Here is a 418,314-nt window from a genome sequence, read left to right as displayed (position 1 = left end):
GCCAACCATGCCGACTTCAATCTCGTCGCAGAACAGACGCGCCGCTTCACCGTCACGGGTGAAGATGCAGGTGCCGTTGCCGTATTCGTGATCGTTGATCAGTTGCATTGCCTCTTCCAGGCTGTTCACGCGAACGATGCACAGTACCGGGCCGAAGATCTCTTCTTTATAGATACGCATCTCTGGGGTGACGTTGTCGAACAGGCAGCCACCGAGAAAGAAGCCTTCTTCATGACCGGCCACGCTGAAACCACGACCGTCGACCACCAGGGTCGCGCCCGCCGCCACGCCGTCGTCAACGTAACCGCTGACTTTGTCGCGCGCCTGACCGGTCACCAGTGGCCCCATGTCCAGACCGCACGAAGTGCCGGCACCGATTTTCAGCGCTTGGATCTGTGGAACCAGTTTGGCCACCAGTGCATCCGCCACCTGGTCACCCACACACACGGCCACCGAAATCGCCATGCAGCGCTCACCGCACGAACCATAAGCCGCGCCCATCAGTGCGCTGACCGCGTTGTCCAGATCGGCATCCGGCATCAGCACGGCATGGTTCTTCGCGCCGCCCAGTGCCTGGACGCGCTTGCCGCGCTTGGTGCCTTCGGCGTAGATGTATTCAGCAATCGGCGTCGAACCAACGAAGCTCAGCGCTTTGACTTCCGGCGCTTCGATCAGCGCGTCCACCGCAGTCTTGTCACCATGCACCACGCTCATCACGCCTTTCGGCAGACCGGCCTCCAGCAGCAGCTGAGCGATCAGCAGTGTCGAGCTCGGGTCACGCTCGGACGGTTTGAGGATGAAGCAGTTGCCGCAGACGATCGCCAGTGGATACATCCACAGCGGCACCATGGCCGGGAAGTTGAACGGGGTGATACCGGCAACAATGCCCAGCGGCTGGAAGTCCGACCACGCGTCGATGTTCGGGCCGACGTTTCGGCTGTACTCGCCCTTGAGGATTTCCGGGGCAGCGCAAGCGAACTCGACGTTCTCGATACCACGCTTCAGTTCACCGGCGGCGTCTTCGAGGGTCTTGCCGTGTTCTTCGCTGATCAGTTGCGAGATGCGCGCTTCGTTCTGCTCCAGCAGTTGCTTGAAGCGGAACATCACCTGCGCACGTTTGGCCGGTGGCGTGTTGCGCCAGGCCGGGAACGCAGCCTTGGCGGCATCGATGGCTTTCTGAATGGTGGCCTGGCTGGCCAATGGCAGCTTGTGGATAGCCTGACCAGTGGACGGATTGAACACATCAACCGCGCGACCGTTCTCGGTCACCAGTTCGCCATTGATCAAATGCGGGATAACGCTCATCGAAAACTCCTGAATTCTTGTCCACGGGCACACGTTAAGGAGTGCCCGTTTTTGTAGGTATATATAGAAGGAAAAATCAGTCGAGCTTGTTCAGCACTTCGCCGACCGCGTCGAACAGACGATCGAGGTCTTGTGGCTTGCTGTTGAAAGTCGGGCCGAACTGCAAGGTGTCGCCGCCGAAGCGTACGTAGAACCCGGCCTTCCACAGGGCCATGCCGGCTTCGAACGGACGCACGATGGCGTCACCGTCACGCGGGGCAATCTGAATGGCACCGGCCAGACCGAAATTACGGATGTCGATAACGTTCTTCGACCCTTTCAGCCCGTGCAGCGCGTTTTCAAAATGCGGGGCGACGTCTGCAACGCTCTGTACCAGGTTTTCCTTTTGCAGCAGGTCGAGAGCCGCCAGGCCAGCGGCACAAGCCACCGGGTGTGCCGAGTAGGTGTAGCCGTGTGGAAATTCCACGGCGTATTCCGGGGTCGGCTGGTTCATGAAGGTCTGGTAGATCTCGGAGCTGGCAATCACCGCGCCCATCGGGATCGCGCCGTTGGTGACTTGCTTGGCGATGCACATCAGATCCGGGGTCACGCCAAAGGTGTCGGCGCCGAACATATTGCCGGTGCGGCCGAAACCGGTGATCACTTCGTCGAACACCAGCAGGATGCTGTGCTGATCGCAGATTTCGCGAAGACGTTTCAGGTAACCCTGTGGCGGAACCAGTACACCAGCGGAACCGGCCATAGGCTCAACGAATACTGCGGCGATATTCGAAGCATCGTGCAGCTCAATCAGTTTCAGCAGTTCATCGGCCAAAGCAATACCGCCCTGCTCCGGCATGCCACGGGAGAAGGCATTGCTCGCCAGCAGCGTGTGCGGCAGGTGATCGACATCCATCATCGCCTGACCGAACAGCTTACGGTTGCCGTTGACGCCGCCGAGGCTGGTGCCGGCGATGTTCACGCCGTGGTAGCCACGGGCACGGCCGATCATTTTGGTTTTGGTCGCCTGACCTTTCAGGCGCCAGTAGGCACGAACCATTTTCACGGCGGTATCGGCGCACTCGGAACCGGAGTCGGTGAAGAACACGTGGTTGAGGTTGCCCGGGGTCAGCTCAGTGATCTTCTCGGCCAGCTGGAACGACAGCGGATGACCGTACTGGAAGCCCGGCGAGTAATCGAGGGTGCCCAATTGCTTGGAAACCGCTTCCTGAATTTCCTTGCGGGTGTGGCCGGCGCCGCAGGTCCACAGCCCGGACAGCGAGTCGTATACCCGGCGGCCTTTGTCGTCGATCAGCCAACTGCCTTCAGCACCAACGATCAGTCGCGGGTCGCGCTGGAAGTTACGGTTGGCGGTGTACGGCATCCAGTGCGCGTCCAGCTTCAGTTGGCTGGCCAGTGGCGACGGCGCGTTTTCAGGCATGTTCATCGGGCAAAACCTCGCAGGGCATAAGCGTCAGGGAGATAAAAAGCGTTGTTGCAGCTAAATTGCCACGCGGATAAAGTCGGTGAAATCCAACTCTTCTAACCTTCAGTTAGAACTTTGCTAAACAATGAGAACAATAAGATGAGCAGCCGTCGCCCCGATCCGCTGGCCCAGGTCAGTGACTTTGATATCCGCTTGCTGCGGATTTTTCGCAGTGTGGTGGAGTGCGGCGGCTTCTCGGCAGCGGAAACCGTGCTCGGCATCGGTCGCTCGGCGATCAGCCAACAGATGAGCGATCTGGAGCAGCGCCTCGGTTTGCGTCTGTGCCAGCGTGGTCGAGCCGGGTTTTCGCTGACCGAGGAAGGTCGCGAGGTGTATCAGTCGGCACTGCAACTGTTAAGTGCGCTGGAAAGCTTTCGCACCGAAGTCAACGGCCTGCACCAGCATCTGCGGGGTGAGTTGATCATTGGCCTGACCGACAACCTCGTCACCCTGCCCCACATGCGCATCACCCACGCCCTCGCCCAATTGAAAGAACGCGGGCCGGATGTGCAGATCCAGATCCGCATGATTGCGCCGAATGAAGTCGAGCAAGGCGTGCTCGATGGGCGTCTGCATGTCGGCGTGGTACCGCAGGCCAGTGCGTTGTCGGGCCTCGAATATCAGCCGTTGTACAGCGAGCGTTCACTGCTTTATTGCGCTGTTGGTCACCCGCTGTTTTATGTCGATGACAAGCAACTCGATGACGAGCGCCTGAATAGTCAGGACGCGATTGCACCGACTTTTCGTTTGCCGGCGGAGATTCAGGCGCATTACCAGGCACTCAATTGCACCGCCAGCGCCTCCGACCGTGAAGGGATGGCGTTTTTGATTTTGACCGGACGCTACATCGGTTACCTGCCGGATCACTACGCCAGCCTCTGGGTGCAGCAAGGTCGTTTGCGTGCGCTGAAATCGCAAACACGTTTCTACGACCTGAGCCTCGCATCGGTCACGCGCAAGGGGCGGCGCCCTCATTTGGTGCTGGAAAGCTTTTTGGAGAGTCTGGCGGCAACGCGTTGAAAATCCGCCGAGGCCCGCCAGTGTTGGGCCCTGGCGACAAATCCGGCAAATAACCTGAGCAAGTGGACAGCTTTTTGCAGTGCTGGATCAACCCCGATCCTTCAACAAGAAGCCTTAAGCCATGCAGCCAGATTCCGCACCGTCCAGCGACCTGATCTACGGCCTCAACGACCGCCCCAAACCCGCCGCTGCAATTCTTGCCGCGCTGCAGCACGTGCTCGCCAGTTTCGTTGGCATCATCACCCCACCATTAGTGATCGGCTCGGCCCTCGGGCTGACTGCGCATTTGCCTTATCTGATCAGCATGGCCTTGATGGTCTCGGGCGTCGGCACGTTTATTCAGGCGCGGCGACCATTCGGGATCGGCGCGGGAATGATCTGTCTGCAAGGCACCAGTTTCGCCTTTCTCGGTGCGGTGCTCTCCGCTGGTTTTCTGGTCAAGCAGCGCGGCGGCAGCCCGGAAGACATTCTGGCGATGATTTTCGGTGTGTGCTTTTTCGGCGCAATCGTGCAGATCGTTCTCAGCCGCTTCATCGGTCAACTGCGTCGCGTGGTTACGCCGCTGGTGACCGGGATCGTTATCACCCTCATCGGTATCAGCCTGATCAAGGTCGGCATCACCGACCTGGGCGGTGGCTTCAATGCGCCGGACTTCGGTGCGCCGGGCAATCTGGCGCTGGGCGTGTTTGTGTTGCTGACGATCATCCTGCTTAACCGCTCGAACACGCCATGGGTACGCTTGTCGGCAATCATCATCGGTTTGCTGCTCGGCAGCCTGGCCGCGTGGTTCAGTGGGAAACTGGTACCGCAGCCATTGCCTGACTTGCCGCTGGTGAGTTTTCCTACGCCGTTCAAGTTTGGCTTCAACTTCGACTGGACGGCTTTCCTGCCGGTCGCGCTGATTTATCTGATCAGCACCATCGAAACCGTCGGCGACCTCACTGCCAACTGCATGCTCGCTCGCCAACCGATCAGCGGCCCTTCTTATATAAGCCGCCTGCGCGGTGGCGTACTCGGCGATGGCGTCAGCTGCATGATCGCCGCGACCTTCAGCGCCTTCCCCAACACCACGTTCGCGCAGAACAACGGCGTGATTCAGTTGACCGGCGTCGCCAGCCGCTACGTCGGGCTGTACATCGGCGCGATTCTGTTTTGCCTCGGCTTGTTCCCGATGATCGGCGCGGTGCTGCAACAGATTCCGAAACCGGTGCTCGGCGGCGCGACCCTGGTGATGTTCGGCGCGGTGGCGGCTGCCGGTGTGCGAATCCTCGCGCAGTCGCCGCTGGATCGACGCAGCATGTTGATCATCGCCACGTCGTTCGGCGTCGGCCTGGGCATCGCCGCACAACCGACCCTGCTACACCTGCTGCCGAAGCTGGTGCAGAACCTGTTTGATTCGGCGATCACCAGCGGCGGCCTGACCGCAATCATCCTGTGCCTGCTGCTGCCGGAGTCGAAAACCGAGGCCGCTGAAGCGCACGCGCCGCTGAACAAGATCGAACAGGCGTAACGGTTTTTCGCGCAAGGACTTGTCGGATGCCTGTGGGTGCGCTATCAACGCAACTGGTTGCACCCACAGACAAACCCGGAAGTGCCTATGACCTTTGAAGTCCCTGCCCATGGCGGCAAACCCGCCAGCCGCATTCGTCAGAAGAACGAAGAGACCATCCTCAAAGCCGCCGAAGACGAGTTCGCTCGTCACGGGTACAAAGGCACCAGCATGAACACCATCGCGCAGAATGCCGGGTTGCCCAAGGCGAACCTGCATTACTACTTCACCAACAAGCTTGGGTTGTACGTGGCGGTGCTGAGCAACATCATCGAGTTGTGGGACAGCACCTTCAACACCCTCACCGCCGAGGACGATCCGGCCGAAGCACTGACTCGTTATATTCGCGCCAAGATGGAATTCTCTCGCCGCCAGCCACAGGCCTCGCGGATCTTTGCGATGGAAGTGATCAGCGGCGGCGAATGCCTCAGCGAATATTTCAATCAGGATTATCGCGCCTGGTTCACTGGCCGCGCGGCGGTATTTCAAGCGTGGATCGATGCGGGCAAAATGGACCCGGTCGATCCGGTGCACTTGATCTTCCTGTTGTGGGGCAGCACTCAGCATTATGCCGACTTCGCCACGCAGATCTGCCGCGTCAGTGGTCGCAGCAAGTTGACCAAGCAGGACATGGAAGACGCCGGCAACAACCTGATCCGCATCATTCTCAAAGGCTGCGGCCTCACTCCTCCTCTATAAGACGTTTATGCCTTTCACCCTCAGCGGTTTTTGCGAGTACCGCGAAGAGATTCGCAAAAGCCGCTTTAACACCTTCGCCACGCCGATCGGCAGCCCTGCCGACGCGCAGGCGTTTTTCGAGCAGTACAGCGATCTGAACGCCTCGCACAATTGCTGGGCGTGGAAACTCGGCGATCAATACCGCAGCAATGACGACGGCGAACCGGGCGGCACGGCCGGGCGCCCGATTCTGGCGGCGATTGAAGCGCAGGATTGTGACCAGGTCGCAGTGCTGGTGATTCGTTGGTACGGCGGCATTCAACTCGGCACGGGCGGTTTGGCCCGGGCGTATGGCGGTGGCGCGAACAAGTGCCTGCAGACCGCGGCCAAAATCGAATTGATCAGCCGGGTGCCGTTGAGCTGTGCTTGCGGGTTTGCCGAGTTGGCGCTGGTGAAGTTGCGGCTGGCCGATCTGGGTGGATTGGTTGTCGAAGAAAACTTCACGGCAAACGGCGTTGAGTTGAAGTTGGCGGTGGGTGAGGCGCAGATCGATGTCTTGCAAACCCAGCTAGCTGATTTGAGCCGTGGGCGGATTTTGCTTCAACGATAAAAGATCAAAAGATCGTCCGATCGCGGCCCGAGCGTTCAGCAGCTCCTACATTTGAAATGCGCTCCCCTGTTGGAGCTGCCGAAGGCTGCGATCTTTTGGGGCGATCCCGAATTTCCTTATTCCACAGAGTTGCCCACATCGGCTGTGCACCCGACTGTGGATAACCTGAGCACATTCCGCTGTAACCCTTCTGTCACGTGGCTTTGCGCGGTTTGTTCACTTTTCGTTCAATTCATCCGACGAAACGAAATTTTCAAACATAAACAGTCAGTTAGCGCGGTTTATCACCATTAGAAGAAAGCACCGCAGTGCTTATGCCCGGGTTTGCAGCTTGCGCACAATAACTGTGGAACAAGCTGTGGATAACCCGTTCATGGCTGGCGCAGTCGCTGGATCCATCTAGCCCCCAAGGGATTGCTCGTTTTTTGATCATATCGCGACGGGCAAAACTGGCGCCCGAGCAACGGCTTTGCTCTGAATTGGTGCCATCGTCGTACGTGATTCGGCCTTCAATGCTCTATACCGAGTGCTGCCCCACGCGGCCCGCTCGCGTTCCTGACTCAATGGCCAGGAAATTGCTTTATCCACAGGCACAACTCCAAGCAAGTCGAGCCTGTCATGCCAATTGCTTCCAACACCCCGCGCCTGCAACTGCGCCACATCAGCAAACGCTACCCCGGTTGTCTGGCCAACGATGCCATCGACCTGAGCATCACGCCCGGTGAAATTCACGCCCTGCTCGGTGAAAACGGTGCGGGCAAAAGTACGTTGATGAAGATCATCTACGGCGTCACCCAGGCCGACACCGGCGAGATGCTTTGGCAAGGTCAGCCGGTGAATATCCGCAACCCGGCGCAGGCGCGGCAGTTGGGGATTGGCATGGTATTCCAGCATTTCTCACTGTTCGAAACCCTCAGCGTGGCGCAAAACATTGCTTTGGCGATGGGCGCAGCAGCCGGCACGCCGAAACAACTGGAACCGAAAATTCGTGAAGTGTCGCGCCGTTATGGCATGGCGCTGGAGCCGGAGCGACTTGTCCACAGCCTGTCGATCGGCGAGCGGCAACGGGTGGAGATCATTCGTTGCCTGATGCAGGACATTCGCCTGCTGATTCTCGACGAGCCGACCTCGGTGCTGACGCCGCAAGAGGCCGACGAATTGTTTATCACCCTGCGCCGCCTCGCCGCCGAAGGCTGCAGCATTCTGTTTATCAGCCACAAACTCGCTGAAGTGCGCGCGTTGTGCCACAGCGCGACGGTTCTGCGCGGTGGGCGCGTGGCCGGACATTGCCTGCCAGCGGAGTGCTCGGATCAGCAATTGGCGCAGATGATGGTCGGCGAAGCGGCGGCGTTGATTGGCGACTATCCGAAGGTCAGCGGCGGCGCGGCGTTTTTGCAGGTGAAGGGCTTGAGTTGGCACAACCCGGATCCGTTCGGCTGCTCGCTGACTGACATTGATGTGCAAGTGCGCAGCGGCGAAATTGTCGGCATCGCCGGGGTCGCTGGTAATGGCCAGGATGAGTTGCTGGCACTGCTCAGCGGCGAGCAAACCTTGCCTCGGGCGCAAGCCGCGACCATTCGATTCGCCGAGCAACACGTCGCCGATTTGCGCCCGGATGCCCGCCGCAAACTGGGCCTGGCTTTCGTCCCCGCCGAACGCCTCGGGCATGGCGCGGTGCCGGAATTGAGTCTGGCGGACAACGCCCTGCTGACGGCTTTCCAACAAGGCTTGGTCAGCAACGGGCTAATCCAGCGCGGTAAAGTCGAAGCCCTCGCCCAACAGATCATTCAGCGCTTCGGTGTAAAAACCCCGGACACACAAACCGCCGCGCGCAGTCTGTCCGGCGGCAATCTGCAGAAATTCATCCTCGGCCGGGAAATCCTCCAGCAACCGAAACTGCTGATCGCCGCGCACCCGACCTGGGGCGTCGACGTTGGCGCCGCCGCGACCATTCACCGTGCGCTGATCGCGCTGCGCGATGCCGGCGCGGCGATTCTGGTGATCTCCGAAGACCTCGACGAATTGTTCCAGATCAGCGACCGCCTCGGCGCGCTGTGCGGTGGACGTTTGTCGGCACTGCAAGACACCAGCAAGACACAACTCAGCGACGTCGGCGGCTGGATGGCCGGCCAGTTCGACCACGCCCCTTCAGCCGCCACGGTTTAACGGAGTTATACACATGCTGCTTTCCCTCGAACCCCGTGGCCAGCAATCGCGCCTGATGCTGTGGTGCTCGCCGTTACTGGCGGCGGCGCTGACGCTCGGTTGCGGCTCGCTGCTGTTTATCGCCCTTGGTCATGATCCGCTGCAAACCTTGCACACGCTGCTGATCGCACCGGTCAGCGATTTGTATGGTGTCTCTGAATTGTTGGTCAAGGCGCTGCCGATTCTGCTCTGCGCACTGGGCTTGGCAGTGGCCTATCAGGCGCGAATCTGGAACATCGGCGCCGAAGGTCAATTGCTCCTCGGCGCACTCGCCGGCAGTGCCTTGGCGGTGAACATCATCGACCTGCAAAGCCGCTGGGCGCTGGTGTTGATTCTGCTCACCGGCACCCTCGCCGGCGCGGCATGGGCCGGGCTGACTGCGTGGTTGCGCACACGCTTCAACGCCAACGAAATCCTCACCAGCATCATGCTCAATTACATCGCGCTGAATCTGCTGCTGTTCTGCGTGCACGGGCCGCTGAAGGATCCCGCCGGGTTCAACTTTCCCGAATCGGCGATGTTCGGCGATGCCAGCCGTTTGCCGTTGTTGATGGAGGATGGCCGCGTGCACGCCGGGGTGTATTTCGCCTTGCTCGCACTGGTCGCGGTGTGGGTGTTGTTGCAGAAAAGCTTTGTCGGTTTCCAGATCAAAGTACTCGGGCTGGACAAGCGCGCGGCGGGGTTCGTCGGCTTTCGCGAGAAGCGGCTGATCTGGCTGGCGCTGTTGATCAGTGGCGGCTTGGCCGGGCTCGCGGGTGTCTGCGAGGTCACCGGACCGATTGGCCAATTGGTGCCGCAGGTGTCGCCGGGATACGGCTACGCGGCAATCACCGTGGCGTTTCTCGGACGCCTCAATCCGATCGGGATTCTGTTTTCCAGCCTGTTGATGGCGCTGCTGTATATCGGCGGCGAGAGCGCGCAAATGACCCTGAATCTGCCGCAGGCGATCACCCAGTTGTTTCAGGGAATGATGCTGTTTTTCCTGCTCGCCAGTGACGTGCTGATTCTCTATCGGCCACGCCTGAACCTGCGTTGGGTGAAGCGCACTTCGACCACTGCCGTAACCGCCGGAGCGCTGTGATGGATATCGATCTGTTGAGCAATATTTTCTACGCCATGGTGCGTTGCGGCACGCCGTTGTTGCTGGTGGCGCTGGGGGAATTGATCTGCGAGAAGAGCGGCGTGCTCAACCTCGGGCAGGAAGGGATGATGCTGTTTGGCGCGGTGATCGGTTTTATCGTCGCGCTCAACAGCGGCAACCTGTGGCTCGGCGTGTTGCTGGCGATGCTGGCCGGGATGTTGTTGTCGTCGCTGTTTGCGCTAGTGGCGTTGGTGTTCAACGCCAATCAGGTGGCGACCGGGTTGGCGCTGACGATTTTTGGTGTCGGGCTGTCGACCTTTGTCGGCGCAGCTTGGGTCGGTAAACCACTGGCCGGTTTTGAGCCGTTGGCGATTCCTTATCTGAGTGAGATTCCGCTGATCGGGCGGATGCTGTTTGCTCAGGATTTGCTGGTGTACCTGTCGTTCGTGCTGTTTGCGCTGGTGGCGTGGGTGATCATCAAAAGTCGTGTCGGGTTGATCATTCAAGCGGTCGGCGAGAATCCGGATGCGGCCAGTGCGATGGGCTTGCCGGTGTTGACCGTGCGCACGTTGGCGGTGCTGTTTGGCGGGGCGATGGCCGGGCTGGCCGGAGCGTATTTGTCGCTGGCGTACACGCCAATGTGGGCGGAAAACATGACCGCCGGGCGTGGCTGGATCGCCCTGGCGCTGGTGGTGTTTGCCAGTTGGCGGGTGTGGCGGTTGTTGCTCGGGGCTTATTTGTTCGGCCTCGCCAGCATCCTGCACTTGGTGGCGCAGGGGTTGGGGCTGGCGATTCCGTCGAGTCTGCTGGCGATGCTGCCGTATGTGGCGACGATTGTGGTGCTGGTGCTGTTGTCGCGGGATGCGTTGCGGACGCGGTTGTATGCGCCGGTTTCGCTTGGGCAGCCTTGGCAGTCAGGGCATTAAGAGGTGAATTCACTGCCCTCTTCGCGAGCAAGCTCGCTCCCACAGTTGACCGAGTTCACTCAGATCCCCTGTGGGAGCGAGCTTGCTCGCGAAGGCGTCCGCACAGGCAACACCTGAGCAACGCCCCACGCCAGTTCGAAGACCAGGAAAATAATCAGGATCGAACTGGCGCCATGGGCCAAGGCATATGCTTGCCAAGTCGCAAACAAAAACCGCCCCACCGCGTCATACCGTCCATAAAGCGCCTGCGGATCACGAATCCGCAGCACCGCCCACACGCACACCACCGAGCCCAGCAAATTCGCCATCAACAGGTGCACAGGCGCAAACGCCGGCAGTTCACCGGGCAAATTCAGCGCGGTCAAAAACCCATGCAAAGCGGCAAAACTCCACGGCGTGGCAAATGCCACCGTGACGATCAGGTCATACCAGGCACTGCCAAGCACCACATTGCGATACTGCGTTGAAGTCCACATCATCCATGCTCCGCAAAATTCAGGGAGCAAGCACGGTAAAGCCTGGAGTATGCTCCAGGGTCAATAGCCTTTTTGAGAGCCCGCATGCGCATCGGTGAATTAGCCCAGGCCTGCGCCGTCAGCCGTGACACTCTGCGCTTCTACGAGCAGCGTGGGCTGATAGCCGCGCAACGCCGTGCCAACGGTTACCGCGACTATCCGCCAGACATGGTGCAACTGGTGCTCTATATCAAAACCGCGCAACGCCTGGGATTTACCCTCGGCGAGATCAGTGAAAGCGTTGCCGCGCTGTGGAACGCCCCCAACCCGGACAACGCCGTGGCGCAGTTGCTGCGCGACAAACTGCAACTGATCGAAACCCGTATGCGCGAACTCGACACGCTGCGGCAAGAGTTGCAACTTCGCCTCGGTCAGGCCTGTCCATTGAATCCATGATCCTCATTCATCAAGGAAGCCCATCATGTCTGCAAAAAACGCACTGATCATCGGCGCCTCCCGGGGCCTTGGCCTCGGTCTGGTGAAAACCCTGCTGGCCGACGGCTGGCAAGTCACCGCCACCGTGCGCAATCCGCAAAACGTCGAGGCGCTGCAAGCGCTGGGCAAGGTGCGGATCGAGAAGCTCGACATGGATGACCAGCAAGCGGTGATCGCCCTGAGTCAGCAGCTCAAAGGCGAAACGTTTGACCTGCTGTTCGTCAACGCCGGGGTCAAAGGCCCGGCGGACCAGACCCCGGGCGGCGCGACACTGGCCGAAGTCGGTCAGCTGTTTTTCACCAACGCGGTGGCACCGATCAATCTGGCCCAGCGGTTTGTCGGGCAGATCCGCGATGGCAGCGGCGTGCTGGCGTTCATGAGTTCCGGGTTGGGTAGCGTGACGGTGCCGGACGCGCCGGAGTTGGCGCTGTACAAAGCGAGCAAGGCTGCGCTGAATTCGATGACCAACAGTTTTGTCACGCAACTCGGTGAGCAGAAGATGACAGTGTTGTCGCTGCATCCGGGTTGGGTGAAGACGGACATGGGTGGCGAAGGGGCTGACCTTGACGTGGATACCAGCACCCGTGGGCTGGTTGATCAGGTGAATGCGTATACCGGCAAGGGCGGGCATCACTTCATCAACTACAAGGGTGAAACGATTCCCTGGTAAGCATACAAATCCCCTGTAGGAGTGAGCCTGCTCGCGATAGCGGTGTGTCGTTCAGCAAAAGTATTGCCTGATACACCGCTATCGCGAGCAGGCTCACTCCTACAAGGGACCGTGTTGTCCTGTCGGGTCGGGCTTGCCCGATGCAGCGATTTGTTTGAAACTGCGCACCTCGTCCTCGCGGCGACCCTGGATCAGCAGACAGGGCATCACTGAGCTGGCAACCCTGAACCCCATTTTCAGAGGAGCCGGCAACATGCCCGCGACCCGTACCTGGTTAAAAAATCCCCTCGCCATTTTCACCTCCAACTCGCTCGATGCCCGTGGCGGTCTTGTTGTGCAAGACGGTGTCATTGTCGAAGTCCTCGCCGCTGGCCAACAGCCGTCGGCGCCGTGCAATGCAGTGTTCGACGCCCGTGAACATGTGATCCTGCCGGGCCTGATCAACACCCACCATCACTTCTATCAAACCCTGACTCGCGCCTGGGCGCCGGTGGTCAATCAGCCGTTGTTCCCGTGGCTGAAAACCCTGTACCCGGTCTGGGCGCGCCTGACGCCGGAAAAACTCGCGCTCGCCACCAAAGTCGCTTTGGCCGAACTGCTGCTGTCGGGCTGCACCACTGCGGCCGATCACCACTACCTGTTCCCGGATGGCTTGGAGAATGCCATCGACGTGCAAGTCGAAAGCGTTTGCGAACTGGGCATGCGCGCCATGCTCACTCGCGGTTCGATGAGCCTCGGCGAGAAGGACGGCGGCCTGCCGCCGCAGCAGACAGTGCAGGAAGGTCAGGTGATTCTCGACGACAGTCAGCGCCTGATTCACGAGTACCACGAACGTGGCGACGGCGCGCAGATCCAAATCGCTCTGGCACCGTGCTCGCCGTTCTCGGTGACCCCGGAAATCATGTCGGCCAGTGCTGAACTGGCGAACAAGCTCGACGTGCGTCTGCACACGCACTTGGCTGAAACCCTCGATGAAGAAGATTTCTGCCTGCAGCGTTTCGGCCTGCGCACCGTCGACTATCTCGACAGCGTCGGCTGGCTCGGTCCGCGCACCTGGCTGGCCCACGGCATTCACTTCAACCCGGACGAAATCGCCCGCCTCGGTCAGGCCGGTACCGGTATCTGCCATTGCCCGAGTTCGAACATGCGTCTGGCCTCCGGCATTTGCCCGAGTATCGATCTGACTGATGCCGGCGCGCTGTTTGGTCTGGGCGTCGATGGTTCGGCGTCCAACGATGCGTCGAACATGATTCTCGAAGCGCGTCAGGCGCTGTACATCCAGCGTCTGCGTTACGGCGCCGAGAAGATCACCCCGGAACGCGTGCTGGGCTGGGCGACCAAAGGTTCGGCGAGCTTGTTGGGCCGTACTGACATTGGTGAGATTGCCATGGGCAAGCAGGCGGATCTGGCGTTGTTCAAGCTCGATGAGCTGCGCTTCTCGGGTAGTCATGATCCGATTTCGGCGTTGCTGTTGTGCGGTGCTGATCGTGCGGATCGGGTGATGATTGGTGGCAAGTGGCGCGTGGTCGATGGCCAGGTTGAGGGTCTTGATCTGAAAGGCCTGATCGCCGATCACAGTCAGGCGGCGCGCCAGTTGATTGCCGGTACCTGATCCGATCACCAATCCCTGTGGGAGCGAGCTTGCTCGCGAAGGCGTCGTGTCAGTCAATATTTGAGTTGACTGATACTCCGCTTTCGCGAGCAAGCTCGCTCCCATAGTTGTTTTGTGTCGGGGCTAGAGACCGAGCAGGGACAACATGATGAACGTCGCGAACAGCACGAAGTGCGTCATGCCTTCGATGGCATTGGTCTCACCGTCATTGAGGTTGATCGCGCTGACGATCAGCGTGATGAAGATCATCACCGTCTGCACCGGCGTCATCGCCATCTGAAACGGCTGGCCGGTATACAGCGCCATCGCTTCCATCACCGGCACCGTCAAAATCACCGTCGACAGCGACGCGCCCATCGCAATGTTCACCACCGACTGCATGCGGTTGGCCAACGCTGCGCGCAACGCGGTCAAAATCTCCGGCGCTGCTGAAATCGCCGCCACCAGAATCGCCGTGATCACCGGCGGCGCGCCCGTGCCTTCCAGGCCCAGATCGAGGGTCTTCGACATCACTTCGGCCAGTGCGCCGATCACCACAATGCCAAACACCAGAATGCCGATCGACAGGCCGATGCTCGGCGCATTCGTCTGCGCGTCCTGCGGTTCTTTCTTGCGGCGTTTGTCCGGATAGCTGTAGCTGAAAAAGTAACTGTGCGGGCCGACCTGCATGCGCAGAAACAGCGCGTAAAGCACCACCATCGCGCCGATGGTGAACGCCGAATAAATCTTCCAGTTGGCCTCGGGAATAAACTCCGGCACCACCATCGACACCCCCATGGCGGTGAGGATCATCACGCTGTAGCTGCGCGCGGAATCGTCGTTATAGGACTGCTCGCCATGTTTGATCCCGCCCATCAGTGCGGCGAGGCCGAGGATGCCGTTGATGTCGAGCATCACGGCGGAATAGATCGTGTCGCGCACCAACGTGGGCGACGCTTCGTTGCTCATCATGATCGCGAGAATCACCACTTCCACCAGCACGGCCGCAAGCGTGAGGATCATCGTGCCGTAAGGATCGCCAACCTTTTCCGCGAGCAATTCGGCGTGATGGGCGACGCGCATCGAGGCGGCGACGATGAAGGCGATCAGCACCAGACCGCCGAGCAGCGCGACGATCTGGCCGCTGTGCAGCAGCCAGTGTTCCAGCGGATAGGCAACGCACGCAGCGATGACTGCCAGCAGCAGAAAGCTTTCTTGTTTGAGGATTGTGAGCATGGCGGGCCTTTTGCCGAAAGAGAGCGAATGAGCTACTGACTGCGGGGCGGCGCTAACGTTTCGTTACACCTTAGCGCACCAAGCGATGGCAGCTAGTTTCAGGCATGCACTTTTATCGGCCCTTCCGGCCCCTTCGCGAGCAAGCTCGCTCCCACATTGAAATGCGTTCACCTGTGGGAGCGAGCTTGCTCGCGAAGGTCACACTGCGGTTTCGAAGGAGTTTGTTGTCCTGTTGGTCAGCAATTTGCATTGGCCCTGACCACACACAACAAAATGGAGTTCGAGTTCATGCAAATACGTCCGCTGCACAAACTGCTGTGCGCCGCCCTCGGTCTGGGAATCAGTCTGAGCGCCAGCGCTGCCGATCCGCTCAAGGTCGGTTTCGTCTATATCGGCCCGATCGGTGACCACGGCTGGACGTATCAGCATGAGCAGGGGCGCAAGGCCCTCGCGGAAAAATTCGGCAATCAGATCACCACCAACTATGTGGAGAACGTCGCCGAGGGCGCCGACGCCGAGCGGGTGATCCGCAACATGGCCAAGGATAAATACGACCTGATCTTCACCACTTCCTTCGGCTACATGAACCCCACCGTCAAAGTCGCCAAGCAGTTTCCCAAGGTGACCTTCGAACACGCCACCGGCTACAAACAGGACAAAAACCTCGGCACCTATCTGGCGCGTACGTACGAGGGTCGCTACGTCGGTGGTTTCCTCGCGGCGAAGATGACCAAGACCAAGAAGATCGGTTACGTCGCTTCGTTCCCGATCCCGGAAGTGATCCGCGACATCAACGCCATCCAGCTGGCGCTGAACAAGTACAACCCCGGCACCGAGATCAAAGTGGTGTGGGTCAACTCCTGGTTCGACCCGGGCAAGGAAGCCGATGCGGCCAACGCGCTGATCGATCAAGGCGTCGACGTGGTGTTCCAGCACACCGACAGCCCGGCGCCGATTCAGGCCGCCGAACGTCGTGGTGTGTATGCGGTGGGGTATGCCTCGGACATGGCCCACTTCGGGCCGAAAGCGGTGCTGACTTCGATCGTCAACGACTGGGCGCCGCATTACATTCAGGCGACGCAGAGCGTGATCGATCACAGCTGGAAACCTCAGGATTACTGGGGTGGGTTGAAGGAAGGCACGGTTGAACTGCCGATCAGCGACCTGGTACCGGCACCGGTGAAAGCCGAGGCCGAGCAGATCATTGCCGACATCAAGAGCGGCGCGTTGCAGCCGTTTACCGGGCCGATCAAGGATCAGGCCGGCGTCGAGAAAATCCCCGCAGGCGTAAGCGCGACGAATGCGCAACTGGCGTCGATGAATTATTACGTTGAAGGCATGAAGGCCGAGATGCCGAAGTAATCCCCCTGACCCCGATCGTTCCCACGCTCTGCGTGGGAATGCCGCCCGGGACGCTCCGCGTCCCTGCCAAAAGCGGACGCAGAGCGTCCATTGAGGCATTCCCACGCGGAGCGTGGGAACGATCACAATAGAGAATGCGAAATGGATCAGCTTCCGATCATTGATATCAGCCCGCTCTATAGCGACGACGAAAACGCCTGGCCCGCCGTGGCCGGGCAAATCGACCAAGCCTGCCGCGACTGGGGCTTCTTCTACATCAAGGGTCATCCGATTTCAGCGCAGCGCATCGACGCGGTGTTCGATCAGACTCAGCGTTTTTTTGCCCTGCCCGCAGCAGAAAAACTCAAGATCGACATCACCCAGACCCGCCACCATCGTGGCTACGGCGCCATCGCCACCGAGCAACTCGACCCGAGCAAACCCAGCGACCTCAAAGAAACCTTCGACATGGGCCTGCACCTGCCGGCCAACCATCCCGATGTGCTCGCCGAAAAACCGTTGCGCGGTCCTAACCGGCATCCATCGCAAACGGGTTGGGAAACCTTGATGGAGCAGCATTACCTCGACATGCAGGCACTCGCGCAAACCCTGCTGCGCGCGATGACCATCGCCCTGAACATCGAACGCGATTTCTTCGACAGCCGTTTCAACGACCCCGTCAGCGTGCTGCGCATGATCCATTACCCACCGCGCCACACTGCCAGCTCCGCCGAGCAGCAAGGTGCCGGCGCGCACACTGATTACGGCTGCATCACCCTGCTCTATCAGGACAGTGCCGGCGGCTTGCAAGTGAAAAACGTCAAAGGCGAATGGATCGATGCACCGCCCATCGACGGCACCTTCGTGGTCAACCTCGGCGACATGATGGCGCGCTGGAGCAACGACCGTTATCGCTCGACCCCGCACCGGGTGATCAGCCCGCTCGGCGTGGATCGCTACTCGATGCCGTTCTTCGCCGAGCCGCATCCGGACACCCGCATCGAATGCCTGCCGGGTTGTCAGGACGCAGAGCATCCGGCGAAATATCCGACGACCACCTGCGCCGAATTCCTGCTGTCACGCTTCGCCGATACCTACGCCTATCGCCGCGAGCAAGAAGCCGTGTGATGGATCGCTTGGTCAGGTTTTGCCAATTGTTTCGGCGAGCATCTGTAGAATGCCGTCATTGCACCTGATGAGAAAAGAATATGTACGACTGGCTCAACGCCTTGCCCAAGGCTGAACTGCACCTGCATCTGGAAGGCTCGCTGGAGCCTGAGCTGCTGTTCGCCCTGGCCGAGCGCAACAAGATCGCCCTGCCGTGGAACGACGTGGAAACTCTGCGCAAGGCTTACGCCTTCAACAACCTGCAGGAATTCCTCGACCTGTATTACCAGGGCGCCGACGTATTGCGCACCTCGCAGGACTTCTACGACCTGACTTGGGCCTACCTATTGCGTTGCAAAGCGCAGAACGTGATTCACACCGAACCGTTCTTCGACCCGCAGACCCACACCGACCGGGGTATCCCGTTCGAAGTGGTGCTCAACGGCATCGCCGCGGCACTCAAGGATGGCGAGCAGCAACTGGGCATCACCAGCGGTTTGATCCTCAGCTTCCTGCGCCACCTCAGCGAAGAAGAAGCCGAGAAAACTCTCGACCAGGCACTGCCATTCCGTGACGCGTTTGTCGCGGTCGGCCTCGACAGCTCCGAGATGGGCCACCCGCCGAGCAAGTTCCAGCGCGTTTTCGACCGTGCCCGCCACGAAGGCTTCCTGACCGTTGCCCACGCTGGCGAAGAAGGCCCGCCGGAGTACATCTGGGAAGCCATCGACCTGCTGAAGATCCAGCGTATCGACCATGGCGTGCGCGCCATCGAAGACGAGCGCCTGATGCAGCGGATCATCGACGAGCAGATTCCGCTGACCGTGTGCCCGCTGTCGAACACCAAACTCTGCGTGTTCGATCACATGTCGCAGCACAACATCCTCGACATGCTCGAGCGTGGCGTGAAGGTCACGGTGAACTCCGATGATCCGGCGTACTTCGGTGGTTACGTGACTGAAAACTTCTACGCGCTGCATGAACACTTGGGCATGACCCAGGATCAGGCCAAGCGTTTGGCGCAGAACAGCCTGGATGCGCGACTGGTAAAACCCTAAGCAACACCGAATAACCTTTGTAGGAGTGAGCCTGCTCGCGATAGCGGAGTGTCAGACACCGATGTGTTACCTGACAGACCGCTATCGCGAGCAGGCTCACTCCTACATTGGATCGGTGTTAGCCGATGGATTGGGTTTCAGTCAGCTCTTCCAGAGTTTTCCCTCGCGTCTCCATCCCGAACAGCCACACCACCCCCGCCGCAATCGCAAAGCACGCCGCGCCCAGCGCAAACACCCCGCCCTGCCCGGTAATCGGGAACACCAGTCCGGTCACCAACGGCCCGAGCAGCGAACCGACGCGGCCAATCGCCGAGGCGAAGCCCGAGCCGGTCGCCCGCGCCGACGTCGGATAAAGCTCCGGCGTATAGGTGTAGAGCACCGCCCACATGCCGAACAGGAAAAACTGCATCAGCAACCCGGTGCCGATCAGCAGCGCCACGTTACCGCCAAACACCGCGCTCTGCCCATACAGGAACGCCATTACACCTCCGCCGAGCAACGTCACGATGCATACCGGTTTGCGCCCCCAGCGCTCAACCAGCCATGCGGCCATGAGAAACCCGGGAATCCCGCCCAGGGAAATCAGCACCGTGTAATACACCGACTGCGTCACCGCGAAACCCGACTGTTGCAACAGCGCACTGAGCCACGACGTCAGCCCGTAAAAGCCGAGCAGCGCAAAGAACCACAGACTCCAGAGCATCGTCGTGCGCTGGCGATACTGCGGCGACCAGATCTGTTTCAGCGCCGCAAAGAAGTTGCCCGGCGGCGTCACGGTACGCGGCAATCGAATCGGTTCCGGCAACGCGGCACCGCCGAGCGACGAACGCACCCGCGCCTCGATGCCGTTCAACACCTTATCCGCAGCGTCATCGCGCCCGGCCTGCTCCAGCCAGCGCGGTGACTCGGGAATGAAAAACCTGATCGCCAGTACGAACACCGCCGGCACCGCCAAGACCAGAAAGATGTCGCGCCAGCCAATCAGCGGCAGCAGAAAGTAGGACAGCACGCCGGCAGCAACGAAGCCGAGAGGCCAGAAGCCGTCCATCAACGCGATGTAACGTCCGCGGCGCTGCGCTGGAATCAGCTCGGACAGCATCGACTGGGCGATCGGAAACTCCATGCCCATACCGATCCCCAACAGGATGCGGAACAGCGTCAGCGTCTCGACCGTTTGCGCTGTCGAGCACAGATAACTGGCCACGCCCCACAGCACGATGCTCCACTGAAACACCGGTTTGCGCCCGAAGCGATCGGCGAGCATGCCGGACAGCGACGCCCCCAGCACCATGCCGAAAAAACTCGAGCTGGCGAGCAACCCCGCTTGCGCACTGCTCAGACCGAACTCGGCTTTGATCGAGCCGAGCAGGAAGGTCATCATCGCCAGATCCATGGAATCGAAGAAAAACGCCAAGGCGATGATGATGAAAATGATCCGGTGATAACCGCTGATCGGCAGTCGTTCCAGACGTTCTGCCGCGCTGTAGCCGTGAGTCTCCATGCCACCTCCCCCATCCGAAAAATATCCCCGGATCGAGTGTGCTTGATCGCGAAACGGCGTTCGTGCTGGATACGACCTGTTCGCAGTCGCGGGCGACGCCAGAAGCGCTTACGCAGTTCCGGCCGTCGATTGCGAGTGCTCTACAACGCCATTTCCAGCTCGGTCTCCTTGGCGAAACGGTGAAGTTCCCGTTGGCCGGTGGCGGTCAATTGCAAAGCTCTCGAGTCGTTGGGCAGGGTCAGCCAGCCGGACTGCATGAACAACTGCAATAACGCGGCGCCGAGTGATCCCCCCATGTGCGGACGACGTTCGCTCCAGTCTGGACAAGCACACGCCACCTGCACGTTGCGATGGGCCAGCGCCTGAATGAACACGCCACGTCCAGCCAACAGTTTCGAACCCTTGTGGGTCACCACGACGCGTTGTTCAAGCTGTTCGATCCAGCCGGCATCGAGCAAGCGCTGATACAGGTCCGCCGCCAGCGTACCGCCGAGGTGGTCATCGCAAAAACGCGCGCGCAACAATGAGGACGGCGCGGTTTGCGGTTTGGCCATGGGGGTGGTGCGTTTGAAGACCTCGGGAATTTCCCGTGGAGCACTGGCAATGGTGGCGCTGGCCAATGCTTCTATCGCAGCACCGACCTCCGGTGCCGAGAGACGGAAAAAGCGTTTGCGACCACGGACTTCGACCTTCAACAGACCACCCGTGGATAGCCGCGCCAGATGCGCACTGGCCGACGATGGCGACAGCCCTGCCAGTAGCGCAAGCTCCTCGGTTTGCCGGGCCGAGCCATCCATCAACGCCCACATCATCGCGCTGCGCTTGGGGTCGGCCAGCAACGTGGCGATCTGGCTGATGCAAGGTGCATGTTCCATGTGTTCACTCCCTGTTGAATCGTATCGTCTACTGCTCGGAGACATCTTGGCCGGTAATGAGTCATCGGCCAAGACGCGAAAATCGCCATGAACCGGGGCGAGGCAAGCCGCTGACGCAGCCTGCTCCGGCACAGAACCCGCAGCAGTTGCGCGACCGTCACTCGAAGACTGGCGACGCGGTGCGAGGGTCTCCGGGCCGGGGTGTCGGTGCTGGCATGAGGCGGGCGCTAGTATAAGCGGGTTAGCCCGCGCGTCCTGCGCCGGGGCCTGCGCAGGTGGTGATTGTTCCTGACAGAAATTTCTCTATTTACCTGCGACTAATGATCAACTTCCGAAAAAGCGGGAAATTGACTACTCACTTCAGCGCATCGGCTGGCGAGCATTTCCCTCAGAAGGTTCACCGGCTTACTCAATTGGGCGCGATGGGCGCACAACAAATTCAGCGGTGCGCGCTCACAAAGCAGCTCTGGCAGCAGCACTTTGAGCCGCCCGGCGAGCACATCGGCGCCCACGTCCAGCCACGACTTGTAGGCAATTCCGGCGCCGGCCACCGCCCACAGACGCACAACGTCGGCGTCATCGCTGAAACGGTCACCACTGACGGTCAGACCAACTTCACGTTTACCGTCATGAAAACTCCAATGGTCATGCACCCGGCTGCCGAGCATGTACAGCAGGCAGTTGTGCTGAGCCAGTTGTTCGAGCTGGCGCGGTTCGCCGTGTCGGGCCAGATACGCCGGGGAGGCGCACAGCACACGGCGGTTGTGCGGGGCGATAGGCAAAGCAACCAGACTCGAGTCCTCCGGCTCGCCGTAACGCAAAGCGATGTCCACGGGTTGGCGGAACAGGTCGGCGATGCGATCGCCGAGCAGCAAGCGCACGGTCAGCTTCGGATGCTCGCGCTGGAACTCGTCGAGCCACGGCAGCAACAGGTTGCGGCCGAAGTCCGAAGGCGCCGACAACTGCAGGACACCACTGACCTGATCTTGTCCGCTGGCCAGCAAGCGCCGGCCTTCATCAAGGTTGCTCAGCGCCGCCCGCGCGTATTCGAGAAAGCCGTCGCCCTCGGCTGTCAGGCGCAGACTGCGGGTCGAGCGCGCGAGCAAGCGCACACCGAGCTGCTGTTCGATCCGTTTCAACGCCGCACTCGCCACGGCAGCGGACATGTCCATCACCCGCGCGGCTGCCGACAGACTGCCCAGATCCGCCGCCCGGACAAACAACTGCAAGTCGTCAAAACGCAGCATGCTCAGCCTCGATTATCAAAAAAATATTGAAAGAGACTGCTCTTTTAGCCGGTTTTATCTCGCAGAGAAATAGCCAATCATCTCTCCATCGCATTCATCCCGCTTCTCTGGAGCCGAGCATGTCCCAGCCCTTCACCGCTATCGCCACCCTGACCGCCAAACCCGGCCAACAGGATCTTCTCGAACAAGGCCTGCGCGCCCTGGTTGAACCGAGCCGCGCCGAAGACGGTTGCAGCCAGTACGACTTGCACCGCGACCTCGCTGATCCGCAGGTGTTTTATGTGATCGAACACTGGGCCAGCGAAGCGATTCTTGAGGCGCACAACGCCAGCGCGCATTTCCAGCATTTCCAGGCCAGCGCCGGCCACGCCATCGAGCACTTCCAGCTCAAGCGCCTCGGCGCGATTGTCTGATCCCTTCTTCTATTACCCGTACGGAGCCACTCATGAAAGCCATCGCCTATTACGCTTCCCTGCCGATCAACGACGCCAAGTCCCTGCAAGACATCGAACTGCCAGAACCGGTCGCCGGCCCGCGCGACGTGCTGGTGGAAGTCAAAGCCATTTCGGTCAACCCGGTCGACACCAAAGTGCGGCAGAACGCGGCACCGGAAAACGGCGCGGCGAAAGTGCTGGGTTGGGACGTTGCCGGTGTGGTCAAGGCTGTCGGCAGCGAAGTGACGTTGTTCAAGGCCGGCGACAAGGTTTTCTACGCCGGCTCCATCGCCCGTGCCGGCGGCAACAGTGAACTGCACGTGGTGGATGAGCGCATCGTCGGCCATATGCCGAAATCCCTCGGTTTTGCCGAAGCCGCCGCACTGCCGCTGACCGCGATCACCGCATGGGAGTTGTTGTTCGAGCGCCTGCAAATCCGCGAAGGCAATACCGATGAAGGCCAGAGCCTGCTGATCGTCGGTGCCGCCGGCGGGGTTGGCTCGATCCTGACGCAATTGGCCGGGCAACTGACCGGCCTGAAGGTGATCGGCACCGCGTCCCGCGAGCAAACCCGCGATTGGGTCAAAGAACTGGGCACCGACCTGGTCATCGATCACAGCCAGCCGCTGAGCGAAGAACTCAAGCGCGCCGGGATCGACAGCGTGACCCACGTCGCCAGCCTGACCCAGACCGACCAGCACCTGGATCAACTGGTCGAAGCGCTGGCGCCGCAAGGCAAACTGGCGTTGATCGACGATCCGAAGTCGCTGGACGTGAGCAAGCTCAAGCGCAAGAGCCTGTCGCTGCACTGGGAGTTCATGTACACCCGCTCGCTGTTCGAGACGCCAGACATGATCGAGCAGCACAAACTGCTCAACCGCGTGGCGGATCTGATTGATGCCGGGACGTTGAAGACCACGGTGGGCGAGCATTTCGGCACGATCAACGCAGCGAACCTGCGTCGCGCCCATGAGCTGCTGGAAAGTGGCAAAGCCAAGGGCAAAATTGTTTTAGAAGGTTTCTAAAAAACCGCACAGCGCAGCTTTCGCCGAACCTAGAGCGGTCGGCGGGGCTGCGCTGTTTTTTGCCGTCAGTCCGATGCTTGACCCTTGTCACAATTGCGATCGTATTCAGGTCTACAATCGAAGCCTCTGCGATACATCTTTTACGCAAGGGAGGTCAGCAATGAAGATCCTGATAAAAGAAGTGGCAAAGTCTCAATGGCAGGTTCGTCTGGACCAACACGCCGTGACATTCCGCAGTGAAGCCGAAGCACTGGCCTTCACCCGCACCCTCGAAGCGCGACTGTGCGCACCCCATCAGATTCCCGACCGCAGCCAGCAGCGCGCCGCCGGCTGAGGTATTTATGCCTCGGCCTGAGCTTGCGCCAGTGCCCGGGCATTCTGCAGACGGCGGGTGAGCAGCGCCACGCACACCACCAGCAAACCGCACAGGCTGATGACCATGGCCATCGGCACGGCGGTGCCGTCGTGCAACACCCCCACCAGTGCCGAAGCGCCGGCGGCGACACTGAATTGCATGCAACCGAGCAACGCCGAAGCACTGCCGGCCCGTGCGCCCTGCCCGTTCATCGCGCAAGCGGCGGCGTTCGGGCTGATGCAACCCAGGCTCGACACGCAGATGAACAGTGGAATCAGCAGCGGCCACAAGGACTCTGTGTGCATTGCGCTGACCGCGAGCAGCGTCAGCCCAGCGGCGAAGTAAACCCATACCGCCCGCGACAGCAGGAATGCCGGGCCGCGCTTGGCCAACATCCGCGCGTTGACCTGCGCGACCAAAATGAACCCCGCCGCGTTGGTGCCGAACAGCCAGCCGAAATGCTCGGCCGGCACGCCATACAGTTTAATGAAGATAAACGGCGAACCGGCGATGTAGGCAAACATCCCGGCGATGGCGATGCCGCCGGTCAGGGCGTGGCCGAGGTAAACCCGGTCCTTGAGCAAGCGCCCGTACTGACGCAGCGCGCCGGACAACGGCTGACGCGGCATGTGCGCCGGCATACTTTCCGGCAGCCCCAGCGCCACGGCCAACCCGGCCAATGCGCTGAAGCCGGTCAGCACCAGGAAAATCGACTGCCAACCCGTGGTGTTGACCAGCAGACCGCCGAGCATCGGCGCCAGAATCGGCGCCAGGCCCATCACCAGCATCAATTGCGAAAAGACTTTCGCCGAACCGACTGCGTCGCACTTGTCGCTGACTACCGCCCGGGAGATCACCATCCCCGCGCAACCGCCCAACGCCTGGACAAAACGCGCACCGATCAACCATTCCAGGTTCGGCGCGTAAGCACAGGCCAGCGACGCCAGAGTGAACAGCGTCAGACCAACGAGCAACGGAATACGTCGGCCGAAGCGATCCGCCACCGGGCCGTAAGCCAGTTGGCCGATGGACAACCCGGCGAAATACGCCGCCAGCGTCATCTGCACGTGTTTCTCGTCGGTGCCGAACGCCAGCGCCATCGAGGGAAAGGCAGGTAAATAGAAGTCGATCGCCAAGGGCCCGAAGGCGGTCAAGGCACCGAGAATCAGAATGGTACGGAAGTTCATCAGGCATCCAGGTTGGCAAGTCGGCAGCCCGACAGTCTAGCCGCGCCCGAACGCCTTGAACATTCCGATAGCTCGCTAACGATCAAATTCAGACGAGCTTCACCTCATATCCTTCCTCGCGGATCGCTTCGATGACCTGATCAGCACTCATGGCGCTTTCGACGCCGACCTCTTTAGCCGCCAGATCAACCCGCACACTGGCCGCTGGATCCTTGGCCTGCACGGCGTTGGTGATGGCTTTGACGCAGTGACCGCAGGACATGCCTTGAACGTTGAACACTTGCATGGAATGACTCCTTTGAGTGAGGTTGCCGGCAGTCTCGAGCTTGCCACGATGGCAAGGTCAAGTTCTTCAATAAACTGCCGGGCTGGCAATCGGCGTCGCGCTCGGCCAAGCTGCGTACATCAATGACTCGATTCAGGAGATTCAGCCATGCGCTGGTCAGCTTTCAGCCTGTTTGGCTTTCTCAGCCTCTTTGCCGCCGTCCCTCAAGTGCAAGCTGCTGGCGAGGATTATGCGGTGCTGATTATTTCCCGCGAGCGCCTGGAAGTGTCGACTTCTTGCGAGATCGGCGTGTACATCCAGGATCAGCTTTCGGCGCGGCTGCTGCAGGAGCAAAGCATTTCCTTCAACTTGCCGCCGGGCACTGTTTCGCTGCGCTTGAAGTTGCTGCCGGGACAGGTCGCCGGTTGTAACCCGGGGATGCTCGCGCCGGGGTCGCAGGAGATCAAATTGCATGCCGGTGATGTGTTGAAGTATCGGTTGGCGATGAATTCGGAAGGCGTCTACTTGAAGCGCGCCGATCTCGAATACTAAGTAAATCCCAATTGTGGGAGCGAGCCTGCTCGCGAATACGGTGTGTCATTCAGCGATGATGTTGACTGACCCGCCGCTTTCGCGAGCAGGCTCGCTCCCACAGCTTGTTTTGCGGCGCGTCAAAGATTGGCGCTTGACCTTGCCCGCATGGCAAGGTTGATCCTTGTAGGCATCTACTACAGGGAGTACGACCGATGTCCGATTCCATCACGTTCGATCTGCCGATTGCCGGCATGACCTGCGCCAGTTGTGCCGGGCGTGTCGAGCGGGCCTTGAGCAAAGTCAGCGGTGCCAGTGCCGTCAGCGTCAACCTCGCCACCGAGCAGGCCCGCGTACAGGCGCCCGGCGACAGTCTGCCGGCCTTGATGGCAGCAGTTGAGCGCGCCGGTTACAGCGTGCCGCAGCAGACTATCGAATTGAATATCGAAGGCATGACCTGCGCCTCCTGCGTCGGCCGCGTCGAGCGAGCGCTGAACAAAGTGCCGGGCGTCAAAAGCGTCAGCGTCAACCTGGCCAACGAACGCGCACACCTCGAATTGCTCGGTCAGGTCGACCCGCAAACGCTGCTTGAGGCCGTGAGCAAGGCCGGTTATTCGGCCAGCGTCTGGCAAGCCGAACACCCGCAAACCGATAACCAGCAACAGCGCCTCAAGCATGAACGCTGGGCGCTGATCTGCACGATTGCCCTCGCCCTGCCGCTGGTGGCGCCGATGTTGCTGCAACCGTTCGGCATCCACTGGATGCTCCCGGCCCGGGCGCAATTCGCCCTCGCCACACCGGTGCAGTTCATTTTCGGTGCACGTTTTTATGTCGCCGCGTGGAAAGCCGTGCGTGCCGGAGCGGGCAACATGGACTTGCTGGTGGCCCTCGGCACCAGCGCCGGCTACGGCTTGAGTCTTTACGAGTGGGCGACCGCCGCCGGGCGCATGCCGCATCTGTATTTCGAAGCGTCGGCGGTGGTCATTGCCTTGGTGCTGCTCGGCAAATACCTGGAGAGCCGCGCCAAACGCCAGACCGCCAGCGCCATCCGCGCGCTGGAAGCATTGCGTCCGGAACGGGCGATTCAAGTCATCGACGGTCGCGAGCAGGATGTCGCCATCAGCGCCTTGCGCCTGAACGATCTGGTGCTGGTCAAACCCGGCGAGCGTTTCCCGGTCGACGGCGAAGTCATCGAAGGCCAGAGCCACGCCGATGAAGCACTGATCAGCGGCGAAAGCCTGCCGGTACCGAAACAACCCGGAGACAAAGTCACCGGCGGCGCGATCAACGGTGAAGGCCGCTTGCTGGTGCGCACCCTGGCGCTCGGCGCAGAAACCGTGCTGGCGCGGATCATTCGTCTGGTTGAGGACGCTCAAGCCGCGAAAGCACCGATCCAGAAACTGGTGGATAAAGTCAGCCAGATCTTCGTGCCAACGGTGTTGCTGATCGCGTTGGTGACACTGATCGGCTGGTGGCTCTACGGCGCCCCCATGGAGACCGCGTTGATCAACGCCGTCGCGGTGCTGGTCATCGCCTGCCCTTGTGCGCTGGGCCTTGCCACGCCGACGGCGATCATGGCCGGCACCGGCGTGGCCGCGCGTCACGGCATTCTGATCAAGGACGCCGAAGCGCTGGAACGCGCCCATGAAGTCAGCAGTGTGGTGTTCGACAAAACCGGCACGCTGACCTCCGGCACGCCGCGCATTGCCCATTTCAGTGCAGTGGATGGTGATGAAGACACGCTGCTGAAACTGGCCGGCGCGCTGCAACGCGGCAGCGAACATCCGTTGGCCAAAGCGGTACTCGATGCCGCAGCGGAACGAGGCCTGAACGTGCCGGATGTCAGCGACAGTCAATCGCTGACCGGTCGCGGCATTGCCGGCAATCTTGAAGGCCGGCGTCTGGCGCTGGGCAATCGGCGGATGCTCGAAGAAAGTGCTTTGAACGCGGGCAACCTGAGCGAATCTGCCCAGACTTGGGAAGCCGAGGGCCGCACCCTGTCGTGGTTAATCGAGCAAAGCCCGGAACCGAAAGTGCTCGGCTTGTTCGCCTTCGGTGACACCCTGAAACCCGGTGCACTGGAAGCCGTGCAGCAGCTCGCCGCCCGCGATATCCACAGCCATCTGCTGACCGGCGACAACCGTGGCAGTGCGCGCGTGGTCGCCGAGGCCCTCGGTATCAGCAATGTCCACGCCGAAGTGCTGCCAGCGGACAAAGCCGCGACCGTCAGCGAGCTGAAAAAAACCGGCGTGGTCGCCATGGTCGGTGACGGCATCAACGACGCCTCGGCCCTCGCCGCTGCCGACATCGGTATCGCCATGGGTGGCGGCACCGACGTCGCCATGCACGCGGCGGGCATTACCCTGATGCGCGGCGATCCACGGTTGGTGCCGGCGGCACTGGAGATCAGTCGCAAGACTTATGCGAAGATCCGCCAGAACCTGTTCTGGGCCTTCGTCTATAACCTGATCGGCATTCCGCTGGCGGCGTTCGGCTTCCTCAATCCGGTGCTGGCCGGCGCGGCGATGGCGCTGTCGAGCGTCAGCGTGGTGAGCAATGCGCTACTGTTGAAAACCTGGAAACCCAAGGACCTGGAGGAACACCGATGAACATCGGCCAAGCGGCCAGACACAGTGGCCTGAGCGCGAAAATGATCCGCTATTACGAGTCGATCGGCCTGCTCAAAGCGGCGCATCGCACCGACAGCGGTTACCGGGTCTATGGCGACGATGATCTGCACACGCTGGCGTTTATCAAGCGCTCGCGGGATCTGGGCTTTTCGCTGGAGGAAGTCGGCAAACTGCTGACCCTTTGGCAGGATCGCCAACGGGCCAGCGCCGATGTGAAAGCATTGGCGCGCCAGCACATCGACGAGTTGAACCAGAAGATTCGCGAGCTCGGCGAATTACGCGACACCCTGCAAGACCTCGTCGAGCACTGCAACGGCGACCACCGCCCCGATTGCCCGATCCTCAAGGAACTGGCGTCGGGCTGCTGCGCACAATCCGCCCGCGCTTGAGCGCCAGAACTTTCACCAGCAGCAACGTACTGAGCGGAATGCCGTGGAACAGCATGACCACGGCACCCGGCGTCCACCAGGCGTAGAACGGCGCGGCGATCAGCATGCCGATACCGAACCCGGTCATTTGCAGCAAAGTCAGTACGCTAAAGATCGGCAGGCGCAATTGCTCGGGTTCACGTTGCAGACGCGACATCAGCCCGACCTCGGAAAAACCGTCACCCAACCCTGCCGGCAAGGAAAACAGCAACAGGGCATAGAGGCTGTGTTGCTGGAACATCAGGATAAAGCCGCAGGACATCAGCGCCACGCCAAAGAAAAACCGCCGTTCCAGATGGATGTTGTCCGAGCCTTTGAGACGGCTGGCGATTCGCGCACCGAGGAGCTTGCCGCTGGCCCAAACTGCGAGCATCAGCCCCAGCGTGGTACTCGCCGACTCCGGCGTGAGCAGTCTGGAGATGATCGGAAAGCCGACGTTGTGCGCGGCGCTGCCCAAAGTGTCGGCCATGGTGACCGCGAGCATCGCGGCAATCACCGGCGCAGAACGCAGGCCTTGCTTGAGCGCTGTCCATTCGCCGCGTTCCGGTGCGTCGTTGACGGTTGCGGGTGCGAACCGCAGCGGCACAATCAATAACGCGGCCAGCAAATAGGTCAGCGCATTCAGTGCGAACACCGTTTCAAAACCAAACCCCGCGACCAGCAAACCTGAAACCAGGCTGCCGCCGACCATCGCAGCGGATGAGGCCGAAGTGATCCAGGCGTTGGCCTTGAGCAGTTGATCAGCGGGGACCAGACGCGGCAACTGGCTGTTGAGGCCGATGGCAAACATCGAATTGCCCAGGCCCAGACCGAAGGCGATCACCGGCAACAGCAAGGCCTGTTGGCTGACGGGCACGATCAACAACAGACCGAGCACGCTGGCGCGCAGCAGGTCGAAGGCGATCAGCGGTGCGCGTCCGCTGCAACGACGGTAAAACGCGGTGCCGATCAGACTGGCAAAAATCCCCCCGCCGACGCGACTGGCGAGAAAGATCCCGACGCTTATTGCGCTGTTGCTCAGCAGGTAGACGTAGGTGGCCAGCGCGACCATGTTGAGGAAGGCGCCGAAATCGGAGATCAGTCGAGCGGTGACGATCAGGTGGGTGTTGCTCGGGGTGGTCACATTCAGTCCTTGAGTGTGGTTGGCGCGGTGGACAGTAGACTTGAATTTGCGGGGATCCGAAAGAGCCCTCACCCTAACCCTCTCCCATGGGGAGAGGGGACTGATTGGGGGATATTTGGGAGGTACACCGACCTGAACGTTTTTCGTTGAATCCATAATCGACTCGTTTTTTCAGGTCGATGTATGACGCAAGACACCTCGGTCGGCCCCCTCTCCCTCTGGGAGAGGGCTGGGCGGGCGGCGTTCCGATGAGGGGCTTCTGGGTTCCAAGGCTTCTGATTCAAACAAAAAACCCGGCCGAAGCCGGGTTTCTCATCAAGCAATCACTGCATCCACGGTGGTGGCGGTGGTTCGTCGGACTTGCCTTTCGGCTCGTCGTCCGCAGCACGGATGGCCTGCTTGCGTTCCTCGTCGAGGCGCGCCGCTTCGATCTCGCGCAACACCCCGCCGACGTCGGCCAGGTCTTCCGGATCATCGAACTCACCGGTCAGCACACTGTTCGGGTGCAGGGTGCCGGCTTCGTACAACGCCCACATTTCCTTGGCGTATTTGGTCAGCTTCAACTCCGGGGCAAAGCGTCCGAAGTAGGAAGCCATGTTGCCAACGTCGCGCTCCAGCATGCTGAACGCGTGGTTGTTGCCGGCAGCGTCGACAGCTTGCGGCAGGTCGATGATGACCGGGCCGGTCGGCGTCAGCAGCACGTTGAACTCCGAGAGGTCACCGTGCACCAGACCGGTACACAACATCAGCACGATCTGCGAAATCAGGAACGCGTGATACTCGCGCGCCTGATCCGGCTCCAGCACCACGTCATTGAGACGCGGCGCGGCATCGCCGAACTCGTCGGCCACCAGTTCCATCAACAGCACGCCGTCGAGGAAGTCGTAGGGTTTGGGCACCCGCACACCGGCGCCGGCCAGACGGAACAGCGCCGCCACTTCGGCGTTCTGCCAGGCATCTTCGGTCTCTTTGCGACCGAACTTGGAGCCTTTTGCCATTGCGCGAGCCTGTCGGCTGTTGCGCACCTTGCGGCCTTCCTGATACTCGGCCGCCTGGCGGAAACTGCGTTTGTTCGCCTCCTTGTAGACCTTTGCGCAACGTAACTGATTGCCGCAGCGCACCACATAAACAGCTGCTTCTTTGCCACTCATCAGTGGGCGCAGCACCTCGTCGACCAGACCGTCCTCGATCAGGGGTTCAATGCGTTTTGGAGTCTTCATCAGCTTTTATTGTGGGTCCTTTATTACCAAACACGCGAATGTCACTCGTTATACGGCAATCCTCGCATCACGGGGAGGGGTTGCCGACCTGTGAACGTTGAGAATGCACACACTGTGCCGGATTAAACAGGGCCAACTCTGCGCTCGCGCATCGACCGTGGGGAATCATAGCCGAGGCTGTTGTACTTGTTGGTACATGTCTTCAAGGGCATTTGCGACAGAATCTGACATCCGGCTGATGCCCCTTCGGCAGATTTTTGCAAAGTCGCCTCAATTTCCCTGTTTTGCAGCCGAAGCCCTCAATGACAGAGGGATTTGTCCGGCAATCGTTCCACAACAATCAGCGATGCCGCGCTCGGGGATACGAGTGATCCACAACGTTTTCGGCTGCCAATAAACCACAAGTCATCTGCACTGCGTGGGCCTACAAGAAAATCTGGAGCGCGGATGAACATCAAACAGAAATTGACGTGGGCGTTTGCAATCATCGCCTGCTTGCCGGTGGTGCTGGTCGCAACGCTGGTGGTGATGAACTTGCGCAGCGATGCCCGGGACAGTTTTGTCGACAGCAGCGGTCGCGAAATCCGTCAGGTCAGCAATGCCATGCAGCTGTTTTTTGATGGCATCAGCCAGAACGTCGATTACCTGGCGTCGCAGCCGCTGATCAAAAACACCGACGACAGCCTCAAGACCTACATGAGCGCCAACGCCGAATCCATCCCGCAGGGCGAGATGGACAAAAAGGTCTTCGCGTTCCTCCAGGACCTGGGCAACGCCCACCCGGCTTACGCCTACGCCATCGTTGGCACCGCCGCCGGTGGTTATGTGTCATGGCCGGACGATCCCAAACTCAACAATTACGACCCGCGTCAGCGGCCGTGGTACAAGGCTGCCCAGGCCAAACCGGGCAAACCGTTGCGGACCGCCGCTTACTACTGGGCGCAGGACGATGCGACCTACGTCAGCACCGTGCGCACCATCGACAACAAACTCGGCAGCAACGGCGGCGTGGTCAGCATCGACGTGACGCTCAAGCAGCTCACCGAGATCGTCAAACAGATCAAGCTGGGCGAAACCGGCTACCTGATGCTCCTGGAAAACAGCGGCACGGTGCTGGTCGATCCGAAACAGCCGGAACACAACTTCAAGCCGCTGGACAGCCTCGGCGAAGGCTATGCGCAGCTGGCCAAGGCCGGCAAAGGCCTGGTCGAAGTCGAGCTTAACGGTGAGCGCTACATGGCCAACGTCTGGCCGTCGGAGCAATTGGGCTGGACCTTCGTCGGCCTGATCAAGCAGAGCGATGTGATGAGCTCAGCCACGCAACTGACCTGGCTGATCGCGATCATCGCCGCCGTGCTGGCCGTGCTGTTCGCCGTGGTTGGCGCCAGTTTCGCCACCCTCATCGTGCGGCCGATCCGCAGCGTCGCCAGTGGCCTGGAAGGCATTGCGCAGGGCGAAGGCGACCTGACCAAAAACCTCGACATCCGGGGCAACGACGAAACCGCGCAACTGGCCAACTGGTTCAATCAGTTCCTCACCGCGATCCGCAGCCTGATCCAGCACATCGGCGGCGCCGCCGGGAAAATCCTCGCGACCTCGCAGAGTTCGACCCGCGTCTCAAGCGACATGGCCGAAGCCGCCGGGCGTCAGCGTGAAGCGGTCGACATGGTCTCGACCGCGTTCCACGAAATGGTCGCCACCGCTAACGAAGTCGCGCGCTCGTGCAGTCAGGCAGCGGACTCCGCCGACAGCGGCCAGCGTCAGGCCCGCCAAGGCCAGCAACAGATTGATGCGGCGGTGCACAGCGTCGATCAACTGAGCCAGGAGCTGGAGCAATCGGCGCAGTCAATGCAACAACTGGAGCGCGACAGCAACGATATCCAGTCGATCCTCGGCACCATCCGCTCCATCGCCGAACAGACCAACCTGCTGGCGCTCAACGCCGCCATCGAAGCAGCCCGCGCCGGTGAACAGGGGCGCGGTTTTGCCGTGGTGGCGGATGAGGTGCGCGCACTGGCCAAACGCACGGCGGATTCGACGGCAGAGATCGATGGTCTGCTCGGCAATCTGGCCAAGCGCACCAGTCAGGTCACACAACAGATGCACGCCAGCCTGCAGGTCTCGCAGCAGTCGGTGACGCGTATCGGCGAGGCGCGCGAAAGCTTCGGGCAGATCCGCGAATCGGTGGACGTGATTCGTGACATGAACACGCAAATCGCTACCGCTGCTGAAGAACAGCATCAGGTGGCTGAGGACATCAACCGGCACATCAGCCAGATTCACGGGGATGCGCAGTTGGTGGCAGAACTGGCCAACTCGGCGCGTCTGGATTCGCAGAGTCTGGCGGGGTTGTCGAATGAGTTGGATGGGTTGGTCAGACGGTTTCGTACCTGAACCCAAAAGCCCCTCATCGGAACGCCGCCCGCCCAGCCCTCTCCCTGAGGGAGAGGGGGCTGACCGAGGTGTCTGGCGTTATGCATCGACCTGAAATACCGCGTCGATTATGGATTCTATAAAGCAAGATCAGGTCGGCGCACCTCTGAAGCATCCCCCAATCGGTCCCCTCTCCCTCTGGGCGGTCCGACGTTTCGGGAGGGCTAGGGCGAGGGGCTCTTTCAGCGTCAGCGTTCGATGATGGCGGTGACGCCCTGCCCACCCGCCGCGCAAATCGATATCAACCCCCTGCCCTTCCCCGCTGCGTCCAGCAACTTCGCCAGGTTCGCGACGATGCGCCCACCGGTCGCCGCAAACGGATGCCCGGCCGCCAGCGAACTGCCCTTCACGTTCAGCCGGCTACGATCAATCGAACCCAACGGCGCATCAAGGCCCAAACGGGTTTTGCAGTATTCGGGATCCTCCCAGGCCTTCAGCGTGCACAGCACTTGCGCCGCGAACGCTTCATGAATTTCGTAGTAGTCAAAATCCTGCAAGGTCAGCCCGTTGCGTGCCAGCAACCGTGGCACGGCATACACCGGCGCCATCAGCAGCCCTTCGGCGCCGTTGACGAAATCCACTGCCGCCGCTTCGCCATCGCGCAGGTACGCGAGGATCGGCAAGCCGCGTTCCTTCGCCCACTCTTCACTGCCGAGCAGCACCACAGACGCGCCATCGGTCAGCGGCGTGGAGTTGCCTGCCGTCAACGTGCCTTTCGCGCTTTTTTCGAAGGCGGGTTTCAGCGTCGCGAGTTTTTCCAGGGTCAGGTCCGGGCGCAGATTGTTGTCGCGGGTCAGACCAAGGAACGGTGTCATCAGGTCGTTGTGCCAACCCTCGCTATAGGACGCAGCGAGTTTGTGGTGGCTTTCGAGGGCCAGTTGATCCTGATCTTCACGCGGGATGTTCCAGGTCTGCGCCATCAGTTCGCAGTGCTGCCCCATCGACAGGCCGGTGCGCGGTTCACCGTTACGCGGAAATTCCGGGATCAGGTGTTGCGGCCGCAACTGCAGTAAGGTTTTCAGCTTGTCGCCGGTGGTCTTGGCGCGGTTGGCTTGCAAGAGGATTCTGCGCAGGCCTTCGCTGACACTGATCGGCGCGTCCGAGGTGGTGTCGACGCCACCGGCGATGCCGCTCTCGATCTGGCCGAGGGCGATCTTGTTCGCCACCAGGATCGCCGCTTCCAGGCCAGTGCCGCAGGCTTGCTGAATGTCGTAGGCGGGCGTCGCCGGGGACAGACGCGAGCCGAGCACACATTCACGGGTCAGATTCATATCTCGTGACAATTTCAGCACTGCGCCCGCCACCACTTCGCCAATGCGCTGGCCGTGCAGGTTGTAGCGTTCGATCAGGCCTTCGAGGGCGGCGGTGAGCATCGCCTGATTACTCGCCGTGGCGTACGGCCCGTTGGAACGGGCGAAGGGAATGCGGTTACCGCCGATGATCGCGACGCGGCGCAGCTGACTCATGAATAACTCCTTTTCCGAAGGTTTGAATTCACGCCGATCCCCTGTAGGAGTGAGCCTGCTCGCGATAGCGGTGGGTCAGATAAACATTTCTTGACTGATACACCGCTATCGCGAGCAGGCTCACTCCTACAGGGGTCAGCTGTGTTTCTGACTGTGGGTTCGGCAACACAAACGCCGGGGGCAAACTACTCTGCTGTTCTAGCGTAGGCCTTATTGCGTGGATCGAACGATTGATTGCCATCGGTAGTCCACACTTTGAACCCCAACTTCTGGAGAGCGTTCCATGTCTGACCGCTATATCGACTTCGCCAACTCGTCCATCGGCCATCGCCTGGTCGGGGCGCTGGGCCTGCCGTCGCCGGTGCGACTGGAACGCTGGCAGGCCGGGCGCCTGCGGCCGGTGGAAGGGGCGCTGCTGATCGGCGGCGGGCCACTGGCGGAGCGCGTCAGTGCCTTCGCCAACCGTTTGACCGACGGCATCTACCGTTACGGCGAACAACCGGCAACCGCTACCGAATGGATTCCCGGCCACGGCCCGAAACTCAAAGCCGTGGTGTTCGACGCCAGCGAGTTGCTGCATACCGACCAGCTCAAGCAACTGCGCGAATTCTTCCAGCCGTTGATGAAGAATCTTGAGCACAGCGCCCATCTGGTGATCCTTGGCCGTGCCCCGGAAACCCTCAGAGATCCGTTTGCTGCCAGTGCGCAACGAGCGCTGGAAGGGTTTTCCCGTTCGCTGGCCAAGGAATTGCGCAGCGGCGGCACGCTGCAATTGATCTACGTCGGTGAGGGCGCCGAAGATCAACTGGAAGGCCCGCTGCGGTTTTTCCTCTCGCCGAAAAGTGCGTTCGTGTCCGGGCAGGTGATTCGCCTGACAGCTTGTGCGACGCCAGTGACTGACTGGACCCGGCCGCTGGCCGGACGCAAGGCGCTGGTCACTGGTGCGGCTCGCGGTATCGGCGCATCGATTGCCGAAACCCTGGCGCGCGACGGCGCCGAGGTGATCCTGCTCGACGTGCCGCCGGCGAAGACCGATCTGGAAGCCCTTGCCGCCCGCCTCGGCGGCCGCGCGATTACCCTGGATATCTGCGCCGCCGACGCCGCCACGCAATTGATCGAACAACTGCCTGACGGCCTCGATATTCTGGTGCACAACGCCGGCATCACCCGCGACAAAACCCTGGCCAATATGACCCCGGAATTCTGGGACGCGGTGCTGGCGGTCAACCTCAACGCACCGCAAGTGCTGACCCAGGCCCTGCTCGACAGCGGCACGCTGCGCGACAACGCGCGGGTGATTCTGCTGGCCTCGATCAGCGGCATTGCCGGCAATCGCGGGCAAACCAACTACGCCGCGAGCAAGGCCGGGCTGATTGGTCTTGCGCAGGCCTGGGCGCCTACGCTGCTGGAACGTGGGATCAGCATCAATGCCGTCGCCCCCGGTTTTATCGAGACGCAAATGACTGCACACATTCCGTTTGGCCTGCGTGAGGCGGGCCGGCGCATGAGTTCGCTCGGTCAGGGCGGTTTACCGCAAGACGTCGCCGAAGCCGTCGCGTGGCTGGCGCAACCGGGCACCGGAGCATTCACCGGGCAGGCGCTGCGGGTCTGCGGACAAAGCGTTCTGGGGGCTTAGGCATGAGCATCGAATGGCATACGCTGGATCGCGAACCGAGCCTGCCCGGGCTCTACGCACGAGCGGCGACGCGACGAAAAATCACCGGCACCCAATTACCCGACAGCGGCCTGCGCTGTTGGGTCGATGTCGATGGCCAACGCCTGGCGGGCTATCGCAAGGTCTGCGGATTCGTCGATGACGGTCTGTTGCCGCCGACCTATCCGCACATCCTCGCCTTTGCATTGCAGATGCAATTGCTCACCGCCAAAGCCTTTCCGTTCCCGCTGCTGGGGCTGATTCATCTGAGCAACCGCATTCGCGTGTTGCGCCCGATGGGCGGGATCGGTCGGGCGCAGGTCAGCGTGCGCGTGACGAATCTGCAAGCGCATCCCAAAGGTGCGACGTTCGATCTGCTGACCACCCTGGATGATCAGCTCGGGCCGCTGTGGGAAGCGGAAAGCCAGATGCTCTGTCGCGGTGTGAAACTTGAGGGCGAGCCGGCCGAGCAGACTTGGGAGCCGTCGCAATCGCTGGTGGAGGTGGCGCGCTGGAAAGCCCCGGCCGATATCGGTCGGCAATACGCCAAAGTGTCCGGAGACTACAACCCGATTCACCTGAGTGCGGCCAGTGCCAGGTTGTTTGGCTTTCCAACAGCGATCGCCCATGGTTTGTGGAACAAGGCGCGGACCCTCGCGGCGCTGAACGATCATTTGCCCAAGGCCAACCTTGAGATCGCCGTGCACTTTCGCAAACCGGTGCGCCTGCCCAGTGAGGTGACCCTGCTGGCGAGTGCGGCGGGGTCCAGTGGTGAGTTGCGGCTGATCGGTGCGCAAGACCTGGAGCATATGGTCGGGCAGTGGCAACCGATTGCCTGAGCACGCGGGATACCGTTAATTGTGTGTATATAACTTAAGTTTTCGCCGTCCTTCCGCCTTCCGCTGAAAAAACCATGGCCTTGATTATCAAGGCCTTTTTTTGTCCGGCTATATCCTGGGTATTAGTCCTTAGGCGCTGAACTTCACCTTATATATAAAGGCGTTAATACCAACTTGAGAATGGCCTGAAACCTGCCTCTGGACTGAGATTGAGCACAACGGGCGAAGGCATCACCGACAACAGATCGGCGAGCCATCGAAGACAACGAACGTTGTGACAGGTGCAAGGAATCTCAATCATGAAAACTCAAGATGTGTGGTGCAAATCGGCAATCGCTCTGGCATTGATTCTCTCCCTCGGCCTCGCCGGCTGCAGCAGCGGCGGTGGCGGCCATCACAGCAGCTCCGGCAGTTCTGCGGCGGACGGCACCTCGGGTACTGGCGGTACGGGCGGCAGCGGTGATACTGCAGGCACAGGCGGAACTGGCGGGACCGGGAACACAGGTGGTACTGGCGGAACCGGTGGCACCGATCCGACCAATCCAACCAACCCGACAGACCCAACGGATCCGACCAACCCGACCAATCCGACCACCACACCGCTGGTGACCACCACCCTGGTGCAGGATGTCGGTAAGACCGTCGCTGGCGTCGGCGATGGCGTTGGCCAGATCGGCGACTCGCTGGGTACCGTACCGGTGGTCGGTGGTGTGGTGCAGAGTGCGGCCAACACCGCAGGCAATGTTGTCAGCACCTTGGGTGATGGCGTCGCCAATGGCGTAGGCAAACTGGCCACCGACCCTAATGGCCTGACCACCACCGTTGCTTCGGTTGGCGGTGTAGTGACGGATGTTGGCAACGGCGTCTCCGACCTCAGCGCCAAGCTGTCCACTGCGACGGGCAGCGTACCGGTGGTGGGCGGTGTGGTGACCAAAGTCGCGCCGCTGCTTGATGGTGTCGGCGAGAAAGTCACCATGCTCGGCAATACCCTCGACACCACACTGACCAGCGGCCCAACCAGCCAACTGACGAACAAACTCGGCGGTAGTCTGGTGCCAGTGATTGCGATGGTTGAAAGCACCACGGACAAACTCGGCGCGACCACAGGTCTTGGCGATCCACTCAAAGGCGTGGTTGCGCAAGTCGGTGGTGCGGTGAACACACTGGGCGGCAATGTTACCGATGCGGGTAACGGCAACGCCTTGACCAACACACTCGGCGGCGCGTTGAGCGATACCGGCACCGCAGTCGCCAAGGCTGGTGGTCTGGTGTCCAACGGCACTGGTTCGGGTACTGGTGGAGTGGGCGGTGGCCTCGGTGGTACTGGCCTGCTGCAAACCGTTGGCGGCGCGGTGGTCAATGTCGGCTCAGGTCTGGCGGCAGGCAACGGCACTCTCGCAGCGCCTGGCAACGTCCTGGCAGCGGCCGGCAACACAGTGGCTTCGCTCAACACCGTACTCGGCGGTTCGGGCACCCCGATCACCGCAACCACCTCACCTCTGGCCACGGTTGGCGGAACCTTGGGCGCAGGCCTGAACCCGGTCACCAGTGGCGTTACCAACGTGACTCAGCAACTCGGCGCCGCTACCGGTATCGGCTCACCTGTTGCAGGTCTTACCGGCCAGGTGGGCGGCGCGGTCAGCAGTATCGGCGGCAGCATTGCTGCGACCAACAACCCGGTCACCACCGCAGTCGGTGGTCTGGTCAGCAACGTCGGCGGCACCGTCGCCGCCGTCGGTGGCCTGGTCAACGGCGGTACCAGCGGGGGTACCACCAGTGGCGGTCTGGGCGGTGTACTCGGTGCTCTGACTGGCACTCTGGGAGGCAACACACGCTAAATTGCACCTGGCCGATTCGACGGCCTCACCTACAGCGCCTACGCTTGGTTGAGGGCGGAAGATTCCCACGAGTCTTCCGCTTTTTTCTTAGGAAAATTCAGCCCAGTGCCGTGATCTGACCATGGAGTGTCCTATGCGCGTAATGGCATCCCTGCTGTTCCTCAGTCTCAGTTCCGCCGCCCTCGCCGACACCCTGCCCAGCTTTCTCAACAGCAACGAAACCATCCGCAATCTGCCGGTGCCGAACCTGCCGGCCGATGCCTATCGCCCAAGCGCCACGCCGGTGCAAGTGCCGGACGCTGGTGCCGCCGCTGCGCAACCGCTGTTGATGGACACCAAGATCAAACTGCAAACCGTGCAGATCGAAGGCGGCACCCTCTACCCGCTCAACGAACTCGCCGAAATCTATAAGCCCCTGATCGGCCGGCAAGCCACGCTCGCCGAGCTGATCGAAGCCACGCGCAACATCACCCGACGCTATCAGCAGGACGGTTACCTGCTGTCCTACGCGTTCTTGCCGCAGCAAAATTTCAATGACGGCGTAGCGCGCGTGGTGCTGGTGGAAGGCTACGTCCGCGATATCCAGATCCAGGGCGATGTCGGCCGGGTCAAAGCGCTACTCGACAAACTGGCGGCGAAGATTCAGACCGAGCGGCCGCTGACCCGCAAGACGTTCGAGCGCTACACCACGCTGATGACGCGCATTCCCGGGGTGACGATCCAGGCCCAGGTGCCACCGCCCGGCACCACCGACGGCGCCACAACGCTGGTGGCCCAGGCCAGTCGAAAACCCTTCACCAGCACGCTGAGCACCACCGAAGACAACCGCAACGGCACCCAGGCCCTGCTCGGTGTCAGCAGCAATTCGCAAACCGCGATGGGCGAGCAACTGACCCTCAGCGGCCTGTTTCCACCGGGTGACGATCACGAACATTACTACCGGCTCGACTACAACCAGTTCCTCAATGACGAGGGCGCACAACTGGCGCTGTCGGCTTCACGCTACCGTGCTGACCCCGGCACCAATGTCCTGCTCGACAATGGCCTGCAACTCAAACCGCACCGCGAAAACGACCGCTACTCGATCGGTTTCACCCTGCCGCTGATTGCCGCTTCCAACGAACTGCTGACGGCCGGTTCAAGGCTTTACGCGGTCAACGACAAGACCCGCTACAAGGTGATCGGCTTCCCGCTGAGTGTCGAAGAACGCACCGACATCCGCGCCCTCGCCTTCGAGAGCGACTGGCGCAAGGCCGATGCCCGCCAGTTGCGGATCCTCAGCGGCGGCGTGTACCAGGGCCTCGACAGCATGGGCGCGAAAACCAACAACAACGCCATCGACCTCGACTTCTTTCGCCTGCGCCTGTCTGGCGTACAGAGCGACAAGTTCCTCGACAATTGGCAAGGGGTGCTGTCTGCCGCACTGTACTGGAGCGACGACACCCTGCCCGACAGTGAGCGCGCGGTGTTCGGCGGGCAGAACTTCGGTCGTGGTTATCCCGACGATCAAGCGTCCGGCGACAAGGGCTGGGGCGTGGCGTACGAGGTCAACTACAGCTTCAACCGCGACGGCAACTGGGTGCGCATCCTGCAACCGTATGTCGTACTCGATCGCTCGCGCAGTTGGTTCAATGAATTGCCGGTGCGGGCCAACAATCTGTCATCGGCGGCGATCGGGCTACGGTTTGGCGATGCCAAGTACTACAACATTGCGCTGGAAGCGGCGAAGGCAATGTCGGATGAAGCGCTGGACACGTTCAATCGCAAGCCCAGGTACAGCATCAGTTTCAGTTACCAGTTGTAAGCTGAAACACCAAGAGGCTTCGGCAGCGGCGGGTGGAGTGTACAAACGGCAGAACTGGGTCGGATTGCAGGCAGCCTTCGCGAGCAGGCTCACTCCTACAATTGGATTGAGTGCATTCAGTTAGAAATTGGCCGGCTGTCAGGCCGCCATCGCGAGCAGGCTCATTCCTACAGTTGGATTGAGTGCATTCAGTTAGAAACTGGCCGGCTGTCAGGCCGCTTTCGCAGGAACGCCGTCCGCAGCAAACTCGCCCCCACAGAAAAGCCAAAGCAAAACAGCGCACACCGCGCACACCGCACACCGCGCACCGCTACCGCTCCTCACCACTCAACAGGATGAGCGTTAGCTCGGCTGCAGCTCTTGATCTTGATTCACCGGCCGCGTCGGCAGGCTGAGTGGAGGGATTGATCCGGGAGTGGGAGCGCAGCGACCGTTTGGCGAAGCCAAACACAGCGAGAGGAGGTGCAGCGAAGCAAACCGTAGGCGCTGCGCCCGGATCGATCCCGGAGCGAAGGAACCCCGAGCCTCAGCGAGTGGGCCGAACGTTGCGGCAAGCCTTTTTGGGTACTTTTTCGGCGTCTGGAAAAAGTGCCTCGCCGTAAGGGCGAAACCGCCAGCTGCAACACCCAAAAAAACGGATATTCACCCAAAACACCCAAAGCACGGTCGGCCCAGAGGCCGCCGAGCTCAACCTCAGCCAACCTGAACCTTAGGCTTGGGAAGCAAATTATCCAAAGTCTCCAACAACCTGACGTAATAAATCGGCTTGCGAAACAGATCCACCACCTGCAACCGCAATAGGTCACTGACATCTTCCATATCCGCATGCCCCGACATCACAATCACCGGCAAATGCTGCCGAGAAGTATGCTCACGCAAGCGCTTGATCAACGACATCCCGGACTCCTCCGGCATACGCAAATCAGTAATCACCAGCGCGATATCGGGATGGCGAGTCAGATGATGCAACGCCAGCTTCACCGACGTCGCCGTATGACAGACAAACCCCTCCCCCTCGAGCAACTCCGCCAGCTCCAGCAACGCGTCCTCTTCATCGTCAACCAAAAGCAACTGTTGGCGGTGCGGCGAAGACGCGTTCATAGGCAATACCTGAAAGCTGAATGGAAAATCCATTGTAGTGCGATATCAGCCAGGTGCAGCGTTCCCATGACTCAAGGCGTCGGCCGTGTCACAGCCGTACCATCAAGAGACGTCAAAATATTATTGAAGATCGCCAGCACCCTATCGCCAAGAGGGGTTACGAATGCCACAACCACGACGGCGACCATCGCCACCACAATGGCGTACTCGATCGCCGAAGCCCCTTCTTCATTCTTGATGAACACCCGGGCTCTGGACATTAGATAGTCGAAAGTCATGCGAAACATAGGACTGCTCCTTTGCGCCTCTGGCGCTGATGTCACTACAACGGCAAAGACCCACCGTGCCATTTGAGCATTGTCAACAAACCCCCACCCAACAACTGTAAGAACGAATTAACCGGAAAGTATTAATCCAATCGTGTTTTTGCCATCGGCTGCTGTTAATTGGCCAAGACTCATACTTTCGTGAGTTATTTTCCTGTCAGTAATGGCGTTTTGGCTTGGATCAGCTAGCGTGGAAATAGCGAAATAGTTGCATGTTCATAGCTGCCGGATTGGGAACTTCTCTCGTTAGCAATAGCAGTGGGTAGTGCAGCAGGAAAGGGAGAGCCGTCATGAACAGTCGCGTCACCATGGGCCTTGCAGCCATCCTGTTATTGGGAGCCATTTTTGTCGGTTACTGGGGACTGGTACTCAGTCGTCAACCAGCGCCCGTCGCCGTCGCCCCCGTCGCCCCAACTGTCACTGTTGAAAAAACTGTCGCGATCGCCGAAGACCAGACCCGCCAACCCGTGGTGGTGCTGCTGCACGATGTGCCACCCTTCACTGCGCTGACCGCCGCCGATGTAGCGGTGGAAAAACTGCGCAGTGCACCGGCGGGCAGCTTGAGCACTGTCGATCAGGCCATTGGCCGCACACCTTGGCGGCACCTCAGCGCCGGCACCTGGCTGAACGATGAAAGCTTCACCGCCGGCGGTTCACTGGCACGCATGATTCACAGTGACGAACGCGCGCTCACCGTGGCTGTTGACGAAGTGATCGGTGCCGCCGGGCAACTGATTCCCGGCGATTACGTCGATGTCTTGCTCTACTTGCGCCAGGATTCCAGCAACCTCGAACAGTCGGCGCAGATCGTTTTACCGGCCATGCGTGTGCTGGGTGTCGGCGATCAATACGGCCTGACCAACGACGGCCAACCCGCCTCGCCGGCCCTGAGCGCCGAGGAAAAACTCAAACAGGATCAACGCCGCGTCGCCGCGCGCACCGTGGTGCTGGCGGTGCCGGAGCAACTGCTCAGTCGCCTGATGCTCGCCACCCAGGCCGGCACCTTGCGCCTGGCCGTACGCAGCAGTGAAGAGCAGCGCCTGGCCAAATACTGGGCCGGCGAAAACCAGTCCACGGCCCATCTCGACACCGCCAACCGACAACTCTTCCAGTTCAACCAACTGGCCATGGGCACCGCACCGAAAGCACCGTCCAGTGGTGGTTCCGGTGGCGCCGCACGGCCTGCCGTGGAAATCATTCGCGGCAACCAGATCACCCAACAAAACCCATGACTGCGCAAGGATCCAAGGGCATGCAGAGTCGTTTCAGGCCGACATTCAAACCCATGCTGCGCGCCCTGTTACTGATGGGCCTGTCGATGGACGCTGCGTTCGCGGCAGTCGGCAATTGTTCGGCACTGGGGCGCATGCCGCCAGTGATCGAAATCGGCGAAGGGTTTCAGCAGGACGTGCAGTCCCCCGTGGCGATCACGCGTCTGGCGATTGGCGACCCGAAAATCGCCGATGTCCACGCCAACGGCAGCTCGTCCTTTCTGCTCACCGGTGTTGCACCCGGCGCCACCAGCCTGATGGTCTGGACGTCGTGTTCGAGCGAGCCGCGCCAGAGCATGGTCTTTGTTCAGGGCGCCGCCACTGCCGCGCTGAACAGCAGTCTGCCGTCGGATGATCCGAACCTGCCGTCGCAAGTGCAGACCGATATTCGGTTCGTCGAAGTCAGCCGCACCAAACTCAAGCAAGCCACCGCCTCGCTAATCGGCACTCGCGGCAACTTCCTGTTCGGTTCGCCCGGCACCCTTCCGCCGATTGACGGGGTGCCGCAGCCACGCCTGCCGGTGGACAACTCGCTGTTCAACTTCTCGTGGATCGGCGGCAAGACCATGGCAATCATCAACGCGCTGGAAACCAGCGGCTTCGCCTACACCCTCGCGCGGCCGAGCCTGGTCGCGCTGAACGGGCAAAGCGCAAGCTTTCTGGCCGGCGGTGAAATTCCGATTCCGGTGCCCAGTTCCGGCAGCGACAGCGTGTCGATCGAGTACAAGGAATTCGGCATCCGCCTGACCCTGACGCCGACCATCATCGGTCGCGACCGCATCGCGTTGAAGGTCGCCCCGGAAGTCAGCGAACTGGACTTCAGTAACGCCGTACAGATCGCCGGCACCACTGTGCCGGCGCTGACTATCCGCCGCACCGACACCAGCGTGTCGCTTGGCGACGGCGAGAGTTTCGTCATCAGTGGCTTGATCAGCACCACCAACAGCTCGCAGGTGAACAAGTTTCCCGGCCTCGGTGACATCCCGGTACTCGGCGCATTTTTCAAAGGCTCGCAGATCAAGCGCGAAGAGCGCGAACTGTTGATGATCGTGACGCCGCATCTGGTGCAGCCATTGGCCGCCGATGCCCAGTTGCCGTCGTTACCCGGGGAAAAACTGCGCAATTACGACCCGAATTTCTACCGCATGTTCTTCTTGGAAAACGGCAATTTCGACAAGCGCAGCGGGTTATCGCAATGAGCCAGAACCTGAGCCAGACCTTTCTCGCCATCACCCGCAACAGCACCGATCTGGAGTGGCTGCAGGGCGCGCTCGCGCCGCTCGGCCAAGTGGTCAGCGCCGGTGGCGGCAGCCTGGATGAGCTGCTGGCGTTGGTCGACGTCACCTTTGCCAGTCTGGTGTTCGTCGGCCTGGATCGCGAGCACGTGGTCGCCCAGAGCGCGTTGATCGAAGGCGCGCTGGAGGCCAAACCGATGCTGGCAATCGTGGCCCTCGGCGACGGCATGGACAATCAGCTGGTGCTCAATGCGATGCGTGCCGGGGCCGGGGATTTTGTCGCCTACGGTTCGCGCTCCAGTGAAGTCGCCGGGCTGGTGCGGCGCTTGAGTAAACGCCTGCCGCCCGTGGCACCGAACACGCAACTGGGCGGCCTTACGGTCATGTATGGCGTGCAGAGCAGTTCCGATGGCGCGCTGTTGGCCAACCACATGGCGCTGGTGGTGCAAAAGAGCGGTCAGCAAACCTTGCTGCTCGATCTCGGTCTGCCGCGCGGTGACAGCCTCGCCCTGCTCGGGCTGGAAAGTTCGTTTCACTTTGGCGATGCCCTGCGTCACTTGCGCCGGCTCGACGCCACGCTGATCGACAGCGCCTTCACCAGCGCCGAAGCCGGCCTGCGCATTCTCGCCTACGCCAGCAACGATGAGCCGTTGGAAAACACCAGCGCCGCCGAGCTGTACATGTTGCTCAGCGCCTTGCGCCAGCACTTCCAGCACATCGTCGTGAACCTCACCGGGCAGACCGACAGTGAAGCCTTGCGCACCTTTGTCAGCCACTGCGACAAGTTGCTCTGGTACACCGACCAGAACGTGCTCAACTGCCGGCGCAACCTCGCCGTGCTCAATCTGTGGCGGGAAAAAGGCATGAAGCTCGACCACGGGCGGCTGCTGATCGACCGCTACCTGAGCAGCGTCGCGCCCAATTCGGAAACCCTCGGCAAGACCTTCAATCTGGAAGTGATCGCCACGCTGGCCCTCACTCCAGAAGTGCGCCTGAACGCGAAAAACCAGGGCGTCAGCCTGTTCGAACTGGCCCCGCGCGAAAAACTTACCCAGAGCCTGCGCACCCTCGGTGAGCGCCTGGCCAAACGTTCCGAGGGTCTGGCCAAGCCCAAAGTCACCTGGTTCGACCGCTTGCGAGGCACCTCATGAGCGCAGAAAAACTCTTCGGCGCTGCGCCCCGCAGCAGCGGCGGCAACAGCGATCACGAAGGCCTGAAACTGGTCCTGCATCGGTACATCATCGACGCCCTCGAAGAGTCGGGAAAAAACCTGCTGGAAGGTTCTCGTCAGCAACTCGCACAGTTCGTCACCGACAAGGTCGCCGAGTACATCGCCCGTTTGCACTTGGCGATTTCCCGCTACGAAATGGAGCGCCTGGCCGAGGAGATCGTCGACGAACTCACCGGTTTCGGTCCGCTGGAGGTGTTGCTGCGCGATCATTCGGTGACCGAGATTCTGGTCAACGGCCCGCACCGGGTATTCATCGAACGCGACGGTGTGCTGCACCAGAGTGACCTGCGGTTTATCGATGCGCATCACGTCGAACGCGTGATGCAGCGCATCCTTGCACCACTCGGACGGCGCCTCGACGAGTCCTCACCGATGGTCGACGCACGCCTGCCCGATGGCAGCCGGGTCAATGCGATCATTCCGCCGATTGCCCTCGACGGCCCCTGCCTGTCGATCCGCAAATTCCGCAAGGACATGCTTAAAAGCAGCGACCTGATCGCCATGCAAACCGTCGACCTGTCGATCTTCGAGTTTTTCCAGGATGCCGTCGGCAAGCGCTGCAACATCCTGATCAGCGGCGGCACCGGCACCGGCAAGACCACGCTGCTGAATATTCTCAGCCAGTTGATCAACCCGCACGAACGTCTGGTGACCATCGAAGACGTCGCCGAATTGCAGCTCGGCCACCCCCACGTGGTGCGCCCGGAAACCCGTCCGCCGAATGCCGAAGGCCACGGTGAAGTGAAGGCCAGCGACCTGATCCGCAATGCCCTGCGGATGCGCCCCGACCGGATCATCCTCGGCGAGATTCGTGGTGTCGAAGTGGTCGATGTGCTCACGGCGATGAACACCGGCCACGACGGTTCGATGAGCACCGTGCACGCCAACAACGCCCAGGATGCCCTGCTGCGCCTGGAAACGCTGGTCGGCCTGACGGGTCGCTCCATCGCCGAGCGCACCCTGCGCCAGATGATCTGCGCCGCCCTCGACGTGATCATCCAGCTGACGCGCATGCCTGACGGGCGCCGTTGCGTCAGCGAGGTCGTGGAAGTGGTCGGCATTCGCGAAGACGTCTACGTCACCAACACGCTGTTCCGCCTCGACCGCCGCAGCGGTTTCGGTTTCCTGCGCGAAGCCGTCAATCCGGCCGGCGACAAGCTGCGCCACGAGACACATCTGGGCTGACGGCAAGGAGCATCGAGCATGCTGGGAGCGATCATTCTCATTGTTATCTGCCTGACGCTGCTGGGGCTGTCGATTCGCCTGTTTTTGCAGGGTCTGCGCAAGACCGCCACGGAAAAAGTGCTCAACCGTCTCGCCGCCGGACAACCGCAACTGGCGCCGGAAAAACCTGTGTGGGTCGGACTGGAGCGGATGTTTCTGCGTGCCGGACTGGGCCGCCCGACCGAGCGTTTCGGCCTGTGGCTGAGTCTGTGGGCGCTGGCGATAGCGCTGGGGTATTTTCTTGCCGACTGGATCGGCCTGCTACTGATGATCGTCATACCGCCACTGCTGTTGCGGCTATACATCGCCATTCTTTACCAACGCCGGATCAAACGCATGATCGAGCAACTGCCGCAGTTGCTTGATCACACCGTGCGTAGCCTGAAGTCCGGGCGCACCCTGAGTGACGCGGTCATGGGCGGCATTGAAGCCAGCGAAGATCCGCTGAAAAAAGCCATGGGCCGGGTCCAGCGCAACGTGCAACTGGGGGTGAACCTGCCCGATGCAGTCAGTGATTTTGCCGAGCTGTATGAACAGGATGAACTGCGCATGTTCGCCCTCGGCCTGAAGGTCAATCATCGCTACGGCGGCAACGCAAGCGAGCTGCTGGAGAACCTGATCAAACTGATCCGCGAACGCGACCAGGGCGCCCGCCAACTGCGCGCCCTCACCGGCGAAACGCGCATGACCGCGTGGGTGCTCGGCTCATTGCCGCTGCTGCTGGTGAGTTACTTCATGCTGACCAACCCCGGCTACATGCTCGGGATGTGGAACGACGCCAGTGGTCAGCACATGTTGATCAGCGCCGCCGTGCTGCAAGTGGTCGGCAGCCTGGCGCTGTGGCGCATGTTGAGGAGCGTCTGACATGGTCTGGCTCGCGGCACTGATGTTGCTGCTCGGCGCCTTGATGCTGGTGATCAATCACCTGCTGATGGAGCGGCGCCGGGTGCGTCAGATCAATCAGCGCCTGCAAGGACAACTGGTGCGCGAGAATCGCTTCGGCAACTGGTTGCGCGCATTGGGCAGCAGTAAGTTCGGGCAACGCTCGGTGAGCATCGACAGCGAAACCCAGACCCTGCTCAACCGCATCGGCTGGCGCCGCGCCAACGAACGGGCGCTGTATGCGGCATGCCAGGTGGGTACGCCGTTATTGACGCTGGGCCTGGCGATCTTTCTCCAAGAAGTGTTCTTCCCCCAGGCCGACAACCGCTGGCTGGTGCCAATGCTCGCCACCGGTGGCGGTTACCTGCTGCCCAAACGCCTGCTGGCCTACGCCGCAGCACGGCGGCAGAAAACCATCTCAGTGGAGGTTTCGACGTTTATTCCGCTGCTGCGCATCCTGTTCGAATCCGGCATGGCAGTGGAACAAGCCCTGCGTGTACTCAGCATCGAAGCGCAAAAACTGCTGCCGGAACTGACCAGCGAACTGCGTCTGATCCTGACCCGTGTCGACTCTGGCCTGGAACTCGGCCAGGAGTTGAACAAAGCGGCGGTGATGCTTGCCGTGGACGAATTCAGCGACACCTGCGTAATCCTCCAGCAACTGATTCAACAGGGCGGCGGCGCGATGAAATCGCTGCTGGCGCTCAAGCAACTGCTGGATGACCGGCGCCTGACGCGCTTGCAGGAATACATCTCGAAAATGTCGGCGAAGATGTCTGTAGTGATGATGCTGTTTCTGTTTCCGGCACTGCTGATCGTCCTCGCTGGCCCCGGCTTCACCGCGATAGCCCGGGCGTTCGCAAACTGACCTTGCTCATGGAGAGCGTTTGATGAAAGTACTGATAGTCATGGCAAGTCTGTTGCTACTCGGCGGTTGCGCCACCGACGGCCAGGCCCCCTGGACAGCGCTGCTGGCACCGAGCAGTTGCAGCAAGATGACCCAGGAGCAGGAGCTGGCCCTGAACCTCGCGGACGATCTGGCCAACGACGGCAAACTGCACGCCAGCCTGGCTAACCTGCAAAGCCTGCCGGACAACATCAGCGAAGTGCGCCTGCGCAAAGCCAAGGTCTATCGTCTGCTCGGCCGTAGCGAAGCCGAGCCGCTGTACCGCGGCCTGCTCGGCGGCTGCCTGACCGCCGAAGCCGAACACGGCCTCGGTCAGCTCTACGCTGCTCGCGGCGACAACGGCCAGGCCCAGGCCCACCTGCAACGCGCCGCGCGCCTGGCCCCCACCGACGAAAAAATCCGCAACGACCTGGGCGTGGTCTACCTCAACCAACTGCGCCTCAACGACGCGCGCTTCGAGTTCCTCACCGCCATCGAACTCAAGCAGAACAACCAATTGGCGACCCTGAACATGGTCACCCTGCTGCTGTACCAGAACGATTGGCCACAGGCCGCCGAAATCGTCAGCCGCGCCAAACTGACCCCGCAACAATTCACCGAAGCCCAGGAACGCGCAGAAAAACTCAAAGCCCCGGTCAAGGCCAAACCGGCCACGAGCAATCAAGTGGCCGCCGTCGCTGACCCGTTGCCGTCATCGCTCAAATAAGGAGACAGCCATGAACCCCTTCAAAGGCCTGTGCTACCTGACCCTGCTCAGCCTGCCCCTCAGCGCCGCCGCCATCGACGCCGGCCCCGCCTCGGCGCAACAACAGGAAACCGAAGGCTGGCTGGTCCTGCAAAGCCGCAACAAAGCCGCCTCCCCCAAACCCCAAACGGCGACTGCGACCGAACGGGATTTGGCAATGCAGCGCTGGCTGAAGAAGTACAAATACGAGATTCCGGATTTTTATGATCCGGATGCGGGAGGGAAGATCGAGAGCAAGAATTAGTGATGGGGTGACCTTGCGAGCGCTTTCGCGAGCAGGCTCGCTCCCACCTTTTGAAATGCACTCCACCTGTAGGAGCGAGCCTGCTCGCGAAGAACGATGACGCGGTGTGCCTGGCGGGTAAGGTCTGTGGGTCCACCCGATCCAGTGCCCGGTTTACCGCCAGCTCGGCCAGCGTGATGATCTGCTGAATCGCCAGCGCGGCATTGCGCTCCGGCCGACCCAACTGATCGGCAAAGTTACCCGCCAGCGTATTGGCCGAAGCCGGGGATTCGCAGGCATGGGCGAGCAGGCTTTCGGTATCGATTTTCGGATGGATGAGAAACATCGTGCTCGGTTGGTGGGGTTTCGCGGGTTCGGGGCAGAGGTAGAAATCGAGGGCGCGTTTGATGGCCTCGCGGTTTTTGACGAGGTCGTCGGCGCGGATGGCTTCTTCGAGCGGGGTGATGGGTTCGTGGGGTGGGTCGGGGATCAGTTTGTCCATTGAAACAATTCCAAAGTCTTTGCCGCCACCCACTGCCATTCTCACGGGGCAAAAGGTGGCAGCCGTATGCGGGGTGAGAATACCGGTTATGGACACCCGGCCAGACCGAAGTCTGCCCGCACACAGCCGCCATGACACATTGCAGACAGCAGACAAGCTGGCGGCGATTATGCGTGCACAGAAACTGGATGACCATAAATTGCCGGGTTCTCACACCCGATCGCTGAGTGTTCAGCGACAGTCAGAGACTAGAGAGCGCACGTCTGACGGACAACCTGAAAACCGTGTGGGAAGGTTCCGGTTATCTCCCACAAATTTAAACAGCCAAAAGCCAACCCTCACCCTAGCCCTCTCCCGGAGGGAGAGGGGACTGACCGAGTTGGCTGGGGGAGCTACGCCGACGTGAAAGACCGAGTCGAATTCAGACTCTGAAACAGATCAAAAGCCCCTCACCCGCTCCTAACCACTCAACAGGATGAGCGTTAGCTCGGCTGCAGCTTTTGATCTGCTGGCCCCTTCGGCAGGCTGAGCGGAGGGATTTATCCGGGGGTGGGAGCGCAGCGACCGTTTGGCGAAGCCAAACACATCGAGAGGAGGTGCAGCGAAGCAAACCGTAGACGATGCCCCCGGATAGATCCCGGAACGAAGGAACCCCGAGCCCTAGCGAGGGGCCGAACGCCGGGGCCCAGCCTTTTGGTTACTTTTTGGCGTCTGAAAAAGTGACCCGCTGTAAGAGCGGAACCGCCAGCAGCAACACCCGCAGCAACGGATATTCACCCAAAACCCCAAGAACCTGGTCGGCCCACAGGCCGCCAAGTCAATGCGCCGTAACCCGCTGCCGCAAAGCAGAAGCACTAGGCGACAAGGCCAAAGCCAACTGCGTCCGATTATGCATATGCGTCAACCGCAACACCTGCGAAACATAAAGCTTCACCGTGTTCTCGGTAATCCCCAACTCACAGGCAATCTGATAATTGGTCTGCCCCTTGCCCACCAACCGCGCCACATCCAATTGCCGCGGCGACAACTGATTGAAAATCTCCGGCATCTCCTGAGCCTCCGCCTCGGCAGGCTCACCGCCCAACACATCACGAACCACCGCCGAAGGACTACGACGCACCTTGTCCAGATCCTGATAAAGGTCATCAATCGACTCAGACAGATACTGCAACTTCTGATTCAAATGCCCCAATTGCAGATTCTTCTGCCGCTCCTGCAGCGCCGCCTCCTGACGCCGCACCCCGTCGAGCAACTCATCCAGATCAATCGGCTTCTGATAATAATCGGCAATCCCGGCACGCAATGCCTTGATCACATCCTGCTTGTCGGCACGCCCAGTGAGCATGATCGCCTCAAACACCCGACGCTTGCCCGCCAAACGCTGCAACGCCTGAATCAGTTGAATGCCATCCATGTCCGGCATGTGCAGATCACTCAGCACCAGACCGATTTCCGCGTCCTCACTGAAACGCTCGATAGCCTGCAGACTGGATTCGCATGGCACACAGCGATAACCGTTGCTTTCAAGAAACTCGCACAGCTCCTCCACGATCAACGGCTGATCGTCGACCACGAGGACTTTTACCGCAGACGTAAGCTTGTTCACGTGCTACTCCATGTCCCAGGCCAAAGCTGACCATTCCTGTACTGCCAGCCTTTGGCTGTATAACCAGTTCATTTGAAAGTAGACGTACTTTCCGACTATGTACATAGAACTAGTGGCGCTTGGCGACTAGTGGATCCAAAGCATAACGAGCACTGCACCGACCAGCACGAACGGTGCAAATGGCAGCTTTTTTGACATGCCCGGGGCCAGATATCGCAGACGTTCTCTAAGCCCTTGACTCATATGGAGCCAGACTCTTGGCGCCAGCAGCATCCAGATCAGGCTGGCGACGCCCGCCCCCATAAATACGCCAAGAATAAACAGACCGTCCGTCGCAAGACCGAGGGCTGTCATTAATTTCACATCGCCGGCGCCCATGCGCCCCATGAAAAAACCCGGCAGGGTCAGCGCCAGCGCGATCAGGCAGGCCCAACCGCCCTGCCCCGCCTCAGCGCCCAGCCAAGTGCTGCCGGTCCACAACAGCCAGATCAGCGCCAGCGCCGCCGCACCGAGCGTCAGCCCATTGGCAATGCGTCGCTGGCGGGCATCTTGCGCCGCGCACAGGCCCAGCCAGATCAGAAGGAGAAAACTGTACATCCGGTAAAAACCGTCCATTTTTGCGGAATGATTCTATGCTGAGACTACGCAGTGACAGTCAGGGTAGACGCACTCATGAAAACCGGCTTTCGCAAGTCGCAAAAAGGTGCGGTGGCGATTGAGTTCGCCTTGGTGTTCATCATCTTTTTCGCCGTGTTTTACGGCCTGGTCAGTTACAGCCTGCCCTTGGTGATGATGCAATCGTTCAATCAGGCCACGTCCGAAGCCGTGCGCCGCAGTGTCGCGGTCGATCCCAACACACCCAACTATTCAACCGTGGTGATCAACACCGCGAATGCCACGCTGACCCAGCAATTGTCCTGGATCCGTCCGATCTTCAACCTGGTGGTCGGCGTTGACACCAGTGTCGAATACAGCGCGACGGGCCTGCTGACAGTGCAAGTGAATTACCCGGTCAGCAAGCTCAATCAGGTCATGCCGTTTCTGGTTCTGCCGGGCATCGGCACGGTACCCAGCCTGCCCACCTACCTGACCGCCAAGTCGAGTCTGCAATTTTGACGTCGGGAGACAAACTTTTCGGGCGTTTGCTCAAACGCACACCGCCCGCCGCCCATGAGTTGCCCGACCCACTCGGTTCACCCGCAACAGGCTTGCACCTGTACCTGAACGACGACGGTGACGTGCTGCAAATGGCCGGGCCGCTGCGGCATCTGCTGGCGCAGTTCAAGACTCACGATCGACCCTTACCGCTGAGCGCCTATCTACTGCCGCACAGCACACTGACCATCGAAGGTCGACCAAGGGAGTGGCAGGGGCTTTTGCTTGATCTCGACTTCTTCGGTCTGGGCGAGCAGACCGTGCACGTGCGTGGCTGGGTTCAACCGCTGGGCGAGGGCTGGCTGATGCAGTTGATCGATATCGCCGACTTGTTGCTCGAACGCCAACAATCGCGCCAGCGTGATGCCTGCCAATTGCTCGCCGGGCAGATCAGCGAACAGTTGCGCGCATGCAGCCAGGCGCGGTTGCCGACGATCGTCAGCGAACAATTGCAAATGATCGCCCAGCGCTGGCACATCCCTTGTCTGGCGCTGGCCTTGCTCGATGATGAGCAGCAGGGCTGGCAGATCTATCGTCAGCATCGCGCCCACGATGCGCCGAACCTGTGGCACGACCAGCAACGTCTGGGCACGCCGCTGGACAGCCTGAACGGTGCCGCGCCGCAACGTGTCGGCGCGCATCAGGGCCTGGATGAACATTCGCGAGTGCAGGTTCTGTTCGGCAGTGCCGAAGGTTTCGCGGTGCCGTATAGCGATGAACACGGTGTGGTGGCCTGGCTGCTCTGTGGGTTTTATCCCGTGGACAGCGCCGCACCATACCTGACCGAGCGTGACTGGATGGCACTGCTCGGCGCGCTGGCCGGGCCGTTGCTGGGGCGCCTGCGCGAACAGCAGCATCACTTGCAACTGGAGCGCATCGAAGCGCTGCAAACCCTGTTGGGTGCAGGCTGGTGGGAGATTTTGGCAGGCGACAAGCACATTCAACTGGCACCCGCGCTGGCGGCGGTCTTGAACGTGAACCCTGGCGGATTACCGCTGGAAGACTGGCTGACGCAAATCCATCCCGCCGACCGCGACGAGTTGCGCAGCCGTCTGCACGCTTTGCAACAACACGGTGAAGCCCTGACGCTGTCGGTGCGTCTGCACGACGGCAATCCCGCGCAAGCGCCCACGTGGTATCGCGTACAGGGCCAACTGATTGGCAGCGGCGAGCACCGCAGGCTGGTCGGTTTCATGCTCGACATCAGCGACATCCAGAACCAGCAACAACGGGCCGCCGCCGCGCATGCGCGGCTGGACAACCTGATTGCCAGCTCGCCCGCGGTGATTTACGTCCAGCACTACCAGGAAGGCGCGCTGATCCCGGCGTTCTTCAGTGCCAGCCTGCAACCCTTGCTGGGCTGGAACCTTGAGGACTGCAGCGACGGTGCTCTGGTCGAGATGATCCATCCCGAGGATCGCGAGGTGTATTTCGCCCGCAGCCGCCAGTTGCTGCGCGAAGGTTCGGTGCGCAGCCGTTATCGACTGCGCGACCGTCGCGGCGAGTATCACTGGTTGCTCGATGAAGCCCGTCTGCTGCGCAATGACCTCGGCCTGCCGGTGGAAGCGGTCGGTTTGTGGCTGGACGTCACCGAGGCGACCCTGGCAGCCGAACAGGTGAAAAAGAGTGAAGAGCGCTATCGGATTCTGGTGGAAGACTCGCCGGCAATGATCTGTCGCTATCGCCCGGATCTGATTCTGACCTTTGGCAACCGGCCGTTGGCGAAGTATCTGGAATGCACGCCGGAGGAACTGCCAGGGGTCGATTTGGGCAGCTGGATGTCCGAGGAACAACGTACTGCGTTCGTCCAGCGTCTCGCTGCACTGACCGTGGAGCAACCGGTGAGCACCGCGGAAATCAGCCTGCAACTGCCCGGCAGAGAACATGCCTGGTGGGTGTGGTCCGATCGCGGCGTGTTCGATGAGCACGGCCAGTTGATCGAAGTGCAAGCGGTAGGCCGCGACAACACCGAGGTGCGCCGCTCGCAGCAGCAACTCACACAAAGCGCGAAAATGGCCACCCTTGGCGAAATGGCCACCGGCCTCGCCCATGAAATCAATCAGCCGCTGAACGTGATGCGCATGGCCATCGTCAACGTGCTCAAGCGCCTGGGCAACGGCGATGTGCAGGTCGATTACCTGACCGACAAGCTCAATCGCATCGATGCGCAGGTACAGCGTGCAGCGAAAGTCGTCGATCACATGCGCGTATTCGGCCGACGTTCGGAGATCGAGCAGCAACTGTTCAACCCGGCCTCGGCCATTGAAGGCACGCTGTCGCTGCTGGCCGAGGGCATGCGCGGCAAAGGCGTGGATTTGCGCATCAGCGAGACCGGGTTCGAGGTGCAAGTGCGCGGCTACGTCGATCAGCTTGAACAGGTGTTGATCAATCTGATGGTCAACGCGCGGGATGCGTTACTGAGCAAACGCGAGAAGGACTCAAGCTTCAAACCGTGGATCTCAATCTACGCTGAACGTGATGAGCAGCATGTGCGACTGTGGGTCGAGGACAACGGGGGCGGTATCGATCCGCGTTTGCTGGAGCGGATTTTCGAGCCGTTTTTCACCACCAAACCCATCGGCGTCGGCACCGGGCTGGGGCTGTCGGTGAGCTACGGCATCATCGACAACATGGGCGGCGAGTTGAGCGTGCGCAACTCGGTGGAGGGCGCGCGGTTCTGCATTGAGTTGCCGGTTGCCGTGGACGCCTAGATCACCAGATAGGCCTTGCCGGTCTGGCCGCAGGTCATGTTGGCACCGACGTCGACATCCATCAGGTTAATGCCCAGGCCTTTGAGCAGGTTGTTCAGCAGCGGGTCGAGCAACGGGCTGACCAGGTTGGTCACGACTGGCAGCAGTTTGCTGGTGACATCACTGATCAACGAGGCAACGCCGGTAACAACGGCACCCAATGGATTGCTGCCCTGGGGTTTGTAGACGATCAGGTTGATCCCCGCGAGGGTGTTCGACAGGCTGCCGACGATGTTGCTGGTGGGTGCGGCTGACTGAATGCTTGGGGGTAATTTGAGGTTGGCCGGGGTGGCGAATGGCGTAGCGCTGGAGAACACCAGATCCTGAGTGTTTTGCGCAACGCTGGTGTCGAGCATGATCGCAATGCCGCCAGCGCCGTATTGAATATGGGTGGAGGGGTCGCAAGTCCCGATGCCCAGAATCTTGTGGCAGGTGACGATTCCCAGGTCAACCAACGGTAATGGCGTGACAGTCGGTTCAGCGGCCGAGGAAAAGGCGTTGCCAGGGTCGATCTTGCCGAGTTTGAGGTCGGCAATGGATGTGATGGTGTGGGCAGTCAGGCTTTTCGTGCCTGTTGTCCCGGTTGGGCAGCTGTAATCGGTGACATAGCTTTTCGCGCCACCAGCATCCAGGCTGATGTCAATTTCGGGGGATGGCAAAAGGAGTGGGTCAAGTTGCTGGCAACCGGCGCAGGCGACCGAACTCAGGACTGCTACCAGATTCAGACTCAGGACTGCATTGAGCGTCGGCGTCAGTCCCGCGACCAATCCCAACACCGCATTGGTCAGTCCCGTGACCCCGGACAGCACCGGCAGATTCACTGAGACCAGCGTGCGCACCTGCGCCGTACGCACATAAATCCGGTCCGGCCCGGTCGGATTGACCTTGGCCCGCGCCGGATCGCCAATGGCGGAAAACTGCGGCGGCTCGATCACTTTCACCCGCACCGTGACATTCGCCAGCCCGAGCACGCTGATCGGCAACGTCGCCGCCACCGCACTCTTGCTGTTGGCCAGTTGCACCACGCCTTGAATCAGTTGCAGCAGTTGCAGATTGGCGTCCAGCCCCGCCGAAGTGGTACCGGTCTGCAATTGCAGAATGTCACCCAGTTTGACCGGCGCCGCGTTGACCGCCGCCACCTGCAATTGGCCCAGCGCAGTGATCACTTGGGCGGTCGCACCATTGAGTTGCACCACCGTCGCGGCGGCCTGAATCAGTTGCGTCACCGTGGCCTGAGTGTTGAGTAATTGCGTGTAGTTGCCGGCCGCGACGTTGAGATTGATCGCCAGCTGATCAAGGTATTTCAGCAAGTTGATATCGGTGTTCAGCAGGCCGTCCCAGCCTAACGCGGTGAGGTTGACGTTACCGCCGAGCAGCCCGGAAAACAGCGGATTGAGGATGTTCGACTGGGCCGTATCGATGCTCGCCAGCGTGCTGCGAATATTCAGCTGGGCGACCGTTGGCTGCGGTTTGGCGGCCACCGCCGAGGCATTCAGCGTGGTATTGAGACTGACCGGTGTACCGCTGAACAAGGCTTGTACGCCGCCGGCAAAACTGGTGATCACCGTGCGACTGGCGACGACTTTGACCGCAGCCATTTGCGTGGCATCCACGGCGAACGTGCGTAAACCGCTGGCGGCAGTCACCAGGGTGCCGCACGTGGTGGCGAGGGTGTTGCTGGCGTCGACAACGTAGCCGTTGCGCACGGCGCTTTGCCCGGCGTAACTGGCAGCGCTCAGCCCCGGCAGGCAATTGCCGCCACGACTGACGGCTTCGAGGGCGGCGTTGTCCACCACCCGCTGCAATTTGCGTTGTTCCATGTACAAGCGGCCGGTGTCGACCACCAACAGCAGCATCACCACCGCCAGACTGAGGGTGGCCGCCGCCATCAAGCCAATCGCCCCGCGCTGCCGGGCCGGGCTGGTGAATCGCGAACGAGGCGACATGGCGCACTCCTTTGCCGCAAGCTCCATTGGTGCAACTGAGTGTAGACGCGCCTAATGGCAACGCACCATTTCGAACAGACAAACATCCCTGCTCGCGAAGGCGTCGTGTCGGATAAATAACAGTTGAATGACACCCGGCTTTCGCGAGCAGGCTCGCTCCCACATCAGAATTTAGGGTGGAACAAAAAATGGGAGCTCAACAGCTCCCACTTTTTAACGGATTCAGCGCGGTGGATAGTTGGCCAGAATCCGCCCGACAGTCTCGCGAATGGCATTGCTGCGATCTTCGGGATTCGGCTTGCCGGACAGCATCTGCTCATCGCTGCCGCGCCACACCAGTTTGCCGTCCTTGCCGTCGAGCAGGTCGATCTGGATGGTCGCGACCTTGTAAGTGATGTTGCGCGTTTCGTTGTACATCGGCGCGCCCCAATAACCGTTCCACGGGCCACCCCAACCGCCGCCATAGTTGGTCGTCACTTGCTGCTGACGATCCTCGACGATCAGATAAGTCTGCACATTCAAGTCACCCTTGGCCCCCGCCGCCGCAGGACGCAAACCGCGCTGGTCGAGCTGATCGGCGACGGCCTGGCGGATGCGCTGTTCGGTCAGGTCGCTTTTGATTCGTGGATCATCGGGGCGATATTGCAGGGCGGGGTCTTTCCAGCTCCAGCTGCGATAGGCGGCAAAGTCGCGGCTGGCATCGAAGTCGTGGTTGACCTGGTTGGCGGCGCAGGCGCTGAGCAGCGCGGCCATGGCCAGTAGAGCGAGACGGCGGAACATGGTTTTTCTCCGGTGGAAGACATGAACCTGCGGCAGCTTCCCGTTGGCAGAAAGCTAACTCGGAGGATACGCCGACATGGCCTTTTCCACAGCTTCGCGGATCGAATCGGTGCGATCGATTTCGCTGCCCTTGTTCGCGGTTTCGGCACTGGCGCTCCAGACCGGTTGCCCGCTGCCGGCGTCGAACAGATTGACCTGCACCACCACGACCTGCTCCGAATACGTGCGCACGATCGGCACCGTGTTGTACATGCCATAACCGCGACCATATCGATCGTAGCCGCCGTATCCGCCGCCGTAGTAGCCGTAGTCGTCCTGGACCTGCCGCAAACGGGTTTCCAGCCGCAGATCGGCGCTGACCAACAGGTCGGCCGGGCGGTTGTCGTGCAACGGGCGCAAACCGCGCTGATCGAGGGCATTGCTCACCGCTTCGGCCACTTGCGCCGAGTCCGCCCACGCCGTACCCGGCGGCAACTGCCCGTTGAGCCAGGCCCAACTGCGATAGCGTCCGTAGTCACGCGGCGGCGCCGGGTAAGCGCTACGGTCGAAGGTGGTGGCGGCTTGCGCCGGCGCCGGCGGCAAGGGCCGCGACTGCGCCACGTACGGGTTGCTGCCCTGGCAGGCAGCCAACCCCAGACAGATCAGCAATAACCCGGATTGAGCTTTCATGTCGCGCTCCGATCAGATCGGCCGGCAGATCCAGTGCAAGTAGCGCCCAAGCCCGGCGAAGCTTGGGTGACGGCGGTGAGCGAGCTCCATCTCGAGCAAATCCGCGAGTTCGGCGCGGGCCTCGGAATTCCACCGGCATGTAGTCGTGAAAAACCCGGATCCCGCTCTGGGTTTCGACCTGCCACAGGCCTTCGAGTTGCGTTGCCAATTCCCGTGGGTCGAGAGGCTGCTGCGGGGTCAGGCTCTGCTTTTCCCCAGCCATGCTGTTTTTGCGCATTTTCTTGAAATGGCCTTTGAGCAGGTTGCGGTAGATCAGCGCATCGCGGTTGTAGAACGCCAGCGACAACCAGCCGCCGGGCTTGGTGAGTTGGTGCAGCACCGGCAGGATCGCGTGGGGTTCGGCGAGCCATTCGAGCACGGCGTGGCAGATCACCAGATCGTACGGCTCAGTGAGTTGGCCGAGCAGTTCCTGCCACGGCGCCTGGATGAATGTTGCGGTTTGCCCGGCTTCAGCAAAACGCTGGCGCGCGCCTTCGAGCATCGGTGCGGCGGGCTCGGTGAAGGTTACGTCATGGCCGCGCTCGGCCAGCCACAGCGACATGTGGCCAAGACCACCACCGATGTCGAGAACGCGCAACGGACGATCCGGCAGTGCCTCGATTAGGTCGGCCTGCAACACCGCGAGGCGAATCGCGCCTTTCGCGCCGCCATAGATTTTTTCGGCGAACCGCGTCGCCAACTGATCGAAATGCCGGTCGCTCATCAGCTGAACCGCCGTTCGCTGTCGGCAAGCTTGACGCGCACCACTTCATTCATGTCCAGGCCCAACTCGCTGCACAGCAGCAACAGGTACAACACGATATCGCCGACTTCCTGCCCGGCGTGGGCGAGTTTGTCGGCGGGCAACTGGCGCGACTGGTCTTCCGTCAGCCACTGGAAGATTTCCACCAGTTCAGACATTTCGACACTGGCTGCCATGGCGAGGTTTTTCGGGCTGTGAAATTGCCGCCAGTCATTACGGTCGCGAATGGCGTGCAGGCGTTCGGTCAGTTCAACAAGGTTCATCGGGTTCTCCTGAAGGCGTATAGCTTCGGGGGGATACCCACCAAAGGCAAGCGGCGCAGGTGATCTAATGTGGGAGCGAGCCTGCTCGCGAAAGCGCTGTGTCATTCAACCCATCAGTTAACTGATCCACCGTATTCGCGAGCAGGCTCGCTCCCACACAGAATGGGTGCAAACCTTCTATCATGCAGGGAACTCGGCCACCCGCGTTGTGGCCCAAGGCTCAGCTCTTTCATCAGGATGCACACATGCAGGTAGAAAGCTTTTTCGAATGGCTCGGGCAGGCGCTCGGTTCAGTCATCCGCTTTATCGTCGATGGCCTCAGTGGTTTGTTCAACATTCTGAGCAATGCCGGTGGCAACTTTGTCGACGGCCTGGCCAAAACCCTGGGCATGGACACCTCGATCATCAGCATCATCGCCCTGATCGTCGGGTTGATGCTGTTGTGGTCGGCGATTCGGGCGTTCATGAATGCGTCGATTATTGCCGGGATCATCTGGTTGTTGCTGGGGTTGTGGCTGCTTAGCTGGATTATTCATTAACCGCTTGAAGAGCCCCTCATCGGAACGCCGCCCGCCTAGCCCTCTCCCGGAGGGAGAGGGGACTGAATGGGGGATATTCAAGAGCTACACCGACTTGAGCGAGCTTCAGCGAATCCATAATCGGCACATTCTCTCAGGTCGATGGATGACGCCAGACACCTCGGTCGGCCCCCTCTCCCTCTGGGAGAGGGGCTGGGGTGAGGGGGTTGTTTCTGTCAGACACAGCAAATCCTCCATGAATCGTTACAATCCCCGCTCCCCCAAGGAGCCCGCATGTCTACTCTGATCGCCGACTGGCGCGACCGCCCGACGCACCGCAAGGTCTGGGCACTCGCCGCGCCCATGATTCTGTCCAATATTTCCGTACCGTTGGTGGCGCTGGTCGACAGCACCGTTATCGGCCACTTGCCCCACGCCCATCAATTAGGCGCGGTGGCGGTCGGTGCCAGCCTGTACACCTTTCTCGCCTGGGCCATGGGCTTTCTGCGCATGGGCACCACCGGGTTTGCCGCTCAAGCCGCCGGGCGCAGCGACGGTGCCGCGTTGCGGCAGATTCTGTTGCAGGGCTTGCTGCTGGCGATGGGACTGGCACTGGTGCTTGGCACTTTGGGTGTGCCGCTGAGTAGTGTTGCGTTGCACTTCATGCAACCGTCGGCGGAGCTGGATCAGCTCACTCGGGACTTCTTCCACACGCGGCTGTTCGGCCTGCCAGCGGCGCTGGCCAGTTATGCGCTGGTCGGCTGGTTCCTCGGTACGCAAAATGCCCGGGCGCCACTGGCGATTCTGCTGACCACCAACCTGATCAACATCGTCCTCAATCTGTGGTTCGTCATCGGCCTGGATTGGGGCGTGGTCGGTTCGGCGCGGGCCTCGGTGATCGCCGAATGGAGCGGCGCCCTGCTCGGCCTGCTGCTGACCCGCAAGGCGCTGCGCGCGTACCCGGGGCACATCGCCTGGGCGGCGCTGAAAGTCTGGCAGAGCTGGCGTCCGTTACTGGCGGTCAACCGCGATATCTTCATCCGCAGCCTGGCGCTGCAATCGGTGTTTTTCCTGATCACCGTACAAGGCGCGCGACTGGGTGATTCGACGGTGGCCGCCAACGCGCTGCTGCTCAATGGCTTGCTGCTGACGGCGCATGCGCTGGATGGTCTGGCCCACGCCGTCGAAGCCTTGTGCGGACACGCCATCGGCGCCCGTGATCGTCTGGCCCTGCGTCGCTCGCTGGTGGTGGCAGGCGGCTGGTCACTGATCGCCAGCCTCGGCTTCGCCATGCTGTTCCTGCTGGCCGGGCACTTGTTCATCGAGATGCAGACTGACATCCAGAGCGTGCGCGACACCGCGTTCGTCTACCTGCCCTACCTCGCCGTGCTGCCGCTGATTGCAGTCTGGAGCTACCTGCTCGACGGTTTGTTCATCGGCGCCACCCGCGCGCGGGAAATGCGCAACGGCATGCTGATCACCGTGGTGCTGTTATTGCCGTTCGCTTGGGCGCTGCAAGGTCTGGGCAATCACGGGCTGTGGATATCTTTTCTGCTGTTCATGGTGTTGCGCAGCCTGACCCTCGGTGCGCAAGCCTGGTGGCTCAAGCGCAACGATGGCTGGTTCAGTGGCGGCGTTCACTGACTCGGCGTGTGGGCGATAAACCCGACCACCTGATCGAGCACCGGCGCCAGACGCCGCAACGGCCGCGACAGGGTCGCCACCAAGGTTATGTGGCTGGGCCGCGAGTAATACAAATCCTGCGCCGGCACACCGGCCTCGCGCAGCTTGCTCGCAAGGCCACCGGTGTTGCGCGTCGGGTTGACCAGATCATCCCGGCTTGCCGCAATCAACAGCGCAGGCGGTGCGCCGCGACTGACATGGTTGATCGGCTGCGACTGCGGCGGTGAATCCGGCCAGAAGAACACCGGGCGCACCTCGGGATTCTTGATCGGCAGAAAATCATACGGCCCGGCCAGACCGATCCAGCCTCGTACATCCCTGGGCGACATGCCCACCGCCGCGAGCCATTCGCTGTCCAGCGCGAGCATCGCCGCGTTGTACCCGCCCGAGCTGTGGCCCATCAGATACAAGCGCTGCGGGTTGCCGGAAAACTCGTGGATATGCGCTTTGGTCCATGCCACCGCACGCGCCCCGTCTTGCAGGAACAGCGGATAGCGCACCTGTGGATACAAACGGTAATCCGCCACCACGGCAACAATCCCTCGGGACGCCAGCGCTTCGCCGACAAAGCGGTAGTCGACGCGCGAACCGCTGTTCCAGCTGCCGCCATAGAAAAACACCACCACCGGCGCGCCGGGCATCGGCTGATGCGGCACATACACGTCGAGCTTCTGCCGCGGATCGTCGCCATAGGCGATGCCCACGGTTTTGGCGTATGTGCTGTCCGGAGTCAACGCATTGAGCAACTGCACCGGCGAACAACCGCCCAGCACCAGCAGCAACACGATCCCCAACCCTTGCCGGAATAAACCTGCCATACGCGCCGAACCTCGCCTCAGGACTGATCGCTGCGCCACTGGCGCCGCACATGGTCAAGCCGCTGCTGTTGGGTCAGCCCCACCGGCGGTGGCACCAGCACGGCTCGCGGATGCAGCAAGCGTAGCCATAACCAGCCATCGAGCACGGTGCGGTCGCTGAATCCCAGCGTCAGGCCTTGATGCACATGGGAGGCCATCGTCGCGTAATCGGTTCCCAGCGATTGGCACCAGCGCCAGATATGCTGCTCCAGCAAGCAGGTTTGCAGGCGTTCGCGCTGGCGCCGGGTCAGGCTTTCTTCGATACTCAGCGGCTCGACGGCTAGCCCCGGGTTGCGCAACTGCTGCCAGCCCAGACTGCCAATGGCCCGGTCGGCCCAAGTGCCACCGAACCAGCGCAGCTGACGAATCGGCCCGAGCCAGCGGCTCAGCTCAGCGGCATCGCAGGCATCGAAAAAATAGCTCGCGGTCTGCCGGTTGTAATAGCTGAGCAAAGCCCGGTGGTTCAATCCAAACGACACCGTGAGCATGCGCTGCAAGTGACTCAGCAGTTGTTGCGCCGCAACCTCACTGCTCAGCAACAGCCCGCGCCAGGTGTTCGGGTCGCTGTGACACAACGCGGCCAATGCCGGGCAGTCACGCAGCTCGATCAACACCGGGCCGTGCTCGCTGACCGGTTCGAACTCAGTGCCTTCGAACAGGCTGAAACACTGCACACCGGCAAAAGCCCGGTGCAGGGTCAGCAAGGCCTGCGGTGCATCCGGGCCATCGAGCAACAGCCACTGCGCCATGGGCTCAAGCGCCGCGCCATTCATGTTGCGCCGCTCTGTTCAAGCGCGGTGACCAGTCGGCAACTGCACACCGATTGAGCGCAATGGTTGAAACTGCCGCCGCCGGGGATCAGGCACAACAGCAGCAACGGTTCACCGCAAGTCAGCAGTTGCTGCAAGCCGTCACTCACCAGGCTGTCGGGCAGAGGCAACGGCAGGTCATCATCGGTGTCGGCAACGGCGGATGGCGGCTGCAGCACGCCGCTGATCATCGGCTGATCCGGATCCCCCTCGAAGAAACTCACCACCACCTCGACACCCTCGCTCAGCGCCGCCATGGACACCTGCGTCAGGGACGGCGCAAGCGGTAGCCAACAATGACTCGGAGCGGCCCCTTCGCCCTGGTAGAGCCAGTCGAATTGCACCGCCACCGGACGCATCCGGTCAGGCTGCGGCTCATCGACCGCCACCACCCAGGCCCGTTGCAGGCTGTGCATGCGCAGGCGCGATGACGCTGTAGCCGATGTGTACGGCACTTGCACCGTGCCGAACAGGCGGTTGACGTAGGGAGGTTCACGGGATGGATCGGCGCGATGTTCAATGCGTGTGAGCAACCACGGCCGATTGCATTCAGCGAAGGGATGACCGGCCAACCGCAGCCAGTGACCGCTGCGCAACGCTGGCAGTTCACTCTGGCCTTCAGCCCGTTGCACACCCGATAAACTGCTCCCGATTGCACTTTGCAATTGCCATTGCCGCAACGCGGGTGACCTATCTTGCCCGTCGTCCCCGCGTGGATACTGCGCGGTACCGGCCACGGGTAACTGCGCCGGATCATCGGCGAACACCAGGCAATGCCGGTCGCGATCGTGTTCAAAGTAGTAGTGAATCCGCGCCTGCGCACACAAGCGCTGGAGCAGTTGCAAATCGGACTCGCGGTACTGCGTGCAGAACGTCCGGGCCGGGTAGCCGCCGGACAGATCGAAGCGGCGCTGGGCACCAACAATCCCGTGCTCCCTGAGCACTTGTTCGATGATCTGCGGCACCGAACGGCCACTGAAGATGCGCTGGCTGAAGCGCAGCGCGAGGCAACCGAGTTTCGGCCCCAGACGGATCCGGCTCAATCTCGAACCCTCTGCGTGTTCATGCTGGACAAGGCTCTGCAATTGCCCGTGCACGCCCTCCCCCGACGGCCCGAAACAGAGGAACGCCGAACGGTATAGCAGGCCGGCGAGATCCAGGTGCGGATCGTCGATCAACACATCGATCTCGAACGCAAAGGATTCGCTGAGGGCTTCGCTACCGGTAAAGGCCAGGACTTCGAAAGGGTCGGACAGGCCCGCTACATCGAGACGAAAGGACGACTCGTTGACTGGTTCGAACATGGGCGGATCTCTACAGGAGGGGCGGTCGGGGATTCTCGCCGAGAGCCATGGCCGAGTAGAGAGCTGAAGTACAACTTAGGAAATGACCTACGCGAAAAGCAGACCGGATGACTTTGCTGGCCGGGAATGCCATGGATTTCGCGAAGATTTTGGGAGATATCCCACCGGATCATCCGAATTTTCCGCCACGCTCAGGAAAAATTCAGACAACCCGGCAAGATCGCCACCTGGCCTCAGGAAGACAGGTAGGAGGAGCGGGTCAGGCCCAGACGCAAGGCATCGAGAAATTGCGTGCGCTCGCTGGCACTGATGCGGGCACTGGCGCACTTGTCGCGGTAGTGAGTCATCAGTTCTTCCGGCGACAAGTGCACGTAACGCAGCATGTCTTCGATGGTGTCGTGGGTCTCGATACCGGCGTGGTACACGCTGCCATCGGCGTTCTGGTAGATGTTCACCGAGTCGGTGTCACCGAACAGGTTGTGCATGTCGCCGAGGATTTCCTGATAGGCGCCAACCAGGAACACGCCCAGCAGGTAGTCTTCGCCTTCATTCAAACCGTGTACCGGCAGGCTGGTCTCGATGCTCTGCTCGTCGACGTACTGGTTGATCTTGCCGTCGGAGTCGCAGGTCAGGTCTTGCAGCACCGCGCGACGCAGCGGCTCTTCATCGAGACGGTGCAGCGGAATGATCGGCAGGACCTGATCGATTGCCCAGGTGTCCGGCAGGCTCTGGAATACCGAGAAGTTGCAGATGTACTTGTCGGCCAGCTTGTCGTTGAGTTCGTCGAGCACTTGGCGGTGCGAACGCTGACGTGCTTTCAGCGAGTTGTGCAGGCGACGGCACACGGCGAAGTAGCACTGCTCGGCCAGGGCTTTTTCCGCCAGGGTCAGTTTGCCGTCGGCGTACTGCGCGGCTACATCGCTCATGTAGTGGGTGGCGCGCCAGTAGGTTTCTGTGACCATTTCGATGTCGGTCGGGCCGAGCAGGTCAACCAGCCACTGCACGGTTTCCGGCAGGTTTTCCTTGTTTTCGATCAGCGGGATTTCGTCGTTATGCTTCTCGACGTCGGTTACCTGCACCACCAGCATGGCGTGGTGCGCGGTCAGCGAGCGGCCGCTTTCGGAGAAAATGTGCGGATGCGGCAGGCTCTGCGCGTCGCAGAATTCCTTGAGCATGCCAACCACGACACCGGCGTAATCGTCCATGTCGTAGTTGATCGAGCTGGCGTTGCGCGAGTGCGTGCCGTCGTAGTCGACGCCCAGACCGCCGCCGACGTCGATGTGATCGACCGGCAGACCGAGATTGCGCAGCTCGCCGTAGTAACGGATCGCTTCCTTGAAGCCGTGCTGGTAATCAGCGAGGTTGGCGATCTGCGAGCCCATGTGGAAGTGCAGCAGGCGAATGCCCTGATCCAGGCCTGCCGCGCGGAAACGCTCGACCACCGACAGCAGTTGTGCTGCCGACAGACCGAATTTGGATTTCTCGCCACCGGTGTCCGCCCACTTCGACGACGCCAGCGACGACAGACGCACGCGCAGGCCGACCTGTGGCTTGACCTTGAGCGAGGCGGCTTCTTCGATCACCAGACCGACTTCGGATTCTTTCTCGATGACGATGAAGACGTTGTGGCCAAGCTTCTGGCCCATCAGCGCCAGACGGATGAACTCGCGGTCCTTGTAACCGTTGCAGACGATGGTGCCGCCCTTCGGCGCCAGCGCCAGCACGGCCAGCAGCTCAGGCTTGGAGCCGGCTTCCAGACCGATGGAGACGTCCTGGGTGGCGATGATGTTCTCGATCACCGCTTCTTGCTGGTTGACCTTGATCGGGTACAGCGCGGTGTATTTGCTCTGGTACTCCAGGCGCTCGATGTTCGAATCGAAGGCACCGGTCAGTTGGCGAACACGGTCTTGCAGAATGTCGGGGAAGCGAACCAGCAACGGCAAGGACAAACCGCTTTTGCGCAGTTGGTCGACTTGTTCGAACAGGTCGATAGGCGAGCTGCTCGGACCGTTCGGACGAACTTCGACGCGACCGGCGTCATTGATCGCGAAATACCCGGCCCCCCAATGGCGAATCCCGTAAACACTGCGGCTGTCCGCAACTGTCCATTGGCTGCCATCGTCTTTGCGTGTGCGTCGTACGGACATCGAAGTCCCCTATAAAGAAGTCATAGTGCGTCGCCTGATCTCAGGCCGGCGCATTCTAAAGAATGAAAATGACGGTTTGTCAGCGCGGCGGTAGACCGCACTGACTGCGTGGAGTTTAGAAACCGGTCATGAACAGGCTCTGTGAAAACCATGGAGACGACGCCGGATCTGAAGTGTTTCAGCGCCGGATCAAGCCGCAGGTGGTTTTCACAGAGGCTGCTAGCCGCCGGACTTCTTCGCTTTGAAACCGTGCTTGATCAGCTCAGCCAAGAGTAGCTCGACATGATCGCCCTGGATTTCGATGATTCCGTCTTTCAACGCGCCGCCGGTGCCGCAACGTTTCTTCAACGTTGTCGCCAGCTCCTTGAGCGCGTCTTCGGCCAGTGGCACGCCGGTGATGGTAGTCACCGTTTTGCCGCCACGGCCCTTGCTCTCGCGTCGCACGCGGGCAATGCCGTCGCCAGCCGGGATCACGGTTTGTTTGCAGATACAGGCGTCCACCGGCTTACTGCATTCCGGGCAATGACGACCTGCGTCGGTGGAAAATACCAGGCCGCCCAGGGCGGCGAAGGATGCGGCTTTTTTGGCCACCGGCAATCCTCTCGGGAGGACAAAGACTGATCGCGACCTTGGGCAAGGTCATCGACCGCGAAGCCCCACTCAGGCAGGGGCAGCGCTACTGCACCGATAAAGCGCCAAATGCAGGAGCTGTCGAGTGAAACGAGGCTGCGATCTTTTGATTTCGACGCCAAAACAAAAAATCAAAAGATCGCAGCCTGCGGCAGCTTCTACAAAAAGCACTCGCGGTGCAGCTTGAAAAGGTCGCGCAGTGTAACGGCAAAAATCCCGATTGCTAAGTGCCAATCGGCGCCAATTTATGTGTTCTTTGCGACGTCGCTTTGCTGCGCCTTCAGATAGCGCTTCAATGCGGCCAGAGAGTCCGGGCAATAAGGCTTCTGCTGGATTTCCTGCAGCACCTGTTCGACCGGAATAAAGCGCGCTTCCAGCACCTCTTCCGGTTGCAGTTTCAATGGGCCGTCCCACACGGCAGAAAACGCCGAACACCACAGGCGATTGCCGGTGTCCTCAAAATAGAAATGGTCATGAGCCGTCAGCTCGACGCCGCTGACGCCCAATTCTTCTTCCAGTTCACGGGCCGCCGACTCGGCGTAGGTCTCGTCTGCCTGGACCATGCCGCCCGCCGCGACGTCCCAGTAGCCGGGATAAATCGCCTTGCTCAAGGTGCGCCGGTGCACGCACAGCTCACCGGCAGAATTGAACAACATGATGTAGGTGCCACGGCCAATCAACCCGCGCTCGCGCAAATCGGCGCGCACGAGCGCGCCGAGCAGGTTGTCCTGCTCGTCGACCCAGGCGATCTGTTCGGCATCCGAGGCGGCGCGATGGGCCGCCTCTTTGGCGTTCTGGCTCATGAATCAGCCCTGATTGAGCAGTTGACGCAAATCGATCACCGCCGCGTTGGCCCGGGAAATATAGTTGGCCATGACCAGCGAGTGGTTGGCCAGCACGCCGAAGCCGCTGCCGTTAAGAATCATAGGACTCCAGACCGGCTCCTGCGAGGCTTCCAGTTCACGGATGATCTGGCGCACGCTGACGGTGGCGTTCTTCTTCGCCAGCACATCGGCGAAATCGACTTCAATGGCGCGCAGCAGGTGCGACAGCGCCCAGGCCTGACCGCGGGCTTCGTAGAACACGTTGTCGATCTGCATCCACGGGGTCTCGACGACTTCTTCGTCAACCTGCGGCACTTCGCCGATCGCCGGCACTTCGGTTTTCAGCGCGGTATTGAGTTTGACTCGGCCTACGCTGGCCGACAGGCGTTGCGACAGCGAACCGAGACGGGTGCCGACATCGCCCAGCCAGTTGTTCAGGTTGTCGGCGCGAGCATAGAACAGCGCGTTTTTCTGGGTTGGATCGGACAGGCGCGCCTGATAACGACTCAGCGAGTTGATGCCCTCCTGATATTCCGACTCACTCGACGGCAGGATCCAGCTTTTGTTGTCGAAGTTGAAACGCGGCTCGGCCTTGGCCAGATCGGCATCCTCCGCCGACTGCGACTGCGAACGGGCAAAGTCTTTACGCAGGGCACGGGTCAGGTCACGCACCTGCACCAGCACGCCGTATTCCCAGCTTGGTGTGTTGTCCATCCACAGGCCCGGCGGGAAGCGGTCGTTGGAAATGTAGCCGCCCGGCTTGTTGAGCAAGGTGCCGGCAACGGTCTTCAGGGTTTCGACGGTGGTGTAGCCGATCACCATCTGCTTGCCTTCTTTCTCGGCCGCCACTTGCGCGTTTTGTGCGACCGGAAACAGCGCCGGCTCCTGGCTCCAGTACCAGCCAAGGCCAATGGTCACCAGCAGGTAGATGCCGATCAGCGTGGCCAATGCACGGCTGAACAGTAATCCGCCAACATAGCTGCGGGTGGCCGACTTGGGTTCGGCGGCACGTTCAGGCGCGCTGCCCGCGCGGTTTTTCCAGTCCAGCATGGCGATATCCTTTCAATCACTTGGGTTCAACGGTTCGACCACAACCATACAACAACGTGCCGGGGCCGGGCACCCGCGCGTAAAGATAAGCCGCAATTCGTATGGGCGAATGACGCTTCGACGATGACTAAGGGAATCCCCGATGCCCATGCTTCAGCCCATCGGATTGAAAACCATCGCAAAGGTCATTCACTGCACGGATAAAAGCACGACTGCGCCGTCATCCTGATCACCCAGCTTAGTCAGTGAGTGCCCGGCCTACGGGGACTTGTCAGACACTCAGGTCAAAAACAAAACCGCCCGGTCAGAAACTGAATGGTGACGCACTGCAGATTATTGACGTACGACACTCGTGTAAGGGAAAAGAGGTGCTAGCATAGAGCCACCAGTCGATCTCAGCATGCAGCCTAACTAGTAGTCAGGATATGACCGAGCCAGAAGACCCCAGCCGTGAGCGTCTCAAGCACCACTTTGCCCAGCGGGTAATTCATCAGGCACGTCAGATTCTTGAGATATGGCAGCGCCTGCAACGCACTGAGTGGTCCAATGTCGATCTCGCCGAACTGAGCGAGGCCAACCTGCGCCTGCTGCGTTTTGCCGAGCGCTTCGAACAGCCCGAACACACGCAGCTTGCGCGCCATATCAGCCAATCGCTGGAAGCGGTGGACGCCAATCGCGGTCGCCTGAGCAGTGGCTTGATCACCGACCTCAATCGCTTGATGCAGCGCTTGTCACGCACCGGCCTGCGCCATGGCGATCAACTCGACCAGACTTTCCTGCCACCGCTGCGCAAACCGATCTATGTGATGCTGCAAGATCACGACCGCGCCGAACGCCTGGCCAAACAACTGGAATTCTTCGGTCTGAGCGCGCAGGCGCTGGACAGTGTGTCGGCGTTTCGCTCCTCGATGGTCGAGCGCCTGCCCGCGGCGATCGTCATGGACGTCGATTTCAGCGGCGCCGGCATCGGCCTGAAACTCGCCGCGGAGGCCCAGGTCGGTTTGGAAGAACCGCTGCCGCTGCTGTTCTTCAGCCTGCACGAAACCGACACGCCAACCCGTCTCGCCGCCGTGCGCGCCGGCGGCCAGGAGTTCCTCACCGGCACCCTCGAAGCGTCGAGCCTGCTGGAAAAGATAGAAGTCCTCACCTGCGTCGCCCAGTACGAACCTTATAAAGTGCTGATCATCGACGACTCGCGTGCACAGGCCTTGCACACCGAGCGCCTGCTCAACAGCGCCGGCATCGTCACGCGGACCTTGATCGAACCGATTCAGGCGATGGCGGAACTGGCCGATTTCCAGCCCGACCTGATCATCCTCGACATGTACATGCCAGCCTGCACTGGCACCGAACTGGCCAAAGTGATTCGCCACAACGATCGCTATGTCAGCGTGCCGATCATTTACCTGTCGGCCGAGGACGATCTGGACAAGCAGCTCGACGCCATGAGCGAGGGCGGCGATGACTTCCTGACCAAACCGATCAAGCCGCGCCACCTGATCACCACCGTGCGCAACCGCGCCGCCCGCGCGCGCAATCTCAAAGCACGGATGGTCCGCGACAGCCTCACCGGTCTGTATAACCACACGCACATTCTGCAATTGCTCGAAGACTGCTCGTTCCGCGCGCGCCGCGAGAACAAGCCATTGAGCTTTGCCATGCTCGACATCGACCATTTCAAACGGGTCAACGACAGCCACGGCCACCCGATGGGCGACCGGGTGATCAAGAGCCTCGCGCTGTTTCTCAAGCAGCGTTTGCGCAAAACCGATTTCATTGGCCGATACGGCGGCGAAGAATTCGCCATCGTCATGCCCGACACCGATATAGAGGCCGCGCACAAAGTGCTCGACGAGATCCGCCAGCGCTTCGCTGAAATCCACTACCCGGCGCAGCCGCAGGATTTGTGGTGCACCTTCAGCGCCGGCGTGGTGGAAATGCACGATGACTGCGACAGCCTGATGATGGCCAGTCAGGCCGATGAGGCGCTGTACCGCGCCAAGGGCGCCGGACGCAATCGCGTGCAGACCGCGCGCGACTCAAAGCAAAGTGCCACTTTTTCATCGGATTCCACTGATTCGGTCATAACCCTGTAACAGAACCGCAATAAATTCAGGCGCTTACCATTTCTGCCGTTGGTAGCCGTCATGCGCCTGAAGTTGCTCACCAATCTCAATACCCTGCTGTTGGTCGCCGTGTGTCTCGCACTCGGCGCGACGCTGTGGTGGTCGCAAAAAGCCCTTGAGCGCCCGTATCTGTTGATGGAGCGTTATCTGGGGCTGTCGCAGCAATTTCAGAACGAGGTGGCACGCAACGTCGAGGATTACCTCGCCAGCGGCGACGCCTTGCGCCTGAGCAGTGCCAGTCAGGCCATCGACAATTTGCAGAAAGAACTCGGCGAATTGCCGCCAGCGCTGGCCGACACCCTGCGCCCGAGCCTGTCGGGCCTTGATGAATTCAGCAAGACCGACCTGCTCGCTGCCGGCAAACTGGCGGGCGACCCGCAGGCCTTGCTGTTGCAGGCAGAGCGCGAACTGAGCGCCAGCTTCGATCAGCTCAGCACTTACGCCAACGGCAATGCGGCTTATCTGACGCCGTTGCTCGTCGCTTCGCAGCACTTGGGCAAGCTGTCACTGGCGCGGGACAAACTGGTCAGCAGCGGGCGCAGTGAACTGGCCGCCGATGTTGAGCGCGAAGTCACCAATATCCGCTCGCAAGCTCAAGTGATTGATGCCCTGCCCTTGCTCGGCGTCGTCGCCAACAATGAATCGGGCAGCGACGATTTCGCCGCGCTGATGGGCATCGAGAGCAGCGAAAAAGCCGTTGCCGAAGACGCCGGTGTCGGGCTCAAACGTGAGCTCAACAGCTTGCTCGGACGCTATCCGGCGGAGCTTGCACGCACACGGGACCAGATCCAGAAACGCACCGACCTCAGCACCGCCACCCACCAGAAAATCGCCGCCGTGCAGCAGGCCATCGCCGGACTTGAGCCGGTCGTGCGCGCGCAGCACGGGCAAATTCAAGGCGAAGTGCGGCTGATGCAAGGCGTGATGATCGGCTTGATTCTGCTGATTGCGTTGCTCATCGACACCTTGCAGCGGCGGCTGGCCCGCACGCTGACCAATCTCGCTCCGGCGCTGTCGAACTGGGCCGAAGGCGATTTCAGCCGCGGCATTCATTTGGGCAAAACCAACCGTGAACTGCACGACATCGAGGCCTCGCTCAATCGCTTGCGTGCCTACCTGGTGGATTTGGTCGGGACAATTCGCGGCAATGCCGAACAAGTCGCAGGCAGCAGTCGCACACTCGCCGAACTAAGCAACGACTTGCACAACGGCGCCGAACATCAGGCCGGTGACACCGCGCTGATCCGCGATTCACTCGGCGAGTTGGAGGCGACGATTCAGCAGGTCGCTGGCGATGCGCAGCAGGCGGCGGATGCCAGCCGTCATGCCGGATTGGCGGTCGAGCATGGCCAGACCGTGATTGGCCAAAGCCTGACCGGCCTGCACGCGCTGGTCGGTGAGGTTCAGGGCAACGCGCAAATGATCGAGCATCTGGCCGAGGAGTCAGCGACCATTGGTGGCGTATTGACGGTGATTCGCTCGATTGCCGATCAAACCAACCTGCTGGCGCTTAACGCGGCGATCGAAGCGGCGCGTGCCGGGGAAATGGGTCGAGGATTTGCCGTGGTGGCTGAAGAAGTGCGCTCGCTGGCACAACGTACAGCCGGCGCAACTGCCGAGATTCAAACCCTGATCGCCGGCCTGCAAACCGCTGCTCGTCAATCGGTCGAAGGCATGCGCACGCAGGTCGAGCACGCCGAAGCCACGGCCAATCAGGCGCAAGCGGCAGATGGCGCGCTGGATAAAATCGTCGGCGCGATCCAAACCATTTCCGACACGGCGATCCGCATTGCCGACGTCACGGCGCAGCAGAGCGGCGCGGTCAGCGAGATTCGCGATCACAGTGAGCGGATTCATCAGTTGGGTGGGGATAATCTGGTGCGTATCGGCCGCGGGCGTGAGCAGGGTGAGAATCTGCTGATATTGGGCGGCCAATTGCACACAGCCGTTCAGGCATTTCGCGTCTGACAAATTGCCTTCGCGAGCAAGCTCACTCCCACATTGGAATGCATACCCTGTGGGAGCGAGCTTGCTCGCGAAGGCGTCAGTCCAGACACCACAAATGACCGGATCAAACCACTTGGTCACATATTTCGCGCAAACATCGGCCATCGTGCTGGCTATTGCATAGAACTGGACAGTCACAAAGTCTTTGCGGCATAGTCGCCGGGTTCTGACGATTGCTCATTCATAACAAGGACTACGCAGATGGCGACCCTCCTGGTGCTGCACGGCCCCAACCTGAACCTGCTCGGCACCCGCGAACCCGGCACTTACGGTTCAACGACCCTGGCGCAGATCAATCAGGATCTGGAGCGCCGCGCCCGTGAAGCCGGCCATCATCTGCTGTATCTGCAAAGCAATGCCGAGTACGAATTGATCGACCGCATCCACGCCGCGCGTGGCGAAGGGGTCGATTTCATTCTGATCAATCCAGCAGCTTTTACGCACACAAGTGTCGCATTACGTGACGCGTTGCTGGGAGTGAGCATCCCATTCATCGAAGTGCATTTGTCCAACGTGCACAAACGCGAACCTTTCCGCCATCACTCTTACTTCTCCGACGTAGCGGTGGGAGTGATCTGCGGCCTTGGCGCCAGCGGTTACCGACTGGCCCTGGAGGCTGCGCTAGAACAGCTTGAAACACAGGCAACGGCTTGAACTACAAGCGTTAAACGCCCCTGACCGACCCTTGGGAGTTGATGATTCATGGATATCCGTAAAGTTAAGAAACTGATCGAATTGCTGGAAGAGTCCGGCATCGACGAGCTCGAGATCAAGGAAGGCGAAGAGTCCGTACGCATCAGCCGTCACAGCAAGACCCCGGCTCAGCAGTACTACGCGCCGGCTCCGATGCACGCTCCGGCTGCCGCACCTGCCGCCGCCGCTGCTCCGGTTGCTGCCGCAGCCCCGGCTGCCGCTGCTGCACCAGCGCTGAACGGCACTGTTGCCCGTTCGCCGATGGTCGGCACCTTCTATCGCAAATCTTCGCCAACCTCGCCGTCCTTCGTTGAAGTCGGCCAGACCGTGAAGAAAGGCGACACTCTGTGCATCGTCGAAGCCATGAAGATGATGAACCACATCGAAGCTGAAACCAGCGGTGTGATCGAGTCCATCCTCGTCGAAGACGGCCAGCCGGTTGAGTACGACCAACCGCTGTTCACCATCGTTTGAACTGCGGAGAGCCTTTGATGACTGCGAAGTTGGAAAAAGTTCTGATCGCTAACCGCGGTGAGATCGCCCTGCGGATTCTGCGTGCCTGCAAAGAGATGGGCATCAAGACCGTCGCCGTTTACTCCAAGGCCGACAAAGAGCTGATGCACCTGGGTCTGGCAGACGAATCCGTCTGCATCGGCCCGGCTTCTGCAGCTCAGTCCTACCTGCACATCCCGGCCATCATCGCTGCCGCTGAAGTGACTGGCGCTACCGCCATTCACCCAGGCTACGGTTTCCTCGCGGAAAACGCCGATTTTGCCGAGCAGGTCGAGAACTCCGGCTTCGCGTTCATCGGCCCGAAAGCCGACACCATTCGCCTGATGGGTGACAAGGTCTCGGCCAAGCACGCGATGATCGAAGCAGGCGTGCCAACCGTTCCAGGTTCCGATGGCCCGCTGCCGGAAGACGAAGAAACGGCATTGCGCATCGGTCGTGAAGTCGGCTACCCGGTGATCATCAAAGCCGCTGGTGGCGGTGGTGGTCGCGGCATGCGCGTGGTGCACAAGGAAGAAGACCTGATCGCCTCGGCGAAACTGACCCGCTCCGAAGCAGGCGCGGCGTTCGGCAACCCGATGGTCTATCTGGAAAAATTCCTGACCAATCCGCGTCACGTCGAAGTGCAGGTCCTGTCCGACGGCCAGGGCCACGCCATCCATCTGGGCGACCGCGATTGCTCGCTGCAACGCCGCCACCAGAAGGTTCTCGAAGAAGCGCCGGCACCGGGCATCGACGAGAAGGCTCGCGAAGAAGTGTTGGCTCGTTGCGTCAAGGCGTGCATCGACATCGGTTACCGTGGCGCCGGCACCTTCGAGTTCCTCTACGAAAACGGTCGCTTCTACTTCATCGAAATGAACACCCGTGTTCAGGTGGAGCACCCGGTTTCGGAAATGGTTACCGGTATCGACATCGTCAAGGAGATGCTCAGCATCGCCGCTGGCAACAAGCTGTCGTTCACTCAGGATGACGTGGTTATTCGTGGCCACTCGCTGGAATGCCGGATCAACGCTGAAGACCCGAAAACCTTCATGCCGAGCCCGGGCACGGTCAAGCATTTCCACGCACCAGGCGGCAACGGCGTTCGCGTCGATTCGCACCTGTACAGCGGTTATGCGGTTCCACCGAACTACGACTCGCTGATCGGCAAGCTGATCACTTACGGCGCGACCCGCGACGAAGCCATGGCCCGCATGCGCAATGCCCTGGACGAAATCGTGGTTGACGGGATCAAGACCAACATCCCGCTGCACCGTGACCTGGTTCGTGACGAAGGCTTCTGCAAAGGTGGCGTGAACATTCACTACCTCGAGCACAAGCTGGCCAAGCAGTCGTAAGACTGACCTGGCGTGGAAAAACCCGATCCCTGTGGATCGGGTTTTTTTATGCCTGCAACCAGCGCATCAGTTCATCGACACCAAGGTAAAAGCTTGCCCCTGAATCATTTCAGGGGTTGCCCGGCGCCCGTTCTGGTCGACTACAGCGCCAGAGGCATCTTGGTGCAATGGCTTTCGACGAAACCGCTCCATGAATACCTGTGCGCGTTTCGACACCGGATCGCTGGCATATCTGGCCCGCTGCAAAACCGGTGAATACAAGCGTTCAAACTGGCTGGCGGAAGTCTTGAACACCGTCGAAACACCGTTGTTCAGATTCAACGAAACAGCATAGGTATTACCCAGACAGGAAGAATACGACCAGTAATCCCATGTCGGCCTCAGCCCCTGTTGACGCAATACACTCCTGACCGGTCCACCGATGTCGGTGCCGGTCAGCCAGTCACCGCCCACCAGCGTGACCCGAACATCTTTGGGCGAGCCTCCCAGACGCGTCATCGCATCCTTGACGGTGTGGTTGATCAGCGAGCGAATGTTGTGATCGAAATGAATGACTGCGCCGACCTTTGTCGCCGGGTTGTACATCGAGGCAATCACGCAGGTCTGCGCATTCAGCGAAAACAGATAATTGTCCATAGACCCGGCGACAAACTTCGCCACCACAGCCTCGCCCTGCAACGCACCACGGTTCAGCACTGGCTCGACCCGGCCGGGAAACGCATTGCGCAGATTGTTCACTCGACCAAGATTACGTACCTGATCATTGCCGCCGCGCAGCCCGACCCGGTCATGCGTCCATTTGCCACTCGCGGTCAGACGTACGGGGCGCTGATAAATGGCTTCGGGGCGCCGGGCATCGATCAGGCTGAGTCCCCCGAAATGCGGGTTTTCCCTGACCTGGAAGTACTTGCCTCTGTTGCGGATGTAATAGGTCGGTTGGGGCTGCGCAGCACTGGGCGGACTGCGCCATGTGCCAAAAAAGACACCTTCTTCAGTGACCTGCTGCAAATTATCCGGCTTGTTGCTGACGGCCTGTCTGGCGTGAAAACGCACCTTGCGAACCGCCGGCAGCGCTTCCTTGCGAATCGGAGCCACCGTGCTCAAGCGTTCGGTGAGCAATGAGACCGGCCGCGTCGTGTGCTTCAGATTTCTGACCGTGCGCCCGAGTAACTTGACCGTACTGCCGGCGCCAACCATGGCAAACAGCGCGCCCCACGACGCCTCAAGCCAATGGCCGAGCGCGCCATCGACATCGCCCTCCAGATGCGCCGCGACGGCATCACCGGCACTGACGGCAATGAACACCACGTCCAGCAGCAAGGCGAAGGGCGGAAACACCATGCAGAACGGCGCGGCGGCGAACATCAGTCCCTTGACCACCTGTCTTTCGATCATTTCCGCGCGGCTGGTCGTGATGTCGTGCACATCCGTAACCGTGCGCTCGATGTAAGCGTTGAACTCAACCCGCGCGTCGCTCACTCGCTGCGCTTCGTACAGCGTATCGACGCGCTGATTTTTTACCGCTATCGCATGCAAGGAGAGCGAAACGGTTTTGCGTGCAGCAACCGCCGTGCGCGCCATCAAGTAGTCATGCAGCTCGCCGGCGATGTCGCCAAACAGTGAATGGTACGGGCGCACCGCAAGGCCGTCAGGAGCATCCGGGGTATACAACCACCAAGACGGCTCGGGATCGAAAGCAGTAAAAACATAAACCCCGAGTACGACATGACCACGCACAGTAAATCTGAATACGCCGTCAGTCGTGACCCTGTTGGCGCCCGGCAAATGGCCCCCTGACGTTGGCAATTGACTCAACAGCGAGACCTGGCGGACGAGCGCTGTATACACCGTGTCGCTTAGCCGTGCCTGACTTCGCGCAACCCGCAAGTCACGATCCATTGTCGACAGCAGCACATTGCGCCAGGCAAACCGGCGCGGCTCGTAGTCCGCATGGCGAGCGTCGAGATATTTGCCTCGGATTTCGCTGGCGTACTTCTCACCCAGCCAGGCCCCGCGCAGATACAACGCCAGATCGGCGCTGCGCACCTCGCTCAGATCCTGGCCAACGGATGAGCGCACGCCCTTTTTCGGATTGTCGATACCAGCGTTGTCGTCATAGCCGTAGATCGCCAGATCGAGCAGGCTGGCTACCGACTGTTTCCTGCGATCGGCGATGCCGGCGTTGTAATCGATCAACACGGTGGCCGGATCAACCGGTTCCAGCACCTGTTTGCTGCGCATATAAGGTGCGATCTCTGCGGCCACCGTGCGTCTGGCAAAATCGACAAAGACTTCGAAACCGCCCAGCAATTCATTGAAGACCTGCTGATGAACAACCAGCTCCTGATTCAGACTACTGAGGCGTCGACGCGCATCCAGGGTCAGCGTTGAGTTCCAGCGCAGTAAGTTGTCCTCTTCGACCTGCTGCAGGTTTTTGGCCAGGCCCATTTTTACAGCCGCTTCGACGCACTGAGCGAACGGCAGGGGCGCACGCCGAATATCACTGCTCATACCCCAACGGCCAGGGTCGGCAGCCACGGCGACAAGATACTCCCGCGCTCGCCGATGGGCAGTGGGAGAAAGCTGCTGCAAAAGATATTCGCGACCGGACTCGCTCTGCGTCCAGCCCCAGACTTCTCCGGTCAATGCCGCCAGCGAAGGCAGGCGCACCCACTCCTGGCCGTCTGGCTTGTTTGGCGCGTACAGCAGCAGATCGCTCACCGCTGGTGCAGGCTCTTGCCGGTAAAACACCAGAAAGTCGGCACACTGCATGCCGTTGGGTAAAGCCAGTGCGGCGACGCGCAAAGATTCGCCCATGGCTTCCCCTGCCCACATCGATTCGAGACGATCATGATCGTCCACCGCCAGATGCCCCGCACAACGCGCAACGAACGCGCTTTGCTTGAGTCGCGCGACAAACCAGTCGATCAAGGCCTTTTGTACGTCCTCGCGCTCATACTGCCCGGCGAGGGCTCGCAGGTACCCGACCGGATAATCCTGGCCGGCCAGCATGTCGGCGATGAATGCCGGCTCCAGCGGCTGATTGCGTCGCGAAGAACCACTGGTGACTTCCAGAACGGCAGCGAAATCCGTACCGATCGGCCCCGCCGCGAGCAACTGGCTCAAACTGCGGTTCTGCGTCGGCTCGCCGACCGCTGAAAGCCACCTCAGGCGGACATCGATCCGGTCCGGTTCCACCTCCATGTCGAGTTTGAGCTGGATATAGTCAATCGCCTGTTGCCGGGCATAGGCGCGCAACGAGCCGTAGCCTTCCAGCAGATCATCGAGCGCTGCCTGGGCCTGCGACGTCTGTTCTTGATAACGGCGCAGCCTGGCACGCTCCGGTTCGTTCAGCACCCGCAGCCAATGCGGCAATTGCGCGTATGACAGCGCTTCGAGCCTCTTCTTTTCCGCACCCGTTGCCAGTGCGGTCAACCGATAGCGGCGAGCGCCTCGCTCCTGAACCTTTTCGATTTGCCTGCGCAATCGATCCGGCGTCAGTCGCACGAGCCGGTCAGTCTGGAACAGCGCGTCGATGTCATCGATATAACGCTGCAATTTGCGCAAAACCAACTGATCGAACGCAGGCTCCTGCCCTTTGGTTTCCCAATGTGTTCGCAGGTAGTTTTTGTATTGATCAAGGAAATGCTCAGAAACGCTCTCCACAGTCTGGATGACCGCTTGACGATGGCCGAGCGGAAATCCCCGGTCAGCAGCACCCGGCCAGCGGTACGGAGCGTCCTGAATCGCCAGGTACATCATCGGCTTGCCGTCGATGATTTTCTGCAGAATCGAATCGAGCAAAGCCAGCACAAAACCCGGATCGATATTGCCGTGCGGGTAATGATTGCGCAGCTCGGTCAACGCGAAAGCTTCCATGGCCTCCAACAAGGTCAGCTGACTGCTCAGGCGCTTGTCGATGAGTACCTGCCAACGCGTGATCCGCAGCAGAATCTCCTGGGCCGTCCCTGTGGGCGCAGCGGCTTCCGGTGGTTTTTCTTCTACAATCCCTTGTTCACTCGCCATATCGTCCAGCCCGCTTGCGTAGAAATGAGCTTTCACTCTATTTGCCGGCAACCGCGCTCCGGGGATACATATGTATATCGCGCCGGCGAATGTGTAACAGCCAAGAGGCGTGTCCACTTTGCCGGCGACCTGGCGTAAACTGCGCGCTTTTGCAGCTTCGGGCTGCCCCACAGATTTTCAAAGGTGCCCGCCATGCCTTGGCTGCAAGTCCGTCTCGCCATCACCCCCGAACAAGCCGAAACCTACGAGGACGCATTCCTCGAAGTCGGCGCCGTGTCGGTGACCTTCATGGACGCCGAAGACCAGCCGATCTTCGAACCGGAACTCAACACCACCCCATTGTGGTCGCACACCCACTTGCTGGCGCTGTTCGAAGGCGGCACCGAACCAGCCCCGGTACTGGCCCATCTGGAACTGCTGACCGGCAGCCCGCTGCCCGAACACCACAGCGAAGTCATCGAAGATCAGGACTGGGAACGCAGCTGGATGGACGGTTTCCAGCCGATGCGTTTCGGCCAGCGCCTGTGGATCGTGCCGAGCTGGCACGCCGCGCCGGAACCTGATGCGGTCAACCTGCTGCTGGATCCGGGCCTGGCGTTCGGCACCGGCACTCACCCGACCACCGCTTTGTGCCTGGAATGGCTCGACGGCCAGGACCTGAAAGACTGCGACGTGCTCGACTTCGGTTGCGGTTCGGGAATTCTGGCGATCGCCGCCCTGTTGCTCGGTGCGAAAGAAGCCGTTGGTACCGACATCGACGTGCAGGCGCTGGAAGCCTCGCGCGACAACGCCGGTCGCAACAATATTGCCGACGAACTGTTCCCGCTGTACCTGCCGCAAGACTTGCCGCAGGTTCAAGCTGACGTGCTGGTTGCCAACATTCTTGCCGGTCCGCTGGTTTCGCTGGCGCCGCAACTGTCTGGCCTGGTCAAATCCGGCGGTCGTCTGGCCCTGTCGGGCATCCTCGCTGAACAAGGTGATGAAGTCGCTGCCGCTTATGCACAGGACTTCGATCTCGACCCGATCGCCAATCGCGATGGCTGGGTGCGCATCACCGGCCGTCGGCGCTAATATGTCCGCCTGCATAATCCGGATCGCCGCATGACTGACAGTTTCGTCACCCAGTGCCCGCATTGCCAAACCAGTTTCCGTGTCAGCCATGCTCAATTGAGCGTGGCCCGCGGGGTGGTTCGCTGCGGCTCCTGCCTGCAAGTGTTCAATGCCGCCAAACAGCTGCTGGAACAACACGCTGGCAAGGACGCGGTGACGCCGCTCGCGCCGTCGCTTGCCGAGCCACTGCCGATTGCGGAGCCACCGCCGATTGTCGAGTCGACGCCAGCCGTCGAACCCGTAGCCATCGTCGAACCCGTAGCCATCGTCGAGCCGCCGGCACCGCGCGCCATCAGCCAAAAGCAGTGGAGCGCCTCGGAGCTGGATCTCGACAGCCTCGATCTGGACCAGGAACTTGCCCGCCTCGAGCAACGGGAAATCCAGCCGACCACCGAATTCGGTCGTCCCCGCGAAGATTCCCTGAGCGCCCGGCGCGACATGCCTGAGCCGGACGAAACCGTCTGGCGCGACAGCCTGTTCAGCGAACATGCCGATGAGCACACGATCGAGCCCGACGACGAGGCGGAAGTCTCGGAGATCGAACCGGCCAAAGCCGCGCGCACCGAGCCTTCGCTGACTTTGGAACCGGTAGATCTCGACGACGAGCCGGCGATCCCGCAACTGCGCCTTCACGACCCGATCGATCCGAATGCCCGTCGTGAACGATTTTCTGCCAGCGACGATATCGATGACGGCGACGAGTTGCCATCGATCGAGCCGCTGCGCAAAAAGCGCGAGCGCGCCGAACCCGGTGTACGTGCTGAAGTTCTGCAAGACCTGACTGACGACCCGCTGCAACTGGACTGGCAGAAACGCCGCTCGCCGTGGGGACGCCGCTTGCTCTGGTTGTTGTTGGTGCTGCTGGCGGCGGGCGGACTTGCTGCCCAATACATCGCCTATCATTTCGACGAACTGGCCCGCCAGGATCAATACCGTCCGTGGTTCCAGCAAATCTGCCCGCAGATCGGCTGCACGGTGCCGTCCAAGGTCGACATCGCCCGGATCAAGAGCAGCAACCTGGTGGTGCGCAGTCATCCAGAGTTCAACGGCGCATTGGTGGTCGACGCGATCATTTATAACCGCGCGACGTTTTCTCAGCCCTTTCCATTACTGGAACTGCGTTTCGCCGACCTCAATGGCCACTTGATCGCCAGTCGTCGCTTCAAACCCGGCGAGTACCTCAGAGGGGACCTCGAAGGTCTGGCGGAAATGCCGCCGCAAACGCCGATCCACATTGCGCTGGATATCCTCGACCCAGGCCCGAAAGCAGTGAATTACAGCCTGAGTTTCCACTCGCCCGAGTGAATCCCTGCGGCGGTTTGCAATTGACGGCGGTTTTCTGACTTTGCCACCCACAACCAAACCTGTGGCGATAACGGAATAACTGTTCAGATTTTGTTCAATTCAGCCTTTATCCAGTCATCGAGAGCGGGTATCATGCCAACCCTTTTTCGAACTCTCATGATCCGGCCCCACCTCAGGGAAGTCCTATGTCGGCGGTACGCATCGGCCCATACACATTGCAGAACGGCTTGATTCTCGCCCCGATGGCGGGCGTCACCGACCAGCCCTTTCGTCAGCTGTGCAAGCGTTTGGGCGCAGGGCTTGTAGTCTCGGAAATGGTCACCAGTGACATGAGCCTGTGGAACACCCGCAAGTCGCGCATGCGCATGATCCACGAAGGCGATCCCGAGCCCCGCTCGGTGCAGATTGCCGGTGGTGACGCGCAGATGCTGGCGGATGCGGCCCGGGCCAACGTCGAATTGGGCGCGCAGATTATTGATATCAACATGGGTTGCCCGGCAAAGAAGGTCTGCAACAAGGCCGCCGGTTCCGCGTTGTTGAAGGACGAAGCACTGGTGACCGAGATCCTGCAGGCCGTTGTGGCTGCGGTTGATGTGCCGGTCACCTTGAAGATCCGCACCGGATGGGATCGCGACAACAAGAACGGCCTGACCGTGGCGAAGATCGCCGAGCAGGCCGGGATCACCGCGCTGGCAGTGCATGGCCGCACTCGCGCCGATCTGTACACCGGTGAAGCCGAGTACGACACGATTGCCGCGATCAAGCAGGCGGTGTCGATGCCGGTGTTTGCCAATGGCGATATCGATTCGCCGGAAAAGGCCCGTTACGTGCTCGACGCGACCGGTGCCGATGGCCTGTTGGTAGGCCGCGCCGCCCAAGGGCGGCCATGGATTTTTCGCGAGATCGAACACTTCCTGCGTACCGGCGAGAAATTGCCGGCACCGGAGCTGATCGAAGTGGAACACATTCTGCTGGAGCATCTGGCCGCCCTTCACACTTTCTATGGGGATGTGATGGGCGTGCGCATTGCGCGCAAGCATGTGGGCTGGTATCTCGCAACCTTGCCGGGCGCCAGGGAGTTTCGCGCCCACTTCAATCGTTTGGATGGTACGGAAACACAATGCGCCAACGTTCGGGAGTTTTTCGCCGAGCGTTACAAGAGCCTGACAGGGGACGAAGAAGGGGTGGCCGCATGACGATGATGACCGAGACTTTAGTGAGTGGAACAGCACCCGTGAGCGACAACGTGAATTTGAAACAGCACCTCAATACCCCGAGCGAAGAAGGCCAGACCCTTCGCGGGAGTGTCGAGAAGGCGCTGCACAATTATTTCGCCCACCTTGAGGGCGCGTCCGTCACGGATGTGTACAACCTGGTGCTCTCCGAAGTCGAGGCTCCCCTGCTCGAAAGCGTGATGAACTACGTCAAGGGCAACCAGACCAAGGCCAGTGAGCTGCTCGGACTTAACCGCGGCACGCTGCGCAAGAAACTCAAGCAGTACGATCTGCTGTAAGCATTCAATCAAACCAGAAAGGCGCCCGCGTAAAAAACGGTCGCCTTTTTTGCTGACTTCCTTTGCTTTTGATGGAAATTGAGATGACCGACCAGACTACCCGCCTGCCGATCCGCCGCGCCTTGATCAGCGTTTCCGACAAGACCGGGATCCTCGAATTCGCCAAGGAGCTTGAAGCTCTGGGCGTCGAGATCCTCTCCACCGGCGGAACGTTCAAGCTGCTGCGCGACAACGGTGTTGCCGCAGTGGAAGTCGCGGATTACACCGGTTTCGCCGAAATGATGGACGGTCGGGTGAAAACCCTGCACCCGAAAATCCACGGTGGCATCCTCGGTCGTCGCGGTATCGACGACGCAATCATGAGCGAGCACGGCATCAAGCCGATCGATCTGGTGGCGGTCAACCTGTATCCGTTCGAAGCCACCATCAACAAGCCAGGCTGCGACCTGCCGACCGCCATCGAGAACATCGACATCGGCGGCCCGACCATGGTCCGTTCGGCAGCGAAAAACCATAAAGACGTAGCGATCGTGGTGAATGCCAGCGATTACGCCAGCGTCTTGGAAGGCCTGAAAGCCGGTGGCCTGACCTACGCGCAGCGTTTCGACCTGATGCTCAAGGCCTTCGAACACACGGCTGCCTACGACGGCATGATCGCCAACTACATGGGCACCGTGAATCAAGCGGCTGAAACCCTGAGCACTGAAGGCCGCAGCGAATTCCCGCGCACCTTCAACAGCCAGTTCATCAAGGCCCAGGAAATGCGCTACGGCGAGAACCCGCACCAGAGCGCGGCGTTCTACGTGGAAGCCAAGCCTGCCGAAGTCGGCATCGCTACCGCGACCCAACTGCAAGGCAAAGAACTGTCGTACAACAACGTGGCCGACACCGACGCCGCGCTGGAGTGTGTGAAGAGCTTCGTCAAGCCAGCCTGCGTGATCGTCAAGCACGCCAACCCGTGCGGCGTGGCCGTCAGCCCGGACGCTGAAGGCGGCATCCGTCAGGCTTACGAACTGGCTTACGCGACTGACACCGAATCGGCATTCGGCGGCATCATCGCCTTCAACCGTGAACTGGATGCCGAGACCGCCAAAGCGATCGTCGAGCGTCAGTTCGTTGAAGTGATCATCGCCCCGAGCGTCAGCGAAGAGGCTCGCGCCATCGTTGCAGCCAAAGCCAACGTGCGCCTGCTGGCCTGCGGCGAGTGGTCGGCAGACCGCGCAGCCGCGTGGGACTACAAACGCGTCAACGGCGGTCTGCTGGTACAGAGCCGCGACATTGGCATGATCAGCGCCGATGACCTGAAAGTCGTGACCAAACGCGCGCCGACCGAACAGGAAATCCATGACCTGATCTTCGCCTGGAAAGTGGCCAAGTACGTCAAGTCCAATGCCATCGTCTACGCCAAGAACCGTCAGACCATCGGTGTCGGCGCGGGCCAGATGAGCCGCGTAAACTCGGCGCGTATCGCCGCGATCAAGGCTGAGCACGCGGGCCTGCAAGTTGCCGGTTCGGTGATGGCATCGGACGCGTTCTTCCCGTTCCGCGACGGCCTCGACAACGCGGCCAAGGTCGGCATCACTGCGGTGATCCAGCCGGGCGGCTCGATGCGTGATGCTGAAGTGATTGCTGCTGCCGATGAGGCTGGCATCGCGATGGTGTTCACAGGAATGCGCCACTTCCGTCACTGATTATTGCTTGATCGTACCCACGCTCTGCGTGGGCACGCAGCCCGGGACGCTCCGCGTCCCTTGGACGCAGAGCGTCCGTAGAGGCATTCCCACGCAGAGCGTGGGAACGATCAGCCCCCACAGAATTAGCGTCATCCGAGGTTTTTGAAATGAATGTTTTGATCATTGGCAGCGGTGGCCGTGAACACGCCCTGGCCTGGAAAGTGGCTCAGGATCCGCGCGTGCAGAAAGTTTTCGTCGCACCGGGCAACGCTGGCACCGCCATTGAAGCCAAGTGCGAGAACGTCGCCATCGACGTGCTGGCCCTTGAGCAACTGGCCGACTTTGCCGAGAAAAACGTTTCCCTGACCATCGTCGGCCCGGAAGTGCCGCTGGTCGCTGGCGTTGTTGATCTGTTCCGCTCCCGTGGCCTGGACTGCTTCGGTCCGACCGCCGGCGCTGCGCAGCTGGAAGGTTCGAAGGCCTTCACCAAGGACTTCCTGGCTCGCCACAAGATCCCGACCGCCGACTACCAGAACTTCACCGAAATCGAGCCGGCCCTGGCGTATCTGCGTGAAAAAGGCGCACCGATCGTGATCAAGGCCGATGGCCTGGCGGCCGGTAAAGGCGTGATCGTCGCCATGACCCTGGCCGAAGCCGAAGACGCCGTGCGCGACATGCTTGCTGGCAATGCCTTCGGTGACGCAGGTTCGCGCGTGGTAATTGAAGAATTCCTCGACGGCGAAGAAGCCTCGTTCATCGTCATGGTCGATGGCAAAAACGTCCTGCCGATGGCCACCAGCCAGGACCACAAACGTGTTGGCGACGGCGACAGCGGCCCGAACACTGGCGGCATGGGTGCCTACTCCCCTGCCCCGGTGGTCACTGCCGACGTGCACCAGCGCGTGATGGATCTGGTGATCTGGCCGACCGTGCGTGGCATGGCTGACGAAGGCAATGTCTACACCGGTTTCCTCTACGCCGGCCTGATGATCGACAAGGCTGGTAATCCAAAGGTTATCGAGTTCAACTGCCGCTTCGGCGACCCGGAAACCCAACCGGTGATGCTGCGTCTGCAATCGAGCCTGGTGCTGTTGGTTGAAGCCGCTCTGGCGCAAGCTCTGGACAAGGTTGAAGCACAGTGGGATCCACGCCCGAGCGTCGGCATCGTGCTGGCCGCTGGCGGCTACCCGGGCGACTACGCCAAGGGTGCGGCGATCAACGGTCTGGACGCAGCGGCCAGCCTGGAAGGCAAAGTCTTCCACGCCGGTACCGCGCTGAAGGATGGTCAGGTCGTCACTGTCGGTGGTCGCGTACTCTGCGCCACCGCAATGGGCGCTAGCGTCGGTGAAGCCCAGCAGCAAGCCTACAAGCTGGCCGAGGCCATCGACTGGGAAGGTTGCTTCTACCGCAAGGACATTGGCTACCGCGCCATTGCCCGTGAACGTGGCGAAACCCAGGAATAAGCTGTTCATCAAGTCCGGCGGGGGATACCGTTCCTCGCCGGACTGTTCCGCCGCGGCGCATCGTTATATTCTGGCATCAACCTACGAAGGGATTTCGCCGTGCGCTGGCTCAGGATTGCCATAAGCTTCACCGTCACGTTGCTGACCTTGCTCTGCATGCTCCCGGCCCAGGCCGCGCAAGGCAGTGGCTGGTCGGTATTGCTTGACGATCAGGGCAATCTGCAACTGAGCGATATCCGCTCCGCTCGCTACACCAATCAATTCAGCCCCATCGACCTCGACCGCCTCACTGCGGCCGAGCCCGATGGCGCCCTGTGGTTGCGCTTCAAACTGGCGCCGGGCAAGCACGAACAAGTGCTGCGCATCTTTGCCCCCGACCTGTCACAGCTCAATCTCTACGTACTCGACGGTGACAAGCTGATCGAGCAACGCAACACCGGCACCGACCAGCCACAGGCCGAAAGGCCGTTGCCGAGCAGCGACTTCATGCTGCCGTTGCCCCAGACCGACAAACCGCTCGATGTTTATCTGCGCCTGGTCTCCGATCACCAGTTGCGCCCGCACGTCACCCTGCAATCGGCGGTGATGAGCGCGGCCAACCACAATCAGACGCTGATCTTCGGCTTGCTGTTCGGCTGTCTCGCCATGCTGCTGTTGCACAACCTTGTGCGCTACGCCTACTCCCGCTCGCGCAGCAGCCTGTGGCTGGCGGTCTGCGAGGGCCTGCTGGGCCTCAGTCTGTTGCTGCTGCTCAACCTCGCCGGTCCCTGGCTGCCGAACTGGCACGCGGTGCAGACCCCGGGCGCCTATCTGGCATTGCTGCTGACCGCTCCAGCAGGGTTGATGTTCGCCTATCGCTTCTTCGCGCCGCTCGGCCCGCACCCGCTGAACAAACTGTTGATTGGCGACATCCTGTTTATCGTCACCTGCAGTCTGTTGCTGCTGTTCGTCAACACCCTGCCGCTGAACATCATCACCTATGCCCTGGTGGCCCTGGCCGGCCTGAGCATGTTGTTTGTCGCCTTCTATCACTGGCAGAAGGGTTACCGCCCGGCGCGCCTGTTCGTCGCCGCAATGGTGGTGTTCAACATCGGCACCTTGATCATTCTTCCCGCGTTGCTGGGGCTGACACTGGTCTCGCCGCAGGGTCTGATCATGACCCTGATGGCATTCATCTGTATCAGCGGGCTGCTGATGAGCATTGCCCTCGGCGAGCGTCAGCGCAGCATCACCGAAAGTCGTTTCAGCGTCAGCCGCGACCTCGCCGCGAGCAATGCCGAGATCAACGCCAAAGCCGAGTTCCTTGCCAAGATCAGCCACGAAATCCGCACGCCGATGAACGGCGTGCTGGGCATGACCGAACTGCTGCTGGGCACGCCTCTGTCGGTCAAGCAACGCGACTACGTGCAGACCATCCACAGCGCCGGCAACGAATTGCTGACGTTGATCAACGAGATTCTCGACATCTCCAAGCTCGAGTCCGGGCAGATCGAACTGGACGATGTGCAGTTCGACCTCAATGCCTTGATCGACGACTGCCTGAGCATCTACCGGGCCAAGGCCGAACAGCAGAACGTCGAACTGATCAGCTTTATCCAGCCGCAAGTACCGCGGGTGATCAGCGGCGACCCGACCCGCCTGCGCCAGACTCTGCTGAGCCTGCTGGAAAACGCCCTGAAGAAAACCGATGAAGGTGAAGTGCTGATCGTCGTCGCCCTCGACGAGCGCAGCAACAAACCGCGTCTGCGCATCGCCGTGCAGGACAGCGGTGAACCGATGGAGCAGGAAGAACGCGACGCACTGATGCACGCCGAACTGCACAGCAAGCACTTCCTTTCGGCCAATCGTCTGGGTGGCAACCTGGGGCTGGTGATCGCGCGACAACTGATCCGCTTGATGCATGGCGAGTTCGGCATCAAGAGCGGCGCCAATCAGGGCAGCACGTTATGGCTGACTTTGCCGCTGGACCCCGACCGCCTCGAACACCCGACCTCCGATCTCGACAGTCCGCTGCAGGGCGCGCGGGTCCTGGTGGTCGACGACAACGACACCTGCCGCAAAGTGCTGGTCCAGCAATGCAGTGCGTGGGGGCTGAATGTCAGCGCCGTACCTTCAGGCAAGGAAGCGTTGGCTCTCCTGCGGACCAAGGCGCACCTGCGTGATTACTTTGATGTGGTGTTGCTCGATCAGAACATGCCCGGCATGACCGGCATGCAGCTCGCGGCCAAGATCAAGGAAGACCCGAGTCTGAACCACGACATCCTGCTGATCATGCTCACCGGCATCAGCAATGCACCGAGCAAGATCATCGCGCGCAACTCGGGGATCAAACGCATCCTCGCCAAACCGGTGGCCGGCTACACCCTCAAGACCACCCTGGCCGACGAGCTCAACCAGCGCAACAAAGGTCAGGTGGTGTTCCAGCCGCAAGTGGTCACCCCGGCCACGGCGGCGAAAGTGCCGAGCGATTTCCGCATCCTCGTCGCCGAAGACAACACGATTTCGACCAAAGTGATTCGCGGCATGCTCGGCAAGCTCAACCTGCAACCGGACACCGCCGCCAACGGCGAAGAAGCCCTGCAAGCGATGAAAGCCCAGCGTTACGATCTGGTGCTGATGGACTGCGAAATGCCGATCCTCGATGGCTTCTCGGCGACCCAGCAATTGCGCGCCTGGGAAGTCAGCAATCAACGCATTCGCACGCCGATCGTGGCGTTGACGGCGCATATTCTCGCCGAACACAAGGAGCGCGCGCGTCAGGCCGGGATGGATGGGCACATGTCCAAGCCGGTCGAGTTGTCACAATTGCGCGAGCTGATCGAGCACTGGGTAGCCGAGCGTGATCAGCAGAACCGTGCCACGACGCCCACCTCCTGAGCCGACAGACCCCGTAGCGCCTGATAGACTCCCCCACGAATTCCCTCGCCAGTGAGCTTGCACCATGCTCCATGTGTTGTTCAGCGTTTACCTGAAGATGCTGGTGCTCTACAGCCCGTTCTTCGTGCTGTCGTGCTTTATCAGCCTGACCCGCGGTTATTCGCGCAAGGAACAACGGCGGCTGGCCTGGAAAGTCGCCGTGGCCACGCTGGTCTCCAGCGTTTTACTGTATTTGTTCGGGCGGGTGATTTTCGATGTGTTCGGCATCACCGTGGATGCCTTTCGCATCGGCGCCGGCAGTGTGCTGTTCATTTCGGCACTGGGGATGGCGCAGGGCAAACCGGCGGTACAGGCCGACAATGTGCAGCAGGACGTCACCATCGTGCCGCTGACCATCCCGCTGACGGTCGGCCCGGGCACCATCGGTGCCTTGCTGGTAATGGGCGTCAGCCAGCCGCACTGGGACGACAAACTCACCGCGATCATGAGTATTGCCCTGGCCAGTTTCACCGTCGGCGTGGTGCTGTATCTGTCGAATCGTATCGAGCGGATTCTGGGCGATCAGGGCTTGCAGATCGTCAGTCGTTTGATGGGATTGTTTGTTTGCGCCTTGGCGGCGCAGATCATTTTTACAGGGGTCAAAGGCTATTTGGTGCCCTGAACAAGCGCATCGAATACGTCCGTACACTTCTTGCAAAGGGCCGTGAATTTACTCTTCACGGCCCTTTTACTTTCTACATCGGTCGTTGACTCAAAGCGCTGCCTCGATCAGCTCGTTCAGACTGACCACGGCATTAGCGCCCTGTACCTGCGCAAAACGCTGCAACCAATCAGCGAGAGTAAACGTGCAGTGGACCCGCTCATCGAGCCGGACTGTTATTTCCATTGGCGTGTTTTCCTCGCCGCCCTGCGGCTCGACATTGCGCACAATCAGCGTGCTTGCACTGTCCGGGTCGGCAATCACCAGATGCCCTTCAACCCGCGACATCAAAAGGCGCGCGCAGTCAGCCATGTCGAGGAACAGCAGGTTCGTGCCCGGACCATCGTCGTCCGCTGCCAGCCGCGTATCGACCACGATGCAGTCCAGACGCTGCCAGGTTTCGTCGGTGATGCGATACCCGGTCTCCCGGGAACCGAAGGCCAGAATCAGTGTGTCGATGCCATCGGGCAATAATGCGCAGATATCGGTCACCTCATCGCTCAAGGACAGGGACAACACCTCGCCTTCGCGGTGCGCGTGGCAGCCCGGAATCCAGACAGGATCAGGATCGACCGGGCCTGTGCTGAAGACAAGTCCGTCAACTGCGTCGAATAGCAGCGCAGCGGTGTTTTGGCGCGTGCCAAGAAACGTCGGCCACTGTCGCGCATGGCGCCCGGCGACCTCAAACAAGCGATCCGTTGCAGGCAGGTAATATGTGTAGCGCGTGCCGGTATGTTCGACCGGCAGGACCTGCGCGTGGACCTGCCCCGCGAGCAGTGCTTTCAAGCGCGTACGCCACTGCTCGGCCGTCTGCCCCTGCACGTGCGACCAGCGATTTTCCACGCTGATGATCCGCGCTGGCTGCTGATCGTGCAGTTCGACATTGACCCCGTCGCGGGTTTGCCCGAGCAGACCTTGTCCATGCCTCAGCACGTGAACAAATGACCACTGCGGCCAGATCTTTTCTGCCATGGGCAACTGCCCGGGGCTCACGCGCTGCGGCCCAGCAGCAAACGCGACGCGCAATGCCTCGATGGCAATCGTCGGCTGGCGATAAAGCCGCCCGGTCGAACCCTCCAGCAACCATGCGGCCTGTTTGTCCGGCGTCAGTCCCAACGGCGTCAACTGCACTTCAGGTCCGATGTTCGACACGACGAATTGCTCCTCGATGCACCACGCCGGCAGAAATGCATGACCCGCCCCATTGCCCAATCCGATGAGCGGAAAAGGTTCGGCTTTGTAGACTTTTGCCAGCGCCGGCAAGGCGTCCAGCCAGTCGGAGTTGAGCTGTAGCCAGCGCTGGCCGAGGCCGGCAAATTTCAGAATGTTCGGCGTGGGAATGCCGTCCGTCCACTGCTCATCTTTGATGCTGGTGTCGACCTCGAAGAGGCGGCCGTCGGCCTTGGTGGCAATGTAGCTTCCGTACGTTTGGGTGACGTCGACAATATCGCGCTCGATGACCCGATTGATAAATTGCCCCACCCTCGGCTCCACCCCTTGACTGATGGTCTGCGCTTGCTTGCTGTAGAACAGCAGCGCACCGCTCTGCGGATCGGCCGGCATCAACATGACCATGTCCGCCTCACTGCCCAACCCCGCCGAAAAATAGTGGCCCGTGCGTTTGTTGACCCAGGCACGCCGGCGCAATCCTTCGAAGTAGTAGGTGCGCGCGTAAACGAACGCTGCATATACCCAGGTGCTGATGGCATTGGCCATGCCCGGGGTTTCATCGTTATACGCGCCGAAGGTCGTGAAGTGATGCAAGTCGCCCTGCCCGGGACGCGCGGTGGGTTTCTCGATAAACGATGACTTGATGCCCGTCAGGACCACGGCCGCATCGCTGAGGCGATACTCCAGTGTGGTTTCGGTTTCAGTTATCCGGGCGTCGATCAGCAAGCGTTGCAACACTCGCAAACTGCCATCGGCGTCCTGGACACAACCCATGATGTGCGACCCGCTCGCGGGGTTCATCAAGCGGTAGCGATGCACGACCGTGCCGGTGATCGCGTCGACACGCCAGACCGTCGCCCGTTGCGGATGGTAGAACCAGGCATGGCGGGCACTGGCGCCGCCCAACAGCAGCCCCTCGTTCACCGCGCTCGGCAGATTGCGTGCGTACAACAGACGGTCACTGGTCGCGTCATACCAGGCGGTGGTCACCACCATGGTGGCGGCGGGCATGCGGAATTTGTACAGCGCCACAGCATTTGCGACCAATTGGCCTTCGCGGGCGTGCTGGCGCAGCATCGCCAGTATTTGCGGCAGGCGGCTTTGCTCATCAAGGGTGACCGACTGTAAGCGAAGGCAGCGCTCCCACCCATCGACCCGGAACAGGCCCTCGGCCAGTTCGATCAAGCCATCGAAAACCGACAGCAACGTGCCGTCAACCATCAGTTGGACTTCATCATCATTTTCCCGATTCGGGGCGGCAAATCTGACCTGTTCCAGGCAAGCCCAGGTCGCCTGCACGATCCACTTGGCTGGGCCATGAAATCTGACCGCCACAATGCCGGGTACCAGACGCACCTGATAGTGCCCAGCAGGAGCGGTGATCGCGTAGGAAATTTTGTTCTGCACTGGCGCTTCCAGCGTCGGCACCACCAACTGGCGTACCTGACTGTCCAGCACCACGCTGATGTCTGTCGGTTGATAGACCGGATGCAGCGTGTACAGAATGTGCGGCAGCGACGGGTTGCTGGTGAGATAAAAGCGCCGGTTTCCATGTTGGTCATACTCCAGCGTGTCCGCCATGCGATCCGTCACTTGCGGGTAGCGGGTTTCAGCAGGGATATCGCCAGCGTCCCCGACCTCGCCGGGAAGGGGGTCGTAGGTGTACCCGCCCAGCCCCTTCAACTGATACTCGTAACCGTAATGGCAGATCGGCGTGCACGGCAGCACCAGCGTCTCGAGCCTGTCGGTTTCGTCGCGGTAAAGATGAACGACCTCGGGCAGCCCCAGTGCCTGGCGGATATCGAGGGACAGGTGAATAGCCTGCGGGTCATCGTTGTACTGCGGCAGCTCCAGTGGCCCGCCCGTCCAGGGGTAAAACTTCTGGCTGTCGAAGCGCACGTCATTGGTTTGCAGGTTCAGACTGACGATGACCGCCTCTGCGGGAAATTGCAGCACGCCATCCTTCAAGGTGTAGGCACCGCGCCGGTAAGCATGACCGATCGCCCGCAGATGATTGCCCACCGCCGTCGCCTTGTCCCTGATCTGTCCCAGGTTGCTGGCAATCGCCGTCACCCCAATGCCGACACCCAGCAGCGGCACCGAGAGAACGGCCGCTGCCGTGCCCACCGCCCCGCCAGCCGCCAAAGCAACAACATCCAGCCCCAATGCCGCAACGTTGAATACCAGTGAGGTGGAGAACCGCGAGCGTTGCTCGTGGTTCTCGGCCACCGACAGGTTGTGGAGATCGAAGCCGATGTTGGCGAGCGAAAATACCAATCCGCCTGCCGTGGTGGCACGCCCCAGCACACGCCCGGATAACGACGACTGACCAAGCGTCAATGCCCGTTCGCTGGCCGCCACCTGACGCACCAGATTGATCGTCTGGGCCGTGTCGCTCAATACGCCGAAACCCAACTGCGCATAGTTGAAATAGACCTGCACTTGCAGGGCTATCGACAGAACCGGCGCCCGCTCGCCATCAGCCTGATAGTCACGATGGCGCATTTCAGTGACCAACGCCTGGATCGCGAAGGCGAAACTCAGACGACTGCCGCCGTCGGCTTCGACCACGGCACTCGGCTTGCCCGTCAATGCGATAACCAAACGTTGAAGATGTTTTTTAAGCCTGTCGAACCGCGCATCGGCGGTGCCGACCGTCAGTGATCTGGCCGGGTTTTGCACATCCACCAGCGTCAGCGAATAACCCGCGTCCGGGTTTGCCTTGAGCGTTTCCAGCAGCGGCAGATAGTCGCGACCCAATGTGTGTTCAGCGCGTAATTGCCGGGTCGCCTGATCAAATTCCTGCGCCCAGTAACGCGCGTCCAACTGCGCGAGGCTAGCCCCCAGCCGCGCGTTTTCACTGAGTGAGCGCGTGCGTGCGACAGCTTGCCTGGCCCAGATCGAAGCCGCCTGAGGATCGGCGAGCGCTGCGGTTTGCAAAAAACTCTCGACGCGCAACCCGGACGACAATGTCCGCTCGGCGAGCGCTACGGTGTCCAGTTCGATTACATCGAATTGCGCAGTGCCGATGTCAGTCAGGCCGTACAACTTCGCCAAAGTGTTGCCGTCGTCACTTAAATAGCGTGCCACGCCCTGCTTCATTTCTGCGCTGGCGGCAAATCCATAAATCGCAAAATTGGGATCATAAAAGCGATAGAACGTTTGCTCATCCACTTGCACTTTGGCTACCAGCAAAGCGTGATTGCCTGTATCGAGCAGCAGGACGCCGGGGGCGGTTTTCGCTTCCAGTGTCTGCATCACGCTGTCGAGGTTTTGCCGGCCACGAGCCTGTCCGATCGCACGCCCGGAGACCTCGCCCAGCTCATCCAGCGCACTGAGCAACGCCCGCGAATCTACGTCTTGCGGCCTCAGGCTGGCATTGGCCACACGTCCGATCAGTGCACGCTCGGCCAACCCGCCAGCACCCACGGCGGCGGCCATCAACAACGCCAGCGGATAGCAACGGCGTCCCGGGTCGCCCGTGCTGCGCCTCAACAAATCCTGCGGCAGTTGCCTGACGGACACGGCGCCGGACTGGAACAACGCCTCCCGCACCTGGCCACCCCGCTTGAAAATGTGCCGGTGGTATTCACGCTGCGCCGTGCGATTGATCTGTCCGATGCGCTCGCCCCACTGTTTCAGCGTCAGCGGTTCGCTCATCGCCAACGCCTTGAGTTCGCGCGCCGTGTGCGTGCTGTGGATGCTCGCGCCGGCAAGCCCCGCCTCGAAGCTCGGCGATGCCTGCTGAATCAGGGCCTTTTCGATCGCGTGGTAACGGGCGAACAAACCGCCCTCAGCGGTTTCCCGAGCGATGTCCATAACGCTCTGCCAGACCGGGGCAAACCCGGCGGCATCCAGGCTGTTTGCCCCCAACATCCCGCCAAGGATGACGCGTTGCAACGGGCTGAGTTGCTCAACCGCCAGCGAGCCATGGGCAACGAGGGTGAACAACTCATTGAGATTGCGGGTAGGCTCCGCGCCATGGGAAAGCGGAATCGCACGGACTGTTTGCGCGCGAATCTGCTCACGGCTGTCGAAACCGATGGAGATCGCTGAATTGAACGTCATGTCGCCGCTCAACTTCTCCTGCATCGCGCGCAGGAAGGGCTCGCCCAGATCGTCCATCAGTGGCTGCAATACCGAGGTCAACATCACCGGTTGGCCTTCGATGACCGGCCAGCCCTGCTTGAAGGTTAGCGTGTGCGCTTTCAGCAGATCCGCCAGTTGGCCGACGTAGCGCGATTTCAGTTTGCCGTTCTGCCACTTTTCCCGCTCCTCAAGCAACCATTGCTCGGCCTTACCATCGACGGTCCAGCCGGAGATCATCTCCTCCTCGGTGTGGGTGTTGTAGCCTTCGAGCAACTTCAGGCGCTCACGGATCTGCACATGTCGATCGGGTTGCAGGTGCTGCTCTATGTATTTGAGCAGCGCGGCCGCGGCGGCCCCCGGGCCGGTCAGGGTGATGGTGCCGCGGGCTTCAAGGCGAATGCCATCGCGGTAATAGGTAAAAATCGCGTCGATCAATCTGGAGCGGAACACCTCGCCTTGCGCTTCAGGCAGTTTGCCCTGCGCCTGAGCTTCGTTGACCACATTCTCGACCACATCAAACATCCGTGCCTGATCCGGCGCGTCGATGCCGGCGAGCGCCGCACGCCGCTCCACTTCCAGCAGACAGTCATAATTGAGGCGGATCATCTGCATGTACGCCAGGGTCATGGCACTGCCGGGATGGGCCAGCATGTGCGCATTCATTTCCGCCCAGTCCGGCAAGCCATAGGCCGTGCCCAAACGCATCGAGTCCTGCGGCACCGCGTGATCTTGCGGTGCGACAAAGATCTCGCTTAGCCGGTGTTGCTCACGGGCAAACGCCGTCAATGCCTCGAGGTGTTCGGGCGGGATTTTGTCAGTGCGGTCGAGATACCGCTGGCGGTCGCGTCCCGGCATCAACGCTTCATTGTGGTTCAACAGCAACTGCAAAATGCCGATTCGGCCTTCTTCGCCGACGCTGAGAATATCGACGCCGGCCAGCGTGTCCGCCAGTGGCGGCAAGTAATCCATGTCACTGTAACGGCCACCTTCGAGGTATTCGGCCTGCAGGCGCACGACATCGCTCGCTGCGGCAAAATTGCCGCGCATGGCCACCTCGCGCTGATAGACATCCTGCAAAAAGTGCCCAGCAAATTCGTCGCCGACATCGCGCAATTGCAGGTCCGCTCCGAGCATCGCCTGATGCGTCTGCAGGCAGCGCTGGCGAAAGGCTTCAAGCGTCGCCCGATCCTTGCCGTAGGCACGCACCATCAAGTCGATCCGCGCTTCGTCGGCTCGCCCCCGCCACTGGGCTTGCTGAAGGTGGGCGAACATCTGCTGCTTCAACACCCGCGCACGGTCTTCGATCATCTGCGACAACTGAAAAGCCTTGCTGACCTTGTCACCGCCCGACTCCAGCGCATCCACTCTGGCGCTGTCGAGGATCACCCGGTTCATTTCAAAGGCCAGCAACGCATCACTGTCGTACCAGAGGTTGAAGCGGTAACCCTGCGGCTCCAGCACCTGGCGCCAGATGTTCATGTAGTCGCGCTGATTGGCCCCGACTTCACTGCCGCCGACCCAGACAAAGTGCATGATTTTCGCCACGGGCCTGGCCACGCCATGGAGCATGGCGTGTGTGTCCTCCAGCCTGGCGACAGACTTGACCAGATCCGATCTGATCTGGCTGATGGCTTCGGAAAGGGGCTGAGTCCTGCGTTGGAGCAACGACTCCAGCGCCTGCTGAAACAGCTTGATCAACAGCAGTCGCTGCGGGTCATCAGCGGCTTGTCTGGCCAGTTCATAGTGCGACAGCAACACCTTGTATTCAGCGCTGCCGGCAAACTCGCTCAGCGCCCGCTGCAGTTGCGAGAAATCTTTGGCGGAAAGGATTTCGTACGGCTTGTTGGTTTTCATCGTGGCACTTCTTCAATAACGGCTTCGTTCGCCACGAAACTATTGAACTGGAGTACCACGCTCAAACCCGAACAAACTCAAACGATGTCCAGTGAAACAGCCAATAACACTCGGGGTTTGCGCTTGAACCATGTGGCAATGAATTGCCTGGTTTCTTACCGGCGCACAAACGCACAAGGCCGCCAATCCAGAAGATTGGCGGCCTTGTGTTCGAGCGGAATGATTCAATCAGAAGCGTTAACCGGATATCACGTCTCACGCAGTTGCTTACAACTGCGCTGGACGCTCAACACGACTTTCTCACGCCCCGGGTTTTTCACCGTACCAGCGCGGGGTGTAAACCCAGACGCCGCCGTCACCGCGCGGGAAGGTGCAGGTGGTCGAAGAACCAATCAACACCATGGTGCGCATATCCACTTGCTCGGGGGTTAAGGCGCCGAGTGTCGTGGTGCGCAGGGTCTGGCCCGGACGGCCGATGTCGCGGCCCAACACCACGGGTGTTTGCGGCGTGCGATGCTGCGCGACAATCTCCAGCGCCCGGCCCAGTTGCCACGGACGCGCCCGGGAGATCGGGTTGTAGAACGCCAACGCCAGATCCGCTTCAGCGGCCAGATCCAGACGTTTTTCGATGATCGACCAAGGCTTGAGATTGTCCGACAGCGACATCACGCAGAAGTCATGGCCCAGTGGCGCACCGGCCTGTGCCGCTGTGGCCAGCGAAGCGGAAACACCCGGGAGCATTTCCAGATCGACGCTGTGCCACGCCGGGTCCGTCGACTCGTGCAAGGCTTCGAGCACCGCCGCCGCCATGGCGAACACGCCGGGATCACCCGATGACACGACAATCACCGAGCGCCCCTCGGCGGCCAGCCTGAAGGCGTGACGGGCGCGCTGCATCTCTTCGCGGTTGTCGGTGCAGTGCTGCACTTGATCGTCGCGAAACGGCCCGGCCATGCGTACGTAGGTTTCGTAGCCGAGCACATCGGTGGCGCGGGCCAGTTCGGCTTTGACTGCCGGCACCATCAGTTCGGCAGCGCCGGGGCCGAGGCCGATCACGGCGAGACGGCCGCGTGGCCGGCCAATGCTGGAAACCTCCAAAGGCTGTTCGGCGACCGCGATTGCCATGCCGTGGCTGACCACAACTTTAGCCTCAGGCACTGCGGCACGTGCCAGAGTTTCGATGTCGCTTTGCGCCGCAACGAAGCGCAGCGGCACACCCAGCTCAAGCGCCGCTTCACGCAAAACTGGCGCAGCCATTTGCGTCTCGCTGGCCAACAGACAGGCCAGCGACTGCACGGCGATTTGCGCCTGCTGCAACGCCAGGCGAACGGCATTCGCCAGATCAGCTGTTTCGGCACTCACCGCCAGCGCCACGCTGCGTGGATAGATCAGTAACTCATTGGCACTCGCTTCACGCGCGACACTGCCGACATGAATCGAACGCTGCGCCTGCGGATCTTCCGGCAATTGCGCCTGATCCAGCCACGGCGCCGCGCCTTCGATGCGCACGCTGTGACCGGCCAACAGGTCGGAGACAAAACGCTTGCCCAGTTCCAGATCGCCCAGGGCGTAACCGCTCGGAGGGTTGAGCAGGCACGTGCCAAAACGCAACTCGCCGCTGGTGGTGATCGCGGCTGTGACTTGCAGCCCGGCAGCGATGTCGCGCGCCATGACATTCACTCCGCCGAGGCCACCCAACAGCGGCACCACGGCGCTGCCGTCTTCGGCCACGGCGAGTACCGCAGGCTCGGCGCCCTTTTCCAGCAACAGCGGCGCCAGCGTACGGATGACGATGCCGGCCGCGCACAGGGCAATGATCGGCGTGTCCTGCTGATACAGCGCGCGCAGGGTCGCGCCGAACTCCTGATAGGTGCAATCGGCGCCTTCGACGCGCCCGGCGAGGCCGTGGATCTGCGCTGCCGGATAGACCTGTTGAATGCGCCGCGCGGTGGCCAGGCTACCCTGACCGAGAATGACGATGGCTGGCGTGGATTGAGTCATCAGCCTTGCCACCGTTCGCCCGGCACGATGATCAGCGAGAAGTACGGCGACGACATCGGCTCGACCTGATCCATCGGCACGATTTTCTGATTGGCCATGGTCGCGCGCTCGACATAAAGCGCGCGTTCGGCCAGACCGAGTTCTTCGAGGACCTGACGCACTTTGGGGAAATTGCGCCCCAGCTTCATGATCACCGCCGCGTCGGCATCGGCCAGACGCCGCTTCAACTCTTCATGGGGCAACACGCCCGAGAGCACCGACAGGCTCTGATTGCGATACACCAGCGGCGCGCCGAGCACCGAAGCGCCGCCCAGCATCGAGCACACGCCCGGCACCACTTGGGCTTCATAACGAGTGGCGAGGCGATCGTGCAGGTACATGTAGGAGCCGTAGAAGAACGGATCACCTTCACAAATCACCGCCACATCGCGACCGGCATCCAGGTGTGCGGCGAGCGTCTCGGCGGCTTCGTCGTAGAAATCGCTGATGACCTGCTCATAGGACAGCGGCGCCGGCAGCGCTTCGGTGGTCACCGGGTAGACCAACGGCAACAGGTTCTGCGCCTGTTGCAGATGCGCTTCGATGATGCCGAACGCGTTGCCCTTTTTGCCTTTGGCAACGAAGTACGCCACCACCGGCGATTCGCGCAGCAGGCGCAGGGCTTTGACGGTAATCAGCTCCGGATCCCCCGGGCCGACGCCCAGGCCAAGCAAACGTCCTTTGGCCTGCATCATTCGATCTCCGTGGCGAGGGCATTGACGGCGGCGGCGGCCATGGCGCTGCCACCGAGGCGGCCTTGCATGATCACGAACGGCACGCCACGGCTGTCGGCGGCCAGGGCGGCTTTCGACTCGGCGGCACCGACGAAGCCGACCGGGAAGCCGAGGATCAGCGCCGGTTTCGGTGCGCCGGCGTCAAGCATTTCCAGCAGATAAAACAGTGCGGTCGGCGCGTTGCCGATTACCACTACGCTGCCTTCCAGATGCGGACGCCACAGCTCCAGTGCGGCGGCGGAACGGGTGTTGCCCAGCTCGCGCGCCAACTCCGGCACGCTCTCGTCACGCAAGGTGCAGATCACTTCGTTGTTGGCCGGCAGGCGCGCACGGGTCACACCTTCGGAGACCATCCGCGCATCGCAGAGGATCGGCGCACCGGCGGCGAGCGCATCGCGCCCGGCCTTGCCCGCACCTTCGGAGAACTGCAGACCGTCAATGGCCTCGACCATGCCGCAGGCGTGAATCACCCGCACCGCGAGTTTTTCCAGATCGGCCGGGATGCGCGCCAGATTGGCCTCGCGGCGAATGATCGCGAAGGAGTTGCGATAAATCTCCTGACCATCGCGGATGTAATCAAGCATCAAAGGGGCTCCGAGAGCGGGCGGCGAGCAGGGTCGCGGCCGCTTCAATAGTAAGGTTGCGTGCGTGCAGCGCGCCGAAACCCGGCTGCGTTGCATCGCGAAAATAGAGGTCGTAATGACCGGCACTGACGGCCAGCAACGTCGCCGGGGCACAGTGGGCGGCAGCGCAAGAACGCGTGCAGCCACTGAGGTGGACGTTGAGGGCCGTGGGCAGCAACGTCGCCAGATGGCGGGCGTCCTGCTTGGTGTCGGCCAGGCCTTTGCCGCAGCCACTGGCACCGGTGCAAGCGATCAGGCGTGAGAGGGGCTCGGTAGCGCGGGTCAACAGGTTCAGGTGCTCAAGGCCTTCCAGCACCTGAGCCGCATCACTTGCTTTGACGTCCGGCACCAGCAGGCTTTGCCAAGGCGTAAAACGCAGGCTGCCATTGCCGAACTGGCGGGCCAGTTGCGCAGCCCCGCGCAGCATCGCCGGATCGAGACGGCCCAGCGCCGGCACCGCACCGATATACACCTGACCCGCAGTGTTTTGCGGATGAACACCGATGTGCAGATCGTCCGCCTCGGCGGTGCGCTGCCAATCGCTGATCGGCTTGATCGGCAAACGTGCGCTCAGTTGTTGCAGAAACGCCGGCATCGGCAATTCATCGAGCAAATGACGCATGCGCGTCTGCTCGGGACGCGCCAACGCCAGGAACAACTCCAGCACCGCCACCACCAACGCATGGCCGTGCTCCAGCGCCACCGCGCCGACCGCGCGATCCGTCGGGCATCCGGCCAGGCCGAACGCCAGCCAGGTTTTGCCGTCACGCGCGAACGCCGATAACCACAGGTCATGGGGATGTTCGAGCATCGCCAGCGCTTCACCGCCATCCAGTTGCACAGCGAATTTGGCGCTCAGCTCGTGGAACTGTGGATGGCTTTGCAAGGTGTCGAGGATCTGCCCGGCGAGTCTGCGCGTGTCGATCTGCATCTGCCGATCAATGCCAGCAGCGGGGCTGAGCATCAGGTTGCGCACATCGTCACCGGCCGCCGTGCGCGGGCCAAGGCCGGCGGCGAGCAGACGCTCGATCAGCGCTGCGGATTGCTCACCGATCCCGCGAATCTGCAGATTGGCACGGTTGGTCGCCTCGATCGCCGCGCCGAACTGTTCGGCAGCATCGGCCACCGCGTCGGCCTGATCGGCGCTGATCGAACCGCCATTGAGCTTGATCCGGCAGATGCCGCCGTCCAGTGCCTGGACGATACGCAGCAACCCCGGGCAGGCCGAGGGGCGTAAGGCGGTGGACATCGGGCGTTCGTTCAAGGGGCTGACCGGCTGCGTGGGAAAGGCGCTTCGCGGGCGAAGGCGCGGTATTATGCCTGCTTTGTCCGCTGGCATGAAAAGACTGCCCGTCGGAACGGCGTGTTTAGAGGAATATAGATGTCACCCTGGCTGACGGTAGTGGGAATCGGTGAAGACGGCTTCAAGGGCTTGGGCAAAAACGCCCGGCGTGCCCTGCTGGGCGCCTCGCGGATCGTCGGAGGCCAGCGTCAACTGGATTTGCTGCCGGTGTGTATTCGCGGCGAACGCCAGTTGTGGCCGAGCCCGTTCTCCCTCGCACCGGTGCTGGAACAGCGTGGCGAAGCAGTTTGCGTATTGGCCAGCGGTGACCCGATGTTCTACGGCGTCGGTGCCAGCCTCGCCCGCCAGCTGCCAAGCGAAGAGATGCTGATCCTGCCCGCCCCGTCGTCCTGCGCGCTGGCCGCCGCCCGTCTCGGCTGGCCATTGCAGGAGGTGGTGACGCTGTCGCTGGTGGCCCGACCGCTGGCGGCGCTCAATGCGCAATTGTTCAGCGGCGTGCGCCTGTTGTTGCTGAGCAACGATGGCCAGAGCCCGGCAGCGGTCGCGCAATTGCTCGGCGAGCGCGGCTTCGGTTCGAGTCGCATGAGCGTGCTTGAGCATCTTGGCGGTGACGCCGAACGGCGCATCGACAGCACCGCCAATGCCTGGAATGCCGCGTCCGTGGCCGACCTCAATGTCATCGCCATCGAATGTCTGGCCGACGCACAGGCCCCGCGCCTTTCGCGTCTCGCCGGACTGCCGGATTCGGCCTTCCAGCATGACGGCCAGTTGACCAAACGCGACGTGCGCGCCATCACCCTCGCCCGCCTCGCCCCGACCCCCGGCGAATTGCTTTGGGATGTCGGCGCCGGCAGCGGCTCGATCGGTATCGAGTGGATGCGTACGCACCCGAGTTGCCGCGCCTTGGCCATCGAAGCCGATGATGGCCGTCAGCAATTGATCGAGTACAACCGCGATGCGCTGGGGGTGCCTGGTCTGCAATTGATTCGCGGCAAGGCGCCGCAGGCATTGGCCGGGCTAGAACGCCCGGATGCAATTTTCATTGGCGGCGGCGTCACCCGTGAGGGCGTCTTCGAAACCTGTTGGGAACAGCTGAAGCCCGGTGGCCGTCTGGTCGCCAACGCAGTGACGCTGCAAAGCGAAGTGGCCCTGATGAACTGGCGCGAGCGCTTCGGCGGCGAACTGACGCGTATCCATGTCGCCCAAGCGCAGCCGCTCGGCGAGTTCGACACCTGGCGCCAGGCGCTGCCGATCACCCTGCTCGATCTGGTCAAACCCCTCGATGCGTGACGAAACCGCCGAACAACCCGCGCCCCTGCGCAGCGGCCTGACCACCGGCAGCTGCGCCACCGCGACCAGCCTGGCCGCCGCGCGCCTGTTGCTCAGCGGACTGGCGGCCGATGCGGTGCAGATCGTCTTGCCCAAAGGCAAACAGGTGCAGATGCGTCTGGAGTTCTGCCGCTTGACCGATGATGGCGCCGAGGCCGGCACGATCAAGGATGCTGGCGACGACCCCGACGTGACTCACGGCGCGTTGCTCTATTCGCGCGTGCGGCTGCTGAGTGAACCGGGGATTCGTTTCAATGCCGGCGCCGGCGTGGGCACCGTAACGCGGCCGGGACTGGTGCTGGGTGTCGGCGAGCCGGCAATCAACCCGGTGCCACGCAAGATGATCAGTGATCACCTGACACTGCTTGCCACCGAAACCGGTTATGCCGGCGGCTTCGACGTCACGGTCAACGTCGAGGGCGGCGAAGCGCTGGCGCTGAAAACCATGAATCCACGGCTGGGCATTCTTGGCGGTTTGTCGATCCTCGGCACCAGCGGCATCGTCCGGCCATTTTCCTGCGCGGCTTACATCGCCTCGATCCATCAAGGCATCGATGTGGCGAAAACCAATGGTTATCTGCACATCGCCGCGTGCACCGGCAATGCCAGCGAAGACACCATGCGCCGGGTCTACAACCTGCCGGAAATCGCCCTGATCGAAATGGGCGACTTCGTCGGCGCGGTGCTCAAGCATCTGCGCAAAGTGCCTGTGGATAAACTCAGCCTGTGCGGCGGCTTCGGCAAGATCAGCAAACTGGCGGCCGGACACATGGATCTGCACTCGCGGCATTCAAGTATCGACTTGCCGCAACTGGCTGAGTGGGCCGCGGCGATTGGTGCCGAAGAGGCGTTGCAGCAAAGCATTCGTGAGGCCAATACCAGCCAGCAGGCATTGGCCATGGCCAGTGCGGCGGGGATCGCCCTCGGTGATGAGATCTGCCGCCATGCGTTGAATTTCGCCCGCAGCGTGGTGCCGCCGCAGGTGCAGGTCGAGGTATTTGCGATTGATCGTCAGGGCGGCATTGTCGGGCATGCCGGAGGTTTTGCATGAAGCGGATTTTGCTGCTCGGCGGCGTCACTGAGGCACTGGCGATTGCCCGCACGCTTGGGCCAGAACATATCTACAGCCTCGCCGGTGTTGGCCGGGTGCCGACGGATCTGACCTGTCAGGTGCGCGTCGGTGGTTACGGTGGCGCTGAGGGTCTGGCGCAATTCATTCGTGACGAAGGCATCGAACTGTTGCTCGACGCCACGCATCCCTATGCCGCACAGATCAGCCAGAACGCCGCGACCGCCGCGCGACTGACCGACATCCCCTGCTGGGCGCTGCGCCGTCCGGCCTGGCAGCCGCAGCCCGGTGATGACTGGCGCGAAGTCAGCGACTGGGCCGAGTTGATCACTGCCCTCAAGCCGTTTCGCCGACCGCTGTTCACCCTCGGCCGCGAACCGCTGCAGCACCTCAATGAAATCCCTCAGGACCAGTTCTGGACTCTGCGCGCCCTCGACGTCTACCCGGGCAATGAACGCTGCGAAGTGATCGGTGCGCGTGGGCCGTTTCTGCTTGAAGATGAGCGAGCGCTGTTTGAGCGGCGGCAGATCGATGTGTTGATCAGCAAGAACAGCGGCAGCACCGCCACCGAGCCGAAGCTGGAAGTGGCGCGCGAGCGTGGGCTGCCGGTGATTGTGTTGAAGCGACCGGGGTTGCCGGGGGTTGATCGGGAGTTTGCCTCGGTCGACGCAATCCTCATGGCCCTTGCGCCCCTTAACCTTATCTAAAAACAAGCGCAGTTCTCACGGACGCCTTCGCGGGCAAGTCGAATCGTCGCACCGCCGCTTCCACAAGGTTCGCGACGTACACAGACTACGTGTTCGCCACCGACCACTGTGGGAGCGAGCCTGCTCGCGAAGACGTCGGCAAAGTCTGCACATCATTGCCTGACCCACCGCTTTCGCGAGCAGGCTCGCTCCCACAATGTCACGGGCTCGGCCGGATATCTGACCTGAATCCTACAAACGCAACGGACACTGCCCACAACAACTTAACGAATCACTGACTATCGGCAGTCAGCGTCCACCTCTACGCTCAACGTCTTTGACTCCAAGGGCGCACACATCCAATGTCAGAAGAATTCGCCCGTTTTGACGCCGTCGAGTACCTCAAGACTCCCGAGGATATGGCGGCATATCTGGATGCCTGTTTTGACGACGATGAAGGCGATGGCGTTCTGATTCGTGCAGCACTCAATGACATCGCCCGAGCTCAAGGCATGACACAAGTGGCGCGGGATGCAGGTTTGGGTCGCGAAAGTCTTTATAAAGCGCTCAGTAGCACTGGCAATCCCGAATTCGCAACTATCATGAAAGTCATGAAGGCTCTGGGTTTGCGATTGCATGCCGTAACACTGTGAAGGCGCTGCGACACCAAACCGCACGACGCTTTTTTACTTATCGGCCCTGATCAGGCTAAATAGCCGCGCCTGATCGCCCACCCAATGGATCTGTCCCATGAACCGACACCGGCTAGCAATTGCCTGGATCGCCTGCTTTGCAGTGCTGTTCAACATGCTCGCCATGCCGATGACGGGAGCGATGGCGCAGGCGGCCAATTCACCGGCCGAACAGTTGCTCTGGAGCAGTTTCTGCACCGGCAGCGGGACGAAGATGGTTGCGATCAACATCGGCACCACCGATCAAAAGGCCCCGAGCAACGACAATCATTCGAACATGCAGCATTGCTGGTGTTGCTCAGGCTCGGCGCCACTGGTGGCGTTGCCGGGGCATTCGCCGCAGCTGTATTTCGCCCGCTACGAAAGCAACCGCAGCGTGGCGCCAGCCTCTCTGCAAACACCCACGCCGCGCCAGCAATGGCCGAGTCTCAATCCCCGCGCTTCCCCTCTGGTTTGATTTGTTCGCGCAATTGACCTGCGTTTCAAATCGTTCTGGAGAACTGCCATGTTGAACAAACTCATCATCGTCGCTGCGCTGCTGTTGCCGGCGTGCTTTGCCCATGCTCACGAATACAAAGTTGGGGAACTTGAGATCGCCCATCCGTGGTCGCAAGAGTTGCCGCCGAATGCACCGACAGTCGCCGCCTATTTCATCATTCACAACGCTGGCAAGACTGACGATCGTTTGCTCAGCGTCGATTCGCCCATCGCTCCGGAAGCGCAACTGCACGAACACGTCATGCAGGGCGATCTGATGAAGATGCAACAAGTGCCGAGCGTGGCCATTCCGGCCGGCGGCAACGTGACGTTTGCGCCAATGGCCTATCACGTGATGCTGCTCAACCCGAAAGACCGCAGCCTGCTCAGCGACGGCAAGCGCTTCCCGCTGACGCTGCATTTCGACAAGGCCGGTGACGTCACCGTCGAAGTCTCGGTGCAGAAGAAACCGCCGGAAACCACACAGGCCCACGCGCACGCCCAGTAAGCCTTCCGGCAGACTCCGCCCATGCGCCCGCTGAGCGCCAGGCCCTCCCGACAACGCCGTCAGACTCAACACCTGACTCGCGGCAGCTGGATCGCCCTGTTCGCCATGTTGATGATTTTCATCGGCCCACTGATTTCTCAGTCGATGCCGATGGATCAGCACGCCTCGACATCGATGCCGATGAGCATGGACATGTCGATGGACATGCCGGGCATGGATCACGCGGGCCATGATGCAAAACCGAGCGCCGAACACTGCCCACCGCAATCCTCGCACCACGTGCTGTGGGAAAAGTGCGGCTACTGCAGCCTGCTGTTCAACTGCCCGGCGCTGACTGGGGGCGGTGATTTCGTCGCCTTCAACATCCCGCCGCTGAACACCTTCACCCCGCCCTCCCCGCGCCTGGGCCACGCCCGGCAACCCTTCTTCCCCGGCGCCCGCACCCGCGCCCCGCCCATCGCAGCGTAAACACGCACCTTTGATTGCACACGGTTGAGAAGACAGCTTCAGGCTGCCGGCCGTGTCGTTTACGACTGTTTGATGGAAATTGTCATGTCCAGGTTTGCTGCTGTTCCACGCTCGGGCGTTGCCCCGGCGTCCTTCGCTCTGAACGAATCGCGGGTTCGTTTCAGGCACGCTACCGCCGTCCTTTGCGGCGTCCTGCTGTCACCGCTGGTACTGGCCGATGATCACGCCGGCCACCAGGAAGAACTGAGCCCTACGGTGATTACCGCGATCGCCCCGAGCTCACCGCTGACCATCTTCACCAACCCCAAAGACCCGCGCCAACCGGTGCCGGCCAGTGATGGCGGCGATTATCTGAAGACCATTCCGGGCTTTGCGCTGGTGCGCAATGGCGGCACCAACGGCGATCCGGTGCTGCGCGGCATGTTCGGTTCGCGCCTGAACATCCTCACCAACGGCAGCATGATGCTCGGCGCCTGCCCCGGCCGAATGGACGCGCCGACTTCGTATATCTCGCCGGAAACCTACGACAAACTCACCGTGATCAAAGGCCCGCAAACGGTGCTTTACGGCCCCGGCGCGTCGGCGGGTACGGTGCTGTTCGATCGTGAGCCAGAGAGCTTCGGCGAACTCGGCACCCGCGTGAACGCAAGCATTCTGGCCGGCTCCCACGGACGTTTTGACAAGGTTGTCGACGCCGCTGCCGGCGGCCCGTTGGGCTACGTGCGCGTGATCGGCAACACCGCGCATTCCGACGATTACCGCGATGGCAACAACGACATCGTCGCCTCACGCTACGACAAGTGGAACGGCGACATCGCAGTAGGCTGGACCCCGGACGCCGACACCCTGATCGAGCTCACCGCCGGCAAGGGCGACGGCGAAGCGCGCTATGCCGGACGCGGCATGGACGGCTCGCAATTCCTGCGCGAAAGCCTCGGCCTGCGTTTCGAAAAATCCAACATCACTGACGTGCTGGAGAAACTCGAAGCGCAGGTCTACTACAACTACGCCGACCACGTGATGGACAACTACACCCTGCGCACGCCGTCCGGCACCGGGATGATGGCGGGCCCAATGGCGTCCAATGTCGACCGCCGCACCCTCGGCGCGCGGATCAAAGCCACCTGGCGCTGGGCTGATATTCAGCTGATCACCGGCCTCGACGCGCAGACCAACGAACACCGCCAGCGCAGCGGCATGGGCATCGATACCTACAAGGATCAGCCGTACAGCAAGGACGCCGATTTCCATAACTATGGCGTGTTCAGCGAAATGACCTGGTACGCCGCCGACCGTGATCGGCTGATCAGCGGCGCCCGCGTCGACCGCGCTTCAGCCAAGGATTACCGGCAAACCACCGGCTCGGGAATGATGTCCCGCCCCAACCCGACCGCCGACGATACCCGCGCCGACACCCTGCCCAGCGGGTTCATCCGCTACGAGCATGACCTCGCCGACAGTCCGACCACGCTCTATGCGGGCCTCGGTCACGCGCAACGCTTCCCGGATTACTGGGAGCTGTTTTCGCCCAAATCCGGCCCGGCAGGATCGGTCAACGCGTTCGATTCGATCAAACCGGAAAAGACCACTCAGTTCGACTTTGGCGTGAACTACAAGAGCGCCGAACTTGAAGCCTGGGCCTCGGGTTATATCGGCGTGGTGCGCGATTACATCCTCTTTGATTACACCCCGGGAATGATGGGCATGAGCACCTCGCGCGCCGAGAACATTGACGCGCGAATCATGGGCGGTGAACTCGGTGCCGCGTACAGACTCACCGACCACTGGAAAGCCGATGCGACCCTGGCCTACGCCTGGGGCAAGAACAGCAGTGACGGCAAGGCTCTGCCACAGATGCCGCCGCTGGATGCACGCTTCGGTCTGACCTATAGCGAAGACAACTGGAGCGCCGGTGCACTTTGGAGGGTGGTTGCCGCGCAAAATCGTATCGATCAGAACAAGGGCAACGTGGTCGGCAAGGATTACGACAAGAGTTCGGGCTTCGGCGTGTTCTCACTCAACGGTGCCTACCGGATCAACAAGAACTGGAAGGTCAGCAGCGGCGTCGACAACCTGTTCGGCAAGGCTTACGCCGAACACCTGAACCTGGCGGGCAACGCCGGATTCGGCTACCCGGCCAATGACCCGCAAGCGATCAATGAGCCGGGGCGCACGCTCTGGACCAAGGTCGACATGAGTTTCTAACAGCATCGCCAGCAGGCTGGCTCCCACTGTAGGAGTGAGCCTGCTCGCGATCGGTTGCGCAGCAACCGCCAATGACAACTAGAAGATCCAAGCCAAGCGGAGCACACGTGATGAAACAGCCCAAACCGAATTTCTACAACCTGGCCTGGCGTTGGCATTTTTACGCCGGTCTTTTCGTCGCCCCGTTCATGGTGATGCTGGCCCTGACCGGCATCATTTATCTGTTCAAACCGCAGCTCGATTCGGTGATGTACAGCAGCCTGCTCAATGTCCCCGCCGGCCATCACACTGTCCCGGCCGATGACCTGCTGCAGCGGGTGAAAAGCGCTTATCCACAAGGCCAGGTCACCCAATACCTGCCACCGGTCAACGCCGAGCGCAGCGCACAGTTTGTGGTGAAGAACGCCGGCCACGAACTCAACGTATTCGTCGATCCATACCACGGTGACATCCTTGGCGAGCAGGATGCCAAGCAGAATCTGCAAGCCATCGCCCGCGCCATCCACGGTGAGTTGATGATCGGCACCGTCGGTGACCGCCTCATCGAAATGGCCGCCGGCTGGGGCGTGGTGCTAGTGGTGTCGGGACTTTTCCTGTGGTGGCCACGTGGTCAGGCCGCGGGCATTCTGTGGCCACGGCTGAACAGTCGCGGCCGCGTGCTGTGGCGTGATCTGCACGCGGTCACCGGGTTCTGGGGCGCCACACTGTTGCTGGTAATGTTGCTCAGTGGCATGACCTGGACCGGTTTCTGGGGCAAGCAATACGCCCAGGTGTGGAACGTCTTTCCAGCGGCGATGTGGGACAACGTGCCGACCTCCGATGTCGAGGCGCGCAGCCTTAACAGCGCCACCCGCCAGACCGTGCCATGGGCGATGGAAAACACGCCGATGCCAATGTCCGGCGACCACGCCGAACACATGAACCACGGCGCCAGCAACGCCGGCCCCGCAGCACCCGCCATCCGCCTGCAAGACGTGCAAAACATTGCAACCCAACGCAAGGTCGAGCCGGGCTACAGCATCACCCTGCCGACCACCGCCACCGGTGTGTTCACCATCGCTGTGTTCGCCGATGACCCGCGCAACGATGCGACCCTGCATGTCGATCAGTACACCGGCAAGGTCCTCGCCGATGTGCGTTTCGAACATTACGGCACTGTGGCACGGGCCACGGAAATCGGCGTGATGCTCCACGAAGGCAAGATGTTCGGCACCTTCAACCAGATCGTCGTGCTGCTGATCTGCCTGATGATTCTGCTCAGTGCCGTCAGTGGTGTGGTGATCTGGTGGAAGCGTAGGCCACAGGGCAAATTCGGCGTACCGCCGCTGCGTCATGACTTGCCGAAATGGAAAACCGGCGTGGTAATCATGTTGGCGCTGGCGGTGGTGTTCCCGTTGGTGGGGGCTTCGCTGGTGGTCGTCTGGTTGCTGGATCGATTGCTGCTATCGCTCATTGACCGGCAACCTGAGTCTGCCTCGACGTAAATCCGACTCAATGTGGAGTGGCCGCCGACGGCGGCACACTCCTGCCGTGTAGCCACTGGATCGAACGTTACAACTCGTCCCTGACTCGCGCACCACCCTCCGTTACAGGCTGCTGGCGACGCACTCTCCAGCCGGCGCCCATTCGTCCGGTCTGACGCCAGTAATGCCCGGCGAGCAGCACCCTGAATTCACCCAGCTCCATGAGTTGTGAAACAAACTCGCCCGGACTCAGCCGGCTGACCCAGCGCCCCGCTTCGAAATCCACAGGCCGGGCCAGCAGCAAATCCCTCTCGGCCTGCGAGTAAACGGGTGTGTACCTGATCAACACGTGGTTCGGCGTTGAGTAGTAATAATCCTCAATGTCGAAACCCTGGTTCTTCAGTTCATGCGTATGCGCATGCACACGCGCAGGCGAAGCGAAATTTGCTCTGACATCATCAGTGTCCGGTGCGAGCGTGGTATTGCCCGACAGATGGAACTGGTGGCTGGCCACGAGTGTGTAGCCATTGGGGTAACGCGCCGCCGGATTGCGCCAACTGATCGTCGGATCACTCGACGAGCGAAATATCCGCAGGACAGGGTCCTCGGCATGGGCAGACCAGACTATTGGCTCGAGCGGGACAAATCGACTGCTGGCCGACCGCGCCAGGATCGCGCCTTCGTAGCCGGTTTCACTGTGACCGGAATCGTCCGTGCGTTGTTGCGCATAGCGGGCGGCATCGTCAGGGTGATGAAAAATCGGTCCCAGCGCCGGCACCGGGTTATCTCGCCATCGCTGCTCGTTGGAAGTATCGGCCATACGCGGTTGCCAATGCTCATCCACTTGACCCTGCCGCGACCAGTAGTCGCTGGTTTCTATCACGTCGAGCCGGCCGGCCTTGGCCATCCGGTGCACGTAGTCTGTAAATCTGAATCGGCCACTGGCAATGTCACGTTCATCGATCGCTGCCTGTTCACGCGATACAAACGCATTGGGGCGCAACTCAACCTGCCCGAAAGCGTCGTAGAACACGCCGGGTTCAAACGCATGCAATTGCAGCTTCAACAACGCGTCATCGGCACAGGAGATATAGATCGGTCTGTACCCCCGCGGCGTACTGGCCTGTCGGCAGGCTTGCTGAACATCGTTGGGAAGTACAAAGACATTTCGCATATCGTCAGGCCGTGCGCCGAGCGGAGGCAGCGCTGCGCGCAGATAAATCGAATCCTGCTCAAACCCTGAAGGCAGTCTTGCCTGTTCGAATACTCGATCCACAGCCAGGCCAGAGCGTTGCACTTCAACGGGCAGGCTGGCGAGGAACAAGCCATCCCGAGAGCGCAGTATGAATCCGAACGTCTGGGTGTCCCTGCTCACCGAGACTTCATGAACATACCGGGCAACAGCATCTGCTTGAACGAACACTGGGCTGCAAAGTGGTGCGCTCGCGGCTCTGGTGTAATCCATTAGAGGCTGCAGATCAGCAAAGAAAGGAACCCAGCGACTGATCTGGCGGGGCAAACCCCAGATTTCACTGCCGATGACAATTTGCAAGTAACCGGCCTTTGCCAAGGCGTCGACCCATTCACTCGGTTTCAGCTTGGCGCTACGTATGTTCTGTTTTATCGCATCGCCATCAAGGGACGCAGGAAGCGTTTTGTAATCCGTCAGAGCTGCCAAGAGATCTGCGCGCAGACGATCCCATATTCCTGGCTGATAGCGGATCAACGAACCGTCGGGGCCGAACAGGTATTCATCCCATGCCACTCTTGGTAGCCGCTGGAAGGATGAGTACACGGTGTCGACGGACAGCATGTTCAGATAGATCTGCTTCTCAATACGAGAAAAAATGACCGACAGCTCCCTGGCCACTCTGGATCGATAACGCGCCGTGATAATACAGCCATCAGGAAATACCCCGGCGCCCTTGCTTTCATCCGGAAAAATCTCGGTGATGTCGAAATCCTCCCGCGACACCTTGATGGGCGCAGAGGCTACGTAAAGGCCGTCGGGGCGTTTCAGAATGACGCCGCCAAAAGGTTTGTCCGTGACCAGCGGCAAGCTCGATCTGGCAAACGCTGCGGCATCGTCAGCACTCTGAAAAACCGGGCCGAGCCAGCGCCGCTGCAGATTCGCGTAGGGCTGCCACGTTGGCCTGACCATTCCTGACCGATCCCAGCACGCGCTTGTTCGCAACACCGAGAGTTCGCCGCTTTCAGCGACCGTATGGACGAAATCCGTCGGCAGCCACTCGCCGGACGCGAGCCCTCGCTTGATCGAGTCGAGTGTTGTCTCAGACGTGTCGTCATGGAACAACTTGCTTGCCTGACTCCTCGCATACTTGAGCAGAGCACCGTCCCGAGTGGCAAGATAAAACGCGGCGGGGCTTGAAGCGATTACAGGCCGACGGCGACCGTAGTACATGGCTGTTGTCAGGATGTCTGGCGAAACAAAATACTGCGCCAGCCAGTCTTCAGGGCTGCTCGAAGATGCTTCTACTTTCTGATGCGCATAAAAGCTCCCATACATGTCGAAGCCTTCCGGGTATTGATGCCACGGCGCCGACCGTCGAGAGGCGAACACCAACGCCTGCCGAAAAAGATTGCTGTCTTGACCGCTGACTGGAAACAGTTCCGTGCCGATGTATTCCTCCCGATCCTTGTGCTTGAGGATGAATCCGAACCAGGCACGGTTCTCATCGTGCAAACGCCTGTCGCCAGCAAACAGATACTGTGCCGCATCGTCCGCCGAAGAACAGACAGGACCGTACATGACGAACTCAGGCCGCTTCCATGGCAAAGGCCGAGGAGAAGATGGCCGGGGCGAAGACGACGAAGGATACGGGGGCAGCGACGGCTGAGGCAGGGACGGCGTAGGGAGTGCAGGTATGGGTGACGTCGGTTCTGCGGAGGTTGACCCGGCGGATTCTGACATGCTCCAGCCCGGTAATATTTGGCCGCGATGGCCCCACAACTCGTTGTCCGTCAGGTTGAACAGCCAGCCGGCGGCGGCCTGCTCCCTGATGAAGTCTTGCGGTCGCTTGCTGCCCTTGTCCAGACCTAGAGCCAATGGACCGGGATGCACGCGTGTTCCCAGGCGTCGCGCCAGATCCTTCGAAGCCGGGGTTGCGTAAGGTGCAAACCTGACCAGACTGTTCATGGCAGCAGAGCAATACAGAACGGTGTTATCGAGCAATACCTGCCGCACCTCTTCTACACTCAACATTTGCAGGCTTAGTAACGCCTCCTGGAGCGTCCACTTCCGGGAACTGATATTGACCGGCTCAAGCTGCGTGAGCGCGACGTGGGAGACATATCGGGCATGCACCACGTGGTCGTCAGGGAAAACCGGACGCCCTCGATTATCCCGAGGATAAAGTCGCCCCTGGTCCAGCACATCGATATCCCCTTCCAACGGCTCGGTGACCACAAAGCGTGTGTCGCTGCGCTGAAATACATAGCCTGCGTACTGGCGGTCACGGCGAATGCCGACTTGTTCGTGGGCATACCGAACGGCGTCATCGGCGGATAAAAACGCCTGACTCAATGGCGGCCAAGGGAAGTTCGCGAAGGGTATCCATTCCAGGCCCACCCTCCCCAAACGTGCCCAGAGCGCGCTGCCCCGCAACACCTCAAGCCGGCCCGCCAGTATCAGCATCGAGACAAATTCCCGTGGCGACAATGCTCCAGTCAGCAACCTGGATTGCACCCCGGCGTCGGTGATCGACCCGTCGGAATGCTCGACGCTCAGTGCCGCTTCTATCTCGCTGCCACTGAAGCTGTACTTCAACATGGACGCATCGTTGGCCTGCATGTACAGCGACAAAGGTCGACCGGCCACAGCCAATTGCTGACTCCTCTTGTGACACGAAATGGCCAGAGCAATGTCCTGTGGCGTGAAGAAATTCTCGTAGAGCCACGGCTGAGCAGGAGTGAGCCGCGAAGGGTCAGGACGGGAGGCGTAGTAAAAACCTTCCAGCCTATAGCCTTCAGGCAACCGTAATTGACCGTCATCACCCGCCGCAAAGATCTTCGCTGGATCCCATGACGCGAGCCCGAACGGGCGTGCATGGGTCGCGACATACTCATTGCCAGCAGTCTTCTTCAGCAGTAACCCCGAGTCCTGTGCACCTCTTGATTTCAGTGCAGCGAGTACCGCCCGCTCGACAGTGGAGCAAATGCGGGTCATCAAAGGTAATTCGGTCACCCTGCCCGTTGAAAAACCCTGGCCTGGTTGCCAGTCCGGCGGTACGACACCCACCGAATGCCCCCAGTCTGCACTTGAAACGAGGACTTTCAGTTCACCGACAGATGCAAGCTTATTGATGATGCTCATCACGTCACGAGTCCACGGCTCACGCCCTGGTCGTGCACCTGCCTCGTGCCAACGGTAGTAATCGAGTTCCGCTTTCGAACCACTGGGCGAATACTTGAGCAATGTTCCATCGGGGCCGGAGAGGTATGAACTACGAAAATAGGCGCGCCCATCCACATCCCCCATGAAATCGCTACTGGAGAAGAAGTTGATGAAGAGTCGCAGGTTCATTTCATCCAGTTCTGGATAGGCCTCACCTACGACATCGTGAAGAGCGGCATGGCTGTGAATGTTTGCAGCAAACCGATACCCCTTGGGCGGCTCCAGCTCTCCCAGCACATCGAAGTCGATGATGGTGCTCAAATCAAAGGTGGTGGCCTCTCCGGGTATCGGTGAAGTGGCCACGAATTTCCCATCCGGCCGCAGCAAAATCACGCTGCCATATTCCATTTCCGCCTTGGGCGGTATGCGCGTATGAACCCAATACGCAGCATCCTCCTCTGACAGAAACGGCGGACTCAGGGGAGGTAGCCTGGATTTTCGGGACTCGGTTGCGGCACGTCTGGATCGGACTGAACTATTACTCATGATAGAAACCTGCGAAGAACAATCGGGATAACGATCAAATGAGTGTGTTGCTGCACGCGCCGTGAGCCGAGGTACATGTTTATCGTTTATGTATCTTCATCTTCCCGCTCAGTAGTGCGCCCCAATCTGGCGCGCCCGGACGCACCAGCGCCCGTCAGATGTCCTCTACTGGTGCGCGCCCCCACCTTACAACCGCTCTGACACGACATTTTCCTGCCCGATCCCGACCGGGCACAGCCCTTGCAAAACACACCTTCAGTCGTCCGCATCTGCCAACCAGAAAAATTAAATGTTCATGGAGATCGCACAATGAAGCGTCGCAGTTTGATCAAGGCTTTCACACTCACGGCATCCATTGCCGCGATGGGCATGACCTGGACTGTCCAGGCCGCCGAGACCATCAAGGTGGGGATTCTGCATTCGTTGTCCGGCACCATGGCGATCTCCGAAACGTCGCTCAAAGACATGGCGCTGATGACCATCGACGAAATCAACGCCAAGGGCGGTGTGAACGGCAAGATGCTTGAGCCAGTGGTGGTTGACCCTGCATCCAACTGGCCGCTGTTCGCCGAAAAGGGCCGACAGTTGCTGACCCAGGACAAGGTCGCCGTGGTGTTCGGCTGCTGGACTTCGGTGTCGCGTAAATCGGTGTTGCCGGTGTTCGAAGAGCTCAACGGCCTGCTGTTCTACCCGGTGCAATACGAAGGCGAAGAGATGTCGCCGAACGTCTTCTACACCGGCGCCGCGCCGAACCAGCAAGCGATCCCGGCGGTTGAATATTTGATGAGCGAAGAAGGCGGCAGCGCCAAGCGCTACTTCCTGCTCGGCACCGACTACGTCTACCCGCGCACCACCAACAAGATCCTGCGCTCGTTCCTGCACTCCAAAGGCGTGGCCGACAAGGACATCGAAGAGGTCTACACGCCGTTCGGTCACAGCGACTATCAAACCATCGTCGCCAACATCAAAAAATTCTCCGCCGGTGGCAAGACTGCGGTCATCTCGACGGTCAACGGCGACTCCAACGTGCCGTTCTATAAAGAACTGGCCAACCAGGGTCTGAAAGCTACTGACGTGCCGGTTGTAGCGTTCTCGGTCGGTGAAGAAGAACTGCGCGGCATCGACACCAAACCACTGGTGGGCAACCTCGCGGCGTGGAACTACTTCGAGTCCGTAGAGAATCCGGTGAACAAGAAGTTCGTCGATGACTGGAAGGCTTACGCGAAGAAACACAACCTGCCGGGTGCCGACAAAGCCGTGACCAACGACCCGATGGAAGCCACTTACGTCGGCATCCACATGTGGGCGCAGGCGGTCGAGAAAGCCAAATCCACTGACGTCGACAAAGTCCGCGAAGCCCTCGCCGGCCAGACTTTCGCCGCGCCGTCCGGCTACACGCTGACCATGGACAAGACCAACCACCATTTGCACAAACCGGTGATGATCGGCGAGATCCAGAGCGACGGTCAGTTCAACGTCGTGTGGCAGACCGAAGGACCGATCCGCGCGCAACCGTGGAGCCCGTTCATTCAGGGCAACGACAAGAAGCCGGATTATGCGGTGAAGAGCAACTGAGGCGGATTCAGTTTTTGAGGTGGGCTTTAGATTTCCCCCCTCACCCCAGCCCTCTCCCTCAGGGAGAGGGGGAAAGGGAGCCGATCTTCATGCTTTTCAAAGCCTGAGTTCGACTCGAATTCGCAGGTCGCAGCACATCGTCCAAACACCTCGGTCAGTCCCCTCTCCCTCCGGGAGAGGGTTAGGGTGAGGGGGCGGTTGAACAGGACACCACTAATGCCCACTGCCATATTCCGCTTGTTTCTGGCCATCGCACTGCTGTTGCCGATGACTGCCTTTGCTGGCGATGCCGAAGACTTCGTCGCGGCCAATCCCGTGCAACAAGCCAAACTGTTGGAAACCTGGGCCGCGCAGCCCGATCCGGCCCGTATCGAATTGATCAACGCCCTGCAACAAGGCGAACTGACCATCGATGGCCAGCCAAAAACCCTGCGCCTGAACAATCGCCTGCGAGGTCTGATCGACACCGCCATGGCCAGCCACCAATTGCTCGCCGCCGACGCCAAAATCCGTCTGACTGCCGCGCAGCAATTGCAGAAAAGCGCGAAACCCGCGCAGCTGAAATTCCTCGACCAGCAACTCGCTGGCGAAAAAGACGAAAGCGTCCATGCCGCTCTGAGCCTGGCGCTGGCCAATCTGCAACTGGTCGATAGCGACCCGGCGGTGCGCCTCGCCGCCGTACGCCTGCTCGGCGAAACCGGCGACCCACTGGCGCGAACACGCCTTGAAGGTTTGCTTGAACCCGGCGTCGAGAGCGATGCCGGCGTACGCACCGCCGCCGAAACCAGCCTCGCGCAAGTCAAACGCAAACTGCTGATCGGCGAGATCCTCGGCCAGGCGTTCAGCGGCATGTCGCTCGGCTCAATCCTGCTGTTGGCCGCACTCGGTCTGGCGATCACGTTCGGCCTGCTCGGCGTGATCAACATGGCCCACGGCGAAATGCTGATGCTCGGCGCCTACTCGACGTACGTGGTGCAGTTGATGTTCCAGCGCTACGCACCGCAAGCCATCGAGTTCTACCCGCTAATCGCCCTGCCGGTAGCGTTTTTTGTCACGGCGGCAATCGGCATGGCCCTGGAGCGCACGGTAATTCGCCACCTCTACGGCCGGCCACTGGAAACCCTGCTCGCCACCTGGGGCATCAGCCTGATGCTGATTCAGCTTGTGCGTTTGTTGTTCGGCGCGCAGAACGTTGAAGTCGCCAACCCGGCGTGGCTGTCCGGTGGCATTCAAGTGCTGCCGAATCTGGTGCTGCCGTACAACCGCATCGTCATCATTGCGTTCGCACTGTTCGTCGTCGTGCTGACCTGGCTGCTGCTGAACAAGACCCGCCTCGGCCTCAACGTTCGCGCCGTCACCCAGAACCGCAACATGGCCGCCTGCTGCGGCGTGCCGACCGGGCGCGTCGATATGCTCGCCTTCGGCCTCGGTTCGGGCATCGCCGGCCTCGGCGGCGTAGCGCTGAGCCAGATCGGCAACGTCGGCCCGGACCTCGGCCAGAGCTACATCATTGACTCGTTCCTGGTGGTGGTGCTCGGCGGCGTCGGCCAGTTGGCCGGTAGCGTGTTCGCGGCGTTCGGCCTCGGTATCGCCAACAAGATTCTCGAACCGCAGATCGGTGCGGTGCTCGGCAAGATCCTGATCCTCGCGCTGATCATTCTGTTTATCCAGAAACGTCCGCAAGGCCTCTTCGCACTGAAAGGACGGGTGATCGACTGATGAACCAGCCTCTGTTAGTCACGGCCACACAAAAGGCCGGACCGAAAGTCACGATCGCGGTCGGCACGGTGATCCTCGCCCTGCTGATTGCCTTGCCGCTGCTGTCGTTGTTGCCGGCGGAAAATGCTCTGTCGGTCTCGGCGTACACGCTGACGCTGGTCGGCAAAATCCTCTGCTACGCCATCGTCGCGTTAGCGCTGGATCTGGTTTGGGGTTACGCCGGGTTGCTGTCGCTGGGCCACGGTCTGTTCTTCGCCCTCGGCGGTTATGCGATGGGCATGTACCTGATGCGTCAGGCCGCCGGTGATGGTCTGCCGGCGTTCATGACCTTTCTGTCGTGGAGCGAACTGCCGTGGTACTGGACCGGCACCAGCAACTTCCTCTGGGCGATGTGTCTGGTGGTGCTGGCGCCGGGATTGCTGGCGCTGGTGTTCGGTTTCTTCGCCTTCCGTTCGCGAATCAAGGGCGTGTATTTCTCGATCATGACCCAGGCCCTGACCTTCGCCGGCATGCTCCTGTTTTTCCGCAACGAGACCGGGTTTGGCGGTAACAACGGCTTCACCAATTTCCGCACGATTCTCGGTTTCGGCATCACCGAACCGGGCACCCGTGCAGTGTTGTTTCTGGCCACGGTGTTGCTGCTGGTGGCGAGCCTGTTCATCGGCTGGCGCCTGGCGCAGAGCAAATTCGGCCGGGTGCTGACCGCATTGCGCGATGCAGAAAACCGCTTGATGTTCTGCGGCTACGATCCGCGCGGTTTCAAGTTGTTCGTGTGGGTGTTGAGTGCGGTGTTGTGTGGCCTGGCCGGGGCGTTGTATGTGCCGCAAGTCGGGATCATCAATCCGAGCGAAATGTCGCCGACCAACTCCATCGAAGCGGCCGTGTGGGTGGCTCTCGGGGGTCGCGGCACGCTGATCGGCCCGCTGCTCGGCGCCGGTGTGGTCAACGGCATGAAGAGCTGGTTCACCGTAGCGTTCCCGGAATACTGGCTGTTCTTCCTCGGCGCGTTGTTCATCGTCGTGACGCTGTACTTGCCCAAAGGCGTGATCGGTCTGCTGAAGAAACGAGGTGAACAATGAGAGTCACGGCGAGCGCTGAATTCATGTTGGAACCGGCCTTTTTTCCCGTCGAACCGAACAAGGACGAGGGCACCAGTCGCGACTCGATCGGCCTCGGCCAGCGCGTCGGCCCGGGTCTGGATACCCGTCACGGCACGATCCTGACCCTGGAAGACATCAGCGTCAGCTTCGATGGCTTTCGCGCACTGAACAATCTGAATCTGTACATCGGCGTCGGTGAGTTGCGCTGCATCATCGGCCCCAACGGCGCGGGCAAGACCACGCTGATGGACGTGATCACCGGCAAGACTCGCCCCAGTCACGGCAAGGCCTGGTTCGGTGAAACCCTCGACCTGACGCAGATGAGCGAAGTGCAAATCGCTCAGGCCGGCATCGGCCGCAAGTTCCAGAAGCCGACCGTTTTCGAGGCGCTGAGCGTATTTGAAAACCTGGAACTGGCGCAGAAGACCGACAAGTCGGTGTGGGCCAGTCTGCGTGCGCGCCTCAGTGGCGAGCAGAAGGACCGGATCAGCGAAGTGCTGGAGACGATTCGCCTGACCACCTCGGTCAATCGCCCGGCCGGATTGCTCTCTCATGGTCAGAAGCAGTTTCTCGAGATCGGCATGTTGCTGATGCAGGACCCGCAATTGCTCCTGCTCGATGAGCCGGTGGCGGGCATGACCGATGCAGAAACCGAGTTCACCGCTGAACTGTTCAAGTCGCTGGCGGGCAAGCATTCGCTGATGGTGGTGGAGCATGACATGGGCTTTGTCGGCTCGATTGCCGATCACGTCACCGTGCTGCATCAGGGCAGCGTGTTGGCGGAAGGTTCGCTGGAACAGGTGCAGGAAAACGAGCGCGTGATCGAGGTCTACCTCGGCCGCTAAGGTTTGCGAATACAAAACCTGTGGGAGCGAGCCTGCTCGCGAAAGCGGTGCATCAGGCGATGAAGATGTTGAATGTCAGTCCGCATTCGCGAGCAGGCTCGCTCCCACAGGGTTCTGTGTGTAACAGAAGGAATTTGAACATGCTGCAAGTCGACAAGCTGCACCAGTACTACGGCGGTAGCCACATCCTCCGGGGCCTGTCTTTCGACGTGAAGGTCGGCGAAGTCACCTGCCTGCTTGGCCGTAACGGCGTGGGCAAGACCACCCTGCTCAAATGCCTGATGGGCCTGCTGCCGGCCAAGGAAGGTGCGGTGAACTGGGAAGGCAAACCGATCACCGCGTTCAAGCCGCACCAGCGTGTCCACGCCGGCATCGCTTATGTGCCGCAAGGCCGGGAAATCTTCGGACGGCTGACCGTGGAAGAAAACCTGTTGATGGGTTTGTCGCGGTTTCCCGGCAGTGAAGCCAAAGAAGTCCCGGGTTTCATCTACGAACTGTTTCCGGTGCTGCTACAAATGAAGCAGCGTCGCGGCGGTGACCTCTCTGGCGGTCAGCAACAGCAGTTAGCGATCGGGCGAGCATTGGCCAGCCGCCCACGTTTACTGATCCTCGACGAACCCACCGAAGGCATTCAACCCTCGGTGATCAAAGAGATCGGCGCGGTCATCAAGAAACTTGCGGCGCGCGGTGACATGGCGATTTTGCTGGTGGAGCAGTTCTACGATTTCGCCGCAGAACTGGCCGATCAGTACCTGGTGATGTCCCGGGGCGAGATCGTCCAGCAAGGTCGCGGTGAAAATATGGAGGCCGAAGGTGTACGCGGGCTGGTAACGATCTAGTACAACGAACTAATCTGTAGCTTCCTAACGATAATTACAAACCATGAATTCGACTGTTTCACCTGCCCTGTTTACCCCGAGCTGGCACGCCGAGCTGGAACTCGCTTACGCCCGTTTCGGTGACTGCACGCGTCCGGTCATGCGCCGGCACCTCGGTCCGCTGCGGGTGCAAAAGCACCTGTACGCCGAAGGCCCCGAGGTCTGCCAGCACATCATCGTCCACCCGCCAGGCGGGATTGCCGGCGGTGATCGCCTCGATATCAGCGCACGTGTCGAGCAACACGCCTGGGCGCAGATCACCAGCCCCGGCGCGGCCAAGTGGTACCGCGCGGGTGGGCCGGCGTATCAAAAGCTCGACTTGAAAGTGGCGGCCGGGGCGACGCTGGAATGGCTGCCGCAGGAGACCATCGTCTACAGCGCCGCGCAGGCTGAGCTGAGTACTTCGATTGATCTTGAAGGCGATGCGCGGCTGTTTTATTGGGACGTGGTGGCGTTGGGTCGCCCGGCCAGTGGCGAGCGTTTTGACCGTGGGCATTTTCAGGCGCATCTGGATATTCGCCGCGATGGCCGATTGCTCTGGCATGAACGCCAGCGCATTGTCGGTGACGACGGTTTGCTTGATTCGCCGATCGGGCTGGATGGTCATCCGGTGTTTGCGACGTTGTTGGTCACTGGTGAGATTGATGCTGAGTTGCTGGAGCGCTGCCGCTCGCTGGGCCACGAAGTGCGTGGGGATCTGACGCAGTTGCCGGGGCTTTTGGTGGCTCGTTGTCTGGCCAGTGAGGCGCTGCTCGCCCGCGCCTGGCTAATCGATTTATGGCGTTTGCTCAGACCCGCCCTGCTGGGTCGCGACGCGGTATCCCCAAGAATATGGAGCACCTGAAAAGCGACCCTCACCCCCCGCCCTCTCCCGGAGGGAGAGGGAGCCTGACCGAGTCGTTTGAAATGAATGTAACTGCCTGAGCGAATACTGCTGACTGAACCGGCCACTGAAAACAACCGAGATCAGTCCCCTCTCCCTCGAAGGAGAGAACCTGACCGAGTCGTTTGAAATGAATTTAACTGCCTGAACGAATACTGCTGACTGAACCGGCCACTGAAAACAACCGAGATCAGTCCCCTCTCCCTCGGGAGAGGGCTAGGGTGAGGGGTTGCTCCAACGGGCACCCCGCGCCCGCAAGAACCTCACAAATCTGCCCTGATGGAACCCCACAATGGACCTGACTCCACGCGAAAAAGACAAGCTGCTGATCTTCACCGCCGGCCTCGTCGCCGAGCGGCGTCTGGCCCGCGGCGTAAAACTCAATTACCCGGAAGCCATGGCCTACATCTCCGCCGCGCTGCTCGAAGGCGCGCGTGACGGCCAGACCGTGGCCGAGCTGATGCACTTCGGCACCACCCTGCTCAGCCGCGAACAAGTGATGGAAGGCATCCCGGAAATGATCCCGGAGATCCAGGTTGAAGCGACGTTTCCCGACGGCACCAAACTGGTCACCGTCCACCAGCCGATCGTCTGAGGCCGCGCCATGACTTACACCATTCGCGATGCGCTGCACGCCGACCTGCCGGCGATCCGTGACATCTACAACGACGCCGTGCTCAACACCACGGCGATCTGGAATGAACAAGCCGTCGATCTCGGCAACCGCCAGGCGTGGTTCAGCGCGCGTCAGGCCCAGGCTTATCCGATTCTGCTGATCGTCGACGCCGACAACAGCGTGCTCGGCTACGCTTCCTTCGGTGACTGGCGACCGTTCGACGGCTTTCGCCACACCGTCGAGCACTCGGTTTATGTGCGCAGCGACCAGCGTGGCAATGGCCTCGGCCCGCAATTGATGGCAGCGCTGATCGAGCGCGCCAGAACCTGCGGCAAACACGTGATGGTCGCCGCCATAGAAAGCGGCAACGCTGCCTCGATTCGTCTGCATGAGCGCGCCGGTTTCAACATTACCGGGCAGATGCCGCAAGTCGGCACCAAATTCGGCCGCTGGCTCGACCTGACCTTCATGCAGCTGACCCTCAACCCTGGCGCGGAACCGCCTGACGCCAACAAGGAGTGACACCGATGAACGCCGCCCAACTGCGCCGCGTCAATGCTGAAAGTTTTGCGCATTACCGTCAGGGCCTGATTGATCTGCTGCTCGATGCCGTGGGTTACGGCGCCAGCGTCGGCTTCATGGCCGACCTCGATGCGGCGCAGGCGCGCGCGTATTTCGATGACGTGCAGGACAACGTCAACAAGGGCAGCGTGCTGCTTTGGGTGGTGGTCAAGGACGAGCAGGTACTGGCCAGTGTGCAACTGGGCCTGTGCCAGAAGGCCAACGGCCTCAATCGTGCCGAGGTGCAGAAACTGCTAGTGCGGGAACACGCACGACGTCGCGGCCTCGGCCAGCAACTGATGAGTGCGTTGGAACTCGAAGCGCCGAAACACAAGCGCGGCATGCTTTACCTCGACACCGAGGCCGGCTCGCCCGCCGAAGATTTCTACAAGGCGTTGGGCTACAGCCGCGCAGGCGAAATCCCTGATTACGCCTGCGATCCGAACGGCACCTATCGGCCGACCGCCCTCTATTACAAGATTCTGCAAGGAGCCCAGTGATGATTCCTGGCGAGTACCAGATCCAGCCCGGCGACATCGAACTCAACGTCGGCCGCCGCACTATCAGCCTGAAAGTTGCCAACAGTGGCGACCGGCCAATTCAGGTCGGTTCGCACTATCACTTTTTTGAAACCAACGACGCACTGACCTTCGATCGCGCCGCCAGCCGTGGCATGCGCCTGAATATTCCGGCGGGCACGGCGGTGCGCTTTGAGCCGGGGCAGAGCCGTGAGGTTGAGCTGGTCGATTACGCCGGGCATCGGCGGGTGTTCGGATTTGCCGGACGAATAATGGGTGACCTCTGACATCTGCGTGCACCGCTGCCCCTCACCCCAGCCCTCTCCCGAGGGAGAGGGAGCCGATCACCGATAACCGCCCCACCGCGACCAGTCCCCTCTGCGGCGCCGATCACCGATAGCCGGCCCACCGCGTACAGTCCCCTCTCCCTCTGGGAGAGGGCTAGGGTGAGGGTCGATGGCTCACCACTATTTTCCTGAAGGACGCTGCATGAAAATTTCCCGTCAAGCCTACGCCGACATGTTCGGCCCCACCGTCGGCGACAAGGTGCGCCTGGCCGACACCGAGCTGTGGATCGAAGTCGAACAAGACTTCACCACCTACGGCGAAGAAGTGAAATTCGGTGGCGGCAAAGTCATCCGCGACGGCCAGGGCCAAAGCCAGTTGCTGGCTGCCGAAGTGGTCGACACGCTGATCACCAACGCGCTGATCATCGACCACTGGGGCATCGTCAAAGCCGACGTCGGCCTCAAGGACGGGCGCATCGCCGCGATCGGCAAGGCCGGCAACCCCGACGTGCAGCCCAACGTGACCATCGCCATTGGCGCCGGCACCGAAGTAATCGCCGGCGAAGGCATGATCCTCACCGCGGGTGGCATCGACACACACATCCATTTCATCTGCCCGCAGCAGATCGAAGAAGCACTGATGAGCGGCGTCACCACCATGATCGGCGGCGGCACCGGCCCAGCCACTGGCACCAACGCCACCACTTGCACCTCCGGCCCGTGGCACTTGGCGCGCATGCTTCAGGCCGCTGACGCGTTCCCGATGAACATCGGCCTCACCGGCAAAGGCAACGCCAGCCTGCCGGAACCGCTGATCGAGCAGGTCAAGGCCGGCGCCATCGGCCTCAAGTTGCACGAAGACTGGGGCACCACGCCAGCAAGCATCGATAACTGCCTGAGCGTCGCCGATCAGTTCGACGTGCAGGTGGCGATCCACACCGACACCCTCAACGAATCCGGTTTCGTCGAAACCACCCTCGGCGCGTTCAAGGGCCGCACCATTCACACCTATCACACCGAAGGTGCCGGTGGCGGTCACGCACCGGACATCATCAAGGCTTGCGGCTTCCCTAACGTGCTGCCGAGCTCGACCAACCCGACCCGACCGTTCACGCGCAACACCATCGACGAACATCTCGACATGCTGATGGTCTGCCACCATCTCGACCCGAGCATTGCCGAAGACGTCGCCTTCGCCGAAAGCCGGATCCGCCGCGAAACGATTGCCGCCGAAGACATCCTTCACGACCTCGGCGCGTTCTCGATGATCAGCTCCGACAGCCAGGCCATGGGCCGTGTCGGCGAAGTCATCACGCGCACCTGGCAGACCGCCGACAAGATGAAAAAGCAGCGCGGCCCGCTGCCGCAGGACGGCGCAGGCAACGACAACTTCCGCGCCAAGCGCTACATCGCCAAGTACACGATCAACCCGGCGATCACCCATGGCATCAGCCATGAAGTCGGCTCGATCGAAGTCGGCAAGTGGGCCGATCTGGTGCTGTGGCGTCCGGCATTCTTCGGCGTGAAACCGACGTTGATCCTCAAGGGCGGTGCGATTGCCGCGAGCCTGATGGGCGATGCCAACGCCTCGATCCCGACGCCGCAACCGGTGCACTACCGCCCGATGTTCGCCAGCTACGGCGGCTCGCTGCATGCCACCAGCCTGACCTTTATCAGTCAGGCGGCGCAGGAAGCCGGGCTGCCTGAAACATTGGGTTTGAAGAAGAAAATCGGCGTGGTCAAAGGCTGCCGTGATGTGCAGAAAACCGACCTGATCCACAACGACTATCTGCCGAATATCGATGTCGATCCACAGACCTATCAGGTCAAGGCGGATGGCGTTCTGCTGTGGTGTGAACCGGCAGAAACCCTGCCAATGGCCCAGCGGTATTTCCTGTTCTGACGCAGCCGCCACGCTGTAGAAAGGCCTCGGGACCGCGCCTTGCGCACAGTCTCGGGGCCTTTTTCGTGCCGGTATGAAACCACCAAGCAAACAGTCGTGTAATTCTCGCCAAAGGAACTACTATTCGATTCGCTCCACCTCTTTTCAGGAACTGCCCATGCGTCTATCCGAGTTCATCCTGGCGAATATCGAGCCTATCGTCGATGAGTGGGAACAGTTCGCCGCAACGATCACGCCAGCCGCCGACTACCTGGATTCCGCGGCTCTGCGCGATCACGCCAGCGCCATTCTGCGGGCCGCGGCCCGCGACATGAGCAAGCCGCAGAGCCCTGCCGAACAGGCCGCCAAAGCCAAGGGCGAAGGCCCGGAAAAAACCCCGAGTCTGGACGAGGCCGGCGCCAGTCATGGCGAGTTGCGCCACACCGTGGGTTTTGACCTGGTGCAGATGACCTCCGAGTTCCGTCATCTGCGCGCTTGCGTGATCCGCCTGTGGGTCGACAGCCTCAAAGCCCCGGACATGGCCTATTTTCAGGACATGATCCGCTTCAACGAAGCCATCGACGAAGCACTGGCCGAATCGACTGCGGCCTACGCCGAACAGGTCAATCGCTCGCGAGACATCTTCCTCGCCATTCTCGGCCATGACCTGCGTGCGCCGCTGCAAGCGGTGAGCATGTCCATCGAGTTGCTGCTGCGCAAATCCAGCCTCGAGGGCGATGCGCTGGCCTGCGCCCTGCACATCAAGCGTGGCGCACGGCACATGGCGGCGATGGTCAGCGACTTGCTGGAACTGGTGCGCAGTCGACTGGGCAGAAGCCTGCCGATCGAACCAACGCCAATGGACCTGGCCGATGCCGCACGGGCGGCGATTGCCGAGGCGTGCGCCGGCAATCCGGAGTGCGATCCGAAGCTCAATGTTAACGGCGACCCGCGCGGTACCTGGGATGCCGGCCGAATCGACCAGTTACTGCAGAACCTGATTGGCAATGCCTTGCAGCACGGAGCCAAAAAGCGCGATGTCACTCTCGATATCGATGGCGCGGGCGAAAACGTCTGCCTGTCGGTGCACAACTACGGCACACCGATTCCCGAAGAGGCACTCGGCACGATTTTCGACCCGCTGGTGCGCAGCGCCGACGAAGAACTCGGACAGCCGTCAACCAGCCTCGGGTTGGGCCTGTTTATCGTCAAGGAAGTGGTGAGTGCCCATGGCGGCACCATCGAAGTCAGCTCGAACGATACTGACGGGACGCGGTTCAACGTGGTGTTGCCCAGAACGGTTTAAGCAGGATCACCGCGTTATCGTTCTTCGCGAGCAAGCTCGCTCCCACAGGAGACCGTGCTCACATGTGGGAGCGGGATTGCTCGCGAAGAGGCGCGATCAAGCAACTGATAAACATCAGGCAGACTACTCGACCACCAGCCGCCCCAAACGCTGGCGCAACATGCGGTTCTCGGCCCGCAGCTCCTGCACTTCTTCAAGCAGATCGAGTGCCAGCGCGACGCCCTCCCACTCAAGCTCCAGATCACGCCGCAGCTTCGCGGCGCGTTTGGCCAGACTCAGCTCGTAGTCGGTGAAACGCCACTCCCGGGGCTGCGCACCCTGAGGTTCGAGGATGCCGTGTTCGACGATTTCGATCACGTAGACGTCCGACAGATCGGCCGCCTCACAGAATTCTGCCAGGTCCAGTTGAACGATCAGGGGGCTGCTCATGATGGGCTACTCCGTCGTCGGGTTCAGAAGTTCTCGCGCGGGTTGAAGGCGGCTTTCTTCGCCAGTTCCTGCCACAGTGCCTTGACCTCGTCGTCAGCAGCTTTCGGCATCACGGCTTTGAGCTGGACGAACAGGTAACCGCGTTCGCCGGCCTTGTTTTTCAGACCATGACCCTTGGCGCGCATGCGTTGGCCGTTCTGGCTGCCGGCCGGGACCTTGAGGTTGATCTTGCCGGTCAGGGTCGGCACGGCCACTTCGGTGCCCAGCGCCAGCTCCCACGGGGCCAGCGGCAAGGTGATGATGAGGTTTTCGCCTTCAACATCGAATTTCGGGTGTGGCGCAAAACGAATGGTCAGGTACAGATCGCCATTCGCCCCGCCACCAACGCCCGGTGCGCCTGGCCCTTGAGGCGGATGCGCTCGCCGTCGGTCACGCCCGCCGGGATCTTCACGTTCAGGCTCTTGCTGGTGTTACTGACGTGCTGGCCGTTGGCGTTGTACTGCGGCACCTGGAAGGTGACTTTCTTCGACTCGTTCGACAGCGTCTCCTCGAGGAAGATCGGCAGTTCCATTTCCACGTCTTGCCCTCGGCGCCCGGTACTGCGTTGTTGTCGACCTTCGCCGCCACCGAAACCGGGGCCGCGATTGCCGAAGATCGAACTGAAGAAGTCCGAGAAGTCACCGGTGTCGCCACCGCCGCCGCCAAAGCCGCCACGGCTCTGCCAGCCCGGTGGTCCCTGGAACGGCTGACCGTGCTGACCATAACGGCGCAGCTCGTCGTATTCGGCGCGTTTGTCGGCGCTTTTCAGCGCTTCATAGGCTTCCGAGGCGTCTTTGAACTTGGCCTCGGCGTCTTTTTCCTTGCTGACATCGGGGTGGTATTTGCGCGCCAGCTTGCGATAGGCAGCCTTGATTGCCTTGTCGTCTGCTGTCGGCTCCACGCCGAGTATCTTGTAATAGTCTTTGAAGTCCATCGAAGGAGTCACCGTCCGTTATCGATTTCGCGCCGATGCCAGCATGCGCCGATTCGCGCGTGCCAGGTTGACCGATCTCAAAGTTGTGACCGGGTGGCGCAGCAGAAGTTTATCGGCAGTGGACGGCGGTTCTTGCGACCGCCGGTGGTTCTGCCGGCCCATGCCAGCAAGTTTGGGGCAAAGCTTGAGGTTTCAAGGCAGTTTAGTCGTGAAATAGCAGATGACCGGCCTTCGAATCTGGCGCGCACTGACATACACTGCGCGGCCGTTTTTTTGACCGGAACCGAAAGACATGAAAGACGCCTCTCCAGCCCGTGCCTGCGGCATCGACTTCGGCACGTCCAACTCCACCGTCGGCTGGCTGCGCCCCGGGATGGAAACGATGATCGCGCTGGAAGACGACAAGATCACCCTGCCGTCGGTGGTCTTCTTCAACATCGAGGAACGCCGTCCGGTGTATGGTCGTCTGGCGCTGCACGAGTACCTGGAAGGCTACGAAGGCCGGCTGATGCGCTCGCTGAAAAGCCTGCTCGGTTCCAAGCTGATCAAGCACGACACCAGCGTGCTCGGCACGGCGATGCCGTTCAAGGACTTGCTCGGCCTGTTCATCGGCCAGTTGAAGAACCGCGCCGAAACCGCCGCCGGTCGGGAATTCGAGCAGGTGGTGCTTGGCCGTCCGGTGTTCTTCGTCGATGACGATCCACTGGCTGACCAGGAAGCCGAAGACACCCTGGTCGAAGTGGCGCGCAAGATCGGCTTCAAAGAGGTCTCGTTCCAGTACGAACCGATTGCGGCGGCCTTCGACTACGAGTCGACCATCGAGAAAGAAGAGCTGGTGCTGATTGTCGACATCGGCGGTGGTACCTCTGACTTCTCGCTGGTGCGCCTGTCGCCCGAGCGTCGTGGCCTGGATAACCGTCACGATGACATCCTCGCCACCGGCGGTGTGCACATCGGCGGGACCGATTTCGACAAACAGCTGAGCCTGCAAGGTCTGATGCCGCTGTTCGGCTACGGCAGCCGCATGAAGAGCGGCGCCTACATGCCGACCAGCCACCACATGAACCTGGCGACCTGGCACACCATCAACTCGGTGTACTCGCAAAAATCCAGCCTGGCGCTGGGCAGCATGCGCTACGACATCGAAGACACTGGCGGCATCGATCGCTTGTTCAAGCTGATCGAACAGCGCGCCGGGCACTGGCTGGCGATGGAAGTCGAAGAAACCAAGATCCAGCTGACCCACAGCGACAGCCGCCATGTGCCGCTGGACCGGATCGAAGCCGGGCTGAGTGTGGAACTGACGCGCGTACTGTTCGAATCAGCGATCGATGCGTTGCTGGAGCGGGTACGCGGCAGTGTTACGCAGTTGTTGAACGATGCCGGTGTGGCGGTGGAACAGGTCGACACGGTGTTCTTCACCGGTGGTTCGAGCGGCATTCCGGCACTGCGCAACAGCGTCTCGGCGATGCTGCCGAATGCGCGGCATGTCGAAGGGAATATTTTTGGCAGCATTGGTAGCGGTTTGGCGATTGACGCGATGAAACGCTATGGCGCCATGAACTGACCTGAAATCGGCGTCGCGCCTTTCGCGAGCAAGCTCGCTCCCACATTTGACCGCATTTCTTCAGTTGAAATGCAATTCAGTGTGGGAGCGAGCTTGCTCGCGAAGGCGCCAGATCAGGCGACACAGATTCATCGGTTAGACCATCCCGCCCAGCTTCAACTCACTCTTCAGGTACGCATAATAAATCGGCCCCGCCACCACCCCCGGCAGGCCGAACGCGGCCTCGAACACCAGCATCGCCAGCAGCAACTCCCACGACTTGGCACTGATCTGCCCGCCGACAATCCGCGCGTTGAGGAAGTACTCGAGCTTGTGGATAAAAATCAGATAGCCCAGCGCGGCAATCGCCACCCAGATCGATAGCGACAGGCCGACGATGGTGATCAGCGTGTTCGACATCAGGTTGCCGATCACCGGCAGCAGGCCGAGCAGGAAGGTCAGCACGATCAGGGTTTTGGTCAGCGGCAACTTGATGCCGAACATCGGCAGGATCACCGCGAGGAAGATCCCGGTGAAGAAAGTGTTGAGCAGGGAAATCTTGATTTGCGCGAAGACGATGTTGCGGAAGGCCTGCACCAGCAAGTGCAAGCGATCAAACAGGGCCGCCGCCAGCGGTTTGCGCTTGGTGACGTCGGGGATGCGCTGCAAGGCGATGATCGCACCGAGCACCATGCCGATCAGCAGCGTCACAAACATATGTGCCGCGTCTTTGCCGACCAGTTGCAGGTCGGACAGGTGCTTGCCCATCCACTCGCCAATCGCTACGCGAAATTCCGCAGCACTGGCCGGCAGATAGGCGTCGATGAACGGCGGCAATTGCCCCCGCGCGCGGTCGACCACGCCCATGAACTTGTCCAGTGAGGCGCCGGGATTTTCCGCTTCATGCAATAAGAAGCTGATGGCGCCGGCAAAGATCAACGCCAGCACACTCACCACTAACGTGCCCAGCAACGCCACCGCCAGCCAACGCGCGCGGCGGCCTTCGATCAGCCGTTGCAGTTGCGGGGTGAGCATGTTGACCAGTTCAAATACCAGCAGCCCGGCCAGCAGGCTCGGCAACAAGCGCAGCGGCAGCACCAGCAGCAAACCGCCGAAAATGATGATGCAACTGACCCAGAACACTACATGACGCTCAGAAAACGTTGGCATACAGCCTCAAAACGAACGGCGTAAAAGGATTGGCAGTCTGCCAGCGTTCCGGGGTGAGCACTAGAAATATGCGGTGCTTCAGGTCCCCTCACCCTAGCCCTCTCCCAGGGGGAGAGGGAACCGATTGGGGGATGCTCTGGATATCCAGTGACCTGAGACAGCGCCATGGAATCCATAATCGACCGGTTTTTTTCAGGTCGACGAGTTTCTTGAGACACCGCGGTCAGTCCCCTCTCCCTCCGGGAGAGGGTTAGGGTGAGGGCAAATTTCAAGCGGACGCGTCGACCCTGACACTCCACAGAACCGGATTATTTTTTCTTCAGGCAATCACTCATGAACGTCTTGCGCGCATCGCCGGTCAGGGCTTTGGTTTTCGCGTCGGCGTTACAGGTTTTCATTTTCTCCTGCTGCGGGGTCAGGGCCTTGGCATCGTTGGCCGCTGGCGCTGCCTTAAGGCAGGTGCTCATGAAGGTTTTGCGCTCATCGCCTTTCAGACTCTTGGCGGTCGCATCAGCATTGCAGGTGGTCATCTTGTTCTGTTGCGCCGTGGCGGCAAAACCTTGGGAACACAGGAGCAAACCAATCATCAACAAAGGGACACGCAACATCTTCATGGAGTTTTCTCCTTGTCGCCGCACCGATGGGAACGGCCTCTGCTGGAGTGTAGCCAAATCTTGTTACACCTTCCTGCCTTCCAGATGGCTACGGCGATACTGCTCTGGCGTACACCCGGCCTGCCGCGCGAACATGGCGATAAACGCCGAGCCACTGCTGTAGCCGAGATCGAAGGCGATTTCCTGCACGCTGCGCGAAGTTTCCAGCGCCTCGATTGCCGCGAGATAGCGCAGACGCTGGCGCCACTCGCCGAAACTCATCCCCAGCTCCCGAACGAATTGCCGGGCCAGCGTGCGTTCGCTGACGTGCACCTGCAGCGCCCAATGCGCCAGCGGCTGATTGTTGCCCGGCTCGGCCTGCAAGGTTTCGAGAATCGCCAGCAACCCCGGACTGCTCGCGTACGGCAGATAGCATTCGTGCACTGGCGCCTGTTGCAGTTGATCGACGAGAACCTGAGCCAGACGCTGATCGGCATCGAGCTCAGGAATCTTCACGTCGCGGGCGGCGAAGTCTTTGAGAATCGCCTTGAGAATGTCGCTGATCGCCAGGGTACAGGCGCGCTTGGGCAGTTCGGCGCAGACTTTGGGGTCAAGGCACACCGCGCGATAGTTGACCGGTTGACGGCTGTAGAAACTGTGCTCGACCTGCGGCGGCACCCACACCGCGTACTGCGGCGGCGACATGAAACGGCTGCCGTCGACGTCCATGTGCAGCACGCCATGAGCGGCGTACTCAAGCGTGCCCCACGGATGCCGATGCGGGGCGGCGAATTCGTGGGCATTGAAGTCGGCGTAGCGGAAGTACACCGCTGACGGCAGTTCGCTGAAATCCAGCAGATCGATGTGTTTGCTGTTCATGCTGTCCGGTTTCAAAGGCAGGTTGTCTGGTTCGCAGTATAGGCCTGCATCCAGACAAGGGATAATTGCCCTTCATCAACGTACTGGTTTCGACTCATGCAATACGCGTTTCCGCTGCTGGCGATTTTTATCTGGGCCGGCAATACCGTGATCAACAAACTCGCAGTCGGGGCGATTTTCCCCGCCGAGATCGGTTTCTACCGCTGGCTGCTCGCCGGTTTGCTGTTCACCCCATTCATGCTCAAAGCCGTCATCGCGCACTGGCCGCAAATCCGTCCAAACCTGGGCAGGATTTTCATCCTCGGCGTACTCGGCATGGCGGTCTATCAGAGCCTCGCCTACTTCGCCGCAACCCTGACCACCGCGACCAACATGGGCATCATCCTCTCGCTGATGCCGTTGATGTCGCTGGCCATGGCGATCATCAGTCTCGGCCAACGCCTGACCGCCGGTGCGCTGGTCGGTGCGGTTCTGTCGTTTGCCGGCGTATTGGTCGTGGTCTCGTCCGGCAGCCTCGGCGCGTTGCTGCAGCACGGCGTGAACATGGGTGATGCGATGATGCTGATCGCCACCCTGGCCTATGCGATCTACAGCACTTTGCTGAAAAAATGGCAGCTGCGCCTGCCGCCGCTGGTGTTGCTGTATTTGCAGGTGCTGGTGGCGATTGTCGTGTTGTTTCCTTTGTATGCCGCCTCGCCAAAAACCGGTTTGACCCTGCAGAACATTCCGCTGGTGTTGTATGCATGCCTGCTGGCGTCGATGCTTGCGCCACTGGCGTGGATGCAAGCTGTGCAGCGGTTGGGGCCGAGTCGCACGACGTTGTTCTTTAACTTGCTGCCGTTGATTACCGCGCTGATTGCAGCAGTGGTGTTGAAGGAGCAGTTGGCGATGTATCACCTGGTCGGTGGGTTGCTGACCTTGGGTGGGGTGATTTTGTCTGAGCGCTGGACCACCGTGTTGGGCCGCCGGATCAGCGTTGCCTGACCCGACCTCTTCGCGAGCAAGCTCGCTCCCACAGGGAAATGCATTCGAATGTGGGAGCGAGCTTGCTCGCGAAGAACGATGACTAGGTCTTGCGGTTAAACGCCGGCAGCCTTTAGCCGCGCCGCATGCTCAACAAACAGCCGAACCGGATCCGCGCCCTTGCCAACCAGACCCAGCGACTGGTTAACAATGTCGAAGTGATCCAGCGGATAGTCATCGCCAATCACCGTGCCCAGATGCGAGCTGTACCGCCCGACCATGCCGTCGCACTGCCCCGGCTCACGCACGAAGGTTTTCGCAAACAAGCGACAGCTACGATTGGTGCCGTCGAACAGATTACCGCCACGATCAGTCTTGCCCGGCTGCAACGTTCCTGACCATGAGTAATAACGCACACCATTGACCTCCTCCGGCCCGTGCCCACCCCAGGTTTCAGGCAACCCCTGTGGATAACGCTGATTGAACAGCGCCACACCCTCAGTCGTCAGCGATTGGTGCGAGGCGTGAATATCCACCGGCAGTTTCGGCCCGTGGTAACCGGTCTCCAGCAGTGCCATCAGCCAGCCGACAAAACGCAGCAATGCTTCAAGCAGACGGCCCTTGGCGCTGTCCGCCGGGTAGTGTTTTTGCAGATAGTCGGCCAGTTCAGAGCCATGATTCGGTCCGGCGACCGACGTCACCGAGGCCACCAGATCCGGCCGTTTCGCCGCCGCATAGCGCGCCGTCAGCGAACCCTGACTGTGGCCGAACAGGTTGACCTTGTGCGCCCCGGTCTCGCGCAAAATCTCATCAATCCGCGCCAGCAACTGCTCGCCGCGCACCTCCGTCGAATGCAGCGGCGACACCTGTACAGCAATCACCGTCGCCCCACCACGGCGCAGCGCCTTGATGATGCCGTACCAGTACGGATAGAGAGCCAGCCGGATAAACCCGAGCATGCCGGGCACCAGCACCAGTGGATAACGCGTTGACATGGGCAAACATCCTTGTGGTCGGTGAGTGGATGCCAGGCGTGCAAAACGCCCGCCAAGCATCCTCCGTGATGATGACAACTCGACGACCAGCCTACTTCAGGCCCACCACCCCCGCCACAATCAGCCCGACTGACAGCAGTTTGACCAGCGTCAGGCTCTCGCCCAACAGGGCGAAACCGAGGAACACCGTGCCGAGTGAGCCAATCGCGGTCCAGATCGGGTAGGCGATGCTCACCGGCAACTCGCGCATTGCCAGTGTCAGGAAGTAGATCCCGCCGATCGCCGCAATCACCGTGATCAACGACGGCCAGAGCCGGGTGAAGCCTTCGGCGTATTTCATGCCCATGGCGAACGTCACTTCAAATCCGGCGGCGATCAGCAGGAACAGCCAGGCCACCTAGAACTCCCGGGCAAGGCTGAGCAAACGCTGCTCGGCCTCGGCCAACGACACCGCGAAGGTGCGTTCGGCGGACTCTTCGCCCTCGGCAGCGACCACGCTGACGTCGTTGATGCCGATGAACCCCAGCGCCGCGCGCAACCACGGATCGGCGTGGTTCAAGGCTTCCAGCTCGCCGCCCGGGCCGAAGCCAAAACCACCGCGACTGGTGACGATCAGCGCCTTCTTGCCCTGCAACAGCGGCGTGTACTGGGCGACGCCGTTGTCCAGCGTGTGATCGAAGGTCAGGCCCAGCCGCACGATCTGATCGACCCAGGCCTTAAGGCCGCTGGGTACGCTGAAGTTGTACATCGGCGTGGAAATCAGCAGCAGGTCGTGGTCGAACAACTCGCCAACCAGTTGATCGCTCAATGCCAGATCAGCCTGCATCGACAATGGGCGCGCTTCAGGCTCCGGATAAAACGCGGCAGCGACAAAGGCCTCGTTGACCGCCGGAATCAACGCTCGGCCGACTTCACGCCGGGTCACCTGCGCCTGTGGATGACGCACCTGCCAGGCGCTGAGAAAAGCTTCCGCCAACCGCCGCGAGTGCGAACGGTCACCACGTGGGCTGGCATGTATCGCAAGAATCTTGCTCATCTGAAACTCCTTGAGGCTAGACTTTGATTGCTGTGTCGCTGCAGATTGCAGGCAGCAGACCGTTGCCTCAAATGAGCAAAAATCAGTCGGGATGAATTGATTTCATCCATGGAGTTTTCCAATGTTTGCCTCGTTACCGCTGACCGCCCTGCGCGCCTTTGAATCGGCATCACGATTGCTGAGCTTCAAGGCTGCCGCCGAAGAGCTTTCGGTCACGCCGACCGCGATTTCTCATCAGATCCGTTCGCTGGAAGACTGGCTCGGTGTCGCGTTGTTTGAACGTCTGCCACGCCAGGTGCGCCTGACCGAGGGCGGCGAGCGCCTGTTTCGCAGCCTGCACGGCGCGCTGCTGGAAGTGGCGCAAAGCGTCGACACCCTGCGCCCGCAACGCAACGCCAGCACGCTGACGCTGTCGACCACCGCCGCATTCGCGGCGCTGTGGCTGGTGCCGCGTCTCGGGCGCTTTTACGCGCAGCATCCGAACATCAACGTGCGCCTCGATACGCACTGCGAAGTCATCGATCTGCATCAGGACGCCAGTGTCGATCTGGTCCTGCGCTACAGCCTCGACGATTACCCGAACCTGTATGGCCTGTGCCTGTTCGATGAGTCGTTCGGCGTTTACGGCTCGCCCGAGCAAGTGGCGCTGGCCGCGCGGCGCACGCCAACGTTGATCAGCGTGCGCTGGCACAATTCCAAGCTGTATGCCCATGGCTGGGAAGCGTGGTGCGCCAAGGCAGGCGAAAACTGGTTACACGCGCAACCGGCCATCCGCGAATACGATGAAGAGCATTACGCCCTGCAAGCGGCGATCGCCGGGCAAGGGCTGGTGCTGGCGAGCAATATTCTGGTGTCGGAGAGTGTCGCCAGCGGTTTGCTGGTGCCGTTCATGGGCCAGGTTCAGGTCGATGGCGCCGGGTACAGCGCGTTGTGCGTGCCGGGGCGCGAGCGGCATCCGCCGGTGCGGGCTTTTTTTGCCTGGCTGCGCGAGGAGGCAGTTTTGTCCGGGCTGGCGCCAAGATCGCAGCTTTCGGCAGCTCCTACAGGGGTTGCGTAAACCGATAAAACTTTTTGCAACGCTCACGACTCACAGCTTAGGTAGCGACCGCGTCCGCAGAACGTGGCGACAATCGGATTAGCCTCCAGGAGATCGAAATGACCGACGACCTGCATCTGTCAGATGTTCAAACCTTGCGCGAACGTGCGCGCCAACACGTCGAGAACGGCGCCGTCACCGAGGGCTACAGCGCCGACCGTGAAGAGGTGCTGCGCTTGCTCAATGAATCGCTGGCCACTGAACTGGTCTGCGTGCTGCGCTACAAGCGCCACTACTTCATGGCCAATGGCGTGAAAGCCCATGTGGCCGCCGAAGAGTTTCTCGAACACGCCACCCAGGAAGCCCAGCACGCTGACCGTCTGGCCGAGCGCATTGTGCAATTGGGTGGCGAGCCCGAGTTCAACCCCGACATGCTGTCGAAGATGTCCCACGCGCAATACGTGGCCGGCAACACCCTCAAAGAGATGGTCTACGAAGACCTCGTTGCCGAGCGGATCGCCATCGACAGCTATCGCGAAATCATCCAGTACATCGGCGAGAAAGACCCGACTACGCGACGTATCTTCGAAGATATCCTGGCGCAGGAAGAAGAGCACGCCGATGACATGGCTGACATCCTGAACGACCTCTAACCCTTCAAAACCGCCTTCGCGAGCAGGCTCGCTCCCACATTGGAATGCATTTCAAATGTGGGAGCGAGCCTGCTCGCGAAGGGGCCATTTTGGGCACCGACTATTTAGTGGGTTTGACGGTAACCGGCGCCTTGCCCGCCTTCATCTGCTCCAGCAACGGCGCACACTGATTCGGCTCACCGCCACTCGGTGCCACCAGCGCCAACAGCCCCGCCGCCGGCGCGGCGATCACACCCAGCGCAACCATCCCCGCCCCGCGCAACATCAGCGGCACAGCCTTCACACCCGCGTCCGGCTTGATGAACTTGCCGCGCACGTAAAGCGGTGAACGCAGGGAAATCAAACGCCAGCCCTTGGATTCCGGGGTCACCGTCAGATCCAGTTGCTCGGTGGCCATGTTCGCCGTGCCGTCGATATAGATGATCGCGTTCTCGGTATCGAAGACAAACAGCTGCGTGGTCGCCAGACCGGTCTTGATGTCGAAGTCTGCCGCCGCGCAGTTGATCTTCACTTCCTTGTCGCCAAAGATCTTGCCGACCACATAGTTGCCGACGTTGAGCCCGGCCAGTTCCATCAGTTCGCGGCTGATCGCGCCGTCGTTGATCAACATCTTCAACTTGCCGTTGGCGCCGCCCAGTAGCTTGGCCACCGAGTTGCCGCGACCAGTGATATCGGCGTCGCCGTTGAGCTCACCGAAACTGGTCTTCATCGGCTCGAACGTCGGGAACAGCTCCTTGAGCTTGAACTTGCGCGCGGTCAATTTCGCGCGGCCCTCAAGCGGTTCGGTACGACCGTTGAGGCGGATCTGTGCATCAAGATTGCCGCCCGCCACGCCAAAGCGCAGTGGCTCCAGGCTGAGCTCGCCATCGTTAAGTTTCAGGTGGGTATAGAGGTCGTTGAATGGCAGTTTCTCGCTGTGGACGATGCGCTTGCCGGTGAACTCGACGTCGGCATCCATCGCGCGCCAGCGGTCGGTCTTGAACTCTTCCACCGGCAGCACTTTATCGGCCGGCTGTTTGCTCTCGCCGCCGCGCGCCTTCTGCTTGTCATTGGAGTCAGCGCCGATCAGCGGTGCGAGGTCAGCGAACAACAGTTGATTGGAAAGCAACGCGCCGCTGAGTTTCGGCCGTGGCTGGCTGGCGACGTAGGTAAGGTCGCCATGGATGTCGCTGCTGCCGATCTTGCCGTTGAACTGCTCGTAGGTAAATTTCGCCCCGGCCTCATCGTGCAGTTTGGCGATCAAGTGACCGTCAGTGGAATACGGAGGGGTGTCCGGCAGGGTCACGCCAGTCAGCGGATAAAGATTGCCGAGGCTGGCGCCGGCCAGTTTCAGGCGCAGATCGAGGGCGCCGAGGTTGAGCGGATCCGTCAGCGTGCCGGCCAGTTCGATGCGAGTGTCGCCGATCTTCGCCTGGGCCTGCAGCGGGAATGGCTTGCGCGCATCCTGCAAGGCGAGCAGCCCACCGATCTTGCCTTGGCCGGTTAGGTTTTGACCGTGGTATTGGCCTTTGACCTTCAAGGCAAACGCGTAATCCTGCGGCGCACCGCCCTTGTCCTGCGCAGTCTTCGCTGCTTTGTCACCGACGATATCGCTGTAGGGGATGGGTTTGCCCAGCGGATCGATCAGCACATCCAGATTGGTTTTGAGCGTTTGATCGTCGAGGGTGACATGGCCCTTGTCAAAACCGATGGCGCCGATGTCGACCACCCAGCTCGAGGGTTCAGCGTTCGGATCTTTCGGGTCGAACTTGAATGTCCAGTTGGCGCGGCCATCGGCCAGACGCTGCAACTCGGCATTGGGTTCGGTCAGATCGATGCGCGGAATCACCACGCGTTGCGCCAGCAATGCCAGCGGCGAGATACGCAGCTCAACGCGTTTGAGCGTGACCATCTGCTGCTTTTTCGACCAGTCCGGGTTGCCCAGGCTCAAATCCTCAGCGACCACGTGCGGCCACGGCACCCAGGCGCGCCAGCCACCCTCGTCCGGCTCGCGCTGCCAGATCACCGCGAGGTTGCCATTGATGGCAAACGGTCGGTGCAGTTCTTCCGAGACTTTGGCGTTGAGCGGCGGTTTGATCCGGTTCCAGTCGAAGAACACGATGATCAACACCAGCACGGCCAGTAGCAGCACGAGGATGGCGAAGGTCCAGCTGAAGATTTTTCCAGTGCGCGTCATGCACAAAGCTCCTGATCACGACCGCACGCAAAGACTGCGGCGTACGGCTGAAACGGCGGGCCAAAGCGGCCCTCATGAAATCTACGACTGGCAAACCAGCCGCAGGTTTAATCGAAAGGCCGATTACCGCGCAAAAAGTTGCGCGAAATCTGACCGATCAGTCGAACAGTGTTACCGCGACCCGCACTTTTGCGAGGCGCGAGTGAGTCGGAAATACCCACCCCGGTGCAAAACCGTCGCCCGGAAAGCCGCGATCTAGAGCCTCCCGGCAGAACAATCAATTCTGTTGATTATTACCATTGCGTTTATGAACTTTTATATCGACTTATCGAGAGTAGCATTGCCCTCGTACCCACTTTATCGCCCTCCCAAGGAGCAACCCATCATGAAACGCCAATTACTGCTCAGCCTTACCCTGTCGATGCTAGCCAGCACTGCTTTCGCCCTGCCCGCTGCCGACCAGGCTACCCCGCAAGTGAAATCCAGCCACTCGGTATTCAGCCAGACCGTAGCAGCTGATGGTTCGGACCGTACCCCACAAGGCCAGACCCTGGCTGAAGGCGGCCGTGATCGCCTGGAAGAGAAAGGCCTGGTTCAGGACGGCTACGACAAGACCCCACAAGGTCAGACCCTGGCTTCCGACGGCAGCGACCGCACCCCACAAGGCCAGACTCTGGCTTCCGACGGTAGCGACCGCACTCCACAAGGCCAGACTCTGGCTTCCGATGGTAGCGACCGTACTCCACAAGGCCAGACCCTGGCTTCCGATGGCGGCGACCGCACTCCACAAGGTCAAACCCTTGCCGAAGGTGGTGGTGACCGTGTGATCGAACGCAACAGTGCCTTGAGCTAAGCCCATGGCGGCCGCGAAAAAAAGCCCAATCACCGGATTGGGCTTTTGACTTTTCTGGCCGGTGAAATCTTCTGCACCATGTCCTCTCGTTCGACGCCGACAAAGCCGATTTGCTAGAGTGCGGCGCTTGTCCTGCCAAAGAACACACCCTGCGATGCTGCCCCGCGCCGAACAGAAACAACAGACCCGCAACGCCTTGATGGACGCTGCCCGCCACCTCATGGAAAGCGGCCGAGGATTCGGCAGCCTGAGCCTGCGCGAAGTGACCAAAACCGCCGGGATTGTGCCCACCGGTTTCTACCGGCATTTTGCCGATATGGATGAGCTCGGCCTGGTGCTGGTCAGTGAAGTCGGCCAGACCTTCCGTGAAACCATCCGCTTGGTGCGCCACAACGAATTCGTCATGGGCGGCATCATCGATGCCTCGGTGCGGATCTTCCTCGACGTGGTCAGCGCCAATCGCTCGCAATTCCTGTTTCTCGCCCGTGAGCAGTACGGTGGCTCGCTGCCGGTGCGTCAGGCAATCGGCCGGTTGCGCGAGAACATCAGCTCCGACCTGGCGGCCGACCTGACGATGATGCCCAAGCTTCAGCACCTGGATGCCGCCGGTTTGAGCGTGATGGCTGACCTGATCGTCAAATCGGTTTTCGCTACCCTCCCCGACATCATCGATCCGCCGGCCGAAGCCTTGCCGGAACATCTGACGCCGCAGGCGAAGATCACCCAGCAACTGCGCTTTATCTTTATTGGGCTCAAGCACTGGCAGGGGCTGGGCAGTACCGAATAACCTTCCTTTATTTCAGCCCAGACCAAATCCCCTGTGGGAGCGAGCTTGCTCGCGAAGGCGTCGTGTCAGCCAACTTCTAAATCACTGACCCACCGCTTTCGCGAGCAAGCTCGCTCCCACATTTGGTTCGGCCCATCGGCCTCCATTTGGTGCATAAAAAAATCTTCACGCACCAAAACATTCCAAAATTACGCAACATCTTGAAACATCCACTACGCTCCGACAGGGATTTCCTACATCTCGTTCGATTGGCAAGGCCCTTGCTCTAGCCCGAGTATTGTCCATAGCTGGAAGCTTTCCGATGCTGGTGATTCACCGCAGAATCGACCCTCAACCCGTCTGGGCCGCCGAGTTGCACCTGACCTTCGAAGCGCGGAGCAAAAGCCGTTTGCGCTGTTTCAGTGCCGAGGGCGAAGACGTCGGGTTGTTTTTGGAGCGCGGACAGCCGCCGCTGTATGACGGCGAATGCCTACAAGCTGAAGACGGCCGCATCGTCCGCGTCTGCGCCCGCCCCGAGCAATTGCTGCACGTCACCTGCGCCAACGCCTTCGAACTGACCCGCGCTGCCTATCACCTGGGTAACCGCCACGTCGCCTTGCAGGTTGGCGATGGCTGGCTGCGCCTGCTCGACGATTACGTGCTCAAGGCGATGCTCGAACAGCTTGGTGCGCAGGTAGAAGCGATCGAAGCGCCATTCCAGCCCGAGCACGGTGCCTATGGCGGCGGCCATCACCATTCACGCCACGGCGACGAAGACTTCAACTACGCGCCGAAACTCCATCAGTTCGGCGTACGCCTGTGAATCCGGCCTGGGCGCTGCTGCGCCTGGCCAGTCCGCAATTGCCGATTGGCGGCTACAGCTATTCGCAAGGCCTGGAAATGGCGGTGGATAACGGCCGTGTGAACAACCCGGACAGTGCCCGGCGCTGGATCAGCGATCAGTTACTGCTCAACCTCGCCCGCTTCGAAGCGCCGCTGCTGCTCGCGCATTGTCAGGCGGCGGCGGATGGCCGATGGGCCGAGCTGCTGAGCCTCTGCGAAAGCCATCGCGCCAGTCGCGAGACGCGCGAGTTGCATCTGGAGAGCCGGCAGATGGGCTATTCGTTGCAGCAGTTGCTCAATGGTTTGCCGGAACTCGACACGCACGCCCGCGACTTTCTCGATCAGTGCCCCGAACCGCATCTGGCCCTGTGCTGGGCGCTGGCCGCGCGTGCCTGGAGCATCAACCCGCAGGACGCGCTCGCCGCGTGGTTGTGGAGCTGGCTGGAAAACCAGCTCGCCGTACTGATGAAAACCCTGCCGCTGGGCCAGCAAGCCGCGCAACGCCTGACCAGCGAACTGCTGCCGCTGCTGCAACAGGCGCAGCAGGACGCCAGCCGAATCAATCCCGACCACATGGGCAGCGCCGCGTTTGGTCTGTCTCTGGCGTGCATGGCCCACGAGCGCCAGTACAGCCGCCTCTTCCGCTCTTAGGAGAAACAACCATGAACACACAACCTCTGCGCGTCGGCATCGGCGGCCCGGTCGGTTCCGGTAAAACCGCGTTGACCCTGGCCCTGTGCCTGGCCCTGCGCGAGCGCTACAACCTCGCCGTGGTCACCAACGATATCTACACCCGCGAAGACGCCGATTTTCTCGTGCGCAACGAAGCCCTCGCGCCCGAGCGGATCATCGGCGTGGAAACCGGTGGCTGTCCGCACACCGCGATCCGCGAAGACGCCTCGATCAACCTGGAAGCGGTCGATCAACTGAACCGCCGTTTTCCGGGGCTGGATCTGATTCTGGTGGAATCCGGCGGCGACAACCTGTCGGCGACTTTCAGCCCGGAGCTGTCCGACCTGACCATCTACGTGATCGACGTTTCGGCCGGCGACAAATTGCCGCGCAAGGGCGGGCCGGGGATCTGCAAATCCGATCTGCTGGTGATCAACAAGATCGACCTGGCGCCGCTGGTGGGTGCCTCGCTGGAAATGATGGACAGCGACACAAAACGCATGCGCAACGGCAAGCCGTTCGTCTTCAGCAACCAGAAAACCGGTCAGGGCCTTGAGCAAATCATCGCCTTCATCGAACGCCAGGGCCTGCTGACCGCAGCCTGATTCACTGCTCAACAAGGAAGCTTATCCATGACACTCAAACGTATTCTTGGCGCTGCGGCGCTGCTGCTGACGCCAGCGCTGGCCTTCGCTCACCCGGGGCATGGCGACAGCGGCCTGGGCGCCGGTATCAGCCACCCGATTGGCGGCCTCGACCATTTGCTGGCGATGCTGGCTGTCGGTTTGTGGGCCGCGCAGCAGCAGGGCGCCGCGCGCTGGGCGCTGCCGTGCACGTTTGTCGGCACCATGCTGATCGGCGGCATGCTCGGTTTTGAAGGGCTGGAATTGCCAGCGCTGGAAAGCGGAATTGCCGCATCGGTGCTGGCGCTGGGTCTGGCAGTGGCCTTGGCGGTGCGGCCGCCGTTGGTCATGGCAGTAGCGGCGACGGCGCTGTTTGCGTTGTTCCATGGCGTGGCGCATGGTCTGGAACTGCCAGACATGAGCAGTCCTAGGGCGTATGCGGCGGGTTTCGTTGTGGCGACCGCCGCTTTGCATGCCGTCGGTTATGGCGTGGTTCGCGTGTTGCCGCAGGCAGCGGCGCCGCTGGTGCGGTTGGCGGGTGCGGCTTCGGCGGTGACTGGGGCTTGGTTGCTAGCAGGCTAGTTTTTATTGTCTGAACTGGCCTTTTCGCGAGCAAGCTCGCTCCCACATTGGATTGGTGGCGAACACAAAACCTGTGGGAGCGAGCTTGCTCGCGAAGGCGGCCGATCAGACGCCGCATCGCTGATGTCAGTCTCTCTGCTACCATGTCGCGCAATCGCCCCAGCCGTGACGACGTCCGCCCATGCCCCACGCTTCTCGCTCCACCTCCCTGCCCGAATTGACCGCCCTGTTCGGCGCTGTGCAACAGCACTTCGTCAACGTGATCGTGCCGCTCTGGCAAGGCCCGGGCTGGAACGCCGACATGGCGCTGCCCTATGAGGCGCTGGACGCCACGCATCAACCACTGCCGCCGCAGCGCTATCGGGCGATGGCCTGTGCGCGGCAGCTGTATCTGTTTTCCAGTCTGATCGGGGTTGTGGATAACGCTGAAGTGCGTGCGGCGGCGCTGTTCCGCTCCTTGCAACGGCACTTTCATGATGCGGAGCATGGCGGCTGGTTCTACAGCGTCGATGCCCAGGGCAAACCGCTGGATCAGCGCAAGGATCTCTACACCCACGCTTTTATCCTGTTTGCCTGCGCGCATTACTGGGCAAAATCCGGCGATCCGCTGGTCGAGTCGACGTTGAATGCGGCGCTGGAAATCATCGGCCGGCGTTTCGCTACCGGCGATGGCTTGTACGAAGCCTGCCTGGAACGGGACTGGATCACCCTGCAAACCGGTCCACTGCAAAACCCGCTGATGCACCTGGCCGAAGCGTTCCTCGCCACCCTTGCCGTGCGCGAAGATGCCCAAACGCAGACAGCGTTGCTGGCGTTATGCACAGCCATGCACAAGCAGTTCGTCGATCCGCAATATGGCGTGTTGATGGAGAAGCCGCTCGGGGCTGTGGATAACTGGTATGAGCCGGGGCATCAGTTCGAATGGTATTTCCTGCTCGAATCGTCGCCGTTATTACGTGGTTCGAAACTGCATGCGGCGCTGGATCGGGCATTTGCGTTCACCGAGCAATACGGTGTGGTGCAGTCATCCGGCGCGGTGCGGGCGATGCTCGATCTGGAAACGGACGGACGCCCGCGAGACTCGACTCAACGGATCTGGGCTCAGGCGGAATATCTGCGGGCGCTGACCTTGCGTCAGGGTAGTGAAGCGGTGGTGCTGCGCCAGTTGCAGGCATTGCAGCAGCGGTTTTTGCATGCTGATGGCTGGCATGAGTGCCGGGATGAGTTGGGCGAGGTGAGTCGCAAGGACATGCCTTCGACTACGCCGTATCACTTGGCGACTTGCTATAGCGGCCTGGCTGAATATCTTCGCTGACTTATAGATCGCTTTCGCGAGCAAGCTCGCTCCCACAGTTGATTTGTGCTGCTCACAAATAGTGTGTTCGGCGCAATTCCAATGTGGGAGCGAGCCTGCTCCGGGCGGCGATCCGACGATTAGCCGTTATGCGGTCTCTAGGCGATCCACTTCTTGTCCCCGGTAAAGCTGATGGTCAGCCAGCGCGCTGCATCCGGCTTGCCCAGCTTCGCCGAGATCTCTTCGCGCAACGCATCCAGCTGTCCGACATTGCTCAGCGCATAATCCGCCGACAACACCACATGAATCTCGATAAACCGCGCCCGCCCGTGCTTCTGCACGTACGACACGTAATCGTCGAAACCATGCTCGATCTTCGCCGCGTCCATCACCTGGCGCACCTGATCATCCAGCGTGTCCGGCGCGATCCCCAGCACATCGCGTAAGGCCGGGCCAAGAATCTTGAACGCCGGCGGCAACATGGTCAGGGCCAGCACGATCAGGATCAGCGGGTCGACATACACCGCCCACTGCCCATAGCCCTGCGACTTGAGCAGCAGCGCCGCAAGGAAGCTCACCAACAGGCCCACGGACAGCATCGCGTCCACCAGCCAACTGATGTTGTCGAACTGGATCAGGCTGGATTTGAGCTTGCGATTGCGCTGCCGTACGTAGAAGAAGTAGGCGAATTCGACCACGGTAAACACCGCGGCATAAATGATCACCAGCCCCAACTCGATGTCGCGGCCACCGTTGATGATGCCGAACACGCCGTTGAGAAACGCGTAGATCGCGATCAACATCAGGAAGCTGCCTTCGATCAGCAGCACCATCGGCTCCAGATGCCAGAAACCGAACTGGAAACGGTGATTGCTTTGCTTGGCGATCAGCTTGGCGGTGATCAGCATCAGGACCTTGATGAACGTTGCGATCAGCGAGAAAAAACCATCGAACAGGATGGATTGCGAACCTGAAACAAAACCGGTGACGATCCCGGCAATCGCCACCGCCAACATCAGAATGGTCGATTGTTTGAGCAGTGCCTGCTCACCTCGGTTACTCACTTTGACTCCTCGAAAAACCCTGAAAACCGCGGGGTGCGGTTGGGTTGTTGCGAGGGGAGTTTACCTTATCGGGATTTATTGCCTGTGACGGCCCCTTCGCGAGCAAGCTCGCTCCCACATGAGACCGCGATCAAATGTGGGAGCGAGCTTGCTCGCGAAGGGCTTCAACGCGGTCTTAGGCCTTATTCCGCTCGATGGCAAAACCCGCCCAGGTCTGGCTCACCGGCATCAATTCCAGACTGTTGATGTTGATGTGCGCCGGCGCGTTCATCACCCAGAAAATCGTCTCGGCAATGTCCTGCGGCTGGATCGGCTCGGCACCAGCGTAGGTCGCGTTGTAGCGTTCCTGATCGCCGGCAAAACGCACCAGCGAAAACTCGCTCTCGCACAGCCCCGGCTCAATGTTGCTGACCCGCACGCCCGTGCCTTGCAAGTCGCAACGCAGGTTCAGCGAGAACTGTTTAACGAACGCCTTGGTCGCGCCATACACATGGCTGCCCGGATACGGATAGTTACCCGCGATGGAGCCAAGGTTGACGATGCCGGCGCCACGACCATGGGCGATCAGGCGCGGCAGCAACAAGCGGGTGGCGTACATCAGGCCTTTGACGTTGGTGTCGACCATGGTGTCCCAATCGTCGAGATCGCACTTCGGCGCCGGGTCCACGCCCAATGCCAGACCGGCGTTGTTAATCAGGCCACGCAGCTTGGCGAACGACGGCGGCAGGTTGGCAATCGCCGCTTCCATCGCCTTGCGATCGCGCACATCAAGCACCAGACCGTGCACTTCGGTCTGTTTCGACAATTCGGCGCACAACGCATTGAGGCGCTCTTCACGACGGCCGGTCAGCACCAGTTTCCAGCCAGCCTCGGCAAAACGGCGGGCGCAGGCTTCACCAAATCCGGACGTCGCGCCGGTGATAAACAGGGTGTTGGACATCGTGTTCTCCTTGCTTCGGCCGCCGGGGCAGCCCTTGGAATAGAAAATCAGCAGGCAGCATGCCCGCCCGCGCATTCACGGGCAACACCCACAAGCTGTACAAAAAACAACCAGACATGCCAACGCCATAGCGACCGTGGCCTGTAGCCATGTGCACGCATGTTATCCACAGTCCCTTCCACAGTTTCCGGGGGCAACTGGAAACGCGCAAAGCCGCGCCACACAAGGCTTTGCGGGCGAAATAGAAAGTTTTTTGCTTGACCCTGAAGCGGCAGATGTGCGGGAGATGGCATTTTGCACGACCGAGCAGTCAGCGCAGTGATTGCGCGAGGCCAGTAATTACGGCCCTCAGCGCAGTCTTTCCAGAGTTTAATCACAGACTTATCCACAGGCTTGTTCACCCGGAATCGCTGCTATCCGCGACACTATAAAAAGGTTGACAACAAAGACTTCAAGCCCCGCAAAAACGCCTGATCAAAAAACAACCACACACTTGCAGGCCACGGTTTACATGGCGCGCAGCCAGATACACCCACGTTATTCACAGCCAGCTCCACAGCAAACGGGGACAAGTCAAAACTGTGGAAAAACAGCCATTTGCAGCGTCTATATGTCGCGCTTTGGCAGCTTGGGGAATTTGTTTTCCACAATTCTGGATTCTGGCGCAGATCAACTGTAGGAGTGAGCCTGCTCGCGATAGCGGTGTATCAGCCACCGGTGATGGCGAATGGGAAACCGCGATCGCGAGCAGGCTTACTCCTACAGGGGGTTGCGGTGGATTTGCGGAATGAAAAAACCCCGGGACTTTCGTCGCCGGGGTTGTGCATAACGTCGAAGAATCAGTGCCCGCCCAGATAGGCGTTACGCACCTCCTCATTCACCAGCAACTCTTTACCCGTGCCCGTCAGACGAATCTCGCCGTTAACCATCACATACGCGCGGTCCGACAGCTTCAGCGCATGGTTAGCGTTCTGCTCGACGAGGAAAATGGTCATGCCGGTTTTCGCCAATTCCCGCAGGGTCGCGAAAATCTGCTTCACCACAATCGGCGCCAGGCCCAGGCTAGGCTCATCGAGCAGCAACAACTTTGGTCGGCTCATCAAGGCGCGGGCAATGGCGAGCATTTGCTGTTCACCGCCAGACATGGTCATCGCCCGCTGGTTACGTCGCTCTTCAAGCCGTGGGAACAGCGTAAACATGCGCTGCATGTCCTCTTTGGCGTACTTGTCGCCAATCGGGATGGTGCCCATCAGCAGGTTTTCCTCGACGGTCATGTCGGGGAACACTCGCCGCCCTTCCGGCGACTGCGCAATGCCGTTGGAAGCGATGTAGTGCGAGGACTTGTGGGTGATGTCGACGCCTTGATAAAGAATCTGTCCGCCTGCCGCCCGTGGCTGGCCGAAGATCGACATCAGCAACGTCGATTTGCCGGCACCGTTGGAGCCGATCAGGCTGACGGTTTCCCCTTCGTTGATCTGCAGCGAAACACCTTTGAGGGCCTGGATCGGACCATAGAAGACGTCGAGGTCTTTGAGTTCGAGGATCGGTTGCGTCATACCAACTCCTCTTCGTCGGCGCCCAGATAGGCTGCGATCACTTTCGGATCGTTGCGGATCGCTTCAGGCCCGCCTTCGGCGATGACGATGCCGTGGTCCAGCACCACGATGTGGTCGGAAATGCTCATAACCATGCCCATGTCGTGTTCGATCAGCACCACGGTCAGATCGTGCTCGTCGCGCAGCAGCCGGATCATCGCGCTGAGCGCTTCGGTTTCCTGAGGGTTGAGGCCGGCGGCCGGTTCGTCGAGGCAGATGATCTGTGGCCGCGTGCACATGGCCCGGGCAATTTCCAGACGACGCTGTTGGCCGTAGGAAAGCTCACCGGCGAGCCGGTTGGCGCAGTCCACCAGATCGACCACCTCCAGCCAGTAGAACGCGCAATCCAGCGCGTCACTTTCGGCCTTGCGGTAGCCCTTGGTGTTGAGAATACCGGCCAGCATGTTGCGGTTGACCCACATGTGCTGGGCCACCAGCAGGTTTTCCAGCACCGACATTTCCTTGAACAGGCGAATGTTCTGGAACGTCCGCGCCAGGCCTGCACGGTTTACCAGGTGCGTGCCGCCGAACATCTTGTAGTACATACGGCTGAGGAAAGATTTCGGCGAAACGAAGTCGGTCGGTTTGAACGACTCGCCGAGCAACTGGATGACGTTGGTCTGCTGACCGCGCACATTGAGTTCGATCTTGCCGCCCGAGGCCTTGTAGAACCCGGTCAGGCAGTTGAACACCGTGGTCTTGCCTGCACCGTTGGGGCCGATCAGGGCGAAGATCGAGTTGCGTTTGACCTTCAGGCTGACATCGCTCAAGGCCTTGATGCCACCGAAATGCATCATCAGTTTTTCAACAGAGAGTACGACTTCACTCATGGCGCAGTCCTCTCATAGTGAATGGCACCTTTGCGTGGAGTGACCCCGGTCCGACTGATGCGAATCAGCCCGCGTGGTCGCCAGATCATCATCAACACCATCAGGATGCCGAACAGCAGCACGCGATATTCGGCAAAGCCGCGCAGCAGTTCCGGGGCGACGGTGAGCACGAATGCCGCGATCACCACGCCGATGGTCGAGCCCATACCGCCGAGCACGACGATGGCGAGGATCAACGCCGATTCAAAGAAGGTGAACGAGGTCGGGTTGACGAAGCCTTGGTAGGTGGCGAAGAACACCCCGGCAAGACCGGCGGTCGATGCCCCGATGGTGAACGCCGAGAGCTTGACCAACACGTGATTGAGGCCCATCGAGCGGCAGGCGATTTCATCTTCACGCAAGGCTTCCCAGGCGCGGCCGACCGGCATTTTCACCAGACGATGCTTGATGTACAGCACGGCCAACACCACGAGAAACAACACTGCGTAGATGAAGTAGTACTTCACATCCGGGTTGTAGGCGATGCCGAAGAACTCATGAAACGGCACCCCGCCATCCTTCGCCCGCTTGCCGAACTCCAGACCGAAGAACGTCGGCAATGGCGCCGGCATGCCGTTCGGGCCGCCAGTCAGCGACAACCAGTTGTTGAGGATCAGACGAATGATTTCACCGAAGCCCAGGGTCACGATCGCCAGGTAGTCGCCATGCAGACGCAGCACCGGGAAACCGAGGATGCAACCGGCCAGCCCGGCAGTGATCGCAGCCAGCGGCAACACCGTCCAGAACCCCAGCCCCAGGTATTGATAACCCAAGGCCAGACCGTAGGCACCGATGGCGTAGAACGCCACATAACCCAGATCGAGCAGACCGGCCAGACCGACCACGATGTTCAGCCCCAGCCCCAGCAGCACGTAGATCAAGCCGAGGATGACCACGCCGAGCAGATAGGAGTTGGAGACAAACGGCACGATGACGGCCAGCACAATCAGCAGCGGGATGATCCAGCGCAGCGAGGATTTGTGATCGGCAGGCAGCACGTGCACACCAGAGCCGGTGCTCTCGAATCCGTCGAGAATTTTCAGGCCCTTGGGCGTTTGCAGGAACAGGCTGAGGGCAAAGCGGCCGATCATGACAATGCCGATGATCCAGGCCACGCGGGTCGGTTCGAGGTTAAAGCTGTAACCCTCGAGCACGACGCCGACAATCGGGCCGAAAACGATCAGGGCAATCAGGCCGGCAAGAATCGCCTCAACCAGGCTTTTTTTGATATCGATGGATTTTTGAGTGGTTGAAGACATCGCTTACACCTTCGACACAAGAGGACGGCCCAACAGGCCCTGCGGCCGGAAGACCAGAACAAGTACGAGCAGCGAGAAGCTGAACACGTCTTTGTAGTCGGAGTTGACCAGGCCGGAGAACAGCGACTCGGAGATGCCGAGGATGATCCCGCCGAGCATTGCCCCGGGCAATGAACCGATCCCGCCGAGTACCGCTGCGGTAAACGCCTTGATGCCGATAATGAAGCCGGCATAGAAGTCGAAGGTGCCGTAGTTCATGGTGATCAGCACGCCGGCCAGCGCCGCCATGGCTGCACCGATGATGAACACATAGGAAATGACCCGATCGGTATTGATGCCGAGGATCGAAGCCATCTTGCGGTCTTGCTGGGTCGCACGACACATGCGTCCGAGCTTGGTGTACTTGATGACGTAGGTCAGCAGGCCCATGCCGACGAACGCGGCCACCAGAATGAAGACTTTGGTGTAGGTCAGTTGCACGAAGCCGGTACCGACTTCAACACGCCACGCCCCGGTCAGCAGGGTAGGTACGCCCTGTTGTTTGGCGCCCTGGGCGATCTGTGCGTAGTTTTGCAGGATCAGCGAGATACCGATGGCGCTGATCAACGGTGCCAGTCGGGTGGAGTTGCGCAGGGGTTTGTAAGCGACACGCTCGATGACCCAGCCATACACCGCCGTGATCACGATGGTGAAAATCAGGGTGCCGAGCATCAGCAGCGGGAAGGATTCAATACCGAAGTAAGCCAGCAGAGCCAGACTGATTGCCGCCAGGTAAGCAGAAATCATGTAAACCTCGCCGTGGGCGAAGTTGATCATGCCGATGATGCCGTAGACCATTGTGTAGCCGATGGCGATCAGGCCATAGACCGACCCGAGGGTCAGGCCGTTGACCAGTTGCTGCAGGAAAATACCATCCATAACGCAATCTCACGCAGTGAGAACCTGCACACCAGTGATGTGCGGTTCTTCTAGGAAAAATACAGATTTACGTCGGAGCAATGTCAGAGCGCGATTCACCCGTCACCACCGCCCCCTGTAGGAGTGAGCCTGCTCGCGAAAGCGGTCGATCATTCAACACATGTGTTGGCAGTCATTCCGTCTTCGCGAGCAGGCTCGCTCCCACATTGGTTCGGTGGGGATCAGCTGATCGCGTCAGCCCTTACTTCTGTTTTTCCAGCTGGTGATATTTGCCGTCCTTGTCCCACTGGTAAACCACGTAGTCGGAGACTTTCAGGTCGCCCTTGGAGTCCCAGGTTTTTTCACCCATGACGGTTTTAACCGGGTTTTTCTTCAGCCAGGCCGCAGCCTCTTCGCCCTTGTTGGACTTCGCGCCGTTGAACGCGGCAGCCAGGGTTTGCACCGAAGCGTAGGCGTACAGGGTGTAGCCTTCAGGCTCGGTACCGGCCTTGCGGAAAGCATCTACCACGGTCTTGCTGTCTGGCAGCAGGCGTGGGTCGGCGCCGAAGGTCATCAGTACGCCGTCGACGAATTGCGGGCCACCGGCGGTGGTCACCAGTTCGTCAGTCACGATGCCGTCATCGGACATGAACTTGACGTCTTTCAGGCCTTGTTCACGCAGTTGGCGAACCAGCGGGCCGGCTTCCGGGTGCAGACCGCCGAAGTAGACGACGTCGGCGCCAGCGCCACGGATCTTGGTAACGATGGTGCTGAAGTCTTTTTCGCCACGGGTCAGGCCTTCGTACAACACAGGCGTCACGCCGCGCTTGACCAGTTGGGCTTTGGTGGCATCCGCCAGGCCTTGGCCGTAGGTGTCTTTGTCGTGCAGAACGACGACTTTCTTGCCCTTGAGCACGTCGACGATGTAGTCGCCGGCCACAATGCCTTGCTGATCGTCACGCCCGCACATACGGAACATGGCGCTGAGGCCACGCTCGGTGACTTGTGGGTTGGTCGAACCCGGGGTGATCGCGATGATCCCGGCTTCGTCGTAGATTTCCGACGCTGGAATGGTCGAAGAGGAGCAGAAATGACCGACCACGCCGGCGACTTTCTGGTTGGTGAGGTCCTTGGCGACCGTCACGGCCTGCTTCGGTTCGCAGGCGTCATCGCCTTTGACCAGTACGATTTTCTCCCCGTTGACGCCGCCTGCCGCGTTGACTGCGTCAGCCGCTGCCTGTGCACCCTTCATGTACTGCTCGCCAAATGCCGCGTTGGCGCCCGTCATTGGACCCGCTACACCGATTTTCACATCAGCTTGAGCAAACGCAGAAACACCCAACGCAGTAGCCACTGCGAGGGCCAGAAAGCCTTTCTTGTAAAACGTCTGGGACATGAGGTGGTGCTCCAAGGTTTTTTTAGTTGGCACTGCGACTTCGCTTCACTGATTGCTCTGAGCAAGGGCCGTGCCATCGGTTTTTTATTCTTCAAAAAGTCGCTGCTTTCTTGTTATTTCGACTGTTTCGTTCCCATTTTCATTGGGCGTGCAACCGTCTAAACCGCGGAAGGTGAAACCATTTATTTTTTCCGGCGCAACCCGCACGCGCCATCATTGCAACCGCGGCGCCAAACGACGTGCAACCAGCCTGTAACAACCCGCGTCACCGAACTGCACACTGCTGGTGCGGGACTGCTACAACCCGCACCATTACAGGCTAGTCGCTACGTGAAAAAGCGCCGCGTCCGGCAACATATTTCAACACTCAAATCACTATGCGCAGGCACTGGCCCGCGTGATACAGCGAGAACCCGGCCTCGTACAGGCAACTGCGCAAGCCCACACCGGTCAGGGGCTGCATCGGTGCGAAGGGAATCGGCAGGGCTTGAGGATTTCCGTTACACAGGTAATCAGCGAAAGCCTTGCCGACCACGGTGCCGGTGGTGACGCCACGGCCGTTGTAACCGGTGACGGCCACCAGCCCCGGCGCAGGCTCGAACAGGCGCATGAGGTGATCGGGCGTAAAAGCTATACGCCCGGTCCAGGTGCATTCCCACTCGACCGGTTTCAGATTGGGGAAATAATGCTGCTGCACGCGATCGGCCCAGGCCTTGAGAAACCAGGTCGGTTTTTGATTGCCGTTGCCCAGGCTGCCGAGCAATAACCGCCCTTCTTTGTCACGGCGGATGCTGCTCAACACCTGACGCGTATCCCACGAGCCCTGCCCGCCCGGGAGAATTGCCTGCGCGGCGTCTTCGCTCAGCGGTACCGAGGCGACCTGGTAGTAATAACCGGGGAAGAAGTTGCGTTTGAGTTCGGTCCAGTCGCCTTCGGTGTAGGCGTTGGAAGCGATGACCACTTGCTCGGCCAATACCGAACCGTGTTCGGTCTGCACCGACCATTTCGCGCCCTGACGCTCAAGGCGAGAGACTGGGGAATGATCGAACATTTGCCCGCCGAGTCCGCTCACTGCGTTGGCCAACCCGGTGACATAAGCCATTGGGTTGAGCGTACCGGCGCGACGATCGAGCAACGCAGCAGCGATTTTTTGCGTGCCGGTGGCTTGCTCGCAGGCCTTGCCGGTCAGCAGTTCGACTGGCGCACCACGGCGCTTCCATTGCTGCTCGCGACTGCGCAGATCCGCCTCGCCCTTGGCGTTGTGCGCCATGTGCAGGGTGCCTTCGCGGCGCAACTGGCAATCGATGTTGTACTTATCCACAAGGCTGAACACCAGCGCCGGCGCCGCTCCGAGCATGCGGTTGAGCTGGCTGCCGACCGCTTCGCCAAACCCGGCCTCGATCTCGTCCGGCGGTATCCAGAGGCCGGCGTTGACCAGCCCGACGTTGCGCCCGGAACCGCCATGACCGGCGCGATGCGCTTCCAGCACGCAGACGCTTTTGCCTTTTTCCAACAGATGCAGCGCCGCCGACAATCCGGTGAACCCGGCGCCGATCACGCAGACATCGACCTTTACTTCGCCCCGCAGCGCGGTGTTATCCGGCCTTTGCGGCGTGAGCTTTTCCCACAGACATTCTTCGCGTAACGGCATTGCCAGACTCCAACAGAAACCTGCCAAACACAGTGCTGATCCTGTGGGAGCGAGCTTGCTCCGGGCGGCGTTCCGACGAAAGGGGCGTATCAGCCAACATCAATGTCGACTGACCCACCGTATTCGCGAGCAGGCTCGCTCCCACAAGGAGGGATCTCCACCTGTCAGTCGAATGTGATGCCCTGCGCCAGCGGCAACTCCAGCGAGTAGTTCACGGTGTTGGTCTGCCGGCGCATATAGGCGCGCCACGCGTCCGAGCCGGACTCACGCCCGCCACCGGTCTCTTTCTCGCCACCAAACGCGCCGCCAATTTCGGCACCGCTCGGGCCGATGTTGACGTTGGCGATGCCGCAGTCGCTGCCGACTGCCGACATGAACTGCTCGGCCTCGCGCACATCGGTGGTGAAGATGCACGACGACAAACCTTGTGGCACGGCGTTGTTCAGGCGCAGCGCTTCCTGGAAATCGCTGTAACCGACCACGTAGAGAATCGGCGCGAAGGTTTCGCTGCAGACCACGTCGCTCTGCTCGGGCATTTCAACGATGGCCGGCGAAACGTAATAGGCGTTGGGGAATTGATCTTCGAGCTGACGCTTGCCGCCGAACACTCGACCGCCTTCGCTCAATGCCTGCTCCAAGGCGTCCTGCATGTTTTCGAAGCTGTGCTTGTCGATCAGCGGGCCAACCAGATTGCCTTCCAGCGGGTTGCCGATGCGCACTTTCGAGTAAGCAGCCTTGAGACGAGTGACGATTTCTTCTTTCACCGACTCGTGGGCAATCAATCGACGCAGGGTGGTGCAACGCTGCCCGGCAGTACCGACGGCGCTGAACAGAATCGCCCGTACCGCCATGTCCAGATCGGCGCTCGGGCCGAGGATCATCGCGTTGTTACCGCCCAGTTCCAGAATGCTGCGAGCGAAACGCGCGGCGACTTTCGGCGCCACTTCGCGGCCCATGCGCGTGCTACCGGTGGCGCTTATCAGTGCGACACGCGGATCATCGACCAGCGCTTCGCCGGCATCGCGACCGCCGATGATCACCTGGCACAGGTTCGCCGGCGCATCGCTGAAATTCTTCACCACGCGATCAAACAGCGCTTGGCAGGCCAACGCGGTCAACGGGGTTTTCTCTGACGGTTTCCACACCACCGGGTTGCCGCAAACCAGCGCCAGCGTGGTGTTCCATGCCCACACCGCAACCGGGAAGTTGAACGCGCTGATCACCCCGACCACGCCCAGCGGATGCCAGGTTTCACGCATATGATGGCCCGGACGCTCGGAGGCAATGGTCAAACCGTACAGCTGGCGGGACAGGCCGACGGCAAAATCGCAGATGTCGATCATCTCCTGCACTTCACCCAAGCCTTCCTGAGTGATCTTGCCAGCCTCCCAGGAAACCAGTTCGCCGAGATCAGCCTTGTATTCGCGCAGTACTTCACCGAATTGACGCACCAGCTCGCCACGACGCGGAGCCGGCACCTTGCGCCACTGCTCGAACGCATGATCTGCGCGACTGATGTGCTGCTCGACTTCGGCCGGGCCTTCCCAGTTCACGGCGGCGATGCGGCTGCCGTCGATCGGCGAATGCACCGGCACTTTGCCGTTCTGATAAAGGGCCGGGTTCACACCAAGACGATCAAGCAATGCGGCAACCATGGGTCACTCCTCAAGCAAAAAACTGAATGTGTGCGGACGCTTTTTCGCGACCGGGCAGGCCTTTAGTTGTAGCGTCACAATGGCGAGGCAACAAACGACCTTTACGCGAGATATCATTCCGTTTATTCATGCTGTGCTAGAAAGACAAGAAAAGGATCGGCCATGCTGAACAAACGCCACTTGCCCTCGATCACCGCCCTGCAGTGTTTCGAGGCCGTGACCCGGCACCTCAGTTTCACGCGCGCCGCCGAGGAACTGAATCTGACCCAGAGTGCGGTGAGCAAACAGGTCGCGCAGCTTGAAGAGCTGTTGCAGCATTTATTGTTTCGCCGCGTGCGTCGACGTTTGCAGATGACCCCGGCCGGGGATTTGTACCTGGTTGAAGTACGAAAAATCCTCACACAAGTGGAGATGTCGACGCATTACCTGCGTTCCTACGGCGGCGAGACCGAAGTCCTGCGCGTCTCGACGCCCTCGACCTTCGGTGCGCGCTGGCTGGTGCCACGCCTGAAAGGCTGGCGGCTACGCCATCCGTCGATTCATCTGGACTTGTGCAACGAGCAGGAAGCGGATGATCTGCTGCAAGGGCGCAGCGATCTGGCGTTCTATTTCGGCCAGGGTTCACGGCCCGGCACTGAGTGCCTGAAGTTGTTCGGCGAAGAGTTGGTGCCGGTGTGCGCGCCGGGCAGCCTGCCTGATAAGCCGTTTACTGATCCGACGCAACTCACCGATCTGGTCCTGCTGCAAAATGCCTCGCGCCCGCAGGCCTGGCACGACTGGTTCGACAGTCAGGGTTATCAGACCGAGCACAGCTATCACGGGCCGCGTTTCGAAACCTTTTATATGTGCATCCGTGCCGCGCAGGTTGGTTGCGGTGTGGCGTTGTTGCCGCGATTTCTGGTGGAGGAGGAATTGGCCGACGGCAAACTGGTCATTCCTTTTGAGCATGCCATGCCCAGCACCGATGCCTATTACCTGGCATACCCGGAGCATGCGGCGGAAGTGCCGAAGGTACGGGATTTCGTGAAGTGGATGCTGGAGCAGATCGATAGCCCGAATGACTGACCCGATTGAAAAATGTGGGAGCGAGCCTGCTCGCGAAGAGGCCGGCACATTCAATACCCATTTCGACTGAAATGACGCCTTCGCGAGCAGGCTCGCTCCGACAAGGGTTCTGCGGTGATCTAAAAAATTGCTGGCAATCTTCGTCCCTGATATGCGCCACTAGCGCCATCGATTGAGACCGCGCACAGGCGCGGCGCACCTGGAGACCCCGTTATGAGCGAGAGCGTGTTTGCCGATCGCATCGTGCAGAACCTGCTCGACACCGACTTCTACAAACTGACGATGATGCAGGCGGTGCTGCACAACTACCCCAACGTCGAAGTCGAATGGGAGTTCCGTTGCCGTAATAGCGAGGATCTGCGCCCGTATCTGGCCGAGATCCGTTTTCAGATCGAGCGTCTGGCCGAACTGAGCCTGAGCGCCGATCAACTGAGCTTTCTCGAGCGCATCAGTTTCCTCAAGCCGGACTTCCTGCGCTTTCTCGGGCTGTTCCGCTTTAACCTGCGCTATCTGCACACCGGCATCGAGAACGGCGAATTGTTCATCCGTCTGCGCGGGCCGTGGCTGCATGTGATTCTCTACGAAGTGCCGCTGCTGGCGATCGTCAGCGAAGTGCGCAACCGCTATCGCTACCGCGAAACCGTGCTGGAACAAGCGCGCGAACAGCTCTATCGCAAGTTCGACTGGCTGACCGCCAACGCCTCGGCCGACGAGTTGTCGCAACTGCAGGTCGCCGATTTCGGCACCCGCCGCCGCTTTTCGTATGGCGTACAGGCTGAAGTGGTGAATGTACTCAAACACGACTTCCCCGGGCGTTTCGTCGGCACCAGCAACGTGCACCTGTCCCGCGAGCTGGACATGAAACCGCTGGGCACCATGGCCCACGAGTGGATCATGGCGCACCAGCAACTCGGTCCACGGCTGATCGACAGCCAGATCGCCGCGCTTGATTGCTGGGTTCGCGAATACCGTGGCCTGCTCGGGATCGCGCTCACCGATTGCATCACCACCGATGCGTTCCTCGGCGACTTCGACCTGTTCTTCGCCAAACTGTTTGACGGCCTGCGCCATGACTCCGGCGATCCTGTGGCGTGGGGCGAAAAATGCATCGCGCACTATCACAAACTCGGCATCGATCCGATGAGCAAGACCCTGGTGTTCTCCGACAGCCTGACCCTGCCCAAGTCGCTGGAGATCTTCCGTGCGCTGCACGGGCGGATCAACGTCAGCTTCGGCATCGGTACCAACCTCACCTGTGACATTCCGGGTGTCGAACCGATGAGCATCGTGCTTAAAATGACCGCCTGCAACGGCCAACCGGTGGCAAAGATCTCCGACGAGCCAGGCAAGACCCACTGTAAAGACCCGAATTTTGTCGCCTATTTGCGACACGTTTTCCAGGTTCCTGCCGATTCCAGTCTATCTAGCAAGGAGTGAATTCATGCAAGCCGTACAGCGTGAGATTGCTGAACAGCTCAAGGTGCAACCGCCGTTCGCCGACCACAAGGCCCTGCAGGCCGAAGTCGCCCGGCGCATCACCTTTATTCAGGATTGCCTGGTCAATTCCGGGCTCAAGACGCTGGTGCTGGGCATCAGTGGCGGCGTCGACTCACTGACCGCCGGCCTGCTGGCCCAGCGGGCGATGCGCGAGCTACGCGACCAGACCGGCGACAACAGCTACAAATTCATCGCCGTGCGTCTGCCGTACGAAACCCAGTTTGACGAACACGACGCCCAGGCCTCGGTGGATTTCATCGCGCCGGACGAGCGCCATACCGTAAATATCGGCCCGGCGGTGAAGTCGCTGGCCAGTGAAGTCGCGGCGTTTGAAGGCAAGCACGCGGTGTCGGTGGACTTCGTACTGGGCAACACCAAGGCGCGGATGCGCATGGTGGCGCAGTACACCATCGCCGGCGCGGCGCACGGTCTGGTGATCGGTACCGATCATGCGGCGGAAGCGGTGATGGGTTTCTTCACCAAGTTCGGTGACGGTGCCTGCGACCTGGCACCGCTCAGTGGTCTGGTGAAAAATCAGGTGCGGGCGATTGCGCGCAGCTTTGGTGCGCCGGAGTCGCTGGTCGAGAAAGTGCCCACGGCGGACCTTGAGGATTTGTCGCCGGGCAAACCTGATGAGGCTTCGCATGGCGTGACGTATGCCGAGATCGATGCGTTCCTGCACGGTGAACCGGTGCGTCAGGAAGCGTTCGACATCATCGTTGCGACCTACAACAAGACCCATCACAAGCGTGTGATGCCGTTTGCGCCGTAAACGCTGATGAAATGAAAAAGCCCGCTGAGGAGTGATCCTCAGCGGGCTTTTCTTTGGCCATTACATTCATTGATGCGGATGGCCCCTTCGCGAGCAAGCTCGCTCCCACAGGTTTATCTGTTGTTCACAAAATGTGTGACCGACACAGAACCCTGTGGGAGCGAGCCTGCTCGCGAAGAACGATGACGCGGTGGTCCTGATTACTTGACAGTAATCGTGCCTTTCATCATCGAGATGTGGCCAGGGAACGAGCAGAAGAAGCCGTAGCCGCCATCAGCAATCTTCGCTACGTCAAAGGTCAGCGAATCGGTTTCCTTGGCGCCGATGATCTTGGTATGAGCGATGATGCGTGCATCACCTTCCGGCAGGTAGTTCTTGTCGATACCGGCGGCCAGGCCAGCGGTAGCGATCGGCTGCATGTCAGCTTCTTTGCTGATCACCAGGTTATGGCCCATGACGTTCTTCGGCAGGCTGCCGGAGTGGGTCAGTTCGACGGTGAAGGTCTTGCAGCTCTTGTCGATCACGATTTCCTTTGTGTTGAAGGACATCTGATCGGTGGAGTCAACGGTGGTTTTGCACTCGGCAGCCATCAATTGGCTGCTGGCCAGCGCCAGCAGGGATACCGCAACAACTTTGGAAAACATGGTGAATCTCCAAGGCAGGGTTAACAAAAACACGAATGATGGAAAGACTGCCTGAAATCTTCGCAAGTTCCTATGACTTGAGTCAAAAATTGTATACAACTTTCAGGCTATGACATTCATCGAAACAATCTAACGGCCAGAATTCCCGGCCCGCCCTATGATCGGCGCATCTACTGAGACGGAGTGCCTGTCATGTTCTTTAACGGTCTGTTGTGCAGTTTGCTCGCCGCCTACGCCTGTGGCGCCAGCGGTACCTTTGAATCGCCTGAACGCGAAGTTTAGGCCTTGGATCGAGGCTTGCCAGCCATTACCCTGTGACGGATTGACCCAGGAGGAAGGCATGTCTCTGAAATCTGTGTGTGTATTTTGCGGTGCCAACGCCGGCACTGTTCCGGCCTACACCGAAGCCGCCGTCGCCCTTGGCCGGGCCTTGGCCGAACGTAAATTGACCCTGGTCTACGGCGGTGGCGCCGTGGGTTTGATGGGCATTGTTGCTGACGCGGCGCTGGCTGCCGGCGGCGAAGTCATCGGGATCATCCCGCAAAGCCTGATGGACAAGGAAATCGGCCACAAAAGCCTGACGCGCCTGGAAGTGGTCGATGGCATGCACGCGCGCAAGGCACGCATGGCCGAGCTGAGCGACGCCTTCATCGCCCTGCCCGGCGGCCTCGGCACGCTGGAAGAGCTGTTCGAAGTCTGGACCTGGGGCCAGCTCGGCTACCACGGCAAGCCGTTGGGTTTGCTGGAAGTGAACGGTTTCTACAGCAAACTCACCGCATTTCTTGACCATATCGTCGGCGAAGGCTTCGTTCGCGCGCCACACCGTGACATGCTGCAAGTGAGCGAATCAGCGCAAACCCTGCTCGATGCCCTGGATAACTGGAAGCCGACCGTCACGCCAAAATGGGTCGACCAAAAACCCGGCTAACCACGAGGCACCGATACAAGGCAGAATATGCGCCGCTCAACCTCACCTTCGACCCAAGAGGATCGCCCATGGCCAAACCCAATTACTCCTTCGCCAAACGTCAACGAGACCTGGCAAAGGAACAGAAGAAAGAGGAAAAGCTTCAGCGCAAGAAACAAACCGCTGAGGAAGCGGCACTGAACCCTGACGGTGAAGTGGCGACGCAAGATGATGTTGATGCAACCGAAGCGACTGAAACACCGAAAGATCAGGCGCCCGACGCCTGAACCCCACCGGGTTTGATCATCGAATCAGACCCTGCGGATTTGTGACGGGGCTGGCGGTTCCACTGCCGGCCCTCACAGCCCTTCCCCTCCCCAATACACCAAAATCCCCTGTGGGAGCGAGCCTGCTCGCGAAAGCGGTGTATCAGTGTAAATATTTGCTGCTGACACACCGCTATCGCGAGCAGGCTCACTCCTACAGTTTGATCGGCGTTAATCCAGGGGCATTACGGTGACGCGCACTTCCGGGTCATGATTGCCGCCGCCCAGAATCACCCCGCGCAACGGTGACACATCGGAAAAATCCCGCCCCCACGCCAGCGTGATGTGCTCCAGCGCCGGCTGCACATTGTTGGTCGGATCGAAATCCACCCAGCCCAGCACCGGACAAAACACCGACACCCAGGCATGCGACGCATCAGCGCCGATCAGGCGTGGTTGCCCCGGCGGTGGCTGGGTCAGCAGATAGCCGCTGATATAACGCGCTGCCAGCCCTCGCGAGCGCACGCACGCCAGCATCAGGTGAGCGAAGTCCTGACAGACCCCGCGTCGTCGCTCCAGTACTTCCACCAAGGGCGTCGCCACTTGGGTCGCCTCGGCGTCGAAGGTGAATTCGCTGAAGATCTTCTGCATCAAGTCCTGAACACCGAGAAGCAATGGCTGCCCCGGCGGAAAACAGCTTTGTGAAAACTCGACGAAACTGCGCTTCAAATGTACGTACGGTGACTGGAAGCGGTAGCGACAAGCTTCGAGCAACTCAGCGGACAACGGCTGGCTGCTGTAGGTCAGCGCATCGCGGGTCAGCTCCCAGGCGGGCGACTGATTGAAATCCAGCACAGGCCGCGCCAGCACTTCCACCGTGAGTTGCGCATTGACCTGCAACTCGTCATGCGGGCGTTCGAAGGCCAGTCGGGTCAACGGATTACCAAACACATCCAGCTCATCGCGCCGTGCTGTCGGGTCCGGACTGATCAGCAATTGCTGTTCGGTGCAACGCTGCCAATCGCATTTTCGCGGCCACAAGTGCGCCAGTTGCTGCGCCAGGGAAACCGGGCTGTCGTAGTGGTAACAGGTGTCGTGGAGGATCTGGTAGCGAGCATTCATCAAACGGACACCGTGCGCTGGCTGACATCATCGACATGGGCGAAATGGCGCAGGGCCAGACGATCCGACACCTGCCCGCTGGCCTCGGCAATGTCCTGCAGCAGATCCGCCAGACCATTCAGAGCGGCTCGTACGCTGGATTCCCCGAACAGCGGATTCTCCAGACATCCCAGATCAAACCGCGCCAGACGCTCGACCAGTTGCGGCAATCCCGCCTCCCGTGGCGCCGCGAAATCATCGTTCAAACGTTTCAAGGTGCGGGTCACCAGTTTCAACTGGAACAACACCGCGTGCGGGTTCTGCTCGTCGAGCAGCAACAGGTCGAGCACCGGAATCAATTGCGCCACGGCCTGATAACGTGAGCGGTAGGTGATGCTGCTGTTGCCCAACTCCAGCAACCACTCCAGGCCTGCCTGATCGAAAGCACCGGCGCCACGCAGAAACGCCGCAAGGCTGCTGCTGAGAAACTGCAGTCGCTCGATGCGCCGGCCAATCATCAGAAAGCGCCAGCCTTCGTCGCGGGTCATGTCGTCGAGGGCAAACCCGGACAGCGCCGCCAGCGACATCACCAGCCGGTTGAGGAAGTCCAGCAGTTCGCCAAAGTCGGGTTCGTCGGTATCCAGTTCCATCGCTTCGCGCTGCAACTCCACCAGCGCCTGCCAGTTCTCCCGCGAAAGCTTGCCACGCACCTGCGAGGCCGCCCACTGCAAACGCTGCAGGTTGGCGCGCAGGCTGAACGACCAGTCTTCACCGAGCAATGCAGCGAGCAAGCGCTCCGGCAACTCGCCTTCGTCCGGCAACAGCGTCAGCCGTTCACCGAGTTCGACCGCCGCCTGCAACGCTTGCGGGTCGTCGCCGTCGACATACCGCGCGAGCATGATGCGCAGCAACCGCGCACTGTCATCACAGCGCTCGCAGTATCGGCCGAACCAGAAAAGGTTCTCCACCACCCGTGAGGGCAGATACGGGTCGCGTCGTACCAGATCATGGACCCCAACGCTGCGCTGACTCTTCCACTGCTCGCCACTGGGCGGACGATCACCGAGTATCCAAGTGTCTTTGCTCGCCCCACCGCGCTGCATCGACACTACTTCGGCATCAGCCTCGGCGGCCACCCGGGTCAGACCACCGGGCAGCACGCGATAACCGTCAGCACCCGCCACGGCGTACATGCGCATGCCGATCGCCCGTGGTTGCAGTTGACCATTTTCCGCCTGCCAGATCGGTGCCTGGGACAGTTGAGCCAATTCTTGCGCCACATAGGCATAAGGACGCGCCTGCATGCGCTCGGCAAGCGCCTGACGCTGTTTTTCACTCAGATCACGGCCAAAGACCGGCGCGAAGCTCTGCGAAGGAAATGCTGGTTTGATCAGCAGTTCGGGCAGTTTTTCCAGGGCTTGGGCCAACACCGGCGCCTCACCGCACCACCACGTCGCGATCGACGGCAAAATCAGTTCTTCGCCAAACAGGTATTGGTTGATCTTCGGCAGAAAGCCCAGCAATCCCGGCGACTCCAGCACGCCGCTACCCAGCGCATTGGCGACCAGAACCCGCCCTTGGCGTACTGCCTCAAGCAACCCGGGAACGCCGAGTGCCGAGTCCGTGCGCAACTCCAGCGGATCGCAGAAATCATCATCGAGCCGGCGCATGATCGCATGCACCCGACGCAAACCACTGAGGGTTTTCAGGTAGACCGTGGCGTCGCGCACCGTCAGGTCACCGCCCTCGACCAGCGGATAACCGAGCTGACGAGCCAGATACAAATGTTCGAAATAGCTTTCGTTGAAGCGCCCCGGCGTGAGCAGTACCACCAGCGGTGCGTCATCGTCACTGGGCGCCTGTCGCGCGAGGGTTTCCTGCAATGTGCGGAAGAATCCCGCCAGATGCTGCACCTTCAGATCCCGGTACAACTCGGGAAAGGCGCGCGACACGATGGTGCGGTTTTCCAGGGCATACCCTGCGCCCGATGGCGCTTGTGTGCGATCGGCAGTCACCCACCAGCGCCCGTCCGGCGTACGTGCCAGATCCACGGCGTACAGGTGCAGAAATATCTCTTCCGGCGGCGCGATATGCTGACACGGCCAGAGAAAGTTGTTGTGACCAAAGACCAGCTCTGCCGGCAGCAAACCTTCACTGATCAACCGCTGCGGCCCGTACAAATCTGCCAACACAGCGTTGAGCAGTCGCGCGCGCTGAGCGATGCCTGCCGACAATTGCTGCCATTCATCCGCCGCAATCACATGCGGCAACAGATCCAGCTCCCATGGCCGATCCGCGCCTTTCGGATCGGCATAGACGTTATAAGTGACGCCGTTTTCCTGAATCTGCCGCGCCAGCAGTGCCTGACGCTGCACCAGTTGCGCCGGCGTGCTGCGCTGCAACTGATCGAACAAACGCCGCCAGTGCGGGCGCACCGCGCCACTGCCATCGAGCAGTTCGTGATAAGTGCCCGCCGTCAGCGGGTAGCGGTCTAGCAGGTCAGGCATGGAAAGCTCGGCAGACAGCAAAGAACGGTCAGACTAACGCAGGCACATGACATGCGGATATACGAAAAATCCGCATGTCGCGTGCGATCTAGAAACGTCGCAAATCGATTGTCATCGGTAGCTCGTCACTGATTTCCACGTTGGGTATAGAAAGTTTCCCCGGCGTGTGTCCGACGCGGAAGAATCGCGCCATCCGCCGGCTCTCCGCTTCGTTGGCATTGACCGGCAACGTCTCGTAATTACGCCCGCCCGGATGGGCAACGTGGTACTGGCAACCGCCCAGCGAGCGGCCCATCCAGGTATCGAGCAGGTCGAATACCAGCGGTGCGTGCACGGGTATTGTCGGTTGCAGACAGTTGGCCGGTTGCCACGCACGGTAACGCACACCCGCGACAAACTCGCCAACCCGTCCGGTCGGATGCAACGGCACGGCGATGCCGTTACAGGTCAGCAGATAGCGCTGCGGCGGCAGGCCTTTGAGCTTGACCTGCAAACGCTCCAGCGATGAGTCGACGTAACGCACCGTGCCGCCAGCCGCGCCCTCCTCGCCCAGGACATGCCACGGTTCCAGCGCCTGACGCAGCTCCAGTTCGATGCCGTTGACGGCGTAATCGCCGATCTTGGGAAAACGAAACTCCAGATGCGCTGCGAACCATTCCGCGCGCAGCGGATAACCGGCGTTGTTCAGTTCGACGATGACGTCGGCGAAATCCTGTTCGATATAGTGCGGCAGCAGGAAACGGTCGTGCAGTTCGGTGCCCCAGCGCGCCAGTTTCGACGGCGCATAAGGTTCGCGCCAGAAACGCGCGACCAGCGCCCGCAGCAACAACTGCTGGGCCAGGCTCATGCGCGCATGGGGCGGCATTTCAAAGGCGCGCAGTTCCAGCAAGCCGAGACGCCCGGTGGCGCCGTCCGGTGAATACAGTTTGTCGATGCAGAACTCGGCACGGTGTGTGTTGCCGGTGACGTCGATCAGCAGGTTGCGCAGCAGTCGATCAACCAGCCACGGCGCGCATTCCTCGCCCGGCTCTGGCATCTGCGCAAAAGCGATTTCCAGTTCATATAAGGCATCATTACGCGCCTCATCGACACGCGGCGCCTGCGATGTCGGGCCAATGAACAAGCCGGAAAACAGATACGACAATGACGGATGGTTATGCCAGTAACTGATCAGGCTGCGCAGCAGATCCGGGCGGCGCAGAAACGGCGAATCCGCCGGCGTCGCCCCACCGAGAACGAAATGGTTGCCGCCGCCGGTGCCGGTGTGACGACCGTCGATCATGAATTTCTCGGTGGTCAGGCGGGTCTGGCGCGCCTCTTCATAGAGAAATTCGGTGCGTTCGACCAACTCGTCCCAAGTCGCCGACGGCTGCACATTGACCTCGATCACACCCGGGTCCGGGGTGATGCGGAAATTGCTCAGACGCGGATCGCTCGGCGGCTCATAGCCTTCCAGCAGCACCGGGCAATGCAGCTCTTCGGCGGTGGCTTCGATGGCGGCCACCAGTTCCAGATAATCCTCAACCCGCTCCAGCGGCGGCATGAACAGGTACAAACGCCCCTCGCGGGCTTCGGCGCAGAATGCAGTGCGGGTCAGCCAGTCGGCGGATTCATCGATTTTCGGCACGCGTTCGTCAGTCGTGGCAGGTTCGCCATGACTGTTGAGCTGCGCGATTTCCGGCAACTCAGGGAAGTCCTGATTCGGATCCTGAGGATGAATGAACGGATACTCGGCGGCCTTCACCCACGGCTGCGACCCCAGCGGCAGGCGGTAGCCCAGCGGCGAATCCCCCGGCACCAGTCGGCAATGTTCGTCACGCAGGTACCAGCGCCCGCTCTGCCATTGATCGCCTTTGGCGGTGCGCGCCAGCGGCAACACCTGACCGATTACCTTGTTCAGGCCCTGACTGAAGACCTTGCGCAGGCGTGCGCGCTCCAGCGGTTCCTCAAGACGTGAGTCTTCGGCGCTGACATTGCTCGGCAACGTGCCCTCGCGCCAGAGGTAGTAGAAATTGTCTTCGTAGGCCGGGAAGACAAAACGTGTAGGCAATTTCAGGCGCTCGGCGACACTGGCGAGGAAGCGTCCGGCCAGCTCGCCATCCGCTCCGTAGTCCTGCTGCTCATCGGCAATCAGTGCGTTGTTGTGCCAGATCGGCACACCGTCGCGACGCCAATAGCAATTGAGCGACCAGCGCGGCAGTTGCTCGCCGGGATACCACTTGCCCTGGCCGAAATGCACCAGACCTTGCGGCGCGTAATGCGTGCGCATGCGCTGGAACAGTTCAGCGGAAAGTCGCCGCTTGGCCGGCCCCAGCGCGGCGGTGTTCCACTCGGCGCCATCCGGGTCATCGATGGAAACGAAGGTCGGCTCGCCGCCCATGGTCAGGCGCACGTCATCCGCCAGCAGATCGGCATCGATCTGCCGGCCCAGCGCCTGAATCGCCAGCCATTGCTCATCGGTGTAGGGCTTGGTGACGCGCGGCGCCTCCCAGATCCGTTCCACTGACATTTCATGGCTGAACTCACATTCGCATGGCTCGACCAAGCCACTGATCGGTGCCGCCGAGGACGGATCGGGACTACACGCCAACGGGATATGCCCTTCGCCGGCGAACAGCCCGGACGTGGCGTCCAGGCCGATCCAGCCAGCGCCAGGCAAATACACCTCGCACCAGGCGTGCAGGTCAGTGAAATCGACTTCAGTGCCGGACGGGCCATCGAGGCTTTTCACGTCGGCGGTCAGTTGAATCAGATAACCGGAGACAAACCGCGCGGCCAACCCGAGGTTGCGCAGCAGTTGCACCAGCAACCATGCCGAATCGCGGCATGAACCGGAGGCGTGCTCAAGGGTGCGTTCCGGGGTCTGCACGCCCGGTTCCATGCGAATCAGGTAGCCGATGTCTTCGCTCAAGCGCTGGTTGAGCGCCACAAGGAAGTCCACCGCCGGCAGCGGCGTGCGGTCGATGGCGTCCAGATAGGCTTTGAATTTCGGCGTCAGCGGCAGGGTTTCGAGGTACGGCGCCAGTTCTTTGCGCTCATCGGCGGCGTAGGAGAAAGGGATTTTCTCGGCGTAGGGTTCGAGGAAGAAGTCGAACGGGTTGAACACCGCCATTTCGGCGAGCAGATCGACCTCGATGCGCAACTCATTGGTTTTCTCGGGAAACACCAATCGCGCGAGGTAGTTGCCCTGCGGGTCTTGCTGCCAGTTGATGAAATGCTGCTCGGGCGAGACTTTCAGGGCATACGACAGAATCCGCGTGCGGCTGTGGGCAGCCGGGCGCAGACGTACGATCTGCGGGCCGAGTTCGACAGCGCGGTCATAGCGGTAATGCGTGACGTGATGCAATGCGACATGAATCGACACGGCGTGCCTCCTGCGAGCCTAAGCGTATTCGAAAGCGCGCAAGACTTATGCCATGCAGAGGCTTGGGCGCTTTCCCGGAATGCTTAGGGCAGTACAGCACCAAAATCGGGCGATGCGGGGAAATGGTTTGGGCTGATTGCACGTAAATGTTGCGAAGAGCCCCTCACCCTAACCCTCCCGAAACGTCGGACCGCCCGTATGGAGAGGGGACTGACCGAGTTGACTAAGCGAGCTACACCGACCTGAAGGTCTTGAGTCGAACTCAAATCTTGAAAAGCATGGAGATCTGCTCCCTTCCCCCTCGCCCCTCATGGGAGAGAGGGCTGGGGTGAGGGGGATGGATCTCCCGGACAACCCAATATCCATCCCCGGAAATGCAGAACGCCAACCCGACGGTTGGCGTTCTGTTCAGCTCAAGTGATGTTTAGCGCGGTACGACCGGCTTGCGGGTCGGCTTCGGCCCTTTGCCTTTCGCGGCGTCTTTGCGCTCTTTCGCAGCCTGCTGGTTACGGGCAAACGCCGCCGCCTTGGCCTGCTCCCGCTTGTCCCAAGGGTTACCACCATCACTGGCACGCGGCGGCAAGCCAGTGTGCTGGGTGAGAATCTTGGTGGTCTTCTCTTTACCGTCCTTCGCCACTTTATGGCTGCCGGCCGGTGTCGAGTTCTTGCGACGGGCGCTCTGGTAGCTGTCGGTCGCCGGTTGATGGGTCGGGATCAACTGATCCTTGCCCGAACCGATCAGGTCGCCACGGCCCATGCGGATCAGCGCTTCACGCAGCATCGGCCAGCCTTTCGGGTCGTGATAACGCAAGAACGCCTTGTGCAGACGACGCTGCTCTTCGCTCTTGACGATGGTCACGCCGTCGCTCTTGTAGGTGACCTTGCGCAGCGGGTTCTTGCCCGAGTGGTACATCGCGGTGGCGGTGGCCATCGGCGACGGGTAGAACGCCTGCACCTGGTCGGCGCGGAAGCCGTTGCCCTTGAGCCACAGAGCCAGGTTCATCATGTCTTCGTCGGTGGTGCCCGGGTGGGCGGCGATGAAGTACGGAATCAGGTACTGCTCTTTGCCCGCTTCCTTGGTGTACTTCTCGAACATGCGCTTGAACTTGTCATAGCTGCCGATGCCCGGTTTCATCATCTGGTTGAGCGGACCTTCCTCGGTGTGTTCCGGGGCGATCTTCAGGTAACCACCGACGTGGTGGGTCACCAGCTCTTTGACGTACTCCGGTGACTCGACCGCGAGGTCGTAGCGCAGGCCGGAGGCGATCAGGATTTTCTTCACACCCGGCAAGGCACGAGCGCTGCGGTACAGCTGAATCAGCGACGAGTGGTCGGTATTCAGGTTCGGGCAGATGCCCGGGAACACGCAGGACGGCTTGCGGCACGCGGATTCGATTTCCGGTGTCTTGCAGGCGATGCGGTACATGTTCGCGGTCGGGCCGCCGAGGTCGGAAATGACCCCGGTGAAACCTGGCACCTTGTCGCGGATCTCTTCGATTTCGCGAATGATCGACTCTTCGGAACGGTTCTGAATGATCCGGCCTTCGTGCTCAGTGATCGAGCAGAAGGTGCAGCCACCGAAGCAGCCACGCATGATGTTCACCGAGAAACGGATCATGTCGTAGGCCGGGATCTTCTCCTTGCCGTACGCCGGGTGCGGGACACGGGCGTAAGGCATGCCGAACACGTAGTCCATTTCTTCAGTGGTCATCGGAATCGGCGGCGGGTTGAACCAGACGTCGACTTCACCGTGCTTCTGCACCAGCGCACGGGCGTTGCCCGGGTTGGTTTCGAGGTGCAGCACGCGGTTGGCGTGGGCATACAGAACGGCGTCGCCGCGCACCTTTTCTACCGATGGCAGGCGAATCACGGTCTTGTCACGGGTCATGCGCGGGCTGGCCAGGATCTGTACGACCTTGGCTTCCTGCGGATCGTCGACCGGACCTTTTTCCTGCTCGATGGCGCAGGCCTGGGTGTCCTGGGTGTTCACGTACGGGTTGATGATCTTGTCGACCTTGCCCGGACGGTCGATACGCGTCGAGTCGACTTCGTACCAGTCTTTCGGCGTATCGCGACGGATGAACGCGGTGCCGCGCACGTCGGTGATGTCTTCGATCTTGTGCCCGTAGGACAGGCGCTGGGCGACTTCGACGATCGCGCGCTCGGCGTTGCCGTACAGCAGAATGTCGGCGCTGGCGTCGATCAGGATCGAGTTACGCACGCGATCCTGCCAGTAGTCGTAGTGGGCAATGCGGCGCAGGGACGCTTCGATGCCGCCGAGCACGATCGGCACGTGCTTGTAGGCTTCTTTGCAGCGCTGGCTGTAGACCAGGCTCGCGCGGTCCGGACGCTTGCCGGCCATGCCGCCGGGCGTATAGGCGTCGTCGGAACGGATTTTCTTGTCCGCGGTGTAGCGATTGATCATCGAGTCCATGTTGCCCGCAGCAACCCCGAAGAACAGGTTCGGCTCGCCGAGCTTCATGAAGTCGTCTTTGGACTGCCAGTTCGGCTGGGCAATGATCCCGACACGGAAGCCCTGGGACTCCAGCAGCCGGCCAATGATCGCCATGCCAAACGACGGGTGATCGACGTAGGCATCACCGGTAACAATGATGATGTCGCACGAATCCCAGCCAAGCTGATCCATCTCCTCCCTGCTCATCGGCAGGAATGGCGCTGGCCCGAAACATTCGGCCCAATATTTTGGATAGTCAAATAACGGCTTGGCTGCTTGCATGTCGACGACCGGTGTTGAAGTGAAAATTCGCGGGCGCGGAATATAGCACAAAAAATAACCAATTCCGACGGCAATGGTCGGTTTCTCTTACAACCCGCGTCGAGCCTGCCCGATACCCCGTAACAGGCAAAAAGATCATCGTTCAAACTTAACGTTCATCAGTCCGGTGCCTGCGCCGACTGATGTGGCAACCCTTCAAGGATGAAGCAATGTCACCCAAACAGCCCGCCAAGGGCAGCATCAAAGTCAAGCCCCCCACCAGCCCGGATGCGCCGCAGCAAGGCAATACCGGGCGAGCGCCACGGACGGGGCCTGAACCGTCCCTGCCTGTCCCCTCTGCAACGCGTCCGGGCGGCACTCACGGCACTGCCAGCCCTGAGGTAACAAGACCGTCTCCCGTCGTCATCACGCACACAGCAACCGCCTCGGTGAAAACGGGCGCAACGGGAGCAAAATCGCTGGAGAGTTACCGTATCCCCGCACCTGACCGTTTGCCCCAGGCCAATACCGAGGGCTTGAGGCTGTACAAGGGCCGCGAATACGTCGATGTCGCGCACGGCAGCATCGTGATGGTCGGGGTCGATCCGCAGACCGGCCTCTACCGCGCCCAACTCGCGGCCGAGCGGGTTGCCAGTGGTCCGCTACTGCTGCGCGACGCCGACAGTGGTCTGTGGCATTCGCTCAAGGACGGTGACGCCGTGACCTTGATTGACACTCACCTGCAGACGTTGCGCACGGATCTCGAACTCACACGCGCCAAGGCCGACAGCGACGGGTTATTGCGCCACGAGGGCCGACTGTACCTGTCCCTGCACAACCACGTTTATCAGGTCATACACGATGTGAGTGCCTCTACGGCGACACAAAAAGCGTGGCGTATCGTCAACCCGAAAGATCCCGTGGCAACCGATATCGCCAATATCTACCGCGCCAGCCGCAGCGGCGAAACGCGGACTGTGCGGCGCGATGAGGGCAATCGCTGGGTTTATCATTTGCCAGAGCTGAAGAGCGGCATCACGGATGCAGAGGCGGCCGGGTTAAGCATCGACACTTTGAGGCTGATGTATCTGCCTTTTCAGAAAGCACACGCAGAGTTGGAGAACTCGACTGCGCTTCATAACGATCTCTGGGCTGATATCAAAAAATTGCCGGAGGGCAGTGCAGAGAAAAACCTGAAACTGCTCAACCTTGAGGTGAATCTGCTCAAGCATGTTCACAAGCAAGCAGATTTCGTGGAGTCACTTATTCTCAACAAGAACTGGCTGATCCGCGCAAAAGCAAAAGGGCTGTTCAAACAGGAATTGCGCACCTTCCGGATAGAACGTGCGGAGTTTCTGAATCGACTCATGGCGACCATGGACCTGAGGTTCAAGCCTACGAGCGCCAAAGTCGACGCCGACAGTTGCAGGAAGATGATCCCCCACCTGAACAAGAAGCTGAGGTTTATCCAAGAGCGGGAAGTGGTGTTGGCAGAAATCAAAAAAGCCGATCCAGGAGCGGAACCGATACTTGAAAAAATCAGACAGCAAGTGCCGTCGGCCGAGCGTATCGACTTCAACAAACTGACGCTCTATATACACCTGTTTGCGGGCGCGCCCGACCATTCGCCCAACGCCACGATGCCCTCGCTTTCCTCGGTTGATCTGGTCACCAGCGACCTGAACAAGATTCCGCAGCACCACCAGCCGATGGCACTGCTCTTGAGCCTTGATCAGATAAGGTCGGACAAGTCTCGATTTGAAGCGCTACTGACCACTGATATCGACACTGCCAGGGCCGAGTACCTGAGGGAAGCCCTCACCTTGATCGACCCACTCGAACAGCGAATCGAAAACAGACTGAGCGACATTCTGGAATCGATTGGTCGCGACCGCGAACTGCCAAACATTGACCACGATATCGATTTCGATTTCCTTCCGCCGCAACCAGACACCTCCGAAAATGCACGCCCCGTGCCGCCCAGAAAAATTTTCCGGATCCGTCAACACGGAACTTATCGGGTAATGGTCGGGGACATGGAAACGACCCAGGATGGCAACATCATCGTCAAGGTCCAGGACCCGTTGCGTCCCGATTCGCCATCCCGCTACGAAAAAAGACAAGGTGAATGGCTGCCAGTGAGCCCGCCCATCACCAGTACACCCAGACCACAGCTGGTCGCCGAGGCTAACCGGTTACTGGCCGACGTCGAACAACACGTTGCCAAGGCCAGGGTGGACGAGGCGAGAAAAACCAATCCGACCGATATTGTCGAAGACCTGAGTAAAGAGACTGAACGACTGAACGAGCAGGCAAGGCGCCTGGAAAGCCATGAAGACGCGGACACCGAAATCCTCGACCTGGCTGCGCGTTTGCGAAGCGCTGGCGGGTCACTGGACGCGCATGGCCAAAGTGTTCTGGTGCGCATGTACAAGAACAGGGAGGTGCTCGACATCATGCGCTTGAACTATCTGATGGATGCCGACGAAGTCAGCGTGAGCAAAACCGTTGATCGCAAGCCATCGGGCAAAGGCAAGGGCAAGTCGTTTCTCGACGTTTATTCGATCACTGATCGCGCCGATGACGCACCGTTATGGGAGGCACACTTCCACTATGACCAGCACAACGCCGCGCCACTGAGTTTCACCACAAGAGGCGGCCACCTCAAAACCCTCGAACAGAGCCGACGCGGTATCGAGTCTCAGCGCCGCGATGAACAGGCTGGCTTGCCGCACGTGGCCATCTGGCGCCAGACCTTCGATGGCAAGACCGCGAGCAAGATTTTTGCACTGGCCAGCGAGGCTGGCGTGCCTTCCAGGCCTGAGTAAAGGACTCAGGGCCATACGATCAATCAGGCAATGACGCCGCCCCTGCCATCAGCTCCCGTTCAGGCGAACTGATGCGCAAACCCGCAAGGATAGAAAGACATGCCCGTTAAATCGCCCCCCAGAGGCAACAATTCCGGCAATCCCCCGGTTCGCCAAAACACTGTGCCAGACGTGGACACCCCGCGCCTCGACCTGCCACCGCGCACACATTTAGAGGTCTCGATACCCGGTGGGCAACCACCACGACCGGGCCGCTTACCAACGCCAGCCGATATCGACGCGATCGAGCCGGCTCCGAGCATCACCATTCATCGACCCGCGTTGCCGATTGAAAATCCGCGTGCGGCTAGCCAGTCCCTGGAACATTACTGGGTGCCTGCGGCCAGCGGTTTGTCGGATCGCAACGCTGACGGTTTGAGAACCCACAAAGGCCGCCAATATGCCGATGTACCTGGCGGCATCGTGCTGGTCGGCAAAGATGCGCAAACAGGACTGTATCGGGCCAGACTGCCCAGCGAATCCAGTCCCTCGGGACCCGTGTTGCTGCGTGATTCCAGCGCGGGACTCTGGCATGAGCTGGAACACTTCGAGCCGATCGGTGTGCCATTGTCGAGCAGCCGCCTGGAAGCTTTCCGCACGCCACTGGATTTCAGCGGCATTCAAAGGGGCAGCGATGGCCTTCACCGGCTCAACGGTAAACTCTATGCGGTGATCGACAACCACAGTTATCAGGTTCTGCACGACACCGACGCCTCGACCCCGTCGACAACGGTGATGCGTATCGTCCGTGCGCAAGATCCGGTGGCCAGCGACAGCACCAATACCTATATCGCTACACGCCCCGGGCGCTCGGAGCCGATCATTTACGATGCTCGCGAAGGCTGGCTGGGAACGGCGGTCGGCGGTGCCGGCGGGATGTTCCGCAGCGAGCCAGGCAGCCCCGCGCATCCTGGCCTGCTGCAACGGTTTGCCAGCGCGATCAATCATTTGCGCACGCCAGAGTCCCGCGCTCGAAAGCTCTTCCCGGCCCTCGACAGCGAGGAGATCACCCGGCTTCTGCATTCGCACGGGGATGACGTCCGCGGCTATCTGACCCAACGCGAGGCCAGTTACAGGGCGCTCAAGGCGGATCTCGCTTCCTGGATCAGGAAGACATCCTCGCAGGCCCCCAACGAAGCTGCGCATCCCGCGGTGGAGCGTGCTGTCGAAGAAATAAAACGTTGCTGGAAACGGCAGACGGGAACGACGCTGAAACTTGATTTGGGAGAGGCAATCCTTGCGCCGCTGACGGCTGATTTCAGCCATGTAAGAACTCTGGAGCTGAAAGCGGTCGCCTGGTCGGACACCGCCGATACCTTCCTTGGCAGTTTTCCCAACCTCGAGAAACTGTCGGTGACTCACTCCACCCTGGATAAGTTGCCGCCCGATATCGCGCCGATGACCGTTCTCAAGGCTCTGGAGCTGAGCTCGAACCGAATCCAGCTCAATGAGCAGGCAGCAGTAAAACTGGGCGCACTCAAGCAGCTTGAACACCTCGACCTGTCGAGCAACCCGCTTGGCAGAATCCCGGACTTTCGCGGCATGTCGCAACTTCGGTCATTGAACCTGAGCAACACCGGACTGGATCACTGGCCCAGCGGTTTACGCGATCAGGTGGCACTGGACGTGGTCGACTTGCGCCATAACCAACTGCGCGAAATTCCACAGCCGATCCTTGACCCGTCAAACAATGAACTACTGGCGATTGCCCGTATCAACTCAGTCACCCTGATTGAAGGCAACCCCTTCCCGACCGGTTACTGGCGAACGCTTGAGGTTTATTGGCGCCGCGTAGTGGCCGACTATCCGGCGATGCGCACGGGCTCCCGCGCAGACGCATTCAGACTGGATGGCGACATTCCCGAAGTGGCGATGGTGCGGCGTATGTATCCAGACAAGAATCCGCAAGCCGCCAGGGAATATTTGCTCGCCCTGGGGGATGGCGCCGAAGAACAGATCGCGCGACGCATTGCCGGCTTCGAGCTACTGGAAACGCAACTGCAGGCCTACATCGCCGACAGTCAACCCGGACCGGCCCACGCCGTGGGCCCTGAAAGAGTCAACGCTACCCGCCTGGCAAGAATCATCAAAGGCTGCTGGCTGGGCGATTCGGACGGCGAACTGAAACTGCCAGCGCTGTACGGTCCATTACCCCTGCTGACCGTGGATTTCAGTCACATCAAATCCCTCAGTCTCGACTCGGTAATCTGGTCGGACACCGCCAATACGCTTCTGTCCAATTGCCCCAATCTGGAAAGCCTGACCATCGTTAACTCCGGCATCGATAAACTGCCGCAAAAAATCGCCGAGATGGACAAACTCAACTATCTGGATCTGAGTTCAAACCAGATAAAACTGGATGAACAAAGCGCTTTGGCACTCGGTGCATTGCACCAGTTGAAACAGATCGATCTGTCCAACAATCAACTGCGGGCAGTGCCCGACTTCAGCGCCATGTCCGGGTTGCAGGCATTGAACCTGAAAAACACGGGCCTCAGTCAGTGGCCTGCCGGGCTGCTCGACAAAACCGCTTTGAACCACCTGGACCTGCGCGACAATCGCTTGAGCGAGGTTCCCCAGGCCAATCTCAACCCGACACCCGAAACACTGGCTGTCGTCGCGCGGATCAACAATGTCACGCGCCTTGAAGGCAACGACTTCCCCTCCGCGTACTGGCGAAAATTCGACGGCTACTGGCGACGCCTTAAACAGTCTCACCCCGAGCTGATGGAGCCGGCCCATCCCGCCGTATTCGATAGCGAAGACTCCAGGGCGCAGCGTTATCGAAACCTGTTCCCGAGCAAAACCATCAAGGAGTGCAGGGAGTTCATCTGGAATCATGACAAAGGCACCGTGGCACCACGCTTGCTCGCACTGGAACAAGAATTCGATCTTCTGAAAACCCAGCTCGACGACTGGGTCTTTTCCGGGGGCGGCAACCGCCTGCGTTACGTGCGTGCCAATCAGCTGCAAATCAACGCCACCACCCGTAATGACCGCACTGCAGCGCGGGATCGGATCATCAGTTGCTGGCGCCGCGAGACGGCGCAAAAACATGCTTTCGACGGCACACCGATCGGTCTGGAACTGGACTTGAGCGGCCTGACCTTGCCGACCCTGCCGGATCTGAGCATCGACTTCAGCCATGTGGGTTCACTCAGATTGAGCGGCATGAACCTGACGGAGTCACCGGAAGGCTTCCTTACCCGTTTTCGTCATGTGCGCTGGCTGGACATGTCGAACAATCGCCTCAGGGACTTGCCCCCGGCTGTAGGAGAAATGCACGGGATGACGCGCCTCTTCCTGCAGCACAACCAACTTGAACTCAATGCAGAAACGGCGCGGATACTGGCCGGACGCACAACGCTCAGAGCACTCTGGATCGACAACAATCCCCAGCTCGGTGTGATCCCGGATTTCAGTCTGATCACCGATATGCGCGAGGTCACCTTGGCGAACACCGGCATCACGCAGTGGCCAACCGGGCTGTTTGATCAACCCCTGCTGACCCGGATCGATCTGAGCAACAATCAGATCACCACGATTCCTGACTTTGTCACTGCTCCGTCCCCGGAGCGCCTGGCGCATTCGGTCCAGGTGAACAGTGGCACGTTACTGACGAATAATCCGATTACCGATGAGACGCGGATACAAATGGGCGTCTATCGCAGGCAACTGGACGAAGCCCAAACCGGGCTTCACAACAGATCCAACCTGTTCACAACGTCATTGCCCTTGGCACAACGCCCCAGTGCAAGGGCAGCCGCGGCCCCTGCCCCGATCTGGACCACCGGACTACCCGCTGATCAAGCGATCGCCAGAAACACTCAATGGCGCACGTTGCGCGAGCAGCAAGGCTCGGACGGCTTCTTCAACATCCTCGCGAGCCGTGCGCACCATGCCGACTTCCGGCGCCAGGTCTGGGACGTGATCGATGTCATCAGCCAGGACAATCCACAGTCGCGAACCTTGCGTCGAGAACTGTTCGATCGCGCGTGCGAAGCCGGCTGCACTGACCTTGCCGCAGCCACCTTCACCGATCTGCAGGTCCTGGCCATGACTCACAAGGCGCGCATACAGGCCAGGCTGGATATGAATGGCACCCCCTTGGTGGCGCTGTCCAAAGGATTGTTCCGGCTAAAACAGGTCGACGACATCGCGGCGGCAGAGATCGCTTCAAGCAGGGCAATCATTGACGATCCGGCAACCTCCCGGGAGCTGCGAAACAGCCACAACCTGCGCATACGCGATCCCCATGAAATGACCATGGCCTACCGCTTTGGTCTCAGGGATCGGCTGCAATTGCCGTTTCAGCCACAGACACTCTCGTTTATCGGCATGGCCGGCGTTACCCCGGCAATGCTGGATGCGGCATATCGCAAAGTCTTGACGCTGAATGGTTCGCCTGAAGAGTTTCAGGCATTGGTGTCGATGAATTTCTGGCAGGACTTCATCATTCACAAATACCAGGCGCAATTCGATGCGAGTCGCCAGCCGTTCCAGGATCGCCAGGAAATTCTCGACAGCCAGTCATCACAAAGACTGCTGAGCGAAGCTCAATACAAATCGCAAACCGATGACGTAACGGCGCAGTTGGCGATTGTCGAAGCGACATTGATCCAGACGCTGACGCGGCAGGAATTGCAGCCTCGAACAACAATCGAGGCGCCTCCTGCCAACGTCACGCCTGCGCAGGAAACTCCGGGATCGAGTGGCGCGACGTTGTAATCGATACAGCGTCGCAGCAGGCCGATGAACTTCGGCCTGCTGTCACTCGTCGTCGTCGAAGTTGTAACTGCCCGGCGCGAGGTTTTCGAAGCGCGTGTATTTGCCAATAAAGGCCAGACGGATAAAACCGATCGGGCCGTTACGCTGCTTGCCGATGATGATTTCGGCGATGCCTTTGTGCTCGGTTTCCGGGTGATAGACCTCGTCGCGGTACACGAACATGATCACGTCGGCGTCCTGCTCGATCGCTCCGGATTCGCGCAAGTCGGAGTTCACCGGGCGCTTGTTGGGACGCTGTTCGAGGGAACGGTTGAGCTGCGACAGCGCCACCACCGGGCAGTTGAATTCCTTGGCCAGCGCTTTCAGGGATCGCGAGATTTCGGAAATTTCGTTGGTGCGGTTGTCACCGCTGGAACCGGGGATCTGCATCAATTGCAGGTAGTCGATCATGATCAGGCCGACGTCACCGTGTTCACGCACCAGACGTCGGGTCCGCGCACGCATTTCCGACGGACTGATGCCGGCAGTGTCATCGATGAACAGCTTGCGGTCGTTGAGCAGGTTGACCGCCGAAGTCAGGCGCGGCCAGTCATCGTCTTCCAGTTGGCCAGAACGCACCTTGGTCTGGTCGATGCGGCCCAGCGAGGAGAGCATACGCATGATCAGCGATTCGCCTGGCATCTCGAGGGAGTACACCAGAACCGCTTTCTCGCTGCGCAACACGGCGTTTTCCACCAGGTTCATTGCGAAGGTGGTTTTACCCATCGACGGACGGCCGGCGACGATGATCAAGTCGGACGGCTGCAGGCCGCTGGTCTTCTCATCGAGGTCGGTGTAGCCGGTGGACAGGCCGGTAATGGCGTTGTCGGTGTTGAACAGGGTGTCGATGCGATCAATGGCCTTGGTCAGCAAGTCATTCACACCTACCGGGCCGCCGGTTTTTGGCCGGGCCTCGGCAATCTGGAAGATCTGGCGTTCGGCTTCGTCGAGAATCTCGGCGGCGGTGCGGCCTTCCGGGTTGAAGGCGCTATCGGCGATTTCGGTGCTGATGCCGATCAGCTGGCGCAATGTCGCTCGCTCACGAACGATCTGCGCATAGGCCTTGATGTTGGCGACGGACGGCGTGTTTTTCGCCAGTTCACCGAGGTAACCGAGGCCACCGACCTGCGAGGTCTGGCCTTCCTTGTCCAGTTGTTCAGACAGGGTCACGACGTCGATCGGCATGTTCTGATCGGCCAGTTTGGCGATCGCACGGAAAATCAGACGGTGGTCATGTCGATAAAAATCGCCGTCGGAGACTTGATCGAGCACGCGTTCCCAGGCGTTGTTGTCCAGCATCAGACCACCGAGTACAGCCTGTTCGGCCTCGATGGAATGCGGCGGCACCTTCAGGGCGGCGGTTTGCAGATCGTATTGCTCGGGAGCGGAGATATCGTTCATGGCCACTTGTGTAATTTGGAAAAACAGGGAATTCAGAAAGACAAAGGGCACGACCTGTAAACAGGATCGTGCCCGATGTTAACCGTCTGACGGACAAGCCGCCAGCCGATCAGGTGTTACTTAAGCTGCTACCACGACAACGCGTACGGTGGCTTCAACTTCGGCGTGCAGGTGCACAGCCACGTCGAATTCACCCACGTTGCGGATGGTGCCGTTCGGCAGACGAACTTCGCTTTTCGCAACTTCAACGCCGGAGGCGGTCAGTGCGTCAGCGATGTCGTGAGTACCGATCGAACCGAACAGCTTGCCTTCGTCGCCAGCGGTGGCAGTGATGGTCACTTCCAGCTCGGCCAGTTGGGCAGCACGGCTTTCAGCCGATGCTTTACGGTCTGCGGCAGCTTTTTCCAGCTCAGCACGACGCTCTTCAAACGCAGCCAGGTTGGCAGCAGTTGCAGCGGTAGCTTTGCCGAAAGGCAGCAGGTAGTTACGGCCGTAACCGGCCTTAACGTTTACTTTGTCGCCCAGGTTGCCCAGGTTGGCGATTTTTTCCAGAAGGATCAGTTGCATGTGGAAATCCTCTTAACTTTTAACCTTCACCGTTCGCGTTATCGGTGTCTTTCGACACGTGACGACCGCGAAAATCAATCAGGCTGTCGACAATGGCCAGGACCACGAGCAACGGATAGATCAGCTGCATGAACAACAGCAGCGTGACGTACAACCCCACCAGCCAGAAACCGGCCAGTCGCTTCTGCCCGACCAGCCCGTGAATCAGGGCAAGTCCGGCGAACACCAGCGGTACACTGCACAACGGCGTCAACATGGCCATCTGTGCACCGAGATTCGGGCCCAGAAGCATCAACGCCAGCAGCAACATCGCCGGCCCCAGCGGGATCCGGATGGCGCGAAACTCGCGACCAAAACCACCCGGGTTGTACAACAACGCCTGCCAATGCCGCCCGACAATCAGGCTCAGCACGCTGACGATCTGCAACAGCGCCGCAATCAGTCCGGTCAGGACCGGTGCAATCAGGGACGCGAAACGCGCTTGCTCATCGACCGACAATTGCTTGTAGGTTTCACCGAGAAGCGCCGGCATGACCTTTATCAAGGCCTGCGCGAGCATCTCGATCTGGGCCGCAAACGCTGCCCCGAGCACCACCGAAAACACCACTCCAATCACTACGCTGACCAGCAGCGTGCGGACCCAGGATTCACTTGCGCGCAAAACCAACGCAAGCCCCGAAGACCCCAGCAGCACCAGAAGTGCCCGTGGGTCATCGGCATACAGCCACCAGATCAACGCCGGCAGCAGCCCCAGAGACAGAACACCCAGGGCGTCCGTCAGTCCGCGCCGCAGCAGCACAAGGCTCCCCGCGGCAGCACCCAACCAATACAACAACGGCAATGTTGCACATCCGGCCACCACGAGAGTGGCCTGCATACGGCCTCGCATGATGAACTCAGCTAAGGCACGCATGCATTCAATCCTTTGCTACTTGTCGACTGCCCGGTCTCAGCGGCCGTGGCTGTCGGTGTAGGCCAGCAGGGCCAGGAAGCGGGCGCGCTTGATAGCGGTGGCCAGCTGACGCTGATAACGAGCTTTGGTACCAGTGATGCGGCTTGGAACGATTTTGCCGGTCTCGGATACGTAGGCTTTCAGAGTGTTGAGATCTTTGTAGTCGATCTCTTTCACGTCTTCAGCGGTGAAGCGGCAGAATTTACGACGACGGAAGAAACGTGCCATTTGATAGGCTCCTTAATAAGGTCCGTGGATTACTCGTCAGCGTTATCGCTGTTGTCGCTGTCATCACTATCGGTGCCTTCGGCGCCTTCGTGCTCAGGACGGTCGCGACGCTCACGGCGCTCACTGCGGTTTTCTTCAGCCTTGAGCATCTCGGACTGGCCAGTTACGGCTTCGTCGCGACGGATGACCAGGTTACGGATCACTGCATCGTTGTAGCGGAAGTTGTCTTCCAGCTCGGCCAGGGCCTTGCCAGTGCACTCAACGTTCAGCATCACGTAGTGAGCCTTGTGAACATTGTTGATTGCGTAGGCCAGTTGACGACGGCCCCAATCTTCCAGACGGTGGATTTTGCCGCCGTCTTCTTCGATCAGCTTGGTGTAACGCTCAACCATGCCGCCGACTTGCTCGCTTTGATCCGGGTGGACCAAAAAGATGATTTCGTAATGACGCATGAATGCTCCTTACGGGTTGTAGCCTGCCGCTCAAAAACGGTCAGACAAGGAGTGAATGACACTTATGGACTTGCTGGCGCGGGGCACATGCGTGCCTGCCGTCACAGCAAGGGGCGCAATTGTAGAGAAGGGACAGAGGAGGCGCAAGGCAATTGGTGATTATTTGAACAATCACTCAGTTATGCCACACCACAAAACACTGTGGGAGCGAGCTTGCTCGCGAATGCGGTTTGTCAGGCAACATTTACGTCGACTGACACGCCCTCTTCGCGAGCAAGCTCGCTCCCACATTTGAATCGTGTACGACTCAGGATTTCTTGGCAGTAGCCTTGGCTTTTGCACCGCGCTGACGCTGCGCTTCGAACAGGCACACGCCCGTCGCAACCGAGACGTTGAGGCTGCTGACGCTACCGGCCATCGGCAGCTTCACCAGATAGTCGCAGTGCTCGCGGGTCAGGCGACGCATGCCTTTGCCTTCAGCGCCCATGATCAGGATGGTCGGGCCAGTCAGATCCTGGTCGTAGATGCTGACCTCAGCCTCCCCCGCAGTACCGACAATCCACAGACCGCGCTGCTGAAGTTTTTCCAGGGTGCGAGCGAGGTTAGTCACGGCAACCAATGGAATCACTTCCGCCGCGCCGCAAGCGACTTTACGCACGACCGGCGTCAGGGTCGCCGACTTGTCTTTCGGCACGATCACCGCCAGCGCACCGGCCGCATCCGCCGAACGCAGGCAGGCGCCGAGGTTGTGCGGATCGGTCACACCGTCGAGCACCAGCAACAGCGGCGCACCTTCAGTGCGATCGAGCAGCTCGTCGAGCATGGCTTCGCCCCAGACCTGGCTCGGGCTTACTTCCGCGACCACGCCCTGGTGCACGCCTTCAACCCAAGCGTCCATTTCGCGACGCTCGGCCTGGCCGACCTGAACACGGTTTTCGTTGGCCAGCTCAACCAGGGTCTGCACGCGCGGATCGTTGCGGCTTTCCGCCAGCCAGATCTGCTTGACGCGTTTCGGGTGGTGACGCAGCAACGCTTCTACCGCGTGAACGCCGTAGATTTTTTCCAACTGACTCATGACTTCGCCTTCGGTTTACGTGCCCCGCCACTTTTGGCTGGAGCGGAGCCCGCTTTTGGCGGCCCCTTACGGTGTTTGCTCGGTTTCGCTGGCTTGCCGCCGGAGGCCTTTTCAGGCGCCGACCGTCCGGTCTTTCCCCCGGACGCCGCTTTACCACCGTTTTTAGCGTCGGAAAGCAGAGCCTTCTTCATTTCACGGCTTTTGCGCAGCTCGGCGTTTTTCGCCACGGCGTCGCTTGGGCGATAGGCTTCTGCCGCTTTTTCCTTGGCCGGACGACGGCTGGCGGATTTAGCCGGAGCCTTTTCTTCCGCAACCTTGGCCGCCGGAGCAGCGGTTTCAGCGCCACGTTTTTTGCGACCGATCGGTGCGCTGATGGTTTTTTCGGCCATCTCGAAGTCGATCTTGCGCTCGTCGAGGTCAACGCGCATGACGCGCACTTCAACGGTATCGCCAAGACGGAAGCTGCGACCGGTGCGCTCGCCCGCCAGGCGGTGATGCACAGGATCGAAGTGGTAGTAATCGCCCGGCAGCGCCGTGACGTGGACCAGACCTTCGACGTAGATATCGGTCAGCTCAACGAACAGGCCAAAACCGGTTACCGCTGTGATCACACCCGGGAACGACTCGCCCACGCGATCCTTCATGAACTCGCACTTGAGCCAGTTGACCACGTCGCGGGTCGCTTCGTCGGCACGGCGTTCGCTCATCGAGCACTGCTCGCCGAGCTGCTCCAGCGCCGCCTCGTCGTACGGATAGATGCGCGCCTTCGGAATGGTCATCGCCCCGGCACGGCGAACGTGCGGAGTGTCCTGTTTCGAATGGATCACGCTGCGGATCGCGCGGTGCGTCAGCAGGTCCGGGTAACGACGGATCGGCGAAGTGAAGTGGGTATAGGCTTCATAATTCAGGCCGAAGTGGCCCTGGTTGTCAGCGCTGTACACCGCTTGACTGAGCGAGCGCAGCATCACGGTCTGGATCAGGTGGAAATCCGGACGATCCTTGATGCTTGCCAGCAACGCCTGATAATCCTTCGGCGATGGACCGTCCTTGCCTTTGTGCAGGGACAGGCCGAGTTCGCCAAGGAAGGCACGGAGTTTTTCCAGACGCTCCGGTGGCGGGCCGTCGTGGACACGGTACAACGCAGGGATTTCGTGCTTCTTGAGGAATTCGGCGGTGGCCACGTTGGCCGCCAGCATGCATTCCTCGATCAGCTTGTGCGCGTCGTTACGGGTGGTCGGACGGATTTCGGCAATCTTGCGCTCGGAACCGAAGATGATCCGGGTTTCCTGGGTCTCGAAATCGATCGCGCCGCGCACGTGACGGGCAGCCAGCAACACTTTGTACAGCGAATAAAGCTGCTTGAGGTGCGGCACGACGTCGGTGTACTCACCACGCAGTTTGCGTGCTTCGGCCACTTTCGGCGTTTCCAGCATCGCGCTGACTTTGTTGTAGGTCAGACGCGCGTGGGAATGGATCACCGCTTCATAGAAGCAGTAGTCGGTCATTTCGCCGGACTTGGAGATGGTCATCTCGCAGACCATGGCCAGACGATCGACGTGCGGATTCAGCGAGCACAGGCCGTTGGACAGCTGCTCAGGCAGCATTGGCACCACGCGCTCAGGGAAGTACACCGAGTTGCCGCGCACCTGCGCTTCGTTGTCCGGGGCCGAGCCGATCTTCACGTAGCTGGAAACGTCAGCAATCGCCACGTACAACTTCCAGCCGCCGGAGAACAGGCGCAGCTTGCCCGGCTTGGCTTCGCAATAAACAGCATCGTCGAAGTCGCGGGCATCTTCACCGTCAATGGTGACGAACGGCAAATGGCGCAGGTCGACGCGCTTCTCTTTGTCTTTTTCTTCGACTTCCGGCTTGAGCTTGGCCGCTTCTTTCAGAACGGCTTCGGGCCAGACGTGCGGAATGTCGTAGGTGCGCAGAGCGACATCGATTTCCATGCCCGGCGCCATATAGTTGCCGACCACTTCAACCACGTCGCCTTGCGGCTGGAAGCGCGGCGTCGGCCAGTGGGTGATTTTCACCTCGACGAACTGACCGATCTGCGCGTTGGCGTTGCGGCCCGGGGTGACCAGCACTTCCTGCTGGATCTTCGGGTTGTCCGCGACGACGAAGCCGATGCCGCCTTCTTCAAAGTAGCGACCGACGATGGTTTCGTGAGCACGCGAGACCACTTCAACGATCACGCCTTCGCGGCGACCGCGACGGTCGAGACCGGACACACGCGCCAGCGCACGGTCGCCATCGAACACCAGACGCATTTGCGCGGGGCTCATGAACAGGTCGTCGCTGCCGTCGTCCGGCACCAGGAAGCCGAAACCGTCACGGTGACCGCTGATGCGACCGAGGATCAGGTCGAGTTTGTCGACCGGCGCATAAGTGCCGCGGCGGGTGTAGATCAGTTGGGCGTCGCGCTCCATGGCGCGAAGGCGGCGGCGCAGGGCTTCGATCTGGTCTTCTGTGGTCAGACCAAACTCTTCCACCAGTTGCTCGCGGGCAGCCGGCGAGCCCCGATCGGCGAGATGCGCCAGGATCAGTTCGCGGCTAGGAATAGGGTTTTCATATTTTTCCGCTTCACGAGCGGCCTCGGGATCGAGGGACTGCCAATCGGCCATTAGAGAGTTTTCACCTTGTCTATATGCGGGTTAGTTTGGCATAGGCGCCATGAAACGGGAAATTTCCGACTATATAAGGCCCTTATGAGGGTCTGTATCGTCGCTTGAAAGCCGTTTTGAACACCGCCGGTAAAAAAAATCATATTTTTTGCTGACAGGGGTTTACAGTTAAAAAGACGCTCCGTATAGTGCGCGCCATCGACGACGCACAAGCGTTAACGATACTGCCCAGATGGTGAAATTGGTAGACACGCCAGCTTCAGGTGCTGGTGACCTTACGGTCGTGGAAGTTCGAGTCTTCTTCTGGGCACCAATTTCGAGTTTGAGACTAGATCAGTTTCAAGGCTCACACAAAACCCGCGAAAGCGGGTTTTTTGCATTCTAAGCCCGGCTTTTCTTAAAACTGATTTATTAAAATTAAATCAGGGGTTTACAGATCAAAACGCGCTCCGTATAGTGCGCCACATCAACAGCGGCAACGCTAGCGATGATTGCCCAGATGGTGAAATTGGTAGACACGCCAGCTTCAGGTGCTGGTGACCTTACGGTCGTGGAAGTTCGAGTCTTCTTCTGGGCACCAATTCAAATTCAAGGTTACGACCTTGGATTTCACAAAAACCCGCGAAAGCGGTTTTTTGCGTTTCTGGCTTCCCGAAACCCCATCACCATTGCACCTATCAAAACGCCAGCCCCACCGCAAGGCGCACTTGAGAAACAATATCGTTTATCATTGTTGCAAGTTTTTGCAATGCGACAGTGAGGAACCCCGCGAATGACGTTTCGAAATACCCTGCGCCGAGGCCTGACCTTCACCTTCCTCGGCCTGGCGCTCGCCACTCCCCTCACCCAGGCTGCCGATGCGGTTTCCCTGACTCTCTATAACGGCCAGCACAAGGAAGTCGGCGACGCGATCGCCAAAGCCTTCGAAGCCAAGACCGGCATTCACGTCAACGTGCGCAAAGGCAGCAGCAATCAGCTCGCCAGCCAGATCATCGAAGAAGGCGACCGCTCCCCTGCCGACGTGATCTACACCGAAGAATCGCCACCGTTGAACAATCTCGGCGAACAAGGCCTGCTGGCCAAGGCCGATGACGCCACTTTGGCCGTGCTGCCGGAAAAATACGTCGCAGCTAACGGCACCTGGATTGGCGTGACGGCACGCGTTCGCGTGGTCGCTTACAACCCGAAACTGGTCGACGAAAAAGACCTGCCAAAATCAGTCCTGGATTTTGCCGATCCACAGTGGCAAGGCAAAGTCGGCTTCGTGCCAACCAGCGGCGCGTTTCAGGAACAAGCCGTGGCCATCATCAAAATGCACGGTCGCGAGGCCGCCGAAGAGTGGCTGACCGGCCTGCGCGCCTTCGGCAAGACCTACAGCAACAACATGGTTGCGCTCAAAGCCGTGGAAAACGGTGAAGTCGCCACCGTGCTGGTGAACAACTACTACTGGTTCGCCCTGCAGCGCGAGAAAGGCAAACTCGACTCGAAACTGCATTACTTCACCGGTGGCGACGTCGGTGGCTTGATCACCGTGTCGAGCGCTGCCGTGTTGAAATCCAGCAAACATCCAAAAGAAGCCCAGCAATTCCTCGCCTATATGGCCAGCGAAGAAGGTCAGCGCGTGATCACCCAGACCACCGCCGAATACCCGCTGCACAAAGGTATGGAATCGGATCGCGGGCTCAAGCCGTTCAGCGAACTGGAAGCGCCGAACGTGACCCCGGCCGATCTGGGCAATGCCGAAGAAGCGCTGGAGCTGGAACGCGAAGTTGGCTTGAACTGATGACCGCATCGTTATCCGCCCCCGCCGCGCGCGGGGGTTACGTACCAAAGCGCAAGCGGCCATCAATCTGGCTGGTGCTGCCGGTGTTGTTACTGGTAGTGCTGAGCCTGTTGCCGCTGGCCTATGTCGGGCTCAAGGCCTGGCAGGCCGGCTGGGCCGAGGCGTTGCACTTGTTGTGGCGCCCGTATGTGTTCGGCCTGTTGCGCAACACGTTGGCGTTGATGGTTGGCGTAACCCTCTCCTGCGGCGTGATTGGTCTGTCGCTGGCCTGGCTGCTGGAACGCAGCAATTTGCCAGGGCGTCGCCTATGGGGCGTGATCCTGTGCCTGCCGTTCGCGGTGCCGGCGTTTGTCAGCAGCTTCACCTGGGTTTCGCTGAGCGCGCAGTTCGAAGGGCTTGGCGGGGCGATTCTGGTGATGAGCCTGTCGAAGTATCCGTTGATCTTCCTGCCGGTGGCGGCAACTCTGCGCAATCTCGACCCCTCCCTTGAAGAGTCGGCGCGCACCCTTGGGCAGAATCGCTGGGGCGTATTTTTCCGCGTGACCCTGCCGCTGCTCTGGCCTTCGCTATTGGCCGGCTCGCTATTGATTGCCTTGCACATGCTGGTGGAGTTCGGCGCACTGTCGATCATCGGCCTGCAAACCTTCACCACGGCGATCTATCAGCAATTCGAACTGGAGTTCAGTAACGCCAACGCGGCGATGCTTTCCGCCGTGCTGCTGGCGCTGTGCCTGGTGTTGTTGTGGCTGGAGCTGCGCGTACGCGGCAAAGCTCGGCATGTGCGCACCGGACAAGGTGCCGCGCGCCAAGCTGAACAGGTTCGGCTAGGACCATGGGCTACGGTCGGTCAGCTGTATTGCCTGATGCTGGCAATTGTCGGCAGCGGGATTCCGCTGGGGATGTTGGCGTATTGGCTGGCGCTCGGTTCATCCGCAGCATTCCCGGTAGCAGCGATCACTGAAGCCCTGCTTTCTTCTCTGGCACTTTCTCTTGGCGGAGCTGCGCTGTGTCTGGTGCTGGCCGTGCCGGTCGGCTTGTTGGTGGTGCGTTACAAAGGTCAACTGGCGATCTGGGCCGAGCGCTTGCCGTATCTGCTGCATGCGCTGCCGGGCCTGGTGATTGCGCTGACGCTGGTGTATTTCGCCCTGCACTACGTGCCGGCGCTGTACCAGACTTCGGGGTTGCTGCTGATCGCTTATGCGCTGCTGTTTCTGCCATTGGCGCAGGCGCCGATTCGCACGGCACTGAACAAGGCGGCACCGCAACTGGAAGAGGCTGCGCGAACGCTGGGCGCCTCGTCGTTCACGGCGTTTTGCCGAGTGACGTTGCCGATCATCTTCCCGGCATTGGGCGCGGCGTTTGCGCTGGTGTTTCTGGATGCGATGAAGGAATTGACGGCGACGTTGCTACTGAGTCCGACCGGGCTCAATACGCTGGCAACGGAAGTGTGGGCGCATACTGCAAATGTCGAATTTGCGGCGGCGGCGCCTTATGCGGCGTTGTTGATTTTGGTGTCGGGGCTGCCGGTTTATTTACTGACGACCCGGATGTATCTGAGCCGCTGATACCGCTTTCGCGAGCAGACTCGCTCCCACATGTTGACCGAGTTCCATCAGAGGAACGCGATCTAATGTGGGAGCGAGCCTGCTCGCGAAGAGGCCCGCCCAGACAACCTCAAGCCCTGAACTGCCCCAGACTAGCCTTGAGCTGCGCTGCCAAACCATCCAGCACCTTGCCACTCGCAGTGGTCTCCACCACCGCCTGCGCTGCTTTCTCGGCCTGCGCATGAATTGTCTCGACGCGCCCACGCACAGCCTGCGCACCCTGCGCCTGATGCGCAGCAGCCTGCGTTGCCAAGCCAATCGCCGCATGCACCTGCTCGACCGAGACCTGTACCGACTGCTGCAAGCGCGCACTGTCACGCAACACCAGTAAACCTTCGCTGGCCTGACGCCCGGCCTGGCCGATCGCTTCGACCGCCTCACGAGCGCCCTGCTGCAATGCCACGATGTGCGCCTGAATATCGCCGGTGGAGCTTTGCGTCTTGCTCGCCAACGCACGCACCTCGTCGGCAACAACGGCGAATCCACGCCCGGTCTCGCCAGCACGTGCCGCTTCAATCGCCGCGTTGAGAGCCAGCAGATTGGTCTGCTCGGCAATCCCGTGAATCACCGTCAGCACCACCTCAATCTGCTCACTCTGCTGAGCCAGCCGCTCGATGACTTTCGCGCCGGTATCGACTTGCCCCGCCAGCGCCTCGATCAGGCTGCCGACCTTGGCGGACGTCCGGGTGTTTTCGTCGGTGGCCTGGCGAATATCCACAACCTGTTTCAAAGCCGCTTGCATCGCATGGCTTTCCGACTGCGCCTCATCAGCCATTTGCGACAGCGCGCGCAGACTCTCCGCCACTTCATCACGCTGCATGCCCGCCGCCGCATCGGCACCGGCATTGCGCAGCGTCATTGCGCCGATTTCGACGCCGGTACGCTGCGCGACATCGCCCGCTTCGCGCACGATTGGCTGCAACTTATCCACAAAGCGGTTGACCGCCGAGGCCATGTCGCCGATTTCGTCTTTGCTGTTGATCTGCACACGCTTGGTCAGGTCGCCCTCGCCCGCCGCCAGGTCATCCATCGCAGCGTTGAGCATTTTCAGGCGATTGACCACGCGATGGCCGAGCACCACGGCCAGTAACAGCAGCACGCCAAAACCGACCAACGCCAGGCCCATGCCGATCCGCCAACGCAGGGTGGCTGCCGCTTCTTGAACAGTATTGGCGGTATTGGCTTTCATCTCGACAGCGGTTGACTGCGCCGATTGCAGGCGCGCCTGCATGGCATTGGCACTGTCCGCTGCAGCGCCCTTGAGGCTGTCGCCGACCAGTTGATCACTGCTCGCGATCAGCGCTGAGAAGCGCTTGTCCAGTGCCGCCAGATCGGTTTCCACCGACGCCGTGGAAACGCCCATCAGCACCTTGCCGATTTCCACGCCATTGGGATTGATCGAGGCTTCAAGGTAGTAAACCGATGGATCGTTTTTCGCCGCATCCAGCACTTTATCCAGTGCACGCTCGCCCTGGCCCTTTTCCAGCAAGGCCTTGTTGATCGGGTTTTCGCGATTGAGATAGCGGGTCAGGTGCTGGCCGGTGGCGTCGTCGTAGACCACGAACAACACATTGGGATTGCGCTGGGCACGGCGGGCGAACTCGGACAGGGTCGGTACGTCGCTGTCCCACATGGCACGCGGGGCTACAGAGGCCAGTAACTGCGCCATGTCATTGGCCGAATCTTTCAGATCCTTTTCCAGCGTCGCACGCAGTTGCGCCTGCTCTTCTTTCAGGCGCGAAGACAGGCCGGCGGTAAGCCGCTGACGAGTACTGGCGGACAAGGCATCGAGGCTCGAGGTGACTTCACGCCCGGCCTGCTCCAGTTCACCGGAGAGCTTCTGGCTGTCGGCGCCGAGGCGCACCGCCAAGTCAGCTTCCAGCGCCGTGACGGTGCTCCGCGTCAGGGCAACGGCCACCAACACTTGCACCAAAAGGGCGATACCAAGGGTAACGAACACGGGGCGCAACAAACGGCTTTGTAACAGTGAGAGAACGGCCGACACTGTGAATACCTCTACTTCTGACGCCATTAATTTGATGGCACTCTTGTAGACAGATTCACAGCAAAGGTCATGCCGTCCAACAGGCATAAACGACAAAGGCCCCGATGAAGGGGCCTTTGTGTTTTTACATCAACGACTTATCAAGCAAACGGATGACGCAGAACGATGGTTTCGTTGCGGTCCGGGCCCGTCGAAATAATGTCGATCGGCGCGCCGATCAACTCTTCAACGCGTTTGATGTAGGCGCGAGCGTTAGCTGGCAGCTCTTCCAGGGTCTTGGCGCCCACGGTCGATTCAGTCCAGCCCGGCACTTCTTCGTACACAGGCTGCAGGCCTACGTAGCTGTCAGCGTCGGTCGGAGCAACGGCATTGCCTTCGGCGTCTTTATAGCCAACGCAGATGTTGATGGTTTCCAGACCGTCGAGTACGTCCAGCTTGGTCAGGCAGATACCCGAAATGCTGTTCACATCGATAGCGCGACGCAGGATAACGGCGTCGAACCAGCCACAACGACGGGCACGGCCGGTGGTCGCACCGAACTCGTGACCTTGTTTGGCCAGGTGAGCGCCGACGTCGTCGAACAGCTCAGTCGGGAATGGACCCGAACCGACACGAGTGGTGTAAGCCTTGGTGATGCCCAGGATGTAGTCGAGGAACATCGGGCCAACGCCGGAACCAGTCGCTACGCCACCGGCAGTGGTGTTGGAACTGGTCACGTACGGGTAGGTACCGTGGTCGATGTCGAGCAACGAACCCTGAGCGCCTTCGAACATGATGTCTTTGCCGGCGCGACGCAGGTCGTGCAACTCGGCAGTGACGTCGAGCATCAGCGGCTTCAGAAGCTCAGCGTACTCCTTGCACTCGGCCAGGGTTTTCTCGAACTCGATGGCTGGCTCTTTGTAGTAACCGACCAGCATGAAGTTGTGGTAATCCACCAGTTCACGCAGCTTGTCTTCGAAGCGCGGCATGTTCAGCAGGTCGCCAACACGCAGGCCACGACGAGCAACCTTGTCTTCGTAAGCCGGGCCGATGCCGCGACCGGTGGTACCGATCTTCAGCTCGCCACGGGCCTTTTCACGGGCCTGGTCCAGCGCCACATGGAAGGACAGGATCAGCGGGCAGGACGGGCTGATACGCAAACGCTCACGCACCGGTACGCCTTTCTCTTCCAGCTTGGTGATCTCGCGCAGCAGGGCGTCAGGTGCAACCACCACGCCGTTGCCGATCAGGCACTGCACGCCTTCGCGCAGCACGCCCGACGGGATCAGGTGCAGGACGGTTTTCTCGCCGTCGATCACCAGTGTGTGGCCAGCGTTGTGGCCACCTTGGTAGCGCACTACGGCGGCAGCATGTTCGGTCAGCAGATCAACGATCTTGCCTTTGCCCTCATCACCCCATTGGGTGCCCAGGACTACGACATTCTTACCCATAACACTTGTCCTCATTCGCGCAAACTTGGTGCCGGCGATGGCCGGCAGGAAAACTCAAGAAGCCAGTGGCGATACTTGCCAAAGCCCGTTCTGCTGAATCAATTGCCGGTCGCAGTCCGCATCACGGGCGGCGGCCAAAGGTTGCCCAGGCAAAGCCTGAACGACACGCTGACCCTCACTGCGCAACTGGCAAACCTGCTGCCAGAGTGCCGCATCCGTACTGTCAGGCATCCAGATACCGCCAGACGGTAGCTCGATCTCAGCACGCCCCAGGGTCACCAGGGTTTTCAAATCGGTGGAGAAGCCTGTCGCTGGACGGGCGCGGCCAAAATCCGCGCCGATGTCGTCGTAGCGACCGCCCTGAGCGATGGACTGGCCAACGCCCGGCACGAACACCGCGAACACCACACCGGTGTGGTAGTGGTAGCCACGCAGCTCGCCCAGGTCGAAGTACAACGGCAGGTCCGGGAAACGCGCCGAGAGGCGCTCGGCGATCGCCAGCAAATCTTCCAGTGCTGCCAGAACCGGCGCCGGCGCATTGGCCAGTCGTTCGCGGGCAGCGCTCAACACTTCACGCCCGCCACACAGATCAACCAGCGCACGCAGCATGCCGGACAAGTCGGCCGGCAAGCCTTCGGTCAAGGTAATGACCTCGTCGATGGCTTTGCGTTGCAGCGCATCGAACAACTGCTGTTCGACTTCACCGGACAGACCGGCGGCACGCGCCAGACCACGATAGATGCCGACATGACCAAGGTCCATGTGCACATCCGGCACATCGGCCAGTTGCAGCATGGCCAGCATCAGGCTGATCACTTCAACGTCGCTGCTCGGGCTGGCGTCGCCGTACAACTCGGCGCCCAACTGGATCGGGCTTCGCGAGGACGACAGTGCACGCGGCTGAGCATGCAGCACACTGCCGGCGTAGCACAGACGGCTCGGACCTTCGCGACGCAGGGTGTGCGCATCGATACGCGCCACTTGCGGCGTGATGTCGGCACGGAAACCCATCTGCCGGCCCGATTGCGGGTCGATGACCTTGAAGGTACGCAGATCCAGATCCTGGCCCGCGCCGGTCAGCAGGGATTCCAGGTACTCGATATGGGGAGTCACGACAAACTCGTAACCCCAGCTCTGGAACAGATCCAACACCTGACGACGCGCGACTTCAATGCGCGCCGCTTCCGGTGGCAGTACTTCTTCGATGCCATCTGGCAGCAGCCAGCGGTCTACCGTTGCCATTACGCCATTCCCCTTTGATCCGGGCGGCCAGCCTGCGGGCGAGCCTTGAGTGAAGCAGAAAATGACCGAACCGTTCAAAACGCACGCGCATGAACGACGCGGCGAAAGGCCTGTTACCGGCTTCGCCCATCACTTTCCTCGAAATACTCTCGGGCCATTCAACCCGATGCCTGCAACAAAAAACAGCAATCAAACGTGCAGACGCAAAAAAGCCGGGAATTTCCCGGCTGCCGCATCATACACACGTTTTCCCAAAGGATCACCCCGCCCGAGGTTTTAGCCGCCGGGCGGAATGATTCAGGTCAACGGCGTATCAAGGCTTGGCCTTTTCCAGGTAGTGGAAAAAGTCGCTGCTTGGGTCGAGGACCAATACGTCGGATTTGTTCGCGAAACTTTCACGGTAGGCGCGCAGGCTACGATAGAAACTGTAGAACTCCTGATCCTGACCGTAGGCCTTGGAGTAGATCGCAGCGGCCTGGGCATCACCATCACCGCGAACCTCTTCGGACTCACGATAGGCTTCAGCCAGCAGCACGCGGCGTTGACGATCGGCGTCGGCACGGATGCCTTCAGCCAGCTCGTTACCCTTGGCGCGGTGCTCGCGAGCTTCACGCTCACGCTCGGTGCTCATACGTTCGAACACACTGCGGTTTACTTCTTTCGGCAGATCGATGGCCTTGACCCGGACATCGACAACTTCGATACCCAGCTCTTTTTCCGCCATTTTGTTCAGCGAAGCAGTGATGTCAGCCATCAGTGCGTCACGCTCACCCGACACCACCTCGTGCAGGGTGCGCTTACCGAACTGGTCACGCAGACCGGATTCCAGACGACGGGACAGGCGCTCGTCGGCGATTTGCTTGAGGCCGGAAGTTGCGGTGTAGAAGCGCTCGGCATCCTTCACGCGCCACTTGGCATAGGCATCGACCATCACGGCTTTCTTTTCCAGGGTCAGGAAGCGCTGTGTCGGTGCATCCAGCGTCATCAGACGTGCGTCGAATTTACGCACCTGGTTAACGTAAGGCACTTTCACATGCAGGCCTGGCTGAACATCGGCCTGAACCACGCGACCGAATTGCAGCAGCACCGCACGCTCGGTCTGAGCCACGATGTAGAAGCAGTTCCAGCCCACCAGTACCACAACAACGCCAACGATCAGGGCGATCAGCGATTTATTGCTCATCAGCGGGTCTCCCTTGTGCGCGACTGCGGCAGGTCAGTGACATGCGGCGTGACGTCCGTGTTGTTGCTGGCGGCAGCCGAACCGGTGACCGGTGCATTGCTGCCCGAACTGTTCTGAATCATTTTGTCCAACGGCAGGTAAAGCAGGTTGCTCTGGCCGTTCTTGTTGCCGGTCACGAGTACCTTGCTGGTATTGCTGAAGACTTCCTGCATGGTGTCCAGGTACAGACGCTGGCGGGTAACCTCAGGTGCCTTGCGGTACTCGGCGACCAGCTTGGTAAAGCGATCGGCCTCACCCTTGGCGCGCGAGACCGTTTCGTCGCGATAACCGTTGGCATCCTCGAGGATGCGCTGGGCCTGACCACGGGCTTCCGGCACGACGCCGTTGGCGTAGGTTTCAGCCTGGTTGCGCGAACGCTGCTCGTCTTCACGGGCGCGGATCACGTCATCGAAGGCTTCCTGCACTTCACGCGGTGCCGCTGCGCTCTGTACGTTGACCTGAGTGACGGTGATACCGGTGCGATAGGTATCGAGGAAGCGTTGCAGACGCTCCTTGATTTCGCTGGCCATCAATTCACGACCTTCGGTCAGCACCTGGTCCATGGCGGTGGAACCCACCACGTGGCGCAAGGCACTGTCAGTCGCATGCTGCAGACTGATTTCCGGCTGATCGACGTTCAGCACGAAGTCCTGCAGGTTGCTGATCTTGTACTGCACGGTCAGCGGCACTTCGACGATGTTCTCGTCTTCGGTCAGCATCTGGCCCTGCTTGGTGTACGCACGCTCACGCGTGACGTTTTCCATGTACTTTTTATCGATCGGCGGGAAGTAGATATTCAGGCCCGGGCCAACGGTCTCGTAGTACTTGCCAAAGCGCAGCACCACGGCCTGCTCCTGCTCGTCCACCACATAGACCGCGCTGTACAGCCAGACAGCCGCCAGCACGACGAGGCCGATGCCGAGCAGACCGCCGAAGCCGCCACCGCTCCTGCCCGAACCACCGCCGTCATCACCACCGCGTTTCTTACCACCACCGAACAACCCGTTCAGGCTTTCCTGCAGCTTTCGGAAGGCCTCGTCGAGATCCGGTGGCCCCTTGCGGTCGCCGTTATTGCGGCGTTTGCCACCCCAAGGATCCTGATTATTCGAGTTGCCACCCGGCTCATTCCAAGCCATAGCGCTCTCCATCTGATAAAGCAAAGACGCACCCACGGCGCGCCGACCAATGCTACAGAATGCCTGCCGTTACGGCACAACCGCTTCTTCAGGCTTTTATTGCAAAGTGTGTTGCTCGATGAACTCCATCGGCTGCAATCCTTCGCGGCTTACCAGTCGATTCAGCTCGACCCGGGGCAAACGAACGGCCAGCAGGCTGATGCCTTCTTCGTCATGCTCTTCTTTCTGCACCGCACCGAGTTCGAAAAACTGCGCACGCAGTCGGGCGAATCGTTGCGGCAAGCGCAATGTACCGATGAACAAATCACTGCCGAGCAATTCGGCAATGGCTTGTTCAAGCAATTCCAGACCACTGCCATCACGCGCCGAAAGCCAGACCCGCTGGGGCTTGCCGTTTTCGTCGCGCTGGATTTGTGGCTCAACGCCTTCAAGCAAATCGAGTTTGTTATAGACCTCGAGTATCGGCAAGTCCTGGGCACCAATCTCGCCCAGCACCACCATCACCTGCTCGATCTGCAACATGCGATCCGGTTCGGCCGCATCGATCACGTGCAACAACAGGTCGGAGTTGGCCGACTCTTCGAGGGTAGACCGAAATGCTTCGACCAGCTTGTGCGGCAGGTGACGAATGAAGCCTACCGTATCCGCCAGAACAATCGGCCCCAGGTCGTCCAGATCCAGACGGCGCAGCGTCGGGTCCAGTGTGGCGAACAACTGGTCGGCCGCGTAAACATCGGATTTCGTCACATTGTTGAAGAGTGTCGATTTGCCGGCGTTGGTATATCCCACCAAAGACACGGTAGGGATATCCGCACGGGAGCGGCCACGTCGCGATTGCTCGCGCTGGCTGCGCACCTTCTCCAGCCGCCCCTTGATCTGGCGCAGGCGGACCCGCAGCAAACGGCGGTCGGTTTCCAGTTGGGTCTCACCCGGGCCGCGCATGCCGATGCCGCCACCCTGACGCTCAAGGTGAGTCCAGCCGCGAACCAGCCGCGTGCTCATGTGGTCAAGCTGGGCCAGTTCGACCTGGAGCTTGCCTTCATGGGTACGGGCGCGTTGGGCGAAAATATCGAGAATCAGACCGGTACGGTCGATCACGCGACACTCGAAAACACGTTCGAGGTTACGTTCCTGACTGGGCGTGAGGATGTGATTGAAAATCACCAGATCGGCTTCTTCAGCCTTGACCAGGTCGCGCAGTTCCTCGACCTTGCCGCTGCCGATCAGAAATTTGGCGGTTGGCCGATGACGCGGCACGTTAAAAAACGCAACGGTCTCGGCGCCGGCCGAATTAGCCAATTCCTGAAACTCCTGCGGATCTTCGCGCGCCTCAGGGTCCTGTCCATCCAAGTGAACGAGGATCACTCGTTCACCACCACCGTGGCGCTCAAAGAACAAAGGAGACTCCTATCAGGCGTTACCTGGCTCAGCGTCACCTGCTTCGGATTCGGTTGCGCTAGGCAGACGAATTGGACGAACCGGCACTACTGTCGAGATAGCGTGTTTGTAAACCATCTGGCTTACGGTGTTTTTCAGCAGGATCACGAATTGGTCGAACGACTCGATCGTGCCTTGCAGTTTGATACCGTTGACCAGGTAGATGGAAACCCCAACTTTCTCTTTACGTAAAGTATTCAAGTAAGGGTCTTGTAGCGAATGCCCTTTTGACATGTGCCGCACTCCTTTAAGGATTCAATAATAAAAAATAGGTAATTCAGATGGCTTTGGCCGCCACACCCCCAAGGATAGACGGCAATTGCAAGGACTCAGCTCAATATGGAGATGGTCCCAAGGTATTTCAAGGCGCGTGGCAGATTGTCGCAATCAAGACTGTCCAGCCAGTGTATATCTTCCCAGCTGCGCAGCCAGGTGAACTGGCGTTTGGCCAATTGGCGCGTGGCGATAATGCCGCGCTCCTGCATTTCGGCCAACGTCAGCTTGCCATCCAGGTAGTCCCAGACTTGGCGGTAGCCTACCGCACGTATAGACGGCAACCCCGAATGCAGGTCACTTCTTTTACGCAGGGCTACGACCTCGTCGAGGAACCCCTGTTCCAACATATTTGTGAATCTTTGTTTAATGCGCTCGTGCAATACCTGACGATTCGCCGGGGCAATGGCCAAGTTCGCGACAGTATAGGGCAATTGTTGCAGTCCCGAAGCGGCTGCTTCAGTACTTTGCGCAGATTGTTGCTGACGCAGCTCGGTCATGCTCTGACCGCTGACTCGATAAACTTCCAGCGCGCGACTCAAGCGCTGCGGATCGTTCGGGTGAATCCGCGCCGCTGACACCGGGTCAATGCTCGCCAATTGATCGTGCAAGGCTTGCCAACCGAGGCGTGCAGCCTCTTCTTCGATCTGCGCGCGAACATCGGCATCGGCCGCTGGCATATCCGCCAGACCTTCGACCAAAGCCTTGTAATAGAGCATCGTACCGCCGACCAGCAGCGGAATTTTTCCGCGCGCGGTGATCTCGGCCATGGCTTGCAGGGCATCGCGCCGGAAATCCGCAGCCGAATAAGCCTCAGCCGGGTCGAGAATATCGATCAAGCGGTGCGGATATTCGGCCAGCAGTTCTTTCGAAGGCTTGGCGGTGCCGATGTCCATGCCGCGATAGACCAGCGCTGAATCGACACTGATCAACTCGCACGGCAGCACCTTGGTCAGCTCGATGGCCAGATCGGTCTTGCCCGCAGCGGTCGGGCCCATCAGGAAAATCGCTGGAGGAAGCTGGCTCATCAACGACCGCGCAGAAACAGTTTGTCCAGATCGTCCAGGCCCAATTGGGTCCAGGTCGGTCGGCCATGGTTGCATTGACCGCTGCGCTCGGTGTTTTCCATGTCGCGTAGCAGGCCGTTCATTTCCGGCAGGGCCAAACGCCGGTTGGCGCGGATCGCGCCGTGGCAGGCCATGGTGCCGAGCAACTCGTTGAGGTGTGCCTGAATCCGGTCGCTGGTGCCGTACTCCATCAAGTCCGACAGGACATCGCCGACCAGACGGTTGGCTTCGGCCTGTTTCAACAACGCCGGGATTTGGCGGATCGCCAGGGTTTCCGGGCCCAGACGCTGCAGCTCGAACCCCAGACGCTGGAACCATGCCGCGTGCTCTTCAGCGCAATCGGCCTCGCGCTGGCTAACGGCCAGGGATTCAGGCACCAACAATGGCTGCCCACTGAGGCCCTCGCTGGCCATGGCGATTTTCAGGCGTTCGTACATGATCCGCTCGTGAGCAGCGTGCATGTCCACCAGCACCAGCCCTTGGGCGTTTTCGGAAAGAATGTAGATACCTTTCAACTGCGCCAAGGCATAACCCAGCGGAGGAATATCTTCCTGCCCGGCCGGCAGCGCGTTGGCATTAGCCTCAGGCAGCGGCGCGAAAAACTCGCGATACGCAGCCTGAGCCTCGGCAGCCGGCGGTACCGCTGATTGTGGGCGTGGCGTGTATTGATACTGGTAAGCCCCGCCAGCGCTGGCGCCGGACGAGGTATTGAACGCCGGTTGTGCCTGCGGTTGCTCCAGCAGCGCATTGGCCGCCAGACGCATTTCACCCTGCGGGCCGAACTCACCGGCATCGAGGCCCGTTGGCCGCACAACAGCTGTGGTCACGGAACCGGCAAGCTGATCTTCCGGACGCACGTCGCCCAAAGCACGGTGCAACGTGCCATAAAGGAAGTCATGCACCATGCGCCCGTCACGGAAGCGCACTTCGTGTTTGGTCGGGTGCACGTTGACGTCGACCGCCGCCGGATCGACTTCAAAAAACAGCGCAAACGTCGGGTGACGGCCGTTGAACAGCACGTCGCGATAGGCCTGACGCACGGCGTGAGCCACAAGTTTGTCGCGCACCGCCCGGCCATTCACAAAGAAATACTGCAGATCCGCCTGACTGCGGTTGAAGGTCGGCAAACCAACCCAGCCCCACAGGTGCAAGCCGTTGCGCTCGATCTCGATCGGCAGCGCCTGCTCGAGGAAACCCGAACCGCAGATCGCCGCCACACGCCGGGCGCGGGCCGCGTCATCGTGGGCTTCGTGCAGGCTGAGAATGGTCTTGCCGTTATGCCGCAGATGGAAAGCCACGTCGAAACGCGCCAGCGCCAGACGCTTGATCACTTCTTGCAGGTGATCGAACTCGGTTTTTTCGGTCTTGAGGAATTTGCGTCGCGCCGGGGTGTTGAAGAACAGGTCGCGAACTTCCACGGAAGTGCCGACCGGATGCGCTGCCGGTTGCACCCGAGGCGCCATGTCGCGGCCTTCGGTTTCGACTTGCCACGCTTGATCGGCATCGCGAGTACGCGAGGTCAGCGTCAGGCGCGCCACGGAGCTGATCGAGGCCAGCGCCTCACCCCGGAAACCGAGGCTCATCACCTGCTCAAGGTCTTCCAGGTTGCGAATCTTGCTGGTGGCGTGACGGGCCAGGGCCAGCGGCAGGTCATCGGCAGAGATGCCGCTGCCATCGTCACGCACCCGCAGCAACTTGACCCCGCCCTGCTCGACATCGACATCAATACGCTTGGCGCCGGAATCGAGGCTGTTTTCCAGCAGTTCCTTGATCACCGAGGCCGGACGTTCAACCACCTCACCGGCGGCGATCTGGTTCGCCAGCCGTGGGCTGAGCAGTTCGATACGGGCAGCAGCGTTCAGCACTTCGTTCATTCTTTGGACGCCAGTTCGGTGCCAGGAATGGTCAAGTGCTGACCGACTTTCAACTCATCGCTTTTCAGATTGTTGGCAGCGCGCAGCGTGGCCGGCGACACCTGGTAGCGCACGCCGATCATCGCCAGCGTTTCACCCGGACCGACGCGATGATCGCGCGGGCCTTGAGCGATCTTGCCGGAATCACGCAGCCAGGCGATGTAAGTGCCCGGTGGCGGGTTCTGCTGGAAGAACTGGCGCACGCCGCTACTGATCGAGCGGGCCAACGCTTGCTGGTGGCTCGATGCCGAGAGTTTGTTCGCTTCGTTGGCGTTGGAGATAAACCCGGTTTCGACCAGGATCGACGGGATGTCCGGCGACTTCAACACCATGAACCCGGCCTGTTCCACACGCTGTTTGTGCAGCGGCGTGACGCGGCCGATGTTGGTCAGGACTTTCTGGCCGACGTTGAGGCTGGAAGTCAGCGAAGCGGTCATCGACAGGTCGAGCAATACGCCGGCGAGCATGCGGTCCTTGTCGTCGAGGCTGACGTTGCCGGCACCACCGATCAAGTCGGAACGGTTTTCGCTGTCGGCCAGCCAACGCGCGGTCTCGGAAGTTGCGCCGCGATCAGACAGGGCAAACACCGAAGCGCCGAAGGCGGCCGCAGACGGCGCGGCGTCAGCATGAATCGAGACAAATAGGTCGGCGCCTTTCTTGCGAGCGATTTCGGTACGGCCGCGCAACGGGATGAAGTAGTCGCCGGTACGGGTCAATTCGGCACGGAAGCCTTTCATGCCGTTGACCTGACGCTGCAGTTCGCGAGCGATCTGCAGCACTACGTCTTTCTCACGCTGACCGCGCGAACCGGATGCGCCCGGGTCTTCGCCACCGTGGCCGGCGTCGATCACCACAATAATGTCGCGCTTGCCGGCCGGGGCTGGCGGCAACTTGATTGCCGGTTCGGTCGGGGTTACCGGCACCGCTGGCACAGTCGCGACCTGCGGCGTCGGCGCAGGCGGCGGTGCGGCGTCGGCCGGGTTATCGAACAGGTCGACCACCAGGCGGTTGCCGTACTGCGCGTTCGGCGCCAGCGAGAAGCTTTTCGGGGTGACGGCTTTTTTCAGGTCGATGACCACGCGCAGATCAGTCGGCGTACGCTGGGCCGAGCGCATTGCGGTGATCGGCGTGTTTGCGGTCTGCACATTCAGCGGTGCACCGAGGGTGGCACCGTTGATGTCGATCACCAGACGATCCGGCGCGGTCAGGGTAAACACGCTGTGCTGCACCGGGCCGCTCAGGTCGAAGACCAGTCGCGTGTTATCCGGCGCCCGCCACAGGCGCACGCTATTGACCTTTGAATCGGCCACGGCGTTGACAGTCACTGCCATCAACAACAGTCCAGCGGCAGCCACCAACGCGCGAAAGCGCATACCTAACCCCATCATTTAATTGGATTCCAACGCCAAAGCGGCACACCAGGCCTCGCCACGCGAGCCCTGGGATAAAATTTTCAGCGAACGCCCGCTGTCTTGCGGGCTAATGGTAATGGTCAGGTCAGGCTTTGGCAAAAAGCCTGCACCTTTATCGGGCCATTCGATCAGGCACAGGGCATCGTCTTCGAAGTAGTCGCGGATGCCGAGAAACTCCAGCTCTTCCGGATCGACCAGGCGATACAGGTCAAAGTGGAAGGCGCGGATGTCACCGATCTCGTAGGGTTCGACCAAGGTGAAGGTCGGACTTTTTACCGCGCCGACATGGCCCAAGCCGCGAATGATGCCCCGCGACAGGGTGGTTTTGCCCATGCCCAGGTTGCCTTCGAGAAAAATCAGGCCATGGCCCTGGGTCACGCGGGCGATCCGTGCGCCAAAGTCGCTCATGGCCTGTTCATCGGCCAGGTACAGGGTTACTTCAGACACGGTGCTTGCTCCTCCAACAACTGACGAATGGCTGGAATCAGATCACTGGCCGCCAGCCCACGGCCGAATTTTCCTTGTTGCTGACCGGCATTGGCGTGCAGCCAGACCGCCAGACACGCCGCATCAAAACCGGCCATGCCCTGCGCCAGCAGCGCACCGGTCAACCCGGCCAGTACGTCGCCGAGTCCAGCAGTGGCCATGGCCGGATGACCTTGGTGACAAAGCGCCAAACGGCCATCGGGATGCGCAATCAGGCTGCCTGCGCCTTTCAACACCACCACTGCTGTATATTTTTTGCTCAGCGCCAACGCTGCTGCCGGACGATCCGCCTGCACGTCGGCGGTGCTGATGCCCAGCAAACGCGCTGCTTCGCCCGGATGCGGGGTGATCACGCAATCCTTGGGCAATTGAACGAAATCACTCGCCAGCAAGTTCAGTGCGTCGGCATCCCACACTTGCGGCAATGCCGCGTTGGCCGCCGCCGACAGTAATGCGCGGCCCCAACTGGCCTGGCCGAGGCCAGGACCGACGACCAGCGTCGAGACTTTTTCCAGCAAACCCATCAACTGATTGGCCGATGAGGTGCCAAGAACCATAGCTTCCGGCACACGGGTCAGGGCTGCTGGCACATGCTCGGGACGGGTCGCCAGCGAAACCATGCCCGCGCCGCTGCGCAACGCCGTTTCGGTACTGAGCAGGATCGCCCCGCCAAATCCGTGATCGCCACCGATCAGCAACACATGGCCAAAACGCCCCTTGTGCGACGCCGGCGCGCGCGGCGCCAATCGAGGAAGATTAGCGGCATTGAGTTGCTGGGCGCGGACAGGAATGTCACGGTAAGTTTCCGCTGGCGCCTGCAAATCGTTGAACAGCAGCGCGCCGACATGATCCGCCGCGTCACCGGTGAAAAGCCCAAGCTTCAGACCAATAAAGGTCACCGTGAGATCGGCACAGACCGCGACACCCAGCGCTCGCCCAGTGTCGGCACACAATCCGGAAGGGATATCGACCGCAGCAACCGGCAAACCACTGACGTTGATCGCATTGATCGCGGTGGCATACGGCTCACGCACGTCGCCGCTCAGGCCGGTGCCGAGCAGGGCATCGAGGATGACCCCGCGCAACTCGCTGTCAGCGCTCCAGCCCTGAATCGCCACACCGTGCGTCGAGGCCTCGGCATGGGCTGACGCCGCGTCGCCCTGCAATTGCCGGGGATCACCGACCGCCAACACCCGCACGAGCAACCCGGCTCGCTGGGCCATGGCCGCAACCAGATAACCGTCTCCCGCATTGTTGCCATGCCCGGCCAGCACCGTCAGTTCAGTCGCCGAAGGCCACTGTCGCACCAATGCGCGCCACGTCGCATGGGCCGCGCGCTGCATCAATTCGAAGCCCGGCGTACCGGCGGCAATCAGCCGTGCATCGAGTTCGCGCACCTGTGCGGCGCCATACAGCGCGTCGGGTAATTCATCTTTCGTGTGCGGCATGCGTCTTCGGGCTCCGATGTCTGGCAGAATTATACGCACCTCAGCTCCGGTTTCTCTCGTCTCATGTCCGCCATCACCACAGACCTGCCCGCCCTCGCCCAATCGATCAAGGATTGGGGCCGCGAGCTGGGCTTCCAGCAAGTCGGCATCAGCGGCCTGGATCTGGCCGAGCATGAGCAGCACCTCGCGCGCTGGCTCGAGGCCGGTTACCACGGCGAAATGGACTACATGGGCGCCCATGGCAGCAAACGCTCGCACCCCGAAGAACTGGTGCCGGGCACGTTGCGCGTGGTCTCGCTGCGCATGGACTACCTGCCCGGCGACACGCAAATGGCGCAAATGCTCGCGCAACCGGAAAAAGCCTACGTGTCGCGTTATGCCTTGGGCCGCGATTACCACAAATTAATCCGTAAACGTGTGCAGCAATTGGCCGACAAGATTCAAGCGCAGATCGGCCCGTTCGGTTTCCGCGCGTTTGTCGACAGCGCCCCGGTGCTGGAAAAAGCCATCGCCGAACAGGCCGGGCTGGGCTGGATCGGCAAAAACACTCTGGTACTGAATCGCAAGGCCGGTAGTTATTTCTTCCTGAGCGAGTTGTTTGTCGATCTGCCACTTCCGGTGGATGAACCGCACAGCACTGAACATTGCGGCCGCTGCACCGCGTGCCTCGACATTTGCCCGACCAATGCTTTCGTCGGTCCCTACGTGCTGGACGCGCGGCGCTGCATTTCCTATCTGACCATCGAGCTGAAAACCGCAATCCCCGAGGATCTGCGGCCGCTGATTGGCAATCGTGTGTTCGGCTGCGATGACTGCCAGATCGTCTGCCCGTGGAACCGCTTCGCCAAGCCCTCAGGGGAAAGCGATTTCAAGCCACGGCACAATCTCGACAATGCCGAATTAGCGGAGCTGTTTTTGTGGAATGAAGAGAAGTTTTTGAGCAGCACTGAAGGTTCGCCGTTGCGGCGGGCGGGGTATGAGCGCTGGTTGAGGAATCTCGCGGTGGGGCTGGGCAATGCGCCTTCAACGATTCCGGTGCTGGAAGCGTTGAAGGCGCGACGGGATTATCCGTCAGAGTTGGTCAGGGAACATGTGGAGTGGGCACTGGGACGGCACTCCAGACCTTCAAACTCATAATGGGCAAGTAACGTAATCAGGCTGCTCACATGCGAGTTGTATCTATCTTTTCAGCCGCTCTTATTCTTCCGGAGGTTTGCCCGTTAGACCAATGGCCGCCCGACTGAATGACTTTGCAAACTCTCGTTGCACTGTCCTCTAGAAGGTAAATACGATCCGTGCCTCCAGTGGTCTTCGTCATATAAACATGCGTTAACTTTCTTGTTTGGCTGTATTTGGCTAATTCCGAGTACGCCAGAGTCATCTCCCTAGCTGCTTCGCGGGGGGACTTATTGCTTTCAATGAGTTTGTAGAAATCGTCAGCCTTATCCTGATAATTTTTATAACCGGTGGCGCTGAGCACGTCATCCGTCCCGGTGGCCCTGTGCAATCGCCAAGGTTCATCCGGCACTGTTTCCACGGGTGCCTTGGTTTTTTTGCTCGCAGCCTTGGCGCCTTTTCCAGGCTTCTTGAAATGTTTTGCCGCTTTGGCTGCTTGCTTGCCATCGGGACTGAGCCCTTTGCTAAAGGCTGAAGCCATCTTCCTGCCCGCATTCACTGCAGCTTTTGCACCCGCTGCCATACCTGCACCCAGCGAAGCCAGCCCAAGACCAAAACTGATCCAGCCCAATATCTCGCCTGCTTGAGAACCCGGTGCCAGCTCATTGGCCAGCTCGCTGGCGATACCCGCCAAACCTGAAGCAACCGCCAGCCCCAATGCCGCCACTGCCCATGGCGTCGCCGCGCCCATCGTCAGTACGCTGGCCACAACCCCGAGAATACTGAGGCCGATGCCCAGGATCGTTTGCCAGGATATATGTCCGGTAGGGTCAACACGATTGACAGGGTCGCCCAGGCAATAACTGTAGGCATTCAATCCGCCCGCGCCGAACGGACTCATGCTGTCGGGGGCGAGAAAACGCATCAGTGTCGGACTATAGGCTCTGTAACCGTTACCCAGCAGATACAACCCGGTCACCGGATCCAGTTGCTCGCCGTTGAACCCTGCCAGGCTGAACAATCCACCTTCGGCAGGGCGGTGCCCGTAAGGGCTGTAGGCGCAATCGGTGAGCTGTTCCTTGTCCAGCGTTGCCAGCACGCTTTGCTGCTGATCGGTACCAAACAGCTGCGCGCCGGCGTTCGAACCGAGCTGCTGTTGCCCCACAAGCGCTCCACCGTGACGCACAACACTGGACGAATTTTCACCACTCACCTCATTGGCGACCCGGCCCGCATGGTAGTAACGCTGCGTAATCACCTTGTCGGGTTGCGACAGTTCGACCAGATCGTCGAAGCCGTCGTAATGGTAGCCACGAATGACTGATCCCCCTGCGCTGGACAACTGCTCAAGACGTCCGAATGCGTCATAGGCCAGGGTTCGCGCCTGGTCGTCCTTGATCATCCTGCCGTTGGCGTCGTATTCCAGTGTCACTGCCGGTGGATAGTCGGCATGGGAATGTTTGACTGCACTGAGCTGTACAGGATCAGGATTGTCATAACTGAAGGTGGTCAGATTCATGCCCAGCGGGAACTTCGTCTGCACGGTCAGAATGTTATCCAGCGCATCGAAGGTGAACGTCTGCTGGACAATTTCCTTGCCATACGGATCGCGGGGCTTTTGGGTGCCAGCACAGTCGTACTGGATCAGTCGCCCGCGCACATCGTAGGTGAATTGTTCGTCGCGCAATAGTTGCGTGCCGCGCCCGGAGACTTTCTGCGCCAGTTTGCCGGCAAGCGTGTAAGTCGATTCCAGCGTCTGGTCGGGCTGGCCCTGAATCTCGAACGTACGGCGGGTTTCACGACCGATATCGTCATAGGCAAACCGGGTGATCATCTGCCGCTTGATCGACGTTTCTTCGGTTTTCGTCCAGTCCAGCATCCCCGTCTGGATGGCGTAGTGGAATTCGGTTTTCAACGAACCCTGAGAGGTGGATAACAGGCGGCCGTGCTTATCGTATTCGGATCTGCTTTCGGCTCCGAGTACGTCGACATGGGTGATCGGTCGTCCCTGCAGGGACCAGGTACTGGACGTTGATTTTGTGATAGCGCCGAAGGTCGTCGTTTCGGATTTGAGGCGTCCGGAAGGGTAATAGGTGAAGCTGCGCTCCCTGCCGTTTTCGGTACAGGCCAAGGGATTGCCACTGGCGGGGTCGTAAGTCAGGGTCGTGAGCAATGCACCTGACTTGCGCTCCGTCAGTAAACCGCCCAGATCGCGCAAATAAGTGAATTCGGTTTTTGTGCCATCAGCACTCTTGTACCACTGCGGCTGAGTGAAGCCCGCTTCATAACCCGCCTCGGACTTTCGTCCGCCTACGGTACTGTGTATCAAACGATCCAGACCATCATAAGTTTGCTGCCCCAACACCGTGTCGCCGACTTTGATGCCGATCGGTAGCCCGGCATCGCTATGTTCGGCGTAGTCGGTCACTACCGCACTGGCATCAGGCAGGACACTGCGGATTATCCGGTCAAAAACGTCGTATTCATATCGAGTGATATTGCCGACAGGATCTGTCTCGCTGGTTGTGCGCCCTAACCCGTCATAGGTGTAAACGATTTTGCCGAGACTCTTGTTCTTCAGATTGAAGCTCTCGACACTGAGCGGTTTACCGAAATCATTGATGAGGGTGAGTGTCTTGCCCATCCCCTGGAGCCAATGGGTTTGCTGGCGAAGGACAGGATCCGTCTCGCTGTGTTCGATACGCCCATCGGCATGCAGCGTCTTGTTGACCTGACCCCAGGAATCGAATTCGTAGCGGGTGCTGAGCGGATAGGGCTTGCCATCACGCCAATCGGTCAGCGTCACTTTCACCTTGTGACCGACCGAATCATGCAGGGCGGAATAAAGCATGCGAGTCGGGATGAGCCCGTCCTTGTCGGGATGGTCGCAGTCCTTTTCCTGAACGGTGATCACACGTTCGAGACCGTCATAGGTCACTCGTTGCTCGCCTCCGGCGTGATCGGTGGTCACCATTGTGGCCGGCTGCTGTTTGCTGGCGGCCAGATAGACCCACCGGGTAGCAGCCGCATAAGGTGTGCCGGCCGCAACCGTTTTGCACACTGCCCGGCCGATTGCGTCGTATTCATGTTCGATGTGCTCGCCATCGACACCGACCTCCGACATCGGTAATCCGGTCAGTGTCGAAAGCACCTTCTCACTGCTCTGCAACGCGCCGTCAAATCCCCGTGTGCTGGACTTGACCCGCAACCGGTCACCCGCAAGTTCATAGGAAAACTCAGTAGAGGTTTTTTTATCATTGAGAATGATACTTTGCTGCTGTGTGGCCCCGTGTTTGAGCGGGTCCTTGGGCGTATTCAGGTAACTGCGCTCGGTTTTCGAGCGCAAGACCTCAACACCTTCCACAACTTCGTAAAAACGCTCCTCAACCGGTAACACAAATGCCAGTTCCGTACCTTCCAGTGCGGCATGTAGCGCATAGTCGTAATACGTGACAGTCGAAGCACCATCCGCCGCGGCAGCGGTGACCGTCCTCTTTTTCGCGAACCTGGAGAAACCCAGCGGATCCTCCGGGCAATTATCTCCACCACTTGCCGGATAAAACTCCGTCTCAGTCGTCACCCCACTTGGCTCGACGTGCTTGAGCAAGTTGCCTTCGTGATCGAATTCGGTGGTTGTGGTTTCCACACGCTGCTGTCGGGTGCGCCGATCAAGGTGAGTCACTGTCTGGACCTTCGGCATGCGGAACTGAGCCACCTGCTCATTGAAGGGTTTGATGACGGAACAGTGATACTCCGTGGCGGTGGCGATCTGGGCGTCGCCACAGGTTGTAACCTCAGCCACCAACAGATGGAACTTGTTGTAGGTGCGTTTAATACGGGTATGTACTCTGCCGCTTACCAACAACTGTTCGTCCGAGGTGTAGACATAATCGCCGGGCGCTAGATAAAGAGGATCCAGGTCATTGTCCGTGGCCGGGAGAAGGCCTTGCCCAAGGAAGTTGCGGTCGGAGTAAGTGTATGTCTTGCAGAGTCTGGGCTGGCCGCGCCCAGGGTAGGTATCGTGAGCGATAACAAACGGCAGTGTTCGTTCCACACCACTTTCGAAGCCATGACCCTGCCGCTTGTATCGAATGATCTCGACGCCGCGTAATGGATTGACGACGCGGTGCAAATAGCTGGCGTCATCAATCACTTCATATTCCAGCTCCCAACCTTTACCGGCCGGAAGCTCGATTGCCGTTACCCGACTGTTTTTCAAGATCAACCTGGATTCGGACCCGGACGAGGTGTCGGGATATCGGGTCAACGTTACCTGACCTGCACTGCGTGTGATTTTCAGCAGGCATCGTTTGCTGTCACGGACTTCGCTCAACCTGGGAAACTGGTTGAACAACTCGTACTTCAAAGCGATGCTCACACCGTTCGCCGCGATTATTTTTTCTGCTACAGCGACCTGAGTGCCAGCCAGGACCTTGAGCAGTTCACGTCGACCATCCTTGTAGCGAACTTCATAGCGCCCTGCTCCGGTCACCAGCACCTTTGCCGTTTGCAACTTCATTTCCTTGAACTTCAGACCGGTGGACGTTTCTACAGCCTTGTAGCGCTCACCGTTGGACAGCGTCATGACTTTGCTGCGCAAGTCGTAATTGGTCAGGGTCAAAGACCAACCAATGCCAAAACCAAAGTCCGTCTGATTAAGCGGATTGAAGCTCAGTGAAAGTGCGAACTCAGGGCCGTTAAGATCCGACGAGTGCAACTTTCCCAACGAAAAGGCGCACGTGTACATACCCGTACGAGGATCAACACCTCCGGAAACAAACTCACCGAAATTGAAAGCGCTTGAATGAACAGCGGAAGATGAATTACTTTCCATAGAAAAACGTCCTTTTATTTCAAGATCCAGATATTGACTCGCAAACTTGGCCAGCAAACATCGCTGACCACATTATGAAATCAGACAAGCTGTTTCATTGATCGCTTGGACTCACCCAGAATAAAAGTGCGCTGCTCTTTATTACCTTCGATACACAGCCTGTGTTCCGAGCCAAACTCATCGATCACTGCAAACTCGAATGAACCCTCGCTTTCCCGCCCCACTTGCAGGTCAGCGGAAATATATTGAACAAGCGTCAGTTGCCCAGGCACATTGTTGATCGGCACGTTCATAATACCGAGGGGACTGCGAAAATTTGCTTTCAGGCCGTAGATGGGTGCCATGTAACCGTAAAAATTTCTGCGCCCATCGCGAGTACCAGGAATGTTTCCGGAGGCATAGACTTGCACCGCATCTTCGGAATCATAAGGATCAAGTTTTACCTCACTGCTGTACCAGTCAAGCAGGTGAATCTGCCTGCCGTCCGCGTGCAGCCCAATGTGATGACTTTGAACCCAGTCATATTGTGCTTTCTGCTGTTTGATACCATATTCATTGAATGTAAAGCTCTTCAGCGAATATTCTTTCGGCGGAATTGCCTCCAGCGTAACACTGCTGTCAAAGCCGATTCCGTTACTTCGCAATAACACGCCATCCACGAGAATTTCGGCGGCCACTTCCATGATTCCGGGCCTGGTGGCCGAAACCCAAAACTGGAAAATCTGCACGGGATCAGACTCGTCACTTATCCGATTGTGCGTGGCACGTGGAACTTCGGTAACTCGCGGCGCACCACCCGACATTTCGTGAGCATAACGATTTTCCTGCAGCGATACGCTCCAGTTTCCTTCCAAAGGCCGCGCGCCGTTATAGGCGATCAACCGCAGTGATTGCAGGGCGGGATGCCCATACAGAGATGCGCCATCACCATTGTTATCGATCCCGTGCAGAAGCACCAAAACACGCACCTGCATGCGCCCGTTGGCATAAAGCACTTTATGCTGGCCCGACCTTGTGGCATCGAATTTAACTTCGATACGGGAAATACCAATTTGCTCATCAAACATTTATCAATACCTTGCTGATTAATACACTTCGCCCTCTAAGGACTCAGCAAACTATTGACGATCGATTTAAATAAGAACAGCCGCGACATTCGACAAATTATGAGAAAGTAATATTTCAACATCAACCCCAACAACCCTCACAAATGCTAATACATTCAACAATCGCAGACCACATCAAGCAAACTTCAACCACACTCCGCCTGCCCCTTTGATTTCAGCACTCAACAACTTGCTCCCCTCCTGATCTCAACTGCACAGAATCAAAAGAGGAGCCAACGGGCAGTTTATTCTTGTCAGGTTATGTTAGAAAAACAAAGGAGCGGTTACTTCCACCAATATTCAGTCACTGTCTGAGCCTGTCGAGAATCCGCTTTCCGAGGACTCGCTATCGGAGTCAGATTCGAAAACCACCTCCTCCGTCTGGATTTCCACCTTCCGATCCATACTGGAGTTTTCAAGATACTGACTAATCCGTTGCCTTGACGCGTCACTCAGCGGATTATTCAATAAACCAATGAATAGATCCTGCGTATCGGGAATCTCGAACAATTCATATCCCACGTCAGAAATATTATTATCATGCAATGCCGCGACCCCCAGCTTCCTGAGCGAATCTATGCCTGAAGGAACGCTGGAAAGATGTGCGTTGCTCAGCATCAATCCGGTTAAACCGGCCATGTAGCCTACATGCGGAGCAACTGTCAGAGGATTGTTTGCCAGATTCAATCGGGTCAGCGTTTCGATTCTGGACAATCCTTCAGCTGTGACCTCGGATAGTTTTAGCGAGCACCCGTCCAGCGTAAGCTCGCTTAACTGGCGCATTTGAAATATTCCTGACGGGAATCCCTCCATTTTTATGCCAACGACTCCCAAATATTGAATATTCGGAAAGCTGTCGAGAAACGCACCTATCCGTGCACCCGGTTCATTTGCGGTCAATATCAACTCTGCTACATATTCAAATCGGGCGGACAACCTTGGTAACTCACCCGAAAAATCAACATAGTGAGAAAAATAATAATCCCCCTCGCCCCATCTCGAAACCGACTTGCGCTGCCAGATATCTTGCAGCTTTGCGCTGAACTTCTCGCGAGCCTGGCGTCGTTCGGCAAGCGTCGACGCTCCCTCTGGTTCCGACGTCTGCGTATGAGATGACGCCCCATCGGCATTCCATATCGCCAGTTCATTACGCAATGTCGCAAATTCTTTTTCCAGGCGCAGCAATATGCCGGATGGATCACTCTTCAAACGCTCGGTGATAAATGCCGTCACCTCCTCATCTGGAAGATGCGGATAAAGATCACGCACACGGTCGGCAACGGACCTGGTCGATGTCGGGTTGTTGTCGCCGCCGCCACGCAACTGCCCCTTTTGCCGGTGTTGTGCAGTGGCAGGATCAACGGTGACCGCAAGCGGCGCCATCCCCAACAACTCACTCACAGTTTGGCGTGATGGCAACGGCTGCGCGCGGACCCACTGTTGCAACGCCGCACCACCATCTTCTGTCACACCCAGCAACTGACGATGCCCGGGCGACAACAGAAACCAGATGGTTGAGTACAGATCCTTCGATTTCCGAGGTAATTGGGCGTCGCTGTTCTGGAGGACATAGCCATCATCCTGACGGATCAGTATGTGACGAAACGGTGATCGGGCATCGCCGATAGCGCTCAGGACATGCCCGTCCATCGTCCTTTGGCGAATCTCGACACGCGTCTGCCGCGGCCAATTCGCCAGATTTCCGAGCATATGCAGCACTAACCGATCACTGTCCGGGTTGGCTACGGCCTCTAAGTGAATGCCTTCCACGGCCCTTGCCAGGCGAATCTCTCGCAGCGCCACCAGTGCCTCTTTCGCCACTCGCTGAGGCATGCCTGGCAGGTTGTGCATATGTAAACGTTCGGCAGCGCTCATATTGCGCCATATCGCCTGCGCAGCGGTTTTCGGTAGATGTGGAAACACCCGGCGCATCCGTAAAGTGTTTTCATCGCAATCGGATTCAAAGGCATCTTCCAGATCCTTGAACCGCCTAAATCGCTCAGGGGCGGCCCCGCGTCCCTGCGCCTGAATCGTCTGATCAAGTTCGAATCGCCTGATGGTGTCCTCCAGTAAAAAAGGCGCAGGGCGATCATTCATGAGCACATCGCGCAGCACTGGTTCATTGACCCCGCTCACTGCCAGCACACGTGCAACCATGGCGGCGGAAAATTGCGCCACGGAACGGCCCATCCGCCGAAAAAGTTCTGCGGTTTGTACTGAGATTGAGTCAGTGAAGGGGGTGACATCGCTGTCCAGCGGCCCCCAGAACCGGCCTTCGTTGTCCGGCTTCAATAGCGGGCCGGAGGGGTCGAGCTCACTGGCCAGAGTGGCGCGAAACAGCCCGCTCTCAGCGTCCAGCACCACTTGCACGACATGGTCATCGGCCACGGCCACGTAATGGCGCTGCTTCACAATCCTGATGCCTTGCGCATCGGCTTCACCGAAGATTTTGGGTGCGGGTATCCAGTAATCTGCCAGTGAGTACTTCGCGGCACGCATCGCGAACTCATCGATCGCAGATGACCTCGGGTTCACGCTCACTCTGATCGCTGGCGTCACTGCGATCGAGTCAGGCCCGAAGGAAACGGGCAGCGTTTCGAGGTGATGGGGTATAGACAGGTGCGGCATTGCTGAAGAGCCGGGCGGTGGCCGATGAGTACCGTCTACGCTGAATTCGGGGATTTTGATTGGGGCAGGTACAGGTTTGACCTTTGGCGGTTTGCCAGTCATGGCTGCTCATCCTTGAGATATGGCTGCGTTGGCCCCGCATTACAGAAGGGGCCAACACTCGATATAAGCAAAAGCACTTTGAATGCAATTACCTGATAATTGAACACCACAGCTTATCGGTAGTTACCATGCCAAAAAGCATATCTATCTACTACATCCACTGGCATTGCATCAGCGAAGGTGAGTCTTAGCCTCGTTCCAGATATAAATTTCGCTCGTAAAAGTTTACGCGAATCGCCAGCCTATGCTCCGTACCGTGTTCATCAATGGCAAGAAAGTGAAGCTTGTTTCCGTACTTGGAACCTTTACCGGCTTCCGAGTATTCGGACAGGGCTTGCACGACAGTTAGCTCGCCATCGCTCTGAATCTTCACATCATAATGTTCTCGACCCCATGTATGGGCGTCAGGAAAAAAGGTGTATACAAAAGGATCTCCGTTAGCCGGCAAGATCACAGTCACACTTTGTTTTTCAGGGCGAACAAGAATGACCTCCATATAATTGGTTTTTATTTCATTAAGTCTGTTACCCCCCGCAAACTTATGGTCAACGCCTTCTCCTACTCCGTCTACAACCCAATCGACCAGCTTGATCTGCTGCCCTCGCGGATAGAGCCCAAGACGATGGCTCCAGATTCGATTGCCGGGCAATTCATCGCCGCGCCGGGTTTGATACCAGCGAAATTCTTCGATGGAGTACGCCGATGGAGGTTGTGCTTCGATGGTTACACTACTGTCATGAACACTGGAGAGTGTCGTTCCATTACTGAGAATCCTCTCACCGTTCAGCGACAGGCGCGCACCAATCTGGGTCGTCCCGGCGCTCGATGAGGATACCCAAAACGTGCGGACCTGAGGATGGACGCTGTCATTTTCCGGATCGTTGTCGGGAGCGTCTCCGGCGGAGGTTGAAGGTCGCGCCTCAATCGTAAACCGCCCTTGATCGGTGCTTGCGGCCCAGCCGTCGCGCAACGTTTTGCCAGTGCTGTAATGAATCAGTTCGATGCTTTCCATTACATCTGCAGGCACGTGCATGGCATTGCCGTTGGCGTCTATCCCGGAAACCAGAACTTGTACTTTCACCTGCATCCGGCCATTACCAAACAGCGACTTGGTGCGAGTATTGTCGCTCGCATCAAACTTGACCTTCATAATGGCAAGGCCTGCGAGTATGGGCGCAGTGGTTTGCTGATCGTGTGTAGCATCCATGCTTTCACTCATGATGTGTTCCTTCGAAGAGTAATATTTAAATGTCGACATCGAAAATATGCCAACAAAAAAATTACAGACCTTTCAAATAAACAGCAAAGCGAAAAATGTAAGAAACATACGCTTGCAAACCTCTAGTGGCTTACAGACTTTTATCTGGCAAACAACTATTTTCCGGCGACAACCATCAAGGCTCGTCGTTATAAACAAACTTGGGCATTTCCCAATGAAAACGGATGGCCAGCAGACGTAACAAGAACCCGCCGAACAGCGTAATCAGAATGGCTTGTTCACCGGGCACATTCAGATAAAGACACAGCATGTAGCACCACGCTGCAGCGAAGGAGACGCTCGCATACAGTTCGCGGCGAAAGATCAGCGGAATGTCGTTGCAGAAAATATCGCGCAAGATGCCACCGAACACCCCCGTGATCACGCCGCTGACCGACGCCACCAGCATGCCGTGGCCCATTTCCAGCGCGGTCATGCAGCCAATCAGGGTGAACGCCACCAGACCGACGGCGTCGAGCACCAGGAACAGCGAACGCAAGTGGCGCATCCAGCGCGCGGTGAACACGGTGAACATTGCCGCTACCGAAGTCAGCACCAGGTATTCCGGGTGTTTTACCCAGGTCAGCGGATAATGCCCGAGCAGCACATCGCGCACCGAGCCACCGCCCAAGGCTGTTACGCAGGCGATCAGTACCACGCCAAACCAGTCCATGCCGCGCCGCCCGGCAGACAGGGCGCCAGTCATGGCTTCAGCGGTGATGGCGATCAGATAGAGCATCAGCAACATGGTGGCGATCCAGGCAGGAAGGCGCGCAGTCTAGCCATTTCAGTGCGGCACCAAAAGGGGGCAATCGCAATGCCCGCCCCCATCGCCAGGCATCAGAACTTGATGAAATGCTTGCGGTAGTGCTGCAGCTCGGCGATCGATTCGCGGATGTCGTCCAGCGCCAGGTGGGTGCTGCCCTTCTTGAAGCTGTCGCGCACGTCCGGTGCCCAGCGCGCGGCCAGTTCCTTGAGCGTGGAGACGTCGAGGTTGCGATAGTGGAAATAGCTTTCCAGCGCTTTCATGTGGGTATAAAGGAAGCGGCGATCCTGACAGATGCTGTTGCCACAGATCGGCGACTTGCCCTTCGGTACCCATTTTTCCAGGAAGGCGATGGTTTCAGCTTCGGCTTCGGCCATGCTGATTCGGCTGTCACGCACGCGCTGGGTCAGGCCGGAGTTGCCGTGGGTGCGGGTGTTCCACTCGTCCATACGCGCGAGCACTTCGTCACTGTGGTGGATAGCGATCACCGGGCCTTCGGCCAAGGTGTTCAGATCACTGTCGGTGACGATGGTGGCCATCTCGATGATGACGTCGTTTTCCGGATCCAGACCGGTCATTTCCAGGTCGATCCAGATCAGGTTCTGCGGGTTTTGCATATGTCGGCTCCTAGGCAATGCTGCGCAGTTTAGCCTAGGCCGGTGGCCGGGCGTGCTAAACTCGCGGCCGTTTTACCTAATCGCTGCATTCTTCAGACGGAACACCCATGGCCAAACGCCAACTCAATCGTCGTCAAAACTGGCGCATCGAAAAGATTCAGGGCGAGCGCGCTGCACGCGCCGCCAAACGCGAGTCCTCGGCTGTCGAAGCCCTTGAGGGCGGCGACCTGGGCCCGGAACAGACCGGCCTGGTGATTGCCCACTTCGGTGTACAGGTCGAGGTCGAGGCCGTTGACGGTGATCAGGCCGGCCAGGTGTTCCGCTGCCACTTGCGCGCCAACCTGCCTGCGCTGGTAACCGGCGACACAGTCGTCTGGCGTGCCGGCAATCAGGGCATCGGGGTGATTGTTGCGCAACTGCCGCGCACCACCGAACTGTGCCGCCCGGACAGCCGTGGCCAGCTCAAACCGGTAGCCGCCAACGTCGACATGATCGTCATCGTCTTCGCGCCGCTGCCCGAGCCGCATGCCAACCTGATCGACCGCTATCTGGTTGCCGCCGAACACGCTGGCATCCGGCCGCTGCTGCTGTTGAACAAATTCGACTTGATCGACGAGCAGAACGCCCCAGCACTGAATGCGCTGCTGGCGGTGTACCGCACTCTCGGTTATCCGGTGCTGGAAGTGTCGGCGCACCACGGCAACGGCATGGAACAACTGCAACAGCAGCTCGACGGCCGCATCAGCGTGTTCGTCGGCCAGTCCGGTGTCGGCAAGTCATCGCTGGTCAACAGCTTGCTGCCTGAAGTGGAAACCCGTGTCGGGCCGTTGTCCGAGTTGTCCGGTCAGGGTACGCACACGACGACTACTGCGCGCCTGTTCCACTTCCCCGGCGGCGGTGAGTTGATCGACTCCCCGGGTATCCGCGAATTCGGCTTGGGTCACGTCAGCCGCGCCGATGTTGAAGCCGGTTTCATCGAGTTCAATGACCTGCTCGGCACCTGCCGCTTTCGCGACTGCAAACACGACCGCGAACCCGGTTGTGCACTGCTCAAGGCGCTGGAAGATGGCCGCGTGCAGCAGCAGCGGATGAACAGCTACCGCTCGATCATCGCCAGCCTGCCGGAAAACGGCTACTAAACATCTGCACCGGCAGTACCTCGCCCGAGGGCTGCCGGATGTCGGACTGCGCCTGACAAACCCTCGATTCCGTTAAACGCCAGACTTTTCTTACAGGCCCGCACACGCCTGCCTGCAGGACATTTCTCTTTCACCGCCCAACCCTTGTAGGCAAGCTCCAGATGCCTAGATTGGGGTCCTCCTTCGCACCTTCGCGACCTTCGAGGAACCCCATGCAGACCTATCACCTGTTCATCAGCCATTCGTGGAACTACGCCCACGCTCACGACAATCTGGTACGCCTGCTCGGCGCCAGGCCGGATTTCAGTTTCAAGAATTTTTCCGTGCCGCCACATAACCCGATCATGGGCGCGCAGACCGACAAGCAGCTCGAAGAAGCCATCGAAAACAAGATTCGCCCCTGCTCGGCGGTACTAATCATGGCCGGGATGTATTCGACCTACAGCAAGTGGATCAACAAGGAAATCGAGATCGCCAAACGCATGGGCAAGGTGATCATCGCGATCAAGCCATTCGGCGCCGAGCGCATTTCCGCCGTTGTACGTGACGCGGCACACGCCGAATGCGCGTGGAACACCAATAGCATCGTCAGCGCGATTCGCCTGCATACGGCGGTGTGATCATGCGCAAGGGACTGTTTATCGGCATCAACCACTACGACTACGTCTCACCGTTGAGCGGTTGTAACAACGACGCAATGGCCATGGCTTCGGTATTGGAGCGTCACGCCAACGGGCGCCCGAACTTCAGCAGCAAAGTGCTGACGTCGGCCGAAGAACAACTAACGCTCAAACTCATGAAACAGCAGATCCAGAGCCTGTTCTCAGGCGACTGTGACGTGGCACTGCTGTACTTCGCCGGTCATGGGCAGTTCGACACCAGCATCGACGAAGGACTACTGATTCCCCAGGACTATCAGCCTGGCGGAGACGGTATCCGCATCAGCGACATTCTGGAATGGGCGGACAAAGCCCCGCACATCAAGAATAAAATCATCATTCTCGATTGCTGCCAGGCCGGTGCAGCAGGCGCCCTGCGCAACCTGCGCGGCGGCAGCAGTGTGATCGGCGAAGGCGTGACCATTCTCACCGCCTGCAAAAAAGAACAGTACGCCCTGGAAAGCCGCGGTCACGGGGTATTTACGGATCTGTTGCTGCAAGCGCTGCATGGTGGCGCTGCCAACGTACTCGGCAAGGTCACCCCCGGTAGCGTCTATTCGTTTGTCGACAATGCGCTGGGAGCCTGGGAACAGCGTCCGGTATTCAAGACCAATGTCTCGCAGTTTGTGCCGCTACGCGAGGTCGCGCCGCTGATCGCCGAAGAAACCCTGCGCAAACTCAAGGACTGGTTCCCGGAACCGAGCTTCGTTTTCAGACTCGACCCCAGCTACGAGCCCACCGAAGCGCTGTTCAACCCCGAGCACGGCGACATCTTCAAGCAACTGCAAATGTGCAATCGCCACAGCCTGATCGAGCCCGTGGACGCCGAACACATGTACTACGCCGCCATCAACTCCACCGGCTGCCGCCTCACCGCCCTCGGCGCCTACTACCGCGAACTCGCCATAAAAGGACACTTCTGATGCCCGTATTCATCAGCTACCGCCACATGGATCGCGCCCACGCCATCGCCATCAATAGCCGCCTGATCCAGGCCAACATCAAAACCTACCTCGACGTGCTCGACCCCGAGTCGCAGACCACCGACGACATCACTGGGGTCATCACCCGCAACATCACCGAATGCACGCACCTGCTGGCAGTGGTCTCGGAAAAGACTGCGTTATCGTGGTGGGTGCCGTTCGAAATTGGCGAAGCGACCATCAGCAACCGGCGGATCTGCTCGTTCAAGACCGGGCCGACGGAGCTGCCGCTGTATCTGGATAAGTGGCCGAAGCTGAGCACGGACAGTGATCTGAATTTCTTTATCGACGCGTATCGCGAGGAAGTGTCGAACAAACGCTCGATGACGCTGGATTCGAGCAATGAATCCTTTAGCGGCACCTATAAGCGCAACGCCGAGATTTTCCACGAACAACTGAAGAACCGGATTCGGCGCGGGTTCTGACAGACGTAAAAAAGCCGCGATCATCTCGCGGCTTTTTTTTGCCTCACACGCTGGCCGGCGGTTTTGGCACAACTACCTTTGGCTCAGGCTGGCGAAACGCATACAGGTGCTGACGCACAATCCCGCCCGGCAGCTCCTTGCCAAACACGCCATAACGCACCGGCCATTCCTTTGGCGGCAGCTTGAACGTACCGAAGAGCATATCCACCAGCGGCGTGTGGATCGCGTAGTTTTTGTAGATGTAGTCCTTGTGCCGGGCGTGGTGCCAATGGTGATAGCGCGGCAGCACGATCAGGTAGTTCAGCCAGCCGCCGTTGATTCGCACGTTGGCGTGGGCCAGTACCGCTTGAACACCGACCAGGATTACATAGGCATTCAACGCTTGCGGCGCGAAGCCCAGCAGCATCAATGGCACCAGCACGCCAGTGCGGGTCAGCAGGATTTCAATGAAGTGCACGCGGGAGCCGGCGAGCCAGTCCATGTGCGTACTGGAGTGATGCACCGCGTGAATGCGCCACAGCCATGGCACTACATGGTAGAGCCGGTGCAGCCAGTACTGACCGAGATCGGCGACCAGTATCGCCAGCAGAAACTGCACCACCAGTGGCAAGCTCTGGACACTGGCCTGCAAGCCCGGCGACATCGCCCAGCCGGCGATGTAACTCGACGAGGCGGTGATGAAGATCAGGATGAACTGCACCAGCATGTGGCTGACGAAAAAGTAGGTCAGGTCGGTGCGCCAGTGCGGGCGCAGGATGTTTTGCTCGGGGTCCTTGGAGTAGAGCTTTTCCAGAGGAATGAACACGATGGCCGACACCAGCAGCGCCAGCACAAACCAGTCCAGGCCGAGCGAGTACGGCGTCTGCCCGATCGCGCTGACCTGGACATTGGTACCGCCCAGAAACACTGCCAGCCCCGACGCCACCAATCCGGTAATCCCCAGACGTTTGCGCGTGTTGAGCAGGATATTCAGGGTGCCGAGACTGAACGACAGCACCAGACCGAGCAACAGCGTGGTACGCGCAAATTGCTCGTCATAGACCTTGCGCAGTTCAGCCGTGGTCAGCCATTCCGGGAAGAGAAAGCAGAGTACCGCCAACAGGCTCAACAGCCCGAGGGTGGCTGATATATAGCCACTGACCCGCCCCTCGCCAAACTTGAAGGGTGCGTTGCCGTGCCGCTGAAAATAGGCTTTGAGTCTTTCCATTACTGATCTTCCGTGATTGCGAATACTGCGACTGCTCATTGCGACGCAGGCAGATACAAAAAAGCCACGGAGACCGTGGCTTTTTGTGGATCACTGCTTCGGCGCGGGGGCCGGTGCAGTGACTGGCGGAGCAGCGGGAGCAGGCCCCGCACTCCCCGGCTCAGCCGGTTTCGGCGCAGCGTCGTCGAACAGGTTCAGGCGTTCGCGCAGTTCGTGCGCCGGCACCGGTTGCTGATCGGCCGGCAGTGCATTCGGGTCGACTGGGGCTGCCGGAGCGGCACCATTCTGACCTTGATCCGCCGGTTTCGCCGGATCCGCACCTTGCGAACCTTCGATGGCCGCCTGGGCTTTTTTGGTCAACACCACAATGTCGATGCGACGGTTGACCGGGTTGAACGGGTTTTCCTTGTCGAACAGCGCCGACGAGGCATAACCGACGACCCGCGCCACTTGCGCATCCGGATAGCTACCGGCAACCAAGGCACGCCGGGCAGCGTTGGCACGGTTGGCCGATAGCTCCCAGTTACCGTAATCACCGGTACCGATATAAGGCTTGGCATCAGTGTGGCCGCTGATACTGATCTTGTTCGGCACCGCTTTGATGGTGTCGGCCATGGCCAGCAGGATGTCTTCGAAGTACGGTTTCAGGCGTGCAGAACCGGAGTCGAACATCGGCCGGTTCTCGGCGTCCATGATCTGGATGCGCAAGCCATTCGGAGTGATCTCGAAGAGGATCTGATCCTTGAATTTCTGCAGTTGCGGGTTCTCGTCGACCTTGTTCTGCAGTTCTTGCAGCAGCAGTTCCAGACGCTCCTTCTCGACCTGCTCGGCCATGCCTTCAACCTGTTCAGTATCGACCGTAACCTTGTCAGGCTGCGGCTGCGATTTCACTTCCGGGTTAAGGGTGTTTTCCGGCGCCGGGGTCGGCGTGCCGCCCAGGTCGATGATGTACGGCGTGCCGCTTTCGGAAAAGCCGACCGGGTCTTTGAAGTAACCGGCGATGGCGATCTTCTGCTCGGGCGTGGCGGTGGACAGCAGCCACAACACCAGGAAGAACGCCATCATCGCCGTGGCGAAGTCGGCGAAGGCGATTTTCCACGCCCCGCCGTGATGCCCGCCGGCTATGCGCTTGACGCGCTTGATGATAATCGGCTGATTATTTTCCATGACTTAGCGACCGCGAACCGCTTGTTCCAGCTCGGCGAAGCTTGGACGGTGCGCCGGGTACAAAACCTTGCGACCGAACTCGACCGCCAGCGAAGGCGGCATGCCGGAAGCCGAAGCCACCAGCGAGGCCTTGATGGCTTCGTAGACGTTCAGCTCTTCCTTGGCATCATGAGCCGGGGAATGCGCCAATGGGCCGAAGAAACCGTACGCCGCGAGAATACCGAAGAAGGTACCGACCAGTGCCGCACCAACGTGCAGACCGATGGACTTCTGATCGCCTTCACCCAGCGAGGCCATGGTCACCACGATACCGAGTACCGCCGCGACGATACCGAAACCGGGCATGGCATCGGCGATGCCGTTCACCGCATGAGATGGATGCTCAAGGTCTTCTTTCAGGCTGTACAGTTCCATGTCGAACAAGCCTTCCAGCTCGTGCGGCGCCATGTTGCCGGACGACATGATGCGCAGGTAATCGCAGATGAACGCGGTCATGCGCTCGTCTTTGAGGACTGCCGGGTACTTGGCGAAGATCGGGCTCGCAGCGGCATCTTCGATGTCGCCTTCGATGGCCATCATGCCTTCGCGGCGGCTCTTGTTGAGGATCTCGTAGATCAGCCCGAGCACTTCCAGATAGAACGTGTGGCTGAAGCGCGAACTGAACATGCTCAGGGATTTCTTGAGCACGTGCATCGTCATGTAACCGGGGTTGGCCTGGAGGAATGCACCCAGTGCCGCACCACCAATGATCATCACCTCGAAGGGCTGGATCAGGGCGGCAATCTTGCCGTGGGAGAGCACGTATCCGCCGAGCACGCTCGCGAATACGACGATGATGCCGATAATTTTAGCCATAGGTAGAAAGTACTTATTTAAGTCGGGTTCAAGGTCATATTCGGAAGTTAAAAAATCTCTTCTTCTACTTATCGGCAAAACTGCGCCAGACTATAGCCAGTTCAGGCGAAAAGCCAATTTTAGCCCATGCCGGGCGCGTCTACAGTCAGTGAAGATCCCGTCCAGACATGGCTAATGAAACGAACGTCCCATACGCAAAACCGACCACGCTCGACGGCTGGGTCAAGCTGCTCGACAGCGTCCGGCTGCCCGTGCCGCAAGAGGCTCACGACAAAGTCTGTCGGGCGATCCGCGACAATCGCAGCTCGCTGCGCGACATCGCCGACCTGATGCAGGACAGCCCGGCACTGGCCTTGAGCATCATCCGTGAGGCGAATCGTCACACCCACGGCACCATGGCCGCACCGGCGGAAAATCTCGAGGTGGCGATCAACCGTCTCGGCCTGGCGCGGACTGAAGAATTGCTCGCGCGCCTGCCGGCTGAACCGCAGATGCAAATCCCCAAGGCCCTGCGCCAGTTACAGATGATCAGCCAGCACGCGACGCAACAGGCCAACGGTTTTTTCGCCAGTCGCCTGGCGCGGCTGTGGCAGGACATTCATTGGGGCAGCCTGTTGTTTTTGTCGCCGCTGTGGCCATTGGCGCTGACTTATCCGCAATTGCTCGAAGAATGGGAACTGCGGGTTATCCACAAGGGCGAATCGGCGCGCGTGGTCGAAAAGCAATTGTTCGGCGTACGCCTGCTGAAAATCGCCGAGGCGCTGGTGCAAGTCTGGCACCTGCCGATCTGGGTGCAGCAGGGTTATAAGCTGCTGCTGAGTGAACAGCGCGAACTGGTCAAAGTGCTGCGCATCGCCCGCGACAGCGAACATCCGTTGCGCCAGCAAAACCGCCTCGATGACGACCCGACCCTGCGCCGCTGGCTCAACCAGCCGGCCAACACCGTGCTGCTGGCCAACGGCCTGGCACTGTCTGCGCAACAGGCGTGGGACAGTCCGCACAGCGAACGCTGGCAGTACCTGACCAGCCTTTATCTGCAGATTTCCATGGATGAAGTGCAACAACAGTTGCACCAGCAAGCCGCCAACAGCGCACGCCATCATGCGATGCCCGACCTGTGGCATCCGGCGGTTTCGTTGCTGTGGCCATGGGGCACCCATCGTTTGCCAGCCGGCATGCTGCCCGCAGCTGCGCCAACCTCGGAAGATCTGACGCAATGGCGCCAGCAATGCGCCGAGCTATTAGCCGAGCCAAGCCGCTTCACCAATGCCATGAGCCTGACCGTCGCCGCTCGCGATGCGCTGGTTGCCAGCGGCATGCGCCGGGTGATGATCCTGATGGCCGATCGCACACAGTCCAATCTGCGCGTGAATCAAACCGCCGGGCTACCGAAAGAAGCCGCGGCGCTGAATTTCGTCGTCAGCCAGAGCAAGGTCTTGCAACGGCTGCTCGCGCAACAGGCGCAGGTGCGGATCAATCCCGAGAACAACGCTCAGTTCTCCGCTCTGCTGCCAGCGAGCCTGCGCACCCTGTTTCGTGGCGAGCATCTGTTCCTGCGTTCCCTGGTCAATAACGGCCGGGTGATCATGATTGCCGTCGCCGATCAGGGCGGCGGGCCGTTCGCTGATATCACCGTGCAAGCCTTTGGCAAAACCGCACAGTGCATCGAAAAAGCCCTGCACAGCTTTAGCAGCCGCGGCCGATGAGGCTGCGCTACAATCCTCCCCTTTGTGCTCTGGAGACCTCACATGTCTGACTTCTCTGGCTTGCCGCTCGTCATCGAGGCGAGCGACCTGCTCCCGCGTCTCGACTCCCCTGAACTGATTCTGGTGGACCTGACCAGCCCTGCCCGTTATGCCGAAGGTCACTTTCCCGGCGCACGCTTTGTCGATCCCAAGCGCACCCAGCTCGGCCAGCCGCCGGCGCCGGGACTGCTACCGGCGAAAGCCGATCTCGAAGCGTTATTCGGTGAGCTGGGCCATCGCAAAGATGCGGTCTACGTGGTCTATGACGACGAAGGCGGCGGTTGGGCCGGGCGTTTCATCTGGCTGCTCGACGTGATTGGTCACGACAAATATCACTACGTCGACGGCGGTCTGCCGGCGTGGCTGGCGGCCGGCATGCCGATGTCGATCCAGGTTCCGCCTGCAGTGGGCGGCCCTGTGCCATTGACCCTGCATGAAGAACCGACCGCGACCCGTGAATACCTGCAAAGCCGCCTCGGTGCTGCCGATCTGGCGATCTGGGATGCGCGCGGGCCGCTGGAGTATTCCGGTGAGAAAGTGCTGGCCGCCAAGGCTGGGCACATCCCCGGCGCGGTCAATTTCGAATGGACTGCCGGCATGGACAAGGCCCGTCAGTTGCGCATTCGCACAGACATGCCGCAGATCCTCGAAGACCTCGGGATCACCAAGGACAAAGAAATCATTACCCACTGCCAGACCCATCACCGGTCGGGCTTCACTTATCTGGTGGCCAAATCCCTCGGTTATCCGCGGGTCAAGGGCTACGCCGGTTCCTGGGGCGAATGGGGCAACCACCCTGACACGCCAGTCGAGATTTAAGGTTTTTAAGGACAACTAATGAAAGAGCGTCTGTTTATCCTCAGCCAGTACCTGCTGCCTCATCACCTGCTGTCGCGTCTGGCCGGCTGCATTGCCGAGTGCCGCGTGCGCTGGTTCAAGAATGCCTTCACCCAATGGTTCGCCAAGCGCTACCAGGTGGACATGTCGCAAGCGCTGGTCGAAGACCTCACTGCCTACGAGCACTTCAACGCCTTCTTCACCCGCGCCCTGAAAGACGGCGCGCGTCCACTGGACGAAACCCCGGGCGCGATCCTCAGCCCGGCCGACGGTGCGGTCAGCCAGCTTGGCCCGATCGAACACGGTCGCGTGTTCCGGGCCAAGGGCCACAGCTTCAGCGTGCTGGAACTGCTCGGCGGTGATGCGGCTAACGCTGCACCGTTCATGGGCGGCGACTTCGCCACCATTTACCTGTCGCCGAAGGACTACCACCGCGTGCACATGCCGCTGGCCGGCACCCTGCGCGAAATGGTCTACATCCCGGGCCGGATCTTCTCGGTCAACCAGACCACCGCAGAAAACGTTCCGGAACTGTTCGCCCGCAACGAGCGCGTGGCGTGCATTTTCGACACCGAGCGCGGGCCGATGGCCGTGGTGCTGGTGGGTGCGATGATCGTCGCTTCGATCGAAACCGTGTGGGCCGGCCTGGTCACCCCACCGAAGCGCGAGCTGAAAACCTTCCGCTACGACGAAGCCGCCCGCGCGCCGATCCATCTGGAAAAAGGCGCCGAACTGGGTCGCTTCAAACTGGGTTCGACCGCGATCGTGCTGTTCGGGCCGGATCAGGTGACATGGGCGCAAGAGCTGGTGGCGGGTTCGCCAGTGCAGATGGGTCAAGGCCTGGCGCTGCCAAAAGCCTGAACATGATGTGAGCCACTGATCCGCCTTTTCACACGTCTGCGAAAAGGCGGATACGACTCGGTGGTGCCGTTACTCTATTTGCCCAAGAAAGCCGATCGGGCCTTCGTTGGCATAGGTATTGGTGCCACTGAGGTTTTTCCCTCCGTCACTGGACGTGACGCTCAACGCGATAACGTTCTGATTGTCCCGGCCGCCAATCACCCACTTGCCGCCCGGATGCCATGGGGCATCATTGCCACCCCACTGATTCTCGACGTTGTACTGGTTCTGACCGGTGCGCTGCGCTTTGAAGCCAATGGGACCTTCCCCGACATAGGTCATGGTGCCGGTGAACGTTTTACCGTCATCGCGCGACTTGATCTCGATCGCGACGACATTCTGGTTGTCCCGCCCGCCGAGTACCCAGGTTCCACCCGGATGCCACGGCGCCGAACTGCCACCCCATTGATTTGCCACTGCATATTTAGACATGAACCTCATCTCCTTGAAGTTTCGGGAGACCTGCCCGAGGTTGACGGCAGGCCGTGCAACCGTGCGTTTCCGATCGCACGCCTGAGAGACTAGTAGGGCTTGGGGAATGGCATCCGGCCAGCAGACCAGCGGTCAAAAAGTCTGACGCTACCCAGCGAAACAGACCACAGCTGCTAGAGTTTTGGGCATTGCCCCTTCCGCCGCCGGAGCACGTCAAGGCATGAGTGAGTCTCGTCCCCAACCCTCCCTGAGCGCCCCGACCCCGACGCAAACGCGTCTGTCGTTTTGCGAAGCAACGCCGCGCGACCTCAAGCGCTGGATCGCCGGCCTGCCCAAGGCCAACATCGGTGAAACCGCCCGCCTGCTGTATCAAGGCCTGGGCGAACTCAATCAATTGCTCACCCCCAGTGACAATCGCCTCAACCTGCTGGAGCTGCTGCGACCCGAGGTGTATTTCGTCTGCCAGCATCTGGAACGGCACTTCCTGCATCAGGCGATCATGCTCGACGAGCGTTCACGCAAGATCAGCAATTTGTGTCAGGCGCTGCAAAGCCATCTGGCCGTCGGCTACAAACAGATCATGTTGCGGATTGCGCCGAAGTACAGCAAGGATCGCGCGATATTGGTCAGCACGGCCCTGCAACGGGCGGCCCATGCTCTCAAGGGTCAACTACTGCGTGCGACGCAACTGTACAGCGCGGCACCGGAGCAGGTGTGGTTCGAACTGCATCAGCTGTATCGCATCGCCTGCGAACTGCAACTGCAACAGCGCCGGGTCCACGACGATCTCGCCAGCCTCACCACCGAACTCACGCTTGAACAGACTTACATCGCCGCCCTGCTCCTGGGCAGTGCCCGCTGCAATCAATTGCGGCAGAACCAGATCGCCCGATTGGCTGAAGTACTCGAACCGTGGAGCGCCCTGCTCAAATTGCATCCCGGTCGCTCGAGCGAAGGACTGTTTGCGATCAGCCCGGTGATCGATACCGGCCCGCGCTACCGCAACATGTTTCGCAGCGAAGAACAGGCCGGATTGCTCGGCTTCGATCCGCAGCCACTGGTGAACGCCATCGAAGCGCATTTGCAGCACCAGCCCGCATCGACGCCGCTGCCCGTTCCGCCCGGGCTCAGCTTCGACACCCTGCAACACCTGCATGCCACCTGGGGACAAGCCGCCGAGCGCAGCTTTCAGCGCACCGTCGGCCAAGGCCATCTAACCGTGTGCGTGGGCATGAGCGCGCTGCACTTTTATCTGGGTGGCGAGCGCAGTTTCAGCGAGCTGCTCAAACACCCCGGAACGCGCTCGGCGAATTTCAGCAGTGCCGTCGCCAAAGGTGAAAAGGACAGTTGGAGCCAGGCTTTCGACGCCGCACCGCAAAGCAAAACTGATGAATTTTTGCCTTACGAGGAAATCCAGTACGACCATTTGCTCGAGGATGAAAGCGGCACGGACAGTACGCCGCATTACCCGACCCATGCCCTGCCGGTGATCAATCACAGCCCCGGTGGATATTGCCTGGCGTGGCCAAATGAAGTGCCCGCCGAGCTGCAGGCCGGGGAAATGCTCGGCATTCAGGACAGTGTCAGTCTGGGCTGGAGCATTGCGGTCATTCGCTGGATCCGCCAGGTGCGCGGCGGCGGCACGCAAATGGGCATTGAGCTGGTGGCGCCACATGCCCAGCCTTGCGGCCTGCAACTGGTGCGTTCACGGGACGATCACAGTCAGTATCTGCGCGGATTATTGTTACCGGAGATCAGTGCGATAGATTTGCCAGCAACCTTGCTGGCGCCGCGCTTGCCGTTTCAGGAAGGCAGTAAAGTGCTGATCAATACCCAAGGCGAAGAACACCGCGCCGGGCTGGATCGACGGGTGGCGAGTACGCACAGTTTCAATCAGTTCGCCTATCGCTCGCTGGAGGTCGCGCGCAATGGCGGGAGCGAGGAGGATTTTGATTCGTTGTGGAAATCGCTTTAAGTGCCCGCCGATGGATCGGCGGCGCAACCTTCGCGAGCAGGCTCGCTCCCACATTGGAATACATTTCAACTGTGGGAGCGAGCCTGCTCGCGAAGAGGCCAAGTCAGGCGATAGAGATCTCAGAGCTGCCCGTCGCGATCACGGAAACCCAGCAGATACAACACGCCATCCAGCCCCAACGTCGAAATCGCCTGCTTCGCCGACTGCTTCACCAACGGCTTGGCACGGAACGCTACGCCCAAACCGGCAATCGCCAGCATCGGCAGGTCATTCGCACCGTCGCCGACCGCGATGGTCTGCTCCAGACGCAAACCTTCCTTGTGTGCCAGCTCTTTGAGCAAATCAGCCTTGCGTTGAGCATCGACGATCGGCTCGATCGCCACGCCGGTACACTTGCCATCGACCACTTCCAGTTCGTTGGCAAACACATAGTCGATGCCGAGTTTGGCCTGCAATTGCTTGGCGAAATAGGTGAAGCCGCCGGACAGGATCGCGGTCTTGTAGCCCAGTCGCTTGAGTTCCGCGAACAGCGTTTCGGCGCCTTCGGTCAGACGCAGAGAAGCGCCGATCGAGTCCAGCACGCTGACATCCAGACCTTTGAGCAAGGCCAGACGCTCTTTGAAACTGGCGCGGAAATCCAGCTCGCCGGCCATGGCCCGCTCAGTGATTTCGGACACCTGCTCGCCCACGCCGGCAGCCTTGGCCAGCTCGTCAATGACCTCGGCCTCGATCAGCGTCGAGTCCATGTCGAACACCGCCAGACGACGGTTGCGCCGGAACAGCGAGTCTTCCTGAAAGGCGATGTCGACGTTCAGCGCTTGGGCAACGCTGAGGAATTCGGCACGCAGCGCCTGTGGATCGGCGGCTTCGCCACGCACGGAGAACTCGATGCAGCCCTTGCCCTTGTCCGCTGGCGTGTCCAGTGGCATGCGACCCGACAGACGGTCGATGTGATCGATATTCAGGCCATATTTGGAGGTGATCGAGCTGACAGCCTGCAATTGGCCAGCGGTCACTTTGCGGGTCAACAGGGTGACGATGTGGCGTTTCTTGCCCTGATTACCCACCCATTGCTGGTAATCCTCTTCGGACACCGGCGTAAAGCGTACCTGCTGATCGAGCTCGTAGCCCTTGAACAGAATGTCCTTGAGCACGGACTTGCCTTGCTCGGAATCGGGGATTTCAACCAGGATGCCGAACGACAGGGTGTCGTGGATCACCGCCTGACCGATGTCGAGAATGTTCACACCACCTTGTGCCAGAACGCCGGTAATGGCCGCAGTCAGACCCGGACGGTCGACTCCCGTGATGTTAATCAGGACGATTTCGCGCAACGCGCACCCCCGCAACTGGAAAAAAACCGCATTCTACCCACTTTCAGTGACCATCGGGCACCGCGAGCGCTTTGCCGGTCTAGGGCCTGTCGCTATACTGCGCGTCAACTTCACGGACAAAAGAGCCGAGCTCAGTGAACCGGCCCACGCCAGTTAAAACCGATAACTTCTTCCTGCTGATCTTCCGTGCACTGCGCCACCGCCGTGTACCGATTGCATTGCGCATTGCCAGCCATAACGTGATCCTGGTCGCTCTGGCCCTGGTGATCTATGCCGGCGTGATGGGTTTGCAATTCAAGCAGGCCATGCACCAGCAGGCCGATGCGCTGGGCGAAAGCCTGACCACGCAGACCGCGACCTCGGCCACCGAGCTGTTGGTGTCCAACGACATCCTCAGCCTCAACGTGCTGCTCAACAACCTGACCAAGAACAAACTGGTGGCCCACGCGGCGATCTACAGCGTGGATAACCGCATCCTCGCCGAGTCCGGTCAGCGGCCCAAGCACAGCCTGCTGGGCGAAGCCGAGGGCATGTACGAGAGCAAGATCACCTTCCAGGACGTGACTGCCGGGCAACTGCGCATCAGCCTGGACATGGATCAGTTCCAGCAGCCGATGACCATCAGCCTGCAAAGCATGGGCATTCTCAGCGGGATCCTGTTGGCGCTGTCGCTGGCCCTGAGCCTGCGCATGGGCCGCTATCTGTCGACGCCGTTGCTGCAATTGCGTGTCTGGTTGCGACGCATCGACGAACACACACCGGGCATTGATCGTCAGGATGAAATCGGCGATCTGGCGCGTCAGCTGCACGCCAACTACGCGCCGGAGCCAGCACCGGAACCGGAGCCTGAGTTCGAGGACGAAGAGGACGAGCCGGAATTCGAGGTGCGCAACTTGCGTGATCCGAGTTTCGACGAAACCCGTCCGATGGCCGCGCAGAAGCCTGCACCGCGACATCTGGTCAGCACCGTCGAAGACGATGATGACGATGACGCGTTCGCTGATCTGCGCGATGAATCGCTGGACGTTGCGCCACAACCGGTCGCCCGCAAGGCGACCCCGAGCGTGCCACAACACAGCGCTGTGCTGGCGGTACAACTGGGCTCACAGGAACAACTGCGCCGCTTGCCGCGGGCACGCCTGGAAGAATTGCAGGAGCGTTATCGTGACTGCCTCGATCAGGCTGCTTCGCTGTATCAGGGTGAAATCGAAACCCTCAACGACGGCAGCACGCTGATGCTCTTCCACACCGAAGACAGCGGTGACGATTACCTGACCAACGCAATCTGCTGCGGCGAGTTGCTGCGGGCCTTGGGTCATCAGTTGCAGATTGAAGTCGCAGACAGCGGCATCACCCTGCAACTGCAGCTGGGCCTGACTCTGGGCGATGAGTTGTTCGGCTTGAGTCAGATTGATCTGCTGCTGACCGATTCGGCGCAGGATGCGCTGGCCTTGTCGCAGCACAGCCGTAACCTGCTGCTGGTCGAACGCAAGATCGGCGACGATGCGCTGATACGCCAGCGTGCACGGATCCGGCCAATCGCCAGCCCTGAGGGGGCTTGCTGCGTGGAGCGGTTGATGGAACCGTATCCGTCGATGCTGGAACGGCAACTGGCGCGGATGCATGAGCGCCGGGCGTAAGCCTAAGGCCTGAAACACGGAAGCCCGCAGACGAGTGATTGTCTGCGGGCTTTTTTGTGGCCGGTGTTATCGAGATTGCAAGCACCCTGAAAAGCCCCTCACCCTAGCCCTCTCCCACAGGGAGAGGAGACCGATCCGGGATTATTGCCGGAATACACCGACCTGCACGTCCTGCTTTGAATCCATAACCGCCAGGATCGTTCAGGTCGATGCATGGCGCCAGACATCTCGGTCGGCCCCCTCTCCCTCAGGGAGAGGGCTGGGGTGAGGGGCTTTTGATCTTTCGCGCAGAACCCCAGACACAACAAAGCCCGCACAAGGCGGGCTCTGTTCTGACTCGATCCAGCTTAGAAGCGGAACACTTCCATGTCTGTCCGAATCGGCGATGCCATCGGAATCTTCGGTTGTTTCTCTGATTCCGCCGCCGGCGCTGCCGGTTTTGGTGCCGCTTTACGCGGTGCCTCGGCCACCGGTGGCTGATTGGCCAACGGCTTGAGCGCTACCGACAATTGCTCGGCCAGACGCTGCAGCAAAATGCCCTGGGCCTGAACCTGCGAAGCGGTACTGCCGGCATGCAGCTCTTGCAGATGAACGATGCGGTTATCGCGCACCTGACCACGACGGTCGATCAAACGCCATTGAGCATCGAGAATCGCCGGTTGTTTCTGGCCAGAGTCCAGACGCGTGATGGTCAGCAACACCTGCACATCCGGAGTGAACCCCGTAGTGGCCGGTGCCAGCACTACACGCTGGCTGTCCAGATGGCCAGCAACCTGACGCATCAGCAACTGATCGATATCCGACGAAAGGCTGCCAGCCCAACGACCGTCTGTCGCTGCTTGCAGGCTGCCATCGGGTTGACGTTGCAGCAATGTCTCACGTTGCAGGTAATCGGCTACGACTACCGGACCCAAAAGAACCGCCATGCCCGCGCTTTGCGCAGGCTGAACCGGACTTCCACTGTCCAGTTGATACAGCGACACCGGCTGGTGAACGCTGCAACCCGCCAGGCCCAAAACGCCGGCGAGCAGGAAAATAAGGGGGCGCAGAGCAGTCATCATCCCGTCCAGGTGGCCGCCACAAGGCTGACCACAGTGAAAATACTCAATAAATATGAAGAACGCTCGGCCACGCCGGCGCTTGGAAAGGCCATATCATCCGTGAATATGCGTTCCGACTCCAGCGCCAAAGCGTCGATCTACGCGTTAAATCGTAGATCCAACGCTCTAGGGCGCCTAATTGAGGTTTTCGACGAGCAGCGCATCCACTCTCTGGAAGCCCCTCGGCAGCTTATTGCCACGACGCCCACGCTCACCTTTGTAGTGTTCGAGGTCATCGGCCTTCAGCGACAGGGTCCGTTTTCCGGCCTGCAGCACCAAGGTGGCGCCTTCCGGAAGGACGGCGATGTCCGTGACATATTCTTCGCGACTGGCCACACGTTCACCGGAAATACCGATGATCTTGTTGCCTTTGCCCTTACCTAATTGTGGCAGATCGCTGATTTTGAAGATCAGCAGGCGACCTTCGGTCGTGACCGACGCCAGCCAGTTGTGCTCACGATCGGCCACCGGACGTGGCGCGATGACTTTGGCGTTGTTCGGCAGGCTCAACAGGGCTTTACCGGCCTTGTTCTTGGCTTGCAGGTCTTCGCCCTTGACCACAAAACCGTAACCGGCGTCGGAAGCGATCACGTACAACGCGTCGTCTTCCGGCATCAGCACGCATTCGAAGCTCGCACCGGGCGGTGGTGTCAGACGACCGGTCAACGGCTCGCCCTGGCCCCGAGCCGATGGCAGGGTGTGCGCGGCGACCGAGTAGCTGCGGCCAGTCGAGTCGATAAACACCGCAAACTGGTTGGAGCGCCCCGCTGCTGAGGTCTTGAAGCCATCACCGGCCTTGTACGACAGGCCCGTGGCGTCGATGTCATGACCTTTGGCCGAACGGATCCAGCCTTTTTCAGACAGCACCACGGTGACTTTTTCGTTCGGCAGCAGATCGTGTTCGGTCAGCGCCTTGGCTTCAGCGCGCTCGACGATTGGCGACCGACGGTCATCGCCGTAGGTTTCGGCGTCTTTCAACAGTTCGGTGCGCACCAGCTTCTTCAGCTTGGCTTCGCTGCCCAGCAGGGCTTGCAGCTTGGCTTGTTCCTTGAGCAGTTCGTCCTGCTCGTCGCGCAGCTTCATCTCTTCCAGTCGCGCCAACTGACGCAGACGGGTGTCGAGGATGTAGTCGGCCTGAATTTCACTGAGGGCGAAACGCTCGATCAGCTTGGCCTTCGGATGCTCCTCGGTACGGATGATGTGGATCACTTCATCCAGGTTGAGGTAGGCGATCAGCAAACCGTCCAACAGGTGCAGACGACGCTCGACCTTGTCGAGGCGGAATTGCAGGCGACGACGTACGGTCAGCACGCGGAATTCCAGCCACTCGACCAGCAGCGCTCGCAGGTTTTTCAGCTGCGGCTTGCCGTCCAGACCGATGATGTTGACGTTGACCCGGTAGGTCGACTCCAGCTCGGTGCTGGCGAACAAGTGCTGCATCAGCGCTTCATGATCGACGCGGCTGTTGACCGGAATGATCACGATGCGGCACGGATTTTCGTGGTCGGATTCGTCGCGCAGGTCAGCGATCTGCGGGGCTTTCGACGGCTTGGCCTGCATCAGCGCGGCGATCTGCTCCAGCACCTTGGCGCCGGACACCTGATGCGGCAGCGCGGTGACGATGATGTCGCCGTCCTCGACGTGGTACACGGCGCGCATGCGCACCGAGCCCTTGCCGGTTTCGTACATCTTTAGCAAGTCGGCGCGCGGCGTAATGATTTCCGCTTCGGTCGGATAGTCCGGACCCTGAATGTGTTCGCAGAGCTGCTCGACCGTGGCTTTCGGCTCATCGAGCAGACGCACGCAAGCGGTGGCGACTTCGCGCAGGTTATGTGGCGGCACGTCGGTGGCCATGCCCACGGCAATACCGGTGGTGCCGTTGAGCAGGATGTTCGGCAGGCGTGCCGGCAGCACCAGCGGCTCTTGTAAGGTGCCGTCGAAGTTCGGGCCCCAGTCGGCAGTGCCCTGGCCCAGTTCGCTGAGCAGCACTTCGGAATAACGCGACAGACGTGCTTCGGTGTAACGCATGGCGGCGAAGGACTTCGGATCGTCCGGCGCACCCCAGTTACCCTGACCGTCGACCAGCGTGTAGCGATAGCTGAAAGGCTGCGCCATCAGCACCATCGCTTCGTAGCACGCCGAGTCACCGTGCGGGTGGAATTTACCGAGCACGTCACCGACGGTACGCGCCGATTTCTTGTGCTTGGAGTCGGCGTCCAGCCCCAGCTCGCTCATGGCGTAGACGATACGCCGCTGTACCGGTTTCAGGCCGTCGCCGATATGCGGCAGAGCACGGTCCATGATCACGTACATGGAGTAGTTGAGGTAGGCACTTTCGGTGAAGTCGGCCAACGAGCGGCGTTCTACACCGTCCAGGCTGAGATCAAGGGGGTTGCTCATGCAGGCCTCATCGGTTCGTTGTCTGGCGCAGCAGCATGGTGCCACCGCGCTGAGTAAATTCAAGTTTGTTCAGGGCGCTCATGCCGAGCAGCACCTGATCGCCATGCAGCCCCGGCGCCACCAGTGCGCGGACGTCGCGCAGCACGATGTCACCGAGTTGCAGGCGGTCGATTTTGGTTCGATAGCCCTGGCTCAGGCCATTGGCCGTGCTCAGGGTCACACCGAAACCTTCTTCCAGCTTCAAACGCTTGGCCAGATCCGCCGGGATCGCCACATCGGTTGCGCCGGTGTCGAGCATGAACTCGACCGGTTCGCCGTTGATCTGACCGCTGGCGACAAAATGCCCTTGGGCATTGCCGGCCAGCTTCACCTCGATAAACCCTTCGCCCTGCTCCGAACTGACCACGACGTTCGGATTCTGCTGGCGTTGCTCCCACTGGCCAAAAAACCGCGTCGCCAGAAACAGCGCCGCGCACCATGCCAGAATCATCAGCACCCGACCGGCGCGCTTGCCCGGGGGTTGTTGTCGTTGTTCACCCATACTCATTGAATCCAGCCGCCCTCAGGCGCTGCAAAGCGCCACACAATTGGGCGAGACTCGCCATCGGCGCGGGTTGCAAAATTGTTGTCGACGCCAATCCACGCGCCTTGCGCGTCGACCAGCAACGCCTCGGTCAGTCCGTGTTCGGACGCATATTGACGATTCGGAACCAGTGCATCCGCAGCGAATGACCAGCAGCGTTCCTGTTTACCCGTCAACATTTCATGCCGACAGATTTTGAAAGCGTTGCGATCCAGGAGAAACAGTTTGTTATTGAATAGAGCAATATCCGAAAAATCCTTCTCTACCGGTTTGGAGCCTGGAAATTGCGGCGGTTGCGGCGCCAGTCCTCCCTCGGTCATGAGCACACAAATGGAAAAACAGTACCATTTGTTATCAAGGGGAGGAGTCAGTAGCCGCCTGATTTTGACCAACCCTCTTTTTTGCCGCTCTGCAGCCAGCCAGATTTCACTGCCAAGAATGCCGGAAACCGCCAAGCCTTCAAACAACGCATTGGCGTGCGTAGCCAGCCCAGCCTCTCGCGCCATAGTCAGCACCTGCGACGAGATGCGCAACCAGGCCAGTTCTCCACTGGGTGAGATCTTGAGAATGGCTGAATACGTTTCACTGAGAATGTAGCGATTCTGGCTAGCGTCGCAGGTGATCCCTTCAAAGTCCAACGCACCGTTACCCGCAAGCGATCTGAAAAAGCTCTGGGTTTTCATGGCCAACGTCCGGCCGGGATCTTCAGGCACCGGTGGAACATTAATCAAAACAGCCTCGGCCTTCCACACCTTGTCTTGCTTATCGAGCCGGTAGATCCGGTCGTCGTCACGATCCGACACCGTCCACAACTGCTCGCCACACTTGGCCAGCCCGGACAGATTGCCTCCGCGCATCCCCTCCACCGGATGCTCAGAAAGCAACCGCAGTTCCGGGTCGGCGGCCAGTCCCAGCGAACTCCAGACAAGCAAAAAACCCGCAATAAAGAGGTTGAGTTTCATCATTGAATCTCCCGCAGTCGGCGTTTCAAGTTTCCCCGAGCCTTGCACGACATGTCGGAATTCAACGATCACACTACTTTCTCGACAGCATTGCTTCAGAGCTTCATTGTCTGCACTTCATGGCTCGCTGTTCAATCAGCGGCCAGCGCAGCAAACCTGTAAATCATCCAGCGCGCCTTGCTTCCGGCACACCCTCCAAAACCTGCGCGAGTGAGCCGCCTCAAGCGTTCTCACTCACAACGGCCAGGGCCGTCCCGATTGGAGTATTGCAGCAGTTTCCTGATCTGCTCACAGATCGGCAAATACCCGTCAGCAATACTCGGACGCAGTACGCTAAGGCTTGGCGCTCCAGCCACCGTCAGGCGCGGCGAAGCGCCAGACGATCGGCCGAACCTCACCGTCGGCCCGCGGGCCGAAATTATTGTCGACGCCGACCCACGCACCATCAGCGTCAACGATCAGCGCCTCTTCCAGCCCGAAGTTCTGCGAATAACGGCGGTTGGCCTGCAACAGTTCAGCGGCGTACGACCAGCAACGCTCGACCTTGGCGGTCTGCGCATCGCGCCGACAAATCTGAAAGGCGTTGCGCTCAAGGGTAAACAATTTGCCGTTAAACAATGAAAGGTCGGAAAAGTCCCGGTCGACCGCTCCGGCCTTCGGGAACTGCGGCGGCTGCATTTCCTTGCCGCCCTCGCTGAGCAGCACGCAACGACCGTCGCAATCCCACACCGTCTGCTGGCGCTTGATCAGCAGCAAGCCACGGCTTTGCCGTTCGGCAGCCAGCCACATCTGATCGCCCGCCGGATTGATCGCCAAGCCCTCGAAGATCGCATTGAAATGCAGGAGCATGCCGCTGGCCCGTGCTTCGCGAACCATCATCGGCGAGATCTTCAGCCAGTTGACCGGGCCGCTGACGGGCACCTGCAAGACTGCCGCATGGCCCTCGCTGACAATGTAGCGATTGCCGGCACTGTCGCAACTGATGCCTTCGAAATCCAGGTCGCCACCGCGCACGAACGATGCGGCCCAATTGCGCGAGCGCAACCCCCACGGCAGACCGGTCTCCGGCACCAGGGGCACGTCGATGTGCAAGGCTTCGGCCTGCCAGACCTGATCGGCGGTATTGAGCCGATAGATCTGATCGTCATCGCGGTCCGACACCGTCCACAACTCGCTGCCGCACATGGCCAGCCCCGACAGGTTGCCGCCGCGCATGCCGTCGACCGGGTGCTCGGAGAGCACGCGCAATTCCTGCAACGGCTCGGCCGACACGCCCATCGCACTCAGCAGCAACGCACCCGCCAAGGCCCAGCCAAACCGCATCAGGCCAGCACCTCGGCGAGGTTGCCTTTGGATTCGAGCCAGGTCTTGCGGTCACCGGCGCGTTTCTTCGCCAGCAGCATGTCCATCATTTCCGAGGTTTCGGCGAAGTCTTCACCCAGCGTCAGTTGCACCAGACGCCGAGTGTTCGGGTCCATTGTGGTCTCACGCAACTGCGGCGGGTTCATTTCACCCAGACCTTTGAATCGGGTGACCTGGGGTTTGCCGCGCTTCTTCTCGGCGACCAGACGGTCGAGAATGCCGTCGCGCTCGGCTTCGTCGAGGGCGTAGTAGATTTCTTTGCCCAGGTCGATGCGGTACAGCGGCGGCATCGCCACGTAGACGTGACCGGCATCCACCAGCGGGCGGAAATGCTGGACGAACAATGCGCAGAGCAGCGTTGCGATGTGCAGACCGTCCGAGTCGGCGTCGGCAAGGATGCAGATCTTGCCGTAACGCAGCTGGCTCATATCCGCCGCACCCGGATCGACACCGATGGCCACGGCGATGTTGTGCACTTCCTGGCTGGCGAGTACTTCGCTGCCATCGACTTCCCAGGTGTTGAGGATCTTGCCGCGCAACGGCAGGATCGCCTGGAACTCTTTGTCCCGCGCTTGCTTGGCGGAACCACCAGCGGAATCACCTTCGACCAGGAACAGCTCGGAACGCATCGGGTCCTGCCCGGCGCAGTCCGCCAGTTTGCCCGGCAACGCTGGCCCCTGAGTCACACGTTTACGCTCGACTTTCTTGCTTGCCTTAAGACGACGACCGGCGTTGTTGATCGCCAGTTCCGCCAGGGCCAGACCGGTTTCCGGGTTGGCGTTGAGCCACAGGCTGAACGCGTCCTTGACCACACCAGAGACAAACGCCGCCGCTTCACGCGATGACAGACGCTCTTTGGTCTGGCCGGAGAATTGCGGCTCCTGCATCTTCATCGACAGGACGAACGCGATGCGCTCCCAGACGTCTTCCGGCGCCAGCTTGACGCCGCGCGGCAGCAGGCTGCGGAATTCGCAGAACTCGCGCATCGCATCAAGCAGGCCCTGACGCAGACCGTTGACGTGAGTACCGCCCTGCGCCGTCGGGATCAGGTTGACGTAGCTTTCCTGCACCGCGTCGCCACCTTCCGGCAGCCACAGCAGGGCCCAGTCGACGGCTTCTTTATTACCGGCGAAAGCGCCGCAGAACGGCTCGTCCGGCAGGCGTTCGAACTCGCTGACCGCATCGACCAGATAGGAACGCAGACCGTCTTCGTAATGCCACTCGACTTTCTCGCCGGTGCCTTTGTCTTCGAAGCTGACCAGCAGCCCCGGGCACAGCACAGCCTTGGCCTTGAGCACGTGCTTGAGGCGGCTGATGGAGAATTTCGGTGAATCGAAGTATTTCGGGTCCGGCGCGAAGTACACGCTGGTGCCGGTGTTGCGCTTGCCGACGGTGCCGACGATTTCCAGTTCCGAGGCTTTGAAACCGTCGTTGAAGGTCATCTGGTATTCGTTGCCGTCACGTTTTACGCGCACACGGACTTCGGTCGACAAGGCGTTGACCACGGAAATACCCACGCCGTGCAGACCGCCGGAGAACTGGTAGTTCTTGTTGGAAAACTTGCCGCCCGCGTGGAGCTTGGTGAGGATCAGCTCGACACCCGACACGCCCTCTTCCGGATGAATGTCGACCGGCATGCCACGGCCGTCGTCACTGACTTCCAGCGAATGGTCGGCGTGCAGGATGACCTGCACCGATCTGGCGTGACCCGCCAGGGCTTCGTCGACACTGTTGTCGATGACTTCCTGGGCGAGGTGGTTCGGCCGACTGGTGTCGGTGTACATGCCGGGGCGTTTGCGCACCGGGTCGAGGCCCGAGAGGACTTCGATGGCGTCGGCGTTATAAGAGCTAGCGCTGGGAGTGGCCATAGGGTCTCGTCGTCAATGTTCGGTGAAAAAAGAATTCATGGGGCCACAGCTCACAATGCGGAGAAATCGATGGCCTGATACAAATCGGCGCCAATGCCGGCAAAACTCAGCAACGCCGGCAATTGCCCGGCGAAACCCTGAAAACTGTGGTCGCCGCCGGCCTGAATACGCAAGGCGCAGGCGCGGTAATACTGCTGGGCGAGGCGATAGTCCAGTGTTTCATCGCCGGTCTGCAACCACACCTGATAGCGCTGCGCATCCTGAGGCGCCGGCACTTCCAGTTCGGCCAGAGCCGTGACGTGGTCGTGGGTCAATTCCCAGGTTTCATCGGTATACAGGTTTTTCCGCGGGCCCAGATAGCCGTCGAACATCCGGTACGGGCTGACCGCCGGGTTGACCAGCAGGGCTTTCAGGCCATGGCGCTCGGCCAGGTGAGTCGCATAGTAGCCGCCGAGTGAGCTTCCCACCAGCAGCGGGCTGCCCAGTTCGGCAATCGCTTGTTCCAACTGACCGATGGCTTCGCGCGGGTGATGATGCAGGGCCGGGACACGCAATTTGTCGCTCAAACCCAGCTGCTCCATCACGGAGACCAGCTGACAGGCCTTTTTCGAGGCCGGAGCGCTGTTGAAACCGTGGATATAGAGGATCGAACCGGACATTTGAGCTCCCTGGGTGTCGGTTTGGGTTTGCGGAGTTTACAGGGAGAGAAGCGCGGATTGGGGGTGGTTTCGAGAAATTGGTCATTCAGCAGGGGCGCCCCTCACCCTAGCTCTCTCCAAGGGAGAGGGGACTGAATGGGGGATATTCAAGTGCTACACCGACTTGAGCGAGCTTCAGCGAATCCATAATCAACACATTCTTTCAGGTCGATGGATGACGCAATACACCTCGGTCGGCTCCCTCTCCCTCCGGGAGAGGGCTGGGCGGGCGGCGTTCCGATGAGGGCTATGATTTGTCGCTCAATAGCCGTTGGAACCGTAATCAACCGTGAAGGCAAAATCGCTGACGCGTTCAACCCCGGTCTCCAACCGCCCATCCGGCAACAACCGCAACCAGCGATAGCCCGGCGCCTGCTCACCCACTTTAAAGTCCGCACTCCCCGGCTCAAACTGAATGCACGTCGAAGGCGAAGCCAGCAAACGTACGCCGTTGCGATCGCAGTCGATCTCCTGATGCACATGCCCCCACAACACCGCCCGGGCCTGCGGAAAACGATCCAGCACTTCGAAAAATGCCTCGGGATTGCGCAAACCGATCGGCTCCATCCACGCACAACCAATCGACACCGGATGATGGTGAAAGCACACCAGATGATGGCGCTCCGGCGCTTCGCTCAGCGAACGGACCAGCAGTTGCAATTGATCGTCCTGCAGAAACCCCGGCACCGAACCCGGCACCGCCGAATCCAGCAAAGTCACCCGCCAGTTACCGATATCGACCACCGATTCCAGCAAGGCACTCTGCACAGCGGCCTGGGCCATGATCATCGGCTCATCATGATTACCGGGAATCCAGCGCGCCGGGGCAGTGATTTGGGCGCTCATCTGGCGAAACTGCTGATACGACTCCAGCGTGCCGTCTTGCGAGATATCACCTGTGGCCAGAATCAGATCGATCTGCGGCTGTTGTTCCAGCACCAATTCGATGACCTTTTGCAGGCTTTCACGGGTGTTCATGCCCAGCAGCGTGCCGTCCGTTTCAGCAAACAGATGGCTGTCGGACAACTGCACCAGCAGCGCCATATCGGCGGAGGTCAACGTGGATACGCTCGGCAAGGCGCTCTCCCAAGGCAAAAGCACGGAATCGATCAAGTGCCGCAATTATGCTGGGGGATCAGGGAAAGAGGAAACCGCCGAACCGGACGCAGTTCACAACTAGCGTACGACTTCATACTCATGCCCCAACGCCAGACAGTGACTCAACCATTCCCCCAGGAACAGATTGAGCTGAGCCTTTTCATCCGGCTGATGCATCGCCGCGTTCGGGTAAGGATAGATGCCGCGAAAGCGTCGTGCGTGTTCGGCGCTGATCACTTCGGCCATGCGCGCATCGTGGTAGACCTGCACTTCGAGTTGCGGCACCGGCAGCCATGGCAGGCTGTGTTCCTGACGCACCTGCAAAGTGGTGGTGTACGGGCAGGTTTGCAGCACTTCGAGGGCCAGCACGCCGAGCATCTGCTCGCCCTGAGTGACGGCGATGCGCCGCGCCTCGGGTTCGTTGCGCATGTCCGGGACCAGTCGCATCAGGCGCGCGTAGTTGGCCTCGCAGGCGGCTTGCAGCCCCACGAGGTCGACTCGATAACGATCGCGCAGCTTGTTTACGACCATAACCCCCTCACTTCGGCGCGGTTCAGTGCCAGCCATTGCAAGGCGATGATGCTCGCCGCGTTGGCAATGCGACCGTCACGGACGGCCTGCAAGGCATCTTCGAAAGCCCAGACCGTGACGCGGATATCTTCTGCCTCTTCTTCCAGGCCATGCAGGCCGCCAACGCCTTCGGTGCTGCAACGCCCCAGATACAAATGCACAAACTCGTTGCTGCCGCCCGGCGACGGGAAATATTTGGTCATCGGCCACAGGGCCTTGATGTCCAGCCCAGCTTCCTCCTGCGCCTCGCGGTGAGCAACTTCTTCCGGTTGTTCATCCTTGTCGATCAGACCAGCGACCAGTTCGACCAACCACGGATTGTCGGTCTTGCCCATGGCGCCGACGCGGAACTGCTCGATCAACACCACTTCGTCGCGCTGTGGATCGTAGGGCAACATGCACACCGCATCGTGACGCACAAACACTTCACGGTTGATCTCGCGGCTCATGCCACCGGCGAACAATTCATGGCGCAGGTGCAAACGATCGAGTTTGTAAAAACCCTCGTAGCAGCGCTCGCGTCGCACGACGTCGACGGTAGTCGGAATGGCGTTGGCAAAATCAGTCATGAGCATCCTCTTTTCTGCAGATCCATTACGAGGTTGCTGTTGGTGACTGGCAACCTCGACTTCGCGCCATCCTAACGCGCCCGAACGGTTTGATGCAGCCCCTTTACCGTCAGCGGGATGGACGGTGGAGGCGAAACCCACTCTAATTAGCTTAGTGGCGAACTGACTGCTTCTGCGAGAGTCGAAGCAGATATCTTTTTGCCTTCCCCTGCTTTCGAAAGGACGCCCATGTCGCTTTTCAAAATTGCCTCCGTGGCCGCCATCGCCCTGACCCTCGGCGCGTGCGCAAGCCTGTTCCAGCCCAACTACCGCACACCGCTGGAAACCACCCGCGATGCGTCGGAACAACTTAAGCCTGGATGTTCCAACCCTGATTGCCCGCTGGTGAACATCGACACCCTGCGCTTCCCGGCCGAACCTGCGCTGGACGGCATTATCGAAAAACGCCTGCTGCAAATGACCCGCACCGAGAAAAACGCCCCGGTGGCGCCAACCCTGGCGGCCTACCGCGATCAGTTTCTGGCCAGCGCCGGCCCACGCAACAGCAGCTACCTGCAAGCGAAAGTACGCGAGCAGCATGACGGCTTGGTGATCATCGAGGTGTCGAGCTACCTCGACACCGGCGGTGCGCATGGCACACCGGGTCGCGGTTTCATCAACTATTCGCGCCAGCAGCATAAAGTACTGAACCTGTCCGACATGTTGATGCCGGGTCAGGAAGAGGCATTCTGGAAAGCGGCGCAAGTCGCGCACAACAGCTGGTTGATCAGCACCAAGCTCGACCAGGAAGCGGACTTTGTGAAGAGCTGGCCGTTCGTGAAAACCCCGAACGTGGCGCTGACCTATGGCGGTGTGATCCTCAAGTACGACGTGAGCACCATTGCGCCTTACGCACTGGGCCACGTCGAACTGAAGATTCCTTACCCGCGTCTGAACGGCATTCTCAAGCCCGAGCTGTTTCCCGGCCGTAACTGAAGGCCCGGCCCAGCACGAGCTGCAACAGCCCTGCCAGCACCAGCGCCGGCAGGGTTGCGCCGACATCCGGATACAGATTCGCCAGCAAGTGGTAGGTGCTCACGCCGCCCAGCCACGCCAACAACGCCGGCCAGCGCAATGCGGCTGATGCGACCTGAACACTGCGCTTGCGCAGGATGAAGTGATCCACCAGCACCACGCCGAACAGCGGCGCAAACACCGAACCGATCAGTAGCAGGAAGTTCTGGTATTGCGCCAACGGCGCCAGCAATGCGATCAGCGTGCAGATCACGCCGATGGCCAAGGCCAGATGTTCGACTTTCAGGCGCAACAGAATCCCGCTCGATACCGCTGCCGAATGAATGTCGGCGAAGGCGTTTTCCGACTCATCGAGCAGAATCAGCAGCAGCGGAATGCCCAGACCGGCGCCAGCCAGAGCCAGCAACAGCGCGTTGACTTCACCGCTTGGCGCAAAGGCCAGGGTGTAGGCGACGCCAAGGCTCATCAGCCAGAAGTTACCGATGAAGAAACCGACCGCAGTGCCACCAAACACATTCTTCGCGCGCTTGCCGAAACGCGAGTAATCGGCGATCAGCGGCAGCCACGACAGCGGCATCGCGATAGCAATGTCGAAGCCCACGGCGAACGGCATCGAACCGTCACCGGCACGCGACCAGAGATCGGCCAGATCGGCTTTGGCGAACAGGTTCCAGGTCAGCCAGAGGCACGCCGCCAGCAACAGCCAGATGCCCCACTTGCGCAGGATCTGCCGGACGAAAGTCAGCGGGCCGCTGACCGCGAGCAACGTCGCCAACGCACCGAAAAACAGTGTCCACAACAGCGGGCTCGACCACAACGAACCTTCGCTGAACGCCCGGGTGCCGAGCAGGCTGGCGGCGTCGCGCATGACGATGATTTCGAACGACCCCCAACCGATCAGTTGCAGCAAATTCAGCAGCGCCGGCAGGCTCGCGCCCTTGCTGCCGAGGCTGAGTTTCAGCGCGGCCATCGACGACAGGCCGGTGTCGCTGCCGATCACGCCGACGGCGGCCAGCAGCAAAACGCCAACCAGTGTACCGAGGAAAATCGCCAGCAGTGAACCGGACAAGCCCAGGCCAGGCGCGAGCAATGCGCCGGTTTGCAAAACCATCAGGCCGATGCCGAGGGAGAACCACAGGGAAAACAGATCGCGACCGCCGAATACTCGCTTGTCGGCGGGTACGGCGAGGTCGGGGGAATAGGTGCTGGGTTGAATGCTCAAGGGTGTTATCTCAGAGGGACATTTGTTGTTGTGTTGATCGCATTCGCGAGCAAGCTCGCTCCCACACTTGAATGCATTCCAAAGTAGGAGCGAGCCTGCTCGCGAAGGGGCCCTTGCAGGCCCACCCTTTTCAGGTCAGATCAAACCTTTTTGTACAGCTGACTGCCTTCCTTCTTGAACCGCTCGGCCTGTTCCGCCAGGCCTTTGGCGACGTCCACGTCGACCGCGTCGATCCGCTGGTTGGCCGCGTATTCGCGGACTTCCTGAGTGATCTTCATCGAGCAGAATTTCGGCCCGCACATCGAACAGAAGTGCGCGACCTTCGCCGAATCCTTCGGCAGGGTTTCATCGTGATACGAACGCGCAGTGTCCGGGTCCAGACCGAGGTTGAACTGGTCTTCCCAACGGAACTCAAAGCGCGCCTTGCTCAAGGCGTTGTCGCGAATCTGTGCACCCGGATGCCCTTTGGCCAAGTCCGCTGCGTGCGCGGCGATCTTGTAGGTGATGATCCCGGTCTTCACGTCATCCTTGTTCGGCAGGCCCAGGTGTTCCTTAGGCGTCACGTAGCAGAGCATGGCGCAACCGAACCAGCCGATCATCGCCGCACCGATACCCGAGGTGATGTGGTCGTAGCCCGGCGCAATGTCGGTGGTCAGTGGGCCGAGGGTGTAGAACGGCGCCTCGTCGCAGCACTCCAACTGCTTGTCCATGTTCTCTTTGATCAACTGCATCGGCACGTGGCCCGGGCCTTCGATCATGGTTTGCACGTCGTGCTTCCAGGCGATCTTGGTCAGTTCGCCGAGGGTTTCCAGTTCGCCGAATTGCGCGGCATCGTTGGCGTCGGCAATCGAACCCGGACGCAAGCCATCGCCCAGCGAGAAGCTGACGTCATAGGCTTTCATGATTTCGCAGATTTCTTCGAAATGCGTGTAGGCGAAGTTTTCCTTGTGATGCGCCAGGCACCACTTGGCCATGATCGAACCACCACGGGAAACGATACCGGTCACGCGTTTGGCGGTCAGCGGCACGTAGCGCAGCAACACGCCGGCGTGAATGGTGAAGTAGTCGACGCCCTGCTCGGCCTGCTCGATCAGCGTGTCGCGGAACAGCTCCCAGGTCAGGTCTTCGGCCGCGCCACCGACTTTTTCCAGCGCCTGATAGATCGGCACCGTGCCGATCGGCACCGGCGAATTGCGGATGATCCACTCGCGGGTTTCGTGAATGTGCTTACCGGTGGACAAGTCCATGATGTTGTCCGCGCCCCAGCGAATGCCCCAAGTCAGTTTCGCCACTTCTTCTTCGATGGACGAACCCAAGGCACTGTTGCCGATGTTGCCGTTGATCTTCACCAGGAAGTTACGGCCGATGATCATCGGTTCCAGTTCGGTGTGGTTGATGTTGGCCGGAATGATTGCGCGGCCACGGGCGATCTCTTCACGGACGAATTCAGGGGTGATGATTTTCGGCACGCTGGCGCCGAAGCTGTGACCCGGGTGTTGCTGATCCAGCAGGCCGGCGGCGCGGGCCACTTCAAGTTTCATGTTTTCGCGGATGGCGACGAATTCCATCTCGGGCGTGATGATGCCCTGACGCGCGTAGTGCATTTGCGTGACGTTGGCCCCGGCCTTGGCGCGGCGCGGGTTGTTGACGTGGGCAAAGCGCAGCTTGGTCAATTCAGGATCGGCGAGGCGCTCGCGACCGAAGTTGGAACTCAGGCCGGCCAGACGCTCAGTGTCGCCACGGTCGTCGATCCACGCCGAACGCACATCGGCCAGGCCTTTGCGCACGTCGATCACCACGTTCGGATCGGTGTAGGGGCCCGAGGTATCGTAAACGGTAACCGGCGCGTTGATTTCGCCGCCGAAGTCGGTCGGCGTCACATCGAGGGTGATTTCACGCATCGGCACGAGGATGTCCGGGCGCGAGCCCTGAACGTAGACTTTTTGCGAACGGGTGAACGGTTTGACCGATTGTTCATCGACCTTGGCCGAGTCACTCAGGTTGATCGCGTTTTTGATTTTGTAGTCGTCATCACGGGCTCTCCAGACAGCATCCAGGCAGTGGATTGTCGGAGCAGAACCTGAAAGGCACGGACGCACCAGGACCGGTGCTGTGCCTCGTCGTCGAGCGTTCGATTGTCGAACAATTTCCCGGACGAAGCACAAGAGGACTCGCCGGGTGACGAGAAATCTTGTTCCCTACGCAGGCGCTAACCTGATCAGGTTCAACGGGATCCGAAATTATTCGATCTCAGCCTCATAGCAAGGCACCCCGACAAGAACCCGGCCAGTCTAGACACAACCGGCAAAGAACGCCAACACCGCAGCAAACACCATGATGAATGGCATAAATACAGGGGCTTGGCTGATTGTTGTGAGGCAAATGCGCAACTACACTCGCTTTGCCCCGCCACGCCTTGACGCTGTAGGGCCTGCGCCTTACCTTTGGCGCCCGGATTACTTCCATAATATTAATGCTAGGGATCGCCTCATGCTGCGCAAACTCTCACTGGCTCTTGCCGTGTCTTGTGCGTCCAACGCAATGGCCTGGGCAGCAGAAGCGCCCTTGTCGACCAAAACCGATCTGGTCAGCGTCTATCAGGAGGCGGTCGACAACAACGCCGACCTCGCCGCCGCCCGCGCGCAGTACGGCGCACAGAAAGAAGTGGTGCCGCAGGCTCGCGCCGGACTGCTGCCGAACCTGTCAGGCGGCGCTGAAGTGGCCAATGTGCGGACGTCGATCGATCAGCCCTCGGCCACTGCCAACCGCAGCGCCCACTCCTACCAGGCGACTCTGGCCCAGCCGTTGTTCCGCGCCGATCGCTGGTTCCAGTACCAGGCGGCCAAGGACGTCAACGAGCAAGCAGCGCTGCAACTGTCGGCGACCGAACAGAACCTGATCCTGCAATCGGCCGAAAGCTATTTCAACGTGCTGCGCAGCCAGGACAACCTCGCCTCGACCAAAGCTGAAGAGGCCGCGTTCAAGCGCCAGCTCGACCAGTCCAACGAACGCTTCGATGTCGGCCTGTCAGACAAGACCGACGTGCTGCAATCGCAAGCCAGCTACGACACCGCACGAGCCAACCGCATCGTTGCCCAGCGTCAGGTCGATGACGCCTTCGAAGCGCTGATCACCCTGACCAACCGCCAGTACAACTCGATTCAGGGCATCGTCCACACGTTGCCGATCCTGCCGCCGGCGCCGAACGACGCCAAGGCGTGGGTCGATACTGCGGCGAAACAGAACCTCAATCTGCTGGCGAGCAACTTCGCCGTCAGCTCCGCCGAGCAGACCCTCAAGCAGCGCAAGGCCGGCCACTTGCCGACCCTCGATGCCGTGGCCAAATACGAAAAGGGTGACAACGACGCCCTCGGCTTTTCCAACCCGAACGCTTTCGGTGTGCCGTACCGTGACAATGTCGAACAGAGCACGGTCGGCCTGCAATTGAACATCCCCATCTACAGCGGCGGACTGACCAGCTCGCAAGTGCGCCAGTCGTATGAGCAACTGAATCAGAGCGAACAACAGCGCGAATCCCTGCGCCGGCAGATCGTCGAGAACACCCGCAACCTGCACCGCGCGGTGAACACCGACGTCGAGCAGGTGCAGGCGCGTCGCCAGTCGATCATCTCCAACCAGAGCGCAGTGGAAGCCACGGAAATCGGTTATCAGGTCGGTACGCGCAACATCGTCGACGTGCTCGATGCGCAGCGCCAGCTGTACACCTCGGTGCGCAACTACAACAACACGCGTTATGACTACATCCTCGACAACCTGCGTTTGAAGCAGGCGGCGGGAACGTTGAACCCGGGGGATCTGGAAGATCTGCGGCGGTATCTGAAGGCTGACTACAACCCGGACAAGGACTTCCTGCCGCCGGATCTGGCCAAAGCGGCCGAGGCGCAGCTCAAGGCCCGGCCTTAAGCCTTAAAAATAAAAGATCGCAGCCTTCGGCAGCTCCTAAAGGAAACGTATTCCAATGTAGGAGCAGCCGAAGGCTGCGATCTTTTTTGCTTTACTTGATCAGTCGGCCCAAACCATCCAGCAAACGCTGCAGCGCGCCCTGATTGCGGCGCATCACCGCCAGCCCGGCGTCGGCCATACGCTGCGCATCACGCGGCAGCTCAAACAGGCGCTGCACTTCCACCGCCAGCCCTTCGGCATCATCGACCTCGGCCAACGCTCCGGCTTCGCGCAATTGCGCGGCGATGTCGAGGAAGTTGAACAGGTGCGGGCCGCTGATCACCGGTTTGGCCAAGGCTGCCGGCTCCAGCAGATTGTGCCCGCCATTGGCCACCAGGCTGCCGCCGACAAACGCGCTGTCCGCCAAGGCATAGAGAAACAGCAACTCGCCCATGGTGTCGCCGAGCAGCACGCTCGTCTGCGCATCGACATTTGAGCCGGTCGAACGCCGCACCGTGGTAAAGCCTTCGCGCTGGCACAGTTCGAACACCGAGTTGAAACGTTCCGGGTGACGCGGCACCAGAATCAGCAACGCATCCGGGTGATTGGCCAGCAAGCGCCGATGAGCGTCAAGGATCACTTCGTCCTCGCCTTCATGGGTGCTGGCGGCAATCCACACCGGACGCTCCAGCGCCTGCCACTGGCCACGCAAGTCAGCTGCACGTTGCAGCAGTTGCGGATCGATGGTCAGGTCGAACTTGATCGAGCCGGTGACCTCAACGGTTTCCGGGCGCGCACCGAGATCGCGGAAGCGTTGGGCTTCGGCTTCGGTCTGCACGGCGAACAAACTCATTTCGGCGAGCATCGGCGCGGTCAGTTTGCCGAAGCGGCCATAGCCTTTGGCGGAACGCTCGGACAAGCGTCCATTGGCCAATGCCACCGCAATTCCGCGCTTGGCGCATTGATGAATGTGATTGGGCCACAGTTCGGTTTCCATGATCACCGCGAGCTTGGGCTGAACGCGATCAAGAAAACGCGCCGCCGCACACGGCAAGTCATACGGCAGATAGCAATGCTGGATGCGCGGCTCGTTAGCGAACAGCGCCTGAATCCGCTCCGAACCGGTCGGGGTCATGCAGGTCACGGTGATCGGCAGTTGTGGATAACGTTGCAGCAAAGCGCGAATCATCGGCGCGGCGGCAATGCTTTCGCCCACCGACACGGCGTGCACCCAGATGCCGCCGGGTTGCAGCGTCGGCATGCCGTAGGAGAAACGTTCGCCAATCCGTCTGGCATACGCCGGCGCCTTGCGCGCACGCAGCCATAGCCGAATCGCCACCAATGGCAGCCCCAGGTAAAACAGCGCGGTGTAGAGAGTTCTATTCATGGCGGCGGAGTTTATCGACTTTTGTCGCCGATCGCCCGCAAGTGCACGGCAAAACGTTCGGCCAGCCAGCGCGCGGCCGGGCCGAGCGGTTCGTCGCGGCGCCAGACCAGTTCCACCACCAGTGCCGGCGGGGTCCATTCGCTGTCGAGTTCGACCATCAAGCCCTGATACGCGGAGTACTGCACCACATGCCGGGGCAACCAGGCCCAGCCGAGGTCGCGTACCAGCCATTCGGACATCACGTAAAAACTGTCGGCGCGCCATACCTGCGGGCTGGCCGGCTCGTTGCCGGGATAGACACTGGTTTGCGTCGACATCAACAATTGCCGGTGCTGCGCCAGTTGCTGGCAGGTCACGTAAGACTGCTTCGCCAGCGGATGATTGATGCCGCAGACAGTGACCATTTCGACGCTGCCGAGCACCCGGCGCTCCAGTGCTTCGGGGATTTCATCGTGATAGAACAACAGGCCGAGGTCGGCACGACGCTCGACCAGCTTGCGCGCGACTTCGCCTTGCGCGGCGCTGGTCAGTTGCACTTCAAGACTGGGAAACTGCTCGGCCAGTTCACCGAAACTTTCCACCAGTGCCTGATAGGGCATCGCCTCATCCTGCGCCACGCGCAGTTGTGCTTCCTGGCCGCGCAGCATCGCCATCGCCCGGCCATTCAGGCGCTCGCATTGACGCAGGACTTCACGTGCCTCTTCCAACAGCGCTTCGCCCGCCTCGGTGAGCGTTGGCTGACGGCCGCTGCTACGCTCGAACAGGCTGACGCCCAGGTCATCTTCGAGCATGGCAATCGCGCTGCTGATCGCCGACTGCGCTTTACGCTGCTGGCGCGCCACGGCGGAAAACGAGCGGTGTTCGGCGACGTCGACAAACACCCGCAGTTGATCCAGATTCCATTGCATGCTGATTCACCCACCCATCTCTATAACAGATAGGTAATGACTTTACCCCATCTGGCGAATCACTAGAATGCCGCCTCAGCAAGCAACGTTTCACATTGAGGATTTGAACCATGAACGCCTACGCCTACCTGGCCATTGCCATCTGCGCCGAAGTGATCGCCACCGTGTCGATGAAAGCGGTCAAAGGCTTCAGCACGCCACTGCCATTGGTGCTGGTCATCGTCGGCTACGCGATCGCGTTCTGGATGTTGACCCTGGTGGTGCGCACCGTTCCGGTTGGCGTGGCCTATGCGGTGTGGGCGGGCATGGGGATTGTGATGGTCAGCGTCGCGGCGCTGTTCATTTACGGACAGAAGCTGGATATCCCGGCGATGCTGGGGATGGCGTTGATCGTGCTGGGTGTCGTGGTGATCCAGCTGTTCTCGAAAACCGCCGGCCACTAAAATCCAACCACAATCCCTGTGGGAGCGAGCTTGCTCGCGAAAGCGGTTCGTCAGACGCATGATTGCTATCTGACACACCCTCTTCGCGAGCAAGCTCGCTCCCACATTTGGTTCTGCGTTCAACCTGTTGATCATCGACAAATCCGCCCCTTTCCCGAGTCTGTATACTGCGCCCTCGTCTTGAACACTGAGGTCGCTGCATGCCATCCGTTATTTCCACCGACGTTCTGATTGTCGGCGCTGGTGTCGCCGGCCTCTGGCTGAACGCGCGCCTGCGCCGCCAGGGTTTTTCGACCGTGCTGGTGGAAAGCGCCAGCCTCGGCGGCGGGCAGAGTGTGAAGTCCCAAGGCATTATCCACGGCGGCGCCAAGTACGCGTTGCACGGCGCGCTGACTGGCGCCTCGGAAGCCATCGCCGACATGCCACGCCGCTGGCGTGAAGCGCTGGCCGGCAGTGGCGAGCTGGATCTGTCCGGCGTGCGCCTGCTGTCCGAGGCCCATTACCTGTGGTCGCCGGGTACTCTGGCGGGCAACCTCACCAGTTTCTTCGCCAGTAAAGCCGTGCGTGGCCGGGTCGACCAGGTCAAGGGCGAGCAACTGCCGCCGGCCCTGCAAGACAAACGCTTCAAGGGCAAGGTCTATCGCCTTGCCGAACTGGTGGTCGACGTACCGAGCCTGATCCAGCGCCTGGCCGATCTGGCCGGCGATGGCCTGCTCGCCGGGCAAACCATCGAGCCACTGCTGGAGGCCGGCGTGCTGGTCGGCCTGAAAGTCGATGGTCGCGAAATCCGCGCGCAACGCATTGTCCTCAGCGCCGGTGCCGGTACTGCCCAACTGCTCGAAGACCTCGGTTTGAGCCAGCCGGCCATGCAACGCCGCCCGCTGCACATGATCATCGCCAAAGGCCCAGGTCTGAAGCCGCTGTACGCCCACTGCCTGGGCGGCGGCACCAAACCGCGCATCACTGTGACCACGCATCCGGCCGCTGACGGCCAGTGGGTCTGGTACATGGGTGGCGACATCGCCGAAAGCGAAGGTGTGAACCGCGAGCCGGCCGAGCAGATTGCCACCGCGCAGAAAGAGATCGCCCAGTTGTTACCGTGGATCGACCTCAGCACTACGCAATGGGCGACCCTGCGGGTTGACCGTGCCGAGCCACTGCAAACCGGGCTGACGCGCCCGGACAACGCCTTCCTTGCCGAGCAAGGCCGCCTTCTGGTCGGCTGGCCGACCAAACTGGCGCTGGCGCCGGACTTCGCTGACCGGGTCATCGCCGCCCTGGAGCGCGACGGCATCCAGCCACAAGCCACCGAACCATTGCCCGCACTGCCAAAACCACCGCTGGGCGTTCCTGCCTGGGAGCAATTGCTGCCATGACCATTGCCACCCTGCACGATCTGCATCGTCCCTTGGGCAGCACCGGCCTGATGGTTTCGCCACTGGGCCTGGGTACGGTCAAACTTGGCCGCGACCAAGGGGTGAAATATCCCAACGGTTTTCAGATCCCCGGCGACGACGAAGCGCGCATGCTGCTGCGTCAGGCCCGCGATCTGGGCATCAACCTGATCGACACCGCTCCTGCTTATGGACGCAGCGAAGAACGCCTTGGCCCGCTGCTACGCGGCCAGCGGCAAGACTGGGTGATCGTCAGCAAGGTCGGCGAAGAGTTTGCCGATGGCCTCTCGCAACACGATTTCAGCGCAGCACACACACGGATGTCGGTGGAGCGCAGCCTGCAACGTCTTGAAACCGATTTTATCGACCTGGTGCTGGTGCATTCCGACGGCAACGACATGGCGATCCTCGAGCACGAAGAGGTTTACGCGACACTCGCGGCGCTCAAGGCCGAAGGCAAGATTCGCGGCTTCGGCTTCTCCGGAAAAACCGTCGAAGGTGGCTTGAAAGCACTGGAGCAAGGCGACTGCGCGATGGTCACCTACAATCTGAACGAACAAAACGAGAAAGCTGTCATTGACTATGCTGCTGCCCACGGCAAAGCCATTCTGGTGAAAAAAGCCTTGGCCAGCGGTCACGTCTGTTTGAGTCCGGGCGTGGATCCGGTGCGCGCAAGCTTCGAATTGCTGTTCGCGCAACCTGGCGTGGCCAGTGCTATTGTCGGGACGATCAATCCGCTGCACCTCGCCCACAACGTTGCGACCGTTGCCCAGGTCCTACGTGGTCACTGACGCCGCTTCGCGGCCTTAAGCAGGAGCCGATATGCCGCGCACGCTCATCAGAAAGAACCCGAGCAACTTCAAGACCCTGCCGTTGTACGTCGAAGCCACCCCCGAAGGTCTGACCTACCAGAGCGTCGGCATGCCGCTGAACTTTGCGCAGACCTTGCAGCGGCGTAAACCGGTGAGCGTGGCTGACACCGAGCGCTTCTCGCTGGAACTGGCCAACCTCGGGGTCTCGGTGCGCCTGACCCTGCATTGGCAGAATCGCGATTACTGGGTGCTGGTGCGCCAGCGCCGTCAGGATCGTGGCGACGTCGTGCTCAAATTGATTTCCGGTTACGTGCCGGCGCATGAACTGAATATTCCGCTACACACGGCCATTCAGGAAATTGCCGAAGAGTGCTTGCTGGAAACACCGGAAGGCTGGCTCGGTGGACGTTTCAACGACACCTGGCTGCCGGCGCCCTACTCCGCTGCACTGCATTATCGCGAAGCGCTGCCGTTTCGCCTGACCCCGTTGTCCGGCTCAGCGCGACCGATACGTAGCGCCAATCTGCAATTGCTCGAACGCCCACGGGCCTACGTGCATCTGCCGACCGCATCGCTGCAATTGATCTACGACTTGCGTCTGGATGTGCCCAAGGAAGCCAAGTCCCTGAGCCTGTTCCACGTCGACGAACGCCTGGAGGGTGATCAACTGGTGGCCCGACTCGACCGCAAACGGCCCGACCTGTACTTGATGCCACTCAAGGACGGCGCGCCACTGGCAGAGTTGTACACGCTCAAGCGCGACAAACTGGTACCGGCCAGCACCCGGGGTCTTTATCTGGCCGAGAGCTTTGCCACACAATCCGGCTGGGTTGTGCGCGAAGAGAGGATTCGCTGGAAGGACTGGTTGGTGCAGCAGGGCCTGCAACCGGCGAAGGCCCCGCGTCAGGGACTCAAGCAACTGAGTATCAAGGCGCTGCGACTGGTCGGTCTGGGCAAGAAAACCGGTAAATAACGGTTTAGCGGCGACGGTCCCACCAGGTGCGCAACCCGGCGAAGAAATGAAAGTAGCGGTTTTCGCGCTTGCCCATGCCACGCTTGGGCGAGAACGATTCTTCGGCAAATGCACCGGTAATGCGCACCCGCGATGCCTGCGTCGGCAGCGTGCAGATTTTGGCATCGACCTGCTGCAGGGCATATTTAAGCAAGCGTTCGGAATGCAGCTTTCGGCCTGTTGCCTTGCAGAAATCGAAAATACATTCGATGCGCTTGCCGTACGCGACATACGTGTCGCGCCCGCACACGGCAAAACGGTCGTTCAAACCGCCCCACCATTGCCAGTCAGGAATATAAGCGTTGTGCTTGCGAGCCTCGGGGTGAGCGAAGACATAGGCAGGCAATGCGCTGTGAAAGAAATTGTCCGGGCGCACGAACACAACGAAATCCGGATTGAACGGCTCGATCATGCTGGTCACGGTATGCAATGAGTTGAGCTGAAAGATCAAATTGCGCAATGACGCAAAGTCATCTGCCCAGGTATCGCCCTGTGCTTTGACCTGTTCGAAATCCCAGCGCTCCAGCACGCCCTCGGTCGAGGTGAGTGTGCCGGTCATCGATTCGAATGGCTGGTAGTTGTCCGCCTTCAGTTCGCCTTTCTCACCGGATCGCGAGTTCTGCACCTCATCGATCTTGTACAGATGGTAGAAGCACTTTACGTCGCTGCCTGCAGGCAACTGCGCCAGCACATTCTGCTCGATGGAGGGGAAACAGATCGGCGAATTTCTCGGGATTCCGAAAAAAGCCACGGCAATTTTCAACACTCAACAGCACCTTTTGAAAGTAGTTCGGGCCTGCTGGCAACCGGACAGACGATGTCGCTTACTTCTGTCGAAACAGTTTTTGCCACCAGCGACGGGGTTGCAGCGGCACCACGATGATGTCCGACTTCTGCAGCCAGTCACGCTCATAGTCCCAGGCATGGCCGCCCCACAGTTTTCCTGCTTCGTTGGAAAAGCCCAGGGTCATGAGCTGATAGCTATAACCGGCATGAGCGCGCAACCAGTCAAACAGCACCAGCGTGTTGAAACCGGTAGAAGGCCCAACGTAGCGCTTGCCGCCCGGGCGGTCGACCGGGTAGTTCCACAGTGGCGGCAGTGGAATGCGATCCCAGTACATGGCCACGCGTGGCAGTGGACACATCGGTGCGGCGCAGCCCACCAGCATGCTGAAACAACGTTCGCTCGCCTGTTCGAACATCTGCTGTACCGGCGGCGCGTAAGGCAGACCAAAAAAATACGCGTCCGGCGCGTTGTAGCCATGCACAAAGACATTGACGCTCTGCTTGTTGAGCAGCGCCGCTTTGATGCAGGTATTGAAGCTGACGACGACGTCATCGACGCCAATGTTCAACGCCTGAAAGTCCGCCGCGGTGATGGCCGGGTTGTTGGCAATCAGCACCACCCGAGGCGCACGGCTCAGACAGTCGAGAAGTTCTGTCGGTAACGCCCCCGGTACGGACTGATCACCACCGGGCAGCGCATCCAGCGCCATGTGTTCGTCCTTCATTCAGACCGGCACCTTCATCCCGTAACGCAGCTTCACCCAGAATCGCGTGAACGCCGAGGGCGGCTGCCATGGACGCATCTCACGCTGGATTTCCGTAGCCAGTGCCTGACCGACACGGGCAAAGGAATAACGGCTTTGCGCGAACTCCTGGCCATTGCGGGCGATGCGCTCTGCCAGTTCCGGGTCGCTCTGCAGCAGCTGGATCTTTTCCACCGCTTCATCTGCGCTGCGGTAGAACACGGTGTTGTGCATGTCTTCAAAGCCGAGCAGACGGTCTTCTTCGCCCTGACTCCAGGCCAGCAGCACACAACCGCAGGCCATGGCCTCATAGTTCTTGATCATGAACTCGTTCATGCCGATGTCGGCGCTGACGAAAATCCTGATGCGATTGAGCGTCTGCAGGTATTCCGCACCCGACTTGGTACGGGTCACCAGCATCCCGGTTCGCTGCGAGAGCGACTCGAGCATGGCTTTGCGCTCGGCATATTCGGTGCTTTTCAAGCTGCCAAGAAAACCGATGGGAATGTCCCGCTCGACGCCGGTGTTGTGCAGCATCTGCTCGTCATAACCTTTGGAGACAAACACCGTGTCGATGCCTTCAGCGAGCATCTTGCGCGCGACCACGGCACCGGACACCAGCGCCCGGCAACTCGGCAGACGACGGTAGAGCCGTGAATACGCGCCGCGGTATTTACTCGCTGGCATGTAGTTCTGGTAGGCGTCGTGTTCGAGGAAGACCAGCCCGGGGATGCATTTGAGCACCTGCAGTTGCGTGGCCAGGCGTTTGACCCGGGAGAAAATCACCACGCGATCGAAGGTCTGGTAATCGACCGAGGCCAGAAACGACCCCAGATTCAACTGCTGTTTTTTGCTCAAACGATAGATGAAACACTCATCACAGTTCTGCTGCACGATGTCGTAGAGCCGGTCGAGAATGACCCGCTGCTCGTCCATCACCAGGAGCATGACTTTCATAGGTTAATTGACCACGCGACGTAGGCAGGCAAGCGCATCGGATTCAAAGCAGCCTACATCAACGGAAACGGTAAAATCCCCAAGGCAAAATCCGTTCACACGCAGTACACAACGGTAAAAATTCATCTGATCAACGACTGCGGATCTTCTCGACAATCGCAGTTGTCGAGCTGTTTTCCACCAGTCCCAGCACCTTTACGGTACCGCCATAAGCAGTGACGATATCAGCGCCGACTACCTGATCGATGCCGTAATCGCCGCCCTTGACCAGCACGTCCGGTTTGACCTCGCGCAGCAGGTTCTCCGGGGTGCCTTCAGGGAAACTGATCACCCAGTCCACAGCGCCGAGGCCGGCGAGAACCGCCATGCGCCGGTCAACACTGTTGATCGGGCGGCCCGGGCCTTTGAGACGGCTGACCGAAGCATCATCGTTGACCGCGACAATCAGCCGGTCGCCCTGTGCCCGCGCCTGCTCCAGGTAGGTCACATGGCCGGCATGGAGGATGTCGAAGCAGCCGTTGGTGAAGACGATCCTCTCGTTGTGCGCACGGGCATCGGCCACGGCGAGCAGCAACTGCTCCAGCCCCAACACTCCGCGCTCGGAACCTTCTTCACGCTGAATGGCGCGACGCAGTTCCGGGGCGCTGATGGCGGCCGTACCGAGTTTGCCAACCACGATGCCGGCGGCCAGGTTGGCCAGCGCAACGGCGTGGGGCAGGTCTTCACCGGCGGCAATCGCTGCCGCCAGGGTGGAGATCACCGTGTCACCGGCACCGGTGACATCAAACACTTCACGGGCACGGGCCGGCAGGTGCAGCGCCGGCTGATCCGGACGCAACAGGGTCATGCCATGTTCGCCGCGCGTTACCAGCAGCGCACCGAGTTCGAGGTCGTGCATCAGGGCGGCGCCCTTGCTCACCAGCTCATGCTCATCGACGCAACCGCCGACGATGGCTTCGAATTCGCTGAGATTGGGAGTGATCAGGCTGGCGCCGCGATAGATCGAGAAGTCCTTGCCCTTTGGATCGGCCAGCACCGGAATGTTCTTCGCGCGGGCGGCCTGGATCAGCGCCTGATGGTTTTTCAGGGCGCCTTTGCCGTAATCGGAGAGCACCAGCACCTTGATGCCTTCGAGCAGGTCGTCGACCTGCGAACCAAGGGCCAGAGCGTCGGTGGCGAACGGTTCTTCAAAGTCGATACGCAGCAGTTGCTGGTGCCGGCTCATGACCCGCAGCTTGACGATGGTTGGCTGGTGCGCGATGCGCTGGAACAGAGCGCGTACGCCCGCGCCTTTGAGACTGTTGCTCAGGCTGTCGGCGGCTTCGTCATCGCCGGTCACACCGACCAGCGACGCCGGCGCACCCAGCGCGGCAATGTTCAAGGCAACGTTCGCGGCACCGCCCGGACGGTCTTCGATCTGCTCGACCTTAACGACCGGCACCGGCGCCTCAGGGGAAATCCGTGAGGTTCCGCCATGCCAGTAACGGTCGAGCATGACATCGCCGACTACCAAGACCGGGGCTTGATCGAAACGCGGCATGGACAACTTCATGGAGCAACCCACATACAAAATGAACAGGGGCGCGATATTAACACAGGGTAAAGCGCCGTCCGCCTCAATCTGAAAGGTCGCGCACCCAGAACAACTCGTGACGCCGGACTGCCTTGCGGAAAAACTCGTTACTGCCCGTTTCAGGCCAGCGACGGCCGGCCAGAGCCTGCTGGATCCAGCGGCGCAATTGCCGTTTGAACGCCTGTCGGCCCTGCAGATCGTGCTCCATGGCCAGCGCCATGGCTTTGTCCAGTTGCACGTCAGCCGACAGCAGCGGACTCCACAGGCGATCAGCCGGTAGCGGCTCGATGGCGGGAGGCAGCGGAACACCCGCACCGGCAGGCCCCATCGGCCAGCGATCATTGTCGTGCAGGTGATTGGCGTACAGCAGCAGGGTCGCCGGTTTCCAGCTACTGCGTTCGATAGCCTCAAGCAGCGCTTGGGTCGACGCTACATGATCACTGTGGGGATCGAGTTCAGGATGCGGTGTAACGACCACTTCCGGGCGATAGTGCTCAAGCAGGGCCGTCAGATCACCCAGCAGGTTTTGCCAGGTCGACTGCCCGTCAACGTCGGCGGGCAGGATCAATGGGTTATGCCGGCGCACACTGCGAATATCGTTTTCCTGCGATTCCCGGGAGCCGAACGCCTGGGTCGGCGCTTCGGCCATCGACGGCAGTTGCAGGCAGTAATAGCCCAATTGCACACAACGCTCGGCAGGCACGCCCCCCCACAGCGGAATCACCAGGCTGTCCCAACTGCGCAAGCGGCCCTTCAATCGTGCTGCTGCGGATTGATCAAGGCCCAGGCGCTGAAAGTCTTCAGCCTCGATCTCACCCTGGGTCAGGGTGACGATGCTGACGCCTTCGCATCGACTGTACAGACCGAAGGCGGCGAGTTCTGCATCATCGGCATGGGGCGCGATGACCATGACCCGCTGGCGGCTGTAGTCCGGATTGGCCATTACCCACAACACGCCCGTCGCAGCAGGTACGCAATATCGGCCACGCAGCGTCAGAGTCCCTTGCGCCAGCGCATCGACCTGCCCCGACAGATTGAGGAAACGCCGCCCTCTGACGCCCCGCTCCAGATCCTGACGATCATCGCCCACCTCAACATAGGGATCGAGCCAGCGCCCCAGCCAGGTGGACTTCACTTCGAGTTCGAGTACCAATGTCTCGCCCTGCGCCAGCGGTTCGCTCAGGCCTACCACGCCGCCCTCAAGACTCACGGCCTGCCGTGCGGTTAGCGGCGGAAAGTCGTATTGATAGTCGTCGGTAGGCCGGTAGAACAAATGGTCGGCAAACCAGGCCTCGTGAGCGACCCAGGCCAGCACCAGCAACAACGGCACCAGCCACCACGCGATCAGCACGCCGATCAGCAACAGCGCCAGCACAAAGGCGATCAGGAACAGACGCTTGTTGCGCCGATGAGCTTTGAGAAGCTGTTGCTTGCGAGCGCTCATGAATTCAGACCTTGTAGACCGGCACCGAGTGGCACCAGCGATCCTTGTACTCTCGGTCGGCACGACCGAATGAGTAACGCAGAGGTTTGCCCAGCGCTTGCGCGTGCGCCCAGGCCTCTTGGGTATTGACGAAACTCAGCACACTGCCGGGGCTGAACTCGCGGCTCTGCGGGTCGACACCACCGTTGATGTATTCCAGCGAAACCCATTGCGGGGCCTCGACGCGATAGAGCACCTGAATGGCGACGGGCGCCGATTCGAGCATCACCACCGAACCGGTCATGAACTCGCGCAGCAAGGTAAAGACCTCAACCAACCCGGCCTTGCCCGGCACCTCGAAGCCCCAGCGACGCTGAAACAGATCGCCGTAAGCGGCAGCCTGTTCCTGCGGCGTAAAGTCGGACATCGGCACCAGCGATCCGCCCGCCTCTTCCAGCAGGCGCCGTTCGCGACGCTGGTTGTAGCGGAACTTCTTCGAATATTCTTCCGGCAACCGGGCCAGCGCCAGGCCCTCAGGCTGTGGCTTCAGCGTGCTGATCTGCCCGGCATTGAGCTGGGACACATAAGCCACGCGCTGGCGCACCGGCACGATGACGTCTGGCGCGATCGGCAGAATGATTTCCGCATTGCCCATGTCCAGCAAGCCACGCTTGCCCTCGCGCTTGAGCACCTCCTTGGACAACGCAACATGCCGCCCCCAGCAAGGGATGGCGGCCAGCACATCACCGCCAACGACCCAGCCCAGGTAGCGCAACTCGATGCCAAGGAACGTCGACAAGCGCTCGACGACTTCGGGGTGTGTAGCAAAACTGCCGCCGAAACGTTGCCAGGCGCGGGCGTAGCTGTCCCGGTCGATTTCGGTCCAGCCACGCTCGCGAAAACTGCGAAACATCGTCAGCATACGTCGGTCGCGTGTGCCGGCTGAGGCTCGTCACCCTCTTCAAACTCTTTGGCGTGCAGACGGGCGTAATAGCCGTTCTGCTCGAGCAATTGTGCGTGAGAGCCGCGCTCGACGATGCGACCTTCGTCCATGACCAGAATCAGGTCGGCTTTCTCGATGGTGCTCAAACGGTGGGCGATCACCAGGGTCGTGCGGTTTTTCACCACATGATCCAGGGCAGCCTGGATATGCCGCTCCGACTCGGTATCGAGCGCGGAAGTGGCCTCGTCGAGAATCAGCAGCGGTGCATCCTTGAGCAACGCCCGGGCAATAGCGATGCGCTGACGCTGGCCGCCGGACAGCAGCACGCCGTTTTCGCCGACCATGGTTTCGTAGCCTTGCGGCATCTTGATGATGAACTCATCGGCATAGGCTTCGGTGGCCGCGCGCTTGACCTCATCGAACGGCGCACCGGCCAGATCACCGTAGGCGATGTTGTTGGTCACCGTATCGTTGAACAGCGTGACCTGCTGGGTCACCAGAGCAATCTGCCGACGCAGGCTGCGCAAGGTAAAGTCCTGCACCTGCACGCCATCGAGCAGGATCTGGCCCTGCGCATGATCATGCTGATAGAAGCGCGGAATCAGGCTGGCCAGGGTCGATTTGCCACTGCCCGAGCGGCCGACCAAGGCAACCATTTGCCCCGGTTCGACGACGAAACTGATGTCATTGAGCACCGCTTTGTCGGTGTCAGGATAGTGGAAGCTCAGATTGCGCACTTCCAGACGGCCTTCGAGACGATCTTGCTCGACCGTGCCCTGATCCACTTCCGCCGGCTCATCCAGTTGCTCGAAAATACTTTCGGCACCGGCGACACCTTTCTGAATCGTCGAGCTGACCTCCGACAACTGACGGATCGGCTTGGGCAACAAGCCAGCCATGGTGATGTAGGCCACCAGATCACCCGGCGATGCATCGCCGCGAAGGTACAGGACGAGGAACATGACCACCGCCATGGCGCTGTAAGTCACCAGCTGCAGCATCGGCGTGTAAACGGCGCCGGTCTTGGTCATCGTCAACTGCTTGTCGGTGTTGCTCTGGCTGGCATCGCGAAAGCGATCCTTTTCGTACTGCTCGCCGCCAAAACTGCGCACGACGCGATAGCCGTGAATGGTCTCGGACGCGACGTGCGTGACGTTGCCCATCGAGACCTGGATCTTCTTGCTTTGCTTGCGGAATTTTTTGCTGGTGCTGTTCACCATCAAACCGATCAACGGCAGGATGGCGACCATCACCAGCGTGAGCTTCCAGTTCATCCACAACAGTGTGCAGAACAGGAAAATTACGGTCATGCCTTCACGGATGACGACTTTGATTGCATCCGTTGCCGCGCCGGTGACCATGGTCACGTTGAAGGTGATTCGGGAAATCAGGTGGCCGGAATTGTTCTTGTCGAAGAAGCGATTGGGCAACTCCAGCAATTTATTGAACAACACCACCCGCAGGTCATGCACCAGGCCCAGAGAAACCCGCGCCAGGAAGAAGTTACCCAGGTAAGAACCCACGCCCTGCCACAACGCGATGAAGACGATCATCAGTGGCACGGTTTCGAGCAACTGCAGCTTGCCCAGATAAGGGTTGCCCGGGAACAGACTGGCTTCAGGATTGGCCAGACCGTCGACAAAGTACTTGAGGATGTAAGCGAGCATCGGCTGAGTCGATGCGAAGATCAGAAACCCGACGATGCTGAGAAGGAAAAGGCCGGCATAAGGCCGCACGTAAGCCAAAAGGCGGAAATAGATCGCCAGCGTGGACTGGGCTTTCGGTTCAGGACTGCTCATGGTGATCCGCGCAATTCAGTGAGGCGCCGATGATATCACACGCGTTTTTGCCCCGATAAACATGACTTCAAGCCAGCCTTCGACCAACTCGGTTAAGATACCCCGCTAATGATGGGGAGCCGGATATGCAATCGATTGATCACAGCACTTACGAGGCACTGCGCGCGGGTGCACACGTATTGGAAGCCGACGGTTCCGGCGACAAGGTGCTCAGATTGGCCGATGGACGCATGCTCAAGCTGTTCCGCCGCAAGCGGCTGCTCAGTTCGGCACTGTTCTACCCCTATGCACAACGCTTTGCCGACAATACCCGGGCCCTCGAACAACGCGGCATCCTCTGCCCCAAAGTCATCGCGGTCTACCGCATCCCGAGCATCGAACGTGACTGCGTGTATTACAGCCCGCTGGAAGGCAATACAGTGCGTCAGCTACAAGGCACTGACGAAGAGGCTGACACACTGAGATTCCAGCTGGGCGGGTACTTCGCCCTGCTGCACGAAAAAGGTGTGTACTTTCGATCACTGCACTTTGGCAACGTCGTGCAGACCCCCGACAAGCGTTTGGGCCTGATCGATATTGCCGACCTGCGCTGCCAGAAGCACGCGCTCAGTGACAGTAAACGCCTGCGTAACTTCGCGCATTTGCTGCGCTACAAGGAAGACCGCCAATGGCTGCTCGGCCAGGACGCCGGCGACACGTTTATCGAGGGCTATCGGCAGGCACTGCCGAGCAACCGGCAAGCGCCGCTGATCTCGCGCCTGCGCCCGCTGCTCGGTTAAGCCTTAGCGGCCGATGACCACTACAGTGGCACCTTTGCGATTGGCGAAATGCTCGATGATGCGCAGCTTGTGCGCCACCAGCCACTCATTCAGCCAAGGCTCGTCACCCTTGGCCTCGATGAGGAAATATTGATAGTCGCCCGCGTGCGCTGCCGACATCGCTTCCTCTGCGGTCAATACCGGTATCACATAGCCACGACCGGCGTAATAGCTGATCCGCCCATCCTCGAAATAGGTCTTCGCCCCTGGCTCGACATGGGCCGACAACCAGCGCCCGGCCTGGACGTAATGGGTTTTGCCGGCCCCGGTGGAGATGACGTTCGACAGCATCACCAGCAAACACAGAACCACCAGCCACTTGCCCCAACGCGGGAACTCGCGAACGAACGCCGCCAGCCCCATCGCCAGCACGGGCACAAACAACAGATTGAGAAAGCTCAGGTAGCGCGTATTCATGAACTGTTGCTTGATGAAAAACAGCACCAGCACGACCAGATACAGCAGCGCCGCCCAGGCGAAGGGTCGATAGTCGCGCCAGTAGACGCCTAGCACCCCCCAGTTACGCCGCAGAATGAAGGGAACGGCGAAAGGCCCCATCAACTTCACAAAACTGATGGTCATGGTCGCCAGGATGCCGAAGAAAATGATCCGCCCGGCTTCATCCTGGGAGTACTTGTTGATGAGCGAATTGGCAAACTGATCGCACAGCATCTGAAAGGACGCAAACACACTGTGCGGGGCAATCATGTCCAGATACAGCATCACTCGCGCCGACATGAGTACACCGGTTGCCGAAATGGCCAGCAGCCCCAAAACCGGCAGCAGCGAAAACTGGGCAAACTGCATCCGCCGGCCAGATGACCACAGGTTGGGCAACTGCCACAGAGCCAACGCCGGCACCAGCAACAAGGCCTCCAGCCGAAACAAGGCTGCTGCGACGATTGCCAGGTGGATGAATGCCGCGCGCAACCAGCCGCCACGGGCTTGCCAGTGCAGCGCGAGCCAAAGCGTCAGCGTGCAGAAGAACCAGAAACCGCACTCACGGATGATGTCGTTTCGAAAGGCATTCACCGCCGGCATGGCCAATACCACCAGGCACGCCCAACCGGTGACCTGCGCAGACCGCTGACGCACGCAGTCCACCATCAACGCGCTGGTGCCGGCAAAAAAGAGTGCACACCAAAGATAGGCACTCAGCTCCAGCGGCAAATGCAGGATGGAATGCGTAGCGGCCAGCAGAAAGGAAAACCAGGGCCAGTCGAAAGTAGCCCAAGCCACATTCGGCCCGTACTCGGTGACCTGTTGCGCAATATCGATGTACAGCGCGGCATCACGCCCCACTGTCGCAGTGCCCAGGACGGCTATCAGCGATAACAGCGCGCTGCCCACAAACGCCAGCCAGACCGGGTATTTATCGATGATTCTGGAGACTCGAGTTGCCACGCTACCGCCCGTATCTTTCACCCAGCCACCTCACCGACATCCGTTACAAGGTACGCGCACATCATCGCGACCCGCTTACCGAAACAGCAACCGCAAAGCCTTGCGGGTGTATGACCAGCGTGAAAACGTCCGCCAGTCTGCACGCAAAGCCTGGAAATAGAACGACCTGGCCAGCTTGTACTCGCCATGGGAATAACAGTCGCGAAACAGCGACAAACAGCGTTGTGCCAGAAACGCCTGGCGCAGATCACACATTTCTTCGGGCATTCTTCGGCTGGAAAACACTTCGCTGACGACCTGCTCCGTACCGGCAGCAAGACTCTGGCGCAAATCATGGCGCATGCTGTCGGCGTGCTTGTGGATCAGTGCGAGAGGCTTGTCCAGAACGGTGCAGGGGTAGCGCGCCAGCACTTGGGCAAACACTGGCAGGTCCTCGACGTTGCGCAAATGTTCCGGGTAATTGCCCAGAGCGAACACTTCGCGGTGCATCGCACAGGCACCGTTGGAAATCGACACCGTCTTGTTCAGCAGGTAACCCTGCAGGCGCTGGCGGGGCGTCCCAGGCAAAGGCCTGGCCGCCTGCAAACTGCGGCGCCCGTCAGCGAACACTGACCAGTGCGCACCGATCACCATAAGAGTCTGCGGATGACTGGCAATGTGCTGCGCAAGCGCAGCCAATGCACCGGGAGCCATTTCATCGTCAGAGTCGAGAAACACCAGATATCGCCCGGTTGTCTCTTCCAGCCCCCGATTGCGCACCGATGACAATCCGCCGTTGCTTTTACGCAGCGCACGAAAACGACCGCCATGCTTAAGCAGGAGCCGTTCCACTACCTCAGGCGTATCGTCCGTCGACCCGTCGTCGATGACCAGCAGATCCGCCGTCGTTTCATCCAATTGCGCCAACACCGACTCCACTGCACGAGGCAGCGTTCGCGCATAGTTGTAAACCGGAATGACGACGCTGATCAGTGTTTCAGTCAAGTTCGTATCCTTTCACACCCTCTTTTACGACCAGAATATCTTCCATGATCAGGTATTCCAGATCCGAACCGAAAAACATGTTCAGCGCGTCGGTCGGCGAGCAAATCATCGGTTCGCCACGACGGTTGAGCGAGGTGTTCAGCGATACGCCGTTACCGGTCAGGTTTTCCAGCGCCTTCATCATGTCGTAGTAGCGCGGGTTGTATTCACGCTTGAGGACCTGGGCACGAGAAGTGCCATCTTCGTGAACGACTTCCGGCACACGGGTCTTCCACTCGTCCGCCACTTCGAAAGTGAAAGTCATGAACGGCGCCGGATGATCGATCTTGATCATCTGTGGCGCAACGGTGTCGAGCATCGACGGGCAGAAAGGCCTCCAGCGCTCGCGGAACTTGATCTGATGGTTGATGCGGTCGGCCACGCCGGCCACGCTCGGGCAACCAATGATCGATCGACCGCCCAATGCACGCGGACCGAACTCCATACGTCCCTGGAACCAGGCCACGGGATTACCATCAACCATGATTTTGGCGATCTGTTCCGGCATGTTATCGAGCTTGCGCCACGCCGGCTTGTTCTCGTGACGGGCGCAGGCGGCGATCACGTCCTCGTTGCTGTACGACGGGCCGAGGTAGACGTGTTCCATCTTTTCTACCGGCACGCCACGGGCGTGGGACACATAGGCTGCTGCGCCGACCGCCGTACCGGCATCGCCGGACGCCGGTTGCACGAACAGTTCCTTGATGTCGTCGCGGGCAATGATTTTCTGGTTCAGTTTGACGTTCAGCGCACAGCCACCAGCGAAGGCCAGTTTGCCGGTTTCCTTGAGCACGTCACCCAAATAGTGATCAATCATCTGCAGCGCCAGTTTCTCGAACAGCGCTTGCATGCTCGCGGCGTAGTGAATGTACGGTTCGTCAGCAATATCGCCTTCGCGCTTCGGCCCCAGCCACTCGATCAGCTTAGGCGAGAAGTAGAAGCCTTTACCCTTCTCTTTATAGCGGCGCAGGCCGATAACGTTGGCGTAGTCGGTGTTGATCACCAGCTCACCGTTTTCGAACGAGGCCAGACGCGAGAAATCGTACTTGCTGGCATCGCCGTACGGCGCCATGCCCATGACCTTGAACTCACCGTCGAGCATCTCGAAGCCGAGGAACTCGGTGATCGCGCCATACAGGCCGCCGAGGGAGTCCGGATCGAAGAATTCCTTGATCTTGTGGATCTTGCCGTTTTCACCGTAGCCAAAGAAGGTCGTGGCGTACTCGCCCTTGCCGTCGATACCGAGGATCGCGGTTTTTTCTTTGAAACCGGAGCAGTGGTAGGCGCTGGAGGCGTGAGCCAAGTGGTGCTCGACTGGTTCGATCTTGATCTTCTTCGGATCAAAACCCAATTGCTCCAGGCACCAGACAATCTTGTTGCGGTAGCGCTTGTAGCGGCGGTTGCCCATCAGGATCGCATCCAGGGCGCGATCCGGTGCATACCAGTAACGCTTGGCGTAGTGCCAGCGCGCCTTGCCGAACAGGCTGATCGGAGCGAACGGGATCGCAACTACGTCAACGTCGGACGGCTTGATGCCGGCCTGCTCAAGACAGAACTTCGCCGATTCGTAGGGCATGCGGTTCTTTGCATGCTTATCGCGTACGAAGCGCTCTTCTTCAGCCGCCGCCACCAGCTTGCCGTCGATGTACAAGGCTGCTGAAGGGTCATGGCTAAGGGCGCCGGACAGGCCAAGAATCGTCAATGCCACAGGGGTCTAGCCTCTTTAGTCTGCGTGCAGGCGCGATGCGCCTTGAAAATTGATGTGCCCTCGCACAGGGCGAGTGACAGCTAAAGGGCGGGATTATAGCGTAAACGAGTAGGGAATTACCCTGTGCGATTGCCCTCTGGGTGAATGGTCTGGAGAAACCTTACCCTGCTACTCAATAACTGCCCTTGCGCCAGTAAATACCAAGATTGCCGTCGGTGAGCTGACGATAAACCGTATAGGGCAACGCTACTGTATCGAATACTCCCGACAATGGCAGATCCAGCAACACGAATGGCACCAGAAAACCGCTGGGATCCGGCGGCGCGTTCAACACGCAGAAATCGAAGGCCAGACCGCTGTAAATCCGCGGAATGGACTGGCAATAGGTTTTTTGTTTGCGCATGTCCCGCGCCACGTCGGCATCATCCTGCAAGACAGTCATGGCGCTGCCACAGCCAGAAAGAATCCATGAAAAAACACTCAGCGTTGCAGCCTGTTTAATGGTCAAAATTTGCCCTCCAAGGTCGTTGGGCAAATTAGCATCGGGACTGAACAGGGCACAGCTCATGGCTTCTGGCGAAGCTGTAGGACAAGTCGCTGAATCTTGTCCTCTACTGCTGGTTTGTCTCAGGCCACGCTGGAAATGTCTTTCGGCAAACGCAGATCAATAATCTGATACAGCGCGCTGCTTTCGGGCCAGTTGCGCATGAATCGCGCACGGTCACGGGCATAGGCCGGCGCGAAACTGCCGACAGATCCATGCTGGCACATCGAGTCCAGATCGATCAGCGCCCAGCGATCCTGCTGCCAGAACAGATTATGTCCCTTGAAGTCGCCATGGCTGATCCGCTCGTCAATCAATCTGGCGAACAACTGATCCAGCGCCTGCAACTCCGCTTCCGGCGCTTCACCACTTTCAACGTACGGCGCAAAGCGCTCGATGATATCCGGCCCCGGCAGGAACTCGGTCACCAGATACGCACGGCTGCGCAGCCACAAAAAGCGCTGTTCCAGCACCGCCAGCGGTTTGGGTGTGGCGATGCCGAGAAACGCCAGGCGATTGCCTTCGCGCCACGAATGCCAGGCCCGACTTGGCCGCCAGAAACGCTTGAGCCAATGCGCAAAGCCCTTGATGTTGTAGCGCTTGATCACCAGCGTGCGCGCACCGGCCTGAACCTTGCCAACGCTCGCCGCACCACCGGTCTTGTAAAGGTGACCCTGATCAAGCAACGCGTCGGCCTGCGCCAGCACCGGCAGCATGGCTGACTCTTCTTCGCGACGGATTGCGCGCAGAGCGAACGCTCCACGCTGCACACTGAACAGCGTGCACTCGCGACCGACCTTGATCAGGAAGTCTTTCAAACGCCAGCGCCGCACTTTGTCGATCTGTTTCTGCAAGGCCTCCAGCGGCAACGCATGCTCGCTGTTGCTCAACAGGTAATACACCAGCAGTTCTTCAGTGAACGGTTCCAGCGCCTTGGGTAACTGGGCGAAAAACACCCCGAGATTTTCCAGGACTTTTTGTCGCGACAACGGCTGGCCGGCGGTTTCTGCGCAAATCCCGGCACCGTCAATCAAGTACAACTGGTCGCCGTGGCGCAACAGATTGTCCAGGTGCAGATCTTCCTGCCAAAGCCCTTTGCCGTGCAATTGGCCAATAGCGCCCAGCGCCTCGGCCAGCACCGCCGATTGCTCATCGGCCAACACCGGCAGCGACTCGACTTTCGCCCAGGCATCGCCAAGGCTTTCGGCACCCTCAAGGAAATCGAACAGCAACCAGCCACCTTCGCCATTTTGCAAACCATCGGCCAGTAGCATCGGCGTGGTCAGACTTTGCGCAGCCAGCAAGCGCACGCCTTCCAGCTCGCGCTGAAAATGCCGGGCAGCTTTGCCGCCGACCAGCAATTTGGCCAGCACCGGACGCCCGCGCCAGACACCGGCACCAACATAACGCTGTCCCGGCAACACCCGCAGCAGACTCAGCAACTGCAGATCCGCACTCCCGGCGGCATCAGCCAGCGTCACCGTCAGAGGCAGTTGCGGGGCTCGCCCGACAGCGGCCAGCTCGGACAATTGCATCAGCGCGTCTCCTTGTGACTGCGGCGCGCAGTCAGCCGGGCGAGCCAGCTGTCGAGCAGCGTGCTATCGGTCGACTGATCGAGATAAGCCGCCAGCAACTCACGCAGTTGTGCCTCGTTCCATTCCGGCGCGCGGCGTTGCAGCGGCTCCAGATCCTTGATCCGGTCGCGCATGCCGAACAACAGAGGCCGGGTTTTTTCCAGGTCGATCAATTGCGCCTGATACCCGTCACCGGTTGCCCGCAGAAAAATATGCTTGGGATAGAAGCAGCCGTGCACCTGACGCACACCGTGCAGATGCCGCGCGAGCAATCCACAAGCCTTGAGGATGGCTGAATGCTGTGCAGCACTGAGCTGCTCCCAACGCTGCAACAGCGATTCCAGATCACTCCAGCCATCGAGTGCCCGAGTCAGCAGAATGGCACGGACTTCGCCGTCGACCTTACGCTCACCGAAAAACGCCGCTTGCAGCGCCGGGATACCGAGCTTGCGATAGCGACTGATATTGCGAAACTCGCGGGCAAAGCTTGGCTCGCCGAAAGGCGCGTGCAAGGTCCGCGTCAGGTAGTTGCTCTGGCGCTTGAGGTAATAACCCTGCCCTTCAAGATCCAGACGGAAGACGCTGCTCCAACCGCCACGGGCGGTATTGGGTTCGTCCACGGCCTCAAGCTGCTTCGCCCAAAGCGCGTCAAAAGTGCCGAGACCATGGCGCTCAAGCAGTGCGCGGTCTTCAGCGGCGAGAAAATCAGTCATTCGCGTCCCTCGAAAAATCTCACCACGTGCCGAATCCGTTTCTTGTCGGCGCTATCAAGCCGATCGCACTGGCGGTACTGCTTATAGAAGCGCAGGCGTTGGGTATTGGACAGGTGGTATTTGGCGAGTTTATCGAGACAGGCCAGATCCTTGGTGATCCGATACTTGAGCCAGAAGCCGCGCCAGAACTCGCCGTTAGGGCAATCGATCAGAAATATCCGCGCCTGATCATCGATCAACAGGTTGCGCCATTTCAGATCGTTATGGGTAAATCGGTGGTCATGCATCGTCCGGGTATAGCCGGCCAATTGCCGACTGACGCCGTCAACCCAGGCGCGATCCTTGAGTTTCGGATCCTTGCGCTCGGCGAGCGCCGAAAGGTCTTCGGTGTCGGGCAGTTCACGGGTGATCATCGCGCCACGATCATACGCCGCGCCACGTCGCTCCAGGCCCCAGGCCACCACTTCAGCGGTGGGAATGCCCCACTTGGCGAAGCGCTTGAGGTTCTGCCATTCCATCTTCACCCGCGGCTTGCCGAGGTAACGGCGCAAGCCTTTACCAGCGCCGACATAGCGTTTGACGTAATAATTGACACCGTTGCGCTGCACGCGAATCACTTCCGACAGCGGATCACGGGTCAGGCGTTCGCCCTGCAACGCAAATACCGCTTCGAGACTGCCGAAGTCTTCGGCGAGCTCGCTGTATTGCGGCTCGAGAGTCCAACCCGCCATCAGAGCGCATCCCCGTAACGCTGTTTACGCGCGTAGAGTTTGTTGGCCTTGCCTTCCAGCCAGCTCAGCAACGGCGCTTCTTCAGCCAGGATCTGGCGCAGCGGTTGCTGGAAATAGCCTTTGAGGAAACGCAGTTTGTCGCGGCGGGTCAGGCCGATGTCCAGCGCGGAAAAGTACAACGCGGCCAGATCTTTATTGCGCCAGCGCTGCGTGATTTTCGTGCGGGTCTGGGCACGGTGCAGGTCGATCACTGAGAGTTTGAAGTCGGCTGGCGTCACCGGTTTATCGGTGTGCAGCAGGAAGTGGCAGATGTAGCAGTCACGATGGTTGACGCCAGCGCGGTGCATCATGCCGGTCATGCGTGCGACTTCGGCGATCAGCGCGCGCTTGAGTTTCGGCTCGGGCGGCTGCTTGACCCAATCGATGCTGAAGTCTTCGAGGCTGATGGTCGGCGCCAGTTCTTCCGTGACGATAAACGAGTGCTGATCTGCCGGGTTACTGCCCTTCTCGCCGTAAGCCACGGCAGTCATGGTCGGCACGCCGACTTCCTGCAGACGTTGAATGGCTTGCCACTCCTGGCCCGCGCCGAGAACCGGCAGCTTGGCGGTCAGCAGATTCTTGAAGATCTCGCCCCAGCCGATACCTCGGTGGATCTTGACGAAAAATCCGTTGCCGTCGACTTCCGTGCGCAGCGTCCGGCGTGCTTCCAGCTCGCGGTATACCTCGCCCTGCAAGCCTTCGACTTCAGCGAACGGGTCGCGGCCGGCCCACAGGCTTTTGAACGGTTCAGCCAGCATCAACTTCATTAAGCGTGCTCCGCCAGAATCACATCGGCCGCGTGCTGCGGCATGCTGTAGAGGTCGGCCGTCTCGGCGAAGGCCAGACCATTGCGGCTCCAGGCCGCGCGTGCAGCGTCATCATTCAACATTTCAGTCAGGTATTGCGTCAGCTGCGCCTGATCGAACGGCTCGTCCAGCACTCGCCCGGCGTCCGCCTCGGCAATGTAATGGGCGTAACCGCAGACCGCGCTGACCAGCACCGGCAAACCGGCGACCAGCGCTTCGAGCAACACAGTACCGGTGTTTTCGTTGTAGGCCGGGTGGATCAACAGATCGGCGCCGAGCAGGAAACGCGGGATATCGCTGCGCCCCTTGAGGAACGTTACGTTATCGCCCAGCCCCAAGGTTGCGCTCTGCATCTGGAATAATTTGGGGTCATCCTGGCCGATTACAAACAGCCGGGTGCGTTTCTTCAGTTCGGCAGGCAATGCAGCCAGCGCTTTCAGGCTGCGATCGACGCCTTTGGTCTTGAAGCCGGAGCCGATCTGCACCAGCAGCAGTTCGTCGTCCTTGAGATTGAATTCAGCGCGGAACCCGGCGCGAATTTCAGCGGCATCCGCCGGGCGGCGACGATCCTGGGCAATGCCCGGTGGCAGCAGGTGGAAACGCTCCAGCGGCGTGTCGTAATGCTTGATGAACAGCGGCTGCTGCACTTCGGAAATCATCAGCACTTCGGTCTTCGCGTCTTTGGCGAACACCGCGCGCTCGTACTCGGCGAAGTGGCGATAACGGCCCCAGCGACGGTACAAAGAGTTGCGCAGGTTCTGCGCCTTGTCTTCGAAGCAGCCGTCGGCGGCGTAATAAACGTCCAGCCCCGGCATCTTGTTGAAACCGATCAGGCGATCAACCGGGCGCTTGGCCAGATCCGCTTCCATCCATGCGCTGAGCTTTTCGTTGCGACGGTGATTGAAGAACGCTTTGACCGGCGCCACCAGCACTTCGAAACCGGGCGGCACGTCGCCTTCCCAGATCAACGTGTAGACGCGGATCTGGTGACCACGCTTCTGGCATTCAAGGGCGATGCGCATGAAGTCGCGCTGCAAGCCACCGAACGGGAAATATTTGTACAGGACGAATGCCAATTGCATCAGCGCAGCTCCTCAGCCATTAACAACGTGCTCAGTCGGCTGGCGACACGCTCGGGGTTCAGACGCGTGAAGCACAGCGGCTGTTCACGCTTCAGGTCAAACTGACGGGCATCCTGCGCGGTCGGTTGATAGGTACATTTCTTTTGCAGGCATGGCGCGCACGGGAAGTCGCTGGCCAGGTGAATCTGCAGCTTGCCGTAAGCGCCGGTCAGGCCTGGGTTGGTCGGGCCGAACAGCGAGATGGTCGGCACGTCCAGCGCGGCGGCCAAGTGGCCGAGACCGGTGTCCACCGCGACGCAGGCTTGCGCACCGGCGAGGACTTTGCCGACGCCGGCCAGATTGAGCTTCGGCAGCACTTCGGCGTGTTTGAAACCGGCGGCGATGCGCTCGGCGCGGGCCTTTTCCTGCGGATTGCCCCACGGCAGTTTGACGCCGACGCCGAGGTAGCCGACGCGCTCGGTCAGTTCACGCCAGTAACTTTCCGGCCAGTGTTTGGTGTCCCAGGTGGTGCCATGCAGGAACACCACAAAGGCATTTTTGCGCGGCAGTTCGACCAAACGCTCGACGTTGAGGCCGTAATCACCCAAGCCTTTCGGCAAGTCGTAGCCGAGAGCGATGGCGAACAGTTGGCGCACGCGCTCGACGGCGTGCTGACCGCGGGCCACAGCCAGTTTGCGATCATAGAAACGCGAAGCCATCGGCTCGCGCGCCGAACCTTTATCGAGACCGGCCACCGGTGCTTTGACGTAACGGGTCAGCCAGGCGCTTTTCAGCAGGCCTTGAGCGTCGATCACCAAGTCGTATTTATTGGCGCGCACACTTTGTTTGAAGCGTTTCCACTCGCCGCTGGTGATGGTTTTCCAGAGGTTTTTGCGCCAGCGACGGATCGCCACCGGAATCACTTTGCCAACGGCCGGGTGCCAGGTCGGGATCTCGGCAAAGCCTTCTTCCACCACCCAGTCGAACTTGATCCCAGGAATGGCCCGGGCGGCGTCGGTCAGCGCCGGCAACGCATGAATCACGTCACCCAGCGATGAAGTCTTGATCAGCAGTACCCGCAACTTAATGAACCTCGACCACAGAGCCCTGCAACTTCTGCAAGGCATCGTTGACCGCATCCGGCATCAGCTGGCGCAGGCAGTTGTAATGACCGAAACGGCAGGTGCGGTCGAAGCAGGGGCTGCAATCGAGGCCCAGACGAACCACTTCGACATGCTCGGCCAGCGGCGGGGTAAAACCCGGCGAAGTCGAACCGTAGACCGCCACCAGTGGACGGTTCAGCGCAGCGGCAACGTGCATCAGGCCGGAGTCGTTGGAGACCACCGCGTCGGCGCAGGACATCAGGTCGATGGCCTCGGCCAGCGAAGTGCCGCCGCTGAGGTTGACCGATTCTTCACGCAGGCCAGGAATCAGTCGAGCGCGGATATCTTCACCGACCGCATGATCGTTCTTCGAACCGAACAGCCACACCTGCCAGCCTTCACGAATGCGCGCTTCGGCGACTTTGGCGTAGTGCTCGGACGGCCAGCGCTTGGACTCGCCAAACTCGGCGCCAGGGCACAGGGCCAACACCGGGCGGTCGAGGGTCAGGCCGAACTTGGCCAACGCTGCTTCGCGAGTGACCGGGTCGATTTGCAGGCTTGGGCGCGGATAAGGCTTCGGCAGCTCGGCGTTCGGCTCATAGGCCAAAGCCATGAACCGCTCGATCATCAACGGATAGCGTTGTTTGTCGAGGGTGCGCACATCGTTGAGCAGGCCGTAGCGGAATTCGCCGCGCCAGCCGGTGCGTTTCGGAATGCCGGCGAAAAACGGCACCAGCGCCGACTTCAGCGAGTTGGGCAGCAGGATCGCCTGATCGTACTGACCACGCAGGGATTTGCCGATGCGCCGACGCGTCGCCAATTCCAGCGCACCGTGGCCGAGCGGGAAGCTCAAGGCCTTGCGCACTTCGGGCATGCGTTCCAGGATCGGCCGGCTCCACTCAGGGGCCAGGACGTCGATTTCGCATTGCGGATGGCGCTGTTTGAGACACTGAAACAGTGTCTGTGCCATCACCATGTCACCGACCCAACTGGGCCCAACGATCAGAATATTCATGTGGTTTCCAAAAACGAACCGGGGAGGCATTTACGCCTCCCCGCCTCGAGAATCACTGAGGGAGCGGCACTGCTTGCGATGGGTCATTACCTTCAACATGACTGTCGACTGTCACTCCGCTATCGCGAGCAGGCTCGCTCCCACATGGTTTTTTCGTCCTGCTTCAGATCTACAGACACTGTAGATCCACTGTGGGAGCGAGCTTGCTCGCGAAGGGGCCAGCACATCCGACATCGGTGTCGTCTGACACTCCGTCTTCGCGAGCAAGCTCGCTCCCACAGGGTATTGGGTGCTGCACAAACCGGTTTCAGCTTAGCCCCATCTCTTTCCATATCCGCAAAACCTGCCGCCGTTCTTCGGCAAACTGATCGCCCGATATCACCCCGGCGTCCTTCTGCAACGCCTGCCGGTGAGCGGCGGAGCGGTAGGCTTTATAGGCCTCGCGCAACAGGCTGGCATCTTCGGCAGGCATCAGCCCTTCGTGTTCCAGCTCTTCCAGAATGCGGATGTTATCGGTCCAGCGCAGCAATGGCGGGTGGCTTTGCGACCACGCCAGAGCCGCGTATTGCACCATAAATTCAATATCGACGATACCTCCGGCGTCCTGCTTGAGGTCGAAGGGCGCTGTGGCGTCGAAGGCATTTGCCGCCGTACCGGCCGCGGTGCTCTTGGTGCCGAGGTTATCGCGCATCTTCGCGCGCATCTCACTGACCTCCTGTTGCAACTTGGCCAGATCGCGCGCCTTGCCCAAGACCTGCGCGCGGACGCTCTCGAACGCCCGGCCGACATCCTGACTGCCGACCAGCACCCGCGCCCGTACCAACGCCTGATGTTCCCAGGTCCAGGCTTCATTTTCCTGATAGCGGGCAAACGCCCCCAGCGAACTGACCAACAGCCCCGAAGCACCGGATGGCCGCAGACGCATGTCCACTTCATAGAGCTGACCGGAGTTGGTCTGCGCCGTCAGCAGGTGAATGATCCGCTGCCCCAGGCGCGTGAAGAACTGCGCGCCATCAATCGACTTCGGCCCGTCGGTTTCCGCCTGCGGATCGCCGTCGTGGATAAACACCAGGTCCAGATCCGAACCATGCCCCAGTTCCAGGCCGCCGACTTTGCCATAACCGACAATGATGAAGCCTGGATCGCACAAGGTGCCGTCGGTGCGCAGCGGCGTGCCGTACTTGGCCACGGTCTGGCGCCAGGCCAGGGCCAGCACTTGCTCGAGAATTGCCTCGGCCAGCCAGGTCAGGTAATCGCTGACTTTCATCAGCGGCAGGCTGCCGGCGATTTCCGACGCTGCCACGCGCAAGCGGTGCGCCAATTTGAAATGGCGCAAGGCTTCCATTTGTTGTTCGAGGTCGTCTTCGGGAATCCGCGTCAGGCGCTCGCGCAATTCAGCCGCCAGTTCCGGCGCCAAGGGCGGCTTGAACAAACGACCTTCGTTCAGCAATTCATCAAGCAGCAGCGGGAAACGCGTAATTTGCTCAGCGATCCACGGGCTCGCGGCGCACAACGTCAGCAAGCGCCGCAATGCGCCGGGGTTTTCCGTCAGCAAGACCAGATACGCCGAACGCCGGGCCACCGCTTCGACCAGCGGCAACACCCGCTCAAGCACCAGATCCGGGTTGGCGTGTTCCACAGCCTGTGCGAGCAGACGCGGAATAAAGGCATCCAGACGCTCACGCCCCAACCGCTGCATCGCCCGCAATTGCGGGCTGCTGCGCAATCCGGCCAGCGCTTTCAGAGCTTTGCTGGCATCAGCAAAGCCGCCCTCCTCCAACTGCCGGCACGCCGCCTCTTCGTCTTGCGCCTCTTCCCACAGCGGCAGCCATTCACCGCCGACCACCACTTCACTTTCGGCGTTTTCATCCTCGTCGGGATCGGCAATCACCTGGGCGAAGTGCCAGGCCACGCGGCCGCGCCAGAACATCAACTTCTCGTGGAAGGCGTCCCAATCGGCAAAACCGAGCATAAACGCAATGCGCGCCTGATCCTGCGCGCCATCCGGCAGCATCTGGGTCTGGCGGTCGGCGATCGCCTGAATGGCGTGTTCGGTGTAACGCAGAAATTCGTAGCCCTCGCGCAATTCGCTGATCACCGCTGGCGGCAGATAACCCTGCCCTTCCAGCGTGCTCAGCACCTTTAATAGAGGACGCTGTTGCAGGCTCAGATCGCGGCCACCATGGATCAACTGAAAAGCCTGCGCGATGAACTCGACCTCGCGGATGCCGCCTGAGCCGAGCTTGATGTTGTCGGCCATGCCCTTGCGCCGTACTTCCTGCTGGATCAACTGCTTCATGGTGCGCAGCGCTTCGATCGCCGAGAAGTCCAGATAACGGCGGTAAACGAACGGCCGCAGCATGTCGAGCAACTGCGCACCCGCCACCTGATCGCCGGCCACCACCCGCGCCTTGATCATCGCGTAGCGTTCCCAGTCCCGGCCCTGATCCTGGTAATACTGCTCCAGCGCATTGAAGCTCAGCACCAGCGCGCCAGATGAACCGTAAGGGCGCAGGCGCATGTCGACGCGGAAAACGAAGCCGTCGACGGTCATCGGATCCAGCGCCTTGATCAAGCGCTGGCCGAGACGAATGAAGAATTCCTGATTATCCAGCGAACGCTTCACGCCAACGGTCTCGCCGCCCTCGGGGTAAGCGAAGATCAGATCGATGTCCGAAGACAGGTTCAACTCAACGGCGCCGAGCTTGCCCATGCCAAGGATGACCATTTGCTGCGGCTCACCGCTGCGGCGGCCGGTCGGCGTGCCGAACTGCTCGCAATGGCGGCTGTACAACCATTGATAGGCCTGGTCGATGGTGGCGTCGGCCATGTCCGAGAGATCCCGGCAGCTCTGTACCAGATCGGCCTGGCGGGTGAGATCGCGCCAGATGATCCGCACTTGATGACGGGCGCGCTGGCGGCGCAGGGCGCGACCGAGTTCATCTTCATTCTGGGCAGCGTTCACCGCAGCGGCAATCTGCGCACACAATTCACCCGGCGCGAAGGCCCGGTCGAGTTCGCCGGACTGCACCAGTGTGAGCAACATCAAAGGGTCACGAACGCTCTGTTCAATGACGAATTCGCTGGCGGCGGTGACGCGGGCGAATTGCGCCCAGCGCTCTGGCGTCCAGTTCGCCAGGCCGTGATCGTCTTCCAGCGCGGCGACGGCCGTACGGAACGACTGCTCCGATCGAGTGACCAACGGCAGGAGAATGGCGGGCAGTTCGGCAAGCACGGGCAGGGTCATGGTCTATCCTTGATCGGCGTGTAAATGGCCGCTTGTAGTGATTGGTGAAAAGCCGCTACCCGGAAGACTGTCGAACAAAAGTTAGAAATAGCTGAAATTTCTTTATCGTTGGCAGCGAACATCAAAGTTTCACCTTTTTCGGATGGTAAAAGACCAACCTTAACGATTATTCTCACAACGCAGCCGGAGGCCACAAGCCATTCTTCTGTAGTTTTACTACTCGTCTATACATTCGAAAGGCTGAAATGCCGGAAGATTTGTAGTAAAACTACACGCCGCCGGAACAACCTATCGGCAATCCAAGAATTTTAAATCGTCTGCCCACAAGGCCAGTCGCAAACTCAGGCAACCGATTCTGGAAGCCTTTCCGCCCTGGAGCAAGCCATGCAAGACCTCGATCCCGTCGAAACCCAGGAATGGCTGGACGCCCTGGAATCGGTTCTCGACAAAGAAGGCGAAGACCGTGCTCACTATCTGATGACCCGTATGGGCGAACTCGCGACCCGCAGCGGCTCGCAGCTCCCTTACGCCATCACCACGCCTTACCGCAACACCATCCCGGTAACCCACGAAGCACGCATGCCTGGCGACCTGTTCATGGAACGCCGCATTCGCTCGCTGGTACGCTGGAACGCGATGGCCATGGTAATGCGTACGAACCTGAAAGATTCTGACCTGGGTGGTCACATCTCCAGCTTCGCTTCCAGTGCGACCCTGTATGACATCGGCTTCAACTACTTCTTCCAGGCCCCGACCGACGAACACGGCGGCGACCTGATCTACTTCCAGGGCCACACTTCGCCAGGCGTTTACGCCCGTGCGTTCATGGAAGGCCGCATCACCGAAGACCAGATGAACAACTTCCGCCAGGAAGTCGACGGTCAGGGCCTGTCGTCCTACCCGCACCCTTGGCTGATGCCTGACTTCTGGCAGTTCCCGACCGTATCGATGGGTCTGGGTCCAATTCAAGCGATCTACCAGGCACGCTTCATGAAGTACCTGGAACACCGCGGTTTCATCCAGCCGGGCAAACAGAAAGTCTGGTGCTTCCTGGGCGACGGCGAGTGCGACGAGCCGGAATCCCTGGGCGCGATCTCCCTGGCCGGCCGCGAGAAGCTGGACAACCTGATCTTCGTCATCAACTGCAACCTGCAGCGCCTCGACGGCCCGGTTCGCGGCAACGGCAAGATCATCCAGGAACTCGAAGGCGTGTTCCGCGGTGCTCAGTGGAACGTGACCAAAGTCATCTGGGGCCGTTTCTGGGACCCACTGCTGGCCAAAGACGTCGACGGCATCCTGCAACGTCGCATGGACGAAGTCATCGACGGCGAGTACCAGAACTACAAAGCCAAAGACGGCGCGTTCGTCCGTGAACACTTCTTCAACACGCCAGAACTCAAGGCGATGGTTGCTGATCTGTCCGACGACGAGATCTGGAAACTCAACCGTGGCGGCCACGACCCGTACAAGGTCTATGCGGCTTACCACGAAGCGGTCAACCACAAAGAACAACCAACCGTTATCCTCGCCAAGACCATCAAGGGTTATGGCACCGGTGCCGGCGAAGCGAAGAACACTGCGCACAACACCAAGAAAGTCGATGTCGACAGCCTGAAGTTGTTCCGCGATCGTTTCGACATCCCGGTCAAGGACGAAGAGCTGGAGAACCTGCCGTTCTTCAAGCCAGAGCCAAACAGCGCCGAAGCCCGCTACCTCAGTGAGCGTCGCACTGCACTGGGCGGTTTCGTGCCTCAGCGCCGCGCACAAAGCTTCAGCGTACCGACGCCGGACCTGGACACCCTCAAGGCCATCCTCGATGGTTCCGGCGACCGTGAAATTTCCACCACCATGGCTTTCGTGCGGATCCTCGCGCAACTGGTCAAGGACAAGGAAATCGGCCCGCGCATCGTTCCGATCATCCCGGACGAAGCCCGTACCTTCGGTATGGAAGGCATGTTCCGTCAGCTCGGCATCTACTCGTCCGTCGGCCAGCTCTACGAGCCAGTCGATAAAGACCAGGTGATGTTCTACAAGGAAGACCAGAAAGGTCAGATCCTTGAAGAAGGCATCAACGAAGCAGGCGCCATGAGCTCCTTCATCGCTGCCGGTACTTCGTACTCCAGCCACAACCAGCCGATGCTGCCGTTCTACATCTTCTACTCGATGTTCGGCTTCCAGCGTATTGGCGACCTGGCCTGGGCTGCCGGCGACAGCCGTACCCGTGGCTTCCTGATCGGCGGCACCGCCGGCCGGACCACCCTGAACGGTGAAGGCCTGCAACACGAAGACGGTCACAGCCACCTGTTGGCTGCAACCATCCCGAACTGCCGCACCTACGATCCAACCTACGGCTACGAGCTGGCGGTGATCATTCAGGACGGCATGAAGAAGATGACCGAAGAGCAACAGGACATCTTCTACTACATCACCGTGATGAACGAGTCGTACCAGCAGCCAGCCATGCCGGCCGGTGCCGAAGAAGGCATCAAGAAAGGCATGTACCTGCTCGAAGAAGACACCCGCGATGCGGCGCACCACGTTCAGCTGATGGGCTCCGGCACCATCCTGCGTGAAGTCCGTGAAGCGGCGAAGATCCTGCGTGAAGAGTTCAACGTTGGCGCCGACGTCTGGAGCGTTACCAGCTTCAACGAACTGCGTCGCGACGGCCTCGCTGTCGAGCGCAGCAACCGTCTCAAGCCTGGCCAGAAGCCTAAGCTGAGCTACGTCGAAGAGTGTCTGAACGGCCGTAAAGGTCCGGTCATCGCCTCTACCGACTACATGAAACTGTTCGCCGAGCAGATCCGTCAGTGGGTACCGTCCAAGGAATTCAAAGTCCTGGGCACCGATGGTTTCGGCCGCAGCGACAGCCGCAAGAAACTGCGTCATTTCTTCGAAGTTGACCGTCATTTCGTGGTGTTGGCAGCCCTGGAAGCACTGGCTGACCGTGGTGATATCGAACCTAAAGTCGTGGCTGAGGCCATCGTCAAGTTCGGCATCGACCCGGAAAAACGCAACCCACTGGACTGCTGAGGAGACATTTTGTGAGCGAACTCATTCGCGTACCTGACATCGGCAGCGGTGAAGGTGAAGTAATTGAACTGTTTGTGAAGGTCGGCGACCGTATCGAAGCCGACCAGAGCATCCTGACCCTGGAATCGGACAAGGCCAGCATGGAAGTGCCGGCCCCGAAAGCCGGCGTCATCAAGAGCCTGAAAGTGAAGCTGGGCGACCGTCTGAAAGAAGGCGACGAACTGCTTGAGCTGGAAGTCGAGGGCGCCGCTGAAGCGGCCCCTGCTCCTGCCGCTGCGCCGGCCGCAAAAGCGGAGGCCAAACCGGCTGCCGCGCCTGCTGCCACTGCACCAGCCGCTGCCCCTGCTGCCGCTTCGGTTCAGCAAGTGCACGTGCCGGACATCGGTTCGTCGGGCAAGGCGCAGATCATCGAGATCCAGGTCAAGGTCGGCGACACCGTCGAAGCTGATCAATCTTTGATCACTCTGGAATCCGACAAGGCGAGCATGGAAATCCCGTCGCCTGCCGCTGGCGTGGTTAAAGCCATCAGCGTCAAGCTCAACGACGAAGTCGGCACTGGCGACCTGATTCTGGATCTGGAAGTGGCGGGTGCTGCGGCCCCTGCGGCTGCCGCTCCGGCCCGAGCTGCTGCACCGGCCGCTGCCGCTGCGCCTGCTCCGGCAGCCGCGCCAGCAGCACCGGTGGCTGACAGCGTTCAGGACATCCACGTTCCGGACATCGGCTCGGCTGGCAAAGCCAAGATCATCGAAGTGTTGGTCAAGGCTGGCGACAGCGTTGAAGCCGACCAGTCGCTGATCACCCTGGAATCCGACAAAGCGAGCATGGAAATCCCATCGCCTGCCGCTGGCGTGGTGGAAAGCGTTTCCATCAAGCTGGATGACGAAGTCGGTACTGGCGACCTGATTCTGAAGCTGAAAGTCAAAGGCGCGGCGCCTGCTGCTGCCCCGGCTCCAGCTGCCGCCGCTGCTGCTCCGAGCGCTCCGGCACCTGCCGCTCCGGCTGCTGCACCTGCTGCTGCCGCTCCAGCCGCCGCACCGGCCAAGCCGGGCGCGAAAGTTCACGCCGGCCCAGCGGTGCGTCAACTGGCCCGTGAGTTCGGCGTTGAGCTGAACGCTGTCGGCGCCAGCGGCCCGCACGGTCGTATCTTGAAAGAAGACGTGCAGGTTTACGTCAAAGCGATGATGCAGAAGGCCAAGGAAGCACCGGCCGCTGCAGCGGGCGCAACCGGTGGCGCGGGCATCCCGCCGATTCCGGTCGTCGACTTCAGCCGTTTCGGCGAAATCGAAGAAGTGCCGATGACTCGCCTGATGCAGATCGGCGCGTCGAGCCTGCACCGCAGTTGGCTGAACATCCCGCACGTGACTCAGTTCGATTCGGCTGATATCACCGAGCTGGAAGCCTTCCGCGTTGCACAGAAAGCCGTTGCAGAGAAGGCTGGCGTCAAGCTGACCATCCTGCCGCTGCTGCTCAAGTCGTGCGCGCACATGCTCAAGGAGCTGCCGGACTTCAACAGTTCGCTGGCGCCAAGCGGCAAAGCGATCATCCGCAAGAAATACGTGAACATCGGCTTCGCCGTCGACACCCCGGATGGCCTGCTGGTACCGGTGATCAAGAACGTCGACCAGAAGAGTCTGCTGCAACTGGCAGCCGAAGCCGCTGCGCTGGCCGCCAAAGCCCGCGACAAGAAGCTCACCGCTGACGACATGCAGGGCGCCTGCTTCACCATTTCCAGCCTCGGCCACATTGGCGGCACCGGCTTCACGCCGATCGTCAACGCGCCGGAAGTGGCGATCCTCGGTGTTTCCAAGGCAACCATCCAGCCAGTCTGGGACGGCAAAGCCTTCCAGCCGAAACTGATGCTGCCGCTGTCGCTGTCCTACGATCACCGTGTGATCAACGGTGCCGCTGCCGCACGCTTCACCCAGCGTCTGGGCAGCCTGCTGGCGGACATCCGCACGATCCTGCTGTAACTCGATCGGCCCTCCGGCAACGGAGGGCCGATTGCTGCACCCTTTCGAGCGCCACACGCTCGTACCTCAACCCCGTCAGTTTGGCGGGGCTTTTTTTTGCCTGAAGAAACACCTCCCTCGTCTTTTTCCCACACGTCGCGCTGACATCGGCCACAACTCCGGTCGACTTGGCACCGATCTTTTTTATTCGATACGCAACTAACCTAGGCGCAACCAATTCAACTAAGAAAACTTAGTGAAACCCTGTTAATTCAAGTTAACTCGAATGGAATCGACATGTTAAAACCAACTATCGGCCCAATTACCGGCCACGTTACAACTGATCATGTGCGCATCTTCATGCGTGGCGATCGTCAGAACAACTCGCCGGTATTTGCCGGGATTCGTTATCGCGCTTCCAGCACACAACATTGGTCCAAAGGTAACTTTGCGCAACTGAGTGAATTACGCGACATGTCACATGTGTTCGCCCTCAACAACTTGAGTGCCGACACCGAATATGAATATCAGACCGGCTGGTTCAGCCCGATGAATCCGGTACATACGCCAGACAGCGTTGCCGAGTTGCCGTTGCAATGGCCACGGGAAATCTATCGCCTGCGCACCCGCTCCAGCAAAGCCCTGCACCCCAGAGCCTACATCGTCGGCTCCTGCCGCTACTTGCGCATGACTGCTGGCATTGCCTCCCTGCCGCAACTGGGTGACCGGATCTTTGCATCCATCAATCAGCTCATCGAGGGCATACAACCCCCGATCAGCGCGGTATTGATGACAGGCGATCAAATTTATGTGGACGACTTGAACCTGGTCGCACCGGATCGCGAATACAAAGACATTCTCAACAAGTACCGCGCCGCGTTTTCCCAACCCAACATTCAACGGTTGATGTCTGGCACGTCGACTTACATGATTCTCGATGATCACGAAATCGAAGATAACTGGCCTGCCAATGCCAGCAAGTCCGACGGCGACTTGTACCGTAACGCAATGGCTGCCTATGAGTTGTATCAGGCCAGTCATAGCCCGGTACATCCGCTGACAACTAACGGTGAAATAGATCACTCGACACTTGAGCATTACTGGTATCAATTCAGCGACGGCGATATCGAATGGTTTGTCACCGATAGTCGCACCCGCCGCAACTTGTCAGCCGATGACCGACGCATCCTCGACGAGGCACAGGAACAGGCCCTGCTCAAATGGCTGAGCCACAGCACAGCGCGGGTCAAGTTCGTGGTCACCAGCGTGATGTTCTATCCCGATCGCAAACGCCACGGCGATGACGCTTGGAAAGCCTTTCCCGAACAACGTCTGCGCCTGCTGGAAACCATCCGCACCCGGCGAATCAAGAATGTCGTGTTCATTTCCGGGGACGTGCATGGCTCGCTGACGGCTCGTTTGACACACAGCGAAGACCCGGACTTCGAAATCCACACGGTGGTGTCCTCGCCGCTGTGCAACAGCAAACTGCTGCCATATGCCAAAGCGTCCACGTTCATCCTGGATCAGCCGCTGGTGCGCACGGCGGCGGGCGATTATCGGCATGAACTGACCAGCACGGTGGTGAGTGAAGACAATTTCGCCCACTTGGTGGTCGAGGCTGATCAGCTTGTGGTCAATTACCATGATCGGGATGGAAAACGGCTGCAGTCGATCGCCATAAAGCTGCGCTAAGCCTTAAAGATCGCAGCCTTCGACAGCGCCTACAGAGGGCGCATTCCCCTGTAGACACTGCCCAAGGCTGCGATCTTTTACTCTTTTCAACGACGTGCTGGAGAAATGCCCGACGCAGCCGACATATTCTTATAGCACTTGGCCTTCATGTCTCTTGTCAGTCAGTGCCGCAATGATGCAACCTTGCCGCAGGCAACAGTAAAGAGGGCGAGAGCCCGGCGCGTTCAGCATATTTCCAAGCGAGTTCCCTTCATGAAGAGCCAACCCGATGCCGCCAGCCGTATGGCGGCCGAGGTAGTGACGCAGTTGCCTGTGCCCTCGCGGCTCGGCATGCTGCGTTTCGAGCGCTTGAATGAAGCCAGTTGGGCGATGCTGTTTCTCGATCCCAACTGTGAACGCCAGTTCGGTCAGCCGGCCGTTGAGCTTTGCGCCCTGGTCGGTTCACCCTACGCCAGCCTGATGGAACCCGAAGCGCGCTATCAACTGCACGACGCGATCCAGCAGCAACTGCGCGACAGCCCGCATTATCTGGTGCGCTATACCCTGCACACCGCCGCAGGCAAGCTGAACATCCTCGAATTGGGCGAAGCGTATAAACAGCACAATCGTCATCTGCTGCGCGGCTATCTATTGGCGGTCGATGATGTGTTCGACGAAGTGCCGCAGGTGCCCTGCGTCGACCTCGAAACCCAGAATTCACGCCTGCAAATCGCCCTTGAACTCAATCAACGCGCGCAGCAGGAACAACTGCAGCACCTGGAACGCGTGCGCGCCCAGCAGGACCTGATTCTGCTGCTCGCGCGCCAGCGCTACAGCACGCACAACTCGTTGCAGGAAGCCGCCGAGCTGATCACCCGCTGCGCCTGCGATATCTATGAAATCGACTGCGCCAGCTTGTGGAACCTCGAAGGCCAGCATCTGGTGCCGATCTCCGCGTACCACCGCGCGACCCAGGAATACATCCTTCCGGACGTGATCGACATCAGTAGCTTCCCGGATTACATGGACGCCCTGCACGGCAGTCGCGCCATCGATGCGCACAACGCGATGCGCGACCCGCGTACCCGGGAGATGGCCGAAGCCCTGCGCCCGCGCGACGTCAACGCCATGCTCGACGCCAGTATTCGCGTCGACGGGCAAGTGGTCGGCGTGCTGTGCCTGGAACAGACCGGCGTCACCCGCGCCTGGCAGTCCGATGAAATCGCCTTTGCCGGCGAGCTGGCTGACCAGTTCGCGCAAGTCATCAACAACCACAACCGCCGCACTGCCACCAGCGCCCTGCACCTGTTCCAGCGTGCAGTCGAGCAAAGCGCCAACGCGTTTTTGCTGGTCAATTGCGACGGCGTGGTCGAGTACGTCAACCCGAGCTTCACCGCGATCACCCAATACACCACCGAAGAAGTCCACGGCCAGCGTCTGTCCGAGCTGCCGGCGCTGGAAAACCTCAGTGAACTGTTGTTCGACGCGCCCTCGGCGCTGGCCAAGAGCAACAGTTGGCAGGGCGAATTCAAAAGCCGCCGCAAGAACCTCGAACCGTACTGGGGTCAGCTGTCGATCTCCAAAGTCTACGGTGACAACCGTGAGCTGACGCATTACATCGGCATCTACGAAGACATCACCCAGACCAAACTGGCGCAGCAGCGCATCGAACGACTGGCCTACACCGACAACCTGACCAACCTCGGCAACCGGCCGGCGTTTATCCGCAATCTGGACGAACGCTTCGCCCGCGATAGCGATACGCCGATCAGCCTGTTGCTGGTCGACATCGACAATTTCAAGCGGATCAACGACAGCCTCGGTCACCAGACCGGCGACAAGCTGCTGATCAGTCTGGCCCGGCGTCTGCGCAACAGCCTGAGCCCAAGTGGCAGCCTCGCGCGGTTCGCCAGTAACGAGTTTGCCGTGCTGCTCGACGACACCGACCTGGCGACCGGTCAGCAGATCGCCAACCAATTGCTGGCGACCCTCGACAAGCCGATGTTCGTCGACAACCAGTTGATCAGCGTCACCGGTTCGGTCGGCCTGGCCTGCGCGCCGCTACACGGTCGCGATCCGCAAACGCTGATGCGTAACGCCGGCCTGGCGCTGCACAAAGCCAAGGCCAACGGTAAACATCAGGTGCAAGTCTTCACCGAAGCACTGAACGCCGAGGCCAGCTACAAACTGTTCGTCGAAAACAACCTGCGCCGAGCCCTGACCCAGAACGAGCTGGACGTGTTCTACCAGCCCAAGCTGTGCCTGCGCAGCGGGCGTCTGCTGGGCATGGAAGCGCTGCTGCGCTGGAACCACCCGGAACGCGGCATGATTCGCCCGGACCAGTTCATCAGCGTCGCCGAAGAAACTGGCCTGATCATTCCGATCGGCAAGTGGATCGCCCGTCAGGCCTGCCGCATGAGCAAGGCGTTGACTGCCGCCGGCATGGGCAATCTGCAAGTGGCGATCAACCTGTCGCCGAAACAGTTCTCCGACCCGGATCTGGTCGCCTCGATCGCCAACATCCTCAAGGAAGAAGCGCTGCCGGCCAATCTGCTCGAGCTGGAGCTGACCGAAGGCCTGCTGCTGGAAGCCACCGAAGACACGCACCTGCAACTCGACCAGCTCAAGCGCCTTGGGTTGACGCTAGCCATGGACGACTTCGGCACCGGGTATTCATCGCTGAGTTATTTGAAGAAATTCCCGATCGACATCATCAAGATTGATCGCAGCTTCATCCACGAAATTCCCGACAACCAGGACGACATGGAAATCACCTCGGCGGTGATCGCCATGGCGCACAACCTGAAACTCAAGGTTGTGGCCGAAGGCATCGAGACCGCCGAACAACTGGCGTTCCTGCGCCGCCACCGTTGCGATGTCGGACAGGGTTACCTGTTCGACCGGCCGATTCCGGGCGCAGAACTCATCCAAGCGCTGAAACGCTACCCGCGCGGTCCGCTCTGCCTCTGATCACCACAAGCTGTTCCTCTAGAAGACACTCCCCTGTGGGAGCGAGCCTGCTCGCGAAGACGGAGTGTCAGTCAACATCAACATCGCCTGACCCACCGCTTTCGCGAGCAAGTCGAATCGTCGCACCGTCGCCCCCACATTTGGAGAGTGCGAAGTCGGGCATCATTCGGCACACTGGCGGTCTGACTTTTCACATCCAACCTGACTGAGAGGAACGATCATGGTTCTGCGCTCGGAAATTCTGGTGAACAAGAACGTGCTCCCGACTAAAGAACAAGCTCTGCCCGGCCGCGAAACCGCGATGACCCTGCCTGAAAAGCACTTCGTGTTTGAAGAAACCCCGCTGCTTGGCCCGTTTTTCCAGGACGTCGACTTTGCGATCTTCGGTCTGGGCTGCTTCTGGGGCGCCGAGCGCCGCTTCTGGCAGCGTGAAGGCGTGGTCAGCACGGTCGTCGGTTATGCCGGCGGTTTCACGCCGAATCCGACCTACGAAGAAGTCTGCTCGGGCCTGACCGGCCACGCTGAAGTGGTGCTGGTGGTGTATGACAAGGCCAAGGTCAGCTACGAAGAGCTGCTGGCGATGTTCTGGGAACTGCACAACCCGACGCAGGGCATGCGCCAAGGCAATGACATCGGCACGCAGTACCGCTCGGTGATCTACGCGACCTCGCCTGAGCATCTGGACGCGGCGCTGAAAAGCAAAGCGGTGTATCAGGCGGAACTGTCGAAGGCGGGTCTGGGCGAAATCAGCACCGAGATCGAACAGGCGCCGACCGTGTACTTCGCCGAGGCGTATCACCAGCAGTATCTGGCGAAGAATCCTGAGGGTTATTGCGGGATCGGCGGCACCGGCGTGTGCATGCCACCGAGCCTGGCGGGTAACTGACCCCGCCGCCGATCGTTCCCCCGCTCTGCGTGGGAATGCCTCAATGGACGCTCTGCGTCCGCTGTTGGGACGCGGAGCGTCCCGGGCTGCATTCCCACGCGGAGCGTGGGAACGATCAGTCAGTGATCAGCTCTCGGCAATCAACCAATCCATCTGCCACCCACCCTGAGTCTGCCCCAGCTTCTTCGACAACCACGGCAGCAGCTCACGTAATTCCTCCTCCAGCCCCCACGGCGGATTGGCAATCGCCATGCCCGAACCGTTCAGGCTGTTCGGCGTATCCAGCGGATGCACCAGCAGCTCCACACGCAGCAACTTCGGCGCACCGGTGCCAGCCAGATCCTGATAGAAACGGCGCAACGCACGCTGATCCTTCACCGGATACCATATCGCCGCTACGGTTTGGCGCATACGGCCAATCGCCTCTTTCAACGACGCCGCACAACGCTGCATCTCGTCGAGCTGCTCGAACGGCGGATCAATCAACATCACCGCGCGTTTTTCCTGAACCGGCAACATCGCCCGCGCGACGTGCCAGCCCTCGCCCAGATGCACTTTTACCCGGCGATCACCGGCCATGTTGTCCTTGAGCAGCACGCCGTCTTCGGGGTGTTTCTCGTTGAGCATCACCCGGTCCTGCGGGCGGGTCAGGCGCCGCGCCAGCTCCGGCGAACCCGGGTAGTAGCGCAGTTGGCCATCCGGGTTCATCTCGTGCAGCACCTTCATGTAGTCGGCGGTCAGCGCCGGCAGATCCGGTTGATCCCATAAGCGCGCGATGCCTTCCAGGTACTCACCGGTACGGTTGGCCTGATCGCCCTGCAAGTCATACAGACCGATGCCGGCGTGCGTGTCGAGATAGGCAAACGGCTGCTCCTTGCGCGACATCAAGGCGATGAGGCGGGTCAAGGTCAGATGTTTGAACACATCGGCGTGATTGCCGGCATGGAAGGCGTGACGATAATTCATGGCTGCTCCTGCGAAGGGCGCAAAGTTTACCTTTTACCGGGCGGCAAGTCAGGGGTTCGCAGCCGAGCGGACAAAAGCCTTTCCCTCACCCTAGCCCTCTCCCCGAGGGAGAGGGGACTGACGGTGGTGATCTTGCGAGTTACACCGACCTGAAAGATCAGCGTGATCTCAGGTTTGTCCAAGCGAAGATCAGTGCAGAAGTCGCAAGTCGGCGTAAACCGCCCAGACAACTCGGTCAGTCCCCCGAAACAACACCTCCATCCAGGCTCGGCCAAGCGAAGTTCATCGCTGAAGTCGCAGGTCGGCGTACATCACCCAGACAACTCGGTCAGTCCCCCGAAGAACACCACCCTCCAGGCTTGACCAAGCGAAGTTCACCGCTGAAGTCGCAGGTCGGCGTACATCACCCAGACAACTCGGTCAGTCCCCAGAAAGAACACCACCCTCCAGGCTTGGCCAAGCGAAGTTCACCGCTGAAGTCGCAGGTCGGCGTACATCACCCAGACAACTCGGTCAGTCCCCCGAAGAACACCACCCTCCAGGCTTGACCAAGCGAAGTTCACCGCTGAAGTCGCAGGTCGGCGTACATCACCCAGACAACTCGGTCAGTCCCCAGAAAGAACACCACCCTCCAGGCTTGGCCAAGCGAAGTTCACCGCTGAAGTCGCAGGTCGGCGTACATCACCCAGACAACTCGGTCAGTCCCCAGAAAGAACACCACCCTCCAGGCTTGACCAAGCGAAGTTCACCGCTGAAGTCGCAGGTCGGCGTACATCACCCAGACAACTCGGTCAGTCCCCTCTCCCTCTGGGAGAGGGTTAGGGTGAGGGGCTTTGCTTTTATGGCGTTAAACTGGCTAGCCATGAACGACAGGAAGTCAAAAACTCATGCGATATCTGATCATCTGCTTATTCAGCCTGCTTAGCCCATACCTCGCCCTTGCCGACGAAACCCACATTGAACAGGCACGCGAGACACTAAAGAACTACGGCCTGAGCCACTGCATTCTGAAGCCATTCAACGAACACTCCGCGCTGGAAAAAGACATCGCATTGTCCGCCAATGCCTATTCGTTCATGGGCAAAGGCATGCATTCCATCCTGCAAAATGAAGACACACTGCAGGTGCTGCACGACCCCTATAAAGAAACCCGAAACTACGTATTAACGGCTTACGAAGAGACACCTTCAAACAGCAAATACTCGAATGAAAAAGTAGTGTTCCTTGCGTGCCTGAAGGTCTACAACTCCGAGGCGTTCAGCCGCTTTATCAAATCGCAGGATGCGTACATTCCATCCATCAAAGTCAAAGGAACGCAGCCTTCGGCAGCTCCAACAGGGTGAGCACCAATCTCGTGTAGGAGCTGCCGCAGGCTGCGATCTTTTGACCTTTTTCAGGCGGGCATGCCGCGCAGGCGCCTGCCGATGACATCCAGCACATCACAGCCGTCGCGCAAAGGAATCACGCAGAGCTGGGCGAAGTCGCTGAGGATGACGGAGTCGCATTCGACCGAGCCGCGCATGCACATGTTTTCCAGCACCTGGATCACGGCGCGCAGACGATGGTTGGCGGCGTCCATGAGGCTGTCGAGGAGCACGTGGGTGTCGATGAACAGCGTCGGCATGTCGCTGCAATTGCCGGTCAGCGCCATGAAGCGGTTGTCGGGATGGGGGATGATCTTTTCGTAGGGTGGATAGGGTTTAAGCATAGTCATTTCAGTTTTACCTCAATAGGTTTAGAGAGGCTGCCAAGTGACCTTCCTACGGGTATAGGTGGCAGCCGTACGCGAGAGTAGGAAACTGAGAAACCCACCAAACTCAGTCACGCCGAAGCGTTCCCGCGCACAGCTGCCGCAAACGATGCTACGGACACGTATTAAGTGCCGCAATCAAACGACAGCGCTGGTGCGCGGTGAATTTCACAGGGGTCCTACGCCCTGTCACCACTCTCGCAGTGACAACGAAAAGACTATCCCTGCAACCCACCGCCCACCAGTTCATGAAAACCGCCGCAACTCGAAGGAATCGTCTGAGACCTTCGCCCCGAAAACTCACTCCGACTCTGCCCGCAAAAACGCCAGTAACGCCGATTGCGACGAATCTTCCGACATTGAAACCTGAAAAAACCGCCTCACCTTGCAACGCAAAACCGCCTCGGGAAAGGCCTCGAAAAGAATCGGATATTCTTCGCTCAACCACTGCAACGCATTGGCCGTTTGCACGTCATTACCCTGCTGCGCCAGCACTGACTCCGGCACCTGCCACCACGGCAATGCCCGCCCCGAAACCTGCGCCCTGCCACCAATTTCCAGCGCCTGACCATTAATCAAACAACGCCCGATCAGCGGAAACAGCTGCGCCGTATCCACTTCATTGGCCTGCAGAACCGGCAATAGAAACCGCCCGTCCCAGAAACGAAAAAACACCGTTTTGCCGCCCGGCATCCACACTTGGGTGAGGCTGCGAAAGTGCGCCGCCACCTCTTCAAGACTCGCCGAAGACACCGCCAGCCATCCCCAATCCCGCGACTCGGTAGTGGCGACCCAATGCAGAAACTCACTGTCAGCAGCGACAATTCCCACGTAAGGCATCACCGCATCCCACTCGGCATAGATCGTCCCGGCCCAGATCGGACTGGCCGCTTCTGACCAAGCCTTGAACGGCTTTGCCTCGCTGGCATTGCTGAACACCGCGAACAATTGCTCGGATGCGCTCAACGGTTCACGCGCCAGCCAATCAACAGGCAAAAGGGAATCAGGCTGCACAGAGACCGTCCTTGCAACGCTCACACTCTTCGCAGAATGGCGCATCACCTTTAAAACTCATGATTTGTGCAGCGGTGAGCATGGCAGCCGGCGCGGCGGCGAGTTTCTCCGGCAATCCCGGTACAACCGGCGCGGCACTCATCGCCGCCATCGGCGCACCGCCCACAACAATCGGCACGCTGCTGAAAATCCCGCCGGGACCGATGTTGATCCACTGCCCGCCCGCCTGAATCGTCGCACTCGCGCCGCCGTCGATGACCACTTGCTGACCGGCGCTGACGTGGAATTGCCCACTGGCGCTGATCGCCTGATTACTCACGCGAACATGACGGTCGCCGGTCACGCTCAGATGATCGTCCTGCTTCACTTCGGTCTGGCGCTGCCCGTGGGTGATGCGCTGCTCATCAGCCTTCAACTCGTGGCGGGCGGTGCCGGTGACGACGATGCTGCGCTGGTTATCAACCTGCACCTGTTGATCGTTCAACACATGCTGCGTCCAGTTACGCTGGGCGCGCAGATAGATTTCCTCAGCGCCTTTCTTATCCTCAATGCGCAGTTCGTTGTAGCCGCCACCGCCGGAGCTGCTCTGACTACGAAAAATGCTACGAGTCTTGTCCGCCGGCAGGTCCAGCGGAATCGGCGTCGCGGCGTTGGGCAGGCAGCCCACGACCAAAGGCTTGTCGGCGTCGGCATCGATGAAGCCGACCAGCACTTCCATGCCGACTCGCGGAATCAGCACACTGCCGTAAAGGTCGTGCGCCCAATTAGTAGCAACGCGCAGCCAGCAACTGGAATGCTCGTTCAATTCGCCGTCGCGATCCCAGGCCAGTTGCACCTTGACCCGGCCGTACTCGTCGCAGTGGATTTCCGTGTCTTTCGGCCCGGTCACGACCGCCGGTTGATAGCCGAGCATGCGTGGTTTTTCCGGCCCCAGCGCCGGGCGGAAGAACACGTCCCACGGTGTGGTGACAAAGCTATTACGGTAACCCTGAAATCCCTCGCCATCGCTGGTCACCGATTCCTCCAGCACCTGCGGCTGGCGGCCATGATGCTCGATGGCGGTCAGCAACCAGAGGTCATTCCAGTCGTGGCGCGGATGCTCGGTCAGTTGCAGGAAATGTCCGCAAACCAATGCGGATTCGTCGCTGACGCCTTCAGCCTGACGGTAATCGGCGACATGTCGCTCAAGTGCCCGCTGGGCCAGGTGCTTGCCGGTTTCCCGATCATTGAATTGACCGGGGAAGTGATAGTCCTCCAGCACCGGGCGCTGCTCGCCGTCGATACGGCTTTGCAACTGCAGCCGCGGCTTTTCGAAGTTGTAGTCGCGCCGGGTGACCACGCTGGTACGGGTTTCGACGCGAACGTTAAAGCGCTGAATCGCCCGCGCGCCAGCGGACATGCCACTGCCCGGCAGATAAACCGTCGACTCGCCCAGACGCGGGAACACGGTCTGGTCATCGCCAAAAATCAACAGGTGACCGTGGGGACTGTGTTGGAAATGGTAATGAATGCCGACCTCGGCACACAGGCGCTGGATAAAGGCCAGGTCACTCTCGGCGTACTGCACGCAATACTCACGCACCGGGTAATCGCTGCCGAGGCGAAATTCAAAAGCATCACGCAGGATCGAATGATCCTTGAGCACTCGCGCGACAATTTGCGGCACCGTCAGATGCTGGAAGATCCGCTGATTGATCCGCTGGCCGAGGTAGGTCAGACGCGGGACCAGGCTGATGTGATAACGCGTCAGACGTTTCCCGGAATCGCCCTGCCCGACCTGATAAATCTGACCGTGGACGCCGGAACCGTCCGCATCAAAGCTCAGAAACGCCTGACAGTGCAGCAGGCTTTCGAGGTCCAGGTCCGGCCGTTCACTGACCAGTTCCAGCTCGAAACGAAAGGGTTGGCTGATGGCTTCCTTGCCCGTGAACTCAAGGACCTTGAGGTCATGTTGGGCGCCTTCGAGGGTCAACGTGAAACGCGGTTGATTGGCAGGCGCGAACATCCGATGTCTCTCTGCAGAATGAAGGGCGGGCGATTCTGCATGAGGGGCAAGGGGTGATGAATGGGTGACGGGAAAATCAGATTTGCCCTACTTTCATTGACGAAAAACCCTGCAAAAAGCGGCGCCTTCAACTACAGACAAGTCTCCAAAACCACCGCCGAACCTTGTAGGAGTGAGCCTGCTCGCGATAGCAGTGTGTCAGTCAACATTTTCGTTACTGATGAACCGCTATCGCGAGCAGGCTCACTCCTACAGGGGATCGCGGTGAATCAGAGAAATCACAGGCACAAAAAAAACGGCCCGTCTCCTGTAGGAAACGGGCCGTTTTCGGGTGAGCCGAAGCTCAGGGCATTACTTGTTCAGGTGGAAATCTTTTTCCGCCGCGTCGAAGCGTTGCACCATGCCTCTGGTCGGCTCGCCCATCTTGCTGACGATGTAGATGGCCAGGCTGGCGAAGATGAAGCCCGGGATGATTTCGTACAGACCCAGCAGTTCGAAATGCTTCCAGACCACCACGGTGATCGCGCCGACCAGAATACCGGCCAGTGCGCCGTCGCGAGTCATGCCTTTCCAGATAACCGAAATCAGCACAACCGGACCGAACGCAGCACCGAAACCGGCCCATGCGTAGGACACCAGGCCCAGTACGCGGTTTTCCGGGTTGGCGGCCAGAGCGATCGCGATCAGTGCCACCAACAGCACCATGGCGCGGCCGACCCAGACCAGCTCAACCTGGGAGGCGGATTTGCGCAGGAAGGCTTTGTAGAAATCTTCAGTCAGGGCGCTCGAGCACACCAGTAACTGGCAGCTCAGGGTGCTCATGACGGCAGCCAGAATCGCCGACAGCAGGACACCGGCCACCCACGGATTGAAGAGGATCTTTGCCAGTTCGATGAACACGCGCTCAGGGTTCTCGGTCACGGGGCCGGCCACTTCCGGGTGTGCCGAGAAATACGCGATACCGAAGAAGCCCACCGCCACGGTGCCGCCCAGGCACAGGATCATCCAGGTCATGGAAATGCGACGCGCCTTGGCGATCGATTTCACCGAATCCGCCGCCATGAAACGCGCGAGGATATGCGGTTGGCCGAAGTAGCCCAGACCCCAGCCCATCAGCGAAATGATGCCGATGAAAGTGGTGCCCTTGAGCATGTCGAAGTTGCTTGGATCTTGCGCTTCGATGGCCAGGAACGTGGTGTCGACACCACCGGTGGCCAGCAGCACGATGATTGGCGTAAGGATCAGCGCGAAAATCATCAGAGTGGCTTGCACGGTGTCGGTCCAGCTCACTGCCAGGAAACCGCCGATAAAGGTGTAGGCAATTGTCGCCGCAGCACCGGCCCACAGCGCGGTCTCGTAGGACATGCCGAAGGTGCTTTCGAACAGACGGGCACCGGCCACAATGCCGGAAGCGCAGTAGATGGTGAAGAACACCAGAATCACGATCGCCGAGATGATCCGCAGCAGGCCGCTTTTGTCTTCGAAACGGCTGGCAAAGTAGTCCGGCAGGGTCAGGGCGTCGCCATTGTGCTCGGTCTGCACGCGCAGACGGCCGGCAACGAACAGCCAGTTCAGGTAGGCACCGATGACCAGACCGATGGCGATCCAGCTTTCAGACAGACCCGACATATAGATGGCGCCCGGCAGGCCCATCAACAACCAGCCGCTCATATCGGAAGCACCGGCCGACAGCGCGGTGACGACGCTGCCGAGGCTTCGACCGCCGAGGATATAGTCAGAAAGGTTGTTGGTGGAGCGATAGGCCATCAAGCCGATCAGCACCATTGCTGCGATGTAGATCACGAACGTGATCAGGGTTGGATTGCTTACGCTCATTGAGTTACGCCCTGGCTTTGTTTTTATGTAGCGGCGGTGGTGAACCGCACGCAAACGACGACGTTTGGCAGACGATCCGGGATCCCGCGCATTTAGGACTGATGTTTCCCCAGGAAAGCCATCAGCCGGTACACCGGGTTATTCCCGGTTGCACCTAGGGCGCGAATGCTATGCAACAAATCAAATAAGGTGCAACCAGTTTCGTGAGAATTAGTTGCACCTAGTCGGATTTATCGACAATCACCCCGTTTTTGCTCCCTTTTGTGGCAGTCATAACCCTTTGCTAGAAGCAAAAGCACCAAGCAGGAGCAGCACTTTCGTACCAGAAAATAATTCCTGACGAGTTGCCTGTTATTCCGACAAAAAAAGGGTTGCACCCGGTTGCACCTCTTTCGGCGCACGGCTAATCTTGCCGCCAGCTGATGCCACGCAACTGTGGCAACCATGAGGATAAAAATATGGCTACCACCACCCTTGGGGTCAAACTCGATGACCCGACCCGCGAACGCCTGAAGGCCGCCGCAACCTCGATTGATCGCACGCCGCACTGGCTGATCAAGCAGGCAATTTTCAATTACCTGGAAAAACTCGAGGGTGGTGCAACCCTGACCGAGCTGAACGGTTTGACCGCCAAGGACGCCGATGAGGCGGGCGAAGTGCACACCGATCACGCCCACCAGTGCTTCCTTGAATTCGCCGAAAGCATCCTGCCGCAATCAGTACTGCGTGCTTCGATCACTGCCGCTTACCGTCGCCCTGAGCCGGAAGTGGTGCCGATGCTGATCGAGCAGGCTCGCCTGCCAGCGCCGATGGCAGAAGCCACCAACAAACTCGCCGCTTCCATCGCGGAAAAATTGCGTAACCAGAAAAGTGCCGGCGGTCGTGCAGGCATTGTTCAGGGTCTGCTGCAGGAATTTTCCCTGTCGTCTCAGGAAGGCGTAGCGCTGATGTGCCTGGCCGAAGCGCTGCTGCGTATCCCGGACAAGGGCACTCGCGACGCACTGATCCGCGACAAGATCAGCACCGGCAACTGGCATCCGCATTTGGGCAACAGCCCGTCGCTGTTCGTCAACGCCGCCACTTGGGGCCTGCTGTTGACCGGCAAACTGGTGTCTACGCACAACGAAGCTGGCCTGACCTCTTCGCTGAGCCGCATCATCGGCAAGAGCGGCGAGCCGATGATCCGCAAGGGCGTCGACATGGCCATGCGCCTGATGGGCGAGCAGTTCGTCACCGGCGAAACCATCGCCGAAGCGCTGGCCAACGCGAGCAAGTTCGAAGCCAAGGGCTTCCGTTATTCCTACGACATGCTCGGTGAAGCGGCCCTCACCGAACACGACGCGCAGAAGTACCTGGCGTCGTACGAACAAGCCATTCACTCGATCGGCAAAGCCTCCCACGGCCGTGGGATTTATGAAGGCCCGGGCATCTCCATCAAGTTGTCGGCACTGCACCCGCGTTACAGCCGTGCGCAGTACGAGCGTGTGATGGACGAGCTGTACCCGCGCCTGCTGTCGCTGACTCTGCTGGCCAAGCAATACGACATCGGCCTGAACATCGACGCCGAAGAAGCCGACCGTCTCGAACTGTCGCTGGATCTGCTTGAGCGCCTGTGCTTCGAGCCGCAACTGACCGGCTGGAACGGCATCGGTTTCGTCATCCAGGCTTACCAGAAGCGTTGCCCGTACGTGATCGACTACGTGATCGATCTGGCCCGTCGCAGCCGCCATCGCCTGATGATCCGCCTGGTAAAAGGCGCGTACTGGGACAGCGAAATCAAGCGCGCCCAGGTCGAAGGTCTGGAAGGCTATCCGGTCTACACCCGCAAGGTGTACACCGACGTTTCCTACATCGCTTGCGCACGCAAACTGCTGTCGGTGCCGGAAGTCATCTACCCGCAGTTCGCCACGCACAACGCCCACACCCTGTCGGCGATTTACCACATTGCCGGTCAGAACTATTACCCGGGCCAGTACGAATTCCAGTGCCTGCACGGCATGGGCGAACCGCTCTACGAACAGGTTGTAGGCAAGGTTTCCGAAGGCAAGCTGAACCGTCCGTGCCGCGTGTACGCTCCGGTCGGTACTCACGAAACCCTTCTGGCGTACCTCGTACGTCGCTTGCTGGAAAACGGCGCGAACACCTCGTTCGTCAACCGCATCGCCGACCAGTCGATTTCGATTCAGGAACTGGTGGCCGATCCGGTGGCGCAGATCGAGCAGATGGCGACCGTGGAAGGTGGTTTCGGCCTGCCGCACCCGCGCATTCCGCTGCCGCGTGATCTTTATGGTGCCGAGCGTGCCAACTCCAGCGGCATCGACATGGCCAACGAACATCGTCTGGCCTCATTGTCCTGCGCCTTGCTCGCCACTGCGCACAATGACTGGAAAGCCGCGCCGATGCTCGGTTGCGCTTCCAGCAACGAAACGCCGGCAGCGGTTCTGAACCCGGCTGATCACCGTGATGTGGTCGGTCATGTTCAAGAAGCCACGGTTGAAGACGTCGACAACGCCATCCAATGCGCACTGAACGCCGCACCGATCTGGCAGGCTACCCCGCCGGCCGAACGTGCGGCGATTCTGGAACGTGCCGCTGACTTGATGGAAGGCGAGATTCAGCCACTGATGGGCCTGTTGGCTCGTGAAGCCGGCAAGACCTACGCCAACGCCATCGCCGAAGTCCGCGAAGCGGTCGACTTCCTGCGTTATTACGCGGTGCAGGCTCGCAACGATTTCAGTAATGACGCCCACCGCCCACTGGGTCCGGTGGTGTGCATCAGCCCGTGGAACTTCCCGCTGGCAATCTTCAGCGGCCAGGTCGCTGCTGCACTGGCTGCCGGTAACCCGGTACTGGCCAAACCGGCCGAACAAACCCCACTGGTGGCGGCTCAGGCTGTTCGCCTGATGCTTGAGGCCGGCATCCCGGAAGGCGTGCTGCAACTGCTGCCGGGTCGCGGTGAAACCGTCGGCGCCGGTCTGGTCGGCGATGAGCGCGTCAAAGGCGTGATGTTCACCGGTTCCACCGAAGTCGCGCGCCTGCTGCAACGCAACATTGCCGGTCGCCTCGACAACCAGGGCCGTCCGATTCCGCTGATCGCCGAAACCGGTGGCCAGAACGCGATGATCGTCGACTCCTCGGCTCTGACCGAACAAGTCGTGATCGACGTAGTTTCGTCGGCCTTCGACAGCGCCGGTCAGCGTTGCTCGGCGCTGCGCGTACTGTGCCTGCAGGAAGATTCCGCCGATCGCGTCATCGAGATGCTCAAAGGTGCCATGGCGGAAAGCCGTCTCGGCAACCCAGAGCGCCTGTCCGTGGACATCGGCCCGGTGATCGACGCCGAAGCCAAGGCGGGCATCGACAAGCACATCCAGGGCATGCGCGATAAAGGTCGCAACGTGTATCAGGTCGCTATCGCCGACACCGAAGAAGTCAAACGCGGCACCTTCGTCATGCCGACCCTGATCGAACTGGAAAGCTTCGACGAACTGCAACGCGAGATCTTCGGCCCGGTGCTGCACGTGGTTCGCTACAAGCGCAAAGAGATCGATCAACTGATCGGCCAGATCAACGCTTCCGGTTATGGCCTGACTTTGGGCGTACACACGCGCATCGACGAGACCATCGCCAAGGTGATCGACAACGTCAACGCCGGTAACGTCTACGTCAACCGCAACATCGTTGGCGCTGTGGTCGGCGTGCAGCCATTCGGCGGCGAAGGCTTGTCGGGTACCGGTCCGAAAGCCGGTGGCCCGCTGTACTTGTACCGCTTGCTGTCGACGCGCCCTACTGATGCCATCGAACAATCCTTCGCTCGCGGTGATGCTGCCGTGGCACCGGACGTTCGTCTGCGCGACGCCATGAGCAAACCGCTGACCGCGCTGAAAGCCTGGGCCGACAGCAACAAGTTTGCCGACCTGAGCACTCTTTGCGTGCAGTACGCTGCGCAATCGCAGAGCGGCATCACCCGCGTGCTGGCCGGCCCGACCGGTGAGAAAAACAGCTATGCCATCCTGCCGCGTGAGCACGTGTTGTGCCTGGCCGAGGTTGAAGGTGATTTGCTGACGCAACTGGCGGCGGTGCTGGCGGTAGGCGGTTCGGCGGTATGGCCGGAGTCCGACATCAGCAAGGCCTTGTTCGCACGCCTGCCGAAGGAGATTCAGGCGCGGATCAAGCTGGTTGCCGACTGGAATAAAGACGAGGTGGTGTTTGATGCGGTTCTGCATCACGGCCATTCCGACCAGTTGCGCGGCGTTTGCCAGCAGATTGCCAAGCGTGCCGGTGCGATCGTTGGGGTTCAGGGCTTGTCCCAGGGCGAGACCAACATTGCGCTGGAGCGCCTGGTGATTGAGCGGGCGTTGAGCGTTAACACCGCTGCGGCGGGGGGTAATGCCAGCTTGATGACTATCGGCTAACACCCGATAAACCGGGCACCTGCATGGGTGTCCGGCATAGCAACAGTCCCTGTGGGAGCGAGCTTGCTCGCGAAAGCGGTTTGCCAGTCAACGTGAATGTTGAATGTGCCGGCCTCTTCGCGAGCAAGCTCGCTCCCACAGTGTTTTGTGGTGTTTGTTAAGTCTGCGCGCGGCTTCAACATCACGCTTATCAATCATCCTGTTCAGCCTTTATCAGCACGCCTAGACTCGGCCCAACCCCAACTTCAGGTAGGCCGCCATGTCCGAAACGCTGCTCAGTTCCCGCAATCTGGCTTTCGAGCTGTATGAAGTCCTTGATGCCGAGGGCCTGACCCGGCGTGAGCGCTTTGCCGAGCACAATCGCGAAACCTTCGACGCCGCCATCGGCACCGCGCGCAACATTGCCGAAAAGTACTTTGCGCCACACAACCGCAAGGGCGACGAGAACGAGCCGCGCTACGAAGACGGTCAGGCGATTCTGATTCCTGAAGTGAAACCGGCGGTGGATGCCTTCCTTGAAGCCGGATTCCTCAACGCTGCGCGCAGCTTCGATGCTGGCGGCATGCAACTGCCGACGCTGCTGTCCCAAGCTTGCTTCGCGCATTTCCAGTCGGCCAACGCGGCTTCGACGTCCTACCCGTTCCTGACCATGGGCGCGGCGAACCTGATCGAGAGCTTTGGCACTGAGGAACAGAAACAACGCTTCCTGCAGCCCATGATCGATGGCCGCTTCTTCGGCACCATGGCGCTGACCGAACCGCATGCAGGTTCATCGCTGTCGGATATTCGTACACGCGCCGAGCCGGCGTCCGACGGCACTTATCGCCTGAAGGGCAACAAAATCTTCATCTCCGGCGGCGATCACCCGCTCTCGGAAAACATCGTGCACATGGTCCTGGCCAAACTGCCGGACGCACCTGCGGGCGTTAAAGGCATTTCGCTGTTCATCGTGCCGAAGTTTCTGGTCAACGATGACGGCAGCCTCGGCCCACGCAATGACGTGCTGCTGGCCGGGCTGTTCCACAAGATGGGCTGGCGCGGCACCACCTCCACAGCACTGAACTTCGGCGATAACGGTGAATGTGTCGGTTATCTGGTGGGTAAGCCGCATCAGGGCCTGAGCTACATGTTCCAGATGATGAACGAAGCGCGGATCGGCGTCGGTATGGGGGCGGTGATGCTCGGTTATGCCGGTTACCTGTATTCGCTGGAGTACGCCCGCGAACGGCCACAGGGTCGCGTTCCGGACAGCAAAGATCCGACGACGGCGCCGGTGGCGATCATTCAGCACGCCGATGTACGACGCATGCTGTTGACGCAAAAGTCCTACGTCGAAGGTGCATTTGACCTCGGCTTGTATGCAGCGCGCCTGTTCGATGACACCACGACGCTTGAGTCCGAAGCCGAGCGTAAACAGGCCCACGAATTGCTGGATCTGCTGACGCCGATCGTCAAGTCCTGGCCATCGGAGTTCTGCCTCAAGGCCAACGAACTGGCGATCCAGATTCTTGGAGGCCACGGTTACACCCGCGAATACCCGGTCGAGCAGTATTACCGCGACAACCGTTTGAACCCGATTCACGAAGGCACCCATGGCATTCAATCGCTGGACTTGCTCGGGCGTAAATTGGCGCAGAACGGTGGCGCTGGACTGAAGCAATTGATTCGACTGATCGCCACCACCGCTGAACGCGCGACGGCGTATGAATCGCTGACCGCCCTGCGTGAACCACTGGAAAAGCTGGTCGCGCGCCTGCAAACGGTAACCATCGGTTTGTTGACCGACCTGGCACAGGGCAAGGTAAATAGCAGTCTGGCGAATTCGGCGCTGTACCTGAAGGTGTTCGGCCACACGGTGATTGGCTGGCGCTGGCTGGAGCAGGCGATTCGAGCCGAGGAAGGGCTGGCCAAAGGGAATGCAGCGGATGCCGACTTCTATAAGGGCAAGTTGCAGGCAGCGCGGTATTTTCTGACGTGGGAAGTGCCGGGTTGCCACCATGAACTGGCGTTGCTGGAGGCGCGGGATGATACGTGCCTGGCGATGCAGGATGCGTGGTTCTGAAGCGCAACCCTCACCCCAGCCCTCCCGAAACGTCGGACCGCCCAGAGGGAGAGGGGGCCGACCCGAGGTGTCTACGCATCGACCTGAAAAACCGTGTCGATTATGGATTCGGTAAAGCACTTTCAGGTCGGCGTACTTCTCAAGCATCCCACATTCAGTTCCCTCTCCCTCCGGGAGAGGGCTAGGGTGAGGGGCTTTTCTGGTTTAACACTCAGCTGAGTTTGAACCCACCCATCTGCCGCGCCAGATCGTCCGCCAACCTCTGCAACATCTGACAATCCTCACGACACGCCCGAACCTCCCCAGCCGTCGCCCGCGCCAAATCAGAAATCCCCTGCACGTTACGATTGATCTCTTCCGTCACCGCCGACTGCTCTTCGGTCGCCGTCGCCACTTGATGGTTCATGTCACTGATGCGCTCGACCTGCCCGGTAATCGCCGTCAGCGACGCCCCGGTGCGCTGGCTCGACTCAACCCCGGTACCGGTCGCCGCCTGACCGGTGCGCATAGACGACACGGCGTTTTCCGCGCCTTGCTTGAGGCTGCCGATCATTTGCTGGATTTCGTCAGTGGATGCCTGAGTGCGGCGCGCCAAGGTGCGCACTTCATCGGCGACAACTGCAAAGCCGCGACCCATATCACCGGCGCGCGCCGCCTCGATGGCGGCATTAAGTGCCAGCAGGTTGGTCTGCTCGGAAACTCCGCGAATCACCGCCAGCACCGAATCAATCGACGCCACTTGATGCGCCAGCTCGCCGACCACACCCGCCGCTACGCCAATCTCATCGGACATGCTTTCAATATGCTTGATCGAGCCGCCGACCACTTCCCGCGCCTGCATCGCTTCATCCCGCGCGGTTTGCGAAGCGAGTGCCGCGTTACCAGCGTTCTGCGCAATTTCTTGCACGGTCAGGCCCATTTCGTGAACCGCAGTTGCGACCATGTCGGTCATTTCCTGCTGACGGCCGGAACGTTCGGCGGTGTTCTCCACCACTTTCGCCACTTGCCCCACGGCCGTGCGCAGACGCTCGCTGGTGGTCAGTACTTCGCCGATCATCCCGCGCTGGCTGTCGAGGAAACGATTGAAGCCGCGAGCGAGGTCGCCCAGTTCATCGGCACGGCTGGAATCTAACCGGTGGGTCAAATCTCCACCGCCGCTACCAATCGCTACCAGCGCCGCTGTTACCTGACGAATCGGCCGCACCAGCCCTTGCGCCAGCCACACCACCAAAGCGAGGCACACCAGCGCTACGGCCAGACCGATACCGCCGCTCATCCACATGGCTTTGCGCGCCTCGGCATAGATCTGCGATTGCGGCACTTCGGCCACCAGGGTCCAGCCCAGATCACGCAGAGGCAGGCTGAAGGCGAGGAAGTCTTCACCCTCCCTTTGGAAGCTGCTGCTCACAGCATTTTTTTGACCCATGACGGCTTGAGCAGCGGAGGCGCCAATCTGCTCCGTCAGCGTGCGTTTGCCGCTGAACTGCGCCTCGGGATGCACCTGGATCAAACCGTCGGAACGCACCAGATAGACCTTGCCGCGCTCACCAAAGCTGAAGTTGTGAATCAGCTCCGACAGCTCTTTCATACTCAAACCGAGCCCGGCCACACCGACTACCTTACCGGCCTGCTCCACCTTCAAATCAATGAACAGCGCCAACTCTCCGGTCGCCCCGTCGTTGTCGATGTTCAGGGTGCGCGGCTGATTGCTGTCGAGAAAGGAATAGAACCACGCGTCAGCCGGTTTTGAACGGCTGAGGGTGCGATCCAGACCTTTTTCGGTGATGTAGTGATTGGATTCGGTGCCGATGATCAAAGCGGTAAAAGCCTTGTGTTCGGCGCGGATGCCTTCCAGATACTGCGCGAAGCCAGCCGTTTTGCTGCTGTCTTCGCCTGAGGAGAGCCAGTCGCGGACCATCGTATTGCTGGCGATATCTTTGGCCGCCGTCAGCGGTTGCACGAGGATGCGCTCGATATCGTTGCGCGTCGCTTCAATGCTCGACGGCAGCGCTTGTTCGACCAGATAGCTCTGGGCGAGGCGGTTGACCACCAGGGTATAAATGCCAACCACGATCAGGATGCTGACCAGCAGGGCGGTGCCCATGCTGAGAATCAGCTGCCATTGAATACTGCGTCGCCACAACTGCATGGAGCACCCCCAAAGAATAAGTGGCCGAAACAATGCAACAGCCGTGCCGATTGTATACAACCCAGTCGACAATCTATTCTTTGGTTGTGCGCACCTCCATCAACCCTGATTGATGGTCTTGGCGATGGTGTCGACCGTGGCGCTGACTTGCTCTTGGTAACGGTCGAGTTCTTCTTTGTGCTGCTTCTTCATTTCAATCTGCTGCGAGCACAGATTCATCGCCGCCAGCACCAGCAAGCGGTCACCGATCAGTGTCGGGTATTTGCGCTTGGTGTCATCCAGCGCTGCCTTGAGCATCATGGCCGCGTCCAGCAGGGTCTGTTCTTCCCCGGCCGGTGCCTTGATCGAATAGTCCTCCCCGAGAATGGAGACGACTTTTACCCCTGCTGTATGGTGGTTCATGCGCTGACAGGACCTGCGTTGACGCGATCAACCAGGGCTTGAATGCGTGCAGCGGTGGCGCCGTGCTTTTCTTCCTGCTCCATCAGGTTCAGTTGCAGGCTTTCGTTTTCATCCTTGGCCTGGGCCAGTTCCGTGGACAGGGTCTGGTTGGTTTGCGCGAGTGTCTGGTTCTGTTGCACCAGGTCGCTGACGAGCTGTTCCAATTGGCTGAGGGATGCTTCCAACATTTTGATCTTCCAAGCGTTTTTCAAAGGGCGCGTACGATAAAGAAAAGTCATCACGGATGCCAGGGTTAAACCGGCGCAAAGCCTTGATTTTCCTGGTGGCCGACCGTTCTCGCGAGTTTTAAAGACTGTGATCTGCCGATCTGGTTCCTGCACTTCGTCGCCCCGGCCCCTATGCGACAAATACGCACAGTGCCTCAAGACTTTAGTCGCATGACCGATAAGTCATCCATATCGCAGTCTCAGCCCGCATGGATGCGGCCCTCTCTTGGTATCCGCCCCATGTCCCTTCGCAATATGAATATCGCCCCACGGGCGTTTACCGGCTTCGCCCTGATCGGCGGCCTGATGCTGATTCTCGGCGTGTTTGCGTTGAATCAGATGAGCAAAATCCGCGCAGCGGGTGAAGACATCGCTACTGAAAGCGTGCCGTCGATCAAGGCCCTCGATGAATTCACTCAGCTGACGCTGCGCCTGCGGGTGCTGTCGTACCGGTTGCTGATCAACCGCGAACCCGACGTGCAGCAAAAAACCATCGAGCTGTTCGAGTTGCGCAATCGGCAGATCGCCGACGCTCAGCGTGCCTACGAACCGTTGATCGACGGCCCGCAAGAACGTGCAGCCTACGATCAGTACGTGCAGCTCCTGGGGCAATACCGTCAACTCGAAGACCGGATGAAAACCCTGTCGCGCAACAATCAGATCGATGAACTGCGGCAGATGCTCAACTCGGATTTGCTGAGCAACTCGGAAGCGGTGAACACAGCCCTGGCGCGCCTGCTGGAGATCAACACCCAGCAAATCGCCGAGACTGATAAAGGCGCGAGCGATCAGTTTTCGATGTCCTTCAACCTTGTGGTCACGTTGTTGGTGATCGCCACTGGCCTGACGTTCCTCTTCGCCTGGCTGCTGACCGTCAGCATCACCAAGCCGATTTCCAAAGCACTGGACGCTGCGGAAACCATCGCCGAAGGCAACCTGACCCAGCCGATCCACGTTGACGGTGAAGACGAGGCAGGACGTCTGCTGGCAGCGATGGCGAAGATGCAATCGAAACTGCGGGACACCCTGCAACGCATTTCCGGCTCGGCCACTCAGTTGGCTTCAGCGGCTGAAGAGCTGAATAGCGTCACCGACGAAAGCGCGCGTGGCCTGACTCAGCAGAACAACGAGATCGAACAAGCGGCCACTGCGGTCAACGAAATGACCAGCGCCGTAGAAGAAGTCGCCCGCAATGCGGTGAGCACCTCCGAAGCCTCGAAGAACGCCACCACTTCGGCTGGCGACGGTCGTGACCTGGTCCAGGAAACGGTCAGCGCGATCGAACGCATGAGTGCGGATGTACAGAGCACTGCAAGCCTGATCGGCGATCTGGCCAATGAATCCCGTGACATCGGCAAGGTGCTGGATGTGATCCGGGGTCTGGCCGATCAGACCAACCTGCTGGCGCTGAACGCGGCGATTGAAGCGGCGCGTGCCGGTGAAGCCGGGCGTGGTTTTGCCGTGGTGGCGGATGAAGTGCGTGCCCTGGCGCACCGTACTCAGCAGTCGACCAGCGAAATCGAGCGGATGATCGGCAGCATTCAGAGCGGCACCGAACACGCCGTGGATTCGATGCGTAACAGCACCGAGCGTGCCGAGTCGACGCTGAACATTGCTCGAGGTGCCGGCATGTCGCTGGACACCATCAACACCGCCATCGTCGAAATCAACGAGCGCAACCTGGTGATCGCCAGCGCCGCCGAAGAGCAGGCGCAGGTGGCGCGGGAAGTGGATCGTAATCTGGTGAATATTCGTGATCTGTCGGTGCAATCGGCGACTGGGGCGAATCAGACGAGTGCGGCGAGCAATGAGCTGTCGCGGTTGGCGCTGGACCTGAACAACATGGTTGGGCGGTTCAGCCTGTAAATTTTGAGATCAAGATCAAAAGCCCCTCACCCCAGCCCTCTCCCAGAGGGAGAGGGGGAAAGGGAGCAGATCGGGGGCCTTTCAGATTTTCAGTTCGACGCGATATTTCAGGTCGATGTACCTTGCACAAACACCGCGATCAGTCCCCTCTCCCTCCGGGAGAGGGCTAGGGTGAGGGCAGCAATCGCCAGCCGAACCAAAACCTCGAATCCCCCAGCGTAAAAACCTTTTTGACAGCATCACATTTCAACAGGTTAGAATCGCTGGCACGCAGACTGCATGGTCAGTTTGTGCCCGTTTTTACGCTTCTGGAGTACTGCCTTTGAATGCGACGACCATCAACAGCCTGTTCTTGATCGGCGCGTTGCTGGTAGGCGCAAGCATTCTCGTCAGCTCGCTTTCTTCCCGTCTCGGCATCCCGATTCTGGTCATCATCCTCGCTGTCGGCATGGCCGCCGGGGTCGATGGCGGCGGGATCATCTTCGATAACTACCCGACGGCCTATCTGGTCGGCAACCTCGCCCTGGCGGTGATCCTCCTCGACGGCGGTTTGCGCACGCGGGTGTCGAGTTTCCGCGTGGCGTTATGGCCGGCGTTGTCGCTGGCCACGGTCGGGGTGTTGATCACTACCGGGCTGACCGGCATGGCCGCTGCCTGGCTGTTCGATCTCAATCTGATTCAAGGCTTGTTGATCGGTGCCATCGTTGGCTCAACCGACGCCGCAGCGGTGTTCTCGCTGCTCGGCGGCAAAGGCCTGAACGAGCGGGTGACCGCCAGTCTGGAAATCGAATCCGGCAGCAACGACCCGATGGCGGTGTTTCTCACCGTGACTCTGATCGACATGCTCGCCAGCGGCCAGACCGGTTTGCACTGGAGCCTGCTGACCCACCTGATCCGCGAGTTCGGCATCGGTGGCGTGATCGGCCTGGGCGGTGGCTGGTTGATGCTGCAACTGGTCAATCGAATCAACCTCGCTGCCGGTCTGTATCCGATTCTGGTGATCGCTGGCGGTCTGGTGGTATTCGCCCTGACCAACGCCCTGCATGGCAGCGGCTTCCTTGCCGTTTACCTGTGCGGTCTGGTGATCGGCAACCGTCCGGTGCGCAGCCGTCACGGCATTCTGCACATGCTCGACGGCATGGCTTGGCTGGCGCAGATCGGCATGTTCCTGGTGCTGGGGCTGCTGGTGACGCCGCACGATTTGCTGCCGATCGCCCTGCCCGCCCTGGGTCTGGCGCTATGGATGATTCTGTTTGCGCGGCCGCTGTCGGTGATGGTCGGCCTGCTGCCGTTCAAGGCGTTCCATGGCCGCGAGAAAGCCTTTATTTCCTGGGTTGGCCTGCGCGGCGCGGTGCCGATCATTCTCGCGGTGTTCCCGCTGATGGCCGGGCTGCCGAATGCGCAGCTGTACTTCAACCTCGCCTTCTTCATCGTGCTGGTGTCGCTGCTGGTGCAGGGCACGAGCCTGCCGTGGGTCGCCAAGCTATTGAAGGTGACCGTGCCGCCAGAGCCGGCGCCGATTTCTCGCGCAGCGCTGGAAGTCCACGTCACCAGCGAGTGGGAGCTGTTCGTGTACAAGCTGGGTGCGGAGAAATGGTGCATCGGTTCGCCCCTGCGTGAGCTGAAAATGCCCGAAGGTACGCGCATCGCGGCACTGTTTCGTGGCCAGCAACTGCTCCATCCGTCGGGTAGTACGGTGCTGGAAGTCGATGATTTACTGTGCGTTATCGGCCATGAACACAACCTCGGCGCCCTCGGAAAACTGTTCAGCCAGGCGCCGCAACGCGGCCTCGATCTGCGTTTCTTCGGCGATTTTGTACTCGAAGGAGACGCCCAGCTTAAAGCGGTTGCAGCGCTGTATGGCCTGCCGGCCGAGGGCATCGATCCGGACATGACCCTGGGCGCGTTCATTGCCCACAAGGTCGGTGGTGCACCGATCGTTGGCGACCAGGTGGAGTGGAACAACACTCACTGGACGGTTGCGGTCATGGACGGGAACAAGATCGGCAAAGTGGGCGTCAGATTCCCCGAAGGAAGTCGCCCGGGCCCCGGGCTCTTCCTCTAAACTGCGTCCACTCTCACTTGCTTGACCGGTCTCTATGCCTACCCTGCGCTCCTTTTTCGCCGCGGCCCTGCTGGGCCTGAGTCTTACTGTCGGCCCGCTGTACGCCGCCGAACCACCGTCCAGCGACGCCGTGCAGGCCAGCCTCGACAAACTCGCCGACAGCAAACTGCCGGATGCCGATAAAAAGAGCCTGCAGACCGTCCTGCAGAACACGCTCAATCAGCTGAACAACCAGCGTGATTACGAACAGAAGCTGATCGATCTCAAGCAGCAGCTGGCCACCGCGCCCAAGCAAACGATTGAAAACACCCGCGAACTGACACGCCTCAAGGCTACGGCCGTGGTGCCGGTGGCACAGCGTTTTCCCAAAGAGTCGATCCAACAACTGGAGCAGATCCTCACCGATCGCTCGACTCAGCAAAGTGACCTGCAAAAAGCCCTCGCCGACGCTAACAGCCTGATCATCACCGCGCAGACGCGTCCCGAACGCGCGCAAGCGGAGATATCCGCCAGCCAGACGCGCATCCAGCAGATCAACAACATCCTCAAATCCGGCAAGGACGCGGGTAAAACCGTCACCGCCGAGCAGCGCGACCAGTTGAACGCGGAACTGGCGGCGCTGAATGCGCTGATCCCGCTGCGCCGTCAGGAGCTGGCCGGCAACAGCCAGTTGCAGGATCTGGGCAATGCCCAGCATGACTTGCTATCGGAGAAGTCCGACCGCCTCGACCGCGAGATTCAGGAACTGCAAACCCTGATCAACCAGAAACGTCTGGCGCAGTCGCAGGAAACCGTTACCCAACAGTCGATCGAAGCGCAGAAGGCCGGGAGCAGCAGTCTGCTGGCCATCGAAAGCACGGCGAACCTCAAGCTCTCCGACTACCTGCTCAAAAGCACTGACCGCCTCAACGAAGTCACCCAGCAGAATCTGCAGACCAAACAACAGCTCGACAGCCTGACCCAAAGCGATTCAGCGCTGGACGAGCAGATCAGCGTGCTCAAGGGCAGCCTGCTGCTGTCGAAGATTCTCTATAAGCAGAAACAAGCCCTGCCGCGCCTCAAGGTCGACCGCGATCTGGCCGATCAGATCGCCGACATTCGCTTGTGGCAATTCGACGTCAGCCAGCAGCGTGAGCAACTGAGTAATCCCGTCGCCTATGTCGACAACCTACTATCCACGCAGCCGCCGGAGCAGGTCACGCCGCAATTGCGCAAAAACCTGCTGGACCTGGCCAACACCCGCGCCGATCTGCTGGAGCGGTTGAACCGCGAACTGAGCGCCATGCTCAACGAGTCGATCACCCTGCAGCTCAACCAGAAACAACTGCTGAGCACCGCACAGAGCCTGCGCGCAACGCTGGATGAGCAGATGTTCTGGATCCCCAGCAACAAGCCCTTGGACCTGGAATGGATGCGCGCGGTGCCGGAACGCCTGAAACGTCAGGTCGACACCCTGCCGTGGGCCTCCAGCCTGAGTGAGCTGACAGACGGTCTGATCCAGCGACCGTTGCTGTTCCTGCCACTGGCGCTGTTGATCGGTGCTCTGCTATGGCGGCGCAAGAATCTGTACGCGCGGCTGAACAAGGTTCACCAGGACATCGGTCACTTCAAGCGTGACAGCCAGTGGCACACGCCGCAGGCGATTCTGATCAATATTCTGCTGGCGATGCCGGTCGCGTTGGGCCTGGCCTTGTGTGGTCTGGCGTTGCAGATCGACGCTCGCGGGCAGAACGCCAACATGGGCGCGGCGCTGCTGCAAATGGGCCAGGCATGGCTGGTGTTCTACACCGCTTATCGGATTCTGGCGCCGGGTGGCGTGGCGGAACTGCATTTCCGCTGGGAGAAGCCGCAGGTCGAATTCCTCCAGGGCTGGATCCGTCGTCTGGGTCTGGTGGTCATGGCGCTGGTGACTATTGTCGCCGTGGCCGAACTGCAACCGGCAGCACTGGCAGACGACGTGCTCGGCATGCCGGTGGTGCTGACCTGCTATGCCCTGATGGCCTGGCTGCTCAGTCGCTTGCTGATCAGCAGCCCGGCCCACGAGAACACTTCGCTGTTCCGCAAAGCCGTCGGCGTGATGTTCACCCTGCTGCCGATCGCGTTGTTCGTGGCGGTGTGCTTCGGCTACTACTACACCGCGCTGAAGCTCAGCGACCGGTTGATCAACACCCTGTACCTGCTGATGTTCTGGCTGGTGATCGAAGCCACCTTCGTGCGCGGTCTGAGCGTTGCCGCACGACGTCTGGCCTACCAGCGTGCCCTGGCCAAACGTCAGGCGGCGAAAGAAGCCGGCGATGGCGAAGCGGTGATCGAAGAGCCGACGCTGGACATCGAAAAGGTCAACGAACAATCCCTGCGCCTGATCCGTCTGGCCCTGCTCGGCGGTTTCATCGCCGCGCTGTACTGGGTCTGGTCGGACCTGATTTCGGTGTTCTCGTACCTCGACAACATCACCCTCTACGAGTACACCAGCGGCACCGGCGCCAACATGAGCATGGTGCCAATCAGCATCGGCGACATGCTTGGTGCACTGATCATCATCGGCATCACTTTCGCCCTCGCGCGCAACTTGCCCGGCCTGCTGGAAGTGTTTGTGCTGTCCAAGCTCAATCTGGCCCAGGGCAGTGCCTACGCGACCACGACGCTGCTGTCGTATGTGATCGCCGGTGTCGGTTTCGTCTCGACCCTGTCGACCCTCGGCGTCAGCTGGGACAAGTTGCAATGGCTGGTGGCGGCGCTGTCGGTCGGCCTCGGTTTCGGTATGCAGGAGATTTTTGCGAACTTCATCTCCGGCATCATGATTCTGTTCGAACGCCCAGTGCGGATCGGTGACACCATCACCATCGGCAACCTGTCGGGCACGGTGAGCAAGATCCGCATCCGCGCCACGACCATCACCGACTTCGACCGCAAGGACATCATTGTCCCGAACAAGACGTTCATCACCGGACAACTGATCAACTGGTCGCTGACCGACACCATCACCCGCGTGACGCTGAAACTTGGCGTCGACTACGGCTCCGATCTGGATCTGGTCAAAGAGCTGCTGCTCAAGGCTGCCCGCGAAAACCCGCGTGTACTCAAAGAGCCTGAGCCGCACGTGTACTTCCTCAACTTCGGCGAAAGCACCCTCGACCACGAGTTGCGCATGCACGTACGCGACCTCGGTGACCGCAACCCGGTGCTTGATGAGGTCAACCGCTTCATCAACCGCGAGTTCAAGAAGCAGCACATCAACATCTCGTTCCGCCAGATGGAGGTGTACCTGAAGAACCTTCAGGGCCAGGAATACAAGATGGTGCCGATCGAGCCGGAAACGAAAACCATCGTGCCGGTCGCCGACGATCAGAAACCGCTGCAAGAGCCACCGCCGGCCAAACTCGACTAACCGGTCTATTCCCAGCAGAATGCTCGGACATTCTGCTGGAGCCGGCCCTTGAAAGCCCTCGACGAACTGACCTTCGACAATCGCTTCGCCCGCCTGGGCGACGCGTTCTCCGCCCACGTGCTGCCCGAGCCGATCGATAATCCGCGTCTGGTCGTCGCCAGCCCGGCGGCGCTGGCCTTGCTGGATCTCGACCCGGCGACCGCCGAAACCAACGAATTTGCCGAACTGTTTGGTGGCCACAAGCTGTGGGCCGATGCCGAACCACGGGCGATGGTTTACTCCGGGCATCAGTTCGGTGGCTACACGCCGCAACTGGGTGACGGTCGGGGCTTGCTGCTCGGCGAGGTCTACAACACTGCCGGCGAGCATTGGGACTTGCACCTCAAGGGCGCCGGGCAGACGCCGTTTTCGCGCATGGGTGATGGCCGTGCGGTGCTGCGTTCGTCGATCCGCGAATTCCTTGCTTCCGAGGCGTTGTACGCGTTGAACATTCCTTCATCGCGCGCGGCTTGCGTGATCGGCTCCGACACCCCGGTATGGCGCGAAAAGCAGGAACGCGCAGCGATGGTGCTGCGTCTGGCGCCGAGCCATATCCGCTTCGGCCACTTCGAATACTTCTATTACACCAAGCGCCCCGAGCAGCAGAAGCAGCTTGGCGAACACGTTCTGGCGATGCATTTCCCTGAGTGCCTGGAACAGCCGGAACCATATCTGGCGATGTTCCGCGAGATCGTCGAGCGCAACGCCGAACTGATCGCCAAGTGGCAGGCCTATGGCTTCTGCCACGGCGTGATGAACACCGACAACATGTCGATCCTCGGCATCACCTTCGACTTCGGCCCGTTCGCTTTTCTCGACGATTTCGACGCCAACTTCATCTGCAATCACTCGGATGATCAAGGGCGCTACTCGTTCAGCAATCAGGTGCCGGTTGGCCAGTGGAACCTCAGCGCGCTGGCGCAGGCACTGACGCCGTTCATCAGCGTCGAAGCCCTGCGCGAAACCCTCGGCCTGTACTTGCCGCTGTTTCAGGCGCATTACCTCGACCTGATGCGCCGCCGTTTAGGCTTCACCACAGCTGAAGATGACGACCAAACACTGCTGGAAAATCTGCTGCAACTGATGCAGAACAGCGGCGTTGATTACACGCTGTTTTTCCGCCGACTCGGTGAAGAGTCCGCCGTAGAAGCCATTGCCCGTTTGCGCGACGATTTCGTCGACATCAAGGGTTTTGATGCCTGGGGTGAACGCTACGTCGCCCGGGTTGCCCGCGATGGCGATGCTGATCAAACGCAGCGCCAAGCGCGGATGCATGCGGTCAATCCGCTATACATCCTGCGCAACTATCTGGCGCAAAAAGCCATTGATGCGGCAGAGCAAGGGGATTACTCGGAGGTACGCCGGTTGCATGCGGTGCTGAGCAAACCGTTTGAGGAGCAGCCGGGGATGGAGGCTTATGCCGAGCGGCCACCGGAGTGGGGCAAGCATTTGGAGATCAGTTGTTCTTCCTGAGTGCCAGCGCCTCATCTTGATAAACAGTTCGTACGGCTCCAGATAAGTCGTACGAAACGCTGAACGCCAACGAGCCGAATATGACTGACCCACTCCTCATCCCCTGCCCCTCCTGCAACGGCCTCAACCGCATCCCTGCCGAGCGCCTTGCGGATCAACCCAAGTGCGGACGCTGCAAATCCGCCGTGCTGCTGAACAAACCCTTCGAACTCAAGCAAGGCGATTACGCCAGCCAGATCAAGGGTGATCTGCCGTTGCTGGTGGATGTCTGGGCGCAATGGTGTGGGCCGTGCAAGTCGTTTGCGCCGGTGTTCGAGCAGGCGGCGGCGCAGCTGGCCGGCAAGTGCCGCTTGGCCAAGCTTGATAGCGAGGCCAATCAACAGTTGTCGGCGCAGTTGGGGATTCGCTCGATTCCGAGTCTGATTCTGTTCAAGAACGGCCGGGAAGTGGCGCGGCAGAGTGGTGCGTTGCCGTTGCCGCAGTTGATGGCGTGGCTGCGTAGCCAAGGGATCTGACACACCCACCCCCCCTGTGGGAGCGAGCTTGCTCGCGAAAGCGGTGGATCAGTTAACGAAGATGTCTACTGAACTGACGCATTCGCGAGCAAGCTCGCTCCCACAGGTGTTCATGGATAGCTCAAGGGATCAGTGATCTTCGAGCAAGTTGTGCAGTTCGACGAATTGCTGGGTCAGCTTGTGCCGGGGATCGAGGTGGATCAGCGGCATGCTGGCCTGATGCGATTCGCGCATGCGCACCGAACTGGTCAGGTACACCGGCAGCACCGGTAGACCTTCGGCAATCAGCTCATCGAGGATCTGCTGTGGCAGGCTCGCCCGGGCCTGGAACTGGTTGACCACAATGCCTTCGACTTCCAGGCCTTCGTTGTGGTCGTCCTTCAACTCCTCGATCTCCGCGATCAGCCCGTACAGCGCCTGACGGGAAAAGCTGTCGCAATCGAAAGGGATCAGCACGCGATCGGCAGCAATCAACGCCGATACTGCATAAAAATTCAGCGCCGGCGGCGTATCAAGGTAAATCCGGTCGTAATCCTCGGACAGCTCATCGAGCAACTTCCGTAGCTTGTTGATCTTGTGTTTGGCCTCAAGCTTGGGCTGCAGGTCGGCCAGCTCCGCCGTGGCGGTGATGATGTGGAGGTTGTCGAACGGGGTTTCGTAGATGTCCGCCTGATTCTTCTTCGAGAACGGCCCGGAAGACAGGGTCTGCTTGAAGAAGTCGGCAATACCCATCGGAATGTCGTCGCCGGTGAGCCCGGTCAGATACTGAGTGGAGTTGGCCTGGGCATCGAGATCGACCAACAGCGTGCGATAACCCTCACTGGCGCTGACCGCCGCCAGATTGCAGGCAATGCTGGACTTGCCTACCCCACCTTTCTGATTGAACACCACGCGCCGCATGACAAAACCTCCGTGTATCAAAGAATGACCGAGTGTAGATGCGCGTGACCTCGCTTCGCTACCTTCATGAACATGGACTACAGAGTCAGGTGCAAATATCCGCGGACAGATAGCGCAATTACCGCCATTGATCGCCGCGATCCCCGACAGACAAGCCGCTGACAATCTGGATAATGGCCAAGTGACAGTTTTCTTGCGAACCACTCGGTACATTTCGTTGCGCAAAATGTAACCAGCATTTGCTACACACTCGTCGCACCGGGATAATGCGCGCCACCCGGCGCCAAGCGCCACGTCAAGCCTGCTGCGGTTTTGGCGACCAAACGCGTCAACAAAAGCCCGCAGGGGCGGGATGAATGTCCGTGATCAACTTCAACATCGCCCAATGGCGCGCGTGGGCCCCTGGCCTCGACAGCGTGGACGCCTGGCAGGCCTGGAGCCGACAACCGGTCGTACTCCAGCGCAGTGATGCCGCGCCCGATGTGTCGTTTTTGCCGGCCATGCAGCGCCGCCGCCTCAGTCGTCTGGCACGCATGGCGTTCAGCGTTGGCTGGCCCCTGGCCGACGGGCGGGACAGCCTGCCGCTGGTGTTCGTCTCGCGCCACGGTGAAACCCCACGGACTTACGACATCCTCAGTGATCTGGCGACCGAACAGCCGCTGTCGCCGACCCAGTTCAGCCTGTCCGTGCACAACGCGATCATCGGTCTGTGGTCGATCATGCGTGGCGAAACCAGTGAAATGACTGCCCTCGCCGCAGCCGGCGACGGACTTGAGCACGGCATGCTCGAAGCAGCGGCGCTGCTCAATGAAGGCGCCCCGGCGGTGTTGCTGGTGATCACCGAAGAACAACCACCCGAAGCCTATTCAGCGTGGATCGACGATGTACCGTTTCCCTACGCGCTCGGTCTTTTGCTCACCCCCGGTACCGACTGGCGGCTGACCCTGAACAGCGTCACAGAAACACGGTCAAAAGCGCACTGGCCCCACGCGCTCAATCTGTTGCAAAACCTGCTCGGCCAGCAAACCCATTGCCAACATGCCTGGAAAAATCGTGTATGGACCTGGCAACGCAACCCGTGACCGAAAAAAACCGCGATGCCTATTACTGGCGCCTGCTGGCCACCGCCGCAAGCTTTACCCTGTTCGGGCTAGGCGGGCTGTGCCTGCGTTTGCTGGTGTTTCCGCTATTGGCTTGCCTGCCCGGTGACGCCGTTGTGCATCGCCAACGCGCGCGGCAGACCGTCAGCCGGCTGTTCTGGTTTTTCGTCCGGTTCATGGCCCGCACCGGTGTGCTGACCTATGACATTCAGGGCGCCGAGCGTCTCGGTCGACCCGGGCAGATGATCATCGCCAACCACCCGTCGCTGATCGACGTGGTGTTCCTCATCGGTCTGGTGCGCCAGGCCAATTGCGTGGTGAAGAAAAGCCTGTGGGAAAACCCCTTCACCCGTGGCCCGTTGCGCCGCACCGAATACATCAGTAATGACGGCAGCATGGACATGCTCGATGCCGCCGCCCAATCCCTGCAAAACGGCCAGACCCTGATCATCTTTCCCGAAGGCACGCGCACCCAGCCGGGCCAGGCGCCGGCCTTTCATCGGGGCGCTGCGGCGATTGCCCTGCGCGGTGCGAAAATCCTTACGCCAGTGATTATCAAGGTCAGCCCGACCACATTGACCAAAGCCGAACCGTGGTACCGGATCCCCAGCCGCCGTGTGCACTTCAGTTTTCGCGTCGGGGCCGATATAGACCCACAAGCCTTCGCCGCGCAAGGCCCTGCACCGCAAGCCTCGCGCAAGCTCAACGATTATTTGCACACCTACTTCATTAAGGAGCTCGCCGAAGATGAGCGATCTGAATCGTGACATCAAACTGCTGATCATCGACGCCCTCGGCCTCGAAGACATCAGCGTCGACGACATCGAAGACGAGCAAACACTGTTCGGCGAAGGCCTGGGCCTGGATTCCGTCGACGCGCTGGAACTGGGTCTGGCCATCCAGAAAAAATACGGCATCAAGATCGATGCTGACGCCAAAGACACCCGTAACCATTTCACCAACGTGGCGAGCCTTGCGGCGTTCGTCACGGCAAAACAGGCAGCTTGAGACCGGACCATGCAAACTCGTGACGATATTTTCAACACCCTGCGCGATGCCTTGGTCGAGCTGTTCGAACTGGATCCGGCCCGTGTGAGCCTGGACTCCAACCTGTATCAGGATCTGGAAATCGACAGCATCGACGCGGTCGATCTGATCGATCACATCAAACGCCAGACCGGCAAGAAAATCGCCGCCGAAGAATTCAAATCGGTGCGCACCGTCGGCGACGTGGTCGAGGCGGTCTACCGTCTGGTTCAACCGGCCGCATGAGCCGATTGATCGGCCTGGGCCTGCTGCTGGCCGGTCTGCTGTACCCCTTTGCGGTGTATTTCGGCATGGAGCATTTTGCCCCGTGGCAGTTCGGTCTGCTGCTGGGCAGCCTGTGGCTGGCGCGGGCACTGACCGGCGAGCGCAAACCCGGCAGCCTGTGGATGGCCTGTGTGGCGATCGCCTTTTGCCTGCTGCTGGCGCTGTTCGACAGTCCGCTGTTGCTGCGTTGGTACCCGGTGCTGATCAGCGGCTTCATGCTGGTGCTGTTCAGCCTGAGCCTGAAATACGGCCCGCCGATGGTCGAGCGCCTGGCGCGCTTGCGTGAGCCAGAGCTGCCGGACATCGCGATCCGCTATACACGCAAGGTCACCGTGGCCTGGAGCGTGTTTTTCTTCTGCAACGGTTTATGCGCCGCCCTGCTGACCCTGTGGGCGCCGCTGAATTGGTGGATGTTGTACACCGGCCTGATCTCCTATGGATTGATCGGCCTGATGTTTGCCATTGAATGGCTGATACGACAACGGGTAAGAGGCCGTACATGAACTGGATAAAACTTGAGCAGTTGTTGCTCAAGCCTGTGCCGGCGCGGGCCATCAGCCACGCACCGGCCCTCGAACATGCGCAACTGTGCGAGCAGGCGCTGAGCGTTGCCGCCGGTCTGCAAGCGCAAGGCGTGAAACGTCTGGCTGTGCACCTGGAAGATGCTGCCGAACTGGCCATCGCCTTGCTGGGTGCATGGCGTGCAGGCGTGAGTGTTCTGCTGCCCTCGGACCTGCAAGCGCAAACCCGCCAGCGCTGGTCGGCTGAGGTCGATCTGTGGCTGACGGATCAAGCCGATGACGCGCAACTGAGCGACGTTCAGCAGCCGCCGCTAGCCGGCGCCGCACTGGACCTCGACCAGTGCCGTCTGAGCCTGTGCACGTCCGGCTCCAGCGGCGAGCCCAAGCGCATCGACAAAACCCTGCGCCAACTGGCCAACGAGGTCGAAGCACTGGAACAGTTGTGGGGCGCGAATCTCGGTGAGGCCTGCATCATCGGCAGCGTCGCCACCCAGCATATTTACGGTTTGCTGTTTCGCGTGCTGTGGCCGCTGTGTGCCGGGCGCCCGTTTGTGCGCAAGCAACTGGCGTTCCCCGAAGACTTGCAGCGTGCCAGCCGCGAACATCCAGCCTTTGCGTGGGTGGCCAGCCCGGCGTTACTCAAACGCATGGGCGACAACCTCGACTGGCCGGCCCTGAGCGCCGTGCGCCGGGTGTTTTCCTCCGGCGGTGCGTTGCCGTTCGACGCTGCGCAAAGTCTGCAGCAACGCTTGCAGCAATGGCCGACGGAAATCCTCGGCAGCTCGGAAACCGGCGGCATTGCCTGGCGTCAGGGCGAACATCTGTGGCAACCGTTTGCCGGTGTCCAACTGAGCCAGGACAGCGACGGCGCCCTGCTGATCGCCTCACCTTACTTGCCTGCCGGACACGTCGAGCAGACCGCTGACGCCGCGCGCATCGGCATCGATGGCCGCTTCGAACTGCTCGGACGGCTGGACCGGATCGTCAAACTGGAAGAAAAACGCATCTCGCTGCCCATGCTTGAGCAAGCCTTGGTTGTCCACGACTGGGTCGCCGAAGCGCGCTTGGGCGTGGTCCAGGAAAATCGCGCCTCTCTCGGTGCTCTACTGGTGCTCAGCGAGGCCGGCCTGTTTGCCTTGCGTGAGCACGGTCGCCGCAGCCTGACCGAAACCCTGCGCCAGCATTTGCGCCAACACTGTGAAGCCCTGGCGCTGCCACGACGCTGGCGACTGGTGCGGCAATTACCGTTGAACAGCCAAGGCAAGCTGCCTCAGGCCGATATCGAAGCGCTGCTGATGGCGCCGCGAGCGAAAGCGCCCGAAGTGCTGGAACAAGTCGAGACCACTGGCGAGTGGAGCCTGCAACTGAGCGTGCCACCGGACCTGGCCTATTTCAGCGGCCACTTCCCCAAAGCCCCGGTATTGCCTGGCGTGGTGCAGGTGGAATGGGCACTGAACCTCGGTCGCCAACTGCTCAATCTGACCGGTCCGTTTGCCGGGATGGAAGTGCTGAAGTTCCAGCAATTGGTGCGGCCTGGGGATGAAATTCAGCTGCACCTGCGCTTTGATCCGGAGCGCGGCAAATTGTATTTCGCTTATCGCAATGACACGGCGACCTGTTCCAGTGGGCGGATTCTTTTGGGTGTAGAGCATGGTTGACCTTGGTGAGTGCTGCGCACTCAATCGCGAGCAGGCTCACTCCTACAGGGATCGCGGTCTTCCAGTGGAGAAAACGTATGCATAACCCTTGCGCCGTGATCCCGGTTTATAACCACGAAACTGCGATCGGCACCGTGGTCGAGGCTCTGCTCGCGCAAAGCCTGCCGTGCATTCTGGTGGACGACGCCAGCACGCCATCTTGCGCCAGAGTGCTCGACGCACTGGCCGAGCGCGACAACGTGCATCTGGTACGCCTGACCGCGAATCAGGGCAAGGGCGGCGCGGTGATGACCGGTTTGCGCGAAGCCTCGTTATTGGGTTTCAGCCATGCGCTGCAGGTCGATGCCGACGGCCAGCACGACTTGCACGATGTGGAGCGTTTTGTCGCCGAGTCTCGCGCTCATCCCGAGGCGATGATCTGCGGTTATCCGCTGTTCGACGAAAGCGTGCCGAAAGGTCGTTTGTACGCGCGCTACCTGACCCACGTGATGGTCTGGATCAACACGCTGTCGCTGCAGATCCGCGATTCAATGTGTGGTTTCCGCGTCTATCCGCTGGCCCCGACGCTGGCGGTGATCGATTCGGCGAAAGTCGGCAAGCGCATGGATTTCGACTCGGACATTCTCGTGCGCCTGTCGTGGCGCAATCAGCCGATGCGCTGGCTGCAAACCAGCGTGCATTATCCGCTGGACGGTGTGTCGCACTTCCGTCTGTTCCATGACAACGCACTGATTTCCAGCATGCACACGCGGCTGTTTCTCGGCATGTTGCTGCGCTTCCCGGTGATCCTCTGGCGGCGGTGGCGCGCATGAGCGGTGAAGCCGACAAGCAGCACTGGGCCGACCGCGAAGAACGCGGCAGCTTTCTGTTGATGAAATTCACCGCGTTCGCCGCCAAGGTCCTTGGCCGACGCCTGCTCAGTCCGTTGCTGTACGGCATCGTCCTGTACTTTTTCCTCTTCGGCCGCACCGCACGGCGCAGCGCCTGGCAATATCAGCAGCGTTTGGCGGCGTGGAGTCAGCGCGAAGATTTACACCCCACTCATTGGCGGGTGTTCGGTCAGTTCATGGCATTCGCCGATTCGATGCTCGACAAGCTCGACGTGTGGAACGGCAAGCTGCGCATCGAACAGATCGAAATCATCGACCCGGCCCTGCTGCGCAATCAGCTGCGCGGCAGTCGCGGACAACTGCTGGTCGGCGCGCACCTGGGCAATCTGGAAGTCTGTCGCGCACTGGCGGAAATCGGCGAAAAGGTCACCATGAACGTGCTGGTGCACACCAAGCACGCCGAACAATTCAACCGTTTGCTGGGTGAGGCTGGGGCGACCAATCTGCGCCTGATTCAAGTCAGCGAACTGGACCCGGTGATCATGCTGCAACTGCACGAACGCCTGGAGCGCGGTGAGTGGCTGGCGATTGCCGGCGACCGCGTCCCCCTGCATGGCGGGCGCAGCGTAACCGTGGACTTTCTCGGCCATCCGGCGCCGTTCCCGCAAGGCCCGTGGCTGCTCGCCGGCCTGCTCAAATGCCCGGTCAATCTGCTGATGTGCCTCAAGCAACCGGACGGTCACTATCGCCTGACTCTCGAGCCCTTCGCCGACGCCGTGGTGTGGAAGCGCAGCGAGCGCGAGCAGGTCATTCATCAGTGGGCCACCCGCTATGCGCAGCGCCTGAGTCACTATTGCCTCGAAGCGCCGCAACAATGGTTCAACTTTTACCCTTTCTGGAAGACCGATGACGACGCCAACCCATGAGCCGGTAACCTTCGGCGAACGCCCTTTGCGCATCGAAGACGTGCTGGCCCTGGCCAACCGTCAGGCGCCCGTGCAGTTGCAGAGCGACGCCGACTATCGCGAGCGCATCGCCAAGGGCGCGCGGTTCCTCGATTCGCTGCTGGACAAGGAAGGCGTGATCTACGGCGTAACCACCGGTTACGGCGACTCCTGCGTGGTCGCGGTGCCGCTGCATCACGTAGAGGCGCTGCCGCGTCACCTCTACACCTTCCACGGTTGCGGGCTGGGTAAACTGCTCGACGCGCAAGCCACCCGCGCGGTGTTGGCGGCGCGTCTGCAGTCGTTGTGTCACGGCGTCTCCGGGGTGCGCGTGGAATTGCTGGAGCGTCTGCACGCGTTCCTCGAATACGACATCCTGCCGCTGATCCCTGAAGAAGGCTCGGTCGGCGCCAGCGGTGATCTGACGCCGCTGTCCTACGTCGCCGCAACGCTGTCCGGTGAACGTGAAGTAATGTTCCGTAGCGAACGTCGCCAGTCTGCCGATGTGCATCGTGAACTCGGCTGGACACCGCTGGTGCTGCGCCCGAAAGAAGCGCTGGCGCTGATGAACGGCACCGCCGTAATGACCGGTCTCGCCTGCCTCGCTTTCGCCCGTGCCGACTATCTGTTGCAACTGGCCACGCGCATCACCGCGCTCAATGTGGTCGCGCTGCAAGGCAATCCGGAGCACTTCGACGAACGTCTGTTCGCCGCCAAACCACATCCGGGGCAAATGCAGGTCGCCGCGTGGCTGCGCAAGGATCTGGCGATCGACGCGCCGACCGCGCCGCTGCATCGCCTGCAGGATCGCTACTCGCTGCGCTGCGCCCCGCACGTGCTCGGCGTATTGGCCGATAGCCTGAACTGGCTGCGTTCATTCATCGAAACCGAACTGAACAGCGCCAACGACAACCCGATCATCGACGCCGAAGCCGAGCGCGTGCTGCACGGTGGGCACTTCTACGGCGGGCATATCGCGTTCGCCATGGACAGCCTGAAAAATCTGGTGGCCAACGTCGCCGATCTGCTCGATCGGCAACTCGCCTTGCTGGTGGATGAGCGTTACAACCACGGTCTGCCGAGCAACCTCTCCGGTGCTCCGGCGGATCGCGCCATGATCAATCATGGCTTCAAAGCCGTGCAGATCGGCACCAGCGCCTGGACCGCCGAAGCATTGAAAAACACCATGCCGGCCAGCGTGTTCTCGCGCTCCACCGAGTGCCACAACCAGGACAAAGTCAGCATGGGCACCATCGCCGCCCGCGATGCGATCCGCGTGCTGGAGCTGACCGAGCAAGTCGCCGCCGCCACCCTGCTCGCCGCCAACCAAGGCGTGTGGCTGCGCGCTCAGGCCGAAGACGCGCGACCGTTGCCGCCATCGCTGGCGGCGATGCACGTAGAACTGGCCAAGGATTTCCCGCCGGTGATCGAAGACCGCGCCCTGGAAGGCGAGCTGCGTCTGTGCCTGCAACGCATCGCCGCGCAACACTGGAGGCTGCATGCGTAGCGCCGGAGTGCTTCACGCCGACACGGAAATCCTCGTACCGTTTTTCGACGTCGACACCATGCACGTCGTCTGGCACGGCCATTACGTCAAATACCTCGAAGTGGCGCGTTGCGCGCTGCTCGACAAGATCGGCCACAACTACACGCACATGGTCGAGGCCGGTTATGCCTGGCCGATCATCGACCTGCAACTGCGCTACGTGCGTGGCGCGGTGTTCGGTCAGCGCCTGAATGTGCGCGCCAGTCTGGTCGAATGGGAAAACCGTCTGAAGATCAATTACCTGATCACCGACCTGCACAGCGGCGAACGCCTCACCCGTGCCAGCTCGGTGCAAGTGGCAGTGGAAGTCAGCAGCCGCGAGATGCAACTGGCTTCGCCGAAGGTCTTCACCGATGCCGTGGAAAGGATGCTGCGATGAATGCTTTTGTTAAAGGCTTGAGTGTACTGGCGCTACTGGTGATGTCCTCTCTGGCCAACGCCTTCGACCTGCAACAACTGAGCGAGCAACTGGCGAAACCGGACGTGATCCACGGTCAGTTCATTCAGGAAAAACACCTGCGTGCATTACCGCAGCCGCTGATCAGCAAGGGCAGTTTTGTTCTGGCGAAAAACCACGGCCTGCTCTGGCTGCTGAAGACCCCGCTGCAACAGGACTACCGCATCACCGCCAAGGGCATCGCCCGGCGTGACGGCAACGGCTGGCAACTGCTGCCGAACAAGAGCGCCGGGGCCGAGCAGAACCGCTTGTTCCTCGCCGTGCTGCAAGGCGACAGCAGTGGCCTGCAGCGCGATTTCGAACTGGCCCTGAGCGGCGATGCACAGCAGTGGAAACTCACGCTGACCCCGCGCTCGCTGCTGCTCAAGCAAGTGTTCAACCAGATCAATATCGACGGCGGCACGCTGGTGCAAACCATCGAACTGCTGGAAACCCAGGGCGACAGCACCGTGCTGCGCATGCAGGACAGCACCGCCGGGCAACCGTTGAACGACGCGGAGCAACATGACTTTGCCGAGTGAACGCAGGCTGCCCTGGCTGTTTCTGATTCTGCTGCTGGCGGTCGTCGCTCTGGCCGGTTGGCAGTGGCGTGACGGTGCGCCATTGTCGGCGAACCTGATGGAACTGGTGCCCGGCACCCACCCCGATGCCCTCGAACAGCGCGCCGAGCAGCGCATGCAGGAACCGCTCAACCGCGAAATGCTGGTGCTGGTCGGCCACGCCGATCGCCAGCACGCGGTGGCCATGGCGCAGACGCTGGGCGAGCAATGGCAGGCCAGCGGTCTGTTCGAGAAAGTGCAGTGGAACCTGCAGGCGGATCTGCCAGCGCTGCGCACGCAACTGCTGCAAGGGCGACTGGCGATGCTCTCGGCGGATGACCGGCAACTGCTGATCGAACACCCCGACGCATTCATTCAACAACGCGTGCAGGCCCTGTTCGATCCGTTCAGCGGTTTCAGTCTGGTGCCGAGTCAGGATGACTGGCTGGGCCTGACCGGGCGCATTCAGAACAGCCAGCCGCAGCACGGTTCGGTGCAACTGGACATCGGCAGCGGCGCGTTGATTGCCGATGCGGACGGCAAGAGCTGGGTGCTGCTGCGTGCACGCACCACCGGCAATGCTTTCGATATGAACTTGCCGCTGCAAGTCGCGGCACTGCTGCAAGCCAGCCGCGAGCAGGCGGCGAAATCCGACGTGCAATTGCTGGCCGCCAGCGGCTTGCTCTACGCGGCCAACGGTCAGCAGCAAGCCACGCGCGAAATGACCTGGGTCGGTGGTGGTGCGACGGTCGGCATTCTCTTGCTGCTGTTGCTCGCTTTCCGCCGCTGGCGCGTGTTGCTGGCGTTCGTGCCGGTGCTGGTCGGCATGTTGTTCGGCGCGGTGGCGTGTGTGGCGCTGTTCGGCCATATGCACGTGATGACGCTGGTGCTCGGCTCCAGCCTGATCGGCGTGGCCGTGGATTACCCACTGCACTATTTGTCGAAGAGCTGGAGCCTGAAGCCTTGGCGCAGTTGGCCGGCGTTGCGTTTGACGCTGTCCGGGCTGACCCTGAGCCTGATCACCAGCGCCATCGGTTATCTGGCACTGGCGTGGACGCCGTTCCCGGCGCTGACGCAAATCGCGGTGTTCTCCGCCGCTGGCTTGCTCGGTGCCTATTTGTCGGCGGTGTGCCTGTTGCCGGCGTTGCTGAAAAACGTCGAACTGCGCCCCGCGCAATGGCCGCTGCAGCTGGCCGAGCGCATGGTTGCGCTGCGTGAAAAACTGCTCGAGCACGTGCGCACGCCGGTGTTGCTGGCGCTGCTGATCGCCTTCTGCGTAGGCGGTCTAGTACAACTGCAAAGCAAGAATGACATTCGCCAATGGGTCGGCGCACCGCAACAGCTGACCGACGAAGCGCAGACCATCGCGCGCATCACCGGCTATCAGCCGACCAGCCAGTTTTTCCTCGTGCGCGCCGACAATCAGCAGCAATTGCTCGAGCGTCAGGCCGCGCTGAGCGAGCGTCTGCAGCAACTGGTCAACCTCGACAAGCTGCAAGGCTATCTGGCCCTCGATCAACTGCTCAGCCCGCCGAACCAGCAAGAACAGGTACGTCAGGCGCTGAACAAACTGCCGCAATACTGGCAGCCACTGCTCGACCTCGGCGTGCCGCTCGCCGCGCTGCAAACCGAACTACAGCAATTGCAGACCGTGCCCGCCGAAGACATCGACGCGGCTCTGGCCGGCCCGCTCGGCGAACCTTATCGCACGCTCTGGCTCGGCCCCAGCGAAGACGGCGTAGCGGCAATGACCAGCCTGCAAGGCCTGAACAACCCGGCACTGTTGCGCGTGCAGGCGCTGGATTTGCCGGGGGTGACGCTGGTCGATCGCCTCGGTGAGTTGAACGAGGTATTCGCCGCGACGCAGATCAGCGCCGCTGAACTGAAACTCGCTTCCTGCGCGTTGATCGTGCTGGTGCTGATGCTGCCGTTCGGTCTCGGCGGTGCGTTGCGCATCGTTGCCCTGCCGTTGCTCGCCGCGTTGTGCAGCCTCGCCAGTCTCGGCTGGCTCGGTCAGCCGCTGACCCTGTTCAGCCTGTTCGGCCTGCTGCTGGTCACAGCGATCAGCGTCGACTACGCGATTCTCATGCGCGAACAGGTCGGCGGTGCGGCGGTGAGCCTGCTCGGTACCTTGCTGGCCGCTGTGACGACATGGTTGTCGTTCGGTTTGCTGGCGGTTTCCAGCACCCCGGCGGTGAGCAACTTCGGGCTGTCGGTGAGCCTCGGTCTGGCGTTCAGTTTCCTGCTCGCACCGTGGGCCGGGCGCCACGAACACACGGCAGCCGTCGCGGAGCCAGCGGCATGATGGTCGCCGCTTTCTGGCTGCTGGCCCTGGCGTTGTTCGCTGTGGCCACGCGCATCGGGCGCCACTTCGGCCTGATCCCGATCGTCAGCCAATTGCTGCTGGCGAGCTTCGGCTTGCCGCTGCTGATGTACTTCTGGATCGAGCCGGACTGGCAGCTCAGCGGCGCGCAACTGATTGCGCCTGACCGGCTGAAAAACCTCTACAGCCTGAGTTTTGCCCTACTGCTCGGGCATATCCTCAGTGATGTGATCGATCTGAAACTCGATCGCCAGAGCGTGAAAATCGCCGTGCCGAGTTTCCTCGTGCCGTTTGCCTGTGGCCTGGCCGCTGCCTATTGGCTGCTGCCGGCGCAACCGTGGCTCAACTCGCTGGCCATCGGTCTGGTGTTCGCGATTACCGCGATCCCGGTGCTGTACCTGTATCTGCGCCACATCGATTATCCGCCCGCCGCCACTCGCCGGTTGGTGCAGACCGCGATCCTCATCGATCTGACCTGCTGGACGCTGTTCGGCCTCGCCCAGGGCAGCCTGCATCTGAGCAGTCTGCTGCTGCCGCTGGCTCTCGCCCTGGTGCCGTTACTGTTGCATCTGTTGCGTGCGCGTCGACCGCTGACCTATAGCCTCGGTTTCTTTGCGCTGTTGGTAATGGCCGAGCACTACAAACTCAACGCACTGATCTTCGGCATCGGCTACCTGCTATGCATGGCCGCGCTGAAAGTGCCGTTGGTACTGCCATTGCCGGCGCGCTGGATGAGCCGTTTGCAGACGTGGCTGGCGATCCCGCTGATTCTGACGTTCGGCATCGTCCAGATCGACGTGCACAGTGCGCTCTCCAGCCTTGGTCCGCTGCAATGGGCGGCGCTGCTGCTGTTGCCGATTGCCAGTAAACTGCTCGGCAACTGGCTCGGCCTCGGCTGGGCCGGCGCCTCGTTCGAAGGCGCCAGCCGCTGGCGCGAAAGTGTGCTGCTGAATATTCGCGGCCTGAGCGAAATCGTCTTTCTCAATCTGCTCTTGCAACAACAGCTCATCACCCCGGCGCTGTACTTCGCGCTGATGCTGATGGGCCTGATCGCGACGCTGCTACCGGCCCTGATCGGCCTGCATCGCGCGCCATTGAATCTGCAACATCCTTTGCCCCGGAGCTCACGTGCCAATCGTTGAAATGGAATCCCGTCAGGTCGTGATCATCGGCGCCGGTCCGTCCGGCGCCATCGCCGCCGCGCTGCTCAAGCGCAAGGGCCACGATGTACTGGTGATCGAGCGCCAGCACTTTCCGCGCTTTTCGATCGGTGAAAGCCTGCTCAGCCATTGTCTGGATTTCGTCGAAGAAGCCGGCATGCTCGACGCCGTCAATGCCGCCGGATTCCAGCGAAAGACCGGCGCCGCGTTCGCCTGGGGCGAGCGTTACAGCGCCTTCGATTTCGGTGACACCTTTACCGGCGGCAAACCGACCACGTTTCAGGTGCAGCGCGCCGATTTTGACAAACTGCTGGCTGATCAGGCGGCGCTGCAAGGCGCGGAAATCCGCTACGGTGACGCCATCGTCAGCGTCGATTTCGAGCGGACGAAACCGCAGCTGAATGTACGTCGCGAGGACGGCGGCGACTATCGCGTCGAAGCGGATTTCGTCCTTGATGCCAGCGGCTACGGTCGTGTGCTGTCGCGACTGCTGGATCTGGAAGCGCCGTCGAACTTCCCGGTGCGCCAAGCGGTGTTCACCCACGTCGAAGATCACATCGACAACCCGGCGTTCGACCGCGAGAAAATCCTCGTCACCACCCATCCAGAGCATCGCGATGTCTGGTTCTGGACGATCCCGTTCAGTAATGGACGCTGCTCGGTGGGCGTGGTCGCCGCCGAGGAACATTTCAAGGGTCGCGACAGCGATCTGGATGCCTGTCTGCGCAGCTTCATCGCCGAAACCCCGAGCCTCGCCGGCGTTCTGAACAATGCTGTGTGGGACACCCCTGCACGCACGCTCGGCGGTTACGCCGCCAACGTGAAAACCCTGCACGGGCCGGGCTTTGCCTTGCTCGGCAACGCGGCAGAATTTCTCGACCCGGTGTTCTCCTCCGGCGTGACCATCGCCATGCGCTCGGCGAGCATGGCCGCAGCGGTGCTGCACCGTCAGTTGCAAGGTGAAACGGTCGACTGGCAAGGCGAATTTGCCGAGCCACTCAAGCGCGGCGTCGACACCTTTCGCTGCTACGTCGAGGGCTGGTACGCCGGCACCTTTCAGGACGTGATTTTTTATGAAGACAGTCAGGCGGAAATCCGTCGGATGATCTGTTCGATCCTCGCCGGCTACGCCTGGGATGAACACAACCCGTTCGTCAGCGAAGCGCGTCGCCGCTTGAAGATGATTTCCGAACTCTGTGCAAAGGACGCCACATGAACTACTTGAGCGACAGCTACGTCGAGGAAACCCGCTTCGGTTTCTGGTTCCTGCGCAGCCACACCTGGCAGCACCATGTGTTGCGGGTGGCGATCAATGATTTGCGCGGTTTGTTCAGTGAAGCACTGCCGCCAAACCCGGTGTTGCTGGACGCCGGTTGTGGCCAGGGCAAGTCGTTCGCTCATCTGCGCCAGACCTTTGCGCCACAGCGCCTGATCGGCGTTGATGCCGACCCGCACAGCCTTGAATTGAGCGGCGCAGAAGCGGCGCGTCTGGATCTGGAGGTGGAACTGATCGGCAGTGACTGCGCGACGCTCAATGTGGCGGACGCCAGTGTTGATCTGCTGTTCTGCCATCAGACGTTCCATCATCTGGTCGAGCAGGAAAAAGCCCTCGCCGAGTTTTATCGAGTGCTGAAACCGGGTGGCTATCTACTGTTCGCCGAATCCACCGAGGCTTACATTGATACGTGGGTGATCCGCTGGTTGTTCCGTCATCCGATGCACGTGCAAAAGAGTGCGGCGCAGTATCTGCAGATGATTCGCGGCCAGGGTTTCGAATTTGGCGAGGGCAATGTTTCCTACCCGTATTTGTGGTGGAGCCGGTCGAAAGATTTTGGCTTGCTGGAACGGTTCGGGTTGCGCAAGCCGAAGCCGTTTGGCGAGCGCGAAGAGACGTTGGTCAACGTTGTCGCGCGCAAACCGCTTGAAGGTGATCGTTGATGCTACACATAACCTGTGGGAGCGAGCCTGCTCGCGAAAGCGGTGGGTCAGCCAACCTCTTTGTTGAATGTGCCGGCGCCTTCGCGAGCAGGCTCGCTCCCACAGTGTCCGCGGTGTGGCGATTTTTTGTGGTCGGCGTGATGCTTCTGTTGAGCGCCTGCGCCAGCCGGGCGCCGTTGCCTGCGGGCAATCCAACACTCCCGCTGCCTCTGCAACTGCACATCGAACGCCAACAAGCCGAACAACGCCAGGACTGGCTGCTGGTGATCCAGCGCGAAGGCCCGGGTATCCGCTGGTCGATGATGGACCCGCTGGGCATTCCCCAAGCGCGGCAGCAACTGATCGACGGCCACTGGCAGGCCGATGGGCTGCTGCCACCGAACCCGGAAGCCCGAGAGCTGTTTGCCGCGCTGTTGTTCGCCCTGACCCCGTCCGGCGAGCTGCTGCGCAATTACCCCGCCGCACTGCAACAGGGCCAGCAACGCGCCCTGCCGGCGCGCTGGGATATCCGTTATTCACAACCGTTGAGCTTCGAATTGAACCTGCCTCAAGGCCCGCACTACCGCGTTTCTCCGTTGGGTGAACCGACGCCATGACCGCTTACCTGAATGCCCTCGGCGTGATCTGCGCGCTGGGCCGCGACAAACAAGCCGTCGCGCGCAAGCTGTTCGCCGGCGACTGCTCAGGCATGCGCCGCGAGTCCGGCTGGGTGGCGGAGCGTGAGTTGCCCGTCGCGGCCGTCCAGGGTGAACTGGCGCCGATCCCGGCAGAACTCGCCGATCAGCGCAGCCGCAACAATCAGCTGCTGCTGGAAGCGGCGTTGCAGATTCGCGATGACATTGATCAAGCGATCCAGACCTACGGCCGCGACCGCATTGGTGTCGTGCTCGGCACCAGCACCTCGGGCATCGACGAGGCCAGCCGTGGTCTGGCGCACTACATCCGCGAACAGCAGTTCCCGGCGGAATACGATTATCGTCAACAGGAACTCGGCGCCCCGGCCAATTTCCTCGCCGACTGGCTGCAACTGAGCGGCCCGGCCTATGTGATTTCCACCGCTTGCACTTCCAGCGCCCGTGCCCTGATGAGCGCTCAGCGTTTGCTCGATCTGGGCCTGTGCGACGCGGTGCTGTGTGGCGGCGTCGACAGCCTGTGCAAACTGACCCTCAACGGTTTCTCGTCACTTGAAGCGATGTCCGACGAGCGCTGCAATCCGTTCTCGGCCAACCGCAGCGGCATCAATATCGGCGAAGCGGCGGTGCTGTTTGTCATGAGCAAACAACAGGGCAAAGGCCCGGCCATTGCCTTGCTCGGCGCCGGCGCCAGCTCCGACGCCCATCATATTTCTGCCCCTGAACCGACCGGGCGCGGCGCCCTGCAAGCGATGCAGAAAGCCTTGAGCCGCGCTCATCTGCAAGCAGCGCAGATCAACTACCTGAACCTGCACGGCACCGCTACCCAACACAACGACGCCATGGAAAGCCTGGCGGTTGCCGCGCTGTTCCCCGCAGGCGTGGCTTGTTCATCGACCAAGCCGATGACCGGCCACACCCTTGGCGCGGCCGGTGCGCTGGAAGCAGCGTTTTGCTGGTTGAGCCTGAGCACCGACAACCCCGACCACGCCTTGCCGCCACACGTCTGGGACGCTCAGCCCGATCCTGCGCTGCCACCGCTGAAGTGGGTGACCGCGAGCGAGCGCCTGACGTCCATTGCACCCCGCTACCTGATGAGCAACTCGTTTGCCTTCGGCGGCAACAACGTCAGCCTGATTATCGGAGACGCCCCATGATCCCCTGGCCGCTCGCCGAACTGCTGCCCCATGCGGGCGACATGATTCTGATCGACAGCATCACAAGTTTTGACGATGAGCAGATCTACACCCGTCTCACGGTCCAGCCTGATGGCCTGTTCAACCTGCCCGACGGCAGCCTGCCGGCCTGGGTCGGCATCGAACTGATGGCGCAGAGCGTCGCCGCATTTGCCGGTTGCCACGCGCGGCAGAAAGGCAATCCGGTGGAGCTGGGCTTTCTGCTCGGTACGCGCAAGTTCGAGTGCAACGTCGAAGCGTTTCCCGCCGGCAGCGAACTGACCATCCATGGTCTGCGTTCGCTGGAAGATGACAACGGCATGGGCGTCTTCGAATGCCATATCAACGGCGCCGGCATTCACGCCAGCGCACGCCTGAACGTGTTCCGTCCGCCTCAGGTCAATCAATATCTGCAACAGACACAGGAGTCGAACGATGACTGAATCCGTACTGGTCACCGGCTCCAGCCGTGGCATCGGCCGCGCCATTGCCTTGCGCCTCGCAAAGGCCGGGTACGACATCGTCCTGCACTGCCGCAGCGGCGTAGCCGAAGCGCAAGGCGTTCACGCAGAAATCGAAGCACTGGGGCGCAAGGCGCGCATCCTGCAATTCGACGTTGCCGATCGCGAAACCTGCAAAACCATTCTGGAAGCCGACGTCGAAAGCCACGGCGCCTATTACGGCGTGGTGTTGAATGCCGGGCTGACCCGCGATGGCGCATTTCCAGCTCTGAGTGACGACGATTGGGACGTGGTGTTGCGCACTAACCTTGACGGTTTCTACAACGTCCTGCACCCGGTGATGATGCCGATGATACGCCGCCGTGCCGCTGGTCGCATTGTCTGCATCACCTCGGTGTCGGGGCTGATCGGCAACCGTGGCCAGGTCAACTACAGCGCCTCCAAGGCCGGAGTGATCGGCGCGGCAAAGGCGTTGGCGATCGAGCTGGGCAAGCGCAAAATCACCGTTAACTGCGTCGCACCGGGCCTGATCGACACGGCGATGCTGGATGAAAACGTGCCGGTGGAAGAGTTGATGAAGATGATCCCCGCGCAACGCATGGGCACCCCGGAAGAGGTGGCCAGTGCGGTGAATTTCCTGATGTCGGCGGAAGCCTCGTACATCACCCGCCAGGTGCTGGCGGTCAACGGAGGCTTGTGCTGATGAAGCGCGTCGTCGTCACCGGCATGGCCGGCATCACCTCGCTGGGCAGCGACTGGCAGACCATCGCCGGCAACTTTGCGGCCAATCGCAGCGGCATCCGCCGGATGGACGAGTGGGATCGTTTCAGCGAACTCAACACGCGCCTGGCCGGGCCGATCGATGACTTTGCAGTGCCTGCGCACTGGACGCGCAAGCAACTGCGCAGCATGGGCCGGGTGTCGCGGCTGGCGGTCGGCGCAGCAGAAAAAGCCCTGGCTGACGCCGGTTTGCTCGGCGATGAATCGATCAAGGATGGGCGCATGGGCGTCGCTTGTGGTTCGTCCACCGGCAGCACCGACGAGATCAAAGCGTTCGGCAACATGCTGCTCAACTCGGTGGCCGAAGGACTCAACGCCAACTCCTACGTGCGGATGATGCCGCACACCACCGCCGCCAACATCAGCATCTTCTTTGGTCTCACCGGGCGGCTGATCCCGACGTCCAGCGCCTGCACCAGCGGCAGCCAGGGCATCGGTTACGCCTACGAGGCGATCAAATTCGGCCGCCTGCCGTTGATGCTCGCCGGCGGCGCCGAAGAGCTGTGCCCGACCGAAGCCATGGTCTTCGACGCGCTCTACGCCACCAGCCTGAAAAACGATGCGCCGCAGACCAGTCCACGCCCGTACGACAAGGGCCGCGATGGTCTGGTGATCGGTGAAGGCGGCGGCATGCTGGTCCTTGAAGAGCTGGAACATGCTCTGGCGCGCGGTGCGCATATCCACGCCGAGATCGTCGGTTTCGGCAGTAACGCCGACGGCCAGCACACCACACGCCCGGAACAAGTGACCATGCGCCGTGCCATGGAACTGGCGCTGGAAGACGCCGGCCTGACGCCGGAGGCCATCGGTTATGTAAATGGCCACGGCACCGCTACAGAACAGGGCGACATTGCCGAAACACTGGCGACCAGCAGTTTGTTCGGTGAACGCATGCCGATCAGCTCGCAGAAGAGTTTCCTCGGCCACACCCTCGGCGCCTGCGGCGCGCTGGAGTCGTGGTTCAGCATCGAGATGATGAACCGCGACCTGTACGTGCACACGTTCAACCTCGACGAGGTCGATCCGCACTGCGGCAAACTCGATTACCTGCGCGGCGAATTCCGCCAGATGCATCACGACTACGTGATGAACAACAATTTCGCTTTTGGTGGCGTCAACACCTCGTTGATTTTCCGCCGCTGGCACTGACCGCACCACGTTTGGAGTGAAGGGAATGACTCAGTTTCACCGCATCGCCGCTCTGTTGGCACTGGCTTTTGTGCTCGGCGGTTGCACCAGCAAACCGGTTTACAACGCCAAGGAAGAGTTCTCGCCCAACCTCGGCTTCACCCAGCAACAGATGAGCCGCGCCATCGTCACGGCGCTGAACGATCGCCAGTGGGTCGTGCAATCGGTGCGTCCGGGCATGATCAAAGCAGCGATCACCGTGCGCGGTCGCCATCACGCCGAAGTCGACATCCCGTTCACCCCGACTTCGTTTGAAATCGACTACCGCAGCAGCTACGGCCTCGATGCCAAGGACGGCAAGATCCACGGCAACTACAACCGCTGGGTCAATCGCCTGCGCGACAACGTGCTCAAAGAGCTGTCGATCAACCCGGACATCGAAGCCGTCAACAGCTTGGGCATCATCAAACAGGGCGCCGACGAGCCGACTTACCTGAGCTTCCGCGAAGGCGTTAAACGCGCCACCGACGCCGGCCTGCTCGACGGCAGCGTGAAGTTCTACCTGGCCGGCGAAACGCTGCCAAAACAGGTGCGCAAACTCGACACCGTGAGCAGCAGCCGCAAGACCAACGGCTCGAACAAATCCGACGAAGACGCCTGCTTCTGGGCCCTGCAATCGGCCTTGGCCACCCTGCAGAACGCTGCGAAAAAAGCTGACGCCAATGCGGTGATCAACATCGCCAGCGTCGACCAGCGCGACCTGTACAAGGACACCGAAAAATTCCAGTGCCGTGCCGGGCTGGTGGTGTCGAGCGTGGCGTTGCGCGGAGATTTGGCGCACGTGGATTGATGGGATTGTAGAAACGACAAAGGGCGCCATTCGGCGCCCTTTCACAAACAGGTTGGCTTGTCATCGCCGATTACCTGTCTGGCTCTGCGATGGCTGGTCACCCAGAATCCTCAGAGTCTCACAAGCCCCTTGCGGGAACATTTTGGGGCGTTGCCCAACATCCTGAGGCGGGCACGGGCAATCGTCCCATGCACTTTGGCGATGAACCGAAGATCTCCCCCTGCTTCATCCAGGCAAATCTCAAGATAGGCCACCAAGTCCTCTTCAGTTTTCAAATAATCGATTGAGTCCCAGTTCGTGAATTTTTCGATCATGTTTTTTCTTGATGATTTCTGGCGTTAAGAAAATTAACGTCCTTAGGTTATTCACACAAGGCACTCACTTCTGAAGTTTTCGTAGGGAATGCACTGACCTTGTGTAGTCCAGATCGCAATCACCTCAAATCCGCGATCAAGCGAAGATAAATTTTCTCGCCACAAGGGCACCATTCGGCGCCCTGCTCATTTCAGCTCTACACTCGTCCGGACAGGCCGTCGCACCGCGCCTGATGGAACGGCGAGCCTATCAGCCCTGCACTCGCGGTTCTCTTTCACCGTCAAGGAGATGACCATGCAAGTGAAAGCCCTGATCGCCGCTGCGCTTCTCGCGCTACTGCCCAGCGCCAGCCAAGCCACCAACCTGATGTACATGCCCTTCGAAACCGTGCTGTCGGACGCGATTCGCGCCGGACGGCTGGATGGCAGTGTGAAGTTCTATTTGCTCGGCAATGGGCCGCAGGGCACTCAGCAGTTACTGCGCCGGGGGGTGGTCAGTGATTTGAAGACCAATGGGTTCAACAAGAGCGACCACAACTCCTGCGAGTGGGTGTTGCAGTCGAATCTGATCAAGCTGCAGGCCGATGCCAAGCGGGTCGGGGCGAATGCAGTGGTCAATATCGTCAGTTACTACGACCAGCATGTGCGCAAGGACTTGAATACCTACGAGTGCCGGGCGGGGATTTTTGTCACGCGGGTGGCGTTGAAGGGGGATTTGGTGCGGTTGCCATGAACATTGTGTTGATTGAGCGGACGTCTTCGCGAGCAGGCTCGCTCCCACCTTGGAATGCGTTCCCCTGTGGGAGTGAGCCTGCTCGCGATTTGATTGCGCAGCAATCACGCCTTTGAAGGTTCGACCTTTTGCGTGAGCAGGTCGACGAACGCCTTGGCCATTGGCGACTTCTGATCCTTGCGCTGCACCAGCCACACCGCCGACACCGCTTCCGGATCGAGCAACGGGCGGTAGACCACGCCGTCGATACGCATCCGCTGATAAGACGCCGGCAGCACCGAAACCCCCAGCCCCGCTGCGACCAGACCGATGATGGTCATGGCTTCCCCCGCCTCTTGGGCGAAATGCGGGCTGAACCCGGCATCACGCGCCAGGCTCAGCAATTGTGCATACAGCCCGCTGCCGTAGCTGCGCGGAAAGAACACGAACGGCTCCAGCGCCAGCGCCGAGAGGAACAAGCCCTCCTCCGATCCCTGGGCCAGTGGATGCTTGGAACCGAGCACGGCGACCAGCGGCTCACGCATCAACTCCACCACACTCAGCGAATCGGGCAAACCCAGCGGGCGCATGATGCCAACCTCTATCGACTCATCCACCAAACCCTCGGCGACTTGCGTGCTGCTCATCTCCCGCAGATTGAGGTGCACCGCTGGAAAACGCTGGCGAAAGGAAAAAATCGCCTGGGGAATGGTCGAGTTGAACGGTGCCGACGAGGTGAAGCCAATCTTCAACTCACCCAGCTCACCGAGTTGCGCACGTCGGGCAACATCCGCCGCTTTATCAACCTGCGCCAGCACCAACCGCGCCTCCTCCAGAAACAATCGCCCGGCCTCACTCAGCTCGACCCGACGATTAGTCCGTTCGAACAGTCGCGCGCCTACCTCTTGCTCCAGCGCCTGAATCTGCTGGCTCAGTGGTGGCTGAGAAATCCCCAGCACTTGTGCGGCACGGCCAAAATGCAGCTCTTCGGCAACGGCGATGAAGTAGCGCAGATGACGCAATTCCATGGAAACCTCATTAGGTCGTTAAAGCTATCAAACAGGTCGAACAATATATTGGATAGAAACATTAGCCAGCTATATGATTTTTTCATTGCCTGCCTGGCCGTGCCCTCCGAGGTCTGAAGTGAAAACTGCTGTCGCGCCCCTTGCCCATGAAGTCCCGCCCGCCGCTGCGGACGATGTCGTCGCCGAGCTGCAAGAGATCTACATCGAAAAAGGCACGCCGATGTTCATGCGCACGGTGCTGGCGCTGTTCAGCGGCGGTTTTGCGACGTTTGCCCTGCTGTATTGCGTGCAGCCAATGATGCCGCTGTTGTCCCAAGAATACGGAATCAACGCCGCGCAGAGCAGCCTGATCCTCTCGGTGGCCACCGGCATGCTCGCCATCGGCCTGCTGATCACCGGGCCGATTTCCGATCGGGTCGGGCGCAAACCGGTGATGGTGACTGCGCTGTTCGCAGCAGCGCTGTGCACCATGGCCAGCGCGATGATGCCGAGCTGGGAAGGCGTGCTGATCATGCGTGCGCTGATCGGGCTATCACTGAGCGGGCTGGCGGCGGTGGCAATGACTTATCTGAGCGAAGAGATTCATCCACAGCACATCGGCCTGGCGATGGGGTTGTACATCGGCGGCAACGCGATTGGCGGGATGAGCGGGCGCTTGATCACCGGAGTACTGATCGACTTTGTCAGCTGGCACACGGCGATGCTGGTGATCGGCGGTCTGGCGATGATTGCCGCAGCGGTGTTCTGGAAGATCCTTCCGGAGTCGCGCAACTTCCGTTCGCGCTCACTGCACCCACGCAGTTTGCTCGACGGTTTCACCATGCACTTTCGTGATGCCGGTCTGCCGCTGCTGTTTCTTGAGGCGTTCGTGCTGATGGGCGCGTTCGTCACGCTGTTCAACTACATCGGCTATCGCTTGCTGGCCGCACCGTACAACCTCGATCAGGTGTTCGTGGGCTTGCTGTCGGTGGTGTATCTGTCGGGGATCTACAGCTCGGCGAAGATTGGCTCGCTGGCAGACAAACTGGGGCGACGCAAAGTGCTGTGGGCGACCATTGTGCTGATGTTTGCGGGTCTAGCGTTGACGATGTTTACGCCGTTGTTGCTGGTGATCATCGGCATGCTGATTTTCACCTTTGGCTTCTTTGGCGCGCATTCGGTGGCTAGTAGCTGGATCGGTCGACGCGCGACGAAGGCAAAGGGGCAGGCCTCGTCGTTGTACCTGTTCAGCTATTACGCAGGATCGAGCATTGCAGGCACGGCGGGCGGGGTGTTCTGGCATCTCGGCGGCTGGAATGGCATAGGCCTGTTTATTGGTGCGCTGTTGCTGATTGCGCTGCTGGTGGCGTTGAAGCTGGCGAAGTTGCCGCCGTTGCAGGGTGTTAAGGCCTGAGACAAAACCCATGTGAGAGCGAGCCTGCTCGCGAAGGCGTTTTGTCAGTTGATGCAAAGTTTGCTGATCCACCGCTATCGCGAGCAGGCTCACTCCTACAATTGATCTGCGTACAACGTTGAATCGTGGAAACAAAAACGCCCGGCATTTAGCCGGGCGTTTTTTATGGTGTGGCGATCACTCGTGATACTGCGCCGACAATTCATGCACCGCCCGCAGGAACGCACCGGCATGTTCCGGATCAACCTCAGGCGTGATGCCGTGACCCAGGTTGAACACATGGCCACTGCCCTTGCCATAGCTGGCCAGAATGCGTCCGACTTCAGTGCGGATCGCTTCCGGTTTGGCGTAGAGCACGGTTGGGTCCATGTTGCCTTGCAGTGCAACCTTGTCACCAACACGGGCGCGGGCGTTGCCGATGTCGCAGGTCCAGTCCAGGCCCAGTGCGTCGGCACCAGCCTCGGCGATGCTTTCCAGCCACAGGCCGCCGTTTTTGGTGAAGAGGATCACCGGCACCTTGCGACCGTCGTGTTCGCGGATCAGGCCGCTGACGATTTTCTTCATGTAGGCCAGCGAGAACTCCTGATACGCCGCCGCCGACAGGTTGCCGCCCCAGGTGTCGAAAATCTGCACCGCTTGTGCACCGGCCATGATCTGGCCGTTGAGGTACGCGGTCACCGATTGCGCCAGTTTATCCAGCAGCAGGTGCATGGCTTGCGGGTTGTCGTAGAGCATCGCCTTGGTCTTGCGGAAGTCTTTCGACGAACCGCCTTCAACCATGTAGGTCGCCAGGGTCCACGGGCTGCCGGAGAAACCGATCAACGGCACACGGCCGTTCAGCTCGCGACGGATGGTGCTGACTGCGTCCATTACATAGCCGAGGTCTTTGTGCGGATCAGGGATTGGCAAGGCTTCGATGTCAGCGAGGGTGCTGACGACTTTCTTGAAGCGCGGACCTTCACCGGTCTCGAAGTACAGGCCTTGGCCCATGGCATCAGGGATGGTGAGGATGTCAGAAAACAGGATCGCCGCGTCCAGTTGTGGATAACGGTCGAGCGGTTGCATGGTGACTTCGCAGGCGAATTCCGGATTCATGCACAGGCTCATGAAATCACCGGCCTGGGCGCGGCTGGCGCGGTATTCCGGCAGGTAGCGGCCGGCCTGGCGCATCATCCACACCGGGGTGACGTCAACGGGTTGCTTGAGCAGGGCGCGGAGGAAACGGTCGTTCTTCAGGGCAGTCATGTCGGCATCCGGAAAAAAAGTGCGGGCATTTTCTCAGAGCGCGGCGCAAAAGGCACGGATGCAGGTCAGCCTTTTGTCTATCGGGTCAATTTATTGCGCTGGAAACGCGTTATCAGCAACACCGAGAAACAACTGTGGGAGCGAGCCTGCTCGCGAAAGGGCCGGCACATCCAACATTACAGTTGGCTGACAGACCGCTTTCGCGAGCAAGCTCGCTCCCACAGGGGTGTTGCTTTGGCTCAGGAGCCGGGATCAGACGCCCAGGTAATCGAGGATCCCTTCGGCAGCATTGCGCCCTTCGAAGATCGCCGTCACCACCAGGTCGGAACCGCGCACCATGTCGCCACCGGCAAAGATTTTCGGGTTGCTGGTCTGGTGCTTGTACTGACCTTGCTCAGGCGCAACAACGCGGCCCTGGCTGTCGGTCTGGATTTCGAACTGTTCGAACCACGGCGCCGGGCTCGGGCGGAAACCGAAGGCGATGACCACGGCATCAGCCGGGATGATCTCTTCGGAACCCGGGATCGGCTCTGGGCTGCGACGGCCACGGGCGTCCGGTTCGCCGAGACGGGTCTCGACCACTTTCACGCCTTCAACCTTGTCTTCGCCGACGATAGCGATCGGCTGGCGGTTGTAGAGGAATTTCACGCCTTCTTCCTTGGCGTTCTTCACCTCTTTGCGCGAGCCGGGCATGTTCGCTTCGTCGCGACGATAAGCGCAGGTCACCGACTTGGCGCCCTGACGGATCGACGTGCGGTTGCAGTCCATCGCCGTGTCGCCGCCGCCGAGTACCACAACCTTCTTGCCTTTCATGTCGACGAAATCTTCCGGCGACTTTTCAAAGCCCAGGTTGCGATTGACGTTAGCGATCAGGAAGTCCAGCGCGTCATAAACGCCCGGCAGATCCTCACCGGCAAAACCGCCCTTCATGTAGGTGTAGGTGCCCATGCCCATGAACACTGCGTCGTATTCGGCGAGCAGTTGTTCCATGGTCACGTCTTTGCCGACTTCGGTATTCAGACGGAACTCGATGCCCATGCCAGTGAAGACTTCGCGACGATTGCTCAGCACGGTCTTTTCCAGCTTGAACTCGGGGATGCCGAAGGTCAGCAGACCGCCGATTTCCGGGTTCTTGTCGAACACCACCGGGGTCACGCCGCCGCGTACCAGCACGTCGGCACAACCCAGACCCGCCGGGCCCGCGCCGATGATGGCGACACGTTTGCCGGTCGGTTTGACCTTGGACATGTCCGGGCGCCAGCCCATGGCGAACGCGGTGTCGGTGATGTACTTCTCGACCGAACCGATGGTCACCGCGCCGAAACCGTCGTTAAGGGTGCAGGCACCCTCGCACAGACGATCCTGCGGACACACCCGGCCGCAGACTTCCGGCAGGGTGTTGGTCTGGTGCGACAGCTCGGCGGCCTGAAGGATGTTGCCCTCGGCCACCAGCTTCAGCCAGTTGGGAATGAAGTTGTGCACCGGGCACTTCCATTCGCAATACGGGTTGCCGCAACCCAGGCAGCGGTGGGCCTGATCGGCCGACTGCTGGGGTTTGAACGGTTCGTAGATTTCGACGAACTCTTTCTTGCGTTGACGCAACAGTTTCTTCTTCGGATCTTTGCGCCCGACATCGATGAACTGGAAGTCGTTATTCAGACGTTCAGCCATTGTTAAAACCTCATCAAACTCTTCAGGCGCATATCACTGCGGGTTGGCACGAGTGCTGGAAAGCAACGACTTCAGGTTGGCAGCCTTAGGCTTGACCAGCCAGAAACGGCGCAGGTAGTCATCGAGGTTTTCAGCGAGTTCACGACCCCACTCGCTGTCGGTTTCCGCGACGTACTCGTTCAGCACGTTTTGCAGGTGGCTGCGATAGGCTTCCATCGCCTCGCCGCTGATCCGCTGGATTTCCACCAGTTCGTGGTTGACCCGGTCAACGAAGGTGTTGTCCTGATCGAGCACGTAGGCGAAACCACCGGTCATGCCAGAGCCAAAGTTGTAACCGGTCTTGCCCAGAACGCAGACAAAACCACCGGTCATGTACTCACAGCAGTGATCGCCAGTGCCTTCCACAACCGTGTGGGCACCGGAGTTACGCACGGCAAAACGCTCGCCTGCGGTGCCGGCGGCGAACAGCTTGCCGCCCGTGGCGCCATAGAGGCAGGTGTTGCCGATGATGGCGCTTTCCTGAGTTTTGTAAACGCTGCCCTTCGGCGGCACGATGGTCAGCTTGCCACCGGTCATGCCTTTGCCGACGTAGTCGTTGGCGTCGCCTTCGAGGTACATGTTCAGACCGCCGGCGTTCCACACGCCGAAGCTCTGACCCGCCGTGCCCTTGAAGCGGAAGGTGATCGGCGCTTTCGCCATCCCTTGGTTGCCATGCTTGCGGGCGATTTCGCCGGAGATCCGCGCGCCGATCGAACGGTCGCAGTTGCAGATGTCCAGATCGAACTCGGCGCCGCTCATGTCGTTGATCGCCGACGAGGCCATCTCGACCATTTTCTCGGCCAGCAAACCTTGGTCGAACGGCGGGTTGCGCTCAACACCGCAGAACTGCGGTTTGTCTGCCGGGATGTGATCGCTGCCCAACAGTGGCGTCAGATCCAGGTGGTTCTGCTTGGCGGTCTGGCCTTCGAGAATTTCCAGCAGATCGGTACGACCGATCAGTTCTTCGAGGGAGCGTACGCCGAGCTTGGCCAGCCACTCACGGGTTTCCTCGGCGACGTAGGTGAAGAAATTCACCACCATGTCGACGGTATCGATGTAGTGATCCTTGCGCAGCTTCTCGTTCTGCGTCGCGACGCCGGTGGCGCAGTTGTTCAGGTGGCAGATACGCAGGTATTTGCAGCCCAGCGCGATCATCGGCGCAGTACCGAAGCCGAAGCTTTCGGCGCCGAGAATCGCTGCCTTGATCACGTCGAGGCCGGTTTTCAGGCCGCCGTCGGTCTGCACCCGGACTTTGCCGCGCAGGTCGTTGCCGCGCAGGGTCTGGTGGGTTTCAGCGAGGCCGAGTTCCCACGGCGCGCCGGCGTACTTGATCGAGGTCAGCGGCGAAGCACCGGTGCCACCGTCGTAGCCGGAGATAGTGATCAAGTCCGCATAGGCCTTGGCCACACCAGCGGCGATGGTGCCGACGCCTGCTTCAGCTACCAATTTGACCGAAACCAGTGCCTTCGGGTTGACCTGCTTCAGGTCAAAAATCAGCTGCGACAAGTCTTCGATCGAGTAGATGTCGTGGTGCGGCGGTGGCGAAATCAAGGTCACGCCCGGCACTGCATAACGCAGTTTGGCGATCAGCCCGTTCACTTTACCGCCCGGCAGTTGCCCGCCCTCGCCCGGCTTGGCGCCTTGCGCGACCTTGATCTGCAGCACTTCAGCGTTGACCAGGTATTCCGGGGTTACCCCGAAACGGCCAGTCGCGACTTGCTTGATTTTCGAGCTCTTGATGGTGCCGTAACGCGCCGGATCTTCACCACCTTCGCCGGAGTTGGAACGCGCACCGAGGCGGTTCATGGCTTCGGCCAGGGCTTCGTGAGCTTCCGGCGACAAGGCACCCAGCGAGATACCGGCGGAGTCGAAGCGCTTGAGCACCGATTCCAGTGGTTCGATTTCACTGATGTCCAGCGGCTTGTCGAGGGTCTTGACCTTGAACAGGTCGCGGATCATCGACACCGGACGATTGTCCACCAGCGAGGTGTATTCCTTGAACTTGGCGTAGTCGCCCTGCTGCACGGCAGCTTGCAGGGTGTTGACCACGTCCGGGTTGTAGGCGTGGTATTCGCCACCGTGGACGAACTTCAGCAGACCACCCTGCTGGATCGGCTTGCGCGGACTCCAGGCTTCGGTGGCGAGCGCTTTCTGCTCGGCTTCGATGTCGACGAAACGCGCACCCTTTATGCGGCTCGGCACGCCACGGAAGCTCAGGTCGCAGACTTCTTCGGACAGGCCAATGGCTTCGAACAGCTGCGCACCACGGTACGAAGCGATGGTCGAAATGCCCATCTTCGACAGAATTTTCAGCAGACCTTTGGTGATGCCTTTGCGGTAGTTCTTGAACACCTCATAGAGGTCGCCCAGCACTTCACCGGTGCGGATCAGGTCGCCCAGCACTTCATAGGCCAGGAACGGATAGACCGCCGAGGCGCCGAAGCCGATCAGCACCGCAAAGTGATGCGGATCGCGCGCGGTTGCGGTTTCAACGAGGATGTTGGAATCGCAGCGCAGGCCTTTTTCGGTCAGGCGGTGGTGTACGGCACCGGTCGCCAAGGATGCGTGGATTGGCAGTTTGCCCGGGGCAATATGGCGGTCGCTCAGAACGATCTGAGTCCGCCCGGCGCGCACGGCTTCCTCAGCCTGATCCGCAACGTTGCGGATCGCCGCTTCGAGGCCAACGCTTTCGTCGTAGTTGAGGTCGATGATCTGCCGCTCGAAACCCGGGCGGTCGAGGTTCATCAGCGAGCGCCACTTGGCCGGCGAGATCACCGGCGAGCTGAGGATCACGCGCGAAGCGTGTTCCGGCGACTCCTGGAAAATGTTGCGCTCGGCACCGAGGCAGATTTCCAGCGACATCACGATCGCTTCACGCAGCGGGTCGATCGGCGGGTTGGTGACCTGCGCGAACTGCTGGCGGAAATAGTCGTACGGCGTGCGCACACGCTGCGAGAGCACGGCCATCGGCGTGTCATCGCCCATCGAGCCAACGGCTTCGTAGCCTTGCTCGCCGAGCGGACGCAGGACCTGATCGCGCTCTTCGAACGTGACCTGATACATCTTCATGTATTGCTTGAGTTGATCAACGTCGTAAAACGCCGAACCGTGGTCGTTGTCTTCCATGGTCGCCTGAATGCGTAGGGCATTCTTGCGCAGCCATTGCTTGTACGGATGACGGGACTTCAGACGGTTGTCGATCGCATCGGTGTCGAGGATCTGCCCGGTTTCGGTGTCCACGGCGAAGATCTGGCCCGGGCCGACACGGCCCTTGGCAATCACGTCTTCCGGTTTGTAGTCCCACACGCCGATTTCCGAGGCGAGGGTGATGAAACCGTTGGTGGTGGTGACCCAGCGTGCCGGACGCAGACCGTTACGGTCGAGCAGGCACACCGCGTAGCGACCGTCGGTCATTACTACACCAGCCGGGCCGTCCCACGGCTCCATGTGCATCGAGTTGTACTCGTAGAACGCACGCAGATCTGGGTCCATGGTTTCAACGTTCTGCCACGCTGGCGGAATGATCATCCGCACACCACGGAACAGGTCGATGCCACCGGTGACCATCAGCTCGAGCATGTTGTCCATGCTCGAGGAGTCGGAACCGACACGGTTGACCAGCGGGCCGAGTTCTTCCAGATCCATCAGATCATTGGTGAACTTGGTCCGACGGGCCTGCGCCCAGTTACGGTTACCGGTGATGGTGTTGATCTCGCCGTTGTGGGCGAGGAAGCGGAATGGCTGGGCCAGCGGCCATTTCGGCAGGGTGTTGGTGGAGAAGCGCTGGTGGAACACGCAGATCGCGGTTTGCAGGCGCTCGTCACTCAGGTCTGGATAAAATGCGGCCAGATCGGCCGGCATCATCAGGCCTTTATAGATGATGGTCTTGTGCGAAAAGCTGCAGATGTAGTGGTCGGAGTCGACGGCGTTGGCCACCGACGAACGACGACGCGCACTGAACAGCTTCACGGCCATGTCCTGATCGCTCAGGCCTTCGCCGCCGATGTACACCTGCTCGATTTGCGGCAGACGCTCAAGGGCCAGGCGGCCGAGGACGCTGGTGTCGATCGGCACTTTGCGCCAGCCGATCAGTTGCAGGCCTTCAGCGAGGATCTCGCGGTTCATGTTCTCGCGAGCGGCTTCGGCTTTGGCCGGATCCTGGTTGAAGAAGACCATGCCCACCGCGTATTGCTTGGGCAGCTCGACGCTGAAGGTTTCTTGGGCAATGGCGCGCAGGAACGCATCAGGTTTTTGAATCAGCAGACCGCAACCGTCACCGGTCTTGCCGTCGGCATTAATCCCACCGCGGTGGGTCATGCAGGTCAGGGCCTCGATGGCCGTTTGCAAAAGGGTATGACTGGGCTCGCCCTGCATATGGGCTATCAGGCCGAAACCGCAGTTATCCTTGAATTCATCTGGTTGGTACAGACCTGCTTTCATAGACACTTTCTCACCAGGCTGCCTCTTTTCGAGGCAAATTTCTTTTCAATTCAACCACTTGCATCCTGCGCCGAACGTACGCCGGCTTCGCGGGGGCAAAAGGGTGGTCATTGTACACAGCGACACAGAGGCTCACAAATTTGACGACGAAATGTCGCAAATTCATGTCGCATTTGTGAAAGGTTTAAAGCGATCTGCTGTGCTAGTCAAAACTTTTTTAATTTTGACCGCAACGACTCAAAGACTACTGTGACGCAGACACCACAAGGCACGCGACCTGAGAAGGCGGCGCGCACTCGTAGAAATTTTGAGGTGCTTGGAGAGGCGGCCTGGGTAAGGCCGCCGAATCTTCAGCGAGTTGTTGCCAGTTCCTGTTGGACGCTGGCGACAGTGCGAGGCCAAGGTTTACCAGCCTGAACCTTCGCTGGCAAGGCCTTGATGGCAGAAACGGCTGCATCACGATTGGCGAAGTTGCCGTAGGTGATCACGTAAAGCGGTTTGCCGTTGAGGACTTTCTTGAAATAACGGTACTCACCGCCCTGCTCTTTGACGAAGTTTTGCGCTGCCGCTTCAGAGCTGGTGCCGAGGATCTGCACCACGTAGTTGCCGGTCGGCTGACCGGCATACCAGCTGCCACCGGCGGCTTTGGCAACGGTCACCGGCTTCTCGGCCGGTTTTGCAGCGGCGACTGGCTTGGCCGGCGCTGGGGCCGGTTTGGCGACTGGCGCGGCCGGAGCAGGCTTGGCGGTGGCAACCTGAGTAGGAGCAGGAGTCGGTTTGGCGGCCGGCAACGGAACCGGTGTCGGCGCGGGACCGGCAGGAACGCCCGCCGGTGGCGCGGAAGTGGTCACGGTCGGCGGAGTCGCACTGGAACCTTCCAGCGGCACGCCATCGTCGCCTTCGGTTATACCGCCAGCCGCCTCGGCCAACGGGCCGCGCATGACCGGTTGCGAGTTACCGACCAGCGGCAACGGCATCGGTTGCGTATTGCCGGCGAACTCGACGTTCGGTGCGCCGCCATTGGCACCCTGCCCCAAAGGCAACTGTGCCTGTTCATTGGCAGGAGCGCCGGTGGTTGGCGCCTTGTTGCGACCCGGCATCAACCAGGCGGCGGCGACCGCGACCACAACGACGGCGGAAATCGCCAATACGTGTTTCTTCGGCATGTTGAACCCCATACTTGGACGCTTGACCGCAGAGCGGCTGGCAATCATGACTTCGATCAGAGCATCGCGAGCGACCTGGTTGATGTTGCCCGGCCAACCCTCGGCACTTTCGTGAATATCAGAGATCTGATCTGCGCTGAAAAGTTCGACACCCCGGCCGGCACCTTCGAGCCGTTGGTCGAGATATTCGCGGGTCTCTTCTTCGGTGTACGGCTGCAACTCGATGACGTGGAAACGCTCTTCCTCAAGGTGCAAAGCCTCGAGCTGAGCGATCAGCGACGATTCACCGAACAGGAACACATGCGGGCGACCTTCGGGTGCGCCGGCACCCAGCGCCATCAGTGCTTCGAGAGCGGACTCGTCGAGTTGCTCAGCGTCGTCCACCAACAGATAGACTTCCTGGCCGGTCAGTGCGAGTTGCACCACTTGATCGAGAATCGCACCAACTTCGGCCTGAGCGACGTTCAGCGCCTGCGCCACCTGGCGCAGCACGCCAGCGGCATCACCGGCACCGCGGGCGGAAACCACGACGCTCTGCACCGACTGTTTGTTGGTGCTGGCGACCAGCGCCTGACGCAGCAAGGTCTTGCCACTGCCTTGCGGGCCGGTGACCACCAGCAGCAACTGGCTGTAACGCGCCAGATGATGCAGTTGACCCAGCACCGGTTTGCGCTGAGCCGGGAAGAACTTGAAGCCCGGCACGCGTGGCGCGAACGGGTCGTGACTTAACTGGAAATGGCCGAGGAACGCCTCGTCGGCATGCAAACTAGTCATTGGAATCTTTTCAACCTTTAAGCTGAGCCAGGGCGCGGTAATCCGCTCCCAGCGTGGCCTGTAGAACCTCTTTCGGATAATCGTCGGTCACTACCGCTTCGCCCATCCGGCGCAGCAGCACCAGGCGCAGACGACCGTCGATCACTTTTTTGTCGATTGCCATGTGTTGAAGAAAATCGGCTTCGGTCATTTCAGTCGGCGGCACCACTGGCAAGCCGGCGCGCTGGAACAGACGAATACCGCGATCACGCTCCTCGTCACTGATCCAGCCCAGACGCGCGGACATCTCCAGCGCCATCACGGTGCCAGCCGCGACCGCTTCCCCGTGCAACCAGACACCATAGCCCATGTGGGTCTCGATGGCGTGGCCGAAAGTGTGGCCGAGGTTGAGCGTGGCACGTACGCCGGTTTCTTTCTCATCGGCGCCAACCACCGCAGCCTTGGCCGCGCAAGAGCGCTCGATCGCGTAAGTCAGGGCTTTCTGGTCCAGCGCGCGCAGGGCATCGACGTTTTCTTCGAGCCAGGTCAGGAATGGCTCGTCGCAGATCAGCCCGTACTTGATGACTTCGGCCAGACCGGCAGACAGCTCGCGCTCTGGCAGGGTTTTCAGGGACGCCGTATCGATCAGCACCACGTTCGGCTGGTAGAACGCGCCGACCATGTTCTTGCCTAGTGGATGGTTGATACCGGTCTTGCCGCCCACCGAAGAATCGACCTGGGACAGCAATGTCGTCGGAATCTGGATGAAGTCGACACCGCGCTGGTAACACGCTGCGGCAAAACCGGCCATGTCGCCGATCACACCGCCGCCGAGGGCGATCACGGTGGTACGGCGATCATGACGGGCGGTCAGCAGACCGTCGAAGATCAGTTGCAGGGTTTCCCAGTTCTTGAAGGCTTCGCCGTCCGGCAACACCACGGAGATCACCGAGAACTGCGCCAGGCTGCGGGTCAGACGTTCAAGATAGAGCGGCGCAACGGTCTCGTTGGAGATGATTGCCACCTGCCGCCCATGGATATGCGGAGCCAGCAGCTCGGGCTGATCCAACAAACCTTCGCCAATATGAATCGGGTAGCTGCGCTCGCCTAGATCGACCTTGAGTGTCTGCATGTGTCCCCACAGTGAAGATGGAAGCAGGCGTCCTGCCCTGAATTATTGGTTATCTGCGGCCTATAGCGGGTATGACGCCGCTTGCACGCCATCCGCCACAACCTCGGCGGACTGTGACAGGACGCCGAGGATAGCGCATTTCGAGCGCTGCTTTAACGGGGAGGAAGCTGCGCCAGACGATCGAGAATGTCGAGCACCACCATACGTGGCGGCCGCTCGTCGGTTTCCACCACCAGATCGGCAATTTCCCGATAAAGCGGATCGCGGATCGCCAGCAGGTCACGCAGGGTTTTTTCCGGATTGGCAGTACGCAGCAACGGCCGGTTGCGATCGCGCGACGTGCGGCCGACCTGCTGCTCCACAGAGGCGTGCAGATACACCACTCGCCCACCCTCATGCAGGGCCTTGCGATTGGCATCGCGCATGACTGCGCCACCGCCGGTCGCCAACACCACACCATCGAACGCGCACAGCTCAGCGATCATCGCCTGCTCACGGTCACGAAAGCCGGGTTCGCCTTCCTTGTCGAAGATCCACGGGATATTGGCGCCCGTGCGCAATTCAATTTCCTTGTCGGAATCTTTGAACGGCAGGCGCAGCTCTTTGGCCAGTAACCGGCCGATGGTGCTTTTGCCAGCACCCATCGGTCCTACAAGAATCAAATTTCGCACAGAATCAACGACTCACAGCAATCGCCTGGTTATTCATGATACGTGGTGTGAGAAATACCAGCAGCTCGGATTTTTTCTCCGATACCACATCACGCCGGAAAAGGCGGCCAAGATACGGCACATCGCCAAGAAATGGCACCTTATCTACGACCTTGCTTTGAGTATTTGAGAAAACACCGCCAATCACGATGGTTTCGCCGTCATTGACTAGTACCTTGGCGTTGACCTCGTTTTTCTTGATCGGCGGCACATCCTGCACTTTGTTCAGGTAATCCGGTTCGTCCTTGGTGACCTTGACCTCCATGATGATGCGGTTGTCCGGGGTGATCTGCGGGGTGACTTCCAGCGACAGCGAGGCCTCCTTGAACGACACCGACGTCGCGCCGCTGGAGCTGGCTTCCTGATACGGAATCTCGGTGCCTTTGAGGATTTTTGCGGTTTCCTTGTCGGAGGTGACAACCTTCGGCTGCGAGACGATTTCGCCGTTGCCGGTCTTCTCCATGGCAGTCAGCTCAAGATCAAGCAGTACATTGTCGGTAATGAAGGCAATGCCGATCCCCGATGTATTACCCACAGTGCCCATGTCGACGAACGGCGAATTGGTGCTGGTACTGCCCGGCGTACCAATGGTGGTCGATGAACCGTTGACCCCGGAAGCGTTCCAGTTGCCCTTGTTCTGGATCGAGCCGCCCCAGCGCACGCCCAGACTTTTGTCGTAATCGACGTTGGCCTCGACAATCCGCGCTTCGATCATCACCTGACGCACCGGAATATCCAGTTGCGCCACGATCCGCCGCAGTTCGTCGAGGCGATCCTGAGTCTGATAGGCAATGATATTGTTGGTGCGCTCGTCGACGGTAATCGAACCGCGCTCGTCGATTTTCGCCTCAGCGCTGGTCACCGACTGGAACAGCTTGGCGATGTCCGCGGCTTTGGCGTAGTTCACCTGTAGCAGCTCGCGGCGCAACGGCGCCAGTTCGGCGATCTGCTTCTGCGACTCCAGTTCCTGACGCTCGCGGGCAGCGATTTCATCGGCCGGCGCCACCAGCAGCACATTGCCGATCTTGCGCTTATCCAGGCCCTTGGTTTTCAACACCAGATCCAGGGCCTGATCCCACGGCACATTTTGCAGGCGCAAGGTGATGCCACCCTGCACCGTGTCGCTGGCAACCAGATTGAGGTTGGTGAAGTCGGCGATCAGTTGCAGCACCGAGCGCACATCAATGTCCTGGAAGTTCAGCGAGAGCTTTTCGCCGACGTACGCCTGACGGTCAGCGTTGCGTTTTTGCAGGTCATCGACGGTCATCGGGCGGATGCTGACGGTCAGTTTGTTGTCAGTCTGGAAGGTGGAGTACTCGTAGGTGCCACTGGGTTCAACCGTAATAACTGTCCGATCAGCGGTTACTCCGGCATTGACGAACTGCACCGGGGTGGCGAAATCCTTGACGTCGAGGCGTACCCGCAACTTGTCCGGCAACTGCGTGCGCGCGAAGGTGAGGATGATCTTGCCGTCATGCTCCTGGATATCCGGAGCGATGGTCGGATCGGACAGGTCGATGACCACATTGCCTTCCCCCGCCGTACCACGCTGGAAGTCCACACCGCGAATCGCCCGGCTTTTCGGCACAAAAGCCTTGGCGGACGCAGCAGCTTTAGCGGTAGCACGAGGTGCAGCGGCAGCGGGACGCGGCGCGGTGGCCGGTGCGCCCTGACCGACCACCACGAACAGGTTATTGCCCTGAACCCGCGTGGTGTACGGCGCCAATTGCGTCAGGCTGACAATCAGCCGCGTGCGTTCCTTGGCCTCAACCACAGTGGCGGTGCGCGCATTGCCACTGCCCAGATCGAGGTTCTTGCTGGCCAACTGACTGGCGACACCGGGCAGGTCCAGGGCAATCCGCGCCGGCGATTCGGTGGTGTAGCCCTTGGGTTGTGGTGGCGGGCCGTCGAACGACAACTTCAGCTCGACGCGATCACCCGGCAACGCCGCCACGTCCAGCATCTTCAGATTGGCCGCGAGTACCATCGGTGACATCAGCGCTATCCATAGCGAAAAACCGAGGGTGGAGAAAATCCTGTTCATTGTTCGACTTCCACTATGAGTGCTCTTTCAAAGGAATGGTGCGCGGACGCTCCAGCCAGGCGCCTTCGCCGTCGGGGACGATTTCGACGACATCGACCTGGGTAGCGCTGATGGCGACGATGCGACCGTCATTGCGCCCCAGGTAATCGCCGACCTTCAAACGATGCACGCCGCCAGCGCCGCGCAGCAACGCAAAGGAGCCGGAAGCATTGGCAATCGTGCCGACCATCTCGAACTGCTCGATGTTGAAACCTTCGAGGTATTGCTTGACCCGATTGGGATCGGGCTTGACGTTGCGTGAGCCATGTTTCTGCCCGGCCAGATCAACCCGCACCTGGCGCGAGAACGGACTGCGCAGGTTGGCCGCGCTGTAAGTGAATGTTGGGTAAGACCGGAATGTCGGGGTTGGTTCAATCTTGCCTGCCGGGCGCAGGCGTACTTCATTCAGGTAGGCATCAAGATCGCTGAAGTCATTGCTGCCACCACAACCGTTCAACGCGAGCAGCGTCATCGACAACGCGATGTAACGAGTCGGGCTCATTTCTGCAGCCCCTTGTCGTTATACCGGTAGGTCTTGGCAAGGATGCTCATGCGCAGCTTCGGCCCGCCCTCTTTATCGGCAGGCGCGAGTTCGAAATCGTGCAAGGTGACAATGCGTGGCAACCCGGCCACGCCACTGACGAAGGTCGCAAGGTCGTGATAGGCACCGGTGACGGTGATCTGGATCGGCAGCTCGATGTAAAACTGCTGGGTGACCTCCGGCAGCAGTTTGATCTCTTCGAACTCCAGGCCGCTGCCCAGCCCCGTGCGGGTAATGTCTTCGAGCAGGCCCGGCACTTCGGTGTCACTGGGCAATTGGCGCAACAGCACGCCAAAGGTGTTTTCCATCTCCTTCATTTGTTGGGTGTACAGCTCAAGGTTGGCTGAAAGACGCGCCTTGCTGGCGAACTGCTCCTTGAGCGTGGCTTCTTCCTCGCGCTTGGCTTCGAGTTGGTTTTCCAGGTCACTGATGAAAAAGCTATAACCGAGCGCCAGGACCAACACCATCAACAGCGCCCCGGCGATGGCTTTCACTGCTGCCGGCCATGAGCCGATGTTGCTGGTATCGAGGTCGTTGAAATCGATGTCGCGCAGACTTTCCAGCCATTCGGACGGCTTCATTGCTCGTCCTCCACGGTGCGGGGCTGGGTCTGCCGTACGGTCAACTCAAACGTGTTGGCCTGATCCACCTGGCCCGCCGTCGTCGCCTTCACCTCGTTGAGACTGGGCGCGTCGAACCAGTCGGAAGCATCCAGATTGCGCATCAACTCGGAGACCCGGTTGTTCGATTCGGCTGCACCGCTGATCGACAGGGTTTTGCCAACCATCTTCACGTCGGTGAAATACACACCGTCCGGCAGCGTGCGCGCCAGTTGATCGAAGATTCGCCCACTGATCTGCCGGTTGCCCTGCAAGTCCTGGATGATGCGCATGCGCTCGACCAGTTGCTGACGACGCGCCTTGAGTTCACTGATCTGCTTGATCCGTTCGTCGACCACGGCGATCTGCTTGCCGATGTAGTCGTTGCGCGCCACTTGCTGCTCAATCGCCGCACTGATGATCTGATCGGCGATGAGCACCGCACCGACCGAGCCGGCCAACACGCCGATCAAGGCCAGCAGAAAGCGCTTGTGCCGCTCTTCGCGACGTTCCTCGCGCCAGGGTAGGAGGTTGATCCGCGCCATCAGTCGAAACTCCTGAGCGCGAGCCCGCAGGCGATCATCAGCGCCGGCGCGTCGCTGGCCAAAGCCCCGGCGTTGACTTTGCTGCTCAGGGCCATGTTGGCAAACGGGTTGGCTACTTGTGTCGGTGTGCTCAGGCGCTGCTCGATCAGCCGATCCAGTCCGGGCACTGAAGCCGTGCCGCCGGCCAGCAGAATGTGATCGACCGCGTTGTATTGCCCGGAGGCGAAGAAGAACTGCAGCGAGCGCGACACTTGCTGCACCAGCGCCTCGCGAAACGGTTGCAAGACCTCGCTGATGTAATCATCGGGCAGGCCACCCTGTTTTTTCGCCAGCCCCGCTTGTTCGAGGGTCAGGCCATAGCGGCGCTGGATTTCCTCGGTCAGTTGCCGGCCGCCGAACAATTGCTCGCGGGTATAGATGATCTTGCCATTGTACAGGACGCTGAGCGTGGTCATGGTCGCGCCGATGTCGACCACAGCGACAGTCAGACGCTCCTGAGACGCCGCCAGTTGCGTGGCCAGCAAGCCGAACGAGCGCTCCAGCGCATAGGCTTCGACGTCGACTACCCGTGCGGTCAGCCCGGCCAGAGCCAGCGCCGCTTCGCGGACTTCGACGTTTTCCTTGCGACAGGCAGCGAGCAACACGTTGACCCGCTCAGGGTTGCGCGGTGACACGCCACTGGACTTCGAAATCGATGGCGACCTCGTCCAGCGGGTAGGGAATGTACTGATCGGCCTCGATCTTGAGCTGGTTTTCCAGCTCGTCGTCGGACAGCCCGGCGTCCATCTCGATGATCTTGGTGATCACGGCGGAACCGGCCACTGCGACTGCCACGCTCTTGAGCCCGGTGCGCGCCTTGACCAGTAAACGGCTCAGGGCCTGACCGACGCCTTCAAGTTCGGCGATGTTCTTTTCGACCACGGCGTTGACTGGCAATGGCTCTACCGCATACGCCTCGACCCGGTAGCGATCACCCTGACGGCTCAGTTCCAGCAGCTTCACTGACGTGGAACTGATGTCGATCCCCAGTAACGTATTGGCCTTTTTATTGAAGAGTCCCAGCACTACCAATTCCCTATGACTTTCCGTGAGTTACGGACTCTGTAATACGCATTGCGTTCCTTCACCCCGTCTTGACAGAAGCGCAAATGACGCCCCCAGCAGAAAAGTGCTTATAATGCCCAGCGTTTTTTTCCGCTTTTTACTGCAAGCGCGGATGGTTCTGTGTGTAGCCGGAGCCCCGTCGCCAAATTCATTCTTTGCACTGGATGTCCAAAAGCCTTGATTCGTCTGCTGAAATTTTTCGGTTGGTCCATCGTCGCCGTTTTCTGCGGACTGCTTTTAGGTCTCAGCGGCGCGTTTCTTTACCTTAGTCCGGGTTTGCCGTCTGTGGAGGCTCTGCGAAGCATTCAGTTGCAGATTCCGCTGCGGGTCTACTCCAGCGACAACAAGTTGATCGCCGAATTTGGCGAAATGCGCCGCACACCGATCCGTTTCGCCGACATTCCCCCCAATTTCATTAATGCGTTACTAAGTGCTGAAGACGACAATTTCGCCAACCACTATGGCGTCGATCCGAGCAGCCTGATGCGCGCCGCGACCCAACTGGTCAAAAGCGGACACATTCAGTCCGGCGGCAGCACCATCACCATGCAGGTAGCGAAGAACTTCTTCCTGACCAGCGAACGCAGCTTCTCGCGCAAAACCACCGAAATTCTTCTGGCCCTGCAGATCGAGCGACAGCTGACCAAGGATGAAATCCTTGAGCTGTACGTGAACAAGATCTATCTGGGCAACCGCGCCTATGGCATCGAAGCGGCGGCGCAGGTGTATTACGGCAAGTCGATCCGTGATGTCAGCCTGGCGCAGATGGCGATGATCGCCGGCCTGCCGAAAGCCCCGTCGCGTTTCAACCCGCTAGCCAACCCGGCGCGCAGCAAAGAACGCCGCGACTGGATCCTCGGGCGCATGTACAAGCTTGGCAAGATCAGCGAAGCGGACTACACCGCTGCGATCAACGAACCGCTGAACGCCAGCTATCACGTGCCGACCCCGGAAGTGAATGCACCGTATATCGCTGAAATGGCCCGTGCCGAGATGGTCGGCCGTTATGGCAGCGACGCTTACACCGAAGGTTTCCGCGTCACCACCACGGTGCCGAGCAACCTGCAGGAAATGGCCAACACCGCGCTGCACGAAGGTTTGATGACCTACGACCAGCGTCACGGCTACCGTGGCCCCGAATCGCGTCTGCCGGGCAAGACCCGTGAGGCCTGGGCCAACGAACTGACCAAGCAGCGCACCATCAGCAGCCTTGAGCCGGCCATCGTCACCCAGGTCGATAAGAACGGCCTGCAAGTGCTGACCCGCACCGGCGAAGAACACGTCGCCTGGGACACCATGAAATGGGCACGACCGTTCCTCAACACCAACAGCATGGGTGCCAATCCGCGCCAGCCGTCGGATGTCGCGGCGGTCGGTGATCTGGTTCGCGTGCAGCGTCAGAAAGACAATTCACTGAAGTTCAGCCAGATCCCGCAGGCGCAAGGTGCGCTGGTGTCGCTGGATCCGCAGAACGGCGCGATTCGCTCGCTGGTCGGCGGTTTCGCCTTCGAACAGAGCAACTACAACCGTGCGATGCAGGCCAAGCGTCAGCCGGGCTCGAGCTTCAAGCCGTTCGTCTACAGCGCCGCGCTGGATAGCGGCTACACCGCTGCCACGCTGGTCAACGATGCGCCGATCGTGTTTGTCGACGAATATCTGGACAAGGTCTGGCGCCCGAAGAACGACACCAACACCTTCCTCGGCCCGATCCGCCTGCGTGAGGCGCTGTACAAGTCGCGTAACCTGGTGTCGATCCGCTTGCTGCAGGCGATGGGCGTAGGCAAGACCATCGACTACATCACCCGTTTCGGCTTCAACAAGCAGGATCTGCCGCCCAACCTGTCGCTGGCGCTGGGTACTGCAACGCTGACGCCGATGGAAATTGCGACCGGTTGGAGTACGTTCGCCAACGGCGGTTACAAGATCACCCCGTACATCATCGACAAGATCGAAAGCCGTAATGGCGACACGCTGTTCGTCGCCAACCCGCCAACCGTGCCTCAGGGCGGTTCGGCGACGGACGGTATCGCGGCGCCGCACACCGATTCGTTTACGGTCAACGCCACACCGGTTGCGGGCGAAGTGCCGGGCAGCGCGGCCGTGCCGCAAACACCGGCAGTGGCCGAGCGAATTGTCGATGGCCGCACCACCTACATCCTCAACAGCATGTTGCAGGACGTGATCAAGCTCGGCACCGGCCGTCGCGCGTTGGCCATGGGCCGCAGCGATATCGCCGGTAAAACCGGTACCACCAACGAATCGAAAGACGCGTGGTTCTCTGGTTACAACGCCGATTACGTGACCACCGTGTGGACTGGCTTTGACCAGCCGGAAAGCCTCGGTCGTCGCGAGTTCGGCGGTACTGTGGCGCTGCCGATCTGGATGAACTACATGTCGGCTGCACTGAAGGACAAACCGCCGCACGTGCAGCCTGAGCCGGAAGGTTTGCTGAGCCTGCGCGTGGACCCGGTCAGTGGCCGAGCGGCGACGCCGAGCACGCCAGGCGCGTATTTCGAGCTGTTCAAGTCTGAAGACACGCCGCCGTCGGTGAATGAACTGGGTAATGGCGCCGTACCGGGCAGCCCGCTGCCAGCGGATGAGCAGGCGCCGATCGATCTGTTCTAATCCTGAAGCAGCAAAAAGCCCCGCCTTCGTGAGATGTGCGGGGCTTTTTTATGGCTGAAGATCTAGAGCCCCTCACCCTAGCCCTCTCCCGGAGGGAGAGGGGACTGACCGAGTTGTCTAGCGCTCTACATCGACCTGAGAGAGCTGTGTCGATTATGGATTCAAAACAATACGTTCAAGTCGGCGTAACTCCCGAACATCCCCCAATCAGTCCCCTCTCCCCCTGGGAGAGGGGCTAGGGTGAGGGGGTTCTTGATCTTCAGGCAATAAAAAGCCCCGACTCTCACGAGCCGGGGCTTTCGTTTGAAGCGCTACAACGGCTTAGCCGTTGAACACGTCATCCACGCTTTTCAGCGGGTAGTTCTTCGGATACGGTAGCGTCGCCACACCAGTCTCGATCGCGGCCTTGGCCACAGCGTCGGAGATCAGGGTGATCAGGCGCTTGTCCATTGGCTTCGGAATGATGTACTCACGGCCGAATTCCAGCGGCGCACCACCGTAGGCATCGCACACGTCCTGAGGGACAGGCAGCTTGGCCAGTTCACGCAGGGCGTTGGCGGCAGCCACTTTCATTTCTTCGTTGATGCGCTTGGCGCGAACGTCCAGAGCACCACGGAAGATGAACGGGAAGCCCAGCACGTTGTTGACCTGGTTCGGGTAGTCCGAACGGCCGGTGGCCATGATCACGTCGCTACGGGTAGCGTGCGCCAGCTCCGGGGAGATTTCCGGATCCGGGTTCGAGCAGGCGAACACGATCGGGTTGGCCGCCATCGACAGCAGGCCTTCTGCGCTCAGCAGGTTCGGGCCGGACAGACCGACGAACACGTCAGCGCCTGCCAGTGCGTCAGCCAGGCTGCGCTTCTCGGTGGCGTGAGCGAATACCGCTTTGTACTGGTTCAGGTCGTCACGGCCGGAATGGATCACACCGGTACGGTCAACCATGAAGATGTTTTCGATGCGTGCGCCCATGCTCACCAGCAGTTTCATGCAGGAGATGGCGGCAGCACCGGCGCCCAGGCAGACGATTTTCGCTTCTGGCAGGGTTTTGCCAGCGATTTCCAGGGCGTTGATCATGCCCGCAGCGGTCACGATCGCGGTGCCGTGCTGGTCATCGTGGAACACCGGAATGTCGCACTGCTCAATCAGAGCACGTTCGATCTCAAAGCACTCTGGCGCCTTGATGTCTTCCAGGTTGATACCACCGAATGTGATGGAGATGCGTTTTACGGTATCGATAAAGGCTTGCGGGCTTTCGGAGTCGACTTCGATGTCGAAAACGTCGATGCCGGCGAAGCGCTTGAACAGTACGCCTTTACCTTCCATCACTGGCTTGGAAGCCAATGGGCCGAGGTTGCCCAGACCGAGAATCGCGGTGCCATCGGAAATGACTGCAACCAGGTTGCCCTTGCCGGTGTATTTGTAGGCCAGTTCAGGATCGCGAGCGATCTCACGCACTGGTTCAGCTACGCCGGGGCTGTAGGCCAGCGACAAGTCGCGAGCGGTAGCAGTGGCCTTGGTGAGCTCGACACTCAGCTTCCCTGGACGAGGATTGGCATGATATTCGAGAGCGGCAGTTTTCAGATCAGACATTTTGGCATTCCGCTTTTTACTGTTGGACAGACTGGTCAGCGAGGATACGCGCCTCGCAAAGTCCCCACAAGACTGAGCGGTCACCCCTGTCAAGCGCCCTGCCCTACGACTTTGGGCCAAGAGCCACGGCGCACAAGGGCTGGACTGTTCACAATCGATAGAAAAAATGTCTACAATTTTTCTTCAGCGCAGCGTTTGCAACATCGAAGGATCCGTCAACGGAAGCAGCCAGCGCGACTGGCCGGATTGCAATCCACCGCGCCGGGAACGATCAACGATCCAGCCACGAGCCTCGATCTGCTTGCCTTTCAATGCCTGCAACCGGGCATTGTCAAATTGTCCGACCAGATTGGGTGCAACGCGCAATACAAGCGAGTCCTGCAACTCGATCCAGATTCCGCCTCGATTGCGCTGAACCTTGCTCACACGCCCACTGATCACGGCAAAACCCGAGCGCTGGATCTGCTCCGCTTTCAGTACAGGTGATTGCCGCCAGAGGCCCAGCCCGGCCTTTCGCGCACTACGTTCGGCGGCTTGCTGGCAGGCAACAAGATCGACATTCGGCGCAACCGCGACCTGGAAACCGAGGCCATCGGCGAGCATTTGCGCTTCGAGATTGGCGCCGCTGGTGCTGTAAATATGCGCGAGCGTACGCCCGTAATGGTCTTTGGCTTGCTTGCCGGGGCGCAAACCGACACGTCCGCCGCTGGCATCGACCAGCGCTTGCAGGCGTTTGCGTGCCGCCACGGCGAAGGGTTCGTCGCTGCGGCCCTGCCTGCCCAGCTCAGGCGTGTTGAGGCCGATCATCCGCACGCTGCGACCGTCGCTCAGGCGCAGCGTGTCGCCATCGACCACGCGCTGCACGGTGACGCTGGTCAGCCCCGCAGGCGCCGGGCAAAAGGCCTGAGCGCCGGATAGCCAAATCGCAGACACAAAAAAGGCGCCCGCGAGGGACGCCTTTTTCAGCAACGAGGAAAAGCCCACCGGGCCCTTCAACCTTACTCTGCAGCAGCAGGTTTCTTGCCGAAAGCACCGAAACGGTCTGCGAAGCGCTGAACGCGGCCGCCAGTGTCCAGAGTCTTCTGCTTACCGGTGTAGAACGGGTGGCATTCGTTGCAAACGTCGATTGGCAGAGCTTTGCCGAAAGTCGAACGGGTTTCGAACTTGTTGCCACAGCTGCAGGTAACAGCGATGACTGGGTAATTCGGGTGGATATCAGCTTTCATGGTGTCTTCCTCAGCTAGCGTGCCGCCACCCAACACTATTGTTGAATACCGCACGTAATTAGGCCGCGGATTCTACCAGACCTTTTCAAACACGCAAGCTGTCACCGAGACCGACCGTCTGCTAGGCTCCCGGCCCAATACGCGATTCCCAGTGGGAGCGAGCCTGCTCGCGAATGCGTTGTGTCAGTCAATCCTTAAGCGCCTGATACACCGCCTTCGCGAGCAAGCTCGCTCCCACAATTGATCTGCACTCGTCCCTTATTTTGCGTTTATAGAGATCCCCCCGCGTGCCCGACGCCATTCTGCGCCTAGCCCTGCCTTCACCCTTGCGCCGCCTGTTCGACTATCGAGCGCCGGCCGGCGTGCTGCGTGAGCAATTGCAGCCGGGCATGCGCCTGCGAGTGCCGTTCGGTCGACGCGAGATGATCGGGATTCTGGTCGAGGTCACGGACACCAGCGAAGTGCCGGTGGAGAAACTGAAACCAGCGCTGGCCCTGCTCGACGCCACAGCGCCACTGCCACCGGCGCTGTTCAAGCTGTGCCTGTGGACGTCGCAGTATTATCAGCACAGCCTCGGCGACACCCTGAGCTGGGCGCTGCCAGTCCTGTTGCGCCAAGGCGAGCTGGCAGAGGCGCGACAGGAACGTTTCTGGTCGATCGTCCCGGGCGCCAGCCTTGATGATCCGCGCATCGCCCGCGCCCCGCGCCAGCGGGAAGCACTCGCCACCCTCGCTCAACACCCGCACGGCGTCGCCCATCAGTTGCTGAGCAAACTGATGCTGAGCAAGGACAGCCTTGATCTGCTGCTGGCGAAAAATCTGGTGCAAGTGGAAATCCGCCGGCATGCACCCGGCGTGCGCCATGAGCATTGGCTGGCGCAGCCGGAATTGCCGCTGAACGCCGAACAGCGCGCCGCCTACGAGGCGATCCGCGCCGGCTTCGACAGTTATCACGCGTTCCTGCTGGCCGGGGTCACCGGCAGTGGCAAGACCGAAGTCTATTTGCAACTGATCCGCGAAACCCTCGAAGCCGGCAAACAGGCGCTGGTGCTGATCCCGGAGATCAACCTCGGCCCGCAGACCCTGGCGCGTTTCGAGCAGCGCTTCAATGCGCGCATCGCCCTGCTGCACTCGGCGGTCAATGATCGCGAGCGCCTCGAAGCCTGGCTCGCCGCACGTGATGGCGAGGCCGACATTATTATCGGCACCCGCTCGGCGCTGTTTACGCCGATGAAGAATCCCGGACTGATCATCATCGATGAAGAGCACGACGGCTCTTATAAACAGCAGGAAGGTTTGCGCTACCACGCCCGTGATCTGGCGCTGGTGCGTGCACGGCAGGAAAACATCCCGATCGTTCTCGGTTCCGCGACGCCATCACTGGAAAGCCTGCACAACGCCTACACCGGCCGTTACGGCCTCCTACGCCTGAATGAACGTGCTGGCGGTGCCAAGCAGCCACGCTTCCTGCGGCTGGATGTGAAAAGCCGTCCACTGGACAGCGGTATTTCCGGGCCGATGCAACAAGCCATCGGCCAGACCCTCGCCAATGGCCAACAGGTGCTGGTGTTCCTCAACCGGCGCGGCTTCGCACCGACGTTGCTCTGCCACGACTGCGGCTGGATGTCCGAGTGTTCGCGCTGCGATGCGCGGATGACCGTGCACCAGCGTTACGGCGAACTGCGCTGCCACCACTGTGGCTACGTCGAGCGCACGCCGCGCCAATGTCCGAAGTGCAACAAGGTCGATCTGCGACCGGTCGGCGCGGGTACTGAGCGCGCCGAGGAACGTCTGGCGATTCTGTTTCCCGACTACCCGGTACTGCGCGTCGACCGCGACAGTACCTCGCGCAAGGACGCGATGAATCAGTTGTTCGCAACGATTCAGAAGGGCCAGCCGTGCATTCTGGTCGGCACGCAGATGTTGGCCAAGGGTCACCATTTTCCAAGGGTGACGCTGGTGTCGATTCTGGATGCTGACGGCGGTCTGTTCTCCGGCGACTTCCGCGCCAGCGAGCGCATGGCGCAGTTGATCGTGCAGGTCGCAGGTCGTGCCGGGCGAGCGGAGGAACCGGGCAAGGTGATTATCCAGACACACCTCGCTGACCATCCTTTATTGGTGCAACTCACCGAACAGGGCTATTTCGCCTTTGCCGAACAGGCCTTGAGCGAGCGCCGCGCCGCCGGGTTGCCGCCGTTTGCGCATCTGGCGCTGTTGCGTGCTGAAGCGCACAAGCCCGGGCAAGCGGAAGGTTTTCTCGATGAGGCGTGTAGCGAAGCCGAGCGTTTGCTGGCTGAGCAGAACCTGAGCGGGATCGAATTGCTCGGGCCAGTGCCAGCACCGATGGAACGCCGCGCCGGGCGTTATCGCGCGCAGCTGCTGTTGCAGGCGACAGCACGGGCGCCGCTGCATCGGTTGCTGGCCAGTTGGTTGCTGGTGCTGGAGCAGATGCCAAGCGGGCGGGCGGTGCGCTGGTCGCTGGATGTCGATCCCGTCGATTTGTATTGAAGATCAAAAGATCGCCGCCTGCGGCAACTCTTGCAGGAAAACGCCTATCCCCTTGTAGGAGCCGCCGCAGGCGGCGATCTTTTGATCTGAATGTCACCACATATCCATAAGCTGCCTGCTAAGGTTGGCAAGCCCGTCTTCGCAACGGATAATGCCCAGTTTTTCCACCCGCGCATCGATGCGCCCGCCGCGCTTGCGGTCGAAAGAGAAGACCATGAAAGACACCATTCGCCAGCTGATCCAACAAGCCCTCACCCAACTCGTCAACGAAGGTGTGTTGCCTGAAGGCCTGTCGCCGGCGATCCAGGTGGAGAACGCCCGTGACAAGACCCACGGCGACTTCGCCAGCAACATCGCCATGATGCTGGCCAAGCCTGCGGGCATGAAGCCGCGCGATCTGGCGGAAAAAATCATTGCCGCACTGCCTGCCGACGAGAACGTCACCAAGGCCGAAATCGCCGGCCCGGGCTTCATCAATTTCTTCCAGAACACCCAGGCCTTGGCCAACCGCCTCGATGCCGCACTGGCTGATGCTCACATTGGCGTGCGCAAGGCTGGCCCGGCGCAGCGCACCGTGGTCGACCTGTCGGCACCGAACCTGGCCAAAGAGATGCACGTCGGCCACTTGCGCTCGACCATCATCGGCGACGGCGTGGCGCGCGTACTGGAATTCCTCGGCGACGAAGTGATCCGTCAGAACCACGTGGGCGACTGGGGCACCCAGTTCGGCATGCTGATGGCGTATCTGCAGGAAAACCCGATCACCAGCGATGAGCTGTCGGACCTGGAAAACTTCTACCGCGCCGCCAAGCAGCGTTTCGACGAATCCGCAGAATTCGCCGACCGCGCCCGTGGCCTGGTGGTCAAGTTGCAGGCCGGCGATGCCGAGTGCCTGGCGCTGTGGACCCGGTTCAAGGACATCTCGCTGTCGCACTGCCAGAAGATCTACGAACTGCTCAACGTCAAGCTGACCATGGCCGACGTGATGGGTGAAAGCGCCTACAACGACGACCTGATCAACGTGGTCAACGATCTGAAAGCCGCCGGCATGCTGGTCGAAAGCAACGGCGCCCAGTGTGTGTTCCTCGACGAGTTCAAGAACGCCGACGGCGATCCGCTGCCAGTGATCATCGTCAAGGCTGACGGCGGCTATCTCTATGCCACCACTGACCTGGCAGCCGTGCGCTACCGCAGTGGCAAGCTGAAAGCCGACCGCGCGTTGTACTTCGTCGACCAGCGTCAAGCCCTGCACTTCCAGCAAGTGTTCGCCGTGGCGCGCAAGGCCGGTTTCGTCACCCATCCGATGGAAATGGAGCACATGGGCTTCGGCACCATGAACGGCGCCGATGGCCGTCCGTTCAAGACCCGTGACGGCGGCACCGTGAAGCTGATCGACCTGCTCACCGAAGCGCAGGAACGCGCCTACAACCTGGTGAAAGAGAAGAACCCGCAACTGGCCGAAGACGAGCTGCGCAACATCGCCAAAGTCGTCGGCATCGGCGCGGTGAAATACGCCGACCTGTCGAAGCACCGCACCAGCGACTACAGCTTCAACTTCGACCTGATGCTGAATTTCGAAGGCAACACCGCGCCGTACCTGCTTTACGCCTACACCCGCGTGGCCGGTGTGTTCCGAAAGCTGGGCAAGGATTTCAGCGAAGTCGACGGTCAGATCGTTCTCGAAGCCGAGCACGAACTTGAGCTGGCGGCGAAACTGGCGCAGTTCGGTGAAGTGCTGAACAACGTGTCCGACAAAGGCACGCCGCACATTCTCTGCACTTATCTGTACGACGTTGCCGGTCTGTTCTCCAGCTTCTACGAGAACTGCCCGATCCTCGCTGCCGAAACCCCGGCCCAGATGCAGAGCCGTCTGCGTCTGGCCGCGCTGACCGGTCGCACCCTCAAGCAAGGCCTGGAGCTGTTGGGTCTGGAAACTCTGGAGCGTATGTAAGTTGGCTGCCAAGAAAAAACCTGCACCCAAGCGTGGCGCCAGCCGTTACCAAGCTCCTGCGAAGCAACCGATTCCGGGTTGGCTGTGGATGGCCATCGGCCTCACGGTCGGCGCGTTCATCGTGTTTCTGATGAAGCTGGAGCCGGGCAAGGGCAGCGACACGGTCAAGCGCGAGAAAGTCGAACAGGCGCAACAGCAGAAAGCGTCGAAGATCGCCGAGGCCAACAAGACCCCGCCGAGCCCGACGCAACCGGTGAAGCCGAAGTACGACTTCTACACCCTGCTGCCGGAATCGGAAGTGATCGTGCCGCCAGACGCGGTGCCGGAGAAGACGTTGCCGACGCCACAAGTGCCGGCCATCCCGACCACGCCAGTTACTCCGGCGGAAGCGGCGAAGATCGACACCGCGCGCGCGCAGGCCGCGCTGGCCGGGATTACCCCGCCGCCAGCGCCACCAGTGAGCAAAGCCGCGCCGGTGACCAAGTTCTTCTTGCAGGCCGGTTCGTTCCGCAAGGAGACGGATGCCGACAAGGTCCGCGCGCAGATCATTCTGCTCGGTCAGGCGGTGGCGGTTGAGTCCGGCACGGTGAAGGATGAAACCTGGTATCGCGTATTGGTCGGGCCGTTCAGCAACCGTGAGCAACTAACTACTGCACAGAAACAACTGGCTGGCGCCGGCTTCAGCAACCTGTTGTTACAACAACGCCAGAGCCGCTGATTCGCCAAACCACCGCGTCATCGTTCTTCGCGAGCAAGCTCGCTCCCACAGGAATAACGCAGTCCCTGTGGGAGCGAGCCTGCTCGCGAAGGCAATGTTTGCAACACCACATATCCCTGATCAGTCCCCGCCGTTCGTCCCTCCGCATCCTCCCCGGTTGAAATCCTCTCCAGCACCCCCATATGAATGGGCATAAGGCACTTTCGCCCCGCTGTGTGGAGACTCTTCCCTTGACCACCATCGTTTCAGTCCGCCGTCACGGCAAAGTCGTCATGGGCGGCGACGGCCAGGTTTCTCTCGGCAATACCGTGATGAAAGGCAACGCGAAAAAAGTTCGTCGCCTGTACCACGGCCAGGTCATCGCCGGTTTTGCCGGTGCCACCGCCGACGCCTTTACCCTCTTCGAACGTTTCGAAGGCCAGCTTGAAAAACATCAGGGCCACCTGGTGCGCGCCGCTGTCGAACTCGCCAAAGAATGGCGCACCGACCGCTCCCTGAGCCGCCTCGAAGCCATGCTCGCGGTCGCCAACAAGGACGCCTCGCTGATCATTACCGGCAACGGTGATGTGGTCGAGCCCGAAGATGGCCTGATCGCCATGGGTTCCGGCGGCGGCTACGCGCAAGCCGCGGCCAGCGCCCTGCTGAAAAAGACCGATCTGTCGGCCCGTGAAATCGTCGAAACCGCCCTCGGTATCGCCGGCGACATCTGTGTATTCACCAACCACACTCAGACCATTGAGGAGCAGGATCTCGCTGAATAAGCCTGACGCGGCCCTGTGCCACGGCTTGTTTCTGCTTGAGGACCGTCAATTATTATGTCCATGACTCCCCGCGAAATCGTCCACGAACTCAACCGCCATATCATCGGCCAGGACGATGCCAAGCGCGCCGTCGCGATTGCCCTGCGCAACCGCTGGCGCCGCATGCAGCTGCCTGAAGAGCTGCGTGTTGAAGTGACCCCGAAGAACATCCTGATGATCGGCCCGACCGGTGTCGGTAAAACCGAAATCGCCCGTCGTCTGGCGAAACTGGCCAACGCACCGTTCATCAAGGTCGAAGCGACCAAGTTCACCGAAGTCGGCTACGTCGGTCGTGACGTCGAATCGATCATCCGTGATCTGGCCGACGCCGCGATCAAGATGCTCCGCGAGCAGGAAATGACCCGCGTTCGCCACCGCGCCGAAGACGCTGCCGAGGATCGTATCCTCGACGCACTGCTGCCGCCGGCCCGCATGGGCTTCAGCAATGAAGAAGCGCCGAGCTCCGATTCCAACACCCGTCAGCTGTTCCGCAAGCGCCTGCGCGAAGGTCAGCTGGATGACAAGGAAATCGAGATCGAAGTCGCCGAAGTGGCCGGCATCGAGATCGCCACGCCGCCCGGCATGGAAGAGATGACCAACCAGTTGCAGTCGCTGTTCGCCAACATGGGCAAGGGCAAAAAGAAAGCGCGCAAGCTCAAGGTCAAAGAAGCGCTGAAGCTGGTGCGCGACGAAGAAGCCGGACGTCTGGTTAACGAAGAAGAGCTGAAGGCTAAGGCGCTGGAAGCCGTTGAACAGCACGGCATCGTGTTCATCGACGAAATCGACAAAGTCGCCAAGCGCGGTAACGTCGGTGGCGCTGATGTGTCCCGTGAAGGCGTACAGCGCGACCTGCTGCCGCTGATCGAAGGCTGCACCGTCAACACCAAACTGGGCATGGTCAAGACTGACCACATCCTGTTTATCGCCTCCGGTGCGTTCCACCTGAGCAAGCCGAGCGATCTGGTGCCTGAGTTGCAAGGTCGCCTGCCGATCCGCGTTGAACTCAAGGCCCTGAGCCCGTCGGACTTCGAACGCATCCTCAGCGAACCGCATGCCTCCCTGACCGAGCAATATTGCGCGCTGTTGAAAACCGAAGGCCTGAATATCCAGTTCCAGCCGGAAGGCATCAAGCGTCTGGCGGAGATCGCCTGGCAGGTCAACGAGAAAACCGAAAACATCGGTGCCCGTCGTCTGCACACGCTGCTTGAGCGTCTGCTCGAAGAGGTGTCGTTCAGTGCCGGCGATCTGGCCAGCACCCACGATGAGAAGCCGATTCTGATCGACGCCGAATACGTCAACAGCCACCTCGGTGAATTGGCGCAGAACGAAGACCTGTCCCGTTATATCCTGTAAGCCATACTTACAGCGGTAGCGGACCCTGTGGGAGCGAGCTTGCTCGCGAAGAGGCCGTGTCAGTCGACATCAATGTTGTCTGACACACCGCTTTCGCGAGCAAGCTCGCTCCCACATTTGCTCAAGGGTCGCCCACACTTCGGACGCCAGCCCATGACTCAAATCCCCACCGACATCAAACTGCACAAAGCCTCGAAGACCCTGACGCTCACCTACGCGTCCGGCGAGGAATACACCCTGCCCGCCGAATTCCTGCGCGTGCACTCCCCCTCCGCTGAAGTCCAGGGCCACGGCAAACCGATCCTGCAATTTGGCAAGATCAACGTCGGTCTGAGCAAGCTGGAACCGGCCGGTCACTACGCACTGAAACTGACCTTCGACGATGGTCACGACAGTGGCTTGTTCACCTGGGATTATCTCTACGAGCTGGGGCGACGTTATGACGCACTCTGGGCCGATTATCTGGCCGAGCTCAAAGCCGCCGGAAAAACCCGCGACCCGAGCGAGTCGATCGTCAAGCTGATGCTCTAGTCCGAGCCTTGCGCTCATTAGAGGGCATTTTCTAAATTCATCTGTTTGAATGCTCTGCTGTGTGGCCGAGGATCGGCCTGCTTGCGAAAAAAATTAAACTCGGGTAACCAATGGAGCTGGCAAGTTCCCTGCAGTGCTCTACGACTGTAAAGCAGCTATGCAGAATTAACGGTCACCCGAGCAGTAGTACCTGGCATTGGCTGTGGAACTGCACAGCAGAAAACCGGGTACTCGTCTCAGGACAATGGAGCGTCGTAGATGAGTAACAAGAATAACGATGACCTGAAGTACCAAGCCTCGGAAAACACCCTGGGGCTTAATCCCGTCGTTGGGCTACGCGGAAAGGATCTGCTGGCCTCTGCTCGTATGGTGCTGAAACAGGCCATCAAACAACCGATCCATAGCGTCAGGCACGTCACCCATTTCGGCCTCGAACTGAAGAACGTGCTGTTCGGCAAATCCGAACTGCAACCGGCAGGCGATGACCGTCGCTTCGCTGATCCTGCGTGGAGCCAGAACCCGCTCTACAAACGTTATCTGCAAACTTACCTGGCGTGGCGCAAGGAACTCCATGCCTGGATCGATGACAGCAGCCTCTCACCCAAAGACATCGCGCGCGGCCACTTTGTCATCAACCTGATGACTGAAGCCATGGCCCCGACCAACACGGCGGCCAACCCCGCAGCAGTCAAACGCTTCTTCGAAACCGGCGGCAAAAGCCTGCTCGACGGCCTCTCGCATCTGGCCAAGGATCTGGTGCACAACGGCGGCATGCCGAGTCAGGTCAACATGGGCGCGTTCGAGGTCGGCAAGAGCCTCGGCGTCACCGACGGCGCGGTGGTGTTTCGCAACGACGTGCTGGAGCTGATCCAGTACAAGCCGATCACCGAGCAAGTCCACGAGCGTCCATTGCTGGTGGTGCCGCCGCAGATCAACAAGTTCTACGTATTCGATTTGAGCCCGGACAAGAGTCTGGCGCGCTTTTGCCTGCGCAATAACGTGCAGACGTTCATTGTCAGCTGGCGCAACCCGACCAAGGCCCAGCGTGAGTGGGGCCTGTCGACATATATCGATGCGCTGAAAGAAGCGGTCGATGTGGTCACCGCGATCACCGGCAGCAAAGACGTGAACATGCTCGGCGCCTGCTCCGGCGGCATCACCTGCACCGCCCTGCTCGGCCACTACGCGGCGATCGGCGAGAAGAAGGTCAATGCCCTGACGCTGCTGGTCAGCGTGCTCGACACGACGCTGGACAGCGACGTCGCGCTGTTCGTCGACGAGCAGACCCTGGAGACCGCCAAGCGCCACTCGTATCAGGCCGGCGTGCTTGAAGGCAAAGACATGGCCAAGGTCTTCGCGTGGATGCGCCCCAATGATCTGATCTGGAACTACTGGGTCAACAACTACCTGCTCGGCAACGAGCCGCCGGTGTTCGACATCCTGTTCTGGAACAACGACACCACCCGCCTACCCGCCGCGTTCCATGGCGACCTGATCGAGATGTTCAAAAACAACCCACTGATTCGCCCCAATGCACTGGAAGTGTGCGGTACGCCGATCGACCTCAAGCAGGTCACCGCCGATATATTCTCGCTGGCCGGCACCAACGACCACATCACGCCGTGGAAGTCCTGCTACAAGTCGGCGCAGTTGTTCGGTGGCAAGGTGGAATTCGTGTTGTCGAGCAGCGGGCATATCCAGAGCATTCTGAACCCGCCGGGCAACCCGAAATCGCGCTACATGACCGGCGAGGAGATGGCCGCCAATGCCGATGAGTGGCAAGAGAACTCGACCAAGCACACCGATTCCTGGTGGCTGTACTGGCAGGCGTGGCAGGCCGAGCGCTCGGGCAACCTGAAAAAGGCCCCGCTGAAACTGGGCAACAAAGCGTACCCGGCGGGTGAAGCTTCGCCGGGCACTTATGTACATGAGCGGTAACTGACACCACCCCGTCATTGTGGGAGCGAGCCTGCTCGCGAAAGCGCTCATTCAATCAACATCGATGTTGGCTGACACGACGCCTTCGCGAGCAGGCTCGCTCCCACAGGGGGCGGGGTGTACTTGAAATCCACAGGGCCTGACGCATGCCGCAACCGTTCATATTCCGTACCGTCGATCTGGATGGTCAAACCCTCCGCACGGCGGTGCGCCCCGGCAAGCCTCACTTGACGCCCTTGCTGATTTTCAACGGCATTGGCGCCAACCTGGAGCTGGTATTTCCGTTTGTCGCGGCGCTGGACCCGGATCTGGAAGTGATCGCCTTTGACGTGCCCGGTGTCGGCGGCTCCTCGACGCCGAACCGGCCATATCGTTTTCCCGGTCTGGCCAAGCTGACGTCGCGCATGCTCGATTATCTCGACTACGGGCAGGTCAACGTCATCGGCGTGTCGTGGGGCGGCGCACTTGCGCAGCAGTTCGCCTACGACTACCCCGAGCGCTGCAAGAAACTGGTGCTGGCGGCGACCGCGGCCGGTGCCGTGATGGTGCCGGGCAAACCGAAAGTGCTGTGGATGATGGCCAGTCCGCGGCGCTACATTCAGCCGTCCCACGTGATCCGTATCGCCCCGCTGATCTATGGCGGCTCGTTCCGCCGCGACCCGACCCTGGCGGCCAGCCACGCGGCGAAAGTGCGTTCGGCGGGCAAGCTCGGTTATTACTGGCAACTGTTCGCCGGCCTCGGCTGGACCAGCATTCACTGGCTGCACAAGATCCATCAGCCGACGCTGGTGCTGGCCGGTGATGACGATCCGCTGATCCCGCTGATCAACATGCGCATGCTCGCCTGGCGCATTCCCAACGCGCAACTGCACATCATCGACGACGGCCACCTGTTCCTGATTACCCGTGCTGAAGCGGTGGCGCCGATCATCATGAAATTCCTCCAGGAGGAACGTCAGCGGGCGGTGATGCACCCGCATCCGACACCGCTCGGCGGCTAACCCCGGCGGCAGGCTTTATGCAGGCCTTTAGTAAAGAGTGCGCGGCAGGACGCCGCGCAGGCAGCAACCCGTAACAGCGTCTATGGTGTTCTGGTTCGGTGAGTTTGTTTTTGGCCTGAAGACGAAGGAGTGTTGAGTCATGCGCGACAAACCAGCGACGGGCGTAGTGCCCAGCCCCGCCGTGTTCATCAATGCACAAAGTGCGATCACCGGCCTGCGTGGCCGGGACCTGATCTCGACCTTGCGCAGCGTGGCAGCCCATGGCCTGCGTAACCCGATCCACAGTGCGAAGCATGCCTTGAAACTCGGCGGTCAATTGGGCCGCGTGCTGCTCGGCGAAACCCTGCACCCGACCAATCCGAACGACAGCCGTTTCGCTGATCCGGCGTGGAGCCTCAATCCGTTCTACCGGCGCAGCCTGCAGGCCTATCTGGCCTGGCAAAAACAGGTCAAAAGCTGGATCGACGAAAGCAACATGAGCGATGACGATCGCGCCCGCGCGCATTTCGCCTTCACCCTGCTCAACGACGCTGTGGCGCCGTCGAACACCTTGCTCAACCCGCTGGCGGTCAAGGAGCTGTTCAACTCCGGCGGGCACAGCCTGGTGCGCGGCCTCAGTCATTTGTTCGATGATCTGCTGCACAACGACGGCCTGCCACGTCAGGTGACCAAACAGGCTTTCGAGGTCGGCAAGACCGTGGCCACCACCACCGGCTCGGTGGTGTTTCGCAACGATTTGCTTGAGCTGATCCAGTATCGACCGATGAGCGAAAAGCAGTACGCCAAGCCGCTGCTGGTGGTGCCGCCGCAAATCAACAAGTACTACATTTTCGACCTCAGCCCACATAACAGCTTCGTCCAGTACGCACTGAAAAACGGCCTGCAGACCTTCATGATCAGTTGGCGCAACCCGGATGTACGCCATCGCGAATGGGGCCTGTCGACGTATGTCGAGGCGGTGGAAGAGGCGATGAACATCTGCCGGGCGATCACCGGCGCCCGCGAAGTCAACCTGATGGGCGCCTGCGCTGGCGGCCTGACCATCGCCGCCCTGCAAGGGCATTTGCAGGCCAAGCGGCAACTGCGCCGCGTCTCCAGTGCGACCTACCTGGTCAGCCTGCTCGACAGCCAGATCGAAACTCCGGCCACCCTCTTCGCTGATGAACAAACCCTCGAAGCCGCCAAACGCCGCTCGTACCAGAAAGGCGTGCTCGACGGGCGCGACATGGCCAAGGTCTTCGCCTGGATGCGCCCCAACGATTTGATCTGGAGCTACTTCGTCAACAATTACCTGCTGGGCAAAGAGCCGCCGGCCTTCGACATCCTCTACTGGAACAACGACAACACCCGTCTGCCAGCGGCATTTCACGGCGACCTGCTGGACTTCTTCAAGCACAACCCGCTGACCCATCCGGGCGGGCTGGAAGTGTGCGGCACGCCGATCGACCTGCAGAAAGTCACCGTGGACAGCTTCAGCGTCGCCGGCATGAACGACCACATCACGCCGTGGGATGCGGTGTATCGCTCAACCCTGCTGCTCGGTGGCGAGCGGCGTTTCGTGCTGTCCAACAGCGGCCACGTGCAGAGCATTCTCAACCCGCCGAGCAACCCGAAAGCTGCCTATATCGAGAACGGCAAGATGAGCAGCGACCCGCGTGCCTGGTACTACGATGGCAAACACGTCGATGGCAGTTGGTGGCCGCAGTGGCTGGAGTGGATTCAACAGCGCTCCGGCGCCCAGCACGAAACCACGTTTACCCTGGGCAACCCGAACTATCCACCGATGGAGGCAGCGCCCGGTACTTACGTGCGTGTGCGCTGACGCTTAACCGAACTTTTCTAAGAAGACTGGATGAAAACCCGCGACCGGATTCTCGAATGTGCTTTGCAACTGTTCAACGAAAAGGGCGAGCCGAACGTCTCCACCATGGAGGTGGCGAACGAAATGGGGATCAGCCCGGGCAACCTCTACTACCACTTCCACGGCAAGGAACCGCTGATTCTCGGCTTGTTCGAACGCTTCCAGAGTGAACTGGCGCCACTGCTCGATCCGCCCTCGGATGTGGAACTGGCGCCGGAAGATTACTGGCTGTTTTTGCATTTGATCGTCGAGCGGTTGGCGCAGTACCGCTTTCTGTTCCAGGACCTGTCGAACCTCGCCGGGCGCTTGCCAAAACTGGCCAAGGGCATTCGCCATTTGCTCAATGCACTGAAGCGCACACTGGCGTCGTTGCTCGCGCGGTTAAAGGCTTCGGGGCAACTGGTCAGTGATACGCAGGCGTTGGGGCAACTGGTGGAGCAGATCACCATGACGCTGCTGTTTTCGCTGGATTATCAGCGGATTCTGGATCGTGAGGGTGAGGTCAGGTTGGTGGTTTACCAGATCATGATGCTGGTAGCGCCGCATTTGCTACCGCCGGTGAAAGTCGCGACCGAAAGGATGGCTCTGCAATACCTTGAAGATCACGACTGAAATCAAAAGCCCCTCACCCTAGCCCTCCCGAAACGTCGGACCGCCCGGAGGGAGAGGGGACTGATTGGGGGATGCTGATGAGCTACACCGACCTGAAAGGGTTTTGTTGAATCCATAATCGACTCGATCGTTCAGGTCGACGTACGACGCAAGACACCTCGTTCGGCCCCCTCTCCCTCTGGGAGAGGGCTGGGGTGAGGGGCGGCCTTGAAATGCACAAACAAAAACGCCCGACCTTCACAGGCCGGGCGTTTTATTTTGCCCTGAAGAATCAGGACTGACTGGTTGGCGTCGACGGGGTCGATGCAGCAGTCGGGGTGGCCGCCGGAGTCGGTGCTGCGGCGGAATTCGACGCACTCACCGGAGCTACCGGAGCGGCAGGTTTGGCTGCAGCAGGTGCGGCCGGTTTCGACGCAGCGGCTTTCGGCGCGGCCGGTTTTTTCACTGCCGGTTTTTTCGCCGCAGCTGGTTTCGCTGCAGGCTTGGCAGCCGGTTTGGCGGCAGCAGTTTTCGCTGCTGGCTTGGCGGCGGGTTTCGCTGCAGTTTTGGCCGCAGATTTAGCTGCCGGCTTGGCAGCGGCTTTGGCGGCAACCGGTTTGGCTGCGGCTTTGGCTGCAGGCTTGGCGGCTGCGGTTTTCGCTGCTGGCTTGGCCGCGGCTTTAGCAGCAGGTTTAGCTGCCGCTTTGGCCAGTGGCTTGGCAGCCGACTTGGCTGCTGGTTTGGCCGCAGCCGTTTTCGCGGCCGGTTTTGCCGCAGCGGTTTTCGCCGCCACCGGTTGGGTTTTCAGACCGGTGAGTTTTTCGATCTGCTTGGTCAAGGTTTCCACCTTGCTATGCAGTGCTTTGACCTCATTGCGGCTCGGTACACCCAAGCGCGAGATTGCGCTGTTCAGGCGTTTGTCGAAAGCCCCTTCCAGCTCGTCCCATTTGCCCAGTGCGCGATCTTTCACGCCGCTGATGCGCGACTTGGCCGAAGAAGCGGAATCCTTGGCAGCGTCGACTTTTTTGCCGACTGCGGATTTGGTGAGCTTCTCGGCTTTCTCGCCGTCTTTGACCAATGTATCGAAGAGCTTGCTGCCGTCAGTGTCGATCTTCGAGTACACGCCTAAACCAGCCAGCCAGATTTTGCGGGAGTAGTCTTCGACTTTCCCGATCCACGAGCTGCCTTCTTTATCGGTGTTCTTTTTACCAGCCATCCCGTTCTCCTTAAGATTTACGCGCGACGCGTTCGAGCAATGCCGTCAGCTCATCGAGCTTAGCAGAGAGTGTCTCAACGTCATGTTTAGACGGAATGCCGATACGATTCAAGGCGCTTGCTACACGGGAGTCGAACGCCTTCTCGACCTTGTCGAGCTGAACTTCGACACGACCTTTGAACGAGCTGACTTCGCTCTTGGCTTCATCGATCTCGGCGTTGGCCGCTTCGAGTTTTTCGGTGACGGCTTTTTTGCCTTTCTTTTCAACAGTTTGACCAGCCTTGATCAGCTCTTGAAAGTAGTCGCTGCCCTCTTGGCCGACCTTGGCGTAGGCACCCAGGCCTGCCAGCCAGATCTTGCGGGCATAGGATTTGACGTCGCTCAGAGCAGAAGTCGAAGCGTCGATTTTTTTCTTCAAAATGACTTTGGCCATGGTGCACCTCACGCGCAGAAGGTTTGAGGAACTGCCCGCGAAAGTGTCGGGCTCAGGCACAAAGTAAGGAGATAAATTAGAAACGGCACCCTAACAACTGACATAAAAGCTTGGGTGCAGCGCAAAAAAATGTAGGAGTGAGCCTGCTCGCGATAGCGGTCTTTCAATCAAATTTCTGGTGACTGACAGACCGCTATCGCGAGCAGGCTCACTCCTACAGGGGACCGTATTTCAGACCAACGCTTTATCGAGGGCCTTCTCGATCTCGGCTTTGATCATGCCGCTCATGGCCGACATCATGATGCCCAACTCCACATCGACCTTGATCGAATCGTCCGCCACATGCACCGCGCCTTTCACGCCCGAGCGCTTGAGGTTCAGGGTATCGCCGGACCATTGCGGCTCCAGGCCATATTGATCGGAGAGTTTTTGCGCCAGCTTGTCGGCCTTCTCGCGGGCGGCTTCCTTACCCAGGTTGTGGGCACGCTCAACAGTGATTTTGGCCATTGCATGACTCCTGATTTAAAAAGATGTGTCGGTAAATCTTGACCGCCGCTGCGGCAAATCGTCCCGAGGGTTGCCCATCTTACCTTTAGCCATTCCAAGACAAAGCATGGCTTGGGGATTAGAATGTCGCGCATTCTCTTTTGGTGACAGCGATATGACTGATCAGCGCAAAGGCAGCGATGCCGAACCCACCACTCACTTCGGCTTCAAAAACGTTCCGGAAAGCCAGAAAGCGGAAAAAGTCGCTGAAGTTTTCCACTCGGTAGCCGCGAAATACGACTTGATGAACGACCTTCTGTCGGGCGGCATGCACCGCCTGTGGAAGCGTTTCGCGATCGAACTGTCGGGCGTACGCAGCGGTAACCGCGTGCTGGACATCGCCGGCGGTACCGGTGACCTGACCAAAAAATTCTCGCACCTGGTCGGCCCGACCGGTCAGGTGGTATTGGCCGACATCAACGAATCGATGCTCAAGGTCGGCCGTGACCGCCTGCTCGATCTGGGTGTCGCCGGCAACGTCGAATTCGTTCAGGCGGACGCGGAAAAACTGCCGTTCCCGGACAACCACTTCGACTGCGTGACCATCGCTTTCGGCCTGCGCAACGTGACGCACAAAGAAGACGCGCTGCGCTCGATGCTGCGTGTACTCAAGCCCGGCGGTCGTCTGCTGGTGCTGGAATTCTCCAAACCGACCAACGCGCTGATGTCGAAAGCCTACGACGCTTATTCGTTCGCCTTCATGCCGCTGATGGGCAAGCTGATCACCAACGACTCGGAAAGCTATCGCTACCTGGCCGAATCGATCCGCATGCATCCGAATCAGGAAACCCTGAAGTCGATGATGGTCGACGCCGGTTTCGACCGCGTGACCTATCACAACATGACCGCAGGCATCGTCGCCCTGCACCGTGGCATCAAGCCCTGATGTTGCTCACCGGGCTGCTCGCCAGCGTTGAACTCGGCCTCAACCGGGTGCTGCGTCTCGACAGCACGGCGCTGCCGCGGCTGGCGCATTTGACCGGCAAGGTGATTGCCGTCGACTGCCGCAGCCCGGCGCTGCAACTGTTCATCCTGCCGAGTGACGAAGGTCTGATGCTGGCCTCGCATTGGGGAACCGGTGTCGACTGCACCTTGCGTGCGCCGGCCTCGAGCCTGATCAAACTGGCCGTGAGCAAAGACAAGACCGCAGTGCTGCATGCCCCGGAAGTCGAGCTCGATGGCGACAGCGGCGTGCTGCTGGAGCTGGCCGGTGTGCTGCAAGACCTTGAGCTGGACTGGGAGTACGAACTCTCGCGCTGGCTCGGCCCGGTCGCCACGCAACTGGTCGGTGGCCATCTGCGCAGCCGCGCACGCTGGTATCAACAAGGATTTGCCAGCCTCAACCAGAACCTCGCCGAATACCTCGCCGAAGAATCGCGCACCCTCGTCGGACAGCGCGAAGCCGAAGCGCGATTCAGCGAACTGGACCGGATCAAACTTGATCTGGAACGTCTCGAGGCGCGTTTCGAGCGCCTTTCCCGATCCCTCGACCCAAGCGATAACGCATGAAGCTGCTTGCCGTCCGCCGTCTGTTGCGCATCCAGCGCGTCGTGATCCGCTACCGCCTCGATGACCTGCTGTTCGATCTGCCGTTGCCGTGGTTCCTTCTGGCGCTGCGCTATGTGCTGCCGTGGCGCTGGTTCCCGCGCAAGCCGCTGGACCTGAGCCGGGGCGCGCGTCTGCGCCTGGCGTTGCAGGATCTCGGGCCGATTTTCATCAAGTTCGGGCAGATTCTTTCGACCCGCCGCGACCTGCTGCCGGAAGACATCGCCGATGAGCTGATGCTGTTGCAGGACCGCGTGCCGCCGTTCGACTCGCAGCTGTCGATCAAGCTGATCGAAGAACAGCTCGGCAAGAAGATCAGCGACGTGTTCAGCCGTTTCGACGTCGAACCGCTGGCCTCGGCCTCGGTGGCGCAGGTGCATGCCGCGCAGTTGAAAACCGGCGAAGAAGTCGTGGTCAAAGTGATCCGCCCGGGCCTGAAGCCGATCATTGCGCAGGATCTGGCGTGGCTGTTCATCCTCGCCCGTGCTGCCGAAAAACTCTCCGCCGATGCGCGTCTGCTGCACCCGGTCGATGTGGTCCAGGACTACGAAAAAACCATCTACGACGAATTGGATCTGCTGCGCGAAGCGGCCAACGCCAGCCAGTTGAAGCGTAACTTCGAAGGTTCGCCGCTGCTCTACGTGCCGCAAGTCTATTGGGACTGGTGCCGGCCGAAAGTGCTGGTGATGGAGCGCATCTACGGCATTCAGGTCACCGATCTGGCGACACTTGCCGATCAGCGCACCGACATGAAAATGCTTGCCGAACGCGGTGTGGAAATCTTCTTCACCCAAGTGTTCCGCGACAGTTTCTTCCACGCCGACATGCACCCGGGCAACATCTTCGTCAGCACCGTCAATCCTTGGAGTCCGCAGTACATCGCGATCGACTGCGGCATCGTCGGCAGCCTGACCCCGGAAGACCAGGATTATCTGGCGCGCAACCTGTTCGCCTTCTTCAAGCGTGACTACCGCCGTGTGGCGCAACTGCACATCGATTCGGGCTGGGTGCCGGCGGAAACCAAACTCAACGAATTCGAAGCGGCGATCCGTACGGTGTGCGAACCGATCTTCGAAAAACCGTTAAAAGATATTTCATTTGGCCAGGTGCTGATGCGCCTGTTCCAGACCGCACGGCGCTTCAACATGGAAGTGCAGCCGCAACTGGTGCTGCTGCAAAAGACCCTGTTGAACATCGAAGGCCTCGGTCGTCAGTTGTATCCGGATCTGGATCTGTGGAACACCGCGCAGCCATTCCTCGAGCGCTGGATGCGCGAGCGCGTCAGCCCGAAAGCCTTGCTCGGCAACGTGCAGAGCCAGTTCGAACAACTGCCGCACCTGGCCAACATGGCCCGTGATCTGCTCGAACGCATGTCGCAGCCGCACGCCTACGATCCACCGCCGCCATGGCATAAACGCAAGGACGACTGGTTCCTGCGCCTGCTCGGTTGCGCGCATCTGGCCGGCGGGGTGATCCTCGCCATCGGTGGCCCGCTTAACGAGTTGGGGCATTGGCCTGCGGGAATCATGGTGGCAGTCGGCTTGTATCTGGTCGTTCGCCGATAGCCAGTTTCGTGATCGGCTGGCACACTGTTTCAATGCCTGAACCCGACTATTGAAGTGTGGGGTTCGCTGTCGGAGTCGAAGATGAAAAACTGGCTGGACGAGATCAAATGGGACGCTGATGGCCTGGTGCCGGCGATTGCCCAGGATCACAAGACCGGACGCGTGCTGATGATGGCCTGGATGAACCGCGAAGCGCTCGAACTGACCGCTGCGGAAAACCGTGCAATCTACTGGTCACGTTCCCGTGGCAAGCTGTGGCGCAAGGGCGAAGAGTCCGGCCATGTACAGACCTTGCATGAGATGCGTCTGGACTGTGACGCCGACGTGATCATCCTGATGGTTGAACAGATCGGCGACATCGCTTGCCATACCGGCCGTCAAAGCTGCTTTTACCGTGTCTTCGAAAACGGCGACTGGAAGACAGTCGACCCAGTCCTGAAAGACCCGCACGCCATCTATTCCGCAGGACACAAACATGAGTGACACCCTGACCCGCCTCGCTCAGGTGCTTGAAGAGCGCAAGGGCGCCGCTGCCGACAGCTCCTATGTAGCTAGTCTGTATCACAAGGGCCTGAACAAGATTCTGGAGAAAGTCGGCGAAGAGTCGGTCGAAACCATTATTGCCGCGAAGGACGCCGCCATCAGCGGCGACTGCAGCGACGTGATCTACGAGACCGCCGACCTGTGGTTCCACAGCATGGTCATGCTCGCCCAACTGGGGCAGCATCCACAGGCCGTGCTGGATGAACTGGATCGTCGCTTCGGCCTGTCCGGACACGTCGAGAAAGCCTCGCGTCCGTCCGCCTGAACAATTTTTAGAGAGGAACAGCAACATGGGCATTTTTGACTGGAAACACTGGATCGTCATTCTGGTTGTCGTGGTGCTGGTGTTCGGCACCAAGAAACTGAAAAACCTCGGCACCGACGTTGGCGAGTCGATCAAGGGCTTCCGCAAAGCCATGAACGACGACGAAAAACCGGCCGCTGATCCAACCGTGACGCCTGCGCAACCGGTGCCACCGGTGCAGCCGCAAGCCACCGCTCAGGCCAATCCGCCGCACACCATCGACGTGCAGGCGCAAAAAGTCGAAGAGCCGATCCGCAAAGACGTGTGAGCACTGACTAATGTTTGGTATCAGCTTCTGTGAACTGCTGCTCGTCGGCCTCGTCGCCCTGCTGGTGCTGGGCCCCGAGCGTCTGCCGGGCGCTGCGCGCACCGCTGGCCTGTGGGTCGGACGGCTGAAGCGCAGCTTCAACGCGATCAAACAGGAAGTTGAACGTGAAATCGGTGCCGACGAGATCCGTCGGCAACTGCACAACGAGCACATTCTGTCGCTGGAGCAGGAAGCGCGGAAGATTTTCAATCCGGTCCAGCAAGAGCCGGCGCCGGTTGAAGTTGAACATGTCGGGCAGCAGACGATTCATGCGCCAGCTGCACCCGTTGCGCCAGCACCGACACCTGCATCTGCATCTGCACCTGCACCTGCACCTGCACCTGCACCTACTGCCGTTGTAGCGCCGACAGAACCGGTGGCCGCAGAAACTTCGGTTGAACACGTGTCCCCAACCGCCGCGCCGATCACACCAGCGCCTCACGACCCAACATTGCCGCCGCGAGCCCCATGAGCGATCTCCCCGAAAACGACCAGCACATGCCGCTGGTTTCGCACCTCACCGAGTTGCGCACCCGCCTGCTGCGTTGTGTGGCGGCGATCTTCATCATCTTCGCCGGGCTGTTTGCGTTCACCCAGCAGATCTATACCTTTGTCTCGACCCCGCTGCGCCAGTACCTGCCGGTCGGCGCGACGATGATCGCCACCGACGTGTCGTCGCCGTTCCTGACGCCGCTGAAGCTGACGATGATGGTTTCGCTGTTCCTCGCGATCCCGGTGATCCTGCATCAGATCTGGGGCTTTATCGCGCCGGGCCTGTACAAACACGAGAAGCGCATTGCGGTGCCGCTGCTGGTCTCCAGCATTCTGCTGTTCTACACCGGCATGGCGTTCGCCTATTACTTCGTGTTCCCGCTGATCTTCAAGTTCTTCGCTGCCGCCACCCCGGCCGGAGTGGAAATGATGACCGACATCGCCAGTTACCTCGATTTCGTCATGACGCTGTTCTTCGCCTTCGGCGTGGCGTTCGAGATCCCGGTGGCTGTGGTGCTGCTGGTGTGGATCGGCGTGGTCGACGTCAAATACCTGAAGAAAATCCGCCCTTACGTGATCATCGGCTGCTTCGTGGTCGGCATGATCCTGACGCCGCCGGATATCTTCTCGCAGACTCTGCTGGCCGTGCCGATGTGGATGTTGTTTGAAATCGGCATTCTGTTCGGTGGTTTGATCAGCAAGCGCGAACGTCCGGAAGAGAACCCGGCCGACGACCACAACGACCAGCCGCCAGCGACCCAGGCATGAACCTGCTGTTGCTCGAAGAGGCCGATTTCATTGCGGCCGACCGCGTGGTGCTGCGTGATCGCCGCTTGACCCACATGCAGGAAGTCCACCGCTCGGAAGTCGGTGACAGCCTGCGCGTTGGCCGTATCAACGGGCTGATGGGTTCGGCTGAGCTGCTGCGCCTCGAAGCAGGTGAAGCCGAGCTGCGCGTCAGCCTCGATCAGCCACCACCAGCCAAGCTGCCGCTGACCTTGGTACTCGCTCTGCCACGCCCGAAGATGCTCCGTCGGGTGTTTCAGACCGTGGCGACCATGGGCGTGTCAAAGGTGATCCTGGTCAACAGCTATCGGGTCGAGAAGAGTTTTTGGCAGACGCCGTTTCTGGAACCTGAAGCGATTCGTGAGCAACTGATCCTCGGCCTCGAACAGGCCCGCGACACCGTGCTGCCGGAAATCATCATCGAAAAACGCTTCAAGCCTTTCGTGGAAGACCGGTTGCCGGCGATCACCGACGGTACCCTCGGTCTGGTCGGCCACCCCGGCAACTATCCGCCGTGCCCACGCGCCTTGAGCGAACCGGTGACGTTGGCCATCGGCCCCGAAGGTGGCTGGATTCCTTACGAAATCGACCTGCTGGCCAAGTCCGGTCTGCAACCGGTGCAACTGGGCGAGCGCATCCTGCGCGTCGAAACCGCCGTCACCGCCCTGCTCGCCCGGCTCTTCTGATTCTGCGCATCGGATAAATGGTGTTACAGATTGCCATCACCCGGCCGATAACCTCTCCATAAGTCCAATTAGTGGTCGGGGAGTCGTCGCATGTACCGTTGGTTAGCCGAGAGTCTTGGAAACGTCAGCGTCAAACGCAAGCTGGGAATCGGTTTCGGCCTGGTGCTGTTGCTGACGCTGTTGATCACCTTCACCGGCTGGACCGGCATGAGCGGTATTATCAGCCGCGGTGACAAGCTCGGTTTTATCTCCAGCCTCAACGAACTGACCAAAGACCTGCGCCTCGCGCGTCTGGACTACGAAGCGCGCCGTGGCGAACAAGGTCCGGGCGTGGTCAACGACCTGCTCGGCAAACTCGACAGCGGCCTGCAAACCGCGCGCAGCCTGATTGAACAGCCGTCCGACGCGGCGATGGTCGATCAACAACTGGCCGCCGTTGCCGAATACAAACGCGCTTTTGCCGACATGACCCAAGCCACCGTGCAGCGCGAAGACGCCCGCAGCAAGCTCGGCGCCAGTGCCGACAATGCCGTGGCGAAAGTCGCGGAAGTGGAAAAATCCATGCTGGCGGGTGACAGCGTCGCGCAATTCAACAGCGTGATCGAGCTGAGCAAACTGCTGCAGCAAGCACGCTATCAAGTACGCGGCTACACCTACAGCGGCAAGGCCGAAGCCGAGCAACCGGCGCTCGACGCCATCGACAACGCCCTGAAAAACCTCGACAGCCTGCCGGCCAAATTGCCGGAGCAGCACATCGCCAACCTGCAACAGGCTACCGCCTCGATCAAAGCCTATCGCGCGGCCGTTGCGCAGTTCCGCGACTCGCAGGTCAACAACGCCAAGGCCGCCGCGCGCATGTCGACGCAGGGCGACATCCTTATCGACGTCAGCAAGAAACTCACTGAATCGCAGACCATCGTTCGTGATACCGATGCCGCCCACGCCAAGAACATGCTGATCATCGCCACCTTGCTCGCCGTGGCTTTCGGCTTGCTTGCCGCCTGGGCAATCACCCGCCAGATCATCATCCCGCTGAACCAGACCCTGAAAGTCGCCGAGCGCGTGGCTGCGGGCGACCTGACCCACAACCTGGTTTCCCTGCGTCGCGACGAATTGGGCCAACTACAACGTTCGATGCAGAGCATGACCCAAGGCCTGCGTGAACTGGTCGGCGGGATCAGCGATGGCGTTACCCAGATCGCCAGCGCCGCTGAAGAACTCTCGGCGGTGACCGAGCAGACCAGCGCCGGGGTCAACAACCAGAAAATCGAGACCGATCAGGTTGCCACGGCCATGAACGAAATGGCCGCCACCGTGCAGGAAGTCGCGCGTAATGCCGAAGAAGCTTCCGAGGCCGCCGTCGCAGCCGACCAACAGGCTCGCGAAGGCGACAAAGTGGTGGGCGAAGCGATCGCGCAGATCGAGCGGCTGGCCGCTGAAGTCGGTCACTCGACCGAAGCCATGGGTGAACTGAAGCGCGAAAGCGACAAGATCGGCAGCGTCCTCGACGTGATCAAGTCGGTAGCGCAACAAACCAACCTGCTGGCCCTCAACGCCGCCATCGAAGCCGCGCGTGCCGGTGAAGCCGGACGTGGTTTCGCGGTAGTTGCCGACGAGGTGCGCAGCCTCGCCCAGCGCACGCAAAAATCCACCGAAGAGATCGAAGAGCTGATCGTCGGCCTGCAAAACGGCACCCAGCAAGTGGCGACGATCATGGACAACAGCCGCAACCTCACCGACAGCAGCGTTGAGCTGACCCGTCGCGCGGGCGGTTCGCTGGAAAGCATCACCCGTACCGTGTCGGCGATTCAGGCGATGAACCAGCAGATTGCGGCAGCGGCCGAGCAACAGAGCGCGGTGGCGGAAGAGATCAACCGTAGCGTGCTGAATGTGCGGGACGTGTCGGATCAGACATCGGCGGCGAGTGAAGAGACGGCGGCGTCCAGCGTTGAGCTGGCGCGGCTGGGGACGCATCTGCAGATGCTGGTGGGGCGGTTCAAGGTTTGAGGTGATCCGAAAACCTCGATTCATTCAGAATCGAGGTGATGCCTTCGCGAGCAAGCTCGCTCCCACAGGATTTGTGTCGATCACAAAGGTTGTATTCGACCCATTCACTGTGGGAGCGAGCCTGGCGCTGAAATTACAGAACCTGACGCAAGAAGGCCTGCGCGCGCGGATCCTTCGGTGCATCGAAGAACTCCGCCGGCGCGGCATCTTCCAGCAACTTGCCGTGATCGAAAAACAACACCCGATCCGCCACTTCCCGGGCAAAGCCCATTTCGTGGGTCACGCAGACCATGGTCATGCCTTCCACGGCCAGGTTCTTCATCACGTCCAGCACCTCGCCGACCATTTCCGGGTCGAGCGCCGAGGTCGGCTCATCGAACAGCATGACCTTCGGCTCCATCGCCAGCGCCCGGGCAATCGCCACGCGCTGTTGCTGACCACCGGACAGGCGTGACGGAAATTCGTTGGCCTTCTGCGCAATCCCGACCTTTTGCAGCAACTCCATCGCCTTGGCTTCGCGCTCTTGCTTGCCGCGCTTGCGCACGACTTTCTGCGCCAGACAGAGGTTTTCCAGCACCGTCATGTGCGGGAACAGGTTGAAATGCTGGAACACCATGCCGACTTCACGGCGGTAGGCGTTGACGTCGGTTTTCGGATCGGCCAGTTGCAGGCCGTCGATGCTCACCGAGCCGGAATCGAATTCTTCCAGGCCATTGAGGCAGCGCAGGAAGGTCGACTTGCCGGAACCCGACGGGCCGATCACCACCAGCACTTCGCCTTTGGCGACCGTGGTGCTGACGTTATCCACCGCGCGCACTACTTGCCCACGGGTGTCGAAGACTTTTACCAGATCGCGGACTTCAATCACTTTGCGCGAGCCTCCGCTCAAGCCGGCTGGCGATTTTCGACAGCGGCAGGTTGATCAACAGGTACAGACCGGCGACGCAGAATAGAATCTCGAACGGCGAGAACGAGGTGGTGATGACCTCACGGCCGCTTTTTAGCAGTTCGGTGATGGCGATCACCGACACCAGCGAGGTGTCCTTGACCAGACTGATGAATTGCCCGGCCAGCGGTGGCAGCACGCGTTTGAACGCTTGCGGCAACACCACGTGACGCATCGATTGACCGGCACTCAGACCGAGCGAGCGCGCCGCTTCGTTCTGGCCACGGGCAATCGATTGCACGCCGGAGCGGATGATCTCCGCCACGTAGGCGCCAGTGAACAGCGACAGCGCGGCGATCCCGGCGAACTCGCGGGACAGGTTCATCACCGTGCCGATGAAGAAGTAGAAAATGAAGATCTGCACCAGCAACGGCGTACCGCGCACCAATTCGACGTAGATCGTCGAGAGGTCGCGCAGGGTCGGGTTGTTCGACAGTCGGCAGAGGCCGGTGACCAGACCGATCAGCAAACCCAGGACACCGGAAACCACTGACAGCCAAAGCGTGGTCCACAGCCCCCACAACAGCGGGCCTGCCGCCCAATGCCGAGTCACGCCCACGACGTCACCTTCGGCGACATCATCGCCCTGAGCGAATTGCAGGCTGTTCTCGTCGACGGTCAGGTGCTGCTCATCACCGGCGTCGTTGCGCAGGGTGACTTGCGCGCTGCTGCCCTTGCGCACCAGTTCGGTGACGGTGGAAATGTCGGTGGCACGCTGGGTTTCCTCGGCCTGATAGGCGAAGTACTGCGGCACGCGATTCCAGCGCCATTCGTAGGACATCAGCGACGTCGCGTAATACAACGCGCCCGTGAGGCCGACCAGCACCAGCACGGTGAGGACGTGCCAGGGCCATTGGGCTTTTTTCTGTTTCATTGCAGGTTCCGGATTTTGTGTTGCTCTGGAGGGCCCCTTCGCGAGCAAGCTCGCTCCCACATTGGAATGCATTCCTCTGTGGGAGCGAGCTTGCTCGCGAATGGGGCGACTCGGTCTATCTGACCGGGCTTATTCCATGTCCTTGAGCCACTCGGTGCTCTTGAACCACTTGTCATGGATACGATCGTAGGTGCCGTCTTCGTGGATCTGGTGCAGGAAGTTGTTGATGAAGTTGAGGCTGTCGTAATCGCCCTTCCTCAGACCGAAGGCCAAAGGCTCGTAGGTGAATGGCTTGTCGAGGAACACCAGTTTGCCGGCGCCGACCTTGGTCACCGCAACGACGTTGTACGGCGCGTCGTAGATGAAGGCGTCAGCCTTGCCGTTGACCACGTCGAGCACGGCTTCCTGCTCGTTGTCGTAGCCGTGGTACTTGGCTTTGGAGATGAGCTTCTTGGCGACCATTTCACCGGTGGTGCCAAGCTTGGAGGTGATGCGGTAGTCGGCGCTGTTCAGGTCTTTGTACGACTTGATGGTGCCTTCCAGCTCCTTGCGGATCAGCAGGGTCTGGCCTACAACGATGAACGGTTCGCTGAAGTTCAGGCGCAGGTTGCGTTCCTGAGTCAGGGTCATGCCGCTGCCGATCATGTCGAACTTGTCGGTCATCAGCGCCGGGATGATGCCGTCGTAACCGGTGGAAACCAGTTCCAGCTTGACGCCCATGGCCTTGGACATGGCTTTGAGGATGTCGACTTCGAAACCGATGATTTCGCCGCGCTTGTTGGTCATTTCGAACGGCATGTAGGTCGGATCCATGCCGACTTTCAACGTGCCGCGCTTGACCGCGTCATCGATTGCGCCAGCCTGCGCCGCATTGACTGCAACCAGTGCCGTGACGCCGACCAGCAGCATCGACAGATACTTCTTCATCTTCAAGTCCCCAAAACCATTGCGTTTGCGGCGCGAAAACCAACAGTGACGGGCAAAAAAGCCCGGGTGCGCCAATTCGGGGACGGATGCTAACGCACTCGTTTTTTTGCACAAGGTTTAATGGACGATTTGTTTAACAATCAAGAGCTACCCCCTCACCCCAGCCCTCTCCCCGAGGGAGAGGGGGCCGATCGGGGGATGCTTCAGAGGTACGCCGACCTGAATCGGATTTGCCGAATCCATAATCGACTCGATGCTTCAGGTCGACGGATAGCGCCAGACACCTCGGTCGGCCCCCTCTCCCTCTGGGAGAGGGCTGGGGTGAGGGGATTTCGGCGGCCATAAAAAAACCCCGCTGAATCAGCGGGGTTTTTTCATCAGGCCGGCTGAGCCTGCTGGCTAACCGGTTGCAACGGCAGCAACGGCGCATGCGGATCGGCCTTCACCGAAGCGCGCCACGCATCCAGCCACTCGGCATGACCTTCGGCCCAGACCTGCTCATGCAGACGCGCCAGCGCCACAGGGTCGCTAAGCAATTGCAGGCGATCATGGTTGTTCAGCCCGGCTGGGCCAACCTTGATCGCGTGGCGCACACGCTCCTGACGCAACCACTCGATCGGCTCGGCCTGACCATGACGGGAAGTCGCCAGCGAGCACGCCAAAGCGTTCTGCTGAGGATCGACCACCGCGCGGACGAAGCCGTCGTTGAGGGCGTGGTAACGGTTTTCGTGGGTGTACTGGTCGGTTGCCAGCAGCGCCTGCGGCGGATTGTATTCCTCAGGGATGAGGAACAGGCTCTCGTCACGAGACTTCAGGCCCAGACCGACACGGCTGGAGATCACCGACACCGGGATCGACAGCATCAGCGAACCGACGATCGGCACCAGCCACCAGAGAAAGCTCGGGTTCAGCCAGATCACCAGCAGCGCCCAGCAGAAACCCAGCAGGGTCTGCGGACCGTGGCGTTTGACCGCTTCGCTCCAAGGCGTCGAGTCGTCGTCACGTTGCGGCGAATTCCAGGTCGCGGCCCAGCCGAGGAACGCGGCGAGGACGAAACGGGTGTGGAAAATCATCCGCACCGGCGCCAGCAGCATGGAGAACAGCATCTCCAGCAGCATCGACAAGGTCACCTTGAACTTGCCGCCGAACTCTTTCGCGCCCTTGGCCCAGATCAGAATGATGCTCAACAGTTTCGGCAGGAACAGCAGCACGATGGTCGTCGAGAACAGCGCGATCGCCTTGTCCGGGTGCCATTGTGGCCACAGCGGATAGAGCTGTCGCGGTTCGAGGAAGTACTGCGGCTCCATCAGCGTGTTCACCGCCAACAGCGCGGTCGACAACACCAGAAAGAAGAACCACAACGGCGCCGACAGGTACGACATTACGCCCGTCAGGAACACCGCACGGTGCACCGGGTGCATGCCTTTAACCAGGAACAGCCGGAAGTTCATCAGGTTACCGTGGCACCAGCGACGGTCACGCTTGAGTTCGTCGAGCAGGTTTGGCGGCAGTTCTTCGTAGCTGCCCGGCAGGTCGTAGGCAATCCACACGCCCCAACCGGCACGGCGCATCAGCGCGGCCTCAACAAAGTCGTGAGACAGGATCGCACCGGAGAACGCACCTTTACCCGGCAACGGCGCCAGGGCGCAGTGGTCGATAAACGGCTTCATGCGGATGATCGCGTTGTGACCCCAGTAATGGGATTCACCCAACTGCCAGAAGTGCAGACCGGCGGTAAACAGCGGGCCGTAAACGCGGGTGGCGAACTGCTGCATGCGCGCATACAGGGTGTCCATGCCCGACGCACGCGGCGCGGTCTGGATGATCCCGGCGTCCGGCGTGGCTTCCATCAAGCGCACCAGACTGGTCAGGCACTCGCCGCTCATCACCGAGTCAGCGTCGAGCACGACCATGTACTTATAGTCACCGCCCCAGCGACGGCAGAAGTCGTCAAGGTTGCCGCTCTTGCGTTTCACACGACGGCGACGACGGCGATAGAAGATCTTGCCGAAGCCTTTGGCTTCGCGGCAGACATCCAGCCAGGCCTGTTGCTCGGCGACACAGATGTCGGTGTCGTTACTGTCGCTGAGAACGAAGAAGTCGAAGCGGTCCAGATCACCGGTGGCAGCGACCGACTCGAACGTCGCCCGCAAACCGGCGAACACACGCGGCACGTCTTCGTTGCAGATCGGCATGACCAGCGCGGTACGCGCGTCTTTGGCAATCGGCTCGTTACCGGCGCTTTTGCCGGAGATACGATATTTATCGTGACCGGTGAGCAACTCGAGGAAGCCCATCAACGCGGTCCAGAAACCCGCCGATACCCAGCAGAACAGAATCCCGAACAGAATCAGGATGCTGGTTTGCAGCGCATACGGCAGCACTTGCGTAGCGGTTTGCAGCAGCGGCTGGTGCAGGACTTCTTCGAGGTCGACGAACGACCAGCCCTGGTACGGCATGATGCCTTTCATGTACCAGCCGGCGACGATGGTCTGGCCAAGCATCAGCAGCAACAGAATGTAGCGACGGATCGAACCGACGGTGCGCCAGCGCGCGGCCGGCAGGACGTTTTCGTCCTTTGGCGGCTGCGGCGGATTGGTGCGACCGGTCATACGGCGCCAGCCACGCACCAGAATATTGGTGCGCCACGGCTCCGGCACGACCTTGGTCCGACGGATCGGCGGCGTTGCCTTCATGCTGACGCGACCGCTGGCGTCGAGCACCAGCATCTCCGCGTCTTCAAGCTCTTCGGCGGTGCTGAGGATCAGGCGCTTGCCCACCGAAGCCTGGGCGGCCTCGGCAGGTGCGTCGAACGTTGAAGACGACAGGCGTTCATGCAGCTCGCTGAACGACTGGCAGCCCGCGAGTTCCGCGCGCTGCTCGTCGGTCATCGGCAGATGCGCCAGATACTCGGACAGAGTCTCTGGCTGTACTTGAGAGTTACTCATCGGCAGGCAACTGATAGCTCCAGGTCTCGGTCAGGACTTCTTCAGTCGGTGCCGATTCCGGTGTGGCTGGGGCCGCGTCCGCAGCGGCTGGCTGCTTGGCGTCTTTATTAGCCTTGTCCTTGGCATCTGCAGCTGGCTTGGCGTCGGCCTGTTTGGCCTCGGCGGCCTTGGCTTCCTTGTCGAGTTTCTCTTGTTGCTTGGCGGCAACCTTGTCGGCCTTGGCGACGGACGAGTTGGACGCCGGCACCGATTTCGCCAGATCAGCAGTCACGACTGGCTGAACCAGGGCGGCACGCATCTCGGTCGACTTGCTCGCGTCCTTGATCTTCATGCGCAAGGTCAAACGCCAGCCCTTGGTTTCCGGGTTGTAGCGCACGCTGTTCTCGACCAGCTCGGCGTTGTCGCCGACGCTGACCTGACTGCGTACGTCAGCATCCGGAGTCAGTGCAGCCAGCGACGGACCTTCGAAGTCGACCAGGTAGGCAACGCTGCCATCCGGCTGACGGATCAGGTTCGATTGCTTGACGTCACCGGTCGAACGCAGAGTCTGCGAAACCCAGGCGCTGTCCGGCGCATGAATCGCCGCTTCGTCCATGGTCCAGTGCATGCGGTAGGCGAAGTCCAGCGGCTGACCCGGCTCCGGCATTTTTTCCGGGCTCCAGAACGCAACGATGTTGTCGTTGGTTTCGTCGGCGGTCGGAATTTCTACCAGATCAACGGTGCCTTTGCCCCACTCGCCCTTCGGCTCGATCCAGGCGCTTGGGCGCTTGTCGTAGCGATCGTCGAGGTCTTCGTAGTGACTGAAGTCGCGGCCACGCTGCAGCAGACCGAAACCACGCGGGTTCTCGACGCTGAAGTTGCTCACGGCCAGATGTTTCGGGTTGTTCAACGGACGCCAGATCCACTCGCCGTTGCCGGCATGGATCGACAGACCGCTGGAGTCGTGCAGTTCACGACGGTAGTTGAGGACTTTCGACGGCTGGTTGGCACCGAACAGGAACATGCTGGTCAGCGGTGCGATACCCAGTTTGCCGACCTTGTCACGCAGGAACATCTGCGCCTTGACGTCGACAATGGTGTCGCTGCCCGGACGCAGGATCAGACGGTAGGCACCGGTAGCGCGCGGCGAATCCAGCAGGGCGAAGATCACCAGGTGCTTGTCGCCCGGCTTCGGCTGCTGAATCCAGAACTCGCGAAAACGCGGGAACTCTTCACCCGACGGCAGCGCGGTATCAATCGCCAGGCCACGGGCCGAGAGGCCGTAGGTGTGGCCCTTGCCGACAACGCGGAAGTAACTCGCGCCGAGCATGGTCATGATTTCGTCTTGCTTGTCGGCCTTGTTGATCGGGTACAGCACACGGAAACCGGCATAACCCAGTTGTTCAGTGGCTTTCGGATCGAATTTCAGGTCGCCGAAATCAAAGCGGGTCGGATCGTATTTGATCTCTTCGACGGTGTTCGCTGTGATTTCGTTGATTTTCACCGGTGTATCGAAATGCATACCCTGGTGATAGAAGGACAGTTTGAACGGGGTCTTCTGATCAGCCCACTCAGCCTTTTCGGTGAGGAAGCGGATTTTCTGATAGTCCGCGAACTTCATGTCGCGGAATTCGTTCGGCAGGTTGCTGCGCGGGGCCTCGAACTTCTGCCCGGCCAGCTCTTTGGCCTTGGCCGATACATCGTCAAGATTGAACGCCCAAAGCTGACCGGCGCTGAGCAGGCACAGGAGCGCCGAACCCGCTACCAGGGCACTTCGCATGCGTTTGGCAGACATTTTTGCTGCATTACAGGGACTAACAATCACGAGCAACCCTCGCCGAAAACAGATCAATAAACCAACGGCCAGCTATCTATATGCCAGGTTGGCGAGCATTGTTCCGACTCCGCTGGGGCAAAATGATTCCCCAATCGGATCCAGACAAGTCTCTACCTAAGTCAAAAATGAATCAGCGAACGCTGATCCCAGTGCGCGCGATTATCTAGTAGCCCGCATGACAACGCATCAGGGGTAACAAAGTATTTATCGCGAAAACACCCTAAAAACAGTCGAAATTTCCTAAAAAGGTGTTTCAAGCGCTTTCAGGTCTGTAACAAAAAGGTAACCGGGCCATCGTTGACCAAATGCACCTGCATATCGGCGCCGAATCTACCTGATGCCACAGTGCCATGCACCTGTTTCGCACTGCTCAATAGATAGTCGAACAATTCCTCGCCCAAAGCTGGAGGCGCGGCCGTCGAAAAGCTCGGGCGCAACCCGCTTTTGGTGTCGGCCGCGAGGGTGAACTGCGAGACCAGCAGCAACCCACCGCCGACATCGGCGAGGGACAAGTTCATCTTGCCCTCCGCATCGCTGAATACCCGATAGTTAAGCAGCTTATGCAGAAGTTTGTCGGCGCTGGTCCGCGTGTCGTCGGGTTCGACCGCCACCAGCACCAGCAAACCGTGATCTACCGCGCCAACCACCTCGCCGGCGACTTCAACCCGCGCACCGCGTACGCGCTGTAACAGCCCCTTCATGCTTCTTCAGGCGGCAGGTCGAGCAGGCGTCGGGCCATGTTGCCCGCCGCACGCACCAGTGCATCGGTGATGCCCGGTTCAGAGGCCGCGTGGCCGGCATCACGGATCACCTGCAGTTCGCTGTTCGGCCAGGCCTGGTGCAATTCCCAGGCGTTGTCGAGCGGGCAAATCACGTCGTAACGGCCGTGAATGATCACACCCGGCAAATGGGCGATCTTGCCCATGTCGCGGATCAGCTGGTTCGGCTCAAGAAAGGCATTGTTGGTGAAGTAATGGCACTCGATCCGCGCAATCGACAGCGCGCGCTGCGGCTCGGAGAAACGATCGACCACCAGCGGGTTCGGCCGCAGGGTCGCGGTGCGCCCTTCCCAGGTCGACCAGGCTTTGGCCGCGTGCATCTGGGCGATCTGGTCGTTGCCGGTCAGACGTTTGTGGAAAGCGCTGAGCAAGTCATCGCGCTCGTCCAGCGGAATTGGCGCGATGTAGTCCTGCCAGTAATCAGGGAACAGACGGCTGGCCCCCGCCTGATAGAACCATTCGATTTCCTGCGGGCGGCAGAGAAAGATCCCGCGCAGGATCAGACCGTGCACACGTTCCGGGTGGGTTTGTGCGTAAGCCAGCGCCAGGGTCGAACCCCACGAACCGCCAAACAGCACCCATTTATCGATGCCCAGGTGTTTGCGGATGCGCTCAAGGTCGGCGACCAGATCCCAAGTGGTGTTGTTTTCCAGGCTGGCGTGCGGCGTGGAGCGTCCGCAACCACGCTGGTCGAAGGTGACAATGCGATAGAGGTTCGGATCGAAATAGCGACGGCTCTGCGCGTCGCAACCGGCGCCGGGGCCGCCATGGATGAACACAACCGGCAAACCCTCCGGTGAACCGCTTTCGTCGACGTACAGCGTATGGGTGTCATCGACAGCCAGATCGTGCCGGGCGTGAGGTTTGATCTGCGGAAACAAAGTCTGCATTGCGCGCTCCGTAAGGGGTCGAGGTCATCCCTGGGGGGACTTCTATTATTCTGCCGTTGGGCATCATAAACCCGATTTACGTCAATGAGCATGCTCCAGAGCAGTCACCGTTTGTCAGCCGTAAACTTCGCAGGCTGTCGGCCATCCTGTGGGAGCGAGCCTGCTCGCGAATGCGGTGTGTCATTCAACGTAGATGTTGGCTGAACGGACGCCTTCGCGAGCAGGCTCGCTCCCACAGGGGTTACGCGGCGTAGTGAGATTTTGCCCACGCCAGATAGCCCTGCAGCAACTCCTTGAGCACCACCTGCGTCGGCTCGGCCAGATCGGCGCGATAGCGGAACGGTTCGAACTCTTCCATGTAGGTGCTCTGGCACAACTCCAGTTGCACGGCGTGGATGTTCTCGGCCGGGTTGCCGTAGTGACGGGTGATGTGGCCGCCCTTGAAGCGTCCGTTGAGCACGTGGCTGTATTGGTCGTGACGCGCGCAGATCGCTTCAAGTTGCGTGGCCAATTGCGGATCACAACTGGCGCCGTTGAAGGTGCCGAGGTTGAAGTCCGGTAGTTTGCCGTCGAACAGGTGCGGGATGATCGAGCGGATCGAGTGCGCGTCGAACAGCAGCGCGTAGCCGAACTCGGCTTTCAATCGCGCCAGTTCTTCTTGAAGCGTGCGGTGGTACGGCGTCCAGATCTGCTCCAGGTAAGTTGCGCGCTCTTCTTTCGACGGCTCGTGCCCTTCGCGGAACAACGGGATGCCATCGAACAGCGTTGCCGGATACAGCCCGGTGGTGGCGCCGGCGTACAGCGGTTTGTCGTCGGACGGACGATTCAGGTCAATCACAAAACGCGAATACTCGGCGGCCAAGGTGCTGGTGCCCAGTTCTTCAGCAAAGTCGTAAAGCTGCGGGATATGCCAGTCAGTGTCCGGCAGGCTTTTCGCGTCCGGGATCAGCCCGGCCTCCACCGCCGGGGTCAGGCGCACACCGGCATGCGGCATGCTGATCAGCAGCGGCACGCGACCTTGTTTGAAATTCAGAACCTTATCCACAACCGCTCTCCTACAGACTTGATTCGACGCCGTGACGGACGACGCGTTTGTCCAGATCGCCACCCAGCCAATAAGCCAGATCCGCCGGACGATCAATGTGCCAGGCAACGAAATCCGCGACCTTGCCGACTTCCAGCGAACCGTGGGTGTCGGCCATGCCCAGCGCTTGTGCGGCGTGAATGGTCGCGCCGGCCAGGGCTTCTTCCGGGGTCATGCGCAAACAAGTGCAGGCCATGTTCAGCATCAGGCGCAGCGACAGCGCCGGCGAGGTGCCGGGGTTGAGATCGCTGGCAATGGCGATCTTCACCTTGTGCTTGCGCAGGGCGTCCATCGGCGGCAATTGGGTTTCACGCAGGAAGTAGAATGCGCCCGGCAGCAGCACCGCGACGGTGTCGGCTTCGGCCATGGCGATGGCGTCGGCTTCGTCCATGAATTCCAGGTGATCGGCGGACAGCGCCTTATAGCGCGCGGCGAGGCTGGAGCCGTGCAGCGACGACAGTTGCTCGGCGTGCAGTTTCACCGGCAGGCCGAGTTTTTGTGCGGCGATGAACACACGCTCGACCTGCTCTGGCGAGAACGCCAGGTATTCGCAGAAAGCGTCCACGGCGTCGACCAGCCCTTCGGCAGCCAGCGCGGGGAGCATCTCCGTGCAGATCAGATCGATGTAATCGTCGGCGCGATCCTTGTATTCCGGCGGCAACGCGTGGGCCGCCAGGCAGGTGCTGCGCACGCTGATCGGCAACTCCTTGGCCAGACGCCGGATGACCCGAAGAATCTTACGTTCGCTGGCCAGATCGAGACCGTAACCAGACTTCATTTCAACCGTGGTCACGCCGTCACGCATCAGGCTTTTCAGGCGTTTGGCGGCGCTGGCAAACAGTTCGTCTTCAGTGGCTTCGCGAGTCGCACGCACGGTGCTGGCAATGCCGCCGCCGGATGCCGCGATTTCCGCGTAGCTGACACCTTGCAGACGTTTTTCGAATTCACCGCTGCGGTTGCCACCGAACACCGTGTGGGTGTGGCAGTCGATCAGACCGGGGGTGACCCAGGCGCCTTGCAAGTCGTTGACCGCCGGGTATTCGCCGGACGGCAATTGATTGCGCGGGCCGATCCACTCGATGTGCGCACCGGACGTCACGATGGCTGCATCTTCGATGATCGAGTAGACGCCCTGCGCCATGGTTGCGACGTGGCAGTGTTGCCAGAGGGTTTTCACTGTTGGCCTCCGTTGGGGTTGGTGATCGTTCCCACGCTCTGCGTGGGAATGCAGCCCGTGACGCTCCGCGTCACTGGACGCGGAGCGTCCCTTGAGGCATTCCCACGCAGAGCGTGGGAACGATCAGTGTGTAGGGTTAAAGGCTAGGCAAAAGCTTCGCCGAAACCAGCTCAGTCAAACACCGCGAAGCCAGCAGTTCAGTCGCCGCATTGATGTCCGGCGCAAAGAACCGATCCTTCTCATAAAACGGCACTTCCTTGCGCAAAATCGCCCGCGCCTGTTCCAGCTTCGCCGAAGTCTTCAGACCGTTACGCAGATCCAGACCCTGCACCGCCGCCAGCCATTCCACCGCGAGAATCCCACGGGTGTTTTCAGCCATTTCCCACAGACGCTTGCCGGCCGCCGGGGCCATCGATACATGGTCTTCCTGGTTAGCCGAGGTCGGCAAACTGTCGACCGAATGCGGATGCGACAACGCCTTGTTCTCACTGGCCAGTGCGGCTGCAGTCACCTGCGCAATCATGAAGCCGGAGTTCACCCCGCCATTGGCGACGAGGAATGGCGGCAGTTGCGACATGTGTTTATCCATCATCAGCGAAATACGACGCTCGCTCAGCGAGCCGATTTCGGCGATAGCCAGCGCCATGTTGTCAGCGGCCATGGCCACCGGTTCGGCGTGGAAGTTGCCGCCGGAAATCACGTCGCCTTCAGCAGCAAACACCAGCGGATTGTCGGAAACGGCGTTGGCTTCAACAGCCAAAACCTCTGCGGCCTGACGGAACTGCGTCAGGCAAGCGCCCATGACTTGCGGCTGGCAGCGCAACGAATACGGATCCTGAACCTTTTCGCAGTTCTGGTGCGAGTCGGAGACTTCACTGCGTTCACCGAGCAGATCGCGGTAAGCGGCAGCAGCGTCGATCTGACCTTTCTGGCCACGAGCCGCGTGAATGCGTGCATCGAACGGCGAACGCGAACCCAATACCGCTTCAACCGTCAGACCGCCCAGCGCCAGTGCACCAGCGAACAAATCTTCACCTTCAAACAGACCACGCAACGCAAACGCGGTGGAGACCTGAGTGCCGTTGAGCAGCGCCAGGCCTTCTTTCGCGGCCAGTGTCAGCGGGGTCAGGCCAGCAACTTTCAGCGCTTCGGTGGCTTCCATCCACTCGCCCTTATAGCGCGCCTTGCCCTCACCGAGCAGCACCAGCGACATGTGCGCCAACGGCGCCAGATCGCCCGAAGCACCTACCGAACCTTTCAACGGAATGTGCGGATAAACCTCGGCGTTGATCAGCGCGATCAGCGCATCGATCACCACTCGGCGAATGCCGGAGAAACCACGGCTGAGACTGTTGACCTTGAGCACCATGATCAGCCGCACCAGCTCATCGCTGATCGGCTGACCGACACCCGCAGCGTGGGACAACACCAGCGAGCGCTGCAGGTTCTCGAGGTCTTCGCTGGCAATGCGGGTCGAGGCCAGCAGGCCGAAACCGGTGTTGATGCCGTAGGCGGTGCGATTCTCGGCGAGGATCTGCTCGACGCAGGCAACACTGGCTTCGATCTGCTGCGATGCGCTGTTATCGAGAGTCAGCTTGACCGGGTTCTGGTAGACGTCACGCAGTTGGGCCAGGCTCAGTTGGCCGGGAATCAGGTTCAGCGCAGTCATTTTGTGCTCCTTTTGAGAGTTTGTTATTAACTCGCCAGACGCTCCGGAGATATCCGTTGTCCGTCGCGTCTCGCCTTTTGGGGAGTCGCGCCTTGGCACGCTGGCGTGGGTATTGGTCAGTGCAAATTCGGTAAAACGTTGTGCGGCAAATTCGTGTTTTTCAACACGCTCGCAGCGGCAGCGATGTCCGGCGCCAGCCAGCGATCCTGATCGTAAGCCGGGACTTTTTCGCGCAGCAGTCGCCAAGCGATATCGGTGCCCACGCCAAAGCGCTGTTCCTTGAGGAATTCAAACGCCTGCGCCGCCAGCAGGTACTCAATGGCGAGAATCTGCGTGCAGTTTTCCAGCGCACGATGCAGCTTCAGCACGGCGTTGGTGCCCATGCTCAAGTGATCTTCCTGCAGGCCCGAAGTGATGTAGTTATCGAGCACCGCCGGTTGCGCCAATTGGCGGTTTTCCGCACACAGCGATGCGGCGACGTATTGGACGATCATCATCCCGGAGTTCACCCCCGGATTGGCCACCAGAAACGCCGGCAGACCGCTGACGTGCGGGTTCACCAAACGGTCGAGGCGACGCTCGGCAATCGAGCCGATTTCGGCCATGGCAATCGCCAGCAGATCGGCTGCCATTGCCACCGACTGACCGTGCGGGTTGGCTTGCGACATCACCCGGAAATTGTCCGGTGTGCCGAGCAACAGCGGGTTGTCGGTGCAGCCGTTGAGTTCGGCTTCGACCTGTCTGATCGCATGTTCCAATTGATCGCGTGCAGCGCCGTGCACCTGCGGAATCGAACGGATACTCAGCGCATCCTGAGTGCGAATGCCTTTGCTCGACGCAATCACTTCACTGCCATCGAGCAACGCACGCAAATTGATCCCCACTTGCTGCATGCCCGGGTGCGGTTTCAGTGCGATGATCTCAGCATCGAACGCATCGATCTGGCCGCGCTGGGCTTCGAAACTCATGGCGCCGATGACGTCGGCCCACTGCAGCAGCCGCGTCGCATCGGCAATCGCCAGGCAACTGAGGCCGGTCATGCACGGCGTGCCGTTGACCAGGCACAAACCGTCCTTTGCACCCAGCTGCACCGGTTTCAAGCCTTCTTCTGCCAATGCCTGTTGCGCCGAGGTGATCTGGCCGCGATAGCTGACATTACCGACGCCGAGCAACGCGATGCCGATGTGCGCCATGTGCGTCAGATAACCCACCGAACCTTGCGACGGCACTTGCGGGGTGATACCGCGATTGAGCAGCGCCAGCAGGCCTTCGACGACCCGGCGATGGATGCCGGATTTGCCGTGGCTGTAGTTGTGAATCGCCGCGCAGATGATCGCGCGGGTCTGCTCGTCGGCGAGTACCGGGCCGACGCCGCAGGCATGGCTGAGCAAGGTATTGCGCGACAACTGGCTGAGTTGTTCGTCTTGCAGCGAGACGTTGGACAAACCGCCCAGGCCGGTGTTGACGCCATAGGCGCGTTCGCCGCTTTCGACGATGCGCTGGACGATGCCTTGGGCGTTTTCGATGCGCGCCCAGGTGTCGCTGGACAGCTCAAGTTGAGCGCCGTGACGAGCGACGGCGACCACGTCCTGCCAACGCAAGGGGCTGCCTGTGATAACGATTTTTTCAGCCTGGGACATCTAAAACCTCAACCGTAATATTGATGCAGCTCTGCCGGCCCTTTCGCGAGCAGGCTCGCTCCCACATTGGAATGCAGTCTCCTGTGGGAGTGAGCCTGCTCGCGAAGGGGCCGGCAGCCTCACCGCAAGTCTGTTAAACCACCGCCGCCCGCCGCTGCACAAACCGGTCAACGTACTCATCAGCCGGCGAATGCAGGATCTCTCTCGGCGTACCAACCTGAATCAACTTCCCATCCTTGAGAATCGCAATGCGGTTGCCGATACGCACCGCCTCATCGAGGTCGTGAGTGATGAAGACGATGGTCTTGTGCAGGGTCTTTTGCAGTTCCAGCAACTGGTCCTGCATTTCCGCCCGGATCAGTGGATCCAGCGCACTGAACGCCTCATCCATGAGGATGATGTCGGTGTCCGCCGCCAAGGCTCGAGCCAGGCCGACACGCTGGCGCATGCCGCCAGAGAGCTGGTGCGGATATTTGTTTTCGTAGCCTTTGAGCCCCACGGTGTTGATCCAGTGCAGCGCGCGTTCCGAGCACATTTGCTTGCTCTCGCCACGCACTTTCAGGCCGTAGGCGACGTTGTCGAGCACGCTCTTGTGCGGCAGCAGGCCGAAGCTCTGGAACACCATGCTGATCTTGTGCCGGCGAAATTCGCGCAGGGCGTCCATGTCGTATTGCAGGATGTCCACGCCGTCGACGAGGATCGCGCCGCTGGTCGGGTCGATCAGCCGGTTGAAGTGACGCACCAGCGTCGATTTGCCGGAGCCGGACAGGCCCATGATCACGAAGATCTCGCCGGTGCCGATGCTCAACGACAGGTCGTTAACGCCGACCACGCAACCGGTCTCGCTCAGCACCTGATCCTTGGTCTTGCCCTGGCCGACCATGGCCAGTGCATCCTTGGCCCGGTTGCCGAAAATCTTGAAGACGTTTTTGACTTCGATCTTGCTCACGGTTGCGTTGCTCATTTGCTCACCTCATGCCGTGGCCGACCGTACGCCTGAGTAATGCGGTCGATGACCACTGCGAGAATCACGATCGCCAGACCGGCTTCGAGGCCACGCCCGACATTGAGGGTCTGAATCCCCACCAACACATCTTCACCGAGGCCACGGGCACCGATCATCGAGGCAATCACCACCATCGACAGGGCCATCATGGTGGTCTGGTTGATCCCGGCCATGATGCTCGGCAGGGCCAGTGGCAGTTGCACGCCGAACAGTTGCTGCCAGCGGTTGGCGCCGAATGCGTTAATGGCTTCCATCACTTCACCGTCAACCTGGCGAATGCCCAGATCAGTCAGGCGAATCAGCGGTGGCGCGGCGTAAATCACCGTGGCGAAAATAGCCGGCACCTTGCCCAGACCGAACAGCATCAGCACCGGAATCAGGTACACGAAACTCGGCATGGTCTGCATGATGTCGAGCAGCGGCATCAGCACCGAACGCAGGCGATTGCTGCGCGCCGAGAGAATCCCCAGCGGGATGCCGATCAGCACCGAAATGATCGTCGCGACCATCATCAGCGCCAGTGTCTGCATCAGCTTGTCCCACAGGCCAACGGCGCCGACGAGGAACAGCAGACCGACGATGACCGCCGTGGTCACCACTTTGCGCGTGGCGTGCCAGGCGACGACACCGACGATCGCCAGCATCAACCACCACGGCGCCGCACGCAGCAGGCCTTCGAGGTTGACGATGGCCCAGAGCAGGGTGTCGGAGATGTGGCGGAACACATCACCGTAGTTGGTGACCAGCGAATCGACCCAACCGTTGACCCAGTCGGCGATGGAAAAGGTAAAGCTTTCGGGAAACATAAGCGGCTCTCAATCAGAAATCTCAATCAAGCGATTACGGCATATCTCCCGGCCAGCCTCACGGTTGACCGGGAGGTATCGACCTACAGCGCCGCGTCGATTTTCTTGGCTGCGTCTGCACTGACCCACGCATGCCAGACCTCAGGATGTTCCTTGAGGAAGATTTTCGCCAGTTTTGGCGACTCGATACGTTCCTTGGCCATGCGGCCCAGGTTCTGGTTCAGCAGGTCGATCGGCAGGTTGACCTTTTCCAGCACGGCGACCAGTTCCGGGGCCTCGTCGTGGAAGGTTTTCGACAGACCGACCTTGATGCTTACGGTCTTGTCGACGCCGGGTTTTTCTTCCAGTTTCACCGCGTCGATCTGGCCCATCAGCGGGGTTGGCGACCAGTAGTAGAACAGGATCGGCTCGCCGCGCTTGTAGCTCGACAGCACCGCCGCATCGAGCGCCGGGCCGGTGCCCGGACGGAAGTTGGTGTAGCTGCTTTCCAGACCGTAGCTTTTGAGCATTTCGCTGTTGTCCAGCTCGCAGGTCCAGCCGGCCGGGCAGTTATAGAAACGGCCCTTGGATGGCTCTTCGGCGTCCTTGAACACGGCGGCGTATTTGCCCAGATCGGCGATGTTTTTCAGGTCTGGGGCTTTGGCTTCCAGCTTGCGTTTGGCGTCGCCTTCGATCACGTATCGCGGCACATACCAACCTTCCACGGCGCCGACGATCGGCGCACCGACACCGACGACCTTGCCGGCCTTCTCGGCCTTGTTCCAGACCTCGCTGCGGCCGACCCACTCTTCGGCGAACACTTGAATATCGTTGCTGCTCAGGGCGTTCTCCATGGTGATGGAGTTGCCCGGCAGGCTGTCGGTCTTGCAGTCGTAACCTTTTTCCAGCACCACTTGCAGCACGTCGGTCAGCAGCATGCCGCTTTCCCAGTTCAGGCCGGCGAACTTCACCGGTTTGCCCGATTCGCACCAGCCAGCGGCTTGGGTCGCACCGGCACTGGCCAGCAGGCCCATGGACAGCAGTGTGGTGAGCAGGGTCTTGTTCGATTTCATTGTTTCGACGCTCCTAATCATGAATTGGCTTACGGCAGTCAAGAGGCATCCAGCCCTGTCCACGTCCAATCAGGCCTGCGCCGCAGCGCGCCCGGCCCCACTTTTTTCAGGTGGTACAACGCTGTTCTGCTCGACCGGCAGAATCAGTTGATCAGGTACCGCGCTGTGCCATTTTTTTGCACACACGTAGTAGACGGCAGCCGGCAGCACCAGACCGATGATCCAGGAAATGTCCACATCACCGAGGGCCGCCACCAGCGGGCCGGTGTAGAACTTGGTGGAGATGAACGGCAACTGCACCAGCACGCCGAACACATAGACGCTGATGCCGAGCAGGTTCCAGCGCCCGTAGCGACCGTTCGGATTGGCCAGCGCCGGCACGTCATAGCGCTCGCGGGTGATGCAGTAGTAATCCACCAGGTTGATCGCGCTCCACGGTGTGAAGAACGCGAGCAGGAACAGGATGAAAGACTTGAACGCACCGAGGAACGAGTGCTGACCAAGCAGCGCAATCAGGGTCGCTGCGCCGACAATCACCAGCACAAACACCAGACGCTGCATGCGCGTAACGGTCAGGTGGCCTTTGAAACCACTGATGATGGTCGCGATGCACATGAAGCTGCCGTAGGAGTTCAGCGTCGAGATGGTCACCTTGCCGAACGCGATGCTGAAGTACAGCAGCGCGGCGGTGGCACCGGTGCCGCCCAGACCGACGATGTAAGCAACTTCATGACCGGCGAACTGGCCGTTGGCCGAAGCCGCAGCGAACACGCCGAGGATCATCGCCACTTGCGCGCCGACCACTGAACCAGCACCGGCGGCGAAGAAGGTTTTTACCGCCGAGGTGTTGCTCGGCAGGTAACGGGAATAGTCAGCCACGTAGGGGCCGAAAGCGATCTGCCAGGAGGCCGCGAGCGACACCGCGAGGAGGAAGCTGCTCCAGCTGAAATGACGAATTTGCAGAAGTGCGCCGACGTCGGTCTGGCTCATCAGGCGCCAGAACAGGAAGACGAAAGCGATCACGCCAATCACGCTGGCAACACGGCCGATCCAGTGGATCACCCGATAACCGAGCACCGTCACCAGCACGATGACGCTGGCAAAAATCAGGATGCCGACGCTGTCACTGACGTTAAACAACTGGCCCAACGCTTGACCGGAAAGCACGGTGCCCGTCGCGGTGAAACCCAGGTACATCAGGCACACCAGCACGATCGGGATTGCCGCGCCGTAAACGCCAAACTGCACGCGGCTGGAAATCATCTGTGGCAGACCCAGTTTCGGCCCTTGCGCAGCGTGCAACGCCATCACCCCGCCGCCGAGCAGTTGGCCGATCAACAGACCGATCAACGACCAGAACACATCACCGCCCAGCACCACGGCCAAGGCCCCGGTGACAATCGCGGTGATTTGCAGATTCGCCCCCATCCACAGGGTGAACTGGCTAAACAGACGACCGTGTCTTTCCGCTTCCGGGATGTAGTCGATCGAACGCCTCTCGATCAACGGTTTGTTGCTTGCACGATCGGTGTTAACAGCCATGATTCAACCTCTGTGGATTGTTTTAATAGTTCACTGAGCTTCGGTAGTGCTGCTTTTCTGTGGGAGCGAGCTTGCTCGCGAATAGGCCAGCACAGTCAACATCTGTGCTGGCTGACAGATTGCTTTCGCGAGCAAGCTCGCTCCCACATAAAGCCAAAGCGTGTTACTTACCGCCGGTAATCATCGGCAGGTTCAGCCCCTGTTCCTTGGCGCAGTCGATGGCGATCTGGTAACCGGCATCGGCGTGACGCATGACACCGGTGGCCGGGTCGTTGTGCAGTACGCGCGCAATACGCTCGGCCGCTTCGTCCGTACCGTCGCAAACAATCACCATGCCCGAGTGCTGCGAGAAGCCCATGCCGACGCCGCCGCCGTGGTGCAGGGAAACCCAGGTCGCGCCGCTCGCGGTATTCAGCAGAGCGTTGAGCAGTGGCCAGTCGGATACGGCGTCGGAACCGTCCTGCATCGATTCGGTTTCACGGTTCGGGCTTGCGACCGAGCCGGAGTCGAGGTGATCGCGACCGATCACGATCGGTGCCGACAATTCGCCGCTGCGGACCATCTCGTTGAAGGCCAGACCGAGCTTGGCGCGCAGACCCAGACCGACCCAGCAGATACGTGCCGGCAGACCCTGGAAGCTGATGCGCTCGCGGGCCATGTCCAGCCAGTTGTGCAGATGGGCGTCGTCGGGGATCAGCTCTTTGACCTTGGCGTCGGTTTTGTAGATGTCTTGTGGATCGCCCGACAGCGCCGCCCAACGGAACGGGCCGATGCCACGGCAGAACAGCGGACGGATGTAGGCCGGTACGAAACCCGGAAAGTCGAAGGCGTTTTCGACGCCTTCTTCCTGCGCCATCTGACGGATGTTGTTGCCGTAGTCGAAGGTCGGAATGCCTTGCTTCTGGAATTCCAGCATCGCTTTGACGTGCACCGCCATCGACTGCTTGGCGGCTTTGATCACAGCGGCCGGTTCGGTCTTGGCGCGGGCGCGGTATTCGTCCCAGGTCCAGCCCGCCGGCAGGTAACCGTTGAGCGGATCGTGGGCGCTGGTCTGGTCGGTGACCATGTCCGGGCGTACGCCGCGCTTGACCAGTTCCGGGAGGATTTCTGCGGCGTTACCCAGCAGCGCGATGGAAATCGCTTTACCTTCTTTGGTGTATTTGTCGATGCGCGCCAGGGCGTCGTCGAGGTCTTTGGCCTGCTCGTCGACGTAACGGCTTTTCAGGCGGAAATCGATGCTGACTTGTTGGCATTCGATGTTCAGCGAGCAAGCGCCGGCGAGGGTTGCCGCCAGAGGTTGTGCGCCGCCCATGCCACCGAGGCCAGCGGTCAACACCCACTTGCCGGTGAGGTTGTCGTTGTAGTGCTGGCGACCGGCTTCAACGAAGGTTTCGTAGGTGCCTTGAACGATGCCCTGGCTGCCGATGTAGATCCAGCTGCCCGCGGTCATCTGGCCGTACATGGCCAGGCCTTTGGCGTCGAGCTCATTGAAGTGTTCCCAGCTCGCCCAGTGCGGGACGAGGTTGGAGTTGGCGATGAGTACACGCGGGGCGTTGCTGTGGGTCTTGAACACGCCGACCGGCTTGCCGGATTGCACCAGCAGGGTCTCGTCGTCATTCAGGTTGGTCAGGCTCTCGACGATTTTGTCGTAGCACTCCCAGTTACGCGCGGCGCGACCGATACCACCGTAAACCACCAGCTCTTTCGGGTTCTCGGCGACTTCCGGGTCAAGGTTGTTCATCAGCATGCGCAGCGGCGCTTCAGTCAGCCAGCTCTTGGCGGTCAGCTTATTACCGCGGGCAGCGCGGATCTCGACGTTACGAAACTTTGTAGGCTTATTGTCAGTCACGAAAAAGACTCCTCAGCGATCAATTCAAACCAACCCTGGCAGTGGGCAAGCAGCCTGTGCGCTTCGCTGCGCGACAAGCGAATCAGTGGACGCTGCGGAGAGTCTCGAGCGACTCATACGCATACGTCTTTACTTGTACATACAAGCATATGCAATCAAGCGGCCAACTTGTTGGAGGGGTGTTCAAGAAAAATCCTGGGCACGGCTGGAGGGCGCCTGAATCAAGGGTTCGGGCGTGGATGAAATTTTTTCGTGGGGATGATTCAGGGCGACGGGACTTTGTTACGTGAGCGTGGTTTTGCGCCACGCTGGGGCGTTCGGTAACAAGTTGGTGCGTGGGTTGGGAACACCCCAAAAGCAAAAGATCGCAGCCTTCGGCAGCTCTTACAGGGCGTACATCAATCCCATTGTAGGAGCTGCCGAAGGCTGCGATCTTTTAAGATTTTTCAATCAGCGGGCAGTCAGCTCAATGACACAGCAACCCGCATCAACGGACACTTCAACCAAACCATTGTTACCGTCCAGTTGCAGGCAATCATGGCGACCGAGCTGCGAAACACTGTCACCGACGTGCACTTGCAACAGCTCACTGACACTGAACACCAATACCGTCCCCGCCGAGCTGAAGAATCGCTGCTCGCCATCCAGCCACTGCAACCGCGCGCTGTAACGCTGCGGCGCATAGATCAGGTTGAAATCGCGAATCGCACCGCCTAGCAGCGTGCACGACACCTGGCTCTCACCACTGAAAGCAAACGGGTCGAGCGGTAACAGCGGCCGCGTATCGTCGCCGTCAACGCACAAGGTCATGCCGTCACCCTGCAACACGGTGATCACCCGCTGGTAACCGGCGAACGTCGAAAAACCACCCGACTCAGCGATGTCGGCAATCGACAGGCGCCAGCCAAAACCGTCCAGGCCGGCCCCCGCGTCACGGGTGATTTCTTCAGTGCTGCCGCCACCGTTTTTCCACGGCATGCGCGGGTAGCCTTCGGCGCGTAAAACCTTCACTTGAGTCATTTATGAAAGCGTCCTTCCAGACGATGACGGGAACCTGGGTGAATCAATCGTGCAGCGGTAACCGGCTGACGCCCCGACCACGTGCGGCGACGAATCAGCAAACACGGCTCGCCTTTTTCAATCTGCAGCAACTTGCACTCGGAGGGCTCGGCCAGAATCGCTTCAACCACGTGCTCGCCCTCAGTCAGCGGCGCCACCTGATTGAGATACGCGTAAGGCGTCTGCAGAGTGAAATCCTGCTTGAGGTATTCCGGCGCGACCAGTGCGTTGACGAAACGGTCTTCGATTTGCACCGGAATATCATTTTCGTAATGCACGATCAGCGAGTGGAACACCTTCTGCCCTTCACGCATGTCCAGCGCCAGCGCGCGCTCGGAACCGGCAGCCTCTTCTTCAAGAGTGATGACCTGGCAGGTATGGCGATGGCCACGGGAGGCGATTTCGTCGGCGATGTTGTGCACTTCGAACAGCGCAGACTGGCTCTTCGGTTCGGCGACAAAGGTGCCGACGCCTTGCATGCGCACCAACAGACCATCGGCAGTCATCTCACGCAGGGCACGGTTGATGGTCATGCGGCTGAAACCGAGTTGATTGACCAGCTCGCTTTCGGACGGCACGCGGTAGTGCGGCGGCCAGTTTCCGCTGTCGATCTGCTGGGTGATCATCTGTTTGACGCGGGCGTACAAGGGCGCCGGACTGTCGCCCATGTTCGCGGCCAACGGGGAGACTGGAGGCGGAGTCGGCACGGTTGATCCCTGTTCATTGGTGAAAGTGGCTAGCTTGCCGGAGTTTACCGGGCAGGCAAACGTCTGTATATGTATATACAAATAACACACGATGGGGTGCCGAACCATGTCCGCCTTCTTTGCCGAACGCGCGCTGCTGCCTAACGGATGGGCCAACAATGTACGTCTTGAGGTCAGCGCCGATGGCCTGCTGACCCAGATTCAGGCCGATTCCACCGCAGACGGCGCCGAACGGCTGAGCGGCCCGCTGCTGCCGGGCATGCCGAATCTGCACTCCCACGCCTTCCAGCGGGCGATGGCGGGTCTGGCTGAAGTGGCCGGCAATCCGAACGACAGTTTCTGGACGTGGCGCGATCTGATGTATCGCCTCGTCGGAAAAATCAGCCCGGATCAACTCGGCGTGATTGCCCGTCAGCTGTACATCGAAATGCTCAAGGCCGGTTATACCTCCGTCGCTGAATTTCACTACGTGCACCACGACAACAATGGTCAGCCTTACGCCGACCCGGCTGAACTGGCCTTGCGCATCAGCCAGGCTGCGAGTGAAAGCGGCATCGGTCTGACCCTGTTGCCGGTGCTCTACAGCCACTCTGGTTTTGGCGGCCAGACGCCGAATGACGGCCAGCGCCGCTTCATCAACAGCACCGAAAATTACCTGAATCTGCAATCGCGTTTGCAGCCGTTACTGGCGCAGCAAAAGGCGCAATCGCTGGGCCTTTGCTTTCACTCGTTGCGCGCAGTGACGCCGCAACAGATCAGTGAAGTTTTGGCGGCCAGCGACAAGCAATGCCCGGTGCACATCCACATCGCCGAGCAGCAAAAAGAAGTCAACGATTGCCTGAGCTGGAGCGGTCGTCGCCCTTTGCAATGGCTCTACGAAAATACCCAAGTCGATCAACGCTGGTGCCTGGTCCACGCGACTCACGCCAATCCGGAAGAAGTCACCCTGATGGCCAAGAGTCGCGCCATCGCCGGGCTGTGCCTGACCACCGAAGCAAATCTGGGCGACGGGATCTTCCCGGCGGTGGATTTCCTCGCTCAGGGTGGGCGCATGGGTATCGGTTCCGACAGCCATGTGTCACTGAGCGTGGTCGAAGAATTGCGTTGGCTGGAATACGGCCAGCGCCTGCGTGATCAGCGGCGCAATCGCTTGTATGGCGCGGATCAACCGATGGTCGGGCGCACGCTGTATGACGCGGCGCTGGATGGCGGTGCGCAAGCGTTGGGGCAGCCGATTGGCGCGCTGGAGGTTGGCAAGCGTGCGGACTGGATTGTGCTCGACGGCAGCGATCCGTATCTGGCGACGGCCACGGGTGACGGGATTTTGAATCGCTGGTTGTTTGCCGGCGGCGATCGTCAGGTGCGCGATGTGCTGGTCAATGGCCAATGGGTTGTGCGTGATGGCCGGCATGCTGGCGAAGAAGACAGTGCACGCGCCTTCACCCAGGTCCTGCGCGACCTCCTCGGCTGACAGCTGATCGTTCCCACGCTCTGCGTGGGAATGCAGCCCGGGACGCTCTGCGTCCCACAAGCGGACGCAGAGCGTCCATTGAGACACTCCCACGCGGAGCGGAGCGATCAGGATGGGTGATTAATTCGAGGTCTTGGCCATCTGCCGATCCGACGCTCGCCAGATCAATCGCGTGGTGTCATAACCCTGCTGACGCGCCTTGCTCAGCAGCTCTTCACGGACCACCCCGTTGACGGTCGGTGTGCGCGACAGCAACCACATGTACTTGCGACTCGGGTCGCCGACGATGGCGGTCTTGTAGTCATCGCTGACGTACAACACCCAGTATTCACCTTTCGCCACACCCGGAATCAGACGTGAGAACCAGGTATCGAATTCGACCCACAGCTTGTCGGTCTTGCCCGGCACCTGTGGATAAGCCGTGCCCTTGGCTTCTTCCCATTGCCAGTCCGGTGTCAGGCAGCGATTGAGCACCGCGACATTGCCGTCCGGCTTGAGGGTGTAATGGGCTTCGGACTGCGCGCAATTGCGCTGGAAATACATCGGCAAGCGCGCCAGTTCATACCAGGTGCCCTGATAACGCTTGAGATTGACGCTGTTGACGGTTTTCGGCGCCAACGGGTCGACGCCGGAAGTGGCGCAGCCGGCCAGTACCAGGCCGGCAAAAAGGATCAGCAATAACCGCTTCATTTTTCTTCTCCGTGGGCGCGAAGCCCCGGTTTACTTCAGGCCTTGGCCGGAAAACATCAGCACTTTGTCACCGGCGTACTGCACGCTGATAAAGCTGTTCTTGTCGCCCCAAGTGCAACTGGACATGCCGAGCGCGCCCGAGCAATCGGTGGGCTTGCCGAGCAGAGTCTCGACTTCGGCCTTGGCCATACCGGCCGAGAGCTTCGAATAGTTTTCCTGATTGACCTTGCTGCATGCGGCCAACAGCACGCAAAACGTCAGAAGGGCGATAGATCGCAGCGACATGGTGTAACTCCTGGAACGAGGGGGGATGGCATGGTGCCAACCAGAAGCTTAGAAGAGAAAACCCTCATCTGGTTCCGTGGGGGAATGGCTATTTATTAGCCCGCCCGTCTGGCATTTGCCGATAAATCAGCCACTTTGTAACGCTATTGAGCATTTCGTCGCCTTTCGCCAAACACGCCTAATCTTTGGCGCACCGCGGTCGACATAAAAGCAGCGCAAAGCCCCCGAGTGTGGCAAATTGCCGCCCTTTCTTGACCAGTCCCTTCGCGGTAGTTCATTCGATGACCAGAAACATGAAATTCAGCCACAAGATCTTGTTGGCTGCCGCCCTCGTGGTGGCCATTGCGTTCGCCTGTTTCATTTTCTTCAACGACTATCGACAGCGCGAAGCCTTGAACAGCAGCACCGAAGCCTCGATGCAGGAGCTGGGCAGCCTGACCACCAGCAACATCCAGACCTGGCTGGAAAGCCGCATTCAATTGCTGCAATCGCTGTCGCAGCAAGTCGCCGTCGACGGCAACGCCCCCGCCAACCTGAAACGCATCATCGACCTGCCCGCCTACACCGGCAATTTCCAGCTCAGCTATTTCGGCGGCGCTGACGGCGTGATGTTCTCGGTGCCTGCCGGCAACCGCGCACCGGACTACGATCCACGCGCCCGTGGCTGGTACAAAGCGGCAAACAGCGCGCAACAGACCATTGTCACCGAACCGTACATCGCCGCGTCCTCGGGCAAACTGGTGATCACTGTCGCAACACCTGTTCAGCGCCAGGGCCAGATGCTCGGCGTCGCCGGTGCCGACATCGACCTGACCAGCGTCAGCGCGATCATCAACTCGCTGAACTTCGGTGGCCACGGTCACGCATTCATCGTCAGTGCCGACGGCAAGATCCTGATCCACCCGGACAGCAAACTGGTACTCAAGACCCTTGCCGAGGCCTATCCCAATGGTGCGCCGAAAGTCAGCCCGGGTCTGAAAGAAGTCGAGCTCGACGGCAAAACCCAACTGATCTCCTTCACCCACATCAACGGCGTGCCGTCGGCCGACTGGTACGTGGCGCTGGTACTCGATAAAGACACCGCGTTCGCAATGCTCAGCGAATTCCGCACCTCGGCGCTGATCGCCATGGTTATTGCCGTGGTGATCATCATCGCCCTGCTCGGCATGCTCATTCGCGTGCTGATGCAACCGTTGCTGACCATGGGCCGCGCGATGCACGACATCGCCGAAGGTGAAGGCGACCTGACTAAACGTCTGGTGATCCACGGCAACGACGAGTTCGGCGCGCTAGGCACCTCGTTCAACCGTTTCGTCGAGCGCATTCACACCTCGATCCGTGAAGTGTCTTCGGCCACCGGCCAGGTCAACGAAGTCGCCCTGCGCGTAGTCGCGGCGTCGAACTCGTCGATGTACAACTCCGATCAGCAGTCCAGCCGTACCAACAGCGTCGCCGCCGCGATCAACCAACTCGGCGCCGCCGCCCAGGAAATCGCCCAGAACGCCGCCCTCGCCTCGCAGCACTCCAGCGATGCCCGCAGCCTCGCGGTCGACGGTCAGCAGGTTGTGGATAAAACCATCCAGGCCATGCAACAGCTGTCGGCGAAGATCAGCGATTCCTGCGGCAACATCGAAACCCTGAACAGCAACACGGTGAACATCGGCCAGATTCTCGAAGTGATCACCAGCATTTCCCAGCAGACCAATCTGCTCGCGCTCAACGCCGCGATCGAAGCAGCGCGTGCCGGTGAAGCTGGGCGTGGTTTCGCCGTGGTCGCAGATGAAGTGCGCAACCTCGCCCACCGCACCCAGGATTCGGCGCAGCAAGTGCAAAAGATGATCGAAGAGCTGCAGGTCGGCGCGCGTCAGGCGGTCAGCATCATGACCGAGAGCCAGCGTGAGAGTGAAAGCAGTGTCGGTATCGCCAACCAGGCCGGTGAGCGATTGGGTAGCGTGACTCAGCGTATCGGTGAGATCGACGGGATGAACCAGTCGGTAGCGACGGCGACTGAAGAGCAGACGGCGGTGGTCGAGTCGATCAATGTCGATATCAACGAGATCAACACGCTGAATCAGGAAGGTGTGGAGAACTTGCAGGCGACGTTGCGCGCGTGCTCGGATCTGGAGCAGCAGGCGGCGCGGCTGAAGCAATTGGTGGGTAGTTTCCGCATTTAAGATCAAGGGCTTTACCCCCTCACCCCAGCCCTCTCCCCCAAGGGGGGCGAGGGGGAAAGGGAGCCGATCGGGGGATTTTCCAGACCTGAGTTCGACTCAGAAATTGCAGGTCGATGTATCAAGACCAGACAACTCGGTCAGTCCCCTCTCCCTCCGGGAGAGGGCTAGGGTGAGGGAAAGCTCTTAAAACCGTGAACCCGGCTCGGAAAGAAACACCAACTCCTCCGCCGTAGACTCCCGCCCCAACACCGCATTGCGATGCGGAAACCGGCCAAACCGCGCAATCACTTTCCGATGCCGCTCGGCATAATCCAGATTATCCGCAAACACCGCCCGCTCCGCTTCCGGCTGTTCAGCCACCAGTTCGATAAACCTGGAAACCGCCTCGTTCTGCACCGCAAGATTCTCGCAGTGCTCAAACACAAGATAAATAAACACACGCTGAATCGGTTTCAACTGCCGATCAAAATCCGCCGCAATGCCTTGGGCAACGAGTTTCTGCGCGCGCAGATCGCCGGAAAACGCTTTTGGGGTGTCGCGAAAGATCATTCGCGGCAGTTGATCGAGCAATAACACCACCGCCAGCCAACCTTCGGGACGTTGCGTCCACGCGGTCAATTCGCCGGCCAGGGCCTGATCGACAAAGACCCCGAAACGCTCACGCGCTTCGAGGTCTTGGCTGTCTCGCTTACCGAACCACAACTTGCCCTTGTCAGCCGCTATCTCGTCGGGGGATTCGGCATGTCCGAACCACCAATCGAGCAACGGCTGCCAGGGCGCGGTCATGGTTTATTCCTTGTGGTAGGCCGTAGCGCGGGCGACTTCTTCTTTCGAACCGAGGAACACCGCTACACGCTGGTGCAGACCGTCCGGCTGAATGTCGAGGATGCGCTGGTGACCGTCAGTGGACGCGCCGCCCGCTTGTTCCACCAGGAACGACATCGGGTTGGCTTCGTACATCAGACGCAGTTTGCCTGGTTTGGATGGCTCGCGGCTGTCGCGCGGGTACATGAACAGACCGCCACGGGTCAGGATGCGGTGTACGTCGGCAACCATCGCCGCGACCCAACGCATGTTGTAGTTCTTTTTCAGCGGACCTTCTTCGCCGGCCAGCAACTCGCCAACGTAACGTTGTACCGGGGCTTCCCAGTGACGCTGGTTGGACATGTTGATCGCGAATTCCTGGGTCGATTCAGGAATGGTGATGTCTTCGTGGGTCAGCACGAAGCTGCCCATTTCACGATCGAGGGTGAAGCCCTTCACGCCGTCGCCCAGGGTCAGTACCAGCATGGTTTGCGGGCCGTAGATCGCGTAACCGGCAGCAACCTGCTGGGTGCCTGGCTGCAGGAAGGCTTTTTCGTTCAGCGGCTCGTTCTGGCTCAGGTATTCGTTCGGGCAACGCAGTACCGAGAAGATGGTGCCGACCGGGGCGTTGATGTCGATGTTCGACGAGCCGTCCAGTGGGTCGAATACCAGCAGGTATGCGCCTTTCGGGTATTTGCCCGGGATCTGGTAGGCGTTGTCCATTTCTTCGGACGCCATGCCGGCCAGGTGACCGCCCCATTCGTTGGCTTCGAGCAGGATCTCGTTGGAGATCACGTCGAGCTTCTTCTGCACTTCGCCTTGGACGTTTTCAGTGCCCATGCTGCCCAGAACACCACCCAGGGCGCCTTTGGACACGGCGTGGCTGATTTCTTTGCAAGCACGCGCGACCACTTCGATCAGGAAACGCAGATCGGCAGGAGTGTTATTGCTGCGGGTCTGCTCAATCAAATAGCGACTCAGGGTAACGCGGGACATGGACGGCTCCGGTGGAATGGGGGGCTAAAAACCCGCGCAGTTTACAGGGAGTCTGAAAACGTAGCGAGCGAAGACGCCCGGTAACGTGCGTTGGGGTGTATTTGCCTGTATGAGACGTGATTGTCGGGGGAGAGTTCAGGTAGCGGATTTAGCGTAGTCCGAAATCCGACGAAGGCCGATCGGTTTGGGATATGTATTGATTGAGATACCGCTTTCGCGAGCAGGCTCGCTCCCTCAGGGGGATTTGAGTGAACACACAATTGGCGTCCACTGCAGATCCACTGTGGGAGCTAGCCTGCTAGCGAATGGCGCACAGCGCCAGCCTTTCTCAGGTGTTGGTCGGCGGTTTGCGCAATAGGCTGAACGCCATCGCCCCGAGAAAAACCACACTCAACAACAACACCGCCCACAGGCCGATCTTCTTCCAATTGGTCTCGGCCACCGCCGCCGCTGTTGCGGTTGAAGTTTGCGTGACAACCGCCTCACCCTGGACCATCGCCTTACCCAACCCCGCCAGCTTCTCCGGTTTGAAATCCGGAATCAGCGTCGCCAACGGCAAGTTCGCCGTCTTCACCGTCGCATTGCCCACCGCCAAACTGTACGGCCCCTCGCCCCGCGCGAGGAAAACCACCTGCGTCGCCCGCACCGCATATTTCAGACTCGGCGCCTGC

At 60.2% G+C, this 418,314-nt stretch carries 336 protein-coding genes, 2 tRNA genes, 9 pseudogenes and 1 riboswitch (2 of these 348 cut by a window edge); of the genes and pseudogenes, 172 read left to right on the top strand and 175 right to left on the bottom strand.

The features are described from left to right. Both AB4O11_RS12025 and aptA read right to left on the bottom strand, forming a co-directional pair. Positions 1-1,305: the 5' portion of a CoA-acylating methylmalonate-semialdehyde dehydrogenase gene (locus AB4O11_RS12025; protein WP_038360740.1), read on the bottom strand. It extends 189 nt beyond the left edge of the window; only the first 1,305 of its 1,494 coding nucleotides appear in the window; it begins with the start codon at positions 1,303-1,305; its stop codon lies off the left edge, out of view. A gap of 76 nt (positions 1,306-1,381) precedes the next feature. Further along, positions 1,382-2,731: an omega-aminotransferase AptA gene (aptA, locus tag AB4O11_RS12020; protein ID WP_093430337.1), complete on the bottom strand. Its 1,350-nt coding sequence runs from the start codon at positions 2,729-2,731 to the stop codon at positions 1,382-1,384. A gap of 138 nt (positions 2,732-2,869) precedes the next feature. Between aptA and AB4O11_RS12015 the strand changes: the two genes are divergently transcribed. The 7 genes from AB4O11_RS12015 (at position 2,870) to AB4O11_RS11985 (ending at position 10,839) form a co-directional block, all read left to right on the top strand. Continuing rightward, positions 2,870-3,790, top strand: coding sequence for a LysR family transcriptional regulator (locus AB4O11_RS12015; protein ID WP_007914725.1), 921 nt, complete (start codon positions 2,870-2,872; stop codon positions 3,788-3,790). Positions 3,791-3,911: 121 nt separating this feature from the next. Then, positions 3,912-5,300: a uracil-xanthine permease family protein gene (locus AB4O11_RS12010; protein ID WP_093430334.1), complete on the top strand. Its 1,389-nt coding sequence runs from the start codon at positions 3,912-3,914 to the stop codon at positions 5,298-5,300. Between the two features lie 87 nt (positions 5,301-5,387). Next, positions 5,388-6,038: a TetR/AcrR family transcriptional regulator gene (locus tag AB4O11_RS12005; RefSeq protein ID WP_038360732.1), complete on the top strand. Its 651-nt coding sequence runs from the start codon at positions 5,388-5,390 to the stop codon at positions 6,036-6,038. 7 nt (positions 6,039-6,045) lie between these two features. Next, positions 6,046-6,627 carry an IMPACT family protein gene (locus tag AB4O11_RS12000; RefSeq protein ID WP_186620877.1) on the top strand — a complete coding sequence of 194 codons (582 nt, stop codon included), beginning with the start codon at positions 6,046-6,048 and terminating at the stop codon, positions 6,625-6,627. 618 nt (positions 6,628-7,245) lie between these two features. Beyond that, positions 7,246-8,793, top strand: coding sequence for an ABC transporter ATP-binding protein (locus AB4O11_RS11995; RefSeq protein ID WP_460130728.1), 1,548 nt, complete (start codon positions 7,246-7,248; stop codon positions 8,791-8,793). Between the two features lie 13 nt (positions 8,794-8,806). Next, entirely contained in the window at positions 8,807-9,913 is a 1,107-nt protein-coding gene (locus tag AB4O11_RS11990; protein ID WP_093430325.1) for an ABC transporter permease, read from the top strand. Beyond that, on the top strand, positions 9,913-10,839 hold the full coding sequence (locus AB4O11_RS11985) for an ABC transporter permease (RefSeq protein WP_460089783.1): 927 nt from the start codon (positions 9,913-9,915) through the stop codon (positions 10,837-10,839). Before AB4O11_RS11990 ends, AB4O11_RS11985 begins: the two co-directional genes overlap by 1 nt. Positions 10,840-10,898: 59 nt before the next feature. On the opposite strand, the gene AB4O11_RS11980 is transcribed toward AB4O11_RS11985, so the two are convergent. After that, positions 10,899-11,315, bottom strand: a complete 417-nt coding sequence (locus AB4O11_RS11980) for a hypothetical protein (protein WP_093430369.1) — start codon at positions 11,313-11,315, stop codon at positions 10,899-10,901. Between the two features lie 84 nt (positions 11,316-11,399). Between AB4O11_RS11980 and AB4O11_RS11975 the strand changes: the two genes are divergently transcribed. The 3 genes from AB4O11_RS11975 (at position 11,400) to AB4O11_RS11965 (ending at position 14,071) form a co-directional block, all read left to right on the top strand. Next, positions 11,400-11,750: a MerR family transcriptional regulator gene (locus AB4O11_RS11975; protein ID WP_099757920.1), complete on the top strand. Its 351-nt coding sequence runs from the start codon at positions 11,400-11,402 to the stop codon at positions 11,748-11,750. A 22-nt stretch (positions 11,751-11,772) separates the two neighbouring features. Then, complete coding sequence (locus AB4O11_RS11970) at positions 11,773-12,459, top strand: SDR family oxidoreductase (RefSeq protein WP_460131084.1); 687 nt, start codon at positions 11,773-11,775, stop codon at positions 12,457-12,459. 253 nt (positions 12,460-12,712) lie between these two features. Continuing rightward, on the top strand, positions 12,713-14,071 hold the full coding sequence (locus AB4O11_RS11965; RefSeq protein WP_460130726.1) for an 8-oxoguanine deaminase: 1,359 nt from the start codon (positions 12,713-12,715) through the stop codon (positions 14,069-14,071). 123 nt (positions 14,072-14,194) lie between these two features. Here AB4O11_RS11965 and AB4O11_RS11960 read toward each other — a convergent pair whose 3' ends face one another. Beyond that, a complete protein-coding gene (locus tag AB4O11_RS11960) occupies positions 14,195-15,286 on the bottom strand; it encodes a calcium:cation antiporter (protein WP_099757917.1) in 1,092 nt (363 codons plus the stop codon). Between the two features lie 288 nt (positions 15,287-15,574). On the opposite strand from AB4O11_RS11960, the gene AB4O11_RS11955 reads away from it, so the two are divergent. The 3 genes from AB4O11_RS11955 (at position 15,575) to AB4O11_RS11945 (ending at position 18,789) form a co-directional block, all read left to right on the top strand. Continuing rightward, complete coding sequence (locus tag AB4O11_RS11955; RefSeq protein WP_099759385.1) at positions 15,575-16,648, top strand: BMP family ABC transporter substrate-binding protein; 1,074 nt, start codon at positions 15,575-15,577, stop codon at positions 16,646-16,648. A gap of 141 nt (positions 16,649-16,789) precedes the next feature. Beyond that, a complete protein-coding gene (locus tag AB4O11_RS11950) occupies positions 16,790-17,755 on the top strand; it encodes an isopenicillin N synthase family dioxygenase (RefSeq protein ID WP_460130724.1) in 966 nt (321 codons plus the stop codon). Between the two features lie 80 nt (positions 17,756-17,835). Further along, positions 17,836-18,789 (top strand): adenosine deaminase, encoded by a 954-nt coding sequence (locus AB4O11_RS11945; protein WP_008082147.1) that lies wholly within the window; start codon positions 17,836-17,838, stop codon positions 18,787-18,789. 118 nt (positions 18,790-18,907) lie between these two features. On the opposite strand, the gene AB4O11_RS11940 is transcribed toward AB4O11_RS11945, so the two are convergent. From AB4O11_RS11940 to AB4O11_RS11930, 3 genes are all read right to left on the bottom strand, one after another. After that, positions 18,908-20,290, bottom strand: coding sequence for an MFS transporter (locus AB4O11_RS11940; protein WP_116256688.1), 1,383 nt, complete (start codon positions 20,288-20,290; stop codon positions 18,908-18,910). A gap of 140 nt (positions 20,291-20,430) precedes the next feature. Continuing rightward, positions 20,431-21,165 (bottom strand): ArsR/SmtB family transcription factor, encoded by a 735-nt coding sequence (locus AB4O11_RS11935; RefSeq protein WP_093430305.1) that lies wholly within the window; start codon positions 21,163-21,165, stop codon positions 20,431-20,433. Positions 21,166-21,482: 317 nt separating this feature from the next. Beyond that, complete coding sequence (locus AB4O11_RS11930) at positions 21,483-22,412, bottom strand: LysR family transcriptional regulator (protein ID WP_460130723.1); 930 nt, start codon at positions 22,410-22,412, stop codon at positions 21,483-21,485. Positions 22,413-22,531: 119 nt separating this feature from the next. On the opposite strand from AB4O11_RS11930, the gene AB4O11_RS11925 reads away from it, so the two are divergent. The 3 genes from AB4O11_RS11925 (at position 22,532) to AB4O11_RS11915 (ending at position 24,205) form a co-directional block, all read left to right on the top strand. After that, positions 22,532-22,825, top strand: a complete 294-nt coding sequence (locus tag AB4O11_RS11925; RefSeq protein WP_093430300.1) for a putative quinol monooxygenase — start codon at positions 22,532-22,534, stop codon at positions 22,823-22,825. Positions 22,826-22,857: 32 nt separating this feature from the next. Continuing rightward, positions 22,858-23,871, top strand: coding sequence for a zinc-binding alcohol dehydrogenase family protein (locus tag AB4O11_RS11920; RefSeq protein ID WP_460130722.1), 1,014 nt, complete (start codon positions 22,858-22,860; stop codon positions 23,869-23,871). Between the two features lie 160 nt (positions 23,872-24,031). Beyond that, entirely contained in the window at positions 24,032-24,205 is a 174-nt protein-coding gene (locus AB4O11_RS11915; protein WP_007914687.1) for a hypothetical protein, read from the top strand. A 5-nt stretch (positions 24,206-24,210) separates the two neighbouring features. Here the strand turns inward: AB4O11_RS11915 and AB4O11_RS11910 are convergent, their stop codons facing one another. After that, positions 24,211-25,413 carry a multidrug effflux MFS transporter gene (locus AB4O11_RS11910; RefSeq protein WP_093430290.1) on the bottom strand — a complete coding sequence of 401 codons (1,203 nt, stop codon included), beginning with the start codon at positions 25,411-25,413 and terminating at the stop codon, positions 24,211-24,213. An 88-nt stretch (positions 25,414-25,501) separates the two neighbouring features. Continuing rightward, positions 25,502-25,699, bottom strand: a complete 198-nt coding sequence (locus tag AB4O11_RS11905; RefSeq protein ID WP_007914683.1) for a cation transporter — start codon at positions 25,697-25,699, stop codon at positions 25,502-25,504. Positions 25,700-25,846: 147 nt separating this feature from the next. Here AB4O11_RS11905 and AB4O11_RS11900 point away from each other — a divergent pair, with 147 nt between their 5' ends. The 3 genes from AB4O11_RS11900 (at position 25,847) to cueR (ending at position 29,228) form a co-directional block, all read left to right on the top strand. Further along, positions 25,847-26,230: a hypothetical protein gene (locus tag AB4O11_RS11900; protein ID WP_093430287.1), complete on the top strand. Its 384-nt coding sequence runs from the start codon at positions 25,847-25,849 to the stop codon at positions 26,228-26,230. Between the two features lie 194 nt (positions 26,231-26,424). Continuing rightward, the gene (gene cueA / locus AB4O11_RS11895) at positions 26,425-28,818 is read left to right on the top strand and encodes a copper resistance metal-translocating P1-type ATPase CueA (RefSeq protein WP_460130720.1); all 2,394 of its coding nucleotides are present in this window, start codon (positions 26,425-26,427) and stop codon (positions 28,816-28,818) included. Then, positions 28,815-29,228, top strand: coding sequence for a Cu(I)-responsive transcriptional regulator (gene cueR / locus AB4O11_RS11890; RefSeq protein ID WP_093430285.1), 414 nt, complete (start codon positions 28,815-28,817; stop codon positions 29,226-29,228). Before cueA ends, cueR begins: the two co-directional genes overlap by 4 nt. On the opposite strand, the gene AB4O11_RS11885 is transcribed toward cueR, so the two are convergent. After that, on the bottom strand, positions 29,182-30,390 hold the full coding sequence (locus AB4O11_RS11885) for an MFS transporter (RefSeq protein WP_320335866.1): 1,209 nt from the start codon (positions 30,388-30,390) through the stop codon (positions 29,182-29,184). The two genes, cueR and AB4O11_RS11885, sit on opposite strands and share 47 nt — an antisense overlap. A gap of 323 nt (positions 30,391-30,713) precedes the next feature. Next, a complete protein-coding gene (locus AB4O11_RS11880; RefSeq protein ID WP_007914672.1) occupies positions 30,714-31,610 on the bottom strand; it encodes a PA4780 family RIO1-like protein kinase in 897 nt (298 codons plus the stop codon). 447 nt (positions 31,611-32,057) lie between these two features. On the opposite strand from AB4O11_RS11880, the pseudogene AB4O11_RS11875 reads away from it, so the two are divergent. Both AB4O11_RS11875 and AB4O11_RS11870 read left to right on the top strand, forming a co-directional pair. Then, positions 32,058-33,098, top strand: a pseudogene (locus AB4O11_RS11875) (cache domain-containing protein); the annotation flags it as partial. A 138-nt stretch (positions 33,099-33,236) separates the two neighbouring features. Continuing rightward, on the top strand, positions 33,237-34,004 hold the full coding sequence (locus AB4O11_RS11870; RefSeq protein WP_371748302.1) for a methyl-accepting chemotaxis protein: 768 nt from the start codon (positions 33,237-33,239) through the stop codon (positions 34,002-34,004). Positions 34,005-34,231: 227 nt separating this feature from the next. On the opposite strand, the gene AB4O11_RS11865 is transcribed toward AB4O11_RS11870, so the two are convergent. Continuing rightward, complete coding sequence (locus tag AB4O11_RS11865) at positions 34,232-35,509, bottom strand: acetyl-CoA C-acetyltransferase (RefSeq protein WP_099757911.1); 1,278 nt, start codon at positions 35,507-35,509, stop codon at positions 34,232-34,234. 283 nt (positions 35,510-35,792) lie between these two features. Between AB4O11_RS11865 and AB4O11_RS11860 the strand changes: the two genes are divergently transcribed. The 4 genes from AB4O11_RS11860 to AB4O11_RS11845 all read left to right on the top strand — a co-directional run bounded on the left by AB4O11_RS11860 (position 35,793) and on the right by AB4O11_RS11845 (position 41,644). Then, positions 35,793-37,145, top strand: coding sequence for a 3-oxoacyl-ACP reductase (locus AB4O11_RS11860; RefSeq protein ID WP_093430281.1), 1,353 nt, complete (start codon positions 35,793-35,795; stop codon positions 37,143-37,145). Positions 37,146-37,147: 2 nt separating this feature from the next. After that, positions 37,148-38,002 (top strand): MaoC family dehydratase, encoded by an 855-nt coding sequence (locus AB4O11_RS11855; RefSeq protein ID WP_099757909.1) that lies wholly within the window; start codon positions 37,148-37,150, stop codon positions 38,000-38,002. 299 nt (positions 38,003-38,301) lie between these two features. Continuing rightward, positions 38,302-39,840 carry a collagen-like triple helix repeat-containing protein gene (locus tag AB4O11_RS11850; protein ID WP_460130719.1) on the top strand — a complete coding sequence of 513 codons (1,539 nt, stop codon included), beginning with the start codon at positions 38,302-38,304 and terminating at the stop codon, positions 39,838-39,840. A 133-nt stretch (positions 39,841-39,973) separates the two neighbouring features. Continuing rightward, positions 39,974-41,644 carry a ShlB/FhaC/HecB family hemolysin secretion/activation protein gene (locus AB4O11_RS11845; RefSeq protein ID WP_093430278.1) on the top strand — a complete coding sequence of 557 codons (1,671 nt, stop codon included), beginning with the start codon at positions 39,974-39,976 and terminating at the stop codon, positions 41,642-41,644. 693 nt (positions 41,645-42,337) lie between these two features. Here AB4O11_RS11845 and AB4O11_RS11840 read toward each other — a convergent pair. Beyond that, complete coding sequence (locus AB4O11_RS11840; RefSeq protein ID WP_460130717.1) at positions 42,338-42,745, bottom strand: response regulator; 408 nt, start codon at positions 42,743-42,745, stop codon at positions 42,338-42,340. Between the two features lie 71 nt (positions 42,746-42,816). Then, positions 42,817-43,023 carry a Flp family type IVb pilin gene (locus tag AB4O11_RS11835; RefSeq protein WP_095047415.1) on the bottom strand — a complete coding sequence of 69 codons (207 nt, stop codon included), beginning with the start codon at positions 43,021-43,023 and terminating at the stop codon, positions 42,817-42,819. Between the two features lie 338 nt (positions 43,024-43,361). On the opposite strand from AB4O11_RS11835, the gene cpaB reads away from it, so the two are divergent. From cpaB to AB4O11_RS11795, 8 genes are read left to right on the top strand one after another with little or no spacing between them, the layout of a single operon-like run. Next, the gene (cpaB, locus tag AB4O11_RS11830) at positions 43,362-44,303 is read left to right on the top strand and encodes a Flp pilus assembly protein CpaB (protein ID WP_460130716.1); all 942 of its coding nucleotides are present in this window, start codon (positions 43,362-43,364) and stop codon (positions 44,301-44,303) included. A gap of 20 nt (positions 44,304-44,323) precedes the next feature. After that, positions 44,324-45,541 carry a type II and III secretion system protein family protein gene (locus AB4O11_RS11825; RefSeq protein ID WP_093430274.1) on the top strand — a complete coding sequence of 406 codons (1,218 nt, stop codon included), beginning with the start codon at positions 44,324-44,326 and terminating at the stop codon, positions 45,539-45,541. Then, the gene (locus AB4O11_RS11820) at positions 45,538-46,728 is read left to right on the top strand and encodes an AAA family ATPase (RefSeq protein ID WP_460130715.1); all 1,191 of its coding nucleotides are present in this window, start codon (positions 45,538-45,540) and stop codon (positions 46,726-46,728) included. Before AB4O11_RS11825 ends, AB4O11_RS11820 begins: the two co-directional genes overlap by 4 nt. Further along, positions 46,725-47,993: a CpaF family protein gene (locus tag AB4O11_RS11815; protein WP_460130713.1), complete on the top strand. Its 1,269-nt coding sequence runs from the start codon at positions 46,725-46,727 to the stop codon at positions 47,991-47,993. The genes AB4O11_RS11820 and AB4O11_RS11815 overlap by 4 nt, the downstream gene beginning before the upstream one ends. 18 nt (positions 47,994-48,011) lie before the next feature. Further along, complete coding sequence (locus AB4O11_RS11810; RefSeq protein WP_116256700.1) at positions 48,012-48,896, top strand: type II secretion system F family protein; 885 nt, start codon at positions 48,012-48,014, stop codon at positions 48,894-48,896. Between the two features lies 1 nt (position 48,897). Next, the gene (locus AB4O11_RS11805) at positions 48,898-49,782 is read left to right on the top strand and encodes a type II secretion system F family protein (RefSeq protein WP_460130711.1); all 885 of its coding nucleotides are present in this window, start codon (positions 48,898-48,900) and stop codon (positions 49,780-49,782) included. Between the two features lie 22 nt (positions 49,783-49,804). Next, positions 49,805-50,527 (top strand): hypothetical protein, encoded by a 723-nt coding sequence (locus tag AB4O11_RS11800; protein ID WP_460089752.1) that lies wholly within the window; start codon positions 49,805-49,807, stop codon positions 50,525-50,527. Positions 50,528-50,537: 10 nt separating this feature from the next. Further along, positions 50,538-50,810, top strand: coding sequence for a DUF3613 domain-containing protein (locus tag AB4O11_RS11795; protein ID WP_093430268.1), 273 nt, complete (start codon positions 50,538-50,540; stop codon positions 50,808-50,810). 121 nt (positions 50,811-50,931) lie between these two features. On the opposite strand, the pseudogene AB4O11_RS11790 reads toward AB4O11_RS11795, so the two are convergent. The 3 genes and pseudogenes from AB4O11_RS11790 to AB4O11_RS11780 form a co-directional block, all read right to left on the bottom strand. Beyond that, positions 50,932-51,291: pseudogene (locus AB4O11_RS11790) on the bottom strand (DUF6124 family protein); the annotation flags it as partial. Between the two features lie 817 nt (positions 51,292-52,108). Continuing rightward, positions 52,109-52,897: a response regulator transcription factor gene (locus tag AB4O11_RS11785; RefSeq protein ID WP_460097808.1), complete on the bottom strand. Its 789-nt coding sequence runs from the start codon at positions 52,895-52,897 to the stop codon at positions 52,109-52,111. A 126-nt stretch (positions 52,898-53,023) separates the two neighbouring features. Next, entirely contained in the window at positions 53,024-53,494 is a 471-nt protein-coding gene (locus tag AB4O11_RS11780; RefSeq protein ID WP_286079747.1) for a prepilin peptidase, read from the bottom strand. Positions 53,495-53,569: 75 nt separating this feature from the next. On the opposite strand from AB4O11_RS11780, the gene AB4O11_RS11775 reads away from it, so the two are divergent. Together AB4O11_RS11775 and AB4O11_RS11770 are read left to right on the top strand one after the other, a co-directional pair. Next, complete coding sequence (locus AB4O11_RS11775) at positions 53,570-54,013, top strand: TadE/TadG family type IV pilus assembly protein (RefSeq protein WP_093430263.1); 444 nt, start codon at positions 53,570-53,572, stop codon at positions 54,011-54,013. Then, positions 54,010-56,763: a PAS domain-containing sensor histidine kinase gene (locus AB4O11_RS11770; RefSeq protein WP_460130710.1), complete on the top strand. Its 2,754-nt coding sequence runs from the start codon at positions 54,010-54,012 to the stop codon at positions 56,761-56,763. The genes AB4O11_RS11775 and AB4O11_RS11770 overlap by 4 nt, the downstream gene beginning before the upstream one ends. Here the strand turns inward: AB4O11_RS11770 and AB4O11_RS11765 are convergent. The 5 genes and pseudogenes from AB4O11_RS11765 to AB4O11_RS11745 form a co-directional block, all read right to left on the bottom strand. Continuing rightward, complete coding sequence (locus tag AB4O11_RS11765; protein WP_460130708.1) at positions 56,760-58,748, bottom strand: pilus assembly protein TadG-related protein; 1,989 nt, start codon at positions 58,746-58,748, stop codon at positions 56,760-56,762. The genes AB4O11_RS11770 and AB4O11_RS11765 overlap by 4 nt on opposite strands. 222 nt (positions 58,749-58,970) lie before the next feature. Further along, positions 58,971-59,528 carry a DUF4136 domain-containing protein gene (locus AB4O11_RS11760; protein ID WP_460089742.1) on the bottom strand — a complete coding sequence of 186 codons (558 nt, stop codon included), beginning with the start codon at positions 59,526-59,528 and terminating at the stop codon, positions 58,971-58,973. Positions 59,529-59,582: 54 nt separating this feature from the next. After that, the gene (locus tag AB4O11_RS11755; protein WP_095047366.1) at positions 59,583-60,197 is read right to left on the bottom strand and encodes a DUF4136 domain-containing protein; all 615 of its coding nucleotides are present in this window, start codon (positions 60,195-60,197) and stop codon (positions 59,583-59,585) included. Between the two features lie 12 nt (positions 60,198-60,209). After that, a pseudogene (locus tag AB4O11_RS11750) lies at positions 60,210-60,960 on the bottom strand (methyltransferase). Beyond that, positions 60,960-61,262 (bottom strand): MazG-like family protein, encoded by a 303-nt coding sequence (locus AB4O11_RS11745; protein WP_460130706.1) that lies wholly within the window; start codon positions 61,260-61,262, stop codon positions 60,960-60,962. Before AB4O11_RS11745 ends, AB4O11_RS11750 begins: the two are co-directional and overlap by 1 nt. A gap of 245 nt (positions 61,263-61,507) precedes the next feature. Between AB4O11_RS11745 and AB4O11_RS11740 the strand changes: the two genes are divergently transcribed. Both AB4O11_RS11740 and AB4O11_RS11735 read left to right on the top strand, forming a co-directional pair. Then, complete coding sequence (locus AB4O11_RS11740) at positions 61,508-61,801, top strand: hypothetical protein (RefSeq protein WP_007914623.1); 294 nt, start codon at positions 61,508-61,510, stop codon at positions 61,799-61,801. 273 nt (positions 61,802-62,074) lie between these two features. Further along, a complete protein-coding gene (locus tag AB4O11_RS11735; RefSeq protein WP_460130705.1) occupies positions 62,075-63,424 on the top strand; it encodes an MATE family efflux transporter in 1,350 nt (449 codons plus the stop codon). On the opposite strand, the gene AB4O11_RS11730 is transcribed toward AB4O11_RS11735, so the two are convergent. The 7 genes from AB4O11_RS11730 to AB4O11_RS11700 all read right to left on the bottom strand — a co-directional run bounded on the left by AB4O11_RS11730 (position 63,418) and on the right by AB4O11_RS11700 (position 71,084). Continuing rightward, on the bottom strand, positions 63,418-64,281 hold the full coding sequence (locus tag AB4O11_RS11730) for an alpha/beta hydrolase (RefSeq protein ID WP_116255832.1): 864 nt from the start codon (positions 64,279-64,281) through the stop codon (positions 63,418-63,420). The genes AB4O11_RS11735 and AB4O11_RS11730 overlap by 7 nt on opposite strands. A gap of 17 nt (positions 64,282-64,298) precedes the next feature. Continuing rightward, entirely contained in the window at positions 64,299-65,093 is a 795-nt protein-coding gene (locus AB4O11_RS11725; protein WP_093430255.1) for a DUF4123 domain-containing protein, read from the bottom strand. Further along, a complete protein-coding gene (locus tag AB4O11_RS11720) occupies positions 65,090-66,433 on the bottom strand; it encodes a type VI secretion system Vgr family protein (RefSeq protein ID WP_257356935.1) in 1,344 nt (447 codons plus the stop codon). The genes AB4O11_RS11725 and AB4O11_RS11720 overlap by 4 nt, the downstream gene beginning before the upstream one ends. 233 nt (positions 66,434-66,666) lie before the next feature. Then, positions 66,667-68,580 carry an arginine decarboxylase gene (speA, locus tag AB4O11_RS11715; RefSeq protein ID WP_093430253.1) on the bottom strand — a complete coding sequence of 638 codons (1,914 nt, stop codon included), beginning with the start codon at positions 68,578-68,580 and terminating at the stop codon, positions 66,667-66,669. A gap of 219 nt (positions 68,581-68,799) precedes the next feature. Then, positions 68,800-69,171, bottom strand: a complete 372-nt coding sequence (locus tag AB4O11_RS11710; RefSeq protein ID WP_007914613.1) for a translation initiation factor Sui1 — start codon at positions 69,169-69,171, stop codon at positions 68,800-68,802. Positions 69,172-69,455: 284 nt separating this feature from the next. Continuing rightward, a complete protein-coding gene (locus AB4O11_RS11705) occupies positions 69,456-70,013 on the bottom strand; it encodes an NUDIX hydrolase (protein WP_093430252.1) in 558 nt (185 codons plus the stop codon). 3 nt (positions 70,014-70,016) lie between these two features. Next, on the bottom strand, positions 70,017-71,084 hold the full coding sequence (locus tag AB4O11_RS11700; protein ID WP_016984927.1) for a DUF2333 family protein: 1,068 nt from the start codon (positions 71,082-71,084) through the stop codon (positions 70,017-70,019). A 425-nt stretch (positions 71,085-71,509) separates the two neighbouring features. On the opposite strand from AB4O11_RS11700, the gene gcbA reads away from it, so the two are divergent. The 5 genes from gcbA (at position 71,510) to accC (ending at position 77,757) form a co-directional block, all read left to right on the top strand. Next, positions 71,510-73,180 (top strand): diguanylate cyclase GcbA, encoded by a 1,671-nt coding sequence (gene gcbA / locus AB4O11_RS11695; protein WP_093430251.1) that lies wholly within the window; start codon positions 71,510-71,512, stop codon positions 73,178-73,180. A 51-nt stretch (positions 73,181-73,231) separates the two neighbouring features. After that, positions 73,232-75,178 (top strand): methyl-accepting chemotaxis protein, encoded by a 1,947-nt coding sequence (locus AB4O11_RS11690; protein ID WP_460130704.1) that lies wholly within the window; start codon positions 73,232-73,234, stop codon positions 75,176-75,178. Between the two features lie 240 nt (positions 75,179-75,418). Continuing rightward, a complete protein-coding gene (gene aroQ / locus AB4O11_RS11685; RefSeq protein WP_093430249.1) occupies positions 75,419-75,871 on the top strand; it encodes a type II 3-dehydroquinate dehydratase in 453 nt (150 codons plus the stop codon). A gap of 48 nt (positions 75,872-75,919) precedes the next feature. Then, positions 75,920-76,384 (top strand): acetyl-CoA carboxylase biotin carboxyl carrier protein, encoded by a 465-nt coding sequence (gene accB, locus AB4O11_RS11680; protein ID WP_093430248.1) that lies wholly within the window; start codon positions 75,920-75,922, stop codon positions 76,382-76,384. Positions 76,385-76,401: 17 nt separating this feature from the next. Then, positions 76,402-77,757 carry an acetyl-CoA carboxylase biotin carboxylase subunit gene (accC, locus tag AB4O11_RS11675; protein ID WP_093430247.1) on the top strand — a complete coding sequence of 452 codons (1,356 nt, stop codon included), beginning with the start codon at positions 76,402-76,404 and terminating at the stop codon, positions 77,755-77,757. Between the two features lie 66 nt (positions 77,758-77,823). Here accC and AB4O11_RS11670 read toward each other — a convergent pair whose 3' ends face one another. Continuing rightward, on the bottom strand, positions 77,824-81,783 hold the full coding sequence (locus AB4O11_RS11670; protein WP_460130703.1) for a ferritin family protein: 3,960 nt from the start codon (positions 81,781-81,783) through the stop codon (positions 77,824-77,826). Between the two features lie 192 nt (positions 81,784-81,975). Here AB4O11_RS11670 and prmA point away from each other — a divergent pair, with 192 nt between their 5' ends. The 8 genes from prmA (at position 81,976) to AB4O11_RS11630 (ending at position 92,385) form a co-directional block, all read left to right on the top strand. Beyond that, positions 81,976-82,854 carry a 50S ribosomal protein L11 methyltransferase gene (gene prmA, locus AB4O11_RS11665; protein WP_093430245.1) on the top strand — a complete coding sequence of 293 codons (879 nt, stop codon included), beginning with the start codon at positions 81,976-81,978 and terminating at the stop codon, positions 82,852-82,854. 30 nt (positions 82,855-82,884) lie between these two features. Then, the gene (locus AB4O11_RS11660; RefSeq protein WP_460130702.1) at positions 82,885-84,198 is read left to right on the top strand and encodes a DUF3426 domain-containing protein; all 1,314 of its coding nucleotides are present in this window, start codon (positions 82,885-82,887) and stop codon (positions 84,196-84,198) included. A gap of 185 nt (positions 84,199-84,383) precedes the next feature. Next, on the top strand, positions 84,384-85,394 hold the full coding sequence (dusB, locus tag AB4O11_RS11655) for a tRNA dihydrouridine synthase DusB (protein WP_186620946.1): 1,011 nt from the start codon (positions 84,384-84,386) through the stop codon (positions 85,392-85,394). Then, positions 85,391-85,711, top strand: coding sequence for a DNA-binding transcriptional regulator Fis (fis, locus tag AB4O11_RS11650; RefSeq protein WP_003221275.1), 321 nt, complete (start codon positions 85,391-85,393; stop codon positions 85,709-85,711). Before dusB ends, fis begins: the two co-directional genes overlap by 4 nt. 83 nt (positions 85,712-85,794) lie before the next feature. Next, the gene (gene purH, locus AB4O11_RS11645; RefSeq protein ID WP_007914589.1) at positions 85,795-87,402 is read left to right on the top strand and encodes a bifunctional phosphoribosylaminoimidazolecarboxamide formyltransferase/IMP cyclohydrolase; all 1,608 of its coding nucleotides are present in this window, start codon (positions 85,795-85,797) and stop codon (positions 87,400-87,402) included. Positions 87,403-87,551: 149 nt separating this feature from the next. Continuing rightward, on the top strand, positions 87,552-88,847 hold the full coding sequence (gene purD, locus AB4O11_RS11640; RefSeq protein ID WP_460130701.1) for a phosphoribosylamine--glycine ligase: 1,296 nt from the start codon (positions 87,552-87,554) through the stop codon (positions 88,845-88,847). A gap of 99 nt (positions 88,848-88,946) precedes the next feature. After that, the gene (locus tag AB4O11_RS11635; RefSeq protein WP_099757885.1) at positions 88,947-91,724 is read left to right on the top strand and encodes a hybrid sensor histidine kinase/response regulator; all 2,778 of its coding nucleotides are present in this window, start codon (positions 88,947-88,949) and stop codon (positions 91,722-91,724) included. Between the two features lie 64 nt (positions 91,725-91,788). Further along, positions 91,789-92,385, top strand: a complete 597-nt coding sequence (locus AB4O11_RS11630) for a MarC family protein (protein ID WP_025111770.1) — start codon at positions 91,789-91,791, stop codon at positions 92,383-92,385. Positions 92,386-92,475: 90 nt separating this feature from the next. Here AB4O11_RS11630 and AB4O11_RS11625 read toward each other — a convergent pair whose 3' ends face one another. The 5 genes from AB4O11_RS11625 to cobG all read right to left on the bottom strand — a co-directional run bounded on the left by AB4O11_RS11625 (position 92,476) and on the right by cobG (position 104,183). Next, complete coding sequence (locus AB4O11_RS11625; RefSeq protein WP_460130699.1) at positions 92,476-99,537, bottom strand: TcdA/TcdB catalytic glycosyltransferase domain-containing protein; 7,062 nt, start codon at positions 99,535-99,537, stop codon at positions 92,476-92,478. A 300-nt stretch (positions 99,538-99,837) separates the two neighbouring features. Next, positions 99,838-101,538, bottom strand: a complete 1,701-nt coding sequence (gene cobJ / locus AB4O11_RS11620; protein WP_460130697.1) for a precorrin-3B C(17)-methyltransferase — start codon at positions 101,536-101,538, stop codon at positions 99,838-99,840. Next, positions 101,538-102,272, bottom strand: coding sequence for a precorrin-2 C(20)-methyltransferase (locus AB4O11_RS11615; protein WP_371857758.1), 735 nt, complete (start codon positions 102,270-102,272; stop codon positions 101,538-101,540). Before AB4O11_RS11615 ends, cobJ begins: the two co-directional genes overlap by 1 nt. Further along, entirely contained in the window at positions 102,269-102,895 is a 627-nt protein-coding gene (locus AB4O11_RS11610) for a precorrin-8X methylmutase (protein ID WP_093430238.1), read from the bottom strand. The genes AB4O11_RS11615 and AB4O11_RS11610 overlap by 4 nt, the downstream gene beginning before the upstream one ends. Further along, positions 102,888-104,183 carry a precorrin-3B synthase gene (gene cobG / locus AB4O11_RS11605; RefSeq protein WP_460089714.1) on the bottom strand — a complete coding sequence of 432 codons (1,296 nt, stop codon included), beginning with the start codon at positions 104,181-104,183 and terminating at the stop codon, positions 102,888-102,890. Before cobG ends, AB4O11_RS11610 begins: the two co-directional genes overlap by 8 nt. A 132-nt stretch (positions 104,184-104,315) precedes the next feature. Between cobG and cbiE the strand changes: the two genes are divergently transcribed. The 9 genes from cbiE (at position 104,316) to AB4O11_RS11560 (ending at position 113,155) form a co-directional block, all read left to right on the top strand. Next, positions 104,316-105,527: a precorrin-6y C5,15-methyltransferase (decarboxylating) subunit CbiE gene (gene cbiE, locus AB4O11_RS11600; protein WP_460089712.1), complete on the top strand. Its 1,212-nt coding sequence runs from the start codon at positions 104,316-104,318 to the stop codon at positions 105,525-105,527. After that, positions 105,520-106,617 carry a cobalt-precorrin-5B (C(1))-methyltransferase gene (locus AB4O11_RS11595; RefSeq protein ID WP_460130695.1) on the top strand — a complete coding sequence of 366 codons (1,098 nt, stop codon included), beginning with the start codon at positions 105,520-105,522 and terminating at the stop codon, positions 106,615-106,617. Before cbiE ends, AB4O11_RS11595 begins: the two co-directional genes overlap by 8 nt. Then, positions 106,614-107,342 carry a cobalt-precorrin-6A reductase gene (locus AB4O11_RS11590; protein WP_460130694.1) on the top strand — a complete coding sequence of 243 codons (729 nt, stop codon included), beginning with the start codon at positions 106,614-106,616 and terminating at the stop codon, positions 107,340-107,342. The genes AB4O11_RS11595 and AB4O11_RS11590 overlap by 4 nt, the downstream gene beginning before the upstream one ends. Positions 107,343-107,683: 341 nt before the next feature. Then, positions 107,684-107,974 (top strand): addiction module antidote protein, encoded by a 291-nt coding sequence (locus AB4O11_RS11585; protein WP_186620962.1) that lies wholly within the window; start codon positions 107,684-107,686, stop codon positions 107,972-107,974. Between the two features lie 97 nt (positions 107,975-108,071). Further along, positions 108,072-108,470, top strand: coding sequence for a DUF2946 domain-containing protein (locus AB4O11_RS11580; protein WP_122599673.1), 399 nt, complete (start codon positions 108,072-108,074; stop codon positions 108,468-108,470). 48 nt (positions 108,471-108,518) lie between these two features. Beyond that, complete coding sequence (locus AB4O11_RS11575) at positions 108,519-108,998, top strand: copper chaperone PCu(A)C (protein ID WP_460089706.1); 480 nt, start codon at positions 108,519-108,521, stop codon at positions 108,996-108,998. Positions 108,999-109,019: 21 nt separating this feature from the next. Continuing rightward, entirely contained in the window at positions 109,020-109,466 is a 447-nt protein-coding gene (locus AB4O11_RS11570; protein WP_460130693.1) for a DUF2946 domain-containing protein, read from the top strand. Positions 109,467-109,550: 84 nt separating this feature from the next. After that, positions 109,551-111,671 (top strand): TonB-dependent copper receptor, encoded by a 2,121-nt coding sequence (locus AB4O11_RS11565; protein ID WP_460130692.1) that lies wholly within the window; start codon positions 109,551-109,553, stop codon positions 111,669-111,671. Positions 111,672-111,781: 110 nt separating this feature from the next. Then, positions 111,782-113,155, top strand: a complete 1,374-nt coding sequence (locus AB4O11_RS11560) for a PepSY-associated TM helix domain-containing protein (RefSeq protein WP_460130691.1) — start codon at positions 111,782-111,784, stop codon at positions 113,153-113,155. Positions 113,156-113,222: 67 nt separating this feature from the next. Here AB4O11_RS11560 and AB4O11_RS11555 read toward each other — a convergent pair whose 3' ends face one another. Continuing rightward, positions 113,223-117,896, bottom strand: coding sequence for a DUF4329 domain-containing protein (locus AB4O11_RS11555; RefSeq protein WP_460130689.1), 4,674 nt, complete (start codon positions 117,894-117,896; stop codon positions 113,223-113,225). 447 nt (positions 117,897-118,343) lie between these two features. Between AB4O11_RS11555 and urtA the strand changes: the two genes are divergently transcribed. The 12 genes from urtA to AB4O11_RS11495 all read left to right on the top strand — a co-directional run bounded on the left by urtA (position 118,344) and on the right by AB4O11_RS11495 (position 130,204). Continuing rightward, a complete protein-coding gene (gene urtA, locus AB4O11_RS11550; protein WP_095047339.1) occupies positions 118,344-119,609 on the top strand; it encodes an urea ABC transporter substrate-binding protein in 1,266 nt (421 codons plus the stop codon). A gap of 216 nt (positions 119,610-119,825) precedes the next feature. Beyond that, on the top strand, positions 119,826-121,328 hold the full coding sequence (urtB, locus tag AB4O11_RS11545) for an urea ABC transporter permease subunit UrtB (RefSeq protein WP_460130688.1): 1,503 nt from the start codon (positions 119,826-119,828) through the stop codon (positions 121,326-121,328). Further along, a complete protein-coding gene (gene urtC / locus AB4O11_RS11540) occupies positions 121,328-122,407 on the top strand; it encodes an urea ABC transporter permease subunit UrtC (protein ID WP_427120573.1) in 1,080 nt (359 codons plus the stop codon). Before urtB ends, urtC begins: the two co-directional genes overlap by 1 nt. Then, positions 122,404-123,273, top strand: a complete 870-nt coding sequence (gene urtD, locus AB4O11_RS11535; RefSeq protein ID WP_093430222.1) for an urea ABC transporter ATP-binding protein UrtD — start codon at positions 122,404-122,406, stop codon at positions 123,271-123,273. The genes urtC and urtD overlap by 4 nt, the downstream gene beginning before the upstream one ends. A gap of 140 nt (positions 123,274-123,413) precedes the next feature. After that, positions 123,414-124,112: an urea ABC transporter ATP-binding subunit UrtE gene (urtE, locus tag AB4O11_RS11530; protein WP_095047335.1), complete on the top strand. Its 699-nt coding sequence runs from the start codon at positions 123,414-123,416 to the stop codon at positions 124,110-124,112. A 43-nt stretch (positions 124,113-124,155) separates the two neighbouring features. Further along, positions 124,156-124,995 (top strand): urease accessory protein UreD, encoded by an 840-nt coding sequence (locus tag AB4O11_RS11525; RefSeq protein WP_116255811.1) that lies wholly within the window; start codon positions 124,156-124,158, stop codon positions 124,993-124,995. A gap of 331 nt (positions 124,996-125,326) precedes the next feature. Further along, positions 125,327-125,629, top strand: coding sequence for an urease subunit gamma (gene ureA / locus AB4O11_RS11520; RefSeq protein ID WP_007915951.1), 303 nt, complete (start codon positions 125,327-125,329; stop codon positions 125,627-125,629). 9 nt (positions 125,630-125,638) lie between these two features. Next, entirely contained in the window at positions 125,639-126,172 is a 534-nt protein-coding gene (locus AB4O11_RS11515; protein WP_099757869.1) for a GNAT family N-acetyltransferase, read from the top strand. Between the two features lie 5 nt (positions 126,173-126,177). Beyond that, positions 126,178-126,711, top strand: coding sequence for an N-acetyltransferase family protein (locus AB4O11_RS11510; protein WP_460130686.1), 534 nt, complete (start codon positions 126,178-126,180; stop codon positions 126,709-126,711). Continuing rightward, positions 126,711-127,016 (top strand): urease subunit beta, encoded by a 306-nt coding sequence (locus tag AB4O11_RS11505; protein ID WP_093430217.1) that lies wholly within the window; start codon positions 126,711-126,713, stop codon positions 127,014-127,016. The genes AB4O11_RS11510 and AB4O11_RS11505 overlap by 1 nt, the downstream gene beginning before the upstream one ends. Positions 127,017-127,218: 202 nt before the next feature. Further along, a complete protein-coding gene (gene ureC, locus AB4O11_RS11500) occupies positions 127,219-128,919 on the top strand; it encodes an urease subunit alpha (protein WP_093430216.1) in 1,701 nt (566 codons plus the stop codon). A 157-nt stretch (positions 128,920-129,076) separates the two neighbouring features. Continuing rightward, entirely contained in the window at positions 129,077-130,204 is a 1,128-nt protein-coding gene (locus tag AB4O11_RS11495) for a sensor histidine kinase (protein ID WP_460130685.1), read from the top strand. Between the two features lie 123 nt (positions 130,205-130,327). Here AB4O11_RS11495 and AB4O11_RS11490 read toward each other — a convergent pair whose 3' ends face one another. Continuing rightward, entirely contained in the window at positions 130,328-130,633 is a 306-nt protein-coding gene (locus tag AB4O11_RS11490; RefSeq protein ID WP_102354351.1) for a chaperone modulator CbpM, read from the bottom strand. 23 nt (positions 130,634-130,656) lie between these two features. Beyond that, positions 130,657-131,606: pseudogene (locus AB4O11_RS11485) on the bottom strand (DnaJ C-terminal domain-containing protein). Between the two features lie 292 nt (positions 131,607-131,898). On the opposite strand from AB4O11_RS11485, the gene AB4O11_RS11480 reads away from it, so the two are divergent. Then, a complete protein-coding gene (locus AB4O11_RS11480) occupies positions 131,899-133,173 on the top strand; it encodes an Hsp70 family protein (protein WP_257356919.1) in 1,275 nt (424 codons plus the stop codon). 135 nt (positions 133,174-133,308) lie between these two features. On the opposite strand, the gene AB4O11_RS11475 is transcribed toward AB4O11_RS11480, so the two are convergent. The 3 genes from AB4O11_RS11475 to AB4O11_RS11465 all read right to left on the bottom strand — a co-directional run bounded on the left by AB4O11_RS11475 (position 133,309) and on the right by AB4O11_RS11465 (position 135,794). After that, positions 133,309-134,322: an AI-2E family transporter gene (locus AB4O11_RS11475; RefSeq protein ID WP_093430211.1), complete on the bottom strand. Its 1,014-nt coding sequence runs from the start codon at positions 134,320-134,322 to the stop codon at positions 133,309-133,311. A 308-nt stretch (positions 134,323-134,630) separates the two neighbouring features. Beyond that, entirely contained in the window at positions 134,631-134,936 is a 306-nt protein-coding gene (locus tag AB4O11_RS11470; RefSeq protein ID WP_007950613.1) for a PsiF family protein, read from the bottom strand. Positions 134,937-134,999: 63 nt separating this feature from the next. Continuing rightward, positions 135,000-135,794, bottom strand: a complete 795-nt coding sequence (locus AB4O11_RS11465) for an AraC family transcriptional regulator (RefSeq protein ID WP_414925546.1) — start codon at positions 135,792-135,794, stop codon at positions 135,000-135,002. A gap of 96 nt (positions 135,795-135,890) precedes the next feature. On the opposite strand from AB4O11_RS11465, the gene AB4O11_RS11460 reads away from it, so the two are divergent. Continuing rightward, complete coding sequence (locus tag AB4O11_RS11460) at positions 135,891-136,778, top strand: DMT family transporter (protein WP_093430210.1); 888 nt, start codon at positions 135,891-135,893, stop codon at positions 136,776-136,778. A gap of 95 nt (positions 136,779-136,873) precedes the next feature. Here AB4O11_RS11460 and AB4O11_RS11455 read toward each other — a convergent pair whose 3' ends face one another. The 3 genes from AB4O11_RS11455 to AB4O11_RS11445 all read right to left on the bottom strand — a co-directional run bounded on the left by AB4O11_RS11455 (position 136,874) and on the right by AB4O11_RS11445 (position 138,788). After that, positions 136,874-137,752, bottom strand: a complete 879-nt coding sequence (locus tag AB4O11_RS11455) for an alpha/beta fold hydrolase (protein ID WP_460130682.1) — start codon at positions 137,750-137,752, stop codon at positions 136,874-136,876. Positions 137,753-137,843: 91 nt separating this feature from the next. After that, complete coding sequence (locus AB4O11_RS11450) at positions 137,844-138,149, bottom strand: DMT family transporter (RefSeq protein WP_093430208.1); 306 nt, start codon at positions 138,147-138,149, stop codon at positions 137,844-137,846. Then, a complete protein-coding gene (locus tag AB4O11_RS11445; protein ID WP_460130680.1) occupies positions 138,150-138,788 on the bottom strand; it encodes an FMN-dependent NADH-azoreductase in 639 nt (212 codons plus the stop codon). Between the two features lie 121 nt (positions 138,789-138,909). Between AB4O11_RS11445 and AB4O11_RS11440 the strand changes: the two genes are divergently transcribed. Both AB4O11_RS11440 and AB4O11_RS11435 read left to right on the top strand, forming a co-directional pair. Further along, positions 138,910-139,845, top strand: coding sequence for a LysR substrate-binding domain-containing protein (locus AB4O11_RS11440; RefSeq protein WP_093430206.1), 936 nt, complete (start codon positions 138,910-138,912; stop codon positions 139,843-139,845). Positions 139,846-139,943: 98 nt separating this feature from the next. Continuing rightward, positions 139,944-140,477 (top strand): ferritin-like domain-containing protein, encoded by a 534-nt coding sequence (locus AB4O11_RS11435; protein WP_460130678.1) that lies wholly within the window; start codon positions 139,944-139,946, stop codon positions 140,475-140,477. A gap of 100 nt (positions 140,478-140,577) precedes the next feature. Here the strand turns inward: AB4O11_RS11435 and AB4O11_RS11430 are convergent, their stop codons facing one another. After that, entirely contained in the window at positions 140,578-142,653 is a 2,076-nt protein-coding gene (locus tag AB4O11_RS11430; protein ID WP_093430204.1) for an AsmA family protein, read from the bottom strand. Between the two features lie 385 nt (positions 142,654-143,038). Between AB4O11_RS11430 and AB4O11_RS11425 the strand changes: the two genes are divergently transcribed. The 7 genes from AB4O11_RS11425 to AB4O11_RS11395 all read left to right on the top strand — a co-directional run bounded on the left by AB4O11_RS11425 (position 143,039) and on the right by AB4O11_RS11395 (position 148,307). Then, complete coding sequence (locus AB4O11_RS11425; protein ID WP_093430203.1) at positions 143,039-143,506, top strand: hypothetical protein; 468 nt, start codon at positions 143,039-143,041, stop codon at positions 143,504-143,506. 154 nt (positions 143,507-143,660) lie between these two features. Beyond that, positions 143,661-144,293 (top strand): TetR family transcriptional regulator, encoded by a 633-nt coding sequence (locus AB4O11_RS11420; RefSeq protein WP_007915913.1) that lies wholly within the window; start codon positions 143,661-143,663, stop codon positions 144,291-144,293. Positions 144,294-144,594: 301 nt separating this feature from the next. After that, entirely contained in the window at positions 144,595-145,095 is a 501-nt protein-coding gene (gene ureE, locus AB4O11_RS11415) for an urease accessory protein UreE (protein ID WP_008087160.1), read from the top strand. Then, complete coding sequence (locus AB4O11_RS11410) at positions 145,092-145,766, top strand: urease accessory protein UreF (protein ID WP_257356915.1); 675 nt, start codon at positions 145,092-145,094, stop codon at positions 145,764-145,766. The genes ureE and AB4O11_RS11410 overlap by 4 nt, the downstream gene beginning before the upstream one ends. An 11-nt stretch (positions 145,767-145,777) precedes the next feature. Beyond that, positions 145,778-146,392: an urease accessory protein UreG gene (gene ureG / locus AB4O11_RS11405; protein WP_007915910.1), complete on the top strand. Its 615-nt coding sequence runs from the start codon at positions 145,778-145,780 to the stop codon at positions 146,390-146,392. 27 nt (positions 146,393-146,419) lie between these two features. Then, positions 146,420-146,992, top strand: coding sequence for a HupE/UreJ family protein (locus tag AB4O11_RS11400; protein ID WP_460130676.1), 573 nt, complete (start codon positions 146,420-146,422; stop codon positions 146,990-146,992). A gap of 181 nt (positions 146,993-147,173) precedes the next feature. Further along, entirely contained in the window at positions 147,174-148,307 is a 1,134-nt protein-coding gene (locus AB4O11_RS11395; protein WP_093430200.1) for an AGE family epimerase/isomerase, read from the top strand. 137 nt (positions 148,308-148,444) lie between these two features. Here the strand turns inward: AB4O11_RS11395 and AB4O11_RS11390 are convergent, their stop codons facing one another. The 9 genes from AB4O11_RS11390 to amaB form a co-directional block, all read right to left on the bottom strand. After that, positions 148,445-149,350, bottom strand: a complete 906-nt coding sequence (locus AB4O11_RS11390) for a cation diffusion facilitator family transporter (protein WP_460130675.1) — start codon at positions 149,348-149,350, stop codon at positions 148,445-148,447. A 175-nt stretch (positions 149,351-149,525) separates the two neighbouring features. Further along, positions 149,526-150,290: an SDR family oxidoreductase gene (locus AB4O11_RS11385; RefSeq protein ID WP_093430198.1), complete on the bottom strand. Its 765-nt coding sequence runs from the start codon at positions 150,288-150,290 to the stop codon at positions 149,526-149,528. Between the two features lie 839 nt (positions 150,291-151,129). Then, entirely contained in the window at positions 151,130-151,846 is a 717-nt protein-coding gene (locus tag AB4O11_RS11380; protein WP_007915900.1) for an ABC transporter ATP-binding protein, read from the bottom strand. Continuing rightward, complete coding sequence (locus AB4O11_RS11375) at positions 151,843-152,715, bottom strand: ABC transporter ATP-binding protein (protein ID WP_016985385.1); 873 nt, start codon at positions 152,713-152,715, stop codon at positions 151,843-151,845. The genes AB4O11_RS11380 and AB4O11_RS11375 overlap by 4 nt, the downstream gene beginning before the upstream one ends. Beyond that, a complete protein-coding gene (gene livM / locus AB4O11_RS11370) occupies positions 152,712-154,013 on the bottom strand; it encodes a high-affinity branched-chain amino acid ABC transporter permease LivM (protein ID WP_099757854.1) in 1,302 nt (433 codons plus the stop codon). Before livM ends, AB4O11_RS11375 begins: the two co-directional genes overlap by 4 nt. 3 nt (positions 154,014-154,016) lie before the next feature. Further along, positions 154,017-154,931: an ABC transporter permease subunit gene (locus tag AB4O11_RS11365; RefSeq protein ID WP_007915894.1), complete on the bottom strand. Its 915-nt coding sequence runs from the start codon at positions 154,929-154,931 to the stop codon at positions 154,017-154,019. A gap of 241 nt (positions 154,932-155,172) precedes the next feature. After that, positions 155,173-156,306 (bottom strand): ABC transporter substrate-binding protein, encoded by a 1,134-nt coding sequence (locus tag AB4O11_RS11360; RefSeq protein WP_007915892.1) that lies wholly within the window; start codon positions 156,304-156,306, stop codon positions 155,173-155,175. Positions 156,307-156,673: 367 nt separating this feature from the next. Further along, a complete protein-coding gene (gene amaA / locus AB4O11_RS11355) occupies positions 156,674-157,957 on the bottom strand; it encodes an L-pipecolate oxidase (protein WP_093430195.1) in 1,284 nt (427 codons plus the stop codon). 164 nt (positions 157,958-158,121) lie between these two features. Then, positions 158,122-159,612: an L-piperidine-6-carboxylate dehydrogenase gene (gene amaB / locus AB4O11_RS11350; protein WP_099757852.1), complete on the bottom strand. Its 1,491-nt coding sequence runs from the start codon at positions 159,610-159,612 to the stop codon at positions 158,122-158,124. A 162-nt stretch (positions 159,613-159,774) separates the two neighbouring features. Between amaB and AB4O11_RS11345 the strand changes: the two genes are divergently transcribed. The 3 genes from AB4O11_RS11345 to nadE all read left to right on the top strand — a co-directional run bounded on the left by AB4O11_RS11345 (position 159,775) and on the right by nadE (position 162,946). Continuing rightward, positions 159,775-160,677, top strand: coding sequence for a LysR family transcriptional regulator (locus AB4O11_RS11345; protein ID WP_095047312.1), 903 nt, complete (start codon positions 159,775-159,777; stop codon positions 160,675-160,677). Positions 160,678-160,890: 213 nt separating this feature from the next. Beyond that, a complete protein-coding gene (gene pncB, locus AB4O11_RS11340) occupies positions 160,891-162,114 on the top strand; it encodes a nicotinate phosphoribosyltransferase (RefSeq protein ID WP_093430192.1) in 1,224 nt (407 codons plus the stop codon). Positions 162,115-162,118: 4 nt separating this feature from the next. Further along, positions 162,119-162,946, top strand: a complete 828-nt coding sequence (gene nadE / locus AB4O11_RS11335) for an ammonia-dependent NAD(+) synthetase (protein ID WP_093430191.1) — start codon at positions 162,119-162,121, stop codon at positions 162,944-162,946. Between the two features lie 200 nt (positions 162,947-163,146). Here nadE and azu read toward each other — a convergent pair whose 3' ends face one another. Next, positions 163,147-163,590, bottom strand: coding sequence for an azurin (azu, locus tag AB4O11_RS11330; RefSeq protein ID WP_008078296.1), 444 nt, complete (start codon positions 163,588-163,590; stop codon positions 163,147-163,149). A gap of 340 nt (positions 163,591-163,930) precedes the next feature. On the opposite strand from azu, the gene AB4O11_RS11325 reads away from it, so the two are divergent. Both AB4O11_RS11325 and AB4O11_RS11320 read left to right on the top strand, forming a co-directional pair. Continuing rightward, positions 163,931-164,518 carry an LOG family protein gene (locus tag AB4O11_RS11325; RefSeq protein ID WP_093430190.1) on the top strand — a complete coding sequence of 196 codons (588 nt, stop codon included), beginning with the start codon at positions 163,931-163,933 and terminating at the stop codon, positions 164,516-164,518. A 68-nt stretch (positions 164,519-164,586) separates the two neighbouring features. Further along, the gene (locus tag AB4O11_RS11320) at positions 164,587-164,784 is read left to right on the top strand and encodes a hypothetical protein (RefSeq protein WP_095047310.1); all 198 of its coding nucleotides are present in this window, start codon (positions 164,587-164,589) and stop codon (positions 164,782-164,784) included. A 210-nt stretch (positions 164,785-164,994) separates the two neighbouring features. Here the strand turns inward: AB4O11_RS11320 and AB4O11_RS11315 are convergent, their stop codons facing one another. The 4 genes from AB4O11_RS11315 to AB4O11_RS11300 form a co-directional block, all read right to left on the bottom strand. Continuing rightward, positions 164,995-165,885 (bottom strand): transglutaminase family protein, encoded by an 891-nt coding sequence (locus AB4O11_RS11315; RefSeq protein ID WP_099757850.1) that lies wholly within the window; start codon positions 165,883-165,885, stop codon positions 164,995-164,997. Next, a complete protein-coding gene (locus AB4O11_RS11310) occupies positions 165,885-168,371 on the bottom strand; it encodes a circularly permuted type 2 ATP-grasp protein (RefSeq protein ID WP_460130673.1) in 2,487 nt (828 codons plus the stop codon). Before AB4O11_RS11310 ends, AB4O11_RS11315 begins: the two co-directional genes overlap by 1 nt. A gap of 88 nt (positions 168,372-168,459) precedes the next feature. Next, a complete protein-coding gene (locus AB4O11_RS11305) occupies positions 168,460-171,735 on the bottom strand; it encodes a transglutaminase family protein (protein WP_460130671.1) in 3,276 nt (1,091 codons plus the stop codon). 424 nt (positions 171,736-172,159) lie between these two features. Beyond that, a complete protein-coding gene (locus AB4O11_RS11300; RefSeq protein WP_099757847.1) occupies positions 172,160-174,472 on the bottom strand; it encodes a YgiQ family radical SAM protein in 2,313 nt (770 codons plus the stop codon). 209 nt (positions 174,473-174,681) lie between these two features. Between AB4O11_RS11300 and AB4O11_RS11295 the strand changes: the two genes are divergently transcribed. Both AB4O11_RS11295 and AB4O11_RS11290 read left to right on the top strand, forming a co-directional pair. Continuing rightward, complete coding sequence (locus AB4O11_RS11295) at positions 174,682-177,279, top strand: hypothetical protein (protein WP_460130669.1); 2,598 nt, start codon at positions 174,682-174,684, stop codon at positions 177,277-177,279. 171 nt (positions 177,280-177,450) lie between these two features. Further along, on the top strand, positions 177,451-182,046 hold the full coding sequence (locus AB4O11_RS11290) for an NEL-type E3 ubiquitin ligase domain-containing protein (protein ID WP_460130668.1): 4,596 nt from the start codon (positions 177,451-177,453) through the stop codon (positions 182,044-182,046). A 42-nt stretch (positions 182,047-182,088) separates the two neighbouring features. Here the strand turns inward: AB4O11_RS11290 and dnaB are convergent, their stop codons facing one another. From dnaB to rnr, 7 genes are all read right to left on the bottom strand, one after another. Next, the gene (gene dnaB, locus AB4O11_RS11285) at positions 182,089-183,486 is read right to left on the bottom strand and encodes a replicative DNA helicase (RefSeq protein WP_007915846.1); all 1,398 of its coding nucleotides are present in this window, start codon (positions 183,484-183,486) and stop codon (positions 182,089-182,091) included. Positions 183,487-183,606: 120 nt separating this feature from the next. Beyond that, positions 183,607-184,053, bottom strand: a complete 447-nt coding sequence (rplI, locus tag AB4O11_RS11280) for a 50S ribosomal protein L9 (RefSeq protein ID WP_003186385.1) — start codon at positions 184,051-184,053, stop codon at positions 183,607-183,609. A 19-nt stretch (positions 184,054-184,072) separates the two neighbouring features. After that, positions 184,073-184,966 (bottom strand): hypothetical protein, encoded by an 894-nt coding sequence (locus AB4O11_RS11275; protein ID WP_016983782.1) that lies wholly within the window; start codon positions 184,964-184,966, stop codon positions 184,073-184,075. A gap of 36 nt (positions 184,967-185,002) precedes the next feature. Beyond that, positions 185,003-185,233, bottom strand: a complete 231-nt coding sequence (rpsR, locus tag AB4O11_RS11270) for a 30S ribosomal protein S18 (RefSeq protein ID WP_002551829.1) — start codon at positions 185,231-185,233, stop codon at positions 185,003-185,005. Positions 185,234-185,262: 29 nt separating this feature from the next. Beyond that, complete coding sequence (gene rpsF, locus AB4O11_RS11265) at positions 185,263-185,685, bottom strand: 30S ribosomal protein S6 (RefSeq protein WP_016771938.1); 423 nt, start codon at positions 185,683-185,685, stop codon at positions 185,263-185,265. A 307-nt stretch (positions 185,686-185,992) separates the two neighbouring features. Beyond that, positions 185,993-186,760: a 23S rRNA (guanosine(2251)-2'-O)-methyltransferase RlmB gene (rlmB, locus tag AB4O11_RS11260; protein WP_095047304.1), complete on the bottom strand. Its 768-nt coding sequence runs from the start codon at positions 186,758-186,760 to the stop codon at positions 185,993-185,995. Continuing rightward, complete coding sequence (gene rnr / locus AB4O11_RS11255) at positions 186,757-189,387, bottom strand: ribonuclease R (RefSeq protein ID WP_460130666.1); 2,631 nt, start codon at positions 189,385-189,387, stop codon at positions 186,757-186,759. Before rnr ends, rlmB begins: the two co-directional genes overlap by 4 nt. A 226-nt stretch (positions 189,388-189,613) precedes the next feature. On the opposite strand from rnr, the gene AB4O11_RS11250 reads away from it, so the two are divergent. From AB4O11_RS11250 to AB4O11_RS11235, 4 genes are all read left to right on the top strand, one after another. Further along, positions 189,614-189,700, top strand: a tRNA-Leu gene (locus AB4O11_RS11250). 180 nt (positions 189,701-189,880) lie between these two features. Further along, positions 189,881-189,967: transfer RNA gene (locus tag AB4O11_RS11245), tRNA-Leu, on the top strand. Between the two features lie 192 nt (positions 189,968-190,159). Beyond that, a complete protein-coding gene (locus AB4O11_RS11240; RefSeq protein WP_116255796.1) occupies positions 190,160-191,170 on the top strand; it encodes an extracellular solute-binding protein in 1,011 nt (336 codons plus the stop codon). Then, positions 191,170-192,735 carry an ABC transporter permease gene (locus AB4O11_RS11235; protein ID WP_460130665.1) on the top strand — a complete coding sequence of 522 codons (1,566 nt, stop codon included), beginning with the start codon at positions 191,170-191,172 and terminating at the stop codon, positions 192,733-192,735. The genes AB4O11_RS11240 and AB4O11_RS11235 overlap by 1 nt, the downstream gene beginning before the upstream one ends. A 109-nt stretch (positions 192,736-192,844) precedes the next feature. On the opposite strand, the gene AB4O11_RS11230 is transcribed toward AB4O11_RS11235, so the two are convergent. The 12 genes from AB4O11_RS11230 to AB4O11_RS11175 form a co-directional block, all read right to left on the bottom strand. After that, the gene (locus AB4O11_RS11230; RefSeq protein WP_116255840.1) at positions 192,845-194,779 is read right to left on the bottom strand and encodes a methyl-accepting chemotaxis protein; all 1,935 of its coding nucleotides are present in this window, start codon (positions 194,777-194,779) and stop codon (positions 192,845-192,847) included. Between the two features lie 140 nt (positions 194,780-194,919). Beyond that, a complete protein-coding gene (locus AB4O11_RS11225) occupies positions 194,920-196,209 on the bottom strand; it encodes an adenylosuccinate synthase (RefSeq protein WP_007915835.1) in 1,290 nt (429 codons plus the stop codon). A 54-nt stretch (positions 196,210-196,263) separates the two neighbouring features. After that, a complete protein-coding gene (locus AB4O11_RS11220; protein ID WP_038360371.1) occupies positions 196,264-197,451 on the bottom strand; it encodes an ATP phosphoribosyltransferase regulatory subunit in 1,188 nt (395 codons plus the stop codon). A gap of 313 nt (positions 197,452-197,764) precedes the next feature. Further along, a complete protein-coding gene (hflC, locus tag AB4O11_RS11215; RefSeq protein WP_016984784.1) occupies positions 197,765-198,634 on the bottom strand; it encodes a protease modulator HflC in 870 nt (289 codons plus the stop codon). Then, complete coding sequence (gene hflK / locus AB4O11_RS11210) at positions 198,634-199,809, bottom strand: FtsH protease activity modulator HflK (protein ID WP_016984785.1); 1,176 nt, start codon at positions 199,807-199,809, stop codon at positions 198,634-198,636. Before hflK ends, hflC begins: the two co-directional genes overlap by 1 nt. Before the next feature lie 96 nt (positions 199,810-199,905). Then, entirely contained in the window at positions 199,906-201,207 is a 1,302-nt protein-coding gene (gene hflX, locus AB4O11_RS11205) for a ribosome rescue GTPase HflX (protein ID WP_093430181.1), read from the bottom strand. A gap of 12 nt (positions 201,208-201,219) precedes the next feature. Beyond that, positions 201,220-201,480 carry an RNA chaperone Hfq gene (gene hfq / locus AB4O11_RS11200; RefSeq protein WP_007902656.1) on the bottom strand — a complete coding sequence of 87 codons (261 nt, stop codon included), beginning with the start codon at positions 201,478-201,480 and terminating at the stop codon, positions 201,220-201,222. Between the two features lie 95 nt (positions 201,481-201,575). After that, on the bottom strand, positions 201,576-202,547 hold the full coding sequence (miaA, locus tag AB4O11_RS11195; RefSeq protein WP_093430180.1) for a tRNA (adenosine(37)-N6)-dimethylallyltransferase MiaA: 972 nt from the start codon (positions 202,545-202,547) through the stop codon (positions 201,576-201,578). Beyond that, positions 202,547-204,448 carry a DNA mismatch repair endonuclease MutL gene (gene mutL / locus AB4O11_RS11190; protein WP_175559558.1) on the bottom strand — a complete coding sequence of 634 codons (1,902 nt, stop codon included), beginning with the start codon at positions 204,446-204,448 and terminating at the stop codon, positions 202,547-202,549. Before mutL ends, miaA begins: the two co-directional genes overlap by 1 nt. An 8-nt stretch (positions 204,449-204,456) precedes the next feature. Beyond that, complete coding sequence (locus AB4O11_RS11185; protein WP_371748301.1) at positions 204,457-205,830, bottom strand: N-acetylmuramoyl-L-alanine amidase; 1,374 nt, start codon at positions 205,828-205,830, stop codon at positions 204,457-204,459. A 57-nt stretch (positions 205,831-205,887) separates the two neighbouring features. Continuing rightward, positions 205,888-206,358, bottom strand: a complete 471-nt coding sequence (gene tsaE, locus AB4O11_RS11180; RefSeq protein WP_016985707.1) for a tRNA (adenosine(37)-N6)-threonylcarbamoyltransferase complex ATPase subunit type 1 TsaE — start codon at positions 206,356-206,358, stop codon at positions 205,888-205,890. Further along, positions 206,346-207,845, bottom strand: coding sequence for an NAD(P)H-hydrate dehydratase (locus AB4O11_RS11175; protein WP_460089664.1), 1,500 nt, complete (start codon positions 207,843-207,845; stop codon positions 206,346-206,348). Before AB4O11_RS11175 ends, tsaE begins: the two co-directional genes overlap by 13 nt. A gap of 63 nt (positions 207,846-207,908) precedes the next feature. Here AB4O11_RS11175 and queG point away from each other — a divergent pair, with 63 nt between their 5' ends. After that, positions 207,909-208,982, top strand: a complete 1,074-nt coding sequence (queG, locus tag AB4O11_RS11170) for a tRNA epoxyqueuosine(34) reductase QueG (RefSeq protein ID WP_460130663.1) — start codon at positions 207,909-207,911, stop codon at positions 208,980-208,982. Between the two features lie 25 nt (positions 208,983-209,007). Here the strand turns inward: queG and AB4O11_RS11165 are convergent, their stop codons facing one another. The 6 genes from AB4O11_RS11165 to orn all read right to left on the bottom strand — a co-directional run bounded on the left by AB4O11_RS11165 (position 209,008) and on the right by orn (position 220,272). After that, entirely contained in the window at positions 209,008-213,852 is a 4,845-nt protein-coding gene (locus tag AB4O11_RS11165; protein ID WP_460130661.1) for an RHS repeat domain-containing protein, read from the bottom strand. A gap of 23 nt (positions 213,853-213,875) precedes the next feature. Further along, positions 213,876-214,862, bottom strand: coding sequence for a hypothetical protein (locus tag AB4O11_RS11160; RefSeq protein ID WP_460089659.1), 987 nt, complete (start codon positions 214,860-214,862; stop codon positions 213,876-213,878). Positions 214,863-215,201: 339 nt separating this feature from the next. Next, the gene (locus AB4O11_RS11155) at positions 215,202-217,631 is read right to left on the bottom strand and encodes a leucine-rich repeat domain-containing protein (protein WP_460130659.1); all 2,430 of its coding nucleotides are present in this window, start codon (positions 217,629-217,631) and stop codon (positions 215,202-215,204) included. A 187-nt stretch (positions 217,632-217,818) separates the two neighbouring features. Then, the gene (locus AB4O11_RS11150) at positions 217,819-218,850 is read right to left on the bottom strand and encodes a hypothetical protein (RefSeq protein ID WP_257356900.1); all 1,032 of its coding nucleotides are present in this window, start codon (positions 218,848-218,850) and stop codon (positions 217,819-217,821) included. Positions 218,851-219,025: 175 nt separating this feature from the next. Further along, positions 219,026-219,637, bottom strand: coding sequence for a trimeric intracellular cation channel family protein (locus tag AB4O11_RS11145; protein WP_093430171.1), 612 nt, complete (start codon positions 219,635-219,637; stop codon positions 219,026-219,028). A gap of 92 nt (positions 219,638-219,729) precedes the next feature. Continuing rightward, complete coding sequence (gene orn / locus AB4O11_RS11140) at positions 219,730-220,272, bottom strand: oligoribonuclease (protein ID WP_003221098.1); 543 nt, start codon at positions 220,270-220,272, stop codon at positions 219,730-219,732. Positions 220,273-220,379: 107 nt separating this feature from the next. Here orn and rsgA point away from each other — a divergent pair, with 107 nt between their 5' ends. The 4 genes from rsgA (at position 220,380) to AB4O11_RS11120 (ending at position 223,478) form a co-directional block, all read left to right on the top strand. Beyond that, positions 220,380-221,411, top strand: coding sequence for a small ribosomal subunit biogenesis GTPase RsgA (gene rsgA, locus AB4O11_RS11135; RefSeq protein WP_016985702.1), 1,032 nt, complete (start codon positions 220,380-220,382; stop codon positions 221,409-221,411). Positions 221,412-221,623: 212 nt separating this feature from the next. After that, complete coding sequence (locus tag AB4O11_RS11130; protein ID WP_093430170.1) at positions 221,624-222,031, top strand: TIR domain-containing protein; 408 nt, start codon at positions 221,624-221,626, stop codon at positions 222,029-222,031. Between the two features lie 2 nt (positions 222,032-222,033). Beyond that, positions 222,034-222,993 carry a caspase family protein gene (locus tag AB4O11_RS11125; RefSeq protein ID WP_099757835.1) on the top strand — a complete coding sequence of 320 codons (960 nt, stop codon included), beginning with the start codon at positions 222,034-222,036 and terminating at the stop codon, positions 222,991-222,993. Next, complete coding sequence (locus tag AB4O11_RS11120; RefSeq protein ID WP_093430168.1) at positions 222,993-223,478, top strand: toll/interleukin-1 receptor domain-containing protein; 486 nt, start codon at positions 222,993-222,995, stop codon at positions 223,476-223,478. The genes AB4O11_RS11125 and AB4O11_RS11120 overlap by 1 nt, the downstream gene beginning before the upstream one ends. 43 nt (positions 223,479-223,521) lie before the next feature. On the opposite strand, the gene AB4O11_RS11115 is transcribed toward AB4O11_RS11120, so the two are convergent. From AB4O11_RS11115 to motA, 3 genes are all read right to left on the bottom strand, one after another. After that, a complete protein-coding gene (locus tag AB4O11_RS11115; protein ID WP_460089653.1) occupies positions 223,522-224,685 on the bottom strand; it encodes a sterol desaturase family protein in 1,164 nt (387 codons plus the stop codon). Positions 224,686-224,775: 90 nt separating this feature from the next. Next, positions 224,776-225,852 carry a flagellar motor protein MotB gene (motB, locus tag AB4O11_RS11110; RefSeq protein ID WP_460130657.1) on the bottom strand — a complete coding sequence of 359 codons (1,077 nt, stop codon included), beginning with the start codon at positions 225,850-225,852 and terminating at the stop codon, positions 224,776-224,778. A 3-nt stretch (positions 225,853-225,855) separates the two neighbouring features. Next, positions 225,856-226,707 (bottom strand): flagellar motor stator protein MotA, encoded by an 852-nt coding sequence (gene motA / locus AB4O11_RS11105; RefSeq protein WP_460130655.1) that lies wholly within the window; start codon positions 226,705-226,707, stop codon positions 225,856-225,858. Positions 226,708-226,874: 167 nt separating this feature from the next. On the opposite strand from motA, the gene AB4O11_RS11100 reads away from it, so the two are divergent. Genes AB4O11_RS11100 through asd form a run of 3 tightly spaced genes read left to right on the top strand, consistent with a single transcriptional unit; the run spans position 226,875 to position 230,150 of the window. After that, complete coding sequence (locus AB4O11_RS11100) at positions 226,875-228,413, top strand: HDOD domain-containing protein (RefSeq protein ID WP_460130654.1); 1,539 nt, start codon at positions 226,875-226,877, stop codon at positions 228,411-228,413. Positions 228,414-228,455: 42 nt separating this feature from the next. Then, the gene (rhdA, locus tag AB4O11_RS11095; RefSeq protein WP_258709152.1) at positions 228,456-229,271 is read left to right on the top strand and encodes a thiosulfate sulfurtransferase; all 816 of its coding nucleotides are present in this window, start codon (positions 228,456-228,458) and stop codon (positions 229,269-229,271) included. Between the two features lie 18 nt (positions 229,272-229,289). Beyond that, complete coding sequence (asd, locus tag AB4O11_RS11090) at positions 229,290-230,150, top strand: archaetidylserine decarboxylase (RefSeq protein WP_460130653.1); 861 nt, start codon at positions 229,290-229,292, stop codon at positions 230,148-230,150. A 69-nt stretch (positions 230,151-230,219) separates the two neighbouring features. Here the strand turns inward: asd and AB4O11_RS11085 are convergent, their stop codons facing one another. Continuing rightward, positions 230,220-230,621, bottom strand: coding sequence for a lectin OAA family protein (locus AB4O11_RS11085; RefSeq protein ID WP_460130652.1), 402 nt, complete (start codon positions 230,619-230,621; stop codon positions 230,220-230,222). A gap of 220 nt (positions 230,622-230,841) precedes the next feature. Between AB4O11_RS11085 and AB4O11_RS11080 the strand changes: the two genes are divergently transcribed. Continuing rightward, positions 230,842-232,596 carry a molecular chaperone gene (locus AB4O11_RS11080; protein ID WP_460130650.1) on the top strand — a complete coding sequence of 585 codons (1,755 nt, stop codon included), beginning with the start codon at positions 230,842-230,844 and terminating at the stop codon, positions 232,594-232,596. A gap of 119 nt (positions 232,597-232,715) precedes the next feature. Here AB4O11_RS11080 and serB read toward each other — a convergent pair whose 3' ends face one another. Continuing rightward, positions 232,716-233,930: a phosphoserine phosphatase SerB gene (gene serB, locus AB4O11_RS11075; RefSeq protein WP_460130649.1), complete on the bottom strand. Its 1,215-nt coding sequence runs from the start codon at positions 233,928-233,930 to the stop codon at positions 232,716-232,718. A gap of 134 nt (positions 233,931-234,064) precedes the next feature. Between serB and AB4O11_RS11070 the strand changes: the two genes are divergently transcribed. Further along, positions 234,065-235,570 carry an AhpA/YtjB family protein gene (locus AB4O11_RS11070; protein ID WP_093430159.1) on the top strand — a complete coding sequence of 502 codons (1,506 nt, stop codon included), beginning with the start codon at positions 234,065-234,067 and terminating at the stop codon, positions 235,568-235,570. A gap of 347 nt (positions 235,571-235,917) precedes the next feature. Here AB4O11_RS11070 and AB4O11_RS11065 read toward each other — a convergent pair whose 3' ends face one another. The 10 genes from AB4O11_RS11065 to AB4O11_RS11020 all read right to left on the bottom strand — a co-directional run bounded on the left by AB4O11_RS11065 (position 235,918) and on the right by AB4O11_RS11020 (position 246,780). Then, positions 235,918-236,628, bottom strand: coding sequence for a PqiC family protein (locus AB4O11_RS11065; protein WP_093430158.1), 711 nt, complete (start codon positions 236,626-236,628; stop codon positions 235,918-235,920). A gap of 177 nt (positions 236,629-236,805) precedes the next feature. Then, positions 236,806-239,070 carry a DNA topoisomerase IV subunit A gene (parC, locus tag AB4O11_RS11060; RefSeq protein WP_093430157.1) on the bottom strand — a complete coding sequence of 755 codons (2,265 nt, stop codon included), beginning with the start codon at positions 239,068-239,070 and terminating at the stop codon, positions 236,806-236,808. A 7-nt stretch (positions 239,071-239,077) separates the two neighbouring features. Then, positions 239,078-239,611 carry a retropepsin-like aspartic protease family protein gene (locus tag AB4O11_RS11055; RefSeq protein WP_460089646.1) on the bottom strand — a complete coding sequence of 178 codons (534 nt, stop codon included), beginning with the start codon at positions 239,609-239,611 and terminating at the stop codon, positions 239,078-239,080. A gap of 2 nt (positions 239,612-239,613) precedes the next feature. Beyond that, on the bottom strand, positions 239,614-240,615 hold the full coding sequence (locus AB4O11_RS11050; RefSeq protein WP_460131080.1) for an esterase-like activity of phytase family protein: 1,002 nt from the start codon (positions 240,613-240,615) through the stop codon (positions 239,614-239,616). Positions 240,616-240,948: 333 nt separating this feature from the next. Further along, positions 240,949-241,938: an esterase-like activity of phytase family protein gene (locus tag AB4O11_RS11045; protein WP_460130648.1), complete on the bottom strand. Its 990-nt coding sequence runs from the start codon at positions 241,936-241,938 to the stop codon at positions 240,949-240,951. Continuing rightward, positions 241,938-243,845, bottom strand: coding sequence for a DNA topoisomerase IV subunit B (gene parE / locus AB4O11_RS11040; protein ID WP_034151667.1), 1,908 nt, complete (start codon positions 243,843-243,845; stop codon positions 241,938-241,940). The genes AB4O11_RS11045 and parE overlap by 1 nt, the downstream gene beginning before the upstream one ends. A 50-nt stretch (positions 243,846-243,895) precedes the next feature. After that, positions 243,896-244,504, bottom strand: coding sequence for a YqiA/YcfP family alpha/beta fold hydrolase (locus AB4O11_RS11035; RefSeq protein WP_460130646.1), 609 nt, complete (start codon positions 244,502-244,504; stop codon positions 243,896-243,898). A 300-nt stretch (positions 244,505-244,804) separates the two neighbouring features. Continuing rightward, entirely contained in the window at positions 244,805-245,620 is an 816-nt protein-coding gene (gene cpdA, locus AB4O11_RS11030) for a 3',5'-cyclic-AMP phosphodiesterase (RefSeq protein WP_460089638.1), read from the bottom strand. Between the two features lie 99 nt (positions 245,621-245,719). Then, entirely contained in the window at positions 245,720-246,172 is a 453-nt protein-coding gene (locus tag AB4O11_RS11025) for a DUF1249 domain-containing protein (protein ID WP_042557354.1), read from the bottom strand. Further along, entirely contained in the window at positions 246,163-246,780 is a 618-nt protein-coding gene (locus AB4O11_RS11020; protein WP_093430152.1) for an NUDIX domain-containing protein, read from the bottom strand. The genes AB4O11_RS11025 and AB4O11_RS11020 overlap by 10 nt, the downstream gene beginning before the upstream one ends. 228 nt (positions 246,781-247,008) lie before the next feature. Between AB4O11_RS11020 and AB4O11_RS11015 the strand changes: the two genes are divergently transcribed. Then, positions 247,009-247,755 carry an RsiV family protein gene (locus AB4O11_RS11015; protein WP_460130644.1) on the top strand — a complete coding sequence of 249 codons (747 nt, stop codon included), beginning with the start codon at positions 247,009-247,011 and terminating at the stop codon, positions 247,753-247,755. Here AB4O11_RS11015 and cytX read toward each other — a convergent pair. Together cytX and thiC are read right to left on the bottom strand one after the other, a co-directional pair. Further along, positions 247,724-249,016, bottom strand: a complete 1,293-nt coding sequence (gene cytX, locus AB4O11_RS11010) for a putative hydroxymethylpyrimidine transporter CytX (protein WP_257356895.1) — start codon at positions 249,014-249,016, stop codon at positions 247,724-247,726. The two genes, AB4O11_RS11015 and cytX, sit on opposite strands and share 32 nt — an antisense overlap. A gap of 140 nt (positions 249,017-249,156) precedes the next feature. Continuing rightward, a complete protein-coding gene (gene thiC / locus AB4O11_RS11005; RefSeq protein WP_460131077.1) occupies positions 249,157-251,034 on the bottom strand; it encodes a phosphomethylpyrimidine synthase ThiC in 1,878 nt (625 codons plus the stop codon). A gap of 160 nt (positions 251,035-251,194) precedes the next feature. Continuing rightward, positions 251,195-251,300: riboswitch (TPP riboswitch) on the bottom strand. Positions 251,301-251,506: 206 nt separating this feature from the next. Between thiC and AB4O11_RS11000 the strand changes: the two genes are divergently transcribed. Continuing rightward, entirely contained in the window at positions 251,507-252,940 is a 1,434-nt protein-coding gene (locus AB4O11_RS11000) for a TolC family outer membrane protein (RefSeq protein WP_093430148.1), read from the top strand. Positions 252,941-253,031: 91 nt separating this feature from the next. Here the strand turns inward: AB4O11_RS11000 and waaA are convergent, their stop codons facing one another. Together waaA and AB4O11_RS10990 are read right to left on the bottom strand one after the other, a co-directional pair. After that, the gene (gene waaA, locus AB4O11_RS10995; protein ID WP_320413811.1) at positions 253,032-254,306 is read right to left on the bottom strand and encodes a lipid IV(A) 3-deoxy-D-manno-octulosonic acid transferase; all 1,275 of its coding nucleotides are present in this window, start codon (positions 254,304-254,306) and stop codon (positions 253,032-253,034) included. Between the two features lie 11 nt (positions 254,307-254,317). Further along, on the bottom strand, positions 254,318-255,214 hold the full coding sequence (locus AB4O11_RS10990; RefSeq protein ID WP_093430146.1) for a LysR family transcriptional regulator: 897 nt from the start codon (positions 255,212-255,214) through the stop codon (positions 254,318-254,320). Positions 255,215-255,324: 110 nt separating this feature from the next. Here AB4O11_RS10990 and AB4O11_RS10985 point away from each other — a divergent pair, with 110 nt between their 5' ends. From AB4O11_RS10985 to AB4O11_RS10970, 4 genes are all read left to right on the top strand, one after another. Continuing rightward, positions 255,325-255,657, top strand: a complete 333-nt coding sequence (locus AB4O11_RS10985; protein ID WP_016985677.1) for a DMT family transporter — start codon at positions 255,325-255,327, stop codon at positions 255,655-255,657. 200 nt (positions 255,658-255,857) lie between these two features. Continuing rightward, complete coding sequence (locus tag AB4O11_RS10980; RefSeq protein WP_093430145.1) at positions 255,858-257,033, top strand: NAD(P)/FAD-dependent oxidoreductase; 1,176 nt, start codon at positions 255,858-255,860, stop codon at positions 257,031-257,033. Continuing rightward, the gene (locus AB4O11_RS10975; protein WP_460130642.1) at positions 257,030-257,842 is read left to right on the top strand and encodes an aldo/keto reductase; all 813 of its coding nucleotides are present in this window, start codon (positions 257,030-257,032) and stop codon (positions 257,840-257,842) included. Before AB4O11_RS10980 ends, AB4O11_RS10975 begins: the two co-directional genes overlap by 4 nt. A gap of 31 nt (positions 257,843-257,873) precedes the next feature. Further along, positions 257,874-258,836 (top strand): metal ABC transporter ATPase, encoded by a 963-nt coding sequence (locus tag AB4O11_RS10970; RefSeq protein WP_095047269.1) that lies wholly within the window; start codon positions 257,874-257,876, stop codon positions 258,834-258,836. A 4-nt stretch (positions 258,837-258,840) separates the two neighbouring features. Here the strand turns inward: AB4O11_RS10970 and AB4O11_RS10965 are convergent, their stop codons facing one another. The 7 genes from AB4O11_RS10965 to msbA all read right to left on the bottom strand — a co-directional run bounded on the left by AB4O11_RS10965 (position 258,841) and on the right by msbA (position 267,099). Beyond that, positions 258,841-259,641, bottom strand: coding sequence for a hypothetical protein (locus tag AB4O11_RS10965; protein WP_093430142.1), 801 nt, complete (start codon positions 259,639-259,641; stop codon positions 258,841-258,843). Positions 259,642-259,699: 58 nt separating this feature from the next. Further along, complete coding sequence (locus AB4O11_RS10960) at positions 259,700-260,386, bottom strand: hypothetical protein (protein ID WP_257356888.1); 687 nt, start codon at positions 260,384-260,386, stop codon at positions 259,700-259,702. After that, complete coding sequence (locus AB4O11_RS10955; protein ID WP_116255772.1) at positions 260,387-261,361, bottom strand: glycosyltransferase family protein; 975 nt, start codon at positions 261,359-261,361, stop codon at positions 260,387-260,389. Positions 261,362-261,491: 130 nt separating this feature from the next. Continuing rightward, positions 261,492-262,913, bottom strand: a complete 1,422-nt coding sequence (gene hldE, locus AB4O11_RS10950; protein ID WP_034151682.1) for a bifunctional D-glycero-beta-D-manno-heptose-7-phosphate kinase/D-glycero-beta-D-manno-heptose 1-phosphate adenylyltransferase HldE — start codon at positions 262,911-262,913, stop codon at positions 261,492-261,494. Between the two features lie 64 nt (positions 262,914-262,977). Continuing rightward, positions 262,978-264,378 carry a PIG-L deacetylase family protein gene (locus AB4O11_RS10945; RefSeq protein WP_460089627.1) on the bottom strand — a complete coding sequence of 467 codons (1,401 nt, stop codon included), beginning with the start codon at positions 264,376-264,378 and terminating at the stop codon, positions 262,978-262,980. Between the two features lie 4 nt (positions 264,379-264,382). Further along, the gene (locus tag AB4O11_RS10940) at positions 264,383-265,279 is read right to left on the bottom strand and encodes a GNAT family N-acetyltransferase (protein ID WP_460130640.1); all 897 of its coding nucleotides are present in this window, start codon (positions 265,277-265,279) and stop codon (positions 264,383-264,385) included. After that, positions 265,273-267,099: a lipid A export permease/ATP-binding protein MsbA gene (gene msbA / locus AB4O11_RS10935; protein WP_093430136.1), complete on the bottom strand. Its 1,827-nt coding sequence runs from the start codon at positions 267,097-267,099 to the stop codon at positions 265,273-265,275. The genes AB4O11_RS10940 and msbA overlap by 7 nt, the downstream gene beginning before the upstream one ends. A 125-nt stretch (positions 267,100-267,224) precedes the next feature. On the opposite strand from msbA, the gene AB4O11_RS10930 reads away from it, so the two are divergent. Beyond that, a complete protein-coding gene (locus AB4O11_RS10930; RefSeq protein WP_093430135.1) occupies positions 267,225-267,878 on the top strand; it encodes a toluene tolerance protein in 654 nt (217 codons plus the stop codon). Positions 267,879-267,881: 3 nt separating this feature from the next. On the opposite strand, the gene AB4O11_RS10925 is transcribed toward AB4O11_RS10930, so the two are convergent. From AB4O11_RS10925 to glnE, 12 genes are all read right to left on the bottom strand, one after another. After that, positions 267,882-269,321: a hypothetical protein gene (locus AB4O11_RS10925; RefSeq protein WP_460089623.1), complete on the bottom strand. Its 1,440-nt coding sequence runs from the start codon at positions 269,319-269,321 to the stop codon at positions 267,882-267,884. A 75-nt stretch (positions 269,322-269,396) separates the two neighbouring features. After that, the gene (locus AB4O11_RS10920; protein ID WP_093430133.1) at positions 269,397-270,305 is read right to left on the bottom strand and encodes a glycosyltransferase family 2 protein; all 909 of its coding nucleotides are present in this window, start codon (positions 270,303-270,305) and stop codon (positions 269,397-269,399) included. Beyond that, positions 270,298-272,052, bottom strand: coding sequence for a carbamoyltransferase family protein (locus tag AB4O11_RS10915; RefSeq protein ID WP_093430132.1), 1,755 nt, complete (start codon positions 272,050-272,052; stop codon positions 270,298-270,300). The genes AB4O11_RS10920 and AB4O11_RS10915 overlap by 8 nt, the downstream gene beginning before the upstream one ends. A 172-nt stretch (positions 272,053-272,224) precedes the next feature. Continuing rightward, positions 272,225-272,560 (bottom strand): YceK/YidQ family lipoprotein, encoded by a 336-nt coding sequence (locus AB4O11_RS10910; protein WP_460131075.1) that lies wholly within the window; start codon positions 272,558-272,560, stop codon positions 272,225-272,227. Between the two features lie 119 nt (positions 272,561-272,679). After that, positions 272,680-274,131, bottom strand: coding sequence for a lipopolysaccharide kinase InaA family protein (locus AB4O11_RS10905; RefSeq protein ID WP_460130639.1), 1,452 nt, complete (start codon positions 274,129-274,131; stop codon positions 272,680-272,682). Next, entirely contained in the window at positions 274,131-274,883 is a 753-nt protein-coding gene (locus tag AB4O11_RS10900; protein WP_460130637.1) for a lipopolysaccharide kinase InaA family protein, read from the bottom strand. Before AB4O11_RS10900 ends, AB4O11_RS10905 begins: the two co-directional genes overlap by 1 nt. After that, positions 274,880-275,614: a lipopolysaccharide kinase InaA family protein gene (locus AB4O11_RS10895; protein WP_093430128.1), complete on the bottom strand. Its 735-nt coding sequence runs from the start codon at positions 275,612-275,614 to the stop codon at positions 274,880-274,882. The genes AB4O11_RS10900 and AB4O11_RS10895 overlap by 4 nt, the downstream gene beginning before the upstream one ends. Next, the gene (rfaP, locus tag AB4O11_RS10890) at positions 275,614-276,420 is read right to left on the bottom strand and encodes a lipopolysaccharide core heptose(I) kinase RfaP (RefSeq protein ID WP_414925578.1); all 807 of its coding nucleotides are present in this window, start codon (positions 276,418-276,420) and stop codon (positions 275,614-275,616) included. The genes AB4O11_RS10895 and rfaP overlap by 1 nt, the downstream gene beginning before the upstream one ends. Then, a complete protein-coding gene (locus AB4O11_RS10885) occupies positions 276,420-277,541 on the bottom strand; it encodes a glycosyltransferase family 4 protein (protein ID WP_460130635.1) in 1,122 nt (373 codons plus the stop codon). Before AB4O11_RS10885 ends, rfaP begins: the two co-directional genes overlap by 1 nt. Continuing rightward, entirely contained in the window at positions 277,541-278,602 is a 1,062-nt protein-coding gene (waaC, locus tag AB4O11_RS10880) for a lipopolysaccharide heptosyltransferase I (RefSeq protein ID WP_077570514.1), read from the bottom strand. Before waaC ends, AB4O11_RS10885 begins: the two co-directional genes overlap by 1 nt. 1 nt (position 278,603) lies before the next feature. Then, positions 278,604-279,638: a lipopolysaccharide heptosyltransferase II gene (gene waaF, locus AB4O11_RS10875; protein WP_093430125.1), complete on the bottom strand. Its 1,035-nt coding sequence runs from the start codon at positions 279,636-279,638 to the stop codon at positions 278,604-278,606. 307 nt (positions 279,639-279,945) lie between these two features. Then, complete coding sequence (gene glnE / locus AB4O11_RS10870; protein WP_093430124.1) at positions 279,946-282,885, bottom strand: bifunctional [glutamate--ammonia ligase]-adenylyl-L-tyrosine phosphorylase/[glutamate--ammonia-ligase] adenylyltransferase; 2,940 nt, start codon at positions 282,883-282,885, stop codon at positions 279,946-279,948. 384 nt (positions 282,886-283,269) lie between these two features. Here glnE and aceE point away from each other — a divergent pair, with 384 nt between their 5' ends. The 5 genes from aceE to msrA all read left to right on the top strand — a co-directional run bounded on the left by aceE (position 283,270) and on the right by msrA (position 293,394). Continuing rightward, positions 283,270-285,915 (top strand): pyruvate dehydrogenase (acetyl-transferring), homodimeric type, encoded by a 2,646-nt coding sequence (gene aceE / locus AB4O11_RS10865; protein ID WP_007915682.1) that lies wholly within the window; start codon positions 283,270-283,272, stop codon positions 285,913-285,915. A gap of 11 nt (positions 285,916-285,926) precedes the next feature. Further along, positions 285,927-287,885: a dihydrolipoyllysine-residue acetyltransferase gene (gene aceF, locus AB4O11_RS10860; RefSeq protein WP_460130632.1), complete on the top strand. Its 1,959-nt coding sequence runs from the start codon at positions 285,927-285,929 to the stop codon at positions 287,883-287,885. Positions 287,886-288,161: 276 nt separating this feature from the next. Then, positions 288,162-289,559 carry an alkaline phosphatase D family protein gene (locus tag AB4O11_RS10855; protein WP_460130631.1) on the top strand — a complete coding sequence of 466 codons (1,398 nt, stop codon included), beginning with the start codon at positions 288,162-288,164 and terminating at the stop codon, positions 289,557-289,559. A 252-nt stretch (positions 289,560-289,811) separates the two neighbouring features. Beyond that, positions 289,812-292,508 carry a putative bifunctional diguanylate cyclase/phosphodiesterase gene (locus tag AB4O11_RS10850; protein WP_093430121.1) on the top strand — a complete coding sequence of 899 codons (2,697 nt, stop codon included), beginning with the start codon at positions 289,812-289,814 and terminating at the stop codon, positions 292,506-292,508. Positions 292,509-292,728: 220 nt separating this feature from the next. Continuing rightward, on the top strand, positions 292,729-293,394 hold the full coding sequence (gene msrA, locus AB4O11_RS10845) for a peptide-methionine (S)-S-oxide reductase MsrA (RefSeq protein ID WP_123448336.1): 666 nt from the start codon (positions 292,729-292,731) through the stop codon (positions 293,392-293,394). A gap of 126 nt (positions 293,395-293,520) precedes the next feature. On the opposite strand, the gene AB4O11_RS10840 is transcribed toward msrA, so the two are convergent. Continuing rightward, the gene (locus AB4O11_RS10840) at positions 293,521-294,360 is read right to left on the bottom strand and encodes a 23S rRNA (adenine(2030)-N(6))-methyltransferase RlmJ (RefSeq protein ID WP_007915674.1); all 840 of its coding nucleotides are present in this window, start codon (positions 294,358-294,360) and stop codon (positions 293,521-293,523) included. Positions 294,361-295,247: 887 nt separating this feature from the next. Here AB4O11_RS10840 and AB4O11_RS10835 point away from each other — a divergent pair. Further along, positions 295,248-295,703: a hypothetical protein gene (locus tag AB4O11_RS10835; protein ID WP_460130629.1), complete on the top strand. Its 456-nt coding sequence runs from the start codon at positions 295,248-295,250 to the stop codon at positions 295,701-295,703. 50 nt (positions 295,704-295,753) lie between these two features. Here the strand turns inward: AB4O11_RS10835 and AB4O11_RS10830 are convergent, their stop codons facing one another. The 4 genes from AB4O11_RS10830 to putP form a co-directional block, all read right to left on the bottom strand. Then, positions 295,754-296,074: a hypothetical protein gene (locus AB4O11_RS10830; protein WP_460130627.1), complete on the bottom strand. Its 321-nt coding sequence runs from the start codon at positions 296,072-296,074 to the stop codon at positions 295,754-295,756. Between the two features lie 336 nt (positions 296,075-296,410). Beyond that, on the bottom strand, positions 296,411-297,124 hold the full coding sequence (locus AB4O11_RS10825) for a DUF4123 domain-containing protein (protein WP_460130625.1): 714 nt from the start codon (positions 297,122-297,124) through the stop codon (positions 296,411-296,413). Further along, the gene (locus tag AB4O11_RS10820) at positions 297,114-299,129 is read right to left on the bottom strand and encodes a type VI secretion system Vgr family protein (RefSeq protein ID WP_460130624.1); all 2,016 of its coding nucleotides are present in this window, start codon (positions 299,127-299,129) and stop codon (positions 297,114-297,116) included. Before AB4O11_RS10820 ends, AB4O11_RS10825 begins: the two co-directional genes overlap by 11 nt. A 351-nt stretch (positions 299,130-299,480) precedes the next feature. Continuing rightward, positions 299,481-300,965: a sodium/proline symporter PutP gene (putP, locus tag AB4O11_RS10815; protein ID WP_093430114.1), complete on the bottom strand. Its 1,485-nt coding sequence runs from the start codon at positions 300,963-300,965 to the stop codon at positions 299,481-299,483. A 458-nt stretch (positions 300,966-301,423) separates the two neighbouring features. On the opposite strand from putP, the gene putA reads away from it, so the two are divergent. After that, complete coding sequence (gene putA / locus AB4O11_RS10810; RefSeq protein ID WP_093430113.1) at positions 301,424-305,377, top strand: trifunctional transcriptional regulator/proline dehydrogenase/L-glutamate gamma-semialdehyde dehydrogenase; 3,954 nt, start codon at positions 301,424-301,426, stop codon at positions 305,375-305,377. Between the two features lie 259 nt (positions 305,378-305,636). Then, positions 305,637-307,439, top strand: a complete 1,803-nt coding sequence (locus AB4O11_RS10805; RefSeq protein WP_460089604.1) for an acyl-CoA dehydrogenase — start codon at positions 305,637-305,639, stop codon at positions 307,437-307,439. 211 nt (positions 307,440-307,650) lie between these two features. Here AB4O11_RS10805 and AB4O11_RS10800 read toward each other — a convergent pair whose 3' ends face one another. The 4 genes and pseudogenes from AB4O11_RS10800 to AB4O11_RS10785 all read right to left on the bottom strand — a co-directional run bounded on the left by AB4O11_RS10800 (position 307,651) and on the right by AB4O11_RS10785 (position 310,217). Then, complete coding sequence (locus AB4O11_RS10800; protein WP_460131072.1) at positions 307,651-308,358, bottom strand: methyl-accepting chemotaxis protein; 708 nt, start codon at positions 308,356-308,358, stop codon at positions 307,651-307,653. Between the two features lie 207 nt (positions 308,359-308,565). Then, positions 308,566-309,543 (bottom strand): annotated as a pseudogene (locus AB4O11_RS10795) (cache domain-containing protein); the annotation flags it as partial. Positions 309,544-309,687: 144 nt separating this feature from the next. Further along, complete coding sequence (locus AB4O11_RS10790) at positions 309,688-309,990, bottom strand: cell division protein ZapA (RefSeq protein WP_064117128.1); 303 nt, start codon at positions 309,988-309,990, stop codon at positions 309,688-309,690. After that, positions 309,987-310,217 (bottom strand): hypothetical protein, encoded by a 231-nt coding sequence (locus AB4O11_RS10785; protein ID WP_007909525.1) that lies wholly within the window; start codon positions 310,215-310,217, stop codon positions 309,987-309,989. The genes AB4O11_RS10790 and AB4O11_RS10785 overlap by 4 nt, the downstream gene beginning before the upstream one ends. 171 nt (positions 310,218-310,388) lie before the next feature. Here AB4O11_RS10785 and AB4O11_RS10780 point away from each other — a divergent pair. The 6 genes and pseudogenes from AB4O11_RS10780 to trxC form a co-directional block, all read left to right on the top strand. Next, positions 310,389-311,219: pseudogene (locus tag AB4O11_RS10780) on the top strand (MCP four helix bundle domain-containing protein); the annotation flags it as partial. A 30-nt stretch (positions 311,220-311,249) separates the two neighbouring features. Further along, positions 311,250-312,122, top strand: coding sequence for a methyl-accepting chemotaxis protein (locus AB4O11_RS10775; protein ID WP_371042268.1), 873 nt, complete (start codon positions 311,250-311,252; stop codon positions 312,120-312,122). A gap of 322 nt (positions 312,123-312,444) precedes the next feature. Then, on the top strand, positions 312,445-314,187 hold the full coding sequence (locus AB4O11_RS10770; RefSeq protein ID WP_007909521.1) for a potassium/proton antiporter: 1,743 nt from the start codon (positions 312,445-312,447) through the stop codon (positions 314,185-314,187). Positions 314,188-314,221: 34 nt separating this feature from the next. Continuing rightward, positions 314,222-317,575: a mechanosensitive channel MscK gene (mscK, locus tag AB4O11_RS10765; RefSeq protein WP_460130623.1), complete on the top strand. Its 3,354-nt coding sequence runs from the start codon at positions 314,222-314,224 to the stop codon at positions 317,573-317,575. Positions 317,576-317,623: 48 nt separating this feature from the next. Next, entirely contained in the window at positions 317,624-319,087 is a 1,464-nt protein-coding gene (gene selO, locus AB4O11_RS10760; protein WP_460130621.1) for a protein adenylyltransferase SelO, read from the top strand. A gap of 80 nt (positions 319,088-319,167) precedes the next feature. Further along, on the top strand, positions 319,168-319,602 hold the full coding sequence (gene trxC, locus AB4O11_RS10755) for a thioredoxin TrxC (protein ID WP_099757797.1): 435 nt from the start codon (positions 319,168-319,170) through the stop codon (positions 319,600-319,602). Positions 319,603-319,731: 129 nt separating this feature from the next. On the opposite strand, the gene AB4O11_RS10750 is transcribed toward trxC, so the two are convergent. Continuing rightward, positions 319,732-320,502 carry a ParA family protein gene (locus AB4O11_RS10750; protein ID WP_034152927.1) on the bottom strand — a complete coding sequence of 257 codons (771 nt, stop codon included), beginning with the start codon at positions 320,500-320,502 and terminating at the stop codon, positions 319,732-319,734. Between the two features lie 356 nt (positions 320,503-320,858). Between AB4O11_RS10750 and AB4O11_RS10745 the strand changes: the two genes are divergently transcribed. The 21 genes from AB4O11_RS10745 (at position 320,859) to AB4O11_RS10645 (ending at position 339,855) form a co-directional block, all read left to right on the top strand. Continuing rightward, complete coding sequence (locus AB4O11_RS10745; protein ID WP_093430106.1) at positions 320,859-321,584, top strand: beta-ketoacyl synthase chain length factor; 726 nt, start codon at positions 320,859-320,861, stop codon at positions 321,582-321,584. After that, a complete protein-coding gene (locus tag AB4O11_RS10740) occupies positions 321,560-322,369 on the top strand; it encodes a lysophospholipid acyltransferase family protein (protein ID WP_460130620.1) in 810 nt (269 codons plus the stop codon). The genes AB4O11_RS10745 and AB4O11_RS10740 overlap by 25 nt, the downstream gene beginning before the upstream one ends. Further along, positions 322,350-322,610 (top strand): phosphopantetheine-binding protein, encoded by a 261-nt coding sequence (locus AB4O11_RS10735; RefSeq protein WP_320335946.1) that lies wholly within the window; start codon positions 322,350-322,352, stop codon positions 322,608-322,610. The genes AB4O11_RS10740 and AB4O11_RS10735 overlap by 20 nt, the downstream gene beginning before the upstream one ends. 9 nt (positions 322,611-322,619) lie before the next feature. Then, positions 322,620-322,874: an acyl carrier protein gene (locus AB4O11_RS10730; RefSeq protein ID WP_064388843.1), complete on the top strand. Its 255-nt coding sequence runs from the start codon at positions 322,620-322,622 to the stop codon at positions 322,872-322,874. Next, positions 322,871-323,416 carry a COG4648 family protein gene (locus AB4O11_RS10725; RefSeq protein ID WP_093430103.1) on the top strand — a complete coding sequence of 182 codons (546 nt, stop codon included), beginning with the start codon at positions 322,871-322,873 and terminating at the stop codon, positions 323,414-323,416. The genes AB4O11_RS10730 and AB4O11_RS10725 overlap by 4 nt, the downstream gene beginning before the upstream one ends. Next, entirely contained in the window at positions 323,413-325,092 is a 1,680-nt protein-coding gene (locus tag AB4O11_RS10720) for an AMP-binding protein (protein ID WP_460130618.1), read from the top strand. Before AB4O11_RS10725 ends, AB4O11_RS10720 begins: the two co-directional genes overlap by 4 nt. Positions 325,093-325,169: 77 nt before the next feature. Further along, positions 325,170-325,904: a glycosyltransferase family 2 protein gene (locus AB4O11_RS10715; protein WP_116255747.1), complete on the top strand. Its 735-nt coding sequence runs from the start codon at positions 325,170-325,172 to the stop codon at positions 325,902-325,904. Then, positions 325,901-326,848 carry an LpxL/LpxP family acyltransferase gene (locus AB4O11_RS10710; protein WP_093430100.1) on the top strand — a complete coding sequence of 316 codons (948 nt, stop codon included), beginning with the start codon at positions 325,901-325,903 and terminating at the stop codon, positions 326,846-326,848. Before AB4O11_RS10715 ends, AB4O11_RS10710 begins: the two co-directional genes overlap by 4 nt. Next, entirely contained in the window at positions 326,829-328,373 is a 1,545-nt protein-coding gene (locus AB4O11_RS10705; RefSeq protein WP_186621263.1) for an HAL/PAL/TAL family ammonia-lyase, read from the top strand. The genes AB4O11_RS10710 and AB4O11_RS10705 overlap by 20 nt, the downstream gene beginning before the upstream one ends. Further along, positions 328,366-328,791: an acyl-CoA thioesterase gene (locus tag AB4O11_RS10700; protein WP_095047227.1), complete on the top strand. Its 426-nt coding sequence runs from the start codon at positions 328,366-328,368 to the stop codon at positions 328,789-328,791. Before AB4O11_RS10705 ends, AB4O11_RS10700 begins: the two co-directional genes overlap by 8 nt. Next, positions 328,788-329,390 carry an outer membrane lipoprotein carrier protein LolA gene (locus AB4O11_RS10695; protein WP_099757791.1) on the top strand — a complete coding sequence of 201 codons (603 nt, stop codon included), beginning with the start codon at positions 328,788-328,790 and terminating at the stop codon, positions 329,388-329,390. The genes AB4O11_RS10700 and AB4O11_RS10695 overlap by 4 nt, the downstream gene beginning before the upstream one ends. Then, a complete protein-coding gene (locus AB4O11_RS10690; RefSeq protein ID WP_460130616.1) occupies positions 329,374-331,713 on the top strand; it encodes an MMPL family transporter in 2,340 nt (779 codons plus the stop codon). Before AB4O11_RS10695 ends, AB4O11_RS10690 begins: the two co-directional genes overlap by 17 nt. Then, the gene (locus tag AB4O11_RS10685) at positions 331,710-332,873 is read left to right on the top strand and encodes a cation:proton antiporter (protein ID WP_460130615.1); all 1,164 of its coding nucleotides are present in this window, start codon (positions 331,710-331,712) and stop codon (positions 332,871-332,873) included. The genes AB4O11_RS10690 and AB4O11_RS10685 overlap by 4 nt, the downstream gene beginning before the upstream one ends. Next, positions 332,860-334,107, top strand: coding sequence for an NAD(P)/FAD-dependent oxidoreductase (locus AB4O11_RS10680; protein WP_257356872.1), 1,248 nt, complete (start codon positions 332,860-332,862; stop codon positions 334,105-334,107). Before AB4O11_RS10685 ends, AB4O11_RS10680 begins: the two co-directional genes overlap by 14 nt. After that, positions 334,104-334,829, top strand: a complete 726-nt coding sequence (locus AB4O11_RS10675; protein WP_460130614.1) for a class I SAM-dependent methyltransferase — start codon at positions 334,104-334,106, stop codon at positions 334,827-334,829. The genes AB4O11_RS10680 and AB4O11_RS10675 overlap by 4 nt, the downstream gene beginning before the upstream one ends. Continuing rightward, entirely contained in the window at positions 334,829-335,425 is a 597-nt protein-coding gene (locus AB4O11_RS10670; RefSeq protein ID WP_460130613.1) for a hypothetical protein, read from the top strand. The genes AB4O11_RS10675 and AB4O11_RS10670 overlap by 1 nt, the downstream gene beginning before the upstream one ends. Further along, a complete protein-coding gene (locus AB4O11_RS10665) occupies positions 335,422-336,618 on the top strand; it encodes a beta-ketoacyl-[acyl-carrier-protein] synthase family protein (protein WP_257356869.1) in 1,197 nt (398 codons plus the stop codon). Before AB4O11_RS10670 ends, AB4O11_RS10665 begins: the two co-directional genes overlap by 4 nt. Beyond that, positions 336,615-337,079, top strand: coding sequence for a hotdog family protein (locus AB4O11_RS10660; protein ID WP_257356868.1), 465 nt, complete (start codon positions 336,615-336,617; stop codon positions 337,077-337,079). Before AB4O11_RS10665 ends, AB4O11_RS10660 begins: the two co-directional genes overlap by 4 nt. After that, a complete protein-coding gene (gene fabG, locus AB4O11_RS10655) occupies positions 337,072-337,800 on the top strand; it encodes a 3-oxoacyl-ACP reductase FabG (RefSeq protein ID WP_099757785.1) in 729 nt (242 codons plus the stop codon). The genes AB4O11_RS10660 and fabG overlap by 8 nt, the downstream gene beginning before the upstream one ends. Further along, the gene (locus tag AB4O11_RS10650; protein WP_093430089.1) at positions 337,800-339,026 is read left to right on the top strand and encodes a beta-ketoacyl-ACP synthase; all 1,227 of its coding nucleotides are present in this window, start codon (positions 337,800-337,802) and stop codon (positions 339,024-339,026) included. The genes fabG and AB4O11_RS10650 overlap by 1 nt, the downstream gene beginning before the upstream one ends. Before the next feature lie 25 nt (positions 339,027-339,051). Beyond that, positions 339,052-339,855, top strand: coding sequence for a hypothetical protein (locus AB4O11_RS10645; protein ID WP_093430088.1), 804 nt, complete (start codon positions 339,052-339,054; stop codon positions 339,853-339,855). Positions 339,856-339,965: 110 nt separating this feature from the next. Here AB4O11_RS10645 and AB4O11_RS10640 read toward each other — a convergent pair whose 3' ends face one another. Next, complete coding sequence (locus tag AB4O11_RS10640; RefSeq protein WP_460130612.1) at positions 339,966-340,169, bottom strand: helix-turn-helix domain-containing transcriptional regulator; 204 nt, start codon at positions 340,167-340,169, stop codon at positions 339,966-339,968. A 295-nt stretch (positions 340,170-340,464) separates the two neighbouring features. Here AB4O11_RS10640 and AB4O11_RS10635 point away from each other — a divergent pair, with 295 nt between their 5' ends. Beyond that, positions 340,465-340,902 (top strand): excinuclease, encoded by a 438-nt coding sequence (locus tag AB4O11_RS10635; RefSeq protein ID WP_093430086.1) that lies wholly within the window; start codon positions 340,465-340,467, stop codon positions 340,900-340,902. A gap of 104 nt (positions 340,903-341,006) precedes the next feature. On the opposite strand, the gene AB4O11_RS10630 is transcribed toward AB4O11_RS10635, so the two are convergent. After that, positions 341,007-341,909 carry a LysR family transcriptional regulator gene (locus AB4O11_RS10630; RefSeq protein WP_460089584.1) on the bottom strand — a complete coding sequence of 301 codons (903 nt, stop codon included), beginning with the start codon at positions 341,907-341,909 and terminating at the stop codon, positions 341,007-341,009. Between the two features lie 118 nt (positions 341,910-342,027). Here AB4O11_RS10630 and AB4O11_RS10625 point away from each other — a divergent pair, with 118 nt between their 5' ends. Next, positions 342,028-343,302: an MFS transporter gene (locus tag AB4O11_RS10625; RefSeq protein ID WP_460130610.1), complete on the top strand. Its 1,275-nt coding sequence runs from the start codon at positions 342,028-342,030 to the stop codon at positions 343,300-343,302. Between the two features lie 177 nt (positions 343,303-343,479). On the opposite strand, the gene hemE is transcribed toward AB4O11_RS10625, so the two are convergent. The 11 genes and pseudogenes from hemE to AB4O11_RS10570 form a co-directional block, all read right to left on the bottom strand. Continuing rightward, the gene (gene hemE, locus AB4O11_RS10620) at positions 343,480-344,547 is read right to left on the bottom strand and encodes a uroporphyrinogen decarboxylase (protein ID WP_460130609.1); all 1,068 of its coding nucleotides are present in this window, start codon (positions 344,545-344,547) and stop codon (positions 343,480-343,482) included. A gap of 252 nt (positions 344,548-344,799) precedes the next feature. Beyond that, complete coding sequence (locus AB4O11_RS10615) at positions 344,800-346,218, bottom strand: FAD-dependent oxidoreductase (protein WP_007909438.1); 1,419 nt, start codon at positions 346,216-346,218, stop codon at positions 344,800-344,802. Between the two features lie 33 nt (positions 346,219-346,251). After that, positions 346,252-350,697 carry a glutamate synthase large subunit gene (gene gltB, locus AB4O11_RS10610; protein WP_460130608.1) on the bottom strand — a complete coding sequence of 1,482 codons (4,446 nt, stop codon included), beginning with the start codon at positions 350,695-350,697 and terminating at the stop codon, positions 346,252-346,254. Between the two features lie 350 nt (positions 350,698-351,047). Continuing rightward, complete coding sequence (locus AB4O11_RS10605; RefSeq protein WP_186621287.1) at positions 351,048-352,637, bottom strand: AAA family ATPase; 1,590 nt, start codon at positions 352,635-352,637, stop codon at positions 351,048-351,050. 10 nt (positions 352,638-352,647) lie between these two features. Beyond that, complete coding sequence (gene aroB, locus AB4O11_RS10600) at positions 352,648-353,748, bottom strand: 3-dehydroquinate synthase (RefSeq protein ID WP_093430081.1); 1,101 nt, start codon at positions 353,746-353,748, stop codon at positions 352,648-352,650. A gap of 152 nt (positions 353,749-353,900) precedes the next feature. After that, the gene (aroK, locus tag AB4O11_RS10595) at positions 353,901-354,419 is read right to left on the bottom strand and encodes a shikimate kinase AroK (RefSeq protein WP_011332081.1); all 519 of its coding nucleotides are present in this window, start codon (positions 354,417-354,419) and stop codon (positions 353,901-353,903) included. A gap of 4 nt (positions 354,420-354,423) precedes the next feature. Further along, positions 354,424-356,502, bottom strand: coding sequence for a type IV pilus secretin PilQ (gene pilQ / locus AB4O11_RS10590; RefSeq protein ID WP_460130606.1), 2,079 nt, complete (start codon positions 356,500-356,502; stop codon positions 354,424-354,426). Positions 356,503-356,515: 13 nt separating this feature from the next. Continuing rightward, entirely contained in the window at positions 356,516-357,043 is a 528-nt protein-coding gene (locus tag AB4O11_RS10585; RefSeq protein ID WP_095047207.1) for a pilus assembly protein PilP, read from the bottom strand. Continuing rightward, a complete protein-coding gene (gene pilO / locus AB4O11_RS10580; protein ID WP_460130605.1) occupies positions 357,040-357,663 on the bottom strand; it encodes a type 4a pilus biogenesis protein PilO in 624 nt (207 codons plus the stop codon). The genes AB4O11_RS10585 and pilO overlap by 4 nt, the downstream gene beginning before the upstream one ends. Beyond that, positions 357,660-358,226: a PilN domain-containing protein gene (locus AB4O11_RS10575; protein WP_460130604.1), complete on the bottom strand. Its 567-nt coding sequence runs from the start codon at positions 358,224-358,226 to the stop codon at positions 357,660-357,662. The genes pilO and AB4O11_RS10575 overlap by 4 nt, the downstream gene beginning before the upstream one ends. Then, positions 358,226-359,291 (bottom strand): annotated as a pseudogene (locus AB4O11_RS10570) (pilus assembly protein PilM). The gene AB4O11_RS10575 and the pseudogene AB4O11_RS10570 overlap by 1 nt, the downstream one beginning before the upstream one ends. Before the next feature lie 219 nt (positions 359,292-359,510). Between AB4O11_RS10570 and AB4O11_RS10565 the strand changes: the two are divergent. After that, positions 359,511-361,955: a penicillin-binding protein 1A gene (locus AB4O11_RS10565; protein WP_371748300.1), complete on the top strand. Its 2,445-nt coding sequence runs from the start codon at positions 359,511-359,513 to the stop codon at positions 361,953-361,955. A 321-nt stretch (positions 361,956-362,276) separates the two neighbouring features. Here the strand turns inward: AB4O11_RS10565 and AB4O11_RS10560 are convergent, their stop codons facing one another. From AB4O11_RS10560 to rpmE, 3 genes are all read right to left on the bottom strand, one after another. Continuing rightward, on the bottom strand, positions 362,277-363,545 hold the full coding sequence (locus tag AB4O11_RS10560; protein ID WP_090280412.1) for a malic enzyme-like NAD(P)-binding protein: 1,269 nt from the start codon (positions 363,543-363,545) through the stop codon (positions 362,277-362,279). Positions 363,546-363,728: 183 nt separating this feature from the next. Next, on the bottom strand, positions 363,729-364,529 hold the full coding sequence (locus AB4O11_RS10555) for a thermonuclease family protein (protein WP_460089578.1): 801 nt from the start codon (positions 364,527-364,529) through the stop codon (positions 363,729-363,731). Between the two features lie 14 nt (positions 364,530-364,543). Further along, positions 364,544-364,771, bottom strand: coding sequence for a 50S ribosomal protein L31 (gene rpmE, locus AB4O11_RS10550; protein WP_016984589.1), 228 nt, complete (start codon positions 364,769-364,771; stop codon positions 364,544-364,546). A gap of 287 nt (positions 364,772-365,058) precedes the next feature. On the opposite strand from rpmE, the gene AB4O11_RS10545 reads away from it, so the two are divergent. Next, complete coding sequence (locus AB4O11_RS10545) at positions 365,059-367,278, top strand: primosomal protein N' (RefSeq protein ID WP_093430074.1); 2,220 nt, start codon at positions 365,059-365,061, stop codon at positions 367,276-367,278. 93 nt (positions 367,279-367,371) lie between these two features. On the opposite strand, the gene AB4O11_RS10540 is transcribed toward AB4O11_RS10545, so the two are convergent. Continuing rightward, positions 367,372-367,494 carry a hypothetical protein gene (locus AB4O11_RS10540; protein ID WP_256579857.1) on the bottom strand — a complete coding sequence of 41 codons (123 nt, stop codon included), beginning with the start codon at positions 367,492-367,494 and terminating at the stop codon, positions 367,372-367,374. Between AB4O11_RS10540 and argS the strand changes: the two genes are divergently transcribed. The 9 genes from argS to AB4O11_RS10495 all read left to right on the top strand — a co-directional run bounded on the left by argS (position 367,493) and on the right by AB4O11_RS10495 (position 378,043). Beyond that, positions 367,493-369,229 (top strand): arginine--tRNA ligase, encoded by a 1,737-nt coding sequence (gene argS / locus AB4O11_RS10535; RefSeq protein WP_093430073.1) that lies wholly within the window; start codon positions 367,493-367,495, stop codon positions 369,227-369,229. The genes AB4O11_RS10540 and argS overlap by 2 nt on opposite strands. 1 nt (position 369,230) lies before the next feature. Further along, positions 369,231-369,947 carry an SPOR domain-containing protein gene (locus AB4O11_RS10530; RefSeq protein WP_007909385.1) on the top strand — a complete coding sequence of 239 codons (717 nt, stop codon included), beginning with the start codon at positions 369,231-369,233 and terminating at the stop codon, positions 369,945-369,947. Between the two features lie 230 nt (positions 369,948-370,177). Further along, positions 370,178-370,708, top strand: a complete 531-nt coding sequence (gene hslV / locus AB4O11_RS10525; RefSeq protein WP_016984593.1) for an ATP-dependent protease subunit HslV — start codon at positions 370,178-370,180, stop codon at positions 370,706-370,708. A 54-nt stretch (positions 370,709-370,762) separates the two neighbouring features. Next, positions 370,763-372,100 (top strand): ATP-dependent protease ATPase subunit HslU, encoded by a 1,338-nt coding sequence (hslU, locus tag AB4O11_RS10520; RefSeq protein ID WP_064388878.1) that lies wholly within the window; start codon positions 370,763-370,765, stop codon positions 372,098-372,100. 153 nt (positions 372,101-372,253) lie between these two features. After that, complete coding sequence (locus AB4O11_RS10515) at positions 372,254-372,631, top strand: gamma-butyrobetaine hydroxylase family protein (RefSeq protein ID WP_093430072.1); 378 nt, start codon at positions 372,254-372,256, stop codon at positions 372,629-372,631. A 258-nt stretch (positions 372,632-372,889) separates the two neighbouring features. Beyond that, positions 372,890-374,569 carry a class II poly(R)-hydroxyalkanoic acid synthase gene (phaC, locus tag AB4O11_RS10510; RefSeq protein ID WP_099757773.1) on the top strand — a complete coding sequence of 560 codons (1,680 nt, stop codon included), beginning with the start codon at positions 372,890-372,892 and terminating at the stop codon, positions 374,567-374,569. Between the two features lie 146 nt (positions 374,570-374,715). Further along, a complete protein-coding gene (phaZ, locus tag AB4O11_RS10505; RefSeq protein ID WP_034152967.1) occupies positions 374,716-375,570 on the top strand; it encodes a poly(3-hydroxyalkanoate) depolymerase in 855 nt (284 codons plus the stop codon). Between the two features lie 139 nt (positions 375,571-375,709). Next, positions 375,710-377,392 carry a class II poly(R)-hydroxyalkanoic acid synthase gene (gene phaC / locus AB4O11_RS10500; RefSeq protein ID WP_093430070.1) on the top strand — a complete coding sequence of 561 codons (1,683 nt, stop codon included), beginning with the start codon at positions 375,710-375,712 and terminating at the stop codon, positions 377,390-377,392. Positions 377,393-377,422: 30 nt separating this feature from the next. Next, positions 377,423-378,043 (top strand): TetR/AcrR family transcriptional regulator, encoded by a 621-nt coding sequence (locus AB4O11_RS10495; protein ID WP_093430069.1) that lies wholly within the window; start codon positions 377,423-377,425, stop codon positions 378,041-378,043. A 271-nt stretch (positions 378,044-378,314) separates the two neighbouring features. On the opposite strand, the gene AB4O11_RS10490 is transcribed toward AB4O11_RS10495, so the two are convergent. From AB4O11_RS10490 to AB4O11_RS10480, 3 genes are all read right to left on the bottom strand, one after another. Next, entirely contained in the window at positions 378,315-379,238 is a 924-nt protein-coding gene (locus tag AB4O11_RS10490) for a phasin family protein (RefSeq protein WP_460130601.1), read from the bottom strand. A 10-nt stretch (positions 379,239-379,248) separates the two neighbouring features. Next, the gene (locus tag AB4O11_RS10485) at positions 379,249-379,671 is read right to left on the bottom strand and encodes a phasin family protein (protein ID WP_034152971.1); all 423 of its coding nucleotides are present in this window, start codon (positions 379,669-379,671) and stop codon (positions 379,249-379,251) included. 231 nt (positions 379,672-379,902) lie between these two features. After that, on the bottom strand, positions 379,903-380,178 hold the full coding sequence (locus AB4O11_RS10480; protein ID WP_093430067.1) for a polyhydroxyalkanoic acid system family protein: 276 nt from the start codon (positions 380,176-380,178) through the stop codon (positions 379,903-379,905). A gap of 154 nt (positions 380,179-380,332) precedes the next feature. Here AB4O11_RS10480 and ubiE point away from each other — a divergent pair, with 154 nt between their 5' ends. From ubiE to AB4O11_RS10425, 11 genes and pseudogenes are all read left to right on the top strand, one after another. Continuing rightward, the gene (gene ubiE / locus AB4O11_RS10475) at positions 380,333-381,103 is read left to right on the top strand and encodes a bifunctional demethylmenaquinone methyltransferase/2-methoxy-6-polyprenyl-1,4-benzoquinol methylase UbiE (protein WP_008080626.1); all 771 of its coding nucleotides are present in this window, start codon (positions 380,333-380,335) and stop codon (positions 381,101-381,103) included. Beyond that, positions 381,103-381,726 (top strand): ubiquinone biosynthesis accessory factor UbiJ, encoded by a 624-nt coding sequence (locus AB4O11_RS10470; protein WP_186621320.1) that lies wholly within the window; start codon positions 381,103-381,105, stop codon positions 381,724-381,726. Before ubiE ends, AB4O11_RS10470 begins: the two co-directional genes overlap by 1 nt. Further along, positions 381,723-383,327, top strand: coding sequence for a ubiquinone biosynthesis regulatory protein kinase UbiB (gene ubiB, locus AB4O11_RS10465; RefSeq protein WP_460089569.1), 1,605 nt, complete (start codon positions 381,723-381,725; stop codon positions 383,325-383,327). The genes AB4O11_RS10470 and ubiB overlap by 4 nt, the downstream gene beginning before the upstream one ends. An 81-nt stretch (positions 383,328-383,408) precedes the next feature. Further along, positions 383,409-383,810, top strand: coding sequence for a phosphoribosyl-AMP cyclohydrolase (hisI, locus tag AB4O11_RS10460; RefSeq protein WP_007909357.1), 402 nt, complete (start codon positions 383,409-383,411; stop codon positions 383,808-383,810). Further along, complete coding sequence (locus tag AB4O11_RS10455; RefSeq protein WP_003220849.1) at positions 383,803-384,135, top strand: phosphoribosyl-ATP diphosphatase; 333 nt, start codon at positions 383,803-383,805, stop codon at positions 384,133-384,135. Before hisI ends, AB4O11_RS10455 begins: the two co-directional genes overlap by 8 nt. 25 nt (positions 384,136-384,160) lie before the next feature. Next, positions 384,161-384,442, top strand: a complete 282-nt coding sequence (locus AB4O11_RS10450; RefSeq protein ID WP_003220847.1) for a twin-arginine translocase TatA/TatE family subunit — start codon at positions 384,161-384,163, stop codon at positions 384,440-384,442. 10 nt (positions 384,443-384,452) lie between these two features. After that, positions 384,453-384,953, top strand: coding sequence for a Sec-independent protein translocase protein TatB (gene tatB / locus AB4O11_RS10445; RefSeq protein WP_460130600.1), 501 nt, complete (start codon positions 384,453-384,455; stop codon positions 384,951-384,953). Then, positions 384,950-385,741 (top strand): twin-arginine translocase subunit TatC, encoded by a 792-nt coding sequence (gene tatC, locus AB4O11_RS10440; protein WP_093430065.1) that lies wholly within the window; start codon positions 384,950-384,952, stop codon positions 385,739-385,741. Before tatB ends, tatC begins: the two co-directional genes overlap by 4 nt. Further along, positions 385,738-386,445, top strand: a complete 708-nt coding sequence (locus AB4O11_RS10435; protein ID WP_099757766.1) for a 16S rRNA (uracil(1498)-N(3))-methyltransferase — start codon at positions 385,738-385,740, stop codon at positions 386,443-386,445. The genes tatC and AB4O11_RS10435 overlap by 4 nt, the downstream gene beginning before the upstream one ends. A gap of 90 nt (positions 386,446-386,535) precedes the next feature. Next, positions 386,536-387,549 (top strand): annotated as a pseudogene (locus tag AB4O11_RS10430) (methyl-accepting chemotaxis protein); the annotation flags it as partial. Between the two features lie 30 nt (positions 387,550-387,579). Further along, a complete protein-coding gene (locus tag AB4O11_RS10425) occupies positions 387,580-388,452 on the top strand; it encodes a methyl-accepting chemotaxis protein (RefSeq protein WP_437182482.1) in 873 nt (290 codons plus the stop codon). A gap of 133 nt (positions 388,453-388,585) precedes the next feature. Here the strand turns inward: AB4O11_RS10425 and AB4O11_RS10420 are convergent, their stop codons facing one another. The 18 genes from AB4O11_RS10420 to hutC form a co-directional block, all read right to left on the bottom strand. Next, positions 388,586-389,320, bottom strand: coding sequence for an amino acid ABC transporter ATP-binding protein (locus tag AB4O11_RS10420; protein WP_093430062.1), 735 nt, complete (start codon positions 389,318-389,320; stop codon positions 388,586-388,588). Beyond that, entirely contained in the window at positions 389,313-390,272 is a 960-nt protein-coding gene (locus AB4O11_RS10415; protein ID WP_460130598.1) for an amino acid ABC transporter permease, read from the bottom strand. Before AB4O11_RS10415 ends, AB4O11_RS10420 begins: the two co-directional genes overlap by 8 nt. Before the next feature lie 129 nt (positions 390,273-390,401). Further along, positions 390,402-391,199, bottom strand: coding sequence for a transporter substrate-binding domain-containing protein (locus AB4O11_RS10410; protein WP_460130597.1), 798 nt, complete (start codon positions 391,197-391,199; stop codon positions 390,402-390,404). Positions 391,200-391,576: 377 nt separating this feature from the next. Next, a complete protein-coding gene (mdoH, locus tag AB4O11_RS10405; RefSeq protein WP_460130596.1) occupies positions 391,577-394,147 on the bottom strand; it encodes a glucans biosynthesis glucosyltransferase MdoH in 2,571 nt (856 codons plus the stop codon). Beyond that, complete coding sequence (locus AB4O11_RS10400) at positions 394,140-395,921, bottom strand: glucan biosynthesis protein G (RefSeq protein ID WP_175559550.1); 1,782 nt, start codon at positions 395,919-395,921, stop codon at positions 394,140-394,142. The genes mdoH and AB4O11_RS10400 overlap by 8 nt, the downstream gene beginning before the upstream one ends. 305 nt (positions 395,922-396,226) lie before the next feature. Then, positions 396,227-396,664, bottom strand: coding sequence for a D-aminoacyl-tRNA deacylase (gene dtd / locus AB4O11_RS10395; RefSeq protein ID WP_007909321.1), 438 nt, complete (start codon positions 396,662-396,664; stop codon positions 396,227-396,229). Next, positions 396,661-397,632 (bottom strand): prolyl aminopeptidase, encoded by a 972-nt coding sequence (gene pip, locus AB4O11_RS10390; RefSeq protein WP_008080611.1) that lies wholly within the window; start codon positions 397,630-397,632, stop codon positions 396,661-396,663. The genes dtd and pip overlap by 4 nt, the downstream gene beginning before the upstream one ends. A gap of 241 nt (positions 397,633-397,873) precedes the next feature. Beyond that, on the bottom strand, positions 397,874-398,677 hold the full coding sequence (gene hutG, locus AB4O11_RS10385) for an N-formylglutamate deformylase (protein ID WP_460130595.1): 804 nt from the start codon (positions 398,675-398,677) through the stop codon (positions 397,874-397,876). 10 nt (positions 398,678-398,687) lie between these two features. Then, positions 398,688-399,893: an imidazolonepropionase gene (hutI, locus tag AB4O11_RS10380; protein ID WP_186621342.1), complete on the bottom strand. Its 1,206-nt coding sequence runs from the start codon at positions 399,891-399,893 to the stop codon at positions 398,688-398,690. A 136-nt stretch (positions 399,894-400,029) separates the two neighbouring features. Further along, complete coding sequence (gene hutH / locus AB4O11_RS10375; RefSeq protein ID WP_137218594.1) at positions 400,030-401,562, bottom strand: histidine ammonia-lyase; 1,533 nt, start codon at positions 401,560-401,562, stop codon at positions 400,030-400,032. A 116-nt stretch (positions 401,563-401,678) separates the two neighbouring features. Then, positions 401,679-403,202 carry an HAL/PAL/TAL family ammonia-lyase gene (locus AB4O11_RS10370; protein WP_460130594.1) on the bottom strand — a complete coding sequence of 508 codons (1,524 nt, stop codon included), beginning with the start codon at positions 403,200-403,202 and terminating at the stop codon, positions 401,679-401,681. A 133-nt stretch (positions 403,203-403,335) separates the two neighbouring features. Beyond that, on the bottom strand, positions 403,336-404,166 hold the full coding sequence (locus AB4O11_RS10365; protein ID WP_093430055.1) for a quaternary amine ABC transporter ATP-binding protein: 831 nt from the start codon (positions 404,164-404,166) through the stop codon (positions 403,336-403,338). After that, the gene (locus AB4O11_RS10360) at positions 404,163-405,014 is read right to left on the bottom strand and encodes an ABC transporter permease (RefSeq protein ID WP_007949591.1); all 852 of its coding nucleotides are present in this window, start codon (positions 405,012-405,014) and stop codon (positions 404,163-404,165) included. Before AB4O11_RS10360 ends, AB4O11_RS10365 begins: the two co-directional genes overlap by 4 nt. Positions 405,015-405,097: 83 nt before the next feature. Then, a complete protein-coding gene (locus AB4O11_RS10355; RefSeq protein WP_093430054.1) occupies positions 405,098-406,066 on the bottom strand; it encodes an ABC transporter substrate-binding protein in 969 nt (322 codons plus the stop codon). Positions 406,067-406,135: 69 nt separating this feature from the next. Further along, entirely contained in the window at positions 406,136-407,608 is a 1,473-nt protein-coding gene (locus tag AB4O11_RS10350) for a purine-cytosine permease family protein (protein WP_257356851.1), read from the bottom strand. A gap of 163 nt (positions 407,609-407,771) precedes the next feature. Then, positions 407,772-409,457 carry a urocanate hydratase gene (gene hutU, locus AB4O11_RS10345; protein WP_093430052.1) on the bottom strand — a complete coding sequence of 562 codons (1,686 nt, stop codon included), beginning with the start codon at positions 409,455-409,457 and terminating at the stop codon, positions 407,772-407,774. 450 nt (positions 409,458-409,907) lie between these two features. Continuing rightward, positions 409,908-410,477, bottom strand: a complete 570-nt coding sequence (locus AB4O11_RS10340; RefSeq protein WP_093430051.1) for a HutD/Ves family protein — start codon at positions 410,475-410,477, stop codon at positions 409,908-409,910. Further along, positions 410,474-411,184 (bottom strand): histidine utilization repressor, encoded by a 711-nt coding sequence (hutC, locus tag AB4O11_RS10335; protein ID WP_163013658.1) that lies wholly within the window; start codon positions 411,182-411,184, stop codon positions 410,474-410,476. Before hutC ends, AB4O11_RS10340 begins: the two co-directional genes overlap by 4 nt. A 145-nt stretch (positions 411,185-411,329) precedes the next feature. Here hutC and AB4O11_RS10330 point away from each other — a divergent pair, with 145 nt between their 5' ends. Further along, entirely contained in the window at positions 411,330-412,694 is a 1,365-nt protein-coding gene (locus AB4O11_RS10330; protein WP_460089558.1) for a formimidoylglutamate deiminase, read from the top strand. A 120-nt stretch (positions 412,695-412,814) separates the two neighbouring features. Here the strand turns inward: AB4O11_RS10330 and AB4O11_RS10325 are convergent, their stop codons facing one another. Together AB4O11_RS10325 and AB4O11_RS10320 are read right to left on the bottom strand one after the other, a co-directional pair. Beyond that, on the bottom strand, positions 412,815-413,384 hold the full coding sequence (locus AB4O11_RS10325; protein WP_093430049.1) for a lipocalin family protein: 570 nt from the start codon (positions 413,382-413,384) through the stop codon (positions 412,815-412,817). A gap of 30 nt (positions 413,385-413,414) precedes the next feature. Further along, positions 413,415-413,669 (bottom strand): hypothetical protein, encoded by a 255-nt coding sequence (locus AB4O11_RS10320; RefSeq protein WP_003220802.1) that lies wholly within the window; start codon positions 413,667-413,669, stop codon positions 413,415-413,417. 281 nt (positions 413,670-413,950) lie between these two features. On the opposite strand from AB4O11_RS10320, the pseudogene AB4O11_RS10315 reads away from it, so the two are divergent. Both AB4O11_RS10315 and AB4O11_RS10310 read left to right on the top strand, forming a co-directional pair. Next, positions 413,951-414,937 (top strand): annotated as a pseudogene (locus AB4O11_RS10315) (cache domain-containing protein); the annotation flags it as partial. Between the two features lie 141 nt (positions 414,938-415,078). Next, positions 415,079-415,843, top strand: a complete 765-nt coding sequence (locus AB4O11_RS10310; RefSeq protein ID WP_371748298.1) for a methyl-accepting chemotaxis protein — start codon at positions 415,079-415,081, stop codon at positions 415,841-415,843. Positions 415,844-416,026: 183 nt separating this feature from the next. Here AB4O11_RS10310 and AB4O11_RS10305 read toward each other — a convergent pair whose 3' ends face one another. From AB4O11_RS10305 to AB4O11_RS10295, 3 genes are all read right to left on the bottom strand, one after another. Next, a complete protein-coding gene (locus AB4O11_RS10305) occupies positions 416,027-416,629 on the bottom strand; it encodes a DUF924 family protein (protein WP_093430047.1) in 603 nt (200 codons plus the stop codon). 3 nt (positions 416,630-416,632) lie between these two features. Continuing rightward, positions 416,633-417,643, bottom strand: coding sequence for a class 1 fructose-bisphosphatase (locus AB4O11_RS10300; RefSeq protein ID WP_093430046.1), 1,011 nt, complete (start codon positions 417,641-417,643; stop codon positions 416,633-416,635). 328 nt (positions 417,644-417,971) lie between these two features. Next, positions 417,972-418,314, bottom strand: partial view of a DUF3999 domain-containing protein gene (locus tag AB4O11_RS10295; protein ID WP_460130591.1) — the end only. The gene runs 1,022 nt beyond the window's last position; the window shows 343 of its 1,365 coding nt (coding positions 1,023-1,365); its start codon lies off the right edge, out of view; its stop codon occupies positions 417,972-417,974.

The organism is Pseudomonas sp. H1_D05, from assembly GCF_054682705.1.
The sequence above is the reverse complement of the archived record's forward strand: the minus strand, read 5'-3'. Positions and strand labels throughout refer to the sequence as shown.

Coding starts and splice junctions, on each gene's coding strand:
- AB4O11_RS11720 (WP_257356935.1), bottom strand. CDS start 66,433: ATGTTCGAACCAGTCAACGAGTCGTCCTTTCGTCTCGATGTAGCGGGC.
- AB4O11_RS11835 (WP_095047415.1), bottom strand. CDS start 43,023: ATGACTTTCGACTATCTAATGTCCAGAGCCCGGGTGTTCATCAAGAAT.
- AB4O11_RS11100 (WP_460130654.1), top strand. CDS start 226,875: ATGGCTAATGAAACGAACGTCCCATACGCAAAACCGACCACGCTCGAC.
- AB4O11_RS10365 (WP_093430055.1), bottom strand. CDS start 404,166: ATGAGCAACGCAACCGTGAGCAAGATCGAAGTCAAAAACGTCTTCAAG.
- AB4O11_RS11610 (WP_093430238.1), bottom strand. CDS start 102,895: ATGCTTGATTACATCCGCGATGGTCAGGAGATTTATCGCAACTCCTTC.
- aptA (WP_093430337.1), bottom strand. CDS start 2,731: ATGAACATGCCTGAAAACGCGCCGTCGCCACTGGCCAGCCAACTGAAG.
- AB4O11_RS11810 (WP_116256700.1), top strand. CDS start 48,012: ATGCTGGGAGCGATCATTCTCATTGTTATCTGCCTGACGCTGCTGGGG.
- AB4O11_RS11455 (WP_460130682.1), bottom strand. CDS start 137,752: ATGTCAACGCGTTATCCACTGGTGCTGGTGCCCGGCATGCTCGGGTTT.
- AB4O11_RS11385 (WP_093430198.1), bottom strand. CDS start 150,290: ATGTCCAACACCCTGTTTATCACCGGCGCGACGTCCGGATTTGGTGAA.
- AB4O11_RS11570 (WP_460130693.1), top strand. CDS start 109,020: ATGCGCCCGCTGAGCGCCAGGCCCTCCCGACAACGCCGTCAGACTCAA.
- AB4O11_RS11910 (WP_093430290.1), bottom strand. CDS start 25,413: ATGAACTTCCGTACCATTCTGATTCTCGGTGCCTTGACCGCCTTCGGG.
- pilQ (WP_460130606.1), bottom strand. CDS start 356,502: ATGAACAGGATTTTCTCCACCCTCGGTTTTTCGCTATGGATAGCGCTG.
- AB4O11_RS10670 (WP_460130613.1), top strand. CDS start 334,829: ATGCTACACATAACCTGTGGGAGCGAGCCTGCTCGCGAAAGCGGTGGG.
- AB4O11_RS10990 (WP_093430146.1), bottom strand. CDS start 255,214: ATGCAATGGAATCTGGATCAACTGCGGGTGTTTGTCGACGTCGCCGAA.
- AB4O11_RS10325 (WP_093430049.1), bottom strand. CDS start 413,384: ATGAAGCGGTTATTGCTGATCCTTTTTGCCGGCCTGGTACTGGCCGGC.
- AB4O11_RS11365 (WP_007915894.1), bottom strand. CDS start 154,931: ATGGATGGTATTTTCCTGCAGCAACTGGTCAACGGCCTGACCCTCGGG.
- nadE (WP_093430191.1), top strand. CDS start 162,119: ATGCAAGCCGTACAGCGTGAGATTGCTGAACAGCTCAAGGTGCAACCG.
- AB4O11_RS10675 (WP_460130614.1), top strand. CDS start 334,104: ATGAACTACTTGAGCGACAGCTACGTCGAGGAAACCCGCTTCGGTTTC.
- AB4O11_RS10560 (WP_090280412.1), bottom strand. CDS start 363,545: ATGTCTGATCTGAAAACTGCCGCTCTCGAATATCATGCCAATCCTCGT.
- AB4O11_RS10985 (WP_016985677.1), top strand. CDS start 255,325: ATGAACGCCTACGCCTACCTGGCCATTGCCATCTGCGCCGAAGTGATC.
- AB4O11_RS10960 (WP_257356888.1), bottom strand. CDS start 260,386: ATGAAGGACGAACACATGGCGCTGGATGCGCTGCCCGGTGGTGATCAG.
- AB4O11_RS10340 (WP_093430051.1), bottom strand. CDS start 410,477: ATGACTCAAGTGAAGGTTTTACGCGCCGAAGGCTACCCGCGCATGCCG.
- cueA (WP_460130720.1), top strand. CDS start 26,425: ATGTCCGATTCCATCACGTTCGATCTGCCGATTGCCGGCATGACCTGC.
- AB4O11_RS11705 (WP_093430252.1), bottom strand. CDS start 70,013: ATGAGCCAGAACGCCAAAGAGGCGGCCCATCGCGCCGCCTCGGATGCC.
- amaB (WP_099757852.1), bottom strand. CDS start 159,612: ATGGTTGCCGCATTGCTTGATCGTCTTGGTGTGAACCCGGCCCTTTAT.
- AB4O11_RS11590 (WP_460130694.1), top strand. CDS start 106,614: ATGAAGCGGATTTTGCTGCTCGGCGGCGTCACTGAGGCACTGGCGATT.
- rplI (WP_003186385.1), bottom strand. CDS start 184,053: ATGCAACTGATCCTTCTGGAAAAAATCGCCAACCTGGGCAACCTGGGC.
- asd (WP_460130653.1), top strand. CDS start 229,290: ATGAAAGAGCGTCTGTTTATCCTCAGCCAGTACCTGCTGCCTCATCAC.
- AB4O11_RS11000 (WP_093430148.1), top strand. CDS start 251,507: ATGCTGCGCAAACTCTCACTGGCTCTTGCCGTGTCTTGTGCGTCCAAC.
- AB4O11_RS10495 (WP_093430069.1), top strand. CDS start 377,423: ATGAAAACCCGCGACCGGATTCTCGAATGTGCTTTGCAACTGTTCAAC.
- AB4O11_RS11880 (WP_007914672.1), bottom strand. CDS start 31,610: ATGAAGACTCCAAAACGCATTGAACCCCTGATCGAGGACGGTCTGGTC.
- AB4O11_RS10455 (WP_003220849.1), top strand. CDS start 383,803: ATGAGTGACACCCTGACCCGCCTCGCTCAGGTGCTTGAAGAGCGCAAG.
- AB4O11_RS11225 (WP_007915835.1), bottom strand. CDS start 196,209: ATGGGTAAGAATGTCGTAGTCCTGGGCACCCAATGGGGTGATGAGGGC.
- motB (WP_460130657.1), bottom strand. CDS start 225,852: ATGGAAAATAATCAGCCGATTATCATCAAGCGCGTCAAGCGCATAGCC.
- AB4O11_RS10720 (WP_460130618.1), top strand. CDS start 323,413: ATGAACTGGATAAAACTTGAGCAGTTGTTGCTCAAGCCTGTGCCGGCG.
- AB4O11_RS11125 (WP_099757835.1), top strand. CDS start 222,034: ATGCGCAAGGGACTGTTTATCGGCATCAACCACTACGACTACGTCTCA.
- AB4O11_RS10665 (WP_257356869.1), top strand. CDS start 335,422: ATGACCGCTTACCTGAATGCCCTCGGCGTGATCTGCGCGCTGGGCCGC.
- AB4O11_RS10650 (WP_093430089.1), top strand. CDS start 337,800: ATGAAGCGCGTCGTCGTCACCGGCATGGCCGGCATCACCTCGCTGGGC.
- phaZ (WP_034152967.1), top strand. CDS start 374,716: ATGCCGCAACCGTTCATATTCCGTACCGTCGATCTGGATGGTCAAACC.
- AB4O11_RS10370 (WP_460130594.1), bottom strand. CDS start 403,202: ATGTCCCAGGCTGAAAAAATCGTTATCACAGGCAGCCCCTTGCGTTGG.
- AB4O11_RS10305 (WP_093430047.1), bottom strand. CDS start 416,629: ATGACCGCGCCCTGGCAGCCGTTGCTCGATTGGTGGTTCGGACATGCC.
- AB4O11_RS11930 (WP_460130723.1), bottom strand. CDS start 22,412: ATGCTGCGTTTTGACGACTTGCAGTTGTTTGTCCGGGCGGCGGATCTG.
- AB4O11_RS11865 (WP_099757911.1), bottom strand. CDS start 35,509: ATGAGTCAGCTGCGCCGCGTCGCGATCATCGGCGGTAACCGCATTCCC.
- ubiB (WP_460089569.1), top strand. CDS start 381,723: ATGAAGCTGCTTGCCGTCCGCCGTCTGTTGCGCATCCAGCGCGTCGTG.
- AB4O11_RS11815 (WP_460130713.1), top strand. CDS start 46,725: ATGAGCGCAGAAAAACTCTTCGGCGCTGCGCCCCGCAGCAGCGGCGGC.
- AB4O11_RS10790 (WP_064117128.1), bottom strand. CDS start 309,990: ATGAACCACCATACAGCAGGGGTAAAAGTCGTCTCCATTCTCGGGGAG.
- AB4O11_RS11510 (WP_460130686.1), top strand. CDS start 126,178: ATGAACGCCGCCCAACTGCGCCGCGTCAATGCTGAAAGTTTTGCGCAT.
- AB4O11_RS11360 (WP_007915892.1), bottom strand. CDS start 156,306: ATGTCCCAGACGTTTTACAAGAAAGGCTTTCTGGCCCTCGCAGTGGCT.
- AB4O11_RS10820 (WP_460130624.1), bottom strand. CDS start 299,129: ATGTTCGCGCCTGCCAATCAACCGCGTTTCACGTTGACCCTCGAAGGC.
- AB4O11_RS11420 (WP_007915913.1), top strand. CDS start 143,661: ATGCTGCCCCGCGCCGAACAGAAACAACAGACCCGCAACGCCTTGATG.
- AB4O11_RS11800 (WP_460089752.1), top strand. CDS start 49,805: ATGAAAGTACTGATAGTCATGGCAAGTCTGTTGCTACTCGGCGGTTGC.
- rnr (WP_460130666.1), bottom strand. CDS start 189,387: ATGGCCGATTGGCAGTCCCTCGATCCCGAGGCCGCTCGTGAAGCGGAA.
- hflK (WP_016984785.1), bottom strand. CDS start 199,809: ATGGCTTGGAATGAGCCGGGTGGCAACTCGAATAATCAGGATCCTTGG.
- AB4O11_RS11085 (WP_460130652.1), bottom strand. CDS start 230,621: ATGTCTAAATATGCAGTGGCAAATCAATGGGGTGGCAGTTCGGCGCCG.
- AB4O11_RS11840 (WP_460130717.1), bottom strand. CDS start 42,745: ATGAACGCGTCTTCGCCGCACCGCCAACAGTTGCTTTTGGTTGACGAT.
- aroB (WP_093430081.1), bottom strand. CDS start 353,748: ATGCAGACACTCAAGGTCGATCTAGGCGAGCGCAGCTACCCGATTCAT.
- AB4O11_RS11955 (WP_099759385.1), top strand. CDS start 15,575: ATGCAAATACGTCCGCTGCACAAACTGCTGTGCGCCGCCCTCGGTCTG.
- purD (WP_460130701.1), top strand. CDS start 87,552: ATGAATGTTTTGATCATTGGCAGCGGTGGCCGTGAACACGCCCTGGCC.
- AB4O11_RS10615 (WP_007909438.1), bottom strand. CDS start 346,218: ATGGCTGAACGTCTGAATAACGACTTCCAGTTCATCGATGTCGGGCGC.
- AB4O11_RS10330 (WP_460089558.1), top strand. CDS start 411,330: ATGTCCGCCTTCTTTGCCGAACGCGCGCTGCTGCCTAACGGATGGGCC.
- AB4O11_RS11730 (WP_116255832.1), bottom strand. CDS start 64,281: ATGGCAGGTTTATTCCGGCAAGGGTTGGGGATCGTGTTGCTGCTGGTG.
- AB4O11_RS11380 (WP_007915900.1), bottom strand. CDS start 151,846: ATGACGCAACCGATCCTCGAACTCAAAGACCTCGACGTCTTCTATGGT.
- azu (WP_008078296.1), bottom strand. CDS start 163,590: ATGTTTTCCAAAGTTGTTGCGGTATCCCTGCTGGCGCTGGCCAGCAGC.
- AB4O11_RS11965 (WP_460130726.1), top strand. CDS start 12,713: ATGCCCGCGACCCGTACCTGGTTAAAAAATCCCCTCGCCATTTTCACC.
- purH (WP_007914589.1), top strand. CDS start 85,795: ATGACCGACCAGACTACCCGCCTGCCGATCCGCCGCGCCTTGATCAGC.
- aroQ (WP_093430249.1), top strand. CDS start 75,419: ATGGCGACCCTCCTGGTGCTGCACGGCCCCAACCTGAACCTGCTCGGC.
- cobG (WP_460089714.1), bottom strand. CDS start 104,183: ATGTCCACCGCCTTACGCCCCTCGGCCTGCCCGGGGTTGCTGCGTATC.
- ureA (WP_007915951.1), top strand. CDS start 125,327: ATGGACCTGACTCCACGCGAAAAAGACAAGCTGCTGATCTTCACCGCC.
- AB4O11_RS11025 (WP_042557354.1), bottom strand. CDS start 246,172: ATGGTCGTAAACAAGCTGCGCGATCGTTATCGAGTCGACCTCGTGGGG.
- mscK (WP_460130623.1), top strand. CDS start 314,222: ATGCCTACCCTGCGCTCCTTTTTCGCCGCGGCCCTGCTGGGCCTGAGT.
- aceE (WP_007915682.1), top strand. CDS start 283,270: ATGCAAGACCTCGATCCCGTCGAAACCCAGGAATGGCTGGACGCCCTG.
- rsgA (WP_016985702.1), top strand. CDS start 220,380: ATGGCCAAACGCCAACTCAATCGTCGTCAAAACTGGCGCATCGAAAAG.
- AB4O11_RS10940 (WP_460130640.1), bottom strand. CDS start 265,279: ATGCTGACGATGTTTCGCAGTTTTCGCGAGCGTGGCTGGACCGAAATC.
- AB4O11_RS11325 (WP_093430190.1), top strand. CDS start 163,931: ATGTCTCTGAAATCTGTGTGTGTATTTTGCGGTGCCAACGCCGGCACT.
- AB4O11_RS11185 (WP_371748301.1), bottom strand. CDS start 205,830: ATGGCAGTGACTGTCAACGCCGTGGCCGATTCAAAGGTCAATAGCGTG.
- AB4O11_RS11460 (WP_093430210.1), top strand. CDS start 135,891: ATGCAATACGCGTTTCCGCTGCTGGCGATTTTTATCTGGGCCGGCAAT.
- AB4O11_RS11870 (WP_371748302.1), top strand. CDS start 33,237: ATGGCCGAAGCCGCCGGGCGTCAGCGTGAAGCGGTCGACATGGTCTCG.
- AB4O11_RS10605 (WP_186621287.1), bottom strand. CDS start 352,637: ATGACTAGTTTGCATGCCGACGAGGCGTTCCTCGGCCATTTCCAGTTA.
- rpmE (WP_016984589.1), bottom strand. CDS start 364,771: ATGAAAGCTGATATCCACCCGAATTACCCAGTCATCGCTGTTACCTGC.
- AB4O11_RS11080 (WP_460130650.1), top strand. CDS start 230,842: ATGAGTGAGTCTCGTCCCCAACCCTCCCTGAGCGCCCCGACCCCGACG.
- ureG (WP_007915910.1), top strand. CDS start 145,778: ATGAACACACAACCTCTGCGCGTCGGCATCGGCGGCCCGGTCGGTTCC.
- AB4O11_RS10735 (WP_320335946.1), top strand. CDS start 322,350: ATGAGCGATCTGAATCGTGACATCAAACTGCTGATCATCGACGCCCTC.
- AB4O11_RS11990 (WP_093430325.1), top strand. CDS start 8,807: ATGCTGCTTTCCCTCGAACCCCGTGGCCAGCAATCGCGCCTGATGCTG.
- orn (WP_003221098.1), bottom strand. CDS start 220,272: ATGCAAAACCCGCAGAACCTGATCTGGATCGACCTGGAAATGACCGGT.
- tatB (WP_460130600.1), top strand. CDS start 384,453: ATGTTTGGTATCAGCTTCTGTGAACTGCTGCTCGTCGGCCTCGTCGCC.
- rlmB (WP_095047304.1), bottom strand. CDS start 186,760: ATGAGTCAGTTGGAAAAAATCTACGGCGTTCACGCGGTAGAAGCGTTG.
- AB4O11_RS11575 (WP_460089706.1), top strand. CDS start 108,519: ATGTTGAACAAACTCATCATCGTCGCTGCGCTGCTGTTGCCGGCGTGC.
- AB4O11_RS10840 (WP_007915674.1), bottom strand. CDS start 294,360: ATGAATTATCGTCACGCCTTCCATGCCGGCAATCACGCCGATGTGTTC.
- AB4O11_RS10435 (WP_099757766.1), top strand. CDS start 385,738: ATGAACCTGCTGTTGCTCGAAGAGGCCGATTTCATTGCGGCCGACCGC.
- AB4O11_RS11625 (WP_460130699.1), bottom strand. CDS start 99,537: ATGAAAACCAACAAGCCGTACGAAATCCTTTCCGCCAAAGATTTCTCG.
- AB4O11_RS11235 (WP_460130665.1), top strand. CDS start 191,170: ATGACCGCATCGTTATCCGCCCCCGCCGCGCGCGGGGGTTACGTACCA.
- AB4O11_RS11905 (WP_007914683.1), bottom strand. CDS start 25,699: ATGCAAGTGTTCAACGTTCAAGGCATGTCCTGCGGTCACTGCGTCAAA.
- AB4O11_RS10310 (WP_371748298.1), top strand. CDS start 415,079: ATGTACAACTCCGATCAGCAGTCCAGCCGTACCAACAGCGTCGCCGCC.
- AB4O11_RS11315 (WP_099757850.1), bottom strand. CDS start 165,885: ATGAATGCTCGCTACCAGATCCTCCACGACACCTGTTACCACTACGAC.
- AB4O11_RS11220 (WP_038360371.1), bottom strand. CDS start 197,451: ATGGCAACGGTAGACCGCTGGCTGCTGCCAGATGGCATCGAAGAAGTA.
- queG (WP_460130663.1), top strand. CDS start 207,909: ATGTCCGCCATCACCACAGACCTGCCCGCCCTCGCCCAATCGATCAAG.
- AB4O11_RS11560 (WP_460130691.1), top strand. CDS start 111,782: ATGAAACAGCCCAAACCGAATTTCTACAACCTGGCCTGGCGTTGGCAT.
- phaC (WP_099757773.1), top strand. CDS start 372,890: ATGAGTAACAAGAATAACGATGACCTGAAGTACCAAGCCTCGGAAAAC.
- AB4O11_RS10895 (WP_093430128.1), bottom strand. CDS start 275,614: ATGGCGGGTTGGACTCTCGAGCCGCAATACAGCGAGCTCGCCGAAGAC.
- argS (WP_093430073.1), top strand. CDS start 367,493: ATGAAAGACACCATTCGCCAGCTGATCCAACAAGCCCTCACCCAACTC.
- AB4O11_RS10660 (WP_257356868.1), top strand. CDS start 336,615: ATGATCCCCTGGCCGCTCGCCGAACTGCTGCCCCATGCGGGCGACATG.
- AB4O11_RS11430 (WP_093430204.1), bottom strand. CDS start 142,653: ATGACGCGCACTGGAAAAATCTTCAGCTGGACCTTCGCCATCCTCGTG.
- AB4O11_RS11565 (WP_460130692.1), top strand. CDS start 109,551: ATGTCCAGGTTTGCTGCTGTTCCACGCTCGGGCGTTGCCCCGGCGTCC.
- accB (WP_093430248.1), top strand. CDS start 75,920: ATGGATATCCGTAAAGTTAAGAAACTGATCGAATTGCTGGAAGAGTCC.
- pncB (WP_093430192.1), top strand. CDS start 160,891: ATGAGCGAGAGCGTGTTTGCCGATCGCATCGTGCAGAACCTGCTCGAC.
- hemE (WP_460130609.1), bottom strand. CDS start 344,547: ATGACTGCCCTGAAGAACGACCGTTTCCTCCGCGCCCTGCTCAAGCAA.
- AB4O11_RS11505 (WP_093430217.1), top strand. CDS start 126,711: ATGATTCCTGGCGAGTACCAGATCCAGCCCGGCGACATCGAACTCAAC.
- fis (WP_003221275.1), top strand. CDS start 85,391: ATGACGATGATGACCGAGACTTTAGTGAGTGGAACAGCACCCGTGAGC.
- AB4O11_RS11860 (WP_093430281.1), top strand. CDS start 35,793: ATGTCTGACCGCTATATCGACTTCGCCAACTCGTCCATCGGCCATCGC.
- AB4O11_RS10480 (WP_093430067.1), bottom strand. CDS start 380,178: ATGGCCAAAATCACTGTTGAGCGTGCCCACAACCTGGGTAAGGAAGCC.
- AB4O11_RS11615 (WP_371857758.1), bottom strand. CDS start 102,272: ATGATGCAGGCCAAAGGACGTTTGCTTGGCCTGGGCGTCGGCCCGGGG.
- AB4O11_RS12010 (WP_093430334.1), top strand. CDS start 3,912: ATGCAGCCAGATTCCGCACCGTCCAGCGACCTGATCTACGGCCTCAAC.
- gcbA (WP_093430251.1), top strand. CDS start 71,510: ATGACCGAGCCAGAAGACCCCAGCCGTGAGCGTCTCAAGCACCACTTT.
- hslU (WP_064388878.1), top strand. CDS start 370,763: ATGTCCATGACTCCCCGCGAAATCGTCCACGAACTCAACCGCCATATC.
- urtA (WP_095047339.1), top strand. CDS start 118,344: ATGAAGCGTCGCAGTTTGATCAAGGCTTTCACACTCACGGCATCCATT.
- hutH (WP_137218594.1), bottom strand. CDS start 401,562: ATGACTGCGCTGAACCTGATTCCCGGCCAACTGAGCCTGGCCCAACTG.
- cueR (WP_093430285.1), top strand. CDS start 28,815: ATGAACATCGGCCAAGCGGCCAGACACAGTGGCCTGAGCGCGAAAATG.
- hldE (WP_034151682.1), bottom strand. CDS start 262,913: ATGAAGTTGTCCATGCCGCGTTTCGATCAAGCCCCGGTCTTGGTAGTC.
- AB4O11_RS10800 (WP_460131072.1), bottom strand. CDS start 308,358: ATGGGCCTGACCGTGCAAGAAATTGCGCAGAACGCTGGTAACGCGGCA.
- AB4O11_RS11740 (WP_007914623.1), top strand. CDS start 61,508: ATGCAGGTAGAAAGCTTTTTCGAATGGCTCGGGCAGGCGCTCGGTTCA.
- AB4O11_RS10710 (WP_093430100.1), top strand. CDS start 325,901: ATGAGCGGTGAAGCCGACAAGCAGCACTGGGCCGACCGCGAAGAACGC.
- rhdA (WP_258709152.1), top strand. CDS start 228,456: ATGTCTGACTTCTCTGGCTTGCCGCTCGTCATCGAGGCGAGCGACCTG.
- AB4O11_RS10515 (WP_093430072.1), top strand. CDS start 372,254: ATGACTCAAATCCCCACCGACATCAAACTGCACAAAGCCTCGAAGACC.
- urtE (WP_095047335.1), top strand. CDS start 123,414: ATGCTGCAAGTCGACAAGCTGCACCAGTACTACGGCGGTAGCCACATC.
- AB4O11_RS10945 (WP_460089627.1), bottom strand. CDS start 264,378: ATGAGCGCTCGCAAGCAACAGCTTCTCAAAGCTCATCGGCGCAACAAG.
- AB4O11_RS11975 (WP_099757920.1), top strand. CDS start 11,400: ATGCGCATCGGTGAATTAGCCCAGGCCTGCGCCGTCAGCCGTGACACT.
- AB4O11_RS10855 (WP_460130631.1), top strand. CDS start 288,162: ATGTTAAAACCAACTATCGGCCCAATTACCGGCCACGTTACAACTGAT.
- AB4O11_RS11660 (WP_460130702.1), top strand. CDS start 82,885: ATGACTGACAGTTTCGTCACCCAGTGCCCGCATTGCCAAACCAGTTTC.
- dtd (WP_007909321.1), bottom strand. CDS start 396,664: ATGAAGGGGCTGTTACAGCGCGTACGCGGTGCGCGGGTTGAAGTCGCC.
- dnaB (WP_007915846.1), bottom strand. CDS start 183,486: ATGAACGATATCTCCGCTCCCGAGCAATACGATCTGCAAACCGCCGCC.
- AB4O11_RS11465 (WP_414925546.1), bottom strand. CDS start 135,794: ATGAACAGCAAACACATCGATCTGCTGGATTTCAGCGAACTGCCGTCA.
- dusB (WP_186620946.1), top strand. CDS start 84,384: ATGTCGGCGGTACGCATCGGCCCATACACATTGCAGAACGGCTTGATT.
- waaF (WP_093430125.1), bottom strand. CDS start 279,638: ATGAATATTCTGATCGTTGGGCCCAGTTGGGTCGGTGACATGGTGATG.
- AB4O11_RS11920 (WP_460130722.1), top strand. CDS start 22,858: ATGAAAGCCATCGCCTATTACGCTTCCCTGCCGATCAACGACGCCAAG.
- hflC (WP_016984784.1), bottom strand. CDS start 198,634: ATGAGCAATAAATCGCTGATCGCCCTGATCGTTGGCGTTGTTGTGGTA.
- motA (WP_460130655.1), bottom strand. CDS start 226,707: ATGGCTAAAATTATCGGCATCATCGTCGTATTCGCGAGCGTGCTCGGC.
- AB4O11_RS11120 (WP_093430168.1), top strand. CDS start 222,993: ATGCCCGTATTCATCAGCTACCGCCACATGGATCGCGCCCACGCCATC.
- AB4O11_RS11300 (WP_099757847.1), bottom strand. CDS start 174,472: ATGCAAGCAGCCAAGCCGTTATTTGACTATCCAAAATATTGGGCCGAA.
- pip (WP_008080611.1), bottom strand. CDS start 397,632: ATGCAGACTTTGTTTCCGCAGATCAAACCTCACGCCCGGCACGATCTG.
- cpaB (WP_460130716.1), top strand. CDS start 43,362: ATGAACAGTCGCGTCACCATGGGCCTTGCAGCCATCCTGTTATTGGGA.
- putP (WP_093430114.1), bottom strand. CDS start 300,965: ATGAGCGTAAGCAATCCAACCCTGATCACGTTCGTGATCTACATCGCA.
- AB4O11_RS11555 (WP_460130689.1), bottom strand. CDS start 117,896: ATGGAATATGGCAGCGTGATTTTGCTGCGGCCGGATGGGAAATTCGTG.
- miaA (WP_093430180.1), bottom strand. CDS start 202,547: ATGAGCCAGCTTCCTCCAGCGATTTTCCTGATGGGCCCGACCGCTGCG.
- AB4O11_RS11435 (WP_460130678.1), top strand. CDS start 139,944: ATGACCGACGACCTGCATCTGTCAGATGTTCAAACCTTGCGCGAACGT.
- AB4O11_RS11320 (WP_095047310.1), top strand. CDS start 164,587: ATGGCCAAACCCAATTACTCCTTCGCCAAACGTCAACGAGACCTGGCA.
- AB4O11_RS11240 (WP_116255796.1), top strand. CDS start 190,160: ATGACGTTTCGAAATACCCTGCGCCGAGGCCTGACCTTCACCTTCCTC.
- AB4O11_RS10635 (WP_093430086.1), top strand. CDS start 340,465: ATGCAAGTGAAAGCCCTGATCGCCGCTGCGCTTCTCGCGCTACTGCCC.
- AB4O11_RS11780 (WP_286079747.1), bottom strand. CDS start 53,494: ATGTACAGTTTTCTCCTTCTGATCTGGCTGGGCCTGTGCGCGGCGCAA.
- AB4O11_RS12005 (WP_038360732.1), top strand. CDS start 5,388: ATGACCTTTGAAGTCCCTGCCCATGGCGGCAAACCCGCCAGCCGCATT.
- AB4O11_RS10975 (WP_460130642.1), top strand. CDS start 257,030: ATGACCATTGCCACCCTGCACGATCTGCATCGTCCCTTGGGCAGCACC.
- AB4O11_RS11670 (WP_460130703.1), bottom strand. CDS start 81,783: ATGGCGAGTGAACAAGGGATTGTAGAAGAAAAACCACCGGAAGCCGCT.
- AB4O11_RS10425 (WP_437182482.1), top strand. CDS start 387,580: ATGCAGAGCATGACCCAAGGCCTGCGTGAACTGGTCGGCGGGATCAGC.
- AB4O11_RS11595 (WP_460130695.1), top strand. CDS start 105,520: ATGCGTGACGAAACCGCCGAACAACCCGCGCCCCTGCGCAGCGGCCTG.
- AB4O11_RS11015 (WP_460130644.1), top strand. CDS start 247,009: ATGTCGCTTTTCAAAATTGCCTCCGTGGCCGCCATCGCCCTGACCCTC.
- AB4O11_RS11440 (WP_093430206.1), top strand. CDS start 138,910: ATGTTTGCCTCGTTACCGCTGACCGCCCTGCGCGCCTTTGAATCGGCA.
- AB4O11_RS11065 (WP_093430158.1), bottom strand. CDS start 236,628: ATGACTGCTCTGCGCCCCCTTATTTTCCTGCTCGCCGGCGTTTTGGGC.
- AB4O11_RS11820 (WP_460130715.1), top strand. CDS start 45,538: ATGAGCCAGAACCTGAGCCAGACCTTTCTCGCCATCACCCGCAACAGC.
- AB4O11_RS10320 (WP_003220802.1), bottom strand. CDS start 413,669: ATGTCGCTGCGATCTATCGCCCTTCTGACGTTTTGCGTGCTGTTGGCC.
- AB4O11_RS10905 (WP_460130639.1), bottom strand. CDS start 274,131: ATGCAATTGTCCGAGCTGGCCGCTGTCGGGCGAGCCCCGCAACTGCCT.
- AB4O11_RS11925 (WP_093430300.1), top strand. CDS start 22,532: ATGTCCCAGCCCTTCACCGCTATCGCCACCCTGACCGCCAAACCCGGC.
- AB4O11_RS10955 (WP_116255772.1), bottom strand. CDS start 261,361: ATGAAAGTCATGCTCCTGGTGATGGACGAGCAGCGGGTCATTCTCGAC.
- AB4O11_RS11850 (WP_460130719.1), top strand. CDS start 38,302: ATGAAAACTCAAGATGTGTGGTGCAAATCGGCAATCGCTCTGGCATTG.
- msbA (WP_093430136.1), bottom strand. CDS start 267,099: ATGAGCAGTCCTGAACCGAAAGCCCAGTCCACGCTGGCGATCTATTTC.
- rpsF (WP_016771938.1), bottom strand. CDS start 185,685: ATGCGTCATTACGAAATCATCTTTTTGGTCCACCCGGATCAAAGCGAG.
- AB4O11_RS11490 (WP_102354351.1), bottom strand. CDS start 130,633: ATGAGCAGCCCCCTGATCGTTCAACTGGACCTGGCAGAATTCTGTGAG.
- AB4O11_RS10350 (WP_257356851.1), bottom strand. CDS start 407,608: ATGGCTGTTAACACCGATCGTGCAAGCAACAAACCGTTGATCGAGAGG.
- AB4O11_RS10775 (WP_371042268.1), top strand. CDS start 311,250: ATGGCGAAGATGCAATCGAAACTGCGGGACACCCTGCAACGCATTTCC.
- AB4O11_RS10980 (WP_093430145.1), top strand. CDS start 255,858: ATGCCATCCGTTATTTCCACCGACGTTCTGATTGTCGGCGCTGGTGTC.
- AB4O11_RS10360 (WP_007949591.1), bottom strand. CDS start 405,014: ATGTTTCCCGAAAGCTTTACCTTTTCCATCGCCGACTGGGTCAACGGT.
- AB4O11_RS11765 (WP_460130708.1), bottom strand. CDS start 58,748: ATGTCGCCTCGTTCGCGATTCACCAGCCCGGCCCGGCAGCGCGGGGCG.
- AB4O11_RS10930 (WP_093430135.1), top strand. CDS start 267,225: ATGCAATCGATTGATCACAGCACTTACGAGGCACTGCGCGCGGGTGCA.
- AB4O11_RS10715 (WP_116255747.1), top strand. CDS start 325,170: ATGCATAACCCTTGCGCCGTGATCCCGGTTTATAACCACGAAACTGCG.
- AB4O11_RS10900 (WP_460130637.1), bottom strand. CDS start 274,883: ATGACTGATTTTCTCGCCGCTGAAGACCGCGCACTGCTTGAGCGCCAT.
- speA (WP_093430253.1), bottom strand. CDS start 68,580: ATGTCCGTACGACGCACACGCAAAGACGATGGCAGCCAATGGACAGTT.
- AB4O11_RS10695 (WP_099757791.1), top strand. CDS start 328,788: ATGAATGCTTTTGTTAAAGGCTTGAGTGTACTGGCGCTACTGGTGATG.
- AB4O11_RS11950 (WP_460130724.1), top strand. CDS start 16,790: ATGGATCAGCTTCCGATCATTGATATCAGCCCGCTCTATAGCGACGAC.
- AB4O11_RS11400 (WP_460130676.1), top strand. CDS start 146,420: ATGACACTCAAACGTATTCTTGGCGCTGCGGCGCTGCTGCTGACGCCA.
- pilO (WP_460130605.1), bottom strand. CDS start 357,663: ATGAAGCCGTCCGAATGGCTGGAAAGTCTGCGCGACATCGATTTCAAC.
- AB4O11_RS11690 (WP_460130704.1), top strand. CDS start 73,232: ATGCGCCTGAAGTTGCTCACCAATCTCAATACCCTGCTGTTGGTCGCC.
- AB4O11_RS11795 (WP_093430268.1), top strand. CDS start 50,538: ATGAACCCCTTCAAAGGCCTGTGCTACCTGACCCTGCTCAGCCTGCCC.
- gltB (WP_460130608.1), bottom strand. CDS start 350,697: ATGAAAGCAGGTCTGTACCAACCAGATGAATTCAAGGATAACTGCGGT.
- AB4O11_RS11495 (WP_460130685.1), top strand. CDS start 129,077: ATGCGTCTATCCGAGTTCATCCTGGCGAATATCGAGCCTATCGTCGAT.
- AB4O11_RS11275 (WP_016983782.1), bottom strand. CDS start 184,966: ATGCGTGCCTTAGCTGAGTTCATCATGCGAGGCCGTATGCAGGCCACT.
- AB4O11_RS10835 (WP_460130629.1), top strand. CDS start 295,248: ATGCGATATCTGATCATCTGCTTATTCAGCCTGCTTAGCCCATACCTC.
- tatC (WP_093430065.1), top strand. CDS start 384,950: ATGAGCGATCTCCCCGAAAACGACCAGCACATGCCGCTGGTTTCGCAC.
- accC (WP_093430247.1), top strand. CDS start 76,402: ATGACTGCGAAGTTGGAAAAAGTTCTGATCGCTAACCGCGGTGAGATC.
- rfaP (WP_414925578.1), bottom strand. CDS start 276,420: ATGAAGTTGATGCTGGCTGAACCGTTCAAAAGCCTGTGGGCCGGCCGC.
- AB4O11_RS10750 (WP_034152927.1), bottom strand. CDS start 320,502: ATGCGGCGCGTGGTGTTCAATCAGAAAGGTGGGGTAGGCAAGTCCAGC.
- AB4O11_RS11445 (WP_460130680.1), bottom strand. CDS start 138,788: ATGAGCAAGATTCTTGCGATACATGCCAGCCCACGTGGTGACCGTTCG.
- AB4O11_RS11395 (WP_093430200.1), top strand. CDS start 147,174: ATGCCCCACGCTTCTCGCTCCACCTCCCTGCCCGAATTGACCGCCCTG.
- AB4O11_RS10400 (WP_175559550.1), bottom strand. CDS start 395,921: ATGTCTGCCAAACGCATGCGAAGTGCCCTGGTAGCGGGTTCGGCGCTC.
- AB4O11_RS11035 (WP_460130646.1), bottom strand. CDS start 244,504: ATGTCCGGTTCGATCCTCTATATCCACGGTTTCAACAGCGCTCCGGCC.
- AB4O11_RS10575 (WP_460130604.1), bottom strand. CDS start 358,226: ATGGCGCGGATCAACCTCCTACCCTGGCGCGAGGAACGTCGCGAAGAG.
- hutC (WP_163013658.1), bottom strand. CDS start 411,184: ATGGGCGACAGTCCGGCGCCCTTGTACGCCCGCGTCAAACAGATGATC.
- glnE (WP_093430124.1), bottom strand. CDS start 282,885: ATGACCCTGCCCGTGCTTGCCGAACTGCCCGCCATTCTCCTGCCGTTG.
- AB4O11_RS11935 (WP_093430305.1), bottom strand. CDS start 21,165: ATGGAACATGCACCTTGCATCAGCCAGATCGCCACGTTGCTGGCCGAC.
- AB4O11_RS11630 (WP_025111770.1), top strand. CDS start 91,789: ATGCTCCATGTGTTGTTCAGCGTTTACCTGAAGATGCTGGTGCTCTAC.
- AB4O11_RS11295 (WP_460130669.1), top strand. CDS start 174,682: ATGTCACCCAAACAGCCCGCCAAGGGCAGCATCAAAGTCAAGCCCCCC.
- putA (WP_093430113.1), top strand. CDS start 301,424: ATGGCTACCACCACCCTTGGGGTCAAACTCGATGACCCGACCCGCGAA.
- ubiE (WP_008080626.1), top strand. CDS start 380,333: ATGACTGATCAGCGCAAAGGCAGCGATGCCGAACCCACCACTCACTTC.
- AB4O11_RS11585 (WP_186620962.1), top strand. CDS start 107,684: ATGTCAGAAGAATTCGCCCGTTTTGACGCCGTCGAGTACCTCAAGACT.
- hisI (WP_007909357.1), top strand. CDS start 383,409: ATGAAAAACTGGCTGGACGAGATCAAATGGGACGCTGATGGCCTGGTG.
- AB4O11_RS10850 (WP_093430121.1), top strand. CDS start 289,812: ATGAAGAGCCAACCCGATGCCGCCAGCCGTATGGCGGCCGAGGTAGTG.
- AB4O11_RS11475 (WP_093430211.1), bottom strand. CDS start 134,322: ATGCCAACGTTTTCTGAGCGTCATGTAGTGTTCTGGGTCAGTTGCATC.
- livM (WP_099757854.1), bottom strand. CDS start 154,013: ATGTCTTCAACCACTCAAAAATCCATCGATATCAAAAAAAGCCTGGTT.
- AB4O11_RS10785 (WP_007909525.1), bottom strand. CDS start 310,217: ATGTTGGAAGCATCCCTCAGCCAATTGGAACAGCTCGTCAGCGACCTG.
- rpsR (WP_002551829.1), bottom strand. CDS start 185,233: ATGGCACGTTTCTTCCGTCGTCGTAAATTCTGCCGCTTCACCGCTGAA.
- AB4O11_RS10490 (WP_460130601.1), bottom strand. CDS start 379,238: ATGGCTGGTAAAAAGAACACCGATAAAGAAGGCAGCTCGTGGATCGGG.
- AB4O11_RS10700 (WP_095047227.1), top strand. CDS start 328,366: ATGCGTAGCGCCGGAGTGCTTCACGCCGACACGGAAATCCTCGTACCG.
- AB4O11_RS11115 (WP_460089653.1), bottom strand. CDS start 224,685: ATGGAAAGACTCAAAGCCTATTTTCAGCGGCACGGCAACGCACCCTTC.
- phaC (WP_093430070.1), top strand. CDS start 375,710: ATGCGCGACAAACCAGCGACGGGCGTAGTGCCCAGCCCCGCCGTGTTC.
- AB4O11_RS11805 (WP_460130711.1), top strand. CDS start 48,898: ATGGTCTGGCTCGCGGCACTGATGTTGCTGCTCGGCGCCTTGATGCTG.
- AB4O11_RS11515 (WP_099757869.1), top strand. CDS start 125,639: ATGACTTACACCATTCGCGATGCGCTGCACGCCGACCTGCCGGCGATC.
- AB4O11_RS11995 (WP_460130728.1), top strand. CDS start 7,246: ATGCCAATTGCTTCCAACACCCCGCGCCTGCAACTGCGCCACATCAGC.
- cbiE (WP_460089712.1), top strand. CDS start 104,316: ATGTCACCCTGGCTGACGGTAGTGGGAATCGGTGAAGACGGCTTCAAG.
- waaA (WP_320413811.1), bottom strand. CDS start 254,306: ATGAATAGAACTCTCTACACCGCGCTGTTTTACCTGGGGCTGCCATTG.
- ureC (WP_093430216.1), top strand. CDS start 127,219: ATGAAAATTTCCCGTCAAGCCTACGCCGACATGTTCGGCCCCACCGTC.
- parC (WP_093430157.1), bottom strand. CDS start 239,070: ATGAGCAACCCCCTTGATCTCAGCCTGGACGGTGTAGAACGCCGCTCG.
- trxC (WP_099757797.1), top strand. CDS start 319,168: ATGACTGACCCACTCCTCATCCCCTGCCCCTCCTGCAACGGCCTCAAC.
- AB4O11_RS11045 (WP_460130648.1), bottom strand. CDS start 241,938: ATGCGGTTTGGCTGGGCCTTGGCGGGTGCGTTGCTGCTGAGTGCGATG.
- AB4O11_RS11050 (WP_460131080.1), bottom strand. CDS start 240,615: ATGAAACTCAACCTCTTTATTGCGGGTTTTTTGCTTGTCTGGAGTTCG.
- AB4O11_RS12000 (WP_186620877.1), top strand. CDS start 6,046: ATGCCTTTCACCCTCAGCGGTTTTTGCGAGTACCGCGAAGAGATTCGC.
- AB4O11_RS10415 (WP_460130598.1), bottom strand. CDS start 390,272: ATGAAACAGAAAAAAGCCCAATGGCCCTGGCACGTCCTCACCGTGCTG.
- AB4O11_RS10885 (WP_460130635.1), bottom strand. CDS start 277,541: ATGCAATTGGCATTCGTCCTGTACAAATATTTCCCGTTCGGTGGCTTG.
- AB4O11_RS11020 (WP_093430152.1), bottom strand. CDS start 246,780: ATGACTGATTTTGCCAACGCCATTCCGACTACCGTCGACGTCGTGCGA.
- AB4O11_RS10970 (WP_095047269.1), top strand. CDS start 257,874: ATGCCGCGCACGCTCATCAGAAAGAACCCGAGCAACTTCAAGACCCTG.
- AB4O11_RS10705 (WP_186621263.1), top strand. CDS start 326,829: ATGACGACGCCAACCCATGAGCCGGTAACCTTCGGCGAACGCCCTTTG.
- AB4O11_RS10485 (WP_034152971.1), bottom strand. CDS start 379,671: ATGGCCAAAGTCATTTTGAAGAAAAAAATCGACGCTTCGACTTCTGCT.
- AB4O11_RS11985 (WP_460089783.1), top strand. CDS start 9,913: ATGGATATCGATCTGTTGAGCAATATTTTCTACGCCATGGTGCGTTGC.
- AB4O11_RS10730 (WP_064388843.1), top strand. CDS start 322,620: ATGCAAACTCGTGACGATATTTTCAACACCCTGCGCGATGCCTTGGTC.
- AB4O11_RS10740 (WP_460130620.1), top strand. CDS start 321,560: ATGGACCTGGCAACGCAACCCGTGACCGAAAAAAACCGCGATGCCTAT.
- AB4O11_RS11735 (WP_460130705.1), top strand. CDS start 62,075: ATGTCTACTCTGATCGCCGACTGGCGCGACCGCCCGACGCACCGCAAG.
- urtB (WP_460130688.1), top strand. CDS start 119,826: ATGCCCACTGCCATATTCCGCTTGTTTCTGGCCATCGCACTGCTGTTG.
- AB4O11_RS11145 (WP_093430171.1), bottom strand. CDS start 219,637: ATGTTGCTGATGCTCTATCTGATCGCCATCACCGCTGAAGCCATGACT.
- AB4O11_RS11775 (WP_093430263.1), top strand. CDS start 53,570: ATGAAAACCGGCTTTCGCAAGTCGCAAAAAGGTGCGGTGGCGATTGAG.
- AB4O11_RS11055 (WP_460089646.1), bottom strand. CDS start 239,611: ATGGGTGAACAACGACAACAACCCCCGGGCAAGCGCGCCGGTCGGGTG.
- AB4O11_RS10630 (WP_460089584.1), bottom strand. CDS start 341,909: ATGGAATTGCGTCATCTGCGCTACTTCATCGCCGTTGCCGAAGAGCTG.
- AB4O11_RS10745 (WP_093430106.1), top strand. CDS start 320,859: ATGTCCGTGATCAACTTCAACATCGCCCAATGGCGCGCGTGGGCCCCT.
- AB4O11_RS11470 (WP_007950613.1), bottom strand. CDS start 134,936: ATGAAGATGTTGCGTGTCCCTTTGTTGATGATTGGTTTGCTCCTGTGT.
- AB4O11_RS11425 (WP_093430203.1), top strand. CDS start 143,039: ATGAAACGCCAATTACTGCTCAGCCTTACCCTGTCGATGCTAGCCAGC.
- AB4O11_RS11345 (WP_095047312.1), top strand. CDS start 159,775: ATGCTGAACAAACGCCACTTGCCCTCGATCACCGCCCTGCAGTGTTTC.
- AB4O11_RS11150 (WP_257356900.1), bottom strand. CDS start 218,850: ATGAGTGAAAGCATGGATGCTACACACGATCAGCAAACCACTGCGCCC.
- AB4O11_RS10640 (WP_460130612.1), bottom strand. CDS start 340,169: ATGATCGAAAAATTCACGAACTGGGACTCAATCGATTATTTGAAAACT.
- AB4O11_RS10585 (WP_095047207.1), bottom strand. CDS start 357,043: ATGAGCCCGACTCGTTACATCGCGTTGTCGATGACGCTGCTCGCGTTG.
- AB4O11_RS10690 (WP_460130616.1), top strand. CDS start 329,374: ATGACTTTGCCGAGTGAACGCAGGCTGCCCTGGCTGTTTCTGATTCTG.
- AB4O11_RS11700 (WP_016984927.1), bottom strand. CDS start 71,084: ATGCTGGACTGGAAAAACCGCGCGGGCAGCGCGCCTGAACGTGCCGCC.
- AB4O11_RS11960 (WP_099757917.1), bottom strand. CDS start 15,286: ATGCTCACAATCCTCAAACAAGAAAGCTTTCTGCTGCTGGCAGTCATC.
- AB4O11_RS11855 (WP_099757909.1), top strand. CDS start 37,148: ATGAGCATCGAATGGCATACGCTGGATCGCGAACCGAGCCTGCCCGGG.
- AB4O11_RS11940 (WP_116256688.1), bottom strand. CDS start 20,290: ATGGAGACTCACGGCTACAGCGCGGCAGAACGTCTGGAACGACTGCCG.
- AB4O11_RS10540 (WP_256579857.1), bottom strand. CDS start 367,494: ATGGTCTTCTCTTTCGACCGCAAGCGCGGCGGGCGCATCGATGCGCGG.
- AB4O11_RS11845 (WP_093430278.1), top strand. CDS start 39,974: ATGCGCGTAATGGCATCCCTGCTGTTCCTCAGTCTCAGTTCCGCCGCC.
- AB4O11_RS11745 (WP_460130706.1), bottom strand. CDS start 61,262: ATGAACCTTGTTGAACTGACCGAACGCCTGCACGCCATTCGCGACCGT.
- AB4O11_RS11130 (WP_093430170.1), top strand. CDS start 221,624: ATGCAGACCTATCACCTGTTCATCAGCCATTCGTGGAACTACGCCCAC.
- AB4O11_RS11525 (WP_116255811.1), top strand. CDS start 124,156: ATGAATTCGACTGTTTCACCTGCCCTGTTTACCCCGAGCTGGCACGCC.
- AB4O11_RS11175 (WP_460089664.1), bottom strand. CDS start 207,845: ATGCCGCACACGAAAGATGAATTACCCGACGCGCTGTATGGCGCCGCA.
- ureE (WP_008087160.1), top strand. CDS start 144,595: ATGCTGGTGATTCACCGCAGAATCGACCCTCAACCCGTCTGGGCCGCC.
- AB4O11_RS11310 (WP_460130673.1), bottom strand. CDS start 168,371: ATGCCTGACCTGCTAGACCGCTACCCGCTGACGGCGGGCACTTATCAC.
- AB4O11_RS11980 (WP_093430369.1), bottom strand. CDS start 11,315: ATGTGGACTTCAACGCAGTATCGCAATGTGGTGCTTGGCAGTGCCTGG.
- AB4O11_RS11580 (WP_122599673.1), top strand. CDS start 108,072: ATGAACCGACACCGGCTAGCAATTGCCTGGATCGCCTGCTTTGCAGTG.
- AB4O11_RS11915 (WP_007914687.1), top strand. CDS start 24,032: ATGAAGATCCTGATAAAAGAAGTGGCAAAGTCTCAATGGCAGGTTCGT.
- AB4O11_RS10300 (WP_093430046.1), bottom strand. CDS start 417,643: ATGTCCCGCGTTACCCTGAGTCGCTATTTGATTGAGCAGACCCGCAGC.
- prmA (WP_093430245.1), top strand. CDS start 81,976: ATGCCTTGGCTGCAAGTCCGTCTCGCCATCACCCCCGAACAAGCCGAA.
- AB4O11_RS10355 (WP_093430054.1), bottom strand. CDS start 406,066: ATGAAATCGAACAAGACCCTGCTCACCACACTGCTGTCCATGGGCCTG.
- msrA (WP_123448336.1), top strand. CDS start 292,729: ATGGTTCTGCGCTCGGAAATTCTGGTGAACAAGAACGTGCTCCCGACT.
- urtD (WP_093430222.1), top strand. CDS start 122,404: ATGAGAGTCACGGCGAGCGCTGAATTCATGTTGGAACCGGCCTTTTTT.
- AB4O11_RS10805 (WP_460089604.1), top strand. CDS start 305,637: ATGTCCGAAACGCTGCTCAGTTCCCGCAATCTGGCTTTCGAGCTGTAT.
- AB4O11_RS11825 (WP_093430274.1), top strand. CDS start 44,324: ATGCAGAGTCGTTTCAGGCCGACATTCAAACCCATGCTGCGCGCCCTG.
- AB4O11_RS10450 (WP_003220847.1), top strand. CDS start 384,161: ATGGGCATTTTTGACTGGAAACACTGGATCGTCATTCTGGTTGTCGTG.
- AB4O11_RS10725 (WP_093430103.1), top strand. CDS start 322,871: ATGAGCCGATTGATCGGCCTGGGCCTGCTGCTGGCCGGTCTGCTGTAC.
- AB4O11_RS11945 (WP_008082147.1), top strand. CDS start 17,836: ATGTACGACTGGCTCAACGCCTTGCCCAAGGCTGAACTGCACCTGCAT.
- AB4O11_RS10410 (WP_460130597.1), bottom strand. CDS start 391,199: ATGAAGAAGTATCTGTCGATGCTGCTGGTCGGCGTCACGGCACTGGTT.
- AB4O11_RS11480 (WP_257356919.1), top strand. CDS start 131,899: ATGAAAGACGCCTCTCCAGCCCGTGCCTGCGGCATCGACTTCGGCACG.
- urtC (WP_427120573.1), top strand. CDS start 121,328: ATGAACCAGCCTCTGTTAGTCACGGCCACACAAAAGGCCGGACCGAAA.
- AB4O11_RS11375 (WP_016985385.1), bottom strand. CDS start 152,715: ATGAGTGAAGTCGTACTCTCTGTTGAAAAACTGATGATGCATTTCGGT.
- AB4O11_RS10685 (WP_460130615.1), top strand. CDS start 331,710: ATGATGGTCGCCGCTTTCTGGCTGCTGGCCCTGGCGTTGTTCGCTGTG.
- AB4O11_RS11900 (WP_093430287.1), top strand. CDS start 25,847: ATGCGCTGGTCAGCTTTCAGCCTGTTTGGCTTTCTCAGCCTCTTTGCC.
- amaA (WP_093430195.1), bottom strand. CDS start 157,957: ATGCCGTTACGCGAAGAATGTCTGTGGGAAAAGCTCACGCCGCAAAGG.
- AB4O11_RS11725 (WP_093430255.1), bottom strand. CDS start 65,093: ATGAATGGCGCGGCGCTTGAGCCCATGGCGCAGTGGCTGTTGCTCGAT.
- AB4O11_RS11760 (WP_460089742.1), bottom strand. CDS start 59,528: ATGTTCCGCCGTCTCGCTCTACTGGCCATGGCCGCGCTGCTCAGCGCC.
- AB4O11_RS12015 (WP_007914725.1), top strand. CDS start 2,870: ATGAGCAGCCGTCGCCCCGATCCGCTGGCCCAGGTCAGTGACTTTGAT.
- AB4O11_RS11755 (WP_095047366.1), bottom strand. CDS start 60,197: ATGAAAGCTCAATCCGGGTTATTGCTGATCTGTCTGGGGTTGGCTGCC.
- AB4O11_RS11160 (WP_460089659.1), bottom strand. CDS start 214,862: ATGTTTGATGAGCAAATTGGTATTTCCCGTATCGAAGTTAAATTCGAT.
- mdoH (WP_460130596.1), bottom strand. CDS start 394,147: ATGAGTAACTCTCAAGTACAGCCAGAGACTCTGTCCGAGTATCTGGCG.
- AB4O11_RS10645 (WP_093430088.1), top strand. CDS start 339,052: ATGACTCAGTTTCACCGCATCGCCGCTCTGTTGGCACTGGCTTTTGTG.
- parE (WP_034151667.1), bottom strand. CDS start 243,845: ATGGCCACTCCCAGCGCTAGCTCTTATAACGCCGACGCCATCGAAGTC.
- AB4O11_RS10830 (WP_460130627.1), bottom strand. CDS start 296,074: ATGACTATGCTTAAACCCTATCCACCCTACGAAAAGATCATCCCCCAT.
- hfq (WP_007902656.1), bottom strand. CDS start 201,480: ATGTCAAAAGGGCATTCGCTACAAGACCCTTACTTGAATACTTTACGT.
- cobJ (WP_460130697.1), bottom strand. CDS start 101,538: ATGACTCAATCCACGCCAGCCATCGTCATTCTCGGTCAGGGTAGCCTG.
- AB4O11_RS10470 (WP_186621320.1), top strand. CDS start 381,103: ATGTTGCTCACCGGGCTGCTCGCCAGCGTTGAACTCGGCCTCAACCGG.
- fabG (WP_099757785.1), top strand. CDS start 337,072: ATGACTGAATCCGTACTGGTCACCGGCTCCAGCCGTGGCATCGGCCGC.
- AB4O11_RS11155 (WP_460130659.1), bottom strand. CDS start 217,631: ATGACTGGCAAACCGCCAAAGGTCAAACCTGTACCTGCCCCAATCAAA.